This is a genomic window from Subtercola lobariae, from assembly GCF_014640255.1.
GTDB lineage: Bacteria > Actinomycetota > Actinomycetes > Actinomycetales > Microbacteriaceae > Subtercola > Subtercola lobariae.
The window spans coordinates 1-461105 of record NZ_BMGP01000004.1; the positions used below are offsets into that span (position 1 = coordinate 1).

Consider the following 461105-nt stretch of genomic DNA (forward strand, 5'->3'; position numbering starts at 1 on the left):
CCGCTTGCACGGCGAGCTCGGCCACATCCCACCCATCGAGAAAGAGAACGCCTACTACTCACAAACCCCCGTCCCTCGACCGAGAGAACGGGTCAACTAGAGCCCCCACCAAACCCGGGGCTAGACAGTGCTGTGTAAATCAATGACGCCCATTGCTACCAGAACCACTAAGAGGTAACCGATAAGAAACACCGAGACAGCAGCGAAGGCCGCCACCTTTGCCGGCCGGGTCGGGTACGGTCGGCGTCGAGCCAACTCACACAGCCAGATAGCGGCAAGCAGCCAAGTCAGAATGAGCGCGGGTCCGAGCATGCCCGGCAAGAGTCGGTAGGCAGCGGCCAGAACAACGATTACGGCGAATATTGCGGCGAGCACTGCCTCCACAGCCCAGACGATTCGTATTGTCCTCCGATCGATCGGGGCACCGGCGTCATATGCCTTGAGTTGCGCGACATGCCCTGCTGGGCACTGGCAAGCGGTCCCCCTTTTTTATGAAATTGCACGATACGCCGACTCGCGAGCGAGGAAAAGCCCTCTCTCGTAACGGCCGCCATCACTGCGATTTCCGACCCCTACAGCTCGGTAACTATTGGATAGTGACCGGACCGCTCGAGGTCTCTCAAAGGGAATGCTCCGGAGCGCGCCGGGTCTGAATTCGCCGCGCATGTTTCGCCGTCTTCATCGGTTCGTCATCCTTCGGATAAGTCTTGAGACTGATCGACTTTGATGTGGTTCAGGGCAGTCCAGTGCCCGCGAACGTCGTACGCTGATTCGGCTCGTAGACGATGGCGTTGTGTTCGAAAGATGTATTTGTCGGCTTCGCGGTTCACGATCCTGGCGGCTTCTGCGGTGCAATAGTACGAGATTTGTGTGATGTTTTCGCGGTCGAGTCGGTAGGTGTGGTTGTCGAATATTTGCTTGTATCGTTGCCAGGTCTTCGGTGTGAGCTCGACCTCGATGAGCTCGATGTGGTCGCCTTTCTGAGCGACGCCATCGGCTTGGTGCTCGAGCATTCCTGACGGTTTCCGGTCACGGTTCCAGGTGAAACCTGCGGCGAGGTAGCGGGCCGATATGAGGGCGACGGCTACCTCGTGCCGGGTGGTCTGTCGGAACAGGTTCGGGGCGGGTTTGCCGATGGCTTGATGGGTTGCCCAGACGATCGATGAGTCGCGAAATGTTGGCCGGGCCCGGTCGAGAAGGCCTGCCTGCATAAGACGATTGACCCAGTGGTTCGCTCTTCTAACGGCAACGGGTTGACCGGTTCCGAGGTACGCACCGAGGGCCCACCGGATGGCTTCGATGTCCGCGATTCTGACGATGGCCAGCCAGTCCAACATGCGTTCGTCACGCATCGTGATCTGCACCATGTCACACCACCCGCATCTGTCCGAAATTGTTCACCGATCCCCGCCTATTCGTCCCGTTTACTTCTGTGTCTTTCATGTCTTTTCTTCCTTCCCCTCACCTTTCACTCTCTGTTGTTTTCTGTTTTTCCCTGTCCCACTGTTCTTTCTTTACTTCCCAACCTCCCTCACCAATAACGCAGTGGTGGGTGCGGGAGGTTGGGAAGCGCGCCTCGTGCGGGAAGGGCAGTGGGACAGGGAAAAACAGGCCTCACCCCGGCCATTGCTACGGCCAGCCTTGGGCCGGGTCAACGGAAGTAGGCGCGAAGGTTCACCGATCCCTCGGTCATCAGATTCATGGCTGCCCGCTGGAGTCAGCTCCGGCACTCTCTCCGAGTTATCCACAGGCGCGCTTGTCGGCTTGCGCGTACTGTTCTGGTTTTGTTCTGTACTGGTTCTTCCTGTTAGGGGGGTCACTGGCTGACCCCCTTTTCATCCAGTTAGTGACACCCTGGGGTGGTCACTGAGTGACACTCTGAGGTGGTCAGAAAGTGACACCCTGATCCCGCCGCTCGGTCAGGTTCACGACCGGGTTGAGCCGCCGCTTCATGGTGGGTGGCCGGCTGCTGTCGAGGAGTAGTTCGAACTCGGCCCGCTGACCGCTGCGCCCCGGCCGCACGCGCCGAATGGCACCCTTGCCAAGCAGCTCCCGCATGGTGCGGTTCACGACCTGGAAGGCACGATTTGAGCCGTTCTCGGGTGCAAGGAAGCCGAGGGCGATGGCGGACATTTCCCGGCCGCCGAAGTACCGCCGTGGCAATGCGCCGGCAGGGTTGTCGTGGTCGTCCCAGCATTCCAGTGCCATGTGCAGCAGCAGCCGTGCGGCGTTCGACCCGAGCTGCAGTTCTGCGGCGACGAGTACGGCGTTCTTTGCCGCGTACAACCCCACCGTCTCAGTAGGCGCGCGACCGGGTACCGGTTCGGGTCTGCGCGGAGGACTCGATCCACTCCAGCGCCTCAGACATCTTGTACAGCACCGTCTTAGGTGTCGGCTTGTAGAACCTGGGACCGAGTCCCCGGTAGCGGAGTTGCGCAAGTCCCGGGACGCTGACGCCGCAGAGTTGGCTGAGGGTGGCGGGATTGATGAATTCGTCATTCATGTCAGTTTGTCCTTTCGGAGGTTGTGATCAACTTGTGTTGTTGGAATCACAATACGATTACCGATCTGGTTTGACAAGCATCTGATTGCTAAGCTGTCGAAATGGCAGACTTTAGGACTGAGTTGAGTATCGGCAAACGCATTGCCGCGGCCCGGAAACAACGCGGTATGACCACCGCCCGCGACCTCGCCGACGCGATCCCGGTCGAGACCATAAGTGAAGCGGTAATCCAGAACATCGAAGCCGGCCGGAAAGTCGAACTCTCCGTCAGCCAACTCCTGAACATCGCCCACGCACTCCGCGTCCCACCCCTATTCCTGCTCGCGCCGGTCGGCTTGCCCTCGCGTGGGCCCGACGTGCCCAACCTCTGCAGCGATCTACAGGGCATGTCGACGATCGAGTTCGACGCGTGGCTCACGGGAGCACCGGATGGCGCATACCGGTGGAAAACCAAAGACGAACGAGCCGAGCGCTCCGAGCTGCAAGCCATGCGCGAGCTAAATCAGCAGCTCCAGGAACGAAGACGCCTAAGCGCCATCTTGGAGATTGAGAAGGAAGACAACATGACAGAGGACCAGATGAACCAACAAACCTGGGAGTCCACACCCGAACGAATCGCGAACGTACAACGCCGCATCGACCAACTCGAGTCCTACCTCACCTCCGCGGGATGGGACCTCGACGGATGGGCATAGCAAAAGTTTCGAATCGCGCCTCGCGCGGCTAGACGGTAAAAGGAGCAGGACGTGGGAACAATCGAATCGTACGAATCGGCCTCGGGGAAGAGGTATCGCGTTCGATTCCGAAAGCCCGATCACACACAGACACGCAAAAACGGTTTCATCACGAAGAAGGAAGCCGAGCGATTTCTGCGCGAAGTCGAGACCGCTAAAGACACTGGGACCTACATTGATGCAAGTGAGGCACGGGCGTCCATCGGCGAACTCGGAGCAACGTGGATGACGCACCAGACTCAGCTCAAACCGTCGTCGTTTCGCGCAGTCGAGGTCGCATGGAGACTGCACGTGGAGCCTTCGTGGGGACCGATTTCCGTCGGCGATATACGTCACAGTGAAGTTCAAGCTTGGGTATCCAAGCTGAGCGTCGATCGAAGCGCAACAACAATTCTGCGCGCATACGGGATCCTCGCCGCGATTCTCGATGTCGCCGTCAAGGACCGCCGAGTCATGTCGAATCCGGCTCGCGGTGTGAACCTGCCGCGCAAGACTCCGAAGCCTCGTGTGTATTTGTCGCACGGGCAGGTTCAGCTTGTGGCCGATCAGGCCGGCGATCAAGGAGATCTGGTGCTCTTTCTTTCGTACACCGGTCTCAGGTGGGGCGAAGCGACGGCGTTGCGAGTCCGGAGCCTCGACGCAATGCGCCGTCGAGTGAGCGTCACAGAGAATGCCGTTCAGGTCGGTGGTCCGATCGTCATCGGAACACCGAAGAACCATTCGAGCCGAAGTGTTCCCTATCCGCCATTCCTGTCGGATGCGCTAGCCGCTCGATGCGTTGGCAAGTCGAAAGATGAACTGCTCTTCTCGGGCCCAAGCGGCCACGTTCGTCTTCCCGACTCGAGAAGAGGATGGTTCGCGTCCGCCGTGAGATCCGCGCAAAGTGTCGATCCCGATATCCAGCGGGTAACCGTGCACGATCTTCGTCACACGGCGGCGAGCCTCGCGATCAGCTCAGGAGCAAACGTCAAAGCCGTGCAGCGGATGCTCGGACACGCTTCGGCGGCCATGACGCTCGACACTTACGCAGACCTCTTCGACGATGACCTTGATGCGGTTGCTTTAGCCCTCGGTGAGGCCAAGGCAAAATCAAGTGTGTCCAAAATGTGTCCAAACGAGGTCCTGGACAGAAGGAAAACCCCCTGACTTCCTTGTAACCAAAGGGAAGCAGGGGGTTTGAGAGTGGCGGTACCGGTGGGATTTGAACCCACGGTGCTCTTTCAAGCACACAACTTTTCGAGAGTTGCACCTTCGGCCGCTCGGACACGGTACCGGGAGATACTTTACGGCACGCTTGGGCAGGGCGCCAATCGGCGTGGGGGCGGGGTCAGGTGACCCGGGCATCCGGGGCCCGACGAGTCGAAAGCGCAAGCCGCAGCGCTGCACGAGGCAACGTGCCAAAATTGCGAGGGTGACTTACACCGCTGCAGATGACCGCTACGAAAAACTCCCCTACCGCCGAACGGGCCGAAGCGGGCTCAAACTGCCCGCCGTGTCGCTCGGGCTCTGGCAGAATTTCGGCGATACCACCACGACCGAAACGCAGCGCGCCATTCTGCGGCGGGCGTTCGATCTGGGCGTGACGCACATCGACCTGGCGAACAACTACGGTCCGCCGTACGGCAGTGCTGAGACGAACTTCGGTCGCATTTTCGCTGAAGACTTTGCGCCGTACCGCGACGAGCTGGTCATCTCGACGAAGGCCGGGTACGACATGTGGCCGGGCCCTTACGGCGACTTCGGCTCGCGCAAATACCTGCTCGCGAGCCTCGACCAGTCGCTTGGGCGCATGGGTCTCGACTACGTCGACATCTTCTACTCGCACCGGTCTGATCCCGAGACTCCGCTCAAGGAGACGATGGGCGCGTTGCATACCGCGGTGACGAGCGGCCGCGCGCTGTACGCCGGCATCTCGAGCTACTCGCCGGAGCGCACGGTGGCGGCCGCTCGTATTCTGGCCGATCTGGGCACTCCCCTGCTCATCCACCAGCCCTCGTATTCGATGTTCAATCGCTGGATCGAGAGCGGTCTGCTCGATACCCTCGACGAGCTGGGGGTGGGATGCATCGCCTTCTCGCCACTCGCCCAGGGTCTGCTCACCGACCGGTACTTGAACGGCATTCCGAGCGATTCGCGGGCGGCGCAGAACGGCTCGATGCAGCAGAGCTTCATCAGCGACGAGACGCTCGCTCGCGTGCGTGGGCTGAACGATATCGCTGCCGGCCGCGGGCAGACGTTGGCGCAGCTCGCGCTTTCGTGGGCGCTTCGGGATGCACGTGTCACGTCAGTGCTCATCGGAGCCTCGAGCGTGCGCCAACTAGAAGACAACCTCGCGGCGACTTCGAATCTCGCGTTCGAGGCCGCCGAGCTTGCCGCCATCGACGAGTTCGCGAAGGACTCCGGCATCAACCTCTGGGCGAACTCGAGCGCCGTGGGGGCCTGACGGCCCGCCCGCCTGCTTGCCCGGCCGGCCCGCCCGGGAGTTAGGTCGGAGCAGAGCACTCATGTCGACGTATTGCGGGCATGCGCGCTCTGCTCCGACCGAACTCCCGCGCGGGGTCGACTTTCGACGGAGATTCGGGCATCCGTCGGCAGGGCTGCGGCGGATGGCCGTATCTCCGTCGAAAGGCGGGTCAGGCGCCAGGGCGCCGGTGGCTCGCCCGTCGAAAGACGGGTCAGGCGCCCGGTGGCTCTGCGGCAGGGCGACGGGTCGTGGTTGCGGGTGCTCGATCAGCCGGAGTTTCGTTCGGCGTAGCCGAATAGGCTGGAGCCATGGTCTTTCCCGGGCTCGATCGCCGCGACAGTGCTGCCACCCCCGGCAGCGTTCCGGGCGCAGCCGCGGCGCCCACCGTGCTGCTGCTGCACGCCCACCCTGACGACGAAACGCTCGCGACCGGCGGCCTCATGGCCCGGCTGGTCGCCGACGGGGCGCGCGTCGTACTCGTCACGGGCACCCGCGGCGAGCGCGGCGAAGTGGTGCCCGGGCCACTCAAACACCTCGAGGGCACGCCCGAGCTCGCCGCAACCCGGGTCTTCGAGCTCGCCGCTGCGATGCGCGAGCTAGGCGTGATCGACCACCGTTTCTTGGGCGAAGTGGATGCCCGTGCCGAAGGCCTGGCCCCGCGCAGCTACCTCGACTCAGGTATGCAATGGGCCCCTTCGGGTATGGCCGAGGCGGCAGCGGATGCTCCGGCCGACGCCTTGAGCCTGGCTCCGTTCGACGAGGTCGTGGCCGATGTGCTGGCCGTGGTGGCGGAGCTACGCCCGCAGGTCATTGTGAGCTATGACGAGCGGGGTGGGTACGGGCATCCCGATCACGTGCGCATGCACGACGCAGCCGTGGCCGCCGTGGCAGCGGTGGCAGCCCTGGGATCGGTGGCAGCCCTGGCATTGGTGGCAGCCGAAGCAGCTGCGGCGGTCGGGGCAGCCGTGGCGGCCGTGCCCCCCTTCGCCCTGCCGAACGAAACCCGAATCGACCTCTACACCGTCATTCCCGACTCAGCAGAAGCCGAAGACACCGACATCGTCGTGCCACTCGGCCCGTACCGCGACGCGAAGTTTCGCGCACTCGCGGCCCACCGCACCCAGTTGAGCGTCGAGGGCGACGAGATCGTGCTTTCGGGGGGCCAACGGCACGCGGTGAGCGACGCTGAAGTCTTTCGGCTATACGCAGGTTCAGAGGACAGCGAGCCCGGGCATCCGGCAGCCGAATCGCCCTGAGTTCGGCAAACCATGAGTGTTAGGCTCGCCTTACTAGATCACGTCACAACGCGCTTGGTCTCTTCAGAGAAGGGCACAGTCACCCCAATGACCTACATCAGATCTGCCGCATTCGCGCAGACAGGTTACGTCGTGCTCGACACGTATGAGCAGGCTCGAGACCCGAAAGAGTGGCTCGAACTCGAGTACGTCGACTGGAAGTCGTCTGGCGACACCCGTTTTGCCCCCCTGGCCAGCGCTTTCGGTGAGATGGAGTGCAACGGTTTCTGGAACCACACTCCCCCGCGCACCGATAAAGATGGCGTGTGGGTGCAAGAGAACGTCGAAAAAGCGCCCATTCTGAAGGCCCGCGCCGAAGAGCCCGGCACCAACATCGGCCGGTGCCGTGTCATCGAACTGCAGCCGAACGACTACGCGAGCGCCATCTACAACCTGCACCAAGACGACAACAACCGGCTGAACCCCGACGGCACCGGCTGGATCGTGCGCAGCTTCTTCAACCTTTCAGACGACAAAGATTCGGTGCTGATTCTTCGCGAAGACCGGTTCGACCCCACTACCGAGGTGCGCATTCCGCTGCCGGCAGGTTCGCAGCTCATCGTCGACACACAGCGATTCTGGCACGCGGTGTGGCACGTCGGCCCCGAGCCGCGCTACTGCCTCATCACGTCGTACACGTCGGGGCCCGAACTCGATGCGTACATCGAGAAGTACCACGGCAAGCCGCAAGACGCGAACCCTCCGCTGCCGCAGCAGGTCATCGACGACGCCCAAACGTCTATGCAGCGTCGGCTCGCCGAGCGCGCCGCGACTCTCGCGTCTCAGGGCAAGCGCGCAGCGGGTGCAGTTGCTTTCGACGACGACTCCGAATCTGACTCTGACGACTGAGTTTCGCTGAGTGCGACGAGGCTCAGCCGGTCGCATTCGCACGTTTCGTGCGGCTGCCTCGGTGGGCGCGTGGCGGCGGCGGGTGGGTGACGGCTGCGGCGGCGGCGGCGGCGAGTGGATGATCGACTCCTTCACAATTTCGAACCGGACACTTCTCTCCCCAGCCTCGGGGCGTCACCGGAGCCCTGTCGGTGGCCCGCCCTATCGTTAGGGCATGCCCACTAAGCCTGTCAGCAACTTCAAGTGCACCGAATGCGGGTGGACCACGCCGCGCTGGGCCGGGCGCTGCGGCGAGTGCCAATCGTGGGGCACCGTGGTCTCGGCGCTCGAGTCGGCCGCCATGGCCGGCCAGGTCAAAGCGGTCAAGGTCGACGAGGGCAGCATCGCTCGCCCCATCACCGAAGTCGACACCGAAGCGACCACGCATTGGGCCACCGGCATCGCAGAATTCGACCGCGTTCTCGGCGGCGGTTTGGTGCCTGGCGCAACCATTCTGCTCTCGGGCGAGCCGGGCGTCGGCAAGTCGACGCTGCTGCTCGAGGTCGCGGCGCGAGCAGCCCAAGAACACTTGCGGGTGCTTTACGTCAGCGCCGAAGAGTCGGTCGGGCAGATCAAGATGCGCGCAGACCGCACCCAGTCGTTGTCTCCCACGCTGATGCTCGCCGCCGAGACCGACCTGGCGACCATCCTGGGCCAGATCGACGCGGTCATGCCGCACCTCGTCATTGTCGACTCGGTTCAGACGGTGTCTAACTCGGCGCTCGACAGCGGTGCCGGCAGCCCCGGGCAGGTGCGCGCGGTCGCCTCGGCCCTGATTCGCGTCGCGAAAGAGCGGTCACTGCCCATGCTGCTCGTGGGGCACGTCACGAAAGACGGCTCCATCGCGGGGCCGCGAGTTCTCGAGCACCTCGTCGACGTCGTGTGCCAGTTCGAGGGTGATCGCCAAACCGCACTGCGTTTCATACGAACGCTGAAGAACCGTTTCGGGCCCACCGATGAGGTAGGGTGTTTCGAAATGACCTCCGAGGGTATTCGAGAGGTGAGCGACCCCAGCGGCCTGTTTCTCAGCAACTCGGTCGAACCTTCCACCGGAACCTGTGTGACCATCGCCCTCGAGGGCCGCCGTGCGCTTCCGGTCGAGATTCAGGCACTGGTCATCACCGCCACCGGCCCCAACCCGCGGCGGGTCACCAACGGGGTCGATGCGTCGCGTGTCTCGATGCTGCTCGCCGTGCTCGAGCGCCGTTTGAAGATGCGGCTGAGCGATAAAGACGTCTACGTGTCGACTGTCGGCGGCGTGAAACTCGTCGAGCCCGCCGCCGACCTCGCTATCGCGCTGGCCATCGCTTCGGCCGTGAGCGACGGGCCCATGCCCAACAGTTTCGTGGCGTTCGGCGAAATCAGCCTGGCGGGCGAAGTTCGCCAGGTCACCTCATCGGCTCTGCGCGCGACGGAGGCTCGCCGCCTCGGCTTCGCGAACGTTCTCGGCCCAGGCGAATCGCAGATCAAGCCCGCCTTTCACCGCGCCTTCGGCACGGCACCGGCCTCCGCCGGCGGCCGCCCTCCGGCCGCCGATTCGGCCGGAGGCGCCACCACCCGAGGTGAGCCCGGTCGTGCGGGCCGCAACTCGCCCGGCGCCATCGGATTAGGCGACTACGGTAACCACCCCGCCGGCTCGGGGCTCACCGGCTCGGGTCGCGGCAGGTCTGGCATTGCGGGGCCTGAGCGCGGCACCCTCGGCCAGCGCCGACCGGCGTCTCGGCCTCACGACGCAGCAGAAGCCGCAGCGCCCTTCGACTCGACCGAGCCGATGCGCCCCGTCAGGCCGCTCCGACCGGTGCGGCCGCTCCGCGACGACGACACGCCGAACGGAGACGGCGCCTAACGCCGCCGCGCCGCGCCGCGTCACCTCACTCGCGTCGGCCGAAACGACGCCCGCGCGAACGGGGCGCTGACCTCTGCCTCGGCCGATCGTCGGTTGGGCGGCTCCAGCATTGCTGCGCGTCGGCCGGAATCGCGCCTCCCACTCGGCGATTCTGAGCCGTTCGCTACAGCAAGACCACCAGCTTGCGCGCCGAAACACCCTGCCGCAAAAGGTCGAGTGCAGCTTGAACGTGCTCGAGGCCCGACCCGACAACCTGGGGGCGGGGCGCCGCGACGAACCGGCCGTCGGCGAGAGCGGCAGGTAAGAAGTCGCGCCACAACATCGGCCCGACCTCATCGTTCATCAGCGTGCTACCCCAAACGTAATTCGCTTTGATGCCGCGCGAACGGCTGCGCGCCTGCAGAGCAACATTCGATGCGAGCATCCCGAGCCCGACGCGCATCAGCTCGAGGCTTGGCCCCGCACGTCGTGGGAGTCGCGCCAGAGAGACCGACGGGGTCGCCAAACTCACTCGTTTCGCTCCGGTTGCGGCCGCGATGGCCACGGCGGGCTCGGCCGAACCTGTTCCTACCGCGAAGACCCCGGCGACCGGGGCTCCGGCGATCGCCTCGATGATGTCTTTCACCACGGTCGGGCTCCCGTAGTCGAAGACACGCGCCGCGCCGAGGCCCAGAACGTAGTCGTGATTGCGGGGCGAGGCCGTCGAGATCACGGCGTAGCCGGCCGCCCGCGCCAGCTGAATCGCGTTGCTGCCGACGCTGGTCGACCCGCCCCACACCACGACGGTTTCGGTGCGCGAGCCTGCCAGCGCGCCCGAGTCGGCCGGCTGGCGCGCGTCGCCCAGCGTGCCCGAATCAGCCGACTGGCGCGAGTCGCCCTGCGCGCTTGAATCACCGTGCGCGCCCGCGCCGTTCGGTGCCGTCGAATCACCTTGTGCGCCAGCGCCGGCCGGTGTGGTCGGATGCCGTAACCCCAGTTGATCGCGTCCGAAGAGCGCAGACGCTGCTGTCGATACCGCCAGCGGAAGCACCACCGCGTCTTCGAAACTCATGGCATCGGGAATCGGCGACGCCAGATTCCCTTGCACCACCGTGAACAGCTGAAAGGCGCCCTCGGCCTGATGGTTTCGACCCTTCTCCATGCCGACCGCGTAGCCGATGGCGCGGTCGCCCGGCTGAAAGCGGGTCACCGCGCTCCCTACCTCGACCACCTCACCCGCGACATCTTCACCGAGCACGGCGGGGTACGGCAGCCAGCGATACATGAGGTCACCGGTCGACTGCTTGATTTCGTCGAGCGGATTGACCGCTATGGCTCGATTGCGGATGACGATTTCGTGCGCGCCGGGCGCGGTGTACGGGGCCGCGCGCACGACGAGGTCAGCGTAACGAGCATCCAGCAGCAGCGCGCTGTTCGACGGGGCGGGCGTCGGTGTGGTTTTCGAGCGACTCGGGTTCACGGCACTGTTCATTTCGGTTCTCCCTGGCGTTGGCGTGGCGGTGAGGTGCGTTGAGGTGACGGTGACCTTCGCGGTGATGTCATCGTGTGTCATCACACTACAACCTCATGGCATGCTGTGTCATCACTAGAATGGAACCGTGAGCAGATGGCAACCCAACGCGCGGCAACGCCTCCAGAGCGCTGCCCTCGAGCTGTTCTCGGAGCAAGGCTTTGCAGAGACGACGGTTCCGCAGATAACAGCGCGCGCGGGGCTTACAACACGCACCTTCTTTCGCTACTTTTCTGACAAACGCGAGGTGCTGTTCGGCGACGACGTCGACATGCCAGGGTTAGCCGCTCGAATCATTGCCGAAGCACCAGCTGAGCTCGGCCCGTTGCAGGTGATCCAGGGCAGTCTCGAAGCCGTGGCGGAGGCTCAATTCGCGGGCGACGTGCAGCGGTTCATCGCTCGCAAGGCCGTGATCGACCGTGACGAGAGTCTGCGCGCCCGCGAAATGCAGAAGCTCGCCGCCCTTTCAGACGCCATCAACACCGGATTTCAGCGCCGCGGTGTCGACGCGCTCACGTCGGCGCTCGTCGCACACACCACGGTGACCGTTTTCGGCATCTCAATCGGACGCTGGCTCGCGACCAAGGGCGCGACTCCGCTGCCCGAGTTGCTCCATGACACCCTCGACGCCTTGCACACCATCATGGTCGACCCGGCGTGGCCGGCCGAACAGCTCGCACCCGTCAGCACAGCGCGACCCGACGTCGCGGCGCAACATGACTGACCGCTGAGCGCCACGCGACCGCGCAGCGCTACTGCATCGCTAAACGTGCGGCACAAACACCTGCCACGCTAGGCGACGGGATGCCCGGGGGTCTGTCTCCACGCGATCCTCAGTATCGATGATGAGCGTTTTACGCGTGCCCTCGTCGTATCGCGGCCAGCCGGCAGCACAAGCGCCACCGACAGCGCCACCCGCCCCGGCCGCATTCGGGTCGCCGAAGTACGCGAACGCGCCCCAGTACCGCCGCATCCGCGCGCCAGAACGGAGGAACGCGCGTCGGCCGCCGAGCAGTGTCATTGTGCGACCGAACGCCCCGTGCATCCGGTCGAAGAGGGCGAAGAGTTCGAGGCCGTGTGTGGCGTCGTACCCCGCGAGCCGAACCAGCCGCGGCGCGATGTCGAAGCGATAGAAGTAGACCGGCGCATACCGCGAATGCCGCTCGGCCACCTTCACCGTGGGGTACCAGAACGCATAGTCGCCGCCGAAGTCGTGGGCCGCGCGCTTCTCGGGCAGACCGGGGTATTCGGCCTTGATCGCCTTGCGCGCCTTCTTTTTCGTCTTCGCGAAAATCGCTCGAATGCGCTTCGGTGTCGTAGCGAGAATGTCGAGGCGGCCCGTGAAGAGCGAGCCTTCGCGGTCGTTGGTTCCGATGATCAGAGCGACCGGATGCGCGTCACCGCTCTTGAACGCATCGAGCGGCCGTTGCGGCAGAAAGTCACCATCGATCACGGGGCACAGCGCGATGGTTCCGGGTTCGGCGTCGGGCGCGTTCATCGTGAGGGCGTCGGTCGCCTTGATCAGCTGATGCCAATCGGCGGTCACCAGCATCTCGCCGGCGTCTTCGAGCGTGGTGTTTTCCACGCTGTCATTCGACACGCGTTCGCTCAGAAGTTCGACGAATTGTGCACCCCACACCCGGGTGAGTTCTGGCGGATACACCGCATTCGTCGGCGAACTCTGAGCAATTGCACGCGCGAAGAGAGTGGATGCCCGTGGCACCGTCATCAACGTCGTAACCGCGTTCGCCCCTGCCGACTCCCCGAACAGGGTCACGCGGTCAGGGTCGCCCCCGAACGCACGGATGTTCGCCCGCACCCATTCGAGCGCAGCAACGCAGTCTTTGAGGCCGAGGTTGTTCTCAATCGGACGCTCTGGGGTGGAGTAGGCCGTGAAGTCGAGAAATCCGAGCGCGCCGAGTCGGTAGTTGATGCTGACGTAGACGACGTTCGCGTCTTGTGCGAGGGTGTCGCCGTTGTGCGGCACCTCGGCCGACGAGCCGACGCTGTAGGCGCCGCCGTGAATGAAGACCATCACGGGCAGGAGCGGCTGTTTGGCGGCGGTGCCGCTGGAAGTCCAGCCATCCCGAGCGATGTCGGGTGCGACTGTCGCATCGACCGCGCCAGTCGAGGCATCCCGAGCCATGTCAGGTGCGGCTGTCGCGTCCACCGCGCCAGTAGCGGCATCCCGAGCGCGCCGCGCCGGCCGCACCACATTCAGCGTGAGGCAGTCTTCACTCATCGGCGCATTCTTGGCTGCCCCGATGAAGTTGCCCTCGCGCGACTGAGGCGAGACCGCGCCGAATCTGCTCGCTTCGCGCACGCCCTTCCACGGCACGGCGGGCTGCGGAGCACGAAAGCGCAGCTCGCCCACCGGCGGCGCCGCAAACGGAATGCCACGCCAGGTCTCAATGCGGCGTTCGCGAACACCGCGCAGCGTGCCGTCGGCGATCGTAATGTCGAGAGTCGTCGAGGTTGACGTTCGCCACAGGGTCGACATCTCTCGATGCTAGCGCGCTGCCGCGTGAGAAAGGCGCGGGGCCGGTGGCCCTCGAGTGGCCGTGCGGTGAGCGTCACGTGAACGTGAACGTGCGATCACCGCGCCGCCGCCTACTCGAGAATGAACTGCGCCGATTGGGCCGACTGAATGCCGTCGACCGACACCGTCAAATGATACGAAACCCCACCGGCCGGCACAGTCGTGGGGGTTGCCTGATCGCACGTCGTCTTCGACGAGCGCGTGCGATTCCAAGCAAAGGGAGTGGATGTGACGGTCTTACCGGGCGCGAGCATGGCGAGTGTATCGCTGGCACCCGTTTGGCAGTCGGTTGAGAGCCAATACACCTCGGTTCCGCTGGTGATCGTGTAGATCTGCTGCGAGGTTCCGGCGTTGATGGTGCAGGGCTGCGACCCCGTGTTGACGATGCTGAACGAGAGCATCGGCTGGCTTCCGCTGGAATAGTCGTTCGAGTCGGTGATGGCAGTCACAGTGACGTTTCCGGCGGCACACGCCTCCGAGCCGTCGGCGTTCGTGGCGGCGGGGGTCGGCGTGGGAGTGTCGGTCGGCGGTGCGGCGGCCGCAGCATCCGTCGCCCCCGCCGCACCCGGAGTCGAGGGGTCGGCACCGGCGGAGGGAGCGGGGGTGCCGCCGCTCCCGTTCGCTGCATCAGCGGGAGCGCCTGCCGAGGTGCTCGGAGTGGGCACCGCAGCAGGCTCGGCTTTGCCAGACCCCGGCTTCAGGATGACCAGCAGCACCACGACGATCACAACGACGATGCCCAGCAGCACGACCAAACGGCGCCGGCGGTACACCTTCGCCGAAACCGGTCGACGGGGTGGCAACGCGGCAGACATACCTCCAGGGTACCGACGCCCTCCCCTCTCGCCCGGTACCCACGCCCGCTAACGCCGCACTCGCTCCCCCGCATCGGGCGCATTCCCAGCTTCCCCGGCGCCGCACCCTCCTCGCGTTCGCGCTCTCCCGGCCCGCGCGCGCCTCTGTTTGACGCAAAAGCGCTCCAAACGAGCCGTTTCGGCGCTTTCGCGTCACACAGATTTCGAGGCGACCGGCGGCCAGAGCCGACGCGCAGGCGGCGTCAGCCGACCGCGTTCGCGGCGGCCAGGCGCGTCACGGCCTGGCGCGCGGCGGCAGCCGAGGTGGCGTTGACGGCCGCGCGGGCCAGCTCTTGCGCCTCGGCGAGGGTGTGGCGGGCGAGTTCGCCCCGAACATCCGCCAGCGCCGCCGGAGTCATGGAGAGCGTGGTGACCCCGAGACCCACGAGAACGACCGCGAGCAGCGGGTCGGCCGCGGCTTCACCGCAGACGCCCACGGGTTTTGCCGCGTCTCGCCCGGCCCGACCGATCATGCCGACCAGCCGCAGAACCGCGGGATGCCACGGGTCTTGCAGGTGCGCGACCGACCCGAGCAACCGGTCGGCGGCGAGTGTGTACTGAGTGAGGTCGTTCGTTCCGATGCTCACAAAGTCGGCCACGTCGAACACCTGGTCGGCGAGCACCGCAAGCGACGGCACCTCGGCCATCACGCCCGCCACGCGCACCCCGAGCTCCCGCGCAAGCGAAACGAAGTACTCGGTGTCGTCGAGGTCGGCGACCATCGGCGCCATCACCCACACTTCGACCTTGGCATCGCGCGCGGCAGCAGCGTCACCACCGGCGGCAGAATCAGACCCATACCGGTTGACCCGCGCCTCAGCGATGGCGAGCGCCGTTAGTTGGTCGCGCAGAATCCGCTCGCTTGAGCGCAGGGCCCGGATGCCCCGCAGACCCAGCGCCGGATTTTCCTCTTTCTCGTCGTTGAGAAAACTCAGCGGTTTGTCTGCCCCCGCATCGAGCACCCGAACGACAACCTTCTTGCCCACAAATGCTCGCAACATGCGCTCGTATTCGGCGACCTGCGTTTCGACCGACGGAGCTTCCGTCGCGTCGAGAAACAAGAACTCCGTGCGAAACAGCCCCACGCCCTCGGCCCCGAGCGCTACCGCCTCGGCCGCTTGATCGGCCGAACCGAGATTCGCGAGCAGCGGTATGAGAGTGCCGTCGGCAAGGGCACCAGGCGTCAGGGGTGCGGCCGCAGCATCCGCTCGCTCAGCGATCGCCCCACGCACCTCGGCGAGTTCGGCCTCAGACGGTTCGGTGTCGACCGTTCCATTGGCTGCATCGAGCACCACGATGGTGCCATCTGCTAGGTCTTCAGCGCCCGCTACCCCCACAATCGCAGGGATCGACTTCGACCGCGCCAGAATCGCCGTGTGCGAGGTCGGGCCGCCTTCCCGCGTGATCAACCCGATGACCTTCTCGAGATCGAGCAACGCCGTGTCGGCCGGCGCGAGGTCGTGGGCGACCAGGATGAACGGGGTCGCCGACTCGGGAACCCCCGGCGCCGGCACGCCCCGCAGCCGCGCGATGGTTCGCTGCGAAACATCGTCGAGATCGGTCGCCCGCTCGGCCATGTACCCACCCATCTGCACGAGCAGATCGCGAAACCCGGCGAACGCTTCAAAGACCGCGCGATCAGCGGATTTTCCGTTGCTCAACCGCGCCTGAATGTCTTCGGCGATGGTGGGGTCTGCCGCCATCAGGGCTTGTGCGTTGAGCACGTCTTGAGCTTCTCCGCCGGCCAGAATGCCCCGCTCTTCGAGGTCGGCGGCGACGTGGGCGAGAGCAACCTCGATGCGTGCGAATTCGTCGGTAGGCGAGGCTGTGCTCGGCTCGTCGGCCGGCTCGGGCAGGGGTTCGGGCATCCGGAGCGTAGGGCCTACCGCAGAACTTCGACCGACGCCTACACCTTGCAACAGCATTGTAAAACTCCTCTGTAACACGCGCTCTGCGGTCAAGAATAGTGCGAGAGCGCGCTGTTGGCCCGAATGTCGGGGGTCGCTGATATTCTCTCAGTATCGAAGGCAGGAGGCCGGCATGGCGAACATTCGCCCCATGAAGCTCGTGAGGCACACCGCGCTGCGCCTGGCGACCGCGGTGGTGACCGCCTTTTACGGGGTGTACCGGCTGCATCCGGTGCTGTGGCGCTTCACCGCCCGGCACTACCAGCCGTCATTCGAGCGCTTCGCGCGGCTGAACGCGTGGATGATCTGCCAGCAGGCCTACAACGACGTACCGGCCTATCGGCGGTACCAGGGCGAACACGGTTTCACGTTTCGGTGGTGGAGTCTCAGCTCCTTCAAGCCGACATCGAAGCACGAGTATGTCGATCAGTACTCCGAAGAAGACCGTTGCTGGGGCGGCACGATCGTCACCGTGGGCACGGTGGTCGACGAGTCGAGCGGCTCCAGCGGCATGCCGTATAACTGGATGCGCTCGAAGAACGAATTGCACACCGTTCACGCCAACGTGGCCGGCTACATCACGTTGCTCTTCGGCTCGCGGCGGCTGTTCTGCATCAACGCCTTCTCGATGGGGGCCTGGGCCACCGGAACGAACACCGGGCTGGCAATGTCGAAGGTGGCGATGGTGAAGAACACCGGGCCCGACATCGACAAGATCGTCGACACCCTTCGGCATTTCGGGCCCGGCTATTCGTACCTCATCAGCGCGTACCCCCCGTTTCTGAAGCATCTGCGCGACCGGCTCGACGCCGAAGGCTTCGATTGGGATGCTCATGAACTCAACGGTTTCGTGGGCGGCGAGGCGCTGACCGAGGGTCTGCGCGACTACATCGAGCAGAGGTTCGCGCGCGTCTACTCGGGCTATGGCGCGTCAGATCTCACCATCGGCATGGCTGGCGAGAGCGATCTTTCGGTGTGGTTGCGGCGAAGTCTGGTGGCCAACACCGATCTGCGCGAACTGATGCTGGGGGCCGACGAAGATCGCACGCCCATGATCTTTCAGTACAACCCGCTTGAGACCTACCTCGAGACCACAGGCGAGGGCGAGCTTCTCGTCACGCTCAATTCGACGGCCATCATGAGCCCGAAGGCTCGCTACAACATCGGTGACGAGGCGCGTCTTGTCACGTTTCCGCAGATGCAGGCGTATGTGTCGCAGTTTCCGCGGCTGGCCCTGGCGTTCGAGCGCGCGTTCGCGTCGCAGCGCATGAAGCTGCCATTCGTGCTGCTGTTCGGGCGCAAAGACTCGACGATCTCGTACATGGGGGCGAACATCTATCCGCTCGATGTGGAGAACGGGCTCTACCTCGACAACCCCTTTGCGGCGTCGATCGAGTCGTTCAAGCTGAGCCTCGCTGACATCGGCGGCCTCGAGCAGCGGCCGGTCATCCACCTGCAGCTGCGAGCGGATGCCGCACTCTCGCCGGGCGACATCGATGAGTTGCGCGCGCGTTCGGCCGCCGGGGTGCTTCGGCACCTGGCGAGCGTCTCGCGCGACATCGCTCAGTCGCTCGACGAAGACGCCACCGCGTCAGATGTTCGCGTGGAGGTTCATGCGCACGCAACCGGGGTTTTCGCGGGCGGCCTGAGCAAGATCAAGAACGTGTACCTCGTGACGAGCGGGGAGGCGGCGGCCTCGGCCGCTGCGGCGGCTCCGGGGTCGGCGCGCTCGGCCGCGACGGGCGGCCCGACGAGGTCAGCAGCGTCGGCGGGGCCAGCAGCACAGGCGGCGGCCGCCGAACCCTTCGCTGCCGACCAGGCGGCGGGCTGATGCGCACCACTGACTTCTCGAAAGCACCTGCTCAGGCGCGAGCCGGAGCCCTGCTCGTCGTCGAGCTCGGCGATGCGGCAGCGGCAGTGGGGCCATCGGGCGATTCAGGTGCGACAGACCGTGCGCTCGTCAAGCAACTGACGAGCGCTGCCGGGGCGGTGTGGCACAAAAAGTATCGGCGGGGCGGTGGCGTAACGGGCGTGATGGTGTTCTTCGGCCAACCGCGCGCGGCGGAGGATGCACGGGCTACGCTCGACCGAGCATCCTGCAGCGTGCGTCTGCTGGTGGCGGAACAGAGCGGCTACAGCAATGGCGTGTGGCGTGCCGAGGGCAACGTGATGGCGCACATCGAGCACTTCACGCCCACCTCGGTGGAGGCCGCCCGCGGAACGACTCCCCCGCTGGTCGCCGGCGCCGCGCAAACTCATCGAGTCACGGGTTCGGGTGGGTCGCCGGCCGGCACCCCCGCCAGAACCCGCGACTCGATCTCGACGGAGACCCACGGCACAGCAACGGTTCGGCCCTCGAACTCTTCGCGCGGGGGGCGCCAGCCAGATCGACCGGTGACGGATGCCCGGGCGATGTTCGTGGGCGCCACCAAGTATCGCGGGCCACGCGCGCTCATCACGCTGTCGCGCACGTGGTACCCGATGATCGCCCGAATGCAGAAGCTGCCGGGGTACGTGTGGCACACGATCTACTGGCAACCGCCGTTTACGCTCGGCACGCTCACCTTCTTCGCCGACCGCGACGATTTGCTCGGTTTCGCGCGGCTTCCGGCGCACCGCCAGCTCATGCAGTGGATCACCCGCGACACCAAAAACGGCACCGGGGGCTACATTCGGCTGCATGTCGCGCCAGACGAGGGGGTTACGCGGTGATGCTCACGGTCGAGCAGGTGTCGAGCGAACGCGCCCTGCGGGAGTTCATCGAGCTGCCCCTACGGCTGTGGCCGCGAGACCTGGCTGTGCCGTTACTCGAGTCGAGCATCCGTTCGTGGTATTCGGGGCGCTCGCCACACCCCGAACCCATCGAGCTCGTGGTCGTTCGCGACGCTTCGGGCACGGTAGTGGGGCGCAGCACGATGCACACCGACCGCCGATTCGACGAGAAGCTGGGCGAGAAGCTGCAACTCTTCGGTGCCACCGAATTCGAAACCGAGGAGGCCGCGCTCGCCCTCTTCGACCATTTCGAACAGCGCGCTGAAGCAACCCACCACACCGCACTCTTCGGCCCGGTCTCGCTGCTGCCCAACCAGTCGGGCGGAGTCATCACCTCGGGTTTTGATGAGCGCGGGTTCGTCGACTCGGCCTGGAATCCGCCCTGGGTAGCCGACGCCTACGAGCGCGCCGGCTTCGCACGCTGGGGCGAAGCCGACACCTGGATAGTCGCCCCCGTCGGCGTGGTACCGCCGCAGTCGCGCGCGAAAATGCTCGCGGCAGAAGCTGCGGCAGCGCAAACCTTCGCCAGCACCACCGCCGGCTCCGCGGACGCCGGCAAAGCCACCGGCGCTCCGACATCGAACGACGCCACCACCCCCGGGCGCGTTCTTCTCGTCGGCGTTGCCGCAGCGCCTACCGCAGCAGAGTGGGCGAGCGCCGGCGTGCGCCTCGAGTATGGCTCGAAGCGGCACATGAAAACGCTCGTACCCGAACTGCTCGAACTGCTGAACGCGTCATTCGAGCAGCTGCCCTACTACACGCAGATCACACCCGCCGAAATGGTCGCCGCAACAGATGGGCTCGCCTTTCTCCTCGACGAACGCCTGCTGCTGGTGGCTCGGGATGCCCGATCCTCACGTGCGACCGCGTTCATCTTGGTCATCCCCGACATCACCGAATTCGTGCAGAAGGTCGGCGGAAAGCTCTCGCTCGCGCGGCAACTGCAGCTTCTGGCGACACGATCGAGATATCGGCGGGAGGCCGTTCTGGTGATTCAGGGTACTGACCCGATTAGGCAGGGGCAGGGCATCCTGAGCCTGTTGAGCAGGCAACTGCAGGTGAATCTGCGGGCCGGCGGGTATCGCGCGCTCCGTTCGACCTATGTCGACCGCGAGAATGTGGCGTCGACCGCGCAGTTCGCCCGATTCGGAGGGCGCCCGTTGCAGGGATACACGTTCTACCGGCGCCCGTTGGTTCGTGGCGGTGCAACGCAGGGCCTCGATCACGCGGCCGTCGGGCCGGGCGCCCTCAGCAATGACGCTCACAACCATGACCAGACGGAGCTACCGACGTGACCGACTCACGCACCCTTCTCGAACGGCTCATTCTGCTGGCGAGCCGGTCTCCGTCTCCGCACAACACCCAACCGTGGTCGGCGCGAATCGTCGAGCCCGGTAGCGAAGGCGAGGCCCGCGGCAACAGCGACAGCGGCGGCAGCAGCGGCAGCAGCAGCGGCAGCGGCAGCGGCAGCGGCAGCGGCAGCGGCAGCATCAGCAGCGACGGCGAACGCAGCGAGCCGCGCGCGGTCGAGGTCGCCGTGATTCCGAGCAGAACGCTGCCCGCAGGCGACCCGAGCTTTCGCGACCTTGTGCTTTCGATCGGAGCCTGGGTCGAAAGCTTCAGCATCGGCGCCGCGGCGGCCGGATTCAGCACCGAGGTTGAGACCCTGCCCGCCCTCTCGCGCCTGCAAGACCTGCCGATCAGCGGGCCGGCCGACCCATCGGCGCCCGTTGTGCGCGTGACCCTCGTCGACAGCTCGAGCGCGCCGACAGGCATCTCGCCATTTACGCCCGACGACGTGCGCCAGAGGGCGGTCTATCGGGGGCGGCTCGCCGGGCATCCGGAGACCTGGGAGAATCTGAGCGACGTCGACCTACCGCCCTGGCTGAGCTTGCGCAGACTCGACGACCGCGCCATGGCGTATCTCAGCCGCCTCGGCATCGCCTTCACCGGATCTCGCCGCAGCATCGCCCGCGAGCTGCTGCAGTGGCTGCGGCTCGACCCGGCGCATCCGCGTTACACGCGCGACGGCATGACCGACGTGATGCTCGGCATTCCGCGGCCGTTCGCGCGGCTCGCAACGCCCGCCACCCGGTACGCCCAGCTGCGCGACCCGCTGCTGGCGGTCGCCGGGCTGGTGGGGCGAACGTCGGAATCACTCGAACGAGCGCGCGTCTTGCGCCCGCTCGAGCTGTCGCTCGCCGAAAGCTCGGCCGACTCGCCAACGCATTTGGTGCTCGTGGCAAACGCCCGCCTCGCCGCGGCCGACGACACGGCGCAAATCACTGCGGCGATGGATAGCAGCATTGGCGTCGCCGAATCTGACGCCCTCGACGCCGGCCGCGCCCTGCAGCGGCTGTGGCTGCACGCTCATACCCGCGGGCTGGCCGTTTCACCGCACTCCGAGCTCATCGACTCGCCCCTGGCGCACGGGCTTCTGCGCAAGCGGCTCTCGCTCGGGCGCAGTGATGTGGCGCTGTCGGTGTTCAGCGTCGGTGCGGCGACGGGCGAGGTACCACGGTCGCCACGCCTCACCGACTCGCGGCGCAATCAGTGAGAGTGCCACCTCGATGACGGCGATTCCCGCGCGAGTTCGGGCTTGGGGCTGGTTCATGAACCGCTTTCGCTCGATGCACATCGCCACCATGAGCGCCGCCGACATCACGCACAACCAGTCGATGACGCATCTTGCGGCACCCGTTCGGCGGGCGATTTTCGGCCGCCGCGACCGCCGGGTGAGAGTGGATGATCGAACCATTCCGCCCGCGCCCGGCAGCTCGACGGGCATCCCCATCCGCATCTACTGGCCGGTCACGCCACCCGCGGCATCCGCGGCATCCGGCCCGCCCGCACCATCCGCGCCACCCGGCCCGCCCGCGGTATCCGCAGCATCCGGCCCATCCGAGCCATCCGAGCCATCCGAGCCAGATCGAACCACGCCGCCCCCGTTCCCGACGCCGACGCCGCTGCCGCTGCCGATCGCTCTCTACTTTCACGGCGGCGGCTGGACTCTCTTCGGCGGCCTCGACGTGTGCGACTGGCTGCCCTCGCGCGTCGCTGCCGAACTCGGCGCGATCGTGGTGGCCGTCGACTACCGGCTCGCACCGCAGCACCCGTTTCCGGCAGCCATCGACGACTCGTATGCGGCACTGCAGTGGGTCGCTGCGAACGCCGCGCACCTCGGCGGCAACCCGGCCAGGATCGCCGTTTTCGGAGACAGCGCCGGCGGCAACATCGCGGCCGTACTCAGCGTGCTGGCCCGAGACGCGGCTCTTGCTGCCCCCGCAAGCCCGGCGGCCACGACCGTGGCGGCACCGGCCGCACCCTCGGAATCGAAAGCCGCGGCGACCCCCGCAATCCCGGCGGCCACCGCAGACCCGGCAACCCCGACAATTCCGCACATCGCCTCACAGGCGCTCATCTACCCGGTGACCGACACCGTTCTCGACGACACCTCGATGCTCGCCAACGCCCGTAGCCCCGTGCTTCACCGCGCCGATATGGCGGCGTTCTTCGACTATTACCTCGGCCCCGACACGGCATCGCCGACGCGAATGGATGCCCGGGCATCCCCCGCCCGCACCCAATCGCTCGCGAACCTTCCCCCGACGCTGGTTCAGCTGGGCGCGCACGACGTGCTGCACGACCAGGGCCGTGCGTTCGCGCGCCGCCTCGAAGCCGAGGGCACCGAGGTCGAGCTCATCACCTACCCCGAGGCGCCGCACGGCTGGGTGACCTACCCGACCATCATGCGCGTCTCGAACCGAGCAACAGACGGCCTCGTCGAGTTTCTCCGGCAACACCTGGCCTGACTCGGCGCGACCGGCCTGGCGCCGTGACCGGTCGCCGTCGTCGGGCGTGCCGAGCCCGCCTCACGCGCTCTTTCGTGGTGACGCCAGCGCATCGCGACGCCCGACAGGCCACCACCCCCACCACACCCACGTAGGCCAGCGGCACCCACGGCACCCACCGCAGCCCAGCGGCACCCGCGGCGCCCCCCGTACCCTCAGCCCAGCGGAAGGCTCGACTCCGCAACGGTCTCGTTGTCGGCTCCGAACGAGAACCACGCCCGAACCTCGTCGCCCGCGAGCACCGCCGGCAGCCAGAACCTGGCGTCATGCCACATCTCGTCGAGTGGAAGCTCGTCAACCGCGAACCACTCCGGAGCGAGCTCGTCAGACCCCACCGGCTCGCCCTGCCACACCTCGCCCACAAAGACGTTCGAGTTCTGACTCCAGCCTGGCCGAAACGGAAACCGATACTCCAACCGCCCGGCCGCGCGCAGGTCGCCCGGAGCGACACGGGTGCCCGTCTCCTCCGCCACCTCGCGAACGATAGCCTCGAGCGGGCTCTCCCCCGCCTCCACCTTGCCGCCAGGGCCCACGATCTTGCCCACCCCGAGCCCTGTGCGTTTGCGACCCAACAGAACTTCACGCCGGCCGCCGGCACGCACGCGCGTCAAATAGCAGACGCACACCTCGTACCCGGCCACGGGCATCCTTTCGCTCGTCTCGAACGGTTTTCGCTGAAGCTTTCGGCGGTCGTAGCGCCCCTGAATCGCTTTTCAGAGGTGCTTGAGCATGCGCGTGTTACCGAGCGTGTTCGGTTTCACGCGGGCGAGGTCGAGAAACTCGGCCACACCCTCGTCGGGTGAGCGAACGAGTTCGGCGTATACCTCGGGGGCGACGAGAGCGAGCGGCGACGCCACGAACCCGTTGCGCTCGAAGAAGGCCACCTCGAACGTCAGGCAGAACAGGCGCGAGAGGCCGAGCTCACGGGCATCCGTTTCGATGGAGTCGAGCAGCAGCCGCCCGACGCCCTTGCCGAGCCAGGCGCGGTCGACGGCCAGCGTGCGCACCTCGCCGAGGTCTTCCCAGAACACATGTAAGGCGCCGCAGCCGACGGGCGTTCCGTTCGCATCGACCGCGATGCGAAACTCTTGCACGGCCTCGTAGAACACCACGGAGTCTTTGCCGAGCAAGATGCGCTCTTGCACGAGCGGCTCGACCAGGCGCTGAATCCACGGCACATCAGACGTGCGCGCGCGCCGAACCGAAATCGACTCGGCTGGCGAGCGAACGGCTGACAGGTCTGCGCTGGTCATACCCCATCTTCCCAGCCCCGCCCGCAAACCGAAAACCGCCCCCCGGCTTGCCGCTTCGGCCAATGGATGCCCGGCCACCGAACCTCACTGCCCTCGCCACCGCGCCTCAGCCCGAGATCGCCTCCGCGCGCGTCAGCACGAGCAGATCCATGCGCCCAGACTGCACAACCTCGCCATTCTGGTTACGTACCGTGATCTCGCGCTCCGCCACCCCGGTCTTACCACTGCTAGCGAGCCTGGTCGACAGAATGTCGACGGTCACCGTCACCGTGTCTCCGATGAACACCGGATGCTCGAATCTCCACTTATCGACCCCGAGCAACGCCACGGCGCTGCCCTCGAACACCCCGGTACGAGCGATGAGCCCGAGGGTGAGTGAGGCCACGAGCATCCCATGCACCACCCGCTGCCCGTACCTGGTCTGTTTCGCGAACTCGACATCGGTGTGCACTTGGTTGTTGTCATTCGTCAGGCCTGCGAACATCACCACCTCAGCTTCGGTGATGGTCTTGCCCGGCGTTACGAACGTCTGACCGGCGTGGAGGTCTTCGAGGTAATACGGCACCCCAAAAGTATCTCGCACCGGGTGCCGTCACGCTCGTCTGCGTTCGCGCGGCCATGACCACCACAGACTCGGCGATACCCTTTGCCGACGCATAGCTATTCGTGAGCCCGCTATGACGTTTTGAGCCGGCTACACCGGTCTCAATGCGGCGTAACGGGCTCAGAACATGGGCGAAGTGCGCGAATCGCAGCGTGAGGGCGCGAGCTCGTGAGAGCGTGAGAGCGTGAGCTCGCGAGAGCGACGAAGCCCCAACGCCGAGAGGGGCCGACCACCGAAGTGGCCGACCCCTCTCGAACTACCGAACCGCGGGCATCCGCAGCGCGTCAGCTACTCGACGATCGTCGCCGTACCCGCACCCGCCGCGTCAGCAGCGGTGATGGCCGCCAACGGCTCCGGCGACGTGGTGAGGAAGGTGAACTCCCCGTCGACGAAGTCGACGTAGATGTGGTCACCCGCATTGAGCTCGCCGAGCAGAATGCGCTCGGAGAGCCGATCTTCGACCTCGTTCTGCATGGCGCGACGGAGCGGCCGAGCACCGAGCGACGGGTCGAAACCGACCTCGATGAGGCGCTCTTTCGCGGCCAGTGACAGCTCGATCGACAGGTCGCGGTCGAGCAACCGATCGCGCAGACGCCCGATGAACAGGTCGACGATCTGCAGCAGCTCTTCTTTCGACAGCTGCGGGAAGACGATCGTGTCATCGACTCGGTTCAAGAACTCGGGCTTGAAGTGCTTCTTCAGCTCTTCGTTGACCTTGCCCTTCATGCGGTCGTACGACGTCGAAACGTTCGTCGTCGACTGGAAGCCGATGGGCGACCCGGTGATGTCTTTCGTACCGAGGTTGGTCGTCATGATGATGACCGTGTTCTTGAAGTCGACAACGCGACCCTGACCATCGGTCAACCGGCCCTCTTCCAGAATCTGAAGCAGGGAGTTGAAGATATCCGGGTGGGCCTTCTCGATCTCATCGAACAGCACCACGCTGAAGGGCTTCCGACGAACCTTCTCGGTTAGCTGGCCACCCTCTTCGAAGCCGACGAATCCGGGAGGAGCACCGAACAGACGCGAAACGGTGTGCTTCTCGCCGTACTCCGACATGTCGAGCGAGATCAGAGCGTTCTCGTCGTCGAACAGGAATTCGGCGAGCGCCTTGGCGAGCTCGGTCTTACCAACACCCGTAGGGCCGGCGAAGATGAACGAACCCGAGGGGCGCTTCGGGTCTTTGAGGCCCGACCGCGTGCGGCGAATCGTGCGCGACAGAGCCGCGATGGCCTCTTCTTGCCCGATGACGCGCTCGTGCAGCGCCTTCTCCATGAACATGAGCCTCGACGACTCTTCTTCGGTGAGCTTGAACACCGGGATGCCCGTGGCCTGAGCCAGAACTTCGGCAATCAGCCCCTCGTCGACGATGCCAGACGCCTTCACATCGCCCGACTTCCACTTCTTCTCGAGCCGAAGACGCTCACCGAGCAGGTTCTTCTCTTCGTCACGAAGCGAAGCGGCCTTCTCGAAGTCTTGCTCCTCGATCGCAGCCTCTTTGCGACCGCGAACAGTCGAGATGCGGTCGTCGAACTCGCGCAGCTCGGGCGGAGCCGAGAGGATCGAGAGACGCAGACGCGCGCCGGCCTCGTCGATCAAATCGATGGCCTTGTCGGGCAGGAAGCGGTCGGCAACGTAGCGGTCGGCGAGGTTCGCCGCTGCGACGATGGCGCCATCGGTGATCGACACCTTGTGGAACGCCTCGTACTTGTCGCGAAGCCCCTTCAAGATGTTGATCGTGTGAGGCAACGTGGGCTCGGCAACCTGAATCGGCTGGAATCGACGTTCGAGCGCAGCATCCTTCTCGAAGTGCTTGCGGTACTCGTCGAGCGTGGTCGCACCGATGGTCTGCAGTTCACCGCGGGCGAGCAGTGGCTTCAGAATCGAAGCCGCATCGATTGCGCCCTCAGCAGCACCCGCACCGACGAGCGTGTGGATCTCATCGATGAACGTGATGATGTCGCCGCGGGTGCGAATCTCTTTGGTGACCTTCTTCAGGCGCTCTTCGAAATCGCCCCGGTATCTCGAACCCGCGATGAGCGAACCGAGGTCGAGCGTGTACAGCTGCTTGTCTTTCAGCGTCTCCGGCACGTCACCGCGAACAATCGCCTGGGCTAGGCCCTCGACGACAGCGGTCTTTCCCACGCCTGGTTCACCAATGAGAACAGGGTTGTTCTTCGATCGGCGCGACAGAATCTGCATCACGCGCTCGATCTCTTTCTCGCGCCCGATGACCGGGTCGAGTTTGTTGTCTCGAGCAGCCTGCGTGAGGTTGCGGCCGAACTGGTCGAGAATCTGCGACCCCTTGTCGGGAGCCTGGTCATTGCCTCCCACAGCAACAGCCTCCTTGCCTTGGTAACCCGAGAGGAGCTGAATGACCTGCTGGCGAACTCGGTTGAGGTCAGCGCCGAGCTTCACGAGAACCTGGGCTGCAACACCCTCGCCCTCGCGAATGAGACCGAGCAGAATGTGCTCGGTGCCGATGTAGTTGTGGCCGAGCTGCAGAGCCTCCCGAAGTGAGAGCTCGAGCACCTTCTTCGCCCGCGGCGTGAACGGGATGTGACCCGTCGGCTGCTGCTGGCCCTGGCCGATGATGTCTTGCACCTGCTCGCGCACTGCGTCGAGCGAAATGCCGAGGGATTCGAGAGCCTTGGCGGCTACACCCTCACCTTCGTGGATGAGCCCGAGCAGAATGTGCTCGGTACCGATGTAGTTGTGGTTGAGCATCTTGGCTTCTTCTTGGGCCAAAACGACGACGCGACGGGCTCGGTCTGTGAATCTCTCAAACATGCGCACTCCTTGGGTACCGGGGCAGAGACGGTATCCGGTACATAAAGGTTAACGATCCCGTGAAGCCTCGGGGGCTGTGTTCGCCCTAGGCATACATCGGGCATCCGGATGCCCGCCCGGCCCCCGAGGGCCAGCCTTCACCGCCTATTGTTCTGAGAAGCGGTACTGCGAGCGGCCGAAGTACTCGTCGCTACCCGACAGTCCGGCCCGCAGGCCCGAGTCGCCGATCTGCAACGCGATCGACACCCAGCCCGCTAGACCGTTCGGATCGGGGGTACGGCCGAGATAGTGCTCGTACATGAGCGAGACGCGCTCGCTGATGGTTTCGGTCGAATCCCAGAACTGGGCGACGACCCAATCTCGGCCGTGCTGGTTGACGAGATTCGACCAAAAAGCGTAGTCGGCGCTCGTGCCTTCGCGGTGCAGAAGCGTCTCGTAGATCGCCTTCATGAACGACGTGTTGTTGCCACCGTTGTTGTTGAAGTACTCCTGAGACGCGTAGAACGACGTCTCGATATCATCGGTGGTGATGCGGCCCTGCTGCATCCAGTGCAGCCAGTCGAGCCGGCCGGCCGGGTCGGCCCCTCGCCCGAGAATGGTCTGGTAGGCCGCATTGATACGGATGAGTCGGTACTCGTCACTCGTTACGAACCCCGTCGACACCGCACCGAGCGGCAGGCCGCGAGCGAACTGGGCGCGCCAGAACGATACCTCGGTCGGGCCGGGCAGGCGCCCCAGGAAGTCCCAGTACAGCGCGTTCACCACGGAGTTGATCTGCGGTTCGACGCCGGCCACAGGCGCGATGAGGCGTCGCATGATCACGTTGATCGTGGCCTGACTGGCAGCGCCAACGACGAATGACGTCGAATCTGAAGCGCTGGCGTAGTTGCTGGAACCGCCTTCGTTCACTGCGAACATCTCGTACGGAGGGTTGTCTCCTGTGTTCGGGTACAGCCCATCGAGCGAGTATGAGCCGTCGGCATCCAGTGTGTCTGCCTGGGCGATCGGCTTCCAGTAACCCGGTTTCGTGGTGTCAGGTATCGCAGCGAAGACCCCCGTGGTCGCCACAGGCGGAGGGGCCGTGCAGCCTTCGCACGTGATGTTTCCGACGACCTTTGCGCTCGGCACCATCATCCAGGTGATGAGTTGGGCCTGACCATCCGTCACCGTGACCTGGTTGCCGCTCGGGTTCGTGAACGTCGATTCCCACCAGTTCACGACGGGCTGGCCGCCTTTGGTCGTATCGGTGAAGAGCACCCAATAGTTTGCCGGTGCGAGCCCCGCGATGCTGAAAGTGCCGTCGGACTCTGAAACGGCGCTGCTTGAGAATTTCACGCCGCCGTTGTCATCGAACAGGAGGGCCGTGACAGTCACTCCGGCGATCGTCCGTCCCCCGTTGCTGTCGCGAACATCTCCGCTGATGCTCGCTGTACTACCGGCCGACGCCTTATCCTCCGACTGGGCCTGCGGACTCTTTGCGATAGGGGCCGACGTGTCGGGAACGCTCATCGGATGCGTCGGGGCCGGTAATGCCTCGAGCTGGCCCGGCGACGCGGTCGGCGAAGGGAGCGATGCAGTCTTTGGGAGAGAGGCCAGGGTTGCGGACGCAACCGCGGGTGTTGAAGACGCAACTGCCGGTGTCGCGGAGGCGAACGCGGGCGTCACCGCGAAGGTGGTGCCAACGACGACAAGTACGGCGACAGCCGCGGTAATGATTTTCATTTGTAACCCCAATGTGCCTTACCTCGATGGTTCTCCAGCGAGCCATCGCCCCCAGGCGATCCAAACAGAAGCTATCAGAGATTTTGCCTCGGTGGATGCTCGCCCCTATGCTGAGCGGATTCGTCGTCGAATACTTTCCACCGGGGGAATCACAGTTGAATTTTCGTTCGCGCGCGCTGCGCGTCGCCTTTGTCGCAGCACTTACGATCGGCGTGTCTGGATTGGGCGCGGGGCTCGCCCCGGCGGCATCCGCCACGCCGTATTCGCACGCATCGTCGTTGTTGGCGTCGGCGTCGGCGAATGCCGGCTTTCCCTCGAGCAGCCCAGTCACTCCGATCGCCGGACACGAGGTCGACACCGGCGTCATCGTGCTGGAGTTCGATCCCTCGCAGGCCGGTTTGTCCGCGGCGGTGAGCACGCCAGACCCCGCAGATTCGACAGCCATCTCGACGCAGACAGGCACCATCGCGGCCGACGGCTCGGTCACCATTCGCGACTTCGCCGGCCCGGCAGCGGTCTACCTTCAATCGGCGGATGGGCAGGTTCACGAGCTGGGCGGCGTGCCCCTGCCGGGCACCACGACGCATCGCCAGGCTGCTTCGATCTACCGTGGCCAGACCTGGACGTACGCGTATTCGAGCAACTCCGACACATTCACCGCGGTAGCCTTTCCCCCGACACCGGTGCAACCATCGACGGCAGCCGAAGTGGTCACCCAGATACCCATCACCCACTACACAGTGACGACATCGGGCGTAGCGGGCCAGGGCAACCTCGTCTTTCTGACGTTCTCATCTGTCAGCCCGAACGGCATCGGTGACCCGAACTACAGCAGCCAAGCGACGACGTACGTCTACGGAGCACCCGATGCTGTCGGTGGCAGCTTTATCAACCACGGCACCTATCACGTCGTAATTCCCGCGCTCTATAGCTACGGCGTGCACACCGTTGCATCATTCGATAAGTACGGGCGGCTGGTCGCCACGACCACCGTGGGTGATGCGACGATGCCGCCCGCGCCGCCCGGATCCAGCGCAGCCGCGCATCCGCTCGACACAGGCACCGTGCTGATTCAGGTCAGCAACATCATGTTCGGCACGATTTTCACTTCGACCGTCGCAGACCCCACGGCACCCGGCGCTCTCAGCGTCGTCAGCTCTAGCGTTGGTCATGGCGGTCTGGTCGCACTCACGAATTTCGCCGGGCCGGCGCGAATCGACGTCGAGTCGACACCTGAGAACAATTTCCCCGCAACATTGACTGGCGAAGTGAACATATATCGCGCGCAATTAGTGACGTACGGGTATCCCTCGGTGTCGAACGTCGACTCCAACCCCTTCGGACATTTCGGCCCGGCGCCGGCGCCCGTCATCCCCGCTTCGGCCGAAGAGGCCGAAGCCCTCACGCCTGTCGCGACGTCGACCGTCTCGCCGTCGTCGTGGCAGCCCGGATCAGACGTGACTCTCGATGTGACGAATGTGACGCCCACCGCGGCCACCGACGACGCCTCCCTGACGGTCGATAACTACGTCTACAGCACCCCGACTTTGCTCGGTTCATCGACCATTTCACTCGCGACCGCGGCCTCTGACGGCAGCCACGCCTATTCGTTCGTCGTTCCCGGCGCCTTCACGTCAGGGGGGCATGTCGCTGCGTCTTTCGACCAGTTCGGGCGTCTCGTCACGCTCGACCGGCTGGATGGGGCCGTCACGGCGGCCGGCTCAAACCCGGCAATTGCACCGGCCGCGACGTCGACCTCGAGCTCAGAGGCCCCATCCCAGACGGCTACTGCCGCCGCGGCCGACGCTACCGCACTGGCGAATACCGGCCAGAACGACCTGATCCCCGCGGGAATCGCCGCGACCGTGCTCTTCGGAGCCGGTGCGATCGTGCTTGCGGTCTCGTACCGCCGGCGGGCATCCACTCGTCGCCGCTGACCGCCGAACACACGATGAGCGGCGCATGCTAGGCGGAGCACAAGCCGCTGACCCGAATGAGAGTCGCTGGAGCCGCGCCCGAACCCGCCCCGGGGCTTCTACGATTACACCATGAGCAACCTCGAGCGCGATCCCGCCGAAGTCACCGAGTGTTCGAACGGCACGCCGGCCGGCGCTCCTACGGTGCTCCCCGACGGGACGGTGGGCACCGAACCTGCGCTCGAGATTCTGACTCCGCGCGAGGTTCCGCTCGGCGGCCCCCGGGCCATGACGGTGCGCCGAACCCTGCCGAGCAAGGCGCGCAGCATGATCGGCGCGTGGTGCTTTCTCGATCACTACGGCCCCGAGACTGTGGCGGCGACCGGCGGGATGCGCGTGCCACCGCACCCGCACACCGGACTGCAGACAGTCTCCTGGCTCTTCGAAGGCGAGATAGAGCACCGCGACAGCGTGGGCAGCTACGCCCTCGTGCGCCCGGGTGAACTCAACCTGATGACGGCGGGCCGAGGCGTGAGCCACTCTGAGGTATCGACGCCCGGCACTACGACGCTGCACGGCGCTCAGCTCTGGGTCGCACTGCCCGACGCCGAGCGGCACCGCCTGCCGTCATTCGAGAGCCATGTCTCGAAGAAGGTCAGCGTCGGCGATGCGCAGCTTCAGGTGTTCATGGGCACACTGGGCGGCGTGTTCGCCGAGGCGCTGACGTTCAGTGCGCTGGTGGCTGCGCAGATCGATCTGCCGGCGGGCGGCAGTGTCACGCTCGACGTGTCAGCAGAGCACGAACACGGAGTGTTGATCGATTCTGGGCGGGCGAGCATCCTGAACCGAATCGTCGAGCAGCACGAGCTGGCGTATCTGGCCCCCGGATGCTCGAGTCTTACCATTACGGCCGCCGATGCCCCCGCGCGATTGTTACTTATCGGCGGCGAACCCCTCGGCGAGAAGATTCTCATGTGGTGGAACTTCGTGGGCCGCACTCACGAAGAAGTGGTCGCCTATCGTGCCGCTTGGCAGGCGGAGGCCGTCGGCATCGATACTCCCGCGCCGCCCGGAACCGAGGGCTTCTTCGTGCCCACCCTGCCCGGCACCGCGCCCGACTTCGAGGGCGGCCCGCTGCCCGCTCCCGCGCTCCCCTCCGTGCGCCTGAAGCCCCGCCCTGACCCGCCCGCCGGTTGAGTAGCCACGCGACAGCGAGGCGTATCGAAAAACCGCACCTCGACTCGGTTTCGATACGCGGCTACGCCGCTACTCAACCAGCGGCTACTGCAGGCCGGAGGTCAGCCGCGCGAGGTTGTCGAGGATGGTCGAACGGAGGGGCTGCTTCTCCCACTCGTCGAGCGTGAGCTCGCGGCTCTGCGCTCGATAGCCGTCTTCAACCACGCGCATGTCACGCACAAACGACGCGCCGCGCACCATCATCGAGACCTCCATGTTGAGGCTGAACGAGCGGATGTCCATGTTGCTCGACCCGATCACCGCCACATCGTCGTCGATCGTGAAGTGCTTCGCGTGCAAGATGTACGGCGCCCGGTACATCCAGATCTGCACGCCCGCCCGCAGCAGCGCCTCGTAGTACGAACGTTGAGCGTGGTAGACGAGCGCCTGGTCGCCGATCTCCGAGACGAACAGCTGCACCTCGACCCCGCGCTGCGTGGCAGTCGTGATGGCGTAGAGCATCGAGTCGTCGGGCACGAAGTACGGCGACGTGATGATGATGCGTTTCTGCGCGTAATACAGCAGCGCCAGAAAGAGGCGCAGATTGTTCTCGCCGTCGAAGCCGGGCCCGCTCGGCACCACCTGGCAGTCGAGCGCATCATCGGTGTCGAACACTACGGCGGGCGTGATCGCCTCGGTCTCGCGCAGCAGCAATTCGTTGGTCTCGCTGTACCAATCGGTGATGAAAATGGCGTTCAGACCGTTCACAATGGGGCCCTGCACCCGCGTCATGATGTCTCTCCACTGCAGACCGCGTCGCTTATTGGCGCGCGAGTTGTAGCTGCGGTCGATCAGGTTCTGCGACCCCATGTATCCCACGCGCCCGTCGATGACGAGCACCTTGCGATGGTTGCGCAGATCGGGCCGCTGCCATCTGCCCCGGTAGGGCTGAACGGGCAGCATGAAGCTCCAGCTGACGCCGATCTTCTTCAGCTGTTTGATCGTGCGGCGGTGGCCCGGCGAGCGAATGGATGCCACGTGGTCGAGCAACACCCGAACGATCACCCCGCGCTTCACCGCCGCCTCGAGCGCCCCGAAGAACAACTTGGTCGCCGGGTCGTACGACATGATGTAGAACTCGCAGTGCACGAAACGCGTGGCGGTGTTGATGTCGGCGGTCATCTCGGCGAGCGACTGCGCGTAGTCGCCGATCAGCCTGGCCTTGTTTCCACCCACCAGAGGCATGGCGCCGAGGTGGCGGTTGAGCTCGACCACAGATCGCAACCACGCGGGCCATGGATGATCGTTGCTGACCTGATCGATACCTTCGGTGGTCTCGATGATGAAGTCGTTGATCGCTTGCTGTTTGTCTCGCCGTTTCTTGGGCAGTTTGTAACTACCGATGATCAGAAAGACGATCAACCCGAGGTACGGGATCAAGAAGATGGCGAGCAACCAGGCCATCGCCGAACTCGGCCGCCTGTTTCGGGGCACCACGATGATGGCGGTGATTCGAACGCCGAGATCGAACAGAAAAAGCAGAACGATGACGATGGCGACCATCTCAGACCCGTCGATGGGCAGCACCTTCCGTTGACGCAAAACACGTTGACGCAAATCATGTTGACGCGAATCAGCTAGTCAACCGTATCGTCTTGGCGGGCGCGCCCGCGCAGCTAGTGCGACACCCCAGGCCGTCCGGGAAGCGGCGTGAAACAGCTCTACAGCCCGCGCTTGGCGCGCTCTTCGTCCTCGTACTTCGCCAGAGTCTTGCGTTCGGTCTTGTCAGAGCGCATGATCGCTCGCATGATGAACCAGAACAGAAGGCCGACGGCGACCGTCGGCAGTAGCGCAGCGAAGTCAGCCCAGATGCCATCCATAACTCTTCAACAATACGCCTTCAAAAAGTGAGGCGAATCTCGGCCGCTCTCAGTGGGACTTTGTGATGAAGTCGACGAATCCCACGATCAAGAACGTCAGTCCGACTCCCGCCACAATGAGGCGGGCAGCGACGAGCCTGCGGTGTTTCTCGTGTTCTTCGGCCGCCAGCTCTTCGGGGGTCTTCGCCTGCTCAGGCGCATCCGCATCACTTGTATTCGAATTCTCATCAGACGCACTCAGCGCGTCAGTCGCACTCAGCGCGCGCTTGTCGCCCGAGACGGGCGGCCCGTCGAGCCCCCCGGGCTTACCGGGTTCGAGTGAACTCATCAGTGGCCTCCCGTAACGATGCCGTAGATTCCGCTGATCAAGAAGTACAGCCCGACGGCGGCCACCCCGACCCAGATCGCAATTCGCCCGCTCGACGGCTTCTTCGGTGTCTTGTCGTCGGGATCGGCACTCCTTTTGGCAGGCTCTTCGGGTATGTAACTCATGTCAAGTTCACTTCACTAGCGGAAAAAGAATGGTCTCACGAATGCCGAGCCCGGTGAGGGCCATCAGCAGCCGGTCGATGCCCATTCCGAGCCCGCCCGAGGGCGGCATGCCGAATTCGAGCGCACGCAGAAACTCTTCGTCGAGGCGCATGGCCTCATCGTCGCCGGCCGCGCCGAGGCGTGCCTGCTCGATGAACCTTTCGCGCTGAATCACCGGGTCGACGAGTTCAGAGTACGCCGTCGCGAGCTCGAAACCGCGAATGTACAGATCCCACTTTTCAACGACGCCCTCGATCGACCGGTGCGAGCGGGTGAGCGGGCTGGTCTCGAGCGGAAAGTCCATGACGAAGGTGGGCCGCACGAGGTCGCCCTTGACGAAGTGCTCCCACAGCTCCTCGACGTACTTGCCGTGGTTCGGCACGTGCACCTCGACGCCCTCGGCTTCGGCGAGCGCCTTCAGTTCGTCGGTGCCTGTCTGTGGGGTGACGTGGATGCCCGCCGAACCGTACTTCGCTTGAATAGCCTCGCTCAGCGACTCGTACATGCTGATGCGATCCCAGTCACCGCCGAGGTCGTACTCGGTGCCGTCGGCCCAGGTGACCACGTGCGAGCCCGCGACGGCGAGCGCCGCGTTCTGAATCAGCGTCTGCGTCAGTTCGGCCATGGTGTTGTAGTCGCCGTAGGCTTCGTACGCCTCGAGCATCGCGAACTCCGGCGAATGCGTGGAGTCGGCGCCTTCGTTTCGAAAGTTGCGGTTGATCTCGAACACGCGGTCGATTCCGCCCACCACGGCGCGCTTCAAGAACAGCTCGGGCGCGATGCGCAGGTACAGCTCGGTGTCGAACGCGTTCGAGTGCGTCGAGAACGGGCGGGCCGCCGCGCCGCCGTGCATGGTCTGCAGCATGGGCGTCTCGACCTCGATGTAGGCGCGGTCGTCGAACGTCTTGCGCAGACTCGCCACCACCGCGGCGCGGGTGCGCACCATGACGCGAGCCTCGTCGCGCACGATGAGGTCGAGGTACCGGGCGCGCATGCGCGTCTCTTCGCTGAGCTCGGAATGCAGGTTCGGCAGCGGCAGCAGCGCCTTCGAGGCGATCTGCCATGCGGCAACCATCACCGAGAGCTCGCCGGTGCGCGACGAAATCACTTCGCCGTTGATGAACAGGTGATCGCCCAGGTCGACCAGCTCTTTGAAAACCGCGAGTGACTCTTCGCCGATCAGCGCCTGCGAGAACATGCCCTGAATTCGCGTGCCGTCGCCGGCCTGCAGCGACACGAAACAGAGCTTGCCCTTGTTGCGCAGAAACACCACTCGGCCGGCCAGGCCCATCACATCGCCCGTCGTTTCGTCGGCGGCGAGTTCGGGGTATTTCGCGCGAACCGCTGCGATGGTGGTGGTCACGGGAACACCGACGGGGTACGCCTCGAGGCCGGTTTCGAGCATCCGTTCGCGCTTGGCCATACGAATGACCTGCTGCTCGCTGGCCGCGGCAGCCTCAGCCGCTTCTTCGGCCGCGCGCTCTTCGGCCGCGGCATCGTTCGCCAGGGCCTCGGCGGCTGCCGCTGCCGCGCTGAGGTCGGCGTTCGCCTCAGCGGGCGCGAATGGATGTTCGGGGTTGCTCGTCATGCGAAAGGGGCTCCTTGAAGTCGCCCCAAGTTTACCCGGCGCGCCCTGAGAGGCTTGTCGCACCCACCTTCGCGCATCCGTTTGACGAAAAAGCACCTCTTCAGGCCCGTTAAGGTGCCTTTGCGACAAACCGAGCACCTGAGGCGGGCGCGGGGGCAGGGAGGGTGGGAAAGCAGGGAGGGCAGAGTGCGCGGTCAGCCGCCGAGGTAGACGAGGGCGTTGTCGATCAGGCGGGTAGCGCCCACGCGGGCCGCCACGAGCACGATGGCTTTACCGTGGTAGCCGTCGTCGACCGGAAGAAACGTGGTGGGGTTCACCACGGCGAGGTACTCGAGGTCGACCAGCGGCTCGCCCATGCTGGCCGACTGGGCCGCGGCGATGACGGCGTCGATTCCGCCGTCGGCAGCCGAATCGGCGGCTTCGAGGGTGTGCGAGAGCACGCGGGCGGCGAGGCGCTCACGCTCGTCGAGAAAACGGTTGCGGCTCGACAGCGCGAGACCGTCTTTCTCGCGAACGGTCTCGACGACTTCTACCGTGACCGCAATGTTCAGGTCGCGAACCATTCGGCTCACCACGAAGACCTGCTGGGCATCTTTCTGCCCGAACAGCACCGCATCGGGCTGCACGATGCCCAGCAGTTTGTTCACGACGACGAGCACTCCGTCGAAGTGGCCGGCCCGGCTGCGGCCCTCGAGCAGGTTGCCCACGTTTCCGGCGGTGAGCTTCGTCTGCGTCTTGCCGTCGGGGTACATCTCGGCGACACTTGGGGCGAAGACGATGGTGGGGGCGCCCCCTGACGCCGCCTCGATGGTGGCGAGGTCTGCGTCGAGAGCGCGCGGGTAGCGGTCGAGGTCTTCGCTCTCGTTGAACTGCAGCGGGTTCACGAAGATCGAGACCACCACGATGTCGGCGATCTCGCGAGCGCGGGCGATCAGCGCCAGGTGCCCGGCGTGCAACGCACCCATCGTGGGCACGAGCGCGACGCGGCCAGCGGATGCCCGGCTCAGGTCTTCGGCCGAGGGTCGCCCTTCGGTGTCGGCAGTGTCGGCACCCGCAGCGTGGCCTGATGAAGCCGTGGCGCCTGCCTGGGTGGCAGCAGACGCGCGGGCATTCGCGCGCGCCGCGGCGATCTCGGCGCGCACGTCATCGATCGTGACAGCGAGTGTCGGCACGGGTTCTCCTTCTCTGCGCGAAGCGTCGTAGCTTCGCGGGCCGCACTGCGGCCTCACGTGATGTGCGCTGCGGCCGGATTCGGGCCCACGAGGGCGGCCCGGCTTGAGCGCGATACCAGACGATGCTACTCGCTACACGCCGCCCTCTCGCCCCGAGCCCATCGCGCCGACGAGACGGACAGCCCGCTACAGGCCGGCCTCTAGACCTAAACCGAAGGCATCGTCGGGGCCCGCGGCCCGCTGCAGTGCGTTCTCGACCGACGAGCGCACGAGCGGAGCCAGCACCCGACCGGGCGAAGGTATACCGATCGAGCTCAGGATGCCCGTGGCTTGGTCGACGATGGCGCTCGAGAACGTCGTGGCGGTCTCGATGGCCTCTGCGTAAGCCGCCCGGTCTCGTTCGGCAATCACCACAGGTTCGCCGCCCATCTCCACCACGAGGGCCTGGCCGATCGGCAGCACGGGCGTGGGAGCGGTGACCGCGAAGTAGGTTCCGGCGAGGCGGTTGATGTCGATGCTCGAGCCGGTGAAAGCCATGGCGGGGTGGAGCGCGAGCGGTATCGCTCCGGCGGCAAGCGCCGGTGCGAGCACTCCTATACCGAACCCCGGCGCGGTGTGCACCACGAGCTGGCCGGGCTGCCACGCTCCTGTCGCCGCGAGCCCCGCGACCAATGCTTCGAGCTCGCTCGACGGCACCGCGATGAGCACGAGTTCGCTGCGCTCGATGAGCAGCGGAATATCGAGAATCGGCGCGCCCGGCAACATCACCTCGGCGCGCTCGCGGCTCGACTCCGACACCGCGGCAACACCCACGATCGCGTGGCCGGCCCCGGCCAGCGCTGCACCCAGCACAGGCCCCACCCGGCCCGCGCCGATGATGCCGATTCCGAGCCGCCCCGATCGTTGCGCGGGGTTCGTGGGGGTCATACGTGTCGTCCTGTTCGTCGTGCCGGCAGCACCGTCGCGGCTGCCCAGCGGTGCGAGGAGTCGGCGGCAGCCGCCACGATGGCAGCCGCCGAGAGTGACTCGAAGGCGGCAACGGCGAGCCCGCGATCGATGACGCCGAGACTGGCCCGCACGGGCCCCGCGATGGTGATGAAGTGCAGGGCGGCGAGGCCGAGCATCCGCCGCACCGGGCCTTGCGCCACGTGCAGGCTCTGCATGCGGGCCAGCGGCACCACCATGAGCCGGCGCCAGAAGAACCCCGAACGAAGCAGCACCGCATCGGCCGTGGTGGCGTACCCCGTGCGCCGCCACGAGAAGGGGCGCAGCACGATGGCGCGCCCGGGGGCACCTGTGAAGCCCGCACCGTGTGAGGCGGAGAGCCCGGCCACCACGAGGTGCTGGGTCTCGGCGCCGGTCAGGCCCGGCAGCAGCAGGCCAAGCACCTTGTCGACATCGGCCTGGCGACCCACCGGCAGCAGCAGCGTGTGATGCTGGCTCGCCGAACCGTGCGATGACGCGTGGCCGGCACGGTTGATGCGAATCATCCACCAGCCGAAGGGGCGCCACAGCAACGGCTGGGTCACCTCGATGGCGTGTATTCGCCCGGGCGGCAGCGTGTCGTTGCTCGTGGTGAGCAGCCCGAACCCGATGCGCACGCCGTCGGGCGTCGCGGCGATGGAATACCGCGCCGACTTCGTGAACCGCCGCACATAGAACCCCAGCGAACCCAGAAGGCTCGGCAGCAGCAGCACCAGAATGAACGCGTGATGCACCCAGCTCGACGACACGATGAGCGCCGCGACCACGAGCAGCAAGAACACCGTGAACTCGCTCAGCACCAGCGACCCGATCAGCCGCAGTGGGGTGATTTTCACCACCGACTCGGCCATCGCTTCGGCGGGGTCGAGTTCGGGCGCAAGCAGCTCTTGCAGCCGCCTGTTGACGAGCCCTGGTTGCGCGGTGGCTTCGTCGGCCACGTCACGAGAGCTCGTCGATCCGCCCGGTGAACCCGGAGCCTGCACTCCGGATGCCCGGCGTAAGATCTCGCGTCGAAGCTCGTCGACCTGCCCCGACCCCAGATACGCCAGGTCGACCTTCGCGTCTTGCCCCGCCACGCTCAGCTCGATCTTCGCCGCCCCGAACAGCCGCGCGAAGAACGGTCGGGTGATGTGGATGCTCTGAATCCGGTCGAGCCGCGCCTGCCTGTTGTGGCGAAAAAGCACCCCGTTTCTCACCTCGACCGCTTCGTCACTTATGCGAAAACTGTGCATGCGCCAGGCCACCGCGAAGGCGGCGATCGAGAGCACCAGCACACCCGCGATGATCAGCAGCGCGATTCCGGTCTGGCCGTGGTCGTAGACGAGCGCCACGATGTCGCCGTTATCGCCGGCGCCGGGGCCGGGGCCAGACCCGGGGCCTCCCCCGCCGTCGACCGGCCCGGTCGGCAGAAACAGGTCGACGAGGCGCTCGCGCAGGTTTGCCAGAATGAACCACAGAATCGCCACAAGCGCGAACCCGCCCTTGAGCAGCGGCGACGCCCAGTACAGCCGGTGCCACTCACCGTCGGCGAGCCGCGCAGCGTACCCGCGCGCGGGCGGTGTGATCGGTGCCGACGGCTCGCCGGGCGTGCCCGATGGGCTCGACCAGACCGGCGCGTGCATCGCAGACGCCGCCGGCGCCGCGCCCGAAGTCGACTCCGCCGGGCCCGCGTGCAGCCCGATGCCGACAGGCGCCGCGCCCGAGTCGCTCACAACCCCGACCTTCGGGTCTCGGCCAGTGCCACCAGCCGGTCGCGCAACTCGTCGGCCACCGCCTCGGGCAACCCCGGAATCGACACCGCCGTCGTGGCGGCAGCCGTCACGAACTTCAGGTCGCTCAGCCCGAGCAGCCGCCCGAGCGGCCCCCGATTCACGTCGATGAGCTGCATGCGCCCGTAGGGAACGGCGACCACACGAAAGAACATGATTCCGCGGCGCATCAGCAGGTCGTCGGCACGCAGCTGATACCCGATGGCCCGAGCGCGGCGCGGGGCCACCACGAGCAAGATCAGGGCGATGAGGATGCTCGCCCCGAGCATCCACCAGCCGAACCACCAGCCCACCACCACGATGAAGAACACGCTGATCGCAGCGAAGATCACGCCGGTCACCAGAGAAGCAGCGATTTCGACGGCCACGTACTTGGGGCTGACTCGCTGCCAGTCGCTACCCGGTTCTTCGAAACGAGCTGCAGACAGCCGACGCGAGTCAGTGGTTTTGCTCACCTGCTCAGCTTAACCGCCGGTCGGGGGCCGGCTCCCGGTGATCGGGATCTTCTGGGGGAAGGGTGCAGAGCTTCTCGGCCACGAGCCCGCAGGCCAGCAGCACAACTCCCGCCACGGCAGCGGCGATGGCCAGCCAGAGCGATGAGACCGCCGGAACGACCGCCCGCGACAGCAAGTAGACCACCACGCCGAGGCCGACGCCCGCGATCAGCGACCCGACCATGCTCGAGGCCTTCGCCAGCACAGCGACGCGCATCGCGCGGAACGGGTTGATGGGGTTCAGGTTGGTTCCGCGAATGGCGCGCGCAATGGGCACAGCGAGCACAACCACGATCGCCCCGGCCGCCACGAGGGTGATCGAGAGCGAGATGGGCAGCGAGATGATGGGCTGCCCCGACGAGGCGAGGCCCACTTCGACGAAGAAGCCGACCACTGCGCCGGCGAGGCCGAGCAGAACGAGGGTGAGCGGGCGGGTGCGCTTCATCGTTCCCACCGCGCATACAATCGGGGGCTCTCGTAGGTCGCCGCGAGCAACGGAGTGATGGGGCCATGGCCCGGCAGCTCTGCGTTCGGCTGAATCTCGTGCCACGGCGCCAGCACGAAGGCGCGTTCATGGGCACGCGGATGCGGCAACGTCAACGTGTCGTCGTGCTGCTCGAGACCGGCGAACGTGATGATGTCGAGGTCGAGAGTGCGGTCGCCCCAGCGTTCGACGCGCACGCGATCGTGCGCCTGCTCCACCACGTGCAGCGCCTCGAGCAGCGCGTGCGGCTGCAGCGCCGAACGCACGAGCAGCACCGCATTCAAATAGGCCGGAGCGCTCAGATCGATACCCTCGGGCTTCAGCGCATCGGTCTCGTAGAGGCTCGACACCGCGTCGACGATGATGCCGTCGGTGCGCCCGATCTCGGCCACGGCCGCACGCAGAATCGCCTCGCGGTCGCCCAGGTTGCTGCCGAGAGCGATCACGGCAGGCAGCGTCGGGCGCAGCTTCTCTTGCCTCATCACCGGCTCCTAGTGATGCTGATCGACACGTCGCTGAACGGCACAGTGATAGGCGCTTCTGGCTTATGCACTGTGACGCGAACCCTCTGCGCCACGTCGTGGGCGAGCACGACCTGGGCTACTCGTTCGGCGAGCGTCTCGATGAGATCGACGGGCTCGTTCGTGGCCGCGTCGGTCACTTCGACCGCCAGTTCACCGTAATTCAGAGTCTGGTCGAGGTCGTCTGCCGCCGCGGCGCCCGACGTATTGAGCCACACGGTCAGGTCGATGACGAAGGGCTGGCCATCGCGACGTTCGAAGTCGTAGACGCCATGGTGTGCCTGCACACGCAGGCCTGTCAGTGTCAGAGAGTCGGGTTCAATAGGCACGATTCGCAGACTAGCGGATGCTCTGCTCTCGTCACTCATCGAGCCCCCCGCTTCCACTGCTCGGCTACCGACAGCGCGGCTTTCGTGGTCTCGACGTCGTGCACGCGCACCGCCCAGGCGCCGGCCTCGGCGGCGAGTGCGGCGGTCACCGCAGAGACGAAGTCACGGTCATCCATCGGCGCACCCTCAGGCACCAGCTCGCCGAGAAAGCGCTTGCGCGAAGCGCCGATGACCACCGGCAGGCCGATGCGGGTGAAGTGGTCGAGGTGGCCCAAGATCTTCCAGTTGTGCTCGGAGTTCTTCGCGAAACCGAGCCCGGGGTCGATGAGCAGCTTGTCGGGGTTGACTCCGCGCACGACCAACTCGGCGACGCGATATTCGAGTTCGCCCGCGACCTCTCTGACGACGTCGGTGTAGGTCGCCTTCTGGTTCATGGTGGCGCTGTGACCGCGCCAGTGCGACACGATGAACGGGGCGTCGAGCCTGATGATGACGTCGCGCATGCCCTCGTCGCTCAGGCCGCCCGAGACGTCGTTCACGATCACGGCGCCGGCCTCGATGGCGGCTTCGGCGGTCGAGGCGTTCATGGTGTCGACGCTGAGGGCGATGCCGCGCCGGGCGAGTTCGGTGATCACCGGGATGACGCGGCTCTGCTCTTCGGCGACCGGAATGCGCCTGGCGCCCGGCCTCGTCGACTCACCACCCACGTCGATGAGGTCGGCGCCGGCGGCTGCGAGCTCTACCCCGTGGGCGATGGCGGCCTCGGTGCGAAGCCATCGGCCGCCGTCGCTGAACGAGTCCGTCGTCACATTGAGCACGCCCATGATGAGGCTGCGCCCGGTGGGCAGCGCCTGCCAGTTCGGCTTCGCTGCGTCAGACTGCTGGCGCCGGCGTTGTGAGAACGCGGCGCCGACATCGGTCATAGGGCTACTCCGTGCGCACTCGATTCGCCGGCGGCAGCGGGCAGATCGCCGGCGGCAGGTGAAACGGCTGCAGCGGCGGGTGGAACGGCTGCCGCGGCAGGTGCTACGGCAGCCGGAGGTGCAGCGATCAGCGCCATGAGTTCTGCGCGCGCGGCGGGTTCGGCGAGGGTGCCGCGGCTCGCGATGGTGACCGTGCTGCTCTCGGTCTGCCGAGGGCCGCGAAAAGTCACGCAGCCATGGGTTGCTTCGAGCACCACGAGCACGCCCCGGGCATCCAGACCGTCTGACAGGGTCTCGGCGATCTGCTCGCCCAGACGCTCTTGCAGTTGAGGGCGAGAGGCCAGAACGTCGACGAGAGCGGGCAGCCGGCCGAGGCCGACGAGCCGGTCGCTCGGCACGTAGGCGATGTGCGCGGTGCCGAGAAAGGGCAGCAGATGGTGTTCACAGACCGAACGAAACCGTATGTCGCGCATGAGCACGGGTTCGGCGCCAGCGCGGTCGGCGGTGCCGCTCGCACCGCTGTCGCTATCGCTGGCGTCGAGCGGAAAGGTCTCACCGAGCGCCGCACGCGCGTCGACGCCTACGCCCGAGAAGAACTCGGCGTAAGCGTCGGCCACGCGCTGCGGCGTGCTCTCGAGCCCGGGGCGAGCGGGGTTTTCACCGATCGCCTCGAGAAGCTCGAGCACAGCTTTTTCGATACGTGCCTGATCTACCACGACAGCTATGCGTGGTGCTTAGGCGGTTGCGGGCCGCGGAGTGCTCTGCGGTGCCCGCTTGGGCTTCGGCTCGAGCTCAGGCTCGCTCGAGATGCCGCCGTCGGTGGCGCCCATGTCGATGGGCGCCTTCGCCTTGACGAACTCCACCGGCGGAATCGACGAGACCGGGCGGCGCTCGCTCGACAGCCACTGCGGGCGGGGCGGCAGGTGCCGAACGTCTTTGAAGATCTCGGCCAGCTCGTGCTGGTCGAGGGTCTCTTTCTCGAGAAGCTCAGTCGCCAGGCGGTCGAGAATGTCGCGGTTGTCGTTCAACACCTGCCAGGCCTCGTCGTGCGCGGCTTCGATGAGCGTGCGCACCTCGGCGTCGACCTGCTCGGCCACGCTGTCGGAGTAATCGCGCTCGTGGCCCATGTTGCGACCCAAGAACATCTCACCGGATGCACTGCCGAGCTTGACGGCACCGACGTTCGAACTCATGCCGTAGTCGGTCACCATCTTGCGGGCCGTGTCGGTGGCCTTCTCGATGTCGTTCGACGCGCCCGTGGTGGGGTCGTGGAAGACGACCTCTTCGGCGACGCGGCCGCCCATGGCGTACGCGAGCTGGTCGAGCAGTTCGTTGCGCGAAACCGAGTAGCGGTCTTCGAGCGGCAGCACCATGGTGTAACCGAGCGCACGGCCGCGCGGCAGAATCGTGATCTTGGTCACTGGGTCGGTGTAGTTCATCGCGGTGGCAACGAGAGCGTGGCCGCCCTCGTGGTAGGCCGTGACGAGCTTCTCTTTGTCGCGCATGATACGGGTGCGACGCTGGGGGCCGGCCATGACGCGGTCGACAGCCTCATCAAGCGCGCGATTGTCGATCAGCTGCGCGTTCGAGCGGGCCGTGAGAAGCGCGGCCTCGTTCAGCACGTTCGCGAGGTCGGCGCCAGTGAAGCCGGGCGTCTTGCGAGCCAGCACTTCGAGGTCGACGCCAGCGGCGAGGGGCTTGCCGCGACCGTGCACCTCGAGAATCTGCTGACGGCCTTTGAGGTCGGGAGCATCCACACCGATCTGGCGGTCGAAACGGCCGGGGCGAAGCAGTGCGGGGTCGAGAATGTCGGGGCGGTTCGTCGCGGCGATGAGAATGACGTTCGTCTTCACGTCGAAGCCGTCCATCTCCACCAGCAACTGGTTGAGGGTCTGCTCGCGCTCGTCATGACCGCCGCCCATGCCGGCGCCACGGTGACGACCCACGGCGTCGATCTCGTCGATGAAGATGATGGCGGGCGAATTCTGCTTGGCCTGTTCGAACAGGTCGCGAACGCGGCTCGCGCCGACACCCACGAACATCTCGACGAAGTCAGAACCCGAGATGGAGTAGAAGGGAACGCCCGCTTCACCGGCGACGGCTCGAGCAAGCAGCGTCTTGCCGGTACCGGGAGCGCCGTAAAGCAGTACACCCTTCGGAATGCGAGCACCCACCGCCAAGAACTTCGACGGGTCTTTCAAAAAGTCTTTGATCTCTTCGAGCTCTTCGATGGCCTCGTCGTTACCGGCGACGTCTTGGAAGGTGACCTTCGGGGTGTCTTTCGACACCAGCTTGGCCTTCGACTTGCCGAACTGCATGACCTTGTTGCCGCCGCCCTGCATGCCCGAGAGCATCAGCCAGAAGAACGCGCCGATGAGAATGACCGGCAGCAGAATGCCGAGCAGCGAGACGAACCAGTTCGTCTGCGGCACCTGGTCGTTGAAGCCGTCGGCCGGGGCTGCAGCGGTGACCGCGTCGATGACCTCGGTGCCACGCGGTGCCACGTAGTAGAACTGCACCTTCGAGCCGTACTTCGAGTCGGGCGATGCCAGGGTGAGATCGACGCGCTGTTCGCCGTCGACGATCAGCGCCTGCGAGACCTTGCCGTCTTTGAGAAACTCGAGACCTTGCTGGGTCGAGACCTGCTGGAAGCCCGAGCCCGTGATGAGGCCGAAGCCTATCCAGAGGGCAATGGCGCCAAGAATTATGTAGGGAATCGGCGAGCGAAAAATACGTCGCCAGCTCATGTCTTTCTTCGGTTCTTGCGGCAAAACCGGCACCTTTCTGGTCACCAAGTACTGGCTAAGGCTACCCGTCGCCGACTGGACGTGCCCTGCGTGTTCCCCGTGGGCTTAACGCACGTCGCTTAAACGGCGTTGACGAGACTTTTTCTCGTGAAACTTTTTTGCGAATCGGGAATGATCGGGCGAAGAACCCGGTTTCGCCCTTGTAGCAGCCGACGGTGTCGAAGCATAACGACATCGTCGGCCTTTTTGTTTCAGCCGGGTAAGTTCAGGAACTGTTCATTTCCGAAACTCGACAGTACCGTATAGAGTTACCATTATGTCTCACTCTCCTTCTGCATCTACGGCTACGCCAGACGCCGCAGCCGCGTCATCTCGTCGCTGGTGGACTCTCAGCGTTGTCGCCCTCGCGCAACTGATGGTCGTTCTCGACTCCACCGTCGTCAACATCGCCCTGCCCGCCGCGCAGGCCGACCTCGGCTTCTCGAACGCCGACCGCCAATGGGTGGTCACCGCCTATTCCCTCGCCTTCGGCAGCCTGCTGCTGCTCGGCGGGCGCCTCTCCGACCTGATGGGTCGCAAGCGCACCTTCATCATCGGCCTCATCGGTTTCGCCGTCGCCTCCGCCCTCGGTGGTGCTGCCGACAGCTTCGGCACTCTCGTCGCCGCGCGCGCCTTGCAGGGTGCCTTCGGCGCCTTGCTCGCTCCGACCGCCCTCGCCGTGCTGACCACCACGTTCACCATTCCGAAAGAGCGTGCTCGCGCGTTCGGTGTGTTCGGCGCGATCGCCGGTGCCGGCGGCGCCGTCGGCCTGCTGCTCGGCGGTGTGCTGACCGAGAACTTCAACTGGCGCTGGAACCTCTACATCAACGTCTTCATCGCGGTGTTCGCCATCATCGGTGCGCTCATCTTCGTCACCACCGCGCCGCGCACGGGCCCCCGCCCGAAGCTCGACATTCCCGGCACCATCCTCGTTTCAGGTGGGCTCTTCTCACTGGTCTACGGCTTCTCGAACGCTGAGACCGACGGCTGGGGATCGGCCTCGAGCTGGGGATTCTTGGTAGCCAGCGGCGTGCTGCTCGTTGCATTCGTGCTGTGGCAGCGCCGGGCATCCCACCCCCTGCTTCCCCTCGCGGTGGTGATGGACCGCAACCGTGGTGCCTCGTACCTCGCCGTGCTGATCGCCGGCGCGGGCATGTTCGGCATCTTCTTGTTCGTCACCTACTACCTCGAGGTGTCGCTGCATTACACGCCCATTCAGACAGGTACCGCTTTCTTGCCGATGATCGCCATGCTGGTGCTCTCGGCGCAGCTGTCGACCAACATTTTCGTGCCGCGGTTCGGGCCGAAGCTCATGGTTCCGATCGGCATGGTCATCGGGGTCGTCGGGATGCTCTACCTCACCACCCTCGACGCGAATAGCACGTACGTGGCGAACATTCTGCCTCCGCTGCTCATCATCGGCCTTGCAATGGGCTCGATCATGCCGGCCGCGATGCAGACCGCCACCCTCGGGGTGAACCGTCAATTCGCCGGAGTCGCCTCGGCCACGGTGAACACCAGCCAACAGGTCGGTGGCTCTATCGGCACCGCGCTGCTGAACACGCTGGCAGCCACTGCGGCGACGACCTACGTGGCATCGCACCTGCCGGCATCACCCGATGTCGTCGCGGCGGCACAGATCGCCAGCTACAACACCGCTTACATGTGGAGCGCGGCATTCTTCGCCCTCGGCGCCATCGTTGCGGCGCTGCTCTACACGCGCCGGTCGACGGTCGCGGCGACAGCCACCGCCGCTCACGCTGAGGCGCAGGCCGAAGACGTTGACGACGCTCCCCTGGTCGCCATGCACTAGCCCGATCATCCCCCGCCCCGCCCCGCCCCGCGCGGCAGCGAAGATGGATCACGAAAATCGCCCCAAGATTCTTGTCTTGGGGCGATTTTCGTGATCCATGCGTGCGCCGCGAGGGTGCGACGGCGGGCGACGGCGCGGGGGAAGCAGTGCGGCGGCCGGGCGCGGAAAGGCGGGGCGCGGAGAGGCGGCCGCGTCAGGCGGGCCGTGGAGAGGCGGCCGCGTCAGGCGGGGCGCCGGCGCCGCGGGTCGCGTCAGGCGGGTTGCGGGGCCGGCACGGCGAGGCCGAGCGCGGGCAGCAGCACGCCGTCGATGATCGAGAGCACGAATTCGCGGTCGACGGGTTTCTTCAAGATGAGGGTGCGGTATGCGGCCATCGACGGGCTGATCATGGCGAGCGTGTCGATGTCGGCGTCGGCCGAGATCTCTCCCCGCTCTTGCGCACGCTGCATGAGTATGCGGTTCACGGCGGCGCGCGGCTCGATAATGGCCGCGTTCACCACCTCGGCCAGCCCCGGATCGCGCGAGATCATCGACACGACGCCGGCCATGATCTGGAGTTTTCGCTCAGCGTCTTCGAGCGTGTGCGGCTTGATCATGGCGACCAGGTCGCCGCGCAGCGTGCCGGTGTCGGGCAGGCCGTCGACGTCGAACTGGTTCTGTTTCATGCACGCTACGGCATCGAGCACGAGGTGGGCCTTCGAGGGCCAGCGGCGATAGAGCGTGGCCTTGCCTGCCTTGGCCCGAGCGGCCACCATGTCGATGGTCATGCCGTCGTAACCGGTGTCGGCCAGCACATCGAGTGCGGCTTCGAGAATCTCCGGGTCGCGGGTGTGGTCGCGCTTTCGACCGAGCTTCGAGGGGCCTTCGGGCGCCTGGGCGCCGGCGTGCTGCGCCGTGCGGTAGGCGGTGTCGTCAACCGTCGGTCTAATGGATGCTCGGGGCGCGTCGATCTGCGTCATTACAGCGGCTGCCTTTCTGAGTAGAACCCGCCGGATTCTCAGCATCTGCTCTGATTCGAGACTGGCAAGTACCGTATATGCTATCAAACATGTCCGACAATTTGGCGGCTCCTACCGCATCTTCTCGTCGCTGGTTCACGCTAGCCACTGTCGCGCTCGCGCAGCTCATGGTGGTGCTCGACTCCACCGTCGTGAACATCGCGTTGCCCGCAGCCCAGAAAGACCTCGGATTCTCCAACGGCGACCGACAATGGGTGGTCACCGCGTATTCGCTCGCCTTCGGCAGTTTGCTCCTCCTCGGCGGGCGGCTCTCCGACCTGATCGGCCGCCGGCGTGCCTTCATTATCGGGCTCATCGGCTTCGCAGGCGCCTCCGCCCTGGGCGGCGCCGCCGATAGCTTCGGCACACTCGTTGCTGCTCGAGCACTTCAGGGCGCCTTCGGTGCGCTGCTCGCGCCTACCGCACTCTCGGTTCTGACCACCACATTCACCATTCCGAAAGAGCGTTCTCGCGCCTTCGGCGTTTTCGGTGCCATCGCTGGTGCGGGCGGCGCCGTGGGGCTGTTGCTGGGTGGCTACCTCACCCAAGATGTCAACTGGCGCTGGAATCTTTACATCAACGTCTTCTTCGCCATCATCGCGATCATCGGCGCCATCATTTTCGTTCCGAGCGTCAAACGGGTCGGTGAACGACCTCGGCTCGACATTCCCGGAACGGTTCTGGTCTCTGGCGCGCTCTTCGCCCTCGTCTACGGGTTCTCGAACGCCGAAACAGACGGCTGGGGCGATGTTCTGACCTGGGGCATGCTGGTCGCGAGTGGAATTCTGTTTGTGGCCTTCGTGCTGTGGCAGCAGCGAGCCAAGCATCCGCTCCTGCCGTTGAGCATCGTGTTGAACCGCAACCGAGGTGCGGCCTACTTGTCAGTGTTCGTCGCCGGCTCGGGCATGTTCGCCATCTTCCTGTTTCTCACCTACTTCTTGCAGACCTCGCTGGGCTTCACGCCCATCACCACCGGGCTGTCGTTCTTGCCCATGATCGCGTGCCTCGTGCTCGCGGCGCAGCTCGGCACGAACATTTTCGTTCCTCGGTTCGGGCCGAAAGTGCTGGTGCCGATCGGCATGGTGATGGCTTCGGGTGCTCTCGTGTGGCTGACTCGGCTCGATCTTTCGAGCACGTATGCCGCGAACATCCTGCCGCCGCTGATGCTGATGGGCCTGGCCATCGGCACACTCATGCCCGCCTCGATTCAAACCGCGACGCTCGGGGCGAACAGGCAATACGCGGGTGTGGCTTCGGCCATGGTGAACACAAGCCAGCAAGTGGGTGGATCGATCAGTACCGCCCTGCTCAACACCCTTGTCGCCACCAGCGTGACGAACTACATCGCATCGAATCAGCCGACGACGCCCGGAGTGGTGGCGCAGGCTGCGGTACAGGGGTACGCGCTGGCGTACTGGCTCGCCGCTGGCTTCTTCTTGGCGGGCGGCATCATGGCGGCTCTGCTGTTCGGGCGCAAAGCGACGATACAAGCGACTGCACGTGAGGCGCAGGCCGCAGCTGCCGCCGAGCAGGCCGGTGGCGGCGGCGGCCGAGAGACCACACCTGAAGCTGCGCCCGCCGGGGCTTGAGCTAGGCCACGCAGTGTCGACCGCCGGGTGCTGGCGCTAACGCAGGCGCTAACGCACGCGCAGGCGTTGGCGCTAACGCAGGCGCAGGCGTTGGTGCGGGCCGCGGGCGCCGCGTAACACCCTTCGCTAGGAGTACATGTGCGGCGCCAGCACGCCGATGTCTTTGAGGTTGCGATACTTCTCCGCGTAGTCGAGGCCGTAGCCCACCACGAACTCGTTCGGAATGTCGAAACCCACGTACCGAACATCCAGCTGAATCGTCGCAGCGTCAGGCTTGCGAAGCAGCGCGCACACCTCGACCGAGGCCGGCCCGCGCGAGCGTAGGTTCGCCAGCAGCCACGAGAGCGTCAGCCCCGAGTCGATGATGTCTTCGACGATGAGCACCGTGCGGCCCTCGAGCTCGGAGTCGAGGTCTTTGAGAATGCGCACCACGCCGCTCGACTGGGTGCTGTTGCCGTACGAGCTGACGGCCATCCAGTCCATGCTGACGGGCAGGTGCAGCTCACGTGCGAGGTCGGCCATCACCATGACCGCGCCCTTGAGCACGCCTACCAGCAGCAGGTCTTGGCCGGCGTAGTCGGCCTCGATGCGCCGCGCGAGTTCGGCTATCTTCGCGTGAATCTCGGCTTCGGTGATCAGAACTTTCGACAGGTCGGCTTCGACGTCACGGGAATCCATGCGGCCAGCCTACCCAACGCGCATTGGGCGCCGCAGCCGATGCTCACGTGACGATTTCAGCGGAGAATTCGACCCGGTGAGCGCTATGGCGGCCCGCACCCTCGAAATCGCCGCTGTTTTGGGGTGACGCACTCACACACGGCGCACGAACACGAGCTGACGGGCGACGCGGGTGACGCGGATGCCCGGCAGATCCACCCCGGCCTGCCCGTGCCACTCGGTGGCGAGCTTCAGAGCCGCGAGCGTCTGAGCCCTCGAGAGGGTGGTGCCGAATTCGGCGGCGACCACGTAGCGCACGATCCTCTGCGCAAGCGCCGGCGGATTCGAGGCAAGCCCTCGCGCATCGACGGCGATGCCGGCTTCGGCGTGCTCGACGATCTCGGTCGCCCATTCGGCGGCGAGGGCATCCAGAGCCTCATCGTCTTCACGCAACTGGTCGGCCGTGCGGGCAAGCGCTTCGGCGATGCCGGGGCCGAGCTCGCGTTCGAGCAGCGGCAATACCGAGTCGCGCACCCGCACGCGGGCGTAGTCGCGGTCGACGTTCTGCGGGTCGTGCCAGGCGCCGAGCCCTTGGTCGTCGAGCGACAGATGCACCGTTCGGCGCGGGATGCCCAGCAGCGGCCGCAGGTACGCCCCGTTCACCGGGCTCATGCCGCTCAGGCTGCTCGGCCCCGAGCCGCGCGCGAGCCCCAGCAGCACGGTCTCGGCCTGATCGTCGAGGGTGTGGGCGAGCAGCACGTGGCTCGCGCCGGTGGCGGCGAGCGCGCGCTCGAAGGCGCCATAGCGGGCAGCACGGGCGGCGGCTTCGGGGCCGGCAGATGCGGTGGCGGTGGCTTGGTCGGTGGCGGGCGCCGATTCGGCGGGTTCGGTCGCGTCAGGAGTGGCCGCGTCAGGCATTGTCGCGTCAGGCATTGTCGCGTCAGACCTGACCGCAGATGCGCGAGCGCGCGTCGCGACCGTCACACGCTCGATGAGCACGGGGGTGAGGCCGAGGGCGCGAGCCTGATCGGCCGCGCGCGCTGCGACTTCGGCAGAGGCGTCTTGAAGGGCGTGGTCGACGACGATCGCACCGGCCGCGAGACCCGCCCGAGGTGCCTCAAAGGCGAGGGCCGCTGCGAGGGCGAGCGAATCGGGGCCACCACTCAGGGCCACGAGCACGAGGCGGGCATCCGGAGCCTGCAGGGTCGACCTATCGGCGGCGGGTTGCCGGGCATCCGCGGCCTGTGGCGAACCAGCCGCAACGGGCAGCACCTCGGCGAGCAGCTCGCGAACCGCGCGGCGCACGTCGGCCATCGCCGGGGTCAGGCGCGGGCGGCGGGTGTTCGGGTGCATCCAGTAACGTTATTGCAGTTTGAGAACCCAAATCATAAGGAGCACGTTCGTATGGGCAGTTACGACGCCATCATCGAGATTCCCAAGGGAAGCCGCAATAAGTACGAGGTCGACCACGAAACCGGGCGGGTGTACCTCGACCGCGTGCTTTTCACCTCGTTCGTGTACCCCACCGACTACGGGTTCTTCGAAAACACCCTCGGCCTCGACGGCGACCCCGTCGACGTGCTCGTGCTACTCGAGTACCCCGTGTTTCCGGGCGTGGGCGTGAAGGTTCGGCCCGTGGGCGTGTTCAACATGAGCGACGAGGCGGGCATCGACTCGAAGGTCATCGCTGTTCCGGCGAAAGACCCGCGCTGGGCAGCCATCGTCGACGTTGACGACATTCCGCAGCAGCTGCGCAACGAGATCGAGCACTTCTTCGAGCACTACAAAGACCTCGAACCTGGCAAATGGGTCAAGACCGAGGGCTGGGGCTCTGCCGCGGATGCAGAGCAGATCATCCAGAACGGCATCACCAAGCTGGCCACCGAGGGCGCGCACTAGGCTCCGGATGCCCGGCGACCCGCCCGCGGCGTGAAAACGGCGGCCGAATCGAAGTACCGACCGCCTATGCGGCTCGCTACCCTCGATGTGCCGCCGTTTTGCGTACGGGCGAGCGGATTCACCTCGCCCGGTGGCCGCCTCGCCCGGAGGCCGTGCGGATTGGCGGCGGCCCCGGCGATGTGGCATACTCGTTGAGTTGTCAAAACGGCCCCATCGTTTAGCGGCCTAGGACGCTGCCCTTTCACGGCAGTAGCACGGGTTCGAATCCCGTTGGGGTCACTGCAGACGTACGGTATGCTCGTCAAGGGCCTGCTCCGCGGCTCGTTTCGACACAACAATTTCATAAGTTTGGCCCTGTAGCGCAGTTGGTTAGCGCGCCGCCCTGTCACGGCGGAGGTCGCCGGTTCAAGTCCGGTCAGGGTCGCAAAGGTTCGATGCCCTTCCTTCGGGAAGGGTTTTTCGGCCTCTGGAGGGCCCCGCGCTCTTCGGCTCTGTAGCTCAGTTGGTAGAGCGTTCGACTGAAAATCGAAAGGTCACCGGATCGATGCCGGTCGGAGCCACTGCCCTACTTCGAGGCTTCTACTTGGAGTAGGGCTTTTTCTTTTGCCCGTTTCTTGATGCCCGGGATCGGCGCCGTGCGCACAGCTTCGAAACGCCTCATCTCCTCGCGTGTCATCAATTGTGAGCGGATTCACCTCACGCAATTCGCCCACATTCTTCAATTCGAACAAAACGAAATCTGTTACGATATGTTCGATTGAAGGAGGTGCCGTGAAATCCGCGCTGGCACAAGAGACGTACATTTCGGAGAGCAAAGAGAGCATCGCCAAGGTGCACGACTTTCTCGCCGCGCACGCTGCGAATGGTAACGAGCCGCCCGAGCCGCAGTTTTTCATTTCCGGATCTCGCCCGAACGACCAAGTCGAAATTCCTGAGCAGCTTTATGAAGTGCTACTCCAGGTGGTGGTCGCAATGGAGCAAGGAATGGCTGTCACCATTTCACCGCAGTCCCTTACGTTAACCACACAACAGGCCGCCGAGGTTCTGAACGTCAGCAGGCCGACCCTCGTCCGATTGCTCGACTCAGGAGAAATCGCGCACGAGAAGCCGTCACGTCATCGACGGGTCAAGCTTCAAGACGTGCTTGCCTACCGCGAAGAGCAACGACAGAAGCAATACGCGGCGTTGGATGCGATGGCCTACGACGATGACGCGCCCCTTGTCGACAACTTTGACGACCTGCGAGCCGCAAAGAAGGCAGCTGGCGTGGCGAGACGATCGGCGAAGATCTCCTGACAAACTGAAGCATGTTCACCGCCGTTCTCGACAGCTGCGTCTTGTGGCCGAGTCTCCTTCGCGACTTCTTGCTTTCTTTGTCTATCGAAGGCTCGTATCGTGCGATCTGGAGCAGCGCGATCTTGGCGGAGGTTGAGCGGAACGAAGTGCGGAAGTTGATTCGTCGCGGTGCATCGGAGGCCGAAGCCGAGGGCTTGGCCCAGAGGCTCATTCGAACGATGCGGTCAGGGTTTGTAGATGCCGAAGTTGATGGCGGGGAGCACCTCGAGGGAAATTTTGGACTGCCCGATGTCGACGACGAACACGTGCTCGCAGCGGCGGTCATCGGTGGTGCTGGCGCAATCGTGACGGAGAATCTGCGTGACTTTCCGCCGTCACTCATTCCCCATGCTATTCAGATTCTCACTCCCCGCGAGTTCGTATTCGACACCGTCGAGGTGGACCCCGTGCGAGCGCTCAAAGCCGTCCGGCAAATTGCTCGTCGATCAGGTTCGAACGGCCGACCGAAACTCACAGAAATCGAACTCGTCGATACGCTCGCCCAGCGCTACGGGCTGACTGATGCCATGGATTTACTGCGCCTGGTGTGACGCCACAGCATCGGCACCTTGGTTGGGGATTCGGACCTGTGGGAACGCGATTTCACGAAACGAGGACGTTGCCGGTACTCGCCCGGAACTCGACTGCGAGGGCCTCGATCGAGTATTCGACCACCTCGATCGACTGAGCCTTCAGCGCTGCGAGAACTTCGGCAGGCGTTGTGTAGAAGAATTCGCGTCGCAGGTTGACACGGTTGACTCGTTGCGCCGCGAACGTCTGATGCAGCATCGCTTCAACGCCGACTGCATCGTCGGCGAAGAACAGCGCGTGCACATCGAAGCGGAACGGAACGGACGCGTCACCGAGTTCGTTGACCCGATCCATTGGCTCGAGCCGTCGGGTCATTCCGATCTTGACCATTCGCTCTCCAAATGCACCAACGTTCGAGATCACGTAGACGTATCCCGCCCGGATGTTAGCGGTGCGGTAGTCGACATCATCAATCGCTCGCTGGACGTCTTCAAGCTTTGCGTTCATTCGCTCGACACCGTCTAGGTCTCCGTTGGCTGCCAGTGCCGCGATGGCCGCTGCGTAGTGCGCCTTCTCCTTCTGCAGCCGCTCGCCCTCCCGACGAAGTTCTTGCTCGGCCTTCTGCTGCTCGCGTAGCTCCGCCCGCCGTTCTCGCTCGAGTTCCTTCTCGCGCTGCACAGTCATCAGATGCTCATTGGCGAGTTCGATCTCTTTGAGCCTCAGAAAATGGAACTGCGGATCGATGCGAAGCGAAGCCATCTCACCGCTCTTCGCGATTTGCTCCGCGGCGCGAGTCAGCCGCGTCTGCGCAACCTGAAGATTGCCGGCCCTCGTGGTCTTGATCGCATTCTCGGCTTCAGCGTTGTACGCCCGCAGCAAGACTTTGGCCATGTTGTCAGTGAATTTCTTGCCCAGCGCGGTAGATCCGTTGAACGTGAATCCGGTCGCGGTGATTACGGCCTGTTTCAGGCGAATGCGCTCCTTAATCGACGAGCGGAGCGATTCGAGTTGAGTAGCAAGCTGCGCGGAGGACTGTGCAGGATGCTCGAAATCGAACAGTCCGACGTTTTGGAGTTCGATTGTCGCAGCGATCTCGATGCGTTGCGCATTCAGAGCCGCGACTTCAGTCTCTGCGGACTGACGTCTCATTCCCACTTCTTGGAGTGATCGATTCAACTCGGCGAGGCGCACTTCCAACGCCGCGCGCTCGGCAGCCATCGCAGCCTCTGCCTGCGCGCGATAAGAGTCGATGTCGGCGAACGTCTTGAGCCCGTGCTTTTCTACGATCGCCGCAAGTCGTTCGCACTCTGCCTGCAATCGAGTCGCAAGGTCTCGCGCATCTCTCTTGGAAAGTCGGTCGATCGCAATCGGCACGATTATGGCCTGTGCGTTTGCAACAGGCATGACGGCCTCTTGTTGCGCCCGAGCCTCTCGTCGGCTCGCTGGTGGCCGAACGTCGTCTTGGAAATACTCAGTCCATTGAGTGCCGTCCCACCATCGTTGACGGCCTGAACCGTCGTCGTACCATCCAGCAGCTGCGTTGGCCATTCGTCCCCCTCGAACAAATCAATGCAGAGCATATCGCTTAGCTAGATTTCGGTGCCTTCGCTCATGACGGCACCGCGATTGAGTGCCGTTGCGACGGCGTCGAGGTCGTCGTCGAAGAGGTCAGCGCAGACGTCGAGCGTCATCGCCGCTGAGGCGTGGCCGAGCATCCGTCGCACGGCTTTGATGTTCGCACCCGCTGATACCGCAAGAGACGCTGCGGTGTGTTGTAGGTCGTGAACCGTGACTCGCGGAAAGGTGGGATCAGCAGCCATTGCCCGCTTGACCGCGGTGTCGTAGAACCGGCCTCGGATTTCGCCACGCGAAGCCCGGTGTAGGCGAGCAGAACGAAGTGCGGAAAGTGATCGTCGCGGTGCTGAAGAGGTCGAAAGCCGCGCAATCCGGCGGCGAACTGAACGTCGCAAACGCCGTCAAGCTAGGGGTGCGCTCAAATTGCGGTTGAACGCATCCTGGCCGCCGCCGCGTTTGCTCTTCCGAAAGGCTCATTCAGGTACCACGGCCGATAGAGTTGCCTCACCCATCGGAAGGTTCTCGTGCCCAGCTCGTCCGTACCCGATTTCGCTTCAAACGACGATCTGTTCGACGAACAAGCCGCGAAGTTCGATGTCTCCCCCCACGATGAGACGAATGGTGCCGGCGTCACTGAGGGCTGGGCTGACGCCCAAGGCAACCCTGCACACCATCACGTCGACTTCATCGAAGATGAGCAGGTCGCCCTGGGGCTGAGCGGCAACGGAAACATCCCCGACGACCAGAAAAAAGCGTTTCCCTTCGTCACCGTCATAGCAATCGGGCTCTTTGTTCTCGCGGTAGCCGCGATAGCCGTGTTCGTAGTAGCCCGTTAGGCACCACCAGACGGTGCCGCCCAGCTTGCGAAACCGCTTCGACGGGTTGGTGCCGCCTGGCCCGCTGGGTCTAGTCGCTGGAGGCCGTTTGAGCGTCGAACGCGGTGAACATGTCGAGGAGTCCTTGCGGAGAGCCGGGAGCGAAGAGCATTTCGAGGCTGTCGGCGGAGTCTTTCGCGGCGTCGGCCGAGCGGGGAAAAAGGTCGGCTTCGTACTGGGCGATGGCCGTTTCGGTGTCTTCGGGATGCTCGGCGATGGCGAGCGCGAGAAGGGCGCCGTCGTAGAGGGCAAGGTTGGCGCCTTCACCCGCAAAGGGTGACATCACGTGAGCGGCGTCGCCAATGAGGGTGACGCCCACTACACGATCCCAGCTGATTCCTGCAGGCAGTGCGTTGATGGGGCGTGGGGTGAGCGGGGTGTCAGCGTTGGCGATGAAGCCGCGGAGGGCTTCGTTCCAGCCCGGGAGCCGCTCGAGGATCGCCTGTTTTGCGGCGGGGGTGTCGGTGAAGTCGATGGTGTCTGCCCAGTCTTCGGGCACGCGGAAGCCGAGGTAGACGTGCAGTGTGCCGTCGGTTTCCAGGTGGCCCAGGATGCCCGTGTCGTCCTTGAACGCAAACAGCATGCCTGCGCCCATTGCGGCCGCCTCGGCGGGGTGTTGTTGGGGGCCATCGTAAAGGTCGGCTTCGATGAAAGAGATGCCGGTGTAGGAGGGTTTGGCGTCGGTGAGCAGCGGGCGCACCTTCGACCAGGCACCGTCGGCGCCGATGAGCAGATCGGTGGTAATGGTCTGACCATTGGCGAATTCGACCTCGCGGCGGCCAGCAACGCCGTCGATGTCGCGGATGGCGACGGCCTTGTGGCCCCAGCGGATAGTGCCTTCGGGGAGCGAGTCGATGAGCAGATCTCGGAGCTGGCCCCGGTCGACTTCGGGGCGGGCCATCTGCCCTTCGTCGTGTTCTTCGCGGAGCACGGCGCCGGTGTGGTCCAAAATCCGCATGGATTCCCCGCCGCGGTGGATGATCGAGTCGAACGTGTTCCAGAGGTCGGCGGCGTGGATGGCCTTCTGTCCGTTGTCGTCGTGAATGTCGAGCATCCCGCCCTGAACTCGGGCGGTGCGGTCTGGTTCGAGTTCGAACACAGCCGACTCGATGCCGTTGACATGCAGCACGCGTGCGGTGATCAGGCCACCGAGGCCGCCGCCGAGAATAGCGATGGGGTAGTGCGTAGTCATGAGATCTTCCTGAGTTGTGCGGTTGGCGAGGTCATCAGCGGTGGCTCGGGATGGGGGTGGCTGCGATGCCGGCGATGAGGGCCTGGATCGCCCACGTGACGCGTTCGGCTGGGCTTCCGGAGAGAACCGCGTCAACGTGCGCAGCGATGTGGGGTGAGGTCGCCGGGTCGGCAGAGCGCAGCGCTTGTGCGAGGATGCCCATGTCGTCGTCATCCCGAGGGGCGTCTATGTCACTGGGGCTGGGGATGCTGTGCTCGGCGGCATTTGCGGTGACGTACTGCAGGAGCAGATCTACCCCCCAGGCTGCACGGTCGACCGCGACGCCACCCTCGAGAAGGAGCCCGAGAACTCGGTCGTAAAGCAGAACAGCGTTGGCGCCTGTGGGGCGGATCAACAACGCTGAACGTGCCAGGCCCGGGTAGGCGAAAAGGATGTTCGCATACTGTCGGAGCAGCGCTTCGAGACGCTCGTTGCAGTCGCCCTCCGTGGCATTCGCAGCCGACAGCGTGCCGAGGAGTTCGTCGAGCACAGCGGAGTGCAACGCGGCGGTATTCGCGATATAGACGTACAACGATGCCGGGCCCGTATCGAGTGCCTGAGCGACGCGACGCATTGTCGCTTTCTCGAGGCCCTCCGCTCGCATGATCTCGATTGTCTCCGCGATGATCCACTCTCGCGAGAGCGCCCGTTTAGCGGGACGCTCTCGCCGACTGGTGGTTGGGGTTGCCATTTCCTCACTCTAAACGAACATGTTCGTTACGAACAAGATCGTGAAGCATAATTCACGGCAGAATCACGACGGTGCCGGGAGAGACCCTTATCGTCGCGGCCCGGCCGCCGATGCGGAAGGCGGCTCAGATGGCGGTGCGCCCGCCATCCACCGACAAAATGGCGCCGGTGATGTAGCTCGCACGATCAGACGCCAAGAAAGCGATGCTGTCTGCGATTTCTTCGGGCTGCGCTGCGCGCTTCAGCGCCGTGGAGTCACCGATCGCCGCGGTGACCGAGGGATCTTGCACCGCCGTATAGACAGGCCCTGGAGCGACGGCGTTGACACGGATGCCCGCGTCGGCGAGTTCCGCGGCCCACGACTGGGTCATCGACGACAGTGCGGCCTTGGTGGCGCCGTACGCCGCGCCGCCCGGCATGCCGATCTTGCCGGACATGCTCGAGATATTGATGATCGATCCGCTGCCGTGCTTGACCATTCCGGGAATGAGCGCTGCGGTCACGAAGTAGGCCGAAGGCACGTTCGCCTCGAAGAGCGCGTCGTACCCGTCGAACGTGAGTTCGTGGGTGTACTTGACATGATTTTCTCCTGCTGGTCGGTGATGAGCGATGAAGTGATGAGTCGATGAATGGTGATTAGTCGGTGAAGGGATCGGTTTGGTCGAGAAAACGGCTCGCCTCGGCGACGAAGTCTGCCGGGTACTGAAAGTGCGGCCCGTGCCCGCTGTCTGGGTAGAGCAGCAACTTGGCGTTCGGCAGCTTCTGTTGCAGTGCATATGAGTTGATGGTCGGAATCACGATGTCGTGGCTTCCGTTCACCACAAGAACGGGCTGGTGGATGCTCGCCAGGTACTCCTGGGCGCGTTCACCCGTGACGGCCCACTCGACACGGGCCGCGCCGTAACTCGCCACGGCCGCATCGGAGAACGGCACATCACGCTCGGCCCGACTGCCGACGCGCTTCACATAGTGCCGCCCAGCGGCCTGGCTCGTTTCGCTCGGTCCGAAGAAAATCGGCAGCCAGCCTTCGTCGCTTCGATTCGGGCCCGCCGCAAAGAACCCGGCGGCGCCCTCTGCGGGGTCTCCTGGGGTTCCGCCGCGCGGTGCCGTGCCGATCAGGATGACTCGGCGAACGAGTTCTGGGTGCGTGTAGGTCAGCCACTGAGCGACGTGGCCGCCCATCGAATGGCCCAGCACGTCGACCCGGGTCAGGCCGAGCGCAGTGATGAAGGTGGCGGCGTCTGCGGCGATGTCGGCGATGGTCGATTTCGGCTCACCGCTCGAGGAGCCGACTCCCGCCGAGTCGAACACGATGACCTCGCGAGTGGCCGCGAGGCCGTCGATGACCGCGGGGTCGATGGTGTCGAGGTTACCCATGAAGTGATTGGTGAATACCACGGGCATCCCGGCGCCCTGGTTGAATCGGCGATAGGCGAATCGCACGCCCTCACCTTCGACGAAAAGCGTCGGTGCTGTTGTTGCGGTCTCGGTTGACATTTGGCTTTCTTTCTTCAGCTGGCGGTCTTCAGATGGCCGTGCGTCCGCCGTCGACGGCGAACACGGCCCCGGTGACGTACTGGGCGCGGGGCGAAACCAGAAATTCGATCATGTTGGCGACATCTTCGGGCTGAGCCGCTCGCCCCATGATGGTGGTCTGGCCGAGGGCGGCGATGCGATCTGAGGCGGCACCGCCCGTATAGATCGGCCCGGGCGCAACGGCGTTGACGCGCACGCCGGCGGGCGAGTACTCGGCCGCCCACGATTTGGTCAGCGCGACCATGGCGCCCTTGGTGGCCGAATAGGCTGCGCCACCCGCGAGCCCGACGCTTGCGGCCATGCTCGACAGGTTGACGACTGACCCGAAGCCGCGGTCGACCATTGCGGGTGCCAGTGCTGCGGTCAAGATATACGCAGACTCGACGTTGCTCGCGAAGAGCGACGCGAGCGTCGAGTCGTCGAGGTCTTCGCTCGGCCCGAACCACGAGAATCCGGCGTTGTTCACGAGAATGTCGACCCGGCCGGCCTCCGCTGCGAGCTGATGGGCGCCCTGAGGGTTCGAAATGTCGGCGGCGAGAAATCGGGCGTGGCCGCCGATCGACTCGATTTCGGAGACGACGGCAGCGCCGCGGTCGGCGTCTCGCCCGTGAACGAGAACCTCGGCACCCGCGGCGGCGAGTGCGAGTGCGGTAGCGCGTCCGATTCCGGAGGTGGCGCCTGTGACGAGGGCGGTGGTACCGGCGAGTTCTGCACTCGCTGTGTGCGGTGAAGTGGTCATGTCTCAAGAATGCCGCAAGCCGGTGTTGGGCACCCCACGGTGCCAGACACGCTCCGCACGCATTTAGACAGGTGCGGCGACACGTGCCGCCGAGCGCGCTAGCTTGCGAGCTCGAGCAGGTGCCCGCTTTCGCGCTCGACCTCGGGATCCGCCCGGAACGTGCGCCGGTAAGCGGCGGCAGACGTTCCCACGACGCGTGAGAAGTTGCGACGCAGCGATTCAGCGCTTCCCATGCCGACGGTCGCCGCGATCTGACTGATCGGCAGATCGGTCGACTCCACCAAGATCTTCGCGCGGTTCACGCGTTCGTTCGTGATCCATTCGAACGGGCTCATGCCGGTCTGCGCCTGAAATCGCCGAGCCAGGTTTCGCTCGCTCATATGCTCGTGGGCGGCAAGGTCGCCGAGGGTCAGCGGTTCATCCAGATGCTCCCGAATCCAATCGGTAAGCTCGCGAAACGGCTGCTCGCGGTCGACCCGTATCGATTCCTTCACGAACTGCGCCTGGCCGCCGGGGCGAACAGGTGCAGCGACCAGCAGCCGGCTGAAGTCGTTCGAGTACGCGTAGCCCAGATCGCTGCCCATCACGTGCAACGCGAGATCGGTCGCCGCGAAGATGCCGCCCGACGTCAGTACGTTGCCGTCTTCGACGAACAGCTGATCTGACTCCAGCGTGGCGAGCGGAAACATCTCACGAAACTCATGGCTCAAGATCCAGTGCGTCGTTACCCGGTGACGATCGAGAATGCCTGCTTTGCCCAGGATGAACGCGCCCCCGCAGAACGACACCATGCGCGCGCCCGCTTCGTTGGCGGCTCGCAGGGCGTCGAGCAGTTCGTCACTGCGCTCGGCGAACGGATCTTCGATGCCCGGTATCAGCACCGAATCAGCATTCCGCAACTCAGTCAGCGGCGCGAGCACTCCCAGATCGATGCCCGACGACACGGTGAAGCGTTCGTGCTCGCCGCACAGCAGCACTTCGTACGGCGAGTCGACGTCACCGGTGATTTTCGCGAAGTTGTAGATGCGGGGCCCGAACACCTGCTGCGCTATCGCCACCTCGAGCGCGACGGTGTCAGGAACGACGAGCACCGCGATTCGGTGACGCGTGCGCCCGTGGCTGGTTTTCGGCATTCGTACGGGCTGCATCGATCGGCGCTCCTCATGCGTGAAACTACGTACTCAAAAGTCTAAATCCGTCACAGCCCGGCATCTCGCAGAAGATGCTGACGCAGACCCTCCATGGGCCCGATTTTGTAACATTCGCCGAAATTAGCCGTAAACGAGTGGTAATGCGGCGGAAACGACGCGAGCTTAGGTTCGGTAGTGCACCTGAACGTCTAAATTCGCTACTTTCCCCCGTAATTGTTTCGCTTCGATCATGCTTCACCGAGACAGGAGCCACACCACATGCCGATTACCCCCCTTCAGCGAAGAATCTCCGTGGCGGCGAGCATCGCCCTCGTGAGTGCGCTCGCCCTCACCGGCTGCGGCCGGGCCGATTCGACGGCCTCCACCGCGTCAGCCGCATCCGTCGACAACACACCGGCGACCGGAACCGTTACCCTCTGGGCGCCAGACGGGGATGCAGCCGCGCTCGACAGCGTTCTCGCTCCGTTCAAAGCCGCGAACCCGAACGTTGATGTAGAGGTGACACTGATTCCTTCAGATGACTACACGACGAAACTGCAGTCGGCCGTTGCGGCAGGCACCGGGCCCGACATTGCTCAGCTCTACACCGAGTCTCAGTCGCAGTTCATCAGCGGAAGCTCCTTTCTGCCGGTGCCGTCTGGCCTCGTCGACAGCAGCTCGTTCTTTCCCGGCTCGTGGCAGTCGGGGGTCATCAACGGCACCGCGTATTCCGTGCCGTGGTATGCATACACCTACGATCTCGTATACCGAAAAGACCTCGCAGCCCAGGCGGGCGTGTCTGCGCCGACGACCTGGGATCAGACCGTTCCGTTCTTCCAAGCGCTGCAAACTGCCGGCGCAGCGAAGGGCCTCGGAGCAGACGTGGGCTGGGACATCTACAACGGGCAAGATCTCGCTCAGTTGCTCTGGCAAGACGGCGGCAGCCTGATGAGCTCTGACGGCACGAAGTGGACCTTGAACACCCCCGAGATGATCAAGGCGATTGCGTTCAACGCCTCGTTCTTCACCTCTGGTGCCGCAGACACTGCCGGCCCCGGCTTTCTCGACGCGCAGCCGTACTTCGTTTCGGGCAAAACCGCCTCGATGATCACCGGCCCGTGGGTCATAGGCCAGTTCGACGGGGTGCAGGGAACGCCCGGCTGGACCGCCGCGAACGTGGCCACCGCTCCGGTGCCGGCTGGTTCTGCCGGCAGCATCGGCGCCGTGGCGGGCGGGAGTTGGGGTGTGCTCTCCACCAGCAAGAATGCCGATTCGTCATGGAAGGTGATTCGCTACCTGTCGCAGCCCGATACCCAGGTTGCCCAGTTCAAGGCGTACTCCTCCCTTCCTGCGGTACAAGCGGCATGGGCTGACCCTTCGATCGCTGATCAGCCTCTGCTCAGCGCGTTTCTCACCCAGCTGAAGACGGCCAAGACGTACCCGCAGTCGAGCACCTGGGCCCAGGTGGCGACACAGCTCGGGGCCGAGATGGAAGCCGTGGCGAAGGGCACCGAGACGGCAGAGCAAGCCGCTTCGAACATCCAGTCGTATGCCGACGGGCTCGGAACGGGAACGAAGTGAGTCGCCGATGACCGAAGCTCTCGCATCGGGGGTGCCGCGCTCGTCGCGGCGCCCCCGCCGGCCAGGCAGTGTCGACGCCTCCGTCGGCACTGACACTCGCCTTGGCGTGCCACGCCGCCGCCGAACCCGGCGCTCACGCCACACCGCGATGGCGTGGATCTTTCTCGCACCCTTCGCCCTCGTTTTTCTCGTCTACACCGCGATTCCAACGGTTGCAGCGCTGGCCATCAGCTTCACCGACATGCACGGGGCCGACCTTCGTAACCCGTTCGCCGTCGACTTCGCCGGTCTGAGCAACTACGTGAGGCTGTTCGGTAGCGCGCAGTTCTTGCATGACATTCTCAACACGGGCATCTTCGTGATCGTCGGGGTGCCGGTGACGATGGCCGTGGGATTCGCTCTCGCCCTGGCACTCAACAGCGGCCTTCGGCGCACGCGGGGCATTTTTCGCACGATCTTCTATGCGCCGGTCGTGACCAACGTTGTGGCTGTCGCCCTGATTTGGCAGTACGCGTTCAATCAGAGCGGCACGATCAACGACGCATTGGCAAACTTCGGTTTCGCCGGCCCGAACTGGCTCGCAGACCCGCACCTCGCAATGCCGGTGGTCATTCTGCTCGGCGTGTGGCGCAACTTCGGCACCGCGATGCTCTTGTTTCTCGCCGGCTTACAGGGGGTGCCCGAAGATGTGCAAGAAGCTGCAGCCCTTGATGGGGCGGGCTGGTGGCGCCGGTTGTGGTACGTCACGCTGCCCCTGCTTCTGCCGACCATCCTGCTGGTCTCGGTCTTGTTGGGCGTCTTCTTCTTGCAGGTGTTCGATGAACCCTACCTGCTGACGAAAGGCGGCCCATTGGGCACCACGGAGTCGGTTGCCCTCTTCACCTATAAGCAATTCGGGTTCGGCGACTATGGGCTCTCTTCGGCCGCGTCATTCGTTATTCTCGTGCTGGTCGGCGTGATCAGCTTCGTACAATTTAGACTGCTGAGGCCCCGCACATGAGCTCTGAAACCGCACTCGCCACGCTCGCCCCCGAAATCGACGGCGTCGACTCGAGTACCCCTGCGCCGCACGAACCGGTGCGCTCACAACCGAGAACGAGTCGAGCACCGCGCACCGTTCTCGTTCTGATGCTCGCCGTGTTCGCCGCACTCACCCTGCTGCCGTTCTTCTGGGTGATCAGCGGGTCACTCCGGTCGCTCGACGACATTCGCAGCGACCCGGGTGCCTGGTTGCCGAGCGCGGTGACGTTCGACAACTTCGCGCGCCTGTTCAGCACCGAAGGGTTCGGCGGCTACCTGACGAACAGCGTCGTGGTGGCTCTCATCGTGGTGGCCGGCAATGTGATCGCCGCCTCGGCCGCCGGCTACGCGCTCGCAAAGTTCGATTTCGCAGGCAAGCGCATCGCTTTCATCGGAGTCATGGTCGCTCTGATGGTGCCGTACACGGCCGTGTTCGTGCCCCAGTTCGTGATCACCGCGAACCTCGGCCTCGTGAACACTCTCGCCGGCATCGCCCTGCCGAGCGTCGCGCTGCCCATCTCGATTTTCATCATGCGCCAGTACGCGGGTTCGGTGCCCGATGAACTCATCGAATCTGCCCGCATCGACGGGGCCGGCGAATTTCGCATCTTCGCTCGCATCTTTCTGCCCCTCGCGGGCCCGGCCATCGCAACGATCACGATCATGTCGTTTCTCGCCTCGTGGAACAACTTCATCTGGCCTCTCGTGGTGGCCCAGAGCTCGAGCACATACACGCTGCCCGTCGCCCTCGCGGCCACCAGCCAGGCCGCCTCTCACGTCACCGACTACGGCCTTGTGCTCGCCGGGGCGATCGTGGTGATGTTGCCCGTGCTCGTTCTGTTTCTGCTGCTGCAACGATATTTCGTGCAAGGCATCGCCGCGACAGGCCTGCGCTGATGGGCGCGCCCACGACGGTCGTCGCCCCCGCCGGCACAATCGTGGGGCGAGCGGATGGCGGTGTTCGCAGATTCCTCGGCATTCCGTTCGCCGAGACTCCCACGGGCCCGTTCAGGTTCGAGCGCGCCGTGCGCCGCGGGCCTCTGGGCGTGTTCGACGCAGGCTTTCATGGGGCGACCCCACAACGCATCGCCCTGTTCGAAACGACCACCATTCCCGAACCCTCCATCGCCGGCGACGACATTCTCACCCTCTCTGTGGTCGCACCAGAACACGGTGCCGGCCCGCTACCGGTTCTGGTGTGGATGCACGGGGGCGGTTTTCTCGCCGGCAGCCCCGCCAGCCCGTGGTACGACGGCCGCTCGTTCGCTCGCGATGGGGTGGTTGTCGTCACCCTGTCATACCGGCTCGGAATCGAAGGCTTCGCCCCGCTCGAGGGCGGCACGGCCAACCTCGGCCTCTGGGATCTGCTGCTCGGCCTCGAGTGGGTGCGCGACAACATCGAGGCGTTCGGCGGCGACCCCGCCCGGGTGACGATCGCGGGGCAGTCCGCGGGCGGCGGTGCCGTGCTCGCGCTGCTGGCATCGCCCCTCACGGCAGGGTTGTTCAGTGCGGCCATCAGCGTCTCGGGGGGCGACTTCGCGTTCGAGGTCAGCAGCGTGCATCCACTTGTCGAACGTGTCGCGGCGCACGTCGGCGTACCGGCGACACGTGAGGGGTTCTGCACCGTCTCTGACGAAGACCTTCAACGCGCCATGCTCTCGGTTCGCCAGCCAGATGAGGGGCTGACTCTCGGCCCCACGATCGGCGATGAACTGGTGCCCGAGTCGGTGACCGCGGGCCTCGCCCGGTTCAACCTCGATGTTCCGCTGCTACTGGGTGCCACGGGTGACGAATTCGATTCGGCGTGGTCGGCCGAGGAGCCCGATCGGCCGGTGCTCTCAGCCGAAGAGCGAGCTGCCGCGCGCGCGGCGGGCTCGCGCATCACCGACTCCCTGTTTCGCTCGGCAGTACCACGAGTCGCTCGCGCACGCGCCGGAGCCGACACCTGGAGCTACACATTCGAGTGGCCGTCTCCGCTCACCGGCGGCTCGAGTCATTGCATCGATCTGCCGTTCTTCTTCGACGTGCTCGACGCGCCCGGAGTAACCGAAGCGCTTGGCGAGAACCCACCCGCCGCACTCGCGCGAGACCTGCACGCCGACATGGCGCGCTTCGTCACAACGGGCGCCGTCGAGTGGCCGCGCGCTGCGGGCGAACTCGGTGACAGCAGCCGACTGTATAGTGCCGAAGGAGCCGGCAACGAGGTCATCACAGGTGCATACGACCCGGTCACGAGTGCGCCACAGGTGCAGGTAGAACAGGTGCGTGGAGAACAGTAATGCCCGGACTCGACCCGCGAGCGCTACGGCGCATGAACACGTCGGTGACGCTGCGCACGCTCGCGGTGGCCGACGGCGCGATCAGCATGTCGCTGCTCGCCGAGCAGGCCGGCCTGTCGCGCCGCACCACCGAGCTGATCTTGTCGACGCTCGTCGAGGCCGGCTGGGTCAGAGAGCTCGACCGCGTGCCCACCAGCGGAATCGCGGGGCGGCCGGCTCGGCGCTTCGAATTGAGGGCAGACTACGCGCTGCTTGCGGCAGCCCGCATCACGACGCTTGAAGCGAGCGCCATCGTCGCGGATGTTCGGGGGCACATTCTCGGCCGGGCGACCTGCTCGCTGCGAGAGTACCTCAGCCCAGCCGCGGCCCTCGACGACGTTGCCCGCCTCGTGCACCTGGCCCTTGCCGACGCGGGCGCATCCGTCACCCGTCTGCGTGCCGGCGCCATCGCATCGGGTGGAGCAATCGATGGCGACGGGGTGGTGCGTCGCCTGGTGCACGCCGATTCATGGGTGGGCACCGACCTGCCCCGCGAGCTGAGCAGACGCATCGACGTGCCGTGGTTCGCCGACAACGACGCGAACCTCGGCGCTCTGGCCGAGCACTGGCGGGGGGCAGCACGCGACAATGACGACGTGGTGTGGGCGCTGCTCGGCAATCGTTCTGGTCTCGGCATTCTGATTCGCGGCACGGTTCATCGCGGGTTCGCGGGGGCTGCGGGCGAGATCATCGAGGCGGTGACGATGCCCGCGGCGAACTTCGACGAACGACCCATCGCCTGGCTGACGTCTCCGGTGGCCGAAGAACGCGCCGCCGCCCAGGTTCAATACCAGAAGGCGCGAGCGGGAGATGCCGAGGTGCTCGCCGAAGTGCAGGAGTTCGTCGAGCACATCGCGTCGATACTCACCACGCTGTCGTGGACTGTCGCGCCGTCGCTCATTGTTCTCGGCGGCGGTCTCGAAGACGCAGCCGACGTTCTGCTGCCTCGGGTGCGCGAGGCGATGCGGCGCGCTCGAACTCCCGACATCGAGCTGCGCGCGACCACCCTGGGCGCCGATGGGCCGCTCGTGGGCGCGCTCAAATTCGTCTTAGATCGCATGGACACCGAGCTTTTCGGCCCACTTGTGCCCGAATAGAGCCGCGGATGCCCGACTTTCGCACCATCAGACAGGAGCACCACACGCGTGACTGACCACACCTCAAGCGATGTTCTCATCATCGGCGGCGGTATCATGGGCGCAGCCGTCGCCCGGCTGTTGCGCGAGGCCGACCCCATGCTCAGCATGACCATGATCGACTCGGGGGCAGTGATCGGCGGTACGGCCGGAGTGCACCTGCACGACGTCGAAGACCCCGAGGTGTGGGGCCGGTACAACGAACGCGTCGCCAGCGGAATCCAGGGCATGTACACGGGTGCGGAGGTCGTGGAAAGCGCCTCGGCCGACGTTCGCGGGCTCACGCCTGGCATGTTTCGCGCGAGCACCTTCGGCGAAAACGCCGACGAGATGCCCGCTACGGCCTTCGGCTGGAACGCCGGCGGAATGGGAGTGCACTGGACTGCCGCGACTCCGTGGCCGGCCGATCACGAAACCTTCGCCGACGGCAGCGGCTCAGTCGGTCGAGACGGCGACGGCAGCGGTCGAGACGGCGACGACGACCGTGCAGGCGGCGATGCACCTGCGTGGCAGGCCGACCTCGACACTGCACGCCGACTGCTCGACGTGACGCCCTCGGCAATCGGCCCCACCCCGATGGGCAACCTCGTTCTTGACGTTTTCGCGCGCCGCTTCGCCGGCACGGGGCCAGGTGAGCGGATGCCCCAGCCCATGCCCATGGCCATTCAGCCGAGTTCGACCGGGCCCTCGCCCCGCACCGGGCCTGCTCACATCTTCGCGCCCATCTCCGACGCAAGCGATGCGGCCTTCACGCTGCGGACGGGCGAAATCGCAACGGCGCTGATCATCGACGGCGGCCAAGTCACCGGGGCACGAACTCGCACTATCTCCGATGGCGTAGAACACGAGGTGCGGGCGCGCATCGTGATGGTCTGCGCCGACGCCATGCGCACGCCGCAGCTTCTTTTCGCCTCAGGCATACGGCCGCCGGCGCTCGGCCGCTATCTCAACGAACACGCCTTCATCACCGCGCGGGTGCTGGTCGACCTCGACCACTTCGGGGTCGAGGTCGCGTCGTTGCCCGTGCCGCGCGAGGGCGAATTCTGCACCGATTCGCTGTGGATACCGCAGAACGGTGCAGGTCAGCCGTTTCACGGGCAGATCATGAACACGACCTACACCGACGAATTCGGTCATCCACTCGCCCACTCGGTGGGCTTGTCGCTGTATACTCCCGTGGAGTCTCGGGCGGAGAACCGCATTTCGTTCTCGGAGACCGAAACCGACCTCGCGGGCATGCCGCGAATGAGTTTCGAGTTCGAATATTCGGCTGCTGATCGGGTTCTGATTGGGCGGGCACTTGACCTCGTGCAGTCGCTTGCGCTGGAGTTCGGCGAGTTCGATCCGAACACCGAACGGGCTCTGCTGCCCCCCGGCTCATCGCTCCACCTCACCGGAACGGTTCGATCAGGCGCCGACGACGACGGAACAAGCGTCTGCAGCCCCGACGGCCGTGTCTGGGGCTTCGAGAACCTCTTTGTGGCCGGCAATGGGGTCATTCCGACATCGGTGGTCGCGAATGCGACGCTGACCGGGGTGATCACCGCCGTGCGCGCCGCGCGCGCGGCCCACGCCATGCTGAGCCCATCACGCATCTGAGTTCGCCCGAGCATCCACCACCCGAACCTGACGAAACGGAAAAACCCCATGCCCCTCAACCCCGACCGCGTCGCACTCAACCCCCTGCAGTGGATCAGCATCAAAGACGCTGACGGGGTCGACCACTGGCGGTATGCCGAACCAGATTTTCGGGAGGCCTACCCCCAGGTGTTGACCGCGGTGCGGCAATCGGGTTTCGAAGCCGTGATGATGGAGGTGCTCGCCACGCAGACGCTGCGCGACTACGAGCAGCTCGTCGCCGACGCGAGGCTGGTGGTGTCGCCTGGTTACGCCAGCATCGGCCTGCCCGAAGAGCACGACGTCAGCTTTGCGCCGGGCAGCGCCGAGGAGAGCCGGTGGTTCGACGGCGTGCGCCGCAAAGCCGAGGAGTCGAACTACTTCGGCCAGTCGACCATCTTTCTCGCGCCCGAAGTGTGGTGGTCGCCGAACATGGTGCGCACCGGCGAGCGAGTCGCGGTGGGCGCCGACTACCGCGAAGACCGGCTCGATCGGGTGATCGATCTGCTCGGGCGATCGGCCGAAATTCTCGCCGCAGAGGGGGTGCGTGCCGGTCTGCACAACCACGTGGGTACCTGGGTGGAGACCGAGGCCGAGATCGAGCGCGTTCTCGACGCGATCCCGGCCAGCCTGCTGGGCGCATCGTTCGACATCGGGCACCTCACCTGGGCGGGTGTCGACGCGGTGGCCATGATTACCCGGCACGCCGATCGGCTCGTCGACCTGCACTTCAAAGATCTCGACCTCGACGTGGCGGCCGCCAGCCGCGCCGAACCCACAAGCTACAACGAGGCGACCGACCGAGGCATCTTTCTCGAGCCCGGCAGCGGCGGCATCGATCTCGATGCGGTGATCGACGCGTTGCCTGCAGGCTGGCCGGGATGGCTCATCGTGGAGGTCGACCGAACCGCCATCGACCCGGCCGACAGCGCGGCGATCTGCTGGAACTGGGTCAGCGCACGCTTCGCGACCGAGTGAATCACCGCTCCGTCTGTGGGTGCGTCGATCGCCTCGGCTGAGGGGGTGAATGTCAGCCCGGTGTTCTCCAGGCGTGACGTCAGCCCTGTGGCAGGTGCTCGATGCCACCCGGCGCGCCTAGCGTCACCTGGCGCGCCCGGCGGCGAGCGACCGAACCGCAGACGACAAGAACGATCGCCGGAATGACGGCAAGGCCGACGAGCGCCGCGGCCCAGGCGAAGGTGCTGCCGAAGGCCTCGGCCGTCATGGCCGCGGTGGCGGTGGCGCTGGGGGCGTTGGGGGCGCTGGCCGCCGCGGCGGGTGAGGGGGCCCCTGAAGCTGCAGATGCGGCACCCGCGAGCGCATTCTGCAGCGCAATCACCAGCACGGCGACCCCGATCGAGCCGCCCACCTGCTGAACGATGCGCAACACCGTCGCCGCCCGGGAGATCTGCTCCGGCGCCAGACCGCCGTACCCCGCGACGCTCGCCGAAACGACCACCACGCCGAATCCCACGCCGAGCACGAACAGTGCGGTGCCGATGTACACGTCATTCGTCGTCGCGCCGAGCTGGCTGAGCGCCGCGAGGCCTGCGGTCGCCATGACCGCACCGACGAGCGCGCTCCCGGCCGAATGCCCACGGTCGGCCAGTGAGCTGAACACCATGACTCCGAGCGCGGCGCCCACCCCTTCAGGCACGATCAACAGCCCCGCTGAAATGGGCGACTCTCCGCGCGCCAGCTGAAAGTAGAGCGTGATCAGCAGCATCGCGCCGATCAACCCCATGATGATGAAAAAGAACAGCGCCGACGCCGACGCGAAGGCGACCGAACGGAACAACCGCAGATCAATGAGCGGCGCGTGCCTCGTGCGCAGGGCGTGCATCCCGAAGCAGACAAGCAGAATGCCGCCGCCGAGCACATACCCGAGCACCTCGCCGTCGGCGATGGTGCCCAGACTTCCGGCGCGAGTCAGGCCATAGAGTAGGGCGGCCAGCCCGGGTGCGAGCAACACAGCGCCCAGCAGGTCGAGTCGCGTGGGCCTGCCACGGTCGGCGATGCGCAGCCAACGCCAGGCCAGCACGATCGCGGCGAGACAGATGGGCACGTTGATGAAGAAGATGTACTGCCAGCCCCAACCCTCGACAATGAGGCCGCCGATGATGGGCCCGACGATCGGACCGAGCAGCGACGGCACAGCGACGATGGCCATCAGCCGCCCGAGTTGCTCGGGCCCGGCAGCGCGTGCGAGCACCGCCTGCGAGAGGGTCAGCAGAATTCCGCCGCCCACGCCTTGAAGGCAGCGCGCTGCTATCAGCATGCCGAGGCTGCCGGCGAAACCGCAGAAAACCGAGGCGCAGACGAAGATGATGAGCCCGGCGAGCCACAGGCGCCTACTGCCGAACCGGTCGGCCGACCACCCCACCAAGGGAACGGTGACGGCTATCGCGAGCAGGTAGCTGCTGCTCACCCACTGCAGCTGCGCCAGTGAGACGCCGAAACTCGCCCGCAACGTGTCGAGTGCCACGGTGATCATGGTGGCGTCGATCTGCACGACGAAGGTTCCGACCACCACCGCGAGGGCGAGTTTCACCAGGCCAGCAGAGAGCTTCGGTTCGGTAGCGGATGCTCGTGCTGTGCTCATCGGGTCTCCTCGGCCGGGTTGACGTCGTTGATACGGCGTATCGCGATACACTGTATCACGCACTCGTTCACCGAAGATACGGTGTATCGTCGATGGATGCCCACCCCAGCCATTCGCGAACAGCGACGCCCCATGACCGAGCCGCAGATCGTGGCCGCGGGCATCCGCATCGCCGACGCCGAGGGGCTCGAGGCCGTGTCGATTCGCCGGGTCGTCGCCGAGTTCGCCGGGCGGCCCATGAGCCTGTACTCGTTCGTCGCGAGCAAGCAGCGCCTCATCGAGCTGATGGTCGATGAGGTGTTCGCCGAGATGGTGCTCGATGTTCTGCCGTCGGGCTGGCGTGCCGGGCTGCACGCTATTGCCGAGCGCACGCTCGAGGTGGGGTCACTGCATCCGTGGCTCATCGAGGCGACCGTTCGCGGGCGGCCGAGCGGGCCGAGCGCGCAGCAGCACGCCGCGCAGTCGCTCGCGGCCGTGGCCGAATTCGGCCTCACCGAGGCAGACGCGGCGCCTCTCCTGCGTGCGATCGACGCCTACACGATCGGTTTCGCGCTGACGTCGCAGTCGCCGGCCGCCTCGGCTGAGACAACGAACCTTACCGCGTTCGCACCAGGTCTCGATTGGTTGCTGAGCGGGTTCGCGAGCGCGCGAGAAAACAATTCCGCTCACGACCGACCAAACTGAGCAAATGTCGGCGGTGCGTTATAGGTTGATGTGAGTGCAGCACAACTAGTCTGAAGAACACGCAAAGGAGATGTAACGGCATGTCGTTTCCGACAAGACTCACGACAAAGATGACGGGCACGACGCGCGCACAATTGGCCTACTGGCGAAAGCACGCCATTCTCGTGCCCGAAATCGAATCTGCGCAACGGCCCTACCTTTACTCCTTTCGAGACATCGTCGATCTGCGAGTGTTCGCCTATCTTCGGGGCACCTACTCTCTGGCGATGATCAGAAAGATGTTGTCAACACTTCGCGAACTCGACATGGTCGAGCGGCCAGGGAGCTATGAACTCGTCACTATGGGCTCGAGCATCGCGGTTCGCGTGCAAGACGGCACTGTCGTCGATTTGGTGAAGCAACCGGGCAACACGACGGTCGGAACGCTGGCTGACGTCTTCGGCGAATTCGTGACCGTCGGCGGGAAGAAGATCGACGACCTCTTCCGCCCACGCGAGGGCGTGCAGGTCGACCCTCGGCGACTCGGCGGGTGGCCAACGATCGCCGGAACCCGAATTCCTTTCGACACGATCGCCGATCTCATCTCAGATGGCTCGATCGCTCCCGACAAGGTCGGGCGCTTTTACCCCGGGGTGACCGCAAAAGACGCGCGTGACGCCCTCGACTACCAAGCATCGATACGAAAAGCCTCGTGAAATTCTTTCTCGATGAAAATTTCCCTCCCGAAATTGCCCAGCCACTCGGCTACATCTATGACGGGCACAAGTTTCGCAGCTCATTGACGAAGGTCTCACAAGCACTCTCGACATTGCTTTGTTCGACCAAATCGTTCAACGAGACTTCGACGCGATAATCACGCGCGATCGAATGCAGCTGAAAAACCGCGAAGAACGCGACGCTCTGCTTACGACCGGATTAACCTGGGTCGGCTTGAAAGACGCGAAACTTTCTGGCCTTGAGAAGCTCTCGATTACGACTGCCTCACTCATAGCGGGCCTCCGCTTCGTGGTGGCCGCAAAACATGCCACGCCGCACAGTTTTCTCATCTACAACGTGCCTCACGGAGAAACGCAGCGAGTGAAATCATTCCCCCTGGAACGGTGAAGTCTTTTCTGCGCAGGGCAGCTGCCTGCGGCCGCCTCTACGTGCAAGAGTGGCCCTGCTAGTACTCGGCCGTGGGTGTCGGAAGGTACATGATCGGTTCGCCGGGCGAGAGGATGACCGCCGAGACGTCTCGGCTGTCATCTTCAGGGCGGTCTAGATCGCGGTCGAATACTCGGCGGATGGAGTTGCCGGCGAGGTCTTCGAGGCGGGCGTCAACGTGCAGACTCCAGCCGTCGCTGTGGCTCGGGCGCGACATGTCGGGCCGGGCGACAGGAACGGCACCGGCCACGGTCGAAGCGCTGGCGCCGGCCACGGGCGAAGCGCTGGCGCCGGCCACGGGCGAAGCGCTGGTGCTGGCCACGGCGCCGGCCGAGTCGGCGGATTCGTCGGCAGTGGTAGAAGCGGCAGTGGTAGAAGCGGCGGATTCGTCGGCAGGGGTGGGGGCGGAGGCGAGCGCCACGGCTGCGGCATCGGGAGGGGCCGGCACGAACATCCACTCGGCCGCATTCGTGGCGAGCGATGAACGGCCGGGCACGGGATGCCCGTCAGCGCCCAGCACGCGAAGACACCATTCGACGAGAGCGCGGTCGAGGGCCCTGCCGAAGCGAACCGTGAGCGCGGGGTGATCGGCGGTGGGCCAGGTCACGGCCCACTCGGCGGGATCGACGCGCGAGCGTAGGGGGGCGGCGACACGGTAGCTGCGGAACGCGCCGGCCGCGAGCTCGGCCCCGGTCGCATCGCGCAGCTCGGGGTCGACGACGAGGGTGAACCGGTCGCCTTCGACGAGCGGCGCGCCGGCCTGGAGGTTCGGCTGCAGGCCGCGCTTGATGCGCCCGGGCTCGAGAAGCAGGGTGAGCCTGTGGCGAGACCGATCCCAGAGTTCAGGCGGCAGATCGTACAGAGCGCCGGGCAGCTCTCTGCCGTGGGCGTCGAGCAGGCGGATGTGCCGCGCGGCTTCACCATCGGCCATTTCGGCCGAAAAGGTCACGGAGAACCGCAGGAGATTCGCCGGAACCTCCGCGCAGCTCGGATCGATGCGCAGGGCCACGGTCTCGCGTGCCGGAGTCGGCCGCGGGATGGTGAATCGGGTCAGTATGGTCCAGGGGGCGCCGCCTGCGGTGGGCGCGGCATGCTCGGGCACGGCAAACCCGGGCACAGTGGGCTCAGGGGTGGCGGAGTCGACCGCCGGGCCAGCGTGGAACCGCCCACCTGGCACCTCCGCTCCCCCGCCGATGATGGCGTAGGTCGCGCCGGGAACGAGGGCGAACCGTGGCGTGAAGCGGGCCCCACCCGGGTGCCGCTGCCAGGTTCCGGCCGTGGTAACGGGGTTCGGCTCGGTCAACAGCGGCAGGGCATCCACCGGCAGCAGCGCCAACTCGTCGGGCAGGTTCGCAACCGTAACGATCACCGCGCCGCCGACCAACTCCGCCTGGATGGCAGCCGAACCGCCCGTAGCCTCGCTCAGCGCGGCGACGACATCGGCCGAACCCCGCGCCGCGGTATCGCCCGCCACCGTATCGCGCGCAGCCTCGTCTTGCTCCGCTGACCGCGGCGCCACCGCTTCCCGCGCAGCCGAACCGCTCGCGCCCGAACCGCGCACGCCCGAGCCACTCGCCACCTGAACGCTCAGAGCACCGCCGCCGCAAGCGTGCGCAGGTGCAGCGCCTCGCCGTCGTTCTGCACCACCACGATGGTGCTGCGGTCGAGGTTCGCCATCCAGGTCACCCCGGGGTGGTCGAGGCTCTCACGCGGCACGCCCAGCGGGGCGCCCTCCTCTGACAGCGGCTGAGTCAGCCCGGCCTGCCCGGCGATCGACGCTGCCGGAATCTTCAGCAGCGGGTGCCGCGTGTTCGACACGAGCAAAAACTCTTCGCCGTCGCGGTCGTACGACACCAGACTGAACGGCTGGTTCATCGGCCCGAGCTCGGCGACCGTGCGGCCGCGAACGAGGCCGCCGCCGTTCAGCTCGGCGACCGAAAAGTGCACCACCGGCGTGCAGGTGTAGGTGGCGAGGATGCCCGCTCCCCCGTCGAACGACGTCAGCGCCCGAATCGGCGAGCGCGTCTCGTACTGGCCGTGATCGACGTGAAAGATTTCGACCGAGGTGGCCTGTGCAGAACCAGATGCGCCGAACGGATACTCCACCCGCCGCAGCCGCGACGTGAACTCTTCGTTGCTCATTCCCGCGATGTAGAGCGCGCCGTCGACCCAGGCCAGATCGGTGATGGTCGACCGCGCAGCCGGCACCTGCGCCATGATCAGCTCGACCCCGTGGATCTCGCGCGTCGTCGACCCCTCGTCACTGCCGTCGAGCCAGACGTCTTTACGCTCGTCGTCGGCCGCGGGAGCATCGTCGAGGGTGAACGACGTCACGGGCAGCCCGGCGAGCTCGACAACACTCAGGTCGCCGTCGGCATCCACTCGCACCAACGCAGGCCCAGCCTCGGCACCGCGACCGCGCGCGACAGACACATACACGTCACGCGAGGCCGGATGCACGGCCAACCCTCGAATGACAACACCGTCTCGCTCGACCCCGAGCAGCGCGGCGAGTTTCGCATCGAGGTTGTCGACCCGAACATCCGGAGCCCCGGCGGTCTCTGTCGCAGTAGCCGATGAATCCCCAGCAGCGCCCGCGCTGGCCGTCTCGCCCGCTTCGTGCGCCTCGGCCGTCTCGGCCGTCTCGCCCGTCCCGCCCGTCTCAGCCGGCAACTCGAACGCGAAGACCGTTGCCGCGCTCACGTCGGCGACGAAGAGCACCGCCCCACCCGCGCTGCCACCGCCCAAATCACCCGGCGCGAACAGCAGGGGGCCGGGAGACGAGAGAAGGGTGAGGGTGTCGATGGTCATAGAGAAAGCTCCTCAAAGGGGTGTTTTGCCCTTTATACACCCGCAACCTTGACGGCATTCGGGTAGGCGCTCGCACCCCGGTGAGCCCCCACTCAGGGTGCGCGATCAGCGGATGCGCTCGCCCCCCACCCACACGCCCGCGATCTGCCGGGTCGCCGAAATGTCGACGGTCGGGTCGGCGTCGATCAGCAGCAGATCGGCGCGCTTGCCCGGCTCGATGACGCCGCGATCGGCCAGACCGAACGTTTCGGCGGGCAGCAGAGTGGCGCTCTGCAGCACCTCGATCGGTGTGAATCCGGCGCCCACCATGAGTTCGAATTCGTCGTGCAGAGACACTCCATGCTTCGGCGCGAAAGGAACCCCCGGTGCAGAGTTGGCGTCTGTACTTGCAAGCACCCGGATGCCCGCATCCTTGAATTTCGTCAGAGTATCGCGCGCGTAGTCGTAGCGAAGACCGGCGGCAGCCCGAACCGTAGCGATGCCCTGCATCATGACGAGCGTTGGCGCCGAAATCATTCCCTGCTCTTTCATGCGCGCAACCAACTCGTCGCTGAGCACACCGTCGAGGGGCGTGTGCGTGCTGATGTCGACGCCCGCTTCGATGGCCACCTCGAAGGCGCCCGTGGTGATGGAGTGCGCGACGACGAGCAGACCGTGCTCGTGTGCAACCTCGACGACCGCGTTGACGGAGGCCTGATCCATGCCAGCGGGCGGTGCCGCCTCAGTGACGATCTTGATGTAGTCGGCGCCGTCGGCGATGCGGTGCTCAACGAACGCCCGCGCCTCGTCGACGTTATGAACGATGCCGTCGGGCGGAAAGCCGGGCATTTTCGAGTGGTTGCCGCCGGGGCCGACCGCGGGAGTCGTGGCGCTCAAGATCTGAGCCACACCCGTCTGCTGGCGCATTTCGTTGACGAAGGAGAGCGGCCAAGCCGCCATGTCGAGGCCCGTGGTGACGCCCCACTGGGCGAGGTTCTCGAGGTCGGCTCGGGCGAGCACGTGCATGTGCGAGTCGATGAGGCCAGGCAGTAAGACCTTGCCGGTTGCGTCGATGACGGTTTCGGGAGAGCCGCCCGCATCGCCCGCGTCGACGATGGTCGCCCCCTCGATGACTACGCGCCGAGGTTCACTGAGGCCGGCGCCGGTGAAGACCCGAACATTGTCGATTGCGGTTGTCGTTGCCACGAGAACTCCTTAAGTACCTTTTCGTAAAGGTATCACAAAGACTATCTGCTGTACAGTGAACCCATGAGTGATCGAATCGCCGACGAGCGCCTTCCGCTCGCCTTCGCGCAGCAGATTCTGCGCCTGCAGGGCAGACTGGCCCAGTCGGTCGCCCCAACACTCTCTGCCCGCGGCCTCACCGCGGCCGAATTCGACGTGATCGCCGCCCTATGGTCGGTCGGCAGCCCCCACCAATTGCGCCCGAAGCAGCTGACGGGCAAACTCCTGCTCACCACCGGCGGCCTGAGCAACGTTCTGCGCCGCCTCGACGCGGCCAAGCTCATCGTTCGCCTCCCCGACCCGGCCGACGGCCGCAGCCACAACGTTCAGCTGACGCCGGCCGGCGTAGAACTCGCTCGCGCCGCAACCACCTCGGCCACGGCCGCCCTGCAACGTTCGCTCTCTGACGTGCCCCCCGCAACGCTCGCGGCCGCGCTCGAACAGCTGCAGAGCATCCACCAGGCCATCGAGGCCCCCACGGCCTGACCTCTGGCCAACCGGCGAGGCTCGGCTCTGCTCTGCTCGGCCCTGCCCGGCCCTGCCCTGCTCTGCCCGGCTCGGCCGGCGACCGGCGACAACGTGACCGCCGTCACGCGCCGATCCCGGTTCGTGAGCCCCGTACGACCAATTGAGGCCGTTCTAGCAGGCTCAATTGGTCATATCGGACTCACTTCGCCTGCACCGCTCGAGCTCAGCGCGCGGAGACCGGCCGATGAGTTAGGGCTGAGACCATGCGGTGGTGGGTTCGCGGCGCTGCACCGTGGTGGGTCTGTGAGGGCCGCGTCCCGGCTGAGGGCCGCGAGCTAAGCGCGCGGCGACCAGCCGAGGAGGGGGCCGAGGTGCGTCGCCATGTCGGTGAGAATCTGCACGTAGTCGGCGTGCTCGAACGAGAAGGGTAGGGCGAAGACCACCTCGTCGATGGCTTGGTATGCGGCGTGCGACTGCAGAGCATCCGCGATTCGACCGGAAGAGCCCACGAGGTCGGGGGCGAAGAGCATGCGCTGCGGGCCCTGCGGTGAGGTGGTGCGCCCGAAGCGTGCCGCGGCGTAGGCCTCGTACTTCGCGACCTGGGCCGGCGTGGCACTGTCGGTGGGAATCACAACGAGGCCCTGGGATGCCCGTGCCGCCTCCCCGAGCGGGTGCGCCGCCCGAAAACGGTCGATGTGCGAGCGCTGAATTCGGGCGAAATCGTCGTCTTCTTCGGCCCGCACCACGCTGCTGCTGAGCAAGTTGAGCGCGTGCGAACCGGCCCATTCGGCCGACGCCAGGCCCGCTGCGCCGTTCCAGACCCGGTCGATGAGGCCCGGCGAGTGGGGCTGGATGCTCGGCGAGAAGCTCTCGATGCCCTCTGTTCCGGCGAAGGTGCTCACGGGCTCGCCGCGCAGGTTCGCGAGCAGCCGCAACACGCGCTCGTGCCCGAAGTTCTCGGCCGCCCAGGTGTCGGGGTAAAGGTGGTCTTTGATCGCGTCGAAGTGTGTCGGCGGCCCGACGCTCACTCCCGGGTTGAGGCGCCCACGACACAGCACGTCGACAGTCGAGAGGTCTTCGGCGAGCCTGAACGGGTTCTCGAGGCCCAGCGGAATGACGGCCGTGCCGAGCTCGATTCGCGACGTGCGCTGCGAGGCCGCCGCGAGCACCGCGACGGGCGATGAGATGCCGTACTGCAGGTGCCGGTCGCGAAGCCAGGCGCTGTCGAAGCCGAGCTGCTCACCGAGCTCGATGATCTGCAGCGTGCTCTCGTGCCCGGCAAACGGATCGGCCTCGTCGAACAGGCCGATGGTCAAGAAGCCGAGCTTCGCGAGCGGGCGGTCGGTAGCGGTCATGGGTGCGGTCGCCTCCTCTGCAGACCCTCCAACGCTACCGTTCAGCGGGGTGCCCGCCGCGCGGGCTGCGCAAAGGCACCTGTGCGGCGCGACGGAGGTGCTTTTGCGCAACCCACAGCGGTGGCCGGATGCTCGCGGCCTATGGCATTCCGGCCGAAGGCGTGCTGAGATCAGTGCAGCAACAACGAGATCGGAGAAACCTGTGACCCCGAGCATCCACCGCGTCGCCGTGCTTGTGCTCGAGGGCGCGAAGCCGCTCGACGTGGGCATTCCCGCGCAGGTTTTCACGCACCGCCCGAGCATGCCGTACCAGGTGCACGTCTGCGGCGCCAGGGCCGGAATCGTGGCCGGCGGCGACGGCCTCGCCTACCACGTGGCCGAGGGCCTCGAGGCGCTGAAGCACGCCGACACCGTGTTCATTCCGGGCTACCGGGAGCCCGGGCGCGAAGACCCGCCGCCCGCGGTGGTGGATGCCCTGCTCGCCGCCCACGAACGAGGCACCCGGCTCGCGGCCATCTCGACCGGCGCCTTCGCCCTCGCTGCAACGGGCCTGCTCGACGGCAAGCGGGCGACCACGCACTGGCACTACACCCAGGTTCTGCGGCAGAAGCATCCGCTCATTCAGGTGGATGAGAACGTGCTCTTCGTCGACGAAGGCGACGTGCTCACGTCGGCCGGCGCCGCCTCGGGCGTCGACCTCTGCCTGCACCTCGTGCGCCGCGACCACGGCGTGGGGCTGTCGAGCCAGGTGGCGCGGCGGCTTGTGGCGGCGCCGTATCGCAGCGGCGGCCAGGCGCAGTTCGTGCCGCGCTCGGTGCCCGAATCGCTCGGCGACTTCTTCGCTGAGACGCGGCACTGGGCACTCGAACGGCTCGAGACTCCGCTCACCGTGACGCAGCTCGCCGAGCACGCACGGGTCTCGAACCGCACCTTTTCGCGCCGCTTCGTCGAAGACACCGGGTACACCCCGCTGCAGTGGATTCTGCGTGCCCGTGTCGACCTCGCCCGCGAACTGCTCGAACGCAGCGACCTCGGAATCGAGCAGATCGCGAGCCGCGTGGGCCTCGGCACCGGCGCCAACCTGCGCCTGCACTTTCACCGCATTCTGGGCACCTCACCGAACGACTACCGGCACACCTTCTCGCGCCCACCGCACTGAGCCGCTCGGGCGCGCCCGGGGGCCGGGGCCGGCGACCCGGGGCGAGTGGATGCCCGGCGGCCCGCTGCCGAGAAACACGCGCATCTCGGGCATCCGTCGCCCCCCAACGTGGCGCAATACTTGCGGTACCAGGCAGAACAGCCACTGCCGCATCCGGCTGCTTTCGGCGAACGTAGAGACGACGAAAGGAACCACCCCCATGACCCGCATTGCCGTGAATGGCTTCGGCCGCATCGGACGCAACGTGCTGCGCGCCCTCATCGAACGCGATTCAGATCTCGAGGTCGTCGCCATCAACGACCTCACCCAACCCGAAACCCTCGCTCATCTGCTGCGCTACGACAGCTCGCTCGGCAGGTTCGACCGCTCGGTCGAGGTCGACGGCGACGCGCTTGTGATCGACGGACACCGCATTCAGGTGCTCGCCGAGCGTGACCCCGCCCAGCTGCCGTGGGCTGAGCTCGGCGTCGACATCGTGCTCGAATCGACCGGGCGCTTCACCACAGCTGAGGGAGCACGCAAGCACATCGAGGCGGGGGCCGCCCGCGTGTTGGTGAGCGCTCCGGCGACGGGTGCCGACGTGACGCTCGCCTACGGTGTGAACACCGAGGCGTACAACCCGGCGCTGCACACGATCGTCTCGAACGCTTCGTGCACGACGAACGCCCTCGCCCCGCTGGCCGCGGTGCTCGACGAACTCGCGGGCATCGAACACGCCTTCATGACCACCGTGCACGCCTATACGCAGGAGCAGAACCTGCAAGACGGTCCGCACCGAGACCTTCGCCGCGCCCGTGCCGCTGCTGTGAACATCGTGCCCACCACGACGGGAGCAGCGAAGGCCATCGGGCTGGTCTTGCCGCAGCTCGACGGCAAGCTCTCGGGCGACTCGATTCGGGTTCCGGTGCCGGTGGGGTCGATCGTGGAGCTCAACGCGACGGTTTCGCGCGAGGTGAGCCGCGAGGAGATTCTCACGGCCTACCGCGAAGCTGCCGTAGGGGCTCTCGCGGGCATCCTGGAGTACAGCGAAGACCCGCTGGTGTCGAGCGACATCACCGGGCGGCCCGCGTCGGCCATTTTCGACTCGGCACTGACCCGAGCTGAGGGGCGGCACGTGAAGGTGGTGGCCTGGTACGACAACGAGTGGGGCTTCTCGAACCGCGTGGTCGACACGCTCGGCCTGCTCGCAGCGAGCTGAGCCCGGCCGCTGCGGCGAGCCGAAGCGGGCCTGCTCTCGCTGACCGAGTCGGGCCGGCGAACCGCCCCAACTCGGCGCAGCACGGTAAAATCGATCTCGGCGCCTGACTAAGAACGCTGCGAGAGATGAGTCGACGATGACCGACGGCACGACCACACTGCATGCGGTGCGCTCGATGGGCGCGGGCCTGCCCTGGCTCGACAAGCTCACCCCCACGGCAGACGCGCCCATAGCGAGCCCCGCGAGCGGTCGTTCGCTCGTCGGGGCCGCCACCCGCGCGGTCAGCCGTGAAGCCGTGCTCTGGGCGGTCGAAGTGGGCTACCGCACGGCGGAACGCATTCGGGCCGAACTGCCCGCGTTCGGCGAGGGCGACGGCGCGTTCGAGATTCTGCGTGTGGGCACCGAGAGCACCACTCTGCAATCGCTGTTGGCGTTGGCGGGCGAAGACATCGATGCCGCCGCACCCTCAGAGGCACTCGACGGGGTGGCCGACTTCGTGCGCCAGGGCATCAGCCTCGACATGCTGCTGCGGGGCATCCACTTGGGGCATTCGGGCATGTCGGCAGGGTTTCTGGCCGCCTGCGAACGCTTCGTCGAGCCGGCCGAACGGCTCGAGCAGGTTCAGGTGGTTTCTGAGCGACTGTTCGCGTTCATCGATGTGTTCTCATCTGAAATGGTCGAGCGTTTTCTGCAAGAACAGATGCGCTGGTCGACGAGCGATGCAGCGGCGAAACTCGAGCTGACCACCGCATTGCTGCGCGGCGGCCCGAGCGAAGTCATCTCGCTCTCGAAGCGCCTGGCCTATGACCTGACCCGCAGTCACGTTGCGCTCATCGTCTGGTCGTCGTCTCGCGCACTGGATGCTGACACCGTCGAATTGCAGGGCACCGCCGCCGATCTACTCACCCGCATGCGCTGCACTCAACGACTCATTCTGCCGGTGGGGGCGGGCAAGGTCTGGGCCTGGGGAACCCCGTCGGGCTCTGCCGATTCGGTCTACGACGTCGCCCAGAGCTCGGAGTTGCACGACTCGATTCATGCTGCGGTGGGGCAGCTCAGCGCCGGAGTCGAGGGGTTTCGCCGGTCGCACCGCGAGGCCGAGGCCATGGTGACGCTGTTCTCATCGGTGAAGGTGCAGCCTCGGCTGGTGCACTACCGCGAAGTCGACCTGCTCTCGCTGATTCTCAGCGACCAGAAACGCGCCCGCGAGTTCGCCGAGGCCGAGCTGGGCGCGCTCGGGGCCGACACGGTTCAGGCCTGCGATCTTCGCCACACGCTCGCGGTGTACCTCGACGAGCAGTCGAGCCCGAACGCAACCGCGAGCCGGCTCAACATTTCGCGCAACACCGTTTCGTACCGCGTGCACCGGGCCGAAGAACTACTCGGGCACGAGGTGACCGAGCGCACCCTGCAGATGCGCGCGGCCCTGCTCGTATTCGACGCGGGCAGCTAGCGGCACGGCCGCGGCGGCAGGATTCGCTCGCCGGGTGTTCTGAGCCGTGCACCCCGGCTGCGGGGAGCCGGCGCTGGCCCGCCCGAGGTGTGGCAGTCCCGGCACAGTGGATGCCCGGCGCCCGCACATCGAAATGCGGCCGCCGGGCATCCACTCGCCCACCGCTGGCTGAGCCCGCGCCCTAGACGAGCGGCGTGACCTGCTCGCTCAGGCCGAGCAGCTCGCGCCCGAATGCCTCGGCCGAGATGCTCGGGTTGATCACGGCGTGACGCGAACCCGTGTTGAGGTCGCGCCAGATGCGCTGCAACGGGCTGACCTCGGCGAAACTGCCGGCGCCCTGCACGCTGAGCAGCAGGTCGACCGCCTGGCGGGTGAGGCGGGCGATGTAGCCGGTGTCCATACGGCTGCGAGCGCGCTCGAGGCGGGAGGGGTACACACCTTCGGCGGCCGCGGCGTCGATCGCGTCGGCTGCCCGGTACAGGTGCAGATAGGCCGAGTCGACAAGAATCGCCGCCTCAGCGATGTTGATCTGCGTCGAACCCGAGTCAGAGGCACGCTCGTAGAAGGTGTACGAAATGCCCTTGCCCTTGGCGAGCGAGCCCAGCACGAGATCAAGCGCTGCCTGAGCCGCACCGACCAGCGGGCCGGCCAGCACCAGCGCGAGAACCGGAACCATCGCCGAACGGTATAACGCCTCTTCGGTGTGCTCGGTGGGATAGTCACCGTTGATGCCGCGCGACACCGACAGAATGCGGTGGGCGGGCACGAACACGTCGTCGGCGACCAGCGTGTTGCTGCCGCTGCCGCGCATGCCGGCCACGTACCAGGTGTCTTCGATGCTGAGGTCACTCAGCGGAATCAGCGCGAGGCCCTGGTCGATCTGGGCGCCGTTCTCGTCGATGACGGGGATGCCCAGAACCGCCCACTGCGCGTGCAGGCTGCCCGAGGCGAAGCCCCATTTGCCGGTCACGCGCAGACCGCCCTCGGCCCATTCGGTGGTCGATGTGGGAGCCACCACACCGCAGACGCGGGCGTTCTCGTCGTCGCCCCACACATCGCGCTGCGCCTGGTCGGGGAAGGTGCCGACGATCCACGCGCAGACGTTCGTGAGCGTGGCGACCCAGCCGGCCGAGGCATCACCTTGGGCGATGATCGAGGTGATCTCCACGAAGTCGCGGATGGGCAGCTCGTAGCCGCCGAGGCGACGCGGCTGAGCCAGCTTGAAGAGGCCGGCCTCGTCGAGCGCGTCGATGACCGGCTGAGTGACCTTACGGTCTGCTTCGGTCTGGTTGGCGTTGGCCCTGATGAGCTCTCGCAGAGCCGTTGCCTTCGAGGTGAGTTCGGCAGCGTCGATGGTGGCCTGAGCCGTCTTCGCTGCGGCGGTGTCAGCCGAGACCTCGTTCTGTACGGTCTCTGCGTCTAGTGCGATCGTCATTGATTTCTCCTCGTCGTCGAGTTCGGTGGCCTGGTATGACCGGCCTGCTCCACAGCTTGCGCGCCGGTGTGCCGCAGATGCTCGCGCACGACGACAGTCTTCAGCGCTCATTTTGTGCAAAACGCCGATACGGGTCGCCGATCTATGCCATTTGCGGCACAGCAGCGCAGATCTTTGTGCAAACGGCACTAGTACCGGCTCTCGTCGACGGCTTAGATCGATAACACTTCTTCGGTTCACCGACCTGCAACGCCGCACGAAAGGTTCGCCATGTCATCCGCCACGCTCACGTCGAAGGCCGCGCCGGCCGCGACAGCCGCTCTACCGCTGGGCTCTGCGCAACCCCTACCATCGCCGGGGTCGACCACGGGGGCCGGCCCCGGCGAGGCCACCCGATTTCGCCGGGCGATGGGCCGAATCCCGAGCGGAGTCGCCGTGCTCGCGACCTACGCCGGCGGCGATACGCACCTTCCCGTGGCGATGACGGTCGCCACGCTGGCCATGGCGTCGGCGAACCCCCCGATGCTGGCGTTCTTCGCGCAGAAATCGTCGGCACGGGCATCCACCATCATCGAATCGGGCCGGTTCGTGGTGAGTCTGCTCGGGCGCGGCCAAGAAGCCGAGTGCTATCGGTTCGCCACGTCGGCGACGTCGACTCCGGATGCGCCCCGGCCGGGCGAAAACCCCTGGTCTGCCCTGCGGGTGCCGGGGGCCGTGTTGTGGGCCGAGTGCACCATCGACTCGATCACTGACGCGGGCGACCACGTCGTTGTGATCGCCCGGGTCGACGACTACGCCCTCGCGGTAGGCCACGCCCAGCCGCTGACCTTCTACAAGAGCAAGCTCGCCGTGCTCGACCCGGCCTCGGGGCGGCACGTGCCCACGGAGTCGCTCGCCTGGTGGTGACGGGTCTGCCCAGTCGCGGGTGAGCGCCGTCGCGGGTCTGCGCCGTCGCGGGTGAGCGCCGTGGCGGGTGAGCTCGCGCTCACGCCGCGTCAGGCCGCGCCACGACACTGCTCGTGAAGTCTCGGCGGGCCCGCAGCCGGTGGCTCTACGCTGGGTGTGAACGTGCGAGGTGCGCACGAAGGGAGACCTGTGTCTGAGCTCGACCTCACCCAGCCGCTCACACCGCCTGAGCCGACGGCCGGCACCGAGATCGTGCTGACACCGCCGGCCGTGGTGCCCGAGGTCAAAGGCGAACAGGCCGTGGGAATGGTGCCGCTGGCGACAGAAACGCGAACGAAACTGCAGCAGACGGCTCAGACCTTCGTGGCCGACCTCGCCACGCTTCAGCCCGGCAGCCCGGGCTTCTCGGCGAAGGTCGACGACATCACCCGCATGGGCGAGCAAGAGATTCGGGCCAGCGCAGAGACGTCGAACCGGATGCTCGCGCGGCCCTCATCATCGCTTGCCGCGGCTCGTGGGCGCGGAGCGGCGGGCGATCCGCAGGTCGCCGTTGCTCGCACTCTCCAAGACCTGCGCGTGACCATCACCGACCTCGACCCTGGCCGGGCCGACCTCACGGGCGCCAAGAAACTGCTCAGCCGACTGCCCGGCGGCAATCGGCTCACCCACTACTTCGCCCGTTACCAGTCGGCGCAGAAACAGCTCGACGCCATCATCACTGCGCTGATCTCCGGTCAAGACGAGCTGCTGAAAGACAACGCGGCCATCGAACTCGAGCGCGCAAACCTGTGGGCAACCATGGGCAAGCTCGGTGAGTACACCGCCCTTGCTGCAGCGCTCGACGATGCCGTCTCAGCGCGAGCCGAAGCAGCCCGGGCCGCTGACCCGCGCCTCGCCGATGCCCTCGTTTCAGACGCACTCTTTCCCATTCGGCAGCGCCGCCAAGATCTCACCACTCAGATCGCGGTTTCGGTGCAGGGTTACTTGGCACTCGACATGATTCGTAAGAACAACCTCGAACTGATCAAGGGCGTCGAGCGGGCCCGCACAACGACGGTCGCCGCTCTGCGAACGGCGGTCATCGTGTCGCAGGCCCTGGCCAATCAGCGGCTCGTGCTCGACCAGATCGGGGCGCTCAACGACGCCACGAACTCGATGATCGAGCGAACGAGCGAAGCACTCAAGCAGCAGTCGGGCCTCATTCACGAGCAGGCCGCCTCGTCTGGGGTCAGCGTCGAAACGCTTCAGCGAGCGTTCGCCAACGTGTTCGCCACGATGGATGCGATCGATGGGTACCGGGCAAAGGCTGTCGAGAACATGGCCGTGACTGTCACCGCACTCGAGGGGCAGGTGGCCCGCTCGAGGAGCTACCTCGACCGCTCGCACGCGGGCGACGGCACGGGCGGCGCCGGCGAACTCCCCGCCAGCTAGCTCACTGCAGGTCGAGGCTCGAGACCGCGAACCGGTCGCTCAGAAATCGCCCATTGATCAGCAGAGCATCCGCATCGTTCGCCACCGCCGCGTCACGCAGTTTGGCGACCGCCGACTCGAGCACCGCGAGTTGCGTCACCAGTGCCGAGTCGGGGGTCGAGCCGTCAGCGAACACGTGCGTCTGGGCCCAATCCGGCGGAAGCGCGAGGTACGCCCGCAGAGTGTCAGGCAGGTACACCGTGGCGGCTCGGCGCAACACGACGTCGGGTTCGCCGCTCGACACCCGCGGCAAAGCGTCGAGCAGAAGAGCCGAAATGCGCTCGACGGCCGTCTGAGCTTCAGCGGGCATCCGCCCCGCAACTCGGGCAGGAAGCGAGCGCAGGTCGGCGTCGACGTTCGACTCTGTCACCGCGGCATCTGGCGTAGGCGAGTGGATGCCGAGCGCCTGCAGAGCGCGACCCGATGCTGCGGCGTCACCCGCCGCGTCTCCCGCGACAGCGGCGATCCGCCCCGCGAACGCGTTCAGCCACTCGCCGAGCGCCTGGGTCTGCCGCGCGATGACCACCCCGCCCGAAACCCGGTGGGTCTCGGCCACCCACTGCGCGTGCGCGGCCGGTCGCAGCGACATGGTTGTGCCGTCGGCAACAAGCCGAAGCTCGGTGATCTGACCAGGCCGGCCGGCCACACGGTCGCCGAGCGATCGAGTGCGCTCGACCACGAGAACGCCGGCGGCCACCGGCTCGCCGAGTGCGCGAGTTGCACCCGCGACTAGTGCGTTCAGAAACGCTTGAGGGTCGGCAGCGGCATCCGCTTGACGAATCGCGGCGATTTCGCCGGGCCCGCTCACCATCGGCCACCGTCGGTCAGCGGCAGCACGAGGCTAGGCGTGGCGATCACATGGTCGGGTCGCAACGACCTCACCGCGCTGCCGATGGCGAAGAACTCGGTGGTGTGGCCACCCCACCGATGCGGCAGCGACAGCAGTTGCACGCCCACGATTCCCTCGGCCGCCAGCGTCTCGGCTTCGGTCTGCATGCGACCCATCGCGAGTTCACGCGCGTCGTACAGTGCCTCGGTGAACTGGGTGATCTCGACGTTCGCGCCGATGTTGTTGAGCGACGACATCATGCCCTGATGGGCGATGTGATAGACGCACGTGCCCATGACGAGACCGAGCGGAGCGTAGCCCGACTGAATCAGAGTCCAGAAGTCTTGGCCCGAGAGGTCAGAGGTGAACGGCAGACCCTTATTGTTGCGCCAGGTGCCCGTGGCCGGCGGTTCATCGCCCACCACCGCGGTGCCGATGGCCACGAATTCGGCGAGATCGTTGCCGTACTCCTTGAACTCGATCTCGAGCCGCACGCCGACGATTCCGTCGGCCCCGAGGGCGTCTGCCTCGGCCTCCATTCGGGTCATGGCGAGTTCACGGGCGTGGTACATCGCGCCGCTCAACTTGTCGAGCTCCATGTTCTTTCCCCAGCGACGGGCCTGGATGCCCACGTGATACACGCTCGAGCCGAGAACCAGCCCCACCGGCCGAAACCCGGCCTGTTTCACGAGCAGAAACTCGTTCACCGAGAGGTCAGACGTGAAGAGGTTCTTCTTGCCGTCAGCCAAGCGCGCGCGGGCGTCGGCGGGAAGCGAGATGCCGGAGAAGGGGTCGGTCATGAGCAGTGCATCCGTTCGCAGAAGAAGTGAGTTTCGGGGGCGGTGAATGGGTCGAAGCGTCGGCCGCGCGCGGGTCGACCCGCTCGGCAATTCATCGACTCTGCCTTCGAGCGGGGCGGTTCGGCGGGTCACGCAACGGCAGAATGGTCAGGGCGTTGGTGCCCGGTGCGCGGCGCCGTGAGCGCGGCAGCGGAATGAGCGTGGTGCCCACCACCACCGACTCGGCGTGCAGGTCTCGACCGTCTTGGCCGCCGCACGCCGTCTCGAATTCTGAGAGCGTCATACTGGTCACCGCTAGTTCGGCGCTGCCGGTGTGGGTCGCGCGCGCCGCGAGCCGATGGCGAGATTCCTGGCGAGCGGCCTGAATCAACTGCGTCATTCCATCGACCTCGCCGTTCACCCAGCTCGAGCGCTGTTGACGAAGCTGCCAGTCTTCGTGCTTCGTCGAAACCGAGATGCCGAGCACGATCTCGCGGGGCATGTAGCCCGACAAGATGGCTGCGGCTGTGTCTTCCCCGCTGAGATTCGTGCTCCAGACCTCGCCCGCGGTCTGCGGTATCGGCGCCAGCGACGGGTCGATCGAACGCACCGCTGTGCCCAGCGCGCTGAACTCCCAGGCGGCGCCTTCGAGCTGACGCCGAACGATACGAACATCCACCACCCCGTGCGCACCGAGCGCCTGCGCTTCGATGACCATGCGGCGAAGCGAGCCGTACCAGGCACGCTCGAATGCGTTCACGTAGGGCGCGAAACTGCCCCATTTGCCGCCGTCACCCGAGGTCGTGACCGGAGACACGGCCCCCATGTTCATGCCCATGTTGCCGAAACCGTAGGCGCCAGAATTCCACCACGCGCAGCCGGCGCCGGCCCAGCCGAGGTTCATCACCACGCAGCCGAAGACTTCGCCCACCGAGGTGAGCCCAGCGCTCTGGATGCTCGCCGCCGACGCCACCGACAACAACGACCCCGCGGTGTGGCCGGCGCGCTGGCGCTCGACCCGCTCGTGCGCTGCCGGCGGTAAACCGTTGATCCAATCGTCCACCTGCTCATCCAACCACTCGTGGCCGCGATTGACCCGCCCCGATACTGAGAGTTTGCGCCGCCACCTGGTTTCCAGGCCGTCGACGAAGGCATTCACCGACTCTACTTCATGAGCTATACTCGACTTGGCTCGGGCACGATCTTTTATGCCCGCCCGTCAGCCATCGACTACCTCGCAGATAAGTTCCGATGTCCTCTTTTTCTCCTCGCGTACACGTCTTCATCGATGAGTCGAAATCGAACGGGTACATGATTGCCGCCGCGAGCACCACAGCGAACCGGGCGCGCGTCGACGTTGAACTGCGTAAGTTGAACAGGGCCGGTCAGCGCCGAATTCATTTCAAGAACGAGCAGACTGCCTCACGACGTCGGCTTCTCTCGCGGTTGTGCGAACTCCCGGTCAGGGTTCAGCTTTATTCAGTTCGTCGGCTGCCCGACAAGCTGGCGAGGGAGATCTGTTTGAACGAACTGGTGAAAGATCTGGCCGAATCTCGTGCCAGCAGGCTTGTGATCGAGCGAGACGACTCCCTCGTTTCTGCTGACCGTCGAATGATTCGAACCGCCCTTGAAACCCACAACTACGTCGAACACCTGAGTTACGCACACGTTTCGCCGAGCGATGAGCCGCTGCTCTGGGTAAGCGATGCGGTGGCCTGGTGCTTTCAGGCGGGCGGAGATTGGGTTCGACGCGCATCGCCGCTCGTGCGCGGGCACACGAAACTCGGTCGGGCCTAACCGAGCAGGCATTAAATGCGCGAGCCTGGCTCGTCGTACCGTCCGGAAGACTGCCAGGCTAACTTCTCGGGGCTAATGCCCCTCGCAAAAGTGAGCATACCACACAGGCTGGCACGCGATCGTTGACGATCTCGAGCACATTTGCCTCAATTCGGTTTCGATGAAGTGGGTGTCGGGTCGGGCGGTGGGATGCTCGGCGGCACGGGGGGCGGGATGCTCGGGGTACCCCAGCGTACCCAGGCGCGAACGTAGATGATGAGGCCGGCGACGAGGCCCGCGATGACCCAGAGCACGATCAAGAAGTCGATCCACGAGCCGATGGGCGGCGAACCGGGCAGGAAGGTGCGCAGCGGGATGGTGGCGAAGAGCATCGCGCCCATCCAGCTCATGAACGACGCCTCGACTTTGCGGCGGCCGAGATACGCCGTGATCGCAACGAAAAGCACGAGCACAGGCATCGCTACCAGCAGGCTCAGCAGCACGATGCCGAACGCGACCGTGCTGCCCGAACGGTTCGCCGTGAGCATGAACGTCGGCCAGTCGATGTCGCCGTCGGGGCCGACCACTGTGATCTCGTGGGTCACGACGGTGGTGTTCGACAGCCGCCAGCCAGGCAGATACCCGCTGATGTCGACGTTCGTCGGAACGGCCTGCTCGTTGCCCTCGGCACCGATGTACGCGATCACCACGAGCGGCGACGTGTACGTGTCGAAGGGCCAATTCTCGATGGCTCCCGTCGAAAGCAGATTCACGTTCTGCGTGCCGGGAATGGTTCCCTTGGCAAACGTAATGGCCTGCTCGCCCGACACCGGCGAGATGATGATGTGCACGTCTTGCGCCAGGGTCGTTGCATCGCCCGCCTGGAGTTCTGGCGAGGCCTGCAACGTCGCCATCATCGACATGGTCTCGGCGCTGGCATTCACCGCTTGCTGAGTGAGAAGCACTGTCACGCCCCCCGGCGGCGGCGCCGGGTTCTCACCCGTGGATTCGACTCGCCCGCTCCAGGCATACAGCGAAATGACCGCGACGTACACGAGCGCAATGAGAGTGAGAAACGCGATGAGCCGCCAGTGCCAGCGGCGCTTCGGCTTCTGGGTCGGACTCGGGCTTTGGCTGTGACTTTGGCTTTGAGTTTGGCCGCGACTTTGGCTTTGGCGAACCGGATGCCCGGGGCTGGCGTCTTCGCCGACAACCACCTGCTCGTCACCCTCGCTCGCGCTCACGCTCGAAGCCTATCGAGACGAAGCGGCCAGGCGGGCAACCGCCTCACGCACGGCCGGCAGCCGGGCGTCGCGTGCCGTTGCCCGGCCCGCATCCACCCACTCGCGCGGAGCCGACATTGCCGAACCGGCGTCGAACGGAGGCTGCGGGTCGTACTCGATCTGCAGCTGGATGCGCTCGGCCACCTCGCGGCCGCGCAGACGCTCGGCGAGCACCAACGCAAAATCGATGCCCGACGAGACGCCGGCGCCCGTGATAATGTTCCCGTCGGTGACCACGCGCTGAGACACAGGTGTCGCGCCGAACTCGGTGAGCATGTCGAGCGAGGCCCAGTGGCTGGTGGCGCGGCGCCCGGCGAGAAGGCCTGCGGCGGCGAGCACGAACGACCCGGTGCACACCGAGGTCACGAAGGTGGCCTGCTGCGCCTGGCGCCGAACGAAATCGAGAATCGCGGGGTTGGCCATCGACTCCATGGCGCCCTGGCCGCCGGGAACGAAGAGCACGTCGGCCTGCGGCGCGGCGGCGAGGGTCGCCGTGGGTACGACCGAGAATCCACTGTCTGTCGAGACTGGATCGAGCGTCGGTGCGGCGTAGGTCAGATCGGTGTCGGGCAGCCGCGCGAACACCTGCGCGGGGCCGGTGAAGTCGAGTTGGGTGACGTTGTCGAAGAGCACCACGACGACCTGAATGCGCGAACCGATCATGCGCCAAAAATAGCAGTGACAGCGCGTTTCGGGCCGCGTAGCCTAGAAACATGTGCCGAAACATCCATACTCTGCATAATTTCGAGCCCGCCGCCACCGACGACGAGGTGCACGCCGCAGCACTGCAATACGTGCGCAAGATCAGCGGAGCCACCAAGCCCTCGAAGGCCAACACCGAGGCGTTCGAGCGAGCCGTCGAAGAGATCGCCCACATCTCGCGGCACCTGCTCGAAGACCTGGTGGCGAGCGCCCCGCCGAAGAACCGCGAGGTCGAGGCCGAGAAGGCGAAGGCGCGCTCCGCGAAGCGCTTCGCGGCGGCTTGACCCGTACCGCGCTCGACCGCGTTTCTCGTGTCGAGCGTGTTCGCCGTCATCGCCACGACCGAGCGTGAATCATTGTGGAACCCTCGGGCGAAAACGTGGCGCTGTTCGTGGCTCACCATGGTCGGCTCGGTGCTGTTCGGGGTCTCGGCCGTGAACGCCTACGTTCTGCCCGAAAGCCACGACCTCGTCAGCCTGTTCTGGGCGAACCTCGTCACGTTTACGGGCGCCACCTGTTTCTTCGCGGCGGCCGTGCTCAGCCGACCGGGCGTCGCCTCACACAGTGCGGCAGACCCCGCAGCGTCACCTAGTGCGTGAAGCCGCCCACCAATCCCTCGGTCGGCATCGGCGACTCGAGCCGATCGAGGTAGTCGACCGCCTCGCGAATGTCGAGCATCAGGCTCTCGGCGAGGTTGCGGCTGAGCCCGTTGCGCACCACGATGCGCTGCACGGTGATATCGGAGAGGTTGTCGGGCATGGGGTACGCCGGAATCAGCCAGCCCTTCAATCGGAGTCGTTCTGACAGGTGGTAGAGATTCCAATTCTGGGTGTACCCCTTGCTGAGCTGCCAGGCGAACACAGGAATGTCGGTGCCGTCGTTCCACAGGTCGAAGGCAGGCATTTTGCCGATCTCGGTGGCGAGGTAGACCGCAACGTCTTGAGAGGCCTTCTGCACGCGGTAGTAACCGTCGAAACCGAGGCGCAAGAACAGGTAGTACTGCAGCAGTACCTGGGCGCCCGGCCGAGAGAAGTTGAGCGCGAAGCTCGGCATGTGACCACCGAGGTAGGTGACGTCGAACACCAGCTCTTTGGGCAGGTCATCGACCGTGCGCCAGATCACCCAGCCGAGCCCCGGGTAGACGAGGCCGTATTTGTGGGCCGACGTGCTGATGGATGCGACCCGCTCGACGCGAAAATCCCACCTGAGGTCGGGCTGCAAGAACGGGGCAATCATGCCGCCCGAGGCGCCGTCGACGTGAATGGGAATGTCGAAGCCGGTGTCGGCCTGAATCCTGTCGAGCGCGGCGGCGATCGCTGCCACCGGCTCGTACATGCCGGTGTAGGTGACGCCCATGATCGCGACGACGCCGATGGTGTTCTCGTCGACGTATTTGTCAAGGTCGTGGCCGTCGAGCACCTTGTGTTCGTCGGTGATGGGCACGTACCGCGGCTCGACATCCCAGTAGTTGCAGAACTTCTCCCAGCACACCTGAACCGCGCTCGAGAGTATGAGGTTCGGCTTTTCGGTCGAGAGGCCCTTGGCCCGGCGGGCAAGCTGCCACCGACGCTTCAGGGCGAGACCGCCGAGCATGCAGGCCTCCGACGAGCCGATGGTCGAGGTGCCGATGGCGTTGTTCGCGTCTGGAGCGTGCCACAAATTCGCGAGCATCAGCCAGCAGCGGGTCTCGATGGCGGCCGTCTGCGGGTATTCGTCTTTGTCGACCATGTTCTTGTCGGCCGACTCTGCGTAGATGCGTTGCGCTTTCTCGTCCATCCACGTGCCCACGAAGGTCGCGAGGTTGAGCCGCGAGTTGCCGTCGAGCATCGCTTCGTCGTGAACCACCTGATAGGCCGTCTCGGGCAGAGACTCACCCTGGGGCAGGGTGTTGAGCGGAAAGTCGCTCGACTCACCCTCGCGACAGAACAGCGGATTCAGCTGATTCTGACCCGAAAGCCCGGTAAAAGCGTGAGTGGATTCGCTCGGCTTGATGAGATCTTCAGTGGTCACAGCAACCTTCTTCGGTCGGTACGTGCATGCGCTCGGGCTCGGCGTGCTCTCAGTGTGGCGTTGCGCTTGCAGAGCGTCAAGCCGAGTGGATGCCCGTGAACGACAACGCCCCTCGCGAAGTGATCTCGCGAGGGGCAGCGTCGGCCACCGGTGAGGCTCAGCCGCTTACCTTGGGCAGATGGGAGCCCGGCGGTACGGTCGACGTGCCGTTACCGGTACCCGTACCCGTACCACCCGTGCCGCTACCGCCGCCACCGCCGGGAGTCTGCGTAGGCGGCGGGCTCGTGGGCGTCACCGCGGCAGCCGCGATCACGATGTGCTGAGCAGTTCCCGCGCCGAACGTGTTCGACGGCACGAGATCGAAGGCGACCGATGTTCCGGCGGCGCCCACCGTTCCGGTCACCGCGCCGGTGGTCGCGTTCAGCGTGTACCCGGCCGGCAAGTTCGGAGAGCTGAACGAAATCGGGTCGAGCCCGCTCGTGGTCGGCGTGTAGCTGAACGTCGAGCCGGCCTGCAGCGTGGCCGACGGATCGGCCGACGTGATGGTAGCCCCCAGCGCCAGCTGAACGAGCGTGCTGTTGCCGAACCCGGCTGCATACAGCGTGGCAGAATCACTCTCGACGGTCAGCCCCACTGGGTCGGTCGTTAAGGGCAAGACGGCGATCGGCGTCAGATTCAGCTGACCGGCTGCGGAGATGAACCCGATCGAACTCTCGTTCGTGCCGGTGTTGGAGCCTGAGTAATAGACATTGTCAGAACTATCGACTGCGACGCGGAACGGATCGGTTCCAGCAGCAAGCGCGAAGGTGTTGACCAGAGCACCGCCGCCATCGGCGTCGTATTCGAGGATGTTGTTAGAGCCGTGGTTCGCAATGTAGATGTCGCCCGCCGAATCTGAGACGATACCGGTGGGGAACGAGCCCCCGCCGATCAGCTTGTAGGTCGATTCGACGATGGGGGCATGCGGATACGCCTGTGGCTCGATCATGGCAATGTGGCCGATCGACGCGGTGTCGATCCACGTAGCAAAAATGCGACCGCTCGGGGTGATTGTCATATCGGTCACGTGGGTCACACCCAGACCGATTGCGTATGGCGCGAGAATCGTGCCGCCCTCGTTGTCGATACGAAAGAATGCCGCATCGTTGGAATCGGCGACGTACAGCATTCCGCTCGCATCGTCGTAGTGAACCACCGACGGATCGTGGCCGACGCCGACGTTCGCCCACGCGGCATCGAGAGTGACCGCAGTGGGATTGATTCGCCCGATGGTGTGATCGGAGTTCGCGGTGTAGATCATACCGCTCGGGTCGATGGTCATATCTAGAACCGCACCACTCGAGGCGGGCAGAGTGAACGTGTGTACCAGAGTGCCGGTGGAAGTGTACTCGGTTACGCTCGACGGCACATTCTGACTGAGCACATAGACGTTGTGCGCCGAGTCGGTTACCACATCGAGAGGTTGACTACCGTGCGGCAGCGTCGCGAACGGCGGAGCCGGCACCGCGACCCCCGCCGACGCCGCCAGCGCCGAGGCCCCGATCAGGGCCGCGGTCACCGGAATGACCAGTGCGTGTCTGAACTTCATAATTGTTTCCCTAGCTTGTGAGCGCACCTGCGCGCGAGATTCTCACAACCTACATGAGGTGAGGGATTGTCAGCAACTTTTGATGAGAATAGATCACCGATTACTCAGGCGAGGGGGCGCACGCCGATGACGACCGTGGCGAAGAGCTCTTCTGAGCTCACGATGCGGGCGGGCATCCCGCAGCTTTCGAAGATGGCGGCCGTCGCTGGAGCCTGTTCGTCGCTGGTTTCGACGAGCAGATGGCCACCGGGGCAGAGCCAGAGGGGCGCAGCAGCGGCGACGAGCCGTTGCACGTCAAGCCCGTCGAAGCCGCCGTCGAGCGCGACTCGAGCCTCGTACAGCCGCGCTTCTGGCGGCATCAGGGCGATCGCTTCGCTCGGCACGTAGGGCGTGTTGGCGACGAGCACCTCGACACTTCCGCGCAGCGCCGCGGGCAGGGCGTCGAACAGGTCGCCCTGATAGACCTGCCCGTTGGTGATGTTGAGCCGTGCGCTGTGCACCGCGGCGGGGTCGATGTCTGCCGCGAAGACGTTCGCGTGCGGCACCGCATCGATGATCGCCGCGCCGATGGCCCCCGCACCGCAGCAGAGGTCGACGACCACGGGCGAGCGCAGCGGCGAACCTTCTGCAGCAGGCGCCCGGTCAGCAGGCCCCCCGCCAGCAGGCGCCCGGCCAGCAGATTCTCGGTCAGCAGGCCCCCCGTCAGTGGATGCCCGGCCGGTCGCAAACCCGAACGAAGGCGTCAACGCCAGCGCGATCGCCTGCTGCGCCAGAAACTCGGTGCGGTGCCGCGGAACGAACACCCCCGGTTCGACCGCGATGCGCAGCCCGCAGAACTGCGCCCAGCCGAGCAGATGCTCTAACGGCAGCCCGGCGACGCGGCGATCGACCATGGCTTCGAGTTCGCCAGGCGACTCCGCCTCGGCAACGAGCAACGCCGCCTCGTCTTCGGCGAAGACGCAGCCCGCGGCGCGCAGGCGCCGCACGATCTCATCGGTTGTGTCGCTCATCTGGGCTCCCCCACTGCTTGCCCGGCACGCGCGCCAACCCTATCTCGCCGCGCGCTGCCCGGGCTAGCCCGGGGCACCCAGAACTTGGTACCGTAGAGGCACAGAACCCCTCTTTCAAGGAGCGCACCAGATGTCAGGATTACTGCTCGGCCTTCTTGGCTTCATCACCCTCGGCGTTGGCATCACCGGAATCGCGGCGGGTCTCGCCATGGCGCACAGCGCCTACCGCAACTGACGGCCGGCACCGAAACCGACAGCCCCACGTCACTCTCGAGGGCTTGTCGCAACCGATTCTGATTCTGTCTGCGGCCGGGGGGTCTCATGCTGCCCAGAACGTTCGAAAAGCGGCGAGCGGATGCCCCGCCGGGCTTTTTCGAGGCCGAAGCCGCCGGGCTGCGCTGGCTCGCCGATGCTCGCGGGGTAGACGTCGTCGAGGTGCTGAGTGTCGATCAGGCGCACATCACTATTCGCAGAGTGGCCGAGATTCGGCCTGCCGCTGCGGCCGCCCGCCAGTTCGGCCGCGACCTCGCCGCGACGCACAACGCCGGAGCAATCGCGTTCGGCGCCCCGCCGCACGGCTACGACGGGCCCTTGTTCATCGGTCGGCGCGCGCTGCCGGCGGCGCACTCGAGCACGTGGGGGGTGTTCTACGCGAACGATCGTGTGCGGCCGTATCTCAATCAGGCCGAACACTCCGGGTACTTGAGCGCGAGCGGCCGTGCGGTGGTCGAGAGAGCATGTGACCGCATCGCGACGGGCGAATTCGATGACGACGATGTGCCGTCGCGCATCCACGGCGACCTCTGGTCGGGCAATGTCTTGTGGTCGCCGAGCGGCGTCGTACTGATCGACCCGGCGGCGCACGGCGGCCACCGAGAAACCGACCTCGCGATGCTGGCCCTGTTCGGCTGCCCGTTTCTCGAAGAGATTCTGGCCGGTTATCACATCGAGCACGCGCTGAAAGCGGGTTGGCAGAACCGAGTCGCCCTGCATCAGTTGCACCCGCTCGCGGTGCATGCGGCCGGACACGGCCCCTCGTACGGCGCCGAGCTGACGCATGCGGCCGAAGCGGTGCTCGCACTCTAATTCGACGAACAACGGCTCTCCTAGCCATGCGCGCCCCGACAGTCAAGAGCGGGCACACGTGCATACGGCGGTGTTATTTTTGACGAAACCACTGCCCCAGACCCCGGCACTGAGGTCGCTGAGTCTCACGCTTCGGGAGTCACGTCATGAACATACTGCCAGGCCAAGAACCCGTCTCGGGCTCTGGGCCGGAGTTGGCTGCCGAGATGACCGGCTCGCCTCCGAACCGTGCGGGCGAGCACGAGGCCGCCGGGTTCGACGGCGAAACACATGTCGCGCATCCGTATGTCGCTGACGACAACTACCGCATTTTCACCGACGACCTTGACTGGGGCCTGCTGTGAACAGCTGGGCGCGCGGTGCGCGCTTCAGCCCTCGGGTTCCGTGATGTAGTGCAGGCCGCCGCCGCTGTTGGCCGAGTCGGCGAGCAACCGCACCCACTCGCGGTTGACGATAGGAACTTTGCTGCCGAAGTACTTGAAGTAGAGCGGAATAGACGGGTCGAGCCACAAGCTGCTGCGGCCGGAGCCCTGCTCGCTGTCGTCTTTCCAGGAGAAGAAGAAACTTTCGCGCCTGCGCAATTTGTTGCCGATGACGATCTGCAAGTGAGCGAGGGCGCGGTCGTCGAATATGATCTCTGTGCCCGCGTTGCCGTAGATCATCTTGCCCACTCTTGTGCCTCCACGTGCGACTCTCGGAGTCTCTCCCCGCATAAGCCACAGATAGACAATATTCAAACAAAACACACTGCGGGTCGCGAGAGCTAGGGGGTTGACGCCTGGAGCAATTCATGCATCGTTGTGCCGAAGTCGTTGTGCCAAAGCTGACGATCAGCATGCGAAAACTTCGCCAACCCCCATCGTGAGCGTGCAAGCTGGCAGACTAGAGAAGTGACTACGACCACCCTCGCCTTGGTGCGCCACGGCGAGACCGCTTGGAACGCCGAACGTCGCCTGCAGGGCAGCTCCGACATTCCGCTGAACGACACCGGGCGAGATCAGGTGCGTGCGACCGCAGAATTGCTTCGCGATTCGCCGTGGGATTTCATTGTCAGCTCGCCGTTGGTTCGCGCCCACGAGAGCGCCGAGATTCTCGGCGCCGAGTTGGGGGTGCCGGTTCTCTCGCTGGTTCCGCAGATCATCGAACGTCATTACGGCCGCGCCGAAGGTCTGCAAGACGGAGACGAGCTTCGCGCGCTGCGCATACCGGGCGGGTTCGAAGGCGCCGAAACCGAGGCCCAGGTGGCTGAACGCGCGTCAGCCGCGCTCAACGCGCTCGTTGCCGAACACCCGGGAGCCCGCATCATCGTGGTGGCGCACGGAACGCTCATCCGCATCGCCATGACCGCGCTGAGCGGTCAGCCCATAACGACCATCACGAACGCGGCCCACAGCGTGCTGGTGCACGAATTCGACGAAGCCGAGTGCGCCGCGTGGTCGGTGCTGGTGGTGAACGGGCAGCAGTACCTGGCCGAGGTCGTCGAGGCGTAGGCCTGGTCAGAGAACCGGGGTCACAGCACCGGGGTCAGAGCAATGAGGTCACAGCACCGTGATCACAGCACCGTGATTACAACACCGAGGTGAGCAACACCTGACCGGTGTCGCTGGCCACGATCTGCACCGACTCGATGTCGGCGACGCGGATGCTCGTGGTAGCGGTTGGCATCGCCACCGTTCCAGGCCCCGACGTCCATGTCGCCACCTGAACGCTCGTGCCGGCTCGATCGACGACGAGCATGGCATAGCTGCGCGCGTCACCGCCAGGGGCGCCGCCGGAGGCACCGCTCGGGGCCGCGCTCGAGGCTGCGCCGGGGTTCCCACCTGGCGCCGCGCTTGACGCCGGCCCCGGCGCGCCCGCCCAGTTCGAGCCTGCCGGGGTGCCGCTCGATGACCCCGGGGTCGCCGCAGAGGCCGGAGCCTGTGCGCCGTCGTTCTCTGCGTAGGTGCACTTCCACTCGATGCGGGTGCCCCACGGCTCGTCGTGCAAGGTCGCAACCGCGCTGAGCGGGCTCGGGTTCGCCGAGACGAAGGTCACTTCGCCGGCGAGCGAGGTATCGCCCGGCTGCGCGCTCGGTGAGGGTGCGCCTGACGGATTGACAGCGACGACAACGAGCACGGTCAGCACCACGGCGGCAGCCACCGAGAGGGCGGCGACCGTCACGGCGGTGAGGCGAGAGCGGCGACGTGACGCTCGGGCGCGCGACAGAAGCGTGGGCATGATGCTCGGCGGGGCATCCACTCGCCCGGCGACCGCGCCAGGTTCGTCGAGCTCGAACGCCTCGGCTGGTGTCAGGCTCGCGAGGAGCCCTGGCATTCCGGCGAGCTCGGCCACGGCAGCAGAGCAGCTTTCGCACTGGGCGAGGTGTTGTTCGAATTCGAGACGCTCGGCGGGTGCGAGCGAGCCGAGAACGTAGGCGGCATCCCAGTCTCGATAGCGGTCAGCCGAAGTGCCGTCGAAATCGTCGAAACCGCCTCGGCCAGCACGATCACGAATCTCGTCGCCGCTCATCTCGTCACCCCCTTCTCTTGCAGGGTGAGGCGCAGCGCGCGCAGGGCGTAGTGGAACCGCGACTTGACGGTGCCGTCGGGAATGCCCAGCTCGGCGCCGATCTCGGCAACGGTCTTGCCGCCGTAATAGCTCTGCACCAGAACTTCGCGGTGCTCGCGCGAGAGTTCGGTGAGCGCGTCGGCGACGAGCCAGGCCTGCAAGACCTGATCGGTGTGGTCTGCGTTGGCCCGCTCAGGCAGGGCGGCGCCGGCGATCTCGTTGCGCGAACGCGCGCTTCGCCACTCGTCGATGACGAGGTTTCGCGCCACCGTGTACAACCACGCCTGTGCGGAGTCTGAATTGGCGGCGGAGGCCGAGCCGCGAGCAACGGTTCGGTCACCGGCCAGCAGCCGTGGGCTGCGCCAGGCCCGAAACAGCGTCTCTTGCACCACGTCTTCGGCCCATGCCCTGTCGTTCGTCAATCGAACGACGAACCTGAAGAGCGCTTCGGCGTACTGATCATGAAGCGAACGCAGCAGTTGTGCCTGCTCATCACCCACTGTCAGCACCTCCACTAGGTAGTACGAGAGACTGGCAGAAAAAGTTCAGCACGCGAATGAACGATTTCAGCTGCGAGTTCGTAACTACCAGTAGACACCCGACGAAGGAGCATTGTGACCGAGAAATCAGCCATCACCCGCCGCGTAGTTCTCACCTCGGCAACGGTGGGTCTTGCCGGAGCGAGCGCGTTCGCCCTCGCCGCCTGCGCCCCAGCCACGACGTCGTCGGGGTCGGATGCTCAGGCCGCCCCTTCGACGGCGGGCTCGGCCGCGGGCTCAGCAGCACCGTCGACTTCGGCGGGCGCGTCAGGTTCGACCGCCTCCGTGGCGGCACTCGCCGACATTCCGGTGGGCGGAGCGAAGAGCGTCACCTTCGAGGGCAAGGGCCTATTGGTCGGCCAGCCGACCGCCGGAAGCGTGGTGGCCTTCAGCTCGGTCTGCCCACATCAGGGCTGCGCCGTGGCGTTCGCGAAGACCGACTTCGAGTGCCCGTGCCACGGTTCGACGTTCGCGCTGGCCACGGGCGACGTCACTCACGGCCCGGCTCAGAGCGGGTTGACCCCGGTTGCCGTGAAGGTCGACGGCGACCAGATCGTCGCAGCGTAGGGGCGGCGGGAGCGCACCGTGTTGCCTTACGAAATCAACGGACTGCCACTGCACATCTTGCTGGTGCACGTGGTGGTCATCGTGGTGCCCGCCGGCGCCATCATGACCGGCCTCGGTTCGGTCTGGCCGGTGTTTCGCCGCAAACTCGGCATTCTGACGCCCATCGTGACGCTCATCGGGCTCGTCAGCGTTCCGCTCGCCACGAACGCGGGCGAATGGCTCGAGCAACGGGTCGGCTCGACGCCGCTGCTACTCAAACACGTCGCTCTCGGCGACACGATGCTGCCCTGGGCCATCGCGCAGTTCGTCGTGGCGACGGTGATCTGGGGGTGGTATCGGTTCTTCGCCGCGGTGCGCAGCCTGCCTGAAGCGCCGCGCCGAAACGCCTCGATGCCGGTGGTGGCGGTCGGCGCAGGCAGCGGCAGCGCGGGCAGCGCGGGCAGCGCGGGCAGCGCGGGCAGCGCGGGCAGCGCGGGCAGCGCGGGCAGCGCGGGCAGCGCGGGCAGCGGCAGCATGGCCGCATCCACCGTCGCCGATCCGTTCGCTCCGACAGCGGAGGCCCCGACCACAGCGTCGCGCACAGCAGACGCGGCCGCCGCTGCAGCGACGCCCGCGCTGCACCGGGCTAGCGCCCGCCTGTCGTTGGTGGTGTCGATCGTGCTGATCGTCGTCGCACTCGGAGTCTCAGCCGGCACCGTCGTCAAGGTGGTGCAGATCGGCGAATCGGGTTCGCAGGCGGTCTGGTCGGGTTCGTTCAGCGATCAGCCGCAGTAGCGGCGGGCACGGCAGCCGCGGCCGTGTGGCGCGCAGCCGCCCACCCTGAGGCGATCATGTCGTGCAGCGTGTGGGCGGGCATCCACCCCACGTCGCGCGCGGCAAGCTCACCCGATGCCACGATTCGGGCCGGGTCGCCGGGCCTCGCCGGCAACACCTCGGGGGTGAACGGGATGCCCGTGACCTCGGCCATCTCGGTCATGATCTCGCGCACCGAGACGCCCGACCCGCTGCCCAAGTTGTACGCCCGCTCGAGCGCGACGCCCGCGTCGAGTTTCTTCGCCGCCTCGACGTGCGCCGCCGCCACATCGGCCACGTGCACGTAGTCGCGCACGCAGGTTCCGTCGGGCGTGGGGTACTGGTCGCCGAAGATCTTCGGGGTAGCGCCTGACTCGAGCGCCCTGAAGACGAGCGGAAAGAGATTGTGCGGGCTGGTGTCGCTCACCTCGGGGGAGGCCGAGCCCACCACGTTGAAGTAGCGCAGGCTGGTGTGGCGAAGGCCCGTGGCGCGGGCCTGGTCGGCGATCATCCACTCGCCGATGAGCTTCGTCTCGCCGTAGGGCGACTCTGGCGCGGTCGCCGTGCTTTCGGTTACGAATTCGGCCGGAGTATTGCCGTACACGGCAGCGCTCGACGAGAACACGATCGACGGCACCTCGTTCGCGTGCATGGCATTCAGCAGGTTGACGGTCGCCGTGACGTTCTGCGTGTACGTGTGCATGGGGCGCTGAACTGACACGCCCGCGTACTTGTAGCCGGCCAGGTGCACGACTCCGGTGACCGGATGCTCGGCAAAGACCCGGTCGACGAACGCCGCATCGACGAGCGAACCCTGCTCGAGCAGCGCACCCTCGGGCACGAACGCGGCCACTCCGCTCGACAGGTCGTCGATGACAACCACGTCGATACCCGCCGCAAGAAACGCCCGCGCCACATGCGAGCCGATGTATCCGGCGCCGCCGGTCACTAACCACGTCATGCGTTGTCTCCTTCGAAGACCACTGCCGAGCTCTCAGCCGGATGCCGAACCAGCACAGCTCCGGCGCCGCCGGTCACTAACCACGTCATGCGTTTTCTCCTTGCGGGTCGGGAGTCACGAAATCGATGCCCCATGAGCTCGCCCAGGTTTCGCCCGGGGCGATCCAACGCAAGTCGACCCCCGAGTTCAGCGCGTCAGGCGGAGCCGTGGTCGGTTCGACCGCAACTGCCCAGCCGAGGCCCCCGCCGGTGGGAAAGATCTGCGTCGTGAAGACCTGCGCGTGCTTGTAGTTCGCGTCGCCCCACACCTCGATGCGACGGCCGTCGGGTGCTGCGATGCTGTGGCGGTAGGTTCCGTCTGCCGAGGCCTCGAGGTCGAAGTACGCAGTGTCGAGGTCGAGATCGCCGACCAGTGCGCCCTCATTGAGATCGAAACGGGTGCCCGCGACCGGTGCTGAGCCGACGGGGTTCAGCCGGTCATCCACGCTCACCCGAGTGGATGCCCGCAGGGTCACCGTCAACTCGTTCGTGGGCACGTCACCGACGCGAAAGTAGGGGTGCGAGCCCACAGCGACGGGCGCCTGGCGCTCCCCGGTATTGGCGATGGAGTGCGTCACGAGCAGCACCCCGGCCGCGGTCGCGCGTGCCCCAGCGGCAGCACCAGCACCCCCGGCAGCACCATCAGCCAACGCGTACGTCGTGTCGACGGTCAGCGCGAACGGATACGCGTCGCTCGGCTCACTGCGAGCGCGCAACGTCACCGCCGAAGAGCTTTGTGCCACGACCTCGTGCGGCAGCGAGAACAGCAACCCGTGCAACGCATTGCCGCGTTCTGACTCGGTGAGCGGAAACTGCCGTTCGCGGCCGTCGTAACTCCACCGACCGTCGCGCACGCGATTCGGCCACGGAATCAGCACCCAGCCCGCACAGTATGTTGGGTATACGGTCTCGTCGAATCCTTCGATCAGCGGCACACCGTCGACCTCGAGCACCCTGAGCATCGCGCCCAGCTCGGTGACGACTGCGCGCACGGTGCGCCCGCCGCTCGCCTGCCGAAGCTCGAACTGCAGCCCGGTCGGCAACGCCAGCTCATCCCCAGCGATCTGAACCCCGGCATGGCTCGGCTCGCTCATCGCAGTTGGCCTTTCAGGGTTGCGCCGTCTGAGGGCTGAACGACAAAGAGGTCTGGCGCGCGGTACCCGTGCTGCGCGAATGCTTCGAGAATACCGGCCTCGAGCGCGGGCCGCAGAGCGCGCGGCACCAGGGCGAGCGCGGAGCCGCCGAAACCACCGCCGGTCATCCGTGCGCCGACGGCACCCAGCGACTGTGCCACTTCGACCGCGAGATCGAGTTGCGGCACCGAGATCTCGAAGTCGTCGCGCATCGACACATGCGAGGCATCGAGCAGCGCGCCGATGGCCTGCGGTCCGCTCGTTTCGAGCAGTCGCACCGTCGCTTCGACCCGATCGTTCTCGGTGACGATGTGCCGAGCCCGGCGAAACGTCTCGTCGTCGAGGGCAGCACGCATGCGCGGCAGATCAGCCGGGCTGAGTTCGCGCAACGAGTCGACCTGCATCACCTCTGCAGCTCGCTCGCAGGATGCCCGGCGAGCCGCATAGCCGCCGGTGGCGTGATCGTGGCTCACCTTCGTGTCGATCACGAGAATCTCGTACTCGTGGGCGGCGAGGCCGAGCGCCACCGTTTCGGTCTGCATGCTGCGGCAGTCGAGAAAGACGGCAGCGTCGAGGCGACCGAGCATCGACGCCGACTGATCCATGATGCCCGTTGGCGCCCCGACCACTTGGTTCTCGGCAATCTGACCGACCCGCGCCAGCGCCTTCGGCGTGTTGCCCAGCTCCCAGAATTCGTTCAGCGCCACGGCCGTTGCGCACTCGATGGCAGCCGACGACGAGAGCCCGGCGCCGATGGGCACGTCAGAGTGGATGTGCAGGCTGAACCCGCGCGCCCCGGCACTGCCCGACTCGCCACCGGCCGGGTGGGAGCCGGCAGGGTGGGCAGCGGCAGCGTCGATACCGGCCACGCCGACCTCGCCCACCCCGGCAACGCCCGACTCCCCCGCCGGTGCCTCCTGGGCGAGCAAGGCCCATGCCACGCCCAGCGGATACGCCGACCAGCCCTCGAGCAGCTCGGGCGACAGCTTCTCCAGCGGTACTTCGACCACCTCGTCGGTGAAGGTCGACGACACCCGCGCGAGTCCATCGTCGCGCGAACCCAGCGCGACGTACGCACGCCTGTCGATGGCGAACGGCAGAACGAAACCCTTGTTGTAGTCGGTGTGCTCGCCGATCAGGTTCACCCGGCCGGGCGCCGACCAGACACCGAGCGGAGCACTGCCGTGCCGCCTGGCGAACTCGGCACTCAGCTCGGTCGCGAGCGCGTCATCGACAGCGCCGGTCGCCTCGTGCGGTTCGAGTGCCTCACCAGCCACGCCCACCTCAGCCACGCCCACCTCAGCCACGCCCACCTCGGCCGCACCCACCTCACCAGCCATACCTACCGCGCCCGCCACGCCCGCATTCTCGCCGCTCACAGAGCGCCCAGACCGTCGGTGAGTTTCGCCAGACTCTCGCGCAGATTGTGCGCCGTCGTCTCGGGCGGCACATCGCCGATGAACGCCCCCATGGCCGACTCCGAGCCGGCCAAGAACTTCAGCCGATCGGCGGCGCGGCGCGGCGACGTGATCTGCAGCATCAGCCGAATCTCATCTCGGTGCGAATTCACGGGCGCCTGATGCCAACCCGCAATGTAGGGCGTCGGAGTCTCGTACAGACCGTCGATGGCGCGCAACACCCGCGGGTAGAGCACCGCGAGTTCGTCACGCTCGGCACTCGTCGTGCCTGCGAGGTCGGCGACCTGCCGATGCGGCAGCAGATGAACCTCGATGGGCCAGCGTGCCGCGAACGGGACGAAGGCACTCCAGTGCTCGCCCTGCACGATCATCCGTTCACCCTGCTGCTCGAAAGCCAGAATATCGGCGAACAGAGTCGGCCCGTACGCCTCGATCGACGCGATGAGCCGCTCGGTGCGCGGCGAGACGAACGGGTAGCTGTAGATCTGACCGTGCGGGTGATGAAGCGTCACCCCCACCTGCTCACCTCTGTTCTCGAACGGAAACACCTGCTCGATGCCCGGCAGCGCAGAAAGCACCGCCGTGCGATCGGCCCACGCTTCGATCACCGTGCGCGCCCGCGAGGTGCCGAGCGAGCCGAACGAACCCTCGCGTTCGGGGCTGAAGCACACCACTTCACACCGGCCGATGGATGCCCGTGCCCGCCCCAAGCCCACGCCATCGTCAACTCCCACCGACGCTCGGCCGTCGCCGGCCAGCTCAGGCCCGAACGACGGCGACCGGTTCTCGAACACCGCCACGTCGTACACACTCGGCACTTCAGAGGGGTTGTCGGGCGCCTGCGGGGCCAGCGGGTCGAGGTTCGCCGGCGGCAGAAACACCCGGTTGTTGCGGGCGGCCGCGATCGAAATCCATTCGCCGGTCAGCGCGTCTTGCCGCATGACAGCCGTGACCGGCCGCGGGTCGAGAAGCCGTTCGTCGGGGAGGCGCGACGGCGCCAGGGTGGTATCGGTGTCGTCGTAATAGATCAACTGCCGCCCGTCGGCGAGCACATGTTCGCGTTTGACGATGGGCTTGCCGCCCACCTCAGAGAGTGCGATGCCGGCGGGCGTTGCCTGCTCGAGTGTCATGTAGCGGTTCTTTCGTTTACACAAATATAATCACAGGGTGGTTACGCAATCAAAAGTATCGCATTCTGCCGTCGTTCGGCGCGAGCGCATGCTGCAAGTGATCGACCAGCTCGGTTTTGCGCGCGTGGCCGATCTCAGCGAAACCTTCGGCGTCTCTGACGTCACGGTTCGAGCCGACCTCGATCTTCTCGACCAACAGCAGGCGATTCAGCGGGTTCACGGCGGTGCCGTGGTTCGTCATCGCGCCCTCGAACGCGAGCCCTCGTTCGAGCAGGCGCTCGAAGCGTCGGCCGCCGAGAAACATGCCATCGGCACTCTCGCCGCCGGGCTGGTACGTTCGGGCCAGAGCATTCTGCTCGACGTGGGGTCAACCGCACTTGCGGTTGCGAAAGCGTTCGTCGCACGAAGTGACCTCAGCGACGTGGTGATCATCACGAACGGGCTCAGCATTGCGCTGGCGCTCGAGCCGGGCATCCCGCGCTTCACTGTCATCGTCACGGGCGGCACGTTGCGCCCCCTGCAGCACTCGCTGGTCGAACCGCTCGCGTCGTCGATGCTGCGCGGGCTGCACGCCGACCTAGCATTCATCGGCTGCAACGGCGTCGACGCCGAACGCGGCGTCACCAACGTGAACCTGCCAGAAGCCCACCTCAAACAGCTGATGCTCGACTCGGCGAACCGCGCCGTTCTCATTGCCGACGGCAGCAAACTCGGCCAGGTGCACCTCGGACTCGTCGGTGGTCTCGACCGGTTCGACGCGCTGCTCACCGGCGAGGTCTCCGGGGCTCCGGATGCCCGGGGCGCCGCCACAGCGCAGGCCGCGCTAGCCCAGGCGGGCCTTCGCGTCATCACGTCAGAACGCGAAGCCGCGGCCTTCGCAGGCTAGCTCGTTCTGCTGCACCACCTCTGATTCGCCGAGCGATTCGCTCTGCGATTCGCCGCGCCGAGACGCGCTCGGCCGCACCTTATCCATGCCTCAGCCGCCCTCACGCCCCGTTCAGCGTTCTTTAAACATCAATAGTGTTGTAACCGTTGACATCTTTGATGAGAGTTGGTTTGATTCATTCAGATTCGACGGAGAATCGGGTTTGAGACCCGCCGCTCGCGACGGGATGCATTCCGTCGTCGCGACGGAACAGCGTCCGTCACTATTTGTCAGGAGAGTGGAGCAGTGCTCGTACACAGCTATAAGTCGGGGCGTGGCCGTCTGGCCCGATCGGCGCACGGTATCTCGAAGCGCGGCGCGCGCGGAATAGCCGCAGTAATTCTTTCGGCGGTGGTGGTCGTCTCGGCCGCCGCCTGTAGTTCGGGCACACCGGCGAGCGCGAGCTCGTCAGGAGCATCCGCAGCGAACGTCGACGCTGCTAAGGCAGCGATCGCACCCTTCAGTGGCGCACCGACCACCTTTCCGGTGACCGACCCGCTACCCACCGTTCCCTTCCCCTCGGGCAAGACCTTCGTGTTCTTGCAGTGCTCCACCCCGGTCTGCGCACAAGTGGCCAAAGCCTTCACCGCAGCAGTCACTGCTCTCGGCGCCACGCCTACCATCGTGAGCGCGGGCGCGACGGCCCAAACTGCTCAGGCAGCGGCCTCGAGCGTCATCGCGCTGAAGCCCGACGCCGTGATCATCAGCGGCAACGATCCTGCCCTCTACGGTGGTGCGCTGCAGACGCTCTCTGCTGCGGGCACCAAGGTGGTCTCGATTCAGGTCAACAAAGACGTCTCGCAGTACGGCATCACGTTCAACTACCTCGGTACTGACCTCAGCGCGCAGAACGGTAAGGTTCTAGCCGACTGGGTGATCGCGAACAAGGGCGCTGACGCCAACGTGGTGCTCTACACGCTGCCCGTTCTCGACCTCTCCGCTCACGTTCAGCAGGCGTTCACCGACGAGATGACCGCGAACTGCCCGTCGTGCACCGTGCGTTCGGTACCCATCGACGTTGCGACTATCGGAACGACCGCACCGCGAACCATCGTCACCGATCTGCAGGCGAACCCAGACACCAACACCGCGGTCTTCGTGAGTTACCAGACGGCCACCGGCCTGCCGGCGGCTCTGACAGCGGCTGGGCTCTCGCCCACGACGGTCGGGTTCGCGCCGACCGCCGGCAACCTGCAAGACATCAAAGACGGAAAGCTGACGGCGGGCCTCGCCATCGACTTCCCCGTCTCGATCTGGACTGCCGTTGACGCAGCAGCTCGACTGGTCGAAGGTGGCCAGCCGGTCGCCGGCGAAACGTCTGGTGAGGTTCCCGAGCAGATTCTGGAGCAGAAAGACATCACGTTCGATCCGACTCAGGGCTGGTCAGGGTACCCCGACTACGCCTCGAAGTTCACCACGCTATGGCAAGGCAAGTAGGTACCGAAACCTCGGCGCCACTTCTTCGGGTGCGGGGAATGTCGAAGACATTCCCCGGCCTGAAGGCGTTAGACGATGTGTCGCTCGAGGTTCATTCAGGCGAAGTCGTCGCGGTGCTCGGGCACAACGGGTCTGGTAAGTCGACGCTGGTCAAGATTCTGGCCGGCGTGTACCAGGCCGATTCCGGCTCGGTCGTCGAGGTGCGAAACGCCGAAGGTCAGCTCGCAGCGGGCCCGGATGCACGAAGCGATCTGCACTTCATTCATCAAGACTTGGGGCTCGCCGACATTTTGACCACGGTCGAGAACCTCGGCCTCGGCACGGCGGCTCGCGGGCGCGGGTTCGCGCCCATCCACTCACGGGCCGAACGTCGGCGCGCACAAGAACTCATCGCGAGATTCGGTGTGAACTTCGACGTCACCGTGCCGGTGGGCCGGCTTTCACCGGCACACCGGGCGATCGTCGCGATCGCCCGCGCCATGGACGGCTGGACACGGCCCGACAACGTGCTCGTACTCGACGAACCGACCACGGCTCTGCACGGCGATGAAGTACAAGTGCTGTTCGAAGCGGTGCGACGAGTCGCTGCAGCCGGAGCCGGCGTGGTGTTCATCTCGCATCGGCTCGACGAAGTGCTCGCTCTCGCCGACCGAGTCGTGGTTCTGCGCGACGGGCGCGTGGTGGCCGAGGAGTCGACCAGCAACCTCGATCACGATCAGATCGTTACGCTGATCGCCGGCCGGGCGATCGCCGACATCTCGCTCGAGGCCCGCGGAGGCCCGGCGGAACCGGTGTTGACCGTGTCGAACATCAACGGCGCCGAGATCATCGACTTTTCAATGACTCTGCGCGCCGGTGAGATCGTAGGCATCGGCGGCATTCTCGGCTCGGGCCGAGAAGAGCTGGCACCGCTGCTATTCGGCTCGAAGTACCGCTTCGGTGGCCTGGTCGAGATCGGCGGCGAAGAGTTGATCTCCGACGACACTCGTGCCGCCATCGAGAGCGGCATGGCCTATGTGCCGGCCGACCGCCGTAAGAGCGGTGCGGTCATGGAGCTGAGCGTTCGCGAGAATCTCACCCTGCCCATGATGCGCGGGCTTCGCCGCGCGTTCGGTCGTCTCGACGGCCGTGCAGAGCGCGCTGAAACGCACTCCTGGATGCAGATCGTCGGTCTGCGGCCGCCGAACCCCGAACAGGCCCTGAAGCTGTTCAGCGGTGGAAACCAGCAGAAAGTCGTGCTCGCCAAGTGGTTGCGGGTGCGTCCCCGTGTGCTGCTGCTCGACGAACCCACCCAAGGAGTCGACGTTGGCGCGAAAGCGGCGATTTACGAGCTCATCATGGCCGCGCGCAGCGACGGTACCGCCATACTGCTGTGCTCATCAGACACCAAAGAACTCGTTTCGCTCTGCGACCGTGTTCTGGTGTTCAAGGGCGGCCGCATCGTGAGCGAAGTGCAGCGCGGCGAGCTGACCGAAGAACGGCTGGTTCGCGACGAACTGGCCCTCGAAACCCGAAAGTGACGTCAGCGCACGCTGACCGGAGAGACTGAAAAACTGATGACGAATGTCGCCGTGAAGCCCAACGAGAAGGCCGCCCGTTCTGCGGTCGATGCAAGCGCTGAGGTGCCGCTCGGCGCGCGGTTGCGGCACGCCTTCGCCTTTCGCAACACGGCGGCGCTGTACCTGCTCGTCTTCATGGTGATCATCTTCTCGCTGTGGATTCCGCACACCTTCCTGACCACGGGTACCTGGCGTTCGCTGCTCTCCGACGGCGCGGTCACCGCCCTCGTCGCCGTGGGCATGGTCGTGCCGGTCGCCGCGGGCGTGGTCGACCTCTCGATCGGTGCGCAGGTGGGCTTGGGCGCGATCGTCGTCGCCCGACTGCTGGTGAGCTCGTTGCCGCTTCCGCTGGCCATCGTGCTCGCGCTGGCGGCCGGGGCTGCGGTGGGAGTGTTCTCCTGGCTGATGATCACTCGGGCGCGCATCCCTTCGTTCATCGCAACGCTCGCCATCGCGTCGCTCATCACCGCGCTGATCGCCTGGATCTCGTCGAGCGAGCAGATCATCAACCTGCCGCCCGAGTTCGCAGCGATCGGCACCGGTCAGCTGTTCGGAATCACCTACCCGTTCTTCATCATGATCGCGGTGGCACTGGTTCTCTGGTACGTGCTCGAACGCACTCCCATCGGCCGAAAGGTCTACGCAACCGGCGGTAACCCCGACGCCATGGGCGGTAACCCCGAGGCCGCGAACCTCGCGGGCATCCGCACCTCACGCATCATTCTGGGTTCGCTCGTCACCGAGGGTGTGGTTGCCGCCGGCGGTGGGCTGCTGCTGACCTCTCAGCTCTCGACGGGCGACCCGACCGTCGGGCCCGGCTACCTACTGCCCGTCATCGCGGCCGTCTTTCTCGGCTCCACGCAATTTCGGGGCGGCCGCTTCAACATCTGGGGCACCGTGGTGGCCGTCTACGTGCTGGCGGTGGGCGTGAAGGGCCTGCAACTCGCTGGCCTGCCGATCTGGATTCCTGACCTCTTCAATGGCGTCGCCCTGCTGCTCGCTGTCGGACTTGCCGCCTGGCGCGCCCCCCAGATGAGCCGGCGTGAGGCGATTGTGCGGCTGTTCCGCAACAACTCCACCCGGGCCTGGTCTCGCAAACGCGCCCGTCGCGCCGAGCTTGCAGCTCGCGTCTTCGCCGGCGACCAGGCGGCGGCCATCGCAGCGAACGCCAAGCCCCAGGCCGGTCTGGTCACGCCGCCCTGGCATGTTCGGTTGCGACACGCGCTCGCATTCCGCAACACGTCGGCGCTGTATCTGCTGGTCGTGATGGTGATCGTCTTCTCGCTCTGGATTCCGCGCACGTTCTTGACCGTCGGCACCTGGCGCTCGCTGCTCTCTGACGGCTCGATCACAACGCTGGTGGCTGTGGGCCTCGTGATACCGATCGCCGCGGGCGCCATCGATCTGGCCATCGGGGCCGAGGTCGGCCTCGGCGCCGTTCTGGTGGCCCGACTTCTGGTGGGCACCGTGCCGCTGCCGCTCGCCATTCTGCTCACGCTCGTGGCGGGTGCCGCCGTGGGCGTGTTCTCGTGGCTGATGATCACCAAGGTGCGTATTCCGTCGTTCATCGCGACGTTGGCGGTGGGTTCACTACTGACGGCTGCTATTTCCTGGATCTCGTCGAGTGAACAGATCATCAATCTGCCGCCCGATTTTGCGAACATCGGTACAGGGCAACTGTTCGGCCTGACGTACCCCTTCTACATCATGCTCATCGTCGCGATCGTTCTCTGGTTCGTGCTCGAACGAACGGCACTCGGCCGCAAGGTCTACGCCACGGGTGGCAACCCCGAGGTGGCGAGGCTCTCGGGCATCCGTACCTCTCGAGTCGTTCTCGGAGCCCTGATCACCTCGGGCGTCGTCGCGGGTGGCGCCGGTCTGCTGCTCACGTCACAGCTGTCGACGGGTGACCCCACCGTGGGCCCCGGCTACCTGCTGCCCGTGATCGCTGCCGTCTTTCTCGGCTCGACCCAGTTTCGCGGCGGTCGCTTCAACATCTGGGGCACCGTGGTGGCGGCGTACGTTCTCGCCGTCGGCGTGAAAGGCCTGCAGCTCGCCGGCCTGCCCATCTGGATTCCCGACCTGTTCAACGGTGCGGCTCTGCTGCTGGCCGTCGGTCTGGCGGCTTGGCGTCGCGTGCCGCGCACCCGCAAGACACCGCCCGCGGCTACAACTCCCGCCGCGACTTCCGCGAACACGGCAGCGACTGCTCCGCCCACCGCAACCGCGAACCCTGCCGCGTCGCACTGAACGAGGTGGGGCTAAGACGCCTTAGGCGAGCTGCGGAAAGTACTCCGAAAGCGGCGCCGGCCGGCCGATGTAGTAGCCCTGCGCCCCGTCGACCCCGATGTCGCGCAGCATCGTCAGCGACGCCTCGTCTTCGACGAACTCGGCCACGGTGTACATGCCGAGGCCCTTGCCGATCGACACCAATGACGACACCACGAGCAGGTCGAGCGGGTCGCGAGCGCCGCCGGAGACGAACTCGCCGTCGAGCTTCACGATGCCGAACGGAAGGTGCTTGAGGTAGTAGAACGAACCGTATCCCACCCCGAAATCGTCGAGCGCAAAAACACAACCGAGGGCGGTCAGCCGGTTCATGAAGGCCAAAGCGGCATCGATGCTGCTGACGGCAGCGGTTTCGGTGACCTCGAGCACCAGGCCCGTGGCATCCACTGCGCTCATGGCGAGTCTGCCCTCGATGAACTCGGCGAATGCGCTGTTGCCCACCGATTTGCCCGAGAGATTCACGTGCACCTTGATGGCGGGGGCGAATCGCTGCAATGCCACCAGGTGATCGATGGCGTGGCTGATCACCCACTCGTCGATCATCACCGCGAGCCCGGCGCTTTCTGCCGCGGTGATGAACCCGGCGGGCGGTATGAGGCTGCCGTCATCGTCGATCATGCGAACGAGAAGTTCCAGCGATGAAATGGCATTGGTTTCGAGGTCGAGAATGGGCTGAGCGTGCAGCACGAGCTGGTCGTTCTCGATGGCGGCCAGAATCTTCGCCGTCCAGTTGACCTGACTCGAGACGCGAGCGGCCAGCACCTCAGAGGGGCCCAGAAAGCTGTAGCCGTTGCGGCCGGCCTTCTTCGCGTCGTACATGGCCAGATCTGCGTCAGAGAGCAGCTCGCTCGCGCTCGTCGATTCACTGATCACGGCGACGGCGCCGATGCTCGCGGTGACCCTGCGACCGAGCGCATGACTCGTGCCGTCGGCGTCAGGCCCTTGCGCGAAAGATCGAAACCCGTCTCGCACCAAAGTGACCAGCGTTTGCGCGGTGACCTCGGCTTGGTGGCGATCACCCTCGGTGAGCAGTACGGCGAATTCGTCGCCGCCGATGCGGGCGACTGAATCGCTCGAACGAATCCAGCGCGAAAGCATCGAGGCCATGGCCACCAGAAACTCGTCACCGCCGGCATGCCCGACGCTGTCGTTGATCTCGCGAAAGTTGTCGAGGTCGAGCACGAGCACAGCCCCCGAGTCGCCGCCCCAGCGGCATGCCTCAAGGTGCGCTGTCACGCGGCGTTCGAACTCAGACCGGTTGATGAGCCCGGTGAGCGAGTCGTGCGAAGCGAGGTATTCCACATGTTCGTGATACTTCAGCTGCTCGGTGGTGTCGTAGGCGTTGATCAGCACCGACGTGGGCTCACCTGACGCTTCGCGCAGCACCACGGCCGTCACCACCGCGTTCTTGGGCTCCGACCGCAAAGCCGAGACGGGCAGAACCACTGTGGCCGTGGTTCGGCTCTCGCCTGAGCTGATGAGGTCGGCGACCCAGTTGGCGCTGTGTGGCGCGATCATGGGCAGCAGTTTCGCCGCCGAGGTCTCGAGCAGGGCATCCTGATCGCAGTCGAACAACTCGCAGAAGGCGCTGTTCACGAGCGAGATTCGCCCATCAGGGTCGACGAGCGCAATGCCCGTAGGCGCCTCGTGCACGAGTTGCTCGAATTGCGCGGTCACCTGGCGCAAGGCCAGCTCGCGGCCGCGCGCCTCGGTGACATCACGCGCCACGATCAGGGCGGTGGGATGCTCGCCGCCAGACAAGGGAACACAGGTGACCTCGGTCTCACGTTTGCCGCCCGCGTCATTGATCGAGTTCAGCAGCACGACCGAGCGCTCGCCGCTGAGCGCAGAACGATAGGCGGGTTCGAGCACCTCGACATTCACGATGTCTGACACGTCATACAGGGTCTTGCCTTGCCAGTCGAGCGCCACGCGAAAGACGCGGCCGGCCCCACTGATGAGCTGGTACCGCAGGTCTTCGTCGACCACGAACAGAATCGTGTCGGGCAGCTGCTCGAGCAGCAGTCGGGTGCGCAGTTCGCTCGCCGTCACCTCGTCGAGTCGCGCTGCGCTCTGCCGCTCTCCCGCTCGCCACTGCCGAACGACCCGGTGGATGATCGGCCCGATCAGCACCACACAGCCCACCCAGACGATGGCTCGCACCCAGTCGCTGGGCGACGCCGTCACCGACGCCGGCCCGCTCGGCAACGTCAGCGGCACGATGAGCACGGCTGCGGTGGCGAACCCCGACAGGGCCACCTCGACACGCGTGCCGTACAGAGCGAACCAGAGCACCGGCAGAAGAACCAGCGGGTCGAACCCCGAAGTGCTGTCAGAAAGCCCGCGCAGCAGCACGATGACCACGAAGAAGAGCAGTACGGGCACGGCCTGAACCCAGCGCGGCAGCCGCTGCCAGGGCAGAAACAGCGCCAGAGCCACGATGACGAGCATTGCTACAGCAGGAGCGACGAGATCTGTGACCCCGATATCGAACGGCAGCACTGCTGCGGCCACGAAAACCAGCCCGATCAGAACGACGAAGGGCACCGCTGCCAGCGAATGCAGCTTTGCCGGAGCAGACGACGTGGCAGGGCGTGCGGTCACGATACCTGAAGCCATGCCTGCGTGCCTCCCTCGGGCAGTGCAGAGGCGAGAGTGTTCTCGCCAGCTTTCACCTGTCTGGCAAACTTAGCACTCGGTCACGGCTTGCGCCCCCACTCGGCACTAGGGTTCGAGCGCTTGCAGAGCCTGTTCGATGACCGTGGCGGCGTCGTCGATCAGTTCGTCGCTGATGACCACACTCGGCAAGAACCGCAGCACGCTGTCCCAGCTGCCGGCGTCGAGCACGATGACACCGTTCGTGGTGGCGTGCTTGATGACGGCGGTGAGCGCTTCGGGGTTCGGCTTTCGGGTGCCCGGATGCACGAGCTCCACCCCGATCATGGCGCCCTTGCCGCGCACCTCTCCCACCACCGCATACGTCGTGGCCCAGTCGCCGATGCGGGCGAAGAACGCCTTCTCGACCCGCTGCGCCTCGGCGATGAGGTTCTCTTCTTCAATGAGATCGAACACGGCGAGTGCAGCCGCGGTAGAGACCGGGTTGCCGCCGAACGTTCCGCCGATGCCACCGGGCTGTACGGCATCCATGATCTCGGCCCGGCCGGTGACGGCGGCGAGCGGAAAACCGCCGGCGATGCCCTTCGCGCTGGTAACGAGGTCGGGTATGACGCCCGAGTGTTCGATGGAGTACCAGGCACCCGAGCGGGCGATGCCGGCCTGAATCTCGTCGGCGACGAAAACGATGCTGTTCTCGGTGCAGAACGCGCTGAGCGTCTGAAAGAAGCCGTCGGCGGGAATCACGATGCCGCCGTCGCCCTGAATCGGCTCGACGAACAGCGCCGCGAGCTCGGTGGCGCCGATGTGCGTGTTGATGTAGTCGATGGTGCGTTCTGCCGCCTCGACACCGGTCATGCCCTCAGGGTCACGGAACGGGTAGCTCGTGGGCACGCTGTAGATCTCACCCGGAAACGGGCCCATGCCGGCGCGCTCGGGAAACGGGCGGTAAGTCATGGCCATGGTGAGGTTGGTGCGACCGTGAAAGGCGTGGTCGAGTGCGGCGATAGCGCGGCGGCCGGTGTACTTGCGGGCGATCTTCACCGCGTTCTCCACCGCTTCTGCGCCCGAGTTCACCAGAATGGAGTGCTTCTCGAAGTCGCCAGGCGTGATCTCGGCGAGCTTCTCGGCCACCCGCAGGTAGTTCTCATACGGAGTGACCGTGAAGAGCGTATGGGTCAGTTTGCCGGCCTGCTCGGCCGCGGCAGCTGCGATTGCCGGATGCGCGTGCCCGATGGTCGTGACCCCGATGCCGCAGCCCAGGTCGATGATCTGGTTGCCGTCGACGTCGACCAGAATCGCGCCTGAGCCGTGATCCATGTAGATGTCGACGAGGGTGCCCGCCCCGCGCGAGACCACCCGGCGGCGCAATTCGTGCAGTTCGCGCGACTTCGGGCCCGGCAGTTCGGTGACGAGCTTACGTTCTTGAGAAACCGTGAAGGGTGCAGAAGCCATACACCGAGCTTAGGTCAATGCTCCTCGAGCGCTTCGCGCTTCGTCTCGCGCCGCGACCTGATGAGCGACACCGTGGCCGCAATGACGGTGAAGAGCAGAATGCCGAGAATCACATAACCGAGGTATTGCGTGACGAGCTCGGAGACGCCAGGAATGTGCCCCAGAAAGAAACCGAGCAGAACGAGCAAGAAGGTCCAGGCGACGCCGCCGATGGCGTTGTAGAGCAAGAACTTCGAGTAATGCATCTTGCCCACACCCGCGGCGACCGGGGCGAACGTGCGCACCACGGCGATGAACCGCGCGAGAATGACTGCCGCACCGCCGAAGCGAGTGAAGAAGCCCTGCGTTCGATCGACGTTCTTCTTGCTGAAGAACCCCGTCTCTTTACGCTCGAATATTCGCGGCCCCGAGCGGTAGCCGATGAAATAGCCGAGCTGGTCACCCGCGACCGCCGCCACCGAAATGGCGATGAGCACCAGCCAGAGCGGCTGCGGAATCGCGCCCGTGAAGGTCAGCAACCCCGTGAAGAAGAGCAGCGTGTCGCCAGGCAGCACGAACCCGATGAGCAGCCCGGTCTCGGCGAAGATGATGCCGCAGACGACCAGCAGCGCCCACGGCCCCGCGCTCTGCACGAGCGGTTCGGGGTTGATCGGGTTGATGCCGGCCAGGGCCGTGATGCTCGCCGCCACGTGGCTGCCGACGGCCAGGGTCGACGCGAAGATAGACGACACAATCACAGGGTGCTCACACGGCCTCACGTTGAATCGGGCTCACCGGAATCTCGGCGACAACACTCAGCCCCGATGGCCGCCGATTCGTCATGGTAACAGTGCCACCCGCCGACAACATGAGTGCCGAGACGATCGACAGACCGAGCCCCGCGCCGCCGGCTACCGATCCGGCGCCGCCGCGCGCCTCGTCTTCACGAGTGAAGCGATCGAAGGCCTGCGGCAGAAATTCTTCGCTCATGCCCGGGCCCGTGTCGGTGACGGTGAGGCGGAGGGCCGGATGCACGGGATCGTTGATGAACGCGAGGTCGGCGCCCACGGTGCCCGAGACCTCGGAATCGACCGATTCGGCGGTGATGGCCGCGATGGAGTTGCCGAGCAGGTTGTCGAGAACGCGGCCGAAGTTGTAGCGCGAGAGCGCTGCCGACCATCCGTCAGCCCAGTCGGCCGGCAGAACCTCGATGTCGTAGTCGACCACAATGCCGCTGCCGATGGCGACGATGCGCGCGCGATCGATGGAGTCGACCAGCTCGGCCGAGAGCTCGCCGACGGCGGTCTCGTCGCCGCCGACCATGCCCTCGATGCGAGTCAGTTCGAGCAGGCTCGCGGCGAGACCGGAGAGACGTTTCACGGTTCGCTCGGCCGATTCGATTTCGAGCAGCAGGGCATCCGCATCGCCCGTACTCAAGTGCGCCAGCTCGAGCTGAGTCTGCAGAATCGCGAGCGGCGTGCGCAGCTCATGGCTCGCGTCAGAGACGAGCTGTTTTTCTCGGTCAGCGGATGCCCGCAGCTGAGTAATGAGGTCGTTCAGAGTAGTGGCGAGCGCCGAAAGCTCATCGCGGGCCGGGCCCACCGGCAAGAGCTCGGTCGAGGCGCTGCCCTGCAACTCGTGGGCGGTGCGCCGCATGGCCGACACCGGCCGCAGTGCCGCCGAAGCGAGCAGCCACGAACCGAAACCGAAGAGCGCCGTGAGAATGATGAGGCCGATGGTGAGCGCCCGGGTGAGGTTGTCGACCGAGATCTTCGACGCCGATTCGTTGCGGGCGGTCACCACATGCCAGGTGCCATCGTCGGCCTCGACGGTGCGCGAAATCACGAGATAGTCGGCGGCCGGGGTGTGCACCGACTGGGTGTCGGTTCCGGCGCTGGCCAGAGCACCGAGCTGAGGCTGCAGCTCGATCGGAAAGGTCGACTCTTCGACCAGGCCGTCGGGGTTGATGATGGCGATGAGCTGGCCCTGCGCGGGCGAATCGAGTGTGCTGCCCTTGCCGGCGGCGATGTCTTGCTGAAACGGCGCAGAGTCGCTCTGCAGCAGCATCACCGATGAGTTTTCGAGAATGGACTCGACCTGATGGCGCACGACGAACGCCGTGCCCGTGAAGAAAACGGCTGCGATCACCACGGCGCCGATGGTGAGCCGCACGCGAATCGAGAGACGGCGCAGCAGGTTCATCGGCGGGTTACCGCGCTGGTCGGCAGCGGGATGCTCGTGGGTTGCTCAGACGACCTCGAGGCCATAGCCGATTCCGCGCCGGGTGGCGATCGACACGTCAGAGCCGAGCGGGTCGAGTTTACGGCGCAAGTAGCTCACGTATTGATCCACCACGTTGGCGTCGATGTGCTCGGTGCGGCCCCACACCTCGTCGAGAATCTCGGTTCTGGTGAGAATGGCGCCGGTCTTCGAGGCAAGCAGACGCAGCAGGTCGAACTCTTTCGGGCTGAGTGAGAGCGCCGCTGTGCCCACAAGGGCGCGGCGATTGTGGCTGTCGATGGTGAGCGACCCCACCGAGAGCGAAAGCGGCGGCCCCGAGGTCTCCCGACGCAGCAGAGCGCGGATGCGCGCGGTCAGTTCAGCGAACGCGAAAGGCTTGGTGAGGTAGTCGTCGGCGCCCGCGTCGAGGCCCTTGACCCGGTCATCCACGGCGTCGCGTGCCGTGAGCAGCAGAATCGGCAGCCCGGCGTTCTGCGAGCGCACGTGCCGGCAGAACTCGAAACCCGACATTCCGGGCAGCATCACGTCGACAATGGCCGCGGAGTACGACACCGCTGCGGCCGAGATGAGCCCGTCTATTCCGTTGGCAACGCGCTCGACCTCGTACCCTTCGGCGGTCAGCCCGCGCACCAGAAGCCGGCCCATTTCGTCTTCGTCTTCGACTATCAGGAGTTTCACACGCACACACCCTTCTCGGTTCGATTATGACCGTGTTCGCCGGGCGCGGGGCATCCTGAAGGCACCCAGAGTGTGAAAATTCACAGTTTGGCGTGCGGGAACAGTACAGGAATACCCCTGGGGGGTATACCGTTGAGGATGTCGAGAGGCGGCGAACACATGACACAGACCGGGCACGAGCAGCTGGAGCAGGCGGCGCATGAGCACGCGGGGCATGAGCACGCGGAGCATGAGCACGCGGAGCACGGGCACTCCAGCCACGGTGACAACTCCGGCCACTCCGGTCACGGCGAGCACTCCGGCCATGGCGACCACGTCGCCATCTTCCGCGCCAAGTTCTGGGTGACGCTGGTGCTGGCCGTGCCCACGGTGTTCTTCAGCAGCATGTTCGCGAGCATCCTCGGTTATCAGGTGCCCGACTTCGTGGGCTCGTACTGGATTTCGCCCGTCATCGGCACCGTCATCTTCTTCTGGGGCGGCGCGCCCTTCTTGCTCGGCGGACTCGCCGAGATTCGCTCCCGGCGACCCGGCATGATGCTGCTCATCGCCATGGCCATCACTGTCGCCTTCGTCGCCTCCTGGATCACCACCCTCAAGGTCGGCTCCTTTGACCTCGACTTCTGGTGGGAGCTGGCGCTGCTCGTGGTGATCATGCTGCTCGGGCACTGGATAGAAATGCGTGCACTCGGTGCGGCCTCTGGTGCACTCGACGCGCTGGCGGCACTGCTGCCCGACACGGCCGAGCGAGTCACCGTGCCGGGCGAGGTGGCGCCCGACGGCTCTCGCGATTCCGTGGTCGAGGTACCCCTCGCCGAGCTCGTCACGGGCGACGTGGTGCTCGTACGTTCGGGCGCGCGGGTTCCGGCCGACGGAACGGTGGTGGCAGGCACGGCGGCACTCGATGAGTCTATGATCACGGGCGAATCGATGGCCGTGCGGCGCGGCCAGGGCGACCGCGTCATCGCCGGAACAGTGGCAACCGATAACGCGATACGGGTTCGCGTCACGGCGGTAGGCGACGGTACCGCGCTGGCGGGCATCCAGCGACTCGTCGCCGATGCGCAGAATTCGTCGTCCCGCGCCCAAGCCTTAGCCGACCGGGCCGCCGCGTGGCTCTTCAACTACGCGGCTGGGGCCGGAATCATCACGTTCGTCGTGTGGGTGCTTCTCGGCAACGTCGACAACGCAGTGACGCGTACTGTGACCGTGCTCGTCATCGCCTGCCCGCACGCTCTCGGGCTGGCGATTCCGTTGGTCATCGCCATTTCGACCGAGCGCGCAGCGCGTGCGGGGGTATTGGTGAAGAACCGGCTCGCTCTCGAACGCATGCGCACCATCGACGTGGTGCTCTTCGACAAAACCGGAACCCTCACCCGCGGAGAGCCGGCCGTGACCGGCGCTGTGGTCGCGCGTGACACGGTCGGCGCGGCTGGCCCGGTCTCACCCGAGATTCTCACCCCCGCAACGCTGCTCTCCCTGGCCGCAGCGGTAGAGGCCGACAGCGAGCATCCCCTCGCCCGCGCCATCGTCAAGGCCGCTGCAGGTGCCGCCGACGCGGGGGCACGCGCCGGGGCGCCGGTAGCCACCGAGTTCTCGTCGGCCACCGGGCTCGGTGTGCACGGGCGAGTGGATGGCACGCTCGTCAGCGTGGGCGGCCCGGCGATGCTGCGGGCATCCGGAGCCGCGGTGCCCACCGACATTGCAGAAGCAGCGCGGGCCTGGGCCGAGCGGGGCTCCGCAGTTCTCTACGTGCTGCGCGCAGTCGAAGGCGTAGGCGAGGGTGAGGGCGAGGGCGACAACTGCGAAGTGCTCGGCGCCCTGGCGCTCGACGACGAGGTGCGCCCCGAGTCGCGCCAGGCCGTCGAAGCCCTGCATGCTCGCGGCGTGCGGGTCGCGATGATCACGGGCGATGCACACTCGGTTGCCGCATCAGTCGCGGCCGAGCTCGGCATCGACGAGTTCTTCGCCGACGTGCTGCCCGCAGACAAAGATCAGAAGGTAGCGGAGCTTCAGGCGCGGGGCCTCTCGGTCGCGATGGTGGGCGACGGCGTCAACGACGCGCCCGCACTCGCGCGAGCCGACGTGGGTATCGCGGTGGGCGGCGGAACAGACGTGGCCATCGAGTCGGCCGGAGTGGTGCTGGTGGCGAATGATCCGCGGGCGGTGCTGTCGGTCATCCAGCTCTCCCGGGCCAGCTACCGCAAAATGGTGCAGAACCTGGTGTGGGCCGCGGGGTACAACGTTCTTTCGGTGCCGCTTGCTGCCGGGGTGCTCGCACCTATCGGGTTCGTGCTCTCACCCGCGGTCGGCGCCATTCTCATGTCGCTCTCGACCATCATCGTGGCGGCCAACGCCCAGCTGCTGCGCCGAGTCGACCTCGACCCGGCACGGCTGTCGGCACGGGCATCCGGTTCGCCTGCGACCGAGCGCTAGCCTCAGGCTGCCGGCCTCAGCTCTTGAACTCTGACGTCTCGCCTGAGACCTCGTGGGCGAGTCGCGCGAGCTTGATGTCGTCGACCTCGATGCCGGCTTGCTCGAAGCGCTCGCGAATCTTCGCCAGCACCACGGGCAGGTCTTCACCGCCGTGGTCTTGCCGCACCTGCGCCACGATTCCGGTGATCTTCTCGTCGGTGGTGGCGTCGCCTGCGCCCACCATGATCGGTTCGTTCTGTTCGCCGTTGTCAGCCATGGTTCATCCTTTCACCACTCGTGGTTCGGAGCACCCGTCGAATTCGGTGGTTGACAACCCGTCATCGGGTTCGAGCGCTAGGTGGTCTTCACCACGTTGTCGCCGTGGTTGCCCACCACCTCGGTGTTGGAGCAGGTCAAGAAATGGCAGGGCTGGGTTTGCATGTGGCCCTCGATCCACTGGTTGCCGACGGCCGCGATGGTGCGAGCGAACTGGGCTTCGACGATGTACGTCCAGCCGGCGCCCGCGTCGTCGCAGGCGAAGGTGTTACCCGTGATGGTGAAGCCCTCGGTGCGGGCGTCGCTCGAGACGCCGATGATCGAGACGGCCGGGTAGGTGTTCTGGGCGAGCTTGCCGCCGTTCGAGAACATGTTGCCGATGAGCTGAATCTGCGGCTTGTCTGAGCTGAGCCAGGGCGGCATCGTGTAGACGATCGACTGCTTGCGCGAGCCTTCGAGAATGTTGTCTGAGACCAGAATGCGTTTGTTGCCGCGAAACTCGATGTTGTAGGTAGGTGACCCGTCGAGGTGATTGCCGAGTATGCGAACGGGGCCTCCTTCGATAGAGAGGTCTGCATAGCTGGCGCCCACGTTGTTGTTGATGATCCACGAGTCGTAGAAGCGGTACCCGGTGTAGATGCCGGTGCCGGTGTTCTGCTGAATGTTGCAGCGGTCGATGAAGTTCAACAGGCCGCCGTTGTCGCTGAAGGTACCGTCGTTCACGGTGATGCCAGAGGTGTTCCAGTTCAGCAGCAGCAAGCGTTCGAGGTGCGTCTTGTCGACGTGCACCGAAATGCACGGCGAGCCGAGCCCGTTGGCGTCGAGCACCAGGTTCGTGACCGTGCAGGAATACCAGATACCCGTCAGCACGGGAGTGTTGTTCGACACCTTGAGGGTAGCGATCTGCGACCCGGCGCCGGCGAGCGTGATGCTGGTGAGGCCCGCGGTGGTGTTTCCGATGGCCGCAGAGATGAGATAGGTGCCGACCGGAAACCAGACAGTGCCGCCCCCGTGCGCTGTCGCGGCGGCGATTGCGGCGTTGATGGCCGGCAGATCATCCTGAACCCCGTCGCCGACGGCGCCGTAGTCGCGAACGTTGAACACGAGCTCGTCGTGCTTGGCGACGTCGGTGGGCAGTTGCGACTCATACACGTGCCCGTTGGCATCGAGCGTGGCGAGGGTGGGCGGCAGCTGCGACTCGTAGACGTGCCCGTTCGCGTCGAGCGTGGCAAGGGTCGGCGGCAGCTGATTCAGGTAGATCAAGGCGTTCGCATCGAGCGAGGCCACGCCGTTCGCCTGCGCCTTCTCGGTTTCGGGAATGAAGCTCGGCGTCGCGTCGGTATGCAACGCGGGCAACGCCGCCCCCGACATCGCCCCCGCGAAGAGCGCCCGCCTCGTCAGCTCTGCCGCAATGATGATTTCGGTGACCATGTGCATGCTCCCTCGTGCTGCGCCGTCAGGAACCCGCTGTGAGTTGCAGCGCAAGATCTGGCTCAAGTGTAGGGGGCAATTGTTTCGCGCACCCCCCGAATTGGTGATAGCGCACTCAATGTTCGGTTGGCCTTTCGGTCAGATTGTGTAACAATCTGGTATGGCGGTGAGCGAAGCACGAGCATCCGCGATTCTCGTGGCAGCTGCCGCGGTGTGCTTCGGCACCACCGGAACGGCTCAGGCACTCGGTGGTGCTGGAGCAAGCGCGTTGTCGCTCGGCGCTGCCCGCGTCGTGTTCGGCGGGGCACTGCTGGCGCTGATCGCAGTGGCGGTGGGCGTGCGCGGGGGGCGTTCGGGCGAGTGGATGCCCCGACCCACGTCTCGCGCGGCGAGTAGCGCTGCCGGGCATCCGTTGCGCCTGATCGCGCCGCTTGGTCTCGTGGTCATCGGAGCCCTCGGGGTGGCTGCTTACCAGCCTGCCTTTTTCACCGGAACGAGTCAGAACGGGGTTGCCGTCGGCACACTGGTCGCCCTCGGATCTGCGCCCGTGCTGACGGGCCTGCTCGAATGGGCCGTGTGGCGCAAAGCCCCCGGGCGACGCTGGGCGATCGCCACGGGCGTGGCAGCGCTCGGCGTTGCAGCGCTGTCGGGGGTGTTCGCGGAGGCGTTCGGGGGCGCGGGCGGTGCGGGCGGCGTCAGCAGCGCGGGCGGCGCGGGCAGCATCAGCGTGGCGGGGCTCTTCGCCTCGCTCGCGGCGGGACTCTGTTACGCCGTCTACGCACTCAGCAGCAAAGCGCTGCTCGAGCGGGGCTACTCCCCCACCATGACCATGGGCGCGACTTTCGGCGTGGCCGCACTCGTGATGGTTCCCGTGCTGGTCGGTTCAGATCTGGCGTGGCTGGTCACACCCCGTGGAGCGCTGACGGTCGGCTGGCTCGCAATCGTCACGACGGGGCTCGCCTACACCCTGTTTGCGAGAGGCCTGAAGAACCTGGCTGCTTCGCGCGCCGCCACGCTCACGCTCATCGAGCCGCTGACCGCCACCGCTCTCGGCATCGCGGTGCTGCATGAACAGTTCACGCTGTCGAGTGCCATCGGGGTCGCCTTGCTCACTGCTGGGCTAGCCATTCTCACGGTATCGAGGCGCGGCAGCCGGGCGAACGCTTTCGTCTCGCCCGTTTCGGGCGAGGGAGTCTGATGTCGTCAACGCGCGCGGGCAAAGCCGCAGCCGCATCAGTGGTCGCATCCGGCCCCGGTGCGACCGTCATCGCGCCCACACCCACAACCGCGCCCGCACCCGCACGCGCCGCAACGGCCGTCGGCCGCCTCCACGAACACCTTCGCAGCCGCATCCTCAGCGGCGCGCTGCCGCCCGACACCGCACTGCGCGAGCAGGCCATCTCGGCAGAGTTCACCCTGTCACGGCATACCGTTCGCGCCGCGCTTCGACAACTCGCCGCCGAGCGCCTCGTCACGATCAACCCATACTCGGGAGCCCGCGTCACCCTGCTCGACGACGACGCGGTGCGCGCCCTGATGCAGCTGCGTTCTGCCCTCGAGGGTGAGGCCGTGCGCCTGCTGAACCGCCGCGCGAAAACTTTTTCGCCACAGCAAACCTTTTTGCCAGCGCAAACCTCCTCGCCAGCGCAGACCTCCTCGCCAGAGCAGACCCCCTCGCCAGAGCAGACCTCCTCGCCAGCGCAAACAACTTCGCGCACGCAGACACCCTCGCCTGCCCAGAGCACGCCGGCCGGCCACGAGGGCGACGCCGATGCCGCGGAACTTCTGTCGGGCATCCACGCCGCCAACGCCGAGCTCGCCCGCCGATGCCGCGCCACCCCGCTCGACCACGCAGCCATCGAACGCGCGCATGCAGCCCTTCACCACGCCATCGTCGTCGCTGCAGACAGCCCCAGAATCGCGGATGCTCACGCCGACCTCGAGGCTGAGAGCATTCTTTTTCTCGCCCAGCTTCGCCACGTGCTTGACCCGGGCGAGCTCATTCGGCAACACGACCAGCTCGTCGGCGACCTGCTCATTCGCGGTGAAGACGCGATTCACGAGCACCTCGAACTCGCCGCAGATCAGCTCATCAGGGCCCGAGCCGCCGAATCGCCACCCGCGGCGAATCGCGGTAGCTCGACCCCTCACTGATCTATATTCCATTTGCGGCATGCGTCGCACACTACGGGTGACCGAGCGCGTCACGCCGAAAACACTCGTGTTACGAACGGGTAAATTTGCGGTCGACTTCAGAAAAACAGCTTGCGTCGAGTTTGTTCGTAAGCTTTACTAACAAACATGTCTGCAACAGAAGGGCAGCGCGGCTCTTCGACTTTGGAGCCCGCGCACCCCCACACCCACCTGGCATTCGCCCAGAGCCGCGCCCTGCGCCCCAGCACAAAAGTGCTGCCGGAGCACGCTCGCAATCACAATCGTTCACTCGTGCTGCAGACCCTCTACCGCACCGGCCGGCAGAGCCGCGCCGACATCGCCCGCGAGACGGGCCTGACCCGGGTGACCGTCTCTGACCTCGTCAACGACCTGATCGCCGAGCGCCTCGTCATTGAGATGGGTCAGCGAGAGGATGCCCGGCCGGGCAAACCCGCCACGATTCTCGACATCGACCGCTCTGCTTTTCAGATCGTGGGCATCGACCTCTCTGAGCACAGCCTCTTTCGCGGCGCGGTGCTCGATCTCGACGGCCAGATTCTCAACGAGGCCGAGATCGCTCTAGCCGGCAGCACGGGCGACGACGCCGTGGCGAAAGTTCTGGCGCTCACCGAGCAGTTGCTCGCCAAGACCACTGCACCCGTGCTTGGCATCGGCATCGGCTCACCGGGTGTGGTCAACCTCGACGGCGTGGTGCTCAGCGCCCCGAACCTCGGCTGGCACAATCTCGACCTGCGCGCTCAAGTAGAGGCACGCTTCGGACACGCCATCATTGTGGCGAACGACGCCAACGCCGCAGCCCTCGCCGAGCACAGTTTCGGTGGCGCCGATGGCGACCTGATGATCGTCAAGGTGGGCCACGGTGTCGGCGCCGGCCTGCTGCTCGGCGGATCGCCGCTCTACGGCAGCCGCTTCGCCGCGGGCGAGATCGGCCATGTCGTGGTCGGCACCGACGGCGGCGCGCTCTGCGTCTGTGGCAAGCACGGCTGCCTCGAGACCTGGCTGTCGACGCCCAACCTCAACCTGGCCATCGAGGTCCTACGGGCATCCGGTGCCAGCGAGGCAGAAGTGGATGCCCGTACCAACCTGATTCTGATCGAAGCCGGCCAGCGCCTCGGCATTGCCCTCGCTCCCATCGTGGGCGCCCTCAACCTGCCAGAGGTTGTGTTGAGCGGCCCGACCGAACTTCTCGATGGGCCGCTTGCCCAGGCAACCATCGAGACCCTCCGCAACAGAACGATGGCCGAGTTTCACGGTGATCTGACGCTGCGGATGACCACGCTCGGGCAGAACATCGTTCTGCGCGGCGCGGCCGTCATGGTGCTCTCAGGCCAGCTCGGGGTTTCGTAGCCTCGGGCCACGATCTCTCCACAACCGGCTCATTGCATCACTTCTCCACAACTGCACACAAGACGCATCACACGTCGGCACCCAGCCGACACAATCAGCCCTAGGAAAGGTAACAACAATGAGAAAGAAGCTCGGTCTGGTCGCACTCGGTGTGGCCAGCATGCTCGCCCTTGCGGCCTGTTCGTCAGGCGGCTCCTCATCGGGTAGCAGCACACCAGAGGCGGGCAACATTCGCGTCTGGCTGAACGGCACCGACACTCCGCAGGCGGCTCGTGACTACCTGAAGACCACCTTCGAGGCGCAGAACCCCGGTTCTACGCTGACCATCGAAGAGCAGTCGTGGACGGGGTTGGTCGACAAGCTCACCACCAGCCTCTCGGGCAGCGACAGCCCTGACGTGGTGGAGGTCGGCAACACGCAGGCCGCCGCGTTCACCTCGGCCGGCGCCTTCGAAGACCTCACCGACAAGTACCAAGACCTCGGCGGCGACGACCTGCTGCCCGGCTTCGTGACGGCCGGCACGTACAACGGCAAGTTCTACGCCGCGCCGTACTACTCGGGCGCTCGCCTGGTCTTCTACAAGAAAGACCTGATGGCGGCCTCGGGCCTCAGCGTTCCGACCACGCTCGATCAGTACGTCTCCGACGGCGTCACTCTCGCGGCGGCGAACCCCGGCGTCTCGGGAATCTACTTTCCCGGTCAAGACTGGTACAACGCTCTCCCCTACATCTGGGAGAACGGCGGAGAGATCGCAACCGACGACAACGGCACCTGGAAGGCGGGCTTCGAGTCTGCGGGCGCCATCGCCGGGCTCAAGCAGGTTCAGCAGGTCATGACCACCGCTTCGGTCGCACCGAAAGACGGCAACGAAACCGACCCGCAGGTTCCGTTCTGCGCCGGCACCGTTGCTCAGTTGTCAGCTCCGAGCTGGGTGAAGGGCTCCATTCTCGCCCCGACCACCTCGTCTGCGCCAGGCTGCCCCGACCAGGAGGCGAACCTCGGCGTGTACGCGCTGCCCGGTAAGAACGGCGGGGCCGCTTCAGTCTTCGCCGGCGGATCGAACATCGCCATCGCGGCGAAGTCGGCTCACCCCGACCTCGCCTACAGCGCGCTGAAGATCATGCTGAGCGACGACTACCAGACCATTCTCGGTAAGGCCGGCCTGGTTCCCGCAAAGAAGTCGCTGGCTTCGACACTGGGCACTGACGATGTTGCCAAGGCGACCGCCGCGGCTGCCGCCAACGCCAAGCTGACGCCCGCTTCACCGAAATGGGCAGACGTCGAGGCCGCCAACATCTTGCAAGACTTCTTCGTGAAGATCGCGCAGGGCGGCGACATTCCCACGCTCGCGGCCGATATCGACACAAAGATCGACGCCATTCTGAACGGATAGCCCGATCGGTCGGCGCGGTACGTCTGCGCACGGAACGTTCGGGGGCTTGGCATTGCCCGCCAGGCCCCCGAACATCCACCAGGTGGTTTCAGCCCTAGGAAGGCGAAGTCACGTTCATCATCGTAACGAAAGCCCCCACCTTCATGTCTTCTGCCACCAGCACTCGCGAGCGGCCCGGCACCGTGCCGCCGCCCGCGGCGCCGCAGTCTGCCCCGAAGCGACGGATGCTCGCTCGCAAGGGCCTCGCCCCGGCACTCCTGCTCGTGCCCGCCGCCGCGATTCTCATCGTGGTCATCGGCTGGCCCCTCGTTCAGCTCGTCATCGTGTCGTTTCAGCAATACGGCCGCGCACAGGTCTTCGGCCAGCCGGCCCCGTTCATCGGGTTCGGCAACTACGTTCGAGTGCTGGGCGACCCGCAGTTCTGGCAGGTACTCGTTCGCAGCTTTCTCTTCTGCATCGTGAACGTGGTCGTCACCATGAGTCTCGGCACCCTCATCGCGCTGCTGATGACCCGCCTCAATAAGTTCTTTCGCACACTCATCTCGGTGGGCCTGCTTCTTGCCTGGGCGATGCCCGCGCTCACCGCCGTCATCGTGTGGGGCTGGCTCTTCGACACCCAGTTCGGTGTGGTCAATTACGTACTCACCCAGGTCACCGGCATCAACTTCATCGGCCACTCCTGGCTGATCAACCCCATCAGCTTCTTCGCCGTCGCCGCCATCATCATCGTGTGGCAGTCGGTGCCCTTCGTCGCCTTCACCATCTACGCCGGTCTTACGCAGGTGCCTGACGAAGTGCTCGAGGCCGCGCAACTCGACGGCGCCGGCGCGGTGCAGCGCTTTCGCCTGGTGATCTTTCCCTACCTCAAGTCGATTTTCGTGGTGGTCACGATTCTGCAGATCATCTGGGATCTCCGAGTCTTCACGCAAGTGTTCGCTCTGCAGGGCATCGGCGGCATCAGAGAGCAGACCTCCACTCTCGGGGTCTACATCTACCAGACCTCGCTCGGCACCGGAGACTACGGCGCCGGCGGCGCCATCGCCGTGATCATGGTCATCATCATGATGGCCATCTCCATCTTCTACGTTCGCCAGGTCATCAAAGAGGAGGAGCTGTGAGCACGCCCACCCGAACGCAGCCCGACAGCCCAACCCAGCCCCACGAGACATCCGTCGAATCGAAGGCGCTGACCTCGGCCGTCTCCGCCATGATCGTTCCACCCTCGGCGCGTAACGGGGTTCGCCGCTACCAGGTCTCTGGCCCCCGCGTGAAGCGGCGCGTCACGAATATCATCTTCAGCGCCGTCGCGGCTGTGATCTTTCTCTGCTCGGTGTTTCCGGTCTACTGGATGATCAACACCTCTTTGCAGCCGAACAACGAAATTCGCACCCCGGTGCCGAACTTCTTTCCGAAAGACTTCACGCTCGGCAACTACGTCACCGTGCTCTTCGAGCCATCGCGTTCGCCGTTTCTGCCAGCGTTGATGAATTCTCTCGCGGTGACGTTGCTCACGGTAGTCATCGCCCTGGTGTTCGCGTTTCTCGCCTCGCTCGCCGTGACGCGGTTTCGGTTCAAGGGGCGCAAGGCGTTCATCCTCTCGATTCTCATCATTCAGATGATTCCGGCCGAGGCCATGATCGTGTCGACCTACCGCGTGCTCGATAGCTGGTCGCTGCTGAACACCATCGCCGGGCTGACCCTGGTGTACGTTGCCACCGTTCTGCCGTTCACCATCTGGACGCTGCGCGGCTTCGTCAACGGTGTACCGGTAGAGCTCGAAGAGGCGGCCATGATCGACGGCCTCTCGCGAACCGGAGCGTTCTGGAAGATCACGTTTCCGCTGCTCGCCCCCGGTCTCGTTGCAACTGGCGTTTTCGGCTTCATTCAAGCCTGGAACGAGTTCGTTCTCGCTCTCGTGGTGATGTCACGGCCCGCGTCGCAGACACTGCCGGTCTGGCTGCGCACGTTTCAGCAGGCGAATGGCACCACCGACTGGGCGGCCATCATGGCCGGCTCCACTCTCATGGCGATTCCCGTCGTGGTCTTCTTTCTCATCGTTCAGGGCCGCATGACCAGTGGGCTGATGAGCGGGGCGGTGAAAGGATGATCGAGCAGACCCAGCACGACTCCCGGCGTCGCTCCGTGCTTGCCACACTGCTGCCCGGCTTCGAGGGCATCACTCTGCCCACCTGGCTCAGCGCACGGCTCGCCGAGGGGCTCGGCGGAGTCTGCCTCTTCGGCGAGAACGTGGAGTCGCTCCCCCAGCTGGCAGCCCTCACTTCGGCCATTCGCGAAGCCAACCCGCACGCCATCATCGCCATCGACGAAGAAGGCGGCGACGTCACACGCTTGTTCTACGACATCGGCTCGCCCTACCCCGGCAACGCGGTGCTCGGGCGCCTCGACGACCTCGCTCAAACCGAGGCGGTAGCCCGCGCCGTAGGCGTGGCTCTGCGAGGGGCCGGGGTGAACCTCGCCTTCGCGCCCGATGTCGACGTCAATTCCAACCCGAACAACCCGGTCATCGGGGTTCGGAGTTTCGGCGCCGACGCCGAGCTCGTTGCCCGGCACAGCGCCGCCTGGGTGCACGGGCTCCAATCGACCGGCGTCGCGGCGAGCGCCAAGCACTTTCCGGGTCACGGTGACACCGCCGCCGATTCACACCGTTCGCTGCCCGTGGTCGACGTGCCCCTCGAGGTGCTGCGAGCGCGCGAGCTCGTGCCATTCGCCTCGGCCATCGCCGCCGAAGTGCGAACCATCATGACGTCGCACATTCTGTTGCCTCACCTCGACTCCGAGCATCCGGCTACCCTTTCGTCACGCATTCTGCAGGGGTTGTTGCGCACCGAACTCGGTTTTGATGGCGTTGTGGTCAGCGACGCCCTCGACATGGCGGGCGCGAGCGGTTCAATCGGCATTCCCGAGGCGGCCGTACAGGCACTGGCCTCCGGTTGCGACCTGCTCTGCATCGGCACCAAGAATACGGATGCTCAGCTCGCCGAGGTCGAGCGCGCACTCCTCGCGGCTCTCGACGACGGTCGGCTCACCGGCACGCGGCTCGGCGATGCAGCAACAGCCGTGCGCTCGTTGGGCGCCGAGTTGGCAGAGGCGGCCGTGCGCCCGGAATTAGCAGCGTCGGCCGTGCGGCCGGAATCAGCAGAGTCGGCCGTGCGGCCGGAATCAGCAGAGTCGGCCGAGGCGCCCGAGTCGACTGACCCGCGCACAGCCACCCACCTGCCCGAACCGGCTCGCATCGCTGCCACCTTCGAGCTGAATAGTGAGGCCCGGGCGTGGTTGCAGAACGGGCCACCCGATGTCGTGGTGCGACTTCACACCGTGCCGAACGAGGCCATCGGCACCGTACCCTGGGGTCCGTTCGCTCATCTCGACGAGCAGGCAGAGCTTCGCGAGCACGCCAACCTCCGCCAGCACGCAACAGCTCACGACCCGCACTATGCGCAATTCACGCCTGATGCCTGGCATGCCGCCAACGTCATCACGGTCACCGAGAAATCGGCCGGCCCGCTCAAGAAGCTCGCGGCCGACCCCGACTTCACGGGCTCACGCATCGTAGTGATCGGCACGGCCAATCACCTGACCCCCTGGGTCACCAGGCTCATCGATCGCCTTCGACGTTCGAACTCGGTGCTCGTCATTGACATGGGCTGGCCCGCACCCGACCGCAGGTACGCCGACATCGCCACATTCGGCGCCTCGCGGCTCGTCGGCGAAGCGCTGCTTTCGCTCTTTGCCGCATCGAACGACGCCACTCGAACGATTATGCAGCACACGCACACTTACGAAGGGGTTGTTCGTTGAGAATCGGCATCGACATCGGCGGCACCAAGACCGACGCGGTGGTCATCAGCGACGACGGCAGCATTATCGAGCGCATTCGCCTCGTGACCGGGTTCGGCGCAGACGCCGTGGTGCAGTCTGCCGTCGACGCCATCGAGTTGCTGCTCGAACGTACCGGCCTGCGGCTCGGCGACGTGCGCTCCGTCGGCATCGGCATTCCCGGAACCGTCGACAGCACCTCGGGTCACGTCTCGCACGCCGTCAACCTCGGTTTCGACACCCTCGACCTCGGCGACGCCCTCGAAGAGCGGCTCTCGGTGCGGGTTCGAGTCGAAAACGACGTGAAGGCGGCAGCACTGGGCGCTTACTCACTGATCGGCGCATCCCGGGCCGCGAGCCCCGGCCTAAGCCGCATCCCCGGCCCCGCCACCCATGCCGACACCGACACCAGCACCAGCACCAGCACCGGCACCGGCACCGGCACCGGCGAGTCTCGCCACAGCGAAACCGACCAGGCTCCCCCGTCGATGGCCTACTTGAACCTCGGCACCGGCCTCGCCGCCGGCATCGTGCTGAACGGCGAACTGTGGCGCGGTTCGTGGGGCGCGGCCGGTGAAATCGGCCACATTCCCATCGACCCGAGCGGAGCTCTCTGCCCCTGCGGCCAGCGGGGTTGCCTCGAGACGGTGGCGTCGGGCTCGGGAATCGCCCGCCAATGGCAGACCGACGACCCGAAACCGGCCCAGTCGCTCTTCGCCGCAGCGGATGCCGGCGACCCCCACGCTGCCGACATTCGCAGCTGGTTCATCGACGGCATCGCCTCGGCCGTGCGCATTCTCGTGCTCACGGTCGACGTCGACACCGTCGTCATCGGCGGCGGCCTCAGCAACCTGGGGGCACCCCTGCTCGACGCGGTCACCGAGGTGCTCGCCGAGTGGGCCGAATCATCCCCGTTCATCGCCTCCCTCGACCTCGGGCGCCGAGTCGAGTTGCTGCCCGAGGGCTTTCCGGCGGCAGCCGTCGGCGCCGCGCTCGTAGGCGTGACCCCACCCGCGAGCCCCAGCACCCCCACTCTGGTTCCCACCTCAGAGGCCACCGCCTGATGGCCGAAGTCGTCATCGTCGCGAACGCGGCCGAGGCCGGCCACCTGGCCGCCGACGCCATCGTTCGCCTCATCGCCCGAAAGCCCACCGCCGTTCTCGGCCTCGCCACCGGCTCCACTCCGCTCTCGACCTACGCAGCCCTCGCCGAGCGCGCGGCAGCCAGTGCCAAGCTTCCCGGCACCAAAATTTCCGGTGCCAAAATTTCCGGCACCAATATTTCCGGCGCCGAGACTCTCGACCTCAGTCGTGTGCGCGGATTCGCCCTCGACGAGTACCTCGGGTTGCCGCCGGGGCACCCGCAGAGCTACCGCACGGTCATCACCCGCGAAGTGGTTGAGCCTCTGGGGTTGACTCCCACGAACATCCATGTGCCCAACGGGTCGGCAGAAGCCGCCGCAACCGCTGGTGACGACTACGAACGCGCCATCGTCGCGGCCGGCGGAATCGACCTGCAGATTCTCGGCATCGGCACCGACGGGCACATCGGTTTCAACGAGCCCGGCTCGTCATTCGCGTCGCTCACTCGCGTGAAAACGCTCACCGAGCAGACCCGGCGTGACAACGCCCGGTTCTTCGAGACTCCGGATGCCGTACCGATGCACTGCGTCACCCAGGGCCTCGGCACGATACTCCGAGCGCGTCACCTCGTGCTGCTGGCCTACGGACCGGCCAAGGCTGCCGCAGTAGCGGCTGCCGTCGAAGGGCCCCTCACGGCGAGCCAGCCCGCCTCGGTCATCCAGCTGCACGCGCACGCCACCGTGATCGTCGACGAGCAGGCGGCCGCCGCCCTGGCGAACGCCGACTACTATCGGCACGCATGGCAGAACCGCCCATCCTGGCAGCAGCTCTAGCGACCACAGCACCGCTGAGCAACAACAACAACAGCTCTAGCGCTGCTCCTGCTCACGCTGGCTCGCCAGCGCCCGAACCATGTCGAGTTTCTCGGGAAACGCGCATTCCATCAGCTCCCGCACATCGGGGTCGCCGTCGTAGTCTTCGACCATGTCGATGCCGATCATGGTGTTGACGAGCATCCCTGAGGCCAAAAAGTTCTGCACCTCGAGGGGGTCGAACCCGGCGTCATCGCGCAAGAATCGGTAGACCTTCATGAAGCCGGCCCGCGCGGCCGCCCCGATCACCGGGTCTCGCCCCAAGACGAACGCATGCATCAGCGACAACAGCAGGCCGTGCTGGTTGAGCTGATTGACGTAGGCCAGCGCCATGCGCTTACCGAGTGGAACGTCAGACGTCGCGTCGTCGAGCGCACCCCGAAACGCCGCGAGCAGCACGTCGAGCGCCCGCTGAATCACGTCGAGAAAGAGTTGCTCTTTCGTGCCGAACAGGCGCACCACGTAAGGCTGACTCACGCCGGCGGCCCGCGCGATGTCGGCGGTCGTTGTTCCGACGTAACCAGTCTCAGCGAAAACCTCGGTTGCGGCTTCGAGAATCAGTTCGCGACGCTCACCGCTTTTCATTCGGGTCACGGGAGCTGAAATCGTCATATTGACATGGTATCAGTTGATAACTAAAGTCTAAGTAATCGATCGATAACTAATCATCCGCCGCTTCTTTTCGTGAATCGAGACGACCATGACCTCCGCCTCCACACAGCCCGCTTCCGGCGTCGGCCCAGCCGCTGGACCAGCCGTCGGCCCGGCCGTCGACATCGAGCCCGAAACCTCATCGCGTCGCCGCATTCCCATCTGGCTCGCTATCGTTGCGGCGTCACTGCCCATGTTCATGGCCACGCTCGACAACCTCATCATGACGAGCGCGCTGCCGGTCATCCGCACCGACCTGAATGCCTCGATCAGTGAGCTTCAGTGGTTCGTGAACGCCTACACGCTCTCGTTCGCCACGTTCATGCTGATGGCGGTGGCGGTTGGTGACCGGCTCGGCCGCCGAAGCGTGTTCGTGTTCGGCATCGCGCTGTTCACGGCCGCGTCGATATTCTCCGCACTCAGCACCGAATCGTGGATGCTCATCGTCGGCCGCGCGTTTCAGGGCGTCGGCGCGGCGGCGCTCATGCCCCTGTCGCTGACGCTGCTGGTCGGCTCGGTCAGCACCAAAATGCGGCCGCTCGCCATCGGCATCTGGGGCGGAGTCTCAGGTCTTGGCGTGGCCCTCGGCCCGCTCATCGGCGGAGCCGTCATTCAGGGCTTCGACTGGCAGGCCATCTTCTGGCTGAACGTTCCGGTGGGCATCATCGCGATTCCGCTCGCGCTGATCGCCCTGCCGAACACCTTCGGCGCCAAGCTTCGCGCCGACATTCTCGGTCTGCTGCTCGTGGGAACGGGTGTGCTCGCCATTGTCTACGGCATCGTGCGCGGCAACGATGCGGGCTGGTCGAGCTTCGAGGTCGACGGTTCGCTCGCGGCGGGCGCGGTGCTGCTCGCGGCGTTCATTCTGTGGGAGTCACGCACATCCGCACCCCTGTTGCCGCTGCGACTGTTTCGCGACCGAAGCTTCACCGTGGCCAACATCATCGGTATGACCTTCAGTTTCGGCATCTTCGGCTCGGTGTTCATTCTCATTCAGTACTTGCAGATCGTTCAGGGTCACTCCCCGCTCGAGGCCGGCCTGATGACCACCCCGTGGACGGCGGCGCCGCTCATCGTCGCACCCCTCACGGGCTTCATCACGCCCCGCATCGGCACTCGCCCGCTCATCATCGTGGGTCTGGCGCTGCAAGCCGCCGGGCTGTTCTGGCTGGCGCTCGTCATGACGCCTGACACGGCCTATCTCGCCATGCTGGGGCCGTTCTTGATCGCCGGAATCGGCATGGGCCTCGTCTTCGCTCCGGTCTCCACCGCGGTGCTCGTGAACATGGCACCGGCCGACCAGGCCAAAGCGTCGGGCACGAACTCCACCCTGCGCGAGATCGGGGTGGCGCTCGGCATCGCGGTACTCACGGCGGTCTTCACAGGTCACGGCGGTCAGCTGACCCCCACGGGTTACGTCGACGCGGCCATCCCCGCCGTCATGGTGGGCGCCGCAGTGCTCGCGCTCTCGGCTCTCGTCGGCTTCTTCTTGCCCTCCGGTCGCGCGCCACAGCACGCAGGCTCGGCGACCTAGGTGCTACAGGTCAGCGAATCGGTCGGTCGCCTCGATCAGCGCGTCGAGGATGCCCGGCTCGTCGAACGAGTGCCCAGCATCCTGAATCACCGTGAATGACGCCTCGGGCCACGCCTCGTGCAGATCGTATGCGGTGATCGCCGGGGTACAGAGGTCGTACCGCCCCTGCACGATGGCACCCGGAATCTCGCGCAACAGCCCCGCGTGCGCGATGAGCTGGCCCTCGTCGAACCAGCCCTCGTTCACGAAGTAGTGGTTCTCGATGCGCGCGAACGCCAGCGCATACGTCGGGTCTGAGAACTTCGCAATGAGGTCGGCGCGAGGCTGCAGCGTAATCGTCGACGCCTCCCAGGTGGCCCAGGCGACAGCCGCAGGCCCGTGGATGCTCGGGTCGGGGTTGCTCAACAGCTCGTGATAGGCGCGAATCAGGTGCCGCCCCTCGGCGTGCGCCACCGGCTCCAAAAACGTCTGCCACAATTCGGGAACGATGAGCCGAGCGCCACCCTCGTAGAACCAGTCGAGCTCGCGCTTGCGCAGCGTGAAGATGCCGCGCAGCACGAGTTCGGTGACCCGCTCGGGGTGCGTCTCGGCGTAGGCAAGCGCCAACGCACTACCCCAGGAGCCGCCGAACACCTGCCAGCGCTCGACGTTCAGATGCTCACGTAGTTTCTCGATGTCGCGAACCAGATGCCAGGTGGTGTTCGCGGCGAGGTGATCGGCCGATTCGCTCACGTGCGGCAGGCTGAGCCCGCAGCCGCGCTGGTCGAAGAGCACAATGCGGTACTTCGCGGGATCGAAGAGTCGCCGATGCGCCGCACTCGTGCCGCCGCCGGGGCCGCCGTGCAAAAACACGACGGGCTTACCCGCGGGGTTGCCGCTGGTCTCCCAGTAAAGCTCTTGGCCGTCGCTCACTGGCAGAAAGCCGATTTCGTCGGGTTCGATCTCGGGGTAGAGAGTGCGCATGCTCAGAGCTTAAGCCGCTCAGAACTTTTACGCCGCGCCACGCCCACCCGCACAGCGCCTCTGCCACAGATCACAGGTCGTCGAAGTCATAATCTGTGGCGACCACAGCCGAATCGGCGCTGTCGGCCGCGACGGGCCTCGGCACCGCCAGCGACTCCGTGCGTTTGTGCAGATTCTCGACCGCCGCGCTCGAGTCGGGTTCGGCGAAAGACGTGGCCTCTGACACGCTCACGAGCTCACTCGCCGGCCCGATGACGAGCTGTATGGTGTCTTCGCGCCCATCGTCATGCAGCACGGGAATCTCAATGGCCTCAGCCCGATGGCTCGACCCGAGCGCCGCGACGAAATGCAGTAGCGCACCGGCGACGCTGTCGGTCGTCAAGAACGACCCACCGCTGTAAGAGATTCGTTTCATTCTTCAACACTCGTGCGCCAGGGCAACAGGAGCAAGGGCGTTGCGCAGACCCGATGAGCCTGATAGCCCCTAGCGCTCGCTATCGATACAGGTCGACTTCGGGCTCGTGCTCAGCCGCAACGGCCGAACCGGAGCTCCTGAGGTTGAGCGTCAGACTAGCCCTGTTTCGTAGGCAAAGATGACCGCCTGCACTCGATCTCTCGCGCCGAGCTTCTGCAGCACTCGCCCCACGTGCGTTTTCACCGTCGACTCCGACACCACGAGCCGCGCCGCGATCTCGGTGTTCGTGAGCCCTTCGGCGATGGCGGTGAGCACTTCGCGTTCGCGATCGGTGAGCGCCTCGAGCCGGCCGTCGCTCTGGGCGAGAGGATGCTCGGCAGCGCCCGCACCGCCCGCGCCCGCGTTCGCCCCGTCGCCCGCACTCGCACTCGCACTCGCACTCGGCAACTTCGCCCCGAACAGCTCCAGCAGCTGTTTCGTCACCCGCGGCGACACCACGGCGTCACCTGCCGCCACGGCCCGAATCGCCGCCACGAGTTCGGCCGGGCGCGCGTCTTTCAGCATGAATCCACTGGCGCCCGCGCGGAGGGCGGCGAAGGCGTACTCGTCGAGATCGAACGTGGTCAGAATGAGAACCCTGCTGCTGGGGGCCTGAGCTGCGATGGCCGCGGTGGCGTCGATGCCGTTCATGACGGGCATGCGAACATCCATCAGAATCACGTCAGGCGCTTCGGCAACAGCGGCTGCCACACCGGCCGCGCCGTCGGCCGCCTCGCCCACCACCGCAAACCCGGGCTCGGCTTCGAGCACCATCCGAAAGCCCATACGCAGCAGCGGCTGATCGTCGACGAGCAGAATTCGCACGGTCTCTGTGTCGCTCATGACTCACCCCGTGCGCTGAGCGGCACCCGCGCCAGCACCTGCCAGCCGCCGGCCGTGGTGGGCCCGGCTTCGAGCGTTCCGCCAAAGGCGGCCACCCGCTCGCGCATGCCGATCACTCCCCGACCCGAGCCGACCGACGGAATTCGTTCTTGCGCTTGCCCCACATCGTTCACACTCAATCGAATCTCTTTCTGGGTGAACCCGAGGGTAACCGCCACGTGTTTCGGGTTCGGAGCGTACCGCAGACTGTTCGTCAGCGCCTCTTGCAGCACACGAAAGATCATCACCTGCACACCCGTGTCAGTCACCGGCGCTCCCGAAACGGTGAAGTGCACCACCATTCCCGCGCCGCGAAATGACTCGATGAGCGGCCTGAGCGCGTCATTGCCGGGCTGCGGCGCCAAGAGCGCCCGGCTCGCGTCGGCCTGAGCCGCCCCAGCACCACCCTCACCCTCACCGGAGCGAGCGCCGACCTCACCGTCACCCAGCTCGCCCGCCTCGCCCAGCTCGACCGGCTCTGCCAGAACCCCCAGCACCACCCGCATGTCGGCGAGCGCAGTCCGCCCCGTTTCGGCCACCTGCCGCATGGCCGCGCGCGCCCGATCGGCGTCGCGCCCCGCGGTCGCGTCTGCGCCGTCTGCGAGCGCCACCATCACCGTCAGGCTGTGCGCCACAATGTCGTGCATCTCGCGCGCGATTCGGGCGCGCTCAGAGATGGTTGCGAGCAAAGCCTGCTGATCACGCTCCCGTGCGAGTTGGGCTGCTCGATCGAGCAGCGCCTCGACGTACCGTTTGCGGTTACCCACATTCACGCCGATGAGTGTGGCGATGAGCATCAGAAAACCGAGCGACAACGACATGCCCACTGCATCGGCCAGTCTGCCGTGCGCCACGATGACACTCGCCACCCCGAGGGCCACGGCCAGCACCCCGAACGAAACCCACGCCGATCGCACCGACGCATAAACGGCAACCGCGTAGGTGGCGACCACCGCGGGAACGATCATCAGCGACCCGTACACGGGAAACACCAGAATGAATCCCAGCACGACCGCGCCGACAAGCAGGTATGGATGCGCGCGGCGAAACAAAATGCCCACCGCCATCAGCGCCGCCCCGGCGATTGCCACCAGCGACCAGACCAGCGGGGGGTCGGTCGGCGTCAGTCTGAACGCTTGCAGGGTGACGTAGAGGGCCGCGGGCAGCACGAACAGACCCACTAAGACCCCGTCGACGAACCACGGGTGGCGCGCGAAGAAGATGCGAAAGACCCCTGGCGGCCGGGGCAGCCGCAGAGCATCCGCCGTCGCATCGGGCGTGAGCACCCCCGCCGGCACCCCAGCCGGCATGCGAGCTGGCGCACCAGCCCGCACCTCGGCCGAAACAGCAGGCACCGCACCGGGCACAGCACGACGCCCGGCCGCGCCCACCGCTTCGGGTGGGGCGACCGGGCGCCGTGACTTAGTCATACCTAAGCATCTCTCCTGCGCAGCAGTGTTGCCGCAGCCGCACCGACCACAACGATCCAGCCGATCACAATGAGCAGGGCCTGCCACCATTCGAACGTGCCGCCGCTGGAGTAGATGTCACCACCGGCAGAACCGGGCAGCCAGTCGGCGATGGAGTGCGCCCAGTCGGCCGGAATCAGTGAGAACACCGCGGGTGCCACGAGCAGCAAGCCGAGCGCAACCGCGATTCCGCCAGCCGTGCTGCGCACAACGGCGCCGATCACGAGGGCGAGAATGCCGATCAGCGCGAGGTACCCGGCGGCGCCGACGAAGGTCAGAAACACCCCGTCATCGAAAAGGCTCGACGAGACGCCGGCCCCCGCCAGAATCGGCGACGTCACCAGGTAGGTGAGCAGAATGCCGACGAGCGACACGATGAACGTGACAACGCCGAACACCACGATCTTCGCCCAGAGCACGGCCAGACGTTTCGGTACGGCCACCAGACTCGACCGAATCTGGCCGGTGGTGTATTCGCCGGCGATCACCATCACGCCGAGCACCGACACCACGAGCTGGGCGAAGGCGACACCGCTGACGGCGCCGAACGTGGCGAGACCACCGGCATCGCCGGCAGAGGCGGTTCGCGCGAAGCCCTCGCGGTTGACGCTGACCGAAACGATGAGCAGGCCGAACGCGATCTGAATGACGAGCATGATGGCGTACGCCCACACCGTCGAGCGCAGCGTGCGCAGTTTGATCCACTCCGAGCGCAGAATGCCTCCAGTGCTGAGGCGGATGCTCGAGGCGTGGTGAGTCGAGGCCACGGGGGCCGGGGCGGCGGTAGTCATCGTGAGACCTCCGGGTTCGAAGCGGGCTGAGAAGGAGCGGATTGCGCCGCGGCGGCTTGAGGCGCGGCAGCCTGTGGCGCGGCAGCCTGAGGGGCAGCAGTCTGAGGCGCGGCAGCCTGGGTCGCAGCGGGGTGCGTCACAGCAGACTGCGTTCGGTATTCCACCGAATCTGCGGTGAGGTTCATGTAGGCGTCTTCGAGCGAACCCTTGAGCGGCGTCAGCTCGTGCAGCACGAGGCCGGCGCGCGCCGCAGCCTCACCGACGGCCGCCGAGGTCAAGCCGGTGATTTCGAGCGTTTGCGCATCCACGCTGGTGATCGTGACGTCGGGCGAGACCAGCAGCCGTGCGATGTCGCCGGCCTGCGGGCTCACCGCCCGAACCGATGAGACCGTCGAGGCGTTCATCATCTCGGCCAACGGCGCATCGGCGAGAACGCGGCCCTTGCCGAGCACGATGATGTGATCGGCCGTCAAAGCCATCTCACTCATCAGGTGCGACGAGAGCAGCACCGTGCGGCCCTCTGACGCGAGAAAGCGCACGAGTTCGCGCACCCACACCACGCCTTCGGGGTCGAGCCCGTTGACGGGTTCGTCGAGAATGAGGGTGCCGGGGTCACCGATCATTGCAGCGGCGATGCCGAGCCGCTGGCCCATGCCGAGCGAGAACCCGCCGACGCGCTTCTTGGCCACCGAGTCGAGGCCGGTCATCTCGATGACCTCTTTGACTCGGGATGCCCCGATGCCGTGTGTCGCACCGAGTGCCAGCAGGTGGCTGTACGCCGAGCGGCCCGAGTGCACCGCCTTCGCGTCGAGCAGCACACCTACTTCGTGAAGCGGAGCATGCGAATCGCGGTAGGCCCTACCGTTGACGGTGACGCTGCCCGACGTGGGTCGGTCTAGGCCGACGATCATGCGCATGGTGGTTGATTTGCCGGCCCCGTTCGGGCCGAGAAATCCGGTCACGAGGCCGGGGCGAACGGTAAAGCTCACCTGATCGACGGCGGTTTTGGCGCCGTACGTCTTGGTGAGTGAATGAGCTTCGATCACAGTGCAATCTCCTCGAGATCTGTGGTTTGTGTACTAACGACACTATGAGCAGGGGGCAGGTGAGGGCATCCGTCTACGGGCTGGTCTTTGCCCCGGGCGCCGACGCCCGTTGTCATACTGCGGTACTACCTGAGAGTTTCCGGTATGTTCTTGTCGAACATCCTGTTCACGTCATTCTTGTCTCGTGCACCGCTGCACACTGTTGCCGCGGTGCACTTCTCTGTGGGGAGCCCCGTCATGTCATATCCCGAAGCACCAGAACCAGCCGAGCCATCGACCCTCGCGCGCCTCATCGCTGAGGCGGTGGGTACTTTTCTGCTCGTGTTCGGCCTCGTCGGCACGGCCACGTTCTCAGCCGTTTTTCCCGGTAACGACTCGGGCAACCCGCTCGGCGTGGGGTTTCTGGGCGTTGCCGTCGCCCTCGGTCTCACCGTGATGATCGGCGCCTACGCCTTCGGCCCCATCTCGGGCGGCCACTTCAACCCGGCCGTCACCCTCGGGCTCGCCGCTGCCGGGCGTTTCGCCTGGCGCGACGTGATCATGTACATCGTCGCCCAGCTCGTCGGCGCAATCGTCGGCGCAACCGCCGTGTTCGGTCTCGCATCGGGCGGCCCTGCTGGGTTTCTGGATGCCGCGGTCAAGGGTGGTTTCGTCTCGAACGGGTACGGCGACCACTCACCCGGCGGGTTCAACCTCGCCTCAGCCATCATCATCGAGATCGTCATCACCGCGGTGTTCTTGTTCGTGATTCTCGGAGTCACCAACGCCCGGCACGCTATCGCGGGCTTCGCGCCCATTGCGATCGGCTTCACGCTGACCCTGCTGCTGCTGATCTCGATTCCCGTCGACAACGCTTCGATTAACCCGGCTCGCTCCATCGCGACGGCGATCTACGGCGGCGGCGACTGGCTCGCGCAGCTCTGGGTCTTCATCGTGTTCCCCATTGTGGGCGCGCTGATCGCGGGTTTCAGCTACCGGTACCTGTTCGACGGCGTCAAGTACGTCGCCGGCAGCAAGGGTGCCGCGGGCGCCAAGAAATAACGCTTCACACCTTCACACCGTCACACCGTCACACCTTCACTTCGAGCGGGCGGCCAATTTGGCTGCCCGCTCGCGTGCTTTGGCGATCATTTCGCGCTCACGCTTCTGCGCCTCGCGCAGGCGCCCTTCGGCCTCGCGGCGCTTCGCGGCGGCCTCACGCACGGCGGGGTCTTTCGGGTAGAACTCGAGCCGGGCATCCACGTCGGCCGTAGAAGCGGCGAGCAACGCATGCTCGCGCTGCGATGCGGTCTGGCCGAGGTAGTGCTCGATGCCGTCGAGCAGCCGTTCGAGCCCGAACTCGAACGAATCGGCTGCGCCGACGCCGACCCCGGCCCCGCCGCCACTGGCGCCACCGACACTGGCGCCCGCGTCGCTGCTGCCACCGCCCGCACCCGCGTCGCCGCTGCCGTAGCCGCTGACACCGGCCGCACCGGCCCCCTCGAGAATCACCGGCCGCAGGTACGGAAACCGTTCCTCGGTGACGAGTTCGCGCACCGCCACCGCGAATTCCGAGCCGCCCGAGAACTCGGGCACACCGCCACCGCCCGAACGCGCGTAGCCCCCGGCCAGCAACACGATCGCGAGCTTGTCGCTTCCGCTCAGCCCCGTCGGCGCCAGGCACCGAACGCCCCAGTCGACCAGACGCAGGTTCATCGGCGTAAGCAGCAGCCCAGACACGGGAATCTCTGCGTACCAGGGGTGCGAGAGGTAGGTCTGGCGCGTCAACAACACCCACTCGCGAAGCTGCAGCCGCCAGCCGGCATCTGATTGCCCAGCACCGGTTGCTTCTGGCGGAATCGGCATGTCGAGCGCCTGGTCTTGCATCAGCAGCAACAGGTCGTCTTTGCTCGTGACATACCGGTAGAGCGACATGGTGGTGAACCCGAGGGATGTCGCAACCCGGCTCATCGACACGGCCGACAGCCCCTCGACATCGGCGATGTCGATCGCCGACTCGACAATTCGCTCGATGCTCAGTTCGCGCTTCGGGCCGCGTTCGGGCCGCTCGGCGATGCCCCACGACAGCGCAACCGCGTGCGGAAGAGACACCTCGACAGGTTCTGTCATGCCGTCGTCCTCCTGCCACGCGCGCCAGTTCTGCCAGTCTAGGCCGAGCAGCCCGTCGCTCATCAGCGGGCCACCGTGCGCCGGTAGAGCAGCATCGACAACACGACTGAGGCCACGAGAATGCCCACCAGCCAAGCGCACGCCTGCCAGAGCGCGTCGCCGGGCGCCACACCGCTGAGCAGATCGCGCAGCGTCTCGATGATGGGCGTGAACGGCTCATTGTTCGCAAAACCCTGCAGCCAGCTCGGCATCGTGTCGGTCGCGACGAAGCCGCTCGAAACGTACGGCAGAAACAGAAACACGAACGTGATGCTGTTGGCCGCGTCGATGCTCAGTACGAGCCCCGCAACGCAACTCAGCCAGGTGAACGCCACAATGATCAGCACCGAGAAAGCGATGGCAGCCACCCAGCCTGCGGCATCTGCGTGCGGCCGAAAGCCGAGCAGCACGGCCACCGCCAGCACCGGAACGCACGCCGCCAGGTTTCGTAAGACGCTCGCGATCACATGACCGTACAGAACGGATGCCCCGAAAATCGGCAGCGTCTTGAACCTGTCGATTGTTCCGCTGGTCATGTCTTGCGCAACCGCTGTCGCCGTGGATGCCGAGCCGAACCCGAGGCAGAGCACCAGGATGCCCGGCACAACGTAATCGATGTACTTGCCATCGGTTTCAATCGCCCCGCCGAACACCACCACGAAGACGAGCATGATGCACACGGGAATGGCGAAGGCGGAGACGAGCCCGTCGACGCTTCGCACCGTTCGGCGCGCCTCGCGAGCCACCATGGCCGCGATGTCGGCGATGGGGTTCGAACGAGGTGCGGTCGTGGCACCGGCGTAGCCGCGGCTCGTGGCCACGGCGCTCATGCCGCCACCTGCTCGGGCTCACGCGCGTCCGTGTTCGTGTGCCCGTTCGCGTTCGTGGTCGTGTTCGCGCGCCCGTTCGCGTTGCCGCTCGTCGCGCTGCGCCCGGTCAGCGCCAAGAACACCTCATCGAGGGTCGGTTTCACAACGTTGACGTCGGCCACGACGATGTCGTGTTCGGCCGCGAGCGCCAGCATGTCGGCAATCACCGTCATGGGTGCCGGTGCGTCGACGCTGACCGTCAAAAGCTCGGGGTTCTCTGAGGTGGGCGTCACGAGGGTTCGAGCGAGAGCGTAACTCCGGGCATCCTGAAGCGTGAACTCAACGCGCTGGCCGGCAACCCGGCTCTTGAGCTCAGGCGCGGTACCTTCGGCCACGATCGTGCCCTCGTCGAGCACCGCGATGCGGTCAGCCAGCTGGTCTGCTTCGTCGAGATACTGCGTGGTGAGCACGATCGTCGTTCCGCTGCCTGCGAGCTCGCGCACGATCGACCACAGCTGCACCCTGCTGCGCGGATCGAGCCCGGTCGTCGGTTCGTCGAGAAAGACCACGGGAGGGCGCGCGATGAGGCTGATCGCCAGGTCTAGCCTGCGACGCATACCACCGGAGTACTGCGCCACCCGGCGGTTGGCCGCATCGACGAGCCCGAACTGCTCGAGCAACTCGGCCGAACGCCGCGCCGTCTCGCGCCGGTTGAGGTGTGCCAGTCGGCACATCATGGCGAGATTCTCACGCCCGGTCTGAAACGCGTCGACCGAGGCGAACTGGCCCGTAAGACTGATGTGCCGCCGCGCTTGCTTGGGGTCGGCCAGCACGTCGGTCGACGCGATGCGAATGGATCCGGAATCGGGGCGCACGAGCGTTGTGAGAATCGAGATGGTGGTGGTCTTGCCTGCGCCGTTCGGGCCGAGCATCGCGAAAATCTGGCCCGGTTGCACCTCGAAACTCACCCCCTTCAGCACGTGATTTGAGCCGTAGCTCTTCGTGAGGCCAGAGACCTCGATGACTGGCGTGGGCATGTTTTCCTCCGTCTGATTGCGTTGAGTGTGCGGGCACCGGATGCTCTCGCACTGTGTATGGCATACACTGGTGTACAAGCTACACAGTGTGTATGCCATACGCAATAAGATCTCAAAGAAGAAGCACGAAAAAGGCCGGGAAAGCAGCGGATGCTCTCCCGGCCTCAGCCGTGCCGTTTTTTGTCGACGTTTACGACGACGTTTGCCTCTCCGTGCGCTTCTACTTCTTCTTCATCGACTTCTCGTCGACCGGTGCATTGCCGCTCGCCCGCAGCTCGCGATAGTACTCACGCGCTTCGTTCTGTCGCTCGGCCTCAGCGCCCGACGCAATCGGAGCCCGCAGGTGCTCGGGGCCATACCCGAACGCCTCGACGAGATCGAGCACATGCGGGCGCAGCCGCGCAGTGAGCCGCTCGATGTAGTCGCTCACGGCCTGCGCACGCTTCGGCGACAGCCGACCGTGAATGAGGTACCACGCGGCGTGCTTCTCGATGAGGCCGAGCCCGAAGAGGTCACGAACCCAGGTGAGCACGGTCTTGGTGCCGGTGTCTTCGACCTTCGCGAGGGCGTCGGTGAACGCCTCCCACTGCAGCAACTCGGCATGAGCGCGAGCGGCCTCGATCATGGCGTTCTGGTTCTGGTTGAACAGATCGGCGGCCTTCTTCTTCGAGGCCTTATTGGCGGGGCGCAGCCGGGTTGCAACCTCGGCCACCATCGTCTCGACCCGGTCGGTGAGCAACGCCCGCTGCACCTTCTCCGAGCGCAGCTGACCCACCGAACGGGCCGTCGAACCATGGTCGGTGACGGTTTGCGCAATGCGGCGCAGACCCATGCCATTCACCGTGCGATCAGCAGCCTGTTCGACCGCGTAGCGAGCGAGCACACCCACATCGGCCTTGGCGAACTTCTTGCTGTAGTCGGTCAGCAACCGCTTTGCAACCAGCTGCAGCAGAACGTGATTGTCACCCTCGAACGTGGCATAGACATCCAAATCGGCCCGCAGGCTCGTGAAGCGATTCTCTGCCAAGAAGCCGGCTCCGCCACAGGCCTCACGCGCCTCTTGCAGGGTGTCGAGAGCATGCCAGGTCGAGAGCGGCTTGAGTGCAGCTGCAAGAGTCTCGAGGTCTTGGCGGTCGAGATCGGTGTCGTTCTTGCCCGAGAACACGGCGTCGAACTTCGTCAGCAGCACCTCGTGCGCGAAACTCGCCGCGTACGTGGTGGCGAGTTTCGGAATGAGTCTGCTCTGATGCTTCTGATAGTCGAGCAGCACCTCTTCGTTCGTGTCGCTGCCGGCGGTGAACTGGCGCCGCTGAGTGGCGTAAGTTAGTGCGATCTTCAGGGCCACTTTCGCGGCCGCAGTGGATGCCCCATCGAGCGAAACGCGCCCCTGAACCAGTGTGCCGATCATCGTGAAGAATCGTCGCCCGGGGCTCGCTATCGGCGAAGAGTACTCCCCCTCTTCTGACACGTCGCCATACCGGTTGAGCAGGTTCGTTCGCGCAACGCGCACGTCACTGAAGTGCAGCCGCCCGTTGTCGATGCCGTTCAAACCGCCCTTGAGGCCGTCGTCTTCGCCGCCGATTCCCGGCAGAAAGCCGCCATCGACGTCGCGGAGAGGAACGTAAAACGCGTGCACGCCGTGGTTCACACCGCGGGTGATCAGCTTGGCGAAGACCACCGCTGCGGTTCCATGAACGGCCGCGTTGCCGAGATAGTCTTTCCAGGCGCCGCGGAATGGCGTGTTGATCACGAACTGCTGCGCATCGGGGTCGTAGGTCGCCGTGGTGCCGATGGCCGCGACATCTGAACCGTGGCCCGTCTCCGTCATGGCGAAGGCACCGGGAACCTCGAGGCTCATGATGGCCGGCAAGAACGTGTCATGGTGATACTCGGTGCCCAGGTGCAGCACTGCGGCACCGAACAGCCCCCACTGCACACCCGATTTGATCTGCAGCGACGGGTCGGCCGTCACGAGCTCTTCGAACCCGGCGATGTTGCCACCGTGGTCGTCTTGACCGCCCAGCCGAGTCGGGAACGCCTTGTTGACCGCACCTTCGCGCACCAGGTAGTGCAGCTGCTCGAACACCGTCTGGCGGTGCTCGGCGAGGCTCTGACCTTCAACGCGCTGCAACTCGGGGCGGGCAGTCACTCGGCGAGCATCCAGCCGCGCCTCGGCCCACGTGCCGAGCAGATAACGCCCGAGCCATTCCACGTCGATCGTGGGCTCAACACCAGCACCGATCGGCGCTGCCGATGCCCGACCACCGGTCTTTTTGCCCGCTGATGCCGAAGTTCCGGCTGCCACAGCGCTCGCCGCCGATGTGCTCGATGCAACAGTGTCTACCATCGATGACCCTCGTCTTTCATTGGACCGATTTTTGCTACCCTCACGGCACACATACGCCGTCGATGCCACAGTACGAGCCCGTCCACGCTTGCCAAAACATGCAGTGTCTGGCCTACAACCCGGGCCCAACCGATCGCCGCGGCTTATGCGAGAGTCTACAAAGCAGCCAGCCATTCACGAGAGAGGTCACACAACGACTCAGCCCAGTTAGCCACCCCGCTTCAAGCTGTCGCCGCCACCACCCCCAGCAGATCTTCACCGTACGTGTCGAGCTTCTTCTGCCCGATCCCGCTCATGCCATCGAGGTCGGCCAGCACGGCCGGGCGCCGAACCGCGATCTCGCGCAAAGTCGCATCGTGAAAGATCACATACGCCGGCACACCCATCACCTTCGCCGTCGCAGAACGCCACGCACGCAACGCCTCGAACAGCGCCACCGCATCGTCGGGAAGGTCGGCCACGGCAGCCTTCGCTCGCTGAGCTCGCGACCCGCCACTTCCCGCACCCGCTCCCCCGGCTCCCGCCCCGCTGCCGGCCGAACGTTCCGGTTCGGTGCGCATCGACACCGTCATTGCTCCACTCAGCACATCGGCACTCGCCGGAGCCAGCACGAGCGTTCCGAACCCGTCGTCGTTCACCGCGAGCAGCCCCTTGGCCAGCAGCTGACGCACTACCCCGCGCCATTGCTGCTCGCTCAGGTCAGACCCGACGCCCCACACAGCGAGCTCATCGTGCCCGTACTGATCGACCCGCGAGGTCTTGTTCGCCCGCAAAATGTCGATGAGATGCCCCGCGCCGAATTTCTGGTTGCGTTCGCGCTGCAACCGAACCACCGTCGAAAGCAGCTTCTGCGCCGCAATCGTGCCATCCCACGACTGCGGCGGCAGCAGACACGTATCGCAGTTGCCGCACGGCACGCTGCCTTGCCCGAAATACCCCAACAGGTTCACTCGACGACAGTCGACCGTTTCACACAGCGCCAACATGGCATCTAAGTGCGACGAGAGCTTTCGCCGATGCGAAAGATCACCCGGTGACTGTTCGATCATGCGGCGCTGCTGAACCACATCTTGCAGCCCATACGCGAGCCACGCGGTCGACGGCAACCCGTCTCGCCCCGCGCGGCCGGTCTCTTGGTAGTAGCCCTCAACCGATTTCGGCAGGTCGATGTGCGCCACGAACCGCACGTCAGGCTTGTCGATTCCCATGCCGAAGGCGATGGTCGCCACAATGACCACCCCGTCTTCTCGCAAAAATCGAGACTGCGTGCGCGCCCGCAGGCCAGCATCCAAACCGGCATGATACGGCAGCGCATTCACACCGTTGGCGGCCAGAAATTGCGCGGTCTGCTCGACCGTCTTTCGAGACAACGCATAAACGATTCCCGCGTCGCCGTCGTGCTCCGTGCGAATCAGCGAAAGCAGCTGACGACGCACCTCGCCCTTGTTCTCGATGCGGTACCGGATGTTCGGCCTGTCGAAGCTCGCAACGAAGTGCTGCGCGCGCCCGAGCTTCAGCCGCTCGGTGATCTCTTTATGCGTAGCGTCGGTCGCGGTGGCGGTCAACGCGATACGCGGAACCTCGGGCCACCGCTCAGCCAGCTCTGACAGCCCCAGGTAATCGGGCCTGAAGTCGTGCCCCCACTGCGAAACGCAGTGGGCCTCATCGATGGCGAAGAGGGCGATGGTTCCATTCTGCAGAAACCGTTTCGTGGCCTCAGAGGCCAGACGTTCAGGCGCGACATAGAGAAGGTCGAGTTCTCCGGCGAGGTAGGCATTCTCAACCCGGGTGCGCTCGAAGCTGTCTTGAGTCGAGTTGAGAAACGCAGCGCGCACGCCGACGGCCAGCAGTGCATCCACCTGGTCTTGCATCAGGGCGATCAGCGGCGAGATCACAACGCCCGTTCCGGGGCGAAGCAGCGCCGGAATCTGATAGCACAGCGACTTGCCGCCACCGGTCGGCATCAGCACAACGGCGTCGCCACCGCCTGTCACCTGCTCGATGACCGCAGCCTGGTCACCCCGAAAGTCGTCGTACCCGAACACCCGCTTCAACACGGCGCGAGCAGCGGCGCCGGGCGCAGGCGGGGCGTCGGCCTCGAGGTTCAGTGTCATGCCATCCAGTTTAGGTTCGGCCTCTGACAGAAACGCCGGTGAGCCAAGCACTGTGGAGAACTTCTCCTCCACAGCCCGGCTGACGCAGTGCTCTAGGCTCGAATCACATGTTTGCAGCCCTTCTCGGAATCACCGGAGCCTTCGTCTACGGCAGCTCAGACTTTCTCGGCGGCCTCGCCTCGAAACGCATCAGCCCGCTGATCGTCACAGCAACGAGCGCGGCGGCCGGTCTCGTGATTCTGCTTCTGCTCTTTCCGGTGCTGGGCGGCGCCTGGTCATGGTCTGCCGTCATCTGGGGCGGCCTGTCGGGCATCTCAGGGGCGATCGCGCTCTCGCTGCTGTACGCCTGCCTCGCGATAGGGCCGATGAGCATCCTCTCGCCGACGACGGCCATCATGTCGGCTGTCGTACCGATGACCTTCGGACTCGCAACAGGCACGACCTTCGGCCTCGTCGGCTACCTCGGCCTCGGCGTCGCTCTCGTCGCCGTGGTTCTCGTGGGCTTCGTGCCCGAGAAAGGCGCCGTGCGGCCCTCGGCGAAGGGCCTGATCATGGCGATCGTCTCGGGCGCACTGATCGGCCTGTTTCTGATTCTGATCAACCAAACACCCACCGACTCGGGCATCGTTCCGTTGCTGTTCAATCGCGGGGTGAACGCGGTGCTTCTCTTCAGCGCCGTTGGAGTTGTAGCGCTCAGCTCCCGACGCAAGCGCGCACGCGCCCAGTTGCACCCCGCGGCCCCCTTGGGCAGCGAAGTGGATGCCCGCGCCAACGCGAAAGCGAACCTGCGCACAGCTCTGCTTCTCGCCCTCGGTTGCGGCGTGCTCGACGCCGTGGCGAACGTACTGTTGCTCACCGGCATCCACATCGGCGACCTTGCGGTCATGTCGGTGCTGACGGCCATGTACCCCGCCGGCACCATCATCTTGGCGGCCATCGTTCTGCGCGAGCGGATAGCACCCGTGCAGATCGGCGGCCTCGTTCTCGCGCTCGTCGCGGCCGGAATGCTCGCCGTCGCCTGACAACCTCGCAACACGATTTCGACAAGCTCAATCAGCGGAAGCCCACCACCGTCAGCACAGGGTGTGCCTGCACTCGTCGTCGAGTTCGCCGCCCTGTCACGGAATATCGCCGCCCGGCCCGGGCGAAGGCGGAGTTCTGTGCTCGTGCGGGTCATGGCGTATCGCGGTCGGGGCTGGTCGCGCGGGAGCCGGCGGCGGTGTTTCTCGCGGCGTAGCCCTCGGGGCTTGGTGTGCGGTGCCAGGGTTCCGAGCGTTCGGGGAGGTCGCCAAGATGCAACGGTTTCAGCCGTGTGCGGGTGCGTTGCTGGGTTGCGGGTCTGGGGGTGCGTGTCCAATCAAGGCAGTCGGGTGGGATGAAGTGTGGTGCCCCGCTGATCATGGTCAACGTCCACCCCGTTTTGTGTACGACGGAGTGGTGAAAATGGCAGAGGAGCACGCCGAGGTTCACATCGGTACGGCCCGGGAGGTAGCCTTGCGAGGTCCACGGGGTTGTGTGGTGACTTTCGCACCAGGACGGTGGCCTGTCGCAGCCTGGCCAGACGCATCCGCCGTCACGGGCCGCCATGGCCTGAATCTGCCGGGTCGTGAACAGGCGTTGCTTCTTGCCTTGGCAGAGCACGTGCCCGCCCTCACCGAACACCGTGGTGGTTGTGTCGGCGTGGCAGAGCAGCTGCTGCACACTCGACGCGGGTAACGGTTCGGTGATGCCGGGTACCCAGCCCACCCCGCGACCGGCAACAATGTCATCAAGATCAGCATGCACCGAAACGACTGCGGCGGCACCGTTGATACGAGGCACATCAGGCAACGTCGCACCCCTCCGGATCACATCAGTGAAAACGTCTAAACATTTCTGATCCCGAGTACGCGGATCCTCGAACACCACATCCACCGGCGGCTCGCCGGCCTCATCGTCGTCGCCGTGATCGTTGCCGGCCGCAGCATCACCGGCGACAGTGGCCCTCCCAGAGCCCGTGTCACCGCCGCTTCGCCGGGCGGCAGTAGTTCCACCGTCAGGATCCGTATCGGCCGGGTCAGCACGGAACGACGGCCGCACCCTGGGGCTTTGGGTGGCGGCGTCGATCGCGAGCCAGGATGCGGCGTCTTCGGGTGGGAGCAGGCCGATCATTTTCACCATCCCCGACGGCAGGGTGATGAATCGGAGGCTGCGCTGCTCGGTCAGGCCGGCGTCGCGGGGTTCGACCCCGTCAGGGTCAAGACGGTCGCGGAGATTCCCCGCGAGAATACCTACTTCGTCCGCGGAGAAACCCAGACCACCCGCCGACTGTGCTGCCGCCGCCACGAGATACTCCTCTGCCGCCCCGAGCTCCTCGGTGTACCCGGTGGTCTTCGCGACCTGCGACAGCTTCCGGGTGATCACCTCCGCCGTATCCACACCGAGTACTCCGGTACGGAGTGCTTCTTCGACGTGCGGAAACCGCGACGGGTTCGGTACCCCAGCGAGCGACATATCCGTGCGGATACGACGGCCCAGCCGCAACCTGTCAGACGCCGTCGACACCGACGTACCCGTGTGCGCCGCGAGAAGCTTCTGCACCGTCGCGAAGCCCAGCCTCACTGTGAGACGGTCGTCCCCTCGCGACACCTCACACCGAGCATCCACTGTAGAAGCGAACTCGACCCGCAGAGCATCAACCAACTTACCCAGCCGCTCCACGAGCACCAGCCCCGTCAACGCATCCGAGTCAGACAACCCAGCCACCGTGTTGTCGGCAAGCCCATTGGGCGCGGCAGCACGGCACCCCGACAGCGCCTCAATCGAGCCGATCAGCGCGCGCATCCCATCACCCACAGACACGGAAGAAGACGCGGTTTCATTCATGACCCAAGTCAAACACCAACCACTGACATTCACTCACCTTCGCTCACGACCTGCACACACAACTCCGTTCACCACCAAAATGTGAAGAACAAGACACCCGCGAAACGCGATAATTACCCCATGGTGATTAAGCGCGGCTACGACCGACTCGTGAACCTCAGCGACGCCGTCATCGCCATCGCCGTGACCCTGTTGATCTTGCCGCTGGTCACCGATGCCGGAAACATCGGAAGCACGAACCCTGCCGATTTTCTGGCCGACCACTCAGAACAGCTGTTCTTGTTCGTGCTGAGCTTCGTGGTGATCGCCGATTTCTGGCTCATTCACCACAAGCTGTACCGGTCGATCGATGCGTACACGATTCCTATGGTGTGGGTGAACTTCGTGTGGTTGCTCACCATTGTTTTCTTGCCGTTTCCGACTGAACTGCTCGGTCAGACGTCAGCGTCGAACATGGTCACGTCGGCGCTGTACATCGGCACAATGGTCGTCACGACCTACGCGGGATTCGTGCAGCAGGTCATCATCGTTCGACGACCAGAGCTGCAGATCGAAAATACTCGCGGCACCGTGCTGCTCTCGGCCGCCATCATTCCGGCGGTTGCGATGTCACTCGCGTTCATTGTGGCTGTGAGCATTCCGGGCGTGGGCCTCTGGTCGCTGCTCATTCTGCTGGCATCGGGCTGGTTCGAGCGGCAGTGGATGCACAGAAGCCGCGCACGCCTGAGAGCGCAGACCGAGAACACCGAACGCTGACCCCGCGAAAAGGGCTCCGGATGCCCGCCCGAAGGCAGAGCATCCGAAGCCCAGCTCACAGCTGCCGCGACGGCTGCGTTACGGGCTCACCACAATCTCGTAGTCTGACGTTGCCGAGCCCACCGGGTTCGTTGCCGTGACCTCGAAGTCGAACGTGCCCGCCCTGGTCGGGGTTCCGGCAACGACGCAGGTGGTCTTGCTCACATTGACCCCGGGAGGCGGTGAACCGACCACCCGGCAGACGGGCGGGAGAAAGCCGGTCGCGCCCAGATCGAAGTGGTACGGGCGTTTCAGCGCAGCCATCGGCAGAATGTCGGAGGCCGTGATGGTCGGCGCAGAGGTCGGCCGCTGAATGATCGAAACGGAGTCGTCGAGCAGGTTGGCGACGTACGCGAAGTGCGTCTGGGGGTTCGCCGCGATGCCATACGGGTCTCGCCCCACGGGGAGGTTCGCCACGATGGCGAGCGACTTACCGTCAACGACCTGAACCGAATTCGTTGAGCCCACAACAGAGAAAATCGTGTTGGTCGCAGAATCGACGGCGACCGATTTCGCTTGGGTTCCGACCTTCACGCTCGACACCATCGAGTTCGAAACCGTGTTGATGACCGTCATGGTGCCATCAACGAAATTGTTGACGTACGCACGTTGGTGAGCAGAATCCACGGCGAGACCCCACGGCCCCTGGCCTACCGTGATGAGCGCGAGTCGCGCGCGCGAGGTGAGGTCGATCACTTCGAGAACACCGGGCGAGCCGGCGGGTACGTCGTCTTCTAGCACGTACAGCCTGTTGGTGGCCGGATCGACCGCGAGATCGTTGCCCGGTTCGACCATCGACAACGGCACCGGCGGCCCTGAAATCGTGTCGGTGACACCGTCGATTGCCACGATCTGCCCGCCGACATTCGCCTGTGCCGCGTAGATGGTGTTCGTTTTCTCATTCACGGTCACCGCGCCCGCCCACGACGAACCGAGATCGATCGTCTTGACCACCGTGTCAGAGACGCCGTCGATCACCGAAACCGAGCCGTCGTACATGTTCGAGACGTAGATCTTGTCGGTGACCGAGTTCACAGCAATGCTCACTGGCCCGCTGCCCACCGTAATCGGCAAGCCGATCACAGAACTCGTGGCGCCGTCGATCACCCGAATGGTGCCGTCGAGAATGTCTCCGCTGACATAGATGCGGTTGGTCACCGGGTTCACCCCGATCGCGCTCGGCGCATCTCCGACAGCACACACGCCACCCGTGCACGGCACCGACATCGGCGGCGGATCACCCGGGCCCGAGGCGTACGCGATCGACGAACCCCCAATCACCGCAGGCACCGAAAGAAGCGCACCGATCACTGCCATGCGCTTGTACTTCGCCGTGACCCCTCGACGGCTCTGTTCTGTGTACATTACTGCCCCACTCTGTTCAGTTTTCATCACGAGCACAGCGAATTCGTGCTCTACCGAGAGAGAGTGCCGTTCACGCCGCTCATTACGCCGGTTCGCGAAACCCGCGCAAATGGGGGGGCACGAAAAAGGGCTTCGGATGCCCGCCCGAAGGCAGAGCATCCGAAGCCCTGAAGCGTCAGCGCGAAGAGCGTCGGCGCGAAAAGCGAAAGCGCCTACACGCCCGCGCTCTGCAGGTCGTCGATGAGCCGATCGCCCGGCGTCACCGACTCCATGGTGGCCTCGATGTCGGCGCGGCCGAGCAGCTCGTCCATACGGCGACGACGTGACTTCGAAATGAGCGTCACGACGGTGCCCTGCTTGCCGGCGCGGCCCGTACGGCCCGAGCGGTGCAGGTACGTCTTGTACTCGTCGGGAGCGTCAGCCTGAATGACCAGGTTGATGTCGTCGACGTGGATGCCGCGTGCCGCAACGTCGGTCGCAACGAGCACATTGACCCGGCCGCTGGTGAGCAGCTGAAGGTTGCGCGTGCGGCGAGCCTGGTTGAGGTCGCCGTGCAGCGACGTAGAAGGAATACCCGCGTTGTCGAGCTGGTCGGCCAGCTCTTCGGCGAACGCACGGGTGCGAGCGAAGATCAGCGTCTTGCCCTCACCCGACGCGAGCTGCTCGATGATGGCACGCTTGTCGCGCTGCTCGATGAGCAGAACGCGGTGATCGATGGTTGATGACGCCTGGTCTTCGCCGGCGACTTCGTGCACGGCCGGCTCGACGAGAAACTCGTTGACGAGCTGGGCAACACCCTTGTCGAGGGTTGCCGAGAAGAGCAGTTTCTGGCTCGAGGTCGCGGTCTGGCGAAGGATGCGCTGCACCGGCTCCAAGAATCCGAGGTCGCACATGTGGTCGGCCTCGTCGAGAACGACGATCTTGACCTGCGAGAGGTCGAGGCGACCCTGCTCGACGAGGTCTTCAAGGCGCCCGGGGGTCGCGATAATGATGTCGGTTCCGCGCTGCAGAGCCGAGACCTGCTTGAACTGCGGCACGCCGCCGAAGATGGGCGTGGTGAACAGGCCGACCGAGCGTGCGATTGGCTGCACGGTGCGGTCGATCTGCATCGCGAGCTCACGCGTCGGGGCGAGGATGAGCGCACGAGGCAGACGCCCGGGCTTGCGGCCCTTGGCGCCGTCGTTCTCCATCAGACGCTCAACCAGGGGCGCACCGAAGGCGATGGTCTTGCCGGAGCCGGTCTTGCCGCGGCCGAGCACATCTTTACCGGCGAGAACGTCGGGAATGGTCGCAGCCTGAATCGGAAACGGGCTCGGAGCACCCATGGCAGCCAGCTGCCGCGTGATGTTGTCGCCCAAGCCGAGGTCGCCGAAGGTTTTGTCGACCACGTCGCTCGCGGTGGTCACTTCAGCTTCGAGGCGCTCGAGCACGACGTCTTCTTGCGCGCCGAACCGGCCTGCTGCGGCGCCGACGGCACCCGCTGCCGCACCGGCCGCGTAGCCGTTAGCGTCGCGCTTCGGGTAGAAGTCGCTGCCGCGCGAGGCGCGATCGGTGTTCGAGTCACGACGGTCGTCGAACGAGCGCGCGGGGCGATCGCTGTAGCTCGGGCGCTCGGTGCGAGTACCGCGGTCGCTGTTCGCGCTGCGGTCACCGTAGCTCGGGCGTTCGCTCGAGGCACCGCGGTCACCATACGACGGGCGGCCAGTGGATGCTCCGCGGTCGCCATAGGCAGGCCGCTCAGTGCGTGCGGGGCGGTCGCCATAGGCAGGCCGCTCAGTGCGTGCGGGGCGGTCGCCATAGGCAGGCCGCTCAGTGCGTGCGGGGCGGTCGCCATAGGCAGGCCGCTCAGTGCGCGCGGGGCGGTCGGTGTACGACAGACGCTCGTTACGAGCCGGGCGATCACCATACGACGGGCGCTCACTCAATGAAGCACGGTCGCCATACGAGGGGCGCTCGGAACGAGCCGGGCGGTCACCATACGAAGGGCGGTCAGAACTCGCGCTGCGGTCACCGTACGACGGGCGGCCAGTCGAAGCTCCACGGTCACCATACGACGGGCGGCCAGTCGAAGCTCCACGATCGCCATATGACGGCCGTTCGGTGCGGGCACCGCGGTCAGCCGAAGCATTGCGGTCGCCGTATGAGGGCCGTTCGCCGCGCCCGGCAGAAGCGCCGCGGTCGGTGCGGTCACCATACGAAGGGCGACCGGTTGAGGCACCACGGTCACCGTACGACCCGCGCTCGCTCGACGCGTTACGGTCGCCGTACGACGGGCGACCCGTCGATGCACCGCGACCAGCAGACGCACCGCGGTCAGTGCGGTCACCATACGAAGGGCGACCGGCAGCAGCACCGCGGTCGTTGCGGTCGCCGTACGACGGGCGACCCGTCGAGGCACCGCGACCGGCAGACGCACCGCGGTCAGTACGGTCGCCATACGCGGGCCGCTCGCCACGGTTGCTGTAGCTGCTCTCGCGCGTCGGCGTGGCCGCGCGCGGCTCCCAGTTGGGTCGCTCGCCACGGTTCGTGGGTGCGGCGCCGCGCTGAGCGCGCTCATCCGCGTTCCAGCGGGCCTTCTTGGGCGCGCCAGCCTCAGCGGCTTTGTAACCGCGGTGACCTGCGCTGCGTGAACCGGCAGCAGCCGAGCCTGAGCTCTTGCCTCCGGTGAATTTGTTACCGCCAGCGGACTTTTTCGAATAATCGGGCATAGTTCTTTCCGGGTTTTTTCATTTGCATGGCAAAGCGGTCAATACATTTGCGATTGACTTTTGCTGAACCCGGGCAGTCTTTGGCCGGGGCCGTTTCACATACGTGATTGTTCCCGCCGCACGCCTCTGACTTTCACAGAGACCTTGCACACCGCATCCATATTGCAGCGCGCCCATCGCGTACTGACGAGAAACCGGCCCACCTGACTTACAAACCCATCCGCGCACAACGCGCGGTGTCAAGAGCCGACCAGCCAACATTACACGACTCGGCCGCAAAAAGCACGACCTCCGCGCCAAAAAGCACGACCTCCGCGCCAAAAAGAACCCCCCGACTATGTGGCGAGCCCCGGCTGCGATTTCGGCGTCAGCGCCGCATGCTCCGGATGCCCGTGCGGGCGACCCTGGGCATCCACTTCGCCCTCGTTCACAGCCCCCGCCCCCGACGACGGGCCGTCGTTGTCACCGCGCGGAGACGTGGGCCGCCCGTTCGCCCCGGCCAACAGCCACCCTGTGCGAATCGGGTTGCGCCTGCGCGCCAGCGCCACACCGCAAAGCAACAGACTCACGATCAGCAGAATGCCCATGACCACCACACTCGTGATGATCGGCCCCGACTCACCGCCGGTCAGAATGCCCTGCATGCCCGCCACCGCATAACTCATCGGCGAAATTGCGCTGATGAACTGAAACGGCCCGCTCAGAATCTGCACGGGGTAGATGCCCGCGGTGGTGGCGATCTGCACGGCGAACAGAATGAGCGAAACGATGATGCCCACCCGCCCGAACGCGGTGGTCAAGAACTGGTTGAACGCCAAGAACGCCAGCGACACCAGCAACGCGAACCCGAACGTCGCCGGCGCGGTCGACCACCCCGCACCCAAGCTCAGAAGCAGGTAGGCCACGACGAGCAGCACCTGTACCAGGCCGATGGCGGATGCCCGGCCGAACACCCGCGCAACAAGCCGTGTGGTCGAGGCCGAACTCGCCAGCACCGCACTCTTCAGCGGCCGGAGGAACAAGAACACGGCGAGCGCACCGATCCACAGCCCAGCGGGAATGATCAGAATGCCGATGACCTGACCGATGCTGCTCACCGGGTTGAGCGCCGTGACGTTCACCGCGATGGGGTCGGCCGCGACTTTGGCGGCGGCGGCGGGATCAGCAGCGGTGCTCTTGCTGAGCGAATCGGCCCCCGTCTGGAGCCCGGTCTGCAATTGAGTGATGCCGCTGGTCAACTGCGTCGCGCCCGTTGCCGACTGCGCGAGACCCGAGGCGAGCGGCGTGAGCCCGGCAGCGAGCTGCGACGCGCCAGAGCTCAGCGGCGCAGAGCCCGCGGCCAGCTGGTTCGCGCCAGACGAGAGCTGCGAGATGCCCGATTGCAGCGAATCGAGGCCAGACGTGGTCTTCGACGAGAGCGTCGATCCGCCGCTGGCGGCCTGGCCGAGGCCGCCCTGCAAACCCGAGTAGCCCGCGGTCAGCTGCTGCTTGGTAACGGCGTCGAGATTCGGGTTGCTGTTGATCGCGGCCAGAATGCCCGGCGATAGTTGACCAGACAACGTCGAGAGCGAAGCCACGCCACCCGTGTAATCGCTCACCGCCCCCGACAGCGACGACAACCCGCTCGCATTGTCGTCGAGCGTCGAGAGCCCACCCGCGAGTGTATTCACGCCGTCGGTGTACTGCGTCACTCCTGAGCTGAGCGATGCAGCGCCCGATGCGGCACTCGCCGCACCCGTCGACAGCTGCCCGAGCCCATCGCTGAGGGTCTGCGCGCCCGAGGCCAATTGCCCGGCACCAGACGCGGCGGTCGAGAGCTGCGTACCCACGGTTCCGAATCCGGTGTACACGCCGGTGAGCACCTGCGCGGTGATTGCCTGGCCGAAGCCCGCCTTGATGGCGTTGCCCACCGTGCTCGCCACAATGCCAGAGAGGTATCCGTGCGAGTTGTCGGTCGCGATGTCGATCGACCCCTGAACCGGGTTCGGCGTGCCCTGGCTCGAGATCTGCTTCGAGAAGTCTTCGGGAATCGTCAGCACGGCGTAATACGTGCCGTCGGCCAGGCCTTTTGCTGCGTCAGCAGAGTTGGTGACGTGCCAGTCGAACCCGCTCGCGGTGGGGCCGGTGAGCTGCGTCACGAGCCCGCGCCCCGCGTACACGGTCGATTGGGTGCCGTCGGCGGCGGTCGTGGTGATGAGCTGGTCGTTGTTCACCAGAGCGGCCGGAACCTTGTTGATGTTCGTCGACACGTTCGAGAACGCGCCCGAGAACAGCCCGCTGGCCGCCAGCGGAATGGCGATCACCGCAAGCAGCCCGATGGCGAACCACAGCCCTCGCCTGCGCCGATGCGATCGTGCGGGCGCCTCGGCGACAGCGGCAACGGGCACCGAGGCAGTGGTGACCGGCACGGATTCGGGGTGCGGTGAGGTCATCGCAGTGATCCTTCCTGGCGAGCAGGGTTCTGCAGAGCAGGGTGAGAGAGTTCGAGAATGCTGACCGCGCGTGGTGCGGGGGTGGATGCTCGGGCAGCGACATGCTCGCCCGACTCGGCACTCGGGGCCTGCACCGAGGTGGTCTGTTCGAGCCCGAACGGCACCGCGGGCATCCCGACGACCAACGTCGTTGCGGCATCGACGAGCGACACCAGCGCATCGAGAAACACCGTCTCGTCTGCGGTCGGCGAACCCTTGTCGCCGGTGTCGACCACCACGAGTTCAGAGCGGTCGGCGAGGCCGAGGGCGGTGAGCAGTATGGCCGAGGCGAGGGGCGAGAGCGCACCGAGAGTGGTCGTATCGGTGATTTCGGCTTCACCCTCCACCACGCGCAACGAGCGGTTCACGGCCGCGATGCGATCGTTCACCTCGGCGCGAGACACCCACGGCCTGAACCAGGGTTTCGCCAGGCTGATGCGCTCGCGCAGTGCCTGGTCAACGGTGGTGTCGATATCGGGCCGGGGCGACGAGAGGTCGACGAGCGAAACGAGCCTCGAGATTGCACCCGCCTCAGAGGGCAGACAGCGGGAGAGAATCTGCAGCTCACCGTGTTCGGGCAGCAAGCGCCCGGCGAGAGTTGCGCCGAATAGCCGGCGCGAACTGGTGTCGCCCGCGACGACGAGCAGACCGCCCGAGGGCACCGAGACGTCGACCCTGCCCTCGACACCGGCGATGGCCAGGTTCTCAGCGGTGACGGCGTCGCCCGTGTGCTTGGCAGCCCAGGCCGAGTTCGTGATGTGCTCGCGCAGCCCCTCACCCTCGACGTCGACGTTCGGCAGAATGCGGCGAATGGCACGCGGCAGCTTCCACGCCGTGTCGCCGAGCATGGTCATGATGGCCGGAATGAGTGTCATGCGCACCAAAAACGCGTCGACGAACACACCGACCGCGAGCGCGAGAGCGATCTGCTTGATGGCACCGGTGCCCTCGGGCACGAACGCGAAGAACACGAAGAACATGATGAGAGCGGCGGCGGTGACGACCCGTGCGCCATGCACGAACCCGACGCGCACCGAACGCCGGGCATCCCGAGACTTCACGTACTCTTCGCGCATGCCCGACACCAAGAACACCTGATAGTCCATGGCGAGGCCGAAGAGTATGGCCATCAGCAGAATGGGTAAGAAGCTGAGCAGCGGCCCGGTCGAATCCATATTCAGCAGGCTGCTGCCCCAGCCCCACTGGAAGACGGCCACCGAGACGCCGAAGCTGGCGCCCACCGAGAGCAGAAAGCCGAGCGCCGCAGTGACCGGCACCGCGATGGAGCGGAACACCATGGCCAACAGCACAATCGAAAGCCCCACCACGAGAATGCCGAACGGCAGCAGCGCGGCCGTCAGCAGGTTCGAGATGTCAACGGCGACGGCGGTCTGACCGGTGACGGCGATGGGCGTGCCGAGGTCTGCGGTGATCTTCGGGTTCAGGTCGCGAACCGCCTGCACCACCACCTTGGTCTCGGGCGAATCGGGTGCCGCGTCGGGAATCACGCGGAAGATGGCGGTGTCGAGGGTGGCATCGGGCACACCCTGGCTGACGTAGGTGACGCCTTTGACGGTGCCCAGTTCATCCTGAATCTTGGTGAGAACGCCCTGAATGTCGGTCGACTGGGTGATGTCGGCGGCCACGATGAGCGGCCCGTTGTAGCCGGGGCCGAAGCCCTTCGCGAGCAGGTCGTAGGCCTGGCGGTTAGTGGTGTTGAGCGGCTGCTGGCCCGAGGTGGGCAGGTTGAGGTCGAGGCTGAGGGCGGGAATGGATGCGACGCCCACGATTCCGAGAACCACGATGACGAACACGATGGGGGCTTTCATGACGAAGCCCACCCAGCGGGCGCCCATCGACTTACCCACAGGCTTCTGAACCTTGCCGGTCTTGGTGGTCGTCTCGGTCGGCGCCGGTACAGCGGAATCCTGGCCGTGACCGGCCAGATCGGCAAGCGCGCGACGTGCGATGCGGCCACCCTTTTTCGGCTCGAGCCGGTGCTTGAACAGGCCCATGATGGCCGGCAGCAAAGTCATCGCCAGTAGCACGGCCACGAACACCGAGAACGCTGCTGCGACGCCCATCACACTCAAGAACGGGATGCCCACCACGAGCAAACCGAGCAGAGCGATGATCACCGTGGTGCCGGCGAAGACCACCGCACTGCCGGCGGTCGCCACAGCCTGCGCGGCAGACTCTTCGGGCGGCACCCCCTGCGCCAGCTGTGTTCGATGCCGAGACAGAATGAACAGCGCGTAGTCGATGCCCACCGCGAGCCCGATCATCGCCGCCAGCGTCGGCGCGGTGCTCGAAACCGAAGCGAAAGCCGAAACGAAGATCACGGCGCCGAGCGAGATACCCACGCCGAGAATCGCCGAGAGCAACGGCAACCCGGCGGCCAGAATCGAGCCGAAGGTGAAGAACAGAACGATAGCGGCAAAGAGCACACCGAGACCCTCAGAAGGGCTCACAGCTACGCCGGTGGCCTGAAAGACGTCGCCACCGAATTCCACCCGAATGCCGGCATCGGTCGCCGGCGTCTTCGCGGCCTCGATGGCCGTGATGGTCGACTGGGGAATGCTGGTGGTCGGCCCGTCGAACTGAACCGACGCATAGGCGATGGTGCCGTCTTTCGAGATGGCGTTCGCGGCGTACTGCGAATACGGCGTGACGACCGAAGAAACGTGGTCGACCTTCGCTATGGCGTCGGTCGTGGCGGTGATGGCCGCTTGGTTAGCCGGGTCGTTGACACTCTGGCCATCCGGAACTTCGAAAACCACCTGCGCACTCGAGCCCGCGACCGCCGGAAACACCGCGGCGAGCTTGTCGAGGGTCTGCTGCGATTCGGTGCCGGGAATCGAGAACGTGTTCGTCGTCGAGCCGCCGAGGGCGACGCCGCCACCCAGAATGCCGACCAGAATCAGCAGCCAGGCCACCAGAATCTGCCACGAGTGGCGGTACGAGAAGCGCCCGATGCGATAGAGAAGCGTTGCCATGGTCTCGTGGCTCCTAGAGGGTGAGTCGGTTCGGCGAGGCAGAGGTGGGGCTCGGTACAAGAACTGCGGCAGGAACGACAAGCTCCGACACCACATCGATGAGGGCTGCCCTGACCTCTGCGATCGAATCGGTGACGTTCATTTCTACAGCACTGGTGGCTAAAACGTACGCGGCGCCGGCTAATCCGACACCGATGCGGATGCGCTGGCTGACGCTCGGCACCTCAGAGTCGAAGGCGGTCGCCAGTCGGGCGATCCACTCGCGAGCGCGGTCGATGGTGGCGATGCCCGCGAGCGACTGCCCCTGATTGATGATGATGTGCGCTTCGAGCCGGTATTCGAGCAAGTAGTCGATGAACTCATCGACGAAAGCCGCGCGCAGATCGGTGTCGGTTACCCGGCCCACCGATCCGGCGAGCAAGACGCCTAACCGTTCGACCGCTGGCGCAAGAGCAGCCTCGAGCAGAGCCTCTTTCGAAGCGAAATGGTAGAGCACACTCGATTTCGAATACCCCGCCGCATCTGCGATCTGCTGCAACGACGTACCGGCGTAACTCGTTTCGACGAACAGCCGAAGGGCGGCAACCCGCAACTCTTCTGCAGCATCAGTGCGCCCGTGCGCAGGTGAGGCTGAGTGCGAAGACTTCAGTGGCGGAGACGACACCCCACCACGGTAGCTGACCGCTCGGTCAGAGTCTGCACGTTGTGTCAGATGCGGGGTCGACTCCCAGCGGAGAGCCACCGATTCTCAGACAGGCTCGACAGACGGGCCAGACTCAGACGGGCCAGAGTCAGACGGGCCAGACTCAGCAGACGGGCCACGCGCAGCGCTGGGGCCGCCTGCGCCCGCGCCGATGGCGAGCGGAGGCCGAGGCACCGGTGCCTTCGCCTCGGCCAGGCGGTCGGCACGGCGCTGCTCTCGTCTCGTTCGGCGGCGCTCGCGCCAACCCTCGACGAGGTTGTAGAGCACAGGCAGCACGATCAGCGTCAAAATGGTCGACGAGATGAGACCGCCGATCACGACGATGGCCAGCGGCTGCGAGATGAAACCGCCGTGGCCAGTAAGACCGATAGCCATCGGCACCAACGCGAAGATCGTCGCCAGAGCGGTCATCAGAATCGGCCGCAACCGGCGAATCGAGCCCTGCACGAGCGCCTCGCGCACGGGCAGACCCTTCGTTCGATACTGATTCACGAGGTCGACGAGCACGATGGCGTTCGTCACCACGATGCCGATCAGCATCAGCACACCGATGATCGAGGGCACGCCGAGCGGGATGCCCGAAATCACCTGAAGGGCAATGGCACCGGTCGCGGCGAAGGGCACCGAAACCAACAGCAACAGGGGCTGAATCAGGCTCTTGAAGGTGGCGACCATCACCACGTACACGATCAGAATGGCGATCAGCAGCGCGAGCCCCAATTGGCTGAAGGCGTCACTCTGGTCTGAGGTGGCACCGCCCAGCGAGGCTGTCGCGCCGGCCGGCAGCGGAGTGTCGGCCACGGCCTTCGACACCTCTGCACTCGCGCCGCCGAGGTTGTCGCTCGAGGGTGTCGCCGTAATGGCGGCCGTGCGCAAACCCTTCGCCTCGGTGATGGTGTCGGGCCCGTTCTGCTGCGTCACGGCGGCGAGCGAGTCGAGTCTGACGGGCCCGGCCACGGTCGGAATCTGCAGCGCAGCCAGGTCGGCCTGTGTCATCGGCGTCGAGTCGCTCGCGATGTAGATGGTGTACTGCGTTCCCTCGATGCCGATCGATCCCACCGTTTGCGGCTGCATCGCGTTCGACACCAGCGTGCCGACCGCAACTTCGTTCAGGCCCGCCGCGGCCGCCTTGGCACGATCGACGGTGACGGCGATATAGGGCCGGGTCGCCGAAAGATTCGAGGTGGCCTGCGTGATATCAGAGAGCTTCGAGACAGAGGCGAGCAGAGCATCCGAAGCCGTCTGCAAATCGGCCTGGTTCGAGGCGGTGATGTCGACCTCGATGTCAGACGAACCGCCGAAGCCGGCCGAACCGCCCACGGTGATCTGGCCGACGTCAGGAATGGCCTCGAGATCGGTGCGCACGGTGTTCGTCAGATCGTCTTGGTTCACGTTCTCGTCGGTGGTGATCGAGTAGGTGATGGCATTCGCTCCGCCGCCGGCGAAGGCATCGCGAAGGCTCGAGCCGCTCGAGCCGATCGAGACCTGAACGGTCTGGATGCCCGAAATGCCCTGAAGCGCAGCCTCCACCTTCTGCGCTGAGGCATTCTGCGCATCGAGGCTCGAGCCCACGGGAACGGTCTGCGTGACCGTCAGAGTGTTCTGCCCGCTGGAGCCCAAGAAGTTCGTCTTCATGAACGGAACGAGCGCGAACGTACCGGCCAGCACGAACACCGCGATCAGCAGCGTTGCCACCGAGTGCTTCAACGTCCACGTGATGATGGGCAGGTAGCGGCGTTGCAGGGCGGTGGGCTTCTCGTCGTCGACGACGTTCGTCGCCTGCCGGCGACTGCGCCGGCCCACGGGAATGGCGGCCGTCGCAACAGCGAGGGAATCACGAACCGGTCGCCCGTTGACCAGGTCGCGGTTTGTGGCCTGCTCGGCATCCGCCCCGCCCGCCACTGCGACCTGCTTCGACGCCTTGGCTTTCTTGGGCTTCTTCAGCGAACTGCCGAGAAACCAGTACGCCAGAACGGGAACGATGGTGAGCGCAACGACGAGTGACGACAGCAGGGCGATGGTCACGGTCAACGAGAAGGGCTTGAACAGCTCGCCGGTGGTGCCCTGCACGAACAGCGCGATGGGCAAGAACACGGCCACGGTGGTGACTGTCGAGGCCGTAACCGCCGTCGCGACCTCGCGAACCGCTTCGACGATGACCTGTGAGCGGGTCGGGCCGTCGATGGGGCCGTTCACTTCGGCGAACGTCAGGTGGCGCTTGATGTTCTCGATCACCACGATGGAGTCGTCGACTACGCGCCCGATGGCGATGGTCAGCGCACCGAGCGTGATGATGTTCAGCGAATAGTTCGCCGTCTGCATGGCGATGAACGTGATCAGCACCGAGGTGGGAATGGAGATCGCTGTCACCAGCGTCGACCTGATCGACATCAAGAAGATGAGAATGATCACCACGGCGAAGAACAGGCCGAGCAGACCCTCCTCGGCGAGCGAGTTGATCGACTGCTGAATGAACGGCGCCTGATCGAACACCACTGTGAACGTCGAACCAGGCAGCGCTGTCTGCAACGACGGAATCAGGTCGCGCACACCCTTCGACACGTCGACGGTGTTGGCGGAGGGCAGTTTCGTCACCGCAATAGTGAGGGCCGGCTGGCCGTTCACGCGCGAGATCGACGTCACCGGGTTGTCGACGAGTGCGACGGTCGCAACGTCGCCGATGGTCTTTACGGGAGCCCCGAGTGCGGCCGAGGCGGCAGCGCCTGCCACGCCCGTTCCGCCGGTTGCGCCCGTCGAGCCCGACACCGTGGGCGTCACGGGCAGCGCCGCGATGTCGTCGACCGACGTCAGCTGTGACCCGGCCTGAACCGAATACGTCAACCCGTTCTCGGTCAGAGACCCGGCCGGAATGAGCGTGCCGTTCGTCGCCACAGCAGACTTGATCGAGGCATCCGTCAGCCCTGCAGCTGCCAGCTTCGCCGGGTCGGGCGTGATGGTTACCCGTTTGCCCACGTCACCAACGAGCTGCGCCGCGCGTACGCCCGGCACCTGCTCGATATTGGTCAGCGTGCTCGCGTTTATCTGCGCAGCCATGGCGTCGGTGTCGCCACCCGTGACGGCGATTTGGATGACCGGCAGATCGTTGATGCTGCCGCTCAGCACCTGCGGGGTGACCCCCGTCGGCAACGTCGACTGAATGCGGTTGATGGCCTGACTGATCTTCTGCTCGGCGTTCGCCAAATTCGTGCCGTAGACGAACGTCGCGTTGACGATCGAGAGGTTCGTGCTCGAGGTCGCAGAGGTCGTATCGATGCCCTCGACGCCCTGCACGGCCTGCTCGACCGGAATGCTGACGTCTTGGTTCACGACCTCGGGCGAAGCACCCGGGTAGTTCGTCAGAACAACCAGCTGCGGAAAGTCGATCGACGGAATCAGCTCTTGCTTCAAGCTGGTCAACGCGAGTGCGCCGAACACAGCCACGACAATGGTCACGAGCGCGATGAGCGCTCGGTTTTTCATGCTGAAGACGGCGAGAAGGTGCACGTGTCTCTTTTCGTTATAGAGGCGGTCTCCAGTCTCTCATTTCCCGAGGCCGGGTTTAGCCTGGAAGCGGGCCGGATGTTCGGCCACTCCCCGGCTCTGTCGAAAGGTTTTTCATGCCCCGCATCGGTCTCAGCGACCTCGACGTCTTTCCCCTCAACCTCGGCGGCAACGTCTTCGGCTGGACTGCCGACAAGCAGGCGTCGTTCGACATTCTCGACGCCTACGCGGGTGGCGGCGGCAACTTCATCGACACGGCAGACGGCTACTCGTCGTGGGTGCCCGGTAACCACGGCGGCGACTCAGAGGCCATCATCGGTGAGTGGATCGCCCAGCGTGGCAGCCACGACGACTTAGTGATTGCGACGAAGGTCAGCCAGCACCCCCAGTTTCGGGGTTTGAAGGGCGCGAACATCCATGCCGCCGCAGAGGCATCTCTCAGCCGACTCGGCGTCGACTCGATCGACCTTTACTACGCGCACTATGACGACGCCGAAACTCCGCTCGAGGAGTCGGCCGCCGCGTTCGACGAGCTCGTGAAGGCCGGCAAGATTCGCTACTACGGCCTCTCGAACTACACCGCAGAGCGCATTCAGCAGTGGCTCGACGTCGCCGACGCGAACGGGCTCACGCGCCCGGTCGCGCTGCAGCCGCACTACAACCTGGTGCACCGCAACACGTTCGAAGAGACGCTCGCGCCCATCGCCGAGGCCGCGAACCTCGGCGTTCTGCCCTACTACTCCCTCGCGAGCGGCTTTCTGACGGGCAAGTACCGCACTCCAGACGACAACGCGGGAACCGACCGCGCGGGCAGCGCGGCCAAATTCGCGACTCCCGCCGGTTTCGCCATCATCGACGCCCTCGCAGAGATCGGCGCGGCCCACGAGGCCAGCATCACCACCACAGCCCTCGCCTGGCTGCTAGCCAAGCCCACCATCGTCGCTCCCATCGCGAGCGCCTCCCGCGCATCCCAGGTGCCAGACCTCCTGGCCGTCGCCGCCGTAACCCTCTCCCCCGAAAAGGTAGCCCGCCTAGACGACGTGAGCGCCTGGCGCCCTTAGCCTTGCATTCCCCGGCGTTAGGAGGCCCCTAGTCTTTCTGGTCTGGCTACCGTCAATGAAGCCATGCCCAGAGAAAGACTGCCACCACAACTAGTGCACAAGCGGCCTCGACGAGCTGAGTCGATCGGTTCGATCGCCCAGTTGACAGAGTAAGTCGTTTGTGACTGTGAATTTCTGGTTGCATTGACTGGCCCGATTCAGTCAAATCGACTCGATTGAACCGTTGCGTGCGTTTTAGTGCATCTTTTCCTACCGAATGAAGCAGGCGAAAGCAACGCCGCCATTGGGCAGGATCCTCGGGGTCGAATCCGCCAGGGGTGAAGAAAATCAGGGCGTTATCGGTTATTTCCATGCTAGAAAATCCCGCGTTGTCAGCAAGGCTTGCCATGAGGTCTGGGGTGAGAATGTATAGCGCGTCTCGCTCAGAGCCCGGCGTACAATACACGTCAAAATAGTTGGGAAAATCGCCTTCGAGCTTCATCTTCTGTCGAGGATCCAGCGACGAGGGTAGGCTCCGTCCTCTATCGTCTTTTGAAACCAAAAGAATGTGGGGCAACGGGGGTCCAGTAACGACTTGTGAGATAAATGCCCATCGTTCGGTGACATGCACGCTCGCACGTTCCACTTCGAATGCGAGAGTACCGATTCGTACATTTCCAGGGCCTAGATCACCACAAAACTCCTCATAGATTCGTCTATTCGCAGCGCGATGAATCAAGGCGCTTGGTGCGCTCCACTCGGCGACTGGCACGAACTCAAGGCCATTCGATCGCGCAAGCCTCGTAAGTCGATCCAGTCGACTTCTTCGGGACGCTCGCCAAAGCGCTTCGATTGCGACCAGCCCAGATCCTGCGATTGCTAGAACTACGTATGCTCGAGCCAACGGAATCGAAACAGCACTAGAAATCGCAATCGCCAGAACTACAACAGCTACCCGCAGCCCCCATAACATTGGTCGGCGCGCCAGCGTCAGACGCCAGGCTGGCATCGACTGCTCAATGGCAGACAAGTCCATAAAATCGTGCGAGCTGGAGCTAATCAAGAGGTTCCGCCCTAATGGTTCTCAACGAGCGGAACCGTGGAGTGTACCGACCGTCTTCGCACTTGAGTCGCCCACCATGCACGAGATCAGACGGTCACCGCTTGCCCACGACATCGCCGTGGGCTTATAGCTGGTCACATCGAGACTCGAATTGTCGTAAGAAGTTCCGATGAACGCAGCAAACCGAGACGTACAACCGTCGTCCGCTTCGTTACCGAGAGCGACCGGATTCCATGAGGCGTCTGTCACCTGAAAGTCGTCGAAAACCTCAAGATCGTGCGGGGCTGCGCAGTCAACAATGGGCACGTCGGAGACCATCAGAGAATCGAGGTCATTCAGGCAGTCGCCGACCTTCAAAGAAAACACATCGGTCTGCTTCGGATCGGCGGATGTCGCAGTTGGCGGATCAGTCGAAGGCGCGGAAGCATTCGCTGACCCAGTGGCGGCCGACGATGGGGAAAACACAGGCCCGCTCGCCTCAGGCCCTCCAGGATTTGAAGCACATCCACCAAGCGTCAAGACGACGAATATCGGAACGATGGACATAAACTGTCTACTGAGCATTAATCAATAGTATGCCATTGTCTCCGGTTTAGCGAATTTTGCTCGGCTTCTAGCTGATCTCCTCTTCCGGGCGAACAAATTACTCGTCTAGCAGGCCGTGCACGGTGGCCTCGTCGACGATGAGGTCGGTGATGAGGTGCGCCGCGAGCGCGCCGCGGAGGGCCGGCATGCGCGACTTGCCCGAGACCACGCAGACGCGGCGCGAGACTCGGGCGAGCTGGTCGAGGGGCGGCCCGCTTGCGCGGGAGTTGATGGGCACGTCGGCCGAGGAGCCGTCGGCGCGGTAGAACACCGTCGCCACATCGCCCACCACGTTCGAGGCGGCGAGCGACGCGAAGTCGTTTTCGTCGAGGTAACCACTCGAGTACACGTGGCCAGGCACCTCAGAGTTCGGGGTGCCGAGACCGAAGAGCGCAACATCCATGTGCTTTTGAATGTCGAGTACTCGCCTGATGCTGCGTTCACGCCAGAGCACCTGTTTCGTGGCCGGGTCGTCGAAGAACGCCGGCACCGGAAACTGCTGCACGTACGCCCCGTATGCCAGGCCGAACCGGCTCATGATCTCGCTGGCGTAGACGATGCCTGTGGTGCGCGTATTCGCGGCGCCGTTCAGCTGCACGATCTGCGAGTTGTGCGTCACCTTCGGCTGCAAATGGCGGCTGACCGCACTCATGGTGCTGCCCCAGGCGATGCCCATGGTCATGTTCGAGTCGAAGAACTGGCCGAGAATTCGTGCGGCCGACATCGCCACCCGCTCGAGCCGATCGACCTCGTTGGCCGAGTCAGGCACCGGAACGACGTGCACCGTCACGTGGTGCTTGTCTTGTACCCGCTGCAGCGCGGTCGAAATACGCTCAGCCGGCGTCTTCACCTGAATCTCCACCAACCCGGCTTCGCGCGCATAACTGATCAGGCGAGAAACGGATGATCGTGACGTGTGCAACTCGGCCGCAATCGCCTCCATGGTGAGGTCTTGCATGTAATAGAGGTGTGCGGCTCGAAGGGCATCACGCACACGCTCGTTGGCGACCTGATGCTCGGCGGCTCGCTCCGGCCGCTTCTCCGTCGAATTCGAGGCGTCTGCCCCGCCAGAATGCTCGGCAGTTCTCTCGCCAGACGTCTCGACCACGGGTGCATTCATCGCACGCCTCCATTGCTTGTTGCGCGTTACCTATCGCCCAATCAATACACAGTCTGCACGTATGTGCAAGTAGCTTGACCAAACGTGTTGTGGTTCCCATTATGGATGGAGTCACACGAGTTGCACAGGTGCAACCTGGGACTTACACGAAGGCGAGTGAACAGTGACTGACAGCACCACCGAGTCTGCAGCGACACAGGATGTACGCAGCGACGTTCAGGCAATTCTCGACCGCCCCACGGCCCAGGTTCTGGTCATCGGCGGCGGCATCAACGGCGTAGGCACTTTTCGCGACCTCGCCCTGCAGGGCGTCGACGTGATTCTGGTCGAACGCAGCGACTTCATCTCGGGCGCCTCTGCCGCGTCGAGCCACATGATCCACGGCGGGGTGCGTTACCTCGAGAACGGCGAGTTCAGGCTTGTTCGCGAATCGGTGCAAGAACGCAACAGACTGCTGCGCCTCGCGCCCCACTATGTGAAGCCGCTGCCCACCACGATCCCGATCTTCTCGACCTTCTCGGGCATCCTGAGCGCACCTCTTCGTCTGCTGACTCACAAGCAGGCCGGCAAGCCGAAAGAGCGCGGCGCGCTGCTCATCAAGTTGGGGCTCACCGGTTACGACTCGTTCTCGCGTGACGGCGGCACCGTACCTCGCCACGAGTTCAAGGGCCACAAGAAGTCGATGCAGAAGTTTCCCAAGCTGCGCGATTCGGTCAAGTACACGGCGCGCTACTACGATGCCGCGGTCGAGAACCCCGAGCGTCTCGCACTCGACATCATCGGTGACGGCCGGGCGGCCGCGAAGAGCGGTGCCGCCGCCCAGGCGCGAAGCGTGAACTACGTCGAAGCGATCGGCGATTCCGACGGCGGCGTACTGCTGCGCGACACTGTGAGCGGCACCGAATTCACCGTCAAGGCCGACGTCATCGTCAACACCTCCGGCCCCTGGACCGACATCACGAACAAGGCGCTCGGCAAGGTCACGAGCTTCATGGGTGGCACCAAGGGCTCGCACATCGTGCTCGACAACCAAGAACTCTACGACGCCTGCGCGGGCGGCGAGATCTTCTTCGAGAACAACGACGGTCGTATCGTGCTGATCTACCCGCTGAATGGGCGCGTGCTCGTCGGTACCACCGACATCGATGCCGACCCGAATGAGCCGAGCGTCACCACCGAAGAAGAGGTCGACTACTTCTTCGAACTCGTCTCGCACGTTTTCCCAACGATTGCGGTCGATCGTTCGCAGATCGTGTACCGGTACTCGGGCATCCGCCCCCTGCCGAAGCACGACGACACCGCCCCCGGGTTCGTGTCTCGCGACTACCGCATCGAGCAGACTGTGTTCGCGGGCGACAAGAAGACGCCCGTGCTCTCGCTGGTCGGCGGCAAGTGGACGACCTGGCGCGCGCTCAGCGAACACCTCACGAACGAGACGCTGGGGCTGCTGAAGAAGACCAGAACCGTCAGCACCGAAGATCTGCAGATCGGCGGCGGCGTCGGCTTTCCCACCACCGACTCCGGCTCGCGCGCCTGGGTCTCTGAGCACTCGGCCGGCCTCTCGGCCGAGCGCACCGCCCAGTTGCTCAAGCGTTACGGCACCAAGGCTGCGGGCGTCATCGCTTACATCACCGAACGCACCGACGACGCACCGCTGGCATCTCTGCCCGACTACAGCACCGCCGAGATCGACTACCTCATCGCCAAAGAGTACGTGGTGCACCTCACCGACGTCGTACTTCGCCGCACTATCGTCGCCTTCATCGGCGGCCTCACCCAGCCCGTGTTCGACGAGCTGAGCGTCATTGTGGGCAAGCAACTCGGATGGTCGGCGGCGCAACTCGCCGACGAACGCACCCGAGCCGTGAAAGATCTCGACTTCTTTCACGGGCTGAAGCTCGAGGCACCCGCACTCACCCCGGCTACGTCAGAAAACCTGACCGACGCCAAATAATGCACGAACGTGCACCTCAGATGCCTTGTTGACGGGTTGCAGGCAGGACTAGGTTTCGTACTGGTTCCGCACTGCACCCTTCGTCAACGCTCGCCGACGAGGGTTCAACAACCGTGACATAGCTGTCACAAAAGAGAGGTCAACGTGGACAATTTAGGTATTGATTTCGTATCGGAGCTGGTGGGCACCGCCCTCCTTGTGCTCCTCGGCTGTGGCGTCGTCGCCAACGTCGCCTTGACGAAATCTAAGGGCTTCAACGGCGGCACCCTGATGGTGAACATCGGCTGGGGCCTCGCGGTCTTCGCCGGTGTCATCGTCTCGTATGCCTCGGGCGCGCACCTCAACCCGGCTGTCACCCTCGGCCTGGTCGCCAACGGCGCCACGCATTTCGGTGGCGCGAACAGTCAAGTCGACGTGAACTTCTTGACGATCATCGCTTATATCGGTGCGCAGCTCATCGGCGCGATCATCGGTGCCGTGTTCGTGTGGCTGGCTTACAAGCAGCACTTCGACGAAGAACCCGAGCCCGCCAACAAGTTGGGCGTCTTCTCCACCGGCCCGTCGATTCGTTCGTATGGCTGGAACCTCATTACCGAGATCATCGGCACTTTCGTTCTGGTCTTCGTGGTCATTGGCTTCTCACGCCACAACGACACGGGCGGTCTGAACGCCCTCGATGCTCTGCCCGTAGCGCTTCTGGTTATCGGCATTGGCGCCTCTCTCGGTGGCCCTACCGGCTACGCCATCAACCCAGCTCGTGACCTCGGCCCGCGTATCGCGCACTTCATTCTGCCCATCAAGGGCAAGGGCAGCTCTGACTGGTCTTACTCCTGGGTGCCTGTGGTCGGCCCCATCATCGGTGGCGTGATCGCGGGCTTCGCGGCTATTCCGCTGCTGCCTATCCTCACCTGACACCGGTTCACCCGCCCGAGTTGACACCGATGTCAGCAACGGTCCACGCAGTACGACAATGCAAGAAAATAAGGAGTTTCACACAATGAGCGAGCAATACGTCATCGCCATCGACCAGGGAACCACGAGCTCTCGCGCAATCATCTTCACGCACGAAGGCACCATCGTTTCGAGCGGCCAGAAAGAGCACGAGCAGATCTTTCCCCGTGCGGGCTGGGTCGAGCACGACCCCATCGAGATCTGGAACAACGTTCGCGAGGTCATCGGCCAGGCCCTCTCCAAGGCCAACCTGACCCGTCACGACATCGCGGCCATCGGCATCACCAACCAGCGCGAGACCGCGGTGGTCTGGAACAAGAAGACCGGCCAGCCCGTCTACAACGCCATCGTGTGGCAAGACACCCGCACCCAGTCGATCGTCGATCGTCTCGCGGCCGACGGCGGCGTCGAGCGCTTCAAGCAGATCGTCGGCCTTCCGCTGGCGACCTACTTCTCGGGCACGAAGATCGTCTGGATTCTCGAGAACGTCGACGGCGCACGCGAAGCCGCCGACGCCGGCGACCTGATCTTCGGCACCACTGACAGCTGGGTTCTCTGGAACCTCACCGGCGGAGTCGACGGCGGCGTTCACGCCACCGACGTCACCAACGCCTCGCGTACCCTCTTCATGGATCTCGAGACGCTCGAATGGCGCGACGACATTCTCGAGGCGTTCAACGTTCCGAAGTCGATGCTCCCCACGATCAAGTCGTCGTCAGAGGTCTACGGCGTGGCGAGCGACAACAGCCTGCTGCGCGAGGTGCCCATCGCGGGCATCCTCGGCGACCAGCAGGCGGCTACCTTCGGCCAGGCGGCGTTCGACGCCGGCGAGTCGAAGAACACCTACGGCACCGGTAACTTCTTGATCTTCAACACCGACACCGAGATCGTCCACTCCAAGAACGGTCTGCTCACCACGCTCGGCTACAAGCTCGGCGACGCACCTGCTCACTACGCGCTCGAGGGTTCGATCGCTGTGACTGGTTCGCTCATCCAGTGGCTGCGAGACAACCTCGGCATCATCTCGTCGGCCCCCGAAGTCGAAGAGCTGGCCAAGACGGTCGACGACAACGGTGGCGCGTACTTCGTGCCGGCATTCTCGGGTCTATTCGCGCCGTACTGGCGGTCGGATGCCCGTGGTGCCCTCGTGGGCCTCACCCGCTATGTCAACAAGGGCCACATCGCCCGCGCCGCTCTCGAGGCGACCGCGTTCCAGACCCGCGAGGTTCTCGATGCGGTCAACGCCGACTCCGGTGTCGACCTCACCGAGCTCAAGGTCGACGGCGGCATGATCGCCAACAACCTGCTCATGCAGTTTCAGGCCGACATTCTGGGTGTGCCCGTGGTGCGCCCGGTCGTCGCTGAAACCACCGCCCTGGGCGCTGCGTATGCGGCCGGCCTGGCGACGGGTTTCTGGGCGAACCTGGATGACCTGCGAGCCAACTGGCAAGAAGACTCCCGCTGGACTCCGAACATGGAGCCCGAAGAGCGGGACCGCCAGCTGCGCAACTGGAAGAAGGCCGTCACGAAGACCCTCGACTGGGTTGATGCTGACACTCAGGAGTAGCACGACACTCAGGAGTAGTTAGTACGCTCTCGACAGGGGCGGGCATCCACACTGGGTGCCCGCCCTCTTCTCTGGCTGCTTAAGTGATAATTCATCAGTTATGATTGATCGGCCAATGGATGCCGACCGATCGTTGCAGAGCTACACCGCCGCGCGCCTGACCCGTGACGCCGAGTTCTGGCTGCGGCGGCAGGGGCTGCCGTACTTCGTCGCTCCACGAGCGCGCCGCACGCTGCTGGTCGCTCGCACCGGGCCGTTCTTCACGGTTCTGCTGGCGCTCGATGCGGCGAGGTGGGTGCTGCGAAGCGTTGACGTGACCGTCGACGGCAGCCCCGGCGCGGTTGTGGGGCTGGCCGCGCTGGCGGTAACCGCGCTATTCGCACTCGTCGTGGTGCCGATCGGCCTCATCGCCCTCTCGCCGGCCGCGATCAGTGCGGTTCCGCGGCGAATGACCGTCGTCAGCGCGACTCTGCTTGGCGCGTACCTCGTCGTCGACCCGCTGCTGCAGCACGCTGCCGGTCAGACCTACCGGCTTGAGGCTCTGCTCGCTGCCGCGTTCGCTGCTCTCGCATCTCTGCTCGCCACCGGGCTCGGCGTCGGAGCGGTGGCATTGTGGGCGATCAGAGTCGCCGGCCGGCAGCTGCGGGCGCTTCGTGAGGTCTCGGGCAGGGTGTTACCCCTACTCATGCTCGTCGTGGGGCTGGCCCTGCTCGCTCCGGGGCTCTGGCAGGTCACCAGCACGCTGACTCCGCTACGCCTCGCGGCGGTCATCGTGCTGTTCGGAGTGCTCGGGCAGTGGTTCATCGCCCCGGTCATCCAATCGGAAGCGGCGGCCATCGCAGAGCAGAACACGGGCTCGGGCTCCCCAGCACTCAGCCGGGGCGAACGGGCCAACCTCACCATCGTGCTGGTTCTGGCTCAGAGCTTTCAGGTCGCCATCTTCTCGGCCCTCGTCGCCGTCATTCTCGTCGTCTTCGGTGAGCTCGCCCTGACGCCCGCCGTCATTGCGGCCTGGTCGGGCGGCCGAACGCAGCCCGTGCAGCTCTTCGGGCTGACGTTGCCGGTCGACACCGCGCTGGTGAAGACGTCGGTGTTCTTGAGTTGTTTCGCTTCGCTCAACTTCGTGGTGAACATCCGCTCGAATGCCGCCTACAAATCGGCGTTCTATGATCCGCTGTTCGACGACGCCCGAATAGCGCTGAACGTGCGCTCGGCGTATCGCACCGCGACGGCCGCTGCTCGCCGCCCCGACAAGCGGAGCTGAACCCTCAGGTCTGGGCCTGAAACCGCCCATCAACGCAATTTGACCCGCAAATATTCCGGTGTAGTGTCGTCACACGTGACTAACGAACCCAGGTCTGCGAAACGCTGGATAATCGGCGACCCGCTGCCCAGCCACAAGATGGAGGGGCAGCTTCTTCCTAAGCGACTCGCACTGCCCATCTTCGCGAGCGACCCGTTGTCGAGCGTCGCCTACGCACCCCAAGAACTGCTGATGATTCTGCTCATCGGCGGGCTCGCGTTTCTCTCGTTCGCGCCCATCGTGGCCGGCGCCGTCATCGTGCTGCTCATTGCGGTGGTCGCCTCGTACCGCCAGCTCGTGAAGGCCTACCCGTCGGGCGGCGGCGACTACGAAGTGGCCCACAAGAACCTCGGCGAGAAGGCCGGGCTCGTGGTCGCGTCGGCCCTGCTCGTCGACTACGTTCTGACGGTTGCCGTGTCGGTCGCCTCGGGCGTCGACAACATCATCTCGGCACTGCCGTTCTTGAACGACTTCCGCGTCGAAATGGCCATCGGGTTCGTTGTTCTGCTCGCGGCGGTCAACCTGCGCGGCGTCGCCGAGTCGAGTAAGGCGTTCGCCATACCCACCTACGTGTTCGTGGGCAGCGTTCTGGTGATGATCGTGGTCGGGCTCACGCAGACCGCCCTCGGGCATCCACCGGTCGCCGAATCGGCCCACTACGGCGTGCAAGCGCAGAGTCTCGGGCAGGTCGCGGTCATTCTGCTGCTGCTTCGGGCTTTCTCGAGTGGATGCTCGGCCCTCACCGGTGTCGAAGCCATCGCCAACGGCGTTCCCGCCTTTCGCCGCCCCAAGATTCAGAACGCTCAGCGCACGCTGGTGCTCATGGGCAGCATCGCCATCACGCTGTTCGCCGGGCTCACCGCGCTGGCACTGATCTCGGGCGTGCACTACGCCGAGAACGCCTGCGAGCTGACCGGGTTCGTCGACTGCAACAACGTGCCGCAGCGCAGCCTGATGGCCCAGGTGGCCTCGGCGGTGTTCGGTAACAGCTCGGTGATGTTCTACGTGATTCAGGCCGCCACGGCAGCCGTGCTGCTGCTCGCGGCGAACACCGCGTTCAACGGCTTTCCCCTGCTCGGATCGGTGCTCGCCAAAGACTCGTATGCCCCGAAGGCTCTGCTCACCCGGGGCGACCGGCTGGTGTTCTCGAACGGCATGATTCTGCTGGCGCTGGCCGCCGCGGCGATTCTGTTTGTCTACCAGGCGTCGCTGACCAACCTGATTCAGCTCTACATCATCGGCGTCTTCGTGTCGTTCACCCTTGGGCAGAGCGGCATGATCGTGCACTGGATACGCCTGTTGCGAAGCGGTACGCCTGACCGGGGAGCGGTCATCCGGAGCCTGACCATCAACTCGTTCGGCGCCCTGCTCACGTTCGTGGTGCTGATCGTGGTCACCATCACGAAATTCACGCACGGGGCGTGGCTGGTGTTCGTGATCATGCCGATTCTGTATATGTTCATGCTCGGCATCAACCGGTATTACCGCGATGTGAGCAAAGAGATCGAAGTCGACCCGGTCACGACGTTCGGTGCGAAGGGCGACTACGCCATCGTGCTAGTGGGGCGCATGCAGAAGCCCGTGCTGAAGGCGCTCGACTACGCCATCGCGGCGAAGCACAGCAACCTCGAGGCTGTGCACATCTCCATCGACGAAGAGCAGACGCTGCAGCTCGAACACGATTGGGTGGAGCAGAACATCGCGGTGCCACTGCGCATCATCGATTCGCCGTACCGCGACGTTGCCGACCCGCTGATTCACTACATCAAAAAGCATCGCGAGCAGTTCGGCTCAGAAGTGGTCACGGTGTACACGCCCATGTACATCGTGGGGCACTGGTGGGAGGCGCTGTTGCACAACCACAAGTCGCGGCGACTGAATAAACGGCTGATGCTGGTGCACGGCGTGACTATCGCTCTCGTTCCGTGGCTGCTCGACTCCAGCGAACTCATCTACGGTCGACGTTCGCGGCCGCTGCCGGGGCAAGAGCGGCGCGGTGAGCCGGTTCGGCCCATTCCTCGGGCGTACCCGCCGCAGCAGCCGACTGAGGCGCAACGACACACTCGATCGACCGACGGGCGCAATCAGCCGCGTCTCTGAGCTGAGCTCGCGCTGCGAAGCGCTGCAGACACACGGCCAGTCAAGCCCGTCGAGAACCGGCACGGCACACAGAAGACGGTCGGATGCCGCGTGCTAAACTCAAGGCAGTTTTTCACGTATTCAACTCATCCGGGTGGCTCCAATCCCCCGGCCCGAAAGGTGAGGGGGTCTCGCATGGGGCGCGGCCGTCAAAAAGCAAAGCACACCAAAGTGGCGCGCGAGCTGAAGTATTTCAGCCCCGACACCAACTACAGCGCACTCGAACGCGAACTCGGCACGCACTCCGAGCCCGATTTCGCGGCCCTCGCGGCCAAGTACGACACTGACGATGACGACGAAGTCGACCTCGAAGACGATCTCGACGAGTACGTTCCCACCGACGAGCAGAAGCGCGCCTGAGCTGACGGCTGGTGACCGCTGACTGCTAACGCTCGGTGGCTGCTAACGCTCGGTGGCTGCTGACGCTCGGTGGCTGCTAACGCTCGGTACTGCTGACTGTGGCGACCGGCTGCGGCTAACGCTCGGTGCAGCCGACGCTGAGTTCCGGCTGCCGACGCTCGGCGCGATTGACGCTGAGCTCTGGCTATCGGGCGGGCGGTTCGTCAGCTTTCGCGGATTCGACCGGTTCTGCCTGCCCCGAAATCGCGGGCCGTTCGGCGCTCTGTTCGATGGCCGTGCCTGCCGGGCTCTCGATGCCCTCGGGGTTCTCGCCACCTTCGACGTGCTCCATCATGACGGTGCGAGCGGCACGGCGAGAGGCGCGGTCTACGAGCAACGCCACCACCGCGCCCACCGCAAAGCCGAAAACGGCGAGAAAGAGCGCGAGAAACCCGAAAACCTGTGAAAAGTCGAAGCCGGGAGGCTCCGGAAACGAGAACGTCAGAATCAGTGCAACGATCAGCCCCACGACACCGCCGGCGACCATGAACCTGAAGTAACGCGGCGCGCGGTGGATTCTTACGGAGTCGTCGCCGACCACGCTCTCGTTTTCACGTTCGTCAGGTTCAGGGGTGTCGCTCACCCCTCCATTGTCGCAGCCCTCGCTGCGTATTCCCGCTCACCCGCTAGCTCCCGGGCCGAAGGCCGAGGCCGGCGAGCGGCACGTAACCACGAAGGTCGGCGCGCTGCCCCGAGGCGTGGATGCGCCCGGCTTCCACCCCGCTCACCCAGTCGAGCGTGCCGGTCACGAGGGCGAGCCAGGTCGGGGCATCCATCTCGACCACATTCGGCGGGGTGCCCCGGGTGTGGCCGGGGCCTTCGATGCACTGCACCGCTGCGAACGGCGGAACCCGCACTTCGACCGTGTTGCCCTTCGCCCGCTCGGCCAGCACCTGCAGGGTGTAGCGCACGGCGGTAGCAATCACGTCACGCCCCACCGCCCGAGCGGTGCCCGAAGCGGCCGCGCCATCCGTCGTGCCCGCCCCACCCGCCCCACCCGTCGCGGCCGCCCCACCCGCCCCACCCGTCGCGGCCGCCCCACCAGTCGTGCCCGATCCATCAGCCAGGTCGGCCGCGTCGGCCAGATCGGCGGTGCCCGGCGATGCCGTGACGGCTGCTACGGCCGCTACGGCGCTCAGCCCCACCGCATCCGCAATTCTCGCCCGTGCCATACCTCAAGGCTAACGGCGAGCGGGGGTTCTGACCCCCGTCGCCCGAGGCGCAGCGCCCGAGGCGCAGCGAGCGAGGCGTAGCGCAAGAGGTTTCGCGGGGCGGCCCGGGGGATGGGCGGGCCGCCCCGCGAAAGGGATTCGTGCGAAGGGCGGGTTGGGGGAAAACGCCCTTCGCACGAAACTGGTTCGTGCGGCGGCAGGTCGGGGGAACGCACCGCCGCACGAGTTCGTGGGTGCGTGTGGCGAGCTGTTAGGGGGGATACAGCCCGCCACACGACGTCTGCGAGGCTGTTGAGCGCCTCACATAGATAAGAGAGTGGGCTCCCGCTCATCCATTACGCCACTTTCAGAAAAAGTTTGAAAAGTTTTGCGTACCGCCATCGCGGCGGCCGCCGTCGCACCCCCCCACCCTAGAATCGTCGAGTGAAGATTCTCGTTCTCGGCTCCGGTGCTCGCGAGCACGCCATCGTTATCGCCCTGCTCGCCGAGACGCAAGAGCACGAGCACGAGCACGAGCACGAGCACGAGCACGAGCACGAGATCATCGTCGCCCCCGGCAACGCCGGCATCGCCGCAGAGCCCGGCGTCACCGTCGCGGCACTCGACCCGAACAGCCCTGAAGACGTCACGAACTTCGCCAACGAACAGAGCATCGAGCTCGTTGTGATCGGCCCCGAAGCTCCGCTCGTCGCCGGCGTCGCAGACGCTCTTCGCACGCACGGAATACCCGTGTTCGGCCCCGGCAAGGCCGCCGCCGCGCTCGAGGGCAGCAAAACCTTCGCGAAACGCGTCATGGAGGCCGCCGGAGTTCCCACCGGCCGAGCAACCCGCGCGGCCACCGCCGAAGACGTCGACCGCGCCCTCGACGAATTCGGCCCGCCCTACGTGGTGAAAGCCGACGGCTTGGCTGCCGGCAAGGGTGTACTCGTCACCTCTGACCGCGACGCCGCTCAGGCGCACGCCCACACCTGGCTCGCCCACGGCGATGTGCTGTTCGAAGAATTTCTCGACGGCCAAGAGGTCTCGCTCTTCTTCGTGAGCGACGGCCACACCGTGCTGCCCCTCTCGCCCGCGCAAGACTACAAACGCCTCGCCGACGGCGACGAGGGCCCGAACACCGGCGGAATGGGCGCCTACTCGCCGCTCCCCTGGCTCGACGACGAGTTCGAGAGCGAAGACGCGTTCGTCAATGAGGTTCTCGTCTCGATCGCGCTGCCGACCATCCGGCAGCTCGCGCGCGTCGGCACCCCGTTCATCGGGTTGCTCTACTGCGGGCTGATCCTCACCCAGAACGGCGTTCGGGTGATCGAGTTCAACGCGCGGTTCGGCGACCCCGAAACACAGGTGGTGCTGCCGCGTCTCGAGACTCCGCTCAGCGGGCTGCTGTACGCGGCGGCGACGGGTACGCTCGCCGGGCATCCGGTGCCCGTCTTCTCGAACGACAGCGCCGTGACGGTGGTGCTCGCGAGCGAGAACTACCCTGAGACGCCCGTGACGGGCCGCGAACTCACCGGATTAGCCGAGGCCTCAGCCGTCTCGGGCGTGCACATTGCGCACGCTGCCACTGCGGTTCAGGATGCCCGGCTCATCACCACCGGAGGCCGTGTGCTCAGCGTGGTGGCCACCGGCGCCGGGTTCGCCGAGGCGCGTCACCGCGCGTACGAGGCCCTCGCGCTGATCGGGCTCGACGGGGGGCAGTACCGCACCGATATCGCGGCGCGCGTCGACGAGTCGCTCGCGGCAGCATCGTCTTCTCCGTCTCTTGCCGAAGCTGAAGGCCCCGCGCCGATTGCCGGCTGGCGTCACGTGTACTCGGGCAAGGTGCGCGATTTGTATGTTCCCGCCGATGTTGTCGCGGCGGGCGGCGCCTCAGCGCTCAGAGCTCGAGGGGTGGGCGACGCTCTCGCCGTGGCACGCGCGGTGCTCGTGGTGGCCAGCGACCGGGTGAGTGCGTTCGACTATGTACTGGAGCCGGGCATCCCGAGCAAAGGTGAGCTGCTCACCACGCTGAGTCGATGGTGGTTCGAGCAGCTCGAAGGGTTCGCGAATCACGTGCTGAGCAACGATCGCGATGTCGACTCCATCGCCGACGTGCCGCCTGTGCCGGGCGATGTGGCGGGGCGGTCGATGGTTGTGAAGTCGCTGGACATGTACCCGATCGAGTGCGTGGTGCGCGGTTATCTGTCGGGCAGCGGCTGGGTCGAATACCAGGCCAGCCAAAGCGTCTGCGGGGTTCGGCTGCCGGCCGGGCTGCGTGACGGCGACAAGCTGCCGGTGCCGATTTACACTCCCGCGTTCAAGGCGGAGCTGGGCGAACACGACGAGAACATCACCTACGAGCGAACAATCGAACTGGTCGGGGCAGAGGTTGCGGCGCAATTGCGCGGCCTCTCGCTCGGCATTTACGCGCGGGCCGCCGAGATAGCCGAGGCGAAGGGCGTGATTCTCGCCGACACCAAGTTCGAGTTCGGTGCCGACCGCGAGACGGGCGAAATCACCTTGGCCGACGAGGTGCTGACCAGCGATTCGAGCAGGTTCTGGGAGGCGGCGGCATACGACTCCGGCGACCGCACCGCGAGCTTCGACAAGCAGATCGTGCGCAACTGGCTCGCCGCGAACTGGAACAAGCAGGGCACTCCCCCGGCGCTCCCGCCCGAAATCGTGGAGCAGACCGCCGCTCGCTACCGCGAGCTCATCGAGCGCCTGACCGGCTCCCCCGCCGCCTGACCGCCTCGGCGGTCACCCGACCGGTTCCGCTGCCGCCTGACCGACACGGCGGTCACCCGACCGGCACGGTGGTCACCCGACCGGCACGGTGGTCACCCGACCGGTTCCCCTGCTCCTGCGCGCCTCAGCGTCAGCCCGCCGGCGGCCTGACGCGCCCAAAAGCCAGCCGGCCCGCGCCCCATCTACCGCACGAGGGAGTTACGTCGGAGCACAGCCGATATCCGCCCGTATTGTCGACTTGCGCGCTCTGCTCCGACCTAACTCCCGCAGCCTGTGCCCGATGTGTGGATGCTCGGCATCGCAGATGCTCGGCAGCGCACGTGCCCGGCAGCGCACGTGCCCGGCCGCCGCTCACCGCCGACGCCACCGACTGCATGCGTCGCCGCGGGCTCACCCCGTCAGGAGAGCCGGCTCCCCACCACGTGCCGCACGAGGGAGTTACGTCGGAGCACAGCCGATATCCGCCCGTATTGTCGACATGCGCGCTCTGCTCCGACCTAACTCCCGCAGTCTGTGCCCGATGTGTGGATACTCAGCAGCGCGCATGCCCTGCCGCCGCTCACCATCGACGCCACCGACTGTTTGCGTCGCCGCCGGCTCACGCCTGGCAGGGCGCGGGCGTCAGACGGCGTAGGCGCCGACGAGGCGCACGGCGCCGCCGTTGACACCCTTGGCGCCCTGCTCGAAGCCCGTGAAGTCGCGGGAGGTGGTGGCGACTTCGCCGATCTGCCAGGTACGGATTCCGTCTGCCGAGAGCGCTGCTGTGATCGCCGCGGCCGCGGGGGCTGCGACGATGGCGATCATTCCGATACCGAGGTTCCAGGTGCCTTCGGCCGACTCGAGGGTGGAGCCCGCCCAGTCGCTCAGCACGCGGAAGACCGGCAGCGGCGACCACGTCGCGCGGTCGACCTCGACCCACGATCCGACAGGCAGCACGCGCGCGAGGTTCGCCGCGATTCCGCCGCCGGTGACGTGGCTGAGCGCGTGCACGGAGCCCATCGGCACTGCGATGTCGTAGCCTGCGTGGTCGAACCCGTCGGCACCCGTCGCGAAGCCCTGGGCGCCGCCGATCAGGCGCAGGAGGGGCGCGGTGTACAGCCGGGTGGGCTCGAGCAGAGCTTCACCGACCACGCCACCGAGTTCGGCCGAGGTGGAGCTGTACGAAACTCCGGCACCAGAGAGAATGTGGCGTACTAGTGAGAATCCGTTCGAGTGCAGGCCCGACGACTCGAGCGCCAGAACAACGTCGCCGGCGGCGACGCGCTCGGGGCCGAGCAGAGCATCCGCTTCGACCACACCTGTGGCAGCGCCCGCCACATCGTAATCGTCAGGCCCGAGCAGCCCCGGATGCTCGGCCGTCTCGCCCCCGACCAACGCTGTTCCGGTGGCGGCACACCCCCGCGCGATTCCGGCAACGATGTCGGCGATGCGCGCCGGAACAACCTTGCCGCAGGCGATGTAGTCCGTCATGAAGAGCGGCCGCGCGCCGACCACCACGATGTCGTCGACCACCATGCCCACCAGGTCTTGACCAATGGTGTCGTGCTTGTCGAGCGCCTGCGCGATGGCGACCTTCGTGCCGACGCCGTCGGTGGAGGTCGCGAGCAACGGGCGGCGGTACGCCGTGAGCGCCGACACGTCGAAGAGCCCCGCGAATCCGCCGAACCCGCCCACCACGTTCGGGCCGTGCGTGTTCGAGACCGCCGACTTCATGAGTTCGACCGCGAGGTCTCCGGCCGCGGTGTCGACCCCGGCTTCGGCGTAGCTGTTCGTCATGCGCCCATTCTCCCAGACTCGCCCCTGCGCCGCGCCGCAGTGAGGCCGTTACGCCGTAGCGAGCCCGGCGTACCTGCCTCATCACGGCGTAACAGGCTCACTACGGCGCGTGACGACCGCACAGAGCTGCGTCGAAGGGTGCCCGGCGAAGTAGCTGGGCCGAGCATCCGTTCACCTGTCGTACAGAGGCCAGAAACCCGAGACCCATAGCGTCTGAACACATTCGGTTTTCATAGGAGATTCATGAAGCACACAGCACTTTCTGGTGCGGGCGCGGCCGCCGTCGGCTTCGGCCTCGCGGCATTGCTCGCCGTCTCGGGCTCGCAATCCGCCCTCGCGAGCGGCACCGTAGCGAGCGGCACCGTAGCGAGCGGCACCGTAGCGAGCAGCACGGCAGCGAGCGAAACCACCGCGTCGACCACCCCCGGCACCGCCGTCACCGCGAACGCGTTCGGCGACAACACCGGCTACGGCAACGCCGTGCTCGGCCACACCGCCCCCGCGAACGGCACCGTCAGCATCGATGCTTTCGGCAAATACACTTACACCCCGAACGCCGGCTTCACGGGCACTGACAGCTTCACCATCTCAAGCTCTGACGCCGTCAAGCTGTTCTCCACCGACCTACCGCCCCTCAAATCCTTCGGAGGCGTGAACGTCACGGCTGGCGGCTACGGCTCATCGGTCACCGCTGTGCCCGGCAAACCCGGCTTCATCTACGGCCTCACCGACCGCGGCCCCAACGTCGACGGGCCGAACGGCACAAAGATCGAGCCGATTCCGAGCTTCACCCCCGCCATCGGCGAGTTTCAGTTGGTGGATGGTCAGGCGACCCTCGTGCGCAACATTCCCCTGAAGGCGGCGAACGGCACGCCCCTCAACGGCCAAGTGAACTCCCAGGCGTCGACCAACGAGACCATCACCGACATCAACGGAAGCCCGCTGCCGGCCTCCCCCTACGGATTCGACTCCGAGGGCCTCGTCGCTCTGCCCGACGGCACCTTCTGGGTCTCTGACGAATACGGTCCCTACGTCTGGCACTTCGACAGCAACGGCACCAAGATCGGCGGGTTCTCGCCCGATGACGGTACCCTGCCCGCCGAACTGAAACTGCGCAACCCGAACCAGGGCATGGAGGGGCTGACCATCACTCCTGACGGCAAGACCCTCGTCGGCCTCATGCAGAGTTCGCTCGTGCAGCAAGACCTCAACGGCATCAAGCCGAAGGCGATGCCCGTCACGCGGCTCGTCACCATCCCACTCGACGGAAGCCAGGTGCACGAGTACCCCTACTTGCTGAGCGACCCGGGCAAGCTCGGCATTGCCTCGAGCGAGATTACGGCGCTGTCGAACACCACTTTCTTGGTCGATGAGCGCGACGGAAACCTACCGCCGGCCAGCGCTACCAACCCGGTGTCGAAGAAGATCTACCAGATCGACATTTCGGGTGCCACTGACATCGGCCCGGCATCCACTGTGCCGAACAGCACCTACGACGCTTCGAACGGTGGGCTGCTGCTGACGGCACCTGCTCCGGCTGCCGCAGCGAACGCCGCCGCGTTGCCCGACGGCACCACCACCGTGGAAGGTTTCGCCGCGAAGGTCTCGCCGTTCACCACCGCCGCCGTGACCGCAGCACTTACGACCCGCGGCATCACGCCGGTTTCGAAGTCGCTCTACCTCGACCTCGGCGCCACCCTCGGCACGCTCAGCCCCGACGGCAGCTTCTTCGGCCACGACAAGATCGAAGGCATTTATCCGCTGGATGCCCACACCCTGCTCATCTCGAACGACAGCGACTTCGGGCTCTCGGGCAGCGTTGCGGGTGTCTCGCACCCGTTCGCGCTCGTTCCGAAGATTCTGGCCGACGGAACGCAGGATGACGGCCAGTACCTCGAGGTCGACACCGCGAAGCTGCCGGCCACCCCGGTGACCACCACAGTCTCGATCACGGTCGCTCCCGCGGCGGCGGGCGGCAGCACCTCGGGGTCGGGCGCGGCAGGCACGGGCTCCGGCGCCGTCTCTGGCAATGCGGCTGGCGCCCCCGGCAGCGGTACCCTCGCCAGCACCGGACTCGACACCACGGCTCCCCTCCTCGCGGCCCTCGCCTTGCTGATCGCCGGCGCGGCGACCTTCGTCGCCACCCGTCGCCACCGCATCGGCACCCACCGCTAACCGAGTCGGGGCACCACCCCGCCCGCATCGCATCCCCTCGCCGAGCCGAGGCCGTCGAGGTTGCGCACAAGCACCTAAGCCCTCGGGGAGGTGCTTGTGCGTAACCGCCGCGCGCTCAACGCCGCGGCCCGGGCGCGTTCTGCCGGGCATCCAGTGGCCGCAGCGGCACCGGGCAGCCCTGACAGAGCCTGACAGAGGGGAACCGCACAGAATGGCGACCGTAGAATAGAGAACGGCCTGTTTTTCTCTACCGTCTGGAGCCCGCCAAAGCATGTGCGGCATCGTTGGCATCGTTTCGTCTGAGCCCGTCAATCAACTCGTCTACGACTCTTTGCTGTTGCTGCAGCACCGCGGCCAAGACTCCACGGGCATCGCGACCGCCGAGCGCGACATCTTCCACATCATCAAAGCCAAAGGCCATGTGCGCGAAGCCTTTCGAACGAGAGACATGCGCTCGCTTCTCGGAACAATGGGTCTCGGCCATGTGCGCTACGCCACCAAGGGCAACGCGTCGAGCGAGCAAGAGGCGCAGCCGTTCTATGTGAATGCGCCGTACGGCATCATCCTCGTGCACAACGGCAACCTCACCAATACCCGCGAACTGACGCAAGAACTGTTTCACATCGACCGTCGGCACCTGAACACCGATTCAGACACCGAGCTGCTGCTGAACATCCTGGCCCACGAACTGCAAGAGCAGGTTTCGGGCCTCGACCTCGACCCCGAGCAGGTCTTCACTGCGGTCTCGCGGGTGCACCAGCGCGTGGAGGGTTCGTACGCCACCATCGCCATGATCGCCGGGCACGGGTTGCTCGCGTTCAGAGACCCGTGGGGAATCCGCCCGCTCACGCTCGGCAAGCGCACCCTCGAGTCGGGGCGCGACGAGTGGGTCGTGGCGAGCGAGTCGCTCGTCATGGAGTCGCTCGGCTACGAAGTCGTGCGCGATGTCGCTCCAGGCGAGGCCGTTTTCATCACGATGAATGGCGAAATGTACTCCAAGCAGTGCGCTCCGGATGCCCGGCTCGTGCCCTGCTCGTTCGAATTCGTTTATCTGGCCCGCCCCGACTCCGTGCTCTCGGGCATCTCGGTGTACGAGGCGCGCCTGCGTCTCGGCAACCGTCTCGCCGACACTGTTGCGCAGTGGACCCCGTCGGGCGACATCGACGTGGTGATGCCCATCCCCGACAGCTCGCGCCCCGCGGCTATGCAGGTGGCGCAGAAGCTCGGCATCGAGTACCGCGAAGGGTTCTACAAGAACCGCTACGTGGGCCGAACGTTCATCATGCCCGGCCAGGCCGTGCGCAAGAAGTCGGTGCGCCAGAAGCTGAACGCCATGTCGACCGAGTTCAAGGGCAAGAACGTGCTCATCGTCGACGACTCGATCGTGCGCGGCACCACCTCGAAAGAGATCGTCGACATGGCGCGGCAGGCGGGTGCGAACAAGGTGACGTTCGCGTCGGCCGCACCACCTGTACGCTTTCCACACGTGTACGGCATCAACATGCCCTCACGCGACGAGCTCGTGGCTCACAACCGCAAGATTCCCGAGATCGCTGCCTATATGGGTGCCGACCACCTCATCTACCAAGAGGTCGCCGACATGGAGGCGGCGATCATCGAGGGCTCCTCTGTCGAGCACCTCGAAATGAGCTGCTTCACCGGCGACTACGTCACCGGCACCGTCAGCCCCGAGTACCTCGCCTGGGTAGAGCGCACCCAGAACTCCTGACGCGATACCCCACCCCGGGCATCCGTAACCCGCATTCATCCCCGGCTTCGGCTCGCCTCGCGCCCAAACGAGAGGTCGAAATCTCTCCAACCTCCCGCCGTTTGGGAGAGATTTCGACCTCTCGTTCGGCAAGCGGGGTGGGGGCAGGGGCGGGTGGATGCCCGAGTCAGGCGGTCGCGGAGGCGAAGTTCGGCGACCAGCCGAAGGCCGGGGCCACGTGCTCGGCGATGGTGGCGAGCAAGTGGGCGTTGTACTCCACGCCGAGCTGGTTAGGCACGGTGAGCAGCACGGTGTCGGCCGCCTGCACCGCGGCGTCGGCGGCGAGTTGAGCGGCTATCACGTCGGGCTCGCCCGTGTACGAGCGCCCGAAGCGGGCGAGGCCGCCGTCGAGGTAGCCGACCTGGTCTGACGATTCCCCCGCGGCACCAGAGCCGAAGTAGCGGCGATCGAGGTCTGACGTGATGGGAATCACGCTGCGCGAGATCGAGACCCTCGGCTCACGAGTGTGGCCAGCAGATGCCCATGCCGAGCGATAGAGCGCAATCTGCTCCGCCTGCAATTCATCGAACGGCACCCCGGTGTCTTCGGTGAGCAGCGTCGAACTCTGCAGGTTCATGCCCTGCTCCGCCGCCCAGACGGCCGTGGCGCGAGTGCCAGACCCCCACCAGATGCGGTCGCCGAGCGTCGCCGAACGAGGTTCGATGGCCAGCGTGCCGGCCGAACCCGTCATCTGCGGGTTGGCGTGGGCAACGTGCGCACCGGCGATGGCCGCCCGAAACAGCTCCGTGTGCGAGCGCGCGAGATCGGCATCCGTCTCGCCGTCAGCCGGAACATACCCGAACGACTCCGAGCCACGCAGCGCGGTCTCGGGTGACCCGCGGCTCACGCCGAGCTGCAGCCGCTCGCCGCTGATCAGATCGGCTGCCGCAGCCTCTTCGGCCATGTACAGCGGGTTCTCGTACCGCATATCGATCACGGCCGTGCCGAGTTCGATGCGCGAGGTGCGGGCGCCCATGGCGGCGAGCAGCGGAAACGGCGACGCCAGCTGCCTGGCGAAGTGGTGCACGCGTACATACGCCCCGTCGATGCCGAGCTCTTCGGCGGCCTCGGCCAGCTCGATGCTCTGAATGAGCGCATCTCGAGCCGTGCGCGCCTGCGATCCGGGCACGGGCTGATAGTGACCGAACGAGAGAAATCCGATGCGCTTCTTCATACCCGGTACAGCGCCCTGAGCATCCTAGATATTCCCGCTTTCATGCATTCGTATGGATGCTGGCAGAGCTCACGCGAGTGTCGCCGTCGAGGTTGGCGTTGTAGCTCGGCTTCGACGCGGCAGACACAGCGCCAGCAGCACGAACCCCGCGATGGCGCACGCCACGTAGATATAGCCGAGCGGAGCCTGTGAGTCGTCGGGCAACCCTGCGGCGGCGCCCATGGCGACGGCCACGAAGAGGTAGCAGATGGCCGACGTGAGCCCGCCGATCAGGCCGAGGTTGCGCTCGAAGAGCCCCATGACGAGCCCGTAAGCCAGCGGGCATAGCGCCCCGCAGCCGGCGAGGGCGAGCACTCCGCCCACGGTGATCCACACCAGGTGCGGGCCGACGAGAGTGCCACTCAGGGCGAGCACCACCGCGCCGAGAGTGAACGAGGCGAGGGCGGCGAACCCGAGCATCCGCGACGAAATGCGTGTCGCGAAGAAGCTGGTCGACAGCTCGCCGATCAGGTTGGCGGCCCCCACGACGAGCGCAATGAGCCCGTAGAACGCGGGCGAGAGGCCGAGCTGCATCTCGTAGAGCAGGGGTGCCACGACGCCGAACATCAGCTGGGCGCTGGCGAACACCGCGAACATCAGCGTCAGGCCGATGAAGATGCGGCGGCGCAGGGTGGAGGCGAGCACCCCGCGAATCTCTCGGGGTCGAATGGGCGTTCGCCGGGCATCCGGCAGCGTCTCGGGCAGCAGAAAGAAGATGACAGCGGCCGCGAGCAGGGCGAGAACCGCGATCAGCACGAAGATTCCGCGCCACGAGACGAACTGCACGAGCAGGCCGCCCACGGCAGGGGCGAGCACGGGCGCGAGGCCCCACGAGGCGCCGAGCAGACCCGAGAGGGAGGTGAGCCGCGCGCCCCGAAAGGAGTCGGCAGCGATGGCGTAAACGATGACCATGGTCGCGCATCCGCCGAGCCCCTGCACGAATCGCAGCACGAGAAGGGTGTAGATGTCGCCCGTGAGAGCGCAGCCGAGGCTAGCCACGAGCAGCACTCCGAGGCAGACGAGCAGCGTCGGTTTGCGCCCGCGAGCGTCGGCGATGATGCCGATCGGCAGCAGCCCGATGCTCATTCCGAGCACGTACGCCGACACCGAGTTCTGCACGAGCGTCGAGGTGGTGTGCAGCTCAGCGATCATGTCGGGAATGGCCGGCGTGTACGCGTCGATGGGTATCTGGCTGAGCGGGATGATCGCCAGCAGAATCACCACGAGCATCCGCTGCCGCCCCGCCGGCCGCGCCACTGCCGCTTCGCTCACGTGAACATCCTCCCCTCGCACAGCATATGGGAAGCCCTACCGGGAATGCGCGCGGCCGATTTATAGTTGTAGCTACAATGAATACTTCGACTGAGCTGCTTCCGGCCGACGCTGGCATGGGTGCCGTGACCCTGCGCGTCGGCGACCTCTACGCCATGATTCGCTACTACCGCGACGCCGTCACGCTCGAACTGCTGAGCCAGCACGGCGACGTCGCAGTGCTCGGCCGAGGCAGCACGGCGGTGCTTATTCTGCAGTCGGCCCCCGAGCTGAAAACCCCCGAACCGCGGGCCGCCGGGCTCTATCACACGGCCATCCTCTTCGACTCGCGCGAAGCGCTCGCGGCCGCGCTCTACTCGGTCGCCACGAAGGCGCCCGGCACGTTCACGGGCAGCGCAGACCACAAGGTGAGCATCGCTTTCTACTTCACCGACCCCGAAGGCAACGGCGTCGAGCTCTACTGGGATCGCGACCGCACCGAATGGAGCTGGATTCACGGCCAGGTCGAGATGGCGACGCTCTCCATCGATCCGAACGAGTTCGTGAAGACGTACCTCACGCCAGAACTGATCGAGAGCCCGCGCGTCGGCCGGGCATCCGTTGGCCATGTGCACCTCTCGGTGGGCGATGTGCCGAGCGCAAAAGAGTTCTACGTGAAGCGTCTCGGTTTCGAGACCACCGCGGAGTTCGGCGACAGCGCCCTCTTCGTGTCGGCCGGCAAATACCACCATCACATGGCCATGAACACCTGGCAAAGCGCGGGCGCAGGGCGGCGAAAGCTCGCGCTGGGGCTCGCCGAGGTCGACATCGTGGTGCCTGCTCCGGATGATCTGGGTGCACTCGAAGAGCGGCTCGCCCACTACGGCACTCCCTTCGCCAACGACGGGCAGAGCTTGCTCATCGAAGACCCCTGGGGCAGCGCCGTGAAGGTGCGAACTGCTGGCTGAATTCGCTGTCAGTTCGGCCGAGTGGCGTAATAGATCGGCACGTTCGCACTCTCTATGAGGTGAAGCCCGCAGCTCTGCGGGCCGATCAGACCTCAAGGAACAGTGAATGCAACGACGCAATCTTTCTCCCTCTGGCGCCCGGCGAAAGCTGCCGCGCGCCGGGCACGGCTCGACGCCGCTCGATCGGGCCGGGCGTGCCCACGCCCGAGTCGGTCAGGCCGGGCATCCACTCGGCCGACTCGGTCGAGCCACGCTCGTCGCCGCCGCGCTGACGGCGGTACTCGCGGCCCCGCTCTGCGCCGGGCAGATCGCTTCGGCGACGGCTTCGACGCTGACGGATGCTCCCGCCACCCTTGCGGCGCCGGGAGGCCCGGGCATCACATCCACCTGGACGAGCGGCGACAAACTCGGGCTCGGCACCTCGTTCGCCGCAGACCCATCGACGTCGAAGTCGCACGTCTGGTACACCCTCGGCCCGGGCAAAATGACCGAGGTCTTCTATCCCACAGCCGACAGCCCGCAGACTCGTGACCTGCAATACGTCGTGACCGACAACAGCGGGTACACGAGTGTTGAAGAGACTGACACTACTCAGCAGGTCGTGCTCAGCGACAGCCAAGCGCTCGAGTACACCCAGATCGACACCGCCAAGAACGGTTCGTATCGCATCACGAAGAAGTACGTCACCGACCCCGACCGCTCCACCATGCTCATTGCGACGCACTTCGAGCAGCTCACCGGCACGACTCCGCTGCACCTGTACGCGCTCTACAACCCCTCGCTCGGCAACGCTGACGCCGACATTGCGAGTACGGTCGGTCACACCTTGGTGGCTAGCGGCGGCGGCGTGGCCAGTGCGCTCACCTCGTCGTTGCAGTTCACCACAACCACCAGTGGGTACAGCGGCGACGCGACCGATGGGTTCAGCCAGCTCACCACAAGCCACAAGCTGACCGGCGTCTATGACAGCGCTACGACGCCCGGAAACATCGTGCAGACCGCCGAGGTTCCGGTGGGCCGCGATACCACCTTCATGCTCTCGCTCGGGTTCGGGGCATCCACTGCCGAAGCGCAGCTCAACTCGAACGCATCGATACTGGCCGGCTTCACCGACCGCGAAACCGCCTACGTGGGCGGCTGGCACAGCTGGTTCACCACGCTGAAGGCCGCGCCGGCGAGCGTCGCGGGCACGCCCAAACTGCTCACGCAGTACGACGTGGCGCTGATGACACTGCGGGCGCACGAAGACAAGACTCACCCGGGGGCGTTCGTGGCATCGCTTTCGACGCCGTGGGGCGAGGTGAGAACAGGCAATGCGCCGGGGTACCACGCGGTCTGGGCGCGCGACCTCTACAACACCGCCACCGCGTTGAACGCTGCCGGCGACACACCGGCCGCCGTGCGAGCGCTGAACTACATTCTCGGCACGCAAGAACGTTCCGACGGCAGTATTCCGCACAACTCGACCGTGAACGGAGCCGGAATCGCGGGGCTCGACGGCCTCCAGTACGACGAGATCGCCGACCCGGCCATTCTCGCCGACCAGCTGGGCATAACGGATGCGGCGACGTGGGCGAAGGTCGAGCTCTCTGCCGACTACCTCGTTGCGCATGGCGTGAGCACTCCGCAAGAGCGCTGGGAAGAACAGGGCGGCTACTCGCCCGCCACGATCGCGGCCGAGATCGCCGGGCTCGTCTCGGCAGCAGACATCGCCACGAAGAACGGCGACACCGCGCGGGCCACGAGCTACCTCGCCACCGCAGACAACTGGCAGGCGAGCGTGGAGTCGTGGACGGTCACGCACACCGGCGACATCTCGACCGCGCACTACGAACGCATCAACCACAATGGCACGCCCGACGAGAACCAAATCCTGACCGACTCCAACGGCTGGTTGAAGCTCGATGCTCGCGATGAGATCGATCCGAGTTTTCTCGAGCTGACGCGCCTCGGAGTGAAGCCGGCGAATGACGCCGTGATCGGCGCATCCGTTGGCGTGGTCGACTCTGTGCTCAAGTCAGACACGCCCGCTGGCCCGATGTGGCACCGCTACAGCGAAGACGGCTACGGCGAAAAGGCTGACGGAACGCCGTTCAACAACTCAGACCCGGGTACGATCGGGCGCGCTTGGCCCGTGCTCACGGGTGAACGGGGGGAGTACGAGCTCGCGAACGGCAACGTGGCGAACGCGCAGACCGACCTGGCCGCGATGGCTGCGAGTGCGAACGCCGCGTACATGATTCCGGAGCAGGTGTGGGACACCACGAGCATCCCGGGCTTCACCGACGGTCAGGCCACGAACTCGGCCGCGCCGCTCGCCTGGGCTGACGCGCAGTACGTACGTCTCGCGCTGTCGATCAGTGCGCCGCGGGCGGCAGGTACGCCGGCCAACGTCGAAACGCCCAAGATCGTGGCCGACCGGTACGCGAACCAGGTCAACGTCACCCTCACCGAGAACGCCAGCACCAGCTGGGGCGACACGGTCTACGTGGTGGGCGCGAGCGCGGCACTCGGCAGCTGGAAGACCGACAAGGCCATTCGCCTGTCGTCGGCGACGTACCCGAACTGGTCGGTTCGGGTCTCGCTGCCCGCGGGTTCGGCCATCGAGTACAAGTTCTTCACGAAGGCGGCCGACGGCTCCATCCACTGGCAGCTGCCCGGCAACACGACGCACACGCTGCCCGCCGGCGGTGACGTTACCTACACCGGCACCTTCTAGTTCGCCGAGCACGTTCAGCCACCCTCATCTTGTGGGCCGTATGTGCGTTTCGTCACCAGACGAGGTCGCACGTACGGCCCACAGGATGCTCGGCTTTCGCCCGAGAGAGGCGTCGTTACTCGTGCGGGTCGACGCGCTGCACCTCGACCGGGCCCGTGAACTGGCTGCCGCGCAGCTCAGACCGCGCGTCTCCGCTGAACAGCGCATCCGGAGGCGTTTTCGACGGCGCCGTCTTCTTGCGCGGCGCATCTGACTCGAGCGGGGTCTCAGACAGCTCGACCCTGCTGTGCGGAACCGTCTGCGGGCTGACCTGCTGCACCCAGCTGACCATCGATTCGCGCACGTAACAGCGCAGGTCGAAGAGCGTCGGCGCATCGACCGCGGTGACGAGAATGCGAATGCGCACGTAACCCGCGAGGGCGTCGGTGACCTGCAGAATGGCCACGCGGTGATCCCACAGCTCGGTCTTCTCCATGATGCGGTGCAGTTCATCGCGCATGGCGTCGGGCTTCACGCGCCAGTCGAGGTCGAACTCGACGGCGCCCATCAGCTCGGAGTTCTTACGCGTCCAATTCTGAAACGGCGTGGTGGTGAAGTAGGTCGACGGCAGAACCATGCGCCGGTCATCCCACAGATGAACGACCACGTAGGTGAGCGTGATTTCTTCAATGCGGCCCCACTCGGTTTCGACGATCACCACATCGTCGACGCGAATGGCGTCGCTGAACGCGAGTTGCACGCCGGCAAAGACGTTCGCCAGGGTCGACTGGGCCGCGAGGCCGGCGATGATCGAGATGAGTCCGGCGGAAGCGAGCAGGCTCGCGCCCGCCGCCGAGACACCCGGAAAGGTCAGCAGAATCGCGCCGAGCCCGATGAGCACCGCGGCAACGACCGTGATGCGCCGGATGATCAGCACCTGTGTTCGCAGCCGCCGGGCATGCCGGTTGTCGGGCACGTCGGTGCGGTAGCGCGCCAGCCCGAGGTCTTCGAGAAAAATGGCCAGCGCGCAGACCAGCCAGGTGCCGGCAGCAATGGATGCCACGAGCATGCTGTGACTCAGAAACTCACGCCACCACGGGTCGAGGTTCGAGGCCTGCACGCCCGCCCACAACGCAATGACGAGCAGAAAGATGCGAAACGGCATGCGTGCACGTTTGACGAGCAGGCCGGCCCAGTCTTTTCGGCGCGCGATTCGTCGCACGATGAAGGCGACCACCGCGGTGACAACGATGGCGATCGCCACAGCGATCACGGTGAAGATGAGGGTTTGCAGCCAGGGCATACCGCTCAGGGTAGAGAAAATTTCGGTCAAGAACGCATCCTTCACAAACTTCGTGAGATGGGTTTCGAGCGACGCCGCACAAAACTTCGGTTACTCCACCCTGTCACGCCCGCTCTCCCGAACCTCCGTAACCCCTGAGCGGAAGGCTTCACTTCACGCATTGGAACTTGTTAATGATAGACTCTCACTTATGATGAATCGTTCGCGCTATGGTCGCGCAGCTGGTCGATTGTCGATCGCTGCGCTGGTGGCGACGAGCGTCGTCTTGTGCGCCGCCGGCTGCGGTCCAATCACCTTCCACACTCCCGCAACCGGGGCGCCGTGGGTGTCAACCAACGGCGGAATCGGCTCGGGCGGCAGTTCAGTGTTCGGGTCGGGCGGCGGCTCAGGCGGCGCTTCGAACGGTGTTCATTCGGGCGCCGGGGGTCATAGCTTCCACCACTCGTCGCATCACTGATTCGTGGCGCACTGATTAGTGTCGTGCCTACTGACTTTGCGCCCGTCGGCTTGATCCCCCACCGACCCGTAGCCTCACGCGAAAACCCTGCCACGTCGCGCGGAACCTGGTCTATTGGCGTTCCGGCCAACCCCGCAGTCGTCTGCGCGCGAACACTGTTGGCCTGAATGCACGCCACATCAGGCGAGCATGGCTGTACGCCGCCTTGCGCGCGGTCGCACATGTAAAAGCGCCCATTCGGAGCATCTGAACCCATTCGTCGGGTGAAGATGCGCCGAACGGGCGCTGATTGGTGGCGCTGGGCGCGAGCCGAGGTCAGCTCGCGGTGGTCGGCGGGGCAGTGTGGCCGGTCGGGGCAGGTGCGGCGTGAGCACCAGCTGCGTGCGTTCCGGCCGCGTGCGCTCCCGAGTGGGTGGGCGCTGACTGGGCTGCCGTGGCACTCGAGGCCGTGGCCGCCGCCGATACTGACACGGAACCGGGGGCTGACACCGAGGCAGACGCGGTGGCGGGGACCGCCACGGGTGCGGCTTCGGTGGCTGAGGCCGGCGCGGCGGCGGAGGCCGCCGTGTCTGCGGCAACCGGGGTGCCTGCGGTGGGGCCCCAGGTGCGGGCCGCGGGCTTTGCGAAGAAGATCACCGCGACGGCACCGAGCAGCGCCACGATGGCGGGCAACAGCATCGCCTGCGACATGGCAGTTGCGAAACCGGCCTTCAGGGCATCTGGCAGCGGGCCGCCCTCACCCGCACCGGCGCCGCCGCTACCGGCCGCGACCGGAAGCTCGGCCGTCAAGCGCGACTGCATGAGCGCTGCGATTGCGGCGCTACCGATGACGGCACCCACCTGGCGGGTGGTGTTGTAGACGCCCGAACCGGCACCCGCGAGTTGCGGGTTGAGGTTACGAGTGGCTGTGGTCGAGAGCGGTGACCAGATGAAGGCGTTCGCCACACCGAGCAAGCCGAGCGGGAAGAGCAGCTGCCAGAGTTCGACGTTCGGCGTCATGAGCGACGCCTGCCAGAACAGTGCGGCAGACAGCGCCACGAAGCCGAACAGCGTCAGCAAGCGCGGGTGCACCCGGTCGACCAGACGGCCGACGACGGGCGAGAGGCCGCCGGTGAACACGGCCATGGGCACGAGCATCAGCGCGGCTTCGGTGGGGGTCAAACCACGAACATCCTGCGCATAGAGCATGAACGGCAGCGTCATACCGGTGATGACGAAACCCATCACCGTGATGGCGATGTTCGCCAGCGAGAAGTTGCGGTCGCGAAACACCTTCAGCGGCAGCAGCGGTTCGCCGCGGTTGAAGACCTGCCAGACGATGAACACCCCGAGCATCACGATGCCGAAGATGATGAGACCCCACACCGAGATGATGCCCGTGATGGTGCCCCAATTGTAGGTCTCTCCCTCTTGAATGCCGAACACGATGCAGAACAAAGCGATGGCACTCAGAAACACGCCGAGAATGTCGAACTTGTGCTCGTGCGTCTTCAGCACGGGCACGAACTTCACGGCCAGAACGAACGCGATCACGCCGATTGGAACGTTCACGAAGAAGATCCACTCCCAACCGAGACCGTCGACGAGCACGCCGCCGAGAATCGGGCCGACGAGCGTGGCGATACCGGCGACAGCACCCCAGAGCGCCATGGCCTGGCCACGGCTCGTCGCGGGGAAGATGCGGGTGATGACCGCCATCGTCTGCGGGGTCATCAGCGCGGCGCCGAGACCCTGAACGACGCGGGCGATGATGAGCGTGGTGATGTCACCGGCGAAGCCGCACCAGAGCGAGGCGAGCGTGAAGATCACCAGACCGGCGAGGTAGATGTATTTCGGGCCGAAGCGGTCACCGAGGCGGCCGGTGATGAGCAGAGGTACGGCGTAGGCCAGCAGGTAGGCGCTGGTCACCCAGACGACGGCATTGATGTCGGCGTCGAGACCTTTTTGAATGGCCGGAGTCGCGACAGAGACGATGGTGCTGTCGACCAGGATCATGAAGAACCCGATCACCAACGTCCAGAGCGCGGGCCACGGTTTTGCCATGGTTTCCATTGAAGTGGTTTCCTTAAAGTGTTGTGGAGAGCGGTGGGAAAGGCGGTGTGAAGTGAAGTGGTGGGGGGCGAAGTGCGGCGATCAGCCCGCAGAAGCGGCGGTCAGTTCGGTCTCGTCAGCGGTGAGAAAGTAGTCGGCGTGCGCCGGGGCGGCGGCCTGTTCGGCACGGTTGAAGTCGACGTCGTCCATCCACTCGAGACGGTGTGCGGTCAGGTCGGCCACAAGCTGCTCGATCCATGCGATCTCGGTGATCAATAGCGCCTCACGATGCGAACCGTGCAACCAGAACAACCGGAGCGCGCCTTCTTCTTTCTTTTGCGAAATGATGTCACGCACCACCGACAGTTGACCGCGCAGCTCGGTGAGCCGCAGGGTGAGCAACTGGATGACCGTGGCCCGAGGCAAGTTGTGGGCCTCACTGATGGCCAGTTCGAATTCGGGGTACTCATTCGCAGGGGTCTGCAGCAGTTCGGAGACACGATTCTCGAGCGCCGAACGACCGGCCGCTGTGATCTCGTAGGTAGTTCGCTCGGGCCTACTGCCGTCGCGCCCCGTTCCCGCAACGGTGACGAACCCGTCGCGGGCAAGCCGGTCGACCGCGTGATAAAGCGACCCCGGGCGCACCTTGACGATTTCGCTTTTGAAGCGCCTGATGAGCAGCTGGTACATCTCGTAGGGGTGCATCGGCGCTTCGGTCAGCAGCGCGAGCGCCGACAGACCCAGGGGCGTGAGGGCAGTGGATGCCATGCTGAATCCTTTCGTCGAGAACGTATTCCAGCGGAACTATTCGGTGTGAACTATTCCACATGGAATATACGCCAATCTCACGTCGAACGCAAACCACCGAGCAGGCACCCGGTTCCACAATCGACAAACGGGTTTGTGCGGGGTGTGGAAACTGCACACCCCGCACAAACCCGTAGCTCGAATGGCCGTGCTAGACCTTCAGAGAAACGTCTGCTTGCGACTCGCGGTTGAGGCCGGCCGCGTTCGGCGGCGCTACCTCGGGGTCGATGTCGCCCTCGGCAAGGAGGGCCTCGACGCGGTCGGCGAGCGACCCGTCGACGTTGCGCCAGTACTGCAGCGCGCGCGCCTTGATCTCGGGGATGGTCACCTGGCCTACGTGACCGGCGATGTTGTTCGCCAGACGCTCGCGCGCGGCGTCGTCGAGCACCTCGCGAACGAGGGTGCCGGCCTGGCCGAAATCGTCGTCTTCAGCGTGCAACGTCGCGGCGGTGCGCTGCAGTTCACCGTCGTTCTGCCAGCCCGCGGAGTCGCCCGCGGCATCCGGTGACGCAGCAGGCCCGCCCACTGAGTTCGGCGCGTACACCGGAACGGCCGGCGAGTTGTAGGCGTACCGCGCCGCGCCGTCTTTCGAGTACGAGTTGACCTCGGCCGCATGCGGGGCGTTGACGGGCAGCTGAGCGTGGTTCGTTCCGACACGGTACCGGTGAGCATCCGCGTAGCTGAAAATGCGGGCGAGCAGCATCTTGTCGGGGCTGGCCGCGATGCCGGGTACGAAGTTCGAGGGGGCGAAGGTGGCCTGCTCGATCTCGGCGAAGTAGTTCGCGGGGTTGCGGTTCAGCGTGAGCGTGCCGACGCGGTGCAGCGGGTAGTCGGCGTGCGGCCAGACCTTGGTGAGGTCGAACGGGTTGAAACGGTAGGTCGCCGCCTCGGCGTAGGGCATGATCTGCACCGAGAGAGTCCAGGAGGGGAAGTCGCCGCGGTCGATGGCCTCACCGAGGTCGCGAATGTGGAAGTCGGCGTCTTCGCCCGCGATCGTGTTGGCTGCTTCCTGACTCAGAATCTCGATGCCTTGATTGGTCTTGAAGTGGTACTTCACCCAGAACCGCTCGCCCGCAGCGTTGATCCACTGGTAGGTGTGGGAGCCGAAGCCGTCCATGTGGCGCCAAGAGGCGGGCAGGCCACGGTCACCCATGAGCCAGGTCACCTGGTGGGCAGACTCGGGCGAGAGCGACCAGAAATCCCACTGCATGTCGTTGTTGCGCAAGTGCGAACCCGGCAGACGCTTCTGCGAGTGGATGAAGTCAGGAAACTTGATGCCATCACGAATGAAGAACACGGGCGTGTTGTTGCCCACGAGGTCGTAGTTGCCCTCGGTGGTGTAGAACTTCAGCGCGAAACCGCGCGGGTCGCGCCAGGTGTCGGGGCTGCCCTGCTCGCCGGCGACGGTCGAGAATCGGGCGAGAGCCTCGGTGGTGACGCCGGGCTGGAAAAGTGCCGCGCGAGTGAAGGCCGACACGTCATCGGTGATCTCGAGGGTGCCAAACGCTCCCCCGCCCTTGGCGTGCACGATGCGCTCCGGCACCTTCTCGCGGTTGAACTGCGCGAGTTTCTCGATGAGGTAGTGATCGTGCAGAGGAATGACGCCGTCGGCGCCGACGCTCTGCGAGTGATCGTCGCTCGCAACCGGGGCGCCCGAGTTGGTGGTGGTGTATTCGGTCATGTTCTCTCCATCGGTTTCATATATTCGAATTTCGGAATGTGACGTTGTGGGGCTTTCGGCGCATCGGCGCGGGCAGTGGATGCCCGGCTCAGGTATTGCGCCCGGCGGAGGTACGGGCATCCGTCGCCTGGCACGCCGGGCAGAGCCCCCAATACGTGACCTCGGCGGTGGCGATGGCGAAGCCGCCCGCCTCAGAAGGAGTAAGGCACGGCGCGTGACCGACCGCGCAGTCGACGTCTTGCACCGCCCCGCAACCGGTGCAGATGGCGTGGTGGTGATTGTCGCCGATGCGGCGCTCGTAGAGCGCGGGTGACCCTGCTGGCTCGATGCGGCGGATGAGCTCGGCCTCGGTGAGAGCGGCAAGAACGACGTAGATCGACTGCAGGGTGATGCCGGGTTGCTGCTTCTGCACCGCACGATGAACGGCGTCGGTGTCGGCGTGCGGCAGGGCATCCAGAGCCTCGAGAACCGCGAGACGCTGAGTCGTGACACGCAGGCCGGCGGCACGGATGCTGTCGGCCGGTTCGGGAGTCATGCGCCCAGTCAAGCAGTTATCGTGAGTAATTCATAATAAGAATGGCTCAATTCGCTGATCTGGGCCGCCCTGCCGGTGCCCGCCGGCTCGCGTAGAATGGGCGCATTCGCCCAGCCGTACGAAAAGAGTTCGTGGTGCCCACAATCGTCGTCGAAGTCATGCCCAAAGCAGAGTTGCTCGACCCGCAGGGCAAGGCCGTAGCCGGCGCCCTCGCGCGGCTCGGCCGCTCGCAGATCACCAGCGTTCGCGTCGGCAAACGGTTCGAGATCGAGGTCGAAGGCCCCGCCGACGACGCGATTCTCGCCGAGGTAGCGGCTCTCGCCGACGAGGTGCTGGCGAACCTCGTCATCGAAGACGTCATCAGCGTGCACTTCGCGGGTGCCGACGGGTTCGGCCTCGACGCAGACAACGACTTCGAGACGGGCAACGTCACGAGCGACACGTCGTTCGATGCGGCGCAGGGCGACGTGTCGAGCGAGACCGAGCAGCAGCTCGAAGACGAGATCAGCGAGGGGCTCGCGTAGTGGGTACGAATTCTGGGCTCAGCGCGGGTTCGTGGGCGAACGGAGCTGCGGGCGCGGGAAGCGCGGCTGGCGCTGCGGGCGCGGGTGCGGGTGCGGGTGCGGCTACCGCTGCGGGCAACGCGGCCGGTAGCACGGGTTCAGGTGGCTGGGCAGGCTCGGGCGGCTCGGGTGGCTCTCTCGACGACGGTAGCGGGTCGTTCGGCGGCGGTGGCTTCAGCGTGAACCCCGAGGCAGGCGCGGGCATCCGCATCGGCGTCGTGACTTTTCCGGGGTCGCTCGACGATCGCGATGCGGCGCGGGCGGTGCGGATGATCGGGGCCGAGGCCGTGCCGCTGTGGCACGGCACTCACGACCTAGAGGGCGTCGACGCGGTCATCCTGCCCGGCGGTTTCAGCTACGGCGACTACCTGCGGGCCGGTGCTATTGCGAGCCTGTCACCGATCATGGCTGAGGTCGTAGGTGCCGCGAACAGCGGTCTTCCCGTGCTCGGAATCTGCAACGGCTTTCAAATGCTCGCCGAAGCGCACCTTCTGCCCGGCGGGCTCATTCGCAACGACCACGGCAACTTCATCTGCCGCGACCAGCGCCTGCGCGTCGAGAACCCGTCAACCGCGTGGACAAACGCGTTCGCCGCCGGAGCCGACATCACCATTCCGTTGAAGAACGGCGAGGGCGGCTTCATCGCCTCCGCCGACGAAATCGAGCGGCTCGAAGGCGAGGGCCACGTCGTATTCCGATACCTCGACGTGAACCCCAACGGCTCCATGAACGACATCGCCGGCGTCACCAACGCCCGCGGCAACGTGGTGGGCCTGATGCCGCACCCCGAGCACGCCGTGGAGCCGGGTTTCGGCCCCGACACCGCCTTCGCCATGCGCTCAGGCACCGACGGGCTCGCCCTCTTCGCCTCCGTGCTCACCTCCCTCGTCGCCCCCGCGTAACCCCGCCGCGCTCCCCACTCCCCGCCCCACCCCCGCCCCGCCCCCACCCCTCGCCAAAATCGAGAGGTCGAAATCTCTCCCAAAAGCCGGATTATGGGAGACATTTTGACCTCTCGATTTTGCGAGGGGCGGGGTGAGGGGGCGGGGCTGTGGATAAGCCCGAGAACCGGCAGGGAGTGGTGCAGGGTTGCGAGATGCCTCGTCGAACACCTTTGCCGCCCGAGCTCGCGGCGCGCGCCTTTTCGGTTGGCCTCGGAAAACAGCTGGGGCTGAGCAACCGCAGGCTCGACGCCCCCGACCTTGCTTCGCCGTTCTATGGCGTGCGGTCTTCGCGCCGAGCGATCAGCACCGTTGAAGAGCAGTGTCTTGCCTATGCCCCGCGGATGTTTAGAGACCAGTCGTTCAGCCACATCACCGCGGCACGACTGTGGCGTCTGCCTCTTTCCCGTCGGTTCGATCCGGCCGAGCCGCTGCACATTGCCGCGTCCGATCGAAACGGGCGCACGCGTGTCACGGGTGTCACCGCGCATCGTCTGTGGCCGCCACATCACCGCACGACCCGGATGAATGGGCTGCTGGTGAGCGACGCGATAAGTACGTGGCTTCAGTTGGCGAGCATCCTGAGCCTTGACGACTTGATTGCCGCTGGGGATGCGCTCGTGCTTGTGCCCGTTTACCTAGACCGTGCCGCGCCGGCAGCTCGTCCGTACGCGACGCCTGACCAACTGAGCCACAGGGTCGGAGCATTCCACGGACCGGGAAAGCGGCGGCTCGTTGAAGCCCTCGATCACGTGCGACTCGGGTGCGAATCGCCGAAGGAGACCATTCTGCGGCTACTGCTGACCCGAAATGGGATGCCCGAGCCCGAGCTCAACGTGCGAATATTCGGTACGCGATCAGCCTTTGTGCCGCGGGTAGACCTCGGTTACCCGCAGTTGAAAGTGCTCGTCGAGTACGACGGCGAGCAACATCGAAAGAATGACGAGCAATACGCTCGCGACCGGCAGCGCGCAGCCGACCTTCGGGCGGCCGGGTACACACTCGTCACCGTATTGAAGGGCGGGCTGGCAGGCGATGGGGCGGCCCGCACGATTGCCGACGTGCGCGAGGCCTTGCTCACGGCCGGCTGGCATCCTGGGCGCATGGGGCGAGACCGGGCATAGTGGTCGCGCCGATAGAATTAGCAAGCGATTCCGCGCGCCCTCAGAAGGAGCCCTCCCGCGTGTCTGACACCACCGATTCCACCTCACGCCCGCCCGTCGACAGCGTGAGTGTGGCCGAAGCCACTCCCGAGAAGGAGCAGCCGTACGCCGCGCTGGGACTGAAGCCCGACGAGTATGCACGAATTCGCGAGATTCTGAGGCGCCGGCCCACGAGCGGCGAACTCGCCATGTACTCGGTGATGTGGAGCGAGCACTGCTCCTACAAGTCGAGCAAGATCTACCTCAAACAGTTCGGTTCGAAGACCACCGAGAAGATGCGCAAGAACCTCATGGTGGGCATCGGCGAGAACGCTGGCGTCGTCGACGTGGGCGAGGGCTGGGCGGTCACGTTCAAGGTGGAGTCGCACAACCACCCGAGCTACATCGAGCCGTTTCAGGGCGCCGCAACCGGCGTCGGCGGTATCGTGCGCGACATCATCTCGATGGGCGCGCGCCCCGTCGCGGTGATGGATCAGCTTCGCTTCGGCGACATCGACCACGAAGACACCGCTCGTGTCGTGCACGGCGTTGTCGGCGGCATCAGCTTCTACGCGAACTGCCTCGGGCTGCCGAACATCGGCGGCGAGACGTACTTCGACAGCGTGTATCAAGGCAACCCGCTCGTCAACGCGCTGGCCGTCGGGGTGCTGCGGCACGAAGACATCCATTTGGCAAACGCGACCGGCGCGGGCAACAAGGTCGTGCTGTTCGGGGCGCGTACCGGCGGAGATGGCATCGGCGGGGCATCCATTCTCGCCAGCGACACGTTCGACGCGAAAGGGCCCACGAAGCGCCCGGCGGTGCAGGTGGGCGACCCGTTCGCTGAGAAGGTGCTCATCGAATGCTGCCTCGAGCTCTTTCGCGAGCAGCTCGTTGAGGGCATCCAAGATCTCGGTGCTGCGGGTATCTCGTGCGCCACCAGCGAGCTCGCCAGTAACGGCGACGGCGGAATGTACATCGAACTCGACAAGGTGCTGCTGCGTGACCCGAGCCTCACCGCAGAAGAGATCCTGATGAGCGAAAGCCAAGAGCGCATGATGGCTGTCGTTCAGCCGTCGAAGCTCGATGCCTTCTTGGCGGTTGTGGCGAAATGGGATGTTGAGACCAGCGTTCTGGGCGAAGTGACCGACACTGGGCGCCTCATCATCGACTGGCGCGGCGAGCAGATCGTGAACGTCGAGCCGCGCACGGTGGCAGTGGATGGGCCGGTCTACGACCGCCCGGTCGCGTACCCCACCTGGATCGACAAACTGCACGAAGACACCGCAGCCACCCTGCCCCGCGCGAGCGATGACGACGAGCTGCGCGCACAAGTTCTGACGCTGCTCGGCAGCGCCAACCTCGCCAGCAAGAGCTGGATCACCGACCAGTACGACCGCTACGTGATGGGCAACACGGCCCTGTCTTTTCCTGACGACGGCGGCATGATTCGTGTCGACGAGGAGTCGGGGCTCGGTTTCGCCATCGCCACCGACGCGAACGGCCGATACTGCCAGCTCGACCCGTACTACGGCGCTCAGCTCGCCCTCGCCGAGGCGTACCGCAACGTGTCGGTCACCGGCGCTGTGCCCGCGGCCGTCACCGACTGCCTCAACTTCGGTTCGCCAGAGAACCCTGAGGTCATGTGGCAGTTCTCGCAGGCCATCGCAGGGCTCTCTGACGGCTGCCTCGAACTCGAGATACCCGTCACCGGCGGCAACGTGTCGTTCTACAACCAGACCGGCGGCGCCCCCATCCACCCGACCCCCGTGGTCGGAGTGCTCGGCGTCATCGATGACGTCGCTCGCCGAGTGCCGAGCGGCTGGCAAGACGAGGGCAACAACATCTACCTGCTCGGCGTCACGAAGACCGAGCTCGACGGGTCTGCGTGGGCCGGAACCATCCACGACCACCTCGGCGGTCGCCCGCCCGTTGTCGACCTGCCTCGCGAAGCGGCGCTCGGCGGCCTGCTGCACGCCGGTGCCATGCAGGGTCTGCTCGCTTCAGCCCACGACCTCGCCGACGGCGGGCTCGCTCAGGCGCTGGCCGAAGCCGTCCTGCGCTTCGGCGTCGGAGCACGCGTGTGGCTCGACGAACTCATGCTGCGTGACGGCATCGACCTCACCACTGCGCTGTTCAGCGAGTCGACGGGCCGCGTCATCGTGTCGGTTCCGCGCGAAGACGACGTGAAGTTCATGGGTCTCTGCGAGGGCCGCGAGTACCCCGTACTGCGTATCGGCGTCACCGACTCCGGCGCGGGCGTTCCTTCGGCCGACAGCGCGATCGGCATCGGCATCGAACCGACGTCGAGCACGGATGCCGCACTCGACATTCAGGGCCACTTCACCATTGACATCGCAGACCTCTACGCCGCCCACCGCGGCGCCCTCTCGGCCCGCTTCGGCGCCACGGTCGCCTAGCCCTGGCGCGATCACACCGTCGCCACTCTGAGCCAGGCGGATGGGCCAGCGGGCCGCCGGAGGGTCTAGGTCAGAGCGACAGGTGAAACTTCAGTGCGTCATCCACTTGACGCATGACCCATGCGGGCACCCAACCGGTGATGGCCGCCAGGCGCTCGACCGAGACCGTGCGCACCTGCTCCGCCTGCGCTTTCGACGCGCTCGTCAGGCCCATCTCGCCGATCGCCTCAGGGTCATCGATGAGCACCTGAAACTCGGCTCGAACCTTCGAGACGTTCGACGTCAGCGGCACGATGGTGATGGTGCCTCTGCCCAAGCTCGTCGCCGCGAAGTTGGCGCCGTCGTTGCTGACCACAATGCATGGTCTTGTCTTCGACGCTTCGCTCGGCTCTGTGGGGTCGAGCCTGACGCCGACGACTTGGCCGCGCCTCACGCGCCGATGCCGTCGTGGGCAGCGGCATCCCACGCGCGCGATTCGGTTGAGGCGATCCATTCGTCGTTCGCGGCGGCGTAGTCGCGCACCGCTCGCATCTCGCGGGCAATTCGAACCAGGTCGTGAATGACGGCCGAGCGATTACCCGAGTGGTCGCGCGCCAATTCGTCGATGTACTCGACATCGTTATCAGAGAGGCTCACACTCAATTTGGCGGTCATACCGCGATACTACTAGTGTGCGACCGCGAAGTACGCCGAAAGGCAGCGAGATCAGACGGTCTTCGGCTCGACCGTCGCGATCACCCCAGTGGTCGCTGCAATGCGCTCGTGGTGGTGAATGACCTCGGCCACGATGAAGTTCAAGAACTTCTCGGCGAACTCGGGGTCGAGGTGCGACTCTTCGGCGAGCGCGCGCAGCCGCTTGATCTGCCGCGCCTCACGCTCGAGGTCGGCAGCGGGCAACCCGTGGGCGGCTTTCAGCCGGCCGACGAGCTGGGTGAACTTGAAGCGCTCGGCCAGCAGATGAATGAGGGCCGCGTCGACGTTGTCGATGCTCTCGCGAATGCTCTGCAAGCGAGTGAGGGCGTCGTCGTCGGAGGTCTCGTGCTCGGTCATATCCAAAACTGTATTGGGTCGAAGCTGAGTTATTGCACACTGTTGCTCTGTAGAGCATCCGGTCGCCGCGCAGCCCAGAGCCGAATGCGCTTCTGGGTGAGCAGGATGCCCAGAAACACCAACAGCGCCCCGAGTGGTTCGTTCCAGGTGAACGTCTCGCCGAGAACGAGCACGCCGAGAATCACTCCCACCACGGGCGTGATGTACGTGACAGTGGATGCGCCCGTAGGCCCCCACGCCCGCAGCACGGCGATGTTCCACACGTAGGCCAGGCCGGTGCCGAGCGCGCCTAGCGCTAGCAGGCTCACCACGATCGGCACGGTCAGCGCCAGCGGCCCGAGCGCGACGACAGGCGTGAGGGCGAGCATCACGAGAGCGCCCATGCCCACCTGCATGAACGCGAACGGCACCCCGGCGATGGCCCGCGAACTGAGAAACCGGCGGGTGTAACCGAAGGTGACGCCGTAACAGACGGCTGCGCCGAGGCAGGCCAATTGACCGAGCAGATCACCCGTGAGTGCGGCGTACCCCCATGGGCCGACGATCACGATCGTTCCAATGACGCCGATCGCGATGCCCGTAGCCTGGCTGCGGTTCAGCCGCTCGACCCGAAAGGCCAGCGTCGCGAGCAGTGCCGTGGTGATGGGCGTCACGGCGTTGTAGATGCTCGCGAGACTCGACGAAACGTACTGCTCGGCCCAGGCGAACAGCAGAAACGGCAGCACGTTACCGACGATTCCGATGACCAGAAAGTGCAGCCAGACCACGGGCTCGCGAGGCAGGCGCTGCCTGCTGATCAGCACGATGAGCCCGAGGGTGAGCGCGCCGAGAATGATGCGAGCCCAGGCCACCTGGCCGAAACTCACTCCAGTGAGAGCGACCTTCATGAAGAGAAAGCTGCTGCCCCACACCAACCCCATGGCCAAGAACTGCAGCAGCACGCGGATGTTGCGCGGCGGCGCGGCGGGGGTGGTCGATGGTGCGTTGTGGGTCACCTCAGAGACACTAGCGCGAACGGGTGACGCCCGCCCCGGGCATCCGGAGCCGAGCGCCACCGCCCCGGGCATCCGGAGCCGAGCGCCACCGCGAACAGCGCAATCGCCCCGCGCACCGCGAAAGCAGCACGCGCAGCGAACGCCGCTACTGAACCGTGACGATCTTCACTTCGATGTTGCCGCGCGTGGCGTTCGAGTACGGGCAGACCTGGTGTGCGGCATCGGCCGCGGCCTGCGCCTGCTCGGGCGACGCCTTCGGCACATACACGTCGAGCTCGACCGCGAGACCGAAACCACCCTCGCCGTTGCTGCCGATGCTCACGCTCGCCGAAACTTCGGCGTCTGTGGTGTCGATCTCGAGGCGCTTGCCCACGACGTGCAGTGCGCTCAAGAAGCACGCCGAGTAGCCGGCGGCGAAAAGCTGTTCGGGGTTGGTTCCCTCGCCGGTGCCGCCCATTTCTTTGGGCGGGCGGGTGTCGAGGTCAAGGCGGTCGTCTTCGCTTCGAATGTGGCCATCGCGCCCTCCGCCTGAGGCGTGGGCGATTGCAGTGTAGAGAGCTTCCATGTGTTTAGTCCATCACACGTTTCTGGTCGCGTGATGTGCCACGATGTCATTCATGGGCACCGTCGCCATCTTTCATCAGGCCGCAGAGGCATTCGTCGAACTCGTCGCGCGCATCAGAGACGATCAGTGGCAAGACGAGGGGCTCGGCTCGTGGAGCGTCAGGTCGCTCGTCGGCCACACCACTCGCGCCATTCTGACCGTAGAGACGTACCTCAGTCACGACGAGGTCTCGCCCGTGGGCCTGCCGACCGCCGAAGACTATTACGCCCTGATCTACCGCGACTTCGCAGACCCCGAGTCGGTCGCGATTCGCGGTGTCGAGGCGGGAGTGTGGCTGGGCGAGCATCCGGTGTCGAAGATTCAGGATGCCCTGCAGCGCGCCAGCGACGCCATCGCCTCAGCGCCCGCCGGCCGTGTGGTCTCGGTGGGCGGGCACGGCATCGAATTGACGCAGTACTTGCGCACGAGAATCTTCGAGCTCGTGGTTCACTCCATCGACATCGGCAGAGCCATCGGGCAACCGCACGGCCAATCGCCCGAGTGCGTCACCGACGCGACCTCGCTCGCGGCGCGCATCGGCGCCCGCGCCGGGTCTGGCGAAGAGATACTGCTGGCGCTCACGGGCCGTGCGCCGCTGCCGCCCGGTTTCACGGTGGTCTGACGTCGACGCCGCCCGTTTAGGTGGCCCCGGCGACCGCCTGCCGGCCCATTTCGCGACTTCGGGTGGGCCGTGCCGGCCGCCATTTGACTCGCGCGGTAGCGTGGTGGCATGGCTGTGACCCTGCGCCCGACTTCGCTCGACTACACGACGACCGTCATCACCATGGGGAAGCCGCTGACCGCGTGAGTGAGCCGACGGGCCAGCCCGCAGACGCGAGCCCGTCTGCAGCGGCCGGGGCGGCCGGGGGGCCGGCGGCATCCCGAGCCCGAGTAAAGCGCGCGCCCCTGCCGCATCAGTCGCTCGGGGTGATCGTGGTGGGCATGAGCCTGGCCGTGTGGTGGCCCGCCTTCACGCTGGGGGCGTGGGGGGAGATTTTCTTCGACACGCTGCTGCGGGTCTGGGTGGCCGCGACGGCCGCGTTCTTCGTAGTGGTTGTGGTTCGGGCAGCGCGGCGGCGCATCGGCTGGCGGGTGCTCACCCTGCTGCTGCCGACGGTGTGGCTCGTTCTCAGCATCGCGGTCGATTCCGATTCGGGCGAGCTGTGGGTGGCGCTGGTCTCTCTCGCGGGCATTTTGCTTGTGATATTAGGAATTCCGCTGATGATCTGGGTGCTCGCCCGCGTGATCTGGCCCGACATCAGCGACACGGTACCGTTTCGCGGCAAAGTTCTCGCGCTCGGCATCGTTCTGCTCATCGCCGTGGGGTCGTTCGTGCTGGGAGCAAACCAGTCCCGTTTTCTCACCTGCGAAGACTTCTCGATCAGCGGCAACTCCGAGCCGCCCGGTTGCGTGCACGACACGCCTGCGCCGCTCAGCACGCCATAGCCGAACGGCCGCGCTGGCGTCACCCTGCCGGCGCGCACGCAGCTGTCGCGGGCGGCGCAACCAGCGGCCGCCACCGTGCAGGGCGGCGCAACCGGTGGCCGCCACCGTGCACGCAGCTGCGGCTCGCGCAACCTATTCGGGCGGAAACACCACCGACGGCTTCACACCCAGTTCGTCAGCGAACCGCTCGTTGAGCTCGGCCCACCCGTACTCCAGGGCATTCGCGCCGCGTTTGGGCGCCTCCGGATGCCCGGCCAGCACCGTCTCGAGAACGTCGAAGCACAACTGCCAGCCAGCCGCCACCGCCGAGACCATCGACACGTCTCCGAGCGTGTGCCGCAGTACGAGAACCGAACCGGTGCCTTCGTCGTCTCCGCCCGCCGGATTCACATCGCCCAGCAACGCCTCGAGCCCGTCAGGTGTGACATCGGCGGTGATCTCCCACCGCAGCACATCGACGCCCCAGGTGTACTTCAGCAGGTGCGGCGGCTTCACCACGAGCACCTCGATAAGCACCTCTTGGTCATCACCGTTGCCATCGGCGAGCATCACGAGGGTCGCCGGGCCGAACGAGTCAAGCACACGATCAGCCGTGTGCGGCGCCCACAGTTTCAGCTGCTCGGGCTCGGTGAGCGCGCCCCAGAGCACCTCCGGCGACACATCGAAGTTGCGCTCGATGACGACCGTGGTGCTCGCGTCGGCACCCGTCGAGACGCTCACGCGCTGAAGTTCACTGGTCACACCCCCAGAGTACGCGGGGGCGCCGACATGCTCGGGCCGGGCGCGCGCGGGGCACAGGATGCCCGGGGGCTCGATTCGCGTCAAGCCCTGCCGAACATCCATTGCCCCGGGTAGACCGGAAGAATGAAAGCACTCACTTTTCACGGAACCCAGAACGTCTCGGTCGACACTGTGCCCGACCCGCGCATCGAAGAGCCCACTGATGTCATCATCAAGGTCACCTCGACTGCGATTTGCGGCTCAGACCTTCACCTGTACGACGTGCTCGGCGCCTTCATCAAGACAGGCGATATTCTCGGGCACGAGCCGATGGGCGTGGTCGTCGAAGTGGGGAGAGACGTCAAGAACCTCGCGGTGGGTGACCGGGTGGTGATTCCGTTCGTGATCGCCTGCGGGCACTGCTACATGTGTCAACGCGGGCTGCACAGCCAGTGCGAGACGACGCAGAACCGCGAGTCTGAGAGCGGAGCCTCGCTGTACGGCTACACCGAGCTGTACGGTGGCGTGCCCGGCGGCCAGGCCGAGTTCTTGCGCGTGCGGCTCGCCGATTTCAACGCGCTCAAGGTGGGCACCGAACTGCCAGACGAGCGGTATTTGTTCTTGAGCGACATTCTTCCGACGGCGTGGCAGGGCGTTCAGTACGCGAACGTGCCTGACGGCGGAACTCTCGCCGTTCTCGGCCTCGGCCCGGTGGGGCAGTTCGCGAGTCGCATCGGGGCGCACCTCGGCTACCGCGTGCTCGGCGTCGACCCGGTGCCCGAGCGGCGTGCGCTCGCCGAGCGTCACGGCATCGAAACGCTCGACCTCACCGATGACGTGCTCGATCGGCTGCGCGAGCGCACCGACGGCCGCGGGCCCGACTCCGTGGTCGATGCTGTTGGCATGGAAGCCCACGGAAACCCGGGCGCGGGATTCGCCCAAAAGGCTGCCACGCTGCTTCCCGATGCCCTCGCCAAACCACTGATGAAGACGGCCGGAGTCGATCGACTCGCGGCGCTTCACCTCGCCCTCGATGCGGTGAAGCGTGGCGGAACGGTCTCCCTGAGCGGCGTCTACGCCGGCGCTGGCGACCCTATGCCCATGATCCACATGTTCGACAAGGGCCTCACACTGCGCATGGGGCAGTGCAACGTGCAGAAGTGGCGCGACGAAATCGTGCCGCTGGTCGAAGACCCGGCAGACCCGCTCGGCACCGAAGATCTCACCACCCACGCCGTGCCGCTCGACCGCGCGCCCGAGATGTACAAGATCTTCAAGGAGAAAGAAGACGGCTGCATCAAGGTGGTTCTGAAGCCGTAGCGCAATCTCGCGGCAAGTGGATGCCCGCCCGAAGCCACCGCGAAGCCTCACCCCTGGCGCGAAGGAGGCCATCGAGGTTGCGGCTTCGTTCGGGGGTTCGCAAAAGCACCTGCCGACGCGCCTGGGGGTGCTTTTGCGCAACCCCGGCGGGTAACGTATGGCTGTGATCGAAGACGGCGTGATGACGCTTCAGTTCGAGCTCGACGCCTCGAACGGCGAGGAGCTCCCGGGTACCGAAGAGTACTTCGCGAGCGCGCTGCGGCCTGCGATCGTCGGGCGACTCAGCCTGAGTGCGGCGGTTCGGGCGACACTCGTACTTGCGTACGCGGTCGACGTGCGCGTGCAGCCTGAGGTAGGAGCTGAGGCAGAGGGCGCGGCTGAGGCAGAGGGCGCAACCACCATCGCGTCGGCCACCAGGCGGCCGCGCGAGTTCGCCGTCGTCGTGACGAACGACCCCGACAGCCCCGCGCCATACAGCCGCTTCGCCGCGAAGGGAGTGACGCTCGTGCGTCAGCTGCCTGGCGTGTCAGACGATATGGTGCTGCAGTTCGACCCGGGAGAGTACTTTTTCGAGTTGCGACGGGGTACGTCGATGGCCGACGTCGAGCATCCGGTAGCGCTCAATCGCGTGTCGTTCTTCACGGAACGGCAGGCGGCCGGCCGCTGAGCAGCGCTGCCTCGCCTGCGAGCGTTACCTCTCGGCGTCGAATGCTTTCTTGTTGAGTTTCACTGCCACGTGACGGTCTCCGTTCAGCTCGATTTCGGTGCTGAAACGACGCTACGACGAATCGCGACCCCCAGGTAGGCTCTGCGCGCGACGAGGCTGAGCAGTAACATGCCGAACAGCGCGAAGTAGGCGAATGCGTAGTAGCTGAACAGGCTCTGCTGTTCGAAGGCGCTGTCTTTCGACGCCAGCCGTAAGACCGTCACGAAGAGGCTCGCCGCCGTGATGGCAGGCAGCGCGCCGCGCACGAGTACGATTTCGATTTCGTTCAGCAGCGACGCGTGAAACGGAGTCAGCTCGGGGCGCATGGTCGGCAGTGCGCCGTGAAAAGCCTCGAGCGAGCGAAACCGGCGCATGCGCAGCAGCTCCACGCCGGCGCCGAACAGCGACAACAGTGCGAGGCTGCCGAGCGCGAAGTAGACCTCGTCGCCGAAAAAGTCGGCCACCTCGGCGTGCGCGAACGACGACGCAATCGCGATCGGCAGGGCAGACACCAGCAGCAGGCACACGGTGATTCCCACGAGATTGACGAAGCGCAGCCGCCAATACCGCTTCAGCATGTCGTCGGTGACGAGTGCAGTGTCGATTCCGCCGAACGTGGCAGCGGGCATCCGTTCGCCAGCCACTCGCTCAGTACACCAGCTCGGCGGGCGCGAACCGGGCCGCCGAATCGCCCACGAGCGTCTCGTCGCGCGGGTTGAGAGCCAGCACCTCAGTGCTGTCTTTCAGATCGGCCAGGCTCACCCAGAAGAGGCTCGGGCTGCGGGTCGACATGAAGAAGTAGGTGCCGTTCGTGAGGTCGGCGCCCGCCTCCCACCACGTCGGGTAGACGCCCCCGTCGCCGTAGGGCGCGCCGTAGGGCACAGCGACGTTGTGGATCAGCTGAAACACGCCCGCGACAGCCTGCTGCACGTTCTCGGGTTCAGGAAGGTAGTGCAGAAAGTAGCTGGCACGAACAAAGCGGTCGGGTGAGCTGATGTCGCCGGGCAGTGGCAGGTCTCCCCCGAACGGCTTGTAGCGCGCGAGGTTCGCGAGCTGGGCATCCATCGTGGGCGAATTGGCCATCACCCGAAATTCGGGGCCGTGATGCACCACGAGCTCGCCGCCGATGGGTTCGATGATGGCCGAGTCGCCGCTCGCGTCTTCGATGGCGATGTGCACTCCGAGGTCTTGGCCCCGCAGCACCTTCGAGCTGATGCGCACGTCATCGATGGCCGCCACGACCTCGGCCACGGTCGCGAAGTTGTCGAGCACGTATTGCACCCAGAGCGCGATGCTGACGGATGCCCGGGTATCCGCCCCCGCCCACATGCCCGGCTCGGGGTTGAGGTAGAGCGCGTGCGCGGCGAGGCCCTTCTCGTTCAGGCCGTCGCTCGTGCCGAGACCCCACATGCTCAGCACGACGCTGGAGTAGCTCGAGACCCAGGTGTGCGGGCTTTGCTCCGCCCCGCCGTCGCGACTCATGCCGCGCGGAACGAACCACAGCTCGGGCTCGTCGCTGACGGCCCAATCCATGCAGCGGGTGACGGTCTTGGCGACCTGGTTGTCGTTCCAGAAGATGCGCGTGCACATGCTGGCAACGCTACTGGATGCCCGGGGTGCCCTATTTCGCCTTCTTCGACCCGCTCGTGCTCTTCGACCCGCCGCTCTTCGTGGCCGCGCTCGCTTTCTTCGTCAGCGCCTCGGGCTTATGCACCGCTTCGCCGCCACTTTTCTCACTCTGCACGAGGTACTGAGGGTCAGCTCGAGACGCTTTCACGTCGCGCTTCGCCGCGTGCGTGTCGTCGGTGATCTTCTTCTCGACGTGGCCCTCGGCGGTGCCGCCGTGCGACTGCCAGGTGACGTGGTCGCCCTTCGTGAATTCGCTCATGCGGGTACGTTACGCCCCGCGGGTGCCACCTTCGAGGGCTTGCGCAGGGCCCCCGAACTCTGCGGACTGCCGATTGATGAACGAGGCCATTCCTGGCACGGTGAAGGCGATACGGCCGCGTTCGGGCGAATACACCACTCCTTTTTCGAGCAAGCCCTGGCGGGTTGTGCTGAGCGCAGACGTTGGCACTCCAAGCCGGTCAGCGATATCAGGCGTACGCGAGCCGCGTTCTTCGTCAGCAGCCATCGCCCGGAGGTAGTTTCGTTCGGTTGGCGTCGCTCGATCCCATCGCGCAGGAAAAAACCCCATGTCAAGGGCGGCATTACCCTCGACGACCGCCTCTCGCGCGTCATGCAATCGAACGATCTTCGCCTCGGCAATATCCCACGCTGCCTGGCCATATGTTTGCAGAAAGTAAGGGTATCCACCCGAGGCGGTCAAAAGTTCTGAGATGGCCTCCGGTTCGTACTCGACCCCCAACCGGCCAGCTGGAATCAGCAAAGCATCTCGGGACGCCGAGACATCGAGTGCGCCGATTTCTCGGTAGTTGAACAATCGCTCGGCATAGGAACGCGACGAACTGAGTATCGAAGGCAGCGAGGGCAGGCCTGCCCCGAAAATATAGAACGGCCACCCTTTCTGACCGGCTTTGTGCTGTGCAGCGAGCAGGGCCGACATCAGTTCGGGGTCAATATCTTGCATCTCGTCGATGAAAAGCCCGAATGCGCTCGACGCCTTCTGCAACGCGGGCACGAGATCTTCGATGACTTCTTCGAAGTCGACTTCGATGCGCCCGGAATCGGCTCGGCCTCTGGTTTGATCAACGTTGAAGTCGATGGATGCGACACCCAACGACAGACTGAACGATTTGACGGTGCCGAGCACCGCCTTCAACTCTTCGCTGAAGTGCTTACTGCGTTGTAGACGCCGAACGGCGAGCAGGAGGGCGCGCCCGAGCTTGTGTCGAGCAATTTCGTGGCCGCTTTCGGTCGCACTGCCTTCGAGTTCGACGGTGAACCAGTCGGCCTGCTCTGCTTGTCGAAGAAACCTATTCAAAAGCACGGTCTTGCCCACACCACGCAGCCCGTGGAGGATTATGCCGCGACTACTGCGCCTCCCGCGAGATCGAGCCACGACCAGGTCGAAGGCATCAATCTCTGCCTGCCTGCCCACCAAGTCAGGTGGAGTGAGACCTGATCCGGGCGAGTATGGATTGATTTCCGGCTGCATATAGAAAATTATATGCGAATATATGACTTCGGATATAAATGCATATACGAACCGATAAAAACGTGTGGGCGGGTAATCAAGCGCGTGAAGACAAGATTTCGATGCCGTCGAAATCGAGGTCGGGAAGTGTAATGGCCATGCGTGTGTTCCCTTCGAACAGGCACCGACGCCCCTTGGCGTCGGCTAACTGACCCACACGGTAACACATAATTGAGCGCGCCTCATTACTTATCCACAGGCGCTAACCGATCGAACTTCAACTGCCCCAAAAGGCGCAGGCCTCAGACCTCGTCGGCGCCCAAGAGGTCGTGACGCACGACGATGGCCTCGCGGCCCGGGCCCACCCCGATGGCGGAGATGCGCGATCCGCTCATGGCCTCGATGGCGAGAACGTAGTTCTGCGCGTTCAGCGGCAAGTCTTCGAAGGAGCGGGCGCCCGTAATGTCTTCCGACCAGCCTGGGAACTCCTCGTAGATGGGAACCGCGTGGTGGAAGTCGCTCTGCGACACGGGAACCTCGTCGACGCGAACGCCGTCGACGTCGTACGCGACGCAGACCGGAATGGTGGTGAGGCCGGTCAGAACATCCAACTTGGTGAGCACGAAGTCGGTGACGCCGTTGATGCGCGCCGAGTATCGGGCGATGGGGGCGTCGTACCAGCCGCAGCGACGCGGGCGGCCCGTGGTGGTGCCGAACTCGAAGCCGTTGGCGCGCAAGAACTCGCCCGACTCGTCGAAGAGTTCGGTGGGAAACGGGCCGGCACCGACTCGCGTTGTGTACGCCTTGACGATGCCGATGACGCGGTCGATGCGGTTGGGCGCAACACCCGAGCCCGTGGAAGCCCCGCCAGAGGTGGCGTTCGACGAGGTCACGAACGGGTAGGTGCCGTGATCGACGTCGAGCATGGTGGCCTGGCCACCTTCGAACAGCACGGTCTTACCGGCATCCAGAGCCTGATTCAAGATCAGCGAGGTGTCGGCGACCATCGGGCGCAAGCGCTCGGCGTACGACAGCAGGTCGTCGACGATCTCGTCGATGATGATGGCGCGGCGGTTGTACACCTTCACGAGCAGGTGGTTTTTCTGCTCGAGCGCACCTTCGACCTTCTGGCGCAGAATGTTCTCGTCGAAGAGGTCTTGAATGCGAATGCCGAGGCGGTTGATCTTGTCGGCGTAGGCCGGGCCGATTCCGCGACCCGTGGTGCCGATTTGGCGTTTGCCCAAGAATCGCTCGGTGACCTTGTCGAGTGTGCGGTGATAGGCCGTGATGACATGGGCGTTAGCGCTGATGAGCAGGCGCGAAACATCCACCCCGCGTGAAATCAGAGCCTCCAGCTCGTGAAAGAGCACCTCGATGTCGACCACCACGCCATTCGTGATCACCGGCGTGACATTCGGGGTCAGGATGCCCGACGGCAGTAGGTGCAACGCATACTTCTGCGTGCCGATCACCACGGTGTGGCCAGCATTGTTGCCGCCGTTGAACTTCACGACGTAGTCGACACGACTGCCAAGCAGGTCAGTCGCTTTGCCTTTACCTTCGTCGCCCCATTGGGCTCCGATCAGTACGATTGCCGGCATTTCTAGAGCCCTTCAGTCGTATCTGCGGTCGACGCCGCGCGGAAGTGAGCCGTTTCGATGGCCTCACTCGCCGCGGGGTCAGACATCTGCAGAAAGTCGTTCAGCCTGGCCACTTCGTCGACTTCACCGATTGCGTCGGCGCCCCGACGCAGTGCGTAGAGCGAGCGAAGCACGCCTCGGTTCGGCTCGTGCGACCACGGCACGGGGCCCTGGCCGCGCCAGCCGCCCTTGCGAAGGGCGTCGAGGCCGCGGTGGTAGCCGACGCGAGCGTAGGCGTAGGCCGGCAGAATCTCGCCCGCCTCGAAAGCATCGTCAGACAGCAGCGCCCAGACGAGAGACGACGTGGGGAATCGCCGCACGAGCGCTTCGAGGTCGGCTCGGGTGAGTACCTGCTCGTCGATGGTCACGCCGTCGGGAAGTACGGAGGCGATAGCCTCGGCCACTCCGTCTTCGGGGTTCAGCAGGGTCGGGGGCACGCCAAGGAGGTTTTCGCCGGTCACACTCAATCCTATCAAGAGGGCTGAGTGGGCCCGGGCTGTGGGTGGCAGCGGGCGGCGGATTCCCGAATAACGACTCACCGCGGGCATCCATCGGCCAATGTCAGAGGTCGGGCGCACAATTGCAGCATGACTTACCACGACATCTGCGAGCGCTGCGAAGGATGCGGCGCCGACCCGCTGCAGCCCTTCCACGACGCCGAGGTACGTATCTGCGTCGAATGCCACGGCGACGGTTACGTCGACGTGTTCGAGTTTCGCCTGCCCGAGCGGCTTTCGGCCTAACGCCGCATCTCGAGCGAAACGGGCTAGGAAGCGCCAGACCCGGCCTGGTGGGTGCGGACCTGGCGCCACTCGAGGGCATCAGGCATCGAGAGCCAACCGACCGCGAGGCATTTGCAGACATCACAAGAGTGAATGCTCGAGCCACGGTCGCTGATGTGCTCGATGAACTTCGCGGTGATCGATGATCTGTTACCTCGACACGTCTGCGGCAGGCAAATTGCTCGTCACTGAACCCGAGAGCGATGCCCTCGTTCGACATCTCGATCAGTTCGGGCATCGGCGCGGCTCGGTGATTGCATCGAGCACGCTGCTTGAAACGGAACTCAGGCGAATGGCTTCGCGGCTCGGATTTACACAAGCCGCAGTGTCAGGGCTGCTTCGCAAACTCAGCGTCATCGACATCGAGCGAGACGTTTTTCGCGAGGCGGGCCTGATGCTGCCAGGCGGCTCGCTTCGCAGCCTCGACGCGCCTCACATCGCCACCGCCGAGCGAATTGCCGCAGACGAATTCATTTCGTACGACGAGCGGCAAGCTCAATCTGCTGCGGAAGTCGGTTTGCGAGTAACGCAGCCCGCATGACTGAATAACTTGCACAGCGGTGTGCAAGTTATTAGAGTGGAGGGGTGACCACATTTACCCCCTCGAAGCCGCCGCGACGCGACGCGACGGAGAACCGCGCCGCGATACTCGAGTCGGCACGCGTACTGCTGAATCGCGATCCTGAGGCGTCGCTTGAAGCCATCGCGGCCGGCGCGGGGCTCTCACGCCGCTCGATCTATGGGCATTTCGCCACCCGCGACGAACTCGTCAGCGAGATTCAGACGCTCGGCGGTCAGCGAGTCACCGCAGCTCTCGCCCACATCGACCACGCCGACTCCCGCGTGGCCATTGCGCTCATCGGCGCCAGGCTGTGGTCTGAGGTCGAAAACGTGCGCGTGATGGCCCAGCTCGCCGTGCGCGGCCCGCAACGCCGAGACTTCGCCAACACGTTGCGCCCGGTGCGCGAAAAGCTGCTCGCCATCGTGGAGCGCGGCATTGCCGCTCGAGAACTCCGCACCGACGTTGCCGCCGAAACTCTCGCCAACCTCATCGAAGGCGCCGCTCTTTCAGTGCTCGACGAAGCCATTCGAGCTGATCTTTCGAATCGTGAGGGCCACCGGTTGGTGATGCTCGCAGCGCTCGGCACGGTAGGGCTCTCGTGGCACGAGTCGAACGCCGTGATCAAGCACCACGCCGAACTTGAGTTCGCTGAACGCGTTACCGACGAGGAGACGAAATGAAGGTCATCCTGAGCAGCGTTTCGAAGGGCGAGAACGGCGAGAACCTGCCGGCGACCTCGCTGAGCTACGAGTCGGGGGCCGTGACGCTCGCGGTCGTCGAAACGGCTAAACGCCCCACGGTTCTCGCCCTGATGGCGGCGGGTCGCATGGTTCCGGATGCCGGCACCATCACCTTCGACGACCGAACCGACCCTGCTGCGTTGCGTGAGCGTTCGGCCATCGTCGATGCGCCCGACGTCAGTGAGCCCGTTGATGACCTGAAACTTACCGCCGTGGTGCAAGAGGAGTTGATGTTCGCCGAGCGATCCAACTCGCGCCGCGATGCCCTCAACGCGCTCGACGAGCTGGATGCCGGGCAGTACGCCGGGTATGAGATGCAGAACGTTCCGCCTGTTGTGCGGCTGCGCATTCTCGCCGAGCTCGCGGTTTCGCGGCCCGGCATCGAGGCCGTGGTTCTGACCTCGCCCGATCGGCACGGCGGTGACCCGCTCGGCTGGTGGGCGGTAGCAGCCGACTTGGCCGAGCGCGGGCTCGCGGTGCTCGTCATCGCCTCTGAGGCCTCGATCGATGCGGTGCGCGAGATCGCGTCACGCTTCGAAACCGACCGTCTCGCAGAACTCGAACGCCAGGCTGCCGCGCGTCGCCGCGAAGAAGCGGAAGCGGCTGCAGCTGCCAACGCTGCTGCAGATGCACAAGACGAACACCCCCATCCCCACGCCGTTCCCCTTGCCCACCCCGACAACGCGGTCATCGGCGCGGGCAGCCCACCGACCAGCACCAGCACCGCCCCCAGCACCACCCACACCCCCGCGCACACAACACCCGCGCCCCCGAAGGATCACGCATGAAAATCGTGACGCTCGTCACCCAAGAGTTTCGCCGCCTCACCGCCACCAGCCTCGCCCGCCTCGCGCTCGTGGCGCTGATGCTCGTTCCCGTCATCTACGCGGGCCTCTACCTCTGGGCGAACAGCGACCCCTACGGCAACGTGAAGAACATCCCCGTCGCCCTGGTGGTTGAAGATACCGGCGCCACCGTCAACGGATCGCCCGTCAACTATGGCCAACAGGTTCACGACCAGCTGCTGAAAGACGGCAGCGTGAAGTGGATGGATGCGACGCCCGACCAGGCCGCCAGCGGCATCAAAGACGGAACCTACGACTTCATCTTGACGCTCGGCCCCGACTTCTCCACGATGCTCACGTCTGCTGGCACAGCAACCCCGCAACAGGCCGTCGTGCAGCTCACGACCAACGACACGAACAGCTTCTTGGCCAGCACAATCGCCGCGACGGTCGCCGAGAAGGTGCGCCTCAGCATCTCGCAGCAGGTCGGCGAAGCCGCAGCGCTGCAGTTCTTGAACGGATTCGCCACCATTCACACGAACGTCAGTACCGCGGCCGACGGTGCCACGCAATTGGCCGACGGCACCGCCCAGGCCGAGGCCGGGGCATCCACTCTCGCCAGCGGAGCAGCGCAAGCCAACTCGGGAGCGGCAGATCTGGCGAACGGTTCTGCCTCGGCGGCGAGCGGAGCATCCACTCTCTCGAACGGGGCGAGGCAGACGAATGACGGCGCCGAGCAGCTCGCGAGTGGCCTCGACACGCTGGCTGCCAAATCGGCCACCCTGCCGGCAGACACGGCGAAGCTCAACACCGGCGCGCAGGCGGTTGCCGGCGGCAACGCCCAGCTCTCGGCCGCGGCCACGCAGGCTGCTTCGGTGGCTCAGGATGCCGCTGACCAAGTGGCTCCGGCGCGAGCTCAGATCGTGCAAGACCTCACCGACCTCGGCCTGACGCCCGATCAGCAAGCGCCCATTCTGGCCAAACTCGACACGGTCGGAACCGCCATATCGAACGGCAACGACCAGATTCAGGGCGTCAACACGCAGGTGGCCAAGCTATCGACTGGCGCCGCGCAGGTCGCCGCCGGCACCCAGCAGCTCGCCGACAACGCGCCCGCCCTGACATCTGGCATCAACCAGGCCGACTCCGGCGCGCACCAGGTGGCGAGCGGAACACAGCAACTGGCCGACGGCGCAGCGAGCCTCGCCGATGGAACACAGCAGGTCGCCGACGGAGCGGCAACCCTCAAGACCGCAACGCAGCAACTCGCCGACGGCAGCGCCACACTCGCCAGCGGCGCCACAACGCTGAACTCGGGTGCCGATCAGTTGCGCGATGGGCTGGTTTCGGGGCTGGCGCAGATTCCGAACTATACCGGTGATCAGGCTCAAGCCGCGGCGGCCGTCATCGCGACGCCCGCGCGGGTCGACACCGATTCGGTCACGAAAGCAACGACGTATGGGGCCGGAATGGCGCCGTTCTTCATCAGCCTCGCCGCCTGGATCGGCATCTACGCGCTGTTCTTGATCATCAAGCCGCTCTCGAAGCGCGCGCTGACCGCGATGAAAACCCCGCTCAAGGTTGCTCTGGCGGGCTGGCTGGCCCCGGCCATCCTGGGCGCCCTGCAGATGGTCGCGGTGTACCTCGTCGTGACGCTCGCCCTCGGTTTCGGGGTCGCGAATGTGCCCGGCATGCTCGCCTTCATGATTCTCACCTCGGTGACGTTCGCGGCGATCATTCTCGCGCTCAACGTGTGGCTCGGCAGCGTGGGGCAGTTCATCGGGCTGGTGCTGATGGTGGTGCAGCTGGTCACGGCAGGCGGAACGTTCCCGTGGCAGACGCTGCCCGGGCCACTTGCCGCGCTGCATCACGCGCTGCCGATGTCATATGCCGTCGACGGAATACGTCAGTTGATGTACGGCGGCGACATGATGCTGGCGCTCAACGACGCCGGGGTGCTGGCGATCTGGCTGCTCGCGGCGGGTGCGTTCACGTATTTCCTCGCAACCCGAGCGACCCGCGCGCGAACCCTACGCGACCTGCGCCCCTCCCTCATCGGCTGACGCGCGGTACGCTCCCGCAGAATCCGGCGATTCGCTTGTCGCCCTCGTTGCGCAAAGGCACCTTCCGAGCATCGTGCCGGTGCTTTTGCGCAACCCAGGCGGGCGTCGTCGAACGGCGGCGAACCAGCCAGGGCGCGGGCGTCGCTGCGAATTACTGCACGGTGAGCTGGATGGTGTGCAGGCCCGTGGAGCCTGAAGGGGCGGGGGGCGCCTCGTCTGAGGTCTGGGTGTAACCGGAGGTGTCGGTGGCGCGCACGGCGATGACGTGGTTGCCGCTCGTAGCCTGCCAGGGCAGCACCCACTGGCGCCAGGTGTCGGCCGAGATGGCATCGGCGAGGGTCGCTTCGACCCACGGCCCGTTGTCGACCTGCACTTCGACCTTCGCGATGCCCGTGTGCTGAGCCCAGGCGACGCCAGCGATCGGGATGGTTCCGGCGGCGAGACCCGCGTTGTTCTTCGGGGTATCGATGCGCGATGAGGTCTTGATCGGGCCGAGAGCCGTCCAGCCGCGCGGAGTCCAGTAGCCCATGTCTTGAGCGAACGTGGTGACCTTCATCTCGACCACCCATTTCGTGGCCGAGACGTAGCCGTAGAGCCCGGGCACGACCATGCGCACGGGAAAACCGTGTTCGACGGGCAGCGGAGCCCCGTTCATCCCGACAGCCAACAACGACTGCCGGTCGGTGTCTTGCAGCACCTCGAGCGGCGAGCCTGCAGTAAACCCGTCTGAGCTCTTCGACAGCACCATATCGGCGCCGGCCGTGGGCTTGGCCCGGGTCAGCAGATCACGAATGGGGTAGCCGAGCCAGGTGGCGTTGCCGATGAGGTCGCCGCCCACCTCGTTCGAGACGCAGGTGAGCGTGATGGTGTCTTCGACCAGCGGCAGCGCGAGCAGGTCGGCGAACGAAATCTCGACCTCGTTCTCGACCATGCCGTAGATTCTGAGCTTCCACGAATCGGGATTCAGCTGCGGAACCTGCAACGCCGTGTCGATGCGGTAGAAGTCGCCGGCCGGCGTGATGACGGGGCTGATTCCGCTGATGCCGAGCTCTGCACCGCTCGGGATGACCGGGGCCGCCGTCGAAGGCGCGGGCAGCACCAGCGCGTTGCGGGCGCTCGTCACGGCGGCGGCCGTGGCATTCATCAGCCGCGCGCCCGCCCCGACCACCGCGGATGCGGCGGCCGCCACGATCACGAACGTCAAGAACTGGCGCCGCTCATACGAAGCGGGGCCGGTGCGCACGGTCGGGGCCGGCGTCGAGGGCGCACTCGTCGCGGGCCCGACGTTCGCCGCCACCGGAGTGCTCACTCCGCTCGCGATCACTGCGGCCGCGGCTTCGGCACGTTTACGGATGCCCGCTTCGCGCGAATCCCAGCGTTTCAAGCGCTGCTGCAAGGCACGCAGAACGAACACCCCGACGAGCATTCCCACAACTGTAGGTATCGCCGAGAATCCGGATGCCCCATCTCGCGTCGTCACGGCGACCACCGCGATGGCAGAGAACACCACGAGCACCACGATGCCCCAAGGCGGCCGGTGGTATTCGAGCAACCCCGCGATGCACGCGCCGGCCACCACGATGATGCCGAGCAACGTGAGCAGCGCGGCCTTGTCGCCCGTGCCGAACAACGAGATCATGACGTCTTTGACGCCCGGCGGGGCCAGGTCGATCATCAGCGAACCGACGGAGAAAAGCGGGCTGGCCTCGGCGCTGATGAATACGGCCACCAACTCGGCCGAGGCAAGAACGGTTGCCGCAGCGACCACACCCGTCAGGGCCGCCCACACGTTGCGTCGCATGCTCTCACCCTAGGCGTGAAAAGCTGACGCTCGCCTGTGACCGCGGCGCTTAGGGTGCAGGCCAGATCAGGGAGGTGCCGTTGTAGATCGCCGAGAGAAATGACGGGTCGGTGGCGGCGTCGAGGTCGGGGGCGCTGGGCAGCACGCCGCTCTTCACCAGAAACTGGCTCTCTTGCGTCAGCAGGTCGGAGTTCAGCGAGCCGAGCGGGGTGCCGGCGGGCTGCGCCTTCGTGACGAGCCCGGTTTCGGTCTGCCACACCTGCACGTTGTGATCCACGTCGTACCCGGCGCCCGAGAGGGTGGAGGCGAAGCCCACACACTCGGCAGCGTTGGTGAGGCAGTAATTGTAGGCGTGAAAGGATGCCCGCAAGAAGTCTTGGGTGGCGGTGGGGTTCGCCTTGATGAACGCCGGGTTAGCTGCGACGGTGCCGAAGGTGCCCGGAATTCCGTAGTCTTCGGGATTCCACAGCTTCACGTCGGTGCCGTCGGCCTTCAGCGTGAGCGGTTCGTTCGATTTGTAGCCGGTGAGCGATTGCACCTGACCGCGCGGCAGCACGGTGGGGTCGTAGCCCACCACGACCTGGGTGATCGACGAGAGGTCGGCGCCCGCGTCGACGAGCATCGTCTGAATCTCGGGCGGCAGCTGGCCCTTCTGGCCGAGGGTCGTGCCGTCGAGCTGTTTCAGGTCGGTGATGTTCGGCAGCGTCATCAGGGTGGCGATGGGTACCTGCCCGTAGGTCGCGATGCCGGTCACGTTGACGCCGTTCGACTGCGAGCGCAGCAGGTCGGCGTCGCCACCGAGGTCGGTGAATGTCGCGGTTCCCGCGGCGACGAGTTGCGCGTTCGCGGCGGTGTCACCCGTGCCGGGCTGAATCTGCACGTCGAGGCAGAGCGCATCGAAGTAACCGAGCTGCTTCGCGGCGAGAACGTCGAGAATGCTGGCCGAGGCCTGGTACTGATAGCCGGTGACGTAGTTGATGGTGCCCGCGGCCTTGTTCTGGGCGCAACGCTCGGCCGAGATGGCCGAACCGGAAGCCGCGCCGGAGCTTGTGGGCGAGGGGGAGGCCGAGCATCCACTCAACCCCAGAGCAGCCGTAGCGATGACGGCAGCGAGGGCGAGTAGTCGGGGGCGGCGGCTGTGTCGGGTGGGCATCGGGCGTGTCCGTTCGGTCGGATGGAATGCGAAGTCAGTTTCGCCGTGACAATTGCGACTCGTGCCAGCGCAGCACGCGTCGTTCGAGCAGAATCACGACCAGCAGCAGCAGCGAACCCATCGCGGCCAGGCACGCGATGGCGGCGTACACGACGGCGAGCCTCGAATTCGCCGAAGCCACACTGATTACTGTACCGAGGCCTTTGCCTGCCCCGGGCGCGATGAACTCGGCGACCACCGCGCCAACGAGCGACAGCGGAAACACCACGCGAAGCGCCGCGAAGAGGTACGGCAGGCTGCCGGGCAGCCTCAGCCGCCCCAGAACCGCGAGCCTCGATGCGTGCAAGGTGGTGAACACCTGCAGCACCGGCGGCGACACCGAATTGAGCCCGATGATGAGGTTCATCAGAATAGGAAAAAACGTGATCAGCGCCGTCACGATGAGTTTCGGGGCCGGCCCGAACCCGAACGCCACTACGAGTGCCGGCGCAAGCGCAACCACCGGAGTTACGTTCAGGATGACCGCCAGCGGCATGATCGCGCGGCGCAGTATGCCCGATTCAGTGACCAGCACGGCCACGATGAACGCCGAAATCAGCCCGATGACCAGGCCGATAAGCGCCTCACTGAGCGTCACCCAGGCGTTTTCGAGGTAGTACGACGTGTTCGTGACGAGCTGCAACCCCACCTGGCCGAGGCGCGGCAGCAGGTAGGGGTTGCCGATGGCGATCCACTCCCAGAGCAGGCCGGCGATGACCACGGCGACCACGGTCGGCAGCCAGAACAGCGGGTTCCAGCGCGAGCGAGTGGTGCCCCATTCGGCACTCACGACGGTTCGCCCTGGCCGGCTGCGGGTGCGGGCGAGACGCGCGCGCCGCCGATTGGTATCAGCGCGGCGCTCACGAGGAGCTCACCCCGGCCGACTGCAGCTTCGAGCGGATCAGGTCTTGGTAGTCGTGCAACACCTTTGCCTCGACCAGCCCGTGTCGGCGCGGGCGCGGCACGTCAATCGGCACCACCGCGGCGATGCGGCCCGGCCGCGGCGACATCACCACCACCGTGTCTGAGAGCACCACGGCCTCAGAAACCGAATGTGTCACGAACACCACCGTGGTCACGAGCTTCTGCCAGAGCTTCAGAAGCTGGTCTTGGGTGGCCTCGCGGGTGAATTCGTCGAGGGCCGAGAAGGGTTCGTCCATCAGCAGAACGTCGGCCTGGGTCGCGAAGGCGCGGGCGATCGCCACGCGCTGCTGCATTCCGCCTGAGAGTTGGTGCGGCAGGGCACGCACGGAGTCGGCGAGGCCGAGCTCGGTGAGCAGAGCGACCGGGTCTGCCGTGCCAGGGGGCCGGTGGCCGGGCAGTTCGCGCCGCCGGGCATCCGCTCGCCGGTTGACCTTCAGCGGAATTCGCACGTTCTCGAGCACGCTGAGCCACGGCAACAGGGCTGGCACCTGCGGCATGAAGCCGATCATCTTGGCGGCCGATGCCTCGGCGGGCGTGCTGCCGAAGATGCTGACCGAGCCGGTATCGGGATGCTCGAGGCCGGCCATCAGCCGCAACAACGTCGACTTGCCGCACCCACTCGGCCCGATGATGCTGACAAATTGGCCGCGATTCATGCTGAAGTCGACATCGGCGAGCGCCGGCCGCTGTGCCCCTGGGCGCCCGTACGACTTGGCTGCGCCTGACACCACCAGGCGGTCGTCTGAGCCCGGAGCGTCGATTTCGGTCACCATTCGACTATACGGCGGGCCTCGCCGGCCGAATGTTCTCGCCCGCGCTGCGGCTGAGGCGCAGAGCCTCGAGGGTCGACAGCAGTGTGAGCGCGCCGATGACCACGAAACTGAATTGGAACGCGCTGAGACCCACTGCTTCACCTGCGCCGGCCGCGCCCGTTGCTGCTTCTCCGGCGCGCAACGCGATCGCGCCGATCGCCACGCCGAACCCAGCTGCCACCTGCTGCAACGTCGAGGCGAACGTGTTCGCATCGGTCATCTTGGTCTGGGGGATGTCAGCGAATGCGATGGTGTTGTAGGCCGTGAAGCCGGTGGAGCGCATGACTCCACTGAAGATCAGCAGAATCGCCACCAGCACAACAGGGGTGTCGACGGTCAGAAACGCGCAGAGCACCATGCTGAGAGCGGCTCCCGCGGTTGCCGCGACGATGACCGTTCGAAAGCCGAACCGCCGAAGCAGCGGCGTGGTAAACGGTTTGATGCCGATATTGCCGACGAAAACGAACAACACCAACGTTCCTGCGACCACGGGCGTGTAACCGAATGAGTCTTGAAAGAGCAACGGCAGCAAGAACGGAACGGCGCTGATGGTCATCCTGAACACCGAACCGCCGACGTGCGCCAGCCGAAACGTTTCGACTCGCAAGTTGCTCAGTCTGAGCAGTGGATGCTCGGCCCGCAGAAAATGCCAGGTTGCGACCCCGAGCAGGCCGAGCCCCACCGCCGCGAGCACCAGAAGTTCGAGCAGGTTCTGGTCGTTGCCGGCCAGCAGTGAACCGAGGTAGACGAGCACGCCGAGGCCCACGCCGGTGAGCACGAGGCCCAGCCAGTCGAGCGCCGGAGGGCTCAGGTGCCCTTCGCGCGGCACGATGCGCAGAGCCACCACGAACGCGATTACGCCGAGCGGCACGTTGATCAGAAAGATCCAGTGCCACGAGGCGTAGGTCGTCAAGATTCCGCCGACCAAGGGCGCGATCACGGGGGCGGCGAGCGCCGGCCAGGTCAGCAGCGCAACGGTTCGAATCAGGTCGGCTTTGCTTGTGACGCGCAACACGGCGAGTCGGCCGACCGGAACCATCAGCGCACCGCCCACGCCCTGCAGCACCCGAAAAACGGTGAGCTCGGTGAGATTCTGGCTGAGCGCGCACAGAATCGACGCGATGGTGAAGATGGCGATGGCGGTGAGAAAGATGCGGCGTGCGCCGAACCGCTGGGTCAGCCAGCCGCTCAACGGAATGAGCACGGCGAGCGTCAGCAGATAGGCCGTGATTGCGACGCCCACGCTGAGCGACGCGACGCCAAAAGCGTTGCCGATGCTGGGTGCCGCGGTAGTCAGAATGGTGCCGTCGAGGTTCTCCATGAAGAAGGTGCCGGCCACGAGCAGGGCGATGTTGCGTTGGCGATGTGGATGCTCGTGCGCTGGCACTTCGGATTCACTCACTTAGCGCTTCGCACCCAGCTCGAGCAGCAGAACGCCCCCGATGACGAGCACGATTCCGGCGATCTGCACCCAGCTCAGAAACTCTTTGAAAACGAGCCAGCTGATGATCGAGACGAGCACGATGCCCACGCCGCCCCACACCGCGTACGCGATGCCGAGCGGAACGCCGCGCGAAAGCGTGAAGTTGAGCATCACGAAGCTCGCGACGTACCCGACAACGACGATGGCGTACGCCCACCACCGGTTGGCGAGGGTCACCCCTTCGCCCGACGTGAACTTCAAAAACGTCGTGGCGACGACTTCGGAGGCGATCGCCAGCGCCAAAAAGAGGTACCCCACCTCTCAACCCTACGGCTCGTGGGGCGGTACGGCTCGCGCGGCGCTACCCGTTGCGACGCAGGCGGGCGGTGAGGGAGTGAGTCGTGGCGGGCAGGTCATCGCGGCGCGGTGGCGCGACCCGCGACAGCAGCGCGACCCGCGAATTGTCACCCGGCGGGCTACGGCGTGATCGTAATCAGCGTTCCGAGCGGAAGCGCGTTGACGGCGGTGATGGCGTCTGCCGGCAGGCGGATGCAGCCGTGTGAGATTTGCCCCGTGTTCTCGGCTTCGAAGTGCACGCCGATTAGACCCCCGTCGGAACCTCCGCCGTAGGGCTCGTCGGCCACCGCCGAATGCAACGACGTCAGCTGGATCGGGTACACATCTTCACCCTGCGACGGATCGAGGTAGCGCGCCTGAATGTACCCCGTGACACCGGTGGGCGTTGGGGTATTGGGCGCACCGACGCCGACCTTGAACGTCGCGACGGGTTGCCCGGGCGTGGTGATCGTGAGCGTCTGCTGCCCCAACGACACGTCAATACGCGCGGGCACGTCGCCATCTTTGATGAGCAGACTCGTGCGAATCCACGCGCTCGACTGCGCTGGCGCGTTTCCATTGTTCTGCGAAGGCAGCGCCTGCCTGCTCGGCGTCAGAACGAGCGCCCACGGTCCGTCGATCTCGACGGGCACCACCACGGTGTTCTGCCCCAAGAAGTTCAGCGCGGCCAGCCGCGCGACCGGAGTGACCTTGTCTGCTCCATACAGAGGCGCATCCGCTGCCACATGGTAGGTCGCCGACCCTGTGTTCGCGGCTGACCCTGTGTTCGCTGCTGACCCTGTTTTTGTTGCTGACCCAGTGCTTGTTGCTGATCCAGTGCTTGCGGCCGGGCCGACCGTCTGCGAGTACGCGATCAGCCCGGGGATGACGGCGTCGTACTTCGCATCCGGCAACGCGGCCACTGTGTCGCCGGTCGGTGGCAGATACCCATCAGCTGCCGCTGTCGGCTCGCTCGATGCCACCACGCCCGCTCCCGGAGTCGCCGACGTGGGCGCCTCGAACATGGCGCACGATGAGAGCGTCACTGCGAGCACCACCGCGGTGAAGGCAGAACCAACGCGTTCCTTGACTTTCATGTGACTTCCGTCGATGAGGAGCGAGTGGGAAACGAGCGCTGCCCGGGGCAGGCGACGCGACTACCCATCCACTGTCGGCAAGTGCCCGCCCGGCATCGTCGGAACCGGAGTCGACGTAGGGGTCGGAGTCGGTGTGGGCGTAGGAGTTGGCGTTACGGCAGCGATGTGCAATGTGTACGACGCACTCGCATCAGGATCAACCCCGTTCGACGCGGTGAGCGTGATCGCAAAGTCGCCCGATACCGTCGGGGTTCCGGAGATCACGCCATTCGCGAACCTCAAACCGGCCGGAAGCGCACCCGCGAGGCTGTACATCATCGGCTGCCTCGAAATGCCCGTAGCCGTAAATGCAAACGAGTACGCCGTGCCGACGGTCGCCGCACCAGGATCACCCGAAGTAATGGTCGGGCTCACGCTCTGCTGGAGCACCGACACGTTTGCGGTGCCCTGATTTGCAACGAATGCCGAATGGGTGCTGGGGTCAACTGCGACCCCCGCGGGTCGCAGTTCGGTCTTGCTGAGCGGGGTTTCTGCGACAACGGTATTCGTCGCCGAATCAACTACCGAAATGCCGGCATCGAAATTAGCGACGTAAACAGACCCCGCATCAGCATCAATGCCAATGGCGTTCGGATGCGATCCGACTGTAATCGGCGAACCCGAAACCTCTGTGAGCGTTGAGGTATCGAGCACGCTCACCGTATTGTTGTCGAAATTCGCGATGTACGCGCGGCCTCTCGTCGAATCGACGGCAATGGCATTGGGGCTCGCGAACCCGTGCTGCAGCATGTCTGTGACGGTGTTCGTCGTTCCGCCAATGACGTCGACCTCGTTGTCACCCTGCAATGCTACGAATATCTTGTTCGTTCGCGAATCGACGGCGATGCCCTCGGGTTTGCTGCTGGCGCCGCCGCCGACCATGATTGGAGCGCCTACCTGGGCGCCCGTTTGCCCGTCGAGCACCGTCACCGTGCCATCGTTGTAATTCGCGACGTAGACCTCGTCGTTTGTCGAGTTCCAGGCGATCGCGTCTGGCTTGGACCCAACATTAACCGGTGAACCGATCACTGGCGTGCTTGTAGTGGTATCGATCATTGAAACCGAGTCGGAGTCGTAATCTGCGATAAAGAGCAGGTGGTCGGTTTCATCAACGGCCAGTGCGCTCGGGTTCGCCCCTGCGCCCCCGAAGAGGAGGGTGGCGGTCTTATGGGTGACCGCATCAATTGTCGTCAGAGAATTGCTGGTACCCCCTGCGACGAATATCTGCTGGTGTTGGGTGCTGGGATTCGCGTTCGAATCGAAAGCAGCAGCCACTGCGCCCTGCACCGTTATCGGAGAATCCGGATCGGGCGTGAAATGGGAGGTCGACGCAGATGCCGAAGTCACTGTGCCGACGGCGACAAGGCTAGCGAGGCCTACGACGCAAGCGGCACGAGCAAATGTGCGTGGCCCGAGGTGAGAATGTTTCAAAGACATGCGGACGAGAATAGCCGATTTATTCTCGAAATGGCAACAAGACCACTCAGAAGCGCACGTGCTGCAGAATCCAGGCGTGCATGGCGACGGCAGCCGCCGCCGAGGCGTTCATCGAGCGGGTGGAGCCGAATTGACTGATTTCGACCACGGCCGCCGCGGCCGCGACGGCGTCTGGGGTGAGTCCTGGGCCCTCTTGGCCGAAGAGCAGAACGCAACGCGACGGGAAGGCGAACGTTTCGATGAGCCCGCTGCCGGGAACGTTGTCGATCGCGATGATCGGCAGAGCATCCGCCGCCGCCCACGAAACGAAATCGGCGACCGTTTCGTGATGCTGAATGTGCTGATAGCGGTCTGTGACCATGGCGCCGCGCCGGTTCCAACGCTTGCGACCGATCACATGAACGGTGTCTGCAGCGAAAGCGTTGGCACTTCGCACGATCGAACCGATGTTCATGTCGTGCTGCCAGTTCTCGATGGCGACGTGAAACGGATGCCGGTGCTGATCGAGATCTGCGACGATGGCCGCCATGCTCCAGTACCGGTACCGGTCGATGACGTTTCGCGAGTCGCCGCGCTCGAGCAGCTCGGGGTCGTAGAACGTCTCCGTCGGAAGCTCGCCCACCCACGGCCCGACCCCGTTCGTGGTGAGTTCGAGGGAGGGGTTGTTTTGGGCGTCAGACACAGCCCCCAAGATAGCCGGTGCCGTGCCACAGCGCCGAATCGCGGCCGCACGACGACGGCACAACGACAGCAAAGTTAGATGCACCTAACATTTCGTGGCATACTCGGTGAATGGCGCTGGAACAGCGAGAGCACACGCCGGGGCAGGCCGCCTCGGCGACGCACAAGCCCGCGCGCGCCCCGCGCCTGCTATTTCTACTCGGGCCCGCCTTCGTGGCCGCGATCGCCTACGTCGACCCGGGCAACGTTGCCGCGAACCTCACAGCAGGCGCGCGCTACGGGTACCTGCTGGTGTGGGTGTTGGTGGTGGCCAATGCGATGGCCATGATCATCCAGTACCAGTCGGCGAAGCTTGGAATCGTGACTGGGCGGAGCCTGCCCGAACTACTCGGCGATCGCATGCACACCCGCAGCCGGCGCGCGTTCTGGGTGCAGGCCGAGCTGGTGGCTGCGGCGACTGACCTCGCCGAGGTCATCGGCGGCGCCATCGCCCTGCAGCTGCTGTTCGGGCTGCCGTTGCTGCTCGGCGGGGTGATTGTGGGCGTTATCTCGATGATCATTCTGGCCGTGCAGTCGCAGCGCGGGCAGCGTCCGTTCGAAACCGTCATCATGACGTTGCTCGGCGTGATTGCGGTGGGGTTTCTCGCCGGCCTGTTCGTGAGCCCCGTCAACTGGGGTGCGGCGGCCGGCGGGCTCGTGCCCCGCTTCGAGGGAACCGACACGGTGCTGCTGGCCGCCGGGATGCTCGGGGCGACGGTCATGCCGCATGCGATCTACCTGCATTCCTCCCTCGCGCGCGACCGTCACGCGCCGAGTGCCGCCGCCGGTGCCGGTGTCGGCACAGCACCCGCGCAACCACAAGCGCCAGCCCCGAGCTTCGTTTTGCACGGCGGTCGTGAGGTCTCGGGCATCCGGCGCCTGCTGCACGCAACGAAGTGGGATGTCACCGCCGCGCTCGTGCTGGCCGGCGCCGTGAACATCTCGATGCTGCTCACGGCCGCTGCGAACCTCGGCGGAGTCAGCGGAACCGACACCATCGCCGGCGCCCACGCCGCCATCACAGCCGCCCTCGGCCCGGCCATCGGCGTCATCTTCGCCGTCGGCCTGCTGGCGTCGGGCCTTGCCTCAACGTCGGTGGGTTCGTACGCCGGCGCCACCATCATGTCGGGGTTGCTGCGGGTGCGTATTCCGTTGCTTCTGCGGCGCGTGCTCACCCTGATTCCGGCGCTCATCATTCTGGGCGCAGGAGTGAACCCGACCTGGGCGCTCGTGCTCTCGCAGGTGTTTCTGAGTCTCGGCATTCCGTTCGCGTTGATTCCGCTCATCCGTCTGACGGGCGACCGGATGCTGATGGGCACCTTCGCGAACCGACTCCCCCTGCGCGTACTGTGCTGGGTCGTCGCCGTGCTCATCGTTGCCCTCAACGTGGCGCTGATCGGTCTGACCATCGCCGGCGGTCTCGGCGGCTGATCGGCGAGCGCCGACGGCGGCCGAGTCGCCGACGAGCGGAATGTCAGCCCTGACTGCACCCGCCCGCCCGCCGGTCGATCACGTTCGCGCTCAGAACCGCGGGCGAAGACCCGGAGTGACCGTGATGCTGAGAGCGGCACTCGCCGTTCCGGCCGCTGTCGTCGCTGTGACGGTGACCGCGAACGTGCCGTTCGCGCGCGGGCTGCCCGAGATGACACCGGAGCGCGCGTCGAGCGTGAGCCCGAGCGGGAGCGCGCCCGACGTGACGGTGAACGTCGGCGCAGGCGTTCCGCTCGCGGTGACCGCGAACGAGTAGGGCGTGCCCGTCGTGCCGGCCGGGGCGGCGCCAGACGTGATCGCCGGGCTAGTCGAATGCTGAACCACCGACACGGTGTCGTCGCCGAAGTTCGAGACGATGGCGGCGTCTTGGCTCTGGTCGAACGCTACGCCGTAACCCTCAGAGTCGCCCGTCGACACGGTCGCTACGACCGAGTTCGACGAATCGATGACCGAAACCGTGGCGAGCGAGCTAGCGTAGTTCAGGTTCGCGACGTAGACATCACCGTTCGACTCGTCAATCGCCAGCGCACTCGGCTCTGTGCCCACGGGTATTGTTGCGTCGGCCACGAGCGATTGCTGGCTGATCACCGATACCGTGTTGTCGTCGAAATTCGCAACATAGACGGTACCGTTCAGCTGATTGACCGCCACGTCGTCGGGTGCGCCGCCGACCGGAAACGCTGTCACCGTCAGCGCCGGGGTGATCTCGGAAATAGAGTCGTCGTTGAAATTCGTGACGAATACATCTCCCGTCGCCTGATAGACGGCCACTCCGTTAGGGTTCGCGCCGACAGGCACTGTGTCGGTGACATCGTCACTCGCGTTGAGCACGGAGACCGTGTTGTCGTCACTGTTCGTGACGTATTTCTGGTGGGTCCAACCGTTGATGGCAATGCCATGCGGCCCTCCGCCGACCGGAATCGTTTTGATGACGTCATTCGTCACGCCGTCGAGCACTGAAACCGTACTACTGCCCTCGTTCGCCACGTACACCCAGCCCGAAGAGGGATCTACTGCGATGGCGTTCGGTTGCACTCCCACGTCGACCACCTTCACAACATCGTGCGCCGCATTGAGCACGGAGACGGTGTGGCCAGTCGAACCCCAATTGGCGACATACTCCATGTGCGTCAGTGGGCTGATGGCCACTCCGGTCGGCCCCGTTCCAACGCTCGTGGTCTGTGTCAGCGTGTACGCGGTCGAGGCTAACGCTGGCGCCGCGGCCCCCACAAGTGCCAGTGGCACGGCCACAACTGCTGCGATCGCCCCAGCTTTCAGTGCGCTTTTCTTCATTCCAGTTCTCCTCACCGAGGTGAACTTTTTTCGCCTCGCCAAAGAGATCGAGAATCGGCCGATTCATTACGCCGAAAGACGAAGCAACTCACGTTTCTCGGACGATTCGTGCCGTGGATGCTCAGCGGCGGTAGATGGCAGCCAGTAGTTCGTCGGGGCGATCGGTGCGCACGGTGTAGCTCACCCCGGTGGAGGTGCGGAGCACTGCAACACCCGAGCCCGAGGTGAAGAGCAAGCCGCGCTTATTGCCGGGGAGCACGCGATAGCCCGCGCCGCCGAATTCGCGCGCCACGATGTCGACCTTCTTCGCCGATCCGATGTCAGCACGGTCGAAACGCACGCGCCAGACCGGCGAGAGTGCCAGAGTGATGGCGGCGACATCGACTAAAATCACGATTCGCACCGTCAGTGCGAGCAGACCGACGGCGATCAAAACCACCACACCGACCACCGCAGCCACTGTACTGCCGCCCTGAAACGACCCGGGGTCGAGCGCTGTCGCGTCGACCGCGAGTACCACGGCCGCGACCAGCGCAATGACGCCGACGACGCGCAGCCACACCGGCGCAGCCGTCTGCTCGCGAAACAGCTGCGTGTTCGGGCCAGCGAGACCGCCGTTGCCACCCGAACCGTTGCGGCCACTACCACCACCAGCGCCACCCGGACTCGCGCTCACGACTCGACCCGCGTCACCCAGATGGCATCGGATGCTCGCTGCCCTAGCTCCACGCGCACAGCAGCCTGTTCGTCACCCACCACCACCTGCACCTCGCCCGCCGCCGTGCGCTTCTCCAGCACCGTCAACCGCACATCGAGCAGCACCCCTCTGTCGGCCACGTACCGAAGCACGGACGGGTCGGCATCTGAGATGCGCGACACCGCGAACGGATGCCCGCTCGGCGCATCGCTCAGCCGCACCGCATCGGGGCGGTACGAGAGACCCGCGGCCGAGGGAATGGGGTCACCGTGCGGGTCGCGAGAAGGCATGCCGAGCATCCGGTCGATGCGGTCGATGAGTTTGTCGGAGACGGCGTGCTCGAGCACTTCTGCTTCGTCGTGCACCTCATCCCACGAGTAGTCGAGCACCTCGACCAGAAATGTTTCGACGAGGCGATGCCGGCGCACCATCTCTACAGCCACGAGCCGGCCCGCGTCGGTGAGTTCGATGCTGCCGTAGGGTTCATGCACAACCATTCCGAGCCCAACGAGCTTACGAATGCCATCAGAGACGGTCGCAGTGCTGACGCCCGCACGCTCGGCGAGCCGTTTTACCGTGACCGCCTCAGTCGACCATTCGTCGGCCGCCCAGATCACCTTCAGATAATCTTGGGCGGCGGTGGTGAGGCTCGAAACGGGCATGGCTCCAGTGTAGTTTTTCGCGGCGGTGAAACCCCAGGCATCGATACCGCAACGTCTGCTGAGCACAGCATGAGAGAAATCGCAATCCCTGTAAGAAGTTAGTTTGGCTAAGTAAAATTGGTTTTGTGCATCGAGTACATTTTCTGCCGAGCGCCACAAGCGCCGCCCCCCAGCCCACCTCGTCAAGCGCGAGTGCGAACCCGCCCACGTCGGCCAGTTACACTCACACGGTTCATCACGCTGGCAATCAGTACTTCGCCACAGCCGAGATGGCCGAGATCTTTCGTGCTCACGCCTACGAAATCGTAGAGCGGGGCCACACCGAGCTCGTGCCTCTGCTGCACCACTCGGGAGTCGATCTGCTGCTGATCAGCCCGCAGGCGAACTTCGCAGTGGTCGCCATCGAGATCGGTCACCTCGAAGCGAGTTGACGCCGCCGACCAGTGCCGCTCGCCCGCTGACGCTGCACGTTGGTGCATCCAGCTTGCGGCCAGGTGCCATCAAGCCGACTCGCAGTACCCTGGGTGGTGAACACCTGGAGGGTCTCCGTGAGTCGTCGTGACGAAATCGAATGCTGGCTGACCGACATGGACGGCGTGCTCGTGCACGAGAACCAGGCCCTGCCCGGGGCCGCCGAACTGCTGCAGCAGTGGCGCGACGAAGGTAAGCCCTACCTCGTGCTCACCAACAACTCGATGTTCACCCCGCGTGACTTGAGTGCACGTCTGCTCGCCTCGGGGCTCGAGGTGCCCGAAGAGAGCATCTGGACATCCGCTCTTGCCACCGCAGCCTTTCTCAAGTCGCAGCAGCCAGGCGGTTCGGCCTTCGTCATCGGCGAAGCCGGCATCACCACCGCTCTGCACGAGGCCGGCTTCATTCTCACCGACACCAACCCCGACTACGTGGTGGTGGGTGAGACGCGCAACTACTCGTTCGAGGCCATCACCCGCGCTATTCGGCTGATTGCGGGCGGAGCTCGGTTCATCGCGACGAATCCGGATGCCACGGGGCCGAGTGCCGAAGGCCCGCTGCCTGCCACGGGAGCTGTCGCCGCGCTCATCACGAAGGCCTGTGGCAAGGAGCCCTACGTCGTGGGCAAGCCGAACCCCATGATGTTCCGCTCGGCGCTCAACAAGATCGGCGCTCACTCCGAGAACACCGGCATGATCGGTGACCGCATGGATACCGACGTGGTCGCCGGCATCGAGGCGGGCCTCCACACGATTCTCGTGCTCACCGGCATCAGCGACCAGACCGAGATCGCCAAGTACCCGTTCCGCCCCGACGAGATACTCAAGGGCGTCTACGAACTGCTCTCCCCCGACCCCGTCGAGTCTGACGAGATCTGATCTGCCGCGCTCGACTCGGCACGCTCAACTCGGCGCGCGCGGCTAACTGAGCCCGTTGCGGGCAATTGAGACCGTTACACCGGGCTCAATTCGACGTAGCGGCCTCACTTCGCGGCGGCGGCGGCGGCCGCAGCGGCAGCAGCGGCGCGGGTCTCGCGCACTGCGGCGGCGATTCCGCCGCGATACGGAGTGCCGTGGCCCGGCAGCACCCAGGTCGCCGAAAACTCCTCGAGGTTGGCGAGCGAGGCCAGCGCCTCGGCTGGGTCGTCGGTGAAGGGCGCGGGCTGCATGCCCGTCTTCCCGTTGAGCACGTGCCGGGTCGTGAGGGCGTCTCCCACGAAAACCGCGTCGGCTACCGGCGAGAAGACGGCGATGCTGCCCGGTGAATGGCCGGGCATCCGGATGACCTGCGGCGCACCCGGCAGATCGAGCGCTTCATCACCCTTCAGTTCAACCACCTCGGTCAGGTACTTCGGCCGGATCATGCCCTTGCGCGCGCCGTAAGCCACAAAGCCGAGCGTCGGGCCGATCTTCATGCGCCCGCCCGATGCCTTGGATTTCTCGAGGCCCTTCGACCTGGCGGCGTCAGCCTCGTGAATGTAAATCGGAACGCCGGTCTCGCGGTGCAGTTGTTCGGCGAAGCCGATGTGATCGCCGTCGCCATGAGTGATGATCGCCCCACGAATGTCGCCGAGCGACCGCCCCAGAGCCGAGAGTTCGGCTTTCAGGTCGGCGTACATGCCGGGCAACCCGGCGTCGATCACAGTGATGCCTTCGTCGGTGGCGATGAGGTAGGCGGCAACGATGTCGTTGCCGAGGCGGTAGAGCGAAGGGCCGAGTTTCATCAGATTCTCCGTGAGGTTCAGGTGCGGTATGGGAACCGCATTGCTATGCTTGCGTGATAGCTATTCTACGTAGCCATGATAGCTATGGTCAATAGCTATACGAAAGGTTTGCCGATGCCCACCCCCGATCGAACATCGCTCGACGACATCGTGCGCGCCGGCCGCGCCATTCTCGAAGCTGACGGCTTGCCGAAGCTGACGATGCAGGCGGTGGCCGAGCGCGTGGGGGTGCGCGCGCCCTCGCTGTACAAACGCGTGAAGAACCGCGACGACCTCATTCGTTTGATCGTCGCATCCACGGCCGACGAGCTCTCAGACCGCCTCAATGCGGTCGAAACCGCCGCTCACCACACAATCGAAGTCCAACCGGATGCCCGAGCCACCCTCATCGCCCTGGCCCATGCCCTGCGTGGTTTCGCCCACCAGTACCCCGCCGCCTTCGCCCTCATCTTCGCGGCCGTACCGGCATCCACACCCCTCAACCGGCAGTCGCTCGAACGTTCGATCGACCCCGTCATGCGGGTGACCGCTGAACTCGCAGGCCCGGAGAACGCGCTCGAGGCGGCCCGAACCGTCACCGCTTGGGCGAACGGTTTCATCAGCATGGAGCTCGCGGGCGCCTTTCAACTCGGCGGCGACGTCGACAGTGCGTTCGACTTCGGCATCACGCATCTGGCCGACGCCCTTACGCGCTAGACGCCTTCGCCCGGCCGACTCCCTCGCCCAGTAAACAACCTCGCCTAGACGCCTTCGCCTGGCCGACGCCCTCAGCCGCTAGACGCCCCCGCCGCCTCCGCCACCACCGCCGCCGCCCGAGAAGCCGCCACCGCCCGAGCCGCCGCTCGAACTCGACGACGTGCTCGCAGCGAGACTCGAGTCGACCACGCTCGACAGCGACGAGATGGTACCCACGAAAAGCGCCGCGTTGAACGCGCCCACGTTGCCGCCGTACCACTCCGGCTGCGACCCGAGCTGCTCGTAATACGTGCCCAGCACCTGCGACCACTCGGTTTCGAGGTTCAGCAGCACGGCGTACGGCAGCAGCTTCTCGTAGATCTTCACCACTTGACCCCAGTCGGGCGCATTCACCTGCGTCTTGAGCGCGCCCTCGGGGCTCTGCAGCATGGCAAAACGGTCTTTCTCGGCCAGCCGAATGTAGAGCTCGAGCCCCTTGATGTAGTCGCGCAGCTCTGCACCTGTGGCCGTGAGGGGCTTTTTGAACCCGGCCACGAACACCGTGATCGCGGCCACCACGCACACACCGATCAGGATGAACGGCAGCGCTCCCCCGTAATCGTCGCCGATCGCGAGCGAGCCCGCGAGAAACGCCAGCCCGCCGAACACGATTACAGCCAAAGCGAAGAGCGCACTGAAGAGCGTCGTGCCGCCGCGCACCAGCCCATCGGTCACGACCTGTTTGCGTGTCGACTGCATCAGCGCGTAAATGCCCTTGGCGAGGGTCGTGTCTTGCTTCTGAATCTGCATCCATGCGCCGAGCTGCAGCGAATCGCCGAACAGCAGCTTCACCAGCTCGAGTTCGGTGGGGTCGAGACCATCGAGACTCGTCAGCCGCAACCAGTAGGTCTTGCCGCCCCAGCCCGATTTTTCTTGCTCCACGATCTGAATGTTGCGTCGCACCGCGAGACTCACGAAGCTGGCCGCCGGCGCCCTTTTGTCTTGCTTGTAAATGACCGACGCCACGAGCAGATTCACCCCGGGCGGCACAGTGTACTCAGCGATGATGGTCGGCCGACCCTTACCGTCTTTGAGGTAGGTGCTGCGCAGGATGATCGCTCCCACGGCCACCAGAACGGCGAGTATCGCGAAAATGAGTTCGGCGATCGCGGCGGGAGACGCGAAGAACGAGTTGTCGCGCGGGGTGAAGGTGCCGGGCTGAAACCCGATCGAAACGGTGACGTTCTCGCCCGCGGCGAGCTGCTGCGGTGAGGTGGTGAAGGTCGTGTCGGCCGCGCCGGTCGTTGCAGACGCGGTCGCGCTCGAGGTTATGTCACAGGTGTCCGTTGCCCCTGCCACGCCCCAGTAGCACGCCGTCTTGCCGTTCAGATTGCCCGCGAGATCAGCCGGCACATGCACCGTCGCCGTCGCGCTCGCGAACGGCTGCTTCCATGCCGTGCCGTTCGTATCCCAGTAGAACTCGTCGTCGTTCGTGTTCGAGAAGTACTGCGTCACGTTCGTCTGTGTGTAGGTCAGCACATACGCCTGCGAGCCGTGCACGTAGTCGTCGGCCGCGATGGTGACGAGCAGCAAATCGTCTTGCGTCTGGGTTGAGTATGAGCGCGCGTTTCCGTTGCCGTCGGTGATCGACACGATGTTCACGTCGGTGGGGTGACCGTCGTACTTCGTGGGGATGGCTCGCTGAATACCGTGGTTCTGGTCGATGGAGGGGAACTGAGCATCCAGTGTCTCGACGGTTGTCAGGGTGGAGTGCCCACTGGCGTCACGGCCGAGCGTGTAGTCGCCGCTGAAGCTGGTGAACGTGAAGTCGTTGACTCCGGTTCCGATGGCTGAGATCGGCGCGGGCTCCGCGGCCGATGGCGCCGCCTTAGCGGGAGCGGCTGCTGCGGCAAGCGCCGCCACAGCGGGTGACCCCACAGCGGGAGCGGCTAATGAGGCAGGCGCCACCACGGCGGGTGCTGCCATAGCGGGAGCCGCCGTCAATCCCACCAGCGCAAACCCGAGCGCAAGCGCGAGCCCGACCACAGCACCCCTGACACCCCCACGTCGCAGAAGCCCGGGCCCCGCCACGGCCACCCCCTCGCCGCCTGCCTTCGCTCGTCGAGTCATGCTGCACCTTTCTCGTCGAAGCCGGCTCCGTGGTCATCGTCTCAGAGCACACCGAGGCAACCTGAGCGGCGCTCGAGTACCGCCCACTCTAGACGCTACCCGCTGAACACGGCCGGAGCGAAGTTGCCTGTGATGGGCAAGCTCGACGAGCGGCTGACGAAACAGTAGTAGTCGCGCAGGCCCGCCTGCCACTGCGCAGCGTTCACGGGGTAGTCGGCCTGCCACACCACGTCAGGGTAGGCCGCAAGAATGGCGGAGTTGAAGTTCGCCGGCTGCTGGCAGAGCAGATTGAGCTGCTGTTTGATGGCATCCTGGCCCGGATACGCCGCCGCCGGGTCGTCACTGAGCGATCCCCGGCTCATCACCTGAGCGCCGTGCGGCACCGCGCAATCGACAACGGTGAACTTCTGCTGCCATGCCGAGGTGAACGGATTGATGCACTCGCCGCCGCGCAGATCGCTCCAGTCGTAGGTCCCGGCCAGCTGGGGCCCGGCGGTCGAGGTCGGTGTCGGCGTAGGCGTCGGTGTGGGCGTCGTTGTCGGGGTGGGCGTGGCCGCCGGTGCTGCGCTCAGGATGCTCGGCAGCCGTGTGCCGAGCAGAAACAGCCCGGCGAGCACGAGAACCGCAACAGCAATCACGGCCGCGGGCAGCACGAGCCGCGAGCGCCCTCGCTCGGCGGGCAGATGCCCGCCCGGCCGCGCGACGGGGCTCTGCGAGCGAGCGGAGCCCGTCACCGGCGCCGCACTCGACTCGCCCGGCGCACTCGCGGGGCGAGGGTCATCGGCCCCAGTTGATTCGCGCGAATCCACCGGCGCTAGCTGAGCCCGAGGTCGTCGAGACCGATGGCGTAGAAGTAGGGGTACCCCGCACCCTCGATGCGCTCGCGCGCCTCCGTATCGCGGTCGACCACCACGGCGACCCCGGCGATGATGGCGCCCACTTTCTCGAGCGCCTCGATCGCCTTCAGCGGCGAACCGCCCGTGGTAGAAGTGTCTTCGAGCACGACGACACGCTTGCCCTCGAGATCAGGGCCTTCGACCTGCTTGCCGCGACCGTGGTCTTTCGGCTCTTTTCGCACGACGAACGCGTCATAACTGAGCCCGCGTGCAGCACCCTGATGGAGAATCGCCGCCGCAACCGGGTCTGCACCCATCGTGAGCCCGCCCACCGCCGAGACATCGGGAATCTCAGCAATCACATCAAGCATGACCTGCCCGATGAGCGGCGCCACGCGGTGGTCGAGACTGACTCGACGCAGGTCGACGTAGTACGTCGCCTTCTTACCGCTCGTGAGCGTGAAGTCGCCGTGAAACACCGCGAGGTCGGAGATGTACGAGATGAGCTGATCGCGCGCGTTGGTCACCCGACCACCATACCCGCCCGGCGCAAAGCACCCGGGATCACTCTATGTCGCCCAAAACCGGGCGGGAGGGGAACTTTTTGTGATCGCCCCGTGGCGCGAGGGCGTCGGTGGGTGGCACGAGGGCATCGGTGGGCGCGAATAGGCTTGCTTCATGCGTGTTGCCACCTGGAATGTGAACTCCATCAGGGCCCGAGTGGGCCGCGTCACCGAATGGCTGGTGCGCGAAGACATCGACGTGGTCGCCATGCAAGAGATCAAGTGCCGCGAGAACCAGTTTCCGTTCGAGCCCTTCACTGAAGCCGGCTACGACGTCGAGCTGCACGGCCTTAACCAGTGGAACGGCGTCGCCTTCGCAAGTCGACTGCCGATGGAAGACCTCGCGGTGGGCTTCGAAGGCGTTCCCGGTTTCGGCAAACCCGACGAGAACGGGGTGCTGCCGTCAGAAGCGCGAGCACTCGGCGTGACGGTGAACGGTGTTCGGCTGTGGAGCTTGTACGTTCCGAATGGTCGCGAACTCGGCGATCCGCATTACGACTACAAGCTGAAGTGGCTCGATCAGCTCGCAGATCAGACTCGGGGTTGGCTCGCCGAGCATCCTGATCAGCCCCTGGCATTGATGGGCGACTGGAATGTCGCTCCGCTCGATACAGACGTGTGGGATCTGTCGGTGTTCGAGGGCGCCACCCACGTCTCGCCACCCGAACGCGCCGCCTTCTCGAAGTTCGAAGCGATTGGGCTCAGCGACGTGGTGCGCCCACTCGTGCCCACCGGCTACACCTACTGGGACTACAAACAGCTGCGATTCCCCCGCAACGAAGGCATGCGCATCGACTTCATCATGGGTTCGGCGCCTTTCGCTTCGCTGGTGACGGATGCCCGTATCGACCGCAACGAACGAAAAGGTACGGCGCCGAGCGATCACGTTCCCGTGGTGGTCGACCTCGATCTAGATCTCGAAGACGACGACCGCCCCATGGCTCTGTGATCGCGTTCTGCCGATAGCGGTGATCTAGCTGGGGGCCAGCAGCGCCGAGATCACGAGCAGCACCGGGAGAGCCGCGATAGTGGTCAGCAGAACCACGTCTCGCGTGACCGCCACTCCGATGCCGAAACGAAACGCGTAATTGAACATGTTCTGCGCGCTCGGCAGCGCGGCGAGCACCACCACCGCGAACACATGGGTGCTGTCGAGGCGCAACACGAAGACGGCGAAGACGTAGGCGACGATCGGCATCAGCACGCTCTTCAGCGCCGTGGCCACGATGATCTCGCGGCGATCGCTGCCGGGCGGAAACAGGCGCTGGCCCGAAAGCGACATACCGAATGTCACGAGCACGAGTGGAATGGCCGCGCCACCGATCAGAACGAACGGCGCCAGCACGGCATCGGGCAGGTGCCAGCCGAATAGCGCCACGATGAACCCCGCCAGCGAGCCGAGAATGATCGGATTGCGCACCGGCTGCATCAGAATCGCCTTGACCGATGCTCCGCCGCGGGTCGACACATCGAGCACGGTCAGCAGAATCGGCGACAAGATGATGACCTGCAGCATCAGCACGGGAGCGATGAACTGCGCGCTGCCGAGCACGTACACAGCCACGGGCAAGCCGATGTTGTTCGCGTTCACATACGACGATGAGGCCGCACCGAGCGCGGTGAGGGCCAGGGAGCGTCGAAAGAACAGCCGCGAAATCAGCACGAAGGCGCCCGAGGTCACCACCACCGCCACGATGGTGACCACCAGAAACGACGAGAAGATCACGCTGATGTCGGCACGCGCGAGCACCGTGAACAGCAGGCACGGGCTCGCCACGAAGAACACGAAGCGGTTGAGCGCTACCGGGGCCTCGGCGGGCAGAACGTGCAGCCGCTGAACGATGAACCCCACCAGAATCACCACCCCGATGATGGCGAACCCGGTCAGCACCCCGATCACGCTGTCACCCCGATATGCGCGACCGCCGACCCGCCAGCCGCAGCGGCCACGCGCATCACCGCCCCGGGGTCTCTGGTCACGGCTCCGTGGCCATCGCGCTGACGAGCGCCGCCTTCAGGTACGGCGTCAGCGTGGTGGCGAACGTGTTCGTCAAATGATCTTGGTCGCGGTAGACGTTGGCGCCGCCGATGACCGCCAAGCAGTCGGTTGCCGTGCAGTACGTGTTGCTGAAGTCGAGCAGAGTGACGTGCTCGCCCGCCGCGATCGATGCCTTCGCCGCGATGGCGACGGGTGGGTCGGCGACCAGCCCGTCGGCGCGCGGCTCGGTGCAGTCTGATTCGGCAGAGGTGCGCAGGCATTTGTTGGGGTCGTCTGTCCACGCGGGATTGTCGACGGTGGTGACCACGGGCGTGCCCTTGGCGGTGACCTCTTTCCACGCGTCGCTGAACCCGCTGGCGAGCGCCTGGCCAGACGCTGACGTTCCGGGCGCAGTCGCATCGGCGAGCGCCGCCGTGAAGATCACGTCGTACGGCTGCACCGAAGCGAGTTCTGCGGTGAGATTCGCTTGCCACGCGTTACACGAACGCGAAAACGCATCGACACCGGGCATCGGAACCGTGTTCCACGGGCATCCACCTTTGATGTAGGTGGTGAGCGCCCAGCCGTTGTCGTCGGCCAGCTGGATGAACGGCGAAAGCAACGCGAACGCGTGACTGTCGCCGATGAGTGCCACCCGCTTCGCGTTCGGGTCGGTCGAGCCGAAGTGGCACGCGTACAGCCCCGAATCGTTGAGCGTCACGAGGCACTCCGGGTGAGCCGGCCGGTCGGCGTTGCCGAACCCGGGCGACGGGATGATCGTGTCGGCCAGCGCCGCATTCGGGCACGTTACGGCAGCGCCACCCGCATCGGCACCCGAACCCGTACCGGTACTAGTGGCCGGAGCCGTCGCGGTGCCAGCGCCCGACGCCGCGGCACCCGCCGCTGTCGCGACCTGCTGATGCGTACCCGTTGCATCAGTCACCTCAGGGCCGGGGCCCGACGCCGCGCCGAAGCACGCCGGCGGATCGGAGACTGTGCTCGCGAGTTGGCTCGCAGCGGCGTCGTACTTCGGCTGCTGCACCACCCACACACTCGACACCAGCAACACCATCACGGCCATGCCCGCGAGCATGAAGGAGAAGGTGAAGCGAGGCTTTCGGAGCGCGAAGAACTTCAGCTGACGCGTCGGGTCTTCGACGAACTTCTTCGTCAGCCACGCAAGCACCACCGCAATGACGAACAACGCCACGCGGTTGTAGATCGACAGACCCCAGCCCGGAATGAACGGCGCAATCACAATGAGCGGCCAGTGCCAGAGGTAGAGCGAATAGGAGATGTCGCCGAAGAACCGCGGCACCCGGGTGCTGAGCACTCGGCCGATGTCGTACCGGTGTTCTGAGCGGTGCGACACGATCACGGCGGCCGTGCCGAGCACAGGCACGAGAGCCGCATAACCGGGGAACGGCGTGTTGCGGTCGTAGGTGAACCCCGCAATGAGAATGGCGAGCACCCCGGCGTAACCGAGCACGTTCACGAACCACCCGCGGGTGGGCCGAAGCCTGAGAATGAGCGCCAAGAGCGCCCCCACCCCGAACTCCCACACTCGGGTGTACGTGACGAAATAGGCCGCCGCCGGGTCGTTGTTCGTGGCGACGACCGACAGCACGAATGAAACGACGGTGGCGATGACGACGAGCGCGATCATCGCGTTCCAGCGCCCACGATCGCCGTACTTCGTGGCCAGTCGCTTCACCCCGAAGAACGAGGCGCCCAGCAACAAGATGGGCCAGACGAGATAGAACTGCTCTTCGAGCGAGAGCGACCAATAGTGCTGAACCAGCGAAGCGTCGTTCGATGCCGCGAGATAGTCGACCGAGTTGGCCGCGAGCGCCCAGTTCTCGACGTAGAACGTGCTCGCCAGAATCTCTTTGAGGTTCTCAGTGAGAGCACTCAGCGGCATGATCACCAGGGTGGCGACCGTGCTGAACAGCAACACGAGAAGCGCAGCGGGCAGCAGCCGCCGAACGCGTTTAGCCCAAAAACTCGGCAGCTTGATGCGATCGGTGCGTTCGAGTTCGCGCGAGAGTTGCTGGGTGATCAGAAAGCCGGAGATGACGAAGAACACATCGACACCGATGTACCCACCGGTGAGCCGCCCAGGCTCGAAATGGTAGATGACCACGAGCAGCACGGCGATGGCCCGAAGGCCCTGAATGTGGGGAAGAAAGTGGGCCGGAGCACCGCGCTTGGCGACGGTCTCGCCGCGGGTGCTGGTCGAGTTCATATCGCCCCATGCTACTTGGGCGGTTCTGAGCGAAACCTTCGGCACGCGAGTCTGTGGGCTTTCACGCGAACCCCGGCATTGTGGAGAACAGGATGCCCCCGCCATACTCCTTGATATGAAATTTCACACCGGGCTTCTGCAAAGCGGTAAAACAGCGACCGGCATCGTCGTACCTCAAGACGTGTACGACGCGCTCGGCACGGCGAAGCGTCTCGCCGTCGCAGTGACGATCAACGACTACACCTATCGCAGCACCGTCACGCCCTATCGCGGCGAGATCATGCTCCCGGTGAGCGCCGAGGTGCGCACAGGCGCGGGCATCGAGCCCGGCGACGAATTTGAGGTCGATATCGTGCTCGACGACCAGCCCCGCGAGGTGACCGTACCCGACGACTTCGCCGCCGCCCTCGACGCTGTACCAGCTGCCCGCACCTACTTCGACACCCTCTCGTACAGCAACAAGCGCCGCTTCACGGCGCCCATCGACGACGCGAAAACCCCAGAAACCCGCCAGCGCCGCATCGAGAAGTCGGTCGCGACCTTGGCCGAGGGCAAGCTCTAGCGCTGCCGAGCACCAGGCGGGTTGCGAAAAAGCACCGCGATTCGTGCGCAGCGGTGCTTTAGCGCAACGCCGACCTCTAGCGCCGCGCCAACCGGGCAAGCCCGGGCGACGAGAGGTGGAGCACCTCGTACGTTTCGGTGTCTCGGGAGTCGGCGGCTGCCTCGATCCACTCGGCATCAGGGGCGACAGCCCAGAGGCTGAACTCCACGAGCTGCCACGTGCGAGGGTCGACGGCCACGGCGACGGAATGCAGACCGGGTTGACCGACGAGGGCCGGCAGAGCATCCACTCGCGAAGCGACCAACGGCTGCGGGTCGGCGTCATCAGTCAAGTGGATGATCGACCGCACGGCCACGGTCGGAGCCTCGTCGCCGGCGGGCCCCCGCGCGAACCCTGCGCCCACCCAGGTCTGGGCGACAGGGCGGCCGAAGTCGCGAACGATGTTACCGAAGCCATCGCCGCCCCAGAGAAAAGTTCCGGCGGCGAGTGGGGCGTTCCAGAGGTAGAACGGGGCGTACTGGTTCACGGCCGACCCATTCACTCCCGCTTCTCGAATGAGGTACGCCTTCAACCCGAGCCCGGGGTACTGGTCGAGGGCGAACCCGCGCGTCGCCACGCGCTCGCGAATGATGCCCATGTCGTAGTCGGCCGGCAACGTGATCTGGTACTGCATGGCGAGCATGCGCCCATCGTACGGCGAAGCGGCCTCTCGCCGCACGAGGGTCGGGTACGCAGAGGGTCGGGTGCACCGCAGCTCAGGCGCACAACGAGTCGGGCTCGCAGCGGGTCAGGTCAGGCGAAGACCGCCGTCGCAGGGCAGCACCACGCCGGTGAGAAAGGTGTTGTCGATGAGCGCCACGATGGCCTGAGCGATGTCTTCGGGCTGACCATTACGACCGACGGGTGCCCGTTTCGCGAACTCGGCCAGCGTGCTGTCGCGAGCATCATCGTCGAGCTCGCTCCACCACTCGGTTTCGATGACCCCGGGCGACACCGCGTTGACGCGCCGCGGCGCGAGCTCGGTGGCGAGCGGCGGCACCGCTGACTCGATGGCACCGTTGACAGCAGCAAGGGCGGCGGTGCCCGGCATCGCCGACTGGGCCGAGCCGGCGCTCACGAAGGTGATCGAGCCCTGCTCGGCCAGGGTGGGCAACGAGAGTGCTGCAGTGTGCAGATGCGCGACGGGCTTACCGACGAAGGCCCCGATGAGATCGGTGTCGGCGAGGTCTGCGAAGGGGCCGAAGCCGCCTCGACGGGTGACGGTGACCACGAGATCGGTCAGCGCGCCGGCCGCTGCGAAGAAGTGGCGAAGTGAGTCGACGCTTTCGGCATCGACCTCGATACCCGTGGCGAAGCTGCCGAGTTGTGCGGTGGCGGCGTTGAGGCGCACGGCGTTGCGGCCGCCTATCGACACACGGTCTCCTCGGTCGCTGAGCAAGCGCGCGGTGGCCAGGCCGATGCCGGCGCTGCCGCCGAGAATCGCAACGTGGCGGCCGCCTGGGTTGTGGCACCGGTCTTCGGTCTGGGTGTTGGAAGGTAGTGACATCGCTCTGCTCCATTTCCGAACGTATCGTTCGTTAATAGGTCGATCATATACGAACGTGGCGTTCGGTTACTATAGGCAAATGAATGAGCCACAACCGCGACGCCCCGGCCGCCCTCGAAGCGAGAGTTCACGGCAGGCCGTCATGGCCGCGACCCACGAGCTCATGGGCGAAGGCGGTGCAGTGAGCATGGAGGCGATCGCGAAACGTGCCGGCGTCAGCAAAGAGACGCTCTACCGATGGTGGCCATCGAAGACGTCCGTCGTTCTCGATGCTCTAGCCGAGCGCGGGCAGTCCACGATTCCGCTCCCCGATACGGGAACGCTCCGAGGCGATCTGGCGGCTTTCTTGCGATCGACCGCTGACTCGGCTGACCCGGCCACCCGGCACTTGCTTCGAGCCATCGCGGCCGCAGCCGCGAACGACTTAGACGCCGCCGCTGAGATTCGCACGCGATTCATCTCCGCACGGCGCGCGGCGCTCAATCGCGTGCTCGCCCGGGCGGCGACCAGGGGCGAGGTGATCGCGTCAAACGCCGACACCCTGCTCGACCTCATCTACGGTTCGCTCTGGTACCGACTGATCTTCGACGTGGGTCCCCTCGACCACACCTGGGCCGACGACATCGCTGCCGCCATCGCGCCAGCACCCTGACTTCGCGGGTTGCAAATGGGTCACAACCCGAGAAGCCGACGGCACGTCAAGTTGCTACCAAATGTGCGCTCGCGATACTGTGCGAATGACAAACGGAGGCACTTCATGGCACGATTCGCTCCCTTCGCGCTTTTGGCCGTCGCGGCTACCGCGGCAATCATTCTCACCGGATGCTCGGCCGAAACCGAACCGCTCACTCCGCCTGCCTCTCAGGTGGCCGACGCCGAGGCCGCGGCAGGGTTTCAAGCGGGCAGTCTCGTCGGTGTCTGGACTGTGCAGGAGAAGTTCGACTCACCCGAGCAGCCCTTCATCGCCTTCGTGCAAGACAACACCTGGATTGCCTCCGACGGGTGTAACCGCGTCGAAGGTACGTGGAAGGTCGACGGCAACGGCGTCATGAGCACCACCTCCGGCCCGTCGACGTTGATGGCGTGCGATGGCGCACAACTTCCGCTCTCGGTGACCCTCGCGAACTACGTGTCGATCAACGGCGAGTACCTGACCATCACGAGTTCTGACAGCACCACGACGACGACTCTGCAGCGAGCAACCGACCCCTCGGTCGGCCCGCAGGGCTGGCCCATCGGCTACTGGACTCAGACCCGAACATCCCTTTCACCGTTTCTTTCGATCTCGGCTGATCGCACCTTCACGGGCAGCGATGGCTGCAACCTCATCGGCGGATCGTGGGCTCCGGGCAGCGCGGCGAGCCAGTCGGTCAGCTTCACTAATGTGACCTCGACCATGAAGTTCTGCGAGGGCGTCGACACCTGGCTGAACCGTGCGGCAAGCGCCACAGTTCAGGGCACCACGATGACGGTCTCTGACGCGAACGGCACGGTGATCGGGCAGCTCAGCAGCATGTGACCGCGGGATGCTCGGGGTGAGGATGCTCGGGTGCATGAAGCTCGGGCGCGATGAGCCCATCGAGCTCGGCGCGGTGCGCACGTCACATCGGCGTAATGTTCGGCCCGACGGCGCTCGGCGCCTAAGACGTGCCTAAGCTTAAGTCGATGAGTACCACCGACACCGCCCGAACCCCGATCGTAGGCACAACCGCGCCCGAGGCGCTCAGTTCGCCCGAGCTACTCAGCGCGCCCAAGCCACTCAGCGCGCCCGAGGTCGAACAGCTGCGTCTCGACTTTCCGATTCTGGCGCGGGAGGTCAACGGGCATCCACTCGCCTACCTCGACTCGGGCGCCACGAGCCAGAAGCCGCTTCAGGTGCTGGATGCCGAACGAAACTTCTACCTGAATGAGAACTCGGCCGTGCACCGGGGCGCGCACACGCTGGCCGCCGAAGCTACCGAGAGCTTCGAGAACGCGCGAGCAACTATCGCCTCGTTCATCGGCGCGGCCGACGACGAGGTGGTGTACACATCAAATGCCACTGAAGGCATAAACCTCGTCGCGTACGCGATGTCGAATGCCAGCCTGGGTCGCGGGGCGCCGGCTTCGGCGAGATTTCGCCTCGGAGTCGGCGACGAAATCGTGGTCACCGAGATGGAGCACCACGCGAATCTACTGCCCTGGCAAGAACTGGCAGCTCGAACCGGCGCGACGCTGCGATATATTCCGATTGACGAATATGGTGCGCTTCGGCTCGATGTGGCGGCTGAGGTCATCGGTGAACAAACCCGCGTTCTTGCTTTCACGCACGTGTCGAACGTTCTGGGTGTCATCAACCCCGTGGCTCAGCTCGTAGAGCTGGCGCGTGCGGTGGGTGCGCTCGTGCTGCTCGACGCGTGTCAGTCTGCGCCGCATCTGGCCTTAGCTGTGAAGGCGCTTGACATTGATTTTGCCGTGTTCTCTGGTCACAAGATGCTCGGGCCCACCGGCGTCGGAATTCTCTACGGCCGTCGTGAGCTGCTGAACGCGCTGCCCCCTTTTCTCACCGGCGGCTCGATGATCGTTTCGGTCACCATGGAAGCGACCGAGTATCTGCCGGCACCGCAGCGCTTCGAGGCCGGAACACAGCGCGTTTCTCAGGCCATTGCTCTTGGCGCCGCCATCGACTACCTGTCGGCCGTGGGGCTTGACCGCATCGCCGCGCACGAAGCCGTGCTCGGGCAGCGGCTCGTCGCGGGGCTTTCAGAAATCGAGGGCGTGCGGGTGCTCGGGCCGCAAGCCGGGCACGAGCGGGTGGGGCTGGCGAGTTTCGATGTGGCGGGCATCCACTCGCACGATGTCGGCCAGTTTCTGGATGACCGGGGCATCGCCGTGCGGGTCGGCCACCACTGCGCACAGCCGTTGCACCGGCGACTCGGAGTGGTATCGAGCACCCGTGCCAGCACCTATCTCTATACGACCGACGACGAAGTGGATCGGTTTCTCGCCGGGGTCGCCGACGCGGTCACGTTCTTCGGGGTGCGAGCATGAGTTCAACTGAGATGCAGGGGCTTTACCAGCAGGTGATTCTCGATCACGCCAAAGAGCGGCACGGGTTCGGCCTGGCCGCCACGGCCGACGCGCACTCCCACCAGGTGAACCCCACCTGCGGTGACGAGATCACGCTTCAGGTGCAGCTCGACGGCGGTGGCGACGGGCGCGACGGCGACGGCATCGGCGGCTCCGGTTCCGGCGGCGGCGACGGCATCGGCTCCGGCTCCGGCTCCGGCACGATCCGCTCCATCGGCTGGGAGGGGCAAGGCTGCGCCATTTCGCAGGCGTCGGCGTCGCTTCTCTCAGACCTCGCACCGGGGCTCACGCCTGCCGAACTCTCTGAGCGCATCGATGTTTTTCGCACCGCGATGCGGTCGAAGGGCACCGTTGAGCCTGATGAAGAACTACTCGGCGATGCAGTCGTGCTCGGGGGCGCGTCGCGTTACGTGGCGCGGGTGAAGTGCGCCATGCTGGCGTGGGTGGCGGCCGAGGAGGCGCTGCTGCAGCTCGACGCGCGCTAGTTCAGCCCGGTAGATCGGCCCGGTAATGCGGCCCGGCAGTACGGCCCGCCAGTTCGGGGCGATAGCTCAGCCCGCCAGCTCAGCCCGGCAGTTTGGGGCGGTAGCTCAGCCAGCTCAGCGCGGTAGCTCAGCCCGACGGTTCAGCCCGCCAGCTCAGCCATCTGTCGGCGGCCTCGGCGCGTCGTCGGGCGGCCCGGCGGATTCGCCGGAGCCCCGTGGCGCGCGCGGCGCACGCATGTTGCCGACGATGGCGAACACATCGGGCAGATTGTTCAGTAGAAAAACGAAGTACAGCGGCACCGTGACCACCAGCAGCGCCCACGTGGCGAACGTCACGATGAGCGCGGTTGCGCGCCCCGACGGAACACGAACGGGCGCGTCGAACAACCGAACCGGCGGCACCCCTGAGCGCGGCGATCTTTTCGGTCGCACCATCTGCGCCATCGCCGTGCTCCTCTCGCCGCCTGCACTACAGTAGCTTCCAAGACTGACCGTTGTCTCAAGCGCTCCACTCAACGCGGGCCGACAGCGCCCATCTCAGCGCGGGCCAGCTGCGCTCGGCTCCGCTCAAGTTTCGAACTCAGCTCAACTCTGCTCAGCCTCCGCCGCCAGCGCATCGCGCGCCGCCAGCAGATCGGCGTAAAAGATCTCCGCCACGTTGGGGTGCGCCCTCAGCCGATAGCGCAAGACGTTGTCGCCGTACGTTTCGAGAATCGGGTTATCGGTGGGGTCAACCGAGACGCCCCGCGCCTCAGCACGGAGTTCATCGGGCAGGTCGAGCACGGGCATCCGCGCGTCGAGGCCTGGATTGAAGAAGAATGGAATCGAAATGCGGTCTGAGCCCACGCGGGGCGATTGAACACGGTGCAGGGTCGCCTTCAGGTAGCCGCCGGTAGCGAGCTCGAGCATTTCGCCGATGTTCACCACGAACGCGCCCGGCATCGGCGGCGCCTCGACCCATTCGCCGTCGTACTCTACTTGCAAGCCGCCCTTGCCTGGCTCGACGAGCAGCAGCGTCAGCACTCCCCCGTCGCGATGGGTTCCGACGCCCTGCTTCACCGTCTCGTCAGATTCGCCGGGGTAGCGCACGATTTTGATGAGCGAAAATGGATGATCGGCGAACGCCTCATCGAACACATCCTCTGGCGAGCCCAGGCTGAGCGCCCATGCGCGCAGAAGTTTCAGCGAGACAGCACTCAGCTCTGCGTTCCAGCGCTCCACGACCGGCTCGAGTTCGGGCAGCGCCTCGGGCCAGAGATTGGGGCCTTCGAGGCGCCAATACTCGGCCTCGGGGTCGGCTGAATCACTGCCGGCGCCTTCGGTCGTGCGCTCCACCCCGATGTCGATCTGCTCGCGCCAATCCACACCACCGGCCGTCAGCTCACCGCCGACGCGGGTGTAGCCGCGAAACTGGGGGCTGTTCACGTTCTCGATCGACAGCTTTTCGGCCTCGGAAAGGTCAAAAAAGCGCCGCGCGAGGCCGAGAATCTGATCGATCAGTTCTTGCGGAATACCGTGACCGGTGAGGTAGAAAAAGCCGACATCGTGAGTGACGTGGCGCAGGTCATCCCGAAACGCAGCAGCCTCAGCTGCAGAGCCGTTCAGGCGGGAGATATCTAAGACGGGAAGCGAAAGCACCATACGAGTCTTTCACTGCACAACGAGTGCGGGCGCAATGTTACGCAGGGAGTACGAGGAGTACATTGGGCGCTGAGAAGGAGATGTCATGGTCGATACTCCAGGTGGCGTCAGTGGCGGTGGCGGTTTCGGTGCCGACGGCGGTGCCGGGGGCGCTGGCGAGCCGCGCGGCACGGCGCACGCACGCATTGTCGTGGGCGTCTTCCCCGGGCAGCCCGATACCGTGCTCAGCCAGGCCGCCGTGTTCGCGTTGCGATTCGATGCCACACTGGTCTGCGCCTTCGTCGACCAGACCCGCTACGTCGTCGCCAGAAACAGCGACGCAACCGTGATTTCTGCTTCGATCGACCCCGACATTCCAGATGACATCAGTGCGGTTTTCCCACCCGAGCTCGGACGCCGAATCGCAGCGGCTCTCGACCCGCTCGATGTGCGCTGGCTCACCCTCAGCTCGGCCGGCGACCCGGCCGATTCGCTCGGTTCACTGGCCGAGGCGATGGATGCCGCCGCCATCGTGGTGGGCACGCACCGCTCCACGGCACGCTCGAGCATCGCCGAGTTTTTCAACGGATCGGTCGCGGTGCACCTCGCTCATCGGCAGCACCGCCCGGTGATCGTGGTTCCGGTAGCACCCGTCGAGCGCGGCCAGGCATTGCCGTGGCCGAATGAGTGAGGTGCGCGCCAGTCAGGCCTGGGGCTCCGCTGCCTCGGCCGCCTTGGCTGCCTGCGGCTCGGCCGCTTGAGCTGCTGCCTGCAGCTCGCCGATCTGCGCGCGCGCGGCGGTCACCAGCTCGTCGTTGGTGTTCGCGTGGCCGGCCAAACCCCAGCCGCCGGGCACCGCTTCGGTGAGCAGCACCCAGGTGCGGTCGACCAGCGTCGGGTCGCCGGCCGCGGCCGCCACGATGTCGGTGAGCTGCCGAACCACGGCGAGCTGCTTGTCACGATCGAGCGCGCCAGTGTTGGTCAGCACCTGAACGCGAACGTAATTCGTCTCGCCGTTGACGTTTGCCAGGTCGCCGGTCGGCAGATCGTGCACAAGGCCGGCGGTGTTCTGCCTGAACATGGGAATGTTCGGAACCTGCTCGATGGTCATCAGCGTGGTCGCGAGGTCGACGGCGAGTTGGTGCTTGTCGGCGAACGTTCCGGTGGTGGCGTACACGTCGATCATGGGCATGAGGGCACTCCTGTGCGAATTCTGATGGCTGTCATAGTGACCTCTCGATCCTGCCCTATGACGTGTGTCATAGTCAAGCGCGATTATGATGTTGACCATAGTGAGTTGGCGACGGGCATCCGCACCCCGGCACCCTCGCTTGCGCCAGCATCCGCCGACGCGGGCGTCCGCACATCTCACACCTCGCCCGTTACTCCGACTAACCCCGACTAACCCCGACCGAAAGCGTAGGCACTCGTGGCAAGCGATACCCGACAACGCATGGTCGAAGGTGCCGCGCGCCTGCTCGCACAGCGCGGGCTGCAAGAAACCTCGTTCTCTGAGGTGCTCGAGCTGACGGGTGCTCCGCGTGGGTCGATCTACCACCACTTTCCGAACGGAAAAGACCAGCTCATTGCGGCCGCCGTCGACGCCGCGGGGGCGCACGCTGTGGCTCTCATCGGCCTAGCGGCAAGCTCGTCGGCCACCGACATCACGACGCACTTTCTCGCGATGTGGCGCGAGGTTCTGGTGCGCTCGAATTACACGGCAGGATGCTCGGTGCTGGCCGTCACCGTGGCGACCGACTCTGCCGATCTTCTGTCGCATGCGGCGAGCGTCTTTCGCGCATGGCGTGAGCGCCTGGCGCAGTTGCTGAGCGACGGTGGACTCAACCCTCGCTCCGCCGCCCGCTTCGCTGCCCTGCTCATTGCGTCGACCGAGGGCGCGGTGGTTCTGAGCCGCGCCGAGCAGAGCATGGAGCCGTTCGAGCTCGTGGCGGAGCAGCTCGCCGCGCAGGCCGCGGTGCTCGACGCCGGGTAGGCGTTCGCCGCAAACACCGCTCTCGGCGACACTCTCTCGAGCTTCGAGCCGCCTCTTATCCTTCACAGTTCGCCACCTCGATCGCGTTTCCACAATTAGTGCCGTTGACGGGTTGAGCGTCGGTGGGTGGTGGTTGAATCGAAGCATGAATCGAGCAATACTCACCCCTGATGGCGATGGAAGCGCCTTCGCTACCAGGCGTCTGCTTCGCGAACGCTACAAGGCCGCAGTCGGTGCGGTCATCGATTCCGCGCGCACCGTCGCTGTAGCGCACGCCGAGCACGCAGCCCGGGTCGAGAACGCCCGGCAGGCGTGCCTGGCCGTGGGATTCACAGACCAATCCACCGGCGGGCCCACCTGGACACCTGACGTCGTCACCCAACGCATCCTCGTCACCGAACTCGCTGTCGCGTTACGGCTGAATGAGACCGACGCCCGACGCCTGATCGACACCGCAGAAGGCCTCGCCAGCACGTTCACCGCCACCCGCACCGCCCTGGAGTCAGGCCAGATTTCGTACCGGCATGCGGAGAAGATCATCCAGCACTCCGCCACCCTCCCGCCCGAATGCCTGGCCGACTACGAAACCCGGCTGCTGCCGATCGCGGGGCGGGTGTGTGTGCAACGCCTGACCCGGCACGCCCGTGCCACCGCGGAAGAAGCTCAACCGCAAACGGCGATCGAACGGCACCTGACCGCGACCACCCACCGGCACCTCAGCCTTGACCCCGCCGCTGACGGCATGGCCTACCTGACAATGTTCCTGCCCGCCGTCGAAGCGACCGCGATCTACCACCGCGCGACCGCCCTGGGCAAGGGCCTGAAAGCCGGGGGCGACCCGCGCACCCTCGCGCATCTGCGGCTCGACACGATGACCGACCTGATGCTCAACGCCGAAACCAGCATCCCCGGCGCCACCCACGGCATCCGCGCCCACATCACCCTCACCGTGCCCGCCCTCACCCTCCTCGGCCAGCGCAGCCCCACCCCACCCTCCAACACCCGTCGCCGCACTAGCAGAACCGGCACCCGCCCGACCGACTACGACGAGGCGATACCAGCCAGCTACGACGAAGGCCCCGCGATGCTCGACGGGTACGGGCCCATCGACCGACTCACCGCCCTGAAACTCACGAAGGATGCGCCCTCGTTCTGGCGGGTACTCACCGACCCCGCCACCGGAATCACCCTCAACTACGGCCGCACACGCTACCGGCCACCCACCGACCTTGACCACCTCATCAGAACACTGCACACCGAATGCACCTTCCCCACCGACTGCGCACCCTCCACCACCGCCGAAATCGACCACACCCGACCCTGGGAACACGGCGCCAACACCGAACTCCGCAACCTCAGTCCCCTCTGCAGCAACCACCACAAAGTGAAACACCACACCGCATGGCACATCGAACAAGACCCCGCCCGGCCAGGCACCATCATCTGGACATCACCCGCCGGCTACCACTACACCGTCGACCCCACACCCATCACACGACCGACACCACACTTCACCGATGCAACAACAACCCGCGGCGACCAATCAGCCGGCCGCTCAGACAACAACCAGTACAACCTCGCCGACTCGCCGCCATTCTGAAGATGAACGACTATTCGGGCGCTCATCGCGGGCAGCTAGATACAGCTAAGCGCGGATACCGCGCAAGAGATTGGCAAGCAGAGCATCGACGAATGGGGGTTCCAGCGGCTGGTCTGGCAACAGCAGCCGGTGGTAACACGCACCCCAGAGCTGGTCGACCACGACCTCAGAGTCGACGTCCAAGCGAACCTGGCCGCGCACTTTGGCGCGCTCGAGGGTTTCGACTGCGAGTCGGCGCCGAGGGCGCGTGTAGTTGGCGGCGAAGGCCTCGGCGAGAGCCGGGTCAGACTGCGCGGCTCCGATGAGTTCGGCGATGACTGGGCCACCCGCGCCAGTCAGCAGGGCGACAAACGAGTGCAGCTGAGAACTGAGGTCACGTTCGATGTCGCCCGTGTCAGCAAAGGCGAGAGTTTCTTCGACGGCGTGAAAATATGCTTCGAAGGCTAAAGATCCGGGTGTGGGCCACCACTTATACAACGTCATTTTGCTCGCCCCGGCACGCAATGCAACTTTCTCGAACGTCACACCGGCAAGACCGTGTTCGAACAGTTGCTCTGCCGCAGCAGCGAGCACGGCCTGACGAACTTCGGCGGCCGGGCGGCGTCCGCGACCGGAGCCGAGCGCTCGCGCGGGGGCGGCAGCGACGGGTGCATTGGTGAGGGCATCGGCGACGGGGGCGGGGGCGACGGGGGCAGGGGCGGCGTTCGAGGGTACGTTCGCTCGATCATCCACTCTTGAATTATATGTACGATTCGTCTATATTGTAAATATGTATAAATTGTCCATAAAAAATCGTATCGCCGTCGTCACGGGCGCCTCGGGCGGAATCGGCCGCGCAACAGCAGAACGCCTTGCGCGCGACGGGATGACCGTGATTGTGCACTACTCGGGCAACAAGTCGCGCGCCGAAGAGACCGTCGCCACCATCACAGAGGCCGGCGGCACCGCTACAGCGCTTCAGGGCGACGTCGCTGACGAGAACGAAATGGTCACGCTGTTCGCTCGCGTCGTCGAACTGTACGGCGGCATCGACGTGGTGGTCAACGCCGCAGGCATTATGACGCTCGCGCCCCTCGTCGACCTCGACCTCGCCGACTTCGACGCCATGATGCGCACCAACGTTCGAGGCACCTTTGTGGTCTCGCAACTCGCTGCGCGACAACTGCGAACCGGCGGTGCGCTCATCAACTTCTCGACCTCGGTCGAGCGCCTGCAACAGCCCACTTACACCGCGTACGCCGCAACGAAGGGCGCCGTCGAGGCCATGACGCTGATTCTGGCGCGCGAGCTTCGCGGGCGCGATGTCACGGTGAACGTGGTCGCCCCCGGCCCGACCGCGACTCCGCTGTTTCTCGATGGTAAGCCGCAGCAGGTCATCGACCACATCGCGTCGCTCGCCCCACTCGAACGGCTCGGAACACCCGAAGACATCGCCGAGAGTGTCGCGTTTCTCGCCGGCCCGGCACGCTGGGTCAACGGCCAGGTGCTCTACGTGAACGGCGGAATCGCCTGATGGCTGCGGTGCCGCCGGGCGACTAGCGTAGATGTCGTTCAGTCGAGTCGAAGGAGGCCACGTGGGCGACCCGATAACCACGAGCGCAGACAGAGCATCCGCGAGCGCAACCAGAGCAGCCACGAGCGCAGACAGAGCATCCGCGAGGGCAGACGAAGCATCCGTGAGCGCAGACGAAGCAGCCACGAGCACCGACAGAGCATCCGCGAGCGCCAGCCGAGCCGCCCTCGGCGCAAACCACGCCGCTGCGGGCGCAGACCGAGCATCCACCATCGTCGCGAAGCTCTTCGAACAGCTCGGCGACCGCGTTCACGTCGACGACGCCTCGCTCACTCGGGCGCGCACTGACAAGTCGGGCTGGGTCTCGGCCGCGGCTCCGCTCGCCGTGGTCGATGCCCGTTCCATCGCCCACGTACAGACCGTCATGCGGCTCGCCACCGAGTACAGCGTGCCCGTCGTTCCGCGCGGCGCCGGCACCGGGCTCGCGGGCGGGGCCGTGGGTACTGAGGGCTCGATCGTGCTCGACGTTTCGGGCATGAACCGCATTCTCGAGGTGTCGCTCGCCGACGAACTCGCCGTGGTCGAGCCGGGCGTTCTAAACCAAGCACTGAGCGACGCGGTCGCCGCCGACGGCTTGGTGTTCTCGCCCGACCCCGCGAGCAAGGCCATCTCGAGCATCGGCGGCAACATCGCCACCAACGCCGGCGGCCTGCTGTGCGCCAAATACGGCGTCACGCGCGACGCCGTTCTCGGCCTCAAGGTGGTACTCCCCGACGGCCGGATGCTCGAAACCGGCCACCGCAGCGTGAAAGGTGTCACCGGCTACGACCTCACCGCGCTCGTCACCGGCTCAGAGGGCACGCTCGGCGTCATCGTCGAGGCAACCGTCAAACTGCGCCCGATCGCCGCGGGCGAGGTCTTCACCATCGGCGCGTTCTTCGAGAACGTGGTCGCGGCAGCAGCCGCATCTGCCGCCATCACCGCGGCACGTTTGAGGCCGGCAGTCATGGAGATCATGGACCAAGCGTCGCTCGTGGCCATCGACGCCTACAACAGCACCACCCTCACCACGCGCGGCAACTCCTATCTGCTCGTTCAGACCGATGGCGGCGGCGCCGCGGCCGAAGCCGCACGCATCGTCGACATCATCACCGCCGCAGGGGGCGCGGCCGAATCGACTGCAGACCCTGCGCTCGGCGAGCAGCTGCTCGCCATTCGCCGCAGCTTTCACCCGGCCCTCGAAGCGCGCGGTGAGGTTCTGATCGAAGACGTCTGCGTTCCGCGCTCACAACTCGCCGCCATGTTCGCCGCCATCGACGAGATCGCGGCGCGTTACGGGCTGAGCATTCCCACGGTCGCTCACGCTGGCGATGGCAATTTGCACCCCAATTTCGTGATTCCCACGGCCCTGCCGGGTGGCTCGGGCTCGGCCGACGAGCCGGGCAAGGGCGCACAGACCGTACCCGACGTGATCTGGGATGCTGCGGGCGACCTCTTTCGCGCGGCGCTCGCCCTCGGCGGAACCCTCACCGGCGAACACGGCGTGGGAGTTCTCAAGCAGCGCTGGCTCCGAGACGAAATCGGCACTGACAGCTTCGACCTTCAGCGCCAGATCAAGGCGGTGTTCGACCCGCTCGGCATCATGAACCCGGGCAAAGTCTTCGGGTAGCAGCGTCTCGGCCAACCGCAAGGCGCGCAACCGGCCGGGCCAGGCCCCGCGGCTCAGCCGGCCCCGCGGCTCAACCGCTCAGCGGCTCGCCCGCGACCACTCCAGCAGCTTCTCCACCGGCCACGTCGTCACGATGCGCGAGGCCGGCACCCCGAGCTGCGCCGCCCGTTCGATTCCGTAATCGAGCAGCCCCTGCTGCCCCGGGGCGTGCGCGTCGGAGTCGATGCTGAACAAACACCCCGCCTCGAGCGCCAGAGCGATCAGCTCATCGGGCGGGTCGGTGCGCTCCGGCCGCGCATTGATCTCCACCGCCACGTCGTTCGCGGCGCACGCGTCGAACACCCGCTGCGCGTCGAACTCCGACGGCGGCCTCGTGCCACGCGATCCCTCGATGAGCCGGCCGGTGCAGTGCCCGAGAATGTTGGTGTGCGGCTCGGTGACTGCCCCGAGCATCCGTTTCGTCATGGTGCCCTTGTCGGCCCGCAGCTTCGAGTGCACGCTCGCCACCACCACATCGAGCCGGTCGAGCAGCTCGGGGGTCTGGTCGAGCGAACCATCGTCGAGAATGTCGACCTCAATTCCGGTCAACAGCCGCAGGCCTGACGAAGTGGATGCCCGGCTGAGCCTCTCGACAACGTCGAGTTGCTCGTTGAGTCTCTCGGCGGTCAACCCGTGCGCCACGGTGAGGTTCGGCGAGTGGTCGGTGAGCGCAATGTATTCGCGGCCGAGCGTGAGTGCGGCATCCACCATCAGCTCGATGGGAGTCGTGCCGTCAGACCACTCACTATGCGTGTGCAGATCGCCGCGAATCTTCGTCTTCAGCGCCTCGCCGGCAGCGGTGAGCGGTGACGTCGCTGCGACCCTCAGCTTCTCGACCCGAGCGGGTACGTCACCGGCGAGCGCCTCCTGAATCACTTCGAAAGTGCTGGCTCCGATGCCTTTTGTCGCCTTGAGCCGGCCGTCGGCAGCCCGGGCAGCGAGTTCATCGGGCGAGAACGCAGCGATGGCAGCGGATGCCCGGCGAAACGCCTGCACCTTGAACTGTGGTGCGCGGTCATACTCGAGCCGAAACGCAATTTCGTTGAGGGCATCGACGGGGTTCATGGCTCTATCTTGCTCTAGCGTTAGAGCTGAGCGCACGAGAAGGGGTCGATCAGATGTCTGGAATCTTGCAACCCGAGACCATGAAACCCGACGTGCGTCGCTGGACGGGCATTTCGGCCATCGCCGTGGCCGCGCTGATGGCGGCCGAGTTCTTCACCGCTGCTCTCGGGGTGGGTGCTGCGCCGCCGCTCTCTGATGAAACAGCCCTCGGCCAATTCATGACGGGCGCCGCGAACGCCACCCTGCTCGTCATCTTCATCGACACGTTTCTGATGGCCTCGCTGGTGGTTTTTCTCGCCAGCTTTCGTCAGCTCATCACCCGGGCCCGCGCCGACATGCAGTGGGTGGCTGACCTCGGGTACGGCGCCGGGCTCGTCTTCGTGGCGGTGACTCTGGTGGGCGACGCGATGGATGGCGGTGCCGCTCTCGACACGGTGAAACAACCCGCCGATGGGTCGGTCATCCGGGCGCTCACCGAGGGTCACATTCTCATGTTCGGCTCGGTGGGCTGCGTCATGACCGCCCTCATCGTGGCCGCCGCCGGATACGTGACGTTCGCGTCGGCGACCTTGCCGCGCTGGACGGGCTGGCTTGCCTTCGTGGTCGCCGCCCTCAACCTGCTCACCGTGCCGGCCATGTTCAACGGCACGAGCTCGACCGACCTGTTCTCGGCCGGGGGCCCGGGCGTCACCGCGCTGGCCACGTTTCCGTTCTTGGTGTGGGTGGCCATCGTCGGAATCGTGACGATTCGCGGCACCCACCACCACACCATGCGGCGCGCGAAGGCGGCGGCGCAGGGCGCGGCCGCGAAGGCCCGGGCTCAGGCAGGTGAAGGCGCAGGCGCAGGCGCAGACGCGGAGGCCGAGGTCAGGTCGTGACCACCGCATCGCCCTCAGCGGCGGCCTGAGTACAGCAGCTAGTACCGCAGCCCGTGACCGAACCTGAACAGTGGGTCTGCGGTGTCGAACGGCACGTCTTCGCGGCTCGCCTCAACCGCCGCCATCGAGCGCGGCACGTCGAACGGCAACGAGCCCTTCGGCTCCGCGTCGCCGAACAGCACGGCGAGCAGCGAACCATCTGAGCTGCCGAAATTCGCCACGATGGCGGCGGCTTCGTCGACGAGGGGCGTCAGGATGGCCGGGCGATCCAAGTAGACGTCGAGTACGCTCGGCACCGCCCTGCTGATGCCCTGCAACCGTTCGATCTCGGCCGCCTCGAACTCGAGCGAACCGGCGTGAAAGAACGACTCGAATCCCTTCGTGCGCGAGGTGTCGTAGGGTGCGCTGATGCGCAGAATCGCCACATCGGCCCGATCGGGGCTCTCGACCACGGTGCCGTAATCGGCGAGAGCCTCAGCGCTCACGCCCTCGCCATAAATGCGCAGGCCTTTCGCGAGCGGGAGGGTGGGCGCGGTGCCGGTTTGCTTTCCATTCGTCAGCACCGTGATCGAGTCGCGCTGCGCGGCGAGCCCCGCCTCCACGAAGGCACGGTTGCCCACCACTATTTCGGCCCGCTCTTCGTCGACGAGCGGGTTCTCGAAGAGCCCGAGCGTGAACTTCTCACGCAAGATGCGGCGGATCGAGGCATCCACTCTCGCCTCACTGACATGCCCGGCCGACACCTCGCCGATCAGCACGTCGGTGCAGATCTCGCCGCCGAACTGGTCGATGCCTGCCTCGAGCGCCAGAACGAGACGCTCGGGCCGGCTGAGGTGCTCGACGCCCCAGGCGCGGGCGGCGAGTGGATGCCCCATGATCTCTACATCGGTGAGCAGACCCCAGTCGGTGCAGACGATTCCATCGAAGCCGTAGCGCTCACGCAGCAGCCCGGTGACGACCGACTTGTTGAAGCCGAAGCCCACCTCGTCGTACTGGGTGCCAATCGGCATGCCGTAGTACGGCATCATCTGTGAGCCACCGGCCGCAATGGCCGCCTCGAACGGCTTCAGGTGGTACTCGAACTCGCCACCGGGGTAAACCTGCTCGCGACCGTAGTCGAAGTGAGGGTCTTCGCCGTCTTTCTGCGGGCCGCCGCCCGGAAAGTGCTTGACCATGGTCGCCACCGACGAGGCGCCGAGCGTGTCGCCCTGAAAGCCCCGGATGTACGCCACCACGAGCTTCGAGGTGAGCCCGGCATCTTCGCCGAACGTACCGTTCTGCCGCGACCAACGTGGTTCGGTGGCCAGGTCGATCTGCGGGTGAAGTGCCACGCGCAAGCCCACCGCGGTGTATTCCTGGCGAGCGATGTCGCCGAACGCCTCCACGAGCTCGGCCGAGCCGATGGCGGCGAGCCCCAGGGGCTCAGGCCACTGTGAGAACGCGCCGGCGAGCATCGCCGTGCCCGGGTTGTTGGTGAACGAGTGCCGAGGGTCGGTGGAGAGGGTCACCGGAATGCCCAGGCCAACCTCTGCCGCAACGCGCTGCACCGCGTTGTGCCACGCGGCGAAGTCGCGGCCACCGCCGGCCGAACCGAACACGTTGAAGTGGTTCATGTGCCGCTTGCGAATCAGCGACGCGAGCGACGGAAGCCCGAACTGAGCGTTGCCCTGCTCGGGGTCGCCGGCCATCGCCATGGTGTGAAAGAGGAGGCCGGCCTTGTCTGCGAGAGTGAGCCGCGAAAGGAGGTCTTCGACGCGCTGCTCGATCGGCAGCGATGCATCGTGAAACGGAAAGCGAGTGGTTGTGCTGGTGATGCTCATAGCTGACTAGCTCCTTTGGTGCGCGTGCAAGAGAGAAGAATGCAAGGTGGCGCTCATCACGCAACGCCCTTGATGCGGTAGACCAGAATTCCGCCGATAATGGCCACCACCCCGGCGATCATGAACCAGAGCGTATAACCGAAGCCGTTCAGAATGGCGTTACCGAGCGGAATGACCAGTGTGCCCGCAAGGAACGGGGCGATCATCTGCGGAAGCGTGTTGGCGATGTTCAGCACACCGAGATCTTTAGCCGTGTTCTGCTTGTTGGGCAGAATGTCTATGCACAGCGCATTGTCTACCGCGAAGAAGAATCCACCGCCGATGCCGATGAACACCTCCCCCGCCAGAATCAGCGTCAAACCTGCCGCCGGCCCCACGAGTGGCGAGACGGCGACGATCAGAACGCCGACGCCGAGAATGATTCCGCCGAGACGCACGAAGATGCGCCGACGACCCAGTCGGTCAGAAAGGCGCCCGCCGAGAATGCTGAAGGTCACGATGAAGACAACCGAGACGAGCGTTGCAATCAAGTTGAACTGCAGCTGCGATGCCGTATCGCGCATGCCGAAGTCGACGGCCAGAAACAGCGTCAAGTACGCAGCGACCGAGGCGTAGCCGAACATGATGAATGCTTTGGTGAGCCACGCCCAGCCGAAACTCTTGTACGTGCGTGGGTTGAACACGAACGAGCCGAAGAATTCTTTCACGTCGAAGGGCTGCTCTGGCCTCATCAGGCGTACGCGGTCTTTGAGGGTGAGAGCGAAGATAAGGCCGAGAACCAGACCGACCGCTGCCGGAACCGCGAAGCGCAGCGCGTCGGTGGGCAAGAAGTTGAGGCCGATCGCGGCCACCAGAATGGCCACCGGGGTGGCGGCGCCCACGAGCCCCGACACAACTCCTCGACGCTGATGCGGCACCTGGTCGGCGACCGTGGCCGTTTCGGCCGCCTGAGCGAAGTTGCTGAATAGTTGTGCGGCACACCAGGTCACGAGCAGAATCGGGATGTTCGGGGCCAGGCCCGAGGCGACCAGCGCGAGAAACGCGCCGACGACACCCACCACGATCCACGGCCTGCGCATTCCCCACTTCGCCATGGTGCGATCAGAAAGTCTACCGACCAAGGGCTGTGCCACCAGAGCGAAAAGCGCTCCGACACCAGTGACGAGCCCGAGTGCGGCGGGTGCCTGGTCGAGCCCGACCAGTGACTGTATCTTGACGCTCAGCCCGCCGAGGGCGGGAGCGAAAATGGCCAGAAAGAGGCCGAACGACGCCAAGCTGTACTTCGCGAGGTAGCCCTTCGGCTCCCGGGTGCGGCCGTCGGCCGGAACCTCGATGCCTGTGGTTGTTGTTGTCATATTTCAAACTCCGTTGTCTGACTGAAGAAGATCTGCTGGGTGCGAGACGACAGTAACACATAAAAGCTACACTTGTGTAGGTATTCGATTCGGCAGTTGAGTCGAGTGCCAGGCAGAATAGACAGACATGGTCATCGACGAGAAGCAGGGCTACGCCAGCGGCCGAGCCCGGCGCGAGCAAATAGTGGCCGAAGCCACCATTCTGTTCGGCAAGGTCGGTTTTCACGGAGCCACTATTCTCGACATCGCAGCACAGTGCCACATCTCGAGGGCAGGTCTGCTGCACCACTTTCCCACCAAGGAGTCGCTGCTCGAGGCGGTGCTCGAAGAGCGTGACCGCGAAGACATCGCCCGCTTCAGGCAGAACGGTTCGCGCGGCACCGACGGGCTCGGCATTCTGCGCGGCATGGTCGACCTTGCCTCGCACAACAGCAAACGCGCGGGCATCATCGAATTGTACGCGGTGCTTTCTGCCGAATCGACCGCCCCCGAGCATCCGGCCCACGCCTACTTCGTCGAGCGCTACGACCGCATCAGGTCAGGCACCGTACGCGCGCTCGAACGTGCGCGAGCGGCGGGGTACCTGAAAGCAGATGTCGATGTCGGCGACGCCGCCATCGAACTCACCGCGCTGATGGACGGGCTGCAGGTGCAGTGGTTGCTCTCGCCCGAGGCCGTCGACATGCCCGCGCAGCTGCAGAAGCGCATCCAGCAGCTGCTGACCGTCGAACTCTGAGTTCGGGCTACGCCCGCCCTCGGGCCTAGGGCCTAGGGCCTAGGGCCTAGGGCCACGCCCGGGGTCGACCCGTGCTCCCCGGCCGCGGCGCCCCGCCCCGACGCCGGTGACCGGTGAACTACGGAGTCGCCGAGGGCGTCGGAGCTGGGGCGTCGGATGCCGGCGTCTGCGGAGAACCCGTGCCCGTCGGCGACGGAGTCGGCGTGGGGGTGGGCGTCGGCACCGGTTCAGGCGCTGTGTTTCTCGTGTAGGTCGAACTGGGGGCCGGGAAGCTGTCTCCGCCACCGGCATCACCGGCCTGTTTGTAGAACTGCTTCCACACGTATAGCCGCGAGAGCCCGCTGTACACCGTGTCGCCGTTACCTCCGGTCACCGCCGTGTTTCTGATCGACACGCCGCCGGTCACGTTGCCGACCCACGACGCCGAGACCAGCTTCGAGGTACCGCCGACCAGCCAGACGTCTTTTTCGGCGTCGGTGGTTCCGGTCTTGCCGAAGTGCGGAGTGCCGTCGGCAGGGTTACCCGGGGTGGCGGTGCCGTTCAGAATCACGCCGTTCATGGCGTAGAGGGTGGCCTTCGCAATGGCGGGATCGATCGCCTGGTTGCACGCGGTCTGCGGAACGGCGACCGCGGCGCCGTTCGCGTCGGTGATGCTCGAAATGGCAACCGGAGTGCAGAACATGCCATTGTTCGCGACGCCGGCGTAGGCAGCCGCCATGGTGAGCGGGGCGACCTCGTTGCCGCCGAGCACGGTGGCGTAGAGACCGGTATCCATGGGCCCACCATCAGCACGGTGAATATTGAATGCGTTGGCAATGGCGTTGATGTCGCAGAGGTCGAGCTTCGAGGCCATGTTCAAGAACGCGTTGTTCACGGAGTTCTCGAACTGGCTCAGCACAGAAGCGTATCCGCCAGCCTCGCCCGCATCGTTTCCGGCCGTATAGGGCGTACTCGGAACGTTGCCGCAACTGTTTGTGATGTTCTTCGAGGTGAACGTCTGGTTGTTATTGCCGTTCACGATGTCGCCGAGCGAATGCCCGGTCTTCAGCCAGTCCATCAGCACGAAGAGCTTCTCGGTCGACCCGTTCTGAAAGCCGGTCGACCCGCCGTAGTTCGCGTCTGTGCTGTAGTTGATGGCCGTATTCGTCGCCGGATCAGCCGCCGGGTCTTGACTGTACGTCTTGTTCTGCGCCATGGCCAGCACCTTGCCGGTGCCTGGTTGCACGGTTACGAAGGCACCACCGATGTCGACGCTCGGCATCGACGACGGTACATAATCTGACACCGCCTGATTGGCGGCTGCCTGCAGATTCGGATCGAGGGTGGTGATGATCTTGTAACCGCCGGTATTCAGAGCGTTGGTGCGATCATCCGCGGTCGCCCCGAAGGCCGTGTCGTTCAAGATGATGTCTTTGACGTAGTCGCAGAAGAAACCGGCGCCGTTCGTGGCGGTTTGGCAGCCGGTGGAGGGCTGTGTGATGTTCGGCGTGACGGGGGTTGCTACAGCGGCGTCGTACTGGGCCTGCGTGATGGCGCTCTCTTTGAGCATCGACGAGAGCACGTCTTTGTCGCGCCGGGCCTTGTTGTCAGGGATGTTCGCCGCGATGTCGATACGCAAACCTTCGGGCTCGTTCACCATTGCGGCGAGGCTGGCGGCCTGCGGAAGAGTCAGAGCGTTCGCGTTCACACCGAAGTAGTACTGCGAAGCCGCCTGAATGCCGTAGACCCGGCCGCCGAACAGCGCGATGTTCATGTAGCCGAGCAGAATGTCGTCTTTGCTGTATTCCTTCTCGAGGCCGATCGACAGCTTCATCTCTTTGAGCTTGCGGTCGGGAGTCGTCGCTGTGGCGTCGGCGTAGGCCGCGGCCTCTTGGGTCGGGTCGCTGATGGCCTCGGCGCGCTGCACGAGAATGTTCTTGACGTACTGCTGCGAGATAGTGGATGCGCCCGAGGTGATGTCGCCGGTCACGGTGTTCGCGAAGAGTGCGCGAGCGGTGGATTGAACATCCACACCGCCGTGCACATAGAAGCGCGGGTCTTCGGTCGAAACAATGGCGTCTTTGAAGTACTGCGAAATGTCGTTCCAGCCGACCTCTTGACGGTCTTGGTCGTAGAACGAAGCGAGCAGAGTCTGCGAGCCGTCGGCGTTTTGCGCGTAGATGCTCGAGGTCTGGCTGAGCGTGTCTGGTTTGATGTAGCTCGGCAGGTTCTGAAAGACGCTGAGCGAGCTGTCGACGGCAACGCCTGTCACTGCGACGGCCGGCGTGACAATGGCGGTCACCAGAACTCCGGCGATGACACTCACACCGACGAGGCCGACAATTGCCCCGAGAAGGCCGGTTGTCTTACGTTTGTGCGAAGCCATAGGTACCGATCTGTTGAAACACGAACATGAGGGCGCGGTGAGATCTACTCTTCTCGCGGCCAAACCAGACGCTACGGTCTTCTCCTGAGCGCAGGGGTAGGGCAGCTAGGAAAGTTCTCAGAATCGAAGGCTCGCTGGCGTGTTGACGGTGTTTTCGCAGGTTCGGCAGGGGTGACGGGCTCTTTTCAGACTTCGAAGTGCCAGCGCTTGCCCGGGGGTAGAGCTGATGCGCGTGATGCACGTGATGCAAAAGAATGATGCACCTGATGCGAATGTGAACTACGCTAGAAGCATGCGCACAACCGTTTCTATTGACGACGCTCTTCTCAAGAGCGCGAAGGCGCGCGCCGAAAACCGCGGGCAGACGCTCGGGCAGTACGTCGAACAGGCCATCAGAAACGAAATCGCCGAGCCGGTCACATCGCGCGGCGCGCTCGAGCTGCCGGTGTTCACTCGAGGTACCGGAATGCGCGCCGACATCGACCCGTCATCGAACCGCGACCTGTTCGACGCCCTCGACGCGAGTGGTGATGTCGCCTGATCGTTCTCGACGTGAACGTGCTGATCGCCGCGTTCAGACAAGATCACGCGCACCACATTCTGGCGCGGCCGTGGCTGACGAATGTGTTCGCCGCCGAGAGCGCGGTAGTGGTTCCCGACTTCGTCTGGGTGGGGTTTGTGCGCATCGTCACGAACGCACACATCTTCGAGGTGCCGGCGACCGCCGCCGAAGCGTTCGAGTTCGTGCGGGCGCTGACCGGGCATCCGGCCTACCGCCCCGTCGCTGGGCTGCCCGACGGGCTGCAGATCTTCGAAGACACGGCCCTTGAGTCTGGCGCGCGGGCGAATCTGGTGAGTGATGCGTACATCGCGGCGCTGGCGCTAGCCCTGGCCTGCCCGGTGGGCAGCTTCGACCGCGACTTCAGGCGGTTCACGGGCCTGCAGGTGGTGACGCCGGGCGCGGTGGCGAGCCGGTAGGGTGCTGGGGTGGTGATCACGCGGGCCGAACTTGAGAGCTATCGGGGGCAGACCCTGCCCGATCTGGTGGGGCCCGGCCTGCGGCTGCTGTTCGTGGGCATCAACCCGGGGCTGCGTGCCGTTGCCGTGGGGGCGCCGTTCGGCGGGGGTAGTAACCGGTTCTATCCGGCGCTGTTTCGGGCCGGAATCACCCGCGCGCCCATCGTGGCGTCGCGCGGCCTCAGCGCCGAAGACCGCTCAGAACTGCAGCAGCGCGGGGTGGGCATCACGAGTCTGGTGGCCCGGGCTTCCGCTCGCGCAGACGAACTCGACGACGCCGAACTCGTTGAGGGCGCCGTGCTGTTGGCCGCGTATCGTGACGTGGCCATTGCGGCCGGAATTGCGGTCTACGACCCGCCGCGGTAGGCGCGATCGAGGCTCAGAAGAGGCGCGCAGGCACGTTCGACGGCGACTCGAGCGTCAGCAGAAACTCCTTGCGCTCGAGGCCGCCGGCGTAACCGGTGAGCTTGCCGTTCGTGCCCACCACCCGATGGCAGCCCACCACGATCGACAGCGGATTGCGCCCCACCGCCTGCCCCACCATGCGCGCCAGGTTCTTATCGCCCAGCCGCTCGGCCAGCTCGCCATACGTCGTCGTCTCACCGAACGGCACCTCTTGCAGCATCGCCCAGACCTGCTGCTGAAACGGGCTGCCCTGCAACCGAATCGGCAGGTCGAACTGCGTGCGTTCGCCGCCGAGGTATTCACGCAGTTGCCGTGCCGCTGCGGCCAGCACCGGGTCGACACTCTCGTCGACCGCTGGGCCGAAGGTGCCCCAGTCGGGTTTCGTCCAGTGCTCAGGAAAGTAGATGCCTACGAGCGCATCACCCTGCGCCACGAGTATGACGTCAGCGATCTGATTGGTGCTCACGGTGGTGTGACGGGTACTGCCGGTCGTGGTCGTGTGACGGGTGCTGCCGGATGCCCGCTCCCCCGCCGCTCGGCCAGCCGATGTTTTCGCTTGCCCGACCACCGCACTCACTGCTGCCTCACTCATGCTGCTGCCTCACTCATGGCTTCAACGCTACGCCCGCCGTGGCGCACCCACTGGCGCCTATCAGACATCGCGATCTGATCCCGCAGTCGCTACCCTCCACGGCCATTCGCAGCCACTCGCGGCCCTTAGCGACGACCCGGGCCTTACGAATGCCGCCGACAGTGCGCCAGAATGACCCTATGGCCACAACGATTCCAGCCGACTACGCCCATCTGCTCACCAACCCGAACTACGGCGCCCTCGGCACCATCCGCCCTGACGGCACCGTGCAAGTGAACCCCATGTGGTTCGAGTTCGACGGAACAGCGCTGCGATTCACCCACACCACGAAGCGCGCCAAATACCGCAACCTGCAGCAGAACCCCGCCATGTCGTTGATGGTGATCGACCCTGCGAACCCTTTTCGCTACCTCGAGGTGCGCGGCACGCTCACCGAAGCAGTTCCCGACCCCACCGGGGCGTTCTACGTGACGCTCGGCAAACGGTACGGCAACCCCGACCAGCAGCCGCCGGCCGACAGCGCCGACCGGGTGATTCTGGTGATGAGCGTGGAGCACACCACACAGCAGTAGGCACGGCCGCTGCGACGACCACGGCCGAACCAGCCGTGAACGACCCGCCGGAAGTGACCTGTACGAGGTATAGTAGAGTCATGCCCGCCGTACGAGAACCGAAAGCCCGCGAGCGCCTCAATCGCGAATCCCTTGCGACGTGCGCGCTCGGCATCGCCGACCGCGAAGGCCTCGACGCCCTCACCATCAGGCGCCTCGCCACAGAGAACAACGTCACTCCGATGGCGCTGTACTGGCATTTCGCCGATAAAGAGGCCCTCTTCGATGGTATTGCCGAGCGCATCTACGCCGAGGTGGCGCTGCCCGTGCCTCGGGGGCTGGTGTGGCACGACGAGTTGCGCGAAGTGCTCGTTGCGCTGCTCGGGCCTTTGCGCGGGCATCCACTCGTCGCAGATATCATTCCCTCGCGCATCATGAAGTCTGACGCGGGGCTGGCTTTGTCTGAACGCGTGATCGGCCTGTTGCGGGCGGGCGGCTTCTCGCCGGCCCAGGCGGCGCAGACCGGAATGTTTCTGCTGTGCTCTATCGTCACCCTGGTCGTGCGCGAACCCGGGCAAGACCAGCGGCTCGACCCCGACGCTCAAGATGACGCGCTGCGCCAAAAGCGGGCGCAGCTCGAGTCGATGAACCCCAAGAAGTACCCGAATCTGCTCGAATCGAGCGAGTTCTTCTTGTTCTGCCCGAGCGAAGATGTGTACTTCAGCCAGGGCGTCGACTTTCTCGTGGCCGGCACCACGGGCATCCAGCCCGCCTGAGCGCGAACGACGCTCGCCTCAGCGCGCCGGTCGTCGGCCCGAATCTCGCCCGTGACGACATTTTTCTTTCGCGGTGTTGTTTTGCTATACAACGAACATGTACAGTGCATATGTACGACGCAAATGTACGTCGTATAAGCGCAAGGCACATCGACGACCGAAGGAAGAACAATGAGACGCAGCCCCTGGAGCACCCTGGTCGTGCTCGCGATAGCGCAGTTCATGGTGGTGCTCGACGTCACCATCGTGAACGTCGCCCTGCCGAACATGCAGACCGACTTGCACTTCTCAGCGGATGACCTGCAGTGGGTCATCAGCGCATACACCCTGATCTTCGGCGGTTTCTTGCTGCTCGGCGGCCGTTCGGCCGACTTGATCGGGCGCCGACTCGTATTCGTCATCGGCCTGGTCGTGTTCGCCGCTTCATCGCTTGCAGCCGGGCTCGCAACCTCGCCGCTCGAACTCGTTCTGTTTCGCGGGGTACAGGGTCTCGGCGGGGCGATGCTCTCGGCCTCGGCACTCACCATTCTGATGGTCACCTTCGAGCACGGCCGCCGGCGCAATATCGCGCTCGGCGTCTGGGGTGGGCTCGCCGGCCTCGGCGGAACAATGGGCGCCATCGTCGGCGGAATTCTCGTCGACGCGCTCAGCTGGCGATGGGTGTTTCTCGTCAACGTGCCCATCGGCATTCTCGTCATTGCCGCGGCCTTCTTCGTCATTCGCGAAAGCCGCGCCCCTCGGGTAGGCCGTCGCACGTTCGACGTTGCCGGCGCCGTTCTCAGCACCGCGGGCCTGCTCGCCATCATGCTCGGCGTGATTCGTGCCGAACCGCTCGGCTGGGGTTCGCTCGAAGTAGTCGGTCTGCTCGCCGGCGGCGTGCTGCTGCTCGGGGCATTCGTGGTCGTCGAGTCGCGTTCGGCTGCTCCGCTGATTCCGTTGCGGTTGTTCCGCACGCGCAGCCTGTCGCTCTCGGTCGTGGCACTCGGGCTGAACAGCGCCGGGTTCTTGGCGATGTTCTTCTTGACGGCCATCTTCTTGCAGCAGGTGCGCGGCCTGTCGGCACTCGATACCGGCTGGGCGTTTCTGCCCATGGGCATCGCGGCCATCGTGGGCGCTCTCGTCGCCTCCCGCCTGGTGACCGCGTTCGGCACCCGTGCCGTGCAACTCACAGCCGCGGTCATCAGCGTGGTCGGTCTGCTCTTGCTGTCGGGTGCGGATGCCACTGATCCGTACGCCACGAGTCTGCTGCCGGGTCTCGTTCTGTTCGGCCTCGGCATCACCGCGATGGGAGTACCGGCACAGGTCGCCGCCCAGTCGAAGGTGCACCAAGATGACGCCGGTGCGGCATCCGGAGTCTTGAATGCCGGCTACCAGGTGGGCGGCGCACTCGGCCTCGCCGTGATCACCACGCTCGCCACCTCGCACGTCGCCGACGCCGTTTCGAGTGGCACCGCCCCCGCGGCAGCCGCCGTCAGCGGTTACCAGTTCGGGTTGCTCGTGGCGGCCGTCTTCGCGGCGACGAACATCGTCATCGCGCTGCTCTCGCCCTCGGTGAAGGTGAGCCAGGCCGAGTCGACCGAGGCGGCCGAGCTCGACCCCGTCTCGATCTGACCGGCCGCAGCGACCGCGGGAGTTAGGTCGGAGCAGCGGGCACATGCCGACGTAGTGCGGCCATGTCGCGTCAGCTCCGACCTAACTCCCTCGGCAGGGCAGCAGCCCAGCACGACGGCCGCTTACTCGGCGCTGATGTCTTCGAGTGAGCGGCCGTTCGTGCGCACGCCCAAGAACAGCACGACGCAGGCCACGAGCATGATGACGATCACCACGACACCCGCGGCCAGCGAACTGACCGTGACCAGCAGCGGCAGAATCACCAGAGGTGCCGTAGCGCCACCGAGCGCCCCGATGCCATCGGCGATCGAAGCCGCCGTGCCACGCACATTGGTAGCGAAGATCTCGGCGATGTAGGTGAACAGCGGCGCAGACATCGCGCCGGTGGCGAAGCCGAGCAGAAAGGCACCCACCGTTGCGGCAGCAATACCGAGGCCACAGATCATCAGCGCAACACTCAGCACCACGAGCAGAATGCTGCAGATGATGAGCGTTCGGCGCTCGATTCGCTCGATCAAGAAGATGATCACCACCGACGAGACCACCACAGCGCTCTTGGTGAGCGCGGTAATAAGCAACGCCTGGTCGCTCGACATTCCGGCACCCTCGAGAAAAAGCGGCGTGTACGTGTTCATGGCCGTGAACCCGGCGAAGAACAGAAACAGCACCACCACGATCATGATCAGCCGATTACGCATGAGTTTCGTCGTCAGCAGCGCCTTCAACGGCTTCTGAATCTCCAGCCCCAGCGTCTTCGGTGTTTCGATGAACCGGATGCTCGAGGGCGTCACCTCACCTCGGGCCCGCGCCTCCATGCGCCGCACAATTCGCCCCGCATCGTCGAGCTTGCCGTGTTCACCGAGCCAGCGCGGAGACTCCGTGATGTCGCGACGGTTGATCAGCGGCAGCAGCACAAGGCTCACGGCGCCGAGCCCCAGCAGTATGCGCCAGGCCCCCGCCGGAGACGCGGCGAGCAACGGAATCGACGCGAAACTCGCGATCGCCACCAGCAGCGTGCCCACCAGCCCCATGCCCGCGATCGCCCGACCGCGCCTCGCCTTCGGCGCCATCTCACCGAGGTAACCGGCCAGCAGCGGCAGCACCGCTCCCATGCCCAGGCCCGACAGCACCCGGAAGACGGTCAACGACTCGACGTTCCAGGCCAGCGCGGTTGCCAGGCTGCCGACGCCGAACAAGAGAAACATCAGCCGCAGCCCCATTTGGCGCCCGAAGCGGTCGGCGAAGTAGCCGATCACGTAGGCGCCGATGGCACCGCCGAGCAGGTTCAGCGAAACTGCCAACGCGAGATCTGTCTGGGCGACGTTCAGGCCTTGACTCACACTCGGCAGGGCGAGAGCGAGCACCGCTGATTCGTAGGTGCCCAGAAAAAAGGTCACGAACAGAGCCCCAATGGCGCCGATCGAGATGCCCAGGCGCGGCATCGCGTCGATGGCACCCTCGATTGTCTGGGTGCCGAGCTGTTCCGAGTCAATCGCGACCTCGGTGTTGTCCAACGTCATTGTTTTCCAATCGGAGTGAAGAAATGGTGCACTGCGTGCGCGTCAGTCAGCAGCAAGCAGTCAGGAGCTGTCAGCTGTCAGTTGTCAGTCGTCGATGATCGCCACGGCGCGAGTCCAGCCGGCCGATGCTGCGTGAATCTTGACCGGAAAACACGACACCAGAAACCCCGTCGACGGCAGTGCCTCGAGGTTGTGCAGTTTCTCGATCTGGCAGTAGCCCGCCTCCATTCCGGCCTTGTGCCCCTCCCAGATAATGCTCGCGTCTCCGGTCTCGGCAAAGCGTTTCGCTGTGAAACTGAACGGGGCGTCCCAGCTCCAGCCGTCGGTGCCGACCACCCGCACTCCCTGGCCGGTGAGGTGCAGTGTGGCCTCGCGGCCGAAGCCGCATCCACTGTCGACATAGTCGTCGAAGCCGTAACGGGCGCCGGCCGAGGTGTTGACCACGACGATGTCGAAAGGCTGCAGGGTGTGCCCGATGCGTTCGAGTTCTTCGTCGATGTCGGCGGCCGAGACGACGTAGCCGTCGTCGAAGTGCCGGAAGTCGAGCTTGACGCCGGGCCGGTAGAACCAGTCGAGCGGCAGCTCGTCGATGGTGGAGGCTTTCACCCCACCATCCATCGTGGGGTGATAGTGCCAAGGCGCATCGACATGCGTTCCGTTGTGGGTCGACAGTGTGATCTTTTCGACGGCCCAGCCGAGACCGCCCGGCAGGTCTTCGGGGTTGAGGCCCGGAAACATGCTGGCGATCTGTGCTGCGGTTTCTTCGTGCGCCGAGTACTCGATGTTCAGCTTCTGAACAGGCGGGTCGGCCGGAACGTCGTTTTGAATGGGAATGGAGATATCGATGAATCGCATGCGCTCAGTTTCTAGCAATCAGGGTGCAACAGGTCAGTGCAACAGGTCAGTGCAGCCGATCAGTGCCGCAGATCAGTGCGCAGCAGATTCGACGGATTCTCCCCGTGCCGCAGCCGTGGCGAACGGGTTGAGCAGCGCCTCGGCGAGCGCGGGCGGCGCGCCGTCTTCGGTCGCGGTGAGCCCTCCATCTGCGGCGGGGAACGACTGCATCATCGAGTCGGGCATCGCCCAGTTGCGGAAGAGGTTGTTCGAGCCGAGTGACGGCTTCCAGTTGTTGGCCTTCCAGTCGGGCACGTAGTTGCGGTAGCCGCCCGAGTTGAGCTCGACGCGCAGGCTCGACGGCTCGCGAAAGTAGAGGTAGTTCTGCTCGCCGATGCCGTGAATCGACGGCCCGTACTCGATCGACGTACCGTTCTCGAGTAGCACGTCGGCGCCGCGCACGAGGTCTTCGGGGTGGTCGGCCCAGAACGCGATGTGGTGAACGCGACCCGCGGTCGTCGAGGTGTCGAGCACCACGCCGAGGTCGTGCGATTTCTCGTTGGTGGTGAGCACCGAGAACACGTTGATGGGTGCCTCGTCGAGCAGCGTGTTGGCCATGATGCGAAAGCCGAGGGTGTCGGCGTACCAGGCGGCGAAACCCGAGACATCGGATGCCGCGACAGTGACATGGTCGAGAAAACGAGGGGCCGCCGAGTGGCTGCTGCGGCGCTCGGGGCGATCGGGGTAGATCGACTCGAAGCCCGGTTCGGCCTCGTATCCGTCGATCTCCCAGAGCAGAGTCATCGAGTGTCCGTACGGGCCGACGAACTCGTAAGCGCGGCCGTGGGCGTGGCCACTCTCGCTCCAGGTACCCGTGGTTCCGGTCGCCTCGACGCTCTCGACGAGGGCCTCGAGAGCACTGTCGCTGTGGGTGCGCCAAGCCATGGTGGCGAGTGCGGCATCCGGGCCCTCACTAATGACGAGGCTGTAACGGTAGTAGTCGCCCCAGCAGCGGAGGTACGCCTTGCCGTCGAGGCGGTCGACGACCCGCAGACCGAATTTCTCGGTGTAGAAAGCGACCGACTCCTCGACGTTGGGGCTGGTGATTTCGAGATAGGCGATCTGCGCCAGTAGTGGGGTGGTGACGGTCATATCAGTTTCCGATCGTGGGCTGGGGGGTGCGGAGTTGAGGAGTGCGGAAGGGAGCGTTGAGCTTGCTCTCGAAAAAGGCAGTCTGGCCAGGCAGTTCGGCGCGCATGCCGGCAACGGCATAGGGTAGCGTTTCGGCAGTGACCTGCATCTCGGCCTCGAGAATGGCGTGCGAGATGTCGAAGACGAGCTTCACGCGGTCGTAGCGCTGTGCCGACACTGCGGTCAGCGCTTCTTCGATGGGGCGATCGGTAAGCACCTCGTCGGCCAGAACAATGCCGTCTTCGAGTGCCATGCCTGCGCCCTGAGTGAGGTGCGGCGCCATGGTGTGTGCGGCGTCGCCCAGCACGATGACGCGGCCCTTGTGCCACGGCCGCGGAAGCACCAGTTCGATGAGCGGGCTGTAGACGATGCCCTCTGGGCCGTCGATCGCGTCGCGAATCTGACCCATGATGCCGCCGAAACCCTCGAGACGTGTCTTCAGCAGGTCGCCGAAATCGGCGGGGTCGTGATGCGGATTGCCGGGTTCTGGCACCACGAGAAACATGTACATGTGCTCTTCCGACAGCGGAATGAGGCCGGCCTTTGCCGAGATGCCCTGAAAGACCTGGGCCCTTCTGAGTTCTGCGGGGCGATCGAGCTGCAGCCGCCAGACTCCGAAACCTGCAAACTCGGCCTGCACCTCTGGCCCGAAGACCAGCGATCTGGTGGGCGATTTCACGCCGTCAAAGGCGACCACCAGGTCGTAGCGGGTCGTGCTGCCGTCGTTGAACGTGGCATCCACCCCGTCGCCGTCGTCGACCAGGTCTGCGACCGTCGTGGCATATCGGATGCTCGCGCCGGCGCGCTCGGCCGCTGACTTCAGAATGCCGTGCAGCGCGGGGCGAGTGATGGCCGTATTGGCCGGAACCCGCTCGTCGCCGAGGCCGGAGTCGACGGAGACGATCTCGTTGTCGTTCCAGTCGAGATAGTCGTTGCCGGCGAAACTGAACCCCGTGCTCACGCACTCCTCGAGCAGGCCGAGGGTGTCGAGGGCGCGCAGCGAATTGCCGGGCTGGTTGATGCCGACCCCGAGCACGTGCGAATCGGGTTTGACTTCGACGATGTCGACGTCGACCCCGCGTTGGGCGAGTGCCGTGGCGGCACCGAGACCACCGATGCCGGCGCCCACAATGAGCACCTTCTGAACTGCCATGCTGACTCCTTCGTCTGCGAATCTGTGGCTGTGAATCTGTGTCGACTCGAACCTTCTACGCCCCACCGCACATCACGATGGAGGCGAGCCGTGGTGTAAACAGTAAGAGTCGAGGGCAATGCCGCCCAAGCACCCAATGTCGATAGCGAATATCAATCGAATCGATAGATCGCGAAGGAACGAATCATGCAGTTGGCCAGCGTCGACCTCAATCTGCTCGTGGCGCTCGACGCACTGCTCGCCGAACGCAACGTCAGTCGCGCGGCCGAGCGACTGATGGTTGGCCAGCCCGCCATGAGTTCGACCCTGGGGCGCCTTCGGTCACTGTTCAACGACCCGCTGTTGGTACGCGAAGGGCGAGTGCTTCGAGCCACCGCGTTCGCCGAGTCGTTGGTCGAACCCGTTCGCGCGGTTCTCGCCCAGATCGAAGCCATCGTGAACGTGGGAACGGCCTTCGACCCCCTGACCGATCACCGCATCTTCTCGATCATGGCGAGCGACTACGTGGCCCTGGTTCTGCTGAGACCGCTGCTCGAACGGCTGCCCGCCCTCGCCCCCAACGTGCAGATTCACGTGCGGCCGCTCGAAACGGTTCCGGTCGACTCGGTACGCAGAAATCAGACCGATCTGCTGATCATGCCGCGAGAGCTGATGCCGAGCCACCTCGACTTACCCTTCGAAGAACTCTTCACCGACCGGTTCGTCTGCGTCGTCGATAAAGACAACCCGGTGGTGGGTGCAGAGCTCGACCGTGAACAGTTCTCTGAGTTGCCCTACCTGCAACTCAACCAGGGATTGATGACCTCGATCATCGAAACACGGCTCGACGAGCTCGGAGTCGTGCGCAACATCGAGATGGTGGCGCAGTCGTTCGTCATGGCGCCCTTTCTGCTGCCGGGAACCCGCCTGGTAGCCATCGTGCATGAGCGTTTCGCCCGCGAGCTCATGTCTGACGGGCACTTTCGCATTCTGCAGCCGCCGTTCGAACTCGCCACCATCGGCGAAGGCATGGTGTGGGCGCCGAGGCAGACCGCCGATGCCGGTCACCGGTGGCTGCGCGGCCAGCTCGCGGAGCTCGCCCGCGACATCTGAGTATCGATCTCGTCGATAGCTCGCATCGGTGGTTGCTCATTGAGCGGTAACCCCTCGTCGGGTCATGCTGGGGGAGGCAGTGGCGCCGTCGTGGTGCCCGCCAGAAGGTGTCTCGTATGTTCGAACTGTTCCCCGGCAACTACGTCTGGAACCTCTCCATCAACATCGCCCTCAACTCGGGGGCCCAATTGAACGAACTCGTTGATGCGTGTCGCCCGATCATCCCGCTGGCCACCAGCGGAGACGCCGGAACCGAGGCCTACCTCGCCGCATTCGAGGGCTTGGGTGACCGCATCTCTGAACTCGCGGCCGAAGACCTCGCCAATGGCAGAACCCTCAGCGCGGCGACGAAGTACGAGCGCGCCGCCACGTACTACATCACGGGCGAGCGGATGCAGCGGGTGGGGTATGAGCCACGAGTAGCCGTGTACCAGAAGATGCTCGACGCCTTCGCCCTCTTCATGAAGTACGGCGAGCAGCCGGTGGAGCGAGTCGAGATCGCGTTCGATGGATCAAGTTTTCCGGCGCTGTTCTATCGCGCCCCGAATGCCGGGCCGAAGACCCCGGTGATCGTGCACTTCAACGGGCTCGACTCAACCAAAGAGATGATGTGGGGTTCACCGCTGCGTATCGAGTTCGCGAAGCGCGGTATCTCAACACTGATGGTCGATCATCCCGGCACCGGCGAAGCATTGCGGTTGCGCGGGCAGAAGGCCATCGTCGAAAGCGAACGCTGGGGGTCGGCGTGCATCGACTACCTCGAGACGCGCGACGACGTCGACCTGGAGCGCATCGGCATTCTCGGCTGGTCGCTCGGCGGGTACTACGCGCCCCGCGCCGCGGCATTCGAAAAGCGCTTCGCGCTCTGCGTGGCGATGGGCGCGAACTACAACTGGGGTGAGTTGCAGGCCAAGCGGGCCAAGCGCGAGGGCGAAAACCCCGTTCCGCACTACTGGGAGCATGTGGAATGGGTGTGGGGTAAGCCGACCTTCGAGGAGTTCATGCGGTTTGCGCCGCAGGTGTCGCTCGAGGGCGTCGTCGAGCAGATCACGGTGCCGCTTCTGGTGACGCACGGGGCGAACGACCGCCAGATTCCGCTCGAATATGCGCACCAGCAGTTCGATGCGGCCATCAACAGCCCCAAGCGCGAGTTGCACATCTTCACCGAGCGCGAAGGCGGTGTGGAGCACGTCGGCGGCGACAATATTCTGCCCGCAGCGTCGTTCATTCCCGACTGGGTCGCCGAGTCGTTCTGAGCGCCTGAGCGCCCCGACCGCGCGCGCATGAGCCCGCACCCGCACCCGCACCAACCACTCGACACGAATCACCCGACACCGATCATCCGTCACCCATCTCAAGGAGAACTGCAATGCCCGTTGTTTCGAACGCCCTCATCATCGGTGGAGGCATCGCCGGCCTGTCTGCGGCAGTCGCGCTCTCGAAATCCGGGGTGCACTGCGACGTCATCGAGAAATCAAGCGACCGACTCGGCTCGTCGCTCGGTCTCAGCGGGCGCGTCGGGGAGGCGCTTACTGAGCTGGGCGTCTACGACCAGTCGTATGAGACCGGTCGGCCGTTCGCGCCAGGAGATTCGGTCGTAGCGCAGATGGATTCAGCCGGAAACGTGCTCGATCCGGGCATCCTTCCCCCGTTCGCGTGGCCGGGAGCGCGCATTCCGATCGGCGTGTACCGGCCGACCTTTCTCGAGATTCTCGCCGAGGCGGCCGAAGCGAGTGGGGCGGTCGTGCGGACAGGTCTGACCGCGACATCCATCGACGACGGCAGTGAAGCCGCGCACGTGACATTCAGCGACGGAACAGAGGGCGATTACGACCTCATCGTTGGTGCCGACGGCATCGGTTCACAGACCCGCACCGAACTTTTCGCCGATGCACCGACGCCCGCGTATGCCGGCCAAATGAGCATGCGCTGGATGGCCGATGGGCCCGCTATCGCGAATGAAGGCTGGTACCACAGCCCGCTCGGCCGATTCGGCTTCTACTATCTGCCTCACCAGGAGACGGTCTATGTGGCCGTCGTGCTTGATTCGGCGGAGTCCGTTCGCTGGAGCCAGGCAGAAGCGTACGAGGTGCTCAAGAACCTGTTCGACTCCTACACGGCACCCGCCGTGGAGGAATTGCGCGAACGGCTCACCCCCGACTCTGTGATCATCGGCCGCCCGTTCGAGTCGTTGCTCATCCCTTCGCCGTGGTATCGCGGTCGCACGATTCTGATCGGCGACGCCGCTCACGCTACGACCGCACACATGGGTCAGGGTGGCGCCATGGCCATCGAAGACGCGGTGGTCTTGGGCCAGAGCATCGCCACCGCGGGTTCGCTCGCTGAGGCATTCGCGTCGTTCACCGAGCGCAGAAGCGACCGCGTGCGAACGGTGGTCGAGACGAGCCTCGAGCTGTCGCGCCTCGAGCAAGACCGGGCGCCTGTGGCAGAGAACATGGGCGTGATGATGAAGGCGTTTCAGGTGCTGGCACAGCCGTACTAACCAGCTGTTGCAGTGGATGCTCGGCGAGCCGCTCTGGGGTCGGCTCGCCGAGCATCCACCCGCGAGCGCGGGAGTTAGGTCGGAGCTGCGGGCACATCGCCACGTATTGCGGCCATGTCGCGTCAGCTCCGCCCGAACTCCCGGCGACTACAGCCCGAGCAGGGCCGCCTCGCGCTTGACCACCGGGGCGACCTCGGTCATGTAGAGATCGAGCGAGCCGAGCGTCATCTGCCACGGCAGGTTGCCCACGTCGATCTGCGCGGTGAAACGGTCGACGTCGAGCAGTTCGACGCGGTGCATGATGGCGTCGATGACCTGCTGAGGGCTACCGACAGGTAGACCTTTTGCAATCCATGAGTCGTAGGCCTGACGCGGAAATCCGTCGGCGGCGAAGGCCATACCGCCGGCCTGAAAGTATCGCGAGTAATAGGGGTAGAAGTCGTCGCGAGCCTTCTGCGATGTCTTGCCCACGTAAAGGTGACCCCCTGTTGCCAGGCGCAGCTTCGATCGGTCGTGGCCGGCCTGCTCGGCGGCTCGGTAATACAGCTCGACTCGAGAGACGAACTGCTCGGGGCCCGCAAAGAACCCCATGGTCATCGGCAGTCCGAGCGATCCGGCCCGAACGGCCGAGGCGGGCGTGCCGCCGATGCCCACCCAAATGGGCAGCGGGTCTTGCAAGGGCCGCGGCGAGATCTCGACGCCGTTCAGCGGCGAACGGAATTGCCCGCGCCACGTCACGACTTTCTCGTCGCGAATCTGCAGCAGCAGCTTCAGCTTCTCGTCGAACAATGCGTCGTAGTCGGCGAGGTCGTAGCCGAACAATGGAAACGACTCGGTGAACGCCCCTCGCCCGGCGATGATCTCGGCGCGGCCGTCTGACACGTGGTCGAGCGTGGCGAACTGCTCGAAGACACGAACCGGGTCTTGGCTCGACAGCACGGTGACGCCGCTCGCCAGCCTGAGGTGCTTGGTGACGCCGGCGATGGTCGCCAGCACGATCTCGGGCGCCGACATACTGAAGTCTGAGCGGTGATGCTCGCCGAGCGTGATCACGTCGAGGCCGCCTTGGTCGGCGAGCTTCGCCAGTTCGACGATCTGGCCGAATCGCTCGTGCAGCGTCTCGGCCGATCCGCCGTTGGGGTTGGCGATCAGCTCACCGAATGAATAGATACCGAGTTCCATCGGTTGCCCTTTTCTCTTAAGCCTTCTCTTGTGCCGTGGCAGGTTCGCCCGATGGGGCGGTGCCACGTACGTTTTCGCCAGACCACTCCAAGCTCCACACCGCAACGGCGTCGAGAACCTCAGAGAGCTGCTGGCCGGTTTCGGTCAGCGCGTAACTCACTTCGATCGGCCGCTCGCTGCTCACGTCGCGGCGAACCACCTGCGCAACCTCGAGCTCTTTCAGCCGCTGCGAGAGCATGGCCGGCGTCACGTCGGGTATCGCGGTTCGCAGTTCAGAAAATCGAAGTGGATGCGCCAGCAGCCGGTCGATGATCACGCCATTCCAGCGGCGACCGATCAACTCGACGGCGGCATGAAACGACGGGCACGCCCCTCGATCGACCACGGTCAGCTCCTCAGTATGCAATTCATACGCGATATGAATACCATACCTCACGAGGATCGGTCAGCGCGCCACCGGCCCCGAGCCCGATCTCGAGCTCGGGGCCGAGAACACCATCGAACCTGTATCCATCGGTTCCGATAACCTCGCAGTAAGGCAATCGGCGATCGCGATCGCCATCCACACGATCGTTGCCTCGGTCGTGCTCCCCCCGACTTTCCGTCACCCCGCTCTAGCTCCGTAGAAAGTAGGAAACCATGCATAAGCGTTGGGCCGATCTTGTCAACGCACCCTTCGAGGGTGGCTACCCGACCCCCGAAGCGACGGAGCTTTTGCGTGAGGAAGCACTGTTTCAACGCGCAGTGCAACTGTATGACTGGGCGTTACCTGCGGTCGCATTGGAGTCGATGCGGGTTGCCTGCGAAACTGCTTTCGGCGGCGGGTCGAACACGATCGTCCGTTGGCGACGAATTGGCCCCGAGACGCTCGCGGTCACGTCAAACCCTGACGTTAGTTACGCGTTCGTCTGGCTCGATCTGAAAACCGACGGGCCGACCGTGGTCGACGCCGCACCGCAACTGCAAGGACTCATCGACGACGCCTGGCAGAGGCCCATCACCGACATCGGCGCGGCCGGCCCCGATCACGGTCAGGGCGGCAAGTTTCTCATAGTGCCGCCGGGCTACACCGAGCCGCTCCCTGAAGGGTATTTCGTCTGTCACAGCAAAACGTACCGCGTGTTCGTTTTTCTCCGCGGCTTCTTCACCGCCGACAGCCCCGACGCGGGGCTTGCTCAGATCGATCAGACTCAGATCTACCCCCTGCATTCCAGCGAACAGGCAACGATGAACCTCGTCAACGGTGCCGGAACACCTCTGCCTGCGCTGCCAGCTACCGACGCGAGCTACTTCGACCGCCTCGCCGACATCATCGACTACGAGCCCGCCGAACGGGAAGCGTTCACCATGCGCGGCTTCGCGGCCTCCCTCGGCATCATCCAGGGCATCCCATTCACCCCCGATGCTAACCGCCGGGAACTGCTCGATACGGCAGCCAGGGTGGGTGACAAAATCGGTGCTGCGGTGTCTTTCGGCCCGAGCGATGACATTCGGGTGTGGCCTGAGCGTCGATGGACATCTAACATGGTGCCCGGCCCTCACGTCACCTCAGACCCGGAGTTCAACGCGGCGACGTACCAAGACTTCGACGGAATGCTCACCTTCTTCTACTCCGCCTTCTCGACTTCGAACGCAATGTTCCTGGCGATGCCAGGTAAGGGCTCTCAATACGCGGGCTGCTTCTTCGACGCCAACGGTGACCGGCTTCTCGGGCAGACGACCTACACGCTCCACATTCCGGCTGACGTGCCGGTAGCGAACTATTGGAGCCTTGTGCTTTACGACGCAGAAACACGCTGCCTCATTGACACTGGCGCCGCCCTGCCGTCGATTGCATCCAACTCCGCCCTGAAATTGAATTCGGATGGATCGGCTGACTTGCACTTCGGCCCCACGCCGCCCGAGGGCGAGCCGAACTGGATTCAAACCGTCGCTGGGCGCGGTTACCTAGCGGCCCTCCGACTCTACGGACCCACACAAGAATTCTTTGACCGCCACTGGACCCCCGGAGACATCACCCCCCAGCCCTGATCGCGTCGAACGCGATGGGGCTCTGTGCTTCGAGGGAATGCGAGTCAGTCGCGCATGGCTTCTTCGTAGCCGTTTTGTACGTGCGAAGCAGCGTGAGCGGCAGCGGTTGTGTCGTCTTGAGGGTGCAGGTCGATGGTGACGGTGTTGATGCTGCCGGGGAAGATGAACGGTACGTCGTAGTCGAGGTTCACGGGTGTGCCGGTGTCTTGGCCTATGTCGAAGGTTTCGACGCTCATGGTGAACCGGTTACCGACGGTGTGCTCGATGCGGCCGGTCGCGACCTGCTCGCCGTTCGCGGTGAGGGTCGCGTTTCCGCCTTTCCCAAGCCCTCCACCGTCGTAAACGAAGTCGAAGGCGATCGTGTGAGTGCCTGCGGCCAGCGGCGTGCTGCCGACGAGATGGGTGTGCTCGACGTTACCGAAGTTGTAGTGGAAGATCGGTTTGCCGTCTTGCAGGTACAGTGCCCAACCGTTGAACAGGCCGCCGAGGGTTGCGATCATGCCGGAGGCGTCGCCGGTGTCGATGCTGATGTCAGCGGTGAGCCGCCAGGACTTGTTTTTCATGTCTGGGGCGACGCCTTCGGGAATGCGTTTGCTTGATCCGTAGAACGTGAATGAGGTGCGGTCACCAGACAAGCTCGGGCGTTGCTTCGGGTTCAGGCGCAATACTCGGTCATTGTCGAGGGGCAGAACGTTGTATTTACGCGCCTCTTCGTAGAACAGGGCTTTCAGTTCGGCAAGTTTCTCGGGTTGTTCGGCGGCGAGATTTTTCGCTTCGCTGAAGTCGACGGCGACGTGATAGAGCTCCCAGGTGTACCCGTCGATGACGTCGAGTTTGGGAATTATGGATGACCATGGCGGGCCTGCCGGGGTGGTACCCGCAATCCAGCCGTCGTGGTAGATCGCACGGTTGCCGAAGAGCTCGAAGTACTGGGTGCGTCTGACAGACTCGGCGTCTGCGTTGTCGAAGGTGTATGCCATCGACACGCCCTCCATTGGGCGTTGCGGTACACCGTTCACCTCGTCGGGTTCGGCGATGCCGAGCAGGTCGAGAATCGTGGGGGTGACGTCAATGACGTGGTGCCATTGCTGGCGCAGTTGCCCATGCCCGGCGAGTTTGTCGGGCCAGGAGATGACCATGCCGTTGCGGGTGCCGCCGTAGTGCGAGGCGATCTGCTTGGTCCACTGAAAGGGGGTGTCCATCGCGTGCGCCCACCCGACCGGGTAGTGGTTGTAGGTTTTCCAGGTGCCGAGGTCATCGATGTGCGGCAGCATCTGTTCAGCGGTGAGCACGACACCATTCATGGCCGACTCGAGATTGATGGCACCCTCGACTTGGCCTTCAGCGCTGGCTCCGTTGTCGCCGATGATGTAAATCACGAGAGTGTTGTCGGTTTGGCCGACCTGGTCGATTGCGTCGAGCACCCGGCCGACGTTGAAGTCGGTTTGTTCCAAGTACCCGGCGTAGATTTCCATCATCCGCACGTACAACGTCTTCTGATGCTCAGTCAGGGAATCCCAGGCCGGAATGCCTTCGGATCTTACGGTGAGTTCGGTGTCTTGCGGCACGATACCGAGGGCTTTTTGCCGGGCGAGGGTCTGTTCGCGCAGCACGTCCCAGCCCATGTCGAACGCGCCGGCGTACTTCTTCACCCACTCTGCTCGCGGATGGTGCGGGGCATGCGTTGCACCGGGTGCGTAGTAGACGAAGAAAGGTTTGTCGGGGGCGACGGATTTCTGCATCCGTATGTACGACACGGCCTGGTCGGCGAGGTCGTAGTCGAGGTTGTAGTGCGGGTTGCCGACGGAAGGTTCGATGGGCTGTGTGCCATCGAATACGTTAGGCCGCCACTGGTTCATGTCGCCGCCGATGAAGCCGTAGAACTTCTCAAACCCCAACCCGCTGGGCCACCGGTCGAACGGGCCGGCCTGGCTGGTTTCCCAGTCGGGCACGTTGTGGTTCTTGCCGAACCAGGCGGTGTTCCAGCCGTGCTGCCGAAGGATCTCTCCGATGCCTGCCGTGTCTTTGCCGAACAGCGAGTCGTAACCGGGGTAGCCGGTGGCCATCTCCATGATCTGACCGGTGTGCACCGAGTGATGATTACGCCCAGACAGCAGAGCCGCTCGGGTAGGCGAGCACATGGCGGTCGTGTGGAACGTATTGAATTTCGTGCCCTGCCCGGCGACCCGATCGACGGTCGGAGTGTTGATCGGTCCGCCGAATGAAGACGACGCCCCGAAACCCACGTCGTCGAGCAAGATCAACACGACATTCGGAGCACCCGCGGGAGGTGCGGCTTGCGGAGTGAACGCCGGGCTGGAATCTGCAGCCCGCTCGCCGATGCGGCCGCTGAACGGCGGGATCGGCTCGGGCAGAGTGGTAGCCAAGTTTTCCGTCATGAAATCACGCTCTTTCCGCTATCCGTCACTGGGCCCCGCGTTCCGCGTTCGTCGCAGTTGATGGTTTCACTGTAATGCGCAGCAGACCCTTGCGAGTCGGTTCGTGGGTCGCTGACAGACGGGCACCAGCCGCGGTGCCATCGATCCACCGCTCGAGCCGGCGCAGGTTTCGAGCACGGTGTCGTGTTACCGACTACCGTTTGACTATGACCACCGACACGAATACCCAGGTCGAGGCAGTTTCTGCCGACGCTGAAACCAGCTTTACCGACCTCGGGCTGAGCGACGCGGTCCTGAAGGCCGTGCGTGATGTCGGCTACGAGACCCCCTCTGCTATTCAGGCCGCCACGATTCCTCCGCTTCTCGCGGGGCGCGACGTGGTGGGCCTTGCCCAAACCGGAACCGGCAAGACCGCCGCGTTCGCCCTGCCGATTCTCTCGCGCCTCGACGTTTCACAGAAGAAGCCGCAAGCGCTCGTGCTCTCCCCCACCCGCGAGCTCGCCCTGCAGGTGTGCGAGGCGTTCGAGCAGTACGCCTCACACTTGCGCGGCGTCCACGTGCTGCCCGTGTACGGCGGCCAGGCTTACGGCGTTCAGCTCTCGGCCCTTCGCCGCGGAGTTCATGTCGTTGTCGGCACGCCCGGCCGCATCATGGATCACCTCGCGAAAGGCACCCTCGACCTCTCTGAACTGAAGTATCTCGTGCTCGACGAGGCCGACGAGATGCTCAAGATGGGTTTCGCCGAAGACGTCGAAACGATTCTGGCCGACACCCCCGATGACAAGCAGGTGGCCCTCTTCTCGGCCACGATGCCTGCCGCCATCCGTCGCATTGCGAAGCAGTACCTCAACGACGCCGAAGAGATCACGGTCAAGAACAAGACCACTACCTCGGCGAACACCACCCAGCGCTACCTGATGGTGTCGTACCCGCAGAAAGTGGATGCTCTCACCCGCATTCTCGAAGTCGAGAACTTCGAGGGCATGATCGTCTTCGTGCGCACTAAGAGCGAAACCGAGGTGCTGGCCGAAAAGCTTCGGGCTCGCGGATACTCGGCGGCGGCCATCTCGGGCGACGTCGCCCAGGCGCAGCGCGAGCGAACGGTCAACCAGCTGAAGTCGGGCAAGCTCGACATTCTGGTGGCGACCGATGTCGCCGCCCGCGGACTCGACGTCGACCGCATCAGCCACGTGGTGAACTACGACATTCCCATCGACACCGAGTCGTATGTGCACCGCATCGGCCGCACCGGGCGCGCGGGCCGAAGCGGCGCCGCCATCAGCTTCGTCACCCCGCGCGAACGCCGACTGCTCGGCGCCATCGAGAAGGCGACGCGCCAGCCGCTCACCGAGATGAAGCTGCCCACGGCCGAAGACGTGAACGTTACCCGCCTGGCCCGCTTCGACGAAGCAATCACCTCGGCCCTCGAACAGCACGACCGCATTGCGGCCTTTCGCGACATCGTGGGCCACTACGTCGAGCACCACGACGTGCTCGAGGCTGACGTCGCGGCGGCTCTGGCCGTGGTGGCGCAGGGCGACACCCCGCTCTTGCTGACGGCCGACGACACCAGGGCCGCGCGGTTCGACCGCGCCGACCGAGGCGACCGCGGCGACCGCGGCGCGCGAGATGATCGAGGGCGCCGCGATGACCGCGACTCCCGAGGCGACCGAGGCGGTAGGCCCGAGCGCGGCGATCGCGACGCCCGAGGCGGCTCGGATGCCCGCTCAGACCGCGCCGAACGGCGCCCCCGAACATCCCAGCCCCTTGCCGCCTATCGCATCGAGGTGGGTAAGCGACAGAAGGTGGAGCCGCGCCAGATCGTCGGAGCCCTCGCGAACGAGGGCGGTCTCAGCCGCGAAGACTTCGGCCACATCGAGATTCGCCCCGACTTCTCGCTGGTGGAACTGCCCGCGAACCTGTCGGGTGACGTGCTCGACCGCCTGCGAAACACCCGCATCAGCGGCAAGCTGATCGAGATCGCACCCGACCGACCGGCGCGCAAACCGCGCCACAAGTGACGCTACGCCTGAATCGAGAGGTCGAAATTTCTCCTAAGACCTGTCTTTTGGGAGAGATTTTGACCTCTCGATTCAGGCGCGCGGGCGGTGGGCGAGGGCGGGGGCGTCGGGGGCGGGGTGCACGAGAGCGGGGAGGCGTTTGTCGAGCAGGGTGAGGGCGATTGTAATGATCACGCCGATCAGCAGCACGACCGCGCAGTTGCGCACCGAATCGGCGAACCCGATGGTCGTGACGTCGAGAAACGGGTAGGGGTACCAGCCGGTGACGGCGCCGTGCACGAAGGTGTAAACGATCCAGAGCACCGGCCAGATGAAGGCCGCGAGCGCAAACCGCCAGCCCATGCGTGGGCGCGGGCCGAAGATCAGCCAGCCGATCAGCGTGGCCCACGGTGAAATGTAGTGAAAACCGATGGTCGCAGCCAGTGCCCAGCCCACCGGATGCACGAGCGGAGCCAGAATCGTCTCGTACACCAGCCCCGTGATGATGATTCCGAGCATCGCGTCAATGCGCAGAACCCGCCAGACGGGCCCGTCCTTTTGAATGTTTAGAGCGAGCACAATCGACGTGCCGAGCACGAAGAGGTTGCTCTGAATGGTGAAGTAGCTGAACAGCCGAACGAGGCGGGTGCCAAGCGTCTGAGCTCCCACCGCGGTCGTCGAATTGACGTCTTGGCCGCCGATGAAAATGAGGGTGAGCTGAATGATGAGCGACACCGCCACGACCACGGCGATGGCCCCGAACCAGATGCGCGCGGCACGAGCGGCGCTGGTGCCGGATGCACTGGTGCCGGATGCACGGCTTGCCGCCTGACCCACCGTAGCGTCGGCCGCCCCTGCCGAAACTCCCTGCGTCACCGATGCTGCCTCAGACGATGGCTCCATTGCTCGACACTCCCCCACGCTCGCGACGGCACCATGCTACAGGGTCGCCCGCGCGACGTGTCGGCGACGGGTCAGCTTTGCGTGGCCAGAAAGTCGCGCATCACACCGAAGGCGGCCTGGCGGTCACGAGCGGCGAATGCGTCGGTCATTCTCACGTACATGGCGAACTGTGTGCGAAATTCGGCGTCGCTGAACGAAATGGTGCCCCGCGGCACAGAGTGTTCGTCGAGAATCTCGAGCAGGCTGATGAAGATCGTGCGCAGCAGAGCGTTCGGCGAGATCTGGGCGATGCGCACCTGAAACCGCCAGAGCCCGTGTCCGAATGCGGCGGTGTCGTTTCGCTCCGTCGCCAGGTGAAGCTCGTCGATGAGCGCCCGAAGGTCGGCGATGTCGGCCGATGATGAGTGTTCGAGCGCATCGCCGATGATCAGCGGGTCGAGTGCATTGCGCATGCGCAGCGCGTCGGCGACGGTACTTGCATCGCCTTCGAGGCCGAGCATGAGGTTGCCCATGCGAACGAACGACGAGGTCGGGGCCGCAAAGATTCCGCCGCCGGGGCCACGGCGAAGTGTTACGACACCTCGCGCCTCGGCGACCTTGAGCGCCTCGTTGAACGTTCCGACCGAGACGGCCGCGAGTTCGCGCAACTCGTCTTTGCTGCCCAGACGTTCGCCGTCTTCGGCTGCCGCCGCGAGTTTCTGGAGGGCTGCTGCCGCCTCTTCAGCACGATTTGCCGGCATCACATCTCCTGATTCAACGTGGGCGTATGAAGCGGTAGTTTCTTGCTCGTTAAGAGCGTACCTACTCTGTCGATTCCCGCCCGCATCGGCTAGTTTTGTGACCGCAACGATGCACAGGCTGTTGACCGCAGCTGACGAACATTTTTGGACGTGATATGTCGAACCCCGCAGCATCCCTCATTCTTCAGAACACCACCGTTGTCGATGTGCGAGAGGCGACTCTTCGTTCTGGGGTCGATGTTGTCATCGAGGGCGGCCAGATCACGGGCGTCGAATCGACGGGTGCAGCGCTGCCGGAGGGCGCCCAGGTGGTCGACGGTAGCGGCAGCTTCGTGGTTCCGGGCTACGTCGACTCGCACGCGCATCCCATCGGCCAAGAAGTCGACACTCTGGGCCTCGAGCTGATGGGTGCGTTCGGCATCACCGGGTTTCGTCAGATGAGCGGAGTCACGAGTGCGTTGCCGCATCGCCAGCAGCTCGCCGATTCTCTACCCGCAGACGGGCCGGCGCTGCTCGCCCTACCGGGCGATGTGTTGCTGCCGCCGAACTCGGCAACGCTCGAGGCAGCTGTGGCGACGGTCACGGCGCAGAAGGAGGCGGGCGCCGACTTCATCAAGGTCGTCTCTGTTTCTCCCCAGGTGTTCTTGGGCGTGCTCGACGCCGCTGCGAAGCTGAACATTCCGGTCGCCGGGCACCTGCCGAACGGAATCGACGTTCGTGAGGTGTCACGACGCGGAATGCGCTGCATCGAACACCTCGGCCCGGGGGTCGGAATCACCGCCGCCACCGCCGACGATGAGGCGAGCATCCTGGCCGATGCGGCGGTCGGCGCACGCACCATGCCGACGCCGCCGCCGAACACGCCCGACGCGCAGCGCGCGATGGCGGCGATGCTCGAACAAGTCGTCATCAACCCCGTGAACATGAACAAACCGCTCGACGTCGAACTGCTCGAGCGCGCAGACGAAACGTTCGACGAGCAGAAGGCTCGCGCGGTCGCCGCCGAATTCACGAAGAACGAAACGTGGCAGTGCCCCACGCTGATCAGAGTGCGAACGCAGCAGCTTGCCGACGACCCGGTGCACACCGACGACCCCGACCTGCGTTACATCGACGCGGCCACGCTTGCCAAGTGGAAGATCGCGAACGAGCGGTTCGCTCAGCAGAGCGACGACGCCCACGGCACTTACCGCCGAAACTACGCACTGCAACTGCGGCTGACGAAAATTTTCGAAGACGAAGGCGTGCCGCTGCTCGTCGGCACCGATTCGGGCGGCGCGGCGGGCTGGCTGATTCCCGGTCATGCGATTCACCAGGAGTTCGACGAGATGGCGACAGCCGGGCTCGCTCCGCTCACCATTCTGCGGGCGGCCACCTCGAACGCGGCCGACTTTCTCGGGCTCAGCGATCGTCTCGGCGCCGTCGACGAAGGCAAAGACGCCGACCTGGTGATTCTCGCCAGCAACCCGCTCGAGAGCGTGAGCGCGCTTCACGACATCGTGGCGACCGTGCGCGCGGGCAAGTACCGCGACGCGGCCGAACTCGAGGCGGTCAAAGAGCGCATTGCGGCGGCACGCGTCGCGAGCTGAGCCGGGGGGGGTGGGGTTGGGCACCGCTCGGGCCCGGCCCGATCGGCCTCGCGGCCCAGACCCGCACGTTCTGAGCCTGCGAGTTCAGGATGCCCGTTCAGTCGATGATCGTGCCGAGTAGCGCCACGTACTGCTGCCCCGCGTGCAGATCGGTGTCGTAGAGCGACCCCTGCACGCTCGGCCGCGGCACGCTCACCTTCACGGCGTTCAGATGCGGCAGCGTGAAGATTCGCACGGAGTCGGCCGCGACCTGGTACGTGTCAGCGATGAACGCCGCATCAGTCAGCGGCGACCCCACAACGCGTGCGTAATCATCGACGTTCGCCAGAAACACATCGATCGTGAGCCAGAACGGCCCGGCGTTCTTCGACCGCACCAGCTCGGCCACCTCGCCCAGCGTCGAGGTCATGCCGGCACCAGCTCAGTGCGCACGGTGCGAAAAAGTTGAGCGGGCGAATGCACGTTGACCGAATGATTGAGCACGAATTCGTGCAGCTGCCCTCGCTCAGTTTCGGCCGGCGAACCGAAGAACGCGTAGCTCGGCAGTGCGGTCTCGCCCGGCAGCGGCGCGTGCAGCAGAACTGGGTTCGCGAACTTCGCCAGCTGAGTCGCGGTCTGCTGATCGGCAGCCGTCGCAATGAAGACCAGACCGACCTCGCGCGGCGGGTCTGAACGCTGCGGCTCACCCTTGGCGAGCACTCCGTCGTGGCCGTACCGCCGAAGCTGCAGGTCGAAATCTTTGGGTTCGAGGCCGAATTGCCGGTGGATGTTCTGCCGCAGATACGCCAGAACGCCGCCGCACCACTCATCGAGCCGCGCAAGCACCTGGGGGTCACGCAATCCCACCAGAATCATCGTCTGGAAACCGGCCGGCGCGGCGCCCTCGAGCTTGATCGTGTACTGCTCCGCACGCTCGAACCGAGACCCTTCGACACGCACACTGCGCTCATCGAGTTGCCGGTAGGTCGCCGCGCTCGTGTCGAGCGTTCCGGCCGGTTCGCGCATGCGAAACGGGTCGGCGTTCTCGTACATCATGTGCGCGGCCACCGAGCGCGGCGTACACACAGCGTCTGACGCCAGCGGTTCGACCGTGAATCCGCTCGCATCGAAGCTCACCAGCACTCCCCCGCTCAGTGGGTTAGTGGTGCAGAGACCGCCGCACTCGCTGATCTTCGAACCGTGCCACACCGGGCCGGCCGGCATGCCGAGGGCGAGCGGAATCGCGGCGATGAGTGCGGTGTCGGTTGCCCGGCCGGTCAGCACGAGGTTGGCGCCGCTCGCAAGGGCATCGACGATGGGCTCGTGGCCGAGTACCCCAACGATGTGGCTGCAGCCCGCCACGATCTCAGCCGTGAGCGGCTCGGCCGGGGGCAGCGCGTTCACTGCGCCGGCTTCGAGAAATTTCGTGACGATGTGGATGCTCTGCTCGCTGTAAATACGCGAAACGGTGAGCTCAAGCCCTTCTGCCTCAGCGATCTCGCTGGCGATGCCGAAGACCCAGTCGACGCCCGCGTCGGTTCCGGAGGTGCCGCACGAGCCGACAATCACCGGAATACCGGCCGCCCGCCCGGCCCGCAGAATCAGACGCAGGTCGCGGGCGACCGCCGTGCGCGAAGTCTTGGCGATGGCAGTACCGAGGTAGTGCGGCCCCGAGTCGGTCGAACCGCCGTCGACCGCGATGACGTGAGCCCCGAGTTCTGAAGCGCGGGCGACGGTTTCTTCGGGAAAGCCGCCGCCGAGCATCCCGACCGGCACAAGAACACGAACCGTTGCTGGATGCTCGTCGCCGAACACAGCGCGAAGGTCAGTCTCAGCACGAACGTCGGCGTTCATGCGTCGAGGTCTGACAGCAGTAGGTCGCGTGACGACAAGAGGTGCGCGCGAACGATGGACTCCGCGGCGTCGCCGTCATGGGCGGCGAGCGCGGCGAGCAGATCGCGATGCGCTTGCAGATGGCGAAGGCCCACGTCTTGCCGTTTCTCACGCATCACGGTGACGGCTCGAAGTCGGCGCCCACGACCGACGATTTCGACGCTGGCGCAGAGGCTGGCCATGGCGGGGTTGTCGGCGATGGTCGCGATTGCTTCGTCGAAGCCTCGGGCAGCGTCGAGCAGCGCCTCAGGGGTTCCGTTGAGCGCGAGCGACTCGATTTCGGTGATGCGTTCGGCCAGCTCCTCGACGTTCGCTGGAGTGATTTTGGCGGCTGCGACCCGTGCGATGGCGGCCCGCAACACGACTTCGGCGTATTGCAACTCTTCGAGAGACTCGGCCGAGTGGTCGACGACGGCCAGCGAGCGAGGCCCGGTTCGCTCGATGAGGCCCTCTTGCTCGAGCCGCCGCAAGGCTTCGCGAACGGGAGTGGGGCTCACGCCGAGCATCAGCGCGAGGCTGCGCTCGGTGAGGCGCTGACCGGGCACGAGCTGGCCGGTCGCGATGCGATCTCGCAGCGCTTCGTAGGCCTGAAAGGCCAAGGGCTGGGCCCGTAAGAGGGGAGCCGCGGCATCTACATCGATTGCGCTGAGGTTGCTCATACCGACAGCTTACGCCATTTGCTATTGCAAATTGCAAGTAGAACTGATGTACTTCGAACCATGACGGGCAACGAAGCGCGCGAAACTCCGACGGCGCACCACAGAGGTTCTGCAACGGCAACGGCAGCGGCAGCGGCAGACGCGGCATCTGCCGCGAGCGTCGTGCACTCACTCGACACAGCGCCAGTGAGTCAGTGGCATCGGCGCCTCATTCTGCTCATCGGGGCCGGTTCGTTCTTCAATTTCGTCGAAGTTGCGCTCAGTTCGCTGCTCGTTCCGCTGATCGGCGAGCACTGGGCGATGAACTCGTTCGAGCAGGCCGCGCTCATCGCAGCCACCTTCATCGGTGAGGCCATCGGCTCGACCGTGCTCTCGCCCCTGGCCGATCGGTTCGGCCGCAGCCGCATGTTCCAGGTCAACCTGCTGCTGTACGCCGTGTTGTCGGTCGTCTCGGCATTCGCTCCGAATGTGGATGCCCTCATTGTGCTTCGCGTTCTGCTGGGTATCGGGCTCGGAGCTGAACTCACCCTCGTCGACAGCTACCTCGGCGAGATGATGCCCGCTCGAAGCCGCGGGCGTCTCGTGGCCTGGAGCTACACCCTCGGCCTTCTCGCGGTTCCCATCACGGGTGCGGTGACCGTTTTCGTGCCAGCCGACGTGGGCGGAATCGCCGGCTGGCGCTTCATTCTGGCGGCGACGGCAATTGGCGCCCTTGTGGTGTGGTTGCTGCGCCGAAAGCTGCCGGAGTCACCACGCTGGCTGATCGCCCACGGGCGCCACGACGAGGCGCGGGCGGTGATCGCAGGGCTCGAGCGCTACGGCGCGGAGCCCGCGACGCGGGGCAACCGCAGCCGTGCCCGCAAACCTCGGCAACCTCCCGTCGCCACCGAGCCCGCTTCTGCCGCCGCCGAGCATCCACTCGCCGCCATTGCGGCCTACCAGCCGCCGAGCGCACACCAACTCGCCCGGCGCCGCGCGCTGCTCATCGTGCTGAACACGCTCGGGCCCATCGCGTTCTACGGGTTCGCCTCGATCGCCCCGCTCGTGCTCATCGACAAGGGCTTCAGCATTGTTCATTCGCTCGCGTTCACCGCCCTGAGCGCGCTCGGCTACCCCCTCGGTTCGTTGCTCTGCGTGCCGATCGTCGAGCGGTTTCAGCGGCGAACACTGCTCATCGCGTCATCCCTCGCCGTTGCCGTGTTCGGCATCACCTTCGGGTTCGCCACCACGCCCGTGCTCATCGTCGCCGCCGGTTTTCTCACCGGAATGGCGAGCGTGGTGCAGTCGAACGTGACACACATCTACCAAGCCGAGCTCTTTCCGACTGCCATCAGGGCACGGTCGGTCGGCAGGCCGTATGCTCTCTCGCGGGTCATTGGTGCACTGCTGCCCTTCGCGACCCTGCCGATTCTGCACGCGCTCGGCGCGGGCTGGCTGTACTCGCTCTGCGCTGCGCTGATCGTGGTTCTCGTAGTGCTGATCGGCATACTGGGCCCGCGCACCAACGCGAAAAGCCTCGACACCATCTAGCCCGAACCACTCGGGCCGTGCGCCCGAACATCTGAAAGGTCACTCGTGATCACCCTCGAACATCTGCCCGCCGAGCATCCAGGCCGCGCCCTGCTCACGGGTCGCACCATTTGGTTCGCTTGCAAGCTCGATCAGCGCTTTTCGTACGGACTCTATGTGCCGAGCAGTTACACCTGGCAGGCCGACCTGCCGATCGTAGTGGTGGTGCACAGCACAAACCGCGACGCCCAAACCGAACGCGACACTTGGGCAGACTTTGCCGAAGAGCACCAGGTCATCGTCTTCACACCCCTTTTTCCGGCCGCTATCGACCATGTGGATGATCTCGACAGCTACAAGGCGATCGAATACCACGGCACGCGGTTCGACCTCATTCTGCTGAGCATGCTCGACGAGGTCGCCGAGCGGTGGAACGCCGACACGAGGCGGTTCATTCTCGCCGGGCACTCGGGCGGGGCGCAATTCGCGCTGCGGTTCCTGCTGCTGCATCCGTCACGACTGACGGGGGTCGCGGTGAGTGCCCCGGGGCGAATCACCGTGATCGATGACGCCTGGGTTTGGCCGCGCGGCGTCGCCGACCTCACCACTCGATTCGGCATCGCCCTCGCCCCGCGCGAACTCAGCGGTGTCTCGGTGCTGCTGACTGCGGGCGACGCAGACCTCGGCACCGCCGACCTCGAAGCGCAGAACGATCCGTCACAAGAAGGCTTCGGCGACTCACGCGTCGAGCGGCTCGAGACACTCCGCGAGAATCTCGAGGCCAACCGTATCGACGTGACCTTCACGCTCGTTCCCGAGTCGGGTCACCACGGAAACCCCACCTTGCCCGTTATGCAGCAGTTCGTGGCGGGTTTGCTGCCCTAGCGCGGCAGGTCAGAGCCAGACGGTCGCCAGCCACACCTCGACGCCGGCGAGCACGAGCAGCGCCACATTGAACCCGATGACGCGGGCCTCACCCCGGGCGAGGTGCACCGTGATGCCGCCGATCTGCACCAGCACCAGCCCGATCGCCGCAGCTAGAGCCAGCCAGGTGGCGACTCCGGTGAGCGGTGGCAGAATCAGCCCGAGCACGCCGAGCACCTCCACCACCCCGATGGCCCGCACGGCGGCCAGCGGTGTGCTCGCCACCCAGCCCATCATCGGCTGCAGCTTCTCGGGGCTGCGCACGATCTTCACCGCACCCGAGTAGAGGTAGACGATGGCAAGCAGGGCGGCGACGATCCAGTAGGCGATCTGCATGTGCATCCATTCGTTCGGCCTGCTCAGCGTATCGCGGCACCTGCATCCACGGCCGCCACACCCTCCCCGCCAAGCCCCTGCTCGCAGTCGAGAGAACGCGCCGCAGACGAGAGAAGGCGGCCGATCGGCTTCTCTCGTCTGAAGCGGCTTCTCTCGCTGGGCGGCGAGACGGCTTAGTGGCCCACGCCCTCGGGGCCACCGAACTCGACGCTCAGGGTGGTGTTGCCGATGATGTCGGGCAGCGCTCCTTGCTGCGTGGGCGTTCCGTCGCGCCAGTCCGCGGGGCCGTCGTAGCGCCGCTCGATGTAGTGCGGCTCGTAGGCGGCCACGAACGTACTGCCGTAGGGCGCCCCCGCGTAGTGCGCTGGTTTGAGCTTGTCGAAATACACCACACCGCGCGGGTCGTAGCAGTCTTCATCGATCGTCACCGCCACCACCTTGCCGCAGATTATGGCTCGGTGCTCGAAGGTCTGAACCCAGGCGACCTCGCATTCGAAGTGCGAATGGCACTCCGCAATGCGTGGTGGAGCCACCGTCAGCGAGGGCAGCTCAGTGAGACCGGCGCGCTGCAACTCGTTCACGCCCGGTTCGAACGGCAGACCGACGACCAGGCACCGCGCAAGCAACTCGTCGTCGAAGGCCACCGCGTTGACCACGAATTGGCCGGTTTCGAGCACGTTCATGTAGGTGTCGCTCGGCGGGTCGGCGGTGACAGCGAACAGCAGGTGAACGGGGTTATGCGCGACACGGGTGCACGTTCCGTACGTCGCCGCATTCACCTCACCGCTCTCGTTCACACTGGTGATCATGGTGAGACAGGAGCTCGGTGCGAACATCGCGTCCCAGTGCTTTTCGGGCACCTCGATTTTCGTCGTGGCGCTCACGAGCGCGGGGCTCATCGTGTAGCGCCCCGGGCGCCCGGCTGCGCGACGGCAGGATGCTCGGTGCCAGGATGCTCGGCACCAGATTGCTGGGCCCGATCCTCCACGGCCGGGTGAAACTCGACGTTTTTCGTTTCGGGGCCGAGGGCCGCGCCGACGATCGCCAGCACACCGCCGATGCCCACCAGCACGAGCACCGTGTACTGCATCGGCACGATGCCCGACAGCCAGATCTGGTAGGTCGCATAGAACGAGGGGATGATCACCGCCAGGCTGTAGCCGAGACCGTACCCCACGGCGCGGTTCTCGGTGGCAAACCGCTCCGAGAGGTATGAGGTAACCACGGCCCAGGGCGACACGATGAAGATCGCCGCGATGACGGCGGGCAGCATCGCGACCCACACATTCGGTTGTGACACGTTGATGAGCATCCAGTACGCCGGAATACCGATGACCAGGGCCAGGATGCCCGTCGCTATGAGGTAGGTGCGCCGGCCGATTCGCTGGCTGATCACTCCGCCCACCACGTACATGCCGGTGAGCACGAGCCACGTCACCATGAAGACGAGAGTCGACTCTGAGCTGGTCAGCTTGACGGTTTTCGTGAGTACCTGAGGAATCAGCGCCGTAACCGTGTTGAGCAAGAACCAGAGCCCGGTCATCCACACGAACACCTGAATGAAGCCGACGAGCGCGCGACCGCGAAAGAGGGTGAAGAGTGACAGCTTCGATTTCTCGGCCGGGTCAGACTTCTTCCAGACGGTCGACTCTGACACGTTGCGGCTGTAGTAGATCAAAAACACGAACGCCAAGGCCGCCCCGACGAAGAACGGAATGCGCCAGCCCCACTGCACATAGGGCGAGCTGACCGCGCCGCCCGGGATGATCGCCAGCAGAACGAACGTCAAAAGGCTCACGATGGCGGCAGCGAAGCCGGCACCCATCTGCACGATGCCACCGAAGAGACCGCGTTTCTCGCGCGGGCTCTCTTCCATGGCGAGCACGTTCGCGCCCGAATACTCACCGCCGAGCAGCACCCCGGCGATGAAACGCAGGGCGATCAGCGCAATGACGCCGCCGATGCCCACGGTTTGATAGCCCGGCAGGCACGCCATGATCAGGGTGGCGATACCGAAACCGGCGACCGCGATGAGCGTCGACTTACGCCGCCCGATCGAGTCGGCGAGCGACCCGAAGATGAACGACCCGAGCGGCCGCCCGATGAGCGTGGCCACGAACACCCACGACGCGATGAGTGCAGCCGTGCCCGCGTCGATCGACGCCGGTACGAAGTACAGCATCGCCGGAGCCAGCGCGATCAGCGGCAGGTAGATGTCGAAGTTGTCGACGAAGAACCCGAAGAACGCACCACCCACCGCGTTGCGCGTGCGTTTCGACGCGGCGGCGGTCAGGCCGGCCGAGCCAGCTGGTGCAGTGATTGTTGGAGAAGACACCGTTGAATTCCCGTTCTGTGTTTGGTTTCAGTCTTATTCGAACACGGGTGTGTTCGAGTGCGTTTCGAGTGCTGCCGCTGACGTTTCGTTCGCGTCATCGGCGAGATGGGCTTTGCCCTGGCTATCGAGCGAGACGGCGACGCCGTACAGTCGCAGGGCGGCGTCGACCGACACATACCCGCGCTGCACGTCGAGCGCGACTTTCTGCGGGTCGCGCCCGGCAGCGTCGCCGTACCCGCCGCCCCCGCCGGTTTCGACGATGACGATGTCGCCGGGCTCGAGCTGCATGCCGTCGACCTTTCCATTGGCGAAGTGCGTGACGGCCGATTCGGATGCCCGTTTCACGGTCACCCGGTTCGCCAAGCCATCTCCCCCACCGTCGATACCCCAGGGCGCCGTCGTTGTGCGCTCCACAAAGCTGTCGAACGTGACCGCGTTCTCGGTGACCCACCGTTGGCGGGTGCCGAGCCCGCCGCGGGTGCGACCCGCGCCGCCCGAGTCTTGACGCAGACCGTATTCGAGGGCGTACACGAGCGCGTTCTTCGCTTCTTGAGCCTCGACCGGGCCATTGTGCGTGTCTCCGTCGTTGATACAGATAGTGGCGCTCTCACCGTCTTTGTCTCTGGTCGCGCCCCATCCACCGCCCTGCAGCCCGTTGTAGAGCAGGTAGAAGGTTCCGGTCGACGGGTCTGTGCCATAGAGGTTGCTGATGGCGAGGTCGGCGTGGTGGCCCGCGATGGAGCCTTCGGCGAGGGCATCGGCTACCGCGCGAAAGACGCAGTCGACGATGGTCATGGGGTAGGTCATCCACCACCGCATGGCGGCCGGTTTCGTGGCGCTGACCACCGTTCCAGGCGGCAAGATGACATCGACGGGCCGAAACGAACCGTAGTTGATGGGGTACTCGTTCGGCGACGTGAGGCACTTGAACGCGACTTGGGCAGCTGATCGGCCGGCCGTGGCTCCCGAGTTGAAATACCCTGCCACCTGTGGGCTCACTTCGCTGAGGTCGATGGTCATCTGATCGCCGGCGATCACGACCCGAACTTTGATGGGAACAGGCACGCCGAGGCGCACTCCGTCATCGTCCATCGACGCTGCACCGAAGTATTCCCCATCGGGCATATTCGCCACAGCCTCGCGCGCCAACTTCTCGCTGCGGTCGAAGATGTTCACGATGCTCTGCGCGATGGTCTCGTTTCCGTAGCGATCGAGCAGGGCGAGCAGGCGGGTCTCGCCGGTGCGGATGGCGGCGACTTGCGCGCGAAGGTCGCCGAGGGCGGCATCGCTGAAGCGCACATTCGTCTCGATGATGCGCGTCAGCTCGTCGTCTTGCTTACCCTTCTTGAACAGCTTCACCATGGGCATCTGCAGCCCTTCGGCGAAGATGTCATGGGTCGTGCCACCCAGAACACCGCCCACGTCGAGCCAGTGCGCCATCGATGAGGCGAAGGCCACCAGTTCGCCGTCGTGAAAGATCGGCACGGTGAGAATCATGTGGTTGAGGTGACTGCCCATGATGTAGGGGTCGTTCGTGAGCAGAATGTCGCCCTCGTCGATGCCATCGCGGCCGTAGAACGCGAGCTTCGCCTTGATGGCCTGCGAGAGACCGCCGACGAACATCGGCAGGCCGAGGCCGATCGAGATGGTGTCGCCGTTGGCGTCGAACAGCCCGACCGTAAAGTCTTGAGCTTCGTAGATCAGTTGGTTGTATGCCGTGCGCATCAGGTTCGTTTTCATCTCATCGGTGATGGCGATGAGATTGCCGCGAATGATCTCTGCGGTGATGGCGTCGACCCGAGGAGCCGAGTCTGTGGGAACCGAGTCGGTGACCGTGGGGGTGCTCATGCTGCTGAGCCTCCGATCTGCATGATGAGGTTGCCGAGCGTGTCGACGACCACGCGGTCGTCGGTGCGCAGCAACGTGGTGGTGGTTCCTTCTTCGATGGCCGCGGGGCCGGTGACCGTTTGGCCCGCCAAGAGTGCCGCGCGGTGGTACACCACGCAGGGCACCGGGCCTTCGTCGGGGTCGAGCACGACCATCCGCTCACCCGTCGGCGCAGGCACCAGATCATCATCGCCGGCCTGCGCTATCTCGGCCCACGACGGCCTCGCTACGTTGCCGACCGCAGAGAGCCGCAAGGTCACGATCTCAGCGTTCTCGTCGGGCGCCGAGTGGCCGAACCGGTCGAGGTGGGCTAAGTCGAACACGCTTTTGAGGTCGCCGATGCCGTAGGCACCGAAGAGGTCGGGCACCTCGACGGTGAGCGAATGCTCCTGCCCCACGTAACGCATGTCGGCGTAGCGGATGAACGACATCTGTTCGTCGTCGACCCCACTCGAAGCGAGCTTGCCGCGGCCGTCGGCCTCGAGCGATACGAATCGGGAGTCAAGCGCTTCGCTCGTGGTGCGGTTGAGCGAAGTGATCTCGGTGAGCACCAGGTCGTGCCGAACATCGGCCATCAGCATGCCGAGGGCAGAGAACACGGCCGGCACCGGCGGAATCACCACTCGGCTCACCCCGAGCTCACGAGCGACCAGCGAAATGTGCAGCGGGCCGTTGCCGCCGTAGGCGAAGAGCGAGAAATCGCGCGGGTCGAGACCGCGCTCGGTGGTCACCGCCCGAACCGCATTGGCCATGGTCGCCGCGGCAATGGCGAGAATGCCGCTCGCTGTGCGAACCGTATCGACACCAATACGGTCGGCCACCGTGCTGACCACGCTGTGCGCCGCGGCCGAATCGAGTTGCAGCTCACCAGAGAGCGCGCGGCCGGAGTCGAGCAACCCCAGCACAACCGCCGCGTCGGTCACCGTCGCCTCAACGCCGCCTCTGCCGTAACACGCGGGCCCCGGGTCTGCGCCCGCGCTGATCGGGCCCACGTGCAGGCCGTCGGCCGAATCGACCCACGCAACGCTTCCGCCGCCCGTGCCCACCTCGACGATGTCGAGGCAGGGAATGCGAATCGGTAGCCCCGTGCGATACCCACCCACGAAGTATTCGGCCGCTTGCGGAAAGGTCTGCGAACGGATGACCGCCGCCTTCGCCGTGGTGCCACCCATGTCGAACGCGATGGCGTCGTCGTAGCCCATCTGCTTGCAGAGCTCGATGGTTCCGACCACGCCGCCGGCAGGCCCCGACTCCATCATCTGAACCGACTGCTGGCGAATCTGCGCCAGATCAGACAGGCCGCCGTTCGACTGCATGATCGAAACCTCGGCCGGGCTTCCGGTTGCTGCGAGTTCGCTCTCGAGTCGGCTGAGGTAGACGCTCACCTTCGGCCCCACAAAAGCGTTCGCCGCCGTGGTCGAGGTGCGCTCGAACTCGCGGTATTCGCGGGTCAGTTCGTGCGAGAGCGACACGTACATACCGGGGTTCTCTTCGCGCAGAATCGCGCCCAGCAGCACTTCGTGCTCAGGGTTTCGGTACGAATGCAGCAGCACCACGCCCGCCGCCTCGATGCCTCGCTCGGCCAGCGTGCGGGCCAGCCGCCGCGCTGCTACCTGGTCGAGCGGAGTCTGCACCCGGCCATCGGCACGCACGCGCTCGGCGATCTCGAACACATCATCTCGCGGAACCAGCGCGCGATGCTTGGTGAAACCGAGGTTGAACGCATCGGGCCGGTTCACGCGACCGATCTCGTACACATCGCGAAAACCTTCGGTGGTGATGATCGCGGCCCTCGCACCCTTACGTTCGATCAGCGAGTTGATGACCACGGTGCTGCCGTGCACCAGCGCAGTCGTTGCGGCGGGGTCAACGTCAGCCGCCTCGAGCCCGGTGAAGATGCCCTCGATGAGGTCGTTCGGCGTGCTCAGGGTCTTGCCAATGACGATCGAGCCGTGTTCTTCGTCAAAGCCCACCACATCGGTGAAGGTGCCGCCGATATCGACTGCTACACGTACGGTCATGAAGGTGTTTCCTCTCGTCAAGCGCAGCGATGCTGTTGCAGCACCGTGCGAAGCCATTCGTTCCACAGCCGGTCAGAGCTGGCTTGTGCGGCCGCCACGCCATCGGCCCGAACATCGACGACGATGCGCAGGTCGGCCACGATGTGCCTGTCGGGTGACGGATGCTCGGTCACCAGCACCGCGCCAGCATCCGTTGCCGCCAGCAGCACCTCGACCTCTGAGACGCTCACGTTCAGCGAGGCCGCCAACTCACCGATGAACATCGGCGAACCTTCTCGCAAAGCAGCTAGAGCGGCTTGAGGTTCTCGCACCGGGTTCTCCTTCGTGAGCGCAACGACTGTGTTGCTCTTATCTCACTGGGTGCGGAGCGATAAATCCAATAGATGCTAGATATGCCTCACATGCACACCGTGAATACTCACGGAGTGGCTCGGAGTTCGGCTCGTATCGCCTCGACGAGCCACAGTGTGGCGGAGTCGCCGGCCAATCGCGGGTTGAACAACACGTCGATGCCCAGCGGCGGCACCACGAGCGGCAGGTCGAGAATGCGCAGCGAAAACCGGTCAGCGAGGCGGCGGGCGAGGCGTTCTTGCGCGATGGCGATGCGGTTCGAGTCGGCCACGAGCATGGGAATCAAAAGAAAGTTCGAGCTGATCAGCTCGAAGGTCGGCGTGACACCGGCCGCTGCCAGGGCGATGTACGGATTCAAGCGAAATGTCGCTGATTGGTAGGCGACGTGCGGAAGCGCAGCCAAGTGCTCGAGCGTCAAATCGCCGTCAACCTGCTCGTTCGCGGTGTCGATCACGCCCACCCATCGATCGCGGTAGAGCGTCGAACGTGCGTACGTCGTCGCCACCGTGTCGGCCACCAGCGCGACGTCGAGCTCTGGCTTCTCAAAGATGTCGGTGCCGGGCTCCGTGCTGTCGCGAATCTCGAAGCTGGCGCCGGGCGCCACCGTTTCAGTGATGCGCAGAAGCAGTGGTGCCACCAGAAACGCCGTCGAGGTGGTCATGGAGAGAATGAACTGCCGCGCATCCCGAGCGGGGTCGAACGCCGGCACGTGCAGAACGCGCTCTGACACCGAGCGCAGCACCCCCGGTACGCTCGTCAGCAGTTCGCGGGCGCGGGGCGTGAGCATGTACTTCGATCCGGAGCGCACCAGCAGATCGTCGCCGAGCAGCGCCCTCAGTCGGGCGAGCGTGTGACTCATGGCGGGCTGCGAAAGCCCGATGCGTTCGGCGGCGAGGGTGACGCTCTGCTCTTGCAGCAGCGCCATCAGCGGCGGAATCAGATTGAGGTCGACGTTCGTGAGTCGCGCCGCGAGGTCGTTCTGGCCGGGCTCGTCGATGGGCATGCCAGCAGGTTAGCGCGTGCGGCGGGGGTGGGCGAGCGCACGTGTGCCTCAGCGCGCAGGCCGTTCTTGCGCGCGCGAAACCGTATCAGCCTCGAGTAGGCGCGGAATGAGCAGGCGTGACGATTCAAAAATGGTGTTGACGCTGCTGGTGCCCACGGGCGTATGTGTGAAGTTCTGCATCACCTCGCGATGAGTGTCGTCGCTCGAGAGTGTCAGCCTGATTCGGTGGCCCGTCTCGAATCGCCGGGCCGTCGCCACGATCGGAACTCGGTATGCGACCTTCTCACCCACCGGCACCGCCACGGCAGTGCGCATTGGAAGCACAGGGAGCCCAGGGCTGCTGAGCTGTTCGTCGACTTCGCGCATGCTGGCGCGCAACCAGCCCTGGGTCACCGCGGTTGCGGAACCATCGGGGGCGACGTCGTGCACCTGCACGACCCAGGCCGTGTCTGCAGCGGTTGCGCTGGCGTGCAACTCGAGCTCGAGGTGACCCACCACGTCGAGCGCTTCAGGCAGGGCTTCGGTCATGTAGCTCACAGCATCGGGTAGCTCGGCTGCGCCGGCGTCTTGTGAGGTAGAGGTGGCGGGAGCGAGGCAGAGGTAACTGCGGCTGCTCTCAGCTGGCTGCGCGGCAAGCGCGGTGACGGGCGTCGCCATGGGGTTGCCGTATGGCCGCGAGGCAGCGCCTTCGGCCGGCTGCTGCGCGAGAACACCGTCGGCACCGAGCCCGAACTCGAGCACGTCGGCGGCGGGCGGCCAGACGTCGCTCGTGCGCCATTCTTCGGCCCCGGGCATCCAGTACCGAATCGCCGGCCCGGCAAGTGTTCCCGTGTCGCGGCCCTTGAGCCAGTGGTCGAACCAGGCCAGCGCTTCGATGTGCATGCTCTCCCACGGCCAGGGCAGGCCACCCTCGCCGAGAATGCTCATGCGCACGTTCGGGTTGTGCGCCAGCCCCTGCCAGGCCGCGAAGGCACCGGCGAGATGAAGCGGCACGTTCGACCACTCCGAGCCGATGTAGGTGGGTATCTCCACCTCGGCGAGCAACGACGTGAGGTCGCGGTCATTCCACCACGCATCGCGGGTCGGATGCTCGACCGCAATGTTCAGCCAAAGAGAATTCCACGGCTCGCGAGCACGACGAAAGCGGCTGATCAGGCGAAGACCCGTGAGCGCATTGCCGCCGCTGGTGCGGGCGAATCGGCGATGGATGCTCGGCACTGCCAATACGCGCCGGGCGACCCGCGAGACACCCCGCCGATACCTGCGATCGCGAATGCCAGACAGCACCCCGAGGGCGCTGATCCACGGCGTGATGAAGGCCGAACTGAATAGGCCATTGTGGTTCGCTGCCTCCCAGGCCTGCACAGTGACGTCGAAGGGAAAGATGGCCTTCAAGTGCGGTGGGCGCTGAGTCGCAGCCTCGAGCTGGGTCATGGCGTAGTAACTGATGCCGATCATGCCCACGTTGCCGTCAGACCAGTGCTGTTCGGCCATCCATTCGACCAGGTCGTAGAGGTCTTCGCGTTCGTTGCGATCGAAGAAACCCCAGGTGCCGCCCGAACCGCCCGTTCCCCTGAGGTTCGCGATGACGTGAACGTAACCGCGTGGAACCCAGAAGTCGCTCATGCCGGCTTCGATCACGCCAGCAGGCGCGCCGATGTCTTGCATCTGGCGCGGGTAGGGAGCCGCGGCCAGCAGTGCGGGGAATGCGCCGGCAGTGGTGGGCCGCAGCACGTCGACCAAGAGAATCGTGCCGTCGCGCATGGGCACCGAAACATTGTTCTCGCGATGCATCGCATACCGCACCTCTGAGAGATTGCGGTATTCACGACCCGTTGTCTGCGGGCCATTCAGCTGTCGTTGGCCCTGTTCGATTCCCGATGCCTCGATCTTCATGCTCTCTGATTCCTTTCGCCTAGTTTCACCACTCGATGAAATTAATTTCATCGTATGATGAGACTATGCAAAAAGCAAGCGCAGACGCCGAGTCGGTTCGCGGCCCCCGAGACGACCGCTGAATCATCTCGGCACGCATAGTGGCGGCCGCACGAGAACAGTTCGCGGCCAACGGCGTCAGCGGCACCTCGATTCGAGCCATCGCCCGTCACGCCGAGGTCGACCCCGCTCTCGTGCACTACTACTTCGCGTCGAAAGAGGCACTGCTCGATGCCGCGACGACCGTGCCGGTCGAGTACATGCGGGCGTCGCAGACCGCAATAAGCGCCCCGCTCGCCGAGCGCGGGCAACGCATCGTTGAGAACGTGATGCAGGCGTGGTCTTCGCCCGACACCTCCCCCGTTCTGCGAGCGATCTTCTTGTGCGCGAACGTCGACGAAGTTACCCGGGCGAAGTTGCGCGATTCGCTCTCAACGGGTTTCATCCACGCAACGGCCGAACGCCTTCCCCAGGCCGACCGCCTCACCCGTGCCGGTCTCGTCTCGTCTCAGATCATCGGCCTGTGCTGGCTGCGTTACCTGTGGATGCTCGAACCTCTGGCCTCGATGGCCGACCACGACGTGGTGGCGCTCATCGGCCCCACGGTGCAGCGTTACCTCAACGGGCGCCTCTGACCGGCAGCGCGCGCCCACACCCGCGCCCGCGCCTCTGCCGAAAGAACCCGGGCAGCGTCACATCCACTTGCGCCACTTGAAGATGAGAAACAGCACTGCCGCGAACACCACCATCAGCGCCACCGCGAAGGGGTAACCAAGTGCCCAATGCAGTTCGGGCATGTTGTCGAAGTTCATGCCGTAGACCGCGGCGATGAGGGTGGGCGCGAAGAGAATGGCCGCCCAGCCCGAGATCTTCTTCATGTCTTCGTTCTGGCGCTGCGCCACGAGCGTGGCGTTCACGTTCAAGATCTGCGCCAAGGCGTCACGCAGCTCAGTGACTTGGGAGTTGACTCGGGTGAGGTGGTCGGAGACGTCTTGCAAGTAGGTCTGCAGTTCATCCGGAACCCCGTATTTGCCGAACCCACCCCGAAGCGCGGCGAGCACATCGGTGAACGGCGACGTGGCGTGCTGCAGGTCGATGACCTCTTGGCTGAGCCGGTAGACGCGCTCGGTGACCGCCTTGTCTCCGCTGAAGACCTGGCGTTCGATCTGCTCTTTGTCGACCGACAGCCCCTGCATCACCGGCGCGTACGCATCGACGATGGCGTCGAGCAGGCGATAGACCACGGCCTCGGGGCCGAGGCGCAGAAGACGGTCGTCGGCGAGCAGCGTGCTTTCTCGGCGGTCGGGCTTGTCGACCGGGCCGTCATCGAAGGCAGTGCCGTCGGTTCCGTCGATCCAGCGCTTGTCTTGGCAGAGCACTGCGACCGAATTGGGCCGCACGAGCAGGTGAAACTCTTCGAACGCCACCTCTTCGGCCTCGTCGATGTACCGCGCCGAACGAACGACCACGAAGAGCACCTCACCGTAGCGTTCGAGCTTGGGGCGCTGATGCGCGCTCAGCAGGTCTTCGACCAGCACCGGGTGCAACTGCCACGCCGCAGCGAGCTCGTTGATGTCTGAACTGGTGGGCGCCGGGTAGAGCAGCAGCGCCAGGTGCTCAGGCCCGCGAGCGAATCGCAGCGAATCCGCCACTGACGCACCCTCTGGTGCACGCTCCGGATGCCCGTCGGTCACGTACCGCGTCAGGTGACCGCCCTCGGCCGCCGTAGGCGGCACCCCGCCCGTACCCTTGCGGCGCAACAGGTCGCCCCTTCGCCGTGTTGCTTGCTCGCGCCCGCTCTCAGGCATGGTGACCCCTTCTTCGGTTCGGCCCAATTGTAGACTTGACCAATGCCTACCAACCCGAATGACGCGGTTACCAAGCCGCGCCGCGGGCGACGGCCGGGCACGAGCGAGACTCGGCAAGCCATACTCACCGCCGCCCAGGCACGGTTCGCGCAAGACGGCTACACGGCGGCCACCATTCGCAAGATCGCCGCCGACGCGAACGTCGATGCGGCCCTCGTCATGCAGTTCTTCGGCTCGAAAGAAGAACTCTTCGCCACCATCATGTCGATTTCGCCCGCGGCGATGTCGCGCATCACGGTGGCGTTCGAGGGGCCAGAAGAGGGCATCGGCGAACGGCTGACCCGCGCCTACCTCGAGCTATGGGAGGGGCCGCCGGCAGAATCCGACCCGCTTCTCGGAATTCTGCGCTCGGCCATCACGAACGAGCTGGCGGCCACTCAGCTTCGCGAGTTCATCCTCGCCCGGCTGCTCGAGGGCATCGGCGATCGACTCGAAGCCGATCCGCAGATCGCCCTGCGCGCGGGGCTCGCGTCGACCATGCTCATCGGCGTCATTGTGGGCCGCCGCATCATTCAGGTGCAACTGCTCGTCGACGAAGACCGTGAAACGATCATCCACCTCGTCGCGCCTGGCATTCAGCGCATTCTCGCGCCCGACCCGGCCACGCCGTAGGTTCGCACCGAATGACCAGCGGCCCCGTCGCGAGAGCGAACCTTCTGCAGAAGGCCGAGCAGTACATTCTGCGGCACGGCCTGCTCGACCTGACGCTGACCGCGGTCGCCGAGGGCATCGACTCGAACAGGCGCATGCTGCTTTACCACTTCGGCTCGCTCGATGAGTTGGTGAACGAGGCCATCAGCGACATTCTCGAACGCCACGACCTGACCAATCAGCTGGCCGCCCTTCTGCAGGCCGAGGGAGACCTGGTCGATCGGCTCGATGCCGCCTGGGCTCACCTGGCAGACCCGGCACTTCTGTCATGGCACCGCATCTACTTCGCCCGGGTCGGGCTCGCGGTGGAAGATTCGGTGCACTACGAGACCTTTCTGGCCGAAAGCCGCGCGGGCTGGCCCGCACTGCTCGAAGAGACGATGCTTGCTCGCCGTGTTCACGACGCGAAGACGCTGTCGTTGGCGGTCGCTGCCGCCTGGACGGGCCTGCAGCTCGCCCTCTTGAGCGGAGAAGACCGCACGACGTTGGCACGCGTGCATCACACGACCGTCGCCGCATTGCTCGCGTGAGATCACTCGAGGCTAGACAAGCGCATTTGTGAACTATAAAGTTCAGAAATGGACGAAATCTCCCGCACAGGCGCGCAGCCCTTTGTCATCGGCTTCTTCGAGCACATGAACCCCAACGGAATCACCGGCGACACCTGGCGGCAGCCGGCGAACACCGGCAGCGACTACCTCGATCTCGAGTATTGGATGCGGCTGGCCAAGCGCCTCGACGAAGCGAACGCCGACTTTCTGTTCTTCGCCGACAGCTACGGCAATCCTGCCGTTGACGGGGTGATGCCCGATGACTCCATTCGCCTGGCCAATCACATTCCGGTGGCCGACCCGTTCGCGGTGATTCCGGCGATCTTCGCGGTGACCGAGCACCTGCCGGTGGTAGTGACGTCGTCGACCATCTTCGAAGAGCCGTACGCGAATGCCCGGCGGTACGCGACGCTCGATCACATCTCGAAGGGGCGCATCGGCTGGAACGTAGTGACCAGCGCCGCAGCCAAATCTGCGGCCGACCTGTTCGGCCGAGAACTCGTCGCCCATGACGACCGCTACGACAGGGCAGACGACTACCTCGAGGTCAGCTATCGACTCTTCGAGGGCAGCTGGGAGCACGACGCCGTCGTCAAAGATCGCGCTACAGCGACCTACGCCGACCCCGCACAGGTGCACGCGATCGACTACACCGGGCCGTACTTCAGGTCGAAGGGCGTATTCTCGGTCGAACCCTCACCCCAGCGCATGCCCTTCGTCTTTCAGGCCGGCAGTTCGGGGCGTGGGCGCCGCTTCGCCGCCACTCACGCCGAGTGCGTGTTTTTGCAGGCCACGAGCCCCGAGAAAGACGCAGAAGCTGTCGCCGACATTCGGCGCCTGGCTACAGAGCAGGGTCGCGACGGCGACGCCATCAGAATCATCGTGGGCATCACGGTCATCATCGGCGTCACAGAGCAGGATGCCCGGCAGAAGTACGACGAATTCTGCTCGTTCCACTCCGAAGAGATCGCCGCAGCGCAGTTCTCGCACTACTCCGGTATCAACCTGCTCGAGCTTGACCCCGACCTGCCGATTCCGCCCGGCAACGACGAACTCAGCCGCTCGAACGTGCAGCGATTCGACGGCTACACCGTGCGCGAGGTGCTGAACGAACTCAAGACCCGAGGTGTTCGAGGCATCATCGCGGTCGGCACGGCCGCAGAGGTCGCCGATCATATGGAGGACTATGCGGCGGCCACCGGGGTAGACGGGTTTCTCATGGAGACGTACACGAATCCGGGCACGTACGACGAGATTCTCGACCTGCTGCTGCCCGAGCTACGAACCCGCGGGCGGGCGCCGTTGCCCTACACGACGAAGACTCTTCGTGAGAGGTTTCAGGGTGCCGGGCATCCATTTCTCGACGACAGCCACCCGGGCGCACAGCACCGCGTCGGCCCGAAATGAGCCGACGCGGTGAGAGCCAGACACGGTGAGGGCTGGGCGCAGCGAGGGCTAAGCGCGCCTGACCGGCAGTTGCAGGTACGAGAGACGCGTACCGCCGGTGTGGATGATGTGCGTGCCGTGGTTGTCTGGCGTCACGGTGTCGAGGTTCGGCATCACGCCGCCCAGCGAGTTGAAGCCGCTGATGGTGAAGCGCAGTGTCTCGCCGGGGTGAAAGGCCAGGCCTACCGGGAAGAGGTCGATTTCGAGTTCGACGACCTCGCCGAGTTCGAGCTTTTCGACGCGGTCGAAGGTGTGCACAGGCACATCGACGGTCGAGAGAGTCTCGTCGAGGTTGCGCAGCGACGCGCGCAGGCGGCCATTCGAGCCCTTGTACTTCAGAATCGAGGCACCGTGAGCGGTGATCGCCTCCATGGCCGGCCCGTGGTTGGGCACGTTGAACTGCTCGAGCACAGTGCCTTCGGCGTCGAGCTTCTGCAGCAGCACGAACACGTCCATGTCGTCTGAGCCGTCGGCCTCGACGAAGAGCTTCGCCTTCGGGTAGCCCACGATCACCGTTTCGGCGTCGAACGTGACGCTGAAGGTGGCGTTGTCGGTGGGCGACTCGGCGTCGTAGCTCGTGGCGGTGCGGTCGGTCGGTGCCTCGGTGGTGAGGGCGTTCGAGCGCGGGTCGAGGTAGTACTTCACCTGCTCGACGTCGTCGGGCGGAAACGCGGTGGCGGCCACGTTCACCTGGTCGCCGCCCTCGAGGTCGAGCACCGAGTAGCGCACCCGCGGGGTGTTCTGCCAGCCGTTGTCGATGCCCTTCAAGTAGTGATCGAAGAACCGCCGCAGCCCGCGAGTGTTGGCCTCGTTGTAGAAGTCGGGCCATTCCATGGTGTTGTGGATGCGCAGCCACTTGTCGCTCGAACTGATGGTGCGCCAGCCGCGGAACGTTCCCGGCGTGTGAATCGAGTTCGTGTAGCTGGCCACGACGTAGGCCGGCACGGTGATCTTTTCGAGCTCTGACGCCCGCTTCTTCCACACCTCGGTGAAGAGTGGATTGTGCTGACCGTCGTTCACGAGATCGTCACGCTTGTTCGCACCGACGTAGTTGACGGCGAGAATCGCGGGAAACGGGAAGTCGGGCATGCCGCCGCGGTAAATCAGGTCGCGGTAGACGTCGCTCATGCCCTCTGTGGGCGAGATGGCGGCCAGGTGCGGCGGCTGCTCTGCGGCGGCGAGCCACTGCGAGATGGCGAGATACGAGGTGCCGGAGAGGCCCACCTTTTCGTTCGACCACTCCTGCGCGGCGAGCCACTCGATGAGGTCGTAATAGTCTTCGCCCTCTTGCTTCGTCCAGATGGTGGCGTCGCCTTCAGAGTGTCGGATGCCCCGCGGGTCTGGGTTGGCGATGGCGTACCCATTGGCGACCCAGTACGACGGGTCTGGCGCCTCGAACTTCGAGAGGCCAGAGAGCCCGCTCTGGTTCACGCCCAAGAGGTTGAAGAGGTTCCAGTTTTTCGGGTGCGTGCCGCCGCTCTTTCCATACGGACTCCACGCCACGAGCACGGGCACCTTGTCGGTGCCGGCCGGGCGAAAGATGTCGGTGTAGATAACAGTGCCGTCGCGCAACGGCACTGCGACGTCTTTCTCGAAGACGATGTCGACCGGAATCGGCCGAAACTTCGGGTCGGTCTGAAAGCCGGCCGGCAGAACCCGGGTGCCCGGCTCGAACTTCTCGAACAGGGCGGGCTCGGTGTTTTCGTCGTAGGGAAGCGAAGGCACCAGTTCGGTGTAGTCGCTGGCCAGGTCGTTTTCTTGAATGCTCATGATGGTGGTTACGAGGCTTTCTGCACGGGGGCGGCGGCGGGTGCGGGTGCGAAACGGTCGAGGGTAGTGATTCCGGCGAACGCGTGCGGAGCGATGCCCGCAATGAGTCGCCCGAAGTTCTCAGAGAGCGCCTCGAGGTTCAGGGCTCCGTGCAGCGTGATGATTCGGGCATCCCGCCACGAACGCTGAATGGGCTCGAAGTCCATGATCGCGGTGGAGCCCGAGTTGCGCTGCAGCAGTTCGATGGCCTCTGCGCACCACTTGGCGGCGTAGGCGGTCTCGGCGAGCACGCGCGAGCTGAACAGCTGCATGTACTCTGGGTCGGCCGGGGTGCCGGCGGCGGCAAGCGCGCCGAGGCGATCGGTCTCGGCAGCGTTCGCGCGAGCCATCAGCCGTGCCGACTGAATCTTCGAATGCACCTCGGTGAGCATGAGGTGCGTCAGCGGCGCCTCGAGCTGGTTCTTGTAAGTGGTGCCGCGAATCGGGCGGCCGGCCGAGCGCTCGAGAAAACGCTCGAGCGCACCTTCGGCGATGCCCACCGACATACCGGCCATCAGGCTGAACGCCCACCCGAGAGTCGGCGCCTTCCAGACGGAACCCGCGAGCCCGTTGTCGAGGCTCTGCGCCGCGATCTCTTTGAAGTCGACCACGCGGTAGTCGGGCACAAAGAGCTCTTCGCCCTTCAGCTTCGACGAGACGCTGCCGGTTGCGCGCATGCCGGCGACCTTCCAGTCGTCGAGAAACTCGAGCTCGTCGAGCGGAACCTGCACCGCGAGCAGGTAGGGGCCGTTGCCCTCATCGGCGATGCAGCCGAGGTTGGTGTAGGGCGCCCAGAGCGAGTCGCTGCCGAAGGTCCACGGGCCGCCGGTGATGATCCAGCCGCCGTCGACGCGCTTGGCGCGGCCCTTCGAAGCCGGAAAGTGGCTCGACGCTGCCACGCGCGGGCCTACCCACTCGGGGCCATAGACCTCTTCGACCACGCGAGCACCCATGCCAGCGGGCATCCAGTTGGTCGAAGCGCCCACCCACACCGTCCAGGCGGCCGAGCCGTCCCACTTGCCGACCTCGGTCACCACGTCGAGCTGCTGCCGAACGGTGAGCTCGTAGCCGCCGAACTCAGCGGGGCTGCCGATGTCGAACGCGCCGGTCGCTGCGATGTCGGCGATGGTCTCGTCAGAGTGCCGCCCGTCGCGTTCGGCCTCGGGGGCACGCTTGCGCAAGGTCGGGCCGAGGGCACGAACCTTTTCGAGAATCGTTTCTAACTGGGCAGCCTTCTCGTCAGTAGCATCCATCGTCGTCATCTCCTGTGTCGTCTTTTCTGCGTTGTGGGTGCGGGCGCTCATCGCGCCGGCACGATGGGCAGTTGCACGTAGCTGGGGTGCTCGGGCCCGGTGTAAACCGAGTTGGTCGCGCCGACGTGATAGCTCTCGTCGTAGGTGCGAATGGGAATGCCCGCCGGCGAGTACGGCTGCACGTCGATGCGCAGACGGTAGCCCTTGCGAATCACGGCCGTGCTCGGGTTGAGCCCGATTTCGATCGGCACGATCTCGTCGCCCTCGAGCGGCGCATAGTCGGCCTCGGCGTGCGTGTGCACCGGCCAGTACTCGCTCGACCGAGCCTCATCGAGTGCCCGGTGCGACACCTTCAGCAGGCCATGACCGACGGGGTGGATGTTCGTGGGGTCGACAGGCGGAACCAGCGACTCATACCGAACCTCACGGTCGTTCTCGTCGATGACTCGAAGCGATGCGTACACATCGAGGTCGCTGCTCGACGACGACACCCAGAGGCCCACCTTCATGTAGCCCGCCAGCACCATGTCTTCGTGCATCGGTTCGCTCACGAACGACACCCCCGTCGACCAGCGGGGCGTGCCGCCGGCGCGGCCGGTAGGTGCGGGAATGGGAAAGCCGATGTCGAGGGCGGCGTCATAACTCGCGCTCGCTTCGACGCTCGGCACCGTCTCGCTGATGCTCAAGATGTCGGTGCGCAGCCCGTCGCCCTTCCAGTCAGAAGGCGTCGCGTCGAGGTACCAACGCGGGTAGGTGGTGCGAGCGATGGGCCACTCGTTTTCTTCTGAAACGTAGTGGCCGCCGTTGCCTGTTCTGACCTGAACACGAACGGGCGAGCCATCCATGATGCCGTTCTCTTCGCCGCGCAGCCAGTGGTCGAAGAACGCCTTGTGCTCGGCGATCGTCGACTCTTTGTAGCTGTGCGGAAACCAGGCGTCGATGAAGTCGAACTTCTTGGCCGAGGCACCGGTGGAGCGAACGAAGGTCTCGGAGCTGCCGAGGTGGTGAATCACCACACCGGTCTGCGGGCCGACGATCCACACCGGCGCCGTAGCCTTCTCGAGCTCAGGCAGCATGAAGATGGAGCCCTGGTTGCCATAGGCGGCCGGGTCGTTGAACGGCGTCGCCAGAACCTGGGCCAACCAGTCGGTCTCGTGCCGCTCCCCGTGGTAGTTGTGGCCGGCCATGGCAACGCGCCACCACATCCAGAACCCTTCGCCGAAGAGGCCGCCGCCGTAGAACGCCTCGTTGTAGAGGTCGGCATCGGTGCCCAGAGCGACCATGGCCTTCAGGTGCGGCGGGCGAAGCGCGGCCACGGTGTGCTGGGTGATGGCGAGATACGACATACCCCAGAGGCCGATGTCTCCGGTCGACCAGGGCTCTGCCGCCGCCCACTCGATGGCGTCGTAATAGTCTTGGGCCTGCTGCACGCTGAAGGGGGCCTGCAGGCCCGGGCTGTTACCGACACCACGGGCATCCACTCGAATGCACACGTAGCCGTAGGGCACCCAGACGGCCGAGTCGACGCTCTCGTGGTTCTCGTACTGCAGCCCGTCGGGGTTGCCCGAGAAGTAACGGTCTTCCATTTCTTCTTTGGCCTCGGCCTCGGCCTCGCTGCCGATGTCGCCGTGATCGAAGCTCTTGCCGTAGAAGCCCTGGTTCAGAATCACCGGATGCTCGGCCTCATCGGCCGGCCTGAAAACGTCTGCACAGATGTACGAACCGTCGCGCAGGGGAATGCGCACGTCGGTCTGCTTGATGATGCCCCGGATGTTGCGGCGCAACTCATTTCGAGCGGCCGCCGCGTTGCGCAACACCCGAGGGGTGTTCGCCGTGAACGCGCCGGGCGTCTCGTTGAGCTTTGTCAGCAGAGCGACCACGGTGGGGTCACTCGCGAATGTCACGGTCTGGTCACCGGCGAAGGTGACCATCTGAGTGCTGCCCGGCTCGATCTTGTCGGCGGGCCCGTGCACGTCGGCCGCGTCGGTGGTGGCCTGGTTGAAGTTGATGACTACGTTGCCGATGACCTCGTGAAGCACGGGGGCCAGCGTGATGCCGTTCTCGACAGTGCCGTCGTCGTCGAGCGTCTGAACGAACCTCGCGAGGTTGGTGACGATGGGGTCGTGCAGACGGTCGATCTTGCCGTCGACGCGGTTGACCAGCTGAGCCAGGTTTGCGCGGTCGCTGCCGGTGACCGAGCCGAGCACGAGACCGCCGATGCTGAACGTTACGGCCTCGCCTTTTCGGTAGCGGTACGCGCCGCGCTCGTTCGTGAGACCCGACTCCGTGGGCGTGTCGTACTTCAGGCCGATAATGGGTCCGGCGAAAACGCCCGTCAAAACCTCAGTGGTCTGCAGGGCGGCCGCCTCATCGGTGGCGATCGTGTCGGTTAGTGCCATTTTCTTCTCCGAGTCCTCGTTGACTATGTTCCCCACGGAATCATATCAACATACGTTGATTATTTGCTACGAGCGGCGTTCCAACACGCTCATCGACGATTCGCCGGCCTCGACGCCCACGAGTTCACGGCCGAGGTTCTCGAGCCACGTGTCGACGTTGTTCGCCGCGTGCATGCTGCCGGCTCTTGCGTTTCGCGCGATCAACTGCAACGGCATCCGCTTGCTGATCGCCGAGGCACCGGATGCGCGAAAGAGCTTTTCGACTGCCGTAGCGCACTCGTTCCAGACATACGCCGCATCGGTGTGAAATTGCAGCACCTCGTGCTCGCTCGGGTCGCGCCCTTCTGCATCGAGCCGATCGAGTTCGGCCACCGCAGCGTCGGCCAGGCGCCCGGCAGAGCGAATCTGCATGAATGCCTCGCCCACGATGTGGTGGGCGACCGGCGAATCGAGCTGCTTCGAATACGGCGAGTACGGCACACTGCGCTTGCCGATCGAGCCGAGAAATACCTCGATGGCCTGATCGGCCATGCCGAGTGCTACCCCGGTGCTCGATACGATCGACCTCGGCAGGCCGCCTCGGCGGGGGCCGCGACCGTGCTCAGTGGCCTCGGCGATGCGTGCGGCCAGCTCGGCCGGGTAGCCGAAGCGCTCGTCGGGAACGAAGAGTTCGCCGTCGGTCGCCATGGTCTGACTGCCGGTGGCGGCCAGCCCCGAGGCATCCCAATCGTTTCGGGCGATCAGGGAGGTCTTCGCAATCAGAACCATCGCCACCTTCGAATCGTCGGTGTCGTCGTAGAACACGGCGAGGTAACCGTGCGAGGCGTGCACGCTGCCGGTGGCGAAGGGCCAGGCACCTTGCACCATCCAGCCACCGTCGACCGGGCGAGCCGTGCCCGACATGCGGCGGCTCGTGCCCCCAACCGCGAAGGTTCGATTGCCGACCCACGGCGACTCGTAAACCGGGGCTACGACGTCGTCATCGAAAGCAAAGCTCCACAGATTGCCGCCGGCCGTTGCCCAGACCACCCAGGCAGTAGCCCCGCAACCGGCACCGAGTGCTCGGTAGATGTCGTGCAACTCGCGGGTGGTGAAATCTGCTCCACCGAAACGCTTCGGCCTGGTCACACTGAAGACGCCGGCTGCGTCGAGACGTTCGATGCTCTCGTGCGGAATGCGGCGCTCTTGCTCGGCTAGTGCTTGATGGTCACGCAACCACGGCTGAAGGGCGACGATGCTGTCGACAATCTGGGCGGCGTCGGGCTGGATGGCGTCGGCAGAACGCGCGTCGCGAGTCATGAATCTCTGCCCACCATTGGACCAGCTTCCGTTAACATCAGAATGGTTGTTACGTTTTTCGATTATGGGCAGCGGTGCTGGCCAAAGTCAAGACAAACGAAGCACTTCTTGCCCATAAACACGCTAAACGGTTATAGTGTTTTCTCGTGACCCAAGATTCCCAATCAACGGTGGGTCAGACCCACGAAGACGTGCAAACCATTCAGAAGCTGCTCGTCGGCGTGATCGGCCTGATCGACACCTTCTCAGCCGAACAGCGCGCCGCCGCTGTCTTTGCGTTCGACGACCCGCGTCGCCTGGATTGGGACATCATTCCCAAGCCCGACCGCATCGGCGTCTCGATGCACAACCTCGACCGGCACCAGAAAGTCGTCGTGCTCGAGCTCGTTCGGCTCGCGGTTTCGCACGAGGTCTTCACCAAGATTCTCGCCATCATGCAACTCGAACACGTGCTTCGTGCCCGCGAGGCAGACTTCTTGGGCGTGGGTGCTCCGCTCTGGCGCACCTCTGACTCCTACTTCTTCAGCATCTTCGGCCGCCCGGGCTTCGAAGACACCTGGTCGCTGCGCTTTCTCGGCCACCACGTGTGCCTCAACATCACCATCGTGAACCAGCGCTGGATCTCGACCTCGCCGAGCGCGCTCGGCCAACAGCCCATGATCGGCGCGGGCGTACTGAACCCCATGGCCGAAGACGAGGGTCTCGGTTTCGAGTTGCTCGACCTGCTCACCGCCGAGCAGCGTGAAGTCGCCGTCATTCACGACGTGGCTCCCGCCGACTTCGTGTCGCGGCAGGTGCCGCACATCGGCGCTCTCGAATACCCCGACCACTACGACCTCGGCATGCCGCAGTACCAGATCACCACCGAAGACCGTAAGGCGCTCGCCCTCGTGAAGGCCGAGCCTTCTGGTATCGCCGGCGACCAGCTCGACGAGACTCAGCAGGCCGTGCTCACTCGGCTCATCGACACCTATCTGGCCCGCTTTCCCGACGCACTCGCGGCCGAATATCGTGCCGCTCTCGACGCCGACGGCCCCGCCGAAACGCATTTCGCCTGGGCGGGCGGCTTCGTTCGTGGCGTGCCGCACTACTTTCGGGTGCAGACGCGGTCGCTTCTCATCGAGATGGTCAACGCGGTCGACAGTGGTAACCACCTTCACTCGGTCATCCGCGACTTCGAACACGACTTCGCGTACGACTCGCTGCAGAAGCACGAGGCGCACATCGCTGAGCACGGCACTCACCTGTCGAGCCGCACCACGTCGAGCGAAGGCACCGAACTGAAGGCGAACGACTGGTCGTGGTGACCAGAATCTCGTGCCGCAGCAACGAAGCTGTGGCACGAACGTGCTCAACCGTTGCGATTGGTAGGCTGACCGCATGAATTCCTTCGCGGCTCAGACGCGCGCACACGTGCTCGCCAGCGAGATCGAAACGCAGATTCTCGATCGGGAGTTCAAACCCGGAGACCTGATCGGCACGATCGACTCGCTGAAGGCGCGCTCAGGCTTCGCCCGATCGACGGTGGCCGAGGCGATTCGCCTGCTCACCGACCGCGGTCTCGCCGAGATTCGCCCGGGTCGCGGGGGCGGTCTGTTCGCCACGGCGACCGGGCCCATGGTGCGCATTCGTCACACGCTGCTGGCCGTCACCGATGCCCCGGCATCAGTCGCCGAGGCGGTGGCCGTGCGTGAGGCGCTCGAGGTACTCATCGATGTGGATGCGGCCAAGCACCGCACGCCCGCCGACATCGCCGACATCAAGAAGCTGCTCGCCAAGCTGAAGGCCGCCGCGGGCCAGGGCATGACACAGTTCTTGCTGGCCAACTGGGATCTGCACGATCGCATCGCGCTCATCTCGCCGAACCAGACCGGTTCGGCGCTCTACCTCTCGATGACCCGGTTCGTGCGCGAGCACGCGGTCACGGCCACCCACGACGACGATGAAGAGCCCGAGTCGGCCGAAGATTGGCTGCAGGTGCGCGTCGATACCCACGAAGAGCTCGTCGCCGCCATCATCTCGGGTGATGTCGATCGCGTGAAGATCGCGATCGACAAGCACGCCGGGCTTCTGCTCACCGAGTAGCGGCGCTCACCGAGTAGCGGCGCTCGCCGAGTAGCGGCACGCCCGGTAGCGGCCTTCGCGCTGGCAACAACGCTCGCCGAACGCAGGCGCTACCTCGTCGTGGCCGCCGCCAGGTGGCGATTGGCGTTGTCGACGATGCGGTTCGTCACCGTACCGAGTCGCTCAACCTCGACCTCGACGACGTCACCGGGGTGCAGCAACCACGGAGGTGTGCGAGCGTAGCCGACGCCAGAAGGCGTTCCGGTGGCGAGCAGATCGCCGGGGTTGAGAGTGAACGTTCTCGAAATGTGCGCGAGGGTCTCCCCCACCCCGTAGATCATCTGCGCGGTACTGCCGTGCTGCACGACTTCACCGTTCACGCGCGTCTCGACCTTGAGGCCGTCACGAAGGTCGCCCACCTCGGCTGCCGGAACCATCGGCCCGAGGGGGCCGGAGCGGTCGCCGTTCTTACCCATGATCCACTGCGAGGTGCGCTTCTGCGCCCGGCGCGAGGTGATGTCGTTGAAGGTCGAGTAACCGACGACCGCCGCGAGCGCCTCTTCGGCGGTGGCGTCGACGAGCGTCTGACCCACCCAGGCCACAACTTCGCCCTCCCAATCGAGCCCGTCTTCGTCTGAGGGCACGGGCACCTCAGAGCCGTCGGTGCTGAGCGAGGTCGCCCAGCGCGCGAACAGCGTCGGAAATTCGGGCAGCTCTTCGTCTCGAAAAGACCCTTCAGCTACGTGGTCTTGGTAATTCAGACCGACGCACACCACGCGAGCGCTTTTCACCACCGGGGGCACCAGTTCGACGTCGGCAACCGCCAGCGTCGGGCCGGCCGGTTCGGCAGCCAGATACTCGGCGGGAGACGCCCAGAAGGTGTCGACATCGGTGCTGACGGTCACCTCGGCGCCGTTATCGCTCAAGAATCCAACGAGAACAGACTCGTCTTTGTGCCTGATGCCCACGATTCGCATGCTTGCTCCATTATTCGGTGAGCCTTCGCTCAGTTACAAAAACTACTGTTCGGTCAGGGAATACTGTTCACGCACGAATTGCTCGAACGTGGTCGGTGTGCGGCCGAGCAGCCAGGTGAGAACGTTCGGGTTGCCGACGAAATCGGTGCTGCTGTATCGGGCGCTGATGGCCCGCATCACGCTGAGCTCGTAGGTCTTTGTGCTCGGGTCTGCGCCGGCCAGCATGATCTTCGAAAACGTGTCGGCTGTGATCTCGTTCGCCGCGACGGGCCGCTCGATGACGCTCGAGATGACCTCGGCGAGGTCGTACGCCGTGTAGCGACCGGGCGAGACGAGTTCGTAGGTAGCGCCGAGATGACGCTCACTATCGCCGAGCACCAGCGCTGCAACCTCGACGATGTCGCCGATGTAGACCAGCGACTGCAACCGGTCGAGTGACCACGAGAGGTTGAAGACACCCTGTTCGAAGGCCGGCTTCAGCCGGTGCGCCAGCATGTAGTTCGCGGGCTGCAGAATGGTGAATTCCAGCCCCGACGAGAGCAGATGTTCTTCGACGTCACGCTTGAGCTCGTGTTGAATCAGGTCAGTGGTGATGGCGTGCAATACCGAGCTGAAGACGAAGTGACTCACGCCCGCGTCGCGGGCAGCATCCACTATGGCAAAACCGATGGCTCGCTCGAACGGCGAGAGAGTGGCACCGATGTGGTAGACCTTTTCGACCCCGTCGACGGCGCGGGCGATCACGTCGGCGTCGCTCAGATTGCCGACGACGATGTCGGTGACGCCGCGTTCACGCAGGGCGTCGGCCGACGCCTCAGACTGAACGCTTGCGCGCACCTCGTGGCCGGCAGCGAGCAGCCGGGGAATGAGGAGCTTGCCCTGGTTGCCGTTGGCGGCTGTGACCAGAATCATGTTGTGACGTCGTCTCTGTCAGCTCGTGGCCCGAATGACGAGCATGCTGGCAGGCAGGTTGGTGCGGTTCTCGACCGTACGCAGAGTACCGGTGGTGAAGTGCACGGAGTCGAGCGGCCCCAGCACTTCTTCAGCGCCTTCTGCCGCCATGACGAGCTCGCCCGAAACCAAAACGTAGACCGTCTCAGCCTCTTGCGGAGCCAATTCGGCCAGGGCACCGGGCAGGTAGTGCGAGAGCGCTACGGTGAAATCGGTCGTCGGGGTCGACGCGCCACCCTGCAGCCGAACCGGGCCCACTCCTGCGTGGCCGACCGGCGTGAACGGCTCAGCGTCGCCTATTCTCGTGACTCGCATGGTCATGACAGTGCACCTACTTCTGTGTGTTCGAGCGAATTGGTGAGGGCAGAGCGCAGAGACTCGAGAAGACGCGGGGCGTCTTCGGCGGTGCCTGTGCCGTAGAGGTAGAAGTCGGGGCGGGCGAGCAGCAGCGTGGCGTTGTGTTTTTCGAACCAGGCACGGTAGGCGCCGTCGTGGTCGAGAACCGGGCCTTTCTCAGAGAGGAGAGTGGCGGTGCCGCGGATGCTCGTGAACCACGCTCGCGTCTCGGAGTCGACGAAGGCGAGAGGGTCGGTATCGATGCCGATGAGCTGCCAGTCGCCACCCACCACGTCGTCGAAGAGGCCGGTCACGCCGTCGACCTCGACAACGGCCTGAATCGAGAGGGTGCCGGCGTCTGAAGCGCCTGCGCCTTCGATGCCGGGTGCGGTGATAGACGGTTCGCCGAGCCTCGGGTGCGGCGGTTCGACGGTCACCGATTCGGGGTCGGTCAGCTCGGCCCGCATACGGGCATCCCGTTCGGCCGCCCGCTCGGGGTCGAGCTCGCAGATGATCTTGCCGACTTCGACAGCCTCGTCGATGATGACGCGCACGTGCGCTTTGCGCTCAGACCCGTAGGAGTCGAGAATCGCTTCGCCGGCCTGGCCCGCGGCCACCATCGAGAGACGCCAGCTGAGCGACCGGGCGTCACGAAGACCCGCGCAGAGGCCCTGGCCGAGAAACGGTGGCATGAGGTGGGCCGCGTCGCCGGCGAGAAACACCCGGCCGGCACGCCAGGTCTCGGCCCACCGGCCACGAAACGTGTACACCGCGTGGCGCTCGAGGTGAGCGTTCTCGGGGGTGACATTCCACGGGGCCATCAGGTTCCAGGCCGTCTCGGGGCGGCTCAGCTCTTCGACCGAGACGTCGGCGCGGCGCATGAACTCGAAGCGGCGGCGACCTGGGCCGCTGTTGACGGCCGTGGCTGGCTGCGCAGGGTCGCAGTACTGGGTGACGAACGCCTCCCAGTGCTCGTCGGCCAGCGGCTGGTAGTCGACGACGAGCCAGTCGGCTTCGAAGTTCGCATCGACGGTCTCGATACCCACGAGGCCGCGCACCACGCTGTTCGCGCCATCGGCTGCGATGAGCCAGCTTCCGCGAAGCTGCTCGGCCACCGACTCTTCTCCCGTGCGGGTGACGGTGAGTGTCACGCCGTCGTCGTCTTGCGATATGGCTTCTGCCGAGAATCCACGCCGCAATTCGACCGTGGGCAGAGCGACGGCCATCGCCTCGAGCACCTCTTCGAGGTCGGGCTGGTAGAAGCCGTTGGTGTTGGCCCAGCCCGATTCGGCATCGCGGTTCCAGTTGATGGCGCGAAGCAGCACACCGTCGCCATTGCGAATCTGGTAGCCGCCACGCTCGCCGCGCGACGGCTCGAACAGGTCGGCGTGCTCTGTCATGACGCCCGCCGACTGCAAGATGCGCAACGCTTCGTGGTCGATGGTGCACGCCCGGGGCATTGGGTACCGCGACGGCCAGCGCTCGACGACGGTGACCCGCCAGCCTTCGCGGCCGAGCAGAATCGCCGAGAGCAGGCCCACGGGGCCCGCCCCCACAATAACGAAGTCGGCCTGGTCGGATGCTCTGCCCGTTGTCGGCACGTTCACTCCGCTGTTCCTCTTAATACCTAGCCCGATGCTCGAAGGCCTGACTACTTCTGTGCCTTGAGTGCGCCGAGGTAGCCGAGCTCTCCGTTTTCGGCGAACGTGTGCAGCACGTTGTTGTTCATGTCGGGGTTGTGCTCGGCGTGCTGCTCAGGAACGGAGGGGTTGCCGCTCCAGCCCTGCAGCTTGCAGACGCGCTTCTTGATGCGCCAGCCGGCGTCGGTGCGAACAACGAGGTCGTCGTACCAGCCCGTGCCCGTCCAGCTCGTGCCGCCGACGGCCGCGTTGCGAATGAGCAGCCAGTTACCGTAGCTGAAGGCGTGCGCCTCGTCACCGTCGACGGTGACCAGGTGGCCCATCATGGTGTGCTGGTGGCTGTCGAGGCGGTCGTGGAATTCGGCGAACGAAGCCTTGAACACATCGAGGCCGTTCCAGGCGGCACCGGCCGGGCCGAAGACTGCCTCGACATCGTCGGTGAACACGCGATCGAACAAATCCCACTGGTGCGTATCGAGAGCGAACGCGTAGAGATTCATGATCTCGATGATCTCGGCTTTGTCGTTTACATCCATGCTGATCTTCCTCATCCTTGAGAGTGCCGTCGGGGTCGGACTGCCCCGTGAGTCGCCTGAGCCGGGGCTAAAACGTCATAACCTTTCGGCTGGTTTGATTGTGCTCTGGCTGCGCCCCGCTGTCAAGCCGGGCTCAGACCGTATTCCATCATAACCGTTGACATCTTTGTTTGAGGGTGATTTGATTCACAGGTCGGGCGGGTGAACTCTCTGCTGCCCGCAGCACTGAACTGATGGAGGTTGTATGTCGAACGACATTGACCCTGCCCTATTTCGCGAAACTCTCGGTCACTACCCCACTGGCGTAGCGGTTGTCACTGCTGTGCCGGCAGACGGAAACCCCACCGGAATGGTGGTGGGAACCTTCTCATCAGTCTCGCTCGACCCACCACTCATCGCCTTCTTTCCCACCGCCAGCTCGAAGACGTGGGCGCAGCTTCGAACGGCCGACTCGTTCTGCATCAACGTGCTCGCCAGCGACCAAGAGGCGCTCTGCCGCCAGCTCGCCCGGAGTGGGCCGAGCAAGTTCGACGGCGTGAACTGGCGGCCAGGGCCACTGGGTTCGCCCATTCTCGAAGACGCCGTGTCGTGGATCGAGTGCACCTTCGAAGACATTCGCGAAACCGGCGACCACTACATCGTCTTGGGGCGTGTGCACGACCTCGCGGTTCAGCGCTCGACCCTGCCCCTGCTGTTCTTTCAGGGCGGCTACGGGCGCTTCTCGCCACGATCGCTGATTGCAGCACCAGACCCCGAACTGATTCAGGCTGCACAGATAGCTGAGACCATCCGCTCTCAAGTCGAGCGAGTGAGCTCCGAATTCGGTGTCAACTGCGGCGTGCTCGCCAAGGTGGGCTGGGATTCGGTTCAGGTTCTCATCTCGAACCAAGGCCGGCACCCCGACCCGTACGCGCTCGGGCACCGGCAGCCGCTCATCCCTCCCTTCGGGGCCGTGTTCATGGCCGATGCTGACGAGAGCGTGGTCGACGAATGGCTCGGCCGCACGCCCGACGACAGCGAAAGCCGCCGCCAGCTGAACGAGGCGTTTCTCAGCAAGGTTCAGGGCCTCGGGTATTCGTATCTTGCGGCCAAACCCGAGGTCATTGAGGCGCACGAAGCGGTTCTGACCGAGTTCGAGGCCTCCGATCGCCTGCCCCGCCAAGAGCGGGTCGTCAAGCAGGCGACCCTCGAACTCGCCGACAACTTCTGCCCCGACCTCGTTGCGGGCGAACGGTACGATTTGGCGAACGTGGTCGTGCCGCTGCCCACCGGGCCGGGGGCACCTGCCATGGCGCTTCGGCTCACCGGGCTGCCGCCGCACACATCGACCGAGCAGATCGAGGCATGGGTGCAGAGCCTGCAACAGATCGCCGCGTTGGCCAGACAGTGATCGGCCAAACTGTGCTTGGCCGGCACTTTTTGGCCAGAAATTGAGGAGACCAGCATGACCAAGCCACTCGAGGGAATCACAGTGGTCGACCTCAGCCGCGCGCTCGCGGGGCCTTACTGCACGGCGCTGCTCGCCGACCTCGGTGCGACCGTCATCAAGGTCGAGAGCCTGAACGGTGGCGACACTGCCCGCCAGTGGCCGCCCTTCGAAGACGAACACAGCCTCTACTTCGAAGCCGTGAACCGCAATAAGCGGTCGATCTGCCTCAACCTCTACTCGCCCGAGGGTCGTGAGGTCATCGACAAGCTCGTCGCCGGCGCAGATGTTCTGATCGAGAACTTCAAGCTCGGCACGCTCGCCAAGCTGGGCCTCACCGACGAGCGGCTCACCGAGTTGAACCCGCGCCTCATCGTCGCGTCGGTCAATGGATTCGGCATCACCGGGCCGCTGAAGAACGACGCAGGGCTCGACCAGGTCATTCAAGGCATGTCGGGCCTGATGTCGATCACCGGCGCCGACTCCGAGCACGTGTACCGGGTGGGCATCCCTATCGTCGACATCACTTCGGGCATGATCGCTGCGCTCGGTATAACGGCGGCGCTCGTGGGGCGGAGCAACGGGCATCCGGTCAGCACCGTCTCGACGTCGCTGCTCGAGACCGCCCTGAACCTCTCGGTGTTTCAGGGCCAGCGGGCGCTCAGCCTCGGCGAGACGCCCGTTCCGCAGGGCAACAATCACCCCACCATTTCGCCGTACGGCACGTTCACGACGGCAACCGAGGCCATCAACATCGCGGTGGGCAACCAGGTTCAGTGGAAGGCCTTCTGCGGTCTGCTGCAGATCGAGTCGGTGGTGGATGATCCGCGGTTCGTGACCGGAGCACACCGTTCTGCGAACCGAGACGAACTCACCGCGCTCGTGGAGACCGCTCTTGCGGCCAAGCCCGCCGATGAGTGGGTTGAGATGATCAGTGCCGCGGGCATCCCGTGCGGTGCTATCTATAATTACACCCAAGCGTTCGCCTCAGAGCAGGTGGCCGCGCTGGGGCTGGTGCAGCACACGACGCGTCGTGATGGCTCGGCGCTGCCGCTGGTGCGCGGGCCGCTGACCGTCGATGGGCAGCCCAGCGAGATCATTTCACGACCACCGCTGCTCGGCGAACACACCGGTGACGTGCTGCGGGAGCTCGGCTACGACGACGATGCGATTGCGGCACTCGAACAGACCGGCCACGTGAAGATCGACGCGCTCACGGCTGAAGTACAGCGATGAACGAGACTGCGGCCGTGACCGAGACGGCGGGCGTGACCGACACGAAGCCGAAGGGCACCATCACCGTGAGCATCAGCGACGGGGTCGCCGCGGTGCAGATCGAGAACGCGTCACGGCGAAACGCCCTGACGAAAGCGATGTGCATTCAGCTGCAAGAGCTGATGCCGACGCTCGACGAAGACCCGCGCGTTTCTCTGGTGACCCTTCGCGGCGTCGGTTCGATCTTCAGTGCCGGCGCGAACATCGGCGACCTCGCCTCGGTGATTCTCGACCGGCAAGACGACGGCACGGTCATCGACCACCTGAGCCAGGCCGACGGAGCGATTGCGGCGGTCGCCAAACCCACGATCGCGCTCGTCGATGGGGCCTGCATGGGCGGCGGCTGGCAGATCGCCTCTGCCTGCGACTTCATCATCGCCAGTGAGCGGTCGGTGTTCGCCATCACCCCGTCGAAGATCGGCATCATCTACCCGAGGCCTGGCATCGAGCGCCTCGTCAGGCAGGTGGGGCTCGCAAATGCGAAATTCATTCTGCTCACCGCCGACACCTTTTCGGCCACGCGCGCTCAAGCTCTCGGGCTCGTCGCCGAGACCGTGCCCGACGACGAATTCGAGGCGCGGTGCACCGCACTCATCGACTCGATTCGCAGTCGTTCGAAATTCTCGCAGCACTCGATGAAGCAACTCGTCGACCTCGCTGCAGCGAACGACCCGCAGATCGATGAACACTGGGATGCCGCGTGGGCGGCCATGACCGAGAGCCCTGACATGCAGATCGGCATCAACGCGTTTCTGCACCGTCAAGCACCGCAGTTCACCTGGCGCCCCGCAGGAGGCGGCCAGCTTTCCGAAGGAGTCTGATGACCACTTCGCTTGTGCGGGGGTTGGCGTCGCAACCGTCTGCGTTGCTGCACGAGAGCGACGAACTCGTCATCGCCCGGTCGTATCAGGCGCTCGGAATCAAGTCGGTCAGGGTCGAGATTCTGCGCTACATCTTGTCGAACGGCGAGACCTGCGCCTCTGACCTGATGCGAGAATTCGGGCTCTCGCGAAACGGTGTGCTCGCACATCTGCGAGCCCTAACCACTGCAGGGCTGCTGCACGAACGCCACGACACGCACCCGCGCGGCAGCGGGCCCATCACCTATTGGCGGGCCGACCTCGAAGACGCATCGGTTGTGCTCGACACGCTGGTCGACTACGTTCTGACCACAACGAGCGGCGCGGCGTGACTCGTCGGGCCGACTGACCGCAGCAAACGCGAACCGCTTCCCGAAAGCTCCGACCGCCACGTGATCGGCGACTGCTAACCGACACCGCAGATTCGGTATTTCTCGTTTAGAGTATCTAAAGTAGAAATAGATTCGTCTGACGGAAGGGTGGTTATGGCCGAATATGTCGACCGCCTGTGGAACCCAGACGACTCAGCCGGCCTGACTCGGAGGGATCGCGCGCCGGGGCACTATCGAGCGTACGTGCCAGATGAACTCGGTGGCACGCTGCCCGCACTGGGCAGCGTCGCTGCGAGCGCGGCAGACGAAGCGATGACCGTGCTTGCGCGCGCAGATGAACGAATCGGAACACGTGGCGGCTATTTGAACCATCTGCTGATTCGCTCGGAGTCGATTTCATCGTCATGGATCGAGGGAAACAGAGTTACGCCGAAGAAACTGGCGATCGCAGAACTACTGCACCAAGGCACGCGCGCGGCTCTTGACGTGGTGGCGAACGTGCGCGCAACCGAAGAGGCGATCGCGGTGCTCGCAGACCGAAACCGCCCGATCTCGGTTGACGACATCGTGAGTCTTCAGCACGTGATCGAACCACGTCTCGATCGAGGCGTTCGACGAGAGCAAAACTGGGTAGGTGGCCCAGGCTGGAGCCCGTTGCGCGCTGATTTCGTGCCTCCACCAGAGACCGAGGTGGCGCGCCTGCTCGACGACCTCGTGCGGTTCGCAAGCCAGACTGACGGCAACCCACTCGTGCGGGCTGCCGTCGTGCACGCACAGTTCGAGACGATTCATCCGTTCACAGACGGAAACGGACGCACGGGGCGTGCGCTCATCCACACCGTATTGCGCCGCGCAGACGCACTCAGAAACACCCTCATACCCATCAGCACTGTATTCGCGGGCAATGTGAACGCGTATCTGGCTGGGCTGACCGCCTATCGCGACCAGCCGCAGCGTCTCGATGAGTGGATCATCGGCTTCACTCATGCCGCCGAGTCAGCTGCGGGCAACGCCGTGCGGCTCGCCAACGATATCGCTGTGCTCGACGAAACGGTACGAGACGAGCTCGTCGCTTTTCGTCGCGACCGCGGTTTGAATCCGGCGGCACCGCGCCGCGATGCGATCGTTTTACGCATTCTCGACACCCTCGCCAGCGATCCCGTGCTTACAGCAGAATCCGTCGTCGACCGCCTCGGCGGCTCTACAGCCTCAGCGCATCGTGCGCTGACCGAGCTAGCTGAGGCCGGCGTGCTCGGTCGAACCAAAGACCAAAAGGGCCGGCTCATCTGCTGGACGGCCGACCGACACCTCGCCCTGGTCTCGGTCACCGAGCGCAGCAATAGAATCGGCGGCGCTGATACCAAAGATCGCAAACCAAAACTCGGCCCTGGCGCGCCTGACCAAGGTCGATTCGGCGCGCTGCGACCGAAACCCGTCAAGATGTTAGTGAGTTGCGAGGTGTCGTTCTAGGTCTTCGACGATCTCGGTGAGGGCCTCGATCTGCGTGGCGCTCAGGGCATCGGCGAAGAGGCTCTTGATGGAGCGGAGATGGGGGCCGCTCGCCTGCCGCAGCGCGGCGAGGCCCGAGTCTGTGATGTGCAGAACGGCGCCCCTGTTGTCTTCGGAATGCTGCGTGCGGCGAATCAGTCCTCTGGTCTCCATGCGGCCGAGGTGATGGGAGAGCCGACTCCTATCCCAGTTGATCGCTTCTGCGAGTTCGCTCGAGCGGAGCGGGGTGTCACCGGCATAGACGATGGGTACCAACACGGTGTAGTCGGTTTCGGAGAGCCCTGCGGCCTCGTAAACGATTGCTCCCATTCGTTTACGGAGGGCAGCTGTCACGTTGAGCATCCCGCTCCAGGCGCGCTCTTCGGCCTCGGTGAGGCGGGTCATGCGGCCACCTGGGCTCCGTCGATCTCGCGGCGCAAAACGGGAGCAACCTCGGTGCCCAGCAGTTCGATGGCTTTCAGGTGCTCCTTCTGAGGCACGCCCCCCAAACCCATTTGAATGAGCACGCGCGTGTTGCCGTACAGCTCATGTTGAAGCATCATTTTGTCGATGACCTCTTGCACGCTTCCCGTCATGAGTGCTCCGTGAGGGGATGTTTGTGCGTCGAATGCGCCTCGGGGAATCACGGTGGGCTGGTCGCGTTGCCTGGAGTTCTCGGCAAAACCCGATGCGAAGTACGGGTACATGACGTCACGGGCTTCTTGGCTTGATCTGGAAACGAAACCGTGGCCGGCGATCAGGGTCGGCATAATGGTCAGGTCGTGACCATTTCGGTGTGCGGCGTCTTCGAAGGCCCGTTTGATCGGCAGGGCCGAATCGATGGGCCCCAGCAGAACGCCGTAAGCCATGGGAAGCCCCATTCTGCCGGCGCGTGCGCCCGACGACGGAGTGCCGCCCACCCCGACCCAGATGGGAAGGGTCTTCTGAACGGGTCGCGGCGCTATGTCTGCCTGGCTGAGGGATGATCGGAACTTTCCGCTCCACGTGATCGGATTCGAGTCGCGGATTGCGACGAGAAGCTCGAGCTTCTCTCGGAAGATGTCTGCGTAATCGGCAAGGTCGTACCCGAAAAGCGGAAACGAATCTGTGAACGAGCCGCGGCCCGCAATGATCTCGGCTCGACCGTTCGAGATCAAATCGAGGGTAGCGAACTCTTGAAAGGTCACGACCGGGTCGGCTGAGCTCAAGACCGTCACGGCGCTCGTGAGACGCACGCGTGAGGTAGAAGCGGCGATCGCGGCGAGCATCACGGCCGGCTGCGACGCAATGAAGTCACCTCGGTGATGCTCCCCGATGCCGACAACGTCGAGCCCGGCCTGCTCGGCGACCACCGCCTGCTCGATCGTCTCCCGCATCCGCTCTACGCTGCTCGGTACTCGACCAGTCACCGGGTCGGCGGTTATTTCACCAAAGGTATGAATGCCTATCTCGAAAGCCACGGTCAGATCACTCCATCACGACGGCGCCAATTCGAGCGCTCCGACTCGCACTCGATGTTATTGACGCGTCAATCACACTAACACTTTTAGATGACACGTCAATTACATCGCGCAAAGATATCGCCGGAGTGGCTGTGCGGCCGGAGGAGTGGGTTGTTATGCGCCGTGCAACCAGCGCGAGGTGCTTGCGTAGAAGTCGGCCAGCTGCTCCGGGCGGTCAACGCCGAGCTGATCATTGTCGACGGCGACACCGCGTCGCGTCTGATGCCACGCCATGATGGCGTACGAATCGCGGAACGCCGCGAGTTCCGTCGCCGGAATGACAACCGATTCGCCAGGCACGACGGGCGTCAGAGTGCCGTACTCGTAAACGCAGTCGAACTGCGCGATGCGCCACACACCGTCTCTGCGCTCGAATCGGTAGTTGAGCTTCATGTAGGTGTTGAGCGTGCAATCTGTTCCATCGATATTCCATCTCGACCAGGTACTGGCCGCGGCCTCGGCATGCGCTCTCGTACCGCTCACGTGCACGACGGGGGCGAACATGTGGTGAAACGGGCGCGCGCCGCCCTCGTACAAGCGCTTCGACCCGGAGATGAAGCCGGCTGCATCACCGTGGTACCACATGAGATTCACGATCGCGCCGGGCCAGTACGTCGCCGCCATCTGCGCCCACCAGCCCCAATCACGCGCTTGTCGTTCGTAGAGCACGATCTGCGCGATCGTCGAGAGGTCACTTCCCACCGAACTCAGCTCGGCTACGTCGGTCGACAGGCTGAAATCTGTGCTCGTCATAGCGGGCTCCTCAATTTTCGGCGATCGCTGTGTGCGCGCAACTCTCTTTCATAGTAGACAATTCGTCTATTTCCATGCAAGACCAGGATGGATGGCCGTAAGGCGCCCCCTCCCCCACACGGGCGGAGCAACGTCGACGCCCCTGATGACGCGGCGTGCTCCTGCTCCATGGTCTACTTCGAGGCCAGGGGAACGAGAATGCGGGCGTGCCGATCGGCCGCCTCCGCCTCGTCGAGCATGAGTGCGGCGACCGTGGCGCGGGCCGCGTGAGGCGGAAAGAAGGGCTTGCGATAGTTCTCGAGGGCGACCGCCACTCGATTCTCGCTCACCCCACCGACCCACAAGTCGGGTGCATGGAAGACCGTGGCGCCCCCCTTCAGGGCAATCGCGTCTGCCTGAGCTTTCTCGGCGAGTTCTTTACCGACGAACATCTTCATCATGAGTTGATAGAGGGCTCCGCCTGCTCCGGCGGAGGTGCCGGCGCCCAGCGCCCCCAGCCAGAGAGTGCGCACGCCGGTGCTCGCCAGTACCCGGGCTCCGGCGATGAGTACGCCGGGCGCGTCACCTTTGCTGAGGCCTAGCGCGGAGATGATCACGTCGGCGTCGCTGAGTCGGGGAAAATGGGCCGCATCGGTGACATCAGCTTGGCGCACCTCTACGCCGCCACCCACGGGCATTACATACATATCGGGTTTCCGGGTCAGGGCGATCACCTCGTGACCTCGTTCGAGTGCCTGTTCGACGACGAGGCTTCCGACTTTGCCCGTTGCTCCGAGAATGGCGATCCGCATGACGACTCCTTAACTAAACAAGTGTTGGTAACATGAGTAAACACGTGTTGGTTATAGTTGTCAAGGAGCATCGGTAGAAAGGTGAAGACGTGGAGAAAAGCGAGACGGAACCGTTGCGACGCCGTAACGCGCGCGGCCAGGGTCAACTGCTCCGCGACCAGCTCATCGAAGCCATGGCTCGACTTCTATCGACGGTCGAGCGCCCCGAGACAATCACCCTGCGGCAGGTCGCTCGTGAGGTGGGTGTCGCACCGGCGAGCATCTATGGGCACTTCCCCAATCTCGGTGCCCTCATCGGGCATGTGCTGCGTCTGCGCTACGACGAGCTAACACAGCAGGTGAATGCGTCTGCCGAAGGCGCCGGGTCAGCCGTGGCAGACCTGACGGCTCGGTGCCACGCCTACGTGAAGTGGGGTCATGAGCACCCCGGCGATTATGCGACCTTGTTCGGTAACCGGATGCCAACCGATTTGATCCCGCTCTCGACACACGGTGCAGGCGAAAAGCTGCTCGAGTCCGTCGTCTCGTCTCTTGCCCGTGCGCGCGCCGAGCAAGGGTGGCACATCGCAGAGCAGCAATCCTGGCGGGCAGGTCTGTTGCTCTGGACCGGGCTGCACGGGCTTGTCACTTTGTACAACGGCCACGGCGCCATCGACTGGCCCGACCTTGACGACTTGACCGATGAGGTGATTCGGTTGCACGTGAATCGCCCATAAATCGACCGACCCGATCCCCCTGCTCGCGGCGATGATGTAGGCACGGCCGTTCGACATAAAAAGTTCAACCCTCGTCGATCCCTGAAATTGCGGGGAACTACGAGGGTTGATGAGAGCGGAGCCGGTGGGATTTGAACCCACGGAGGAGTATAAACCCCTCTCCACCTTAGCAGGGTGGTGCACTAGGCCGAACTATGCGACAGCTCCTAGGTTGTTGCCTCAGCCATCATAGCCGAATGCACGCCGACACAAATTGCACAGACTCACCAATGAGAACCTGCGAATGCGCTAGATTCGAGGCTGAGAGGCAGCCCTTGGGGGTAAGCCGCGAAAAGAAAGGACTGCCTTCATGGATTTCTGGGGCGTTGTTTACACGTTTTTCTGGACGTTCGCGTTCATCGCCTACCTGTTCGCGCTGTTCGCGATCATCGGCGACCTGTTTCGCGACCACAAGCTCAACGGCTGGTTCAAGGCCATCTGGGTGTTGTTCTTGATCTTCGTGCCGTTCCTCACCGCTTTGGTGTATCTCATCGCACGTGGCAAGGGCATGGCCGAGCGTTCACAGAAGGCTGCAAAGCAGGCTGAGACCGCGACGAACGACTACATTCGCCAGGTTGCCGGCACCACGCCGGCCGACGACATCGCCAAGGCGAAGACACTGCTCGACTCGGGCGCAATCACCCAGGCCGAGTACGAGAGCCTCAAGGCGCACGCGCTTTCGGTAACCCCGAAGGCCTGAGCCTCACCACGCACACCGAAAAGGGCCATTCGTCACGGCGACGGGTGGCCTTTTTCAGTGCGACCGGATCCCCGGCAGCAGCCGCCCCGGCGAATGCGCCTTCTCGCCACTCCACCGCACAACGCTCCCCCGCACAATGCGTTTCGCTTTGGTGTTCGTAAGCGCCGGGCCCCCCGAGTCGCTTAGCAACTCCGGCCGCGCGAGGGCAAAGCGCCTAGGTCTAAGGTGGGGTCACTAGATCGTTTTGCAGCCCGAAACGCACCCCGCCCGAACCAGAGTGAGGCACCTATGACAGACGCACGCACGTCGTCAGGTTCACCGGCGGCGGAGAACGACAACGGGGCGATGCCTCTGCGCACGCTCGCGCTACTCGCGGTTCCGGCCGTCATCATCGGTGTGGTTTCGGCTCTCATTCTCTGGGGTCTGGAGTGGGTCGCCGACCAGTTCGAAGACTACCTCTGGCACTGGTTGCCGCACGCGACGGGCCTCGACCCGAACAACGGCTGGTACATCTTCACCCTGCTCTCGCTCTCGGGCGTGGCCATCGGGCTCGTCGTCTGGCTGGTGCCGGGGCACGGCGCGCGTGACTCGGCGACCACCGAGCTCATCGCACCACCTCTGAAACTCGCGGTCATCCCGAGCCTGGTGCTCGTGACGATTCTGGCGCTGGCCGGCGGTGTGAGCCTCGGCCCGGAGAACCCCATCATCGCCATCAACACGGCGGTGCTCGTGGCGCTGATCGCGCGGCTGATGCCGAAGGTTCCCACCCAGCTGATTCTGCTGCTCGCTGCCGCTGGCACCATCGGTGCCCTGTTCGGCACGCCGGTTGCGGCGGCGCTCGTGTTCACCGGGGTGGTGGCCGCACTGAAGACGGGCGGATCGCTGTGGGACAGGATGTTCTTGCCGGTGGCCGCCGCCGGCGCGGGGTCGGTGACGATGGGGCTGCTCGGCGGTTCGACCTTGACCGTGAACGTGCCGCAGATGGGCCCGATGCAGCCCATCTATTTCGTGTACGGGCTGGGCGTGGCGATTGCCGCGACGCTGCTCGGGTTGGTCATGGTTTTCGTCTTTCCCCATGTTCACCGCTTCTTTCACGGTCTGAAGTACCCGATCATCTATATCACGCTCGGCGGCGTGGTGCTCGGTCTTCTCGGCGCCCTCGGCGGGCAGATCACGCTCTTCAAAGGGCTGTCTGAGATGGCGACGCTGGTCAACAACAGGGGTGATTACGACCTCGGCCAGTTGACGCTGATCACTCTGGTGAAGGTGGCCGCGCTGGTCGTGGCCGCCTCGGCCGGCTTTCGAGGGGGCCGCATTTTTCCGGCGGTGTTCATTGGGGTGGCACTCGGGCTGGTGGCCGAGACGCTCTTTCCGCAGATTCCCATTTCGCTCGCCCTGGCCTGCGGAGTGCTCGGGCTCGTTCTCGTGGTGGCTCGCGACGGGTGGCTCGCGCTCTTCATCGCGGCGGCGGTCGTGGGCGATGTCGCCCTGCTTTCAGTGCTGTGTGTCATCATTCTGCCGATTTGGCTGATGGTGTCGCGGGCGCCGGAGATGATCATCCACCCCGCGCCGCAGCCGCGCGACCCGGCGCCTGAACCGGTTGCCGCTGCGCCGGCCTAGTGCTGTGGATGCCCGCCAAAAGGTCGTGACGGTTACGCTGTAATTCGGCAGCAGGCAACGATGCTCGCGCCGAGGCAAAGGAGCACCAGTCATGACTTTTCAGACACACCACGGCCGAGTGGCAGTCGTCACCGGAGCCGCCGGCGGGTTCGGCCGAGCGTTCTGTGTCGGGCTCGCCGAACGCGGCGCCGACATCGTGGCCGTGGATATTCGCGATTCGACAGAGACCATTGAAGCAGTCGAGAAGCTCGGCCGACGCGGGCTCTCGGTCACCGCCAACATCACCGACCCCGAAGCCACCGCGCAGCTGGGCGAACAGATTCGCAGCACCTTCGGCCGCTGCGACATTCTCGTCAACAATGCGGGCACCTATCCGAATCGCGCGTTCGACGAGCTCGACTTCGACCTCTGGCGCAGTGTGCTGAGCCTCAACCTCGATTCTCAGTTTCTGATGACCAAAGCCGTGGTGGGTCTCATGAAAGAGAACTCGTGGGGGCGCATCATCAACCTCACCTCGAACTCGATCGTGCTCGCGGTGGCCGGCGTGACGCCGTACCTCTCGAGCAAGATGGGCATCATCGGCTTCACTCGCGGTCTCTCGACCGACCTGGCGCCCTTCGGCATCACGGTGAACGCCGTGGGCCCCACGTTCACGCAGACCGAAGGCATGAACTCCAAGGGGCTGCCGCCAGCGGCGCTCGACGCCGTGGTTCAGAAACAGGCCATCAAACGCCCGGGAACGACCGACGACGTCGTGGGAACCATCGCGTTTCTCTCGTCAGACGACGCCGCGTTCATCACGGGCCAGACGATCATGGCCGACGGTGGCCTCGCCCGCATGTGACCACAGCGAACCGTACTGCCATTGAATGAAAGTGGTCGCCATGATTCATGGCGAAAGACCGACGATGAAGAGACAAACAAAGATGTTGGGAGACCCGCGGTGAGCATCACCCCCGTTCTGATTTCTGGTGGCGGCCCCTCTGGCCTCGCCGCCGCAACCGAGCTGGCATTTCATGGCATTGCCTCGGTCGTGGTTGAACCTCGCCACGCCGTTTCGGCTGACCGCCCGCGAGCGAAGACCACGAGCATCCGCACCATGGAACACTTCAGGCGCTGGGGTTTCGCCGACAAGATTCGCGCCGCGGCCTCGCTGCCGGTGGAGTTCTCTGACGTCGTGGTGTTCTGCTCCGCAGTCGACGGGTACGAGATCACGCGGTTCACGAACTGCCTGGGTCTTGGGCCAGAGACAGCCGAGATCACCCCTGAGCTCGGGCAGCAGATTGCGCAGCCGGTCGTAGAGCGCGTGATGCGCGAGCACCTGGCCCTGTCTCCGCTCGTCACGTTCAAGTACGGCAGCAGGGTCACGGGCGTCTCTGAGTCGGCCGACAGCGTCACCTCGTTCATCGAGAACGAAGACGGCAGCACCGAAGAGTTCGTTTCGCGCTACGTTCTCGCCGCAGACGGCGCGGCCAGCGCGGTGCGAAAGTCGCTCGGCATCAAGCTCTCGGGCACATCGGATGTTCGGCCGAACTTCAACTTCATCTTTCGCGCCCCCGACCTCGAGCCGCCCATGGGCGATGCAGTGCACTACTGGGTGGTGGGCGGCAACACCCCGGGCGTGATGGGGCGCCTCGATCTCGACGGAACCTGGTGGGCGATCGCCCCGAGCCTCGACGAGTCGACGGGCAAGCACCGCACGGCAGAGATCGTCACCGACCTGGTGGGTCACGAGGTCGAGCACGAGGTGCTGTCGACCGACTCGTGGACTGCCCGGCTGCTCGTTGCCGACCAGTTTCAGACCGACCGCGTGTTCTTCGTCGGCGAGAGCGCACACCTGAATCCGCCGTGGGGCGGCCACGGCTTCAACACCTGTGTCGGCGATGCCGTGAACATCGGCTGGAAGATCGCGGCGGTCGAAAACGGCTGGGCGGGCCCTGAGTTGCTGCAGACCTACGAGGCCGAGCGCAAGCCCATCGCAGAGGCCACCATTCTGACCGCCGGCGCGAACATGCGTGCGCTGCCGGTCGACCTCACGAACAACCACCTCGCTGAAGAAGGGCCGGTCGGCGACGCGGCGAGACTCGAAGCAGCTGAGGCGATTCAGCTCGTGAAAGACGGCGAGTTTCACGCGCTGGGCGTTGTGCTCGGGTACTCCTACGCCGGCTCGCCCATTGTCGGTGACGCCGTCATTCCTGTCCCCACAGCGGATGCCTCGGCTTACGAGCCCTCGACCGACCCCGGTTCACGGCTCGCCCACACGCTGCTCGCCGACGGAACTCCGCTCTTCGACGCGCTCGGCCCGGAGTTCACGCTTCTCATACCGGTCGGCACAGATCGAGCCGACGTCGACGTCGTGGTGGCGCAAGCCGCAGGCCTCGGCGTGCCGCTCACGGTCATCGACAACCCGTTCGACGGCGAACAAGGCGCCGACTTTCTGCTCGTGCGGCCCGACCAGCACGTGGCCGAGCGATCGGCCTCGCTGAGTGACATTTCGCTGAGCCTGGCCATCGGCGCGGAGCCGGTGGCCGCCTGAGTCAGGCGATCGCCTCTGTGAGCTCGTGCGGCTGAGATCACCGCTTAGTCAGGCGATCGCCTCCGACTCCAGCAAGAGTTCGGTGGTCAGCGAGATGTGCTCGACCAGCAGGCGGGCCGCCAGGTCGGGGTCACGAGCCAGAATCGCGTCGACGATGGCCGCGTGCTCCCCCGCAATGTCACGGTTCTGTTCGTGATCAAGCGGAAACGACCAGCGGCGATACAGTTCGGCCGAGGCGCGCAACTCGGTGGCGATGGCTCGGAGCCGCGGGTTCTCGCAGCCTAAGAGCAGGGTCTCGTGAAAGGTCGAATGCCGCTCTGCCCACTCTTCACTGAGGCGGTCGGGCGCATCCGGAGCGACGAGCGAAGCGTTGGCCAAACGGTGATGGGCCGCGACGACCTCTGACTCCCACACGATGTCGCCTTCGGCGATGGCGTGACGCAGCGCGATGGGTTCGATCTCGCAGCGGGCTTCGGTGAGATAGACGAGGTCGGCACGCGAAATGGCGGCGACGAAAAAGCCCTGCTGGGGAGCGCTGCGAACGAGGTCTTGCTCGACCAGCCTCGAGAGCGCCTCGCGAATGACGCCGACGCTCACGGCGTAGCGGGCACAGAGGTCGGCGAAGGCGAGCTTCTGACCGGGAATCAGGCGGCCGTTCAGAATGTCGGCGCGCAAGTGGGCAAGCGCCTCTTCATTGCGCGTCTTCGAAGGGCTGACCATGTCAGCACCCTAACATCGAGAGCGCCAGAAAAGTGCTTGCCGAAGGCTTTTTCGATTAACGTAAAAAGTTTCGAAATTGTGTATCGTTGAGCACAGGCCTCAGCTGGGCGAAAGCGCGAGAGGCACACGATTCTCGAGATTGAGGTAAGAAATGCGTATAGCCAACGTGAACGGCCGTTCGACACTGCTGACCGACGATACCCACGGCGTCGACATCGAGACGGCCAGCGAGGGCCGTTTCTCGTCAGAACTCACTGCTGTCTATGACAACTGGAGCGACTTCACCGCCTGGGCTGCGAGTGCCGACACCGCTGCCGCCGCCGAGTTCTCGGCCTCTGACCTCGGGGCACCGTCGCCCGCCGCGCGGCAGATCTTCGCCATCGGGCTGAACTACCGCGAGCACGCCGCCGAGTCGGGCATGGCCCTGCCCGATGCCCCGGTGGTGTTCACGAAGTTTCAGAGTTCGGTCACCGGCCCCAACACGACGGTCGACATTCCGCTCGATGGCCACACCGACTGGGAGACCGAGCTTGTTGTGGTGATCGGCAAGACCACCCGCAAGGTATCGGTCGACGACGCCTGGAGCTACGTTGCCGGGCTCAGCCTCGGTCAAGACCTGTCAGAGCGCATTCTGCAGTCGTCGGGCCCGGTGCCGCAGTTCAGCCTCGGCAAGTCGCTCGAGGGCTACGCGCCGATCGGGCCGTGGCTTGCCACCCCCGACGAGTTCGCCGACCCCGACAATATCGAGCTGGGGTGCTCGATCAACGGCGTCGAAATGCAGCACGGCCGCACGAGCGACCTGATCTTCTCGGTCTCTGAAATCATCTCGCGCCTGTCGAACACCGTGACGCTCTACGCCGGCGACGTGATTTTCACCGGAACCCCCTCCGGTGTCGGCCTTGGCCGCAACCCGCAGGTCTTTCTCGCAGCAGGCGACGAATTGGTGACCTGGGCCGAGGGTCTCGGCCAACAGCGCCAGGTGTTCACTGCGAGCTAGAAGCGCGCTGAAAGATCCGCCCGCTTGGAATGTGAGGTTTGAGCAAATCACGCTCAGACTTTCACCATTGTCAAGAAGGGCGGATTTTTTCATGTCTGGGCCGAGTTTGGGTCGTTGGTGAGCAGCGACAATCGAAATGCGAAGACACCCCTCGCATCTCGTTTGCTCACGAAACCCTTCACGAAAGGTCTCGCTCATGACCACCGACATTCTCTGGCTCTCAGATGTTCGACTCGATGACGTCGCTTCGGTTGGAGGCAAAAACGCCTCGCTGGGCGAGCTGATTCACAACCTCTCGGCCGCCGGAGTGAAGGTGCCGAGGGGCTTCGCAACCACGGCTGACGCCTTTCGGCGGTTTCTGTCGACCACCGGGCTCGAAGAGCGCATCGCTACGACGTTGGTGGGGCTCGACAGTACCGATACCGAAGCACTGGCGAAGGCAGGCACGAGCATTCGCGCCGACATCATGACGACGCCGCTGCCCGAAGACATCGAGGCGTCGATCAGGGCGTACTACGCAGCGCTCACGATCGATGAGAGCCCCGAGCATCCCGCGTCGTGGGCTATTCGCTCGAGTGCGACCGCCGAAGACCTGCCCGATGCGTCGTTCGCTGGGCAGCAAGAGACCTTTCTGAACATTCGCGGTATCGACAACGTGCTGCAGGCGGTGCACGAGGTGTTCGCGTCGCTGTACACCGACCGGGCGATTTCGTACCGCGTGCACCAGGGGTTCGTGCACTCCGAGGTCGCGCTTTCGGTGGGGGTGCAGCGCATGGTGCGCTCAGACCTCGCCTCGTCGGGCGTGATGTTCACGATCGACACCGAGTCGGGTTTCTCCGATGCCGTGCTCATCACCTCGGCCTACGGGCTCGGTGAGGGCGTCGTGCAAGGCGCAGTGAACCCCGACGAGTTCACCGTGTACAAGCCCGGGCTCGCAGCTGGGCGCCCCGCGATTCTGAAGCGCACGGCGGGCGCGAAGGCCACGAAGATGATCTACACCACCGACGCAACGGTCGGTAAAACGGTGGAGTTCGTGCCGGTCGCGGCCGACGAGGCCCGCCTGTTCAGCCTCACCGACGACGAGATCGAGACGCTCGCCCGGCACGCGATGGCCATCGAGAAGCACTACGGCCGCCCGATGGACATCGAGTGGGCCAAAGACGGCGTCGACGGCCAGCTCTACATCGTGCAGGCGCGACCCGAGACCGTCATCACCCGCCGAACCGGCCGAACCGAACGTTTTCAGTTGGATGCCCGGGGCACCGTCGTGGCCGAGGGCCGCGCCATCGGGCACAAGATCGGCGCAGGGCCCGTGCGCGTGCTGACCTCCATCGCCGACATGCACCAGTTTCAGACCGGTGATGTGCTGGTCGCCGACATGACCGACCCCGACTGGGAGCCGATCATGAAGCGCGCCTCGGCCATCGTGACGAACCGGGGCGGGCGCACCTGCCACGCGGCGATCATCGCGCGTGAGCTCGGGGTGCCGGCGGTGGTCGGTACGGGTGACGGCACGTTCACGCTCGTCGACGGGCAAGAGGTCACGGTGTCGTGCAGCGAGGGTGAGACCGGCTACGTCTACGACGGGGTGCTCGACTACACGCTCGAGCACGTGGAGCAGGGCGATCTGCCCGAGCTCCCGGTGGCCGTGATGATGAACGTGGGCACGCCAGAGCAGGCATTCACGTTCGCGCAGACCCCGAACGACGGGGTCGGGCTCGCCCGGCTCGAGTTCATCATCAACCGCCAGATCGGCATTCACCCGAAAGCACTGCTCGCCGTCGGCGAAGAGGCTGAGGAGCTCGGCTCGGAGGTGCAGGCGACGATTGCAGAGCGCATTGCGCCCTACGCCGGCCCAGAAGACTTCTTCGTCAAGCGCGTCGCAGAGGGCGTTTCGACGCTCGCGGCGGCGTTCTGGCCGAATCCGGTAATCGTGCGCATGTCTGACTTCAAGTCGAACGAGTACGCCAACCTGGTGGGCGGCATAAAGTACGAGCCCGAAGAAGAGAACCCGATGATCGGGTTTCGCGGGGCATCCCGTTACGTTTCTGAGTCGTTCAGAGAGTGCTTCGACCTCGAATGCCAGGCGCTGAAGTACGTTCGCGACGAGATGGGCCTCACCAACGTCAAGGTCATGATTCCGTTCGTGCGTACGGTGTCAGAGGCGGCTGGCGTAATAGCTGCGCTCGGTGAGAACGGGCTGGTGCGCGGCGAGAACGGGCTGCAGGTCGTGATGATGTGCGAGGTGCCGTCGAACGCGCTGCTGGCCGATCAGTTTCTCGACCACTTCGACGGCTTCTCGATCGGGTCGAACGACCTCACCCAGCTCACCCTTGGGGTCGACCGCGACTCGGCCGTCATGGCGGGTGCGTTCGACGAGCGCGACCCTGCGGTGAAGCGGCTGCTCAGCATGGCCATCGAGGCGTGCCTGGCCCGTGGCAAATATGTGGGAATTTGCGGGCAGGGGCCCTCCGATCATCCTGATTTCGCCGAGTGGCTCATGGAGCAGGGCATCTCTTCGATCTCGCTGAACCCCGACACCGTGGTGCAGACGTGGCAGCGGCTGGCGTCGCTGCCGGCGGCGGTCACCCCCACGACGCCCGGCCGCGTGCTCGGCGAGCCGGCGGCCACGCTCTAACCCGACCGCCCCGCCCCCGCCCCGCCCCCGCCCCGCCCCCGCCCCGTTCGCCTACATGGATCACAAAATCCGCCCCAACCCTCGAGGTTTGGGGCGGATTTTGTGATCCACGGGGGTTAGGCGGGGGCGGGGGCGTCGGCGATACGGAGAGCGTCGGGGTCTTCGGTGGGGTTCCAGGGCTGCAGCATGGCGAGGGGGTTCGGGTCGGGAATGAGGGCGCGGCAGGCGGCGGCGATGGGGGCGAGAGTGGATGCCACGTGCAGCAGCTCGGCGGAGTGTGAGGCCTCCCAGGGTGCTGCAGCGAGGCGGTTCGTGAGGGCTTCGGCACGGGCTACGGCGGCGATGCCCTCGGGGGTGGCGCGGCCGTCTGCCGCGATGAGGCCGCGGGCCTGGAGGGCGGAGTGCTCGTGCATCCACTCATCGTCAGACCAACCGCGGCTGCGTTGCATGGTGGCCGGGTCGTGATCGATGGCGCTGCGCAGAACGATGCTCGGGAGGCCGGCGAGTTGTTCGGTGACCAGAGCGATGATGTGTCCGTCGCCGCGGTGCTCACGCAGGGTGGCGGTCGATTGCCAGAGCGAGCGGTACGGGTTGTCGCCTGGCGGGAGGGCGGCGTTGGCGGCTGCGAGGGGGCGGCCGGCGGTGTCGACGCGGGCGGCGATCGAGGCGAGTGCCGCGGCTGCGCGCGCGACGAGGTCGTCGTCGGGCGTGACGGCGCAGAGGGCGTTCTCGGCGCCGCGGGCTCGGGCCTCCAGCACGATCGAGGGTGACGCGGTCGACCATACCGCGGGCAGGGCGCGGTTCACGAGGGTGGGGGCGAATCCGCTGAAGATCGCCACGACCGGCGGCCCGTTCACGGCCCCCAGCGGTGCCGCTCGGCCCGCGAAATAGCCATCCCAATAGCGTCTCAGACCAACTTCGGCGAAGGCTTCGCGAGCCTCGGGCGCGAAATAGGTGAGGGCGTGGATGGGTTCGAACAGCGTCCAGAACGCACGGGCCAGATGAAGTACGGTGGGCATGAGGCCTCCTCGGCGGCGAGTCTGGGTGGGCACTGAATTCGGGCGGGTTCTGAGTCTGTGCGAGCACCGAGCACGCGAAGGTGCCCGGCTTCCAACAGGCTGAGTCTAGACAGGCAACGAGCAACGAGGGTGATAGGCGGCTGCGGGGTTGACAGATGATGCGTGAAACGAGTTCTGCACAATACGAAGCGACGCTGGCGGCGGCAGTACCCCCGCTCGAGCAGGTGCGGCCGAACGTCTGGGCGTTGCCGCTTGCGATTCCGAGTGAACTGCTGCCGTACATCCTGAGCTATTTCGTCATCGACGACAGCGGGTTTGTGCACGTCATTGATGCGGGCTGGGATTCTGACGAGAACTGGCAGAGCGTGCTCGCCGCGCTCAAGACCATGGGCGCATCGGCCGAGCGCGTGGCCTCGGTGACGCTCACGCACATGCACCGCGACCACGTGGGTATGACGCACCGATACCAGCAGGCGACTCCGGCGCGAGTGCAGCTCTCGCGGGTCGAAGACGAGGCGATTCGGGCCATGTTGCTGGCCGAGCAGGGGCCCGCGGTCAGCGTGGATGCTCTCGCCGAAGCCTGGGGAATACCGCCCTCACGGCAAGCCGAACTCGACGTCACGTTCAACCCCGAGGGTGATCAGGTGGCCATCGAGGCAGACGTGCTAGTCGATGAAGGGGATGATCTCGGGGTGCCGGGAACGGGCATCCAGGTGATTTCGACGCCGGGGCATACCTTCGGGTCGATCAGCCTCGCGGCCCCGGGTGAGCAGTTGCTGTTCACGGGCGACCACGTGCTGCCAGCCATCTTCGGTGGGCTGGGGCTCGGCGGGCCGACCGCAAGTAACCCGGTGAGCGACTACGTTCGTTCGCTCGAGAAACTTGCGCCGTACGATTCGTTCGAAGTGCTGCCGGGGCACGGCTACCGGTTCACGGGGCTGGCGGCGCGGCGTGCTGAGTCAGCGGAGCATCACCTGAAGCGCTCGCGCGAAGCGGCGGCGGTGCTGGCTGCGAACCCGGCGGCCTCCACATGGGAGGTGGCTTCGCAGCTGAAGTGGAGCGCAGGGTGGGAGAACCTGCACGGCGCGTACGTGCGCTCGGCGCTGGCGCAGACGGCGTGGCACATGGAGCGCGCTGGGAGTTAGGTCGGAGCACAGCGCGCATGCCGGCAATACGCGCCCATGTTCGCCCAGCTCCGACGTAAGTACCGCTGCTGTGCGCGCACGCGGCGGCTGTGCGCGCACGCGGTGGCGGCGTCAGGCAGCGGCGGGGGTGAAGATTTCGTCGAAGAAGGTGCGCATAGCCGACCACGAGCGGGCGTTCGCGCGGGCGTCGAAGGCGGCGCCGTGGTCGGGGCTGTTCGCGTCGGGCATGGTGAAGGCGTGCATCGCTCCGCTGTAACTCACTACCTGCCAGTCGGCGGCGGCCGCCTCACGCATTTCGTTCTCGAAAGCCAGCACCGAGGCATCCGGAACCACCGGGTCGCTCGCACCCGTCAGCACCAACACCGGCGTGCGAATGTCGCCTTCGGCCGCCGGGATGCCCGACTGCAGCCGCCCGTGAAACGACACCACCCCGGCAAGCTCGGCGCCGGTGCGGGCCAACTCGAGAGAGGCTGACCCGCCGAAGCAGTAGCCCATGACCGCGAGCCGGTCGGGGTCGACGCCAGGCAGGGCGCGCAATTGCTCGAGGTTCGCCTGCATGCGCTCGCGAAAGAGCGCAGGGTCGCCGTAGAACTTTCCGGCGGCCGCGCCGGCCTGGTCGGGTGGCAACTGGGCGCCGCCGCCGTACACATCGCCGGCGAGGCCGATGTAGCCGAGCCGAGCAAGCATGGTGGCCCGCACGCGGGCGTGATCGTTGAGGCCCGTCCAGTCGGAGATGATGAGCACGGCGGGCAGCAGCTCTGCGGCGGGGCCTTCCGGGGCCTCCGGAGCCTCGGGGGCTTCCGGGCCCTCGGGCGCGCCGGCGCCCGTGCCCGAAGCGGCGCCCGCACCATCGCCGGCGCCCGCGCCATCGCCACCGACTGCGGAGCCGCCGGGTCGGGCCACGAATCCGCCGAAATCGACCCCGCCGGCCGAGAACTCGATGGTTTCGGTGTGAACGGGGTGCTGCTCGAGTTGCGAGGCGAGCAGCGTTTCGAGACCTGCCGAGAGCGGCGCGGAGAAGGGAGCATTCATACGCTCATTCTTACGCATCGAAATGAACGGATTCGGCCGCGCCTAGCCCGCGGCCCCGGCCTGCGCCCTCAATCTGCGGGCCGAGCCCGCGGCGCGGCCCTAGCCTGCCGCGTCGTCGAGCGCCTTCGCGTCTGCGAGCGCCTGCAGGTCGACCTCGCGCAGTTCGCGCATGCGCTCGTCGCGTTCGGCCGCGTAGTCGGGTGATGAACGCAGATCGGCGGCCACGTCGAGGCGCCCTTCGATGGCACGGGCGAGTTCTGACCAGGCCCACTTCTGCGAAGCATCCACTGCCTCGGCAATGAACTCGGGGTCGCTCTGCAGCCGGTAGAGCTCAGACGCGAGCGCCGAATAGGTCACCCGGCGCTGCGTGAGCCACTGGTAGTCGGCGATGGTGCGCGACTTCTTCGGCAGCGGCGGAAACTCGAGCTGCAGATTCTTCATGTGCTCGGCCAGCCCGGCCTGTTCGAGGGTGAGCTGATGCAACTCGGCTTCGACGAACTCGGCGATCTGTTCGGGGTTGTAGTCGACCTTGTCTCGCACGGCGCCGATGATGATGTTGTTCATGGTGGCCATGGTGAGCGCGGTGCGCGACATCAGCACGCCCTCTTCGACGGCGCGGGCGACAGAGGGCGCATCCACCGGAAAATACGAGCGCCGGGTGCGCTTCGAGCCCGCCCGTTTAGCGGCGGCGCGCTTGGTTTTGCCCTGCTCGGCTTTCGCCTTCTTCGCTTTCTTCGCGGCAGCCTTCTCGTGCTTGCTCGCCTTGCCCTCGACCATCGCCCGACCTTCGTTTCGCCCCGACGAGTGCCAGCCTACCCAGCACAACTGAACACCGAACGTCAAGGGGTGACACCTGTTCAGTTAGGGGATGACTTCTGACCAGATGTGCGCTATCTTGACCCTGATGCCGCCGTCGCAGGGGGCGCTTCTTCCTTTGTCGTCTACAAACCAGGAGCCCCCATGCGAGAGAGATCTCTGTCACTGCGCGCGCACAGCGCCGAATGGATGCCGGCGCAGTCGCCCCCCAGCCGTCTTTCGCGGCGGGTCGGCAAACGCCTCGCCGTCTTCGGTGCAGCAGCCGCTATCGCGGTCGTTCCGGCACTTGCGCTGGCACCCGCCGCGTTCGCCGCCGACCCATTCGCCGTTACGACGCCGAGCAACGGCGATACCGGCGTGCCATTCGACGGGGTGCCGAACCGCGTCGACTTCGCCGGAACGGGGCTGGCCAACGGAGACTACGTTCAAATTCTGTTCACCGGCCTTTCTGGCCCAGATCAGCCGGCCGTCTACGGCGACACCGATGTCGACGACGCCGGCAATTGGTCGACTACGGCCGACTTCGCCGACCTCACCCCGGGGCAGAAGCAGATCGTCGCCACCGTTGACGAGATGGCAGCCGACGGCACCACTGTCGTCGATTCCGAGGTCGTGACGTTCACTCTGCAGACCGCGGCCGTTCCCTTGGCGCCTTTTGCGGTCACCTCGCCGGCAGTCGGCAGCACAGTCGATACTGCGACACCGACGTTCGAGGGCACCGGCGCACCGGGTTTGACGGTCGAGATTCAGTACACCGGCCGTGCCGGGCACAACGACACCGCCGGCAAGGGCATCATCAAGGCCGACGGCACGTTCTCCATCGCGACTGACTTCAGCGATTACGAGCCGGGCGGCGGAACGGTCGCGACCGACGCCGTGCGTGTTCTCGTCTACCAGACCGATGCAGAGGGCAACGAGTTGCCCGGCGAAACCCGCCAGGCGGTGACGTTCTACTTCTCGACTCCCCCGGTGCCGCTGATTCCGTTGAGCCTCACTCTCGCACCGACGAGCGAAACGGTTTCGGCCAGTTCTGCCACCGGAGCTGCGCTTTCCGCTACCGGGTTCAGCCCCGCTGAAGAACTGACCCTCACGGTCACCGACCCGTCAGGTGCGCCTGTCACTCTGGGCGGCACTCGACCCGACCAGATCTTCGCAGCCGAAACCGATGGCAGCTACGCAGACTCCCTTCTGCTGCCGAGCGGAGCCGCTGCCGGCGACTACACGGTCACGCTCACCGGAGTTCGAACCGAACGCACCGCGACGGCCACCCTCACGGTGACCGCCGACCCGACGCCCACACCCACTCCGACGCCGACCACTCCGGCCGCAGCTGGCGGCAGCTCGTCTGGTTCTGGCAGCAGCACGACACAGCTCGCCTCCACTGGTCTTGACGGAGTAGGCATCGGCGGGCTTGCCGGAGCGTTCTTGCTCGTCGGCGGCAGCCTCTTTCTTCTGCGCCGACGTTCGGCGAAGAGCTAGTCGCTTCATCTCTCGTTTCATCGCTTGACCGTTTCGAAAACCTCTTCACGCTCGCGCAGGGGCATCGCGTAACTATTGAAAGCTGGAGCACACATGTTCGACGATAAATTCATCACCAACGCCATCAATCGAAGCTCAGAAACCAAGCTCGACCGTCGTGCGCTGCTCACCGCAGCGGGTCTCGGGGCCGCCGGTGTCGGCGCAGCCGTGCTGCTGCCTGCCATGGGCGCAGCGGCTGTGACTCAGCAGGTCGCGGCCGCCGCCCCCATCAGCGACGGTTCGATTCTGAACTTCGCACTCAACCTCGAATACCTCGAGGCCGAGTTCTACCTTCACGCCGTCACCGGCTCCGGGCTTCCGGCGAATCTCATCGGCGGCAAAGGCACGGCCGGCGCTGTCACCGGCGGCAAGCAGGTCGACTTCAAGAACGCCGCGGTGAAGGCCTACGCAACAGAGATCGCGGCCGACGAACGTGCCCACGTCTCGTTCTTGCGCTCGGCCCTCGGCGCTGCCGCGGTAGCCAGACCTGCCATCAACATCTCTGACGCCTTCACCGCCGCGGCAACGGCGGCCGGCGTCATTAAGGCCGGCCAGACCTTCGACCCCTACGCCGACGACGTGAGTTTCTTGATCGGCGCCTTCATCTTCGAAGACGTCGGAGTCACCGCGTACAAGGGCGCAGCGCCGCTGATCACGAACAAGACCTACCTCGAGGCTGCGGCGGGCATCCTCTCGGTCGAGGCATATCACGCGGGCATCGTACGCTCGACGCTCTTCGGGCTCGGCATCGAGACCCCATCGATCTACGACACGGTCAACAAGATTTCGGATGCCCGTGACAGCCTCGACGGCAGCACCGACCTCGACCAGGGCATCACCGTCAACGGTGCAGCGAACCTGGTGCCCACCGACAAGAACGGCATCACCTTCAGCCGCACCCCGGGCCAGGTTCTGAACATCGCGTACCTGAACCCCAAAGCCGTCACCAGCGGCGGCTTCTTTCCGGGCGGCGTGAACGGCGACCTGAACACCAGTGACGGGGCCGCGGCCAGCTAGGCACGTTCTCAGCTCGTGCATTGAAGGGTCTCCGTTCGACGGGGGCCCTTCAGTGCGTTCTGAACCCAGCTCACCTGAGACAAAGTGTCTTCTTTCGCCGAGAATTAACCCCGTTCGGGGGGTATTTCGTTTAGGCTGGCCCCTCGAGATGCCAACGACGGCAACGAAGTGAGGGGCGACACGATGACGAGCGAAACCGATTCGGCAGAAAAGGCACCGTCAGGCATCAGCCGGCGCGGTGTTGTGACAGGAGCAGCGTGGTCTGTTCCGGTCATCGCATTGGCCGTAGCGGCACCCGCGGCTTCGGCTTCAGGCACGCCAACCGACATCTCGGTGACCCTGCAGCCGACGCCGCCGAAAGTCGGGCAGCCGTTGCGCCTCACCTATCGCGGCACGTCAGGGTTCGACTTCGTGCCGTTTCCGGCGGGTTCGACGGCGACCGTCGTCATTTCTGGCACCTTCACGGGAACGTTGGTGTCTGGGGCGACTGTCACCACGACGTCGGGCACGAACCCGGTGACGAGAACGCTGACCATCACCAATCTCGATGGCTTCTACGTTCAGGGCACCGGGCAGAACGGCTCGTCGGTGAGCGTAACCGTCTACGACGGCGGCGGCGCAGAGATCGGTAGCGACTTCACGACGATCGGCACCGCCGGGTAGGTCGCGGCTGCGGGTCGAATCACGCGGGCTGCTGTGCGATGATCGTGAAGGCAGCGGCCAGCCCGCACGCGCCTGTTCAAAGGCGCCGGCTGGCGCAGAACGGGTGAAACGATGACTGACAGCGCACCACGAATTGCTGAAACGGCTCGGGCGGTTCGAATGAACAGCCTAGGCGGGGTCGAGGTGCTGACCGTCGCAGAGGTACCCGTCGTGAAGCCCGGCGCAGGCGAGGTGCTCGTGCGGGTCATTGCTGCCGGAACGAACCCGGGCGAGCTTTCTATTCGCGAAGGCGCCCTCGAGAGCCGCTTCGTTTCGAAACTGCCTCAGGGGCAGGGCTCAGACTTCGCAGGGATCGTCGTGGCCGTGGGCGCAGACGGCCCAGAGGGCGCAGCTCGGTTCTCTGTCGGCGACGAGGTCATCGGCTGGAGCGAGAAACGCTCGAGCCAGGCCGACTACGTGCTCGTGCCAGACACCCAGCTGATTCTGAAGCCCGAGGCCATCTCGTGGCCCGTCGCCGGCTCGCTCTTCGTCGCCTCGGTGACCGCATTCGCCGCCGTTCGTGCGGTGGGCGCGGGCCCGGGCGACACCGTGGTGGTCTCGTCAGCTGCGGGCGGAGTCGGTTCGATCGCCGTGCAACTGCTGAAGTCGAAGGGCGCGAACGTCATCGCGCTGGCTTCACCCGCGAATCACGAGTGGCTCGCGTCTGTGGACGCCACGCCGGTCGACTATGCGGGTGACGATCTGGCCGGCCGCATCCATACCGCTGCGCCGGGCGGGGTGGATGCTCTGATCGACACTCACGGGCCCGAGTACGTCGACCTGGGCATCGAATTGGGCATCGCGCCCGAACGCATCGACACCGTCATAGCCTTCGAGGCGGCGAATCGCGTCGGAGCCAAGACCGAGGGCAGCTCGACCGCATCGACCGCCGAGGTGCTGGGCGAAATGGCGGCACTTGTAGCCGACGGAAGCATCGATGTGCCCATTGCGGCAACCTTCCCGCTCGACGAGGTGCAGGCGGCGTACACCGAGCTCGCGAAGCGGCACACAAGGGGCAAGATCGTGTTGCTCACATGAAGAACGAGCTGATGAAGCACTTCGTGGCGGGTGCCGAGAGTCTGAACTTCGCGCATGCCGCCCGCGAACAAGGCGTCTCGCGGGCGACGCTCGTGGCATCGGTCAAAGAGCTCGAAGCCGAACTCGGGCATCCACTGTTCGACTATTCGGCGAGCACCACGACGCTGACGCCGGCCGGCGAGGCACTTCTCGCGACGACCCTCGAGCAACTCGCCAAGCAGGCCGCAGCGGCGGCCGCGAACGTCGCTCCCCCGGGCGGCAAGGCGAAGGCGTCGAAGGGCAAGGGGCGCGCGCCCGCGGTGAAGGGCGCGCCGCGGGTCGGTAAGCGGAGGCAGTCGCGCTGAGCGTGGACGAGCGGCGGGGGCAGGCGAGCAGCTGGGCAGCGGAATTGCGGGGCAGCCGAGCGGCGTGGGGCAGCCGAGCAGCCGGGCAGGCGTCGGCAGGTGCGGTGACCACTGCCGCGCGGCCGGGCGGCGCTAGGCTTGCTGCCGATGATCATTCTGCTGCCCAACACCATCGACCTCGACCTCGCGAACTCGAGCAACCCGAGCATCGCGGGAGCGACCGCGCCGAACGACGACACGGTCATCGTCTACGACGCCAAGCGTCCGTTCGCCGACGAGCACCTGGCCGCCGACGTGCTCGTGGTGTGGCAGAACACCCCCGAGAACCTGCACGATGCCGCCACCCGCCTCAGCCAACTTCGCCTCGTGCAGACCCTCGCAGCCGGCCCCGACGCGGCACTCGCAGCGGGCTTTCGAGACACCGTGGCCATCGCATCGGGCCGCTCTCTGCACGACGGGCCCGTCGCCGAACACGCCCTCGCCCTCATTCTCGCCGCCGTTCGCAGCCTCGACGAGCTACTCGAATCGCAGCGCGAACACGAGTGGAACACCGCCGTCAACACCGCCCAAGTCGCCCGCGCCACATCGGGGCGCTACACACTCGATCGCGCTCAGGTCACCATCTGGGGGTTCGGTTCTATCGCTGCCACACTCGCGCCGGTGCTCCGGATGCTCGGGGCCACGGTCACCGGAGTTGCCAGCACCACGGGCATTCGTCACGGCTTCGACGTGGTCGCCGCGAGCGATGCGACCGAGCTGCTCGCCCGTACTGACGTGCTCGTCTCGGTACTGCCCGCGAGCCCGGAGACCACCGACACCTTCGGAGCGGCGCTCTTCGGCGCCCTCAAGCCCGGCGCTATTTTTGTGAACGTGGGGCGCGGGGCGACTGTCGACGAAGCCGCCCTCATCGACGCTCTCGAGTCGGGGCAGCTGCGGTCCGCAGCGCTCGATGTGACGAAGGTCGAACCACTGCCCGCCGAATCGGCGCTCTGGGATGCGCCGCACCTCATTCTCACCCCCCACATCGCGGGTAACCGGCCGCAGGGTGCGGCCGGCCTCGTGCGCGCCAACGTCGAAGCACTGCACACGGGTGCCGCGCTGACGAACCTCGTCAGCTGACGTTTCGGAGCGTTCGGCCGAGAATCTGGCCCGCCTTCGGGTGCCATACTTGGTGAAACAGTCGCTCAAACCGGCGGCCGCAGAGGGGGAGACTGTGACAGGCATGCCAGATTCGGGCCGATTGGCGGCCTCGGTTCTGCTCGACGCGGTGGTTTCGCAGAACCCCGAAAACTCTGAAGCCGAGAATCGAGTCGCGCTCGACATGGCTCTCGCCCTGCTCGTGGCAGACGACGACGCCGACGAGCGCAACCCCGCCTCCATCATCGACGCAAGCGATCTCGTGGGCGCGGCGGTCGTGCTGAGCTCCTGGCTGATCAGCCGCCTCGCCGAGGCCCGAGGCGTCGACATCGCCGACGTCGCGGTCGAGCTGCGCGCCTTCATCGGCGACGCCTGAGCCCTCGGCCGCCCGCTGCTGGCTGTCTGCTGCCGCCGAGGGAATCCGCCGAGATTTCCTGGGGGAGGCCGCGAGGCGCATAGTAAAGAGTGAAGTCGGCGACTGGGTTCGATGCCCGTGGGCGGCCGATCATCACCGAAAGGACACCATGCCATCATCCACTCTCGCCGGCGGCACTTTCACCCTGGCCGATGACCTCACCGTCACGCGCGTCGGCTACGGCGCGATGCAACTCGCCGGGCCCGGCGTCTTCGGGCCGCCCGCCGACCACGACGAAGCGGTCGCGGTGCTGCGAACTGTCGTCGAGCTGGGCATCACCCACATCGACACGTCAGAGTATTACGGGCCGCATTACACGAACCAGATCATCCGCGAGGCCCTCTACCCTTACCCAGAGGGGCTGCACATCGTCACCAAGGTCGGGGCGCGGCGCGACGAGAAGGGCGGCTGGCCCCAAGCGCGGTCGCCCCGCGAACTGCGCGACCAAGTGCACCAGAACCTCGCCACCCTCGGGCTCGACGCCATAGATGTGGTGAACCTGCGCGTCGGTCACATGAATGACGCGGCGCCGGGTTCGATCGAAGAACAGTTCACCGCTCTCGCCGAACTGCAGCAGGCAGGGCTGATCAAGCACATCGGGCTGAGCACCGTCAACGCCGAGCAAGTGGCCGAGGCGCAGGCGATTGCGCCCATCGTCGAGGTGCAGAACTTCTACAACATCGCGACGCGGGGCGATGACGAGCTTCTCGACTCGCTCGCCGCGCAGGGCGTCGCGTTTGTGCCGTACTTTCCGCTCGGCGGGTTCAACCCCCTGCAGGTCGAAACGCTTTCTGCTGTCGCCGCGCGGCTCGAGGCTGGGCCGATGGCGGTGGCGTTGGCCTGGCTGTTGCAGCGTTCGCCGAACATCCTGCTCATTCCGGTTACGTCGTCGACGGCGCACTTGCGGCAGAACGTGGCGAGCGTCGCGCTCGAGCTGCCGGCCGATGCCGTGGCCGAGCTGAACTCCATCGCGGGCTGAGGCTGCCCTCTGCGACGTGTAAGAAATCGACCCATTTTTTTACACGTCGTGCTGACATGTAAAGATGCTTTACACGTCCGATTCAGTGCGGGCCCATGCCCGCCGTCGCACGCGAAGGAGCCCACATCGTGAAAGTCACCGTCGTCGCCGGCAACCCGAAACCTGAGTCGCGAACGCTGGCGGCGGGGGCACTGCTCGCCGAGGTGATTGCCGGGCGGCCAGCGGATTCCGTTGTCGACGTCATCACGCTCGGCGCGCCGCTGCTCGGCTGGGGTGACGCCACGGTGAAGGCCGCCGTGGCGAGCGTGGCCGAATCTGATCTCGTGGTGTTCGCGTCGCCCACGTTCAAGGCGACCTACACGGGTGTGCTCAAGTTGTTTCTCGACCAGTTCGCCGGAGCGACAGGGCTCGCCGGCGTGGTGGCGATTCCGTTGATGCTCGGCGCCGGGCCGGCACACGCCCTGGCGCCCGAGCTGCTGCTGAAGCCGGTACTGGTAGAACTGGGCGCCATCTGCCCGACACAGGGGCTGTACCTCACCGACTCCAGCTACGACCAGCCGGGCGCACTCGACGCGTGGCTGACGCAGTGGCGGCCGACGCTCGACCGGCTACTCGGTACTGCGGCGTAAAGCCCAATAACCCTGAGGGTGAAGCTCAGTAGCCCTTGGGGTACGGCTCAGTACCCTTGAAAGACGCCGCGCAGCAGGTCGAGGTCGGCCGCACCTGTGGTGGTGACTCCGGCGGGAGTGTGGTCGGCGTCGAGCCGCCCGGTCGAGAGCCGCAGCCAGGCTTCGGCGGGCAAGGTGAGTGTGGCGTCGACGGAGCTCTGTGCATCCGAATCGGCCGCATAATCGAAATCGATGGTGACGCGCTCAGCGAGGTTCAGCGCGAACACCGCTGACGGCTCGGCGGTGGTGACTTCGATGACGAGCTGACGCCCGCCGAGCTGGTCGGTTTTCGCGATGAAACCGAGCAGGTCGCCGCTGCCGCCCAGGAGCAATGCGGTGGCCTCGGGCGCGATGGTTGCCGAAGCGTCGAAGCCCACCCGGGCATCCCAGGAGTGCAGTGCCTGCTCGTTGAGCCGCATGCGTGCTGCGGTCGCAACGTCGATGGGCGCGGGCAAGAAGCCCACATCGATACGCAGCGACTCGCGCTGGTCGACGTCGAGCGCCTCGTAGGCCTCGACGAGCGCGGCATCGGCCGCGATAAAGTCGTCGACGCGCTGGCGGGGCGACTTGGCGTTCCACTCGTTCCACACCGACTGATTGAACTCGCGGCCCGGGTTCGGCTCGCCGGCCAGCATCGCGGCGAGGGTGGCCCGGTTGATGACCGCACCGCTGCCGAGGTGGCTGAGCACGCCCGACACATCCCACTCCGAAGCCCCCGAGGCGTGGGTCAGGTCGTCGTCACTGAGCGGAGTCACGAACTCGACGAGGCTGTCATGCACCGTGCGAAGTGCTGCGATTACGTTGTCGGCTTCGGTCATGGGGTGCCTCCTGTGCGGGGTGCGGATGGCTCTCATGGGCAGCGGCCGAGCGGATGAACACCGGTCGAAGGCTGACGATGCGCGCCGGCTCGACTGCGAGCCCTTCGCAGCCTACGCCTGTTGCACGGCGCTCGCGGCGGCCGGTGAAGCGCCGACTCGACGCGCAAGAAAGTCGTCGACCAGCGCCGCGAACTGCTCGGGCCGCTCGATCTGCGGCATGTGCCCGGTCTTCTCGAAGACATGGGTCTCTGCTTTCGGCAGCGCTTCGGCAGCAGCCGCCAAGTGGATGAACGGCAGCACATGATCGTGATCGCCCCACACCACGAGCGTGGGTATCTCGAGTCGGCGCAGCGCCCCGAGCAGTGACCGCCGCCACTCGGGCCGCACCCCCCGAATCGTGCCGAGGTCATGGGCGATGTCGAGCATCGTCGCCGCGTGCGAGCGCCGCCTAGAGAGGGCGAAGGAGTGGTCGATGCGGGCATCCGTCGCCAAGGTCTTGTCGTAGAACAGCGCCTGCACGGTGCGCGCCGAGTTGGCGCGGTTGGGCCGCATCAGCACGCGAGCGAGGGGTTTGACCGCGAGCAGCCGCAGCACAACAGTGACCTCGGGGCCGAACCCGGCGCTGTCGGCAAGCACGAGCGCCGAGACACGCTCGGGATGCGCGACCGCGAACGTCATGGCCACAGCCCCGCCGAGCGAGTTGCCCACCACGGGCACCGGTTCGGCGATGCCGACCGCGTCGAGAAACGCGGGCAGAATGCTGGCGAGCCGCGCAAGGGTGGCACGACCCGGCAGGCGAGTGGAGTACCCGAAGCCGGGCAGGTCGAGGCTCACCACGCGGTGCGTCGTCGAGAGCAGGTCGTGCTGCTCGGTGAAGTCATCGAGGCTCTGACCGATGCCGTGCACCATCAGAATCGGCGACCCGGTGCCCGTGCTGCGGTACCGCAGGTGAATGCCATCGACGGTGATGACGGCCGTGCCGGGCAAGTCGAGCGGATGCTCGCCGCTGCGGCCGAACCGCACGTCATCGGTGATGCTGCCGGCGCGCAGCAGACGAAAATCGCGCACGTAGTTCTGGTGAAGCCGCCAGGGCGAGCGCTCGCCCTGCTTCGGCAGCTCGCCCACGTCGCGCAGAATGTACCCGGCCTGAAGGTCGATCAGCGGTACGAGTTCGCCTGCCGAAACCGATGTCGGTGCCTGCGGCGTGACGTACTGGTAGTGGTGCCGGTCGAGGTATTTCAGCAGCCGGCAGACGTAGCGCGCCACGAGGTCGGCCTTCAGGGTCCACGACGCATTCGTGTAGCCGATGGTCAGCGAGAAGTTCGGCACCCCCGCGAGCATCATGCCCTTGTAGGTCAGGGTCTGCGAGACGTCGACCGGCGTGCCATCGACGCTCAGCGTCATCCCGCCCGTGACCAGCAGGTTCAGGCCAGTCGCGGTGACGATGACGTCGGCGTCGAGCGAAGCGCCAGAGGCGAGCTCGATGCCGGTGGGCGTGATGCGCTCGATACGGTCGGTCACGATGTCTGCGTTTCCCGCACTGATGGCCCGGTAGAGATCACCGTTCGGAATCGCGCAGAGCCGCTGGTCCCACGGCTCGTAAGCGGGAGCGAGATGCGTGTCGACGTCGAACCCGGCCGGCAGCTTGGCCACCGCCGACTTGCGCAGAATCGCCTTCATCGTTTCGGGGCGCCGACGGCTGAGCTGGTACGTGAACATCGAATAGCCGATGTTCTTCACTCTCACAATGTCGTACGCGAGCTGCGCAGGCAGCTTGCCTCGCAGACGATCGGCGATGTGGTCTCGCGACGGCACCGGCGCGATGTAGGTCGGCGAGCGCTGCAGCATCGTCACGTGCGCAGCGGTCTTCGCCATCGACGGCACAAGCGTGACCGCGGTGGCGCCGCTGCCCACCACCACGACGCGTTTGTCTGTGTAGTCGAGCTCGGCAGGCCAGTGCTGCGGATGCACGATCTCACCCTCGAACGACTCGGAACCCGCGATCGCAGGGCTGAACCCCTCGTCGTAGCGGTAGTAGCCCGAGCACACCGAGAGGAAGGAGCAGGTGAACGTGACGGTCTCGGCCGGCCGGGCATCCGGAGCCGCCGTGTACTCGCCACCCCCGGTGCGCACTGCCGTCACCGTCCAGAGTGCGGTCTCGGTCGACCACGCGGCGCTGATCACGCGGGTGTTCAGACGCAGCTGCTGCTCGAGGCCCTCGTCGGCGATGGTGTTCGTGATGTAGTCGCGAATGGAGTCGCCGTCGGCGACGGCTTTCGCGTCGGTCCAGGGTCGAAACGAGTAGCCGAGGGTGTACATGTCGGAGTCGGAGCGAATGCCCGGGTACCGAAAGAGGTCCCACGTGCCCCCGACCGCGCTGCGCGACTCGAGAATCGCGAACGATTTGGTGGGGCAGTCGCGCTTCAGGTGGCTGGCCGCGCCGATTCCGCTGAGGCCTGCACCCACGATCAACACATCAACGTGTTCTGTCATGTCGCTACTGTATCGACACCGTGTTGATTAAACCAACACACTGTCGAGTTTTGTCGCTACAGTGTCAGCATGGCTCAACGTTCGCGCCGCGCATCCCGCCCCTCGGGCGACGATCGACAAGCGGCAATTCTCAGCACAGCCGAACGGATGCTCGGCGAACGCCCGCTCGAAGACATCTCCATAGAAGAGCTCGCCACCGGCGCCGGCATCTCACGCCCCACCTTCTACTTCTACTTCTCGTCGAAAGACGACGTGCTGCTCGCGCTGCTCGACCAGGTCATCAGTCAGGTCGAGCACCGGGTCGCGGCGCTGCCGCGTGACTTCGATGTCGACCCGGAGGCGGCCTGGCGCCGCTCGATCGCCGTCTTCGTCGAGGTCTTCACCGAACATCGAGCGGTGTCGGCTGCCGCCATCACCGGGCGCGTGCGCAACGCAGAAGTTCACGATCTGTGGGCGAAATCGATGCAGACCTGGGTGGGGTACTCGACCGAGGTCATTCTCGCCGAGCGCGCCAGGGGGGCCGCGCCCGAGGGCGTCGACGCCGGGGAGTTGGCGACGGCACTGAACCTGATGAACGAGCGTGTGCTCGGCGCGGCGTTCACCGGCGAAACACCCGCCATCGATCACTCGCACGTGCTCGACGTTCTGTCGGGCATCTGGATTCGCAGCATCTACCAGTAGGTCGCGGCGCCAGTTAGTTCGCGGCCCGCCCTAGGCACGCAGCATCAGTCAGCACGAAGCATTACTCAGTACGAAGTTTCAATCAGTAAGGAGAATCACATGTCAGCCATCACGAAGGTCACCGTGCTGGGCACCGGAGTGCTCGGGTCTCAGATCGCATTTCAGGCCGCGTTTCACGGGTTCGAGGTCACGTCGTATGACGTCACTGATGACGCGCTCGAGAAGGCGAAAGCCCAGTTCGCTAAGCTCGCCGCGATCTACCAGGCCGACCCGGTGGTGGGAGCGAGTGCCCAGCAGGCCGAGGGTGCGCTGCAGAGCATCCACTTGTCTGCCGACCTCGGTGACGCCGTGGCCGATGCTGACCTCGTGATCGAGGCCGTGCCCGAACTGCTCGAGCTGAAGCGCGAGCTGTACACGAAACTCGCGACGCTCGCGCCCGCGAAAACCATTTTCGCCACGAACTCCTCAACCCTGCTGCCGAGCGACCTCAAGGAGTTCACCGGGCGCCCCGACCGCTTTCTGGCGCTGCACTACGCGAACCACGTGTGGCGGTCGAATACCGCCGAGATCATGGGCACGACCGACACCGACCCCGCCGTTTACGCCGCGGTGGTCGAGTTTGCGACCGGCAGCGGGCTGGTTCCCATCGAGATCAAGAAGGAGAAGGCCGGGTACGTGCTCAACTCGTTGCTCGTGCCGCTGATGAATGCGGCGGCTGGGCTGCTGGTCGATGGAATCGCCGACCCTGAGATGGTCGACAAGACGTGGCGCATCGGCACCGGCGCACCGCTCGGGCCCTTTCAGATCTACGACATCGTGGGGCTGACGACCGCGTACAACATCGCCTCGTCGAGCCCCGATAAGAAATCGCAGCAGTTCGCCGCGCTGCTGAAAGAGAACTACATCGACAAGGGCAAGCTCGGTACCTCCACCGGCGAGGGCTTCTACGCGTACTGAGGTCGGGCGCTTGCGGTTGCCCGTGCGTTCGGCACGAGCGCTGCGACGCACGGCACCGAATACCCTTCACGCTCTGCATTCAACGAAAGAAGCGAATCAATGACGATTTCAGAAACCACGGCCGCGGCATCCACTGCCCAGAACAGTGAAGTGGATGCCGCACCCGCCCAACCGGTCGAAGTGGATGCCGCACTCACCGGCCCCGGCTACGGCAGCCTCTCGGTCGCGGCCATACTCGCCGACACCGCCCACCGCCGCTCAGCCAGCCCCGCCATCTCGTGGGCCGGCGGCACCATCACCTGCGGTGAGCTCTGGAACGAGACCCGCGCCTACGCCGGAGCCCTGAAGGCGCGCGGAATCGGCCGGGGCGACCGAGTCGCGGTGCTCATTCCGAACGTTCCCGATTTTCCGCGGGTGTACTACGCGGTGCTCTCACTCGGAGCCGTGGTCGTGCCGATTCATCTGCTCTTTAAGAGCGAGGAGATCGGGTTTGTGCTGCGCGACAGCTCTGCCAAGCTGCTCATCGCCGCGGCGCCCGTGCTCGCCGAGGGTGCGAAGGCCGCCGGAGCGATGGGCGTACCCGTGCTTTCGGTGCTGCTGCCCGACGAGCTGACCGCGACGGTGCCGGTGCCGCGGCTCGAAGACGAAGCGCGCGCGGCCACGCCGATCGAGCGTTACGAGCCGATGAACCCGCTGGATGCGGCGACGATTCTCTACACCAGTGGCACGACCGGCCGGCCGAAGGGTGCAGTCGGCTCGCATCTCGCTCTGGTGGAGCAGGTGAATGTGGCTCTGGTCGATATGTTCGACCTGTCGAGTTCAGACGTGGTGTTCGGCGGCCTGCCGCTCTTTCACACCTTCGGGCAGACCTCGGTGATGAACATCTCCTTCCGCAGCGGTGCGTGCGTGCTGTTCTTACCCAAGTTCGACGGATCTGAGGCACTCGACCTGATGCAGAAGTTCGGCGCGACAGTGTTCACCGCCGTGCCGACCATGTTCATCGCGCTGCTGCAGGCCGCGGCATCCAATTCGGCCCGGCCTCCCCTGCGCTATGCGGTTTCGGGCGGATCTGCGCTGCCACTGGCGGTGCTCGAGGCGTTCTCGACGACGTTCGACGCCGAAGTTCACGAGGGTTATGGGCTCACCGAAACGTCGCCCGTCGTCACCTTCAACCACGTGGGCGAACCAGTGAAGCCGGGCACCGTCGGTCGGCCGATGTGGGGCGTCGAGGCCGAGATCGCCGACGCCGAACTCGAGGGCGAGATTCGGCTGCTGCCGCACGGTGAGCTGGGCGAGATCGTGGTGCGCGGGCACAATCTCTTCAAGGGGTACCTCGGCAACCCCGACGCCAGCGCGGCCGCCATGGTCGACGGCTGGTTTCGCACCGGAGACCTGGGCACGAAAGACGATGACGACTATCTGACCATCGTCGACCGCAAGAAAGACATGATTGTGCGAAACGGCTACAACGTGTACCCCAGCGAGGTCGAAGATGTCATCATGCGGCACCCCTCCATAGCGAACGTCGCCGTGTTCGGGCTACCGCACGAGACACACGGCCAAGAAGTGAACGCGGCCGTGGTGCTGAAGGCAGGAGCATCCGCTACCCCCGACGAGGTGATTGCGTTCGCACAGGAGCATCTGGCGGCGTACAAGTTTCCGCGCAGCGTGCACTTCGTCGCCGAACTGCCGCTGGGCGCGAGCGGAAAGGTGCTGAAGCGCCAGCTCGTGCTCGACTTCGCCGAGTAGCTCCGCGCGCGGTCGAGTCGTGGCTGGTGCGGTCGCATCGGGGCCGCGGCGACGGGAGTTACGTCGGAGCTGACGCGCTATGTCGACGCATTGCGGGCATCGGCGCCGAGCTCCGACCTAACTCCCACCCCGCGCCCACCCCTCAGATGCAGTTGCTCGAGAAGGTGATCGACTCGGCGGCGGCCTTGATGTTCGGCGCGATCGCGGGCGACGAGAGCGGATTCGACGAGAGCGGCGCCCCCGAGAACGTAGCGACAGCGCGCGACCCGGCCGCGTCGGCCGCACTGCCCGCGTCGGCCACACCGGCCACACTGCCCGCGCTGGCCACACTGCCCGCGTCGGCCACACTGCCCGCGTCGGCCGCGTCGGCTGTGCTCCAGAGCGTCACGCACTCGTGCGCGCCTGCGACGGCCGATCGGGAGAGCACGCCGTCGACGTCAGGCCAGGCTTGCCGAATGGCGCGCGCCCACGCCCTGGTTCGCGACTTCTTACCGAACGCGATCGACGAGCGAGCGCCCGCCTTGAGAAGCCAGTCGCCGCTGACATCCACGAGTTTCAACGGTCTGCTGAATTCGCAGAGCGTGATGTAGGGCGACCCGGTGTGAACGTCGACGAATCGAGTTGCCTGAAACACCTCGGCCAGACAGGTCACCACGTCGAAAGCGAGGTAGGCAGCGCCATGCTCAGGATGCTCGCCCTCAGGTAGCGGGTGAGCGTCCCATCGCGCCGAAGCGAGCGGGCCCCACGTGCGCACGCCGTTCCACGCTTGGGGGTATCGCCCGGCCGTGAAGTGGATGCGCCACAGCGGTTGCGCAGGCATCACCGTTCGAACGTCGGCGCCCAGCGCCACGAGAGCGGCCGGGGCCGGAGGGTCGAACGAGGGCATCCGCTCGCTCGCCGTCAAAGAACGGCTCCCTCGTTCAAGATCAGCCAGGTCAAGCCTGACCCGCTCAGGCCCAGCGGGCTCAGGATCGGCCAGTTCAGGGTCAGCCAGTTCAGAGGCCGCGCCCCACTTCGGCCGCCAACACTCTCACCTCTTCGGGGTCGCCACCGTCGAGCAGCCAGTCACGCGGGCTCACGGCGACCCCTCCGATCACCAGTTCTGACTGGGGAGTCTGAAAAAACCCCATCACCGAACGGGGATGCAGCCCCGGTTCGAACGCGCCCAGCACAGTAGCCAGCCCGGGCACGACGGCTGTGAGGTCGTTCACGAACTGCCAGCCCGGAAACCGGGTCTTGCCGTCGGCAACGAAGCCGTAGAGTTTACCCTCGGCCCGGTAGTGGCGAATGGTGGATGCCCGAAGACCCAGCTGATCGGCCACCTGCTCAGCGGTCAACGCCACCACGCTCGCGACTGCAACCTCGGTCAAGCTGCGTCGATCTGCCAGCCTGCCCAGTTCAACGCTTTCGGGAGTGCCCGCCACAGGAGTGCCGGAGTAGCGGTTCCACAACTGCTGCTCGGCCTCGCTCAGCGCCACCGTTGCGGCACCGCGTCGAGCACCGATCAGCAGCTCCATCGAAGCAACCACATCGTGCTCGCTCCAGGCCACGCCGCTGTCGGCCAGATAGTGCTGAAGAGTGAGTTCGGTAGTCGCGCTCGTCATGATTTTCTCCTCTGCCCACACTTTACCACAGTGGTATTTAGTGTGCGAGGAGTACGATAAAAGCACTGATAACGAACGGTGGCGTGGATGCCCGACCCTGACACGAACGAAGGCACTCCGTTTCGCGAGCTGAAGCCCGGTGATCGTTACGTCGCCCTCGGCAGTTCGTTCGGGGCCGGCCCCGGAATACCGCCTCGAGTAGAGGGGGCGCCACGGGCATCCGGTCGCTCGGCGAACAACTACGCGCACCTGCTGGCTGCGCGACTCGAGCTCGATCTTGACGATGTGACCTTCTCTGGCGCCACGGCAGCCGAGATGCTGGCCGCGGGCGGGCAGATCGAAGCGGTCACCGAGACGACGCGATTGGTGACGGTCACGGGAGGCGGCAATGACGTGGGGTACATTCCGGGTCTCGTCGCCGCGAGCGTGCCTCGATTCTTGAGGGTTCTGCCCTCGATTCGCCGAGGGCTGGCCGATACGAACGGCACGGGCCACTTGGATGAACGGTTCGACCAGCTCACACAGACCCTGACCTCGCTCGTGCGCGAGGTTCGGCGCCGGGCGCCCCACAGCATCATCGTTCTTGTCGATTACGTCACGCTGGTGCCCGCTGACGAGTCGATCGCCACGCCGCCGCTCAGTTCTGGGGCCGCGCACTGGGGCCGCACGATGGCGGCGCGCCTGGTGGAAGTGACCCGCGCGGTCGCCGCGGCCGAGGGGTGCCTGTACGCGGCGGCCTCCGATATCTCGGCGTCGCACCATGCATTTTCGGCTGAACCATGGTCGAAGCACTTTCACTATTCGCTGCGCGGTGGTGCGCCGTACCACCCCAATGCTGCCGGTATGGCTGCCATCGCGGCGCTGGTGGGCGACCAGCTGAACCGGCCATCTGTCTTGCCGGAGTAGGGTTATTCGGCGCTCGCGAACCCGAAAGAGACCATGACCGCCTACTTCGAACGACAGGATGAACACCGCTATCGGCCGACGGACGAGGCGGGTGGGGCGTGGAATCCGGGCGAGGTTCACTTCAGCCCGCTGGGCGGGTTGATCGTGCACGCCATCGATCGGCATCGCGCTGCCGAGCATCCCGCCGACGTCGACACCAAGCAACTGGCGCGCATCAGCTTCGACATTTTCGGGTTTCTGGCCAGCGACGACTGCACGATCAGCGTCGAGACCATTCGGCCGGGCCGCACCATCGAGCTCGTCGAGGCCACCGTGACGATCGGCGGCCGACCCGCCGTGCTCGCTCGCGCCTGGTTCATCGGCACCGTCGACACGACGTCGGTCGCGGGCGGGGAGCCTGCCCCGCTGCCCTCACCGGAGGCGATCAGCTCGTGGCCGCTCGCTGAGACCTGGTCGGGCGGATACGTGGCATCGCTCGATGTGCGGCCCATCGAACCACCGCGGCCCGGTCGCACCGTCGCCTGGCTCGGTACTTCAACTGAACTTGTGGCGGGCGAAACGGTGAGCGCTCACGCCTCGTTCATCGCGCTCGTCGACACCGCCAACGGAATCGCCGTACGCGAGGCCATCACAGAGTGGATGTTCCCGAACGTCGACCTGACCATTCATCTTTACCGGCAACCGGCGGGGCCCTGGGTGGGGCTCGACACCACCGTCACCTTCGGCGCTGCCGGGCACGGGCTCACCAGCACGGTGCTGCACGACACCCACGGTGCCGTCGGTCGCGCCGAGCAGATTCTCACCGTGCGCCCCCTCCCGCCTGCCCGCGAACGCTGATGCTTTGGTGCGACACCCGAGCACGGTGCGCAAAGGCACCTTCGACACGCGCCACAGGTGCTTTTGCGCAACCTGGATCGCGCCGCGACTGGTGGCGTGCGTCAGACTAGACCCATGAACCCGACCGAGAACTTCCGGGCCGCTCGCGATCTGCTGATCGAACACCGCACAGACGCGGCAGCGGCCACCGCGGCGTTCGACTGGCCCGACGTGGGGCCCCACTTCAACTGGGCGGTCGACTGGTTCGACGCCATCGCCATCGGCAACGAGCGGCTCGCCCTGCACATCGTCGAAGAAGACGGCAGCGAGACCACGATCACCTACGACACCATGCGATCCCGCTCTGACGAGGTGGCTGCGTGGCTCGCCGAGATCGGCGTGCAGCAGGGCGATCACGTGATGCTCATGCTGGGCAACCGGGTCGAGCTGTGGGAATCGATGCTTGCCATCATGAAGCTCGGCGCGGTCATCCTGCCGACCACCACACTTCTCTCGACGGTCGACCTCGACGACAGGCTCGTGCGGGGCGAAGTGAGCTATGTGATCGCCGACCTGGCCGAAGTCGACAAATTCGCCGGGCTCGACGGCGACTTCGGTCGCATCGCAGTGGGTGGCGCCCCCGACGGCCTGCCCGAGCGCATCGCCGACGACTGGTTCGACTACAACGACTCGCGAGACGGGTTCGGAATCTACCCCACGGCGGCCGTGAACACCGACGACCCGAGCCTCATTTACTTCACCTCGGGCACCACATCGAAGCCGAAAATGGTCGTGCACACCCAGGCGTCGTACCCCGTGGGGCATCTCTCGACGATGTACTGGCTGGGCGTCGGGCCACGTGATATTCATCTGGCGATCAGTTCGCCGGGCTGGGGCAAACACGCCTGGAGCCTGTTCTTCGCGCCCTGGAACGCCGAAGCGACCGTCTTCGTCTACAACTACGGCCGTTTCGACCCCGTTGCGCTGCGCGAACGCCTCGACGAGGCCCGCGTGACGACGTTCTGCGCACCTCCTACGGTGTGGCGGATGCTCATCCAATCCGACCTCGGCACGAAACCCCGCGCGCTGCACGAGGCCCTCTCGGCCGGCGAACCGCTGAACCCGGGCGTCATCGCGGCCGTCGAGCAGGCCTGGGGCCTCACCATTCGCGACGGCTACGGTCAGACCGAAACCACCGCGCTCATCGCGAACCCGCCCGGTGCGCCGATCGTGCCCGGGTCTCTGGGCCGAGCCCTTCCCGGGGTGGTAGTCGCCATCGTCGACCCGCTGACCGGCGAGCCCGCCTCAACCGGCGAAATCTGTCTCGACCTCTCGGTAGAGCCACTGAACCTCATGTCGGGCTACCTGAACGACGACGACCGAACGACGTCTGCCCGTTCAGGCGGTTACTTTCACACCGGTGACGTCGCAGAGCGCGCCGCAGACGGCACAATCACCTTCATCGGCCGCACCGACGACATCTTCAAATCGTCTGACTTCAAGATCTCACCGTTCGAGGTCGAGAGCGTGCTGCTGCAGCATCCCGCCGTCGCTGAGTCTGCCGTCGTGCCGGCTCCGGATGCCACGCGGCTCTCCGTCGTGAAGGCCTACATTGCGCTGGCCGATGGATGGTCGGCAGACGAATCGACCGCGCAGGCGATCTTCGCGCACTCGCACGCCGAACTCTCTGCGTTCGAGCGCGTGCGCCGCATCGAGTTCTTCGACCTGCCAAAAACCATCTCGGGCAAAATCCGTCGAGTCGAGTTGCGTGAGCGCGAGGAGGCGGCCTTCGACCGCGGAGAGCACATCACCACAGAGTGGCGGCACTGACTCGCCCCACTCACCCGCCGACCCCGCCTACGCGGAGGCGATGCTGCTGCCGCGCAAGCCCCGCCGTCGTCGTGAGTTGCACGACCAGCTGCAACGGCAGCGAAGTGCGCAGAGGCTCCTCAACGCGACGTCGAGGCAGACCGGAATCGTCGACACACGCCCAGAACTCGTCAGACGAAACGTCGAGCTGATCGCGCAGAATCGCTCCCCAGATCGACGCTCCATACGTCGTACGATCGACCGGCCGCGAGATACCAGTACGCAAAATTCGCCCGTCTCTGAGCGAGAGTTCGAGAGCTCGAGAGCTCGACGACCTGCACGAGCGCCCAGTTCTCGCGGTGGTTCGGGGCCGCTTGTAAGCGGTCTCCCCAAGCGTCAGCGTATTCACGCAGTGCCGCGATCAAATCGGCGAACCGATTCCTCGTGTCAAGTACGTCATGTACGTGGTCGCGAAGGGAGATCCGAAAGTCTGAGACGTGTCGACATGAGGAGATTAAGGTTGTAATGTCATTACATTAGACAGGATCCGCCAGCGCACGCTCCGGTCAGCTCGATCTCAACGGAGAGGTTCACCCTCATGTCAGTACCCTCACTCACCGGAGCCGTCGGGCTTGGCGTCGGCGGGGCGCATCGCGGCTACCTCGTCAAGCTCACCATCATCTCCACGCTCGGCGGCCTGCTCTTCGGCTACGACACCGGCGTGATCTCGGGCGCGCTGCTGTACATGAAAGACGCCCTGCAGATGGATTCGCTGCAAGAGGCACTCGTCGTGTCGGCCCTGCTCTTTCCGGGCGCAGCCGGCGGCGCCCTGATCGGCGGCAGGCTGGCCGACAAGCTCGGTCGACGCGGCACACTGATCGCCTGCGCCATCACCTTCCTCATCGGCGCGCTGGGTTGCGCACTCGCGCCCACCGTAGGAATCATGATCATCGCGCGAATCGTGCTCGGCCTCGGTGTCGGAGCGGCAGCGGTCACCTGCCCGTTGTACCTCGCCGAAATGGCGCCAACCCACCTCCGCGGCCGCATGGTCACCATTAACGAACTCATGATCGTCACCGGCCAACTGCTCGCCTTCGCCATCAATGCCGCCCTCGACGCGCTCATCCACGACCCGTCGGTCTGGCGCGTCATGCTCGGCGTTGCGACCATCCCCGCGATCGCCCTGCTGATCGGCATGCTCGTTCTGCCCGAATCTCCGAGATTCCTCGCCATCAAAGAGCGCTTCGCTCATGCCCGAGAGGTGCTCGAGTTAAGCCGCCCCGCAGACGAAGCCGAGCGCGAATTCAACGAGATCGTACGCGGCTCGAAAGAGGCTGAGCGCGAAAAGGGCCAGGCCTGGCGCGACCTCAAGAACAACCGCTGGATGCGCCGCCTGCTCTACGTGGGCTGCGGGCTCGCCATTGTTCAGCAAGCCACGGGCATCAACACCGTGAACTACTACGCCCCGACCATCCTCGAATCGAGCGGACTCGGCGTCAGCGCGGCGCTCGTCGCCACGATCGGTGTCGGTGCGACGAGCGTCGTCACGACCATCCTGGGCATCTGGCTGCTCGGTTTTGTCGGGCGCAAGAAGATGCTCATCATCGGGTTCTCGGGGGTCGTGGGCGCGCAGGCGTTACTCGCCTTGGCCTTCACACTGCCCCAATCGGATGCCGTGAGCTACCTTATTCTCGCCTGCATGATGTTGTTCGTCGCCTTCGTTCAGTGCTTCATCGGCACCTGTGTGTGGCTGCTGCTATCTGAGATCTTTCCGCTGGCCATTCGCGGTTTCGCGATGGGCATCGCGGTCTTCGTGCTCTGGACGGTCAATGCCGCCATCTCCTTCGCCTTCCCCATCGTGAACGGTGCGCTGGGTTCGACCGGCACCTTCTCGCTCTTCGTGCTGATCAACATCATCTCGCTGATCTTCGTGGCGCGAACCGTACCCGAGACGAAGGGGCGTTCACTCGAAGAGATCGAGAACGACTTCCGTACGCAAGCGCTCACCACCATCACCGTCGAGCCCGCCGGCCGGCGCTGAAGTGAGATCAAGCCCGCGCGGCAGGCACCGCGAGTTCGCCGGTCAGGTATTGGGCGAGACCGAAACCGAACGACACCTTGCGAAGGAGAAGTCTCATGAAACTCGGCGTCTACAACGCGATCTTGCACGACCGCAGCCTGTCCGAGGCGCTCACGGTGATCGCCGATCTCGGCCTCACCGGCATCGAACTCAACAGCGGCGGGTTCTTACCCGCGACGCACATTCCGACCTTCGACGACATCCTCGTCTCCAACACCGCGCGTGACGACTTCCTCGGGCTCTTCGAGGGCACCGGGGTGAGCATCGCCGGCCTCAACTGCAACGGAAACCCGCTGCACCCCAACCCCGTGATCGGCGACAAGCACGCCGAAGACGTTCGACGCTGCATCCGGCTCGCCCATCGGCTCGGCCAGCATCGTGTGGTCACCATGTCGGGGCTGCCTGGTGGCGAGCCCGGCGTCACCCAACCGACCTGGATCGTCAACGCCTGGAACTCGGCCGCCCTCGACGTGCTCGACTACCAATGGGGCGTTGCCGCCGAATTCTGGCGAGAGACCGACCGCCTTGCGACCGACCACGATGTCAAGCTCGCCCTCGAACTGCACCCGCAGAACATCGTCTTCAACCCCGCCGATATTCTCAAGCTCGTCGAACTGACCGGCGCCACGAACGTCGGGGTCGAGCTCGACGCGTCGCACCTGTTCTGGCAGCAGATGGACCCGGTGGCGGTCATCCGGCATCTCGGCCCCCTCATTTTTCATGCGGCGGCGAAGGATGTTCGCATCAACCCTGAGACTGCGGCGCTGTACGGCGTGCTCGACAACCGCTTTCGCCGGCTCTCCTCCGACGAGCCGCGCACGAACCTCGGCGACGACGAGTGGGCTAACGAGTGGCCGAAGCCCGCCGCGTGGGACTTCGTGGCGCTCGGCAAGGGCCACGACGTGGCCTACTGGACAGAGTTTCTGCGCGCCCTACACGAAGTAGACCCCGACATGCTCGTCAACATCGAGCACGAAGACGTTGAGCTCGGCCGCATCGAGGGCCTCGAGGTCGCCGCAGCCGTGCTGCTCGAGGCCGACGCGGCTCTCGCCGCCTCTCTCGCCCCGGCATCCGTGCGCTGAGCCGCCGCAAAACAACGGCGGATTCGCAGGGGTAACGCTCCCCGCGGCCCAGCCCCCGTGGCGGCGGGGCAAGCCCGTCGCGTCAGCGTCAGCGCGCCTGGGGCCGCGGGGTTCCCGTAGATGCGGTCGTGCCGCCGTCGACGGGCAGGATAATGCCCGTGATGTACGCGGCGTCGGGGCTCGCGAGAAAGAGGGCGGCGCGGGCGACGTCGTCAGGGGTGGCCGGTCGGTCGAGCGCCAGCCGATCGCGCAGCGCCGACCAGAAGACCGGGTCGTCGAGTCGCTCTTGCGTCTGCCTCGTTGCCGTGAATGCGGGTGCGATCGCGTTGACGCGCACACCATCGCGCCCGAGGTCGAGCGCGAGACTCTGCACGAGGGTGTTCACCGCGCCCTTGGTGGCGTTATAGCCCACTTGGCGCCAGTCGCCGCCGAGCCCACCGACAGACGAGATCGCGGTCAACGACCCGCGCGTTTCACGCAGCCACGGCACGGATGCCCGCGCAAGGTAGATCAGGCCGTCGAGGTTGATCGAGCGCATTCGCTGCCACGATTCGTCGGTCAATTCGTCGATGGTTCCGGGCTCCGATAGGCCGGCGTTCGCGACCACGGTGTCGAGGGCGCCCCACGCCTCCGCGACAGCCGTCACCGCCGACTCGACGTCGGCGCGCACAGCCATGTCGCCCTCGACGACGAGAGTGGAATCATCGGGAAACTCCGCGACGGTCTCGCGCAGCGCAGCTGTGTGCCGTCCGGTTACCGCGACCCGCGCACCCTGCTCGAGAAACGCCCGTGCGATGGCGCGACCGATGCCCGATCCACCGCCCGTGACGAGCACTCGCGCACCGTCGTAGGGATACCGCGCCCAGGCGATCACGCCGCAGAGCCGATCACGCCGTACGCCCCGGTCGCGGCATCCGTCATTCCCCGCAACCAACCCGCGCGACTGACCCGCGCCCGAGAGAAGCCGTTTCGAACGAGAGAAGGTGGCGCGCCGGCTTCTCTCGTCTGCAACACCATCTCTCGCTCGGGTCGCGGGGAGTGCACGGGTGCCACGATCAGCTCGCGACCAAGGCGCGAAGGCGCTGCAGCTGAAAGCGCGACACCTCGTCGGCCGTCTCATCTTCGGCGAAGACGTTCGACACGATGAGCGCGTCGGGGCGATCGAGATAGCCTGACGCCCGCAGCAACCCGAAGAGCGCCTCGAAATCCACGTCACCATCGCCGATGCGCAGGTGCTGGTGCACGCGCGCCGCGTTTCCGGGCGGGTTCGAGATGTACCGCAGCCCGTGTGAACGGTGGTGGTCGAACGTATCGGCCGTGTACACCGTGCCCAGACGATCGCCGAGCTCCGGGATGAGCGTTGCCGCCCGATCGCCGTAGTGAAAGGTATGCGACGCCACGTACACGAACCCGATCGCGGCAGAGTTGAGCCCGCGCAGCACTCGCCACGCCTCGAGCCCGTCTTCGACGAAATCGTCGGGATGCGGGTCGAAGTTCAGCCGCAGACCTTCTGATTCGATCGACGGCAGCAGATCATCCATCGAGCGGTAAAACGCCGCCTCAGACTCCTCCGACAGCTCGGGTCGCCCCGAGAACTCCGAGTTGATGATTCCTACTTCGAGCTCGACGGCGAGTTGGATGACTCGGCGAAAGTTCTTCACAGCGGTGACTCGAAGCGCCTCATCGGGCGACGAAAGCCGCTGCACGGGCAAGATCGCCGGTATCGAAACCCCCGCGTCGGCCGCCGCCTTCTTGAGCTTCGCAACGAGGCCGTCATCGGCTTTCGGATACCGAAAAAACGGGCTGAAGTCGGGGTGCGGAGTCAGCTGCAGATGCTCGTAACCGAGCCGAGCCGCAACGTCAGGAAAGTCGAGCAGTCCGAAATCGTGGTGATACGGGGTGGGGTCGAGGGCGATGCGCACCATGGGTGACTCCTTCGTTTCTTACGCGTAGAACGCGGGGCGTTCCGGGGCCTCGACCGCAATGATGCCACCATCGAGCGCCGCCACGCCGGCCTCGCAGGCAAGGGCGACACGGTAACCGTCCCACGAGTTCGGGCCGTCAACGAGCGTGCCCGCCGTCACGGCGTTCACCCAGCGCTGAATCTGCACGTCGTACGCCGATGCGAAACGAGTGACGAAGCTCTGGTGCTCGGCGATCTCGAACTTTCCGTCTTTCCACGTCTGCAGCCCCGACGGCTGACCGATGCGCGCCAGCCCCTTCTGAAAAACGGCCTCGGTGGCGACTTGGTAGCCGAACTGAATGCTGACGTTCATCTCGACGTCGACGAACACGCCGTTCTCGAGCTCCATCAGCACCAGAATCGGCTCTTTCAGATGCTCAGGCGAGAGCGAGTTGCGCTTCGGGTACTTGACCTCGACGGTCTTCACACCCGAGCCGGCGAGCCACGGCACGACGTCGAACTCGTGCACGACGGAGTCGGTGATCAGCATCGACTGGGTGTAGCTCTCGCCCACAGACGGGTTGCGGTGAACGGCGCGCAGCATCAGCAGTTCACCGGCGTCACCTGACGTGATCAGGTCGCGCAGCTTCTGATACTCGGCGTCGAACCGGCGCATGAAGCCCACCTGGATGTGGGGCTTATCGAGCTTCTGCTCGAGCTCCAAGATCTTCCACGACGATGCAGAATCGGGCGTCAGCGGCTTCTCGCACAAGATCGGCAGCTTAGCCTCGAGGGCCGGTTCGAGCACGGGCGCGTGAAACTGCCCCGGCGTCGCGATGAGCACCGCGTCGACCGCGCCGGCCGCGATGGCGTCTTCGATTCGGGTGAACGTCTGCGCACCGGGAGCATTGTTCGCGGCAGCAGCTGCGCGGCCGGCATCGGGCTCGACGACGGCCGAAACGACCGCGCCGCTGATGCGCTGAGTGATGCGAGAAATGTGGTCGGCGCCCATGAGGCCGGCTCCGACGACTCCGACGCGAAGATCTGTGGTCATGTTGTTACTCCTAGGTTCTGATTCGTGCGGGTCAGTGGATGCGCGCGTGCGAGGTGCAGCTGAAGATGTTCTCGCGGGTGCGGGTCGCGATGCCGAGCGGCAGGTCGATATCGGTGCCGTACATGTCTTGCTCCACGATTCCGAAGATCGAGGGGTCGAGTGCCGCGACAGCGTCGATGATCGGGCCGAGCTCGGGTACACCGGCATCCGTCGTGCCCGGCTCGCACATGATGCCCTCGGTGACGGCGGTGGCGAACGGAACGTCATTCTTCAGCACGTCGAAGAGCAACGAGGTGTCGACCTGCTTCAGGTGCAGGTAGCCGATGCGCTCGGGGTACGCCGCGATCAGCTTGAGGTTGTCGCCGCCGTAGTACGAGAAGTGGCCCGTGTCGAGGCAGAGGTTCGTGTACGCCTGATCGGTCTCGTGCAAGAAGCGCTCGACCTCCTTGTAAGTGCCCACGTGACTGTCGGCGTGCGAGTGGAACTGCTGCTTCACGCCGAACTCCTCGTAGAGCGCCTTGCCGAGCTTGTCGTGACCTGCGGCCAGCTTCTTCCAGTGCTCGTCGTCGAGGGTGCGTGCTTCGAGCACCTCTGAGGTCGAGTCGCTGCGCCAGAGGTCGGGAATCACCACGAGGTGCTCCGCGCCGAGCTTGGTGACCAGACCTGCGACCTCGAGGGCCTGGTCCCACGCCCGCTTCCACTGGTCGTCGCCCTTGTGGAACCCGGTGAACACCGTTCCGGCCGAGAGCTTCAGGTCACGCTTGCCGAGCTCGTCTTCTAGTTCACCAGGGTCGGTCGGCAGGTAGCCGAACGGCCCCAACTCGAGCCAGGTGTAACCGGCTTTCTGCACCTCGTCGAGAAACCGTTGCCACGGAATCTGGCCCGGGTCATTCGGAAACCAGACGCCCCACGAGTCGGGAGCCGTTCCGATGCGCATGCTGGTAGTCGTGATGGTGTCTGTCATTTTCTTGCCTCTCTCAGCCCAAAAGCTTCTTCTGTGACTTCTGCAGTTCTTCGTACTCCGCGCGGGCGGCCTGAGTGCTCTCGAGAGTCGAGACCTCGGCAACCGGCACATCCCACCAGCCTGCGCCGTCGGGCGCGTAGAGCAGCGGGTCGCTGTTGATGTGGATGAACGTCGATTTCGACGAGGCCTTCGCCACCGCCAGAGCGGCCTTCAGATCGTCGATCGCAGACGCTCCCGGTTCGACCTCGATGACATCGAGCCCGTAACTGCGGGCGTTCATCGCCAGGTCGACCGGCAGAACCTGCTCGCCCTGAAAGTTGCGAGCCGACTCGTCGTATTCGCGGTACCAGGTTCCGAACCTGTCGGAGCCGACCGTCTCTGACAGATGCCCGATCGACGCGTAGCCGTGGTTTTGAATCAGCACGACGATGAGTTTGATGCCCTCAGCGACCGCCGTCACGAGCTCGCTGTTCAGCATCAAGTACGATCCGTCGCCGACCATCACGATCACGTCGCGGTCAGATCCGTCGGCCAGCGCACCGCGCTTCGCACCGAGGCCGCCCGCGATCTCATAACCCATGCACGAAAAGGCATATTCGACGTGATAACCCAACGGGTCACGCACACGCCACAGCTTATGCAGGTCACCGGGCAGCGATCCCGCGGCCTGAACGATGACATCTTCTGGGGCGCTCGAAGACTGAACGGCACCGATGATCTCAGTCTGGCCGGGCAACGCGAGGCCCGAAGGCGCAAATGCGTCGTCGACCGAAGCATCCCACGCAGACTTTTCTGCCGCGATGTGTGCCGCGTACGAAGCGTCGATACGCAGGTCTGCCAGTTCGGTCGCCAACGCCTCTAGTGCCTCACGAGCATCCGCGATCACCGGCAGCTGGGTGCCGTGCTTATAGGCATCGAACGAGGCGACGTTGATGTTCACGAACTGCACGTCGGGGTTCTGAAAAGCCGTTCGTGAGGCCGTCGTGAAGTCGCTGTACCGCGTGCCGATGCCGATGATCACGTCGGCTTCGGCCGCGATTCGGTTCGCGGCGAGCGTTCCGGTGGCGCCGATGCCGCCGAGGTTCTGCGGGTGATCCCAGTTCAGCACTCCGCCGCCAGCTTGCGATGACCCGACCGGGATGCCCGTGGCCTCCACGAAGGCACGCAGCGCGTCTTCGGCGCTCGAGTAAAGCAACCCACCGCCCGCGACGATGAGCGGGCGCTTCGCGCCTCGAATAGCGGCGACCGCGCGAGCCAAGGCGCCGCGCTCGGGCAGCGGCCGGCGGATGTGCCATTCCCGGTCTTGCAAGAACTCCAGCGGCACGTCGAACGCCTCCGCCTGCACGTCTTCGGGCAGCGCGATGGTGACCGCACCGGTTTCGGCGGGGTCGGTCAGCACGCGCATCGCGGCCAGAGCGATGGAGTACAGCTGCTCGGGGCGCTGCACGCGATCGAAGAATCGCGAAAGGGGCCGGAACGCGTCGTTGACCGTAATTCCAATGTCGTGCGGCAGTTCGAGTTGCTGCAAAACGGGGTCGGCGACACGAGTTGCAAAGGTGTCACTGGGCAACAGCAGGGCGGGCATCCGGTTCGCCGTGGCAAGGGCGGCACCGGTGAGCATGTTCGACGCACCCGGGCCGACCGACGCGGCTGATGCCATGGTGGCGCGTCGGCGATGCATGCGCGCATAACCGACCGACTGGTGCACCATCGCCTGCTCGTTGCGGGCCTGGTAGTAGGGCATGAGGTCGGGCTGTTCCACGTTGAACTGCTTGAGCGCCTGGCCGATTCCGGCAACGTTGCCGTGCCCGAAGATGCCGAAGATTCCGGCGATCGTGCGTTCGCGGTGGTCGCCGTCGACCGTGTACTGGTGGCCGAGAAACTCGACAAGGGCCTGGCTGACCGTCATACGCTTCGTTGCCATCGGGGCCTAACCTCTTTCATTCGTGTAGGGCAGGCGCGCGTCGACGACCTGATCGTTCCAGCTGTTTCGTACCCAGGCGTGCGCGGGGTCGTCGCTGATCAGCCACGCGCGCACGTCTCCCGGCCCGGCCATCACATTGAGGTAGTAGAGGTCGTAACCGGGCGCCGCGACGGCGGGCCCGTGATAGCCGTAGGGCACCAGGGCGATGTCGCCGGTCTGCACTCTGGCGTTGATGTCGATCGCACCCGCGGGCGACGAGTAGGTGCTGAACATGCCGAACGACGCGCCGGGGTCGGGCGCCGCGGCACCATCCGCGCGCGTTGGCGCCGACTCGAAGTAGTAGATCTCCTCGAGCCGCGTCTCGCTGCCCGGCAGGTTCTCGTCGTGCTTGTGCGGAGGGTACGACGACCAGTTCTGCGAGGGAGTGATGACTTCGCAGACGATCAGTCGCGCGGCATCCAGAGCTTGAGGTGTGCCGAAGTTGTGCACCTGGCGACTGGATGCTCCGGCCCCCCTCAACTCGACAGGGGTCTCGGCCGCAGCAATGTACCGCGTCGGCCGAACGTCGGTGGTGGGTGACGTGCATACCGCGAACCGGCCCGAGCCCCGAACGACCGCAGTCGTCGACGCCGATAGGTAGAGAACATCGGTCGGGCCAGCGAAGACCGATGGCCGACCATCCAAGACCTGCTCAGACTGTATGCCGTTCTCGGCATACGACACCGTGAACGAGCCCGCGAGAGGCACGACGATGCGCTCGATGCTCGTCTCGGTGAGCTCGAGGCTCTCGCCCGCACCGAGCTCGGCGACACGGATGCCCGTGTGCGCCCAGCCCGGAGTCGAGGAGTCGACGACGCTCTGCCACCTGCCCTGGGCGAGTGCGCCCCTGGCGTAGAACCATCGTTGGTCAGTCATGTGGTGCTCCTGGAAGATGTGCCGGTGCTGATCGGAACGCGAGGGTCGATCAGTCGTTCTGCGGAAAGCCGAGGTTGATTCCGCCGTGGCTCGGGTCGAGCCAGCGGCTGGTGATGGCCTTCTGCTGCGTGAAGAACTTCACGCCTTCTGCGCCGTGAGCCTTGGTGTCGCCGAACAGAGAGTCTTTCCAGCCACCGAACGAGAACGTTGCAACGGGCACGGGAATCGGCACGTTGATGCCGATCATGCCGACCTGAATCTCGTTCTGGAAGCGGCGGGCGGCCCCCCCGTCGTTGGTGAAGATCGCCGTACCATTGCCGAACGCGCCCGAGTTGATGAGCTTCACGCCCTCTTCGTAGGTCTGCACGCGCACGATCGCGAGAACCGGCCCGAAGATCTCTTCAGTGTAGACGCGCGATGAAATCGGCACGTTGTCGATCAGCGTCGGGCCGAGCCAGAACCCGTTCGGGTCGCCGTCGGCCACCACGTTGCGGCCGTCGACGACCACCTTGGCGCCGTCTTCTTCGGCAATGCCGATGTAGGAGGCGACCTTGTCGCGGTGCACCTTGGTGACGAGCGGGCCCATGTCGCAGCCGCGACGGCCGTCACCCGTGCGGAGCTTGCCCATGCGTTCGACGATCTTCTCGATCAGCGGGTCGGCTACGGGCTCGACGGCGACGACCACCGAGATGGCCATGCAGCGCTCACCTGCCGAGCCGAAGCCCGAGTTGATGGCGGCGTCGGCCACGAGGTCGAGGTCGGCGTCGGGCAGCACCAGCATGTGGTTCTTAGCCCCTCCGAGCGCCTGAACGCGCTTGCCGTTCTTGGTTCCGGTTTCGTAGACGTAGCGGGCGATGGGCGTCGAACCGACGAACGAGATCGATTTCACTTCGGGGTGGGTGAGCAGACCATCCACTGCCTCTTTGTCGCCGTGCAGAACCGTGAACACGCCGGCAGGGAGGCCCGCCTCTGCCCAAAGCGCCGCGAGCCAGTTGGCCGCCGAGGGGTCTTTCTCGCTGGGCTTCAGCACCACCGTGTTGCCCGCAGCGATGGCGATGGGAAAGAACCAGGAGGGCACCATGGCCGGAAAGTTGAAGGGCGAGATGATTGCCACCACGCCGAGCGGCTGCTTGGTGGAGTACACGTCGATGCCGGTGGAGACCTGCTCGCTGAACTCGCCCTTGAGGTGGTGCGCGAGGCCGGTCGCGAACTCGGCGACCTCTTGGCCACGGCTGATCTCACCGAGCGCGTCGCTCACGACCTTGCCGTGCTCTGCCGTGATGATCTCGGCCAGCTCGCCCTTTTTGGCGTCGAGCAGCTCGCGGAACTTGAACATGATGGTCTGGCGCTTGGCGAGCGACGTGTCGCGCCAAGCCGGGAATGCGGCCGCTGCGCCGGCGATGGCGGCTTCGATCTCGGCCTGGTCGGCCAGAGCCACGTGCTTGGTCACGACTCCCAGCGCGGGGTCGTAGACGTCGCCGACCCGGCCGCTGTGCGAAGGGTACGAAGCACCGTTGATCCAGTGCGGAACGGTGGGCAGGTCGACGGCCACATCGTCGGTGGTGGTGTCTGGGTTCAGATCGATGGTGCTCATCGGTGATTCCTCAATTCTTGGATGTACGGGGCTGGTCAGAAGGGGGTGGGAAGACGTCGATCGGTACGGTCGTCAGCCGCGATCGCGATCGGTGGTCAGGAAGCGATCGCCAGCCCGGCGGGGTGCACCAAGCCGGCGGCGGTATCCACGGCTCCGGCGACATCTCCGTCGGGCGGGTACAACAGTGTTCGGCCCACGGTGAGCCCACGCACGCCGGGAAGCGAGAGTGCGTCTTCCCAGGCCGCGAAAGTCTCGTCGGGGTCGGCGCCGGAGTCGCCGCCGAGCAGCAGTGTCGGCATGGTGGTGGCTTCCATCACCCGTTCCATGTCTTCGACCACGGGCAGCTTCATCCAGGTGTACGCGCTGCTCGTGCCGAGGCCGGCGGCGATCGAAATGGAGAGAATCACGGCGTCTGGCGTGAGGTCGTTCACGATGCGGCCGTCGACCCAGTTGCTCATGAACGGCTCGAGCATGATGGGCAGACCGGCCGCCGCGGCCTCGGAGACCGCTTTTGTGGTGGCTTCGAGAGTCAGAGCGGTCATCGGGTCTTCGAGGTTGACCCGAATCAGGGTTTTGGCGAAATCGATTCCGGCGTTGACCATGGAGGCCACGTCGTAACCGGTGTAGCGGTCATCCATTTCGAATGTGGCACCACGCAGGCCACCGCGATTCATCGAACCGACGATGATCTTGTCGTCGAGCAGGCCGAGCGCGGCGAGGTCGTCGATGATGTCGGGCGTACCGAGAACGCCATCGACGCCGGGGCGACTCACCGCGATGGCAAGGCGTTCGAGCAGGTCATAGCGATTTGCCATGGCCGTAGAATCGCTGCCCACGGCGAGAGCGCCGCGAGCCGGATGATCGGCGGCGACGATGAACAGGCGGCCGTCGCCGCGCAGCACTTCTCTGCGCTTTCGGGCGGCGAACGCCTCGGCGATGGCTTCTGGTTTACTGGCTCGAATGTCGCGCAGTCGCGCGAAATCGAGGTGGCTGAGCGTTGACCCCATGTCAAACTCCCTGCAGAATAGCGTCGACCTCGGCGGTCGTGGGCATGGCGGTGGAGCATTCGCGGCGCGAAGCAACCAGTGCGCCGGCCACATTGGCGAAGCGAAGAATACGAGTGAGATCCCAACCCTCGATCAGCCCGTGACAGAGCGCCCCGCCGAACGCGTCGCCGGCGCCGAGGCCGTTGACCACGTCGACGAAGTAGGGCGGAACCTCGACGGTCTCGTCAGCGGTCTTCGCGAGCACCCCTTTCGGGCCTTGCTTCACGATGGCGAGCTTCACGCCGCGCTCGAGTAAGGCGTCGGCGGCCCGAAGAGGCTCGGTCTCGCCCACGGCTACTTCGCACTCTTCACGGTTGCCGACGGCCACGGTCGCGTGCTCGAGGGCGAGCGCGACTTGGGCCGTGGCCTCTGCCGGCTCGGCCCAGAACATGGGGCGGTAGTCGAGGTCGAGCACGGTGCGCTCGGCGCGGCCGCGAGCCGCGAGGGCCGCATGATGCGCAGACCTGCTGGGCTCCTGGCTCAGCCCGGTAACGGTGAGCCAGAACACCTTCGCCGACCGAACGGCGTCGAGGTCGAGTTCGCCCTCGGTCACGTTGAGGTCGGGAGCCTTCGGCTCGCGGTAGAAGTAGAGCGGAAAGTCGTCGGGCGGAAAGATTTCGCAGAACGTGACGGGCGTCTTCATGTCGGGGTCGGTGGCAACGTATTCGTTGCTGACTCCGAGCCGTTCGAGTTCACCGAGCAGGTAACGCCCGAAGGGGTCGTTGCCCACGCGCGAGATGAGCGAGGTGCGGCGCCCGTACCGAGCCGCTGCGACGCTGACGTTCGCGGCGCTGCCGCCCAGGTACTTACCGAAGGTCGACACGTCTTCGAGCCCGACGCCGTCTTGCAGCGGGTAGATGTCGACGCCCAGCCGGCCGATGGCCAGCACGTCGATGGGGATGATCGTGTGCGTCATACTCCGATGTACAACTTTCTCAGCTCGGGGGTGGTGCCGGCGGTTCGCCGTTGTTATGTCTTAACAATAGCACATGCGCGTTTTTCGTCAACACGTTCCACCCGCGATGACGGGCGTACAGCGCGAACAAAGTAGAGTGGTCGTAACATTGTTGCGACAATATGCCGTGTAGTCACGAATGTCTGATCAAAGGAGCTTCCATGGCGAACGACGACACCGTCTGGCCAGAAGAACTCTTTCTCGATCTCGACCGCACGGGCCCCATTCCGCTTTACTTTCAGGTCTCGTCGAGACTCGAGTCGGCCATCCGTACCGGGGTGATCGCCCCCGGCGCCCGGCTCGAGAACGAGATCGCCATCGGCCAACGACTGGGCCTCTCGCGGCCCACCGTTCGCCGGGCCATTCAAGAACTCGTCGACAAGGGGCTGCTCGTTCGCCGCCGCGGCATCGGCACCCAGGTGGTGCAGGGCACCGTCACTCGGCAGGTCGAGCTCACCAGCCTGTACGAAGACCTGCAGAGCGCCCACCACGAGCCCGGCACGCACGTCATCGAACACGACATCAGGCCCGCCACCGACGTCGTGGCGACGAGTCTCGGCGTGACGCCTGGCTCTGACGTGGTGTACATGCGGCGCACCCGCAGCACCGACGGCGTCACCGTCGCGATGCTCGAGAATTACCTGCCGCCTGAATTCTCTGACATCACTACCGCTCAGCTCGAAGAGCGCGGGCTCTATCAGATTCTGCGCGGCCGGGGCGTGACCATTCGCATCGCTCAGCAGAAGATCGGTGCTCGGCGGGCGCACAAAGAAGAAACCGAGTTGCTCGAGATCGACAAGGGCGGCCCCGTGCTCACCATGGAGCGTGTCGCGTTCGACAGCTCTGGTCGGGCCATCGAGTACGGCCATCACGCCTACCGCCCCGACATGTACAGCTTCGAGACCACGCTCGTCGCGAAGTAGCGCGGGCGCGGCGTCGTTCACGGGGCCGGAATCAGAATGTCGCGAACCAGCGCGTCGAGCTGCGCATCGGCGTCGAGAAACTGGCGCAGCGTCACGCGAGTGGCACCGAACGTGTCGAACTCTGCGGGGGTCAGCCCATCCACGTCGTAGGCACGACGGAATTCAGGCACCTTCTCGAGCAGGGTCTCGATGATGTGCGCTTCGACAGGAACGTCGATGCGATTCTCTACCGGCAGCCGGTTCTCGTTGATGCGCGCCTGCCAGTCGAACGGCGGTGACACCACGAGGTCGCCGCCCTGCAGCTCTGACCACTGCATGTAGTTGCGAAAGGCGGCCGAGAGGATGCGCGAGCGGTATCCGCGTTCGACGAAGACCGCGTGCGCCTTCTTCAGCGCCGCCACTCCAGCCCACTCGAGATACCCCGGGTCGACCAGAATGCGGTGCTTCTGCGTGTAGCTCTTGAGCCAATCGTCGAGCCGACCACCCATGATGGTGACCACAGAGCCGAATTCGCGCTCGGGCAGGCTCTCAGCGGCGCGGCGGTCGAGCCCGCGCTCGATCGCCGCAGCCGATTCGACGGCTTGCGCCACCGTGAACGACACCGTCACGTTGATGCTGACCCCGCGATAGGTGGCCTCTTCGATGGCGACGATACCCACCGAGGTCGCAGGGATCTTGACGATGATGTTCTCGGCGAGCCCGCTGAACCGCACGGCCTGTTCGACAAGAGCATCGGCATCGCGGTGCAGCCGCGGGTCGGTCTGAATCGAGAGCCGACCGTTGCGACCACCGCTCGCCACGAAGGCAGGATGCAGCTGCGCCGCAGCCTGGATCGACAACTCTTCGACGACCTTCCAGCCGATCTCCGATTCGCCGGAGTCGGGGTTCTCGGCGGCGAGTTCGGCGATTCGGGGACCCCAGACATCCAGGTGGGCCCGGATGGCCTGCAGAGCGATGACCGGATTGCAGGTCGCACCGACCGCGCCGAAGCCGATCGACCGCGACAACTCATCGGGATCGGCCGAATCGTTCCACAGAACGGTGGGTGTGGTCTCAGCGGCGACCCGAAGAGGGTCTGCCGTGACGGCCGGAGACAGAGTGCTCACGCGCTCTCACGCATCCTGTTCGTACTGAGCGATCTCGGCCTCGAGCTCGGCCATCGCCTCGCCACCGGCCATGAGGTCGGTGATCTCTTCACGGGTGCGCTCACCCTTGGCGAAGCTGTCGGCCAAGCGGCCGTGGATCAGCACCGCGAAGTTGTCGCCGACGGTCATGGCGTGCAACACGTTGTGCGTCACGAAGACGACGGCGATGCCCTTTCTGCGCGCCTGCATGATGATGCGCAGCACGTGCGACGCCTCTTTCACGCCAAGCGCCGCTGTGGGCTCGTCGAGAATGAGCAGCTTCGCACCGAAGTAGACAGCGCGGGCGATCGCCAGCGACTGACGCTCACCACCAGACATTCCGCCGACGAGCCGGTTGCCGTCGTTGATGCGGGTGATTCCGAGACCCTTGAGTTCACGAACCGAGATCTCGTTCGCCGTGGCCTTGTCGAACCGCTTGAACGGCCCCCAGCCCTTGGTGGGCTCGACGCCCACGAAGAACGAGCGCCCGACGGTCATCAACGGAAATGTGCCGCCGTATTGGTGCACCGTGGCGATGCCGTTGGCACTGGCATCCCGTGGGCTGTGAAAGACAACGGGCTGGCCGTCGATCTCGACCGTGCCCGTGGTGGGCGTGTGAAACCCCGAGAGAATCTTGATCAGGGTCGACTTGCCTGCGCCGTTGTCGCCGAGCAGGCAGAGTACCTTGCCGGGCTCGACCTGCAGCGTGATGTCGGCGAGGGCGTCGGTGCCCGCGTAGCTCTTACCGACGTTGGTGAGTTTGAGCAGTGGTTCGGCCATTTTCGTCACGCCTTCTTGATCTTCGGGGCCCGCACGCCGCTTGAGAGAGCGAGCTTGCGGAACGTGTTGTTCATGAGAACGGCGGCCAGCAATAGGGCGCCGAGAATGAAGCTGGCCCAGTCAGAGCTGAGCGACGTGGTGTAGATGCCCTGGCTCACAATGGCGAAGGTCAGCGTGCCGAGAATGATGCCGGGCACGGAGCCGTACCCACCGGTCAGCAGAACGCCACCGATGACTGCCGCGATGATCGAGTTGAACACGAACGACTGGCCGGTTGAGGTCTGCGCTCCGTTGTAGAGGCAGGTCTGAATGATGCCCACGAGAGACGCGCCGAGTGCGCTCATCATGAACAGCGAGATTTTCACGCGGGTGACCGGGATGCCCGTGGCACGCGCGCTCTCTTTGTCGCCGCCGATGGCGAAGACCCAGTTGCCGAACGGGGTCATCTGCAGCAGCCAGACGATCAACAGAGCCACGCCGAGCGCCCAGAAGATGGCAACCTCGAACTGACCGCCGATGAGGCTGCCGAAGAGGCCCTTGAAGAAGGGGCCCGGGTCGAGCGGAACGTTCGTGGTACCTGTGATCAGGCGTGAAAGACCGAGCGTGATACCGGCAAGACCGAAGTTCATGCCTAGGGTCACAACGAACGACGGCACGTTGGTGCGCGAGACGATCAGGCCGTTGATGAAGCCGGCCGCGGCGCCTACCGCGAGGGCCGCGACGATGCCGACGATCATCGGTGCGCCATAGGTGCCCGACACGATGGCCATGGTCATCGAGCTGGCGGCGAGCACCGAACCGACCGAGAGGTCGAGCTCTCCGGCGATCATCAGCAGGCCTACCGGAAGAGCGATGATGGCCAGCTCTGCGGCGACATTCAGCCAGCTGGCGACACCGCCGATAGAGATGAAGTTCGATCCGCCCAGAACCGTGAAGATCACGAAAACCAGAACGGTTCCGGCGAGCGCCCCTGTCTCGGGGCGGCGGGTGAGCCGGCCGAACGACGACTGAGTGCGAGGTGCGGGTGGTGCGGCAACCGGCTTGGTTACCTGCACCCCCGGAGAAGCGGCGATTGCCATGTGTCTAGTTCCTTACGTGAGAAGTCGATGGGCGACCGGTTGAGCAGCGGTAATGGGGGTGATGGTGCCGGGCCTCTGTGAGGGGCCCGGCACCCGTGTGGAGCGAATGGTTAGCGAACGCCTGCTGCCGAACCGGAGATCACGGCGGCGACATTGTCTTTCGTGATGACGGCCGGGCCGGTCAGAATAGGCTTGGTCGGCAGTTCGAGACCGTAGGCGACGTACTGCCAGAGCGCCGAGACGCTATAGAAGCCCTGTGCGTACGGCTGCTGATCGATGAAGGCAAGCTGAGTGCCGGCCTGAATGCGGGCATCCACCGTCGTCGAGTTACCGAAAGTGATGAACTTGGCGGTCGAGTTGGCCTGGGTGAGTGCGGCGAAAGCAGCCTCAGAGTCTGACCCGCCAACGGTGATGACGGCATCGATCGAGGTGTTCTGCTGCAGGTTCGACTTGATGGCCTGGGTCACGGCAGTGGCGTTACCGAAGCTCGTCGCAGGAAGCGCGAGTTCGCTCGACGTTCCGCCGGTTTCGGCGATACCGTCTTTGACGCCCGAGCAGCGGTCTTCGAGGTTGGTCGAGCCGGGAACCGTATTGACGCACGATGCGTTCTTCGATCCGGCCTTGCCCAGCGCCTCGCCGGCAGCCTTGCCTGCGAGGTACTCGTCGGTGCCGATGTAGGTCATGGCGCCGAGCTTGCTGGCCTGGTCCCACGTTCCGGCGTTGTAGATGATGACGGGGATGCCCGCGGCGATGACCGACTGGATGGCCGGGTCTTCTGCGGTGGGCACCCAGTCGGGAACGGCGATGGCACTGGGCTTCATGCCCAGAGCGTTCGTGATGAGCTGCGCAACATCCGGCCCCAGGTTGTCGTAGTTCTTGAGCGCGAGGTAGGTGACCTTCGCACCGGATGCTTCGGGAACCTTCGCTGCGTCGTCGATGCCGCGCTTGACCGTGGAGAAGAAGACGTCGTCTGAGGCGCCGCCGATGACGACGAGGTTCACGTTGGAGGCGCTGGTGCCTCCGGTCGACGAGGCAGATCCGCCGCCGTTCTGAGGCGAGCAGGCGGTGAGGGCCGCGACGGCGACAATTGCCGGCGTAACCAGCAGCACGTTACGCAGGCGTTTGCGGGTGGTGCCCGTGGGTTTGATGAGCTTCGAGAGAGACATATTCCCTGGGCTCCTTTCATGAGGGTCATCGGGGTAGCTGCGTTGCGAACCGAATGGATAGCTGCGTTGCTAACACCAGGGTGAGCTAACCGTAAAGCCCTTTAGATAAGAATGTCAAGACATTCTTACGACGGCATGTTCAATCGTGATGAGCCGGAGTGGCCGAGCTCCATGAGGCGCGCGCAGACGACAAGATGCGTTCTAGGGTTTCGCTGATGGCGGCCGATTCGCGCGCGGGCATCAACGGAGAGGAGATTCCGCCGGCCGTGATGACCCGTGCGGCCTCGGCGGCCTCATAGCAGAAGGCGTCGACGTCGCGGCGCAGAAACGAATCCAGTGAGTCGAGAACGGTTCCACGGGAATCGAGCAGAGTCAGCCGGGGTGAGAGATACCAGGGCGGATCGAATGAGAGGCTCCCCCTCGTGCCGGAGAGGCGCGCATTCGATGGAGCGTTGACGTACATGCTCGCCAGCAGCTGGGAGTAACCGCCGCGGCCGTTTCCGAGGGTGATGTTCAGGTGGGCATCCACACCGGTCCGGTCTTGCAAGCCCGTCACCGACACCGTGCTCGCCGGGCCGATGAGCAGCGAACTCAGTGAAGCCAGATAGATACCGCGGTCGCGAGCCACCCCACCGCCGAGCTCGGGCGAGAACATGTAGTTCGAGGGGTCGTACTCGTTGTAATCGGCGAGGTCTGCCGTCAGGGTGAGCGGATCACCGATCAGCCCTGCCTCGACGGCCAAGAGCGCAGACTGCATGAACGGCAGAAACCGTGGCCACATCGCCTCCATGATGAAGAGCCCACGCGCCTCTGACTCAGCGACCATCGCGTGCGCTTCGAGCGGATTCGCCGCGAACGACTTCTCGACGAGAACGTGCTTGCCGGCGCGCATTGCGAGCATCGCGCAGTCGTGGTGGAGGCTGGTGGGCGTGCCGATGTACACGATGTCGACGTCAGGGTCGGCCACCAGCTCTTCGTACGAACCGTGGGCCCTGGGTATGCCGTGACGCCGAGCGAAGTCTGCACTCTTCGAGGCAGTTCGAGAGCCGGCAGCGACGATCTGCTGCCTGGTCTGTGTGCGAAGCGAGGTCGTGAACTGCTCGGAGATGCTGCCCAAGCCCATGATGCCCCAGCGGAGCGCGGGGGCGTCTCGAGGATTCTCGACGCGAGATGCAGGGAGGCGGTGGGTGGCGTGTGCGGTCATTGCGCCGCCCGTGCGAGGTCGGCGAGCCAGCCCGCGAGGTGCGCGAGCACCGCGGGGGCCTTCGTCAGGTCGGCCGAGCGCGGGTCGGGCCCGAAGATGCCCCAGAGTGGATGCCCGGGGTTGTGTCGGTGGGTGCCATAGGGGTCATCGTTCGGGTCGACGGCGGGGTGGGCATCCAGTGCCGCAAGCTTGTCGAGGTGCACGAGGTCGGGCGCTGTCGCATACAGGAGAGTCGCTTCGAACGCACCCGCATGGTCGGGCGGCAGCGGGGCGTCGGGGCATCGATTCACTCCTGTGCCGACGACGGTGAGGGCTGACTGTGTCGCGTTCCACTCGGCCGTGAGGGCGTCGACCATGGCGAGTTGTTCGTCGGCGAAATGACCCGTGAAGACCACTGCGATGCGCACGCCGAAGTCGTCGAGGCGCCGAAGGGTGGCCGTCAGATTCGCGACGATCGCTTCTGGGCTGGGCATCATGATGGTCCACGGGTATTCGCCGTGCCCGCCACCCGTGCCCTGATAAACGACGGGCAGCACGATGCCGCCGGTGAGGCGGGCGGCGGTCTCGCACAGCGCCTGAGCGTTCAGCGCGTCGAGGCCGATAGGCAGATGCGGGCCGTGGAACTCGAGCGTGCCGAGGGGCAGGTAGGCGATAGGAGACGCGGCGATCGCCCGATCGAGCGCGCCCAGGCTCAGCAGTTCGGCGCGCACCTCGCTCCCCGCTCCCTCCGCACCCTCGTCGCTCCCCACTCCCTCAGCGGCGGGTGCGACGTTTCCGGACGAGAGCGACGTTTGCGCGGGTCGCTCTCGTCCGGAAAGCTCGCGCCCGCCGTTCCGCTCCGAGGGGTCGGGGGTCATTTGTAGTAGTTTCTGATCCACGCGTGATCGGCCAGCTGGGCGCGCAACTCCTCGGGAAACGGCTCACCATCGGAGTAGCCCACGTTGCGGGCGATATTGCGGCTACTGCTCATTCCGGCAATGACCGTCGAGACCTCTGGCGACGACAGCACATACTTCACCGCCGCCTCGGCGAGCGAGGAGTAGTACGGCGAAACGAGCTCTTTCAGCGCCTCGACCCTCTGGTACGTCTCAGTGAAACGCTCGCCGCGGAACATCTCTTTCTGCTGCGAACCGTCTTCCCACGAGTCGTAGGTCTCGGGCGTCCACAGCCCCGACAGCGAGCCTGAGTCGAAGGCGACGCGGTCGATGATCGCCGTGTCGGTGCTCGCACTCGCGGGAAAGAGCGCATCGGTCGGTCGTTGCTCGAACAGGTTGAAGATGACCTGGATCGAGTCGACCAGCCCCAGCTTCGCAATGTCGACGCCCTCATCGGGGCGGTAGTCGCGAATCGAGACGCCGATCTTGTCGACTTTGCCCTCGATCTTCAGCGCGTTCAGCGTTTCGAGCCAGTCGAGTTCGGTGCTGGCCGACGGCGCCCAGCAGTGCAGCTGCAGCACGTCGAGACGCTCGACTCCGAGGCGCTCGAGTGCGACATCCACCCCCTCGCGCAGGTACCACTCGGGGTAACGCCCGCGCATGATGGGGTCGTCGTTGTCGGGGTCGGGCCACCGCAGGGGCTGAATCTTGGTGGCGACGTAGACCTTGTCGCCTTTCCAGCGACGAAGCGATTCACCGATGACCTCTTCGCTGTGGCCAGCGCCGTAGAGCTCGGCGGTGTCGACGAAGTTGATGCCCTGCTCATAGGCCTGCAACAGCGCGCTGATCGACTCCTCGTCGTCGACTGTGCCCCACTGGCCGCCGAGCTGCCAGGCGCCGAACGAGATCTCACTGACGTTCCAGCCGGTGCGGCCGAACTTTCTGTACTGCATGGCTGTGCCTTTCGTCGTGCGCTTGCGGCCCGCTGTTCAGGCGGCGAGACCGTGAATGAGGAGGTCGTCGAGCGGGGTGCCGGCCTGGTAGACCCCGCCCAAGAGATGGGCTCCGTCGTCTGTCGCTTCGACTCCGGATGCCTCGAGCCCATCGCTGCCGTCGTGAAGTAGTTGCTCGACCGTGGCCATTCGCACGCGCTCACCCAGAACCTCGACGGTGACGACGAATCGTCTGCCCTCCGCCTCGATGCGCGGGTCGGTGAGGGTCACATCGAGCACGCCGTGGTGACCGTAGAAATGAACGGCGCCCGTGAAACCGAGTTCGCCGTGTTCAGATTCAGCGTCGGCACCGAACACGAATCGGCCGTCTTCTGCGCGCGACACCCCGCTGACAACCTCGACACGGCCGTCGGGAAGAGCTTCGACGTACGCCACGAAGCTCGGCTTGACGGCCCACTCGAGGCGCCGATGCGCGCCGGGCTGAACCGCCGGCGTCATGAGACGAACCGGATGGGCAACTTCGAGAAGCCGCGCACGAGTTGCTTCGTCCAGCGCTCGGGCGAACCGACGATGCGAAACTCGCCCTTCTGCACGAGCTCTTCGATCACGATGCGCGTGGCCAATCGAGCGAACGGTGCACCCATGCAGGCGTGAATACCGTCACCGAATGACATGATGCGGTTGGCCGGGGTGAACTCCCTTGTCAGGTCGAAGCTGTCGGGGTCGTCGTAGATGCGTTCATCCCGGTTCGCCGAACCTTGCAAGAACATCACTCGTGAGTCGTTCGGGATGACCGTGCCCGCAATCTCGATCTCTTCGGTCGTCTGGCGCGACAGATTCTGACCCGGCGTGTCGTAGCGCAGCGACTCTTCGACGAACTGCGGAATCATCGACGGGTTCTCGCGCAAGAAGCCTTGCAGCGCCGGGAACTTGTCGAGAATCGCGATGCAGTTCGTGAGCAGCGAGGCGGGCGCGTCGCTTGCAGCCGAGAGCACGAGGTGCGCCAGACCGCCTTGCTCGTCGAGCATCACCTTGCCGGCATGCACCGCGAGCAGAATCTGCGTGAACGCGTCGGTGCTAGTGGCATTCGCCCCCGCGTCGATTTCGGCGCGCCGCTCGGCGAAGCGCTCGGCCAGAATCTCTTCGGTTTCGCGATTCGCCTCCGCCGCATCTTCTGGCACGCCGAGATGCCCGACGATGCGCACCATCGCTCGCAACAAGTGCTCAGAGAACGCCTCGTTGTCGCTCTGGGGTGCACCGAGAAGCGAGATACCCATACCGATTCCCATGGGAATGGCGACCTCGGTGGCGAAATCTCCGCCGCCGTCGCGGTGCAGTGAACCAACGAGTTCGCGAGTGAACTCACGCACGCCGTCTTCTTTGGCCAGAACCTCGCGGGCCGAGAAGGTGCGCCGAACCGCTGCGCGCAAGGCGGTGTGGCGCGGGGGGTCGAGGGCCACGAGCATCCCGTTGCCGTATGAATCGTGCGTGCCGTCGATGTCGTTGCCGAGCCGGTTCGAGAGCCGTTCGTGGTCGCCGAGGCTGGCGCGCACGTCGGCGTAACGCGACACGATATAGAGGTCGCGGTCGGCGTTGTAGTAGACGGGCGCCTTGTCACGCAGGCGGCGAAACAGGTCGTACGGGTAGTCGTAGTCGGCATACGAGAGCGGGTCGTAGTGCACCGTGAGGTTGCCCGGAATAACGAGGTCGGGCACGTGCACCGAGGTGGTGATGCTCATCGGGCTACCGCCGCAACGTCATCGAGGTCTGCGTCAGCGTCAGCGTCTGCATCGAGCCCCGCGACGAGGTTGCGCACCCACTCGAGCGCGGTATCGTTCGGCAACGACCCGTCGCTCGCGTCGTGGCGCCCATAGTCGCCCACCCGGGTGGCGCCGAGCGCGGTCAGGCGCTCGTCGATGCGCTCGCTGCCCCGGCTGTAGGTCTCGTACGAGCTGTCGCCGAGGCCGAACATGGCGTAACGGATGCCCGTCAGATCGGGCTGCTCGGCATCGAGCACCTCGGCAAACGGTACCGCGCTGGCCGGCAGGCCGCCGTCGCCGTGGGTCGAGCAGACCACCAGGTAGAACGCGTCGGCCGTCAGCGTGTCGAGCTCGACGTCGGTCATGTCGATCGATTGCACGTCGTTGTCGGCCGAGAGCTCGTCGACCAGGTCGTCGGCGACCGTTTCGGCGTTGCCCGATTCGGTGCCGTACAGAATGACGAAGTTCATCGGGTCTCCTTTATCAATTGGGGTGAGGTGTGAAGCGCCGCCTCGACGTCGGCGATGATCGCGTCGGCCACGGTTCGGGCGTCAGCGCGGTTCGCCGGAATCGTTCCGACCGGCCCGCGGCGAAACCAGCCGACGCAGTAGAGCCCGTCGGCCAGACGCCCATGCTCGAGATCTGCCGTTGGCGAGGCGATGGCGTCACGGCGCAGCAGCGCTCCGGCCGTTTCGGTGAAGCCGACCGCCGTGCACACGGAGTCGGCCGCGAGTTCGAGGGTCGCCGGGAGGGCAGTGGGGTCGGTGGCGCGAAAGGTGACCCGTTCGACGCGTTCACCACCCGATACCCGGTCGGGCGTGAACCCGAAGTGAAAGGCCACGGTGCGGGAAGCGGTGGCGGGCGAGCCGTCGACCAAATCACGAATTGCGGCGGCTTTCGCCTGATCGAGGGTGGGAGCATCCGGTGTCACCGCAGAGGCTGGCGGCTCGGCCGAATCGCTCGTGAAGCGCACGTCGGGCAGCTTCGCCAGCTCTTTGATCATGGCGACGTCGAATTTCGCAACCCCCGCGGGGGATCGACCCACCACGTCGATGTGCTCGAGCGGCCCGGCGGTGAGCGCGGCAATGACGTCGGCCGTGACCCCGTGCGAGGCGAGAACCTCGGCCGAGGTCAGCATCAGCCGCACCAGGTCGGCAGCGACGTTTCCGTTGCCGACGATCACCGTGCGCCGGCCGATGTGAAGCCCTTCGGTGCTTTCAGCCGGATGCCCGTTGATCAGTCTCGTCAGACGCCCCGAGCCATAGACGCCGCTCGGCACAGGCGCACTCGCATCCGTCTGAAAGCTATCGATCACCCGGTCTGCCCAGAGCCCGGTTGCAAGCACCACCACGTCGAACTCGGCCTGAAGCTGCTCGAGGGTGATGGTGGTGCCGATGTCGGTTGCCCCGACGAACTGCACGCGATCGCGAGCGAACAACCGGTCGAACTGCTTGGCGATGGCTTTCGTGCCGAGGTGATCGGGTGCGACGCCGTAACGAATGAGCCCATACGGGGCATCGTGCCGGTCGTAGATGACGATCGAGGCGTCGGGCCAGCGCTTGCGCAAGAACTGGGCGGTGTAGCACCCGGCCGGGCCTGCCCCCACGATTGCGACTCGCGGAGCCGCGGGCGCGGCGGGTGCCGCGGCGGGCGGTGTGGACGCGGCCGACAGTGGGGCCTCGGCGGGTTGTGCGGCCCCGGGCGCTGCGGCCTCGGCGGGCGCTGCGGCCTCGGCGGGTGTAGCGGTCTCGTTCACCACCAGTTCTCCTGAGTCTGTGAGAGCCGAGACGGTGACTGCTGCGGCACGCGGGCAAAACTAACAGCGGCGCCGAATCGGCTGAGAGGGTCAGCCGACATTCGCAGCAGGCTGAACGGCATTGCAGACAAGATCGCCCACGAGTGGTCTGATTTTCTAGACAAGTTGAGCAACAATAGACGGGTGACCAGCTTCGTTGTCGAGCATGATTCGCCCCTCACCGCGTGGGGGCAAGTGCAGCGCGACCTGCGGCGGCGCGTCGAGCGCCGCGAGTTCGCCCCGGGCAGCCGCATACCCTCCGAGGCCGAGCTCGTGGCCCACTACGGCGTGAGCCGCGTGACCGTTCGGCGCGCCATCGAGGCGCTCGCGACCGACGGATTGCTTCGCACCCGCCGCGGCTCTGGCACCTTCGTGACCGAGGGCACCGACATGCTTCGTTACGACGTCGATCTCCTGCGCCCCTGGCGAGAACAGCTGCTCGCCACCGGTCATGTGGCGCGCTCTCAACTCGTCGAGACGACCGAACACGCTGTCATTCCCGGCGAGCTGCGCCGCGATGTCGAATACGACTCCCCCGACGACGTTCGCTTCGGATTGCACGTACAGCACGTCGACCAGGTGGCCATCGCAGTGACAGAGTCGTGGATGCCCGCCCCGACCCCCAAATCTGCCCGCTCTGCCCTCGTGAGCGCCACCAGCTCGGTGCGAATCGCATTCGCGTCGCCCGCGCAAGCCGAACTGCTGGGGTCGTATCGCGACGCTGCACTGCTCGAGGTGACGACGTGCAGCCGACTGCGCGAAACGGGTCAGCTCGTCGAACTGGCCCGCACGTCGTGGCTGGCCGGTCGCGTGCGATTCACCTACGGACGCTCGCTGACGCTCGCGAACATCGACATGTCTGAGCTGCTCGACGCCGGGGTGACAGGCGCTCGCTGAGATCGATCGGTCTGCCGGGCATCAGGCCCGCGGCTGCACGGCCGTGCTGGTGGCTGCGACTCAGGCCGCCGCCTCGAGCACTGTGCGCAGGGCGGCGAGCCCGTTGCGAATGTGCCAGTTGGCCGTGCTGAGTGGCACCCCGAGCATCCATGCAACCTCAGCGCGGGTGTGCCCGTGCACGAAACTCAGCTCGATGGCCCGCCGTTGCGGGTTCGGGATGCCCGCCAGCGCCCTCAGCGCAGACGCGAACTCGAGGCGCGTTTCTACACCGTGCATCACGTCGTCGGCCGGCTCGAACCACTCCCGGAGCCCCACCTTCGCATCTCGCACGCGACTGGATTGCACCGCCCGAACCCGGTCGATGGCGCGGCGCTTCGCGATGAGCTTCAGCCACGTCGACACCTGCGCCCGCTCGGCGTCGAACGACGAGCCTGAAAGCCACGCCTCGAGCAGCACCTCTTGTGCAACCTCTTCTGAGAGGTCGGGGTCGCGCAAAACGCTTCTCACCGTTTCGAAGACGGTGGCGTACATGCGATGGTAGAGCGCACCGAACGCTGCTTCATCTCCGTGGCAGGAATCGAAAAGCAACTGCTCCGATGTGAGGGCGGCACTCGTGAGGGCTGCACTGATCATGGTTCGACGCTATGCGGGGGGTGACCGGCCGCGCCCGGCGAAAACCTTACGGAATTCGAACGGTTCGCTGCCAGCATGCCTCGGCACCCGACGAGACACGTACTGTGATTGGGTGAGCACATTAGCGCCGCCTCCGGCCGAGAAAGACGCGACAGCGTCGGGTGCCGCTGCGTCAAGCCTCGCCGACCGCCGCGTGCTCGTCGTCGAAGACGACCCCACGGTCGCCGAAGTGGCCGCCAGCTACCTCAGTGCCGCCGGCTTCATCGTCGATCAGGCCGCCGACGGGTTCGCCGCCCTGAAACAGGTGGCGCTGACACCGCCCGACCTCATCGTGCTCGACCGCATGCTGCCGGGCATCGACGGGGTGGAGGTGTGCCGCCGTATTCGTTCGCACTCAGCTGTGCCGATCATCCTGCTCACTGCGCTAGGCGGGCAGGATGACCGCATTCTCGGCCTCGAAGCGGGTGCCGACGACTACCTCGCCAAACCGTTCTCGCCACGCGAGCTCGTGTTGCGGGTGCAGTCGATTCTGCGACGATCTGTCGCCGAATTCGACGCCGAGAAGCCGCTTGCCTTCGGCGAATTCACGCTCGACCCGTCGGCGCACGTGGCGACACATCGGGGCGAGACACTCATGCTGACGGCGCGCGAGTTCGACCTGCTCGCGTTCTTTCTGAAGCGCCCGAACCAGGTGTTCAGCCGCGACGACCTGCTGCGTGCGGTATGGGGCTGGACGCACGGCGACGTCTCGACCGTGACGGTTCACGTGCGCCGCTTGCGCGAGAAGATCGAGATCGACGCGGCACATCCGGTCATTCTGTCGACCGTCTGGGGCGTTGGTTACCGTCTCGAAGGAGAGGTGCGTGCACATGCCTCTGCCTGATCTCATCGATGTTGCGCTGATCGCGCTGGTCACGACGCTCGCCGTGGGCGCGGTGGCCGCCGCCGTTCTGTTGCTGCTGCGGCGCGCGTCGCTGCTCGTGCAGCTCGGCGTGGTGGTTCTGGCCGCCACCGTTTCGGCCGTGGCGAGCATGATCACCGTGGCGAACGCCATGTACCTCTCGCAACACGACCTCACCGTGGCCGTCAGCGTGGCACTCGTGGCGGGAATCGTGTCGCTCGCCTTGGCCGGGCTGCTGGGCTGGCTCATCGTTCGCAATTCGCGGGCGCTCTCGGCCGTCACGAGGCGGCTCGGCGCCGGCGAGCGCATCGACCCCGCAGAGCACCCGGTGTACTCGGCCGAGCTCGCGGCACTCGCTGACGAGCTCGTGGCGGCGAGCATCCGCTTGGCTGAAGCGCAAGCTCAGACGGCTCAGGCCGAGGCTGCCAGGCGAGAGCTCGTGGCGTGGATCTCGCACGACCTGCGCACGCCGCTGGCGGGAATCCGCGCCATGTCGGAGTCGCTCGAAGACGGCCTCGCCGACGACCCGCAACGCTATTACCGCCAGATGCGTTCGCAGGTCGACCAGCTCTCGCGCATGGTCGACGATCTGTTCGAGCTGTCGAAAATCGACTCGGGTGCGCTTCAGCTCACGCTCGAAGACGTGTCGCTGTACGACATTGTGAGCGATGCGGTCGCCGACATTCAGGCCCTCACGGCCGGTCGCGAGATTCGGGTCGCGTCAACGCTGCGGCCCGATGTGGTGGTGCGAGCGGATGCCCGTGAACTCACCCGCGCCATCAACAACCTGCTCGTGAACGCCTTGCAGCACACCCCGGCCGGTTCGCCCATCACGGTGTCGGCCGAGCTTCGTGACGGGCGGGCATCCGTCTCGGTGATCGACAGCGGCGGCGGAATACCCGAGGCCGACCTGGCGCGCGTGTTCGACCCGGGGTGGCGCGGTGAGCACGCACGAACCCCGACGCAGCCCGGTGCGGCCGCCCACGGCACCGCGTTTTCGGGCGGGGCAGGGCTCGGGCTGGCGATCGTGCGCGGAATCGCCGAGGCTCACAACGGCGTCGTCAGCGTGCAGAACGTGGCGGGTGGCTGCCGCTTCGACCTGCAGCTGCCGACGGCGGCCTGAGGTAGCGCGCGGGCCCGCGGTGCTCTGCGTGCGCGGGTACTCGCAATGCCGCCACTTCCGCGTGATTTCGGGCATCCGAGCCAATGTCGGAGGGTCATGATCTACTGTAATCATGAACCGAGCATTACTCACCGAGTACGATTTCGACGAATGGATCAGCGAGACTGACGTCGTCGACTTCGTGCCGCCTTCGCTGTTGCGTGACGTTTATGCCGAAGCGGTAGACGCCGTTTTCGCGGGCGCCCGCGCAATCGCTGCGGCGCAGGCCGAGCAAGCCGAACGTGTGGAGCGGGCTCGGCTGGCAGGCATCGCCCTTCGCCACACCGACCGGTCGACCGGCGGCCCCCGATGGTCGACGACCGTCGTGGCCGACCGCGAACTCGTCACCGAGCTGGCCGTTGGCCTACGCCTCTGCGAAGCGGATGCCCGGCGGCTCGTCGAGACAAGCAGAGGCCTTGTCGGGGCTTTCGCCGCCACCCACGCAGCGCTCGATGCCGGCACGATTTCATACCGGCACGCGGAGAAGATCGTGCAACGCGGCCTTCCGCTGCCGGCCGAGCTGATCGCCGACTACGAGGCACGCATCGTGCCTGTCGCCGAACGGGTGTCAGTGCAACGGCTCGACCGCGAAGCACGAGGTGCGGTCGAAGTTGCTCAACCCAGCACGGCCGTGCAACGGCATCTCGCGGCGGCCGCGAACCGCCGCATCGACCTCGAAGCCGGGGCAGACGGCATGGCCTATCTCACCCACTATCTGCCGGCGGTCGAAGCCATGGCCATCTACACCCGAGCCACCGAGCTGGCGCGTTCACTGAAGAACGCGGGCGATCCGCGCACTCTGACCCAGTTGCGTGCTGACGCGCTCACCGATCTGATGCTGAACGGTGAGACCTCGATTCCTGGCGCGACTCGAGGCATTCGCCCGCACGTGCGCGTCACGGTTCCCGCCCTGACATTGCTCGGGGGCGGCAGCGAGGGCTACCCGGGCCACTCCGGAGATCGCGGCCAGTCCAGCCACACCGGCCGATCCAACCACACCGGCCAGTCCGATGGCCCCGGCCGGTCCAAACACACCGGCGGTTTCGGCCATTCCGCCGGCGGTTCGGCGAATCTCGAGGGATACGGGCCCATCGACCGATTGACGGCGCTCGAGCTGACCCGCAGTGCACCCGGCTTTTTGCGGGTGCTGACAGATCCGGTCACCGGGGTCGCCCTCAGCTATGGCCGCGAACGGTATCGGCCACCCGCCGATCTCGACGAACTCATCAGGCTCACCCACGCCGAATGTACGTTCCCGCTCAGCTGTGCCCCCTCTTCCGGCGCCGAATTGGATCACACCACGGCGTGGGAAGACGACGGCCACACCGCCTTCGGCAATCTCGCACCGCTCTGCTCGAGCCACCACAAAGTCAAACACCACACCGAATGGAAGATCGAACAGCACCCCGGTGCTGACGGACGACCGAGCAGCATTGTCTGGACTTCGCCTGCCGGGTTCGAATACGTCGTCGACCCCACACCCCTCGCCAGGCCCGCGCCGTACTTCAGCGAATAACCAATCACTTTGGGGTGGGGTGCCGAACTCTAGACACACGATGCGAACGCATCACCGCAGCAGCATCAATCACAGCAGTAACACCAAGAGCTGCGTCACCTAGAGCCAAAGGATTTCTCTCATGCGTAAATTCACTACCGCCGCACTGGCCATCGCTGCATCGGGTGCGCTCGCGTTCTCACTTGCCGCCTGCTCCTCCTCATCGACCACGTCATCGGCATCGTCACCCTCCGCATCGACCTCGTCGACCCCGACACCGGTCGCGTCGATCCCGAACCTCACCGGTGTCGACACCGAGGTCACCGTCGACCCCGGATTTCTCGCCGCACTGAAAAGCCTGAACCTCACCCCCGGAGTGCTCGGCACCGCCACACTCTCCAGCGCCGGCGTACTCGCCTTCCCCATCACCTCCGGCAACGTGAAGTACTACGACCCGAGCCAGTCGTACCGCCCCTACGTGCAGGGCTCCATCGTGCACGACGGATCGGGCCTCAGCCTCACCGGCGGCGGCATCGAAGTCGACCTCACCAACTTCACCATCGACCCCGGCACCTCCAAGCTGTACGGTGACGTCTCAGCCAACGGCGCCTCAGTCGCCAAGCAGGCCTACCTGTTCAACCTCGACGGCTCAACCCTGAAGCCCCTGCAGACCTCAGGCGACACCGCGATTCTCGAGGGCACCACGGTCTACGTCTCACCCGACGCAGCCGCACTGCTGAACAAGACCTACGGCACCACCGCCGTCACCGACAAGCTCGAAGTCGGCATCGCCAAAATCACCGTCAACACCAAGTAACACCCCGTCGGGCATCCGGCAGCAGCACCCGAAACGGGCCCCACCAACCGGTGAGGCCCATTTCGCTGCGGTCGCAAGGTGGGGTCAACTAGACGACATCGACTGCAAACCCACGAACCCGCGATTCGCGTGCTCGGGAGCCGCGAAGTACGCCCCTTGGCGGCGGTCGTTCGCGTGCTCGCAGCAGACCGCATACACCAGATGCAGCTCGCAGACAGTGAAGGTCATGAACTCGTCGGCGACGCGCGCGCACCCGAAGACAATGCAGGTGACTGACTCGTCACTCATTCGCTACCTCCCGGCGAGCAATGAACATTCCGTTGCCGGGGTCTAGGGCTTCGCTTCAGCTAACACCCCGGCCTCGCGCCATTCAAGAGTTGGGCGGGAGCTACCATCAAACTCACGGCGAGAGAGCGTCGCCCGTTGGCATCGGTGAACCGCTAGCGTTCTGCCTTGTCGATGAGGTCGGCTATTTCGTCGGCCGAGAGGGTCGAGTTGATCACCACGACGCCAGTGCGCTCCGGATGCTCGGGGCCAGGCCCTCGGCCCCGTAATCCGGTGTCGGCCATCGAATCGGCTATGTCGTCGAGAAGCTCGGCAAAAAGTGCTTTCGGGTCTTCGCCGTCGGGCGTCTCGAGGTACCGCTCGAGCACCTGGTTGAGCGCAGCCAAGAGGGCCGCGGCAACGATCTGGGCGAAGATTGCCCCGCGCGTGCCGCGTTCATCGGCAGAGAGATATGACGCGAGTAGCGTCTGGTATTCGCGAAACCAGAGCACCTCCCGGTCGCGCAGCGCCGACACTGGGCGAACAACCGCACTGCGGCGGCGCACGAAGTCGGCGTCGAGCAGGTAACCGTCGATGACGGCTTCGAGTGCGTGACCGGCCACGAGAATGGGTTCATCGTGCCGGGTCGTGAGCCGTTGCTCCACCGCGAGCAGGTATGCCGCATGGTCGGAGAACAGCACGTCTTCGCGAATGGGAAAGTACCGAAAGAAGGTGCGCCGACTGATGCCCGCGGCTTGCGAGATGTCTTCGGCAGTCGTCGCCTCGAACCCTCGTGCTTCGATGAGTTCGAGCGCTCGGGCGCGCAACACCGAGTTCATGGCCTCGCCCTGCTTTGGCGCCACCGATGCCGAAGCAGGGCTGGCGGCCCGCGGAGTCGAAGACATCGGCGTCACTTTCTCAGAGCTACTTGCATCGGTTGGCACTGAGTGACAGGATACTGGCACTGGATGCGATTGGGAAGAGTCGATGACGCCCGCGCAGAATTTCAATGAGGAGATCTTCGTGACCGAAGAAGTGTTACAGAGCAGTCACACGTACGCGCCGAGTGATGCGTTTCGAGTCACGGCGAATGCCGATGAGTCGCTGTACGCCGAGGCGACGGATGATCGCGAGGGCTTCTGGGCGAAACAAGCTGCCGAGCTGACCTGGGCCACCCCCTTCGACACCGTGCTCGACTGGAGTGGTGCGCCGACGGCGCGCTGGTTCGTGGGTGGGCGCTTGAACGTCGCCTACAACTGCGTCGACCGGCACGTGGAGGCTGGGTTCGGGTCTCAGGTCGCTCTGCACTGGATCGGTGAGCCGGGAGACAGCCGTGACATCACCTACGCGATGCTCAAAGACGAGGTGAGCCGGGCTGCGAATGCCCTGCTCGAACTGGGTCTGGTCGCGGGCGATCGGGTGGTCATCCAGTTGCCCATGATTCCCGAGGCTGTCATTTCGATGCTCGCCTGCGCCCGCATCGGCGTGGTGCACAGTGTCGTTTTCGGGGGCTTCTCGCCCGCAGCACTGCGAGCACGCGTCGACGACGCCGCCGCAAAGGTGGTCATCACGAGCGACGGCCAGTACCGCAGGGGTGCCCCGGCGCCCATGAAGTCGAACGTCGACGAGGCGCTGGCCGAGGCCGAGACGGTTGAGCACGTGCTGGTGGTGCGCCGGGTGGGCGAGCCGGTGGAGATGACCGAAGGTCGCGATCTGTGGTGGCACGAGTTCGTGGGCGGCCAGTCGAGTGAGCATGAGGCCGAGAGCTTCGACTCCGAGCATCCACTGTTCATCTTGTACACCTCGGGAACCACGGGTAAGCCGAAGGGAATTCTGCACACCTCGGGCGGCTACCTGACTCAAGCGGCGTACACGCACCGAGTGGTGTTCGACGTCAAACCCGACACCGACGTGTACTGGTGTGCGGCAGACGTCGGGTGGATTACCGGGCACACGTACATCGTGTACGGTCCACTCGCGAACCGGACCACTCAGGTGATGTACGAGGGAACGCCGAACACTCCGCACGAGGGGCGGCACTTCGAGATCATCGAGCGGCTGAAGGTGTCGATCTACTACATTGCACCCACGCTGATTCGAACGTTCATGAAGTGGGGCGACCACCTGCCGAAGGCGTACGACCTCACGTCGCTGCGACTGCTGGGCAGCGTCGGCGAGCCCATCAACCCCGAAGCGTGGCTGTGGTACCACGAGAACATCGGGGGTGGGCGCATTCCCATCGTCGACACCTGGTGGCAGACCGAGACGGGCGCCATCATGATCGCCCCGCTGCCCGGAGTGGCTGCCACGAAGCCAGGGGCCGCGCAGCGAGCGCTGCCGGGCATCTCGGTGAAGGTCGTCGACGAGGTCGGGGCCGAAGTCGCATACGGCGAGAGCGGCTACCTCGTGATCGACCAGCCGTGGCCGTCGATGACCCGCGGAATCTGGGGCGACCCCGACCGGGCGCAAGAGGTCTACTGGGATCGATTCAAGGAGCAGGGCTACTACTTCGCCGGTGACGGCGCGCGGTACGACGAAGACGGCGACATCTGGTTGCTCGGCCGAGTCGACGACGTGATGAACGTGAGCGGGCACCGCATCTCGACCATCGAGGTGGAGTCTGCGCTCGTCTCGCACCTCGCGGTGGCCGAGGCCGCCGTGGTGGGCGCGAGCGACGAGACGACCGGTCAGGCCATCGTTGCGTTCGTGATCTTGCGGGGCGACAGTGAAGCGTTCAGCGACGACAACGACGTGATCGTGGCCGCTCTGATGAAACACGTGTCTGCAGAGATCGGGCCGATCGCCCGGCCGAAACGCATTCTCGTGGTGCCCGAACTGCCAAAAACCCGCTCGGGCAAGATCATGCGACGGCTGCTGCGCGATGTTGCCGAGAACCGCACCATCGGCGATACCGCGACCCTGGCCGACACCACCGCGATGCGCGTGATCACCGAGAGTTTGCGGTCGAACTCGTAGGGCTGTGGGCTCGGGCTAGGGCTCGTCGCCTGCCAGCGACGCTCAGCGCACCGACTTGCGAACGTACATGGCGCGGGCCCAGACGTAGCCGACGGCGCCGAGCAGCACGGCCCAGCCGAGGGCGAGCCAGAGGTTCGGGCCGGGGTCGGCGCCGAAGAGCAGCGCGCGAACCGTTTCGATGAAGGTGGTGAACGGCTGGTACTCGGCGAACCCCTGCAGCCAGCCGGGTAGTGTGCTTGTGGGAACGAATCCGCTGCCGAAGAAGACCAGCAGCACGAGCACCATGGGGGTGTTACTCGAGACCTCCACCGATTTCGCTGAGACTCCCAGGGCCACGCCGAGCCACGAGACGGCCAGGCTGACGAGCGCGACGATGGCCGCGATGCCGATCCAGGCGAGCGGGCTCGCGGTGGGCCGCAAGCCCATGACCAGTGCGACGCCAACGAGAATCACCGACACGAGCACACCCTGAATCGCGTTGCCGAGCACGTGGCCGGTGAGCACGGCCGTGCGTGAGATGGCCATCGAGCGAAAACGGGCCACGATGCCCTCGGTCATGTCTATGGCGACCCCTATCGACGCACCACTGGCGATACCTGCGATGCCGATGAACAGGATGCCCGGAAAGACATAAGCGAGATAATCGTGCACCGCATTGCCGGTGCTGCCCGCCGCGCCGACCTCGCTTGCGGGAAGGCCAGCGCCGAGGGTGCCGCCGAACACGTAGACGAACAGCAGTAACAGAATCACTGGAATGCCCACGACGAACCCGGTCAGACCGGGGTAACGCACCATGTGCAGCAGGTTGCGGCGCAGCATGGTGGTGGAGTCGGCGACGGTCGTGGTGAGGGTGGTCATGATGCTGCCTCCGTGGTTGCGGGGTGCGCGGTTGCGGAATTTCCGGTGAGCGCGAAGAAGACGTCGTCGAGGTCTGGAGTGTGAATCGAGAGGCCCTCGAGGGCGATGGCCGAGCCATCGAGACGGGCGAGCACCTCGCGAACCGTGCCGACCTCGTCTGAGGCGATGGGTACGCGCAACGAGAGGGCGGCGTTGGCGACGTCGCTGTCGGCCGGCACGTTCAGCAGCGTCGAGGCTGCGGCCTGCGCATCGGCCGACGCGAACGTGAGCAGTACGTGGCCGCCCGGAATGCGCCGCTTCAATTCGTCGGGGCTACCGGATGCCACGACCCGGCCCCCATCGAGCACCGCGATGTTCGACGCGAGTTCGTCGGCCTCGTCGAGGTACTGGGTGGTGAGAAAGATGGTGACTCCTCGGCCCACGAGTTCACGCACGATGTTCCACATGGTCTGCCGCGACCGCGGATCGAGCCCCGTCGTGGGTTCGTCGAGAAAGATCACCCGGGGGTCGCCGACGAGCGTCATGGCGAGATCGAGACGGCGGCGCATGCCGCCGGAGTACGTGGCGAGAGGCTTGCGCGCAGAGGCGGTGAGGTCGAATTGGTCGAGCAGGGCATCCACTCGCCGGCGGCCGGCAGCTGAGCCCAGGTGCCTGAGCCTGGCCATAAGGAGAAGGTTCTCTTCGCCGGTGAGCAGCCCGTCGACGGCAGCGAATTGGCCGGTCAGGCCGATGATGGCGCGCACCGCGCCGGCCTCGGTCGCCACGTTGTGACCGCCGATGATGGCGGTGCCTGCATCGGCCGGCATGAGGGTCGAGAGAATGTGCACGGCAGTCGTTTTGCCGGCGCCGTTGGGGCCGAGCAGGGCGAAAACGCTGCCTTCGTCGACGTCGAAGTCGATTGCGTCGAGTACGGTCTGGCTGCCGAAGCTTTTGCGAAGCCCACGGGCCGAGATGGCGCTGGTCATGATGCTCTCCTCGTGTCGTTCTTTGTGTCGTTTCTTGTCTCGTTCGCGCTCGACTGCTGCCGCGCGTCAGTTCGCGCGGGCCGGCTGGGCGCGGTGGATGAGAATGTCGCCGTAGTTCGCGCGAAGCCGCAGCTCTACGGTGCGGTCGGCGCCCTCGGGCCCGCTCTCGGCGGTGAGTTCGTTGCGCACGACGCCCTGGCGCGAGGCCGCGTCGATCCAGGCGGCCGTGCCCTCGGGAACCCCGACCTCGATACCCGCGTATCCGTTCTCGAGCCGTACGGTGCCGCCTGTCACCTCTTTGACGCGAATCGCGCCGTGAGCGGTGCGAATCGCTACGCTGGCAGCGGCTCGGTCGATGGAGATGGCCGCCGACGTGCGAACGTCGACATCGCCCGTCACCGAGCCCAGCTCGATGTCTCCGTGTGAGCCCCGGATGTTCGCGGTGCCGTCAACTCGGGCGATGTGCAGCCGGGCGTGGCCGGCGGTCAGGTCGAGGTCTCCGGCGACGTCGGCCACCTCGACCTCGCCATAGGGGGCCTTGAGCCTCAACGATCCGGTGCGCTCGAGCTGCACTCGGCCGTAGGAGGCGGTGATGTCGCTGTCGCCGAGCGCACCGCGAACGCGAACGCCGCCGTACGCCGACACGATGGTGGCCGTCGAGCCGGCTGGAGCCTCGATGCGCACGTCGACGGAGTCGCCGGGGCCGAACAGGTTGAGCCGCTTCGGAACGACGACCGTCAGCCGGCCGCCGTCGAATCGCACGGTCGCTTCTTTGGCCAGCGACACGTCGCCGGGGCGGCTGGGGCGGCTCGGCACGACGTCGACCACGGTTTCAGGGGTGTCGGAGGCGGTGATCTCGACGTCGCCGACGGTGACGGTGATGTCGAGGTCGATGGGGCGCGGGGTGGGGTAGGTAGGCATGATGTGAGTTCTTTCTGCGGTCGGTTTTTCGGTGTGTGCTCGATCTCGGGTTCACACGCAGTCGTGTGAATGTGGGCGCGTTTGGTCGCTCCCACGTGGTCTGCGGGAGTCTGCGGTGGTCTGCGGTGTTCAATTCGGGTGGGCCTGGCGGGCGGTGCCGGCCTTTGGCGGGCGGCGGCGGCGCGCGGTGCCGTGCGCTGGGCCAGAGGCGGTGCCGGGCGCTAGGGCAGAGGCGCTGCCGGTTAGCGGGCCCAGCCGGTGAAGGCGTTCGAGCTGCGACTCTCGCGGCCGGCGCCACGGCGCGCCTTCGGTTCCAGCGCATCGCCGATCGCCCGCACCAGCCAGGTGTTGAGCGAAAGGCCGTCTTGCGCCGCCGCCTTCTCGACCCGGGCCTTCAACTGGTCGGGTAGGCGAAGGGTGGTGCGGGAGGTCGATGCGTCGTCTTTCGCCTCCAGCTCAGTGGATGCTTTGGCCACGGCCGGCTCAGAACCGCAAACGGAGTCGACGACCGCGAGCCGCTCGCTCTCGGCCGAGTGCTCGACGAACGACGGCGCGCTCGGCACCGATACCGCGAATTCAGGGTCACGGCCCCGCAATCGCAGCTCAACCGAACCCGGGGCGAGGTCTCGCGTGATCTCGCCCGCCGCCTCACTGAGCGCCTCGAGCAGCACCAGCCGAGTAGCGGCGTCGAGCGAAAAGCTCAGCTGCTCGGCGAGCGCCCGAGTCTCGTCGCCGCCGCTGGCTGAGGCTGAGGCGAGTTGCGTTCGAAGTTCGGCGACGTATCCATCCAGGTTCATGACACCACTATGACACCACACAGACACCACGTCAAGTGTCTGTGACACCACGTGCTTCAGGTGCGCTGCAACACGACGGCGCCCATGGCTGCGCTACGCCGAGGGCAGGCCCGAACGGAGAGCCGCGAAGAGGTTCTCGAGCCGCGCATTGTGATCGCCGGCCACCGCGCCAGGCTCCTCGCCCGCGATGAGGCGGCGGGCGTTCTGCACCATCACGGTGGAGTAGCCCGCGATGAAGAAGGCCGCTAATAGGGTCGCGTCGCCGGTGAAGTTCGGGTCGCGCTCCAGCTCGTCGGTGAGGATGCGCTGCAGTTCAGCCGCAATCTCGCGAGCGCGAGCGACGAGCGCTGGCGAGGCGGCTACGGTGCGAAAGAACGGAATCGTTTCGGCGCCGATGGCAGCGAGGGCGTGGCGTTCTGCAGCGAGACGAAGGGCCTCGGCATGCAGTGCGGCAAGGGCATCCACCCCCGCCTCTCGCTCTCGAATGGTCGACCGAAGCAGGTCGACGGCGTCGACGGCACGGTCGAGCAGCAAGTCTTCTTTGCGCGGAAAGTGGTTGAAGACGGTCACACTCGAGACGCCCGCGGCCTGTGCGACGTCGGCCACGGTGACCGAGTCGAAGCCGCGCTCGAGAAACAGGCGGGTGGCGATCTGCGAGATTCGCGCCCGGGTCTGCGGGCCGCTGCGCGCGTCGGTTCTGGCCATGCGGCCTCACTTTCTTGTCTCACCCAATCTAGTACTTGTGTGACTAAAGATAGTGACATAAGGTAGACGTATGACCGCACCACGCACTGCCGGCGCATCCACCCCCGGCGCATCCACCCCCAGCGCATCCACGCCCGGCGCACCAGCGCACCCGCGCCGCCGCGCGCCGCACGCGCCCGCTACCCTCCGTGAGGCCTGGATCGCCCTCGCCGGGCTCTCTGCCGTGTTTCTCTTCGAGATGCTCGACAACTCGATTCTGAATGTGGCGCTGCCGACCATCGGGCGCGAGCTGGGTTCATCGACCACCGGGCTGCAGTGGGTAACCGGCGCGTATTCGGTGGTGTTCGGCGGCTCGATGCTGCTGTTCGGCGCCATCTCAGACCGGTTCGGTCGCCGCCGCATCATGCTCATCGGCCTCGTGCTGCTCGGCGTGGCGAGCTTCGCCACCGCGTTCGTCACCACCACCGAGCAGCTGATCGTGGTTCGCGCCGTGATGGGCGTCGCGGCCGCCATGACCACACCGGGTTCGATTGCGCTGGCGTTTCGGCTCTTCGACGGAGACGACCTGCGCGTTCGAGCCATGACTCTCATCTCCACTGCGGGCCTGGTGGGCCTTGCAATCGGCCCGACGGCTGGCGGGTTCGTGCTCGCCATCGCCCCCTGGCAAGTGCTGCTGCTCATCAACGTGCCGATCGCTGCGCTCGCGTTCGTGGGCATCAAGGCGGGCATCGCTCGAGACGCGGTCGCAGACCTGCACCACGACCCGATCGACGTTGCCGGCGCGATTCTCGGTACGGCGACGATCGTGCTGGCCCTGGTGTCACCGACGCTGTTCGTGAACGACGGCACGGGCTCGTGGGCTCCGTGGGCTGCCGCCGGCGGAGCAGTTGTCGCTGCTCTCGCCTTCGTGTGGCGCGAGCGCACTGCACGCTACCCGCTGCTCGACCTCAAGCTCATCGCCCTGCCGCTGGTATCGAGCGGCCTGGCCTACAAGGCTGCCTCCGGCCTGGCCGTGGCGGGGCTCAGCTACATGGTGACGCTGCAGCTGCAGTTCGCCTGGGGCTGGCCGCCCGCTCTTGCGGCCATCGGAATGCTGCCACAAGTCGTCGTTCTGCTCGCCAGCGGCACGTTCGTGGGCCCGTTTGTGCAGAAAGTGGGCCTCGACCGGGCCGCCTGGCTCAGCGCCGCAGCGGTTGTGCTCGGCCTCGCCGTCTTCGGCCTGTTCAGCAGTTTCGGGTACATCTGGGTGCTGATCGCCCTGGTGCTGGTGGCGCTCGGGATGCGCGTGGTCGGCGTCGTGGCCGGCAACAACGTTCTGCGCGGTCTGCCCGCCAATCGCACGTCGATCGGTGCGGCCCTCGTCGACACCTCGAGTGAACTCGCCACCGGAATCGGCATCGCCGCCACCGGCACCATTCTCGCGGCCATCTTCACGGGCAACATCGCATCCTCGAACTGGTCCGCCGCCCAGGGCGCCGAGTTTCAGCTGGCGATCACGATCGCCGGGCTGACGCTCACGGCGGTAGCAGCCGCTCTCGTCGCTTTCGGCATCGTGCGTTCGCGCCGCGTCGCCGTCAGCGCCGACACGAACGCTGCGACCTCCTCCGCGATCGACGCGGCCGGTGACGCAGATGACGCCGATGCTACCGACACCAGCGCCGACACCGACACCGACGCAACCAGCGCGACTCAGCAGGCGATTTAGCGTCGTTCAGCCTCAGAGAACGCGGCGCTCGCGTTCGAGACTCGTCTGATGCCGGCGTACCAGCCGATTGATCGGCCGCGAGAGCAGCAGCACCACGAGAGCCACCGGGCCGAGATTCGGTACCGCGATGCTCAAGAACAGCGCCGCCACGGTGAGCGCAACGGTGATCCAGTGCGCCCAGAGGTACCGAGTGACCGGCGCGTAACCCGGCTCGAAAGAGTTCGCGCGCACGAGCTGTAGCTCCTGAATACGCACCCCGACCTGCGAAACCACGATCGTGATGATGTACATCGACGAGGCTAACGAATCGGCACCCGGAAACCCGAGAATCAGAACAGACGGCACCGGCAGAAAGATGATGCCCGCCAACCACAGCAGATTCGAGTTGACCAGCCCCGGAGCCGAGCGCTCCACGTGCTTGTAGAGCCGGTGATGCTGCTTCCAGAACGTTGCGATCACGACGAAGCTGAGCGCCGCCGCCAGAATGTTGAGCGTGTCTGACCGCAGATACTCGATCGCAGGCTGCGACCCGTGCTCGCGCGCCGACTCGACCAACGGCAGCACGATGAGCGTGATCGCAATGGCCACCACCGCATCAGAGAAGGTGACGAGCCGGCCGAGGTCGCGCTCGGCGTCTTTCTCAGCGAGTGGATGCTCGAATGCGGTGCCGCTCGTGTCGTCGCCCGCCACGCTGCCGCCCACCACGCCGCCGCCCGCCACGCCGCCGCCCGCTACTCCACCGCTCTGCGCATCGCTCTGCGCATCGCGCTTACCTCGGCTGCCCGGGCGCACCACTCCGAGACCTGCAACGAACCGTCGAGCACTGCCACGCTGAGCCATAGGTTCACCCGCCTTCGTCGACACCCTCCACGATTCTCTCAGCACGAGCATCCACTCTGCGCCGACCGAAGCCTGGCGACCGCACCGGTTCGACGAAGAAGCACCTCTTCGCGCCGTTTAGCGTGCTTCTGCGTCAAATGGAGGAGGTCGCAGCAGGAGCCACTTCTGAGGGCGTTTAGGAATAGTGTTGATGCGGCCCCTGCCGCGGCGACGCGGGTTCACGGGCATCCATTGTTCTGGCTTTCAGGAGTGCACTGTGACCGAATCTGCCCCGCTCGACTCCACTTCGACAGACGCCTGGAAGAAGCTCGCCGGCATCGCAGAGGGCTTCACGCCCGACCTGCGCGGCTGGTTCGCCGACGACGCGTCGAGGGCTGAGCGCCTCACCTTTCAGGCTGCCGACCTGACCGTCGACCTCTCGAAGTCGCTGCTGACCGACGAGGTTCTGGCGCTGCTGCTCGAGCTGGCTCAGGATGCCGGTGTGGCCGCGCGTTACCAGGCCATGATTGCCGGCGAGCACATCAACGTCACCGAAGACCGCGCGGTGCTTCACACGGCGCTGCGGCGGCCGAAAGACGGCGCAGGGCTGGTGCCGGCGAAGGGGTTTGTGGTCGACGGGCAAGATGTCGACGGCGACGTGCACGCCACGCTCGACAAGGTGTACGCGTTCGCTGAGAAGGTGCGCTCGGGCGAGTGGACGGGCGTCACCGGCAAGCGCATTGCGACGGTCGTCAACATCGGAATCGGCGGCTCAGACCTCGGCCCCGTCATGGTCTACGAGGCGCTGAAGCCCTACGTTCAGGCCGGCCTCGAGTGCCGGTTCGTGTCGAACATCGACCCGAGTGACGTGTTCGAGAAGACGAAAGACCTCGACCCCGAGACCACGCTGTTCATCGTCGCGTCGAAGACCTTCGGCACCCTCGAAACGCTGACGAATGCGCGGCTGGCGCGGCAGTGGCTCTGGCAGCGACTCGGCTCGGCCGGCGCGATCACCGACTCCGACGCAGACCGCACGAATGCCGTGGCGAAGCACTTCGTGGCGGTTTCGACGGCGCTCGACAAGGTTGCGGCCTTCGGCATCGACCCCGAGAACGCCTTCGGCTTCTGGGATTGGGTAGGCGGCCGCTACTCCGTCGACTCGGCCATCGGCACGTCGGTCGTCATCGCCATCGGGCCCGAGAACTGGCAGGGCTTCTTGGCCGGCTTTCATGCCATCGACGAGCACATGCGCACCACTCCGCTCGAGCAGAACGTGCCCGTGCTGATGGGGCTGCTGAACGTCTGGTACACCAACTTTCTGAAGGCGCAGAGCCACGCCGTGCTGCCGTACGCCCAGTACCTGCACCGTTTTCCCGCGTATCTGCAGCAGCTCACCATGGAGTCGAACGGCAAGAGCGTGCGGTGGGATGGCTCGCCCGTCACGAGCGACACCGGCGAGATCTTCTGGGGTGAGCCGGGCACGAACGGCCAGCACGCGTTCTACCAGCTCATCCACCAGGGCACTCGGCTGATTCCGGCCGATTTCATCGCGGTGGCGAACCCCGCGCATCCACTGAAAGACGAAACGGGAGACGGCCACGCCGTCGAACCGGGTCAAGACGTGCAGGCGCTGTACTTGGCGAACTTCTTCGCGCAGACGAAGGCGCTCGCATTCGGAAAGACGGCCGACGAGGTGCGCGCCGAGGGCACTGCAGAGGCCGTCGTTCCCGCCCGCGTGTTCAGCGGAAACCGGCCCACCACGTCGATTCTCGCGCCCGCGCTCACGCCGAGCGTCGTGGGGCAGCTCATTGCGCTCTACGAGCACATCGTGTTCACCGAGGGAACCATCTGGGGCATCGACTCGTTCGACCAGTGGGGCGTCGAACTGGGCAAGCAGCTCGCCCTGCAGGTGGCTCCGGCGGTCGAGGGCGACGAGAAGGCGCTCGAGGCGCAAGACGCGTCGACGAAGGCGCTCATCGTGAAGTACCTCGAGCTGCGCCAGCGCTAAGCGGGGTTTGCTGCCGGATGCCCGCTGGTGGATGCCCGGCGGGCGCACCGCGTCATTCAGGCGGCTGCCGGATGCCCGCCCTGCGGCACCGACATGGTGAGGTGATCGGCAGCAAACGCCGCCGCAGTGCCCCTGATGGTGCGCTGCAAAACCGCGACCGCGCTCGTGGGCGCGAGCCCCGCAGGCCGCGCGAGGCTGATAGTTCGGCTGATCGTGGGCCCTTCAAGGCGCACCGACCGAAGCCCTGGGCGATCGATCAGCACCATGGCGGGAACGATTGCCACACCGAGCCCTCGTTCGACGAAGCGCAGCACGGCATCCATCTCGGCCCCCTCGAGCACCACTTCGGGCGTGAGGTTCGCCGCGTGAAATGCAGCGTCGGTGGTGCTGCGCAGATCGTAGGTCTGGCTGAACACGATCTGCGGCAGGCGCGCCAGCTCGGCCAGCGTGATGCTGTCGCCAGTAGTGATCGCGGGCCCGCTGGCAGCCGAAATCACCACGAGCTCCTCAACGAGCAACGGGGTCACCGTGAACCGCTCGGCCGACGCCGAATCAGACGTAGTAATCAGCGCGAGGTCGAGTTCTCCGCCGGCCAACTGGTCGAGCAGCCGCCTCGATCCCTGCTCAGAGAGGTGCAGTTCGATGGCCGGATGCTCCGCGTGAAACGCGCTGAGCACCTCCGCAACGAGGCTGATGCACAGCGTCGGCGTGGCCCCCAGGCGTACCCGCCCGCGCTGCAACCCGGCGAGTTCGGCCAGTTCGCGCCGCACCGAATCGGCATCGGTCAGCATGCGGCGAGCGAGCGGCAACAGTGACTCCCCCGCAGTCGTGAGCGTGCTGCCGCCGCGAGCTCGCTGAAAGAGGTCAGTGCCGAGATCGCTCTCGAGCGAGGAGATCTGCCGGCTGAGTGAGGGCTGCGCAAGGTGCAGGTGCTCGGCCGCGCGGGTGAAGTTGCCGAGCTCGGCCACCTCGACGAAACTGCGTAGCTGCTCCAGGTTCATGTCGATAGCGTAATCGCATCATGACGACGATTTATATGCATTGGAGTAATTCACGGCATCTGCTTAGCGTGGAGCCATGAGTACATCTGAACGACAAATCTCCACCACTGTTCTGGTCATCGGCACCGGCGGCTCAGGCCTTCGCGCAGCCATCGAACTCGCCGAAGCGGGCGTCGACGTGCTGGCGCTCGGCAAGCGCCCCAAGTCTGACGCCCACACCTCCCTCGCCGCCGGCGGCATCAACGCAGCCCTCTCGACGATGGACCCCGACGACAGCTGGCAACAGCATGCCGCCGACACGCTGAAAGAAAGCTACCTTCTCGCCAACCCGCACACCGTCGAAATAGTCACCTCGGGTGCAGCCCGCGGCATCCACGACCTCGAACGCTACGGAATGCCGTTCGCGCGCGAAGACGACGGTCGTATCTCGCAGCGCTTCTTCGGCGCGCACACCTACCGGCGCACCGCCTTCGCAGGCGACTACACGGGCCTTGAGATTCAGCGCACGCTGATCAACCGGGCCGCGCAGCTGAAGGTGCCGATTCTCGATACCGTCTACGTCACGCGCATCTTGGTCAACGAAGACGGCGCGGTTTTCGGCGCATACGGCTTCGATCTCGAAGACGGCACGCGCTACCTCATTCACGCCGATGCCGTCATTCTGGCCGCGGGCGGTCACAACCGCATCTGGCGCCGCACCTCGTCGCGGCGCGATGAGAACACCGGCGACTCGTTCCGGCTCGCCGTCGAAGCGGGGGGCCGCCTGCGCGACCCCGAGCTGGTGCAGTTTCACCCGTCAGGCATCATCGAGCCCGAAAGCGCGGCCGGCACCCTCATCTCCGAGGCGGCGCGCGGCGAGGGCGGCATCTTGCGCAACGGACTCGGCGAGCGCTTCATGCAGAACTACGACCCCGAGCGCCTCGAACTCTCGACGCGCGACCGCGTTGCGCTGGCCTGCTACACCGAGATCAAAGAGGGCCGCGGCACGCCCAACGGCGGCGTCTGGCTCGACGTGTCGCACCTGCCCCGCGAGACCATAATGACCCGCCTGCCGCGGGTCTACCAGACCATGCTCGAGTTGCAGATGCTCGACATCACCATCGACCCCATCGAGATCGCGCCGACCGCGCACTACTCCATGGGCGGGGTGTGGGTTCGGCCCGAAGACCACTCCACCGACGTTCCCGGGCTCTACGCCATCGGCGAGGCCTCCTCGGGCCTGCACGGCGCGAACCGGCTCGGCGGCAACTCGCTCATCGAGCTGCTCGTGTTCGGGCGCATCGTGGGTCAGGCCGCGGCGGCCTATTCGGCCGCGCTGCCGGCACAGACCCGCTCGGCAGCGGCGGTCGAGGTCGCTCGGTCAGAGATCGCCGGGCTTCTCGCCTCCGACGGGCCGGAGAACGTTCGAGCACTGCAGCGCGCCATTCGCAACACCATGACCGAGCGTGCCGGCGTGGTGCGCAGCGAAGAAGGGTTGCTTGCCGGGCTCGCCGAACTCGACGCCATCGAGGCGCGCATGCCCGAGGTGGGCGTGCACCCCGACATCGCCGGTTACCAAGACCTCGCGCACGCCTTCGACCTCAAGTCGGCCGCCCTCGCGGCACGCGCCACTCTCGAGGCGGCGCTCGAACGGCGCGAGACCCGTGGATGCCACAACCGCAGTGACTACCCGGCCCTCGACCCCGAGCTGCAGGTCAACCTGGTCTGGTCGCCGAACACCGGAATCGTGCGCGAGTCGATTCCCGCCATTCCCGACGAGATCGCCGCCCTCATGCGCGAGGAGGTCTCGGTCGCGGGCAAGCTCGTGGAGTAGCGGCTTCGATCTGGCGGTCTCCCGCCTCATCCGTTCGACGCAGAAGCACCCAAAACGAAGGTTTTGCGTGCTTTTGCGTCAAATCGAATGCTCGAAGCGAGAAGAGTTGGCGTGCGCGACCGGCGCGATGGCGTCGTCGGCGCGGGTGAGCTGGGTTTCTGCGGGGTTCTCCACGTGCGTGCGACCGGATGCCCAGATGCGCCTCGAGCCAAGGGCGATGGCCACGACGAGAGCCGTCACGCCGACCAGAAGCGCTACCGTGATGAGCTGCCAGCCCAGGGGGCGCTGAAAGTGCAGCCACGCCACGGCGAGCGCCGCCACGTTCGCCGTCGGAAAGGTGAACGACCAGAAGCCCAGCGAGAACGTCAGGCGAAGGTACTTCGGCAGAAGGGCGAGCTGAATGAGCACCATGATCACGGCGAGCGCCGCGAGTGCGTCTTCGACTCCGTCGGCCACTCCCCCGTTGATGGCGAACCACGCTGCCGCGGCAACCGCGGGCGGCGCCATCATGATGGCGAGGGTGGGCACCAGCGGGTCGGGCAGGCTCGGCCGAAAGGCCAGTCGGGCGAAGATCACGGTGAAGAAGACCAGCCAGAAAAAGGCGGCGACCACGAACGCCCCGAGTGCGAGCGGAATGGCACCGATGGTGGCCGCCGCGTACGAGGCGACGAAGCCGCCGGCGACGGTGGGCAAGAAGTACCCGCCGTGCACCGATTCGAGTTGCAGGCGTCCGCCCATCCACGAGGCCAGAATCCAGCCGGCGTAGAGGGCGGTCACGGTGAGGGAGGCGATGACGAGAATGGTGCCGCCGAGCATCCAGAACCCGGAGAGGTTGGCGCCGAGCAGCATGCCCACGATGGGAACCAGTGAGGCGATGGGGCCTTGGGCGGGGTGCTCGAGTTGCGAGCGCAGGGTGGCCGAGCTGCGGGCTGCGCGGCTGAGGTGGGCCGCGATCATCCACACCCAGACGACGCCCGCGACGACCCAGACGATCTCAGCGATGAACTCGGGGAGCGCGAGCGAGTCGATTGAGTGGGAGAAGAGCTCGGCCAGGCCGGCGACCCCGAGCGGAATCGCCAGCGTATTCAGCGGAATACGAGCGACGTCTGTTGATGCAGTCATGATGGATGCTCTTTCTCAGGCCGAGACAGAGGCTGAGGTCGAAACGTGCGCTCCGAGAAATCGCACCATATTCGAGGCGACAGCCTCGAGGTGAGATTCGAGCAGAAAGTGGCCGCCGTCGAGAAGCACGATGTCGGCGTCAGGCAGGTCGGCCGAGAAGGCACGGGCGCCATCGGGACCGAAGATCTCGTCGTTCTCACCCCAGATGGCGAGCAGCGGCACGCCCGCGTTTCGTAAGGCATCGTGCAGCGTCGGGTAGAGCGCTCGGTTGGTGGGGTAGTCGGCGAAGAGGGCCAGCTGCACGGCCGGGTTGCCCGGGCGGTTCACCTGAGTGAAGTCGTGCAACCAGGAATCGGGCGAGACGACCGAGGGGTCGGTCAGGCCGTGGGTGTACTGCCAGCGGATCTTCTCGACGCTCAGTGCATCGAGCAGAATCGCTTCGTCAGCCGAGTTGTGGTCTGCGGCGTAACGCCAGAGCGGCGCCCAGAAGTCGTCGACGAAGCCCTGCTCATAGGCGTTGCCGTTCTGCGAGACGATGGCGGTGACGCGGCTGGGGTCGCGCACGAAGAGCCGCCAGCCCACTGGTGCGCCATAATCTTGCACGTACAGGGCGAACGAGTCGACGCCGAGCTGCTGGAGGAGGCCTTCGGTGACGTCGGTCAGGTGGTCGAAGGTGTACTCGAAGTCGGTGACATCGGGTGCCGCTGAGAGGCCGAACCCGATGTAGTCGGGGGCGATCACGTGGTACTCGGCCGCGAGCAGCGGAATCAGTTCGCGAAACATGTACGACGAGGCCGGAGCGCCGTGCAGCAGCACAACGGTGGGCAGCTGCGGGTCACCCGCTTCGCGGTAGAAGACGTCGAGGCCGTCGACGGTGGTGTGGCGGTGGTGAGTCTGGGCTGACATGAAAACCTCTTTAGGAGTTTTTGTTGGTTAGTGGTTCTGACTGTACGGCCAGTTCTCTAACCTGTCAAGTGCAGTATGCTGGTTAGGCCGACGGCGGCGTGAGTTGGGTGCTGTGCGCCGATTGCGCCGCAGAACCGGGAAGGTCAGGCTCCGGTCATCCGCTCGGCATAAACCGACGGGCTGACACCGAGCCTCGCCAGAAAGAGTCGGCGCAAAGTCGGCGCGCTGCCGAGCCCTGAAAGCTCGGCAGCAGACTGCACGGTGTAGCCGCGCTGCAGAAGTGTTTGTGCTGCTTCGAGGCGAACCGTCTCAACGTATCGGGCCGGTGTCACCGAGAGTTCGTCGGCGAAGAGGCGCGCCAGCTGCCTCGGGCTGACATGGGCGTGCGCGGCCATCGCCGCCACCGAATAGTCGGCCGCGGGGTCGGCCACGATGGCGTCGACGAGGGCACGCAGCGGACGATTCTCGACCGCCGAGAATCGCGAAGCGGCAGAGAACTGCGACGCTCCGCCCGGCCGCTGCACGAAGATCAGCATCTGCCGGGCCACCAGGCGGGCGAGCTCGGGGCCGTAGTCGTCTTCGACGAAGGTGAGCGCCAAGTCGATTCCCGAACCGATTCCGGCCGAGGTCGTAATGGTGCCGTCGCGAACGTAGAGCGCATCGTCTTGAACGTCGACAGCCGAAAAGCGGGTGCGAAACAGCTCCAGGCGCGTGAAGTGGGTGGTGGCTTTGCGGTGGTTCAGCAAACCGATCTCTGCGAGCAGAAACGATCCGGTGCAGACCGAGGCGACCCGACTCGAGACAGCGGTGAGGTGATCGACCGAGTTGACCAGCGACGAGGCGAATGGATGCTCGACCATGCCATAAGCCCCCGGCACGATCACCGTGTCAAGGCCGGCCACCTCGGCAGCAGCCGCGCCGACGCGCAACGTGAGCCCGTTCGACGTGACCGCGTCGGCGCCATCGGGCGAAACGAGCACCGTCTCGTACGCGGCACCGAACGTATTGGCGTGTGAGAACACGTCGGCGGGCCCAGCAACATCGATCATGGTGACGTTGTGGTGGGCGAGAATCGCCACTCGTCTGGTTGCACGACCGTCTTCAGGCACCTCGTGAGCCTACCCTTGGTGCATGGATCTCGTCGTGTCGCCCGCTCTGACGATTCCGTCGTCTGAGTTCGCGTGGCGGTTCTCACGCTCCTCGGGGCCTGGGGGCCAGCATGTCAACACCTCTGACAGCCGGGTTGAGCTGATCTGGAATGTGGCCGGTTCGGCCGCGCTCTCTGAAAGTCAGCGCGCGATTCTCCTGTCGCGGCTCGCTCGCCGGCTGGTCGACGGCTCCCTCACCGTAACGGCCTCAGAGCGCCGGTCGCAGCTACGCAATCGTGAGACCGCGCTGGCCCGCCTGGCCGAAATCGTCTCTGTCGCGCTGGCTCCGGATGCCGCCCCACGCCGCCCGACAAAAGCAACGCGCGGGTCAAAGCTCCGACGCCTCGCCGCAAAAACCCAGCGCTCAGAGACGAAGCAACAGCGCCGCCGCCCGCCACAAGACTGAAATGCGTTGGAACGTCGCCCGCAGGGTGGGTCTTCGGCTTTGGGTATGCTCGCGAACATGGAATACCCGGCCCTTCTGACACCCAACGGCTCTGCGCAGCATGGTGAGTTCCGATTCCCGGTCGTCACCGTCAGTCTGAAGAAGTGGGCCGGTGAAACCCTGGGCAATACCTTCGGCGGCAAGGGGGTCGTCGATCACGAAGGCGAACCGATGTTCGCAGAACTCGCGATACAGCGGCTGGCTGTCGCAAGCGGGTGGAACGCCCGCTGGGTCGAGACCTACGGGGCCAAGGCGGCGATGCCTTATTTTTTCGAAGAGTGGGCTCCCGCGTCGATCAGCGCCCAAACCAACTCCCCCGTGAAAACCCCGGTTCAGGAGGAGCTGATCAGAAACATCATGACCATCAACGGCGGGCATTCCGGGTTTTGGGATGCCCTCGCCTGGCACGGCAATGAAACCGTCTTCTACGAGGCGAAACTCCGCAAACACGACCGCCTCAATAAGAACCAGTACAAATGGGTGCGATCTGCTCTCGAAGCGGGTCTCAGCATCGACCAGTTCGTGCTCTTCGACTGGCAATACGCGGTTTGAGCGCGAGACTCAAACGCCGCCAATGGGAATCCGGCGGTGTGATCAACGAAACCGCTGGGCAATGCTCGGTACCGCGATTGCCGGCGCTCGGCCGCAGACTCTGGCCAGCAGCTCGTGATAGCCGCGACTGGTGCTGACACTCTGGAAGGTGCGGTGACGGTCGCGCTCGGCTGACCGCGCCTCGACGCAGCCGCGACCCCAGAGGCGGTGACCTGGAAGGTACGAACGACAGCCGTGCTAGATCAGCAAGTGCGAGCCGCGGCGAAAGCTCGCGGAGTCACGATCTCGCAACTCGTGCGCGACGCGGTCGCGAGCTACGTGCACGCCAGCTGACCTGGCCGCTGCCCGGTTGTCGTGCACAGGTGCGGGGCCACTGGCCATAAGCAACGGCAGAAAGGGGGTCGACCGACATGCCGTGGCGGCGAGGTCTCGATGCCTGGTGAGACGCTACGCGACGAGATTGAAGACCACAGCCGCAATTAAAAGGATTTGTACGACAAGCGTTCGATTGCCGATTTTCCCGCCCAGCAAAGTTCTCGGCCATTCGACCCGCCGAACATGATCTCCCACTCGACCGTGCCTCTTGTGGGATGGACGACGCGACAGCCCCTCGCTATCGACCGCGCCCACTGACAGGCGCCACTCGGTGTGATGGCCTGCGGGCGAATGTCGGACGTTCGTGTAATGATGTCGGTATGGTCCCCACCCTGGAAGTGCTCACGATCCCTGAGATCAGCACTCGCATAGCTGAGCTGGAGGCGCGCGCGGGCGCATCTGCCGACCAACTACGTCGTCGCGCTGATCAGTATGAGCTTTCTCAGGAGGGGCAATCCATTCTCCGCAAGCTCGAAGATCTCAACTATCTGCAGGAGCATGCCGGACGCTGACGCCAGCGAGCAACCTGACGCAGACCTCCAGGAGAGAGTCTTTGACTTCATGTTGGAGATCATGGAAATGCTCGCGGCGGTCATACCGAACGGGCTGGTCGGGCTGGAAAGCACACTAGTTCGCGCTCGGGGCGGAGGCTTTGCGGTTACGGTCGAGCCAAGCGAGGAGCTCGGGTTGCGCCTCGATATCGACGGCATAGAGGCGTTCCGGCTGATCGTTCAGTATCGGCTGGTACTGAGCCCAGTTAGCCAAATCATGTCGGTCGATCACTCAACCTTCAAGATCAACGTACGCGGCTCAACCCGCCCTCTCTTTTCTGTTGATTATGTTCGCAACAGCGGAAGCGCTGTTCCGTCAGCACACATGAATGTCCACGCCGAGCGAAACGACATGACGGCAGCTCTGGCCGCGACTGGGGGGCGGCGGCGCGGCAAGATTTACCAAAAGCGGGTGGCCAACGGCGATGTTCCGCGACTGGGCGACGTGCATTTTCCGGTTGGCGGCCATCGCTTTCGCCCCTGTTTAGAAGACGTACTTGAAATGATGATTATCGAGTTCGGTATCGACACCCTCGATGGAGCGGGAAGCGCCATACGCGAAGGCCGAGGGCGCTGGCGTGTGAGACAACTTGCCGCGGCGGTGTGCGACGATCCGACGACCGCGGCCGCGGAGCTCGAGCGCATAGGTTTCGACGTGATTCCGCGAGATGGAACAGCGTTCGCCGCGCGCCTTGACCGGATCACCGCGATCTAACCCGACGAATTCTGTCACCAAGTGCGGTGTGACGCGCCGAATCCCCAAGTTCGTTCGGCCGCGAGTCTTTTCGTGCTGCGCAAAAAACACCTGGCACGATCTGAGCGGCTTCTGGCACGAATGCGGGGGTTCGGCGGGCATGCCCGCGGTGAGGCTTGACGTTGCATCCACTGTCACCACGACAGCCAGCGCACACAACGCGCAGGTGCACGCCGATCTGAAGGAAAACCCCTATGACGAAACTTGTAACACCGAAGGCGATGGACGCCATCTGGTCTTCGGCTCGCTTGTGACGATGCCGCTGCGAGGCGAAGACACCGCCGGGCAGCTGGCCGTGCTCGAGCACAACGGAGAACGCGGCTACAGCGCCCCGATGCATCGGCACACGTTCGACGATGAGACGTTTGTGGTGCTCGACACGAAATACGGAATCGAGATCGTCGGCCCGCCCCCCACGCTCGATTCACTCACCACCAATTAGACTCCACAACACTCACCAGAAAGACACACCATGTCGACCCTCGTCATTGTCGGGCATCCCGACCTCACCACCTCACGCATGAGCGCCGCGCTCTGTGCCGCGGCCCGATCCGTGCCCGGCACGAGCATCCGCGTGCTCTCAGATGTGTCGACAGACGGCAGGTTCGACGTTCACGCCGAACAGCAGGCCCTCACCGAGGCGAGCGACATCGTTCTGCTCTACCCCACCTATTGGTACTCGACGCCCGGCCAGCTCAAACGCTGGATGGACGAGGTCTTCACCCGCGGCTGGGCCTACGGAACAGGCGGCGCCGGGGCACTCGTCGGCAAGACGCTGCGCATCGTCACCACGACCGGCGGCGCCGAAGATGCCTACCAACCCGGCCGACTGCACAGCTTCGAATACGACGCCATTCTCGCCCCCCTCAAGGCAACGGCACACCGGCTCGGGATGCTCTGGGCCGAACCCCTCGTGATCCACGCCGCCCGCGACGTGACCGACGAGCAACTCACAGGCCTCGAAGACGACGTGCGTGATCTCTTGGATTCGTCGTACCAAGCACTCTCCGCATGAAACCTCCGCGATCGCCCCGAGCCGAACTACCCATCCGGCACGCTCGGAGCCCTCGTTTCGCCACCACGAAGACGCTGACCCGACTGATTGCCGTTGTCGCGGCGGTCGTTCTGGTCAGCGGGGCTTCACTCGGGGCCATCGCGGTGAACAGCCTCGCCAGCCAAGTGACGGCGAACTCGGTCGACATCTCGGGCGGCACCGGGCAAGCCATCCCGCACGTGGGAGCGTTCGCAGGTGGTTTCAACGTGCTCATCGTGGGTACCGACAACGATGCGAATCAGGGTGACGCCTTCGGCGAGCGCGATGCGACGCTCGACGACGTGAACATTCTGCTGCACGTTTCGGCAGATCAGAACGGCGGCGTGGTGGTCAGCTTTCCGCGTGACTTGATCGTCGATCATCCACAGTGCACCGACCCGGTCAGTGGCCAGGAGTTCGCCGCGACCTACAAGCAGCCGCTGAACACCGGATTCGAGCGTGGCGGGCTGGCCTGCATCAAGTCGACGCTCGAGAAGCTCACCGGGCTTGAGATTCCGTATGCCGGGCTGATCTCGTTCAACGGCGTCATTGCGATGACCGACGCCGTGGGCGGGGTGCCGGTGTGCTTGAACGAAGCCGTCGACGACTCGAATTCGGGCCTCGACCTGCCGGCTGGCATCAGCACCGTTTCGGGAGCCACGGCACTGCAGTTTCTGCGCACCCGCGACAGCATCGGCGACGGCAGCGACCTCGCGCGCATCTCGTCGCAGCAGCAGTACCTCTCGTCGCTCGTTCGCACCCTGAAGAGCGCGAATACGCTGACCGATGTGACGAAGCTCTACGCCCTCGCCCAGGCCGCGGCGACGAACATCAAGCTGTCGACCTCGCTGGCCAGCATCGACGCGATGGTGTCACTGGCCCTCGCACTGAAAGACGTCGACCTGAATCAGCTGGTCTTCGTGCAATACCCGGGAACCACAGGTGACGCAGATTACCCGGGCAAGGTCGTGCCGTCGACGGATGTTGCAGACGAGCTCTTCGCGAAGATCACGTCAGACCAGCCGTTCTCGTTGGGCGCCGATTCGACCGGGCCAGGCACCTCGGTAGCAACGAGCGACACGCCCACGCCCACGTCGAGCGCGGCGGATGGCAGCGGCGGAGCATCAACCGACGCAGCCGCCCCGGGCGACGCCTCGACCGACGCAGCTACGCCGGGCGACACCCCGACCGTCATCAACGGGGTCACAGGCCAGACCGCAGCCGAGCAGACCTGCACGAACGGGTTCGGAGACTGATGCCGATGGCTACCGCCGACCCGCGCCTCCCGTCACGCGCCTGCGTGCTGCCGCTCTCGTGACGCCCGACGCTGCGGCCGCCCCCGAACCGCGCTACCGCCGCCGCGATCATCGGCTCGATCTTCCGCGCAACCCCCGACCGACGAGCGACCCGACTCTGCGGCTCGTCGACGTCACGATCGAATACCCGTCGGCCGACTCAGACGCAGGCCCCATCACCATAGTGTCGAACTTCGGGCTCGACGTGCTGCCGGGCGTCATGCACTGCCTCGCCGGCCGCAGCGGCTCGGGCAAGACCAGCCTGCTGAAGGTGGCGGCCGGTCTCATCCGGCCGACCTCGGGCGACGTGTTCTGGCGCGGCGACGCGATCACGAAGCTGAGCGACGACGCCATCTCGACGCGCCGCCGCGGGTACGTGGGGTACCTCGATCAGGGCGGCGTTCTCGTGTCGGGGCTCTCGGCGCTCGAGAACGTGCTGCTGCCAGCCGTTCCCACCAAACAGACGAAGTCACTTCTCCCCCGGGCGACCGACCTACTCGAGAGCCTCGGCGTCGCTTCCCGTTCGGGCAGCAGACCCGAAAAGCTCTCGGGCGGCGAGCGGCAGCGCGTCGCCCTCGCACGCGCTTTGCTGCTGTCTCCGGCCATCCTGATGGTCGACGAACCCACCGCCAGCCTCGACAGGCGCAGCGCCGACACGGTGATCGACCTTCTCCGATCAGTGACGAGCGACGGAACCAGCGTGCTCGTTTCAGCCCACGACCCTCACCTCATCGCCGCAGCCGACTCTCGAACAGAGCTGGCATGAGCCGCGCCGCCCGAAAGCAGAGCAGCGCGACGCGGCGCGATCACAGGCGCACGAGGCAGGAGCAACGCCGCACCGGCCGGGTTGCCGCCGGCCCGGTACGCATGTGGCGCAACCGTCTCACGCTGATGGCCGCAGGCATGGTGGGCCTCGTCATCGTGGCGAGCGCGGGAATGCAGAACACCTCAGCCGTCGTGCTGCAGTCGACCCTCGACGCCCACTGGCGCGGCCAGTACGACATTCTGGTCACCGCCCCCACAGCAACCGACCCGGCCATCCCGGCGTCGGGCAGCACGGTGGTTCCGGATGCCCTGACCATCGATCAGGGCCGAAACACTCTCACGGCCGAGCAGCTGGCGAGCATCCGTTCGATCGCGGGCGTCGACGTTGCAGCGCCTATCGGGCAGCTCGCCATTCCGGCCGCTCAGGTGGTGCAACCCGTGTACCTGAACGTGCCGCTCGACGCCCCGGGCACTGCGCCAGCGCCTCAGGCCTATGCCATCACCTCGACGTTGACTACGACCGACGGGCTGTCACAGACAGCTAATTCGAACACCGACTACGTGATCATCGACCAGTCTCAGTGGCAGGGTTATGCGGCGGAATCGACCGATCGTTACCTCCCTTCAGGCACCGTTCGGTTGCGTGCACTCTCAAGCTCGGGGGCCGGCGCGATGGGCGATGAGGTCGACCCGCAGACCTCTTTCGACTACACCTTCGGCGACGTTCTGCCGAAAACAGACCCAAGTGGCCAAGGCGTCGTGCGATTGCCTGTCAGCGTTCCGGCCGCTCAGAACGCCATCGTCACTCTCGTCGACCCGGTCGCCGAGAAGCAGTTGTTGGGCGACTCTGCCGGCTCGTTTCTCGACCCGCTGATCGCCAGTTCGTCGATCATCAATCGGGCATCGAACGGGGGAAGCCCCGTGGCTGCCCAGCTGAACCCCGACGACAGTCTCACAACGCTGCAAGACAAGGGGGTGCTTTCGAACGTGTCACCGGTGCTCGTTCGAAGCGACACCATGCCCGTGGCGCACCTCGACCTCACGGCTACCCCGTTGACGATTGCCGGCGCAGATCTCGAGACCCCGCTGAAGGAGACGTTCAGCACCACCGATGCGGCAACGGCGGAGGCGCCCGAGGCACCGTTTCCTTCCGATCAGCTGAAGGCCGCGGCATCCACCCCGCAAGCATCGCCGGTCACGCTCTATTCGGGCGACGCCGGGCCAGAACTCTCGCCCTTCTCGACCAACGGGCTGCTCGTGAACTGGCCCGGTTACAACCCGCCGGCGTTGCCGTGGTACACGAAGTTCGCCGAATTCGCGCCGGGCTCTTCGGGCATCGACGGCATTTCGACGAAGGCCATCACCGCGCCGACCTTCGGGAGCGACCAAGCCAGCGGCACAGCGACGATTGGTGCCCAGGGGTACGCCGACCCCTTTCAGTTCGCCACGCTCGACCCTGCGCTGAACCGCGGCCAGCACACCGACGAAAACCCGCCCACCAGCACCGTGACCGACCCCCGCGATGAAGCGCAGTACTTCTCGCTCACTGCTCCCAACCTCACCATTGACGCCAAGACCAGGGCTTTCACGAAGACGCCCTGGCCTGTCGGTACGTTCTCGGGGGCCGACGTTGCCGAGCAGGCAGACCCGGTGAGCGCGGTGCCGCTGGGGTATACGGAGGCGGCTCCCGCGGTGGTGACGTCGCCGAGCGGGGCGCCGATTTCGGGCGCGGCAGCTGCGGCCCCGGCTTCGTTTTCAGGGCTCGGCATCAATCCGAATGCTGCAACGGCGCTCGCCGACATCGCCAATGCCCCCACCTGGGGGGTCGACAGCCCCATCGCATCGGTGCGCGTGCGGGTGGGCGGCATCACGGGGTTCACCGACGAGGCGGTGCAGAAGGTGCTGCACGTCGCCGAGGCGATTCGTGCGCTCGGTCTGCGGGCGACGGTCGTTTCGGGGTCTTCGCCCCAGAATGTGCCCGTGGATGTTCTGGGGTACGCGAGCCCGCCGAGCCCGCCGAGCCCGTCTGCGAGCCTGCCCCAGCTGCCCAGCGTCGGTGACGGCGCGGTCATCACGGCATCCTGGCCCTCGCTGGGCGCGGCGGCCTCGGCTCAGTCGGGGGTGAGCGCGTCGGCACTGCTCACGCTCGTGCTCGCCATCGCCGCGAGCACGGTGCTCTTCGCGACCGTAATGTTCGCGTCGATCGCGGGCAGGCGAGAACAATCGGGTGTGCTTCGACAGCTCGGCTTCACCAGTCGACGGCGGTTTCGTTTCTTCATCAGCGAAGACGCCGCGACGGTGGTGCTGCTGGCGCTGCTCGCGGGCGCGGCGGTCGCTTTCTCGTCAGTGCCTCAGCTGGTCGAGGTGACCGCGGGCGCGAGCGTCGGTATCGCGCTGCTCGTGAGCGTGGCGGTGGCGATTGCGGCAGTCGTTCGCCCGCGCGCCGAGCGAGCGCGCGCCGTGAACACACGCGCCGATCGGCCGCGTCGCCCAGACGCTCGCGCTTCGATGGTGGGGTCGATCGGCGGTTTCGCCGTGCGACAGGCGGCGACTCGCAAACTCAGCACGGTGACGAATCTGCTCGCCACCCTTTTCGTGGGAGTCGCCGCCGGTCTCGCCGTGATCACGTTCGCTCGAAGTCAGCACACGGCGGGTAGCTCCCGAGTCGCCGCCCTCACGCTCACCCAGGGCGCGGTGATCGAAGGCGCCCTGCTGCTCATGACGGCGGTCGCAGCCCTTGCGCTCATCGGAGTGTCTCGGCGCAGAGAACGGGAGCAGAACGCTCAGGTCGACACCGCGATGCTCGCCGCCGGGTGGACGCGCCGCGACCTCTCGAAGGCTTGGCGCCTCAGCACGGCCGCCGCCGCGATTCCTGGTGCGGTTCTCGCTTGCGCCGTAACGGCGTCGCTTGCCGCGGGCCAGGTGCCTGCGCCGGCCCTCGCCCTCGCGGTTGCGCTCACGCTCGGCGGGTCACTCGCGGCCTACCTCGCGGCTGCTCGCCACTAGCCCGGCACGGTACATCCCGCACCGGGGTTGCGCCACTCGACGTTGCACCATCCACCCCTCGCACGCCGCCCGTCAGGCAGCGGTGACGTCGTGTCGTCGCTGAAGGTGTTACCAATCGAACCGGCGGGTGCTATGGATTGTCCGTAGGGAGCAAGAACACTCAACCCATTCACCAACCGAGGAGCCCAGAAATGTCAATCGTGCACACCGTCGACGAAGCCGACGCCACCGGCGACGTCGCCAAGCTCTACGCAGAAGACCTCGACGACATCGGTTACGTGCCGAGCCACACCAAGGTCATGGCGCTGAACCCTGAGGCCGTTCGCGCCTGGGAGCAGCTCATGCGCACCATCGCGATTCCGCTCGGCAAACGCCGGTACGAGCTCGTCACCCTGGCCGCCGCACGCGGTCTGCAGTCCAAGCATTGCCTGCTGGCCCACGGTAAGAAATCGCTCGAACTCTTCGACGAACCCGAGCTGATTCGCATCGCATCGAACTACGACGAGGCCGGCCTCAGCGCGGCGGAGGTCGAGATGATGCACTTCGCCGAGAAACTCAGCACCGCGGCATCCACCATGACCGATGCCGACAGCCAGCGCCTGGCAGACGCTGGCTTCTCAGACCTCGACATCGTCAACATCACTCTCGCGGCAGCTGCGCGCAACTACTACAGCCGCGCGATTCAGGCGCTGGCGGTCGAGGTGGATGTTCCGGCCGACCTCAGTGCGCCCCTGAAGCGCGCCTTGCTCGGCTGACCCAAAGGGCCCGGAATCGGTGTCTTCATACCTCGACGCTAGCGATCACCGAGCACGCCGCGCGGATCGTGACAGGCCAGGTGGGGCTGCGATGGCGCGCTCAGGGCCAGGCCGTAAACTGTGCACGGCACATGCGTTCGTGCCCATGCCACCACGCAGGCCACCCCGAGAGACCAGGCCGAGAAGAGATGATCGAAGAACCGGCGACGAGCACCGCCCGCCGAACCGAGGTCGATGCTCGGCGTGCCGGCGAGGTCGAGCGGCGCCCGGGCGGCGAACTCGCTCGACCCGGTGCGCGGCCGGCAGGCCCTCTTGCCGTGTACGACACGGTCACCGAAGGGATGCTCGGGTGGCAGTTTCTGCGCACAAGGCGCTGGTTGGCCTTCATCTCCGCCGCGATTCTGTTTGCCATCGCCTGCTTTTTTCTTTCGCAGTGGCAATTCGATCGTGGGCAGCAGGCTGAGGCCGACAACCGCGTAGTCGCCGCCAACTGGGCCGCCTCGCCTGTGCCTCTCGAGCAGGCGCTGCCGGCTTTGAGCACGTATGACGTGAGCCAGAACTGGCAGCGCGTCAGCATGAGCGGCGTCTACCGCACCGACGAGCAGCTCGTGGTGCGCAACCGTTCGAACGGGTCAGACAACGGGTTCGAGGTCGTCACTCCCCTGCAGCTGAGCGACGGGTCGATTTTTCTGGTCGATCGCGGCTGGGTGGCGCCGTCGCCCACCGACCCGCTGGCCCCCGCGACGATTCCGTCACCGGCGGCGGGAACCGTGAGCGTGCTCGCGCAGCTCAGGCCGAGCGAGGCGTCGAACGGAACGAAGTCTGGCAATCAGGTCAGCTCCATCACGCTGCCACTGCTGCAGCAGACGTTCGGCGCCGACCTCTATACCGGAGCTTACGGAGTGCTCGACAGCGAGACCCCTGCCGCCGAGACACCGCTGCAGAGCATCCAGACCACCATGCCCACCGAAGATGTGGGCACCCATTACTCGTACGCGCTGCAGTGGCTGTTCTTCGCGCTGATCGGCTTTTTCGCCCTGGGCCTCGGCATGCGCAACGAACACCGTCGCCTGAACTCAGACGACCCCGACGAACAGCTGCGCGCGGCCGAGCGAGTGCGCAAACGGGCAACGAAGGCGTTCACCGACGAAGAACTCGAAGACGAAGAGATCGACGGCTTCCTTCCGCTGACGCGCTGGGGCGCCCCCACCGGCAGCGCCCTGCCCCCCGCCGCGGCTCCGCGCGCCGCCCTTCACACCACCCAGCCTCCCGAGCCGACGACGCCACCCATCTTCATCATCGACTCTGCCGACAAGCCCGACGAAGACGACTCGTAACCCACGCCCCACATGTTGAGTTATTATTGCTTTATACACTCTGCCCGGGCACGCGCCAGCCAGAGAGCCTGTGGTGTACTTTTGGTGTAAATATGGTGGAAAAAGAGTTTGGAGGGCGTAGTCTGTTCGAGACAATATCTACGATTGAAGGTCTCATGGCTATCAATACAGACACCTCGAGCGCTCACACGAGGTCGCTCAAGCTTGATATCCGAGAGATCACGCGGCGACTCAACGGAGCACTTGGCGCAACGCTTGTGGCGTCGCTCGCCGGCAGCAAAGATCTGAAACTTCCCTACCGGTGGGCGAAAGCCGAGGGCCCCACTCCGAAAGATGAAGCGACGAGACGACTGCAGTTCGCCTATGAGCAGTGGACGAGACTTGCCGAAGCAGAAGGAGAGCACGTCGCGCGTGCGTGGTTCATCGGTGCTAACCCGTGGCTTGGCTACGAGACTCCGGTGACCGCGATTCGCGAAGATCGCTTCACAGAAGCCGGAACCGCCGCGCAGGCGGTCATTGACGATACGTTTTCGGGTTGACGACCCTCTGCTCACTGACCGGATTAGAACTCGTCGAATCGCCGCATCACAAGACGTACCGAATCGCCCGAACCTCCTTCGGGCCATTGTCGCCGCGGCCCCGCTTACCAGATGACGACGACCAGGTCGACGTTTCGGGCTGGGGGCGGTTCGACGCAATCGGGCGCACTATGTATTCGAGCGACGACAGAGCAACCGCATTCATGGAGCTTCTCGCCCCTTATCGCACCGAAATCAATGGCGCCCGACGCGCACTGCAGGCAGACGCCGACGCAATGGGCATCCCACTCGACGATTTCTGGTTGATGATCGTCAACGATTGGGACCAAGCCGGCACGATGCGAGCACGATGGCTGCCCAAGGCGTGGCGTGAAGGCCGAGCTGTTTACCACATCGAGTACCCGGATGGATGGTGGGTCGACCTGACGTCGACCCATTCGATGGCTGCCCTGTCGACGCATCTGGAGAATGAACTTGCACAGATTGGGGTGATCGGCGGCCTCACGGTCGCTCATCTCTCCGGTGACGATCGGAGAATCACGACCACGATTGCGGAGTGGTTGAGAAACACCGTGAGGCTCTTCGATGGAACGAGCCCACTCGGGGTGCGATTCGCCTCGAAGCATGGGCACCCCGCAGGCGGCACCGGAGCATGTTGGGCTTACTGGATGAGAGCAACAGACGCCGGGCTGAGCGAGCCTGTAGCGGTCGTTGGTGAAGCGTCAATCGATGAGGGCGACACCGATCTCGAAACCGCCCAGAGGTTCTGCAAGGTTCGAACGCGATGACTGCGGGGGCACGTGGAGAGCACGTCGCGCGTGCGTGGTTCATCGGTGCCAACCCGTGGCTCGGCTACGAGACTCCGGTGACCGCGAGTCGCGAAAGATCATTGTCGCCGCGGCCCCGCTACTTCTTGCGGTACGCGCTGAGATCGGCTGAGTGGATGGCCGACGCATCTGAGATGAGCCGGTAGTTGTAGGCCGCGCAGTCACCGAACGTGGCAACGCTCACCTTGGTGCGCGAGCGTTCGAGTTCGCCCTTTGATGGCCCGTCTGAACCGATTCCGGCCCGGTGGGCCATCCATTCGATGTCGTGGGCTTCGTCGGAGAGGTAGTGCATGACGGCTTCGTTGTCGCGGTGCTGGCCGATGAAACCTCGAGCGACCGTGTTTCTGATCAGCCAGATGACCGGAGACAGCCGTCGGTTGGGCGCGGCGCTGAGGCCGCCCGCCTGATAGAGAAAACGGGTGACGCCTTGGCGTCGCATGGCCGGAATCAGTGTGCGCACGAATGCGGTATTGACCTTCTGCGTCTTCTGCAGCGGGGCGTCGCCGATCATGCACACCACTGCATCGACGCCGCTGAGGAGGGCATCGAGGAGGGCGTCGAGATCGGGGTTGTCGGTGATCGAGCCCTGGTGAACCTCGAGGTTCGGGTCGGTGATGTCGAGCTTTTTCGGAGTGCGAACCAAGGCCCTCACTCGATGGCCGTCGTTCAGCGCGAGTGTAGTGAAATGTCTGCCCGTCTGGCCGGTGGCGCCGAACACAAGAAAAGTTTTCTGGGGGCTCATTGCGCCCTTTCTGCTGCTGAGTTGATGCACAAAGCGAGTGCTTCGAATCGAGTGATGACACGCAGTGCCATCATAGTCATGACGCCAAACCGTGTCAGCGTGGGGGCGTCCTGCGAGCATCCACTTAAATCGGCCTGATTTTCGTAAATTCATTGACATAACGCGAATCTCATGATGCTCTAGAGATGGATCTGACGCACCGCAGCGCCAGAAGAGGGAACGACGAACGATGGCTTGTATCTCAACCGCACTCATTGTCGGCGGCAGCATCGCAGGCATGAATGCCGCGATCGCTCTGGCTCGAGCAGGCGTCACGGTCGACGTCGTCGAACTCAGCGAAGAACCGCTCGGCGCCTCGCTGGCGTTCTCGGGTCGGGCAGCCATGGCCCTGGTCGAACTGGGCATCTACGACGAGGTTCGGCGCACCGGCAGGCCGGCCGAAGAGGGCAACACGGCCTCGTCTATTCGGCACCCCGTCACGGGCGAGATCGTCAACCCGGGCCCCCAGCGCCCGTCATGGCCGGGAGCGGTTGACGCCGTCGGCGTTTACCGACCCGAATTTCTCTCTGTCGCCCAGACCGAGGCCGAGAAACTCGGAGTGCGGGTGCGCAAGGGCCTCAGTTACGACACCTTCGTCGACGACGAGAATGGCGTGTCGGTCACCTTCACGAACGGTGAAACTGGCCGTTACGATCTGCTGGTGGGGGCAGACGGCATCAACTCCAAGATTCGTGACCTGATCTTCGACGACGCCCCGAAGCCGGCCTACGCCGGTCAGCTCAGCATCAGATGGATGGCCCCTGGGCCGGCCGTCGACGGCGAAGGCTGGTATGCATCGCCGGTCGGTCGGCTGGGCTTCTACTACCTGCCTCAAGGCCTGGTCTACATTCCAGCCGTGTTCGACAGGCCCGAGCGAGGTCGTCTGAGCGACGATGAAGTTCGCGCGCTCTTCACAGAGCTTCTCGACTCGATGCCGGCGCCGGCCATCGCAGAGCTGCGCGGCCGCCTCACCGACGACTCAGAGCTCATCGGCCGGCCCTTCGACTGGATTCTGCTGCCCGACCCCTGGTACTCGGGCCACGTGGTGCTCATCGGAGATGCCGCGCACGCAACGAGTGCGCATATGGGCATGGGAGGCGGAATGGCCGTCGAAGACGCCGTCGTGCTGGGCCAGTGCATCGACGCCGCAGCGACACTCGATGAGGCGCTAGACACCTTCATGAAGCGTCGCTTCGAGCGGGTGAAACTCGTCGTCGAGACCAGCGTGCGGCTCGGCCAGCTCGAACAAGAAAAGGCCGACCCTGCCGAGAACATGGCGCTGATGTCGCGCGCGTTCGGCACGCTGGGTCAGCCGTACTGATCTGAACGGTTCGGCGGTGCACAGTTCGGCGGTGCACAGTTCGGCGCCGCGCAGCTCGAACCATCGTCGAGACAAGATCTGGCATGATCGAGCCCGAGATGGTTTTTCCGGCAGGCACTGCTTCGCATCGGCGAACGGATGCACGGCTGCAGTTCGGCGTCGGCCTGCCGGGAATCGAGCGCATGGAGGCATCGTTCGCTCGTGGCGGCTTCGCTCCGCACCGGCATGACCGATACGCCATCGGAGTCACGCTTTCGGGGGTTCAGAGCTTTCAGTACCGCGGAGCCCAGCATGCGGGCTTACCCGGCGAAGGTCATATTCTGCACCCCGACGAAGTTCACGATGGCGTGGCAGGCACCGAGGCCGGGCTTCGATACCGCATTCTCTACATCGACCCGGCTCTCATTCGGCAGGCCATCGACGGCCGCGACCTGCCCTTTGTCGCAGAGCCGGTCATGCCCCGCGCAACGGTGAGCCCCACGCTGCTCGCCAGCCTTCGCGATCTGAACCAGCCCTTGACCGAACTCGAGAGAGTCGACCTGATCACGTCGCTCGCAGATACTGTGCAAAAGGGTGCGGGTCGCGCCCCCCGAGCGCCCGGCCAGAGGGTGGCCGACGCGGTGTCGGCCGTTCGAGACCTCATCATGAGTGAACCGGCCAGACAGCATTCGGCCGCCGAACTCGAAACGATCACCGGGCTTTCCCGATGGGAGGTCGCTCGCCAGTTTCGGGCCGCATTCGGAACCAGCCCCACGAGGTTTCGCAGCATGCGTCGGCAACCCGGTAGAACTGAAGCATGACAGTTGGTTTTATCGGGTTGGGCATCATGGGCGAGCCGATGGCCCGCAACCTCGCTCGGGCAGGCACAGACCTGATCGTCTGGAATCGTTCACCCGAGAAAGCTGAGCACCTTCGCGAAGCGGGCGCGCGCGTGGCCCCCGAGGTTGCTGCGGTCTTCGCCGAGGCGCGCATCGTCATTCTGATGCTTCTGCACGAGGCGGCGGTCGATGCCGTGCTCGGGCGGCACACGGCAGAGCTGGCCAAGCTGGTCGAAGGGCGAATCATCGTGCAGATGGGAACACTGTCGCCCGAATACTCGCGCGCACTCGAAACAGACATTCGGGCATCCGGTGGCCGCTATGTCGAAGCGCCGGTGTCGGGCTCTCGCGTGCCCGCCGAGTCTGGGCAACTGGTGGCCATGCTCGCGGGCGAGCCCGAAGCCATAGCCGAGGTAACCCGACTGCTGGCGCCGATGTGTCACGAACGCGTGCTGTGCGGTGCCGTGCCCGGCGCCCTTCTGACGAAGCTGTCGGTCAACATTTTTCTCATCACTATGGTCACCGGGCTGGTTGAAGCATTTCATTTCGCCGCACGACACGGGCTCGACGTGTCTACCGTGATCGATGTGCTGAATTCGGGGCCGATGGCGAGCAACCTCTCGGTGATGAAACTGGCGAAGCTTCAGACGTCAGATTTCGACGCCCAAGCCTCGATCGTCGACGTGCTGAAGAACAACCGCTTGATCGCCGAGGCCGCCCGGTCAGCCGGAGTCGCGTCCCCACTCTTAGACGTGTGCCACGCGCTCTTCGCCGAGACCCTCGAACTCGGCCACGGCAGCGCTGACATGATCGCGGTTCTTCGCGCCATCGAGGCGCACGACGTTAGCGGTCATGTCAGCGCAGCTGGCTGATCAGATGCGGCGATCAGTGTGCAACAGTGAATCGTTCGCGCTGGTGAGTAGGAAGTTCGATCTCGTCGACGAACGCCACGGCGAAATCGGCGACCGAGATTGCTGCGGGAGTTTCGCCCGACGACATGACGACGTCTCCGCCTACTCGGTAGTGGCCGGTGGTGTCGGCCGGAGCAAAGCGCCCGAACCCGCGCGGCGGGCTCAGCACGAACCAATCGAGTTCGGGATCGCTTGAGCGCAGTGCCTGCAGAACGGCATCGCTCGCCTCCGAGTAGGGGCGAAACTCTGCCGGGAAGTACGGCGACTCGTGCGCTTTCGGCCCCTCGGCAGAGAGCAGAAGCGTGCCTGCACCGCCAACAACCCCGAGACGTGCCCCGTGTTCTTGTGCGAGATTCGCGATGTCTGCGTTCACGCGCACGAATTCGCCGTCGAGGTCGCCGCTCGGCGCCAACGACACCACCACGACGTCAGCTCCGGTCACGGCCCGTTCGAGATCGGAGTGGTCGCGCGCAGAGCCCGTGATGGAGGTGACTCCGGCCACCGGCTCTTCGGGCGCGCTGCGGCTGAACACCGTCACTTCATGTCCGCGGCTCGCCGCTTCGGTCGCAATAGCTGTGCCGGCGTAGCCGGTTCCACCGAGAATGACGATGCGGGTCATCGGGTCGCCTCCGTAGCGAGTGGTGTGCCTGAGGTCGCCGCGCGCTGCAGATAGGCAGCGCGCACTGCCGGAATCAGCGCCTTCGAGGCTTCAAAGTCTGCCTTCTCCGCGCGAAGCTTCAGCAGTTCGCCCCCTCTGCTCTGTGGCGGTATCTCCGCTCCGCGCGCCGTGATCAGCACGTGGAAGTGCGGAAAGGCTTCACCGAACATCAACATATAGGTGGCCTCGGCTCCCGTTGCCGTGGTCACCGCAGCCACCAGGTCTTGGGCACGGCGGCCGAACGTTGCGAGCTCGTCGTCGTTCAGGCCGGTGATCTTCTCGGCGTGCCGACGAGCCCGCAAGAAGTACCACCCGGGTACGTCGTAGCCCGGCACGATCGATGCGGCCCAGAGGTCGTCGGCGAAAACCTGAGTCGAGGCGTCTGCGCTCTCAAGTTCGCAGATCAGGCAAGTGTCAGCCATGAGCAGTGTCCTACTTTCTATCGCGCGCAGTGCGCGGTGTATTGGTGAAACGTGTGGGTAGAAGTTCTCACAGCATCGGCGTGATCTGGCCGTCACGGGCCAGCAACGCAGTACCGTACATCTCGAGGCTGACCGCCGGAACGATGTAGGCATGCCGCCCGGCGACCGCCGAGTCACGCCACATGCGCTGAATGACGTTGTTCTCGGCGAAGCTTGCGGCTCCGTGCGCGAACAGCAGCAGGTTGATCGCCTTCGTGACGTTCTCAACAGCCCAGCCGGCGTCGGCTCGTGCGCGTGAGCGAATCAGCTCATCGGGAAAGGTACCCTCGCGAGCGGCCGTGTCGATAGCATCGGCCGACCGGTAGAGGTGAAACTCCGCCGTGTCGAGCAACATCGCGGCTTCGGCGATCTGGTGCCGAAAAACAGCGGAGTCGGCCTGCGTCGGGTAGAAAGTGAACGTCAGCGGCTTGGTTGCCGCCTTCGTGCTCACGATTTCGAGAACTTTGCGCCCCATGCCGAGCTGCGGGGCGGCCACGCCGAGAGCGAGCAACGGAGTGAACGCGGTGCGATAGAGCGTTTCTTCGGTGTGCTCGGTGGCGACTTCGCCGAGCCAGGCCTTCGGAGCCGAGATGATTCGGTGATCGGGCACGAAAACGTCTTTCGCAATGAGGCAGTTCGAGCCCGACGAGCGCATACCAGCGACGTACCAGGTCTCTTCGAACCCCAGGTCGGTGCGCGGAATCAGCGCCAGACCGTGGTCGAGCGTTTCACCGGCGGCGTTGACCACCGGAAACCCGAGAACGGCCCAGTCAGCGTGCCATGACCCTGAGTTGTAGAACCAGCGCCCGGTGACCAGGTAGCCGCCGTCGACCTTCACCGACTGCGACGTCGGCGAGACGACGCCCGAGACACGGGCACCGGGGTTTTCGGCCCACACGTCGTCTTGTGCCCGCTCGGGGAACAGCGCGGCCATCCAGTTGCACTGATTGATGAGCGTGACCACCCAGGCTGTGCCACCGTCGGCCTCGGCGACTGCCGAGAACACGTCGAGCTGGGTACGCACCGATGACTCGTAGCCGCCGTAACGCTTCGGCTGGGTGAGCTTGAAGATGCCCGCGTCGGCGAGAGCGACGATGGCCTCTTCAGCGACCCTGCGATCTTGTTCGCCTTGCGGCGCGTTGCGGGCCAGCAGCGGCTGCAGTTCGCGAACCCGACGAACGAGCTCTTCGCTCGTCGGGCTCAGGATGCTCGCCGAGCTTTCGCTGCTCGACGGGGTCTTCGTGGCGGGTGCGCCACTGACCGAACCCTCGGTGATTGCGGTAGACATTGTGCGATTCCTTCCGGTAAGAGATGAGTCAGCGCGAGAGCGCGGCGATGGTGTCGATGATCTCGGGCCGCTGGCGCTTGTCGTAGTGCGAGTGGGTTCCGAAGGTGCGGTAGGCGTAGACGAGCGGCGGCAGTTCGGCGTGACTCGCGTCGACGACATGGCCGATCAGCAGAATGTGATCGCCACCCTCGACAGCGTCGTATACGTCGCATTCCAGCCAACCGGCGGCGCCGGCGAGGCGAGGCAGCCCGTTCTCGAAGTGCCACTCGGTTTGCGCGAACCGGTCGACCTCGCGAGTGGCGAAGAGCCGTGCGAGATCTGCCTGGGCGTGGCCGAGAAGATTGATGCCGAAGCTGCCGGCCACTCGAATGGCCTCGAGCGCCTTCGACGCACGATCGAAGGCGACCGTCACGAGCGGCGGGTCGAGCGAAAGCGAAGCGAACGAACTCACCGTGGTGCCGACGGGCACACCATCGTTCGCGGTGGTGACCACCGTCACGGGCGCGCAGACACCCGCCATCATGTCGCGAAACAGCTGTGCTGAAACGCTTTGTCTGGGTTCCATTGTGATCTTCCTTGATCTCTAGCGGTCGATAGTGGGGCCTGGTGAAGGCGACGCGAACGTCAGACGAGCGCCTCGGTACTGCGCAACTCGAGCTCGTCGACAAGCCGCGCGAGTGCGGCGTGAGCCGATGAGGGCAACTCGACGTAGGGCTTTCGAGCGTGCCACCCTGGCCGGCCGAGCAAGCCCAGAATGGCCTTGTAGACGACGACCCGCGGCACCGAATGCGCGACCGTCAGGCCCATGATGGCGCCCCAGAGCCGCGTGAACTGTTGATACAGATCGCTCGCCCTCGCCAGATCGCCGGCAGCGATGGCGTCATGCAGGCCCCGACACAGCCGCGGCGCGACGTTCTGCAGGTTGTCGAGCTCGGCCTGGGCGCCGACAGCGCCCGAGAACATGAGACGCTGCGTCATCGTGAGCACCGTGGTTCGAGGCGCGAACTGCTGAACGAATTGAGCCACGTTCTGCTGATCGGGGTGGTGTTTGAAAACTCCGACCACCGATGGATACGTGGAGATCACCGTGTCGAGCACAGCCGTCGGAATCTCGAACCCGGTCATGAAGTTGCTCGAGAGCACGATCGGCACCGAAGTCGCCGAGAGTACCTCGTCGTAGAAAGCCTCGAACATCGCTACCGTGGGCACACTCGAGTGGCCGAGCGTGGGCGGGTACAGCTGCACCGCGTCGGCGCCGAGGCCGGCGGCGCGATCGGCGTACTGCACGTTCTGAAGTGCCGTCGGAAACTCGCGGTTGCTGGCAATGACAGGCAGTCGGGCCGCCATGGCGTCAACCGAGACCTCGAGCACCCGAAACAGTTCGGCGTCGCTCATTTGAACGCCCTCGCCCGTAGCGGGGCTGGCGGGTGAGTAACCGATGTTCTCCCGCGCCATCCACTCGATGTGGTCTCGCAGGGCAGCCTCGTCGACGCGCCCATCGCTGTCGAAGGGCGTGAGGCCCATCACGTAGGAGCCGGGTTGTAGCGGCGTCGCTTGCATTTCGAGGTACTCCTAGGGCTTCGGGGGTGGTTCTGGGTTCTAGCTTACGTGATATGTGATAACAGTCAAGAGTGAAAAGCTCTCACGCTTCTGCCGGCCGAAGAGTCGGCCGGCTGCGCTACTGAGTCAGGCGAAGAAAATGGCGGGCGGCTCGGTGCCCCATTCGTCGCCCACGGCAGGGTTCAATGCACTCCACTCCTGCTGAATGTAACCCGCGGCGTCGAGAACGATCTCTTCTTCGGCCGAGTACTCCACGATGTTTCCATCGTGATCGTGAAAGTAGAACGCAACGTTATGACCCGCACCGTGACGCAGCGGACCCCAGAGCACATTCACGTCGCCACTACCCGAAATACGTTCGTACGCGTCGAAGATCGCGAACCGGTCTTTCAGCGTGAACTGGTAGTGATGCAGCCCGTTGTAGGGCCCGGCGACGATGGTGTAGCAGTGGTACAGAGTATGGGCGCGCATGAATGCCACCGCGATACCTTCTTCAGGATGCACGATGCGGGCCGTCACCTTGAGGTCGAGCACATCGACCGCGAAGTCGATCTCGGCCTGCGGGTCGAGAATGCGCGGGGCGGCGTGGTCGAGCGTGATCGGCGTCGGCGCGGGCCTGTTGGGCACAACGATGGCGCCCATCGGATGCTCGACGTTGACCCCGGTCGTCAGGTGAACGTAGTGACCGGCCGGCGACTGCACGCGAAGTGCCGCTGCAGCACGCCAGAGACCACTCGCATCGATGCGCTCGACCGCGACGCCTTTCGACCGCAGCAGCTGTTCGTATTCGTTGAGAACACCCAGATCGCGAACGAGGTACGCGACGTGGTCGATGGTCTTGGCGGCACCCGGAGTGAAAACCAGACTGTACGGGTCGAGCCCCGATGCGGCGAGATAGTGGCGGCCCTCGTCGTCGACGTGCACGAGCCACAGGCCCATGTATTTCACGGCGAAAGCGGCCGCCGCAGCCGGATCTGGGCTGTGCACGGCCAGGTAGCCGGCCCGCTCGATGGTCGAGGGTCTCGAGGTGTGATTCGTCATTGAACATTCCTTACTTCTTGCACGGTAGACATGTCGAGTGCGAATGCTCCGTGCCCGTCTGTCGATCTCGTATCTGATAAGATATAACATCTTGAGGAGCCAGAGAACCACATCTGGCCAAGCGAAGGGGCAACTCATGACGATTCTCGTAACGGCCGCGGGCGGCAATCAGGGCAGATTGCTCGTACCCAAACTTCTGCAGCGCGGCCGATCGGTGCGGGCGAACGTTTTGACCGAGGCATCCGCTGCCCGGCTTCGCGAGCTCGGCGTCGATGACATTGTCGTGGGCGACCTGCGTGATCCCGAGGTTCAGCGTCAAGCGGTTCAGGGTGTCGACAAGATCTATCACGTGGGCGCCACGGGCAGCGACGAGCGCACACTGGGCCTCGGGCTGGTTGATGCTGCTCGCATCGAGGGTGTTTCGCACTTCGTGTTCAGCTCGGTGCTGCACGCCATCATCACCGATCTCAAGCAGCACGAGTACAAGCGCGACATCGAAGAACATCTGCTCTCATCAGACCTCGAGTTCACCATTCTGCAGCCGACGAACTACATGCTGCCGCTGCGGCTTCGACCCGTCTTCGCTCGCGGGGTCTTCGAACTCTCGTGGTCGCTCGACCGAAAGCAGTCACTCGTCGATCTCGACGACGTCACTGATGTGGCCGCCACCGTTCTCACCGACACCGCGCGGCATGCCGGCGCAACCTACGAACTTGCTGCGCCCGGCCGCCTCGATGCGCACGAGCTGTGCGACATCATTTCTCGTGTGCTCGATCGGCCGATCGAGCTGCGCGAGATCACGCCTGAGACGTACGCGAACGCGTGGCTGCGCGACGTCGACCCCGAAACGGCCGAGCATGTGCTGAGCGTGGTGCGCTCGATCAGTGCGCGTTACAGCGCACACGACTTCGTGGGCAACGCGAACGTGCTGACCTGGTTGCTCGGCTGCGAACCGACCTCGTACGAGCAGTTCGTCGAACGTGAATGGAGCGCCTTCCGCGCCGCGCAGACCGTTTCGGCCTGAATCGCACGAACCCCGCAATTCATCGTTATTATATCAAATAACATGAATAGGCAGGAAAGCGATGACGTCGTCTATCAAACCCATTGAGTCTCGCTCGGTGACCGAGCAGGTCACCAACGAGCTTCGGCGATCGATTGTCGCAGGCGACCTGGCTCCTGGGTCGACTTTCTCGTTGCGCAGCATCGCCGATCAACTGCACGTCAGCTTCATTCCGGTGCGAGAGGCGCTTCGCAACCTCGAAGGCGAGGGTCTGGTGATCACGAGACCGGGCCGCAGCGCTCAGGTGACGCCACTCGACCTTGAAGACCTTCGTGCCATTTATCGCCTGCGCGGCAATCTCGAACCCGCACTCGCCCGTGAATCGTGCCTCGTCATCACCGACGCTGAGCTCGATCGCCTTCACGAACAGGCGGTGGAGTATGGCAAGACGCACCATTCCATCCACACAGTCTTCGAAGCGCACCACGCCTTTCATGCCGAAATTCTCGCCCCGGCGGCCACGTCATGGGACCTGCGCGTCTTGAATTCGGTGTGGCGCGCCGCCGAACGATACATCCGCATCGGTTTCGGCAAGCAGAACCCTGGTGAGAATACGCGAATCAAGGGTGAGCATGAGCGACTCATCGAGGTCTTCCGTGGTCGTGACCCAGATGCTGTGGCGGCGGCCGTCTTGAGCCACCTCAAGGAGAACGAACAATCTGCGAGGCTCGCCCTCGTTGATGAACCGCGGGCTGTCGCGCTCGAATTCTGATCGAGCGCTGATCAAGGCCCCGCTTCGCCCAGGAAACACCTATCCGCTTGCAACGTGATATGTGATAACGTTCGAGTGTTCAATACGATTGCTTGCGTTCGACGCGGGCACGGGCCCAACGGAGGACTCATGATTCTGGTAACAGCCGCATCAGGTCGAACTGGCCGTAGTCTGGTGGCCGCGCTCACGCGCGAGGGCAAACCCGTCAGAGCCGCCGACATCAATCCATCTGTGCACACTGTTCGAGATGTCGGTGCTGCCGAGACCATGGTCGTCGACCTTCTCGAGCCCCGCGAACTCGCCAAGGCGATGGACGGCGTCGACGCTGTTGTACACATCGGCCCGCTGTTCCACCACCGTGAGGCAGACATCGGCCGCGCGGTGGTCGCCGAGGCTCGGCGCGCAGAGGTCGAGCACTTCGTGCAGTTCTCTGTCGTGCATCCGCAGATCGAAGCGCTGCTCAACCACCAGGCGAAGATCGGCGTCGAGCGGGCAGTTGTGATGTCGCCGATTCCGTTCACGATCATCCAGCCGATGCACTACCTGCAGAACATCGACGTTGCCGCCACGGTTCAGTCGGGCATCCACCGCAAGCCGTTCTCTCCGGATGCCCGGCTCGCCCAAGTCGACCTCGACGACGTCACCGCGGTTGCAGCCAGCGTCGTCGGCGACCCCCAGCACTTCTACGCAACGTACGAGCTCTGCGGGTCTGACTTCGTCACCGGGCACGACATCGCCGCCGTGATCAGCGAGCTCTCGGGCCGCGAAATCAGCACCGAGCTGGCGCCCATCACCGACTTCGCCGACCCGAAACCGCAGCGCCGTGCCGAAGACGAGTTCTCGTACGACGCCATGTACCGCCTGTGGGGTCACTACAGCCGCTACGGCATCACCGGCAACCCGAACGTCTTGACCTGGTTGCTCGGGCGAACGCCCACGACTCTGCGCGACTATGTCATTCGTGAGCTCGAGGCCGCGTACCTTCCTGTTAATGCGTAACCTCGCAGCGACCCGCGATTGATTGCATTGCCCCACCCCCGTTTGCCTACACAACCGTTCGACCCGCACAAACCCATTGAGAGGACGACACTGATGTCGAAACCAGAATTACCCGGCGGCACCCTCACCCTTGCTCCCGAGCTGACCGTGAGCCGCGTCGGCTACGGCGCAATGCAGCTCGCTGGCCACATGGCCTTCGGGCCACCCGCCGATCGCGCGGCGGCCATAGCGGTTCTGCGCACCGCTGTCGAGCTGGGTGTCACGCACATCGACTCGAGCGACTACTACGGCCCGTATGTGGTCAACGAAATCATTCGTGAAGCGCTGCATCCTTACGGCGACACAGTGCACATCGCCACCAAGGTGGGCTTTCTGCGCAACGACCAGGGCGCGTGGATTCCCGCACTCACCCCAGACGAGCTGCGCAAAGCGGTGCACAGCAACCTCGAGCACCTCGGCCTTGACGCTCTCGATCTGGTCAACCTGCGCGTGGGCGCCCAGAATCAGGCCGCGCCAGGCTCGCTCGAAGGGCCGTTCACGGTGCTGGCCGAGCTGCAGCAGCAGGGCCTGATCAAGAACATCGGCCTCAGCACAGTCTCGGCTGAGCAAGTGGCCGAGGCGCGCAGAATCGCGCCCGTGCTAGCCGTGCAGAACTACTACAACCTCGCCCAGCGCACCGACGACGATCTCATCGACAGCCTCGCTGAAGACGGTATCGCCTTTGTTCCCTACGCCCCGCTCGGCGGCGGTTTCGACCCGCTGAAGGCACAAGAGCTCGACACGGTCGCGGCTCGGCACGACGCGTCGCCGCTGGGCATCGCGCTCGCCTGGCTGCTCAACCGTTCGCCCAACATCTTGCTGATTCCGGGCACCTCGTCGCTCGCGCACCTGTACGACAATGTATCGAGCACCGGCATTGTTCTCACCGACGAAGATCTGGCCGATCTCGAACTTCTCAGCGACAAGGCGGATGCACGCTCATGAGCACCTCGATAACCGACAGTGATCTCGCTTCGAACGAAGCCCTTGCCCAGCGCGAAGCACTCGACGCCTCGGCCGTCATTCAGGTCGTTCTCGCCGAACGGCAAGCTCGCGACCGCGGGTGGTGGGATCGCATGGCTGACTCCTTCTGGCCCGACTCCACGGTGCGGCTGAGCTGGCACAAAGGTTCTGGCGCGGGCTTCGTGGCAGGCACCCAGGCCATTGCCGAACGCGGCCAAGAGATCGCGTTGCACCAGCTGTCGGCTCCGGTGGCGCACGTGCGTGGTGACAGGGCCTTCGTCGAGTCGACGGCCACGATGAGAATGGCCGTCAACATCGATGGCGTCGCCGGCAACCTGACGACCACCGTGCGGCTGAACTATCGCCTCGAACGTCGTGACGGCAGGTGGCGCATCTTCTCGCTCGACGCCATCTACGAGAACACGACACTCTTTCCGGCGGTGCCGGGCCAGGTCATCACGGTCGACCCAGACGAGCTGACCGGTTACCGCTCGAGCTACGCGCTCTTGGCCTGGAACATCGCCAGGCGAGGCATCACGCCGAGCACAGAAGACCTCGGCGACGATCGGCCAGACGATGTCAAGGCGTTCTACGACGGCGTCTGGAGCTGGCTCGAGCAGCAGTAGCTCAGGCCGCACACCCCGTGCGAACAGAAGAGGCCCCGTCATTCGACGGGGCCTCTTCTCGTGGAGCCGGTGGCTATCAGACCGACGCTTCACTTTCGGTGAGCAGTTCGCGAAGCTCACGAACGAGGTCGTTGAACTCGCGAGTCTCGGTGAGCGCGCGGGTTCGGTTACGACCGAACGGAACCACGACCTGCTTGCTGATCTTGCCCGGCTTGGGCGTCATCAAGACCACCCGGTCGGCGAGATAGACCGCCTCGTGAATGTCATGGGTCACAAAAATGGTGGTGCGCTTCTCGCGATCGGCCAAAGCCATCAGCTGGTCTTGCAGCGACTCTTTGGTCATTGCGTCAAGAGCGCCGAACGGTTCGTCCATCAGCACCAGGTCAGGCTCTACCGCGAGCGCCCGAGCGAGGTTCACGCGCTGCTGCATGCCGCCTGACACCTCGTGCGGGTAGTGCGAGGCGTAACCCGAAAGACCCACCAGCTCAATGGCCGAAGCAACCCGCTGCTTGATCTCTGCCGAGCTCATCTGGCGACGCAGTTCGAGGCCGTAGGCCACGTTTCGCTCGATGGTTCGCCAGGGCAGCAGTGACGCGTGCTGAAAGACCACAGCACGGTCAGGGCCGGGGCCCTGGATGGGTTTGCCGTGCATCCGAATCTGCCCGTCGTTGAAGTCGGTCAGCCCGGCGACGCAGTTCAGCAAGGTGGTCTTGCCGCAGCCAGAATGGCCGATCAGGGTGACGAATTCGCCTGCTTCAACGCTCAGCGAGACGTTGTCGAGAACCCGCTGAGAGGTCGACGCCTTCTGACCCCGACGCTTGTACGTCTTGCCGAGGTCGACCACTTCGAGGCCGGCCGCAGGCGCAGTTGTGCTCATCGTCGAGAGCCTTTCGTTCGCTGTGTTCAGGGTGTTTACTGTCGCCATTTGTCTAGCTTTCTCTGAATGGTTCCGAGTGCGAAGGTGAGCAGAAGGGCGGTGGCGGCGAAAACGAGCACGCCGACCAGCGCATCGGCGGTGTCGAGAGACAGAGCCGAGGTGAAGATCAGTCCGCCGACACCGGTGTTGCCGTAGAAGTACTCGGCGACCACCACGCCGATGAGGGAGAGGGTCAGGCCCTGGCGAATGCCGGCGACCACAGAAGGCACCGCCCCCGGTAGTGCGATGGTACGCAGCACGTCGGTGTTGGTGGCCAGGTAGCTCTGGGCCAGTCGAATGTGTTCGCGATCGACGGCTGAGACGCCGGCAGCAGTGTTGAGGATGACCGGAAAGATCGAAATGAGCACAACAACGACGACCTGCGACGAGAATCCGATGCCGAACCACACGGTGATGAGCGGCAGAAGCGCCAAGGTGGGCGTTGCGTACAGAAGTGAGACCAGTGGGTCGACGACGGCATTAACACGTCGGTACCAGCCGAGAATCAGTCCGATGATGAGTCCCACTACGAGCGAGATTCCGAATCCCGCGGCGAAGACGACGGCCGACGAGGCGATTGCTGCCGGCAGCGTGCCATCGGCTATCAAGACCACGGCAGCCTGGGCGATGGCCACAGGTGAGCTGGTGAAGAGATCATTCACGAGCCCCGTGCTGGCGGCCACCTGCCAGAGAATCAAGAACCCGATGACGCCGCCGGCGCCGAGCAGCGTGCGGGTCGAGCGAGAGATGGTCGGCCTGCTGACGATGCGGCGAGAGGCAAGGCCGTTGCCACTCGCGCGAGTTGTGATGGCCATCTGACGGGCTCCATTCGGGTCGTGCCTAGTGAGAAAAGACGGGGATCGCGACACCGGTGAAAGATGTCACGAAGACGTGATCGGGGCGCGCCGCTCGCTCAGCTCGAGGCGAGAAAGCGGCGCACCCCAGGTGTCACTTCAGTTGATTGACGTAGGTGTTGTCGACGTACTTCGCCCAATCTTGCGGATTGACGTCAGGATGCCCGTTGTCATGCAAAGCCTGCAGAGCCGGTATCTGCGTGGCGGCCGTCACCGGCTCGAGTGTCTTCGTCATGACGGTCAGCGTTCCCGCGTAATCGACCGCGGGATTCTGCGAATTCGCGAACGTCTTCAATGTTGCCTGCGCATCGGTGGGGTCTGACCACCAGGCCATGACCGCCTTGTTCAGAGCGTTGACGAGCTTCTGGGTTGCGTCAGGGTGCGCGCTTGTCCAGTCGGTGTTGGCGTAGAGACCGGCCAGAGTGAACGGAGTCGACTTCGAGAAGTCGTAACCGACACTCGAACCCGGCGTGCTTGCCAAAAGGGTTGCGCCTGTCGGCAACGATGAGACGACGACTCCCTGCACCTGGCCGCTCTGGAAGGCGGCCGACACAGCCTGAAAACTCCCCAGCGACACGAAGGTCACGTCGCCAGGCGCCAAGCCGGCGCTGGCCAGTTCTTGTTTGGCCAGAATGTCGACGATCTCGCCCGGAGCCGAGATTCCCACCGACTTGCCTTTCAGATCGGCAACGGAGCTGACGCCGTTGCCGAGCAAGAACTCCATGTTCGGCTTATCGGCATAGGTGCCCAAGATCTTGATGGGTGCCTTCAGTGCCGCCGCGTCGGGGCCGGGAGCCGCGCCGACCACGAACTGTGCGGTGTCGCCGGCCAGTGCCGTCGGTACTTGCGCCGCCGTTACGATCGACACTTTCACGTCGAGGCCCTCTGCCTTGAAGAAGCCCTGATCGACCGCGAACGTCGGTACGGCCAGAATGGCGGCGGGCGCCCCGACCACGAGCTGAATAGTGCCGGCTGGCGCCTCACCGGTTGATGAAGCACCGGCCGACGCCGAGGTGGAGCAAGCGGCGGTTGCGCCGAGAATGGCGAGCGAAACACCGACGACGACTGAACGTCTGCGCCAGGTACTGCGATTGATGTCGCGAAAAATCTTTAGCCTCATTGCCAAACATCCCTTTGGTTGAGCACGATCTCCGATGATCGTGCGTTCATGTGTTGCCAGGTATCGGTGATGTTATCACATATAAAGACGAGCACTCCGGGCGAAGTGTGTCGGTTTCAACCGGCGCGCCTCGGCCTCGCGCGGAATGCCGGAGAATGAATAAAACCCGATCGCGCGAGTACTGTTATCACATATACTAATTGTGCCCACACCCCGCGCGCTACTGGCGCCGACCTTCAAGGGAGAAAGTCATGTCAACGTCGATCCAATCTGCGATCGCGACCGAAACGCCCACTCTGGCTGAACTCATCGCGCGAGCAGACGAGCTACGCCCTCTGCTGCGAAAGAACGGGGCCGAGGGCGAGCAGCAGCGTCGCGTCGTCGAAGAGAGCATCGACGCCCTCAAGACGGCAGGCCTCTTTCGGCTTCTGCAGCCCAAGCGATACGGGGGGTACGAGTCGTCGATTCGCGCCCTGGTCGATGTCGCAGCTTCAGTCGGCGAGGCAGACGGCGGCACGGCCTGGGTTGTGTCACTGCTGAACTCTGGGGCCTGGCTGGCAAGCTGCTTTCCCGAGCAGGCCCAAGACGATGTCTGGGCCGACAACCCAGATGCGCTGGTTTCTGGGGTCTTTTCGCCCAAAGTGGAGTCGACGAAGGTCGCCGGCGGTTACCGCGTAACGGGTGAGTGGTTCTACAACTCCGGCTCGTGGCACGCCGACTGGGCGGTGCTCAGCATGCCCATTCCCAACGAAGCGGGTGAGATCGTCGACATGGCCATGGCGCTCATTCCGCGCTCTGACGTCGACCTGAAAGAGACGTGGTTCGTCGCCGGCATGCGCGCATCTGGCTCGAACTGTCTCATCGCGACCGACATCTTCGTTCCCGAGCACCGCATCATGTCGGTTCCGCCGGCCATCGAGGGCGAGTTTCCCACCGAACACTCCGAAGAGCGACTGTATTCGTCGCCGCTCGGCCCCTTCTTCACCGTGGGCATGGTCGGCCCGCAGCTCGGCCTCGGCCGAGCCGCCTTCGCCATCGTGAAAGAGAAAGCGGCGACGAAGGGTGTCACGAACACCATCTACACTCGCCAAGCCGACTCGGTGGCCTTTCAGATTCAGCTCGCTCAAGCGGCGATGATGCTCGAGACCGCTCACTTGCACGCGCATCGAGTCGCCGACGAGATGGATGCCGCAGCTCAACGAGGCGAGAAGCTCGACTTCTTGGCACGCACCCGAATCAGAGCCGACATCGGTTGGGCGATCGAGCACGTGGTCAAGGCCATCGACACCCTGCTCTACGCCCACGGATCTTCTGCGTTCGCCGAGGTCAACCCGCTGCAGCGTATTTGGCGCGACTCCGAAGTGGCCTCGCGTCACGCCGGCATTCTGCCGATGGTCTGCTACGAAATCTACGGCAAGGGTCTCGTCGGGTCAGACGAACGCATCACTCAGATGATCTGAGCTGAAATGAAAAGGCTCTCGGCGGCACCAGATCTGGTGCCGCCGAGAGCTTTTTGTTGTGCCCGGCCAACGCATCCGGTTGGGCGACGCGGAATCGTGCGTCAGCTGGCTCGCTCGAGCACCTGGCCGTCACGAAACGCAGGGAATACCTTGCGAGCGAAGTCTTCGATGCTGCTCGGCTCGCGCTTCAGAAGCCAGCGCAGAACGTTCGGGCTGCCGACATGGTCGTGGTCGCTGTAGAACGCGCAGATCTGGCGCAAGACTCTGCCCTCGTCGGGAATGAGCTCGAGGTCGACGTCACCGAACCACATCTTCGCCCATTCTTCGGGGGTGATCTCTCGCACGGCTACGGGGTCGCCCACGACTAGAGCAACCGCATCCGCAACGTCTTGGGCGGTCAGCCAGCCGGCGCTGCACAACTCGTAGGTCGCGCCCCAGTGCTCGGCACCGTGAGTGAGCACCTCTGCGGCCACATCGGTCACGTCGTCGAGGTCGACCATCGACATGCGCCGCTCGAGTGACCACGCCTGTTGGTAGACGCCGTCGCGAAAGGCGGGCAGAAGCTCGAATGCGGTCATATAGTTTGCGGGCTGCAAAATCGTGTACTTCAGACCCGAGGCGACGAGGCGCTCTTCGACGTCACGCTTGTACTGGTGCTGAAAGAGGCCGGTAGAGATGGAGTGCAGTACCGAGCTGAAGACGAAATGATCGACGTTCGCCCGCACGGCCGCCTCGACGATGGCCAGACCCACCTCTCGTTCCGCGGGGTGACCCGTGGGGTTGAGATAGTAGACACCGTCAATGCCGTCGAGAGCGGTCTTCAGCGTCTCTTCATCGAAAAGCTCGTCAACCAGCACTTGCTCGACGCCCAGTTCTCGCAACGACTCCGCCGAAGACTCCGATCGCACGACGCAGCGCAACGACGCACCCGCCGCCAAGAGCTTCGGAACCAGCAGCTTTCCTTGGTTTCCGTTTGCAGAGGTAATCAGCAGCATGTCAAAACTCCTCGATGAGCGCTCGTCTTGAGCGACGATTGTATAATGTTATATTATATCAAGCAGAAGTTGAACGAGACTAACCCAAAGGAGTGCTTATGTCTCAGGTACGAAAGATTGCGTTCGGTGTCGCCATAGTGACGGCGGTCACCGTGCTAGCAGGATGCTCGAGCAGCGGCAGCTCGGGAGATGACCCGAACGCCGGCCTGACCGGCACACCGATCAAGCTCTCGATGTCGGCCTACATCGACTCCCCCATCGGAAGCCTTCCCGAGATCTTCTCCGGTGCAGAAGTCGCGGCAGAAAACATCAACAAGGCCGGTGGCATCAACGGCCGGCCGATTCAGATCGAGACCTGCAACGGCAAGGCTGACGCCGCGACCGAAGTCACCTGTGCGCAGAATGCTGTGAACGATACCCAAGTGCTCGCGAACATCAGCAGTGTGTTTGCAGCCAACCAGGCCGGTGCGACACAGGCCATGCAGGCCGGCGGGCTGGCCGACGTCGGCAGCGTCGGTGGCGATCCAGCCGTTTTCGCGCTCGACAACGAATACCCCATCGAGTTCGTACCCGCAATGACGAACGCCTGTGCCGCACCAGAGGTGAGCGGGCCAGATGCCAAAATCGGCGTCATCGTTTTGCAGAACCCGTTCTCGCAGGGCACCTTCCAGGTCATGGAGCCGTACCTCAAGAGCAGTGCGGTCGGCAGCCGATATGTGGGTTCGGTTTCGATACCCGTGACTCAGCAAGACTATTCGTCGGTCATCCAAGAGCTTGCCGACAAAGGAGCCAACTACATTGTGCCGCTGACCGGCCAGGCCGCCGGCGCACAGATCGTCACAGCCGCGAATTCGGCCGGTCACAACTGGACCTTCTGCGCCGACGCCGGAGTCTTCGGCACGTCTGCGGTGAGCCAGCTCGCGCCCATGACGAAGGAGTTTCTCACCTCATCTGGATTCCCGCCCACTTCGGCCGATTACCCGCTGGTGAAGCAATTCGACACAGAAATGGCCGCCGCTGAAAAGGCCGGCGACAGCAACGCGAGCCTGCAGATCAATCCCGGTAACTCGATGCGGGCGTGGCTCTCGGTGCACATCTTCGCCATGGTCGCGGCTGGCATCAGCGGCGACATCACCAGGCAGAGCTTCTCCACCGCGATGACGACGGCGAAGGTCGACCTGGGCTACGCACAGATCGACTTCTCGAAACCTCTGGGCACGCCGCCGTTCCTCCGCGTCTTTCAGCCGCTCGCGACTGCCAGCAGATGGGACACCGGCAGCAATCAGTTTCAGAAAGTCAGCCAGGTGAACCTGCTCGACCTCAACGGCAACTGATGCAGAACCCCGAGGGAGATCAAGAATCGTGACAGAAGCAGTTCAGTACGCGATACTCGGCTTGGGAGCCGGCGCGGTCTACGTGTTACTGGCCCAGGGTGTGGTCATCATCTTTCGAGGTTCGGGAGTTCTGAATCTCGCGCAGGGCGCCATCGCCATGCTGGCGGCTTATTCATTCAACGAACTGCGTACGCACCAGCATCTTCCCGATTGGCTGGCGATCATCGTCGTCGTGGCTGCTGCCGCACTGGCGAGTTTTCTGATCGATGTGCTCGTGATGAGAAAACTGGCCAACGCCTCACCGCTGGCTCGGCAGATCGCGACTCTCGGCGTGCTGATTCTGGCCACGTCGGGTGCCATTCTGATCTGGGGTGCCACTCCCTCTATCGTCACGCGTGTGCTGCCGACCTCACCGGTGACGCTCTTCGGGGTGACGGCCACCACCGACCGATTGCTGATGACCGCCATCGCGATCGCGATCACTATCGCACTGGCGCTCATCTGGCTATTCACCAGGGCCGGCTGGCTTGCCGAAGCCGTTTCAGAGAGCCGAGTGGGCACCGCCGCCCTCGGCTGGTCGCCGCAGATGATCTCTGCGGCGACCTGGGCCGGCGGCGGCGCTCTGGCAGGGCTCGCGGGCATCCTCATTTCGCCGATCACTCAGCTCAACCAGGCGACGATCACGTTTCTGATCATTCCGGCGCTCGCTGCAACGCTGATCGGAGGCTTCCGCTCGTTCGGGCTCACCTTGCTGGGCGGTCTGGTCATCGGCATGGCACAGGCGCTGACCAGTCACTACGTGCCGATTCCCGGTGCCGCCGACGCGCTTCCGTTCTTGCTCATACTCGTCGTGCTGCTTGTGCGCGGGTCGGGTCTGCCCACCCGTGGGCATGTGCTCGATCGGATGCCCGCGGTGGGCCTCGGGCGCATCGATCTGCGAGTGATCATTCCCATCGCCGCCGCGGCGCTAGTGATCGTGCTGCTGGTGCCCGTTCCGGCCGTGCAGACCATGCTCGCGTCTACCCTGGCGATCAGCATCATCTTGCTGTCGCTGGTGGTTCTGGTCGGGTACGCCGGGCAGCTCTCACTCGCCCAATACGCCCTGGCCGGGCTCGGTTCACTGATCACCGCCCGACTGGTGTCGAGCCTCGGTTGGCCGTTCGAGTTCGCACTCATTGCAGGGGTCGTGGGGGCTACCGCCATCGGCTTGATCTTCGCGCTGCCAGCGCTGCGTACCCGAGGCATCAATCTCGCGGTGGTCACACTGGGGCTCGGGCTCGCCACCCAGGCAGTCGTCTTCAATAGCTCCACCCTGACGGGTGGGGTCAGCGGCACTGCCGTCGGCCCGCAGACGATCTTCGGTATCAGCATCGATTCCAACCGCTATCCGCAGCGCTACACCGTGGTCGTCTTGATCTTCTTCATTCTCGCGGCCCTGGTTGTGGCGTGGGTGCGGCGATCGCGCACCGGCCGGCAGATGCTAGCCGTGCGCTCGAATGAACGGGCCGCGGCTTCGTCGGGGGTGAGCGTGTTCGTCACGAAGATGCGCGCCTTCGCGATCTCGGGTGCACTCGCCGGGCTCGGCGGCATCCTGCTGTCGTTCCAGTCCACGACCATCCCGTTTGCACGGTTCGACCCGCTCAGCTCCATCAACGCGATCGCGCAGGCGGTCGTCGGAGGGGTCGGATTCGTTTTCGGCTCGATCTTCGGGGCGATCATCGCACCGCAGTCGTTGACCTCGCTGGTGAGCAACGTGACGGTGCAGCTCTTCCTTCCGGTCGTCGGCGGAATCGGTGTGCTCGCCACCCTCATCTCCTACCCCAATGGCATTGTGGCGTCGCTCATCGCTCCGTTCCGCCGGCTGCGTGATCGACTTGGCCTGGCACCCCGCGCGCACACCGTTCTGCCCCCGACGACCGACGCGACTCCCGTTCGGCCGCGCACGCTCGTCGTTTCGAACCTCACCGTGCGTTATGGCGGAGTGGTCGCCGTCGGTGGGCTGAGCTTGAGCGTGGAACCGGGCCGAATAGTCGCGCTGATCGGCCCGAACGGTGCCGGTAAGACGTCATTCATGGATGCCCTGACCGGCTTCACGAAATCGACCGGGAGTATCTTTCTCGACGACATCGACCTCTCGCAGTTGCCCGCGCACCGCCGTGCGACTGCCGGACTGGCCCGCTCGTGGCAGGGGCTCGAACTTTTCGACGATCTCACGGTGCTCGAGAATCTGCAGGTGTCGAGCGACAAATCATCGACGCAGCACGCGGGTCGACGAGGTTCTGCGGGACTGTCGCCCGCTGCCGCTGCGGCGGTACGAGAATTCGGGCTCGAGCAACACCTTGACCGCTATCCCGACGAACTCTCGTATGGGCAACGCCGACTGGTGGCTATCGCCCGCTCGGCCGCGATGGAACCCTCCGTTCTGCTTCTCGATGAGCCCGCCGCGGGTCTCGACGAACACGAGTCGCTCGAGCTCGCGCGCCTGGTCAGGGCGCTGGCAGATGCCCGCAACATGGGCATCCTCTTGGTGGAGCACGACATGAACGTGGTGATGGGAATCGCCGACCACGTGGTGGTCATCGACTTCGGTGAGTACGTGGCAGACGGCACGCCCGCCGAGATCGCAACGAACCCTCGTGCGATTGCGTCGTATCTGGGCGACGAGGTCGACACTGACTCTGGGCCGGAGCTTGCGACCAACGTTTTAGGAAAGGAGCTGGCATGACCGAGCTCTTGGCGTGCCGTGATCTCACGGCCGGCTACGGCGATGCACACGCCATTCGAAACGTGAACATCGAGGTTGCGGCGGGCGAAGTGGTCGCCCTCTTGGGGCCGAACGGAGCGGGAAAGACAACGACCCTGCTCTCGCTGACGGGTGTGCTGCCGATCGCGTCAGGAGAAGTGGCGTGGCTGGGGGCGCCCGCGAGCGGCTCTTTGCACCAGCGAGCCCGGCAAGGCCTCGCCTACGTGAGCGAAGGGCGCTCGGTTTTTCAGCGCCTCACCGTGCGGCAGAACCTCGCGATTGCTCGTGACGGCGACGCCGAACGCGCCATCGAGGTCTTTCCCGAGCTGCGAAAGTTGCTGGGGCGCCGAGCCGGACTGCTTTCCGGGGGCGAGCAGCAAATGCTGACGCTCGCCAGGGCCCTCACCCGCCCGACCCGACTCCTTGTCGCAGACGAGCTCTCGCTCGGCCTGGCGCCACGCACTGTCGGGCGGCTGCTGCAGACCGTGCGGCAGATGGCCGACGGCGGCATGGGCGTTCTTCTTGTCGAACAGCATGTCAACCGGGTGCTCGACATCGCAGACCGCGTGTACGTGCTGCGACAAGGAACCATTCAATTCGCAGGAACAGCCAAGGAGGCACGAGGTCGTATGCACGAAATCCGTGGAATGTATCTCTCGGGAGCGCCGTCGAATGGCTGACGCGCTGAGGCGAATCGTAGCGCTCGAAGAGCACTTCGTTGTTCCGGAGCTCGTGAGGGCGTGGCAAGCTTTGCCGCCCGGGCGAATGTCACCCAGTGGTGGAAGCGACGACCCGTTCTCCCGCCGCTTACTCGACGTCGGCGACGAACGCATCGCTGCGATGGACGACCAGGGTGTCGACGTGCAAGTGCTGTCGCTGACGTCTCCGGGGGTGCAGTCGCTCGACCCCGGTGATGCGGTCGCGCTAGCTCACGACGCGAATGATTTTCTCGCCACGGCGATCGCCGAGCATCCTGATCGCTACCAAGGGTTTGCGGCCATTCCCACCCCCGACCCGGCCGCCGCCGCTGCAGAACTCGAGCGCGCCATCACGCAGCTCGGGTTCGCGGGCGCCATGCTGAATGGTCGAACCGGCACGACGAATGCCGACGCGATGGAGTTCGACGATCTCTACGCGACGGCCGAGCGTCTCGGCGTTCCGCTGTATCTTCACCCGCAGACGCCCATCGCTGGTGTTCGCGAGGCGTATTACTCGGGGCTCGGCGGTCGTATCGATTATCTGCTCGCAAACCCTGGCATCGGCTGGCACTACGAAACCGGTATGCAGATTCTGCGCATGATCTTCGCGGGCGTCTTCGATCGCCATCCTGAGTTGCAGATCGTGACCGGACACTGGGGCGAGGTCGTTCTCTTTTATCTGGAGCGCACCCAGCAGCTGGTGAATGCGACGGGGGTGCACCTCGAGCGCACCTTAGAGGAGTATGCCCGGCAGAACCTCTGGGTCACGGGCAGCGGGCTCTTGTCGAATCGCTACCTTCGCTGGAGCACCGAGGTCATCGGCGTCGACCGCATCATGACTTCGGTCGACTACCCCTACGTCTCCAACTCAGGTGGCGCTGCCCGCCGGTTTCTCGAAGAGGCGCCGCTTTCGGCAGACGAGCGCACCGCGATCGGTTCAGGCAACTGGGAGCGCCTACTCGCCCGCCGCAGAATCTGACGACGACAGCTGCCCGCTGGCGGTCGGAGAGACCGCGGGCATCCTGTTCGACACGGAGATGTCGAAGAGCGTCAATCGCCGACCGAGTCGCCAGGCCTCCTCGTAGCGGCTCCGCTCGACCCCGTTGGTCGCTCGAGCGAGGAGCGCCGTCGTGATGTCGCGGCTCCGCGTGCCTCCTGTTGAGGGTTTTGCTCTCTCTGTACGGCCGCCAGTCATTGTCAGAGCGTAGGGAGCTTCGCAAGTGCTTCGTCGGCTTTGGTCTCGCTGACGCCGAGCTTGTCGATGAGCAGGGTTCGGGCGGGCCCGGTGTCGCCCGTTTTCAGGGCCTGGTAGGCGGCGTCGGCTTGACTGCCGAGTTCGGCCCCGGGTTGTTTGGTTACTCCGAGCTGGTCGGCGAGTTGTTGGGCGGTGTCGACGCCGTACGCGGTTCTGATCAGTGCGGGGAGCGGGTAGTTGCTGAGCGATCCGAGATCCATGAGTGTTCCTTTCGATGATGGTGGCCCCACCCTACGTTCCGGCAGCCCTAGCCGCGCGGGCTCGACAACACCAATCCTGTGAGATAGGCCGAGGTGCGACCGTGAAAACGCTCCTCTCAGCGTGATCACATCGCCCCCTGCCCGGCACGGGTCAGCGCGAAGCTGTGGCCAGATGGGATCGCACGAGCACGAGTTTCTTTTGAGAGGGCTGGTTTTGTGGGATGGCGGCGAGGTTGAAGTCTTTGATGGCGCCGGGTTGGAAGACGAGGCATTCGGTGGATCCGCCGAACTGGAAGTAGCCGAGTTCTTCGCCTTTGTCTATGTGGTGGCCGCTGGCGATATCGGTTCCGATGACGCAGGAGGAGACTTCGAGCATGCCGACGGCGACGAATGCGAGAGTGCCGATTGCGGGATTGTCGGCTTCAATGACGATGATGGCGCGGGTGGCGACGTGCGCGAGGTACCCTTGCGAGTTGCCGGGCTCGACGGCGTCTGGGCCCTCTGAATCCGCTTCGGAGTAGTAGGTGCCCGGTTGTACGAAGGCTCGCACGATCCTTCCCGTCACAGGGCTGTGCCAGCGGTGGTAGTTCGTGGCGCTCAAGAAGGCCTGATAGACCGTGCCGCCCTCGAGCTGTTCGACGCACGGGTCGCCTGCGAGCATGTCGTCGAGTGAATACGGTTGGCTTTTGATCCAGAACTGGTCTCGGCGCTTCACATTGGTGCTGATCGCGTAAGGCGTCGACTCGCAGGCACTGGTGATTACGGAGTCGGTTTTGGGCGATGCGACGGGGCGTTGTCCGTCTGTGAATCGGCGGGTGAAGAAGTCGTTCCACGACGTGAACCCCCAGTAGGGCGCGTCGGGGTCGTGCTCGTACTGGTTCATGCCGACGGTTTGTTGAGCTTCGGCGGAGGTCCAGCCGGTGGGGGAGTCGTTGAGCACGTACAGCGAGTCCGGGCCGCTGAGGAACTCGCACCACGCGTCGAGGATCTTTTTGATGGCGGCGTTGATGCGCGGGTCGCGGTACGCGGCGAAACCGGCGGGGGTGCCCATGGTCCAGTCGAGGATCGCGGTCAGCGGCGTCATCACCATGGTGTCTTTACCGAACTCCGGTGCCATGGTGAGCACCTCGTTCATAAGGCGCAACAGCTGGTCGACGCTGTCGATATGACGTTTCGTGTAGGGCTTCGAGGAGGGTACTTGCGTGACCATCTCGTGCATGTACAGCCTCACGACAGGGTCAGATTCGATGAGTTGCTTGAACTGCTGGATAGCCGGATGCAGGTTCACGTTTTCGCCGCGGGCGTCGACGCGAACTCGGTGACCGGCGAGCCACGATTCGAGGGCCTCCTGATTTGCGGGCAGCCAGCCGGCCTGGCGTCGTACGTCTTTGTCGAGGACTTCAGTCATATAGGCAGCTGGTCGGTTGTTTGGGGGACATAACCCGTACGCCCAACGCAACCGTGCAGTCTAGACGAAGGGTCAGGCATGATTAATGTCCTTCCGCACATCAATTTCGGCACGCAATCCATCAATCACAAAACCTCGGCAGACCCTCTGCCTGAATGATGCTTCCGGGCCACGTCGCTTCGGCGATGATTTGCGGGAACCAGAGGTCCATCCAGGCTTCCAGCTCCGCCCGGGTGGCGAGGGTGTGCCAGCGTCGTCGCTGGTGTGCGGTTTCGCCGAGCCCGACGAAGTGCCACACGCTGAAGTCGTTTACCTCGTCTTCCCGGATCTGGTACCCGACGTGCCGGTTCGCGGCAGTGACCTTCCACTCCGAATCGGTGACTTTTTCGAAGTGAAAGTAGCTGCTCTCCGTTTCCGGATCGACGGCCAGCAACCGTGCGGCGATCAGTTCCGTCGTTGTTGTTTTGGCTGGGTTCGTCACGATCGCCCGCCGCTCAGCGCGACTGTCAGGCCCCCGAAGATGGCGGCGTGGACGGTGCGAAGAAGTGCGGAGTGCTCCACTAACGGATTGACCGTGCTGCTGGTGGCGGACCGTGTTCGGGTGGACATCACCAGAGGTGACATGGTCTGGGCGCTCATGCGGTGCCTCGATTCATGACTGGGCTTGATGAAAGGCCAGGCAGTCATGAAAAGTGCGCCACCCGGTAGAACGAGCAACCGGGGTCAAGGGCGACTGAGACAAACCTACCGGAACGCCTCGCAGTGCGCATTCAGGAACCGATCAATGGTGGGGGGTTGACGCCATCGCCAAGACGGTATCAGCAAGCGCGGGTGGGTTTCACAAATGGTGTGTTCAGGCTGGCTGACTGCTGAGGTCGAGGGTTCCGTTGATGACGTTTTGGGCGTCGGTGAGGAGTTTGTTGTTGTTGGAGCGGGCGTGGTTGCGGATCCGGTCGAACGCTTCGTCGGGGGTGATGTTCGCTTGACCGGCGAGCATTCCTTTGGCTTGTTCGATTAGTACCCGGTTGTTCAGCGCGGTTTGCAGTTGTTCAGCGAGATCGGTTTTGGCGATGCTGCTCCGGTCCTGCAGAAGACTGATCGTTGCCATGTCCGCGAGTGCTTGACCCAATGCCACATCAGCGTCGGTCATCAGGGTGGTGTCGTTCGAGACCAGGTTCATGGCCCCGACCACGTCGCCGCGGAGCCGGAGGGGAAGCGCGTGAGTGGATTGCACTCCTGCTTCAGCGGCGACGCCGACGAAGCGTGGCCAACGGTCTTCTGCTTCCGTGATCGTCGCGTTTGTGACGGGTTGACCGCTGCGGAAGCAGTCCAGACAGGGGCCTTCGTCGATTTGCAGTTCGAACAGTTCCAGGTTTCGGATCCTCTCCGAGGACGACGCTGCCAGTCTGAGGCCGCCGCGGAGATCGGTGAGCATGATCCCGGCCGCGTCGACGTTCAAAAGTTCCACGCATGCGTCCGCGAGGTAGTGCAGAAGATCGGTGGCGTCGAAATCGTCGGTAAGGGTATCGGCGAGGGTAATGAAAACTTCGGCGAGGCGGGTTTCTCGTGTCATGCGCGTTC

Annotated in this window: 418 protein-coding genes, 5 tRNA genes and 4 pseudogenes; 193 read left to right on the top strand and 234 right to left on the bottom strand. The window is 65.1% G+C overall.

Annotation, left to right across the window (positions count from 1 at the left end):
* Positions 1–120: 120 nt before the first annotated feature.
* The 4 genes from IEX24_RS11040 to IEX24_RS11055 all read right to left on the bottom strand — a co-directional run bounded on the left by IEX24_RS11040 (position 121) and on the right by IEX24_RS11055 (position 2503).
* Positions 121–384 carry a hypothetical protein gene (locus IEX24_RS11040; RefSeq protein WP_188678262.1) on the bottom strand — a complete coding sequence of 88 codons (264 nt, stop codon included), beginning with the start codon at positions 382–384 and terminating at the stop codon, positions 121–123.
* Between the two features lie 305 nt (positions 385–689).
* Positions 690–1367, bottom strand: a complete 678-nt coding sequence (locus tag IEX24_RS11045) for a hypothetical protein (protein WP_188678264.1) — start codon at positions 1365–1367, stop codon at positions 690–692.
* A 520-nt stretch (positions 1368–1887) separates the two neighbouring features.
* A complete protein-coding gene (locus tag IEX24_RS11050) occupies positions 1888–2286 on the bottom strand; it encodes a hypothetical protein (RefSeq protein ID WP_188678266.1) in 399 nt (132 codons plus the stop codon).
* A gap of 10 nt (positions 2287–2296) precedes the next feature.
* Entirely contained in the window at positions 2297–2503 is a 207-nt protein-coding gene (locus IEX24_RS11055; RefSeq protein ID WP_188678268.1) for a helix-turn-helix transcriptional regulator, read from the bottom strand.
* A 101-nt stretch (positions 2504–2604) separates the two neighbouring features.
* Between IEX24_RS11055 and IEX24_RS11060 the strand changes: the two genes are divergently transcribed.
* Positions 2605–3198, top strand: a complete 594-nt coding sequence (locus IEX24_RS11060; protein WP_188678270.1) for a helix-turn-helix domain-containing protein — start codon at positions 2605–2607, stop codon at positions 3196–3198.
* 51 nt (positions 3199–3249) lie between these two features.
* Positions 3250–4383 carry a site-specific integrase gene (locus IEX24_RS11065; RefSeq protein WP_188678272.1) on the top strand — a complete coding sequence of 378 codons (1134 nt, stop codon included), beginning with the start codon at positions 3250–3252 and terminating at the stop codon, positions 4381–4383.
* A gap of 37 nt (positions 4384–4420) precedes the next feature.
* Here the strand turns inward: IEX24_RS11065 and IEX24_RS11070 are convergent.
* Positions 4421–4510: transfer RNA gene (locus IEX24_RS11070), tRNA-Ser, on the bottom strand.
* A 138-nt stretch (positions 4511–4648) separates the two neighbouring features.
* On the opposite strand from IEX24_RS11070, the gene mgrA reads away from it, so the two are divergent.
* The 4 genes and pseudogenes from mgrA to radA all read left to right on the top strand — a co-directional run.
* Positions 4649–5680, top strand: coding sequence for an L-glyceraldehyde 3-phosphate reductase (gene mgrA / locus IEX24_RS11075; protein WP_188678273.1), 1032 nt, complete (start codon positions 4649–4651; stop codon positions 5678–5680).
* A 329-nt stretch (positions 5681–6009) separates the two neighbouring features.
* The gene (locus IEX24_RS11080) at positions 6010–6957 is read left to right on the top strand and encodes a PIG-L family deacetylase (RefSeq protein ID WP_188678274.1); all 948 of its coding nucleotides are present in this window, start codon (positions 6010–6012) and stop codon (positions 6955–6957) included.
* 87 nt (positions 6958–7044) lie between these two features.
* Entirely contained in the window at positions 7045–7845 is an 801-nt protein-coding gene (locus tag IEX24_RS11085) for a hypothetical protein (RefSeq protein ID WP_188678275.1), read from the top strand.
* 214 nt (positions 7846–8059) lie between these two features.
* Positions 8060–9385 (top strand): annotated as a pseudogene (gene radA / locus IEX24_RS11090) (DNA repair protein RadA); the annotation flags it as partial.
* A gap of 508 nt (positions 9386–9893) precedes the next feature.
* On the opposite strand, the gene IEX24_RS11095 reads toward radA, so the two are convergent.
* On the bottom strand, positions 9894–11282 hold the full coding sequence (locus tag IEX24_RS11095) for a zinc-binding alcohol dehydrogenase family protein (protein ID WP_229715254.1): 1389 nt from the start codon (positions 11280–11282) through the stop codon (positions 9894–9896).
* A 46-nt stretch (positions 11283–11328) separates the two neighbouring features.
* Here IEX24_RS11095 and IEX24_RS11100 point away from each other — a divergent pair, with 46 nt between their 5' ends.
* The gene (locus IEX24_RS11100; protein WP_188678278.1) at positions 11329–11964 is read left to right on the top strand and encodes a TetR family transcriptional regulator; all 636 of its coding nucleotides are present in this window, start codon (positions 11329–11331) and stop codon (positions 11962–11964) included.
* 39 nt (positions 11965–12003) lie between these two features.
* Here IEX24_RS11100 and IEX24_RS11105 read toward each other — a convergent pair whose 3' ends face one another.
* The 3 genes from IEX24_RS11105 to ptsP form a co-directional block, all read right to left on the bottom strand.
* Positions 12004–13740 carry a carboxylesterase/lipase family protein gene (locus IEX24_RS11105; protein ID WP_188678280.1) on the bottom strand — a complete coding sequence of 579 codons (1737 nt, stop codon included), beginning with the start codon at positions 13738–13740 and terminating at the stop codon, positions 12004–12006.
* 110 nt (positions 13741–13850) lie between these two features.
* Positions 13851–14594: a hypothetical protein gene (locus tag IEX24_RS11110; RefSeq protein ID WP_188678281.1), complete on the bottom strand. Its 744-nt coding sequence runs from the start codon at positions 14592–14594 to the stop codon at positions 13851–13853.
* 242 nt (positions 14595–14836) lie between these two features.
* A complete protein-coding gene (ptsP, locus tag IEX24_RS11115) occupies positions 14837–16558 on the bottom strand; it encodes a phosphoenolpyruvate--protein phosphotransferase (RefSeq protein ID WP_188678283.1) in 1722 nt (573 codons plus the stop codon).
* A 115-nt stretch (positions 16559–16673) separates the two neighbouring features.
* On the opposite strand from ptsP, the gene IEX24_RS11120 reads away from it, so the two are divergent.
* Genes IEX24_RS11120 through IEX24_RS11140 form a run of 5 tightly spaced genes read left to right on the top strand, consistent with a single transcriptional unit; the run spans position 16674 to position 23124 of the window.
* Complete coding sequence (locus IEX24_RS11120) at positions 16674–18371, top strand: phenylacetate--CoA ligase family protein (protein WP_203585981.1); 1698 nt, start codon at positions 16674–16676, stop codon at positions 18369–18371.
* Entirely contained in the window at positions 18371–19252 is an 882-nt protein-coding gene (locus IEX24_RS11125) for a hypothetical protein (RefSeq protein ID WP_188678285.1), read from the top strand. Before IEX24_RS11120 ends, IEX24_RS11125 begins: the two co-directional genes overlap by 1 nt.
* The gene (locus tag IEX24_RS11130; RefSeq protein WP_229715289.1) at positions 19252–20607 is read left to right on the top strand and encodes a hypothetical protein; all 1356 of its coding nucleotides are present in this window, start codon (positions 19252–19254) and stop codon (positions 20605–20607) included. Before IEX24_RS11125 ends, IEX24_RS11130 begins: the two co-directional genes overlap by 1 nt.
* The gene (locus IEX24_RS11135; RefSeq protein WP_188678289.1) at positions 20604–21869 is read left to right on the top strand and encodes a hypothetical protein; all 1266 of its coding nucleotides are present in this window, start codon (positions 20604–20606) and stop codon (positions 21867–21869) included. The genes IEX24_RS11130 and IEX24_RS11135 overlap by 4 nt, the downstream gene beginning before the upstream one ends.
* A 13-nt stretch (positions 21870–21882) precedes the next feature.
* Positions 21883–23124: an alpha/beta hydrolase gene (locus IEX24_RS11140; protein WP_188678291.1), complete on the top strand. Its 1242-nt coding sequence runs from the start codon at positions 21883–21885 to the stop codon at positions 23122–23124.
* A gap of 194 nt (positions 23125–23318) precedes the next feature.
* Here the strand turns inward: IEX24_RS11140 and IEX24_RS11145 are convergent, their stop codons facing one another.
* The 5 genes from IEX24_RS11145 to IEX24_RS11165 form a co-directional block, all read right to left on the bottom strand.
* Complete coding sequence (locus IEX24_RS11145; protein WP_307821416.1) at positions 23319–23804, bottom strand: 8-oxo-dGTP diphosphatase; 486 nt, start codon at positions 23802–23804, stop codon at positions 23319–23321.
* 72 nt (positions 23805–23876) lie between these two features.
* Positions 23877–24416, bottom strand: a complete 540-nt coding sequence (locus IEX24_RS11150) for an amino-acid N-acetyltransferase (RefSeq protein WP_188678295.1) — start codon at positions 24414–24416, stop codon at positions 23877–23879.
* A gap of 106 nt (positions 24417–24522) precedes the next feature.
* Positions 24523–24981: a MaoC/PaaZ C-terminal domain-containing protein gene (locus tag IEX24_RS11155; protein ID WP_188678297.1), complete on the bottom strand. Its 459-nt coding sequence runs from the start codon at positions 24979–24981 to the stop codon at positions 24523–24525.
* Positions 24982–25308: 327 nt separating this feature from the next.
* Positions 25309–27810, bottom strand: a complete 2502-nt coding sequence (locus IEX24_RS11160) for an ATP-dependent Clp protease ATP-binding subunit (RefSeq protein WP_188678298.1) — start codon at positions 27808–27810, stop codon at positions 25309–25311.
* Positions 27811–27954: 144 nt separating this feature from the next.
* A complete protein-coding gene (locus IEX24_RS11165; protein ID WP_188678301.1) occupies positions 27955–29532 on the bottom strand; it encodes a DUF4214 domain-containing protein in 1578 nt (525 codons plus the stop codon).
* Positions 29533–29627: 95 nt separating this feature from the next.
* On the opposite strand from IEX24_RS11165, the gene IEX24_RS11170 reads away from it, so the two are divergent.
* Positions 29628–31469 carry a hypothetical protein gene (locus tag IEX24_RS11170; protein ID WP_188678303.1) on the top strand — a complete coding sequence of 614 codons (1842 nt, stop codon included), beginning with the start codon at positions 29628–29630 and terminating at the stop codon, positions 31467–31469.
* Positions 31470–31580: 111 nt separating this feature from the next.
* A complete protein-coding gene (locus IEX24_RS11175; RefSeq protein WP_188678305.1) occupies positions 31581–32645 on the top strand; it encodes a pirin family protein in 1065 nt (354 codons plus the stop codon).
* An 84-nt stretch (positions 32646–32729) separates the two neighbouring features.
* Here the strand turns inward: IEX24_RS11175 and cls are convergent, their stop codons facing one another.
* The 15 genes and pseudogenes from cls to ftsH form a co-directional block, all read right to left on the bottom strand.
* Entirely contained in the window at positions 32730–34187 is a 1458-nt protein-coding gene (gene cls, locus IEX24_RS11180) for a cardiolipin synthase (protein WP_188679028.1), read from the bottom strand.
* Positions 34188–34345: 158 nt separating this feature from the next.
* The gene (locus IEX24_RS11185) at positions 34346–34504 is read right to left on the bottom strand and encodes a hypothetical protein (RefSeq protein WP_188678307.1); all 159 of its coding nucleotides are present in this window, start codon (positions 34502–34504) and stop codon (positions 34346–34348) included.
* A 49-nt stretch (positions 34505–34553) separates the two neighbouring features.
* Positions 34554–34832 carry a hypothetical protein gene (locus IEX24_RS11190; RefSeq protein WP_188678308.1) on the bottom strand — a complete coding sequence of 93 codons (279 nt, stop codon included), beginning with the start codon at positions 34830–34832 and terminating at the stop codon, positions 34554–34556.
* Positions 34832–34996, bottom strand: coding sequence for a hypothetical protein (locus IEX24_RS11195; RefSeq protein WP_188678310.1), 165 nt, complete (start codon positions 34994–34996; stop codon positions 34832–34834). The genes IEX24_RS11190 and IEX24_RS11195 overlap by 1 nt, the downstream gene beginning before the upstream one ends.
* A gap of 7 nt (positions 34997–35003) precedes the next feature.
* The gene (gene lysS, locus IEX24_RS11200; RefSeq protein WP_188678312.1) at positions 35004–36623 is read right to left on the bottom strand and encodes a lysine--tRNA ligase; all 1620 of its coding nucleotides are present in this window, start codon (positions 36621–36623) and stop codon (positions 35004–35006) included.
* Between the two features lie 194 nt (positions 36624–36817).
* Positions 36818–37630: a pantoate--beta-alanine ligase gene (gene panC / locus IEX24_RS11205; protein ID WP_239083134.1), complete on the bottom strand. Its 813-nt coding sequence runs from the start codon at positions 37628–37630 to the stop codon at positions 36818–36820.
* Between the two features lie 351 nt (positions 37631–37981).
* Positions 37982–38722: a Rossmann-like and DUF2520 domain-containing protein gene (locus tag IEX24_RS11210; protein WP_188678314.1), complete on the bottom strand. Its 741-nt coding sequence runs from the start codon at positions 38720–38722 to the stop codon at positions 37982–37984.
* Positions 38719–40491: a PH domain-containing protein gene (locus IEX24_RS11215; RefSeq protein WP_229715257.1), complete on the bottom strand. Its 1773-nt coding sequence runs from the start codon at positions 40489–40491 to the stop codon at positions 38719–38721. Before IEX24_RS11215 ends, IEX24_RS11210 begins: the two co-directional genes overlap by 4 nt.
* The gene (locus IEX24_RS11220) at positions 40488–41003 is read right to left on the bottom strand and encodes a PH domain-containing protein (protein ID WP_229715258.1); all 516 of its coding nucleotides are present in this window, start codon (positions 41001–41003) and stop codon (positions 40488–40490) included. The genes IEX24_RS11215 and IEX24_RS11220 overlap by 4 nt, the downstream gene beginning before the upstream one ends.
* A 4-nt stretch (positions 41004–41007) precedes the next feature.
* The gene (locus IEX24_RS11225) at positions 41008–41487 is read right to left on the bottom strand and encodes a DUF3180 domain-containing protein (protein WP_188678316.1); all 480 of its coding nucleotides are present in this window, start codon (positions 41485–41487) and stop codon (positions 41008–41010) included.
* Complete coding sequence (folK, locus tag IEX24_RS11230) at positions 41484–42008, bottom strand: 2-amino-4-hydroxy-6-hydroxymethyldihydropteridine diphosphokinase (protein WP_188678319.1); 525 nt, start codon at positions 42006–42008, stop codon at positions 41484–41486. Before folK ends, IEX24_RS11225 begins: the two co-directional genes overlap by 4 nt.
* Positions 42008–42376: a dihydroneopterin aldolase gene (gene folB, locus IEX24_RS11235; RefSeq protein WP_229715259.1), complete on the bottom strand. Its 369-nt coding sequence runs from the start codon at positions 42374–42376 to the stop codon at positions 42008–42010. Before folB ends, folK begins: the two co-directional genes overlap by 1 nt.
* A 35-nt stretch (positions 42377–42411) precedes the next feature.
* Positions 42412–43299: a dihydropteroate synthase gene (folP, locus tag IEX24_RS11240; RefSeq protein WP_229715260.1), complete on the bottom strand. Its 888-nt coding sequence runs from the start codon at positions 43297–43299 to the stop codon at positions 42412–42414.
* A gap of 116 nt (positions 43300–43415) precedes the next feature.
* Positions 43416–44024 (bottom strand): annotated as a pseudogene (folE, locus tag IEX24_RS11245) (GTP cyclohydrolase I); the annotation flags it as partial.
* Positions 44025–44033: 9 nt separating this feature from the next.
* Positions 44034–46046 (bottom strand): ATP-dependent zinc metalloprotease FtsH, encoded by a 2013-nt coding sequence (gene ftsH / locus IEX24_RS11250; protein WP_188679046.1) that lies wholly within the window; start codon positions 46044–46046, stop codon positions 44034–44036.
* Between the two features lie 316 nt (positions 46047–46362).
* On the opposite strand from ftsH, the gene IEX24_RS11255 reads away from it, so the two are divergent.
* The gene (locus IEX24_RS11255; protein WP_188678323.1) at positions 46363–47898 is read left to right on the top strand and encodes an MFS transporter; all 1536 of its coding nucleotides are present in this window, start codon (positions 46363–46365) and stop codon (positions 47896–47898) included.
* A 251-nt stretch (positions 47899–48149) separates the two neighbouring features.
* Here IEX24_RS11255 and IEX24_RS11260 read toward each other — a convergent pair whose 3' ends face one another.
* Complete coding sequence (locus IEX24_RS11260) at positions 48150–48857, bottom strand: TetR/AcrR family transcriptional regulator (RefSeq protein WP_188678326.1); 708 nt, start codon at positions 48855–48857, stop codon at positions 48150–48152.
* 89 nt (positions 48858–48946) lie between these two features.
* Here IEX24_RS11260 and IEX24_RS11265 point away from each other — a divergent pair, with 89 nt between their 5' ends.
* Positions 48947–50485 (top strand): MFS transporter, encoded by a 1539-nt coding sequence (locus IEX24_RS11265; protein ID WP_229715261.1) that lies wholly within the window; start codon positions 48947–48949, stop codon positions 50483–50485.
* 126 nt (positions 50486–50611) lie between these two features.
* On the opposite strand, the gene hpt is transcribed toward IEX24_RS11265, so the two are convergent.
* Together hpt and tilS are read right to left on the bottom strand one after the other, a co-directional pair.
* Positions 50612–51163 (bottom strand): hypoxanthine phosphoribosyltransferase, encoded by a 552-nt coding sequence (hpt, locus tag IEX24_RS11270; RefSeq protein WP_188678330.1) that lies wholly within the window; start codon positions 51161–51163, stop codon positions 50612–50614.
* Between the two features lie 132 nt (positions 51164–51295).
* Complete coding sequence (gene tilS, locus IEX24_RS11275) at positions 51296–52495, bottom strand: tRNA lysidine(34) synthetase TilS (protein WP_188678339.1); 1200 nt, start codon at positions 52493–52495, stop codon at positions 51296–51298.
* Positions 52496–52546: 51 nt separating this feature from the next.
* Here tilS and IEX24_RS11280 point away from each other — a divergent pair, with 51 nt between their 5' ends.
* The 6 genes from IEX24_RS11280 to IEX24_RS11305 all read left to right on the top strand — a co-directional run bounded on the left by IEX24_RS11280 (position 52547) and on the right by IEX24_RS11305 (position 54927).
* Entirely contained in the window at positions 52547–53041 is a 495-nt protein-coding gene (locus tag IEX24_RS11280; protein WP_188678341.1) for an inorganic diphosphatase, read from the top strand.
* 206 nt (positions 53042–53247) lie between these two features.
* Positions 53248–53320 (top strand) — tRNA-Glu (locus IEX24_RS11285).
* Between the two features lie 71 nt (positions 53321–53391).
* Positions 53392–53465: transfer RNA gene (locus IEX24_RS11290), tRNA-Asp, on the top strand.
* 63 nt (positions 53466–53528) lie between these two features.
* A tRNA-Phe gene (locus IEX24_RS11295) sits at positions 53529–53601 on the top strand.
* Between the two features lie 109 nt (positions 53602–53710).
* Positions 53711–54337 carry a helix-turn-helix domain-containing protein gene (locus IEX24_RS19580; RefSeq protein ID WP_229715262.1) on the top strand — a complete coding sequence of 209 codons (627 nt, stop codon included), beginning with the start codon at positions 53711–53713 and terminating at the stop codon, positions 54335–54337.
* An 11-nt stretch (positions 54338–54348) separates the two neighbouring features.
* On the top strand, positions 54349–54927 hold the full coding sequence (locus tag IEX24_RS11305; protein WP_188678342.1) for a PIN domain-containing protein: 579 nt from the start codon (positions 54349–54351) through the stop codon (positions 54925–54927).
* A 52-nt stretch (positions 54928–54979) separates the two neighbouring features.
* Here IEX24_RS11305 and IEX24_RS11310 read toward each other — a convergent pair whose 3' ends face one another.
* Together IEX24_RS11310 and IEX24_RS11315 are read right to left on the bottom strand one after the other, a co-directional pair.
* Positions 54980–56455 carry an SNIPE associated domain-containing protein gene (locus IEX24_RS11310; RefSeq protein ID WP_188678344.1) on the bottom strand — a complete coding sequence of 492 codons (1476 nt, stop codon included), beginning with the start codon at positions 56453–56455 and terminating at the stop codon, positions 54980–54982.
* 41 nt (positions 56456–56496) lie between these two features.
* Positions 56497–56796 (bottom strand): annotated as a pseudogene (locus tag IEX24_RS11315) (tyrosine-type recombinase/integrase); the annotation flags it as partial.
* A gap of 210 nt (positions 56797–57006) precedes the next feature.
* Here IEX24_RS11315 and IEX24_RS11320 point away from each other — a divergent pair.
* Positions 57007–57318, top strand: coding sequence for a hypothetical protein (locus tag IEX24_RS11320; RefSeq protein ID WP_188678346.1), 312 nt, complete (start codon positions 57007–57009; stop codon positions 57316–57318).
* A gap of 70 nt (positions 57319–57388) precedes the next feature.
* Here IEX24_RS11320 and IEX24_RS11325 read toward each other — a convergent pair whose 3' ends face one another.
* From IEX24_RS11325 to IEX24_RS11350, 6 genes are all read right to left on the bottom strand, one after another.
* Complete coding sequence (locus IEX24_RS11325; RefSeq protein WP_188678348.1) at positions 57389–58549, bottom strand: FAD-dependent oxidoreductase; 1161 nt, start codon at positions 58547–58549, stop codon at positions 57389–57391.
* A gap of 34 nt (positions 58550–58583) precedes the next feature.
* Positions 58584–59279: a TetR/AcrR family transcriptional regulator gene (locus IEX24_RS11330; RefSeq protein WP_188678350.1), complete on the bottom strand. Its 696-nt coding sequence runs from the start codon at positions 59277–59279 to the stop codon at positions 58584–58586.
* 124 nt (positions 59280–59403) lie between these two features.
* Entirely contained in the window at positions 59404–59931 is a 528-nt protein-coding gene (locus tag IEX24_RS11335; RefSeq protein ID WP_188679048.1) for an SDR family NAD(P)-dependent oxidoreductase, read from the bottom strand.
* Positions 59915–60775 (bottom strand): alpha/beta fold hydrolase, encoded by an 861-nt coding sequence (locus tag IEX24_RS11340; RefSeq protein WP_188678352.1) that lies wholly within the window; start codon positions 60773–60775, stop codon positions 59915–59917. Before IEX24_RS11340 ends, IEX24_RS11335 begins: the two co-directional genes overlap by 17 nt.
* Positions 60776–60803: 28 nt before the next feature.
* Positions 60804–61553 carry an SDR family NAD(P)-dependent oxidoreductase gene (locus IEX24_RS11345; RefSeq protein ID WP_188678354.1) on the bottom strand — a complete coding sequence of 250 codons (750 nt, stop codon included), beginning with the start codon at positions 61551–61553 and terminating at the stop codon, positions 60804–60806.
* Positions 61554–61651: 98 nt separating this feature from the next.
* Entirely contained in the window at positions 61652–62701 is a 1050-nt protein-coding gene (locus tag IEX24_RS11350) for a GlxA family transcriptional regulator (RefSeq protein WP_188678356.1), read from the bottom strand.
* Positions 62702–62962: 261 nt separating this feature from the next.
* Between IEX24_RS11350 and IEX24_RS11355 the strand changes: the two genes are divergently transcribed.
* The 7 genes from IEX24_RS11355 to IEX24_RS11385 are packed head-to-tail and all read left to right on the top strand — an operon-like array spanning position 62963 to position 71333.
* Positions 62963–64264, top strand: a complete 1302-nt coding sequence (locus IEX24_RS11355; RefSeq protein WP_188678358.1) for an extracellular solute-binding protein — start codon at positions 62963–62965, stop codon at positions 64262–64264.
* 7 nt (positions 64265–64271) lie between these two features.
* Positions 64272–65264, top strand: a complete 993-nt coding sequence (locus IEX24_RS11360; protein ID WP_188678359.1) for a carbohydrate ABC transporter permease — start codon at positions 64272–64274, stop codon at positions 65262–65264.
* Complete coding sequence (locus IEX24_RS11365) at positions 65261–66181, top strand: carbohydrate ABC transporter permease (protein ID WP_188678361.1); 921 nt, start codon at positions 65261–65263, stop codon at positions 66179–66181. The genes IEX24_RS11360 and IEX24_RS11365 overlap by 4 nt, the downstream gene beginning before the upstream one ends.
* Entirely contained in the window at positions 66181–67563 is a 1383-nt protein-coding gene (locus IEX24_RS11370; RefSeq protein WP_188678362.1) for a carboxylesterase family protein, read from the top strand. The genes IEX24_RS11365 and IEX24_RS11370 overlap by 1 nt, the downstream gene beginning before the upstream one ends.
* Positions 67563–68699 (top strand): ROK family transcriptional regulator, encoded by a 1137-nt coding sequence (locus IEX24_RS11375; protein WP_188678365.1) that lies wholly within the window; start codon positions 67563–67565, stop codon positions 68697–68699. The genes IEX24_RS11370 and IEX24_RS11375 overlap by 1 nt, the downstream gene beginning before the upstream one ends.
* 48 nt (positions 68700–68747) lie before the next feature.
* The gene (locus tag IEX24_RS11380) at positions 68748–70337 is read left to right on the top strand and encodes a GMC oxidoreductase (RefSeq protein ID WP_203585983.1); all 1590 of its coding nucleotides are present in this window, start codon (positions 68748–68750) and stop codon (positions 70335–70337) included.
* Positions 70338–70385: 48 nt separating this feature from the next.
* Positions 70386–71333 carry a sugar phosphate isomerase/epimerase family protein gene (locus IEX24_RS11385; RefSeq protein ID WP_188678367.1) on the top strand — a complete coding sequence of 316 codons (948 nt, stop codon included), beginning with the start codon at positions 70386–70388 and terminating at the stop codon, positions 71331–71333.
* Between the two features lie 79 nt (positions 71334–71412).
* Here IEX24_RS11385 and IEX24_RS11390 read toward each other — a convergent pair whose 3' ends face one another.
* Positions 71413–72957 carry a DHA2 family efflux MFS transporter permease subunit gene (locus tag IEX24_RS11390; RefSeq protein ID WP_188678369.1) on the bottom strand — a complete coding sequence of 515 codons (1545 nt, stop codon included), beginning with the start codon at positions 72955–72957 and terminating at the stop codon, positions 71413–71415.
* A gap of 96 nt (positions 72958–73053) precedes the next feature.
* On the opposite strand from IEX24_RS11390, the gene IEX24_RS11395 reads away from it, so the two are divergent.
* The 3 genes from IEX24_RS11395 to IEX24_RS11405 all read left to right on the top strand — a co-directional run bounded on the left by IEX24_RS11395 (position 73054) and on the right by IEX24_RS11405 (position 74745).
* Complete coding sequence (locus IEX24_RS11395) at positions 73054–73641, top strand: TetR/AcrR family transcriptional regulator (RefSeq protein ID WP_188678371.1); 588 nt, start codon at positions 73054–73056, stop codon at positions 73639–73641.
* A gap of 80 nt (positions 73642–73721) precedes the next feature.
* Positions 73722–74336 carry a DUF433 domain-containing protein gene (locus IEX24_RS11400; RefSeq protein ID WP_188678373.1) on the top strand — a complete coding sequence of 205 codons (615 nt, stop codon included), beginning with the start codon at positions 73722–73724 and terminating at the stop codon, positions 74334–74336.
* A gap of 118 nt (positions 74337–74454) precedes the next feature.
* Entirely contained in the window at positions 74455–74745 is a 291-nt protein-coding gene (locus IEX24_RS11405) for a hypothetical protein (protein WP_229715263.1), read from the top strand.
* A gap of 58 nt (positions 74746–74803) precedes the next feature.
* Here IEX24_RS11405 and IEX24_RS11410 read toward each other — a convergent pair whose 3' ends face one another.
* From IEX24_RS11410 to IEX24_RS11420, 3 genes are all read right to left on the bottom strand, one after another.
* Positions 74804–76363, bottom strand: coding sequence for a hypothetical protein (locus IEX24_RS11410; RefSeq protein ID WP_188678375.1), 1560 nt, complete (start codon positions 76361–76363; stop codon positions 74804–74806).
* 8 nt (positions 76364–76371) lie between these two features.
* The gene (locus tag IEX24_RS11415; protein ID WP_188678378.1) at positions 76372–77595 is read right to left on the bottom strand and encodes a hypothetical protein; all 1224 of its coding nucleotides are present in this window, start codon (positions 77593–77595) and stop codon (positions 76372–76374) included.
* Positions 77596–77700: 105 nt separating this feature from the next.
* Positions 77701–78780, bottom strand: coding sequence for an amidohydrolase family protein (locus IEX24_RS11420; protein ID WP_188678380.1), 1080 nt, complete (start codon positions 78778–78780; stop codon positions 77701–77703).
* Between the two features lie 63 nt (positions 78781–78843).
* Between IEX24_RS11420 and IEX24_RS11425 the strand changes: the two genes are divergently transcribed.
* Entirely contained in the window at positions 78844–79305 is a 462-nt protein-coding gene (locus IEX24_RS11425; RefSeq protein ID WP_188678382.1) for a MarR family winged helix-turn-helix transcriptional regulator, read from the top strand.
* A gap of 317 nt (positions 79306–79622) precedes the next feature.
* Here the strand turns inward: IEX24_RS11425 and IEX24_RS11430 are convergent, their stop codons facing one another.
* Complete coding sequence (locus IEX24_RS11430; RefSeq protein WP_188678384.1) at positions 79623–80642, bottom strand: LLM class flavin-dependent oxidoreductase; 1020 nt, start codon at positions 80640–80642, stop codon at positions 79623–79625.
* A gap of 214 nt (positions 80643–80856) precedes the next feature.
* Between IEX24_RS11430 and IEX24_RS11435 the strand changes: the two genes are divergently transcribed.
* From IEX24_RS11435 to IEX24_RS11445, 3 genes are all read left to right on the top strand, one after another.
* The gene (locus IEX24_RS11435) at positions 80857–81801 is read left to right on the top strand and encodes a GlxA family transcriptional regulator (protein WP_443741644.1); all 945 of its coding nucleotides are present in this window, start codon (positions 80857–80859) and stop codon (positions 81799–81801) included.
* A gap of 199 nt (positions 81802–82000) precedes the next feature.
* Positions 82001–82999, top strand: a complete 999-nt coding sequence (gene gap, locus IEX24_RS11440) for a type I glyceraldehyde-3-phosphate dehydrogenase (protein ID WP_188678386.1) — start codon at positions 82001–82003, stop codon at positions 82997–82999.
* Between the two features lie 136 nt (positions 83000–83135).
* On the top strand, positions 83136–84452 hold the full coding sequence (locus IEX24_RS11445; RefSeq protein WP_188678388.1) for a PucR family transcriptional regulator: 1317 nt from the start codon (positions 83136–83138) through the stop codon (positions 84450–84452).
* A gap of 181 nt (positions 84453–84633) precedes the next feature.
* Here IEX24_RS11445 and IEX24_RS11450 read toward each other — a convergent pair whose 3' ends face one another.
* Entirely contained in the window at positions 84634–85887 is a 1254-nt protein-coding gene (locus IEX24_RS11450; RefSeq protein WP_188678390.1) for an acyl-CoA dehydrogenase family protein, read from the bottom strand.
* 270 nt (positions 85888–86157) lie between these two features.
* Here IEX24_RS11450 and IEX24_RS11455 point away from each other — a divergent pair, with 270 nt between their 5' ends.
* A complete protein-coding gene (locus tag IEX24_RS11455; protein ID WP_188678392.1) occupies positions 86158–86793 on the top strand; it encodes a flavin reductase family protein in 636 nt (211 codons plus the stop codon).
* Positions 86794–86982: 189 nt separating this feature from the next.
* A complete protein-coding gene (locus IEX24_RS11460; protein ID WP_229715265.1) occupies positions 86983–88224 on the top strand; it encodes a toxic anion resistance protein in 1242 nt (413 codons plus the stop codon).
* A 1-nt stretch (position 88225) separates the two neighbouring features.
* Here the strand turns inward: IEX24_RS11460 and IEX24_RS11465 are convergent, their stop codons facing one another.
* The 3 genes from IEX24_RS11465 to IEX24_RS11475 all read right to left on the bottom strand — a co-directional run bounded on the left by IEX24_RS11465 (position 88226) and on the right by IEX24_RS11475 (position 90934).
* Complete coding sequence (locus tag IEX24_RS11465) at positions 88226–89074, bottom strand: hypothetical protein (RefSeq protein ID WP_188678394.1); 849 nt, start codon at positions 89072–89074, stop codon at positions 88226–88228.
* Positions 89068–89892, bottom strand: coding sequence for a heavy metal-binding domain-containing protein (locus tag IEX24_RS11470; protein WP_188678396.1), 825 nt, complete (start codon positions 89890–89892; stop codon positions 89068–89070). Before IEX24_RS11470 ends, IEX24_RS11465 begins: the two co-directional genes overlap by 7 nt.
* A 91-nt stretch (positions 89893–89983) precedes the next feature.
* Complete coding sequence (locus IEX24_RS11475; protein ID WP_188678398.1) at positions 89984–90934, bottom strand: heavy metal-binding domain-containing protein; 951 nt, start codon at positions 90932–90934, stop codon at positions 89984–89986.
* Between the two features lie 188 nt (positions 90935–91122).
* Here IEX24_RS11475 and IEX24_RS20055 point away from each other — a divergent pair, with 188 nt between their 5' ends.
* On the top strand, positions 91123–91668 hold the full coding sequence (locus IEX24_RS20055; RefSeq protein WP_188678400.1) for a DUF3800 domain-containing protein: 546 nt from the start codon (positions 91123–91125) through the stop codon (positions 91666–91668).
* A 146-nt stretch (positions 91669–91814) separates the two neighbouring features.
* Here IEX24_RS20055 and IEX24_RS11485 read toward each other — a convergent pair whose 3' ends face one another.
* Both IEX24_RS11485 and IEX24_RS11490 read right to left on the bottom strand, forming a co-directional pair.
* Complete coding sequence (locus IEX24_RS11485; protein WP_188678402.1) at positions 91815–92891, bottom strand: DUF8686 domain-containing protein; 1077 nt, start codon at positions 92889–92891, stop codon at positions 91815–91817.
* Positions 92892–92900: 9 nt separating this feature from the next.
* Positions 92901–93593 (bottom strand): DJ-1/PfpI family protein, encoded by a 693-nt coding sequence (locus IEX24_RS11490; protein ID WP_229715267.1) that lies wholly within the window; start codon positions 93591–93593, stop codon positions 92901–92903.
* Between the two features lie 50 nt (positions 93594–93643).
* Between IEX24_RS11490 and IEX24_RS11495 the strand changes: the two genes are divergently transcribed.
* Both IEX24_RS11495 and IEX24_RS11500 read left to right on the top strand, forming a co-directional pair.
* On the top strand, positions 93644–93916 hold the full coding sequence (locus IEX24_RS11495) for a DUF2277 domain-containing protein (protein WP_188678404.1): 273 nt from the start codon (positions 93644–93646) through the stop codon (positions 93914–93916).
* Between the two features lie 27 nt (positions 93917–93943).
* Positions 93944–94231 (top strand): hypothetical protein, encoded by a 288-nt coding sequence (locus IEX24_RS11500; protein ID WP_188678406.1) that lies wholly within the window; start codon positions 93944–93946, stop codon positions 94229–94231.
* Here IEX24_RS11500 and gad read toward each other — a convergent pair.
* From gad to IEX24_RS11515, 3 genes are all read right to left on the bottom strand, one after another.
* On the bottom strand, positions 94221–95624 hold the full coding sequence (gene gad / locus IEX24_RS11505) for a glutamate decarboxylase (protein WP_188679054.1): 1404 nt from the start codon (positions 95622–95624) through the stop codon (positions 94221–94223). The two genes, IEX24_RS11500 and gad, sit on opposite strands and share 11 nt — an antisense overlap.
* A 175-nt stretch (positions 95625–95799) precedes the next feature.
* On the bottom strand, positions 95800–97230 hold the full coding sequence (locus IEX24_RS11510; protein WP_188678408.1) for a Vgb family protein: 1431 nt from the start codon (positions 97228–97230) through the stop codon (positions 95800–95802).
* A 104-nt stretch (positions 97231–97334) separates the two neighbouring features.
* Positions 97335–98240 (bottom strand): methyltransferase, encoded by a 906-nt coding sequence (locus IEX24_RS11515; RefSeq protein WP_188678410.1) that lies wholly within the window; start codon positions 98238–98240, stop codon positions 97335–97337.
* Between the two features lie 321 nt (positions 98241–98561).
* Here IEX24_RS11515 and IEX24_RS11520 point away from each other — a divergent pair, with 321 nt between their 5' ends.
* A complete protein-coding gene (locus tag IEX24_RS11520; protein ID WP_188678412.1) occupies positions 98562–99326 on the top strand; it encodes a fructosamine kinase family protein in 765 nt (254 codons plus the stop codon).
* Between the two features lie 146 nt (positions 99327–99472).
* On the top strand, positions 99473–99670 hold the full coding sequence (locus tag IEX24_RS11525) for a hypothetical protein (protein ID WP_188678414.1): 198 nt from the start codon (positions 99473–99475) through the stop codon (positions 99668–99670).
* Positions 99671–99694: 24 nt separating this feature from the next.
* On the opposite strand, the gene IEX24_RS11530 is transcribed toward IEX24_RS11525, so the two are convergent.
* Entirely contained in the window at positions 99695–99988 is a 294-nt protein-coding gene (locus IEX24_RS11530) for a DUF7882 family protein (RefSeq protein WP_239083127.1), read from the bottom strand.
* A gap of 228 nt (positions 99989–100216) precedes the next feature.
* On the opposite strand from IEX24_RS11530, the gene IEX24_RS11535 reads away from it, so the two are divergent.
* Positions 100217–100816, top strand: coding sequence for a histidine phosphatase family protein (locus IEX24_RS11535; protein WP_188678418.1), 600 nt, complete (start codon positions 100217–100219; stop codon positions 100814–100816).
* 76 nt (positions 100817–100892) lie between these two features.
* Here IEX24_RS11535 and IEX24_RS11540 read toward each other — a convergent pair whose 3' ends face one another.
* Both IEX24_RS11540 and IEX24_RS11545 read right to left on the bottom strand, forming a co-directional pair.
* Positions 100893–101834 (bottom strand): anti-sigma factor family protein, encoded by a 942-nt coding sequence (locus tag IEX24_RS11540; protein WP_188678420.1) that lies wholly within the window; start codon positions 101832–101834, stop codon positions 100893–100895.
* A complete protein-coding gene (locus tag IEX24_RS11545; RefSeq protein ID WP_188678423.1) occupies positions 101831–102373 on the bottom strand; it encodes a sigma-70 family RNA polymerase sigma factor in 543 nt (180 codons plus the stop codon). Before IEX24_RS11545 ends, IEX24_RS11540 begins: the two co-directional genes overlap by 4 nt.
* A gap of 114 nt (positions 102374–102487) precedes the next feature.
* On the opposite strand from IEX24_RS11545, the gene IEX24_RS11550 reads away from it, so the two are divergent.
* A complete protein-coding gene (locus IEX24_RS11550; RefSeq protein WP_188678425.1) occupies positions 102488–102979 on the top strand; it encodes a Rieske (2Fe-2S) protein in 492 nt (163 codons plus the stop codon).
* Between the two features lie 18 nt (positions 102980–102997).
* Complete coding sequence (locus IEX24_RS11555; protein WP_188678427.1) at positions 102998–103753, top strand: hypothetical protein; 756 nt, start codon at positions 102998–103000, stop codon at positions 103751–103753.
* Here the strand turns inward: IEX24_RS11555 and galE are convergent.
* From galE to galT, 4 genes are all read right to left on the bottom strand, one after another.
* Positions 103734–104732, bottom strand: a complete 999-nt coding sequence (gene galE, locus IEX24_RS11560) for a UDP-glucose 4-epimerase GalE (protein ID WP_188678429.1) — start codon at positions 104730–104732, stop codon at positions 103734–103736. The genes IEX24_RS11555 and galE overlap by 20 nt on opposite strands.
* Before the next feature lie 85 nt (positions 104733–104817).
* Positions 104818–105864 carry an aldose 1-epimerase family protein gene (locus tag IEX24_RS11565; protein WP_188678431.1) on the bottom strand — a complete coding sequence of 349 codons (1047 nt, stop codon included), beginning with the start codon at positions 105862–105864 and terminating at the stop codon, positions 104818–104820.
* Positions 105861–107282: a galactokinase gene (galK, locus tag IEX24_RS11570; protein ID WP_229715268.1), complete on the bottom strand. Its 1422-nt coding sequence runs from the start codon at positions 107280–107282 to the stop codon at positions 105861–105863. The genes IEX24_RS11565 and galK overlap by 4 nt, the downstream gene beginning before the upstream one ends.
* Positions 107279–108451, bottom strand: coding sequence for a galactose-1-phosphate uridylyltransferase (gene galT, locus IEX24_RS11575; protein ID WP_188678433.1), 1173 nt, complete (start codon positions 108449–108451; stop codon positions 107279–107281). The genes galK and galT overlap by 4 nt, the downstream gene beginning before the upstream one ends.
* A gap of 37 nt (positions 108452–108488) precedes the next feature.
* On the opposite strand from galT, the gene IEX24_RS11580 reads away from it, so the two are divergent.
* The 4 genes from IEX24_RS11580 to IEX24_RS11595 all read left to right on the top strand — a co-directional run bounded on the left by IEX24_RS11580 (position 108489) and on the right by IEX24_RS11595 (position 114622).
* A complete protein-coding gene (locus IEX24_RS11580) occupies positions 108489–109337 on the top strand; it encodes a DeoR/GlpR family DNA-binding transcription regulator (protein ID WP_229715269.1) in 849 nt (282 codons plus the stop codon).
* 285 nt (positions 109338–109622) lie between these two features.
* Positions 109623–110813, top strand: coding sequence for a sugar ABC transporter substrate-binding protein (locus IEX24_RS11585; RefSeq protein ID WP_188678435.1), 1191 nt, complete (start codon positions 109623–109625; stop codon positions 110811–110813).
* 38 nt (positions 110814–110851) lie between these two features.
* On the top strand, positions 110852–112333 hold the full coding sequence (locus tag IEX24_RS11590; protein ID WP_188678437.1) for a sugar ABC transporter ATP-binding protein: 1482 nt from the start codon (positions 110852–110854) through the stop codon (positions 112331–112333).
* Positions 112334–112369: 36 nt separating this feature from the next.
* Positions 112370–114622 carry an ABC transporter permease gene (locus IEX24_RS11595; RefSeq protein WP_188678439.1) on the top strand — a complete coding sequence of 751 codons (2253 nt, stop codon included), beginning with the start codon at positions 112370–112372 and terminating at the stop codon, positions 114620–114622.
* Positions 114623–114643: 21 nt separating this feature from the next.
* Here IEX24_RS11595 and IEX24_RS11600 read toward each other — a convergent pair whose 3' ends face one another.
* From IEX24_RS11600 to IEX24_RS11620, 5 genes are all read right to left on the bottom strand, one after another.
* Positions 114644–117280, bottom strand: a complete 2637-nt coding sequence (locus IEX24_RS11600; RefSeq protein ID WP_188678441.1) for a putative bifunctional diguanylate cyclase/phosphodiesterase — start codon at positions 117278–117280, stop codon at positions 114644–114646.
* 105 nt (positions 117281–117385) lie between these two features.
* Positions 117386–118729: an aminotransferase class III-fold pyridoxal phosphate-dependent enzyme gene (locus tag IEX24_RS11605; protein WP_188678443.1), complete on the bottom strand. Its 1344-nt coding sequence runs from the start codon at positions 118727–118729 to the stop codon at positions 117386–117388.
* A gap of 14 nt (positions 118730–118743) precedes the next feature.
* Positions 118744–119460: a DedA family protein gene (locus IEX24_RS11610; protein ID WP_229715270.1), complete on the bottom strand. Its 717-nt coding sequence runs from the start codon at positions 119458–119460 to the stop codon at positions 118744–118746.
* A gap of 13 nt (positions 119461–119473) precedes the next feature.
* On the bottom strand, positions 119474–120910 hold the full coding sequence (locus IEX24_RS19940) for a sensor histidine kinase (protein ID WP_188678445.1): 1437 nt from the start codon (positions 120908–120910) through the stop codon (positions 119474–119476).
* A 45-nt stretch (positions 120911–120955) separates the two neighbouring features.
* The gene (locus IEX24_RS11620; RefSeq protein ID WP_188678447.1) at positions 120956–121627 is read right to left on the bottom strand and encodes a response regulator transcription factor; all 672 of its coding nucleotides are present in this window, start codon (positions 121625–121627) and stop codon (positions 120956–120958) included.
* 138 nt (positions 121628–121765) lie between these two features.
* Between IEX24_RS11620 and IEX24_RS11625 the strand changes: the two genes are divergently transcribed.
* Positions 121766–124060, top strand: coding sequence for a heavy metal translocating P-type ATPase (locus IEX24_RS11625; protein ID WP_203585985.1), 2295 nt, complete (start codon positions 121766–121768; stop codon positions 124058–124060).
* 16 nt (positions 124061–124076) lie between these two features.
* Here the strand turns inward: IEX24_RS11625 and IEX24_RS11630 are convergent, their stop codons facing one another.
* Both IEX24_RS11630 and IEX24_RS11635 read right to left on the bottom strand, forming a co-directional pair.
* Positions 124077–124316 carry a hypothetical protein gene (locus tag IEX24_RS11630; protein ID WP_188678451.1) on the bottom strand — a complete coding sequence of 80 codons (240 nt, stop codon included), beginning with the start codon at positions 124314–124316 and terminating at the stop codon, positions 124077–124079.
* A 77-nt stretch (positions 124317–124393) separates the two neighbouring features.
* Positions 124394–125746, bottom strand: a complete 1353-nt coding sequence (locus IEX24_RS11635) for a glycosyl hydrolase family 28-related protein (protein WP_188678453.1) — start codon at positions 125744–125746, stop codon at positions 124394–124396.
* 166 nt (positions 125747–125912) lie between these two features.
* On the opposite strand from IEX24_RS11635, the gene IEX24_RS11640 reads away from it, so the two are divergent.
* The 9 genes from IEX24_RS11640 to IEX24_RS11685 all read left to right on the top strand — a co-directional run bounded on the left by IEX24_RS11640 (position 125913) and on the right by IEX24_RS11685 (position 136413).
* Positions 125913–126944 carry a DMT family transporter gene (locus IEX24_RS11640; protein WP_229715271.1) on the top strand — a complete coding sequence of 344 codons (1032 nt, stop codon included), beginning with the start codon at positions 125913–125915 and terminating at the stop codon, positions 126942–126944.
* Positions 126944–127900 (top strand): GntR family transcriptional regulator, encoded by a 957-nt coding sequence (locus IEX24_RS19600; RefSeq protein WP_203585986.1) that lies wholly within the window; start codon positions 126944–126946, stop codon positions 127898–127900. Before IEX24_RS11640 ends, IEX24_RS19600 begins: the two co-directional genes overlap by 1 nt.
* Before the next feature lie 147 nt (positions 127901–128047).
* On the top strand, positions 128048–129268 hold the full coding sequence (locus IEX24_RS11650) for an ROK family transcriptional regulator (protein ID WP_188678456.1): 1221 nt from the start codon (positions 128048–128050) through the stop codon (positions 129266–129268).
* Positions 129269–129386: 118 nt separating this feature from the next.
* Positions 129387–130661, top strand: a complete 1275-nt coding sequence (locus IEX24_RS11655) for an extracellular solute-binding protein (protein WP_188678458.1) — start codon at positions 129387–129389, stop codon at positions 130659–130661.
* A 143-nt stretch (positions 130662–130804) separates the two neighbouring features.
* Entirely contained in the window at positions 130805–131779 is a 975-nt protein-coding gene (locus tag IEX24_RS11660; protein WP_188678460.1) for a carbohydrate ABC transporter permease, read from the top strand.
* Between the two features lie 89 nt (positions 131780–131868).
* Entirely contained in the window at positions 131869–132768 is a 900-nt protein-coding gene (locus IEX24_RS11665; protein WP_188679058.1) for a carbohydrate ABC transporter permease, read from the top strand.
* Positions 132765–134480 (top strand): glycoside hydrolase family 3 protein, encoded by a 1716-nt coding sequence (locus IEX24_RS11670; protein WP_188678462.1) that lies wholly within the window; start codon positions 132765–132767, stop codon positions 134478–134480. The genes IEX24_RS11665 and IEX24_RS11670 overlap by 4 nt, the downstream gene beginning before the upstream one ends.
* Positions 134477–135562, top strand: coding sequence for an ROK family protein (locus IEX24_RS19605; RefSeq protein ID WP_203585987.1), 1086 nt, complete (start codon positions 134477–134479; stop codon positions 135560–135562). The genes IEX24_RS11670 and IEX24_RS19605 overlap by 4 nt, the downstream gene beginning before the upstream one ends.
* The gene (locus IEX24_RS11685; protein ID WP_188678464.1) at positions 135562–136413 is read left to right on the top strand and encodes a glucosamine-6-phosphate deaminase; all 852 of its coding nucleotides are present in this window, start codon (positions 135562–135564) and stop codon (positions 136411–136413) included. Before IEX24_RS19605 ends, IEX24_RS11685 begins: the two co-directional genes overlap by 1 nt.
* Before the next feature lie 36 nt (positions 136414–136449).
* Here IEX24_RS11685 and IEX24_RS11690 read toward each other — a convergent pair whose 3' ends face one another.
* Entirely contained in the window at positions 136450–137064 is a 615-nt protein-coding gene (locus IEX24_RS11690) for a TetR/AcrR family transcriptional regulator (protein WP_188678466.1), read from the bottom strand.
* Between the two features lie 88 nt (positions 137065–137152).
* Here IEX24_RS11690 and IEX24_RS11695 point away from each other — a divergent pair, with 88 nt between their 5' ends.
* Positions 137153–138637 (top strand): DHA2 family efflux MFS transporter permease subunit, encoded by a 1485-nt coding sequence (locus IEX24_RS11695; RefSeq protein WP_188678468.1) that lies wholly within the window; start codon positions 137153–137155, stop codon positions 138635–138637.
* 3 nt (positions 138638–138640) lie between these two features.
* Here the strand turns inward: IEX24_RS11695 and pip are convergent, their stop codons facing one another.
* The 6 genes from pip to IEX24_RS11725 all read right to left on the bottom strand — a co-directional run bounded on the left by pip (position 138641) and on the right by IEX24_RS11725 (position 144242).
* Positions 138641–139600: a prolyl aminopeptidase gene (pip, locus tag IEX24_RS11700; RefSeq protein WP_188678470.1), complete on the bottom strand. Its 960-nt coding sequence runs from the start codon at positions 139598–139600 to the stop codon at positions 138641–138643.
* A 70-nt stretch (positions 139601–139670) separates the two neighbouring features.
* Entirely contained in the window at positions 139671–140015 is a 345-nt protein-coding gene (locus IEX24_RS11705; protein WP_188678472.1) for a hypothetical protein, read from the bottom strand.
* Between the two features lie 150 nt (positions 140016–140165).
* Positions 140166–140897, bottom strand: coding sequence for a response regulator (locus IEX24_RS11710; protein WP_188678474.1), 732 nt, complete (start codon positions 140895–140897; stop codon positions 140166–140168).
* Entirely contained in the window at positions 140894–142366 is a 1473-nt protein-coding gene (locus IEX24_RS11715; protein WP_188678476.1) for a sensor histidine kinase, read from the bottom strand. The genes IEX24_RS11710 and IEX24_RS11715 overlap by 4 nt, the downstream gene beginning before the upstream one ends.
* Positions 142367–142368: 2 nt before the next feature.
* On the bottom strand, positions 142369–143196 hold the full coding sequence (locus tag IEX24_RS11720; RefSeq protein ID WP_188678478.1) for an ABC transporter permease: 828 nt from the start codon (positions 143194–143196) through the stop codon (positions 142369–142371).
* Positions 143193–144242, bottom strand: a complete 1050-nt coding sequence (locus IEX24_RS11725; RefSeq protein WP_188678480.1) for an ABC transporter ATP-binding protein — start codon at positions 144240–144242, stop codon at positions 143193–143195. Before IEX24_RS11725 ends, IEX24_RS11720 begins: the two co-directional genes overlap by 4 nt.
* A gap of 237 nt (positions 144243–144479) precedes the next feature.
* Here IEX24_RS11725 and aqpZ point away from each other — a divergent pair, with 237 nt between their 5' ends.
* Positions 144480–145283 carry an aquaporin Z gene (aqpZ, locus tag IEX24_RS11730; RefSeq protein ID WP_188679060.1) on the top strand — a complete coding sequence of 268 codons (804 nt, stop codon included), beginning with the start codon at positions 144480–144482 and terminating at the stop codon, positions 145281–145283.
* 36 nt (positions 145284–145319) lie between these two features.
* Here the strand turns inward: aqpZ and IEX24_RS11735 are convergent, their stop codons facing one another.
* From IEX24_RS11735 to recQ, 5 genes are all read right to left on the bottom strand, one after another.
* Positions 145320–146351 carry a TetR family transcriptional regulator gene (locus tag IEX24_RS11735; protein WP_188678483.1) on the bottom strand — a complete coding sequence of 344 codons (1032 nt, stop codon included), beginning with the start codon at positions 146349–146351 and terminating at the stop codon, positions 145320–145322.
* Between the two features lie 62 nt (positions 146352–146413).
* A complete protein-coding gene (locus IEX24_RS11740; protein ID WP_188678485.1) occupies positions 146414–147220 on the bottom strand; it encodes an ABC transporter permease in 807 nt (268 codons plus the stop codon).
* Positions 147217–148236: an ATP-binding cassette domain-containing protein gene (locus tag IEX24_RS11745; RefSeq protein ID WP_188678487.1), complete on the bottom strand. Its 1020-nt coding sequence runs from the start codon at positions 148234–148236 to the stop codon at positions 147217–147219. The genes IEX24_RS11740 and IEX24_RS11745 overlap by 4 nt, the downstream gene beginning before the upstream one ends.
* A gap of 220 nt (positions 148237–148456) precedes the next feature.
* Positions 148457–150583 carry an acyl-CoA dehydrogenase family protein gene (locus tag IEX24_RS11750; RefSeq protein WP_188678490.1) on the bottom strand — a complete coding sequence of 709 codons (2127 nt, stop codon included), beginning with the start codon at positions 150581–150583 and terminating at the stop codon, positions 148457–148459.
* Positions 150584–150804: 221 nt separating this feature from the next.
* Positions 150805–152697 (bottom strand): DNA helicase RecQ, encoded by a 1893-nt coding sequence (gene recQ, locus IEX24_RS11755; RefSeq protein ID WP_188678492.1) that lies wholly within the window; start codon positions 152695–152697, stop codon positions 150805–150807.
* A gap of 107 nt (positions 152698–152804) precedes the next feature.
* On the opposite strand from recQ, the gene IEX24_RS11760 reads away from it, so the two are divergent.
* Positions 152805–153719 (top strand): EamA family transporter, encoded by a 915-nt coding sequence (locus IEX24_RS11760; protein WP_188678494.1) that lies wholly within the window; start codon positions 152805–152807, stop codon positions 153717–153719.
* A 151-nt stretch (positions 153720–153870) separates the two neighbouring features.
* Here IEX24_RS11760 and IEX24_RS11765 read toward each other — a convergent pair whose 3' ends face one another.
* Positions 153871–155562: an HNH endonuclease signature motif containing protein gene (locus IEX24_RS11765; protein WP_188678496.1), complete on the bottom strand. Its 1692-nt coding sequence runs from the start codon at positions 155560–155562 to the stop codon at positions 153871–153873.
* 120 nt (positions 155563–155682) lie between these two features.
* Here IEX24_RS11765 and IEX24_RS11770 point away from each other — a divergent pair, with 120 nt between their 5' ends.
* Entirely contained in the window at positions 155683–156318 is a 636-nt protein-coding gene (locus IEX24_RS11770) for a TMEM175 family protein (RefSeq protein WP_188678498.1), read from the top strand.
* A gap of 78 nt (positions 156319–156396) precedes the next feature.
* Here the strand turns inward: IEX24_RS11770 and IEX24_RS11775 are convergent, their stop codons facing one another.
* From IEX24_RS11775 to IEX24_RS11800, 7 genes are all read right to left on the bottom strand, one after another.
* Positions 156397–157722: a YncE family protein gene (locus IEX24_RS11775; RefSeq protein ID WP_188678500.1), complete on the bottom strand. Its 1326-nt coding sequence runs from the start codon at positions 157720–157722 to the stop codon at positions 156397–156399.
* Between the two features lie 212 nt (positions 157723–157934).
* Complete coding sequence (locus tag IEX24_RS11780) at positions 157935–159647, bottom strand: DEAD/DEAH box helicase (RefSeq protein ID WP_372435716.1); 1713 nt, start codon at positions 159645–159647, stop codon at positions 157935–157937.
* Positions 159644–160159 (bottom strand): hypothetical protein, encoded by a 516-nt coding sequence (locus tag IEX24_RS20140; protein ID WP_372435717.1) that lies wholly within the window; start codon positions 160157–160159, stop codon positions 159644–159646. The genes IEX24_RS11780 and IEX24_RS20140 overlap by 4 nt, the downstream gene beginning before the upstream one ends.
* A gap of 606 nt (positions 160160–160765) precedes the next feature.
* Positions 160766–162862 carry a YhgE/Pip family protein gene (locus IEX24_RS11785; protein WP_188678504.1) on the bottom strand — a complete coding sequence of 699 codons (2097 nt, stop codon included), beginning with the start codon at positions 162860–162862 and terminating at the stop codon, positions 160766–160768.
* On the bottom strand, positions 162859–165897 hold the full coding sequence (locus IEX24_RS11790; protein WP_188678505.1) for an MMPL family transporter: 3039 nt from the start codon (positions 165895–165897) through the stop codon (positions 162859–162861). The genes IEX24_RS11785 and IEX24_RS11790 overlap by 4 nt, the downstream gene beginning before the upstream one ends.
* Before the next feature lie 13 nt (positions 165898–165910).
* Positions 165911–166561 carry a TetR/AcrR family transcriptional regulator gene (locus IEX24_RS11795; protein WP_203585988.1) on the bottom strand — a complete coding sequence of 217 codons (651 nt, stop codon included), beginning with the start codon at positions 166559–166561 and terminating at the stop codon, positions 165911–165913.
* An 84-nt stretch (positions 166562–166645) separates the two neighbouring features.
* On the bottom strand, positions 166646–170104 hold the full coding sequence (locus IEX24_RS11800; protein ID WP_188678507.1) for an efflux RND transporter permease subunit: 3459 nt from the start codon (positions 170102–170104) through the stop codon (positions 166646–166648).
* 113 nt (positions 170105–170217) lie between these two features.
* On the opposite strand from IEX24_RS11800, the gene IEX24_RS11805 reads away from it, so the two are divergent.
* Positions 170218–171162 carry an aldo/keto reductase gene (locus IEX24_RS11805; RefSeq protein ID WP_188678509.1) on the top strand — a complete coding sequence of 315 codons (945 nt, stop codon included), beginning with the start codon at positions 170218–170220 and terminating at the stop codon, positions 171160–171162.
* A gap of 52 nt (positions 171163–171214) precedes the next feature.
* Here the strand turns inward: IEX24_RS11805 and IEX24_RS11810 are convergent, their stop codons facing one another.
* From IEX24_RS11810 to IEX24_RS11820, 3 genes are all read right to left on the bottom strand, one after another.
* Positions 171215–171643 (bottom strand): hypothetical protein, encoded by a 429-nt coding sequence (locus IEX24_RS11810; RefSeq protein WP_188678511.1) that lies wholly within the window; start codon positions 171641–171643, stop codon positions 171215–171217.
* 582 nt (positions 171644–172225) lie between these two features.
* A complete protein-coding gene (locus tag IEX24_RS11815) occupies positions 172226–172750 on the bottom strand; it encodes a septum formation family protein (RefSeq protein WP_188678513.1) in 525 nt (174 codons plus the stop codon).
* 97 nt (positions 172751–172847) lie between these two features.
* Positions 172848–173747: a sugar-binding transcriptional regulator gene (locus IEX24_RS11820; RefSeq protein WP_229715292.1), complete on the bottom strand. Its 900-nt coding sequence runs from the start codon at positions 173745–173747 to the stop codon at positions 172848–172850.
* 325 nt (positions 173748–174072) lie between these two features.
* Between IEX24_RS11820 and IEX24_RS11825 the strand changes: the two genes are divergently transcribed.
* The 6 genes from IEX24_RS11825 to IEX24_RS11850 all read left to right on the top strand — a co-directional run bounded on the left by IEX24_RS11825 (position 174073) and on the right by IEX24_RS11850 (position 182183).
* The gene (locus tag IEX24_RS11825) at positions 174073–175863 is read left to right on the top strand and encodes a glycerol-3-phosphate dehydrogenase/oxidase (protein WP_188678517.1); all 1791 of its coding nucleotides are present in this window, start codon (positions 174073–174075) and stop codon (positions 175861–175863) included.
* 144 nt (positions 175864–176007) lie between these two features.
* Positions 176008–176775 carry an MIP/aquaporin family protein gene (locus IEX24_RS11830; protein ID WP_188678519.1) on the top strand — a complete coding sequence of 256 codons (768 nt, stop codon included), beginning with the start codon at positions 176008–176010 and terminating at the stop codon, positions 176773–176775.
* 85 nt (positions 176776–176860) lie between these two features.
* The gene (gene glpK / locus IEX24_RS11835) at positions 176861–178381 is read left to right on the top strand and encodes a glycerol kinase GlpK (RefSeq protein WP_188678522.1); all 1521 of its coding nucleotides are present in this window, start codon (positions 176861–176863) and stop codon (positions 178379–178381) included.
* A gap of 100 nt (positions 178382–178481) precedes the next feature.
* Positions 178482–179645 (top strand): hypothetical protein, encoded by a 1164-nt coding sequence (locus tag IEX24_RS11840; RefSeq protein ID WP_188678524.1) that lies wholly within the window; start codon positions 178482–178484, stop codon positions 179643–179645.
* A gap of 138 nt (positions 179646–179783) precedes the next feature.
* Positions 179784–181784, top strand: coding sequence for an APC family permease (locus tag IEX24_RS11845; RefSeq protein WP_239083152.1), 2001 nt, complete (start codon positions 179784–179786; stop codon positions 181782–181784).
* 174 nt (positions 181785–181958) lie between these two features.
* Positions 181959–182183, top strand: coding sequence for a DUF3073 domain-containing protein (locus IEX24_RS11850; RefSeq protein ID WP_188678528.1), 225 nt, complete (start codon positions 181959–181961; stop codon positions 182181–182183).
* Positions 182184–182367: 184 nt separating this feature from the next.
* Here IEX24_RS11850 and IEX24_RS11855 read toward each other — a convergent pair whose 3' ends face one another.
* Both IEX24_RS11855 and IEX24_RS19610 read right to left on the bottom strand, forming a co-directional pair.
* Positions 182368–182805, bottom strand: coding sequence for an ABC transporter permease family protein (locus IEX24_RS11855; protein WP_188678530.1), 438 nt, complete (start codon positions 182803–182805; stop codon positions 182368–182370).
* 43 nt (positions 182806–182848) lie between these two features.
* Positions 182849–183160, bottom strand: a complete 312-nt coding sequence (locus IEX24_RS19610) for a sterol carrier family protein (protein ID WP_229715294.1) — start codon at positions 183158–183160, stop codon at positions 182849–182851.
* A gap of 657 nt (positions 183161–183817) precedes the next feature.
* Here IEX24_RS19610 and purD point away from each other — a divergent pair.
* Positions 183818–186121 (top strand): phosphoribosylamine--glycine ligase, encoded by a 2304-nt coding sequence (purD, locus tag IEX24_RS11865; RefSeq protein WP_188678534.1) that lies wholly within the window; start codon positions 183818–183820, stop codon positions 186119–186121.
* 621 nt (positions 186122–186742) lie between these two features.
* Here the strand turns inward: purD and purM are convergent.
* Positions 186743–187897 carry a phosphoribosylformylglycinamidine cyclo-ligase gene (gene purM, locus IEX24_RS11870; protein WP_188678536.1) on the bottom strand — a complete coding sequence of 385 codons (1155 nt, stop codon included), beginning with the start codon at positions 187895–187897 and terminating at the stop codon, positions 186743–186745.
* 243 nt (positions 187898–188140) lie between these two features.
* Between purM and IEX24_RS11875 the strand changes: the two genes are divergently transcribed.
* Entirely contained in the window at positions 188141–190072 is a 1932-nt protein-coding gene (locus IEX24_RS11875) for an esterase-like activity of phytase family protein (RefSeq protein ID WP_229715273.1), read from the top strand.
* 271 nt (positions 190073–190343) lie between these two features.
* On the top strand, positions 190344–191801 hold the full coding sequence (gene purF, locus IEX24_RS11880; RefSeq protein ID WP_188678538.1) for an amidophosphoribosyltransferase: 1458 nt from the start codon (positions 190344–190346) through the stop codon (positions 191799–191801).
* A gap of 166 nt (positions 191802–191967) precedes the next feature.
* On the opposite strand, the gene IEX24_RS11885 is transcribed toward purF, so the two are convergent.
* On the bottom strand, positions 191968–193014 hold the full coding sequence (locus IEX24_RS11885; RefSeq protein WP_188678540.1) for an LLM class flavin-dependent oxidoreductase: 1047 nt from the start codon (positions 193012–193014) through the stop codon (positions 191968–191970).
* A gap of 69 nt (positions 193015–193083) precedes the next feature.
* The gene (locus IEX24_RS11890) at positions 193084–194325 is read right to left on the bottom strand and encodes a Bcr/CflA family efflux MFS transporter (RefSeq protein ID WP_203585991.1); all 1242 of its coding nucleotides are present in this window, start codon (positions 194323–194325) and stop codon (positions 193084–193086) included.
* 77 nt (positions 194326–194402) lie between these two features.
* Here IEX24_RS11890 and IEX24_RS11895 point away from each other — a divergent pair, with 77 nt between their 5' ends.
* Both IEX24_RS11895 and IEX24_RS11900 read left to right on the top strand, forming a co-directional pair.
* Positions 194403–195272, top strand: a complete 870-nt coding sequence (locus IEX24_RS11895) for a VOC family protein (RefSeq protein ID WP_203585992.1) — start codon at positions 194403–194405, stop codon at positions 195270–195272.
* Positions 195273–195378: 106 nt separating this feature from the next.
* The gene (locus IEX24_RS11900; protein ID WP_188678543.1) at positions 195379–197991 is read left to right on the top strand and encodes a glycoside hydrolase family 15 protein; all 2613 of its coding nucleotides are present in this window, start codon (positions 195379–195381) and stop codon (positions 197989–197991) included.
* Between the two features lie 115 nt (positions 197992–198106).
* Here the strand turns inward: IEX24_RS11900 and IEX24_RS11905 are convergent, their stop codons facing one another.
* The 5 genes from IEX24_RS11905 to IEX24_RS11925 form a co-directional block, all read right to left on the bottom strand.
* Positions 198107–199273 carry a mechanosensitive ion channel family protein gene (locus tag IEX24_RS11905; protein WP_188679064.1) on the bottom strand — a complete coding sequence of 389 codons (1167 nt, stop codon included), beginning with the start codon at positions 199271–199273 and terminating at the stop codon, positions 198107–198109.
* A 772-nt stretch (positions 199274–200045) separates the two neighbouring features.
* Positions 200046–201782, bottom strand: a complete 1737-nt coding sequence (locus IEX24_RS11910; protein WP_188678544.1) for a DHA2 family efflux MFS transporter permease subunit — start codon at positions 201780–201782, stop codon at positions 200046–200048.
* 81 nt (positions 201783–201863) lie between these two features.
* The gene (locus tag IEX24_RS11915; protein ID WP_188678546.1) at positions 201864–202529 is read right to left on the bottom strand and encodes a PadR family transcriptional regulator; all 666 of its coding nucleotides are present in this window, start codon (positions 202527–202529) and stop codon (positions 201864–201866) included.
* A gap of 190 nt (positions 202530–202719) precedes the next feature.
* Positions 202720–204249 carry a catalase gene (locus tag IEX24_RS11920; RefSeq protein ID WP_188678548.1) on the bottom strand — a complete coding sequence of 510 codons (1530 nt, stop codon included), beginning with the start codon at positions 204247–204249 and terminating at the stop codon, positions 202720–202722.
* A gap of 88 nt (positions 204250–204337) precedes the next feature.
* Entirely contained in the window at positions 204338–204784 is a 447-nt protein-coding gene (locus tag IEX24_RS11925; protein WP_188678550.1) for a Fur family transcriptional regulator, read from the bottom strand.
* Positions 204785–204918: 134 nt separating this feature from the next.
* On the opposite strand from IEX24_RS11925, the pseudogene purS reads away from it, so the two are divergent.
* From purS to purL, 4 genes and pseudogenes are all read left to right on the top strand, one after another.
* Positions 204919–205152: pseudogene (gene purS, locus IEX24_RS19615) on the top strand (phosphoribosylformylglycinamidine synthase subunit PurS); the annotation flags it as partial.
* A gap of 398 nt (positions 205153–205550) precedes the next feature.
* Positions 205551–206249: a phosphoribosylformylglycinamidine synthase subunit PurQ gene (gene purQ, locus IEX24_RS11935; RefSeq protein ID WP_188679065.1), complete on the top strand. Its 699-nt coding sequence runs from the start codon at positions 205551–205553 to the stop codon at positions 206247–206249.
* 194 nt (positions 206250–206443) lie between these two features.
* The gene (locus IEX24_RS11940; protein ID WP_188678554.1) at positions 206444–207412 is read left to right on the top strand and encodes a DUF559 domain-containing protein; all 969 of its coding nucleotides are present in this window, start codon (positions 206444–206446) and stop codon (positions 207410–207412) included.
* 59 nt (positions 207413–207471) lie between these two features.
* Positions 207472–209850, top strand: coding sequence for a phosphoribosylformylglycinamidine synthase subunit PurL (purL, locus tag IEX24_RS11945; RefSeq protein WP_188678556.1), 2379 nt, complete (start codon positions 207472–207474; stop codon positions 209848–209850).
* 70 nt (positions 209851–209920) lie between these two features.
* Here purL and IEX24_RS11950 read toward each other — a convergent pair whose 3' ends face one another.
* The 5 genes from IEX24_RS11950 to IEX24_RS11970 all read right to left on the bottom strand — a co-directional run bounded on the left by IEX24_RS11950 (position 209921) and on the right by IEX24_RS11970 (position 212460).
* Entirely contained in the window at positions 209921–210343 is a 423-nt protein-coding gene (locus IEX24_RS11950; RefSeq protein ID WP_188678558.1) for a type II toxin-antitoxin system PemK/MazF family toxin, read from the bottom strand.
* Entirely contained in the window at positions 210280–210504 is a 225-nt protein-coding gene (locus IEX24_RS11955) for a DUF8778 family protein (protein ID WP_188678560.1), read from the bottom strand. Before IEX24_RS11955 ends, IEX24_RS11950 begins: the two co-directional genes overlap by 64 nt.
* 51 nt (positions 210505–210555) lie before the next feature.
* Complete coding sequence (locus IEX24_RS11960) at positions 210556–210900, bottom strand: chorismate mutase (RefSeq protein WP_188678562.1); 345 nt, start codon at positions 210898–210900, stop codon at positions 210556–210558.
* Positions 210901–210929: 29 nt separating this feature from the next.
* A complete protein-coding gene (locus IEX24_RS11965; protein ID WP_307821426.1) occupies positions 210930–211895 on the bottom strand; it encodes a DMT family transporter in 966 nt (321 codons plus the stop codon).
* 145 nt (positions 211896–212040) lie between these two features.
* On the bottom strand, positions 212041–212460 hold the full coding sequence (locus tag IEX24_RS11970; RefSeq protein ID WP_188678564.1) for an organic hydroperoxide resistance protein: 420 nt from the start codon (positions 212458–212460) through the stop codon (positions 212041–212043).
* A gap of 52 nt (positions 212461–212512) precedes the next feature.
* Between IEX24_RS11970 and IEX24_RS11975 the strand changes: the two genes are divergently transcribed.
* Both IEX24_RS11975 and IEX24_RS11980 read left to right on the top strand, forming a co-directional pair.
* Positions 212513–213121 carry a maleylpyruvate isomerase family mycothiol-dependent enzyme gene (locus IEX24_RS11975; protein ID WP_188678566.1) on the top strand — a complete coding sequence of 203 codons (609 nt, stop codon included), beginning with the start codon at positions 212513–212515 and terminating at the stop codon, positions 213119–213121.
* Between the two features lie 182 nt (positions 213122–213303).
* Positions 213304–213945 (top strand): hypothetical protein, encoded by a 642-nt coding sequence (locus tag IEX24_RS11980; RefSeq protein WP_229715274.1) that lies wholly within the window; start codon positions 213304–213306, stop codon positions 213943–213945.
* A gap of 132 nt (positions 213946–214077) precedes the next feature.
* On the opposite strand, the gene IEX24_RS11985 is transcribed toward IEX24_RS11980, so the two are convergent.
* Complete coding sequence (locus IEX24_RS11985) at positions 214078–214686, bottom strand: SRPBCC domain-containing protein (RefSeq protein WP_188678569.1); 609 nt, start codon at positions 214684–214686, stop codon at positions 214078–214080.
* A 123-nt stretch (positions 214687–214809) separates the two neighbouring features.
* Between IEX24_RS11985 and IEX24_RS11990 the strand changes: the two genes are divergently transcribed.
* Together IEX24_RS11990 and IEX24_RS11995 are read left to right on the top strand one after the other, a co-directional pair.
* A complete protein-coding gene (locus tag IEX24_RS11990) occupies positions 214810–215985 on the top strand; it encodes a zinc-dependent alcohol dehydrogenase (RefSeq protein ID WP_188678571.1) in 1176 nt (391 codons plus the stop codon).
* Positions 215986–216148: 163 nt separating this feature from the next.
* Entirely contained in the window at positions 216149–216652 is a 504-nt protein-coding gene (locus tag IEX24_RS11995; RefSeq protein WP_188678573.1) for a hypothetical protein, read from the top strand.
* An 83-nt stretch (positions 216653–216735) separates the two neighbouring features.
* Here the strand turns inward: IEX24_RS11995 and IEX24_RS12000 are convergent, their stop codons facing one another.
* The 6 genes from IEX24_RS12000 to IEX24_RS12025 form a co-directional block, all read right to left on the bottom strand.
* Complete coding sequence (locus IEX24_RS12000) at positions 216736–217335, bottom strand: hypothetical protein (protein ID WP_188678575.1); 600 nt, start codon at positions 217333–217335, stop codon at positions 216736–216738.
* A gap of 4 nt (positions 217336–217339) precedes the next feature.
* On the bottom strand, positions 217340–218281 hold the full coding sequence (locus IEX24_RS12005) for a linear amide C-N hydrolase (RefSeq protein ID WP_188678577.1): 942 nt from the start codon (positions 218279–218281) through the stop codon (positions 217340–217342).
* Between the two features lie 31 nt (positions 218282–218312).
* Positions 218313–218579 carry a hypervirulence associated TUDOR domain-containing protein gene (locus IEX24_RS12010; protein WP_188678579.1) on the bottom strand — a complete coding sequence of 89 codons (267 nt, stop codon included), beginning with the start codon at positions 218577–218579 and terminating at the stop codon, positions 218313–218315.
* Positions 218580–218588: 9 nt separating this feature from the next.
* The gene (locus IEX24_RS12015) at positions 218589–219809 is read right to left on the bottom strand and encodes a DUF8462 domain-containing protein (RefSeq protein ID WP_188678581.1); all 1221 of its coding nucleotides are present in this window, start codon (positions 219807–219809) and stop codon (positions 218589–218591) included.
* A gap of 281 nt (positions 219810–220090) precedes the next feature.
* Positions 220091–221389 (bottom strand): adenylosuccinate synthase, encoded by a 1299-nt coding sequence (locus tag IEX24_RS12020; RefSeq protein WP_188678583.1) that lies wholly within the window; start codon positions 221387–221389, stop codon positions 220091–220093.
* Positions 221390–221391: 2 nt separating this feature from the next.
* Positions 221392–221889, bottom strand: coding sequence for a DUF3151 domain-containing protein (locus IEX24_RS12025; RefSeq protein WP_229715275.1), 498 nt, complete (start codon positions 221887–221889; stop codon positions 221392–221394).
* A gap of 126 nt (positions 221890–222015) precedes the next feature.
* On the opposite strand from IEX24_RS12025, the gene IEX24_RS12030 reads away from it, so the two are divergent.
* The 5 genes from IEX24_RS12030 (at position 222016) to IEX24_RS12050 (ending at position 226360) form a co-directional block, all read left to right on the top strand.
* Complete coding sequence (locus IEX24_RS12030; RefSeq protein WP_229715276.1) at positions 222016–222171, top strand: hypothetical protein; 156 nt, start codon at positions 222016–222018, stop codon at positions 222169–222171.
* A 181-nt stretch (positions 222172–222352) separates the two neighbouring features.
* Positions 222353–222751 (top strand): type II toxin-antitoxin system VapC family toxin, encoded by a 399-nt coding sequence (locus tag IEX24_RS12035; RefSeq protein WP_188678587.1) that lies wholly within the window; start codon positions 222353–222355, stop codon positions 222749–222751.
* A 44-nt stretch (positions 222752–222795) separates the two neighbouring features.
* Entirely contained in the window at positions 222796–223452 is a 657-nt protein-coding gene (locus tag IEX24_RS12040) for a TetR/AcrR family transcriptional regulator (RefSeq protein ID WP_188678589.1), read from the top strand.
* On the top strand, positions 223449–224300 hold the full coding sequence (locus tag IEX24_RS12045) for a hypothetical protein (protein ID WP_188678590.1): 852 nt from the start codon (positions 223449–223451) through the stop codon (positions 224298–224300). Before IEX24_RS12040 ends, IEX24_RS12045 begins: the two co-directional genes overlap by 4 nt.
* On the top strand, positions 224297–226360 hold the full coding sequence (locus IEX24_RS12050; RefSeq protein ID WP_188678598.1) for a YhgE/Pip domain-containing protein: 2064 nt from the start codon (positions 224297–224299) through the stop codon (positions 226358–226360). The genes IEX24_RS12045 and IEX24_RS12050 overlap by 4 nt, the downstream gene beginning before the upstream one ends.
* Before the next feature lie 151 nt (positions 226361–226511).
* Here IEX24_RS12050 and IEX24_RS12055 read toward each other — a convergent pair whose 3' ends face one another.
* The 9 genes from IEX24_RS12055 to IEX24_RS12095 form a co-directional block, all read right to left on the bottom strand.
* Positions 226512–228161 (bottom strand): molybdopterin-dependent oxidoreductase, encoded by a 1650-nt coding sequence (locus IEX24_RS12055; RefSeq protein ID WP_188678600.1) that lies wholly within the window; start codon positions 228159–228161, stop codon positions 226512–226514.
* Between the two features lie 49 nt (positions 228162–228210).
* The gene (locus IEX24_RS12060; RefSeq protein WP_188678602.1) at positions 228211–229314 is read right to left on the bottom strand and encodes an ABC transporter substrate-binding protein; all 1104 of its coding nucleotides are present in this window, start codon (positions 229312–229314) and stop codon (positions 228211–228213) included.
* 34 nt (positions 229315–229348) lie between these two features.
* On the bottom strand, positions 229349–230143 hold the full coding sequence (locus IEX24_RS12065; protein WP_188678603.1) for an ABC transporter permease: 795 nt from the start codon (positions 230141–230143) through the stop codon (positions 229349–229351).
* A 70-nt stretch (positions 230144–230213) separates the two neighbouring features.
* Positions 230214–231047, bottom strand: coding sequence for an ABC transporter ATP-binding protein (locus IEX24_RS12070; protein WP_229715277.1), 834 nt, complete (start codon positions 231045–231047; stop codon positions 230214–230216).
* Between the two features lie 7 nt (positions 231048–231054).
* The gene (locus IEX24_RS12075) at positions 231055–232491 is read right to left on the bottom strand and encodes an MFS transporter (protein WP_229715278.1); all 1437 of its coding nucleotides are present in this window, start codon (positions 232489–232491) and stop codon (positions 231055–231057) included.
* Complete coding sequence (locus IEX24_RS12080; protein ID WP_188678605.1) at positions 232492–232830, bottom strand: DMT family transporter; 339 nt, start codon at positions 232828–232830, stop codon at positions 232492–232494. It lies immediately after the preceding gene.
* A gap of 158 nt (positions 232831–232988) precedes the next feature.
* On the bottom strand, positions 232989–233945 hold the full coding sequence (locus IEX24_RS12085) for a L,D-transpeptidase (protein WP_188678606.1): 957 nt from the start codon (positions 233943–233945) through the stop codon (positions 232989–232991).
* A 60-nt stretch (positions 233946–234005) separates the two neighbouring features.
* The gene (locus tag IEX24_RS12090) at positions 234006–235421 is read right to left on the bottom strand and encodes a YncE family protein (protein WP_229715279.1); all 1416 of its coding nucleotides are present in this window, start codon (positions 235419–235421) and stop codon (positions 234006–234008) included.
* A 46-nt stretch (positions 235422–235467) separates the two neighbouring features.
* A complete protein-coding gene (locus tag IEX24_RS12095) occupies positions 235468–236103 on the bottom strand; it encodes a TrmH family RNA methyltransferase (protein ID WP_203585993.1) in 636 nt (211 codons plus the stop codon).
* Positions 236104–236213: 110 nt separating this feature from the next.
* On the opposite strand from IEX24_RS12095, the gene IEX24_RS12100 reads away from it, so the two are divergent.
* A complete protein-coding gene (locus IEX24_RS12100) occupies positions 236214–237572 on the top strand; it encodes an Nramp family divalent metal transporter (RefSeq protein WP_188678609.1) in 1359 nt (452 codons plus the stop codon).
* A 90-nt stretch (positions 237573–237662) separates the two neighbouring features.
* On the opposite strand, the gene IEX24_RS12105 is transcribed toward IEX24_RS12100, so the two are convergent.
* From IEX24_RS12105 to IEX24_RS12115, 3 genes are all read right to left on the bottom strand, one after another.
* Positions 237663–238925 carry a YncE family protein gene (locus IEX24_RS12105; protein ID WP_188678611.1) on the bottom strand — a complete coding sequence of 421 codons (1263 nt, stop codon included), beginning with the start codon at positions 238923–238925 and terminating at the stop codon, positions 237663–237665.
* Positions 238926–239046: 121 nt separating this feature from the next.
* Positions 239047–239601: a hypothetical protein gene (locus IEX24_RS12110; protein ID WP_188678613.1), complete on the bottom strand. Its 555-nt coding sequence runs from the start codon at positions 239599–239601 to the stop codon at positions 239047–239049.
* On the bottom strand, positions 239598–240284 hold the full coding sequence (locus tag IEX24_RS12115; RefSeq protein ID WP_188678615.1) for a metal-dependent transcriptional regulator: 687 nt from the start codon (positions 240282–240284) through the stop codon (positions 239598–239600). Before IEX24_RS12115 ends, IEX24_RS12110 begins: the two co-directional genes overlap by 4 nt.
* Positions 240285–240409: 125 nt before the next feature.
* Between IEX24_RS12115 and IEX24_RS12120 the strand changes: the two genes are divergently transcribed.
* Both IEX24_RS12120 and IEX24_RS12125 read left to right on the top strand, forming a co-directional pair.
* Positions 240410–240715 (top strand): hypothetical protein, encoded by a 306-nt coding sequence (locus IEX24_RS12120; RefSeq protein ID WP_188678617.1) that lies wholly within the window; start codon positions 240410–240412, stop codon positions 240713–240715.
* 117 nt (positions 240716–240832) lie between these two features.
* Entirely contained in the window at positions 240833–241633 is an 801-nt protein-coding gene (locus tag IEX24_RS12125) for an HAD-IIA family hydrolase (RefSeq protein WP_188678619.1), read from the top strand.
* A 104-nt stretch (positions 241634–241737) separates the two neighbouring features.
* Here the strand turns inward: IEX24_RS12125 and IEX24_RS12130 are convergent, their stop codons facing one another.
* Positions 241738–242478, bottom strand: coding sequence for an MBL fold metallo-hydrolase (locus IEX24_RS12130; RefSeq protein ID WP_188678621.1), 741 nt, complete (start codon positions 242476–242478; stop codon positions 241738–241740).
* Positions 242479–242592: 114 nt separating this feature from the next.
* Between IEX24_RS12130 and IEX24_RS12135 the strand changes: the two genes are divergently transcribed.
* Positions 242593–243174: a TetR/AcrR family transcriptional regulator gene (locus IEX24_RS12135; protein WP_188678622.1), complete on the top strand. Its 582-nt coding sequence runs from the start codon at positions 242593–242595 to the stop codon at positions 243172–243174.
* A 78-nt stretch (positions 243175–243252) separates the two neighbouring features.
* Here the strand turns inward: IEX24_RS12135 and IEX24_RS12140 are convergent, their stop codons facing one another.
* From IEX24_RS12140 to pyrE, 3 genes are all read right to left on the bottom strand, one after another.
* Positions 243253–245283, bottom strand: coding sequence for a DUF2207 domain-containing protein (locus tag IEX24_RS12140; protein ID WP_188678624.1), 2031 nt, complete (start codon positions 245281–245283; stop codon positions 243253–243255).
* Positions 245284–245378: 95 nt separating this feature from the next.
* Complete coding sequence (locus IEX24_RS12145) at positions 245379–246092, bottom strand: septum formation family protein (protein ID WP_188678626.1); 714 nt, start codon at positions 246090–246092, stop codon at positions 245379–245381.
* A gap of 5 nt (positions 246093–246097) precedes the next feature.
* A complete protein-coding gene (gene pyrE / locus IEX24_RS12150; RefSeq protein WP_188678628.1) occupies positions 246098–246646 on the bottom strand; it encodes an orotate phosphoribosyltransferase in 549 nt (182 codons plus the stop codon).
* 151 nt (positions 246647–246797) lie between these two features.
* On the opposite strand from pyrE, the gene IEX24_RS12155 reads away from it, so the two are divergent.
* Complete coding sequence (locus IEX24_RS12155; protein ID WP_188678630.1) at positions 246798–247631, top strand: exodeoxyribonuclease III; 834 nt, start codon at positions 246798–246800, stop codon at positions 247629–247631.
* Positions 247632–247655: 24 nt separating this feature from the next.
* Here IEX24_RS12155 and IEX24_RS12160 read toward each other — a convergent pair whose 3' ends face one another.
* Both IEX24_RS12160 and IEX24_RS12165 read right to left on the bottom strand, forming a co-directional pair.
* Positions 247656–248582, bottom strand: coding sequence for an AEC family transporter (locus tag IEX24_RS12160; protein WP_188678633.1), 927 nt, complete (start codon positions 248580–248582; stop codon positions 247656–247658).
* Positions 248583–248658: 76 nt separating this feature from the next.
* Complete coding sequence (locus IEX24_RS12165; protein WP_188678634.1) at positions 248659–250905, bottom strand: acyltransferase family protein; 2247 nt, start codon at positions 250903–250905, stop codon at positions 248659–248661.
* Between the two features lie 115 nt (positions 250906–251020).
* Between IEX24_RS12165 and IEX24_RS12170 the strand changes: the two genes are divergently transcribed.
* On the top strand, positions 251021–251467 hold the full coding sequence (locus tag IEX24_RS12170; protein WP_188678637.1) for a YdeI/OmpD-associated family protein: 447 nt from the start codon (positions 251021–251023) through the stop codon (positions 251465–251467).
* Positions 251468–251543: 76 nt separating this feature from the next.
* Here IEX24_RS12170 and IEX24_RS12175 read toward each other — a convergent pair whose 3' ends face one another.
* Positions 251544–252149: a DUF4865 family protein gene (locus IEX24_RS12175; RefSeq protein WP_188678638.1), complete on the bottom strand. Its 606-nt coding sequence runs from the start codon at positions 252147–252149 to the stop codon at positions 251544–251546.
* A gap of 105 nt (positions 252150–252254) precedes the next feature.
* On the bottom strand, positions 252255–253013 hold the full coding sequence (locus tag IEX24_RS12180; protein ID WP_188678639.1) for an SDR family oxidoreductase: 759 nt from the start codon (positions 253011–253013) through the stop codon (positions 252255–252257).
* A gap of 79 nt (positions 253014–253092) precedes the next feature.
* On the opposite strand from IEX24_RS12180, the gene IEX24_RS12185 reads away from it, so the two are divergent.
* The 4 genes from IEX24_RS12185 (at position 253093) to IEX24_RS12200 (ending at position 256567) form a co-directional block, all read left to right on the top strand.
* Positions 253093–253665: a TetR/AcrR family transcriptional regulator gene (locus tag IEX24_RS12185; protein ID WP_203585994.1), complete on the top strand. Its 573-nt coding sequence runs from the start codon at positions 253093–253095 to the stop codon at positions 253663–253665.
* Positions 253666–253770: 105 nt separating this feature from the next.
* A complete protein-coding gene (locus tag IEX24_RS19620) occupies positions 253771–254532 on the top strand; it encodes an META domain-containing protein (protein WP_203585995.1) in 762 nt (253 codons plus the stop codon).
* 146 nt (positions 254533–254678) lie between these two features.
* A complete protein-coding gene (locus IEX24_RS12195) occupies positions 254679–256043 on the top strand; it encodes an aminotransferase class V-fold PLP-dependent enzyme (protein WP_188678640.1) in 1365 nt (454 codons plus the stop codon).
* Positions 256040–256567, top strand: a complete 528-nt coding sequence (locus IEX24_RS12200; RefSeq protein WP_188678641.1) for an iron-sulfur cluster assembly scaffold protein — start codon at positions 256040–256042, stop codon at positions 256565–256567. The genes IEX24_RS12195 and IEX24_RS12200 overlap by 4 nt, the downstream gene beginning before the upstream one ends.
* A 153-nt stretch (positions 256568–256720) precedes the next feature.
* Here the strand turns inward: IEX24_RS12200 and IEX24_RS12205 are convergent, their stop codons facing one another.
* Together IEX24_RS12205 and IEX24_RS12210 are read right to left on the bottom strand one after the other, a co-directional pair.
* The gene (locus IEX24_RS12205) at positions 256721–257011 is read right to left on the bottom strand and encodes a hypothetical protein (protein ID WP_188678642.1); all 291 of its coding nucleotides are present in this window, start codon (positions 257009–257011) and stop codon (positions 256721–256723) included.
* Positions 257012–257152: 141 nt separating this feature from the next.
* Positions 257153–258208 (bottom strand): isopenicillin N synthase family dioxygenase, encoded by a 1056-nt coding sequence (locus IEX24_RS12210; protein ID WP_188678643.1) that lies wholly within the window; start codon positions 258206–258208, stop codon positions 257153–257155.
* A gap of 85 nt (positions 258209–258293) precedes the next feature.
* Here IEX24_RS12210 and IEX24_RS12215 point away from each other — a divergent pair, with 85 nt between their 5' ends.
* Positions 258294–258878 (top strand): universal stress protein, encoded by a 585-nt coding sequence (locus IEX24_RS12215; protein ID WP_188678645.1) that lies wholly within the window; start codon positions 258294–258296, stop codon positions 258876–258878.
* 12 nt (positions 258879–258890) lie between these two features.
* Here IEX24_RS12215 and IEX24_RS12220 read toward each other — a convergent pair whose 3' ends face one another.
* Positions 258891–259379, bottom strand: a complete 489-nt coding sequence (locus IEX24_RS12220; protein WP_188678647.1) for a tautomerase family protein — start codon at positions 259377–259379, stop codon at positions 258891–258893.
* Between the two features lie 237 nt (positions 259380–259616).
* On the opposite strand from IEX24_RS12220, the gene IEX24_RS12225 reads away from it, so the two are divergent.
* Together IEX24_RS12225 and IEX24_RS12230 are read left to right on the top strand one after the other, a co-directional pair.
* A complete protein-coding gene (locus IEX24_RS12225) occupies positions 259617–260180 on the top strand; it encodes a TetR/AcrR family transcriptional regulator (protein ID WP_188678648.1) in 564 nt (187 codons plus the stop codon).
* Positions 260181–260325: 145 nt separating this feature from the next.
* Positions 260326–261780, top strand: coding sequence for an HNH endonuclease signature motif containing protein (locus tag IEX24_RS12230; RefSeq protein WP_188678649.1), 1455 nt, complete (start codon positions 260326–260328; stop codon positions 261778–261780).
* A 45-nt stretch (positions 261781–261825) separates the two neighbouring features.
* On the opposite strand, the gene IEX24_RS12235 is transcribed toward IEX24_RS12230, so the two are convergent.
* Positions 261826–262512, bottom strand: a complete 687-nt coding sequence (locus IEX24_RS12235; RefSeq protein ID WP_188678650.1) for a TetR/AcrR family transcriptional regulator — start codon at positions 262510–262512, stop codon at positions 261826–261828.
* A 37-nt stretch (positions 262513–262549) separates the two neighbouring features.
* On the opposite strand from IEX24_RS12235, the gene IEX24_RS12240 reads away from it, so the two are divergent.
* The gene (locus tag IEX24_RS12240; protein WP_188678651.1) at positions 262550–263293 is read left to right on the top strand and encodes an SDR family oxidoreductase; all 744 of its coding nucleotides are present in this window, start codon (positions 262550–262552) and stop codon (positions 263291–263293) included.
* A gap of 271 nt (positions 263294–263564) precedes the next feature.
* Complete coding sequence (locus IEX24_RS12245; protein ID WP_229715296.1) at positions 263565–264962, top strand: FAD-binding oxidoreductase; 1398 nt, start codon at positions 263565–263567, stop codon at positions 264960–264962.
* A gap of 78 nt (positions 264963–265040) precedes the next feature.
* Here the strand turns inward: IEX24_RS12245 and IEX24_RS12250 are convergent, their stop codons facing one another.
* Positions 265041–266066 (bottom strand): PHP domain-containing protein, encoded by a 1026-nt coding sequence (locus IEX24_RS12250; RefSeq protein ID WP_188678654.1) that lies wholly within the window; start codon positions 266064–266066, stop codon positions 265041–265043.
* 53 nt (positions 266067–266119) lie between these two features.
* Here IEX24_RS12250 and IEX24_RS12255 point away from each other — a divergent pair, with 53 nt between their 5' ends.
* Entirely contained in the window at positions 266120–266944 is an 825-nt protein-coding gene (locus IEX24_RS12255; protein WP_188678655.1) for a hypothetical protein, read from the top strand.
* A 38-nt stretch (positions 266945–266982) separates the two neighbouring features.
* Here the strand turns inward: IEX24_RS12255 and IEX24_RS12260 are convergent, their stop codons facing one another.
* Positions 266983–268764 carry a glycoside hydrolase family 3 protein gene (locus tag IEX24_RS12260; RefSeq protein ID WP_188678656.1) on the bottom strand — a complete coding sequence of 594 codons (1782 nt, stop codon included), beginning with the start codon at positions 268762–268764 and terminating at the stop codon, positions 266983–266985.
* Between the two features lie 56 nt (positions 268765–268820).
* The gene (locus tag IEX24_RS12265; protein ID WP_188678657.1) at positions 268821–270119 is read right to left on the bottom strand and encodes an MFS transporter; all 1299 of its coding nucleotides are present in this window, start codon (positions 270117–270119) and stop codon (positions 268821–268823) included.
* A 127-nt stretch (positions 270120–270246) separates the two neighbouring features.
* Between IEX24_RS12265 and IEX24_RS12270 the strand changes: the two genes are divergently transcribed.
* Positions 270247–270855: a TetR/AcrR family transcriptional regulator gene (locus IEX24_RS12270; RefSeq protein ID WP_188678659.1), complete on the top strand. Its 609-nt coding sequence runs from the start codon at positions 270247–270249 to the stop codon at positions 270853–270855.
* A gap of 118 nt (positions 270856–270973) precedes the next feature.
* On the opposite strand, the gene IEX24_RS12275 is transcribed toward IEX24_RS12270, so the two are convergent.
* Positions 270974–273220, bottom strand: coding sequence for a transglycosylase domain-containing protein (locus tag IEX24_RS12275; RefSeq protein ID WP_188678661.1), 2247 nt, complete (start codon positions 273218–273220; stop codon positions 270974–270976).
* A gap of 292 nt (positions 273221–273512) precedes the next feature.
* On the opposite strand from IEX24_RS12275, the gene IEX24_RS12280 reads away from it, so the two are divergent.
* From IEX24_RS12280 to IEX24_RS12290, 3 genes are read left to right on the top strand one after another with little or no spacing between them, the layout of a single operon-like run.
* A complete protein-coding gene (locus tag IEX24_RS12280; protein ID WP_188678664.1) occupies positions 273513–273761 on the top strand; it encodes an antitoxin in 249 nt (82 codons plus the stop codon).
* Between the two features lie 11 nt (positions 273762–273772).
* Positions 273773–274198 (top strand): TA system VapC family ribonuclease toxin, encoded by a 426-nt coding sequence (locus tag IEX24_RS12285; RefSeq protein WP_188678673.1) that lies wholly within the window; start codon positions 273773–273775, stop codon positions 274196–274198.
* 9 nt (positions 274199–274207) lie between these two features.
* Positions 274208–274603: a mismatch-specific DNA-glycosylase gene (locus IEX24_RS12290; RefSeq protein ID WP_188678675.1), complete on the top strand. Its 396-nt coding sequence runs from the start codon at positions 274208–274210 to the stop codon at positions 274601–274603.
* Positions 274604–274616: 13 nt separating this feature from the next.
* Here the strand turns inward: IEX24_RS12290 and IEX24_RS12295 are convergent, their stop codons facing one another.
* Positions 274617–275234: a methylated-DNA--[protein]-cysteine S-methyltransferase gene (locus tag IEX24_RS12295; RefSeq protein WP_188678677.1), complete on the bottom strand. Its 618-nt coding sequence runs from the start codon at positions 275232–275234 to the stop codon at positions 274617–274619.
* A 179-nt stretch (positions 275235–275413) separates the two neighbouring features.
* Here IEX24_RS12295 and IEX24_RS12300 point away from each other — a divergent pair, with 179 nt between their 5' ends.
* The 3 genes from IEX24_RS12300 (at position 275414) to IEX24_RS12310 (ending at position 278172) form a co-directional block, all read left to right on the top strand.
* Positions 275414–275806, top strand: coding sequence for a PPOX class F420-dependent oxidoreductase (locus IEX24_RS12300; protein WP_188678678.1), 393 nt, complete (start codon positions 275414–275416; stop codon positions 275804–275806).
* 80 nt (positions 275807–275886) lie between these two features.
* Entirely contained in the window at positions 275887–276561 is a 675-nt protein-coding gene (locus IEX24_RS12305; RefSeq protein ID WP_188678679.1) for a TetR/AcrR family transcriptional regulator, read from the top strand.
* Positions 276562–276732: 171 nt separating this feature from the next.
* Positions 276733–278172 carry an MFS transporter gene (locus IEX24_RS12310; RefSeq protein WP_188678680.1) on the top strand — a complete coding sequence of 480 codons (1440 nt, stop codon included), beginning with the start codon at positions 276733–276735 and terminating at the stop codon, positions 278170–278172.
* Between the two features lie 122 nt (positions 278173–278294).
* Here the strand turns inward: IEX24_RS12310 and IEX24_RS12315 are convergent, their stop codons facing one another.
* From IEX24_RS12315 to IEX24_RS12330, 4 genes are all read right to left on the bottom strand, one after another.
* Entirely contained in the window at positions 278295–279692 is a 1398-nt protein-coding gene (locus IEX24_RS12315) for an MFS transporter (protein ID WP_188678681.1), read from the bottom strand.
* A gap of 84 nt (positions 279693–279776) precedes the next feature.
* A complete protein-coding gene (locus IEX24_RS12320) occupies positions 279777–280547 on the bottom strand; it encodes a cyclase family protein (protein ID WP_188678682.1) in 771 nt (256 codons plus the stop codon).
* 72 nt (positions 280548–280619) lie between these two features.
* Positions 280620–281678, bottom strand: coding sequence for a VOC family protein (locus tag IEX24_RS12325; protein ID WP_188678683.1), 1059 nt, complete (start codon positions 281676–281678; stop codon positions 280620–280622).
* 1 nt (position 281679) lies between these two features.
* Entirely contained in the window at positions 281680–282870 is a 1191-nt protein-coding gene (locus tag IEX24_RS12330; RefSeq protein ID WP_188678684.1) for an FAD-dependent monooxygenase, read from the bottom strand.
* Between the two features lie 186 nt (positions 282871–283056).
* On the opposite strand from IEX24_RS12330, the gene IEX24_RS12335 reads away from it, so the two are divergent.
* From IEX24_RS12335 to IEX24_RS12345, 3 genes are all read left to right on the top strand, one after another.
* Positions 283057–283962 (top strand): LysR family transcriptional regulator, encoded by a 906-nt coding sequence (locus tag IEX24_RS12335; protein WP_188678685.1) that lies wholly within the window; start codon positions 283057–283059, stop codon positions 283960–283962.
* Positions 283963–284078: 116 nt separating this feature from the next.
* Positions 284079–285218 (top strand): alpha/beta hydrolase family protein, encoded by a 1140-nt coding sequence (locus IEX24_RS12340; protein ID WP_188678687.1) that lies wholly within the window; start codon positions 284079–284081, stop codon positions 285216–285218.
* A 113-nt stretch (positions 285219–285331) separates the two neighbouring features.
* A complete protein-coding gene (locus IEX24_RS12345) occupies positions 285332–286465 on the top strand; it encodes an FAD-dependent monooxygenase (RefSeq protein ID WP_188678690.1) in 1134 nt (377 codons plus the stop codon).
* A 147-nt stretch (positions 286466–286612) separates the two neighbouring features.
* On the opposite strand, the gene IEX24_RS12350 is transcribed toward IEX24_RS12345, so the two are convergent.
* Together IEX24_RS12350 and IEX24_RS12355 are read right to left on the bottom strand one after the other, a co-directional pair.
* Positions 286613–287647 (bottom strand): LLM class flavin-dependent oxidoreductase, encoded by a 1035-nt coding sequence (locus tag IEX24_RS12350; protein ID WP_188678692.1) that lies wholly within the window; start codon positions 287645–287647, stop codon positions 286613–286615.
* A 16-nt stretch (positions 287648–287663) separates the two neighbouring features.
* A complete protein-coding gene (locus IEX24_RS12355) occupies positions 287664–288032 on the bottom strand; it encodes a winged helix-turn-helix transcriptional regulator (protein WP_188678693.1) in 369 nt (122 codons plus the stop codon).
* Between the two features lie 254 nt (positions 288033–288286).
* Here IEX24_RS12355 and IEX24_RS12360 point away from each other — a divergent pair, with 254 nt between their 5' ends.
* Entirely contained in the window at positions 288287–289678 is a 1392-nt protein-coding gene (locus tag IEX24_RS12360; RefSeq protein WP_188678695.1) for a DUF1254 domain-containing protein, read from the top strand.
* 44 nt (positions 289679–289722) lie between these two features.
* Here IEX24_RS12360 and IEX24_RS12365 read toward each other — a convergent pair whose 3' ends face one another.
* Entirely contained in the window at positions 289723–292077 is a 2355-nt protein-coding gene (locus IEX24_RS12365) for an arylsulfatase (RefSeq protein ID WP_188678697.1), read from the bottom strand.
* Between the two features lie 206 nt (positions 292078–292283).
* Between IEX24_RS12365 and IEX24_RS12370 the strand changes: the two genes are divergently transcribed.
* Complete coding sequence (locus IEX24_RS12370) at positions 292284–294098, top strand: DEAD/DEAH box helicase (protein WP_188678699.1); 1815 nt, start codon at positions 292284–292286, stop codon at positions 294096–294098.
* Between the two features lie 72 nt (positions 294099–294170).
* Here the strand turns inward: IEX24_RS12370 and IEX24_RS12375 are convergent, their stop codons facing one another.
* Positions 294171–294980: a Pr6Pr family membrane protein gene (locus IEX24_RS12375; protein WP_188678701.1), complete on the bottom strand. Its 810-nt coding sequence runs from the start codon at positions 294978–294980 to the stop codon at positions 294171–294173.
* A 71-nt stretch (positions 294981–295051) separates the two neighbouring features.
* Positions 295052–295720, bottom strand: coding sequence for a FadR/GntR family transcriptional regulator (locus IEX24_RS12380; protein ID WP_188678703.1), 669 nt, complete (start codon positions 295718–295720; stop codon positions 295052–295054).
* 155 nt (positions 295721–295875) lie between these two features.
* Here IEX24_RS12380 and IEX24_RS12385 point away from each other — a divergent pair, with 155 nt between their 5' ends.
* Positions 295876–297309, top strand: coding sequence for an amidohydrolase family protein (locus IEX24_RS12385; RefSeq protein ID WP_188678710.1), 1434 nt, complete (start codon positions 295876–295878; stop codon positions 297307–297309).
* Positions 297310–297406: 97 nt separating this feature from the next.
* Here IEX24_RS12385 and IEX24_RS12390 read toward each other — a convergent pair whose 3' ends face one another.
* Genes IEX24_RS12390 through IEX24_RS12400 form a run of 3 tightly spaced genes read right to left on the bottom strand, consistent with a single transcriptional unit; the run spans position 297407 to position 299840 of the window.
* Positions 297407–297718, bottom strand: a complete 312-nt coding sequence (locus IEX24_RS12390; protein ID WP_188678712.1) for a DUF4387 family protein — start codon at positions 297716–297718, stop codon at positions 297407–297409.
* Positions 297715–299142, bottom strand: a complete 1428-nt coding sequence (locus IEX24_RS12395; protein WP_188678714.1) for an acyclic terpene utilization AtuA family protein — start codon at positions 299140–299142, stop codon at positions 297715–297717. The genes IEX24_RS12390 and IEX24_RS12395 overlap by 4 nt, the downstream gene beginning before the upstream one ends.
* Complete coding sequence (locus tag IEX24_RS12400; RefSeq protein WP_188678716.1) at positions 299139–299840, bottom strand: GntR family transcriptional regulator; 702 nt, start codon at positions 299838–299840, stop codon at positions 299139–299141. The genes IEX24_RS12395 and IEX24_RS12400 overlap by 4 nt, the downstream gene beginning before the upstream one ends.
* 60 nt (positions 299841–299900) lie before the next feature.
* Here IEX24_RS12400 and IEX24_RS12405 point away from each other — a divergent pair, with 60 nt between their 5' ends.
* Positions 299901–301370, top strand: a complete 1470-nt coding sequence (locus tag IEX24_RS12405) for an MFS transporter (RefSeq protein ID WP_188678718.1) — start codon at positions 299901–299903, stop codon at positions 301368–301370.
* A 45-nt stretch (positions 301371–301415) separates the two neighbouring features.
* Positions 301416–302234, top strand: coding sequence for an alpha/beta hydrolase (locus IEX24_RS12410; protein ID WP_188678720.1), 819 nt, complete (start codon positions 301416–301418; stop codon positions 302232–302234).
* 9 nt (positions 302235–302243) lie between these two features.
* Here IEX24_RS12410 and IEX24_RS12415 read toward each other — a convergent pair whose 3' ends face one another.
* The 8 genes from IEX24_RS12415 to IEX24_RS12450 all read right to left on the bottom strand — a co-directional run bounded on the left by IEX24_RS12415 (position 302244) and on the right by IEX24_RS12450 (position 312102).
* Positions 302244–302609, bottom strand: a complete 366-nt coding sequence (locus tag IEX24_RS12415) for a DoxX family protein (protein WP_188678722.1) — start codon at positions 302607–302609, stop codon at positions 302244–302246.
* A gap of 173 nt (positions 302610–302782) precedes the next feature.
* Entirely contained in the window at positions 302783–303508 is a 726-nt protein-coding gene (locus IEX24_RS12420) for a flavin reductase family protein (RefSeq protein WP_188678724.1), read from the bottom strand.
* Positions 303505–304944, bottom strand: a complete 1440-nt coding sequence (locus tag IEX24_RS12425) for an MFS transporter (protein WP_203585997.1) — start codon at positions 304942–304944, stop codon at positions 303505–303507. The genes IEX24_RS12420 and IEX24_RS12425 overlap by 4 nt, the downstream gene beginning before the upstream one ends.
* A gap of 33 nt (positions 304945–304977) precedes the next feature.
* Positions 304978–306792, bottom strand: coding sequence for a hydantoinase B/oxoprolinase family protein (locus tag IEX24_RS12430; protein ID WP_188678726.1), 1815 nt, complete (start codon positions 306790–306792; stop codon positions 304978–304980).
* The gene (locus IEX24_RS12435; protein ID WP_188678727.1) at positions 306789–308852 is read right to left on the bottom strand and encodes a hydantoinase/oxoprolinase family protein; all 2064 of its coding nucleotides are present in this window, start codon (positions 308850–308852) and stop codon (positions 306789–306791) included. The genes IEX24_RS12430 and IEX24_RS12435 overlap by 4 nt, the downstream gene beginning before the upstream one ends.
* Before the next feature lie 17 nt (positions 308853–308869).
* The gene (locus IEX24_RS12440) at positions 308870–309115 is read right to left on the bottom strand and encodes a hypothetical protein (RefSeq protein ID WP_188678729.1); all 246 of its coding nucleotides are present in this window, start codon (positions 309113–309115) and stop codon (positions 308870–308872) included.
* A 155-nt stretch (positions 309116–309270) separates the two neighbouring features.
* Entirely contained in the window at positions 309271–310206 is a 936-nt protein-coding gene (locus IEX24_RS12445) for a LysR family transcriptional regulator (RefSeq protein ID WP_188678731.1), read from the bottom strand.
* A 48-nt stretch (positions 310207–310254) separates the two neighbouring features.
* The gene (locus IEX24_RS12450; RefSeq protein ID WP_203585998.1) at positions 310255–312102 is read right to left on the bottom strand and encodes a CocE/NonD family hydrolase; all 1848 of its coding nucleotides are present in this window, start codon (positions 312100–312102) and stop codon (positions 310255–310257) included.
* A gap of 140 nt (positions 312103–312242) precedes the next feature.
* On the opposite strand from IEX24_RS12450, the gene IEX24_RS12455 reads away from it, so the two are divergent.
* Complete coding sequence (locus IEX24_RS12455; protein WP_188678734.1) at positions 312243–312776, top strand: TetR/AcrR family transcriptional regulator; 534 nt, start codon at positions 312243–312245, stop codon at positions 312774–312776.
* 57 nt (positions 312777–312833) lie between these two features.
* Here the strand turns inward: IEX24_RS12455 and IEX24_RS12460 are convergent, their stop codons facing one another.
* The gene (locus tag IEX24_RS12460; RefSeq protein ID WP_188678736.1) at positions 312834–313949 is read right to left on the bottom strand and encodes a magnesium and cobalt transport protein CorA; all 1116 of its coding nucleotides are present in this window, start codon (positions 313947–313949) and stop codon (positions 312834–312836) included.
* A gap of 42 nt (positions 313950–313991) precedes the next feature.
* Between IEX24_RS12460 and IEX24_RS12465 the strand changes: the two genes are divergently transcribed.
* From IEX24_RS12465 to IEX24_RS12475, 3 genes are read left to right on the top strand one after another with little or no spacing between them, the layout of a single operon-like run.
* Positions 313992–314621, top strand: a complete 630-nt coding sequence (locus tag IEX24_RS12465) for a TetR/AcrR family transcriptional regulator (RefSeq protein WP_188678738.1) — start codon at positions 313992–313994, stop codon at positions 314619–314621.
* Positions 314622–314632: 11 nt separating this feature from the next.
* Positions 314633–315190 carry a TetR/AcrR family transcriptional regulator gene (locus tag IEX24_RS12470; protein ID WP_188678740.1) on the top strand — a complete coding sequence of 186 codons (558 nt, stop codon included), beginning with the start codon at positions 314633–314635 and terminating at the stop codon, positions 315188–315190.
* Between the two features lie 48 nt (positions 315191–315238).
* The gene (locus tag IEX24_RS12475) at positions 315239–316618 is read left to right on the top strand and encodes an NtaA/DmoA family FMN-dependent monooxygenase (RefSeq protein WP_188678747.1); all 1380 of its coding nucleotides are present in this window, start codon (positions 315239–315241) and stop codon (positions 316616–316618) included.
* Between the two features lie 48 nt (positions 316619–316666).
* On the opposite strand, the gene IEX24_RS12480 is transcribed toward IEX24_RS12475, so the two are convergent.
* From IEX24_RS12480 to IEX24_RS12495, 4 genes are all read right to left on the bottom strand, one after another.
* On the bottom strand, positions 316667–318427 hold the full coding sequence (locus tag IEX24_RS12480; protein ID WP_188678755.1) for a CocE/NonD family hydrolase: 1761 nt from the start codon (positions 318425–318427) through the stop codon (positions 316667–316669).
* Positions 318428–318435: 8 nt separating this feature from the next.
* On the bottom strand, positions 318436–319770 hold the full coding sequence (locus tag IEX24_RS12485; RefSeq protein ID WP_188678757.1) for an acyl-CoA dehydrogenase family protein: 1335 nt from the start codon (positions 319768–319770) through the stop codon (positions 318436–318438).
* Positions 319767–322118 (bottom strand): CocE/NonD family hydrolase, encoded by a 2352-nt coding sequence (locus IEX24_RS12490; protein ID WP_188678760.1) that lies wholly within the window; start codon positions 322116–322118, stop codon positions 319767–319769. Before IEX24_RS12490 ends, IEX24_RS12485 begins: the two co-directional genes overlap by 4 nt.
* Positions 322119–322184: 66 nt before the next feature.
* The gene (locus tag IEX24_RS12495) at positions 322185–323417 is read right to left on the bottom strand and encodes an acyl-CoA dehydrogenase family protein (RefSeq protein ID WP_188678762.1); all 1233 of its coding nucleotides are present in this window, start codon (positions 323415–323417) and stop codon (positions 322185–322187) included.
* Between the two features lie 146 nt (positions 323418–323563).
* On the opposite strand from IEX24_RS12495, the gene IEX24_RS12500 reads away from it, so the two are divergent.
* Together IEX24_RS12500 and IEX24_RS12505 are read left to right on the top strand one after the other, a co-directional pair.
* Positions 323564–324724 (top strand): DUF3500 domain-containing protein, encoded by a 1161-nt coding sequence (locus tag IEX24_RS12500; protein ID WP_203586000.1) that lies wholly within the window; start codon positions 323564–323566, stop codon positions 324722–324724.
* Positions 324725–324797: 73 nt separating this feature from the next.
* Positions 324798–325502: a FadR/GntR family transcriptional regulator gene (locus tag IEX24_RS12505; protein ID WP_188678764.1), complete on the top strand. Its 705-nt coding sequence runs from the start codon at positions 324798–324800 to the stop codon at positions 325500–325502.
* 89 nt (positions 325503–325591) lie between these two features.
* Here IEX24_RS12505 and IEX24_RS12510 read toward each other — a convergent pair whose 3' ends face one another.
* The 5 genes from IEX24_RS12510 to IEX24_RS12530 are packed head-to-tail and all read right to left on the bottom strand — an operon-like array spanning position 325592 to position 329921.
* A complete protein-coding gene (locus IEX24_RS12510) occupies positions 325592–326458 on the bottom strand; it encodes a fumarylacetoacetate hydrolase family protein (protein ID WP_188678766.1) in 867 nt (288 codons plus the stop codon).
* 42 nt (positions 326459–326500) lie between these two features.
* Positions 326501–327370 carry an SDR family oxidoreductase gene (locus IEX24_RS12515; RefSeq protein WP_188678768.1) on the bottom strand — a complete coding sequence of 290 codons (870 nt, stop codon included), beginning with the start codon at positions 327368–327370 and terminating at the stop codon, positions 326501–326503.
* A gap of 18 nt (positions 327371–327388) precedes the next feature.
* Positions 327389–327730: a cupin domain-containing protein gene (locus IEX24_RS12520; RefSeq protein WP_203586001.1), complete on the bottom strand. Its 342-nt coding sequence runs from the start codon at positions 327728–327730 to the stop codon at positions 327389–327391.
* A complete protein-coding gene (gene mhpA / locus IEX24_RS12525) occupies positions 327727–329352 on the bottom strand; it encodes a bifunctional 3-(3-hydroxy-phenyl)propionate/3-hydroxycinnamic acid hydroxylase MhpA (protein ID WP_188678770.1) in 1626 nt (541 codons plus the stop codon). The genes IEX24_RS12520 and mhpA overlap by 4 nt, the downstream gene beginning before the upstream one ends.
* A 44-nt stretch (positions 329353–329396) precedes the next feature.
* Positions 329397–329921 carry a nuclear transport factor 2 family protein gene (locus IEX24_RS12530; RefSeq protein ID WP_188678772.1) on the bottom strand — a complete coding sequence of 175 codons (525 nt, stop codon included), beginning with the start codon at positions 329919–329921 and terminating at the stop codon, positions 329397–329399.
* Between the two features lie 244 nt (positions 329922–330165).
* On the opposite strand from IEX24_RS12530, the gene IEX24_RS12535 reads away from it, so the two are divergent.
* The 5 genes from IEX24_RS12535 to IEX24_RS12555 all read left to right on the top strand — a co-directional run bounded on the left by IEX24_RS12535 (position 330166) and on the right by IEX24_RS12555 (position 335284).
* A complete protein-coding gene (locus IEX24_RS12535; protein WP_188678774.1) occupies positions 330166–331311 on the top strand; it encodes a flavin reductase family protein in 1146 nt (381 codons plus the stop codon).
* A gap of 54 nt (positions 331312–331365) precedes the next feature.
* Positions 331366–332583, top strand: coding sequence for a CaiB/BaiF CoA transferase family protein (locus tag IEX24_RS12540; RefSeq protein WP_188678776.1), 1218 nt, complete (start codon positions 331366–331368; stop codon positions 332581–332583).
* Entirely contained in the window at positions 332580–333443 is an 864-nt protein-coding gene (locus tag IEX24_RS12545; RefSeq protein WP_188678778.1) for an enoyl-CoA hydratase/isomerase family protein, read from the top strand. The genes IEX24_RS12540 and IEX24_RS12545 overlap by 4 nt, the downstream gene beginning before the upstream one ends.
* Positions 333443–333814 (top strand): ArsR/SmtB family transcription factor, encoded by a 372-nt coding sequence (locus tag IEX24_RS12550; protein ID WP_188678780.1) that lies wholly within the window; start codon positions 333443–333445, stop codon positions 333812–333814. Before IEX24_RS12545 ends, IEX24_RS12550 begins: the two co-directional genes overlap by 1 nt.
* Positions 333815–334057: 243 nt before the next feature.
* A complete protein-coding gene (locus tag IEX24_RS12555) occupies positions 334058–335284 on the top strand; it encodes a Fic family protein (protein ID WP_229715280.1) in 1227 nt (408 codons plus the stop codon).
* Here IEX24_RS12555 and IEX24_RS12560 read toward each other — a convergent pair.
* The 4 genes from IEX24_RS12560 to IEX24_RS12575 form a co-directional block, all read right to left on the bottom strand.
* Entirely contained in the window at positions 335258–335707 is a 450-nt protein-coding gene (locus IEX24_RS12560; RefSeq protein ID WP_188678784.1) for a MarR family winged helix-turn-helix transcriptional regulator, read from the bottom strand. The two genes, IEX24_RS12555 and IEX24_RS12560, sit on opposite strands and share 27 nt — an antisense overlap.
* Entirely contained in the window at positions 335704–336762 is a 1059-nt protein-coding gene (locus IEX24_RS12565) for an LLM class flavin-dependent oxidoreductase (RefSeq protein ID WP_188678786.1), read from the bottom strand. Before IEX24_RS12565 ends, IEX24_RS12560 begins: the two co-directional genes overlap by 4 nt.
* Before the next feature lie 156 nt (positions 336763–336918).
* Positions 336919–337557, bottom strand: coding sequence for a nuclear transport factor 2 family protein (locus IEX24_RS12570; RefSeq protein WP_188678788.1), 639 nt, complete (start codon positions 337555–337557; stop codon positions 336919–336921).
* A gap of 173 nt (positions 337558–337730) precedes the next feature.
* Entirely contained in the window at positions 337731–338348 is a 618-nt protein-coding gene (locus IEX24_RS12575; protein WP_188678790.1) for an NAD(P)-dependent oxidoreductase, read from the bottom strand.
* 89 nt (positions 338349–338437) lie between these two features.
* On the opposite strand from IEX24_RS12575, the gene IEX24_RS12580 reads away from it, so the two are divergent.
* The gene (locus IEX24_RS12580; RefSeq protein WP_203586002.1) at positions 338438–339064 is read left to right on the top strand and encodes a TetR/AcrR family transcriptional regulator; all 627 of its coding nucleotides are present in this window, start codon (positions 338438–338440) and stop codon (positions 339062–339064) included.
* 116 nt (positions 339065–339180) lie between these two features.
* Here the strand turns inward: IEX24_RS12580 and IEX24_RS12585 are convergent.
* Positions 339181–339271 (bottom strand) — tRNA-Ser (locus tag IEX24_RS12585).
* A gap of 142 nt (positions 339272–339413) precedes the next feature.
* On the opposite strand from IEX24_RS12585, the gene IEX24_RS12590 reads away from it, so the two are divergent.
* The 4 genes from IEX24_RS12590 to IEX24_RS12605 all read left to right on the top strand — a co-directional run bounded on the left by IEX24_RS12590 (position 339414) and on the right by IEX24_RS12605 (position 343959).
* Positions 339414–339803: an SHOCT domain-containing protein gene (locus IEX24_RS12590; protein WP_188678792.1), complete on the top strand. Its 390-nt coding sequence runs from the start codon at positions 339414–339416 to the stop codon at positions 339801–339803.
* A gap of 288 nt (positions 339804–340091) precedes the next feature.
* Positions 340092–341423, top strand: coding sequence for an ion channel protein (locus IEX24_RS12595; protein WP_229715281.1), 1332 nt, complete (start codon positions 340092–340094; stop codon positions 341421–341423).
* A 91-nt stretch (positions 341424–341514) separates the two neighbouring features.
* A complete protein-coding gene (locus IEX24_RS12600; RefSeq protein WP_188678794.1) occupies positions 341515–342267 on the top strand; it encodes an SDR family NAD(P)-dependent oxidoreductase in 753 nt (250 codons plus the stop codon).
* Positions 342268–342366: 99 nt separating this feature from the next.
* Positions 342367–343959, top strand: a complete 1593-nt coding sequence (locus IEX24_RS12605) for an FAD-dependent monooxygenase (protein WP_188678796.1) — start codon at positions 342367–342369, stop codon at positions 343957–343959.
* A 48-nt stretch (positions 343960–344007) separates the two neighbouring features.
* Here IEX24_RS12605 and IEX24_RS12610 read toward each other — a convergent pair whose 3' ends face one another.
* Positions 344008–344679, bottom strand: a complete 672-nt coding sequence (locus IEX24_RS12610; protein ID WP_188678799.1) for a GntR family transcriptional regulator — start codon at positions 344677–344679, stop codon at positions 344008–344010.
* A 151-nt stretch (positions 344680–344830) separates the two neighbouring features.
* Between IEX24_RS12610 and IEX24_RS12615 the strand changes: the two genes are divergently transcribed.
* Both IEX24_RS12615 and ppsA read left to right on the top strand, forming a co-directional pair.
* Entirely contained in the window at positions 344831–345676 is an 846-nt protein-coding gene (locus IEX24_RS12615) for a fumarylacetoacetate hydrolase family protein (RefSeq protein WP_188678801.1), read from the top strand.
* 196 nt (positions 345677–345872) lie between these two features.
* Positions 345873–348314 carry a phosphoenolpyruvate synthase gene (gene ppsA / locus IEX24_RS12620; RefSeq protein WP_188678803.1) on the top strand — a complete coding sequence of 814 codons (2442 nt, stop codon included), beginning with the start codon at positions 345873–345875 and terminating at the stop codon, positions 348312–348314.
* 116 nt (positions 348315–348430) lie between these two features.
* On the opposite strand, the gene IEX24_RS12625 is transcribed toward ppsA, so the two are convergent.
* Positions 348431–349333: an SCO6745 family protein gene (locus tag IEX24_RS12625; protein ID WP_188678805.1), complete on the bottom strand. Its 903-nt coding sequence runs from the start codon at positions 349331–349333 to the stop codon at positions 348431–348433.
* Between the two features lie 155 nt (positions 349334–349488).
* On the opposite strand from IEX24_RS12625, the gene IEX24_RS12630 reads away from it, so the two are divergent.
* Entirely contained in the window at positions 349489–350478 is a 990-nt protein-coding gene (locus IEX24_RS12630; RefSeq protein ID WP_188678813.1) for an MBL fold metallo-hydrolase, read from the top strand.
* Positions 350479–350589: 111 nt separating this feature from the next.
* Here IEX24_RS12630 and IEX24_RS12635 read toward each other — a convergent pair whose 3' ends face one another.
* Positions 350590–351510, bottom strand: coding sequence for a dienelactone hydrolase family protein (locus tag IEX24_RS12635; RefSeq protein ID WP_188678815.1), 921 nt, complete (start codon positions 351508–351510; stop codon positions 350590–350592).
* 99 nt (positions 351511–351609) lie between these two features.
* The gene (locus IEX24_RS12640) at positions 351610–352353 is read right to left on the bottom strand and encodes a hypothetical protein (RefSeq protein ID WP_188678817.1); all 744 of its coding nucleotides are present in this window, start codon (positions 352351–352353) and stop codon (positions 351610–351612) included.
* A gap of 117 nt (positions 352354–352470) precedes the next feature.
* Between IEX24_RS12640 and IEX24_RS12645 the strand changes: the two genes are divergently transcribed.
* The 9 genes from IEX24_RS12645 to IEX24_RS12685 all read left to right on the top strand — a co-directional run bounded on the left by IEX24_RS12645 (position 352471) and on the right by IEX24_RS12685 (position 360105).
* A complete protein-coding gene (locus IEX24_RS12645; protein ID WP_188678819.1) occupies positions 352471–353805 on the top strand; it encodes an Ig-like domain-containing protein in 1335 nt (444 codons plus the stop codon).
* A gap of 93 nt (positions 353806–353898) precedes the next feature.
* Positions 353899–354861, top strand: coding sequence for a ferritin-like domain-containing protein (locus IEX24_RS12650; RefSeq protein ID WP_188678821.1), 963 nt, complete (start codon positions 353899–353901; stop codon positions 354859–354861).
* Positions 354862–355044: 183 nt separating this feature from the next.
* Positions 355045–355524, top strand: a complete 480-nt coding sequence (locus tag IEX24_RS12655) for a hypothetical protein (RefSeq protein ID WP_188679084.1) — start codon at positions 355045–355047, stop codon at positions 355522–355524.
* A gap of 159 nt (positions 355525–355683) precedes the next feature.
* Positions 355684–356601, top strand: coding sequence for an NADP-dependent oxidoreductase (locus tag IEX24_RS12660; protein WP_229715282.1), 918 nt, complete (start codon positions 355684–355686; stop codon positions 356599–356601).
* Complete coding sequence (locus tag IEX24_RS12665; RefSeq protein WP_188678825.1) at positions 356598–356945, top strand: LysR family transcriptional regulator; 348 nt, start codon at positions 356598–356600, stop codon at positions 356943–356945. The genes IEX24_RS12660 and IEX24_RS12665 overlap by 4 nt, the downstream gene beginning before the upstream one ends.
* Positions 356946–357092: 147 nt before the next feature.
* Entirely contained in the window at positions 357093–358064 is a 972-nt protein-coding gene (locus tag IEX24_RS12670; RefSeq protein WP_188678827.1) for an NAD(P)-dependent oxidoreductase, read from the top strand.
* 94 nt (positions 358065–358158) lie between these two features.
* Positions 358159–358458 (top strand): hypothetical protein, encoded by a 300-nt coding sequence (locus IEX24_RS12675; protein ID WP_188678829.1) that lies wholly within the window; start codon positions 358159–358161, stop codon positions 358456–358458.
* A 148-nt stretch (positions 358459–358606) separates the two neighbouring features.
* A complete protein-coding gene (locus IEX24_RS12680) occupies positions 358607–359476 on the top strand; it encodes an oxidoreductase (protein WP_188678831.1) in 870 nt (289 codons plus the stop codon).
* A 128-nt stretch (positions 359477–359604) separates the two neighbouring features.
* Positions 359605–360105 (top strand): NADPH-dependent FMN reductase, encoded by a 501-nt coding sequence (locus tag IEX24_RS12685; RefSeq protein ID WP_188678833.1) that lies wholly within the window; start codon positions 359605–359607, stop codon positions 360103–360105.
* 47 nt (positions 360106–360152) lie between these two features.
* On the opposite strand, the gene IEX24_RS12690 is transcribed toward IEX24_RS12685, so the two are convergent.
* Both IEX24_RS12690 and IEX24_RS12695 read right to left on the bottom strand, forming a co-directional pair.
* Complete coding sequence (locus IEX24_RS12690; protein WP_188678835.1) at positions 360153–360962, bottom strand: maleylpyruvate isomerase N-terminal domain-containing protein; 810 nt, start codon at positions 360960–360962, stop codon at positions 360153–360155.
* A 111-nt stretch (positions 360963–361073) separates the two neighbouring features.
* Positions 361074–363455, bottom strand: a complete 2382-nt coding sequence (locus tag IEX24_RS12695; RefSeq protein ID WP_188678837.1) for an alpha/beta fold hydrolase — start codon at positions 363453–363455, stop codon at positions 361074–361076.
* A 69-nt stretch (positions 363456–363524) separates the two neighbouring features.
* Between IEX24_RS12695 and IEX24_RS12700 the strand changes: the two genes are divergently transcribed.
* From IEX24_RS12700 to IEX24_RS12710, 3 genes are all read left to right on the top strand, one after another.
* The gene (locus tag IEX24_RS12700) at positions 363525–364136 is read left to right on the top strand and encodes a TetR/AcrR family transcriptional regulator (protein WP_188678839.1); all 612 of its coding nucleotides are present in this window, start codon (positions 363525–363527) and stop codon (positions 364134–364136) included.
* A 99-nt stretch (positions 364137–364235) separates the two neighbouring features.
* Positions 364236–365093 (top strand): 3-hydroxyacyl-CoA dehydrogenase, encoded by an 858-nt coding sequence (locus IEX24_RS12705; protein ID WP_188678841.1) that lies wholly within the window; start codon positions 364236–364238, stop codon positions 365091–365093.
* A 99-nt stretch (positions 365094–365192) separates the two neighbouring features.
* Positions 365193–366842 carry a long-chain-fatty-acid--CoA ligase gene (locus IEX24_RS12710; protein WP_188678843.1) on the top strand — a complete coding sequence of 550 codons (1650 nt, stop codon included), beginning with the start codon at positions 365193–365195 and terminating at the stop codon, positions 366840–366842.
* 142 nt (positions 366843–366984) lie between these two features.
* Here the strand turns inward: IEX24_RS12710 and IEX24_RS12715 are convergent, their stop codons facing one another.
* Both IEX24_RS12715 and IEX24_RS12720 read right to left on the bottom strand, forming a co-directional pair.
* Entirely contained in the window at positions 366985–367746 is a 762-nt protein-coding gene (locus IEX24_RS12715; RefSeq protein ID WP_188678845.1) for an RES family NAD+ phosphorylase, read from the bottom strand.
* 91 nt (positions 367747–367837) lie between these two features.
* Entirely contained in the window at positions 367838–368446 is a 609-nt protein-coding gene (locus tag IEX24_RS12720) for a helix-turn-helix domain-containing protein (RefSeq protein WP_188678847.1), read from the bottom strand.
* A gap of 87 nt (positions 368447–368533) precedes the next feature.
* On the opposite strand from IEX24_RS12720, the gene IEX24_RS12725 reads away from it, so the two are divergent.
* The 3 genes from IEX24_RS12725 (at position 368534) to IEX24_RS12735 (ending at position 371998) form a co-directional block, all read left to right on the top strand.
* Complete coding sequence (locus IEX24_RS12725; protein WP_188678849.1) at positions 368534–369352, top strand: SGNH/GDSL hydrolase family protein; 819 nt, start codon at positions 368534–368536, stop codon at positions 369350–369352.
* Between the two features lie 33 nt (positions 369353–369385).
* Positions 369386–370189 carry a thioesterase family protein gene (locus IEX24_RS12730; protein ID WP_188678851.1) on the top strand — a complete coding sequence of 268 codons (804 nt, stop codon included), beginning with the start codon at positions 369386–369388 and terminating at the stop codon, positions 370187–370189.
* 114 nt (positions 370190–370303) lie between these two features.
* Entirely contained in the window at positions 370304–371998 is a 1695-nt protein-coding gene (locus IEX24_RS12735; protein WP_188678853.1) for an AMP-binding protein, read from the top strand.
* Positions 371999–372008: 10 nt separating this feature from the next.
* Here the strand turns inward: IEX24_RS12735 and IEX24_RS19625 are convergent, their stop codons facing one another.
* Complete coding sequence (locus IEX24_RS19625) at positions 372009–372263, bottom strand: hypothetical protein (RefSeq protein WP_203586004.1); 255 nt, start codon at positions 372261–372263, stop codon at positions 372009–372011.
* Between the two features lie 312 nt (positions 372264–372575).
* On the opposite strand from IEX24_RS19625, the gene IEX24_RS12745 reads away from it, so the two are divergent.
* A complete protein-coding gene (locus IEX24_RS12745) occupies positions 372576–374018 on the top strand; it encodes a sugar porter family MFS transporter (protein WP_188678855.1) in 1443 nt (480 codons plus the stop codon).
* 95 nt (positions 374019–374113) lie between these two features.
* Positions 374114–375139: a sugar phosphate isomerase/epimerase family protein gene (locus IEX24_RS12750; protein ID WP_188678857.1), complete on the top strand. Its 1026-nt coding sequence runs from the start codon at positions 374114–374116 to the stop codon at positions 375137–375139.
* A gap of 88 nt (positions 375140–375227) precedes the next feature.
* On the opposite strand, the gene IEX24_RS12755 is transcribed toward IEX24_RS12750, so the two are convergent.
* The 9 genes from IEX24_RS12755 to iolC all read right to left on the bottom strand — a co-directional run bounded on the left by IEX24_RS12755 (position 375228) and on the right by iolC (position 385455).
* Positions 375228–376013 carry an SDR family NAD(P)-dependent oxidoreductase gene (locus tag IEX24_RS12755; protein ID WP_203586005.1) on the bottom strand — a complete coding sequence of 262 codons (786 nt, stop codon included), beginning with the start codon at positions 376011–376013 and terminating at the stop codon, positions 375228–375230.
* Positions 376014–376194: 181 nt separating this feature from the next.
* Complete coding sequence (locus IEX24_RS12760; protein ID WP_188678861.1) at positions 376195–377064, bottom strand: sugar phosphate isomerase/epimerase family protein; 870 nt, start codon at positions 377062–377064, stop codon at positions 376195–376197.
* Between the two features lie 18 nt (positions 377065–377082).
* The gene (locus tag IEX24_RS12765; RefSeq protein WP_188678863.1) at positions 377083–378096 is read right to left on the bottom strand and encodes a Gfo/Idh/MocA family protein; all 1014 of its coding nucleotides are present in this window, start codon (positions 378094–378096) and stop codon (positions 377083–377085) included.
* A 31-nt stretch (positions 378097–378127) separates the two neighbouring features.
* On the bottom strand, positions 378128–379060 hold the full coding sequence (locus IEX24_RS12770) for a sugar phosphate isomerase/epimerase family protein (RefSeq protein WP_188678865.1): 933 nt from the start codon (positions 379058–379060) through the stop codon (positions 378128–378130).
* 13 nt (positions 379061–379073) lie between these two features.
* Entirely contained in the window at positions 379074–380984 is a 1911-nt protein-coding gene (gene iolD / locus IEX24_RS12775; protein WP_188678868.1) for a 3D-(3,5/4)-trihydroxycyclohexane-1,2-dione acylhydrolase (decyclizing), read from the bottom strand.
* Positions 380985–380990: 6 nt separating this feature from the next.
* On the bottom strand, positions 380991–381899 hold the full coding sequence (iolB, locus tag IEX24_RS12780; protein ID WP_188678870.1) for a 5-deoxy-glucuronate isomerase: 909 nt from the start codon (positions 381897–381899) through the stop codon (positions 380991–380993).
* A 49-nt stretch (positions 381900–381948) separates the two neighbouring features.
* The gene (locus IEX24_RS12785; protein ID WP_275411917.1) at positions 381949–383493 is read right to left on the bottom strand and encodes a CoA-acylating methylmalonate-semialdehyde dehydrogenase; all 1545 of its coding nucleotides are present in this window, start codon (positions 383491–383493) and stop codon (positions 381949–381951) included.
* A 95-nt stretch (positions 383494–383588) separates the two neighbouring features.
* Positions 383589–384500, bottom strand: coding sequence for a class I fructose-bisphosphate aldolase (locus tag IEX24_RS12790; RefSeq protein WP_188678873.1), 912 nt, complete (start codon positions 384498–384500; stop codon positions 383589–383591).
* Position 384501: 1 nt separating this feature from the next.
* Complete coding sequence (gene iolC, locus IEX24_RS12795) at positions 384502–385455, bottom strand: 5-dehydro-2-deoxygluconokinase (protein ID WP_188678875.1); 954 nt, start codon at positions 385453–385455, stop codon at positions 384502–384504.
* 200 nt (positions 385456–385655) lie between these two features.
* Here iolC and IEX24_RS12800 point away from each other — a divergent pair, with 200 nt between their 5' ends.
* Entirely contained in the window at positions 385656–386417 is a 762-nt protein-coding gene (locus IEX24_RS12800; RefSeq protein ID WP_188678877.1) for a GntR family transcriptional regulator, read from the top strand.
* Between the two features lie 17 nt (positions 386418–386434).
* On the opposite strand, the gene IEX24_RS12805 is transcribed toward IEX24_RS12800, so the two are convergent.
* The 11 genes from IEX24_RS12805 to IEX24_RS12855 all read right to left on the bottom strand — a co-directional run bounded on the left by IEX24_RS12805 (position 386435) and on the right by IEX24_RS12855 (position 397117).
* Entirely contained in the window at positions 386435–387523 is a 1089-nt protein-coding gene (locus tag IEX24_RS12805; protein WP_229715283.1) for a transaldolase family protein, read from the bottom strand.
* A 6-nt stretch (positions 387524–387529) separates the two neighbouring features.
* Positions 387530–388321, bottom strand: a complete 792-nt coding sequence (locus IEX24_RS12810; RefSeq protein WP_188678878.1) for an ATP-binding cassette domain-containing protein — start codon at positions 388319–388321, stop codon at positions 387530–387532.
* Positions 388322–388326: 5 nt separating this feature from the next.
* A complete protein-coding gene (locus IEX24_RS12815) occupies positions 388327–389400 on the bottom strand; it encodes an ABC transporter permease (protein WP_188678880.1) in 1074 nt (357 codons plus the stop codon).
* A 110-nt stretch (positions 389401–389510) separates the two neighbouring features.
* Positions 389511–390566 carry a substrate-binding domain-containing protein gene (locus IEX24_RS12820; RefSeq protein ID WP_188678882.1) on the bottom strand — a complete coding sequence of 352 codons (1056 nt, stop codon included), beginning with the start codon at positions 390564–390566 and terminating at the stop codon, positions 389511–389513.
* Positions 390567–390705: 139 nt separating this feature from the next.
* Entirely contained in the window at positions 390706–391770 is a 1065-nt protein-coding gene (locus IEX24_RS12825) for a Gfo/Idh/MocA family protein (protein WP_188678884.1), read from the bottom strand.
* Complete coding sequence (locus IEX24_RS12830; RefSeq protein WP_188678886.1) at positions 391767–392627, bottom strand: creatininase family protein; 861 nt, start codon at positions 392625–392627, stop codon at positions 391767–391769. The genes IEX24_RS12825 and IEX24_RS12830 overlap by 4 nt, the downstream gene beginning before the upstream one ends.
* Positions 392624–393598, bottom strand: coding sequence for an aldo/keto reductase (locus tag IEX24_RS12835; protein WP_188678888.1), 975 nt, complete (start codon positions 393596–393598; stop codon positions 392624–392626). Before IEX24_RS12835 ends, IEX24_RS12830 begins: the two co-directional genes overlap by 4 nt.
* A 36-nt stretch (positions 393599–393634) precedes the next feature.
* Complete coding sequence (locus IEX24_RS12840; RefSeq protein WP_188678890.1) at positions 393635–394096, bottom strand: HtaA domain-containing protein; 462 nt, start codon at positions 394094–394096, stop codon at positions 393635–393637.
* Positions 394093–395337, bottom strand: a complete 1245-nt coding sequence (locus IEX24_RS12845; RefSeq protein ID WP_188678892.1) for a cytochrome P450 — start codon at positions 395335–395337, stop codon at positions 394093–394095. The genes IEX24_RS12840 and IEX24_RS12845 overlap by 4 nt, the downstream gene beginning before the upstream one ends.
* The gene (locus tag IEX24_RS12850; protein WP_188678895.1) at positions 395334–395828 is read right to left on the bottom strand and encodes a flavodoxin domain-containing protein; all 495 of its coding nucleotides are present in this window, start codon (positions 395826–395828) and stop codon (positions 395334–395336) included. Before IEX24_RS12850 ends, IEX24_RS12845 begins: the two co-directional genes overlap by 4 nt.
* Positions 395825–397117 (bottom strand): FAD-dependent oxidoreductase, encoded by a 1293-nt coding sequence (locus tag IEX24_RS12855; protein WP_188678897.1) that lies wholly within the window; start codon positions 397115–397117, stop codon positions 395825–395827. Before IEX24_RS12855 ends, IEX24_RS12850 begins: the two co-directional genes overlap by 4 nt.
* A gap of 180 nt (positions 397118–397297) precedes the next feature.
* Between IEX24_RS12855 and IEX24_RS12860 the strand changes: the two genes are divergently transcribed.
* Complete coding sequence (locus IEX24_RS12860; protein WP_188678899.1) at positions 397298–398050, top strand: GntR family transcriptional regulator; 753 nt, start codon at positions 397298–397300, stop codon at positions 398048–398050.
* Positions 398051–398110: 60 nt separating this feature from the next.
* Here IEX24_RS12860 and IEX24_RS12865 read toward each other — a convergent pair whose 3' ends face one another.
* Positions 398111–398683, bottom strand: coding sequence for a sigma-70 family RNA polymerase sigma factor (locus tag IEX24_RS12865; protein ID WP_188678901.1), 573 nt, complete (start codon positions 398681–398683; stop codon positions 398111–398113).
* A 112-nt stretch (positions 398684–398795) separates the two neighbouring features.
* Here IEX24_RS12865 and IEX24_RS12870 point away from each other — a divergent pair, with 112 nt between their 5' ends.
* The 4 genes from IEX24_RS12870 to IEX24_RS12885 all read left to right on the top strand — a co-directional run bounded on the left by IEX24_RS12870 (position 398796) and on the right by IEX24_RS12885 (position 403058).
* Positions 398796–399566 (top strand): response regulator transcription factor, encoded by a 771-nt coding sequence (locus tag IEX24_RS12870; RefSeq protein WP_229715284.1) that lies wholly within the window; start codon positions 398796–398798, stop codon positions 399564–399566.
* Positions 399553–400707: a sensor histidine kinase gene (locus IEX24_RS12875; protein ID WP_188678905.1), complete on the top strand. Its 1155-nt coding sequence runs from the start codon at positions 399553–399555 to the stop codon at positions 400705–400707. Before IEX24_RS12870 ends, IEX24_RS12875 begins: the two co-directional genes overlap by 14 nt.
* A 112-nt stretch (positions 400708–400819) precedes the next feature.
* Complete coding sequence (locus IEX24_RS12880; protein WP_188678907.1) at positions 400820–402262, top strand: HNH endonuclease signature motif containing protein; 1443 nt, start codon at positions 400820–400822, stop codon at positions 402260–402262.
* Between the two features lie 121 nt (positions 402263–402383).
* Complete coding sequence (locus tag IEX24_RS12885) at positions 402384–403058, top strand: hypothetical protein (RefSeq protein WP_188674444.1); 675 nt, start codon at positions 402384–402386, stop codon at positions 403056–403058.
* 84 nt (positions 403059–403142) lie between these two features.
* On the opposite strand, the gene IEX24_RS12890 is transcribed toward IEX24_RS12885, so the two are convergent.
* Positions 403143–403346, bottom strand: coding sequence for a hypothetical protein (locus IEX24_RS12890; RefSeq protein WP_188678909.1), 204 nt, complete (start codon positions 403344–403346; stop codon positions 403143–403145).
* A gap of 152 nt (positions 403347–403498) precedes the next feature.
* On the bottom strand, positions 403499–404227 hold the full coding sequence (locus tag IEX24_RS12895) for a TetR family transcriptional regulator (protein WP_188678911.1): 729 nt from the start codon (positions 404225–404227) through the stop codon (positions 403499–403501).
* An 82-nt stretch (positions 404228–404309) separates the two neighbouring features.
* Here IEX24_RS12895 and acs point away from each other — a divergent pair, with 82 nt between their 5' ends.
* Entirely contained in the window at positions 404310–406298 is a 1989-nt protein-coding gene (gene acs, locus IEX24_RS12900) for an acetate--CoA ligase (RefSeq protein ID WP_188678913.1), read from the top strand.
* Positions 406299–406340: 42 nt separating this feature from the next.
* Here the strand turns inward: acs and IEX24_RS12905 are convergent, their stop codons facing one another.
* The 5 genes from IEX24_RS12905 to IEX24_RS12925 form a co-directional block, all read right to left on the bottom strand.
* Positions 406341–407156 carry an ABC transporter permease gene (locus IEX24_RS12905; RefSeq protein ID WP_188678915.1) on the bottom strand — a complete coding sequence of 272 codons (816 nt, stop codon included), beginning with the start codon at positions 407154–407156 and terminating at the stop codon, positions 406341–406343.
* A complete protein-coding gene (locus IEX24_RS12910) occupies positions 407153–408121 on the bottom strand; it encodes an ATP-binding cassette domain-containing protein (RefSeq protein WP_203586007.1) in 969 nt (322 codons plus the stop codon). The genes IEX24_RS12905 and IEX24_RS12910 overlap by 4 nt, the downstream gene beginning before the upstream one ends.
* A 66-nt stretch (positions 408122–408187) precedes the next feature.
* On the bottom strand, positions 408188–409042 hold the full coding sequence (locus IEX24_RS12915) for a DUF4097 family beta strand repeat-containing protein (RefSeq protein WP_188678917.1): 855 nt from the start codon (positions 409040–409042) through the stop codon (positions 408188–408190).
* A gap of 242 nt (positions 409043–409284) precedes the next feature.
* On the bottom strand, positions 409285–409839 hold the full coding sequence (locus IEX24_RS12920) for a toxin-antitoxin system HicB family antitoxin (RefSeq protein WP_188678919.1): 555 nt from the start codon (positions 409837–409839) through the stop codon (positions 409285–409287).
* Between the two features lie 93 nt (positions 409840–409932).
* Positions 409933–410544 (bottom strand): TetR/AcrR family transcriptional regulator, encoded by a 612-nt coding sequence (locus IEX24_RS12925; RefSeq protein ID WP_188678921.1) that lies wholly within the window; start codon positions 410542–410544, stop codon positions 409933–409935.
* Positions 410545–410614: 70 nt separating this feature from the next.
* On the opposite strand from IEX24_RS12925, the gene IEX24_RS12930 reads away from it, so the two are divergent.
* Positions 410615–412249 carry an MFS transporter gene (locus IEX24_RS12930; protein ID WP_188678923.1) on the top strand — a complete coding sequence of 545 codons (1635 nt, stop codon included), beginning with the start codon at positions 410615–410617 and terminating at the stop codon, positions 412247–412249.
* A 12-nt stretch (positions 412250–412261) separates the two neighbouring features.
* Here the strand turns inward: IEX24_RS12930 and IEX24_RS12935 are convergent, their stop codons facing one another.
* Complete coding sequence (locus IEX24_RS12935) at positions 412262–413089, bottom strand: TMEM175 family protein (protein ID WP_188678925.1); 828 nt, start codon at positions 413087–413089, stop codon at positions 412262–412264.
* A 256-nt stretch (positions 413090–413345) separates the two neighbouring features.
* Between IEX24_RS12935 and pgi the strand changes: the two genes are divergently transcribed.
* A complete protein-coding gene (gene pgi / locus IEX24_RS12940; RefSeq protein WP_229715285.1) occupies positions 413346–415076 on the top strand; it encodes a glucose-6-phosphate isomerase in 1731 nt (576 codons plus the stop codon).
* A 56-nt stretch (positions 415077–415132) separates the two neighbouring features.
* Here pgi and IEX24_RS12945 read toward each other — a convergent pair whose 3' ends face one another.
* On the bottom strand, positions 415133–416077 hold the full coding sequence (locus tag IEX24_RS12945) for a LysR family transcriptional regulator (RefSeq protein WP_188678929.1): 945 nt from the start codon (positions 416075–416077) through the stop codon (positions 415133–415135).
* A 76-nt stretch (positions 416078–416153) separates the two neighbouring features.
* Between IEX24_RS12945 and IEX24_RS12950 the strand changes: the two genes are divergently transcribed.
* Entirely contained in the window at positions 416154–417890 is a 1737-nt protein-coding gene (locus IEX24_RS12950; RefSeq protein ID WP_188678934.1) for an L-aspartate oxidase, read from the top strand.
* Positions 417891–417968: 78 nt separating this feature from the next.
* Here IEX24_RS12950 and IEX24_RS12955 read toward each other — a convergent pair whose 3' ends face one another.
* From IEX24_RS12955 to IEX24_RS12965, 3 genes are all read right to left on the bottom strand, one after another.
* The gene (locus IEX24_RS12955) at positions 417969–419012 is read right to left on the bottom strand and encodes an SLAC1 family transporter (RefSeq protein WP_188678936.1); all 1044 of its coding nucleotides are present in this window, start codon (positions 419010–419012) and stop codon (positions 417969–417971) included.
* A 15-nt stretch (positions 419013–419027) separates the two neighbouring features.
* Positions 419028–419918: an alpha/beta fold hydrolase gene (locus tag IEX24_RS12960; protein ID WP_188678938.1), complete on the bottom strand. Its 891-nt coding sequence runs from the start codon at positions 419916–419918 to the stop codon at positions 419028–419030.
* Positions 419919–420061: 143 nt separating this feature from the next.
* A complete protein-coding gene (locus tag IEX24_RS12965) occupies positions 420062–421027 on the bottom strand; it encodes a GlxA family transcriptional regulator (RefSeq protein WP_203586008.1) in 966 nt (321 codons plus the stop codon).
* A gap of 22 nt (positions 421028–421049) precedes the next feature.
* On the opposite strand from IEX24_RS12965, the gene arfB reads away from it, so the two are divergent.
* The 13 genes from arfB (at position 421050) to IEX24_RS13030 (ending at position 433261) form a co-directional block, all read left to right on the top strand.
* A complete protein-coding gene (gene arfB / locus IEX24_RS12970; RefSeq protein ID WP_188678945.1) occupies positions 421050–421472 on the top strand; it encodes an alternative ribosome rescue aminoacyl-tRNA hydrolase ArfB in 423 nt (140 codons plus the stop codon).
* Positions 421473–421529: 57 nt separating this feature from the next.
* Positions 421530–422063 (top strand): hypothetical protein, encoded by a 534-nt coding sequence (locus tag IEX24_RS12975; protein ID WP_188678948.1) that lies wholly within the window; start codon positions 421530–421532, stop codon positions 422061–422063.
* Positions 422064–422758: 695 nt separating this feature from the next.
* Complete coding sequence (locus IEX24_RS12980; RefSeq protein ID WP_188678950.1) at positions 422759–422950, top strand: hypothetical protein; 192 nt, start codon at positions 422759–422761, stop codon at positions 422948–422950.
* The gene (locus IEX24_RS12985; protein ID WP_188678952.1) at positions 422937–423704 is read left to right on the top strand and encodes a hypothetical protein; all 768 of its coding nucleotides are present in this window, start codon (positions 422937–422939) and stop codon (positions 423702–423704) included. Before IEX24_RS12980 ends, IEX24_RS12985 begins: the two co-directional genes overlap by 14 nt.
* 139 nt (positions 423705–423843) lie before the next feature.
* Positions 423844–424185 carry a cupin domain-containing protein gene (locus IEX24_RS12990; protein ID WP_188678954.1) on the top strand — a complete coding sequence of 114 codons (342 nt, stop codon included), beginning with the start codon at positions 423844–423846 and terminating at the stop codon, positions 424183–424185.
* Between the two features lie 30 nt (positions 424186–424215).
* Entirely contained in the window at positions 424216–424758 is a 543-nt protein-coding gene (locus IEX24_RS12995) for an NAD(P)H-dependent oxidoreductase (RefSeq protein ID WP_188678956.1), read from the top strand.
* Entirely contained in the window at positions 424755–426032 is a 1278-nt protein-coding gene (locus IEX24_RS13000) for an LCP family protein (RefSeq protein ID WP_188678958.1), read from the top strand. The genes IEX24_RS12995 and IEX24_RS13000 overlap by 4 nt, the downstream gene beginning before the upstream one ends.
* A gap of 58 nt (positions 426033–426090) precedes the next feature.
* Positions 426091–426837 (top strand): ABC transporter ATP-binding protein, encoded by a 747-nt coding sequence (locus IEX24_RS13005; RefSeq protein ID WP_188678960.1) that lies wholly within the window; start codon positions 426091–426093, stop codon positions 426835–426837.
* Complete coding sequence (locus IEX24_RS13010) at positions 426834–429842, top strand: hypothetical protein (RefSeq protein ID WP_188678962.1); 3009 nt, start codon at positions 426834–426836, stop codon at positions 429840–429842. The genes IEX24_RS13005 and IEX24_RS13010 overlap by 4 nt, the downstream gene beginning before the upstream one ends.
* 191 nt (positions 429843–430033) lie before the next feature.
* Positions 430034–430597: a carboxymuconolactone decarboxylase family protein gene (locus IEX24_RS13015; protein WP_188678964.1), complete on the top strand. Its 564-nt coding sequence runs from the start codon at positions 430034–430036 to the stop codon at positions 430595–430597.
* 188 nt (positions 430598–430785) lie between these two features.
* Positions 430786–431934, top strand: coding sequence for an SURF1 family cytochrome oxidase biogenesis protein (locus IEX24_RS13020; protein ID WP_229715286.1), 1149 nt, complete (start codon positions 430786–430788; stop codon positions 431932–431934).
* A 155-nt stretch (positions 431935–432089) separates the two neighbouring features.
* A complete protein-coding gene (locus tag IEX24_RS13025; protein ID WP_188678966.1) occupies positions 432090–432473 on the top strand; it encodes a hypothetical protein in 384 nt (127 codons plus the stop codon).
* Positions 432470–433261: an RES domain-containing protein gene (locus IEX24_RS13030; RefSeq protein WP_188678968.1), complete on the top strand. Its 792-nt coding sequence runs from the start codon at positions 432470–432472 to the stop codon at positions 433259–433261. The genes IEX24_RS13025 and IEX24_RS13030 overlap by 4 nt, the downstream gene beginning before the upstream one ends.
* Positions 433262–433379: 118 nt before the next feature.
* Here the strand turns inward: IEX24_RS13030 and IEX24_RS13035 are convergent, their stop codons facing one another.
* The gene (locus tag IEX24_RS13035) at positions 433380–434042 is read right to left on the bottom strand and encodes an NAD(P)-dependent oxidoreductase (protein ID WP_188678970.1); all 663 of its coding nucleotides are present in this window, start codon (positions 434040–434042) and stop codon (positions 433380–433382) included.
* 229 nt (positions 434043–434271) lie between these two features.
* On the opposite strand from IEX24_RS13035, the gene IEX24_RS13040 reads away from it, so the two are divergent.
* From IEX24_RS13040 to IEX24_RS13050, 3 genes are all read left to right on the top strand, one after another.
* On the top strand, positions 434272–435402 hold the full coding sequence (locus tag IEX24_RS13040) for an FAD-dependent monooxygenase (RefSeq protein WP_188678972.1): 1131 nt from the start codon (positions 434272–434274) through the stop codon (positions 435400–435402).
* Between the two features lie 83 nt (positions 435403–435485).
* The gene (locus IEX24_RS13045; protein ID WP_188678974.1) at positions 435486–436202 is read left to right on the top strand and encodes an AraC family ligand binding domain-containing protein; all 717 of its coding nucleotides are present in this window, start codon (positions 435486–435488) and stop codon (positions 436200–436202) included.
* The gene (locus IEX24_RS13050) at positions 436199–437092 is read left to right on the top strand and encodes an NAD(P)-dependent oxidoreductase (protein ID WP_188678976.1); all 894 of its coding nucleotides are present in this window, start codon (positions 436199–436201) and stop codon (positions 437090–437092) included. The genes IEX24_RS13045 and IEX24_RS13050 overlap by 4 nt, the downstream gene beginning before the upstream one ends.
* A 13-nt stretch (positions 437093–437105) precedes the next feature.
* Here IEX24_RS13050 and IEX24_RS13055 read toward each other — a convergent pair whose 3' ends face one another.
* The 6 genes from IEX24_RS13055 to IEX24_RS13080 all read right to left on the bottom strand — a co-directional run bounded on the left by IEX24_RS13055 (position 437106) and on the right by IEX24_RS13080 (position 442139).
* Entirely contained in the window at positions 437106–437750 is a 645-nt protein-coding gene (locus tag IEX24_RS13055; protein ID WP_188678978.1) for an NAD(P)-dependent oxidoreductase, read from the bottom strand.
* Entirely contained in the window at positions 437747–438211 is a 465-nt protein-coding gene (locus IEX24_RS13060) for an HIT family protein (protein ID WP_203586009.1), read from the bottom strand. The genes IEX24_RS13055 and IEX24_RS13060 overlap by 4 nt, the downstream gene beginning before the upstream one ends.
* 67 nt (positions 438212–438278) lie before the next feature.
* Positions 438279–439538: an acyl-CoA dehydrogenase family protein gene (locus IEX24_RS13065; RefSeq protein ID WP_188678980.1), complete on the bottom strand. Its 1260-nt coding sequence runs from the start codon at positions 439536–439538 to the stop codon at positions 438279–438281.
* Positions 439539–439566: 28 nt separating this feature from the next.
* The gene (locus IEX24_RS13070; RefSeq protein ID WP_188678982.1) at positions 439567–440103 is read right to left on the bottom strand and encodes a flavin reductase family protein; all 537 of its coding nucleotides are present in this window, start codon (positions 440101–440103) and stop codon (positions 439567–439569) included.
* 59 nt (positions 440104–440162) lie between these two features.
* The gene (locus IEX24_RS13075; RefSeq protein ID WP_188678984.1) at positions 440163–441098 is read right to left on the bottom strand and encodes a dihydrodipicolinate synthase family protein; all 936 of its coding nucleotides are present in this window, start codon (positions 441096–441098) and stop codon (positions 440163–440165) included.
* 126 nt (positions 441099–441224) lie between these two features.
* On the bottom strand, positions 441225–442139 hold the full coding sequence (locus IEX24_RS13080) for a VOC family protein (RefSeq protein WP_188678986.1): 915 nt from the start codon (positions 442137–442139) through the stop codon (positions 441225–441227).
* A gap of 136 nt (positions 442140–442275) precedes the next feature.
* On the opposite strand from IEX24_RS13080, the gene IEX24_RS13085 reads away from it, so the two are divergent.
* From IEX24_RS13085 to IEX24_RS13105, 5 genes are all read left to right on the top strand, one after another.
* Positions 442276–443163, top strand: coding sequence for an NmrA family NAD(P)-binding protein (locus IEX24_RS13085; protein WP_188678988.1), 888 nt, complete (start codon positions 442276–442278; stop codon positions 443161–443163).
* Between the two features lie 61 nt (positions 443164–443224).
* Positions 443225–443914, top strand: coding sequence for a GntR family transcriptional regulator (locus IEX24_RS13090; protein WP_229715287.1), 690 nt, complete (start codon positions 443225–443227; stop codon positions 443912–443914).
* A 129-nt stretch (positions 443915–444043) separates the two neighbouring features.
* Positions 444044–444913, top strand: coding sequence for an SDR family oxidoreductase (locus IEX24_RS13095; protein ID WP_188678990.1), 870 nt, complete (start codon positions 444044–444046; stop codon positions 444911–444913).
* A 93-nt stretch (positions 444914–445006) separates the two neighbouring features.
* Entirely contained in the window at positions 445007–445897 is an 891-nt protein-coding gene (locus IEX24_RS13100) for an oxidoreductase (protein ID WP_188678991.1), read from the top strand.
* A complete protein-coding gene (locus IEX24_RS13105; protein WP_188678993.1) occupies positions 445894–446541 on the top strand; it encodes a nuclear transport factor 2 family protein in 648 nt (215 codons plus the stop codon). The genes IEX24_RS13100 and IEX24_RS13105 overlap by 4 nt, the downstream gene beginning before the upstream one ends.
* Before the next feature lie 76 nt (positions 446542–446617).
* Here the strand turns inward: IEX24_RS13105 and IEX24_RS13110 are convergent, their stop codons facing one another.
* The 3 genes from IEX24_RS13110 to IEX24_RS13120 form a co-directional block, all read right to left on the bottom strand.
* Entirely contained in the window at positions 446618–447418 is an 801-nt protein-coding gene (locus tag IEX24_RS13110) for an ABC transporter ATP-binding protein (protein WP_203586011.1), read from the bottom strand.
* A gap of 35 nt (positions 447419–447453) precedes the next feature.
* Positions 447454–448272, bottom strand: coding sequence for an ABC transporter permease (locus tag IEX24_RS13115; protein WP_188678997.1), 819 nt, complete (start codon positions 448270–448272; stop codon positions 447454–447456).
* A 133-nt stretch (positions 448273–448405) separates the two neighbouring features.
* Positions 448406–449431 (bottom strand): ABC transporter substrate-binding protein, encoded by a 1026-nt coding sequence (locus tag IEX24_RS13120; protein WP_188678999.1) that lies wholly within the window; start codon positions 449429–449431, stop codon positions 448406–448408.
* A gap of 251 nt (positions 449432–449682) precedes the next feature.
* On the opposite strand from IEX24_RS13120, the gene IEX24_RS13125 reads away from it, so the two are divergent.
* A complete protein-coding gene (locus tag IEX24_RS13125) occupies positions 449683–450891 on the top strand; it encodes an acyl-CoA dehydrogenase family protein (RefSeq protein WP_188679001.1) in 1209 nt (402 codons plus the stop codon).
* Positions 450892–450992: 101 nt separating this feature from the next.
* Here IEX24_RS13125 and IEX24_RS13130 read toward each other — a convergent pair whose 3' ends face one another.
* On the bottom strand, positions 450993–451886 hold the full coding sequence (locus IEX24_RS13130) for an NmrA family NAD(P)-binding protein (RefSeq protein ID WP_188679003.1): 894 nt from the start codon (positions 451884–451886) through the stop codon (positions 450993–450995).
* 98 nt (positions 451887–451984) lie between these two features.
* Between IEX24_RS13130 and IEX24_RS13135 the strand changes: the two genes are divergently transcribed.
* From IEX24_RS13135 to IEX24_RS13150, 4 genes are read left to right on the top strand one after another with little or no spacing between them, the layout of a single operon-like run.
* A complete protein-coding gene (locus IEX24_RS13135; RefSeq protein WP_188679005.1) occupies positions 451985–453220 on the top strand; it encodes an ABC transporter substrate-binding protein in 1236 nt (411 codons plus the stop codon).
* Positions 453221–453248: 28 nt separating this feature from the next.
* Positions 453249–455945 (top strand): branched-chain amino acid ABC transporter permease/ATP-binding protein, encoded by a 2697-nt coding sequence (locus IEX24_RS13140; protein ID WP_188679012.1) that lies wholly within the window; start codon positions 453249–453251, stop codon positions 455943–455945.
* Entirely contained in the window at positions 455942–456643 is a 702-nt protein-coding gene (locus IEX24_RS13145) for an ABC transporter ATP-binding protein (RefSeq protein WP_188679014.1), read from the top strand. The genes IEX24_RS13140 and IEX24_RS13145 overlap by 4 nt, the downstream gene beginning before the upstream one ends.
* On the top strand, positions 456636–457640 hold the full coding sequence (locus IEX24_RS13150; RefSeq protein ID WP_188679016.1) for an amidohydrolase family protein: 1005 nt from the start codon (positions 456636–456638) through the stop codon (positions 457638–457640). Before IEX24_RS13145 ends, IEX24_RS13150 begins: the two co-directional genes overlap by 8 nt.
* A 218-nt stretch (positions 457641–457858) precedes the next feature.
* Here IEX24_RS13150 and IEX24_RS13155 read toward each other — a convergent pair whose 3' ends face one another.
* The 4 genes from IEX24_RS13155 to IEX24_RS13170 all read right to left on the bottom strand — a co-directional run.
* The gene (locus IEX24_RS13155) at positions 457859–458116 is read right to left on the bottom strand and encodes a hypothetical protein (protein ID WP_188679018.1); all 258 of its coding nucleotides are present in this window, start codon (positions 458114–458116) and stop codon (positions 457859–457861) included.
* 151 nt (positions 458117–458267) lie between these two features.
* The gene (locus IEX24_RS13160) at positions 458268–459524 is read right to left on the bottom strand and encodes a phosphatidylserine decarboxylase family protein (protein ID WP_188679020.1); all 1257 of its coding nucleotides are present in this window, start codon (positions 459522–459524) and stop codon (positions 458268–458270) included.
* 121 nt (positions 459525–459645) lie between these two features.
* Positions 459646–460005, bottom strand: a complete 360-nt coding sequence (locus tag IEX24_RS13165; RefSeq protein WP_188679022.1) for a hypothetical protein — start codon at positions 460003–460005, stop codon at positions 459646–459648.
* Between the two features lie 372 nt (positions 460006–460377).
* A partial coding sequence (locus IEX24_RS13170; protein ID WP_229715288.1) for a GAF and ANTAR domain-containing protein occupies positions 460378–461105 on the bottom strand: 728 nt, incomplete at its 5' end.

Bases quoted from the DNA above. Each gene is read 5' to 3' on its own strand.
- IEX24_RS11045 (WP_188678264.1), bottom strand. From the start codon at position 1,367: ATGGTGCAGATCACGATGCGTGACGAACGCATGTTGGACTGGCTGGCC.
- IEX24_RS11055 (WP_188678268.1), bottom strand. From the start codon at position 2,503: ATGAATGACGAATTCATCAATCCCGCCACCCTCAGCCAACTCTGCGGC.
- IEX24_RS11060 (WP_188678270.1), top strand. From the start codon at position 2,605: ATGGCAGACTTTAGGACTGAGTTGAGTATCGGCAAACGCATTGCCGCG.
- IEX24_RS11080 (WP_188678274.1), top strand. From the start codon at position 6,010: ATGGTCTTTCCCGGGCTCGATCGCCGCGACAGTGCTGCCACCCCCGGC.
- IEX24_RS11085 (WP_188678275.1), top strand. From the start codon at position 7,045: ATGACCTACATCAGATCTGCCGCATTCGCGCAGACAGGTTACGTCGTG.
- IEX24_RS11095 (WP_229715254.1), bottom strand. From the start codon at position 11,282: ATGACACACGATGACATCACCGCGAAGGTCACCGTCACCTCAACGCAC.
- IEX24_RS11105 (WP_188678280.1), bottom strand. From the start codon at position 13,740: ATGTCGACCCTGTGGCGAACGTCAACCTCGACGACTCTCGACATTACG.
- IEX24_RS11110 (WP_188678281.1), bottom strand. From the start codon at position 14,594: ATGTCTGCCGCGTTGCCACCCCGTCGACCGGTTTCGGCGAAGGTGTAC.
- ptsP (WP_188678283.1), bottom strand. From the start codon at position 16,558: ATGCTGTTGCAAGGTGTAGGCGTCGGTCGAAGTTCTGCGGTAGGCCCT.
- IEX24_RS11120 (WP_203585981.1), top strand. From the start codon at position 16,674: ATGGCGAACATTCGCCCCATGAAGCTCGTGAGGCACACCGCGCTGCGC.
- IEX24_RS11125 (WP_188678285.1), top strand. From the start codon at position 18,371: ATGCGCACCACTGACTTCTCGAAAGCACCTGCTCAGGCGCGAGCCGGA.
- IEX24_RS11130 (WP_229715289.1), top strand. From the start codon at position 19,252: ATGCTCACGGTCGAGCAGGTGTCGAGCGAACGCGCCCTGCGGGAGTTC.
- IEX24_RS11140 (WP_188678291.1), top strand. From the start codon at position 21,883: ATGACGGCGATTCCCGCGCGAGTTCGGGCTTGGGGCTGGTTCATGAAC.
- IEX24_RS11150 (WP_188678295.1), bottom strand. From the start codon at position 24,416: ATGACCAGCGCAGACCTGTCAGCCGTTCGCTCGCCAGCCGAGTCGATT.
- IEX24_RS11160 (WP_188678298.1), bottom strand. From the start codon at position 27,810: ATGTTTGAGAGATTCACAGACCGAGCCCGTCGCGTCGTCGTTTTGGCC.
- IEX24_RS11165 (WP_188678301.1), bottom strand. From the start codon at position 29,532: ATGAAAATCATTACCGCGGCTGTCGCCGTACTTGTCGTCGTTGGCACC.
- IEX24_RS11170 (WP_188678303.1), top strand. From the start codon at position 29,628: ATGCTCGCCCCTATGCTGAGCGGATTCGTCGTCGAATACTTTCCACCG.
- IEX24_RS11175 (WP_188678305.1), top strand. From the start codon at position 31,581: ATGAGCAACCTCGAGCGCGATCCCGCCGAAGTCACCGAGTGTTCGAAC.
- cls (WP_188679028.1), bottom strand. From the start codon at position 34,187: ATGGTCGCCATCGTCATCGTTCTGCTTTTTCTGTTCGATCTCGGCGTT.
- IEX24_RS11185 (WP_188678307.1), bottom strand. From the start codon at position 34,504: ATGGATGGCATCTGGGCTGACTTCGCTGCGCTACTGCCGACGGTCGCC.
- IEX24_RS11190 (WP_188678308.1), bottom strand. From the start codon at position 34,832: ATGAGTTCACTCGAACCCGGTAAGCCCGGGGGGCTCGACGGGCCGCCC.
- IEX24_RS11195 (WP_188678310.1), bottom strand. From the start codon at position 34,996: ATGAGTTACATACCCGAAGAGCCTGCCAAAAGGAGTGCCGATCCCGAC.
- lysS (WP_188678312.1), bottom strand. From the start codon at position 36,623: ATGACGAGCAACCCCGAACATCCATTCGCGCCCGCTGAGGCGAACGCC.
- IEX24_RS11210 (WP_188678314.1), bottom strand. From the start codon at position 38,722: ATGACCCCCACGAACCCCGCGCAACGATCGGGGCGGCTCGGAATCGGC.
- IEX24_RS11225 (WP_188678316.1), bottom strand. From the start codon at position 41,487: ATGAAGCGCACCCGCCCGCTCACCCTCGTTCTGCTCGGCCTCGCCGGC.
- folK (WP_188678319.1), bottom strand. From the start codon at position 42,008: ATGAGGCAAGAGAAGCTGCGCCCGACGCTGCCTGCCGTGATCGCTCTC.
- folP (WP_229715260.1), bottom strand. From the start codon at position 43,299: ATGACCGATGTCGGCGCCGCGTTCTCACAACGCCGGCGCCAGCAGTCT.
- ftsH (WP_188679046.1), bottom strand. From the start codon at position 46,046: ATGAGCTGGCGACGTATTTTTCGCTCGCCGATTCCCTACATAATTCTT.
- IEX24_RS11255 (WP_188678323.1), top strand. From the start codon at position 46,363: ATGTCTCACTCTCCTTCTGCATCTACGGCTACGCCAGACGCCGCAGCC.
- IEX24_RS11260 (WP_188678326.1), bottom strand. From the start codon at position 48,857: ATGACGCAGATCGACGCGCCCCGAGCATCCATTAGACCGACGGTTGAC.
- IEX24_RS11265 (WP_229715261.1), top strand. From the start codon at position 48,947: ATGTCCGACAATTTGGCGGCTCCTACCGCATCTTCTCGTCGCTGGTTC.
- hpt (WP_188678330.1), bottom strand. From the start codon at position 51,163: ATGGATTCCCGTGACGTCGAAGCCGACCTGTCGAAAGTTCTGATCACC.
- tilS (WP_188678339.1), bottom strand. From the start codon at position 52,495: ATGCACCCGAACACCCGCCGCCCGCGCCTGACCCCGGCGATGGCCGAC.
- IEX24_RS11280 (WP_188678341.1), top strand. From the start codon at position 52,547: ATGGGCAGTTACGACGCCATCATCGAGATTCCCAAGGGAAGCCGCAAT.
- IEX24_RS11305 (WP_188678342.1), top strand. From the start codon at position 54,349: ATGTTCACCGCCGTTCTCGACAGCTGCGTCTTGTGGCCGAGTCTCCTT.
- IEX24_RS11310 (WP_188678344.1), bottom strand. From the start codon at position 56,455: ATGGCCAACGCAGCTGCTGGATGGTACGACGACGGTTCAGGCCGTCAA.
- IEX24_RS11325 (WP_188678348.1), bottom strand. From the start codon at position 58,549: ATGACTACGCACTACCCCATCGCTATTCTCGGCGGCGGCCTCGGTGGC.
- IEX24_RS11330 (WP_188678350.1), bottom strand. From the start codon at position 59,279: ATGGCAACCCCAACCACCAGTCGGCGAGAGCGTCCCGCTAAACGGGCG.
- IEX24_RS11340 (WP_188678352.1), bottom strand. From the start codon at position 60,775: ATGTCAACCGAGACCGCAACAACAGCACCGACGCTTTTCGTCGAAGGT.
- IEX24_RS11345 (WP_188678354.1), bottom strand. From the start codon at position 61,553: ATGACCACTTCACCGCACACAGCGAGTGCAGAACTCGCCGGTACCACC.
- IEX24_RS11350 (WP_188678356.1), bottom strand. From the start codon at position 62,701: ATGCAGCCCGTACGAATGCCGAAAACCAGCCACGGGCGCACGCGTCAC.
- IEX24_RS11355 (WP_188678358.1), top strand. From the start codon at position 62,963: ATGCCGATTACCCCCCTTCAGCGAAGAATCTCCGTGGCGGCGAGCATC.
- IEX24_RS11360 (WP_188678359.1), top strand. From the start codon at position 64,272: ATGACCGAAGCTCTCGCATCGGGGGTGCCGCGCTCGTCGCGGCGCCCC.
- IEX24_RS11365 (WP_188678361.1), top strand. From the start codon at position 65,261: ATGAGCTCTGAAACCGCACTCGCCACGCTCGCCCCCGAAATCGACGGC.
- IEX24_RS11370 (WP_188678362.1), top strand. From the start codon at position 66,181: ATGGGCGCGCCCACGACGGTCGTCGCCCCCGCCGGCACAATCGTGGGG.
- IEX24_RS11375 (WP_188678365.1), top strand. From the start codon at position 67,563: ATGCCCGGACTCGACCCGCGAGCGCTACGGCGCATGAACACGTCGGTG.
- IEX24_RS11385 (WP_188678367.1), top strand. From the start codon at position 70,386: ATGCCCCTCAACCCCGACCGCGTCGCACTCAACCCCCTGCAGTGGATC.
- IEX24_RS11390 (WP_188678369.1), bottom strand. From the start codon at position 72,957: ATGAGCACAGCACGAGCATCCGCTACCGAACCGAAGCTCTCTGCTGGC.
- IEX24_RS11395 (WP_188678371.1), top strand. From the start codon at position 73,054: ATGCCCACCCCAGCCATTCGCGAACAGCGACGCCCCATGACCGAGCCG.
- IEX24_RS11400 (WP_188678373.1), top strand. From the start codon at position 73,722: ATGTCGTTTCCGACAAGACTCACGACAAAGATGACGGGCACGACGCGC.
- IEX24_RS11415 (WP_188678378.1), bottom strand. From the start codon at position 77,595: ATGACCATCGACACCCTCACCCTTCTCTCGTCTCCCGGCCCCCTGCTG.
- IEX24_RS11425 (WP_188678382.1), top strand. From the start codon at position 78,844: ATGAGTGATCGAATCGCCGACGAGCGCCTTCCGCTCGCCTTCGCGCAG.
- IEX24_RS11430 (WP_188678384.1), bottom strand. From the start codon at position 80,642: ATGACCGCTACCGACCGCCCGCTCGCGAAGCTCGGCTTCTTGACCATC.
- gap (WP_188678386.1), top strand. From the start codon at position 82,001: ATGACCCGCATTGCCGTGAATGGCTTCGGCCGCATCGGACGCAACGTG.
- IEX24_RS11445 (WP_188678388.1), top strand. From the start codon at position 83,136: ATGACCGACGGCACGACCACACTGCATGCGGTGCGCTCGATGGGCGCG.
- IEX24_RS11450 (WP_188678390.1), bottom strand. From the start codon at position 85,887: ATGACGATCGCACTAGACGCAGAGACCGTACAGAACGAGGTCTCGGCT.
- IEX24_RS11455 (WP_188678392.1), top strand. From the start codon at position 86,158: ATGTCATCCGCCACGCTCACGTCGAAGGCCGCGCCGGCCGCGACAGCC.
- IEX24_RS11465 (WP_188678394.1), bottom strand. From the start codon at position 89,074: ATGGTGAGCGGGCCCGGCGAAATCGCCGCGATTCGTCAAGCGGATGCC.
- IEX24_RS11470 (WP_188678396.1), bottom strand. From the start codon at position 89,892: ATGACCGACCCCTTCTCCGGCATCTCGCTTCCCGCCGACGCCCGCGCG.
- IEX24_RS20055 (WP_188678400.1), top strand. From the start codon at position 91,123: ATGTCCTCTTTTTCTCCTCGCGTACACGTCTTCATCGATGAGTCGAAA.
- IEX24_RS11490 (WP_229715267.1), bottom strand. From the start codon at position 93,593: ATGATCGGTTCGCGCATTCAGGTCGTCGTGGTGCTCTTCGACAACGTC.
- IEX24_RS11495 (WP_188678404.1), top strand. From the start codon at position 93,644: ATGTGCCGAAACATCCATACTCTGCATAATTTCGAGCCCGCCGCCACC.
- IEX24_RS11510 (WP_188678408.1), bottom strand. From the start codon at position 97,230: ATGAAGTTCAGACACGCACTGGTCATTCCGGTGACCGCGGCCCTGATC.
- IEX24_RS11515 (WP_188678410.1), bottom strand. From the start codon at position 98,240: ATGAGCGACACAACCGATGAGATCGTGCGGCGCCTGCGCGCCGCGGGC.
- IEX24_RS11520 (WP_188678412.1), top strand. From the start codon at position 98,562: ATGCTGCCCAGAACGTTCGAAAAGCGGCGAGCGGATGCCCCGCCGGGC.
- IEX24_RS11525 (WP_188678414.1), top strand. From the start codon at position 99,473: ATGAACATACTGCCAGGCCAAGAACCCGTCTCGGGCTCTGGGCCGGAG.
- IEX24_RS11530 (WP_239083127.1), bottom strand. From the start codon at position 99,988: ATGATCTACGGCAACGCGGGCACAGAGATCATATTCGACGACCGCGCC.
- IEX24_RS11540 (WP_188678420.1), bottom strand. From the start codon at position 101,834: ATGAGCGGCGACGAGATTCGTGATCGTGCTGGCCGAGGCGGTTTCGAC.
- galE (WP_188678429.1), bottom strand. From the start codon at position 104,732: ATGACGTGGTTAGTGACCGGCGGCGCCGGATACATCGGCTCGCATGTG.
- IEX24_RS11565 (WP_188678431.1), bottom strand. From the start codon at position 105,864: ATGAGCGAGCCGAGCCATGCCGGGGTTCAGATCGCTGGGGATGAGCTG.
- galT (WP_188678433.1), bottom strand. From the start codon at position 108,451: ATGACACTCGAGCAGGCAACGCCCGCCGGCATCGCACTCTCTGAGGTG.
- IEX24_RS11590 (WP_188678437.1), top strand. From the start codon at position 110,852: ATGTCGAAGACATTCCCCGGCCTGAAGGCGTTAGACGATGTGTCGCTC.
- IEX24_RS11595 (WP_188678439.1), top strand. From the start codon at position 112,370: ATGACGAATGTCGCCGTGAAGCCCAACGAGAAGGCCGCCCGTTCTGCG.
- IEX24_RS11600 (WP_188678441.1), bottom strand. From the start codon at position 117,280: ATGGCTTCAGGTATCGTGACCGCACGCCCTGCCACGTCGTCTGCTCCG.
- IEX24_RS11605 (WP_188678443.1), bottom strand. From the start codon at position 118,729: ATGGCTTCTGCACCCTTCACGGTTTCTCAAGAACGTAAGCTCGTCACC.
- IEX24_RS19940 (WP_188678445.1), bottom strand. From the start codon at position 120,910: ATGAACCTGCTGCGCCGTCTCTCGATTCGCGTGCGGCTCACCATCGGC.
- IEX24_RS11625 (WP_203585985.1), top strand. From the start codon at position 121,766: ATGTCGAGAGGCGGCGAACACATGACACAGACCGGGCACGAGCAGCTG.
- IEX24_RS11630 (WP_188678451.1), bottom strand. From the start codon at position 124,316: ATGGCTGACAACGGCGAACAGAACGAACCGATCATGGTGGGCGCAGGC.
- IEX24_RS11635 (WP_188678453.1), bottom strand. From the start codon at position 125,746: ATGGTCACCGAAATCATCATTGCGGCAGAGCTGACGAGGCGGGCGCTC.
- IEX24_RS19600 (WP_203585986.1), top strand. From the start codon at position 126,944: ATGTCGTCAACGCGCGCGGGCAAAGCCGCAGCCGCATCAGTGGTCGCA.
- IEX24_RS11650 (WP_188678456.1), top strand. From the start codon at position 128,048: ATGTCTGCAACAGAAGGGCAGCGCGGCTCTTCGACTTTGGAGCCCGCG.
- IEX24_RS11655 (WP_188678458.1), top strand. From the start codon at position 129,387: ATGAGAAAGAAGCTCGGTCTGGTCGCACTCGGTGTGGCCAGCATGCTC.
- IEX24_RS11660 (WP_188678460.1), top strand. From the start codon at position 130,805: ATGTCTTCTGCCACCAGCACTCGCGAGCGGCCCGGCACCGTGCCGCCG.
- IEX24_RS11665 (WP_188679058.1), top strand. From the start codon at position 131,869: ATGATCGTTCCACCCTCGGCGCGTAACGGGGTTCGCCGCTACCAGGTC.
- IEX24_RS11670 (WP_188678462.1), top strand. From the start codon at position 132,765: ATGATCGAGCAGACCCAGCACGACTCCCGGCGTCGCTCCGTGCTTGCC.
- IEX24_RS11685 (WP_188678464.1), top strand. From the start codon at position 135,562: ATGGCCGAAGTCGTCATCGTCGCGAACGCGGCCGAGGCCGGCCACCTG.
- IEX24_RS11690 (WP_188678466.1), bottom strand. From the start codon at position 137,064: ATGACGATTTCAGCTCCCGTGACCCGAATGAAAAGCGGTGAGCGTCGC.
- IEX24_RS11695 (WP_188678468.1), top strand. From the start codon at position 137,153: ATGACCTCCGCCTCCACACAGCCCGCTTCCGGCGTCGGCCCAGCCGCT.
- pip (WP_188678470.1), bottom strand. From the start codon at position 139,600: ATGCGCACTCTCTACCCCGAGATCGAACCCGACGAAATCGGCTTTCTG.
- IEX24_RS11705 (WP_188678472.1), bottom strand. From the start codon at position 140,015: ATGAAACGAATCTCTTACAGCGGTGGGTCGTTCTTGACGACCGACAGC.
- IEX24_RS11710 (WP_188678474.1), bottom strand. From the start codon at position 140,897: ATGAGCGACACAGAGACCGTGCGAATTCTGCTCGTCGACGATCAGCCG.
- IEX24_RS11715 (WP_188678476.1), bottom strand. From the start codon at position 142,366: ATGACTAAGTCACGGCGCCCGGTCGCCCCACCCGAAGCGGTGGGCGCG.
- IEX24_RS11720 (WP_188678478.1), bottom strand. From the start codon at position 143,196: ATGACTACCGCCGCCCCGGCCCCCGTGGCCTCGACTCACCACGCCTCG.
- aqpZ (WP_188679060.1), top strand. From the start codon at position 144,480: ATGTCATATCCCGAAGCACCAGAACCAGCCGAGCCATCGACCCTCGCG.
- IEX24_RS11735 (WP_188678483.1), bottom strand. From the start codon at position 146,351: ATGACAGAACCTGTCGAGGTGTCTCTTCCGCACGCGGTTGCGCTGTCG.
- IEX24_RS11740 (WP_188678485.1), bottom strand. From the start codon at position 147,220: ATGAGCGCCGTGGCCACGAGCCGCGGCTACGCCGGTGCCACGACCGCA.
- IEX24_RS11745 (WP_188678487.1), bottom strand. From the start codon at position 148,236: ATGCCCACGCCAGTCATCGAGGTCTCTGGCCTCACGAAGAGCTACGGC.
- IEX24_RS11750 (WP_188678490.1), bottom strand. From the start codon at position 150,583: ATGGTAGACACTGTTGCATCGAGCACATCGGCGGCGAGCGCTGTGGCA.
- recQ (WP_188678492.1), bottom strand. From the start codon at position 152,697: ATGACACTGAACCTCGAGGCCGACGCCCCGCCTGCGCCCGGCGCCGCT.
- IEX24_RS11760 (WP_188678494.1), top strand. From the start codon at position 152,805: ATGTTTGCAGCCCTTCTCGGAATCACCGGAGCCTTCGTCTACGGCAGC.
- IEX24_RS11765 (WP_188678496.1), bottom strand. From the start codon at position 155,562: ATGAATGAAACCGCGTCTTCTTCCGTGTCTGTGGGTGATGGGATGCGC.
- IEX24_RS11770 (WP_188678498.1), top strand. From the start codon at position 155,683: ATGGTGATTAAGCGCGGCTACGACCGACTCGTGAACCTCAGCGACGCC.
- IEX24_RS11775 (WP_188678500.1), bottom strand. From the start codon at position 157,722: ATGTACACAGAACAGAGCCGTCGAGGGGTCACGGCGAAGTACAAGCGC.
- IEX24_RS20140 (WP_372435717.1), bottom strand. From the start codon at position 160,159: ATGGCGACCGTACTGACCGCGGTGCGTCTGCCGGTCGCGGTGCCTCGA.
- IEX24_RS11785 (WP_188678504.1), bottom strand. From the start codon at position 162,862: ATGACCTCACCGCACCCCGAATCCGTGCCGGTCACCACTGCCTCGGTG.
- IEX24_RS11790 (WP_188678505.1), bottom strand. From the start codon at position 165,897: ATGGCAACGCTTCTCTATCGCATCGGGCGCTTCTCGTACCGCCACTCG.
- IEX24_RS11805 (WP_188678509.1), top strand. From the start codon at position 170,218: ATGCCCCGCATCGGTCTCAGCGACCTCGACGTCTTTCCCCTCAACCTC.
- IEX24_RS11810 (WP_188678511.1), bottom strand. From the start codon at position 171,643: ATGAAGCTCGAAGGCGATTTTCCCAACTATTTTGACGTGTATTGTACG.
- IEX24_RS11815 (WP_188678513.1), bottom strand. From the start codon at position 172,750: ATGTCCATCGTTCCGATATTCGTCGTCTTGACGCTTGGTGGATGTGCT.
- IEX24_RS11820 (WP_229715292.1), bottom strand. From the start codon at position 173,747: ATGCAAGACCTCACCATGGAGGCGATTGCGGCCGAGTTGCACACGTCA.
- glpK (WP_188678522.1), top strand. From the start codon at position 176,861: ATGAGCGAGCAATACGTCATCGCCATCGACCAGGGAACCACGAGCTCT.
- IEX24_RS11840 (WP_188678524.1), top strand. From the start codon at position 178,482: ATGATTGATCGGCCAATGGATGCCGACCGATCGTTGCAGAGCTACACC.
- IEX24_RS11845 (WP_239083152.1), top strand. From the start codon at position 179,784: ATGGAGGGGCAGCTTCTTCCTAAGCGACTCGCACTGCCCATCTTCGCG.
- IEX24_RS11850 (WP_188678528.1), top strand. From the start codon at position 181,959: ATGGGGCGCGGCCGTCAAAAAGCAAAGCACACCAAAGTGGCGCGCGAG.
- purM (WP_188678536.1), bottom strand. From the start codon at position 187,897: ATGACGAACAGCTACGCCGAAGCCGGGGTCGACACCGCGGCCGGAGAC.
- IEX24_RS11875 (WP_229715273.1), top strand. From the start codon at position 188,141: ATGAAGCACACAGCACTTTCTGGTGCGGGCGCGGCCGCCGTCGGCTTC.
- purF (WP_188678538.1), top strand. From the start codon at position 190,344: ATGTGCGGCATCGTTGGCATCGTTTCGTCTGAGCCCGTCAATCAACTC.
- IEX24_RS11885 (WP_188678540.1), bottom strand. From the start codon at position 193,014: ATGAAGAAGCGCATCGGATTTCTCTCGTTCGGTCACTATCAGCCCGTG.
- IEX24_RS11895 (WP_203585992.1), top strand. From the start codon at position 194,403: ATGAATACTTCGACTGAGCTGCTTCCGGCCGACGCTGGCATGGGTGCC.
- IEX24_RS11900 (WP_188678543.1), top strand. From the start codon at position 195,379: ATGCAACGACGCAATCTTTCTCCCTCTGGCGCCCGGCGAAAGCTGCCG.
- IEX24_RS11905 (WP_188679064.1), bottom strand. From the start codon at position 199,273: ATGCCCTGGCTGCAAACCCTCATCTTCACCGTGATCGCTGTGGCGATC.
- IEX24_RS11910 (WP_188678544.1), bottom strand. From the start codon at position 201,782: ATGGAAACCATGGCAAAACCGTGGCCCGCGCTCTGGACGTTGGTGATC.
- IEX24_RS11915 (WP_188678546.1), bottom strand. From the start codon at position 202,529: ATGGCATCCACTGCCCTCACGCCCCTGGGTCTGTCGGCGCTCGCGCTG.
- IEX24_RS11920 (WP_188678548.1), bottom strand. From the start codon at position 204,249: ATGACCGAATACACCACCACCAACTCGGGCGCCCCGGTTGCGAGCGAC.
- IEX24_RS11925 (WP_188678550.1), bottom strand. From the start codon at position 204,784: ATGACTCCCGAACCGGCCGACAGCATCCGTGCCGCCGGCCTGCGTGTC.
- IEX24_RS11940 (WP_188678554.1), top strand. From the start codon at position 206,444: ATGCCTCGTCGAACACCTTTGCCGCCCGAGCTCGCGGCGCGCGCCTTT.
- IEX24_RS11950 (WP_188678558.1), bottom strand. From the start codon at position 210,343: ATGGATCGCCTCAACCGAATCGCGCGCGTGGGATGCCGCTGCCCACGA.
- IEX24_RS11955 (WP_188678560.1), bottom strand. From the start codon at position 210,504: ATGACCGCCAAATTGAGTGTGAGCCTCTCTGATAACGATGTCGAGTAC.
- IEX24_RS11960 (WP_188678562.1), bottom strand. From the start codon at position 210,900: ATGACCGAGCACGAGACCTCCGACGACGACGCCCTCACTCGCTTGCAG.
- IEX24_RS11970 (WP_188678564.1), bottom strand. From the start codon at position 212,460: ATGGAAGCTCTCTACACTGCAATCGCCCACGCCTCAGGCGGAGGGCGC.
- IEX24_RS11975 (WP_188678566.1), top strand. From the start codon at position 212,513: ATGGGCACCGTCGCCATCTTTCATCAGGCCGCAGAGGCATTCGTCGAA.
- IEX24_RS11990 (WP_188678571.1), top strand. From the start codon at position 214,810: ATGAAAGCACTCACTTTTCACGGAACCCAGAACGTCTCGGTCGACACT.
- IEX24_RS12005 (WP_188678577.1), bottom strand. From the start codon at position 218,281: ATGTGCACGCGCATCTTCTGGAACGACAACCAGGTCGCCAAGACCGTC.
- IEX24_RS12010 (WP_188678579.1), bottom strand. From the start codon at position 218,579: ATGAGCGAATTCACGAAGGGCGACCACGTCACCTGGCAGTCGCACGGC.
- IEX24_RS12015 (WP_188678581.1), bottom strand. From the start codon at position 219,809: ATGCAGCCGGAAATCAATCCATACTCGCCCGGATCAGGTCTCACTCCA.
- IEX24_RS12020 (WP_188678583.1), bottom strand. From the start codon at position 221,389: ATGCCGGCAATCGTACTGATCGGAGCCCAATGGGGCGACGAAGGTAAA.
- IEX24_RS12030 (WP_229715276.1), top strand. From the start codon at position 222,016: ATGACTTACCACGACATCTGCGAGCGCTGCGAAGGATGCGGCGCCGAC.
- IEX24_RS12035 (WP_188678587.1), top strand. From the start codon at position 222,353: ATGATCTGTTACCTCGACACGTCTGCGGCAGGCAAATTGCTCGTCACT.
- IEX24_RS12045 (WP_188678590.1), top strand. From the start codon at position 223,449: ATGAAGGTCATCCTGAGCAGCGTTTCGAAGGGCGAGAACGGCGAGAAC.
- IEX24_RS12050 (WP_188678598.1), top strand. From the start codon at position 224,297: ATGAAAATCGTGACGCTCGTCACCCAAGAGTTTCGCCGCCTCACCGCC.
- IEX24_RS12055 (WP_188678600.1), bottom strand. From the start codon at position 228,161: ATGCGACGCAACGTGTGGGCGGCCCTGACGGGTGTGGTCGCTGCGGCA.
- IEX24_RS12060 (WP_188678602.1), bottom strand. From the start codon at position 229,314: ATGCCCACCCGACACAGCCGCCGCCCCCGACTACTCGCCCTCGCTGCC.
- IEX24_RS12085 (WP_188678606.1), bottom strand. From the start codon at position 233,945: ATGAAAGTCAAGGAACGCGTTGGTTCTGCCTTCACCGCGGTGGTGCTC.
- IEX24_RS12090 (WP_229715279.1), bottom strand. From the start codon at position 235,421: ATGTCTTTGAAACATTCTCACCTCGGGCCACGCACATTTGCTCGTGCC.
- IEX24_RS12100 (WP_188678609.1), top strand. From the start codon at position 236,214: ATGGCGCTGGAACAGCGAGAGCACACGCCGGGGCAGGCCGCCTCGGCG.
- IEX24_RS12105 (WP_188678611.1), bottom strand. From the start codon at position 238,925: ATGAAGAAAAGCGCACTGAAAGCTGGGGCGATCGCAGCAGTTGTGGCC.
- IEX24_RS12115 (WP_188678615.1), bottom strand. From the start codon at position 240,284: ATGCCCGTTTCGAGCCTCACCACCGCCGCCCAAGATTATCTGAAGGTG.
- IEX24_RS12130 (WP_188678621.1), bottom strand. From the start codon at position 242,478: ATGAAACTCGGCCCTTCGCTCTACCGCCTCGGCAACGACATCGTTGCC.
- IEX24_RS12135 (WP_188678622.1), top strand. From the start codon at position 242,593: ATGCCCACCCCCGATCGAACATCGCTCGACGACATCGTGCGCGCCGGC.
- IEX24_RS12140 (WP_188678624.1), bottom strand. From the start codon at position 245,283: ATGACTCGACGAGCGAAGGCAGGCGGCGAGGGGGTGGCCGTGGCGGGG.
- IEX24_RS12155 (WP_188678630.1), top strand. From the start codon at position 246,798: ATGCGTGTTGCCACCTGGAATGTGAACTCCATCAGGGCCCGAGTGGGC.
- IEX24_RS12165 (WP_188678634.1), bottom strand. From the start codon at position 250,905: ATGAACTCGACCAGCACCCGCGGCGAGACCGTCGCCAAGCGCGGTGCT.
- IEX24_RS12170 (WP_188678637.1), top strand. From the start codon at position 251,021: ATGAAATTTCACACCGGGCTTCTGCAAAGCGGTAAAACAGCGACCGGC.
- IEX24_RS12175 (WP_188678638.1), bottom strand. From the start codon at position 252,149: ATGCTCGCCATGCAGTACCAGATCACGTTGCCGGCCGACTACGACATG.
- IEX24_RS12180 (WP_188678639.1), bottom strand. From the start codon at position 253,013: ATGTCACTACCTTCCAACACCCAGACCGAAGACCGGTGCCACAACCCA.
- IEX24_RS12185 (WP_203585994.1), top strand. From the start codon at position 253,093: ATGAATGAGCCACAACCGCGACGCCCCGGCCGCCCTCGAAGCGAGAGT.
- IEX24_RS19620 (WP_203585995.1), top strand. From the start codon at position 253,771: ATGGCACGATTCGCTCCCTTCGCGCTTTTGGCCGTCGCGGCTACCGCG.
- IEX24_RS12195 (WP_188678640.1), top strand. From the start codon at position 254,679: ATGAGTACCACCGACACCGCCCGAACCCCGATCGTAGGCACAACCGCG.
- IEX24_RS12200 (WP_188678641.1), top strand. From the start codon at position 256,040: ATGAGTTCAACTGAGATGCAGGGGCTTTACCAGCAGGTGATTCTCGAT.
- IEX24_RS12205 (WP_188678642.1), bottom strand. From the start codon at position 257,011: ATGGCGCAGATGGTGCGACCGAAAAGATCGCCGCGCTCAGGGGTGCCG.
- IEX24_RS12210 (WP_188678643.1), bottom strand. From the start codon at position 258,208: ATGGTGCTTTCGCTTCCCGTCTTAGATATCTCCCGCCTGAACGGCTCT.
- IEX24_RS12215 (WP_188678645.1), top strand. From the start codon at position 258,294: ATGGTCGATACTCCAGGTGGCGTCAGTGGCGGTGGCGGTTTCGGTGCC.
- IEX24_RS12220 (WP_188678647.1), bottom strand. From the start codon at position 259,379: ATGCCCATGATCGACGTGTACGCCACCACCGGAACGTTCGCCGACAAG.
- IEX24_RS12230 (WP_188678649.1), top strand. From the start codon at position 260,326: ATGAATCGAGCAATACTCACCCCTGATGGCGATGGAAGCGCCTTCGCT.
- IEX24_RS12240 (WP_188678651.1), top strand. From the start codon at position 262,550: ATGTATAAATTGTCCATAAAAAATCGTATCGCCGTCGTCACGGGCGCC.
- IEX24_RS12250 (WP_188678654.1), bottom strand. From the start codon at position 266,066: ATGAACCCCGTCGATGCCCTCAACGAAATTGCGTTTCGGCTCGAGTAT.
- IEX24_RS12255 (WP_188678655.1), top strand. From the start codon at position 266,120: ATGTCTGGAATCTTGCAACCCGAGACCATGAAACCCGACGTGCGTCGC.
- IEX24_RS12260 (WP_188678656.1), bottom strand. From the start codon at position 268,764: ATGAGCATCACCAGCACAACCACTCGCTTTCCGTTTCACGATGCATCG.
- IEX24_RS12265 (WP_188678657.1), bottom strand. From the start codon at position 270,119: ATGACAACAACAACCACAGGCATCGAGGTTCCGGCCGACGGCCGCACC.
- IEX24_RS12270 (WP_188678659.1), top strand. From the start codon at position 270,247: ATGGTCATCGACGAGAAGCAGGGCTACGCCAGCGGCCGAGCCCGGCGC.
- IEX24_RS12275 (WP_188678661.1), bottom strand. From the start codon at position 273,220: ATGGCTTCGCACAAACGTAAGACAACCGGCCTTCTCGGGGCAATTGTC.
- IEX24_RS12280 (WP_188678664.1), top strand. From the start codon at position 273,513: ATGCGCACAACCGTTTCTATTGACGACGCTCTTCTCAAGAGCGCGAAG.
- IEX24_RS12295 (WP_188678677.1), bottom strand. From the start codon at position 275,234: ATGAGTGAGGCAGCAGTGAGTGCGGTGGTCGGGCAAGCGAAAACATCG.
- IEX24_RS12300 (WP_188678678.1), top strand. From the start codon at position 275,414: ATGGCCACAACGATTCCAGCCGACTACGCCCATCTGCTCACCAACCCG.
- IEX24_RS12305 (WP_188678679.1), top strand. From the start codon at position 275,887: ATGCCCGCCGTACGAGAACCGAAAGCCCGCGAGCGCCTCAATCGCGAA.
- IEX24_RS12310 (WP_188678680.1), top strand. From the start codon at position 276,733: ATGAGACGCAGCCCCTGGAGCACCCTGGTCGTGCTCGCGATAGCGCAG.
- IEX24_RS12315 (WP_188678681.1), bottom strand. From the start codon at position 279,692: ATGACGTTGGACAACACCGAGGTCGCGATTGACTCGGAACAGCTCGGC.
- IEX24_RS12320 (WP_188678682.1), bottom strand. From the start codon at position 280,547: ATGCGATTCATCGATATCTCCATTCCCATTCAAAACGACGTTCCGGCC.
- IEX24_RS12325 (WP_188678683.1), bottom strand. From the start codon at position 281,678: ATGACCGTCACCACCCCACTACTGGCGCAGATCGCCTATCTCGAAATC.
- IEX24_RS12330 (WP_188678684.1), bottom strand. From the start codon at position 282,870: ATGGCAGTTCAGAAGGTGCTCATTGTGGGCGCCGGCATCGGTGGTCTC.
- IEX24_RS12335 (WP_188678685.1), top strand. From the start codon at position 283,057: ATGCAGTTGGCCAGCGTCGACCTCAATCTGCTCGTGGCGCTCGACGCA.
- IEX24_RS12340 (WP_188678687.1), top strand. From the start codon at position 284,079: ATGTTCGAACTGTTCCCCGGCAACTACGTCTGGAACCTCTCCATCAAC.
- IEX24_RS12345 (WP_188678690.1), top strand. From the start codon at position 285,332: ATGCCCGTTGTTTCGAACGCCCTCATCATCGGTGGAGGCATCGCCGGC.
- IEX24_RS12350 (WP_188678692.1), bottom strand. From the start codon at position 287,647: ATGGAACTCGGTATCTATTCATTCGGTGAGCTGATCGCCAACCCCAAC.
- IEX24_RS12360 (WP_188678695.1), top strand. From the start codon at position 288,287: ATGCATAAGCGTTGGGCCGATCTTGTCAACGCACCCTTCGAGGGTGGC.
- IEX24_RS12365 (WP_188678697.1), bottom strand. From the start codon at position 292,077: ATGACGGAAAACTTGGCTACCACTCTGCCCGAGCCGATCCCGCCGTTC.
- IEX24_RS12370 (WP_188678699.1), top strand. From the start codon at position 292,284: ATGACCACCGACACGAATACCCAGGTCGAGGCAGTTTCTGCCGACGCT.
- IEX24_RS12375 (WP_188678701.1), bottom strand. From the start codon at position 294,980: ATGGAGCCATCGTCTGAGGCAGCATCGGTGACGCAGGGAGTTTCGGCA.
- IEX24_RS12380 (WP_188678703.1), bottom strand. From the start codon at position 295,720: ATGCCGGCAAATCGTGCTGAAGAGGCGGCAGCAGCCCTCCAGAAACTC.
- IEX24_RS12385 (WP_188678710.1), top strand. From the start codon at position 295,876: ATGTCGAACCCCGCAGCATCCCTCATTCTTCAGAACACCACCGTTGTC.
- IEX24_RS12390 (WP_188678712.1), bottom strand. From the start codon at position 297,718: ATGACCTCGACGCTGGGCGAGGTGGCCGAGCTGGTGCGGTCGAAGAAC.
- IEX24_RS12395 (WP_188678714.1), bottom strand. From the start codon at position 299,142: ATGAACGCCGACGTTCGTGCTGAGACTGACCTTCGCGCTGTGTTCGGC.
- IEX24_RS12400 (WP_188678716.1), bottom strand. From the start codon at position 299,840: ATGAGCAACCTCAGCGCAATCGATGTAGATGCCGCGGCTCCCCTCTTA.
- IEX24_RS12405 (WP_188678718.1), top strand. From the start codon at position 299,901: ATGACGGGCAACGAAGCGCGCGAAACTCCGACGGCGCACCACAGAGGT.
- IEX24_RS12415 (WP_188678722.1), bottom strand. From the start codon at position 302,609: ATGCAGATCGCCTACTGGATCGTCGCCGCCCTGCTTGCCATCGTCTAC.
- IEX24_RS12420 (WP_188678724.1), bottom strand. From the start codon at position 303,508: ATGAGCCCCGCGCTCGTGAGCGCCACGACGAAAATCGAGGTGCCCGAA.
- IEX24_RS12430 (WP_188678726.1), bottom strand. From the start codon at position 306,792: ATGAGCACCCCCACGGTCACCGACTCGGTTCCCACAGACTCGGCTCCT.
- IEX24_RS12435 (WP_188678727.1), bottom strand. From the start codon at position 308,852: ATGACCGTACGTGTAGCAGTCGATATCGGCGGCACCTTCACCGATGTG.
- IEX24_RS12440 (WP_188678729.1), bottom strand. From the start codon at position 309,115: ATGTTCATCGGTGAGTTGGCGGCCTCGCTGAACGTGAGCGTCTCAGAG.
- IEX24_RS12445 (WP_188678731.1), bottom strand. From the start codon at position 310,206: ATGCCCATCGACGAGCCCGGCCAGAACGACCTCGCGGCGCGACTCACG.
- IEX24_RS12450 (WP_203585998.1), bottom strand. From the start codon at position 312,102: ATGAAGATCGAGGCATCGGGAATCGAACAGGGCCAACGACAGCTGAAT.
- IEX24_RS12460 (WP_188678736.1), bottom strand. From the start codon at position 313,949: ATGCCTGAGAGCGGGCGCGAGCAAGCAACACGGCGAAGGGGCGACCTG.
- IEX24_RS12465 (WP_188678738.1), top strand. From the start codon at position 313,992: ATGCCTACCAACCCGAATGACGCGGTTACCAAGCCGCGCCGCGGGCGA.
- IEX24_RS12470 (WP_188678740.1), top strand. From the start codon at position 314,633: ATGACCAGCGGCCCCGTCGCGAGAGCGAACCTTCTGCAGAAGGCCGAG.
- IEX24_RS12475 (WP_188678747.1), top strand. From the start codon at position 315,239: ATGGACGAAATCTCCCGCACAGGCGCGCAGCCCTTTGTCATCGGCTTC.
- IEX24_RS12480 (WP_188678755.1), bottom strand. From the start codon at position 318,427: ATGAGCATTCAAGAAAACGACCTGGCCAGCGACTACACCGAACTGGTG.
- IEX24_RS12485 (WP_188678757.1), bottom strand. From the start codon at position 319,770: ATGAGCGCCCGCACCCACAACGCAGAAAAGACGACACAGGAGATGACG.
- IEX24_RS12490 (WP_188678760.1), bottom strand. From the start codon at position 322,118: ATGGCACTAACCGACACGATCGCCACCGATGAGGCGGCCGCCCTGCAG.
- IEX24_RS12495 (WP_188678762.1), bottom strand. From the start codon at position 323,417: ATGACTCGCGACGCGCGTTCTGCCGACGCCATCCAGCCCGACGCCGCC.
- IEX24_RS12505 (WP_188678764.1), top strand. From the start codon at position 324,798: ATGAATTCCTTCGCGGCTCAGACGCGCGCACACGTGCTCGCCAGCGAG.
- IEX24_RS12510 (WP_188678766.1), bottom strand. From the start codon at position 326,458: ATGCGAATCGTGGGCATCAGGCACAAAGACGAGTCTGTTCTCGTTGGA.
- IEX24_RS12515 (WP_188678768.1), bottom strand. From the start codon at position 327,370: ATGATTCTGGTCACAGCCGCCAACGGCAACCAGGGCAAGCTCCTCATT.
- IEX24_RS12520 (WP_203586001.1), bottom strand. From the start codon at position 327,730: ATGACCATGCGAGTCACGAGAATAGGCGACGCTGAGCCGTTCACGCCG.
- IEX24_RS12530 (WP_188678772.1), bottom strand. From the start codon at position 329,921: ATGGATGTAAACGACAAAGCCGAGATCATCGAGATCATGAATCTCTAC.
- IEX24_RS12535 (WP_188678774.1), top strand. From the start codon at position 330,166: ATGTCGAACGACATTGACCCTGCCCTATTTCGCGAAACTCTCGGTCAC.
- IEX24_RS12540 (WP_188678776.1), top strand. From the start codon at position 331,366: ATGACCAAGCCACTCGAGGGAATCACAGTGGTCGACCTCAGCCGCGCG.
- IEX24_RS12545 (WP_188678778.1), top strand. From the start codon at position 332,580: ATGAACGAGACTGCGGCCGTGACCGAGACGGCGGGCGTGACCGACACG.
- IEX24_RS12550 (WP_188678780.1), top strand. From the start codon at position 333,443: ATGACCACTTCGCTTGTGCGGGGGTTGGCGTCGCAACCGTCTGCGTTG.
- IEX24_RS12560 (WP_188678784.1), bottom strand. From the start codon at position 335,707: ATGACCCGCCTCACCGAGGCCGAAGAGCGCGCCTGGAGCGGGATGCTC.
- IEX24_RS12570 (WP_188678788.1), bottom strand. From the start codon at position 337,557: ATGACGAGCACAGATTTCAGCCTGTCGACCGACGTAGCCGAGCTGAGT.
- IEX24_RS12575 (WP_188678790.1), bottom strand. From the start codon at position 338,348: ATGCGGATCGCCATTCTCGGAGCAACGGGCAAAGTCGGAAGCCTCGTC.
- IEX24_RS12590 (WP_188678792.1), top strand. From the start codon at position 339,414: ATGGATTTCTGGGGCGTTGTTTACACGTTTTTCTGGACGTTCGCGTTC.
- IEX24_RS12595 (WP_229715281.1), top strand. From the start codon at position 340,092: ATGACAGACGCACGCACGTCGTCAGGTTCACCGGCGGCGGAGAACGAC.
- IEX24_RS12600 (WP_188678794.1), top strand. From the start codon at position 341,515: ATGACTTTTCAGACACACCACGGCCGAGTGGCAGTCGTCACCGGAGCC.
- IEX24_RS12610 (WP_188678799.1), bottom strand. From the start codon at position 344,679: ATGGTCAGCCCTTCGAAGACGCGCAATGAAGAGGCGCTTGCCCACTTG.
- IEX24_RS12615 (WP_188678801.1), top strand. From the start codon at position 344,831: ATGCGTATAGCCAACGTGAACGGCCGTTCGACACTGCTGACCGACGAT.
- ppsA (WP_188678803.1), top strand. From the start codon at position 345,873: ATGACCACCGACATTCTCTGGCTCTCAGATGTTCGACTCGATGACGTC.
- IEX24_RS12625 (WP_188678805.1), bottom strand. From the start codon at position 349,333: ATGCCCACCGTACTTCATCTGGCCCGTGCGTTCTGGACGCTGTTCGAA.
- IEX24_RS12630 (WP_188678813.1), top strand. From the start codon at position 349,489: ATGATGCGTGAAACGAGTTCTGCACAATACGAAGCGACGCTGGCGGCG.
- IEX24_RS12635 (WP_188678815.1), bottom strand. From the start codon at position 351,510: ATGAATGCTCCCTTCTCCGCGCCGCTCTCGGCAGGTCTCGAAACGCTG.
- IEX24_RS12645 (WP_188678819.1), top strand. From the start codon at position 352,471: ATGCGAGAGAGATCTCTGTCACTGCGCGCGCACAGCGCCGAATGGATG.
- IEX24_RS12650 (WP_188678821.1), top strand. From the start codon at position 353,899: ATGTTCGACGATAAATTCATCACCAACGCCATCAATCGAAGCTCAGAA.
- IEX24_RS12655 (WP_188679084.1), top strand. From the start codon at position 355,045: ATGACGAGCGAAACCGATTCGGCAGAAAAGGCACCGTCAGGCATCAGC.
- IEX24_RS12660 (WP_229715282.1), top strand. From the start codon at position 355,684: ATGAACAGCCTAGGCGGGGTCGAGGTGCTGACCGTCGCAGAGGTACCC.
- IEX24_RS12665 (WP_188678825.1), top strand. From the start codon at position 356,598: ATGAAGAACGAGCTGATGAAGCACTTCGTGGCGGGTGCCGAGAGTCTG.
- IEX24_RS12670 (WP_188678827.1), top strand. From the start codon at position 357,093: ATGATCATTCTGCTGCCCAACACCATCGACCTCGACCTCGCGAACTCG.
- IEX24_RS12680 (WP_188678831.1), top strand. From the start codon at position 358,607: ATGCCATCATCCACTCTCGCCGGCGGCACTTTCACCCTGGCCGATGAC.
- IEX24_RS12690 (WP_188678835.1), bottom strand. From the start codon at position 360,962: ATGACCGAAGCCGACAACGTAATCGCAGCACTTCGCACGGTGCATGAC.
- IEX24_RS12695 (WP_188678837.1), bottom strand. From the start codon at position 363,455: ATGACAGAACACGTTGATGTGTTGATCGTGGGTGCAGGCCTCAGCGGA.
- IEX24_RS12700 (WP_188678839.1), top strand. From the start codon at position 363,525: ATGGCTCAACGTTCGCGCCGCGCATCCCGCCCCTCGGGCGACGATCGA.
- IEX24_RS12705 (WP_188678841.1), top strand. From the start codon at position 364,236: ATGTCAGCCATCACGAAGGTCACCGTGCTGGGCACCGGAGTGCTCGGG.
- IEX24_RS12710 (WP_188678843.1), top strand. From the start codon at position 365,193: ATGACGATTTCAGAAACCACGGCCGCGGCATCCACTGCCCAGAACAGT.
- IEX24_RS12720 (WP_188678847.1), bottom strand. From the start codon at position 368,446: ATGACGAGCGCGACTACCGAACTCACTCTTCAGCACTATCTGGCCGAC.
- IEX24_RS12725 (WP_188678849.1), top strand. From the start codon at position 368,534: ATGCCCGACCCTGACACGAACGAAGGCACTCCGTTTCGCGAGCTGAAG.
- IEX24_RS12730 (WP_188678851.1), top strand. From the start codon at position 369,386: ATGACCGCCTACTTCGAACGACAGGATGAACACCGCTATCGGCCGACG.
- IEX24_RS12735 (WP_188678853.1), top strand. From the start codon at position 370,304: ATGAACCCGACCGAGAACTTCCGGGCCGCTCGCGATCTGCTGATCGAA.
- IEX24_RS12745 (WP_188678855.1), top strand. From the start codon at position 372,576: ATGTCAGTACCCTCACTCACCGGAGCCGTCGGGCTTGGCGTCGGCGGG.
- IEX24_RS12750 (WP_188678857.1), top strand. From the start codon at position 374,114: ATGAAACTCGGCGTCTACAACGCGATCTTGCACGACCGCAGCCTGTCC.
- IEX24_RS12760 (WP_188678861.1), bottom strand. From the start codon at position 377,064: ATGGTGCGCATCGCCCTCGACCCCACCCCGTATCACCACGATTTCGGA.
- IEX24_RS12765 (WP_188678863.1), bottom strand. From the start codon at position 378,096: ATGACCACAGATCTTCGCGTCGGAGTCGTCGGAGCCGGCCTCATGGGC.
- IEX24_RS12770 (WP_188678865.1), bottom strand. From the start codon at position 379,060: ATGACAGACACCATCACGACTACCAGCATGCGCATCGGAACGGCTCCC.
- iolD (WP_188678868.1), bottom strand. From the start codon at position 380,984: ATGGCAACGAAGCGTATGACGGTCAGCCAGGCCCTTGTCGAGTTTCTC.
- iolB (WP_188678870.1), bottom strand. From the start codon at position 381,899: ATGACTGACCAACGATGGTTCTACGCCAGGGGCGCACTCGCCCAGGGC.
- IEX24_RS12785 (WP_275411917.1), bottom strand. From the start codon at position 383,493: ATGAGCACCATCGATCTGAACCCAGACACCACCACCGACGATGTGGCC.
- IEX24_RS12790 (WP_188678873.1), bottom strand. From the start codon at position 384,500: ATGGGGTCAACGCTCAGCCACCTCGATTTCGCGCGACTGCGCGACATT.
- iolC (WP_188678875.1), bottom strand. From the start codon at position 385,455: ATGACGCACACGATCATCCCCATCGACGTGCTGGCCATCGGCCGGCTG.
- IEX24_RS12800 (WP_188678877.1), top strand. From the start codon at position 385,656: ATGGCGAACGACGACACCGTCTGGCCAGAAGAACTCTTTCTCGATCTC.
- IEX24_RS12810 (WP_188678878.1), bottom strand. From the start codon at position 388,321: ATGGCCGAACCACTGCTCAAACTCACCAACGTCGGTAAGAGCTACGCG.
- IEX24_RS12815 (WP_188678880.1), bottom strand. From the start codon at position 389,400: ATGGCAATCGCCGCTTCTCCGGGGGTGCAGGTAACCAAGCCGGTTGCC.
- IEX24_RS12820 (WP_188678882.1), bottom strand. From the start codon at position 390,566: ATGTCTCTCTCGAAGCTCATCAAACCCACGGGCACCACCCGCAAACGC.
- IEX24_RS12825 (WP_188678884.1), bottom strand. From the start codon at position 391,770: ATGACCGCACACGCCACCCACCGCCTCCCTGCATCTCGCGTCGAGAAT.
- IEX24_RS12830 (WP_188678886.1), bottom strand. From the start codon at position 392,627: ATGACCCCCGACCCCTCGGAGCGGAACGGCGGGCGCGAGCTTTCCGGA.
- IEX24_RS12835 (WP_188678888.1), bottom strand. From the start codon at position 393,598: ATGCAGTACAGAAAGTTCGGCCGCACCGGCTGGAACGTCAGTGAGATC.
- IEX24_RS12840 (WP_188678890.1), bottom strand. From the start codon at position 394,096: ATGACGCCGGCGGTTCAGCCCGGCGCGCATCGGCGCCTCGAGTGGGCC.
- IEX24_RS12845 (WP_188678892.1), bottom strand. From the start codon at position 395,337: ATGAGCATCACCACCTCGGTGCACGTGCCCGACCTCGTTATTCCGGGC.
- IEX24_RS12850 (WP_188678895.1), bottom strand. From the start codon at position 395,828: ATGAACTTCGTCATTCTGTACGGCACCGAATCGGGCAACGCCGAAACG.
- IEX24_RS12865 (WP_188678901.1), bottom strand. From the start codon at position 398,683: ATGATCAGTGCAGCCCTCACGAGTGCCGCCCTCACATCGGAGCAGTTG.
- IEX24_RS12875 (WP_188678905.1), top strand. From the start codon at position 399,553: ATGCCTCTGCCTGATCTCATCGATGTTGCGCTGATCGCGCTGGTCACG.
- IEX24_RS12880 (WP_188678907.1), top strand. From the start codon at position 400,820: ATGAACCGAGCATTACTCACCGAGTACGATTTCGACGAATGGATCAGC.
- IEX24_RS12885 (WP_188674444.1), top strand. From the start codon at position 402,384: ATGCGTAAATTCACTACCGCCGCACTGGCCATCGCTGCATCGGGTGCG.
- IEX24_RS12890 (WP_188678909.1), bottom strand. From the start codon at position 403,346: ATGAGTGACGAGTCAGTCACCTGCATTGTCTTCGGGTGCGCGCGCGTC.
- IEX24_RS12895 (WP_188678911.1), bottom strand. From the start codon at position 404,227: ATGTCTTCGACTCCGCGGGCCGCCAGCCCTGCTTCGGCATCGGTGGCG.
- acs (WP_188678913.1), top strand. From the start codon at position 404,310: ATGACGCCCGCGCAGAATTTCAATGAGGAGATCTTCGTGACCGAAGAA.
- IEX24_RS12905 (WP_188678915.1), bottom strand. From the start codon at position 407,156: ATGACCACCCTCACCACGACCGTCGCCGACTCCACCACCATGCTGCGC.
- IEX24_RS12910 (WP_203586007.1), bottom strand. From the start codon at position 408,121: ATGACCAGCGCCATCTCGGCCCGTGGGCTTCGCAAAAGCTTCGGCAGC.
- IEX24_RS12915 (WP_188678917.1), bottom strand. From the start codon at position 409,042: ATGCCTACCTACCCCACCCCGCGCCCCATCGACCTCGACATCACCGTC.
- IEX24_RS12920 (WP_188678919.1), bottom strand. From the start codon at position 409,839: ATGAACCTGGATGGATACGTCGCCGAACTTCGAACGCAACTCGCCTCA.
- IEX24_RS12925 (WP_188678921.1), bottom strand. From the start codon at position 410,544: ATGGCCAGAACCGACGCGCGCAGCGGCCCGCAGACCCGGGCGCGAATC.
- IEX24_RS12930 (WP_188678923.1), top strand. From the start codon at position 410,615: ATGACCGCACCACGCACTGCCGGCGCATCCACCCCCGGCGCATCCACC.
- IEX24_RS12935 (WP_188678925.1), bottom strand. From the start codon at position 413,089: ATGGCTCAGCGTGGCAGTGCTCGACGGTTCGTTGCAGGTCTCGGAGTG.
- IEX24_RS12945 (WP_188678929.1), bottom strand. From the start codon at position 416,077: ATGAACCTGGAGCAGCTACGCAGTTTCGTCGAGGTGGCCGAGCTCGGC.
- IEX24_RS12950 (WP_188678934.1), top strand. From the start codon at position 416,154: ATGAGTACATCTGAACGACAAATCTCCACCACTGTTCTGGTCATCGGC.
- IEX24_RS12955 (WP_188678936.1), bottom strand. From the start codon at position 419,012: ATGACTGCATCAACAGACGTCGCTCGTATTCCGCTGAATACGCTGGCG.
- IEX24_RS12960 (WP_188678938.1), bottom strand. From the start codon at position 419,918: ATGTCAGCCCAGACTCACCACCGCCACACCACCGTCGACGGCCTCGAC.
- arfB (WP_188678945.1), top strand. From the start codon at position 421,050: ATGGATCTCGTCGTGTCGCCCGCTCTGACGATTCCGTCGTCTGAGTTC.
- IEX24_RS12975 (WP_188678948.1), top strand. From the start codon at position 421,530: ATGGAATACCCGGCCCTTCTGACACCCAACGGCTCTGCGCAGCATGGT.
- IEX24_RS12980 (WP_188678950.1), top strand. From the start codon at position 422,759: ATGGTCCCCACCCTGGAAGTGCTCACGATCCCTGAGATCAGCACTCGC.
- IEX24_RS12985 (WP_188678952.1), top strand. From the start codon at position 422,937: ATGCCGGACGCTGACGCCAGCGAGCAACCTGACGCAGACCTCCAGGAG.
- IEX24_RS12990 (WP_188678954.1), top strand. From the start codon at position 423,844: ATGCCCGCGGTGAGGCTTGACGTTGCATCCACTGTCACCACGACAGCC.
- IEX24_RS12995 (WP_188678956.1), top strand. From the start codon at position 424,216: ATGTCGACCCTCGTCATTGTCGGGCATCCCGACCTCACCACCTCACGC.
- IEX24_RS13000 (WP_188678958.1), top strand. From the start codon at position 424,755: ATGAAACCTCCGCGATCGCCCCGAGCCGAACTACCCATCCGGCACGCT.
- IEX24_RS13010 (WP_188678962.1), top strand. From the start codon at position 426,834: ATGAGCCGCGCCGCCCGAAAGCAGAGCAGCGCGACGCGGCGCGATCAC.
- IEX24_RS13015 (WP_188678964.1), top strand. From the start codon at position 430,034: ATGTCAATCGTGCACACCGTCGACGAAGCCGACGCCACCGGCGACGTC.
- IEX24_RS13020 (WP_229715286.1), top strand. From the start codon at position 430,786: ATGATCGAAGAACCGGCGACGAGCACCGCCCGCCGAACCGAGGTCGAT.
- IEX24_RS13025 (WP_188678966.1), top strand. From the start codon at position 432,090: ATGGCTATCAATACAGACACCTCGAGCGCTCACACGAGGTCGCTCAAG.
- IEX24_RS13035 (WP_188678970.1), bottom strand. From the start codon at position 434,042: ATGAGCCCCCAGAAAACTTTTCTTGTGTTCGGCGCCACCGGCCAGACG.
- IEX24_RS13040 (WP_188678972.1), top strand. From the start codon at position 434,272: ATGGCTTGTATCTCAACCGCACTCATTGTCGGCGGCAGCATCGCAGGC.
- IEX24_RS13045 (WP_188678974.1), top strand. From the start codon at position 435,486: ATGATCGAGCCCGAGATGGTTTTTCCGGCAGGCACTGCTTCGCATCGG.
- IEX24_RS13050 (WP_188678976.1), top strand. From the start codon at position 436,199: ATGACAGTTGGTTTTATCGGGTTGGGCATCATGGGCGAGCCGATGGCC.
- IEX24_RS13055 (WP_188678978.1), bottom strand. From the start codon at position 437,750: ATGACCCGCATCGTCATTCTCGGTGGAACCGGCTACGCCGGCACAGCT.
- IEX24_RS13060 (WP_203586009.1), bottom strand. From the start codon at position 438,211: ATGGCTGACACTTGCCTGATCTGCGAACTTGAGAGCGCAGACGCCTCG.
- IEX24_RS13065 (WP_188678980.1), bottom strand. From the start codon at position 439,538: ATGTCTACCGCAATCACCGAGGGTTCGGTCAGTGGCGCACCCGCCACG.
- IEX24_RS13070 (WP_188678982.1), bottom strand. From the start codon at position 440,103: ATGGAACCCAGACAAAGCGTTTCAGCACAGCTGTTTCGCGACATGATG.
- IEX24_RS13075 (WP_188678984.1), bottom strand. From the start codon at position 441,098: ATGCAAGCGACGCCGCTACAACCCGGCTCCTACGTGATGGGCCTCACG.
- IEX24_RS13080 (WP_188678986.1), bottom strand. From the start codon at position 442,139: ATGACGAATCACACCTCGAGACCCTCGACCATCGAGCGGGCCGGCTAC.
- IEX24_RS13085 (WP_188678988.1), top strand. From the start codon at position 442,276: ATGACGATTCTCGTAACGGCCGCGGGCGGCAATCAGGGCAGATTGCTC.
- IEX24_RS13090 (WP_229715287.1), top strand. From the start codon at position 443,225: ATGACGTCGTCTATCAAACCCATTGAGTCTCGCTCGGTGACCGAGCAG.
- IEX24_RS13095 (WP_188678990.1), top strand. From the start codon at position 444,044: ATGATTCTGGTAACAGCCGCATCAGGTCGAACTGGCCGTAGTCTGGTG.
- IEX24_RS13100 (WP_188678991.1), top strand. From the start codon at position 445,007: ATGTCGAAACCAGAATTACCCGGCGGCACCCTCACCCTTGCTCCCGAG.
- IEX24_RS13105 (WP_188678993.1), top strand. From the start codon at position 445,894: ATGAGCACCTCGATAACCGACAGTGATCTCGCTTCGAACGAAGCCCTT.
- IEX24_RS13110 (WP_203586011.1), bottom strand. From the start codon at position 447,418: ATGAGCACAACTGCGCCTGCGGCCGGCCTCGAAGTGGTCGACCTCGGC.
- IEX24_RS13115 (WP_188678997.1), bottom strand. From the start codon at position 448,272: ATGGCCATCACAACTCGCGCGAGTGGCAACGGCCTTGCCTCTCGCCGC.
- IEX24_RS13120 (WP_188678999.1), bottom strand. From the start codon at position 449,431: ATGAGGCTAAAGATTTTTCGCGACATCAATCGCAGTACCTGGCGCAGA.
- IEX24_RS13125 (WP_188679001.1), top strand. From the start codon at position 449,683: ATGTCAACGTCGATCCAATCTGCGATCGCGACCGAAACGCCCACTCTG.
- IEX24_RS13130 (WP_188679003.1), bottom strand. From the start codon at position 451,886: ATGCTGCTGATTACCTCTGCAAACGGAAACCAAGGAAAGCTGCTGGTT.
- IEX24_RS13135 (WP_188679005.1), top strand. From the start codon at position 451,985: ATGTCTCAGGTACGAAAGATTGCGTTCGGTGTCGCCATAGTGACGGCG.
- IEX24_RS13145 (WP_188679014.1), top strand. From the start codon at position 455,942: ATGACCGAGCTCTTGGCGTGCCGTGATCTCACGGCCGGCTACGGCGAT.
- IEX24_RS13150 (WP_188679016.1), top strand. From the start codon at position 456,636: ATGGCTGACGCGCTGAGGCGAATCGTAGCGCTCGAAGAGCACTTCGTT.
- IEX24_RS13155 (WP_188679018.1), bottom strand. From the start codon at position 458,116: ATGGATCTCGGATCGCTCAGCAACTACCCGCTCCCCGCACTGATCAGA.
- IEX24_RS13160 (WP_188679020.1), bottom strand. From the start codon at position 459,524: ATGACTGAAGTCCTCGACAAAGACGTACGACGCCAGGCCGGCTGGCTG.